Origin of the sequence: Staphylococcus chromogenes, assembly GCF_029024625.1 — a bacterium.
Classification (GTDB): Bacteria; Bacillota; Bacilli; order Staphylococcales; family Staphylococcaceae; genus Staphylococcus; species Staphylococcus chromogenes.
Window position 1 is genome coordinate 692,058 of sequence record NZ_CP118953.1, and the last position, 461,373, is coordinate 1,153,430.

Sequence of the window (461,373 nt, forward strand, 5' to 3'; positions counted from 1 at the left end):
GAATTTGAAAAGTGGTTTATATATTGCGCTAATATGCGGCATTCTTTCAGGTGCTGTCATATTTTTTAATGTTCCTTTATTTCCATCCCCCGTTTTTCCAGTAATCATTGGTTTAATCGGGATTATTGCTACGATATGGACATTTCCAAATCGTGAAATTAGTAGCATGTTAAAGCTTGGGGGAATTATGGTCAACTTATTCCCTGTGATAGTAGGCGTGATTACATTATTTCAAACATAAATCTGACGACTGTCTATCCATTCAAACTATTAGAACGTATTAAATAAATGAAGGAGAACCAAATCATCATGACAGCAGAAACGAACTATTTTTGGCTGAACTGTGGCTATAATCGCTGGAATCATAATGAACCTCTAGTAGGTCAAACCGCTGTATTTGAATCAGGCGCACAATTTAATCCAACACAAGGTTATCGTGCGTTTAAACAAGCTCAAATTGGAGATAAAGTTGTTTTTTATCAAGTCCAAACAGATGCGGGATTACTAGGCTGGGGCGAAATTATCAATGTCGTCACAGGCGCTCAAAATAAAATCCATGTACAATTTAAATTTAAAGAAACGTTTAAATCACTCACGACCGAATATTTAAAACGAAGTGAAGCTTTAGAGTTTCGAATGAATCATATGAAAGAATCCCTATTTAATAAAATTTCTTATGATGAATTTGAATTAATCAAAGGTTTAGGGACAGGAGATGTTTCTGTGCCGCGTTACTTTTATATGGCTGAAACAATCTCATTTGAACCCGGTGAAACTTATACGATATATACACATAATGTCAATGGAATTAAACGTAATGGCTATCATCATTATACACAACTCGAGGTAGGGGATCAGATACTCATTTACAATCGTTATAGCAATCAGTCTGTCATTGGTCGAGCAGAAGTTGCCCATCACATACATACACGACCACCAGAAGCAGGCCGCACAAATAGTACAGCGATCGAAATACGCTATATTGAAGATATTCCACCCGTCAGTCTAATGACCTTAAATAAACATCCTAAATTAAAAAATTTGTATTTCTTACAAGAAAATGCAAAACAAGCTATTGCAAGTTTAACCCCTACGCAATTTGAAGCGATTATGGAAATGAGTCAAAACGGCGGAATGAAAGGACAGTTCGAAACAGTAGGGCATTCAACAGGTGAAAGTACGGGCGATGACATTAAACCGTTCATTCTATTATTAGCAAATGATAAATCAGAAGGGTTAAAAGCAGCAGAATCCTTAGTCGAAAAAGCCAATGCGACACCGGTGATTACAACGGCGCACCCTGATTTTTCGGAAGAAATGTTGTATGGGCGTTATTTACCAAATGAAGCAAGCGCGATGTATTACCGTGAAGGATTTATCACCGAGTTGATGCCAAAAACAGAACGTCAATATCTTGTTATTGACCAGTTTGAACGATTAGACCTCGATATTTTTCAAATGTTTATCAATGTACTAGAAGGTTACGAGATGACGTTGCCACGTTATAATCGCGACGGCAGTATGGTAAAGTGGAGTTTGCGTAAAGATTCATTTTATCGTTTTAATCCTAATTGGCATATTGTAGGTGTAACCTATTTGAGTCCTCAAGAGGTTAAAGAACAATTTTCACCACAATTTTTGAAATATGCCCGTATTATTCAAGTGAAACATTAATAAAAATATAATCATTCCACTCATTTAAAAGGGAGAGATACCGAAATGTTTTAACTTTCGTATCTCTTTTTTTAATCTTTGAAAAATCGTTGCGCTCATTTAGAAAAAGCTACCTCGAAGATAACCAAATAAAATATAAATATGAAGCCTTTAAAAATGATAGATATAAAACTAATCTAAATCGTCTTGTTTAAATTGACTCTGATTTTTGAGGAAATAAATGAATCGCTCTGGCCAAAATGTATTGTTATAAATATTCTGAATTTTTATTGAAAAACGACTTGAATGGAGATATGTGCTATAGTATTATATTTTGTAAGCGTTTTCAATTTTCTGAGAACAAAACAAAGGGAGTGGCAGTAATATGAATAAGGAACAAGAAAAAAGACCAATTAATGTCTGGTTTGCCTTACTAACATTAGCAGCAATGATTGGCGCAATGCTTTACACCGTTGTCGTCTTAGAACAAGCCCCGCACATTCCACTACTTATAGGAACTTGTGTGGCCATTATCATTGCGATGTGTCATGGCTATCAATGGGAAGAAGTTGAAGAAATGATGTATAAGGGGATACGTCATGCACTTCCTGCAGTTGTCATCATCATGCTTGTCGGACTGATTATTGGAGCTTGGATTGGAAGCGGTATTGTTGCAGCTATGATCTATTACGGATTGAAACTGATTTCACCCGCTTATTTTTTAGCAGTCGTTTGTCTCATTTGTGGTATTGTAGCGTTAGCAATTGGAAGTAGTTGGTCAACGATGGCAACTGTAGGGGTAGCTTCTATGGGCATCGGTATTAGTATGGGACTTTCTCCGGGGATGGTGGCAGGTGCAGTAATTTCCGGCGCTTATTTTGGAGATAAAATGAGTCCGCTATCAGATACAACGAACTTGGCCGCTGGATTAACAAATGTGGATTTATTTGAGCATATTCGCCATATGTTTTATACGACGATACCAGGGTTAATTATTAGTTTAATTGCATTTTTTGTATTAGGACAAATGTACGGGAGCGATCATTTAAATCAAGGCCGTATTGATAAAATAATGAACGCGATTGATCAATCATTTATCATTTCACCATGGTTATTAATTGTACCACTGATTGTTATCGTTATTGTTGCTCTTAAAGTACCTGCATTACCAGCAATTGTGGTTGGTATTGTGCTCGGTTTTTTTGTACAAATTTTTGTGCAAGGAGATTCTATTACAGCAGCTGTTACAGCTTTGCAGACCGGTTATGAAATTGACTCCGGAAATCAAACGATTGATGAATTATTTAATCGTGGCGGTTTAGAATCTATGTTTTATACCATTTCTTTAACATTAGTCGCAATGACGTTCGGTGGATTACTTGAATATTCTGGTATGTTAAAAGCATTAATTTCAGTTATTTTGAAAGTGGCTAAAAATACAGGTACGTTAATTGCTTCTGTTATCATTTCTTGTTTCGGAACAAACCTGACATGTTCAGAACAATACATATCGATTATCGTTCCTTCAAGAATGTATGTATCTACATTTATTGACAAGGGATTACATCCTAAAAATTTATCGCGCGCTTTAGAAGATGGGGGAACTTTAACTTCAGTCTTTGTACCGTGGAACACTTGTGGTGTATTTATTGCGTCAACATTAAGTGTATCTGTCGTAGAGTATGCGCCTTTTGCCATATTAAACTTTATCGTTCCTATCATTTCGATTATTTATGGCTTTACCGGTTTTAAAATTATAAAACTGACTAAAGAAGAGCAAGCGTATTATAAAGCTCAAGAAAGTTTAACTTAACCCTTATTAATGAGGACTTAAACATAGTGATATATAAGACGTGAAATTTGAAAAGTGACTGAAAAGAAGTACAATGAGAGGTAAATCATACAATGAAGAGGTGAAAATATTGCCTATAGTATATTATGATGACCGATGTATTTACTGTTACAATTATGTCATTTGGTTAATCCGTCATGGACTACCACGCAATTATCAATTCGTGCCTTTGAAAAGTGCCTCTGGCGAGCAACTTCAGAAAGTCAACCCAGAAGTACTGAGTTATAATAGCGTTATTTTACAGGAAGGGACGCAGTTAACGTATCAATCGACAGCAATTATAAGACTAATTTATCAGCTGAAGGGATACAAATGGCTATCGATGCTTATTTGGTTCATTCCTAAGCCTATTCGAAATTTTGGATATCAATGGTTTGCAGAGCATCGAGATAAAATGTGGAAAACCACTTGGGCTAAAGCAACACATGAAGAACAACAATACTTTATCGGAGAACAATATGTCGATATCAAAGGATTAGCCCAACGATCAAATTAAATTGCCGTTATTATTGAAGTGTGTTAAAAGGACATGTATTAAAAAAACTTTTATGCCAGGAAGTCCTATATCGATTTCAAAAAGAAAAACAAACCTTTCAAGCTACAGAAAGGTTTGTTTTTTATATAAATAGGCCAGTGATTTATCACCGTAATCAAACGATGTTATTCAGCGATTTCTAAGGCAACTTCCATCATTTGAGTAAATGAATTTTGACGTTCTTCCGCTGTTGTTGCTTCATCTCTTAATAGGTGGTCACTTACAGTGAATATACCAAGTGCTTTTTTACCTGCTTTAATCGCATTTAAATAAAGACCTGCAGATTCCATTTCAACACCTAAAATGCCCATTTCAATCCATTTTTCATTAAAGTTTTCGTTCGCATTGTAGAAGGTATCTGACGATAAAATATTACCAACATGAGTTGTCGCACCAATTTTGTCAGCCGCTTCTTTAGCTTTAACAACTAAATCAAAGTCTGCAAGAGGGGCGAAGTTGCCAGGGAATTGGAATTGATCAACATAACTAGAATTTGTAGAAGCTCCTTGACCAATAATAATATCATACAGATTCACATTTTCTTGCATGGCCCCGCAAGAACCAATACGGATAATTGTATCAACATCAAAGAAATTATATAGTTCATAAGAGTAGATACCGATACTTGGAATACCCATACCTGAGCCCATGACAGAAACTTCTTTCCCTTTATAAGTTCCTGTGTAACCAAACATATTACGAACGTCGTTAAACTGTTCAACATTTTCTAAAAAATTTTCTGCAATAAACTTGGCGCGTAATGGGTCCCCAGGCATTAAAACGGTTTTTGCGATTTTTTTACCATTCGGTTGAATATGTGGTGTGCCTTGTGTCATCGAAAGCAACTCCTTTTATTATATTTTATCTTTTTAAAGATAACAGATTGCTGTATAAATGTCGATGGATTCTATGTTTGTCTAACTGGTGACAACGTATTTTAATCCTATGTTTTAACATAGGGGATTCATTTATTGAAATGAATGTATCGTGTATAATAGATATGGATGTATAATTATAGATTAAAAAAGAGAAGAGGGGATTTACCATGAGAATGGTGGATATGATTTCAAAAAAGCGTGACGGTCATGCCTTATCATCAGAAGAAATTAAATTTATTATTGATGGGTACACAAAAGGCGAAATTCCTGATTATCAAATGTCTAGCTTAGCGATGGCAATCTATTTCCAAGATATGACTGATGAAGAGCGTGCAGCTTTAACAATGGCAATGGTTGAATCTGGAGATAAAATTGATTTGTCTAATATTGAAGGCATTAAAGTCGATAAGCATTCTACAGGAGGCGTAGGAGATACAACGACACTCGTGTTAGCGCCACTTGTGGCAGCGCTTGGTATTCCTGTTGCTAAAATGAGTGGCCGTGGTTTAGGTCACACGGGAGGTACAATTGATAAATTAGAATCAGTAGAAGGATTTCATGTAGAAATTTCTGAAGACGAATTTATTCAATTAGTAAATGAAGCTAAAATCGCAGTGATTGGTCAAACTGGGAATTTAACGCCTGCTGATAAAAAAATCTATGCCCTTAGAGATGTCACAGGTACAGTCAATTCCATTCCTTTAATTGCGTCTTCAATCATGAGTAAAAAAATTGCAGCAGGTGCTGATGCGATTGTTTTAGACGTAAAAACAGGTAAAGGGGCGTTTATGCAAACAGTAGAAGATGCTGAAGCGCTCGCACATGCAATGGTAAAAATTGGTAATCAAGTAGGACGTCAAACGATGGCGATTATTTCTGATATGAACCAGCCATTAGGACGTGCGATTGGAAATGCACTCGAACTCAAAGAAGCGATTGATACACTTAAAGGACAAGGTCCAGAAGACTTAACAGAGCTTGTGTTAACACTTGGGGCTCAAATGGTGGTATTGGCGCAAAAAGCGGAAACGTTAGAAGATGCACGCGCACAATTGCAATCCGTGATTGATAATGGTGCGGCAGTTGAAAAATTCAAAACGTTTTTAAGTAATCAAGGTGGCGATGCTTCAGTTGTCGATGACCCTTCAAAACTTCCAACTGCGAAATATACATTTGAATTGCCAGCCAAACAGTCAGGGGTTGTCTCTGAAATGGTAGCCAATGAAATTGGGATTGCCTCAATGATGTTGGGGGCAGGTCGCCAAACAAAAGAAGATGACATTGATTTGGCTGTAGGACTTGTATTGCACAAAAAAATAGGTGACAAAGTGAGCGAAGGCGAATCTTTATTAACCATTTATGCCAACCAAGAAGATGTCGCCGCAGTGAAACAAAAATTATATGAAAACATTACAATCTCAGATTCCGCAGAAGCACCCCAATTAATTTATAAAATGATTACGGAGTAGATAAAGATGAAAACAGTACAACGTTATTTGATGGGCATTCCTTTTATAATAGTTGGACTATTACATTTTGTACATGAAGGTAAATTTAGAAAAATTGTTCCTCATTATTTGCCGTTAAGAAAAGAAGCGGTACTCATTACAGGTGTTTGTGAATTAATCATCGGGTTTGGGCTGTTATTACGCAAACCAGGTTATCTTTTTAAACATGCGATTATCGCTTTTTTATGGGCAGTTTTTCCAGCCAATATTTATATGGCCCGTCGTATTGATGACATTGAAGGGATGAATGTACCAAAACCACTTTTATATGCACGACTTCCATTACAATTTTTACTGATGAAATGGATTCGTCATTTATAACAAAAAACTAGGAATAGCGCTCATCTATAAATAGAAAGCCATCAAAATTTACCCGTAGATAAATTTTGATGGCTATTTTTCTTACGACTTAATTCATTTTAGCCTTCACCAAACACGTCATGCCATTGGTTGCGTTTGTCTAAAAATTCTCTTGCGATCGTTTGAGCGCCTTCTAAGGAATGGCTTGCCGCCCAACCGCATTGAACTTCATTACAGGCGGGTACTTCAGTTGCATTTAAAACATCTTGAATCGTTTTTTCAATAATATTTAATACGTCATCATAATCTTTGTGGTTGATGAGTGATACATAAAAGCCTGTTTGACAACCCATAGGGCTTAAGTCCACAATTTTATCAGAGTGATTACGAATATTTTCTGCCATTAAGTGTTCTAAACTGTGAAGTCCTGGCATATCCATATGTTCTTTATTGGGTTGCTTAAAGCGAATGTCGTATTTGTAAATGTCATCTCCGTTTTCACCTTGCATTTTACCTGCTAGACGTACATAAGGTGCAACAACTTTTGTATGATCTAAATTAAAACTTTCTACGTTCATTTTTGGCATCGAATTCATCCTCCTTCATTCGTTGATATCATTTTAACATAACTTCTAAAAGCCGTAATGAGTTACAAATCTTTCACTTTAAAAAAGCGTTATGCTTTAAAATAAAATGATTTCTTTCAGGCCAAATCTAAGATAAAATAGCACTACTTCCGAAAAATTGTGAAAATAATGAAAATACCATGACAAATGATCGAATTTCCGATAAAATGAGTAATAATTAAATACGAATTTATCAAGAGTGGTGGAGGGAATTGGCCCTGTGAAACCCTGCAACCTCATCGAACTTCGATAAAGGTGCTAAATCCAACAATGGTTAAGACCATTGAAAGATAAATGACACAAATGGCAATCAACGTTTGAGACGCTACTATTGATAAGTGGAAGTGTTTTATCGTTGGATGCTTTTTTTGTTTTGAAGGGAGACTTTTTAATGGTATCAGTGAGACAACGCATATTAGATTATATAGATAATCATCGGTTACATTATTTGGATATGAGTCATCAAATTCATGAAAGACCTGAAGTAGGAAATGAAGAATTATTTGCGTCGAGACTTTTAATAGACCAGTTACACGACCATGGTTTTGAGATAGAAAAAGATATTGCTGGTCATTCTACTGGGTTTATTGCGCGCTATGATAGTGGACAAGTTGGACCCACCATCAGTTATTTAGCGGAATACGATGCCTTACCTGGATTAGGACATGCGTGTGGTCATAATATTATCGGTACGTCGAGTGTACTTGCCGGCATCGCATTAAAACAAGTTATAGATGAGCTAGGAGGTTCCGTGGTTGTTTTAGGATGTCCAGCTGAAGAAGGTGGAGAAAATGGGAGTGCCAAAGCGTCTTATGTGAAAGAAGGGATTATTGATGATGTGGATGTCGCACTCATGATACATCCCGGTAACGAAACATATCCTACAATTCCAACTTTAGCTGTTGATGTTTTAGACATTAAATTTTATGGGCGCAGCGCACATGCTTCAGAAAATGCAGAAGATGCTAGAAATGCTTTAGATGCTATGCTTAGTTTCTTTAATGGTGTCGCACAGTTACGACAACATATCCATAAATCAGACCGGGTGCACGGTGTCATATTAGATGGAGGGAAAGCAGCCAATATTATTCCTGATTTTACACATGCTCGCTTTTACACACGAGCGACAACACGAAAATCTTTAGATCAACTGACAGAGCGCGTGCATCAAATCGCAAAAGGGGCTGCAATACAAACCGGATGTGACTATGAGTTTGCGCCAATTCAAAACGGGGTAAATGAATTCATCAAATCACCGCAACTTGATGCGCTGTTTGAACGTTATGCTACTGAATTAGGTGAAGAAGTCAGTCATGATGATTTTGGTTATGGCTCGACAGATACAGGAAATGTAAGCCATGTTGTACCGACGATTCACCCACATATTAAAATTGGACCACGAAGTTTAGTCGGGCACACGCATCGTTTCAGAGAAGCCGCTGCAAGCCCTATGGGGGATAAAGCTTTAATTAAAGGGGCAAAAATCATTGCATTGATGGGCGCGACACTGATTCAAGACAAAGATTTATTTAATACCATTCAAAAGGAACATCAATTATTAAGGGAGAAATTGTAAATGTTGGATGACTCAATTTTAAAACTGGGAGACTTATACGCGAAAGATGTGGTTTATACAGCACGACCTTCATACATTTCAAATCCATGGTTAGAACCCAATGAACATCAGTCTAATTTTTTAACTGGAAGAGAATTACTTATTGCCGATATGCCAGTGATTGTTCATGAAGCAAGTGTCACTGAAAAATTACGCACGTTATTTTCACATGTCAATCAGACGCTACCTGAGAATATCTATACTTTTAAAGATAAAGCAAGCTATGAAGCTTTATTACAAAATTTAACACAACAAGAACAAAAGCGTATTTACACACAATATGTTCACGGAGAAGATTTAATTGCGCCAGAACATTATGCGATGAATAAACAGGTGTTTATTGATTTAAATACCAAATCACGCATTCCAGAGTGGACAGATGGAAAATACTTGCCAAAACGACAAGTCGTCAAAATAGAAGATTTTCACGAAGCGTTAAAACACTGGGACCTCCCTCTTGTGATTAAACCAGGAGATGAACTTCCAACAGCAGGTGGTTATGGTGTTATGATTTGCTATAATCAAAGCGATTTGGAACAAGCGATTGCACGTATCGAAAATGCGAAAGCGGCCACACAAACTTTGATTATCGAACAATGTATCGAGACAGTCGACAATTATTGTGTCCAGTACGCCCTTCATCCAAAGAAAGGCATCATTTACTTAGGGGCTGCTAAACAACTGACAAACGATTACGGTTTTTACAATGGCAATGTGAATGCGATTGACGTTCCAGAGTCCGTGATTCAAGCGGGCTATGAAATTATGAAAATAGGCGTCGACAAAGGCTTCATTGGCGTCGCTGGATTTGATTTACTCGTCGATGCACAACAAAATATTTATGCGATTGATTTAAACTTTAGACATAACGGATCGACAAGTTTATTAGTTTTAGATCCTGTGCTCACCGGAAAATATCATAAATTTTACAGTTATATTTCTGGAGAAGATCAAGAGGCATTCTTTCAAACAATTGAAAAATATGTCAAAAAAGGAGTGCTTTATCCATTATCATTTTATGATGGGGAATATTTTCAACAACCTGTACCTTCGAGATTTGCAGGGATATGGCACGCCGATCATCCGGAAGAGATAGAGCGCTTAGAAGAAGCATTTAAGAAAGAAGCAAATCTTTCATCATAATGACAGCTCTTTTATAAACGATGTTTGACGAATTGAATGCCGTAGTTTATATTCAACTTAAAGAGAGCTCATTAAGAGAGGGAGAAAGGTATGTCATATAAAAATGAACGATTTTACAAAGATATTCTGACTAATGAGCAATTTTTTATTGCTGTTAAAGATAAAAAAATTGTGAAGCATGAGCACAATGGAAAACAATTATTTTGTTTTTGGACGAGAGAAGGCTTTGCTAAAGAATATTTGGAAAACTTGAATGTCGCATTTGATAAACTGATCACGATGGATATTGATCGTTTCACAACTTATGAACTTGACGATATGTTTGATGAGGAAGATGAAGCGGTTGTTAATGTGACGACGGACGCTGAAGGTCATGAAATTAGTATCTTATCTGCATTTAACGACATAATGACCGATATTGATCGATTACGTATTCGAGAGTTTGTCGAAGATGTTTCAAATTCAGATACGGTTTATGGCTTAACGCAAAAAGGGATGAAAGAGTTCATGGTAGTGAGTGATGAAAATGACCATTTTGAACAATCCCATTTTATGCCTGTATGGAGCTTAAGCCAACGCGCAAAACGTGTGGCCCACGAAGACTTCGAATCCTTTGAATTAATCGATGTTGAAGGAGAAGTCTTTGCAGAATGGCTCGATGAATTGCGTGACGATAATCGTTACGTGGCCATCGATTTAAAACCTGGTGTAGTGGGTACCATTGTGAGTGCACAAAAACTGGCGAATGAGTTAACATTTTAACGTAATTCAATCAATCACTATTTACGTACACAAAGCCACCAAAATTTACGCTGATAAATTTTGGTGGCTATTTTAATCCCATATATATCGGTAAAAAGGAACAAAAAGAGGCAAAAATGTCTACAAGGCGATACACTTGTAGACATTTTTGGCTAATATTATCGGTCAAACTTTATAAATATAATGTACCAAGTGCACCTGAGAATGCCCCATTGTTTAAATAATGAGGCGTAAAACCACGTAGAATTGTATAATCAGTGACGACTTGTTGAAGTAAAGGGTTATTGTGGAAAGAAGACCCAATATAGACAACATCTTTAGCGCCGTGTTCTCTTGCGACATGAATTGAAACTGTTGTAACACTTTCACCAACGACACCAATTAATGAAGCTAATTTATCTGCATCAGTAAACGTTTTATCTAAATTTAGTAGAACATGTCCAAAGTTAGAAGCTGTAAGCTCTCCGGAAATGGGAGGGGTATCATTTTTATAAATATGTTTAACTTTTAAATCGATAATATCACGGTTCCCTTGTTGCGCTAAATCGGTTAATTTTTGATAATCTTTGATTTCTGTAAGCAAATATCCTAAACCTTGAATCATGCCACCACCTGTACCAATACCTCCGACACGTTCCTGACCCTGATGATCAGCTAAGTGGATTGACGTGCCAGTCCCAACGTTAGTAAATATATAACGATCGAGTTCGATGCCTTGCTCCTTAAGTAAGATGTCTACACCTTTATCTGCCGCATCAAATTCAATAAAATGTTTTGCTTCACAGTGCAATAAATCATTAAGCACTTTCGCATTACCACCCGTAATACTAATATCTGAACATTTTTTATCATTAAGACTTTGCGCGACTTGTTCAATTTCAGTCGTAAGAAATGTTTGATATTCTCTTTGACCTTCATGTTCAGTTACGATTTTAATTAAAGTTCCACCCGCATCGATTCCGATTCGCATGATATTGTCACCTCAAAATTATTGTTTATCAACAATATATACTATATGATAATCACAAAAATACAAGTTAAAATTTGAATGAAATTAAAAATAGGGGGATTATTTTATGAAATTGAGTCCATATATCGTGGTGAATCATGTGCAAGAGGCCCTTGATTTTTACAAATCAACTTTTGGTGGGGAGGTCATACCGCTTAATGAGCACCAGGGAAAATTACTGCATGCTGAGTTGAAAATACAGGAGGATGTCGTGCTTCATTTATCAGATGATTATGGAAAAGACACCTCAAACACTGGGGCACAAATTTTATTAACTTTTAATAATAAAGAGACGCAACAACGCATTTATGAAGCTTTAAGTGTTAAAGGGAATCCACATATGCCGTTAAATCGTACATTTTTCAATGCGATTCACGGTCAAGTGACAGATCGATATGGTGTCAATTGGTTGTTAAATTGCTTTGTTGAAGAATAAATCAAAAAAACAGTGCATGCGGTACATCCGCACGCACTGTTTTTACATTTCGTTATCTCTTTCGCGTTCTTCAATTGTACGTGAAAAATCTTTTTCATCATCAATGTGCGACATTTGGAAATGTTTCGTATGTTCACGTCGTAAGGCATTCATTAACGCAAAAATCATCAATAGCAAAATGATAGAGAACGGCAGCCCAGTAACGACAGAAGCTGTTTGTAAACTCGTCAAGCCCCCGGCAACCGTCAGAGCGACAGAGATGGCCCCGATAAGAATCCCCCATACCATTTTATGTTTACGTTTAGGATTTTCTACGCCTCCGGTAGCCATACCAGAAACAATGTGTGTGGTTGAATCCGCACTTGTCACAATAAATGTAAAAATTAATATGATAGCGAGTGCGCTAGTGACTTCGTAAAGTGGAAACTTGCTTAATAGCTCAAATAGCGCCACAGTATAATCTTGATCGACCACTTTTTCTATCCCTTCGTTATGATGAAGTGCATAATGAATAGCTGTTCCACCAAATCCTGCAATCCATAAAAATGAAATCATAGGGGGAATAATGAGCACACCCACGACAAATTCTCTAATCGTTCGTCCCCGAGAAACACGGGCAACAAATCCACCGATAAATGGAGACCAAGAAATAACCCAGGCCCAGTAGAAGATGGTCCATTTTTGAATCCATGAATTATCTCCCGTATAAGGATCCATTCTTAAACTATATTGAACAAAATGAGAGATATAGTCTCCAATGGAAACAGTGAATGTTTCAACGATGAAGCGCAAATCACCAACAATGAAGATAAACACTAATAAAATGGCACCAATGATAATATTTAAATTACTTAACCATTTTACTCCGCGATTAAGTCCTGATAAGGCAGAACCTAAAAAGATAAACGTCATGATGAGTGTGATGATTATTAATGTCATATTTGTGTTAGGGACACTAAACACATGATTCAAACCTCCAGCAATTTGTAAAATACCTAAACCGATAGAAGTAGCGATTCCCATAACCGTCGCGATGATCGCGAGAATGTCTATAATATTTCGAAATGGACGTTTGTATGTTTCGCCAAATACGGGTTCCATCGCTGTAGAAATAAGGCCATCCCGTTGTTTACGAAATTGAAAGTAAGCGACGATGAGTCCACTCATAGCAAATATTGACCATTGAGAGATGCCCCAATGAAAGAAAGTATAGCCCATGGCTAAACGCGCCGATTCAGCGGTTTGACCTTTCACTTCTGAAGGGAATGGCGAGTGGAGGTAATGGGTTAAAGGTTCTGCTACACCCCAGAATACAATACCGACACCAAGGCCAGCTGAAAAGAGCATTCCAATCCAGGAAATAAATGAGAATTCTGGCGCTTCATCATCATGCCCTAACTTAAAGCGACCGTATCGAGATAGAGCTAAAAAGATAAGAAAGATATCTAATACAAAAACAATAATTAAAAATAGCCACCCAAAATTGAGCGCAAGGGCATCATATGTATTTTGTGCGTAAATACCGAACCCTTTAGGGAAAAAGGCGGCAAGAAGTGTAAATAATAAAATAATCGAAAAAGAAACGATATAGACGAAATTTCGGTTCTTTTTTTTCTTCGTCAATGTTGCTTTTGATTTTTTCATAATATCCCCTTTCAAGTTTGAAAAATCTGAAAATAGTGTATAGTTAGAGTGCGATAAAACATAATAACTAAAGGAATGAATCTGTAAATGATTAAAAATAAGCGTTTTGATGATATTACTATACATTTGTTTGAAGAGCAATACCGAGATGCGTTATATCAATTTAAATTGAGTGAACGTCAACGTATTTATTCTTCACTCCCTAAAGAAGTACTTGATGATGCTTTGGAAGACCCGAATCGTGTAGCCAATGTCGTGTTCAATGAAAAGGAAGAAATTATAGGTTTTTTTGTCCTTCACCAACACTATCAACATGAAGGGTATGACACACCAGAAGAAGTCGTCTATATTCGTTCTTTATCCATTAACGAAGCGTATCAAGGTCATGGGTATGGCACGAAAATTATGATGAATTTACCAGAGTATGTTCAAACAGTGTTTCCAGATTTTAGTCATTTATATCTTGTCGTTGATGCAGAAAATGAAGCGGCGTGGAATGTTTATGAACGCGCGGGATTCATGCATACGGCGACTAAAGAAGAAGGACCTATCGGTAAAGAGCGTTTGTATTATTTAGATTTAAGCTCTAAGTATGTTTCGTCTTTGAAATTAAAAAGAAGTGATCAATCAGATTTAGGACCTGTTGATATTATTAATTTAACATTAAATCAAGAAAAAGTTGGTTTTCTTGCGATCGAACAATTTCAAACACGCCTTATCATTAGAGCGGTATTAGTGGAAGATGAATACCGTGAATTAGGCATCGCTCAAAATGCATTACGTCAATTATCGACGTATGTGCGTCAAAACTATGAAAAAATTGAAGTGCTTGAAGTGATGCTATTCGGTTCTCGAAACGAGCTCAAACCACTGTTCCAAAAAAGTAATTTTGTCGAAACGATCATGACAGAAGATTATACAATGTTTGAAAAATATATTAATTACTAAATCTTTAAGGTCATTTCAAAAAACCTTTCGCTAAACATTGCGTAATTCCTAAGAGTCATTTATAATCAATGTTTGTTATGGTAATAAGACGCGCTTTGGAATTTGGACGAAAGCTGCGAATGATCCAATTCTAAAAGTAACGTGAATCTTTGAAAGGAAGATGTGCCGATGAAATTACAAGATTACACACAAGAAATGGTTGATGAAAAAGCATTTATTGATATGGCTTATACACTTTTAACTGAAAAAAATGAAACGATGAATCTTTATGATATTATCGATGAATTTAAGCAAATTGGACATTATGAAGACAATCAAATTGAAGATCGTATCGTTCAATTTTATACGGATTTAAATACTGATGGACGCTTTTTAAGTGTTGGTGACAATGTTTGGGGTCTACGTGACTGGTATTCAGTGGATGACATTGAAGAAAAAATAGCACCAACTATTCAAAAATTTGAAATTCTTGATGAAGAAGACGAAGAAGACAAAAATTTAAAATTACTTGGTGAAGACGATAGTGAAGGGGATGACAACATTCCAAGCACTACTGATGATCAAGAAACTTTAAATGACCCTGAAGATGAGCACGTCGAAGATGAAATCGAAGAGTCTGATTTAGTGGTTGAGGAAGACGAAGAAGACTTAGATGAAGAATATGAAGACGAAGAAGACGATTTACTAGAGGAAAAAGAATAAAATATAAGGACTTGTATGAAAGTAGCATTAGTGGCTTAACTTAAAAGGTTATATTCACCTATTACACTGGTTAGATTCACATGTGAAGTTCTTGCGATTTAAAGCTAGATTTTCATATGAATTTCATATAAAGTTTATTGACTTTTCATGACAACATGATAAAATTTTATTCGGGCTCCTTTAAATAGGACAATGAAAAAACGCATACGTCAAAGAGATGTTCACACGCAAAGCAAGCGTTCAAAAATAAATGACGTAAACTCGTTCCCCCTTACATGAAATGATTGTGAGAGGGAACTTTTTTATTTTTATAATAAATGTATCTTACATTTTACTGTTTGTATTGGATTTACCCCTTAGCAAAAGCTTCTGATATGAAATGAGGAGGAATAAGAATGACCAAGTTTATTTTCGTAACAGGTGGTGTTGTTTCATCACTAGGCAAAGGGATTACGGCAGCATCACTCGGTCGACTATTAAAAGACCGTGGATTATCTGTAACCATTCAAAAATTTGACCCGTATTTAAATGTGGATCCAGGTACGATGAGTCCGTATCAACATGGTGAAGTTTTTGTCACTGATGATGGCGCGGAAACGGATCTTGATTTAGGCCATTATGAACGTTTTATAGATATTAATTTAAACAAATACTCAAATGTGACTGCAGGGAAAGTCTATTCCCACGTTTTGAAAAAAGAACGTCGCGGAGATTATTTAGGTGGAACAGTACAAGTCATCCCTCACATTACAAATGAAATTAAATCAAGATTACTGCTTGCTGGTGAAAGTACGAATGCAGATGTCGTAATTACAGAAATCGGCGGTACGACAGGGGATATTGAATCGTTACCTTTTATTGAAGCTATTCGTCAAATCAGAAGTGATTTAGGTCGCGAAAATGTGATGTATGTTCACTGTACACTTTTACCATACATTAAAGCAGCAGGTGAAATGAAAACGAAACCGACACAACATAGTGTGAAAGAATTACGTGGCCTTGGCATTCAACCAGACCTAATTGTGGTACGTACAGAATATGAAATGGGGCAAGATTTAAAAGATAAAATTGCGCTATTTTGTGATATTGATAAGAAAAGCGTCATCGAATGTCGTGATGCAGAATCATTATATGAAATTCCTTTACAATTAAGTCGCCAAGATATGGACGATATTGTGATTGAACGCCTCGGATTAGAAGCGCAATATGAAACGCAACTTGATGAGTGGAATCATTTAATCAATGTCGTGAATAATTTGGAAGGTAAAGTAACAATAGCGCTTGTAGGAAAGTATGTTGCTTTACAAGATGCCTATCTTTCTGTAGCAGAATCTTTAAAACATGCAGGATACCCTCATATGAAAGATATTGAAATTCGCTGGATTGATTCAAGTGAAGTGACTGATGAAAATGCGGAAAGCTATTTCCATGACGTTGATGGTATTTTAGTACCAGGCGGATTTGGATTCCGTGCAAGTGAAGGGAAAATATCTGCGATTAAGTATGCGCGTGAAAACAAAGTCCCATTCTTTGGCATTTGTCTAGGGATGCAATTGGCGACAGTTGAATATGCCCGTCACGTGGTTGGTTTAACTGATGCACATTCTGCTGAATTAGATCCAAACACACCATATCCAGTTATTGATTTGTTACCTGAGCAAAAAGATATTGAAGATTTAGGTGGGACACTTCGATTAGGATTGTATCCATGTACAATTAAACCAAATACGTTAGCAGAGCGTATTTATGACGCCCAAAATATTCAAGAGCGTCACCGTCATCGTTATGAGTTTAATAATGAATACAGAGAAAAATTAGAAGAGGCGGGCATGATTTTCTCAGGAACAAGCCCTGATGGACGTTTAGTGGAAATGGTGGAAATTGAAGATCATCCTTTCTTTATTGCATGTCAATTCCATCCTGAATTTTTATCACGTCCAAATCGTCCTCAACCGATTTTTAAATCATTCATCGAAGCTGCAATACAACAACAAAATAAATAATTGGCACACCAAAAAAGCGACGGAGCATTCAAAGGTTAAGAATGCCCCGTCGCTTTATCAATTTTATAAGTCTAAGTCTCTTATCATTTCAATCATTTGTGTATAAATATCATAGTAAATGTAATTCATCGCAATATTGTGTGGAACGACCACTTTATCATAATCTTCAGTCATGACGATAGCTCTAGGGGTGGATAAATTGATAAAATGTATCAAGTGTTCGGGTACCGTATAAGATTTTGAAGGATTTGTAATTAAAACGACCTCTTTATCTAAGTCTATGAGTTGTTGTAAATCTTTTTCTAATGCCTCTGTCATAAAAGGTGCAAAAAGTAAAATGCGATCTGTGCTGTCTAGTTGCTCAAATGTATCTACTGCGCTAAGCGAACGACTTGATTTTAATTTTTCTTCACTGTTTAAAATATAAGGTTCAAACCATTGTAGATCGTCATATCCTTTGACATATATATGTCCTTCGCCACCCATCGCTTGAATCAGACATTGTGCAGCCATTTGGATATCAAGTTCTTGTTTATCGATACGTTGGAAAATTCCAGTCAACTGTGTTGCTAACATTTTGGACATAATGTGTGCCTCCGTTATTAAAATCATTGTGTTTTATTTTAAGGAATTATACTTCAATTATCAATATTCGCATATTCATACAAAAATGATTACGCTTTCATTGACGAAATGATGAAATAATCACATTTTGACAGGATTATTTATGCATTTTACGTTCAATTTTGCTATAATGTGGTTATAAATTTAATGTGCGATATGCACCAAGGAGGAACTTTCATGCCTTTAGTTTCAATGAAAGAAATGTTAATCGACGCAAAAGAAAATGGTTATGCGGTAGGCCAATATAACCTTAATAACTTAGAATTCACACAAGCGATTCTACAAGCATCTCAAGAAGAGAATGCACCTGTTATTTTAGGGGTATCAGAAGGTGCCGCACGCTATATGGGTGGTTTTTATACTGTTGTTAAAATGGTAGAAGGTTTAATGCATGACTATGAAATCACAATTCCAGTAGCGATTCATTTAGATCATGGTTCAAGTTTCGAAAAATGTAAAGAAGCAATTGACGCTGGTTTTACATCAGTCATGATTGATGCTTCACATGAGCCATATGAAGATAACGTCAAAGTGACTTCAAAAGTGGTTGAATACGCACATGCACGTGGTGTTTCTGTTGAAGCTGAACTTGGTACAGTCGGTGGACAAGAGGATGATGTGGTAGCTGACGGTGTGATCTATGCGGATCCAATCGAGTGTCAAAACTTAGTGAAAGATACAGGTATTGATACTTTAGCACCTGCATTAGGTTCTGTACACGGACCATACAAAGGTTTACCAAACTTAGGTTTCAAAGAAATGGAAGAAATTGGTGCATCTACTGGTTTACCACTTGTATTACATGGAGGTACAGGTATTCCAACTGACGACATTAAAAAAGCCATTTCATTTGGCACTGCTAAAATCAATGTAAACACAGAAAACCAAATTGCTTCTGCTAAACGTGTGCGTGAAGTGTTAGATGCAGATAAAGAAGTTTACGATCCACGTAAATATTTAGGACCTGCACGTGAAGCAATTAAAGAAACAGTCATCGGTAAAATTAAAGAATTTGGTACTTCAAACAAAGCGGAAAATATTAAAGGTTAATCACGCGACGTTTGTGATGAAATGTTTGGAATGTGGGGATGAGACACTGAGCGGTCTCATCCTTTTTTAATAAGTTGAAAAGGGACCCTTTATTTTCAACGGGGCATTTAGTGTGATTTTTTAAGGGATAAAACGATTTTTTTATCATGCTCACGATTTTGCATTTTGAAAAATTTTACATTATAATGCCTATATTATGATATTTTATGGAGAAATTGAGCAAGGGAAAAGGAGTTCAATCACATGGCGCAAGAAGTTATTAAAATTAAAGGTGGCCAAACTTTAAAAGGCAAGGTAGAAATTAGTGGTGCAAAAAATAGTTCAGTTGCGATTATTCCTGCAACATTAATGGCTGAAGAACCTGTAACATTGGATGGTTTGCCTAAAATTTCAGATGTGGAAACATTAGTGAGTTTACTTGGGGATTTAAATATTCAAACTAAGTTGGAAGGCACAACTTTGCATGTTGATCCTACTGAAATCCAAAATGCTGCTTTACCTAATAATAAAGTTGAATCCTTGCGTGCATCCTATTATATGATGGGTGCAATGCTTGGCCGATTTAAAAAATGTGTCATTGGACTCCCAGGAGGATGTCCATTAGGTCCTAGACCTATTGATCAGCATATTAAAGGCTTTAAAGCTTTGGGAGCAGTCGTAGATGAGTCAAGCACGACCTCAATGAAAATTGAAGCTGAGCGTTTAGTTGGAGCGAATATTTATCTTGATATCGTCAGTGTAGGTGCCACTATCAATATTATGTTGGCCGCATCGCGCGCAGAAGGTCAAACAGTGATTGAAAATGCAGCTAAAGAACCTGAAGTTGTCGATGTCGCTAACTTTTTGAATAGTATGGGTGCCAAAATTAGTGGTGCTGGTACTAGTTCAATAAAAATCATGGGTGTGCCTCATCTGCATGGAAGTAGACATCAGATTATTCCTGACCGAATTGAAGCAGGAACCTATATGTGTATTGCTGCGGCGAGTGGTGAACGTATCGTCATTGATAATATTATTCCTAAGCACGTCGAACCGTTAACAGTTAAACTAAAAGAGCTAGGGGTTACAATTGATGTTGGGGACGATTATATGGTTGTTCAAGCGAGCCACCCATACCATAGTGTAGACATTAAAACACTTGTTTATCCCGGGTTTGCAACAGATTTACAACAACCGATAACCCCACTGCTCTTTTTAGCTGAAGGACCTAGTTTTGTGAAAGAAACAATCTATCCAGAACGCTTTAAACACGTTCCTGAATTACAAAAAATGCATGGGGCCATTGATGCAGATCGTGGTACAGCGACCATTAAACCATCAAAGCTATCAGGTGCCGAAGTCTATGCGAGTGATTTACGCGCGGGGGCTTGTTTAATCATAGCCGGTTTAATTGCTGAAGGTGAAACAACGATTTATAATGTCAAACATATTTATAGAGGATACACTGATATCGTAAATAACTTAAAACGTCTAGGCGCAGATATATGGACTGAAACTGTTGATGCTTAATCTATAAAATATTGGACATTCAAATATCTTGATTAAGAGGTGAGAGTCATGGAAGTTTGTCCATATTTAGAAAAAACGTTTAAAATTCTAGGACGGAGCTGGAATGGTTTAATTTTACATTATTTATCCACATGTCCAGAACATCGAGCACACTTTTCAGAAATGAAACGTGATTTGCACCCCATTACTAACCGTGCACTTTCGTTAAAAGTGACAGAGCTTGCAGAATGGGGACTTATTACAAAGCATATCATTTCCGAAAACCCACCCTCTGTTTGCTATGAATTAACTCAAAAAGGTATTGATTTAGCGATAGCGCTTAAACCGCTTGAAAAGTGGGCGCACGACCACGTCACATTGCCTGAAAAAGTTTAAAAACGTTAATTGAACTTATAAAAGTAATATGAATTAGACGATACTGTTCTAATTACATATTGCTTTTTTATTTTGCATTAAAAATTAATAGAGCTGAAGTGAGGGTATAAGCAAAATCAATGCATCACGTCTAAGTGCGCGTTATAGTTTAAATACATCCTTTTTAGGAAATAGATTAACATGTAAACAAGTTTGATAAAGGAGTGTCTATAAATGAGAGACCAAATCAAGCAATATATTAATGGCGAATGGGTAGACAGTGCAAGTGGTGAAACGTTAGAAGTCATAAACCCAGCGACTGAAGAAGTTTTTGGTCATATTGCCAAAGGGAATAAAGAGGATGTCGATCAAGCAGTTAAAGCTGCAAATGACGTTTATCTTGAATTTAGAAATACACCTGTAAAAGAACGACAAGCGATGTTAGGTCGCATCGTCGATGAATATAAAAAACGAAAAGATGACTTAATTGAAGCGATGACTTTAGAGTTAGGGACACCTGTGACGAAATCAGAAAACATCCATTATCAAATGGGTCTTAATCACTTCCAAGAAGCACATGATGCTCTAGATCGTTTTGAATTTGAGGAACAACGTGGAGATAGTTTAGTAGTGAAAGAAGCTATCGGTGTGGCTGGCCTTATCACACCTTGGAACTTTCCAACAAACCAAACATCATTAAAATTAGCAGCTGCATTTGCGGCAGGTTCACCTGTTGTTTTAAAACCGTCAGAAGAGACACCTTTTGCTGCACTTATCTTAGCAGAAATTTTTGAAGCAGCAAGCGTGCCTAAAGGGGTGTTCAATTTAGTAAATGGTGATGGCGAAGGTGTCGGCAATCCATTGAGTGAACATCCAGATGTGAGAATGATGTCATTTACGGGTTCTGGTCCAACAGGTTCAAAAATTATGGAAAAGGCAAGCAAAGACTTTAAAAAGGTTTCACTTGAACTAGGGGGTAAATCACCTTATATCATTCTAGATGATGCGGATGTAGACGAAGCGGCTAAAGCAGCTGTGGGTAAAGTTGTGAATAATACAGGTCAAGTCTGTACTGCAGGAACACGTACACTTGTCCCTGAAAGTATGAAAGAGGCCTTTCTTGAAAAAGCTAAATCCTATATGGAAGCTGTAAAAGTCGGAGACCCACAACAAAAAGAAACAGAAATGGGTCCTATTGTGAGCGAAAAACAATATCGACAAGTTCAAGATTATATTAAAAAAGGTATTCAAGAAGGCGCGGAATTGTATTATGGTGGCGAAGGGCATCCAGAAGGTTTAGATAAAGGATATTTCGTGAAACCAACGATTTTTGCGAACGTGGATAATCAAATGACAATTGCGCAAGAAGAAATTTTTGGCCCTGTGATGTCTGTCATTACGTACAAAGATTTAGATGAAGCGATTCGCATCGCAAATGATACTAAGTACGGATTAGCAGGTTATGTCTTTGGTCAAGATAAAGAACAACTTCATAAAGTGGCACGTTCCATAGAAGCTGGAACTGTTGAAATTAACGAAGCAGGCCGTACACCTGATTTACCATTTGGCGGTTACAAACAATCTGGACTTGGTCGTGAATGGGGCGACTACGGTATCGAAGAATTTTTAGAAGTTAAAGCCATCGCAGGTTATTTTAAAGCATAACTGATGATGCACCACGTTATTAAGTTTTTTGAGAAATTTATCAATAAAACTTAATGACGTGGATCTTTTTAGTTTCTTTTTAAATCATGTTTTGTATTTATTCATAAAATTTGCTATAGTATTGATGTTATCGTATCAATTATCGCTACGATGAAAGAATTTATTATGAAATGAGTGTTAAATATGGCGACCAAGGAAAGAACGTCACCGCAGTATGAATCTTTTCATGAATTATACAAAAACTACACCACGAAAGCTTTGACTGAAAAAGCAAAGTCTCTAAAGCTGACAAACTATAGCAAGTTGAATAAGAAAGAACTTGTCCTTGCCATAATGGAAGCACAAATGGAAAAAGACGGAAACTACTATATGGAAGGTATCTTAGATGATATTCAACAAGATGGTTACGGCTTTTTAAGAACGGTTAATTATTCTAAAGGTGAAAAAGATATATATATTTCTGCCTCTCAGATAAGACGATTTGAAATTAAATTAGGCGATAAAGTCACAGGTAAAGTTAGACAACCTAAAGAAAGTGAAAAGTATTATGGACTTTTACAAGTCGATTTTGTGAATGATCACAATGCTGAAGAAGTCAAAAAACGTCCCCACTTCCAAGCACTAACGCCTCTATATCCAGATGAACGTATTCAATTAGAAACAGACCCCGAAAAATACTCCACACGCATTATGGATTTAGTGACACCTATCGGATTAGGACAACGTGGTTTAATCGTTGCACCACCTAAAGCAGGTAAGACCTCTTTATTAAAAGAAATCGCAAACGCAATTGTGAAAAATAAACCAAATGCAAAACTGTTTATTTTACTCGTCGGCGAAAGACCGGAGGAAGTAACAGATATCGAGCGTTCTGTAGAGGAAGCTGAGGTTGTGCACTCTACGTTTGATGAACATCCTAGACATCATGTTAAGGTTGCAGAATTACTGTTAGAACGTGCAAAGCGCTTAGTTGAAATTGGAGAAGATGTTATCGTATTGATGGACTCTATTACACGTTTGGCGCGCGCATACAACCTTGTCGTACCTCCAAGCGGTAGAACATTATCAGGAGGTCTTGACCCAGCATCTTTACATGGACCTAAAACGTTTTTTGGAGCTGCAAGAAACATTGAAGCAGGAGGCAGTTTGACGATTTTAGCCACTGCGCTAGTAGATACAGGTTCTCGTATGGACGACATGATTTATGAAGAATTTAAAGGAACGGGAAATATGGAGTTACATTTAGACAGACGTTTATCTGAACGTAGAATTTTCCCGGCGATTGATATTTCACGTAGTTCTACACGTAAAGAAGAATTGTTAGTGCCTAAAGAAGAATTAGAAAGTTTATGGCAACTTCGAAATATGTTTTCTAATTCACCTGATTTTGCAGAACGATTTATTCGTCGTTTGAAAAAAACAAAAACCAACAAACAATTCTTTGAAGAGTTAAAGAAAAGTGCGCTAGAAAGCACCCGTACAGGTAAGCCGATTATTTAAAATGAATAAATGTTAAAGTAGGGTTGCATTTTAAAAATGCAACCTTTATAATGTTTAAGTATTGGTGAAAACTCACAAATAACTCTGTTCCGGATGGTTCAGGGCAAAGGAGCTGAAAATAATGAAACAAGGCATTCATCCAGAATACCGTAAAGTAATCTTCTTAGATACTACAACAGATTTTAAATTCTTAAGTGGTTCTACGAAGTTTTCTAACGAAACAATGGAATGGGAAGATGGTAACGAGTATCCAGTTATTCGTTTAGATATCTCTTCAGATTCACACCCATTCTACACAGGACGTCAAAAATTTGCTGCTGCAGATGGTCGTGTGGAACGTTTCAACAAGAAATTCGGTCTCAAATCAAACAACTAATTATCGTATTAACGAAATACAAGGGAGCGGGACATTGGTCTCTGCTCCTTTTTTGTAGACAAAAGCACTTTTTTGATTATAAGTACGTTAACAATCATAAATGCATACATAGAAGATATAAGGGAGTGAGACATAAAAATGTTCGAACTCCTTTTTCATGAAATCTTCAAATAGGAACATCATTATATGATATAATTAAGCGATTATGTTTTGAAAAGGGTGGCAATAACATGTACGAAGCGTATCATTCAGGATGGATTGAATGCATTACCGGCAGTATGTTTAGTGGAAAGTCAGAAGAGCTGATTAGACGCTTGCGTCGAGGTGTGTATGCGAAACAAAAGGTCATCGTGTTTAAACCGACGATTGACGATCGATACCATAAAGAAAAAATAGTTTCGCATAATGGGAATGCGATAGAGGCCATTAATATTACTGAAGCGAAAGAAATAGAGCAACATGACTTGTCGGATGTAGATATTATAGGTATTGATGAAATTCAATTTTTTGATCGTACTGTCGTCGATATTGCGCAAGATTTGGCAAAAAAAGGTTATCGTGTGATTACTGCGGGGTTAGATATGGATTTCAAAGGGGAGCCATTTGATCCTGTTCCAGAGATGCTAGCGGTAAGTGAACATATTACTAAACTTCAAGCCGTTTGTGCAGTTTGTGGCGCATCTTCAAGTCGAACACAACGATTAATCGATGGACGACCTGCGAAATATGATGATCCAATTATAATGGTAGGGGCTAATGAAAGTTATGAACCTCGATGTCGTGCACACCATGTCATTTTACCGAGTAATGAAAAAGAGGAGGAATAAAATATGTTTGATCAATTAGATATTGTTGAAGAACGCTATGAACAACTCAACGAATTACTTAGTGATCCAGAAGTGGTGAGTGATTCAGATAAATTACGTAAATATTCTAAAGAACAATCAGAACTTCAAAAAACTGTTGAAGTTTATCGTCAATATAAACAAGTTAAAGAAGATTTAGAGGATATAGATTTAATGCTTAATGATACCTCAGATGAAGATGAAATTGAAATGTTAAAAGAAGAAGCCTCTGAATTAAAAGCGCAAATTCCAAGTTTTGAAGAGGAATTGAAACTATTATTAATTCCAAAAGACCCAAATGATGACAAAGACGTTATCGTTGAAGTGCGTGCAGCTGCTGGAGGGGATGAAGCAGCGATATTTGCGGGTGATTTATTTAGAATGTATACAAAATATGCAGAAGCGAATCGATTTAAAACAGAGATTGTGGAAGCCACTGAAAGTGATCACGGAGGATATAAAGAAATTAGTTTTTCAGTTTCAGGTGACGGGGCCTACAGTAAATTAAAATTCGAAAATGGTGCGCATCGTGTACAACGTGTTCCTGAAACAGAATCTGGTGGACGTATTCATACGTCAACAGCAACTGTGGCTGTTTTACCTGAAGTCGAAGATGTTGAAATTGAAATTCGCAACGAGGATTTAAAAATAGACACATATCGCTCAAGTGGGGCAGGAGGTCAACACGTTAATACAACGGACTCTGCTGTACGTATTACCCATTTACCTACAGGGGTTATTGCGACATCATCTGAAAAATCCCAAATTCAAAACCGTGAAAAAGCGATGAAAGTATTGAAAGCACGTTTATATGATATGAAAATCCAAGAAGAACAACAAAAATATGCTGCACAACGTAAGTCAGCTGTGGGGACGGGCGACCGTTCAGAACGTATTCGTACTTATAATTATCCGCAAAGCCGTGTCACAGACCATCGCATCGGTTTAACCTTACAAAAATTGGATCAAATTATGGAAGGTAAACTTGATGAAATCATTGATGCGCTTACAATGCACGAACAAACTGAAAAATTAAAAGAGCTTAATAACGGTGAAATATAATCAGTGGATTAGCCAAGCGCAACAGCAACTGCAAGATAAAAGATTAGAGACTGCTCAAGTCGATTGGTTAGTCATGGACTTGCTCGGATGGAGTCGGACTACATATTTGATGAATAAACAACAAGTCATCTCAGAGCAAGAATTTCATTTATTACAAAACGGTTTAGAACGATTGTTAAAAGGAGAACCTGAGCAATATGTCGTAGGATTTGCCTCCTTTATGGGCCGAGATTTCAAGGTTACCCCTGATGTCTTGATTCCAAGACCAGAAACTGAGGAAGTCGTCGCTCACTTTATGGATCAGTTACCTCGAGAAGGGACGATTGCAGATATTGGGACAGGTAGTGGTATCATTGCTATTTCGATAAAGAAAGCACATCCACAGTTGTCTGTTTATGCTTCTGATATTTCCCCTCAAGCCCTAGAGGTAGCTCAACGAAATGCGCAACAACACGATGCCGCCATACAATTTTTATGTGGTGATACGTTACACCCTTTTATAGAAAAAAAGTTGAAGTTGGAGGGATTAATTTCCAATCCGCCATATATCGACTGCATTGAACAAAATGTGATGAGTACAAGTACCTTAAATTATGAACCACATTTAGCGCTATTTGCTGAAGATGAGGGACTGAAAATTTATCGTTCTATACTCATACAACTGCCAAAAGTAATGAAAGAAGGGGCGCCTGTTGTTTTTGAAATAGGATATCAACAAGGTGCCGCATTAAAAAGTTTAATAACGAGCCTTTATCCACAACTTGTTCCAAAGGTCATTAAAGATATTAATGGGAATGACCGTATTATAAGTTTTAAATGGAGCGCCCAATAGTTGAATTCAAAGTTATGTCTCTAATATAGAGTGCATAACTTTTTATTATGAAGTAAAATAAAAGTAAGAAAGAGGTGTTTTCTCGTGATAAACACAAAAATTTGGGACGTACGTGAATTTACTTATCAACTCAAAGATTATCCTCAATTTGAAGAAATTGTTCGTATGTATCAAGAAGGCAAATTAATCGTAATGCCAACAGAGACAGTATACGGCTTAGGTGCTAGCGCATTAAATGAAGAAGCGGTAAAAGGGATCTACGAAGCTAAAGGGCGCCCTTCAGACAATCCATTAATTATTCATATCTATGATACAGATCAATTAAATGATTTTGTGACCTCCGTTTCAGAAACAACATTAAAATTAATGGAAGCTTTTTGGCCAGGACCTATTACTTTTATTTTACCTCTTAAAAAAGGATTTTTATGTGAACGTGTAACGGGAGGGTTAAATTCGGTGGCTGTACGCATGCCAAGTCATCCAGTTGCCCGATATATTTTGAAAATAGCTAATATTCCTATCGCAGCACCAAGTGCGAACTTGAGCGGACGTCCATCACCTACAACGTTTGAACACGCATTCGAAGATTTAAATGGACGGGTGGATGGGATTATCCATTCGACACCAAGTGATGCTGGGCTTGAAAGTACAGTGATCGATTGTACGTCATTCCCATACCGAATTGCGAGACCAGGCACGATTACGCGTCAAATGTTGAATGAAATACTCCCTAATTCAATAGATGAGTCCGTCATAGATATGACCGAAAAGCCTATAGCACCAGGTATGAAATATAAACATTATGCACCGGATACACCACTCGTGATGATTGAAAATATTGAGGGCCCTATTCGTGAGAATGCACATGAAAATTGGCAAGAAATTGCTTTTATTGTCCCAGAAAGTAAGTCTAAGTATATCCCAAAAGAAGCCACAACGATGATTTTAAGTCATGATGAGTGGGACATCCAACACGCAAATCGTAATTTATACGCGGCATTACATCAATTAGATACTCTTTCAAATATACAGCGCGCTTATATTTATGGATACCCCGTAAACGAAGAAACTGAAGCCTTACGCAATCGAATGTTAAAAGCAGTCAATCACCAAATTATAAAGGATGAGCGTTTATGAGGATTATTTTTGTGTGCACTGGAAATACTTGCAGAAGTCCAATGGCAGAAAGTATTGCAAAGCGCCTGTTGCCAACGCATCAAATTGAATCACGAGGACTTATGGCAAGTGAGGGTGCCTCGCCATCTGCGCATACTGAGGAAGTATTAAAAATACATGACTATCCTGAACCTTCTTTAGCCAAGCAATTTCAGAAAGAAGATATGAAAGCGGATTTAATATTAACCATGACATCAGAACATAAGCGTTGGATTGACCACTATTTTGGGCAACAATCACATGTATATACGCTTAAAGATTATTTAGATAGTGCTTCTGATATTCCCGACCCGTTTGGAAGTTCATATGAAATGTATTTACAATTATTTCAACACCTTGAAACCGATATTTTCAAGCTTAAAGACCGAATAGATTAAATTCAGTTATATAATCAGTATAAGTTCCAAAGAAAATAAGTTATAATAAATGGCATATAGCACGTTTCTATGTTCTTTGGATAATTTGTTTTGTATTGATACATAATCCTAGGAGGTTTTGGAAATGAAAGGTTTAAAACAGTTATTAGAAGAACTCAAGTCTCAATCATTTTTTGTTGACGGAGAAATCTGTGTTATTGGTTGTTCTACATCAGAGGTGTTGGGCGACAAAATAGGTACGACAGGTTCTTTAGATATAGCAAAAGACATTTTTGAAGCACTCGATGAGATTTCAACAGAAACGGGTGTTTCATTTGCATATCAAGGATGTGAACATATCAATCGCGCATTGACGATTGAACGCAAAGACTTTGATCCGTATCAAATGGAGGAAGTAACGGTCGTTCCAGATGTTCACGCGGGAGGTTCATTGTCAACTTATGCCTATCGCCACCTAAAAGATCCAATTGTTGTAGAACATATCACAGCAAACAAAGGGATTGATATTGGCCAAACGTTAATCGGTATGCATCTTAAACACGTCGCTGTGCCTGTCCGCACATCTGTCGATAAAATAGGAGAAGCTATCGTAACGGTGGCAACGACACGACCTAAAAAAATTGGTGGTGAACGTGCGAAATATCAACTTTAAAAGGGAAAGAGGGATTACGTTTATGTCATTTATTTCTAAGCAAGACAAAGCAGTAGCTGATGCGATTCAAAAAGAATATCACCGTCAAAATAAGCACATCGAATTGATTGCTTCTGAAAACTTTGTATCAGAAGCAGTAATGGAAGCACAGGGCTCAGTCATGACAAATAAGTACGCTGAAGGATATCCTAATCGTCGATACTACGGAGGTTGCGTCAATGTCGATACGACAGAACAACTTGCGATTGATCGTGCGAAAAAACTCTTTAATGCAGAACATGTCAATGTGCAACCCCATTCTGGCTCGCAAGCGAATATGGCTGTATATTTAGTTGCTTTAAATCATGGCGACACTGTTTTAGGCATGAACTTAAGCCATGGAGGTCACTTAACGCATGGATCTCCAGTCAACTTTAGTGGTCAGTTTTATAACTTTGTGGAATATCAAGTGACTAAAGAGGAAGAACGCATTGATTATGAAGAGATTCGTCGCTTAGCAAAAGAAAATAAACCGAAGCTCATTGTCGCGGGCGCATCTGCATATTCTCGTGAAATTGATTTCAAAAAATTCAAAGAAATTGCGGATGAAGTTGGCGCTAAACTTATGGTAGATATGGCGCACATCGCCGGATTAGTTGCGGCAGGATTACACCAAAATCCAGTAGAGGTTGCAGATTTTGTTACGACAACAACGCACAAAACACTACGTGGTCCTCGTGGAGGTATGATTTTGTGTAAAGAGAAATATAAAAAAGACATAGACAAAACAATTTTCCCAGGCATTCAAGGGGGGCCATTAGAGCACGTGATCGCTGCAAAAGCTGTGGCGTTTGGAGAAGCGTTACAGCCTGATTTCAAAACGTACCAAGCACAAGTGATTAAAAATGCAAAAGTACTTGCAGAAACATTACAAAAAAACGGTTTTCGTATTGTCTCTGGCGGTACAGACAATCATCTTGTAGCGGTAGATGTTAAAGGTTCTATTGGTATCACGGGTAAAGATGCTGAAGAAGCATTGGATCGTGTGGGTATTACATGTAATAAGAATACGATTCCATTTGACCAAGAAAAACCTTTTGTAACGAGTGGCATTCGCTTGGGCACACCTGCTGCAACAACACGCGGTTTTGATGAGGATGCGTTTGAAGAAGTCGCAAATATTATTAGCGATGTGCTCAAACATCATCAAGATAGTGACGTTATTGAAAAAGCAGAAAAGCGTGTTCAAACGTTAACTCAAAAATTCCCATTATATAACTAATGATATTGGAGGCAAAAAAACAATGGGTAAAGTACATGTATTTGATCATCCATTAATTCAACATAAGTTAAGTTATATTCGTGACGTCAATACGGGGACGAAAGCTTTTCGTGAGCTTGTTGATGAAGTAGGAATGTTGATGGCCTACGAGGTGACACGTAACTTAGAATTGCAAGAAGTCGAAATTGAAACACCAGTTACAAAAGCGAAAGCCAAACGTTTATCTGGTAAAAAATTAGCTTTTGTTCCAATTCTTCGTGCAGGGTTAGGCATGACACAAGGTATTTTAAATCTAGTGCCTGCTGCGCGTATCGGCCATGTTGGATTATATAGAGATCCTGAAACTTTAGAAGCCGTAGAATATTTTGTGAAGTTACCACAAGATATCGAGGAACGTGAAATTATCGTAGTAGATCCTATGTTAGCGACTGGAGCATCAGCGATTGAAGCGATTACTTCATTGAAAAAACGTGGCGCAAAGCACATTCGTTTTATGTGTTTAATTGCCGCACCTGAAGGCGTTCAGAAACTTCAAGAAGCACACGAAGATGTAGATATTTTTATTGCTGCACTTGATGAAAAACTTGATGAAAACGCCTATATCATCCCAGGCTTAGGGGATGCTGGTGACCGTTTATTTGGTACAAAATAATTGTCTTAATTAAGGAGCGCTTATTTGATGAAACGAATTATGACGATATTTGGTACGCGTCCTGAAGCGATTAAAATGGCGCCACTTGTTCTTCAGTTAAAAAAAGAAGAGCAATTAGAGCCTGTCGTTGTCGTGACGGCGCAACACCGAGAAATGCTAGATTCTGTATTAGAAACCTTTAATATACAACCAGATTATGACTTAAATGTAATGAAACCTGGACAAACATTATCCCAAGTCACATCACGTGTTTTAACAGGACTTGAAGATATTATTAAAGAAGTACAACCCGATATGATTTTAGTACACGGTGATACAACAACAACTTTTGCAGGGAGTTTAGCAGCATTTTATAACGAGATCAGTATTGGTCATGTTGAAGCTGGACTGAGAACTTGGAATAAATATTCTCCATTTCCTGAAGAGATGAATCGTCAAATGACTGGTATCATGGCAGATTTACACTTTGCACCAACAGAACAAGCGGAAAAGAATTTATTAAACGAAAATAAAGACCCACAATCAGTAGTCGTAACGGGTAATACCGCAATTGATGCAATGCACACGACAATCGACCAAGATTATCAATCAGAAATTATTCAACGTCATCAAGATAAACGCATCATTCTTTTAACTTCACACAGACGTGAAAATATTGGGCAACCGATGGAAAATATTTTTAAAGCAGCGAGACGTATTGTGGAAGAGATCGAAGATGCTGTTATTGTGTATCCAATGCACAAAAACCCTAAAGTAAGAGACATTGCACGTCAATATTTGAGTGATCATGATCGCATTGAATTGATTGAACCACTTGAAGTTGTGGATTTTCATAATTTTGCACATCAATCATATTTGATTTTAACTGATTCTGGAGGGGTTCAAGAAGAAGCGCCTTCATTAGGAAAACCTGTTTTAGTGTTACGAGACACGACAGAACGTCCTGAAGGTGTAGAAGCGGGTACATTAAAACTTGCAGGAACCGAAGAAGAAGACGTTTATCGTCTCACGAAAGAGCTATTAACAGACAAAGAATTATATCAAAGTATGAGTATAGCGCAAAACCCTTATGGCGATGGACATGCATCTGAAAGAATTTGCAACCATATTCGACGTTATTTTGGTTTAACACAAACAAAACCGGAATCATTTAAACCGGAAGCATAGTGGCAAACTAAATGTGTCAATTTTGTGACTATTTGTGACTTTAAATGAAGTCCTCTTAAATGCATAATTGACACACTTTTGCCCCTATATTATCATGAAAGTTGTATGCATGGAACGGCTTTCATAAATGTTCCTAAAAGTGGAAAAGGGGTTCATTATGGTACGTTTACTAAAGTGTACACAGCCGTTTTTGACATATTATTGTTGCCTCTGGGTGGGCCTCATTATGCTTTATATTTGGATACATCATGCTTTTGTTCTTGGATTGATTGTAGGTATGGTAGCATCTACGCTTAACACGCTTATTTTTGAACTTTATTTATATCGCGCTCAGTCGATAAATGTAGGTTCACTTTCAACGGGCGGAAGTTGGCGTTTTTTAAATGCGATACTTGCTTGTTTAATATGGGGCTTTTTCCAGGAACAGATACATATTTTAGGTGTATTGATAGGGCTAATGGTTTCTTATGTTTTTATAGTTTTTCGTCCGTTACTCAAGCCGGACACACGTAACTCTAATTGAAAAGAGGTGAAATTTTAAAATGGATCATAAAAGTCCAATAGTAACTTGGCATTTTCTAGGATTGGATATTAACTTTAACTTATCTACGGTAATGATGTTGATTATCACAGCAATTATCGTGTTTGTGCTAGCAGTCTTATGTACACGAAATCTTCAGAAAAGACCTAAAGGTGCCCAAAACTTTATCGAATGGGTATTTGATTTTGTGCGGGGCATCATTGAAAGTAACATGGCTTGGTCTAAAGGAGGTCATTTTCACTTCTTAGCAGTGACATTAATTTTGTTTATTTTTGTGGCTAATATGTTAGGTTTACCTTTACAATTGGTAGCAAATCACTACTTATGGTGGAAGTCACCAACTGCAGATCCGCATGTCACACTCACACTAGCAACAATGATGGTAATTCTTACTCATTACTATGGAGTGAAAATGCGAGGTACAAAAGCGTATCTTCACAACTATGTTCAACCTTATCCTGCATTAGTAGTCATTAATGTATTTGAGGAATTTGCCTCTACGTTAACTTTAGGTTTGCGTCTGTATGGTAATATTTTTGCCGGTGAAATTTTACTTGGCTTACTTGCGGGCGTGACGTTTAGTGCATTTGGTTGGATTATTGGTATTCCAGGTTTAATTGTATGGCAAGGTTTCTCAATATTTGTAGGTTCTATCCAAGCATATATCTTTATTATGTTATCAATGGTTTACATGTCACATAAAGTGGCAGACGACCATTAAAAATAAAAAAATCACATTTAAAAAATTAGGAGGATTTATATAATGAATTTAATCGCAGCAGCAATCGCAATTGGTTTATCAGCACTTGGTGCAGGTGTAGGTAACGGTTTAATCGTATCTAGAACAGTAGAAGGTGTCGCTCGTCAACCAGAAGCACGTACACAGTTAATGTCAATCATGTTCATCGGTATCGGTTTAGTTGAGGCACTTCCAATCATCGGCGTAGTTATCACTTTCATCGTTTTATTCCAATAAACGATTCGTATTGATAACTTATCACGACATTTTCCAATAAGCACAAAAGTAAGAATTTTATTGAGTCCGGGCGGAGACATGGTTAACGTGCTCGCCCCAAATTTATAATGATAAAAAATGGAAACTGATGATTAAGTATAGTGGTGATCAACGTCAACACTAAAAATCATCCGTGCCGGGGTGGGATTTGAGAAACAATTACTCCCACTCCCATTCATTTTATAGTTTCGTGATGAAATGATTGAAAGGAGTGTACAGCAAATTGACAACCAACATGTTTACCTTTGCAGCTAGTGCGGGTGGCGTAAATATTGGTGACATCATTGTTACAATTTTAACGTTTGTCATCTTACTTTTCCTACTTAAAAAGTTTGCATGGGGACCACTTAAAAAGGTTATGGACGATCGTGAGCGTTCAATCAATCAAGATATTGATGATGCAGAACGTGCAAAAATGAATGCACAACGTCTAGAAGAAGAAAATCGAAAAACTTTAAAAGAAACACAAGATCAAGTACACAAAATGCTTGAGGAAGCCAAAGTACAAGCACAACGCCAACAAGAAGAAATTATCCATGAAGCGAATCAACGTGCGAACGGTATGTTAGAAACGGCGCAAAGTGAAATCAAGAGTGAAAAAGAACGTGCATTAGCTGAAATTAATAATCAAGTCTCTGAACTTTCTGTATTAATTGCATCAAAAGTGTTACGTAAAGAAATTTCTGAACAAGACCAAAAAGACCTTATTGAAAAGTACATTAAAGAGGTAGGGGATAAATAATGGCACAAGTTGCACAAAAATATGCCCAAGCACTTTTTGATGTTGCAGTTAAAGCTGAAGTCCTTACAGATATTTATCAAGATTTCACTGAAATTAACACAAGTATCCAAAGTGAAGGTTCTCGATTACAAGTCATTGACCTTGAACCAAAGCTTACATTAGACGATAGACAAAATTTAGTCTCAAATGTATTCAAAGGTGTACATCCGTACTTGTTGAATACATTAAAAGTAATGACTGGACATCGTAACTTAGCTTTGTTAGGAGACGTGTACAAGGCATTTGAAGGTTTATATAATCATTTCCACGGTTTTGACGATGCGTACGTTGTTTCTGCGCGTCCTTTATCCGAACCAGAATTAGCACATTTAAAACATGCTTTAGTTCAACGTACAGGGTTAAAAGACCTTAATCTACATACTTCAGTCGACGAAGCGCTTATCGGTGGCGTCAAAGTTAAAATTGGTACAAAAGTATATGATGGAACTGTACAAAACGACTTAGAGCAACTCGCAAAAAAATTCAGTAGAGCACATTAAATACGAGATGAAAGAGGAGTGACATAGATGGCCATAAAAGCTGAGGAAATTAGTGCATTACTTCGCTCTCAAATTGAGAACTATGAGTCAGAAATGTCTGTAACTGATGTAGGGACAGTTATCCAAATTGGTGACGGTATTGCATTAGTACATGGACTGAACGACGTTATGGCTGGCGAATTATTAGAATTCCACAATGGTGTTCTAGGATTAGCACAAAACTTAGAAGAAACTAACGTAGGTGTTGTTATTTTAGGCCCTTACGATGAAATTACAGAAGGTGCTGAAGTAAAACGTACAGGACGTATTATGGAAGTTCCTGTTGGTGAAGAACTTATCGGTCGTGTGGTTAACCCATTAGGTCAACCTATCGATGGTCAAGGTCCATTAAATACAACAAAAACACGCCCAATTGAGAAAAAAGCAACGGGTGTTATGGCTCGTAAATCAGTTGACGAACCATTACAAACAGGTATCAAAGCCATTGACGCATTAGTTCCTATTGGACGTGGACAACGTGAGTTAATTATTGGTGACCGCCAAACAGGTAAAACAACGGTTGCTATTGATACAATTTTAAACCAAAAAGACCAAGATATGATTTGTGTTTATGTAGCGATTGGTCAAAAAGAATCAACGGTACGTGCTTCTGTTGAAAAATTACGTCAAGCGGGCGCATTAGATTATACAATAGTTGTATCAGCATCAGCCGCACAACCTTCACCAATGTTATACATTGCACCATATGCAGGTGTTTCAATGGCTGAAGAATTCATGTTTAACGGAAAACATGTGCTTGTTGTGTATGATGATTTAACGAAACAAGCAGCAGCTTACCGTGAGTTATCATTATTATTACGTCGTCCACCAGGCCGTGAAGCTTATCCAGGTGATGTATTCTACTTACATAGTCGTTTATTAGAACGTGCGGCTAAGTTGAATGATGATTTAGGTGGAGGCTCAATTACAGCTTTACCATTCGTTGAAACACAAGCTGGAGATATCTCAGCATATGTTCCTACAAACGTTATTTCTATTACTGACGGTCAAATCTTCTTGCAATCTGATTTGTTCTTCTCAGGTGTTCGACCTGCCATTAATGCCGGTCTTTCAGTATCACGTGTAGGGGGCTCTGCGCAAATTAAAGCGATGAAGAAAGTTGCAGGGACATTACGTTTAGACCTTGCTTCATACCGTGAATTAGAATCGTTCGCACAATTTGGTTCAGACCTAGATGAAGCGACTGCCAAAAAACTTGAACGTGGTAAACGTACAGTTGAGGTCTTAAAACAAGATCAAAACAAACCATTACCTGTTGAACATCAAGTGCTCATCATTTATGCATTAACACGTGGATATCTTGATGATATTCCAGTAGAAGACATTACACGTTTTGAAGCTGAAATCATTGAATGGACGAAAGGAAATGCAAATGACATTTTCACTGAAATCCGTGAAACAGGTGGCTTACCTGCTGACGAAAAATTTGAAAAAGCAATTAATGCATTCAAACAAAGCTTCAAAAAATCAGAATAAAGCAAAATACATGAGATAAGGTGGTGAGATAGTGGCTTCTTTAAAAGAAATTGATTCACGTATTAAATCAACGAAAAAGATGAAACAAATTACGAGTGCGATGAACATGGTATCCAATTCTAAACTTCGTAAGGCTGAAAAAAATACGAAGAAATTCCGTCCTTATATGGAAAAGATGGAAGATGCTATTACAGCTATCGCAGGATCAAGTTCGTCTAGTAATCATCCGATGTTAAACGAGCGTGAAGTCAAGCGTGTGGGATACATGGTCATTACGAGTGATAGCGGATTAGCAGGTGCCTATAGCGCAAATGTTCTCAAAAAAATGATTCGTGATATTGAAAAGCGTCATCAAAGTCAGGATGAATATCGTCTTATTGTTTTAGGTAAAATAGGGATTTCATTTTTAGAAAATCGTGGCTATAAAATAGAAAACGCTTTGACTGATATTCCAGACCAACCTTCATTCAAAGCGATACAATCTATTGCGACACGTGCCGTTGATTTATTTAACGAAGAAAAAATTGACGAATTAAATGTCTACTATAGCCATTATGTCAGTGTGATTGAAAACACACCAAAAAGTAAAAAGTTACTGCCATTATCACCTGAAGATCAATCTTTAGGACATGGTGCAATGTCATCTTATGAATTTGAGCCTGACAAAGAATCAATCTTAAAAGTATTATTGCCACAATATATTGAAAGTTTGATTTATGGCACAATTTTAGATGCCAAAGCAAGTGAGCACGCTTCACGTATGAATGCCATGAAGAATGCTTCTGATAATGCAACTGATTTGATTGATGATTTATCTTTACAATATAACCGTGCACGACAAGCAGCAATCACACAACAAATTACTGAAATTGTTGGCGGTGCAGCAGCACTTGAATAACATTTTTTATAAGGAGGAACTAACATGGGATTAGGCCGTGTAACACAGGTCATGGGGCCAGTCATTGACGTGCGTTTTGACCATAATGAAATTCCAAACATTAACAACGCACTTGTAATTGATGTACCTAGAGATGGTAAAACGGAACAACTCACTTTAGAAGTAGCCTTACATTTAGGTGATGATGTTGTTCGTTCTATCGCAATGGACTCAACAGATGGTGTACAACGTGGTGCTGAAGTGAAAGATACTGGAGCACCTATCAGTGTACCAGTTGGAGATGCAACATTAGGCCGTGTGTTTAATGTATTAGGAGATAAAATTGACCTTGAGCCAGAAATCGACGCTTCTGTCCGTCGTGATCCAATTCACCGTCAAGCCCCTCAATTTGATGAATTATCAACTGAGGTTGAAATTTTAGAAACGGGTATCAAAGTTGTAGACTTATTAGCCCCTTACATTAAAGGTGGTAAAATTGGATTATTCGGTGGTGCGGGTGTAGGTAAAACCGTTTTAATTCAAGAGCTCATTAATAACATCGCTCAAGAACACGGTGGTATTTCTGTATTCGCCGGTGTTGGTGAACGTACACGTGAAGGAAACGACTTGTACTACGAAATGAAAGACAGTGGTGTTATTGCGAAAACAGCGATGGTATTCGGTCAGATGAATGAGCCACCAGGTGCGCGTATGCGTGTAGCACTTTCTGGTTTAACAATGGCAGAATACTTCCGTGATGAACAAGGACAAGACGTGTTATTATTCATTGATAACATTTTCCGCTTCACTCAAGCAGGTTCAGAAGTATCTGCATTGTTAGGTCGTATGCCTTCAGCAGTAGGTTACCAACCAACATTAGCTACTGAAATGGGACAACTACAAGAGCGTATTACTTCAACAAATAAAGGTTCTGTTACGTCAATTCAAGCAGTATTCGTACCTGCCGATGACTATACTGACCCAGCACCAGCAACAGCTTTCGCGCACTTAGATGCGACGACAAACTTGGAACGTAAATTAAGTGAAATGGGTATTTATCCTGCAGTGGATCCTTTAGCGTCAACATCACGTGCCTTAGAGCCAACTGTCGTTGGACAAGAACATTACGAAGTGGCACGTCAAGTTCAATCTACATTACAAAAATACCGTGAATTACAAGATATTATTGCAATTTTAGGTATGGATGAGCTTTCAGACGAAGATAAGAAAACAGTTGAACGTGCGCGTCGTATTCAATTCTTCTTATCTCAAAACTTCCATGTTGCTGAACAGTTTACAGGACAAAAAGGTTCTTACGTACCAGTTAAAAATACGGTTCAAGACTTTAAAGCAATTTTAGATGGTAAATATGACCATATTCCTGAAGATGCTTTCCGTCTTGTAGGTGGTATTGACGACGTTATTGCCAAAGCTAAAGACATGGGTGTTGAAGTTTAATACAATTAGGAGGTATGGATAATGAATACATTAACCTTAGATATCGTCACTCCTAATGGTTCTGTTTATAAACAAGACAATGTAGAAATAGTTGTCTTACAAACAACAGCAGGCGAAATGGGTGTGATGCATGGTCACATTCCGACGGTTGCCCCATTACGTATAGGACATATTAAAGTTAACCGCAATGGTCAATCTGATTATATAGCTGTAACTGAAGGATTTGCGGAAATACGCCAAGAAAAAGTTAATATTTTAGTCCAGTCTGCAGAATCTGCGGATGATATTGACTTAGAGCGTGCAAAATCTGCCAAACAACGTGCGACGTTTTATCTAGATGGTGATAAAAGTGATACGGATTATAAACGTGCAGAACGCGCGTTAAAACGTGCAGAAAACCGCATCGAAGTCGCAAAATTTAAATAAACTATAAACAATAACCTACTGACGTTAATCAGTAGGTTATTGTTTTTTTGTGAGAAAGTTCTAAGTTATTTATTATTTGAAATTGCATCAATTGTATATACAAAACTGACAAAAAGTCGTATGATATTATCTATGTGTATCTTTAAATTTAGATAAAATTTCAATGTCTATTAGGCAGATTAGATTAGGAATTCATACGCAAATCATGTAAAATTGAGTCAGATAATCTAAAAAGGAGCAATAAAATGCAATGGAATATATAGGACAATTCGCAATTGTACATCTTATCATGCATGTGCTCTGTATTTGTATTGCGTACTGGTGTTTAAATGCTGTGCGCTTAGATCAATTTTTTAAAAAAGGCTATGCACGACAAGTTCAAATTGCCATGATATTTGTAGCAATTTTACTGGGAACGAGTGTGAGTAACTTTATTGTTGATTTATTACAATTTTCAACTCAAATACAATACTTATTAAAATAATTGCTTTATATAAGTTTAAGCGTATTGCAAGAAGTTTATAATTAATTATGCAAGTGTGTAAATAGTGGAGGATGTAAATAACATGGATAAAATTATTGTAAAAGGCGGCAATACCCTCAAAGGGGAAGTACAAGTTGAAGGAGCAAAAAATGCGGTTTTACCTATTCTTACAGCGTCATTACTCGCAAGTAAAGGTAAAAGTGAGCTCTTAAATGTGCCCGCTTTAAGCGATGTTGAAACGATAAACAATGTCATCACCGTACTGAATGCTAAAGTTAAATATAATGAAAAAAAACAAGCAGTGACCGTTGATGCGTCAAAAGAGCTCAAAGAGGAAGCACCCTACGAGTATGTGAGTAAAATGCGTGCGAGTATTTTAGTGATGGGCCCTCTTTTAGCACGTCTTGGAAAAGCAAAAGTCGCTTTACCAGGGGGATGTGCAATTGGTTCTAGACCGATCGAACAACATTTAAAAGGATTTGAGGCACTTGGTGCTGAAATACACCAAGAAGCGGGATATATTTATGCCGAAAGTCCTCAAGGATTAATCGGTAATGATATCCATTTAGATTTCCCAAGTGTAGGTGCTACACAAAATATTGTAATGGCAGCTTCATTGGCAAAAGGACGTACTGTCATTGAAAATGTTGCGAGAGAACCAGAAATTGTTGATTTAGCAAACTATATTAACGAAATGGGCGGCGATGTTAAAGGCGCAGGTACAGACACGATTATTATTAATGGTGTGGAAACTTTAACAGGTGTCCAACATTCCATTATTCCAGACAGAATTGAAGCAGGTACATTCATGATTGCAGCAGCGATAACGAGAGGGGACGTCCTCGTAAAAGGGGCTATCCAAGAACATATGACGAGTCTTGTCTATAAATTAGAAGAAATGGGAGTAGAACTTGAATATAAAGAAGAAGGTATTCGAGTGACGGCCCCTGAAAAACTCAACCCTGTTGATATTAAAACTTTACCTCATCCTGGTTTTCCGACTGATATGCAATCACAAATGATGGCATTATTATTAACTGCGGAAGGACATAAAGTCATCACAGAGACTGTGTTCGAAAACCGTTTTATGCATGTAGGTGAGTTTAAACGTATGAACGCGAAAATTTCAGTAGAAGGACGTAGTGCTAAAATCGAAGGGAAAAGCGAGCTTCAAGGTGCACAAGTGAAGGCCACTGATTTACGTGCAGCAGCTGCATTAATTTTAGCAGGATTAGTTGCTGAGGGAGAGACTACAGTGACTGAGTTGCAACATTTAGACCGTGGATATGTTAACTTCCATGGTAAACTCAAAGATTTAGGCGCAGATATTAAACGTATTCATGCAAAAAAATAAGCCTTTAAAACTATGGCATTGGTTGCAACAATCCGTAAGTGTTCAGTTAACATTATTTATAATCGTAGCGGGTCTATGCTTTATTATTGGTTTAATGACAGGTTTTTTAATTAATCATGACAATCTATTAAATGCGTTAAATCCTAAATTTTGGGAACATTTTAAAGAAATAATTGGAGGCAGTTCATAATGGAAACTATTTTCAACTACAATGAAATCAAACAAATTATTCCACACCGTCAACCATTTTTGCTTATTGATAAAGTGGTTGAGTATGAACCTGGACAACGTTGTGTCGGAATCAAACAAGTCTCAGGCAATGAGCCTTTCTTCCAAGGGCATTTTCCAGATTATGCGGTGATGCCGGGTGTCTTAATCACAGAAGCTTTAGCGCAAACTGGTGCCGTTGCCATGCTCAATAGTGAAGAAAATAAAGGCAAACTGGCGTTATTTGCTGGTATTGATAAGTGTCGTTTTAAAAAACAAGTGGTACCAGGAGACACTTTAAAATTAGAGGTCGAAATTACAAAAATAAAAGGTCCAATAGGTAAAGGGAATGCAAAAGCAACAGTTGATGGTCAAGTGGCATGTCAATGTGAACTTACTTTTGCTTTGCAAGATCCACAATAAAAAAAGTTGAGCATCGTTTGCTCAACTTTTTTTATTCTTCATTTCGTTCGTCTTTTAAACGCGGTTTAGATTGCATCATGCGATTAAATGTTTTAATCAGCTCTTCTCCTTGAAGGCCTTCTCCAACTAATTGTTCTAATAAATTCTCGGCATAGACTTGTCTTAAAGTATAAATGTGACATTCGAAAACGATTGAAATAGTTTCTTTCAGTGGGGTAATATGCTTAATAGTTGCATCAAAAAGCGCAGGATCATTTGATGGTCTTGTAATAACGACGCGAATATCTAGTAAAGTTTCGTTTTCCATGAAAGATTGCATTTCTTCTAAATGAATATCAGAAATGACGATTTCCAAAAGCCAACCCGTCCCGCTATTTTCTTTATTAATTATGACACCATCTTTTAGTTCATACTCTGTTACAGTCCCATTTTCAGAAACGATTTGAAATCGTACCGCTTTAAATGTTTTCACTAGACGATCCCCCTAAAAAACTTTCTCAAGTTTACGAAAAATGTTTAATTAACTCCCATTATACCGTAATTCGTAAAAAATTTCTTAAAAGACCTAAAAAAATGAAGAACTCAACCCTCTCTTTTATGCTTTTTCGTGACTTGTCATTTATTTAGCTCAGCATGTAATATAAAGTCACCCAGAAGGGAGGTGCCATTAATAAATCAATTTCAAGTGACAGGGACGATTTCAAAGCCACCCCATTATTTTGACGCATCTGAGACGCCGTTTATTACATTTTCAATTAAAGTAAAAAGGAACTATCACAGCAAAAATGACAAACCGATTTATGATTTTCTTAGTTGTAAAGCATTTGGAGCAACGGCCACGTATATACATGAAACTTGTAAAGAGGAAGACCACGTGGCGATTACAGGACAGATTCAAACGCGACGGTTTGAATATCAAGGCGAGAGACGCTATGCTACAGAACTCGTGGTCTTCCAGTTAGAAAACTTTCCATTATAGACGTTTTTTAAGAAACCCAGTAATAGCCAATCCATACCCAATTAGAATATCCACCTGTGTTTATCCCAAAATCGTTTCAACGAACAATTCCAAACAAATATCATTATGGTCTTCAATATTTCTCATTTATTTCATCTTTTATTTTACATTTACTCCCATTAAAATTGCAGTATTTACAATTGCTCCATATTTCAAAGTAGTAAGACAGATTGTCAAAAGACGAGCCTGTCTTACTGCTCAATACATAGTTTTTTAAGAGGGATATAAAAAAATCAATTGTAAAAAGAGCGTTTTTTCATCCATTTTCCAAAAAACTTACATTTTAAATCACCTTTAAATGACGTTTGTAATATTTTTGTAACAAAAATGCCCGTTTATTTAATGTTGTTGTTACGGGACTGAAAAAGACTGGTGCTATATTATTTGTGAATATAAAAGATATCGATTCCGAATACTGGAGGATTATTAAATGAAAAAATTACTTTTAGCATCAACTACAGTTGGTTTATTAGCGGCTAGTCAATTTGCAACAAATGCAGAAGCAGCACCTCAAACTCAATCACAACTTCAAGAAGGTGTACACATCATTCAATGGGGTGACACTTTAAATAAAATTTCTGAAAAATACGATGTAACAGTTGACCAATTAAAAAAATGGAATAACTTAGAATCAGATGTTATTTATGCTGGAGATAAGTTATACGTGACTAAAGCAGCAGCGGCAGCTCATGGTTATGCAGCTTCTTCTGATTTTATCGTTCCAACTTCTAATAACAATCAAGCTTATACATCTTATAATCATTTTGCATATTCAGTTGAACCTACATCTTACAATCAATCATATACAACAGTAACACCGGCGGCATCTACTTCAAATAATACTTATACAACTTATGAAGCGCCAGTAACGCAAAGTGTTTCAAATGCAAATACTACTGTAACAACAAAGACTACATCTAACTATCAAGCACCACCAACAACAAAAGCAACATCAAATTATCAAGCTCCAACAACTGCAGGTAGTGGATCAGTCTATGAACAATTTATTAATGCAGGCGGATCTGCTGCAATGTGGAATGCAATCGTACTTCCTGAATCTGGCGGAAATCCAAATATTGTAAGCCCTAACGGCTACAGAGGTTTAGGTCAAACAAAAGAAGCATGGGGTACAGGTAGCGTTGCCACTCAAACTCAAGGTATGCTTAACTATGCTAACACGCGATATGGTTCAGTAGAACGTGCGATTCAATTCCGTCAAGCTAACGGTTGGTGGTAAGAGAGATTTTATTATCACTCCAGGCATTGATGTTCACTCAGAAATTAAAGCAATTTCTGAGTGAACGTCAATGCTTTTTTTATTGCTATTCAAGTTAAGATTTGTTAATTTAAAATTAATCACATAAAAGACTACTAGGGGAGCCTTTTGGCTGAGATGAATCGAATTCAGACCCTTTGAACCTGATTGAGTTAATACTCGCGTAGGAAAGTAGCGTAGACATTGAAACCTTTTATCATGACTGGGCTACTTTATTGTAGTCTTTTTTCATTTTGAAAGGAGTTTTTTTATGTTATTTTCTGAAAGTGTAAAACAAGAAGCCTCTCCAATAATTGAAGCGATTTATCACGATGATTTTATTCAAGGAATGATAAGAGGGGATATTTCAAAAGCGGCGATTCAACATTATTTACGTGCAGATGCACGGTATTTATTTGAGTTTGCTAAAATCTATTCGCTTTTAATACCTAAAGTTACTTCAAAAAAAGAAATCCAATTTTTAACTGAACAAATCGAGTTCTCTGCTTCAGGTGAAGTAGAGGCACACCATATTCTCGCAGATTACGTAAAAGTCCCTTATAATGAAATTATTAAAGAAGGTGAGTGGTATCCTTCTGCAGATCATTATATAAAACATATGTATTTCAATGCTTATCATTATGACAATGTCGCTTATACGATTGCTGCGATGGCGCCTTGTCCATACGTGTATCAACAAGTAGCGTTGAAAGCTTTACGTGAAGAAGATTTTGCAAACGACCATCCTTTAAAACCATGGTTTGAATTTTATGCAAAAGGAATGGATGAATTGATGCAACATATTGACCAGTGGCTCAATAAATGTGCGGACAATGCGACTGAAGAGGAAAAAAACCGATTAAAACGTAATTTTTTAGAAAGTACAGTTCATGAAAAACAATTTTTTAATATGTCTTATCATCAAGAAACTTGGGAATTTGGAGGAAGATAACATGAAATCCCTAAATATTGCTTTAACGATTGCAGGTACAGACCCTTCTGGAGGGGCAGGCGTGATGGCTGATTTAAAATCGTTTCATGCCTGTGGCGTCTATGGTATGACTACGATTACGAGTATCGTGGCTCAAAATTCACTGGGCGTACAACATATTCATCATTTAGAACCTTCTTGGTTAGAAGAACAACTTGAAAGTGTCTATTCCGATGAACTACCTCAGGCACTAAAAACGGGAATGATTCCGACACCAGAGATGATGGACATTGTTGCACGATATGTAAAAAAACAAACGATTCCCTATGTGATTGATCCTGTAATGGTGGCTAAAAGTGGAGACTCATTAATGGAAGAGAGTGTACGACAATCATTGAAGGATGTTCTATTGCCACTAGCCGATATTGCCACACCCAATATTCCAGAGGCTGAAGAAATTACAAAGATGACGATTCAAACAGAAGCCGACATCAAGAAAGCGGGACACTTTTTCTTAAATGAAATTGGAACGAAAGGTGTTATCCTTAAAGGAGGACATCTTGAAGGCGAGGCATGCGATTATTTATTTACTAAAGAAGACATGCATACCTTCTCAAGTCCACGTTTTAATACGTTACACACCCATGGGACAGGATGTACTTTTTCAGCAGTCATCACAGCGGAACTTGCGAAAGGTAAATCTGTTTTTGACGCAGTGGCGAAAGCAAAAAAATTTATTTCACTAGCGATAAAAGAAACTCCTGAAATAGGACAAGGCCGAGGCCCGGTCAATCATTTCGCCTATCAACAAGAGAAAGGTTGGGATTAAAATGGGTCAATTAACGCAAGTGCGTCATACACAACCCCTCGTTGTATGTTATACCAATGACGTTGTAAAAAACTTTACAGCGAACGGTTTACTCAGTTTAGGTGCAAGTCCTGCAATGAGTGAAGCCCCAGAAGAAGCTAAAGACTTTTTTAAAGCCACCCAAGCGTTATTAATTAATATTGGAACTTTAACGAGACAAACGGGTGCCGACATGCTTGAAATAGCGAAACAAGCGAACGACCAAGGGGTGCCAATTGTATTTGACCCTGTAGCTGTAGGGGCGTCACAGTTCAGAAAAGATTTCTGTCGTCAGTTTTTATCACAAGTGAAAGTAGATGTGATAAAAGGAAACGGGTCTGAAATTTTAGCATTAATTGATGAAACAGCGACAATGAAAGGAACAGATAGTTCAACAGACATTGACATTGTATCAATAGCGAAACAAGCTTATGATCATTTTCAAACCGCGATTGTGCTCACAGGTGAACAAGATGTGATTGTTCAAGAGGGAAAGGTTGTCGTACTAGACAATGGTTCACAGCTCCTTACTAAAATAACAGGAGCAGGATGCTTGCTTGGAGCGGTAGTTGCATCGTTTTTATTACGTCAACAAGTGCCTAATATAGATGTTTTAATTGAAGCGGTTTCCACGTACAACATTGCAGCAGAACATGCAGAATTAAGTGAAAGCGCAATGCTTCCGGGAACTTTTCTCGTTGCATTTATAGATGCCTTACATCAAATTGACGAAGCGACGGTGCATCAAGAATTAAAAATAGAGAAGAGATGAAAACATGAAATTCCAACGTAAACAACTACAAGTATATTTTATTGCAGGGACACAAGATGTGAAAAAAGGGTCTCTTGAAGAGATATTAGAAAAAGCATTAGCAGCAGGGATTACAATGTTCCAATTTCGAGAAAAAGGGCCTTCATCGTTAAGTGGAGAAGCTAAAGAAAGAAAAGCACGTTCGCTCATGGCCTTATGTCGACAGTATCATGTCCCTTTTATTGTCAATGATGATGTTGCACTCGCTATAAAAATTGGAGCGGATGGGATTCATGTTGGACAAGATGATGCTAAAATTGAGACGTTTATTGATCAAAGCAAAGATAAAATTATAGGGTTAAGTATTAGTAATTTTAAAGAGTATGATCAGTCCGATTTAACACATGTCGATTACATTGGAGTAGGACCAGTGTATCATACGTCTTCTAAGACGGACGCCAAGCAGCCAGGTGGGGTGGAAATGATACGTCGCCTACGCGAATATGATGAAATGATTCCTATCGTAGCCATAGGTGGAATCACAGAAGAAAACGTCGCTTCTTTGAAAAAGAATGGGGCAGATGGTGTTGCGACAATTTCATCTATTACACACAGTTCAAATATTGAAAAAACTGTGTCACGATATTTAAAGTATTTCAATTAAATTCGCTTTTATTCTGGTTTATGTTTCCACACTAAGAAGATGTGTGATAAAATAACATTTATGTGAATATATCTTTAGAGGTGGAAAAATGAAGAACAAAGCGCTACTGGCGACACTACTTGGGGTCGTCCTGTTATTAGCTGGGTGTGATTATAGTAAGCCTGAAAACCGTACAGGCTTTTTCTACAACACGTTTGTTTCTCCAATGGATCATTTAATTCATTGGTTAGGTGACCATTTAAATAATAATTATGGCCTAGCAATTATCATCATCGTGTTAGTAGTACGTATTGTATTATTACCGTTCATGTTATCAAATTACAAAAACATGCACATGATGCGTGAAAAAATGAAGATTGCAAAACCTGAAATTACAGAAGCACAAGAAAAAGTAAAACGTGCGCGTACGCAAGAAGATAAAATGGCTGCGAACCAAGAGATGATGCAAGTTTACAAAAAATATGATATGAATCCAGTTGCAAGTATGTTAGGGTGTTTACCGCTTATTTTGCAAATGCCGATTATCATGGCTTTATTCTTTGTCTTAAAATATCCGACAGGTGGGGGTATCACAGAGTACTCAGACTTTTTGTGGTTCCAACTCGATAAGCCAGATATTTGGATTACGATTATCGCGGGTATTTTATATTTTATTCAAGCCTATGTCTCAAGTATGCACATGCCACCTGAGCAAAAGCAAATGGCTGTCATGATGATGATTATCTCACCAATTATGATTGTGTGGATTTCATTTAGTTCAGCAGCCGCATTAGGTTTGTACTGGTCAGTATCTGCCGCATTCTTAGTGGTTCAAACCTACGTTGCCAACGTCGTTTATGGTAAAAAAGCCAAAGCTGAAGTTGAACCAATGATTAAAAAGTTTGAACAAGAAAAGAAAGCCAGCAACAAATCAGGTAAAAATACTCAAGTAGTTTCTAAGAAAAAGAAAAAATAATTAAAATAAAGAACCGACTTTCTTCAAAATTGAAAGTCGGTTCTTTATTTTTTATTCTACCCACTCTTTAAAAAATTGGGACAAAAATTGTTTTAAAAACGTGTGGCGTTCTTGGGCTATGGCCTTTGCTTTTGGTGTGTTCATCAAATCTTTTAATTTTAACAATTTTTCATAAAAATGTTTAATTGCAGAAGGGGGTAACGTCGTAATGTCTATATGATTCAACGCACTCTCTGACACATTACCGGTCCACATAGGTTCATTAAAGTGACCGGCAAATTGAAATGTTCTTGCTATGCCAATAGCACCTAATGCATCAAGGCGATCGGCATCTTGGACGATTTGTCCTTCAATTGTGGATAGTGTTTGTGATTTTCGAAAGCTCATATGGTCAATAATATATAAGATATGTTGTTGGTCTTGAGATGAGACTTGAATGTTGGTTAAGAAGGATAAAAGTTCTGTCCTTGCATTTGATTCTGTAAGTTTATCATCGATGGTATCGTGAAGTAAGGCGGCCATCTCAATGACAAAAATATTGGCTTCTGGATAGTCTTGAGCGATCAATTTTGCCATCGCGACGACACGACGAATATGCGCAATGTCATGACCTGTGACATCGGCTTGATGAAAATGTTCCATATAATTTTTAGCTTTAACGAGCTGTTCTTTCAAAATTTCACACCCTCTTACAATATTGGCGAGAGCAACTGGCTAATCGATTCTTTAAATTTTATCCATAAACTGCGCTCTGCATACCGTTCTTTTGTTAATTCAGTACATACTTTTAAATCTTCTTCAAAGCTCTCACGGACTTGTTTAGCAATATTTTTATCATAAACGAATGCGTTCACTTCGAAATTGAGGGCAAAACTACGATTGTCCATATTTGTGGTGCCGACACTCGTAATCTCATCATCAATAGTTAAAGTTTTTGCATGTAAAAAGCCATCTTCATAAAGATACACTTTTGCGCCCACATCTAGCAATGTTGCGGCATTTTTATATGTTGCCCAATAAACGAAGGGATGATCAGGTTTACAAGGAATCATCAAATGGACATTAACGCCACCGAGCGCGGCAATTTGTAAGGCATCAATAAAAGATTGATCAGGAACAAAATAAGGAGTCTGGATATAAATATCTTTTTTAGCCATATTAATCATTTTTAAATAGCCATACTTAATTTGCTCCCAAAATTCATCTGGACCACTTGAAGCAATTTGAACGCCGACATTTTCTGTGTTCCCTATTTCAACCTTAGGAAAGTATTTAGGCTGATTTTCAATATCATGTCTAGAAGATTGTGAATTCCAATCTAAAATAAAGCGTAGTTGAAGCGCATGAACGGCGGCGCCTTCTATTCTTAAATGGGTATCTCGCCATGGGCCAAACTTTTTAGATAATCCTAGATATTCATTGCCGACGTTAAATCCTCCAACATAACCAATTTTGCCATCGATGACGACAATTTTTCGGTGATTTCGATTATTCATACGAAAATTAATCAATGGCAATTTAGAAGGAAAAAAGGCTTCCGCAAGACCTCCTTTACGTTTGAAATCTTTTAAATCTCGTAATGACAAACTTTTAGAGCCGATATCATCATATAACATTTTGACTTCCAAACCTTCATCGAGCTTTTCTTCAAGTAAGTCAATAATACTTTTACCGAGAGTATCTTTTCGAAAAATGTAATATTGAATGTGTATATATTTTTTAGCATTCTTGATATCTTCTTTTAAACGATTAAACTTTTCGTTACCCTCGAGCAACACCTCAATATTATTTTGATTCGTATAGAAAGCCGCATTATTATACAATAAAGCACGAATCATACGTTTATATTGTTTAATATGAGGGTTATCTGGATCAAAATTATCCTTCTTAAGTGCAACTAACTGTTGGTTTACTAATTGATTTAATCCTTTTTGATCCTTTTCAGATATTTTAAATATAGATTTTCTTTGAATTTGGCGTCCGAATAATAAATATAAAATAAACCCTATAATTGGGAATAAAGATAAAACTAAAATCCACGCCCAAATTGAACCGGCACTACGACGTTCCATAAAGATAATGGTAAAAACGAAGGAAATATTTAATATAAATAATCCTAATAATACGTAATTAATCCAAACATCGCCATCAATGACTGTGGCGTTGCTTAATTCCACCATTTTAGAACCCTCCTTATAAATACGAATTTATGCAATTATATCATTTATTTATGCATTTTAGAAAAAATTAACGCCTTGACTTATACCCTGTATAGGTATATTATGAAAGTGCAATCATTCAATGGAGGTGTAGCCATGGAAGAACATGCACATCATTCAACAGAAATTAAAAAAAATTTGACTTCACGTTTAAATCGAATTGAAGGTCAAGTGAGAGCGATTAATCGTATGATTGATGAAAATGTTTATTGTGATGATGTATTAACACAAATAAGAGCTACGCGCTCAGCCCTCAACAGTGTAGCAACAAAATTGTTAGACTATCATATGAAAGGGTGTATTACTCGAAAAATTGAAGCGGGTAAAGAAACTGAAGCTATGGAAGAGTTGTTAGTGACTTTCCAAAAATTAATGAAAGATTAGTGGGAGGCCATCATGCAAAAGAGTATAGTTTACGTAGAGGGAATTCATTCAACAGAACGTAAAGAGAGTGTGGCGCAACGTTTACATCAAATGATAGGTGTTAAGGATATAAGTATCGATACAGAGCAACAATCGATTACAATTCAATATGAGACACCTTCCAATTTAAATACGTTAGAAAAAGAAATTTACGATGCCGGTATTACGGTGATTCGTACAGAAAAAGGAGAAATGTAAAATGGCTAAACATACTATTAATGTTGAAGGAATGACATGCAACCATTGTAAAGAAGCGGTGGAATCAGCGGTTAAAGAAAATAAAGAGGTACTTTCTGTTGTGGCGACACCTGATGAAGATCATGTCATTGTAGAATTAATGGATGATGGCGCATTACATGATGTCAAACAATGTATTTATGATGCAGGTTACGAAGTAAAATAGGACAACTTGTCACTGAGTGAAGTTTTATGATAATTAGAGTACAGAGCGGGGGAGGGCGCACGTTTATATAAATAAGTGTGCTTGGCCCTCTCATTTTTAAATTTTATTATACCCCTTATGGGTATGGGAGGTCGTCTTGATGAAAGAAGAGACATACCAAATTTCTGGCATGCATTGTGCGGCTTGTGCAACACGAATTGAACGTATTTTGAACAGGGAAGAAGCTATAGAGGAAGCGACTGTGAATTTAGTCATGGAAAAGGCAACGGTTAAATATGACCCTAGTCAAATCAATCAGGAAACTATATTTCAAAAAGTATCTCAAATTGGGTTTGAAGCCCATGAAATACAAGACAATGCGTCAACTGAGCAACAAAGTCAAAAAGAATTAAAAAAACAAAAATATAAATTCCTTATTTCTGCGTTACTTGCTTTACCGTTACTTTATACTATGTTTGCCCATTTCTCATTTTTAAATTTTGTACCTGTACCGAAACTGTTGATGAATCCATGGTTTCAACTCATTCTTGCAACACCCATTCAATTTATACTAGGCGCCCAATTTTATATTGGTGCATGGCAAGCGTTAAAAAATAAAAGTGCGAACATGGATGTACTTGTGGCAATGGGAACATCAGCTGCCTACTTTTATAGTATCTATTTAATGGTGATTCATAGTGGCCATGAAGGGCATATTCCACTTTATTTTGAAACAAGTGCTGTATTAATTACGCTTATTTTGCTTGGAAAGTACTTTGAGAAACGAGCAAAAGGACATGCGAGTGATGCGATTAAAAAATTAGCAGCATTGCAAGTAAAAGATGCCATTGTTGTACGCAACGGGGAGCAAGTTAAAATGCCCATTGAACAAGTTCGTGTAGGTGATGTCATTTGTGTGAAAAGTGGCGCCTATATTCCACTTGATGCAGAAGTAATTGAAGGTTTTACAACCGTTAATGAATCTATGATTACGGGAGAAAGTATTCCTGTAGAAAAACAAACAGGAGATGCACTGATTGGGAGCACATTAAATGAAACAAACTTCATTAAAGCACGTGTCACTCATGTTGGTGAAGATCTTGTATTAAATCAAATTATAAAAGTGGTTGAAGAAGCGCAAACGAAAAAGCCACACATCCAAAGATTAGCGGACAAAATTTCAAATATTTTTGTGCCGACTGTCGTTTTAATTGCCCTTTTTGCTTTTCTGTTGTGGTTCTTTATTTTGATGCCCTTTGATTTTACACATGCATTAGAAATTTTTATTTCGGTGATTGTTATTGCATGTCCATGTGCATTAGGCTTAGCTACACCTACATCAATAATGGTAGGTTCAGGAAGAGCAGCTGAAGCAGGGATATTATTTAAATCAGCTGAAAGCCTCGAACAAACCCGTCAAATTGACACGATTGTTTTTGACAAAACAGGCACACTCACTACAGGTACGCCTGAAGTCATTGGCGTAGTCGAATTTGAAAAAGTGTCTCCAATCGAGACCTTTATAAAAAGTTTGGAAGCACAATCTGAACATCCACTTTCTAAAGCACTTGTGAATTATTTTGAAGATACGCCCTACGTGACTGTCGATGATTATGAAACACACATTGGCAATGGCATATCAGGCCATATCCAAAATAATCATATAAAAATTGGCTCGATTGCTTATTTGTCCTCAACATCTCAAGTTACAGCATCGATGAAAGCGCAACAAAACATGTGGGAATCACAGGGGGCCACAGTCATTGGTGTCGAAGTGAATCAAGCACTTGTGATGATGATAGCCTTGCGTGATGAACCTAAAGAACGCGTGAAAGAAACGATTCAACAACTAAGAAAGAAATACGACGTAGTCCTATTAAGTGGCGATAGTGAGAAGACAGTCAAAGCTATTGCGGACGAATTAGGTATCTCACATCTATATGCTGAGGTTAAACCTGAACAAAAAGCAAAAATTGTTCAAGATATCCAACAACAAGGCAAGAAAGTGATGATGGTGGGCGACGGGATTAATGATGCCCCGTCTCTAACACAAAGTGATATCGGAATTGCAATGGGTTCTGGTACTGATATTGCAATTGAATCTGCTGACGTTGCTTTAGTGCATAATCACATTTCACAAATCCCAGAAGTGTTAAAAATGAGCGAATTAACAATACGAAATATCAAACAAAACTTATTTTTTGCATTTTGTTATAACATCGTAGGGATTCCAATAGCAGCTTTAGGATTTTTAGCCCCTTGGGTGGCAGGTGCTGCGATGGCATTCAGTTCTGTATCTGTCGTATTAAACGCTTTACGACTTAAGCATATTCATAAATAAAAATGAAAAAAATTAAATTTTATGTAGTCACAAGTAGTAAAGTAGGGTATGATTAGAGAGAAGTTAGACATATGCGGGGTGATAATATGGCAAAACAGAATGAACGCATTCAAAACGTGGTCCATATGTTATCATCAATTGGGGTTAAAGTTAAAAAAACAAAATCACGATTGGACATTATGCGATCACTACCCAATGCAAAACCTGCAACAGAGAAACTGAAATAGCATTTTAATTTTACGCTATTTGTAAACACATGAGTTAATATATTAAATTGAAAACCACACACTAAGTACAAACGAAGTGTGTGGTTTTTAAATGGTAGTCTAACAAAATAGAGAGGATAGCGTGTTCCATATGCTATCTTCTCTTATTTTGATTATAAGAAGTTAAATTTGAATTATTTATATTTCGTAGAAGATTCATGGGTACTAAGCTCATCATACTTTTTAGGAGCGTGGTAACGCATACTTAAAAGAATACCAATACCTGCCATTAAGCTCCATAAAGAACTTCCGCCATAACTAATGAAAGGTAACGGAATCCCTGTAATTGGCAATAATTGAATCGTCATACCGATATTTTGAACAATATGGAATAACAATAAGCTCACATAACCTATAATAAATGATTTGTTAAATAAGTCCTCTGTTTGAGAAGCGCGCTTAAGTAGATGCATTAACAATAGTAAATAAATAACGATAAGGACGACAGCCCCAATAAATCCAAATTCTTCTCCGATTACTGAAAAAATAAAGTCTGTATGGTTTTCAGGGATATACACTTCACCTTGATTAAACCCTTTACCAATGAGTTGACCTGATCCTATTGCTTTCATAGATTCAGTTAAGTGAAAGCCATCCCCAGAACTATAAGTGTAGGGGTCGAGCCATGAATTAATACGTCCGAGTTGATACGTTTTAATCCCTGCTAAATTTTCAATGAGACTCGGTTTAAATAAAATAGATAATATCACGCTTGCAGCTAAAAAGATAAACGCCCCAAATAACGGAGTTAAAATCTTCCAAGAAACGCCGCTGACGATAATAATCCCCGCGATAATCGCCATAATAACGAGCGTTGTGCCCAAGTCATTTTGTAATAAAATGAGAAGGACAGGAAGAATTGTGACGCCAATGATTTTTAGGATTAACATAAAATCGGTTTCTATAGATTTATTAAATGTAAATCTATTATGTTGAGCAACTACCTTTGAAATGGCTAAAATAAGCACAATTTTCATGAATTCAGAAGGCTGAATACTAATTGGCCCGAAGCGGTACCAACTTTTGGCACCATTAATAATTGGAGTGATTGCTGTTTCGGGTAATAAAATTAATCCAATCAAAAGGACAATGAAAATAAAATAGATAGCAAAGGTATATTTTCGGATTTTTTTTGGTGAGACAATCATAATAAGAAACGCAAGAACAGCACCTAATATGTAATAAAAAATTTGTCTAATCCCAAAATCCATACTATATTGACCGCCGCCCATCGCAGAGTGTATCGTCATCACACTAATGACACAAAGGATAAGTATCAATGTGATGAGTTTCCAATCTAAGCGGTGTCGTAAAGATTTATGGGTATGTTGACGAGATGAAGCCATAGTAATCTCCTTTACGAAAAAATATCATATTATATCTATTATGATTGTACAGAACTTCGCACTATTTTGCGAATATGAGTTGCTATTCCTTTGAAAATACATGCATTTCGTAATGCTCTCATGGTAATATGGAGTTTAGAATAAGATTTGGAGGCGGACTTATGTCAAAAGAAGCGTTATGTATTATATACGGCGGTAAAAGTGCCGAACATGATGTATCAATTTTAACTGCTCAAAATGTGTTAAATGCCATTGACAAAGAGCAGTATCATATTGACATTATATATATCACTAATGATGGAGTATGGAGAAAAAAAGAAAATATTTCAGATCAAATCAATGACATTCATGTGTTGCATTTAGATCAATCTCACGAAGGTGAAATTTCAACGATGTTAACACAAAGTAGCCAAGGCGGTCGCTATGACGCCGTATTTCCATTGCTACACGGACCAAATGGTGAAGATGGCACAATTCAAGGCTTATTTGAAGTCCTAGATATTCCTTATGTGGGTAATGGTGTGTTGGCGGCATCTAGTTCTATGGATAAATTAGTCATGAAACAATTATTTGCACAGCGCGGTTTACCTCAGCTCCCATACGTAAGCTTTTTACGTAGTGAGTATGAGAAATATCAACACAATATATTGAAACTTGTTCATGATAAACTTGAATTCCCTGTTTTTGTAAAGCCGGCGAATTTAGGTTCTAGTGTTGGAATCAGTAAATGTGAAAATGAAGAGGAATTGATTCAGGGGATAGAAGAGGCCTTTTTATATGACCGTAAACTTGTCATTGAACAAGGCGTTAATGCAAGAGAAATTGAAGTCGCGGTCTTAGGGAATGATTATCCTGAAACAACATGGCCAGGCGAAGTAATTAAAGATGTGGCTTTTTATGATTATAAATCGAAATATAAAGATGGAAAAGTACAACTGTCTATTCCTGCTGACTTAGATGAAGAAGTTCAAATGACATTGAGAAATATGGCAGTGGAAGCCTTTAAAGCTACAGACTGTTCAGGATTATTGCGTGCAGACTTCTTTGTGACAGAAGATGACCAAATTTATATTAATGAAACGAATGCGATGCCTGGATTTACAGCATATAGTATGTATCCAAAACTTTGGGAAAATATGGGGCTTCCGTATGCTGAGTTGATTACTAAATTAATTACACTCGCCAAAGAACGTCATCAAGAAAAGCAGAAAAACAAATATAAAATTGATGAGTAGGTGTCCGCATGATTGAAATTACATTAAACCAAATCAAGCAGTGGATTGATTGTGAAATTGACACTTCTTATTTAGGCCATCCTATTAAAGGTGTTTCTATTGATTCACGCCACATAGAAAAAGGGCAATTATTCGTGCCTTTTGTCGGTGAAAACGTGGATGGGCATCAATTTACAGAACAGGCTTTGAGAGATGGCGCAGGTGCGGCCTTTTTTCAACGAGACAGTCAAATTGAAGTTCCTAATAATGGGCCAGTCATCGTTGTTGAAGACACCTTGGTTGCCCTTCAACAACTTGCAAAGGCCTATATTAAAGAAGTGAATCCAACTGTGATTGCGGTAACGGGGTCTAATGGGAAAACAACTACGAAAGATATGATTGAAAATGTCTTATCTACCAATTATCGTGTGAAAAAGACCCTTGGTAATTATAATAATGAGATCGGCTTACCTCTAACGATTCTTCAATTGGATCATGATACTGAAATCTCAATTTTAGAAATGGGGATGTCAGGTTTTCATGAAATCGAACTACTCTCCAACATTGCTGAACCTGATTATGCTGTGATTACAAATATTGGAGAATCACATATGCAAGATTTAGGTTCGAGAGAAGGCATTGCAAAAGCAAAATTCGAAATTGTATCAGGATTAAAGGAAAAGGGGAAATTGCTATATGACGGTGATGAACCCCTTCTTACACCGCATGTTCAAACTTTGGCAAAGGAACAATGTATTAGTATTGGATTAAATACTTCAAATGATGTTAGTTGTCACATATTGTCTCATGATGATGAGGGCATTACGTTTGAAATCAATAGTAAAAATCAATTCCGCTTGCCAGTGATAGGTGAACATAATATGCGTAATGCAGCGATTGCAATTACGATTGCGCAATTATTAGATGTTGATGAAAAGACAATACAATCTCAACTGAATCATCTGCAATTGACAGGTATGCGCATGCAAAAATTTCAAGCACACAATGGTGCGACCATTATTAACGATGCCTACAATGCGAGTCCGACAAGTATGAAAGCAGCCATTGATACATTAAGTCAAATGGAAGGGCGCAAAATATTGATTTTAGGTGATGTTTTAGAATTGGGAGAGCAATCTAAAATATTACATATGAGTGTAGGACAATACCTAGAAAATAAAAAAATACAAATGTTGTATACTTATGGAGAAGCTGCCCTGGACATCCATGAAAAAGGAAAACGTCATGTGGAAGAAGCAATACATTTTAATGATAAAACAAAAATGACGCGTTATATTGCATCTATATTATCAGCTAGTGATAAGGTGCTTGTGAAAGGATCGCGTGGGATGAAGTTAGAAGAAGTTGTTGATGCGTTAATTGAACAAACATAACTCATTTGTATCCAAAAAAGCAAAGAGCATTAAGTGATTGATAGCTCAATATTTCTTTGGGCATGGATTTATAATGCCAAACCTAAAGTTAGAAAGCCATCAAAATTTATCTGAGCATAAATTTTGATGGCTATTTTGATACAACTTAGTTCGATGAAATTGAGTTGGTCAAAAAATTTTATAACTTACGCTTGTGAATTAATAATATTATTTATGTCTCAAATAGCTATTTTTTATAGCTAATTTTTAATGTTATCGTTGTAAGTTTATAGCTTTACACGTGGTTTAAACTGCTTATAAAAACTTAGTATTTTAATAAGAATATGTGATTATACGTATTTGCTTTATTGCGCAATTAGCATACAGGTGGTAATATGGAGAAGTTGGAAAAATCATTATTGAGATAAATTATGAGAAATAAGATCCAAAAAAAGGAGAATGACTTTGCAAAATTTTACAAGCTTAGGTGTTTCAGAAAGAACAGCTGAAACATTAGAGGCGATGGGATTTACGGAACCTACACCGATACAAAAGGATAGCATCCCATCAGCTCTTAAAAATTTAGATATTTTGGGCCAAGCACAAACTGGAACAGGAAAAACAGGTGCATTTGGTATCCCATTAATTGAAAAAGTAGTTGGTAAAGAAGGTGTACGTGCCCTCATCTTAGCACCAACACGTGAACTTGCGATGCAAGTTGCAGAACAATTAAGAGAATTCAGCCGTGGTCAAAAAGTTCAAGTTGTCACTGTATTTGGGGGTATGCCGATCGACCGTCAAATCAAATCATTGAAAAAAGGTCCTCAAATTGTCGTGGGTACACCTGGCCGAGTTATCGATCACTTAAACCGTCGTACATTGAAAACACAAGACATCGATACATTAATTTTAGATGAAGCTGATGAAATGATGAATATGGGCTTTATCGATGATATGCGCTACATTATGGATAAATTGCCATCTGATAATCGACAAACAATGCTTTTCTCAGCAACAATGCCAAAAGCGATTCAAGAATTAGTTCAAAAATTCATGAAGTCACCAGAAATTATTAAAACGATGAACAATGAACTTTCAGATCCACAAATTGATGAATATTATACGATCGTTAAAGAATTAGAAAAGTTCGATACATTCACGAATTTCCTTGACGTTCATCAACCAGAATTAGCGATTGTGTTCGGTCGTACAAAACGTCGTGTCGATGAATTGACAAGTGCTTTACTATCAAAAGGTTATAAAGCAGAAGGCCTTCACGGAGACATTACACAAGCCAAACGTTTAGAAGTACTTAAAAAATTCAAAAATGACCAAATTGACATTTTAGTAGCAACAGATGTTGCAGCACGTGGTCTTGATATTTCTGGTGTAAGTCATGTATATAACTTTGACATCCCTCAAGATACTGAAAGTTATACGCACCGTATTGGACGTACAGGTCGTGCAGGTAAACAAGGAATGGCCGTGACATTTGTGAATCCAATTGAAATGGATTATATTCGTCAAATTGAACAAGCCAACCATCGCCAAATGCGTGCATTACGTCCTCCACATCGCAAAGAAGTCTTACGTGCACGTGAAGAAGAAATTAAATCTAAAGTTGAAAACTGGATGGCTGTGACAAAAGAACCACGTGTTGAAAGTATCGCCAAACAGTTACTTGAAGAGTACGATCAAACGGACTTAGTGACAGCACTTCTTCAAGAATTAGTAGAATCTAATGATGAAGTTGAAGTTCAATTGACTTTTGAAAAACCACTTGCACGAAAAAATCGTCAACCTAAAGGTAATCGTAAAGGCGGCGGTAAACGTCATTCAAAATCACGTCGTGGTAATAAACCTAACTTTAATAAAAAAGGCAATGGCTTTAAAGACAAGCGCGAAAATAAAGTGAAAAAAGGGCGCACTTTCGCTGATCATCAAAAATAATTTATAATGCATATTTTTAGGACAATGCTATCCTACAAATTTAACGATTTGTAGTGTATAGGTATTGTCCTTTTTTTCTATCATAGAAACATTTAATAATGGGGATTAACTCATATCATCGTCGAGATACGTGCATAGAGTTGATTGATTTTTTACATATTTTATTATTGAAAGATACGATACACTAGGAATGTTATATCTACGAGGCAATATGCTATAATCGTTATAAAATGTTAAAACAAAAGGAGAAACTAAAGGCATGCTTAATCGGATGGAAAAAGGGCCTAAACAATACAAAACATATTTAATTCAAAATCAGATAATACAACTTTGTATCGATGGATGTTTTATAGGCTTAGTGTTATATGGAATGCATTTTTTTGACGTTGCCAAAGGGTGGCGATTTGCATTGTATGGTTTACTTGTTATAGATATTATCTTACGTTTAATACGTCCTTATCTGATATATTCGTTTTACGCTTACCAAATTGTTAACGATACAATCGTGATACAGCGAGGAATATGGTTTCGAAAATATGAAGCGGTAAAAATTGAACGTATTCAGTTCTTAGAATCGCATTTCAATCCTTTATCTCGATATCATCATTTATCACAAATAAAAGTTGTGACAGCCGGACACGAAATAGTATTACCATACTTAAATCATCAGCAGTCTGAAAAAATTGAAAGGTATTGTTTGGCACGCTTAGAAAGAGGTGAAGCAGATGTATAACCCTCAGAAATTACATCCGATTTCCTATATTTCAGGCTTAATTGAAGCAATTAAACAAAATATCATTTTAGTTATTATTTTTGTGTTTTTCCAAATGCGCCAATTCGATTGGTCTAATCCATGGAGTTATCTCTCTCCAGGAATTTTTACAGCGATCTTTCTCATCAGTTTTATAGCAAATCTTCTACGGGTCTATAAAACACGGTACTGGATTGAAGGTCAATATTTTATTATGACTTCCGGTGTTTTTAACTTAGAAAGGAAAGAATTGCATATTCGTCGCATCCAATCGATGGACACGACGCAGTCGATGGTTAACCGTTTATTTGGGGGTGTCAATTTACAAATCCGTACGCCAAGTGATGGCATTGAATTAAACACCATTACGCGCGAACAAAGTGAATATATTCGGGAAGCTGTAGAAAAAATAAAAACGACACTTACGAATGGAAATAATGAGAATGAAGACGAAGCGGGCGCTCCAACAAAAGATACAGAATCAGTACAAGAAATGTTATACGATTTGTCTCCTAAAAATTTATTGTTAATGTCGATGACAAGTGGTGCAATACTTGTAGCCTTCGTAACACTTGCGCCGATTGTTAGCGCGCTTCAAAATATTATTAATTGGTCATGGTTGTTTGGGAGCGTCGACCAGATTATCAAAAATCAAGTTATGGCTACTTTTCTGTCGTTTATCGTGATTTTATTGTTCTGTTACATCTTTGGTGTGCTACTCACAATTATTAAATATTACGGCTATAAGTTACGTCGAAAAGGGGATTATTTACATATACAATATGGTTTATTAAATATTCGACATATTACAGTGCCTATAACGAGAGTGCAAGCCGTGGTGGAAAATCGTTCCTTTTTACGTACATTATTTGGCTATACCTCATTTTCATTCATCATTACGAGCGATCAAAATCTTAAAAATGAGGATTATACGAATGGGAAAGTGATGATTTTACCATTTATAAAGAAAAATGAAGCTCAGCTGATTATCACAGACCTTGTGCCTCATATCATGTTTCACCAAATTAAGACAGGATTACCTTGGCGCGGTTTTCATCGACGATTTTGGATCATAAGTGTGGCCTTGCTTATCGTTGCAGCTTGTGTGCATTATTTTTATAGTGCATGGGTTTGGCTGCCCGTTCTTTTAGTGATTGCATACTTAGTGATGCATAGTTTTCTTGCCATAAAACATGCGGGAGCAGCGATAAAAGGCGAGCAAATCGGTGTGAAGCAGTTAACCCTCTTTGGTTTTCAAACAACCTATTTAAGCCGAGAAAAAGTCATTGGTTATCGTGAGTCGGCTCATCCCCTTATGTTGCGGGGAGAACTCAGTCATTTTTATTTTTTTGTGGCTAAAGGAATGACTTATGAAGCGATAGGTCTTCGTTTTGAGGATATTAAAAATGTATCCTCTTATCGTGAATGGTATTTGAAGGAGGAGACGTTATGAATAGGATGCATCAAGATGGACTCAAAGTTTTACGTATAAAAGGAATCATATATTCACTCATCCTCATCCTCATATTTATAGGTGAAATGGTTGCTGCCTATTTTTTTGAATGGCCTAATCAAATGACTTTAGGAATCATCAGTGTCGTTTTAATTGTTCTGATACCTTTAGTATTTGTATTTCTTATACCTAAATATCGATATGCTCATTTTAAATACCAGTATGATACGTACGGCGTCTTTATTCAAAATGGAATATGCTTTATTAAGCAATATCGTGTACCTTTATACCGTGTTCAAAATATAGAAATTGAAGAAGGCTGGTTGATGCGGCGCTTTCATCTTGCAAACATCGAACTTTCCACAGCAGGAGGTAATGTGTCTATCGAATTAATTCATAAAACTCAAGCGCAAAAATTAAACGTTTTTGTCAAACAACATGGTATGATGGAAACGTATGATGCGTCTGAAGAAAATGAAAATCCTAATGATGAAAATGAGGCCAAAATATGATTTATGGTATTGGAATAGATTTAGTAGAGATTGCTCGTATCAAGCATGTATTAGAGCGACAAGCGCGTTTTCCTGAACGTATTCTCTCAGTCAAAGAACTCGAAAAATTTCATACATTCAAAAGTGAACAACGTAAACTTGAATTTTTAGCGGGAAGGTTTGCTTGTAAAGAGGCGTTGAGTAAGGCTTTAGGGACTGGACTCGGGAGAGAGCTCGCATTTAAAGATATTCATTGTGACAATGATGCACAAGGAAAACCTGTGATTGAGTTTAAAGATTATAAAATTCACGTCTCCATTTCTCATACGGAACATTATGCGACAAGTCAGGTCGTGATTGAGTATTAATCCGTCGTTCAAAAATGGTATGATGTAATTTGAAAGAAAGACCGTATAAAGATAGAATAAAATGATTAAAAAGTCATTGGAGAGCTATCTTGATTATTTTAGGAAGGTGACAGTTATGTCAGAAAAATATTATCGTGCAACCGAACTTACAATCGATTTAGAGGCGATTACAAATAATTACCACGCATTATCACGCTTACAACCGAATAAGTTAATCATGCCAGTCGTGAAAGCGAATGCTTATGGGCTCGGAAGCATTCAGATTGCAACACATTTAAGGCAATTAGGTGCTGAATTTTTTTGCGTGGCCACACTTGATGAAGCCATCGAACTTCGAATGCATGGTATCAAAGAAAAAATACTTATTTTATCGAGCGTTCCCCCTCATGCAATCAATAAAGCAATTCAACATCGTGTGGCGATAGGTGTTCCCTCAAAAGAATGGCTTGAAGCAGCCATTTCAAACATTGATGACGACGCAGAAAAAATAGCATGGGTACACATCAAATTAGACACGGGGATGAATCGTTTAGGTATTAAAGACGAAGCAACATATCATGAAGTTATAGAAATGATTGAACAGCATCCGAACCTCGAATTTGAAGGTGTTTTTTCTCATTTTTCTTCAGCTGATGAAGATAATGACACTTCAAAAAAACAATATGAACGATTTAAAACGCTCGTAGAAAGTACATACCGCCCTAAATATATTCATATTCAAAATTCAGCTGGGGCACTACGTTTTGATCCATCGATTTGTAATGCTTTTCGACCTGGGATTTCATTATTTGGGTATTTTCCTTCTGAATTTATTGAAGAAAAAGCGACTGCACAGCTTTCGCCTTCAGTAGAATGGACGACGGGAATTACACAAGTTAAACATCTAGAAGCCGGTGAATCTATAGGATACGGAGAAACATTTACTGCGAATGAACCGATGACCATCGCATTATTACCTGTAGGCTATGCAGATGGCTTTTTACGTAATATGCAAGGGGGTTATGTAAAATTAAATGAATATCAATGTGAAATCGTCGGGCGTGTGAGCATGGACCAAGTAGCGATACGTGTCCCAAATCAAGCACGTATTGGTGACGTAGTAACATTGATAGAAGCAAAGGCAAACACACCTCAATCTGTCGAAGCCTTAGCGCAACAACAAAATACGATTAATTATGAAGTTTTATGCAATATTAGTCGACGCGTGGCTAGAGTTTACAAATATCAACAATTGAGTGAAATATCCAACGAATTATTAAAATAGTATGGTTAAGATATAGGATTTTTGTTATCATGTAATAGAATCGATGAAAATTTTATCTGTTGTATTGATATGGAGGTCCTACTTATGTCAGCATTCAATCAAACAAGAGTGAAAAGTTTAGAGCAATCTTTGAAAGAGGGGTATGTTCAGATGGCAGATTTAAATCTCTCCCTAGCAACAGAAGCATACTTTGTCGAATGTGAAGCATGTGATTGCAACGAATCACACTTACTTTCTAACCACAAGGATGACTAAATGAAGCGTGGCGATGTTTATTTAGCGGATTTATCACCAGTACAAGGGTCAGAGCAAGGGGGAGTCAGACCTGTCGTTATTATTCAAAATGATACTGGTAATAAATACAGTCCGACCGTGATTGTTGCAGCGATTACAGGTCGCATCAATAAAGCGAAAATTCCAACGCATGTCGAAATTGATAAGAAAAAATATAAACTCGACAAAGATTCTGTTATTTTGTTAGAACAAATTAGAACAGTCGATAAAAAGAGGCTTAAAGAAAAGCTCACCTTTCTTTCTGATAAAAAGATGAAAGAGGTCAATGCGGCACTTGGAATTAGCTTAGGATTGCACATGAATCAACACAAATAGGCTTTAGGATTTTAAATTTCCTAAAGCCTTTTACCTTGTGATAAAAAAGGGGGGAACGTCCATTTGACGCAGCAAAATGAAGTACGCTACTTTGAGTTAGTAGAAACATTTATCAATAACGAAGACAAAGCCCAAACACTTCAATCTGCTTCAAACTATGCAGATCATATTACAGGTAAAGGGGTAACGCCTGAAGATATTGTCCGCATGCATAAAAAATATGCAGAGACGCATCAACTTTCTCAGTCAGAGTTGATGGAAAGTCTGGATGTTTTAGAAAAAGTGATTTCTAGTTTTGGTTTTAATTATTCTGATTATAAAGATTTAATCGATCGAATGGAAGTTCATGATAAAGAATTGGATGTGGCTTCCAGACTCCAACAAACCATGTTAAAAACTGAAATTCCGCAATTTGACAGTATTCAAATTGGCGTGATTTCAGTGGCAGCTCAACGCGTGAGTGGAGATTACTTTAACTTGATTGACCATAAAGATGGCACGATGAGTTTTGCTGTCGCCGATGTTATCGGGAAAGGAATTCCTGCAGCACTCGCAATGAGTATGATTAAGTTTGGTATGGATTCCTACGGGCATTCACAACTTCCGAATGACGGTTTAAAGCGTCTTAATCGTGTGGTTGAAAAAAACGTCAATCAAAATATGTTTGTAACGATGTTTTATGGCTTATACGAAGAAATGAACCATATCTTATATTGTAGTTCAGCAGGGCATGAGCCAGGATATATTTTTCGAGCAGATAAAGATGAATTCGAGGAAATTGATGTTCGTGGGCGTATTTTAGGCGTGAGCTCGCACATTCGATATGACCAAAAAGAGATTAAAATTAATATCAATGATTTAATTATCATATTTACAGATGGTGTGACAGAAATACGTCGAGAAAATGGGGAGTTTATTAATCAAGAAAAGCTTTTAGAATTTATTAAAGGCTATAAACAATTACATCCTCAAGATATTGTCCAATTGCTATATGAACAACTGATTCGTATACATAAAGAAGGGAAACGAGACGATTTAACAATATTAATTATTAAGAGAGTCAATTAATTTCTATAAATTTAGATTAATGCAACATAGAAATGGGTAAAAGTCCGTAGTAGAGTATATTTGTAGGAGTGTAAACAATAATGAACCTTAATATCGAATCACAAGAACATGACAAACATTATGACGTTACCGTAAGCGGCGAACTCGATGTCGCAACTGTTCCCGAATTAGAAAAAGTGTTAGTTCCTATTAGACAAGCTGGAACACATGATATACATGTAAATTTAGAAAATCTATCATATATGGATTCAACAGGGCTCGGTCTCTTTGTGGGTACATTGAAATCTTTAAATCAAAATAATAAAGAATTGTATATTCTTGGTGTTAATAATAGAATTAAACGATTATTTGAAATTACAGGTTTAAGTGACTTGATGCACGTGAACGAAGGGACGGAGGTCGAATAATCATGCCAAACAGAAATGATTTTATCGAAATGAGGCTTCCAGCGTCTGCAGAATATGTAAGTTTGATTCGTCTTACTTTATCGGGAGTATTCACTCAAGTAGGTGCTTCTTATGATGATATTGAAGACGCTAAAATTGCAGTAAGTGAAGCTGTGACAAATGCGGTTAAACATGCGTATAAAGATAAAAAAGAAACCGGTTATATCAATGTCGGTTTTGAAAAAAGCGATACGTACATTAAGATTATCGTTTCAGATCAAGGTGAGAGTTTTAATTATCAAGAAACAAAACAACAACTCGGACCTTATCAAGATAATGAAAACATCGACTTTTTACGTGAAGGTGGACTAGGTTTATTCTTAATTGAGTCGTTAATGGATGAAGTCACTGTTGACAAAGAGACAGGGGTAACGATTAGCATGATCAAGTATATCAAAAAAGAGCAGGTGCGAAATAATGACGAAAGAGTCGAAATCAGTTAATTCTGTTTCACCTGAACAAATCAACGACTGGATTAAACGACACCAAGAACATCAAGATAAAGAAGCGCAAGAAAAACTCGTAAAACATTATGAAAAGCTAATCGAATCATTGGCCTATAAATATTCAAAAGGCCAATCTCATCACGAAGACCTAGTGCAAGTCGGCATGGTCGGACTTATAGGTGCGATAAACCGTTTTGATTTGTCATTTGATCGTAAGTTTGAAGCTTTCTTAGTTCCAACTGTCATCGGGGAGATTAAAAGATATTTACGTGATAAAACTTGGAGTGTACACGTTCCTAGACGCATTAAGGAAATTGGTCCAAGAATTAAAAAAGTCAGTGATGAACTTACAAATGAACTCGAACGGTCCCCTTCAATTGCTGAAATTGCTGCGCGATTAGAAGTAACAGATGAAGAAGTGCTTGAAGCAATGGAAATGGGTCAGAGCTATAACGCTTTAAGTGTGGATCACTCCATTGAAGCTGATAAAGATGGTTCTACAGTCACATTGCTTGATATTATGGGAAGTCAAGATGATAACTATGATTTGACGGAAAAGCGCATGATTTTAGAGCGTATTATTCCAATTCTATCTGATAGAGAACGTGAAATTATACAATGTACCTTTATCGACGGTTTAAGCCAAAAAGAAACGGGTGAACGTATAGGGTTAAGTCAGATGCACGTTTCGCGTTTACAACGAACAGCCATTAAAAAACTTCAAGAAGCGGCAAAGAAATAATTTATCAATCAAAATGTGATTGGTTAATCATAAATGGTGAGAGGCTAGACGATAAAGTCTATGCCTCTTTTATTGTGCTTGAATAACGGCATGATTTTTATCCATGAATAATGATAAAATAAACAAAGTAAGATTTAAGAAAGTGGTGAACCTTTTGGCAAATACATTAATTCAAGCAATACATAACGAATACCAATTTTCAATAAAGCAAATAGAAGCGGTATTACAATTACTCGAAGAAAAAAATACAGTTCCCTTTATTGCACGCTATCGTAAAGAAGCGACCGGGGGATTAGATGAAGTTGAAATTAAAAAAATTGAAGACGAATATGCGTACATGTTGCAACTGCAAAAACGTAAAGAAGAAGTGATACATAATATAGAGCAACAAGGATTGTTAACAGATGAATTAAAAGCCGATATTTTAAAGCAAACTAAATTACAACGAGTTGAAGACCTCTATAGACCTTTTAAGCAAAAGAAAAAGACACGTGCGACGGAAGCCAAACGTAAAGGCTTAGAACCACTAGCCAAATGGATTGATACGCAAAATTCAACAAAGTCTTTAAATCAAGAAGCGCAAAAGTTTATTAATGAAGAAGTAAAAACAATCGATGAAGCCCTATTAGGCGCACAAGATATTATTGCGGAGCGTATTGCGGATAACCCTAAATATCGTCAACGAATATTAAAAGAAACCTTGAAACACGGAGAGATTGTAACATCTAAAAAGAAAAATGCCGAAGATGAAAAAGCAACTTATGCGATGTATTATGATTACGCTGAGCCATTAAAGCGTATTGCCAATCATCGTATTTTAGCAATGAACCGCGGCGAAAAAGAAAAAATTTTGAATGTTAAAATTGATGTTGATAAAACGAAACTGTCGGAAGAAATTAAGAAAATAGAAATTAAAGATACAAATGAATTATCTCAAATTGTTATCTTAGCCATTGAAGATGCAATGAAGCGGTTAATTTTTCCTTCAATTGAACGTGAAATTCGTGGAGATTTAACAGCACGTGCCGAAGAAAAAGCAATTGATGTTTTCAGTGAAAATTTAAAGCATTTACTGTTACAGCCACCATTGAAAGAAAAACAGATTTTAGGTGTGGATCCAGCGTTTCGCACCGGTTGTAAGTTGGCAGTCATTAATCCACTTGGCTCTTTCGTAGCGAAATCGGTCATGTATCCACATCCGCCTATCTCTAAAACGAAAGAAGCTGAACGTATTTTCTTAGAGATGGTTAATACGTACCAAATTGAATTGGTGGCAATTGGGAACGGAACAGCGAGTCGTGAAACAGAACAGTTTGTGGCGAATATGATTCAAAAGCATGAATTGAATATTCAATACATTATTGTGAATGAGGCAGGCGCTTCCGTCTATTCTGCTTCAGACATTGCACGACAGGAATTTCCTGATTTTCAAGTCGAAGAACGAAGTGCGGTTTCTATAGGCCGTCGCGTGCAAGACCCTTTAAGTGAGCTTGTAAAAATAGATCCTAAATCTATAGGTGTCGGTCAATACCAACATGACGTTAATCAAAAACAATTAGGAGAAGCATTGAACTTTGTCGTTGAAACAGCAGTAAACCAAGTAGGTGTTAATGTTAATACAGCATCAAGTACATTATTGCAATATGTCGCAGGTTTATCTAAACCCATCGCAAATAACATCATTCAGTATAGGGAAGAAAATGGTGTAATTAAGCATCACAAAGAAATTAATAATGTAAAACGCCTAGGTGCAAAAACGTTTGAACAGAGTATTGGCTTCTTAAGAATTGTGGATGGGGACGAACCTCTTGATAATACGGCTATTCACCCTGAAAGTTATCCCGCAACATATGACTTACTTAAAATTTTGAAAATAGAAGTATCAGAACTCGGAACAGAGCGTTGTAAAGCAACCTTAAAAAATATAGATATAAAAACATATGCTGAACAACTTAAGGTCGGCGTTCCGACGCTTGAAGATATTGTGAAATCATTAATGGCTCCCCATCGTGACCCAAGGGATGAATATGAAACACCACAATTAAAATCTGATGTATTATCTATTGAAGATTTAAACAAAGGAATGAAATTGAGTGGAACAGTACGAAATGTTGTTGATTTTGGAGCGTTTGTAGATATTGGTGTGAAACAAGATGGCTTAGTGCATATTTCTAAGTTAGCAAAACGCTTTGTAAAACACCCGATGGATGTTGTGAGTGTAGGGGATATTGTTGATGTTTGGATTGATTCCATCGATAGCGAAAAAGGAAAAGTCGCATTAACAATGATAGATCCGCATGCTTAATCAAGAATTGCAACAACATGCTGAAAATCTAGCATTAACCTTATTTGGAAAGCCTTTTCGTCATCGGATTTATTTTAATCATAGATTACGTAGTACAGGAGGGCGATATCTTTTAAAAACACATGATATTGAAATAAATCCAAAGCAATATGAACACTTTGGTTTAAAAGAACTAGACAATATCATTAAACATGAACTGTGCCATTATTTTCTTCATTTAGAAGGAAAAGGGTATCAACACCGAGACAGAGATTTCCGACAGTTGGCACTAAAAGTAGGCGCGCCACGTTTTTGTAATTCTATTGAGAGTTATGAAACGCGCGCGAATTACGAATATATGTGTAAAAAATGTCATAAAACGTTTTTAAGAATACGTCGTGTTAATACGAATAAAATGAGATGCGGACAATGTGGAGGGAGTTTAAAATTAGTTAAGGTATTAAAGTAGCTTATCAAACAAAAGGTTTCAAGTAACTCAAGTAGTGCCAACTAGAAGTATAGCGATAGTAGATGAGGATTAAAAATATCATATAGAGACTCCCCACGAAATGATTTCTCAGTGGGGAGTTTTTTATGAATATATTCATTGAAGTCTTCTAGTAAAGACTTAAAAAATAAGATTTATGATAGGGGCCTAATATTTTTAAATTCTTTATTGACATCTTAACATTGAATTCGTATAATAATTTAGGTCGTCACAAGTCATAGGAATAAATAAATGGTTTTTATGAAATAAGTGATTGACATTGAATACAATTTGATGTATGATTAAATACGTTGTGAAAATAAGATTAACAACACGTTACAAACATTAATTTAATGTTAAAAAAGTGTTGACAATGCGAATAACACATAGTACAATAAATCTTGTCGAAAAAATCATTCGATTTTTACCGAGCGGTCGTGGCGGAACGGCAGACGCGCTAGGTTGAGGGCCTAGTGGGAGTATTCCCGTGGAGGTTCAAATCCTCTCGGCCGCATCAACCTCAAAATTAATTATTTGCGGGTGTAGTTTAATGGCAAAACCTCAGCCTTCCAAGCTGATGTTGTGGGTTCGATTCCCATCACCCGCTCCATTTATTTTTACATGAACATTGAAAACTGAATGACAATATGTCAACGTTAATTCCAATAATTTTGAGTACGTAACGTACTTTCTAGAGTGATTGGCTGAACCAATCAACGAGCTATATCAAGCTTACTTCTTTTATGGAGAGTTTGATCCTGGCTCAGGATGAACGCTGGCGGCGTGCCTAATACATGCAAGTCGAGCGAACTGACGAGGAGCTTGCTCCTTTGACGTTAGCGGCGGACGGGTGAGTAACACGTGGGTAACCTACCTATAAGACTGGAATAACTCCGGGAAACCGGGGCTAATGCCGGATAACATATCGAACCGCATGGTTCGATAGTGAAAGACGGTCTTGCTGTCACTTATAGATGGACCCGCGCCGTATTAGCTAGTTGGTGAGGTAACGGCTCACCAAGGCAACGATACGTAGCCGACCTGAGAGGGTGATCGGCCACACTGGAACTGAGACACGGTCCAGACTCCTACGGGAGGCAGCAGTAGGGAATCTTCCGCAATGGGCGAAAGCCTGACGGAGCAACGCCGCGTGAGTGATGAAGGTCTTCGGATCGTAAAGCTCTGTTGTTAGGGAAGAACAAATGTGTAAGTAACTGTGCACATCTTGACGGTACCTAACCAGAAAGCCACGGCTAACTACGTGCCAGCAGCCGCGGTAATACGTAGGTGGCAAGCGTTATCCGGAATTATTGGGCGTAAAGCGCGCGTAGGCGGTTTTTTAAGTCTGATGTGAAAGCCCACGGCTCAACCGTGGAGGGTCATTGGAAACTGGAAAACTTGAGTGCAGAAGAGGAAAGTGGAATTCCATGTGTAGCGGTGAAATGCGCAGAGATATGGAGGAACACCAGTGGCGAAGGCGGCTTTCTGGTCTGTAACTGACGCTGATGTGCGAAAGCGTGGGGATCAAACAGGATTAGATACCCTGGTAGTCCACGCCGTAAACGATGAGTGCTAAGTGTTAGGGGGTTTCCGCCCCTTAGTGCTGCAGCTAACGCATTAAGCACTCCGCCTGGGGAGTACGGTCGCAAGACTGAAACTCAAAGGAATTGACGGGGACCCGCACAAGCGGTGGAGCATGTGGTTTAATTCGAAGCAACGCGAAGAACCTTACCAAATCTTGACATCTTTTGACCACTTTAGAGATAGAGTTTTCCTCTTCGGAGGACAAAATGACAGGTGGTGCATGGTTGTCGTCAGCTCGTGTCGTGAGATGTTGGGTTAAGTCCCGCAACGAGCGCAACCCTTGAGCTTAGTTGCCATCATTAAGTTGGGCACTCTAAGTTGACTGCCGGTGACAAACCGGAGGAAGGTGGGGATGACGTCAAATCATCATGCCCCTTATGATTTGGGCTACACACGTGCTACAATGGACAATACAAAGGGCAGCGAAACCGCGAGGTCAAGCAAATCCCATAAAGTTGTTCTCAGTTCGGATTGTAGTCTGCAACTCGACTACATGAAGCTGGAATCGCTAGTAATCGTAGATCAGCATGCTACGGTGAATACGTTCCCGGGTCTTGTACACACCGCCCGTCACACCACGAGAGTTTGTAACACCCGAAGCCGGTGGAGTAACCATTTGGAGCTAGCCGTCGAAGGTGGGACAAATGATTGGGGTGAAGTCGTAACAAGGTAGCCGTATCGGAAGGTGCGGCTGGATCACCTCCTTTCTAAGGATAATATACGGAATATCGCTTTTAAGCGATAAGGAATAACGGAGACATATTGTATTCAGTTTTGAATGCTCATTTTGAGGATTCAACATTGTACATTGAAAACTAGATAAGTAAGTATAGATTTTACCAAGCAAAACCGAGTGACAAGCGAAAAGCTTGAAACAAAAATTATCGCTAGTCGTCGACAGACGACTCACAATAATTAATAACTGGTGGATGTTGGTTATTGTTCAATTCGAAAGCCGAATGTAAACGATTGCCAAAACATCAAAAGATTAAGTTATTAAGGGCGCACGGTGGATGCCTTGGCACTAGAAGCCGATGAAGGACGTTACTAACGACGATATGCTTTGGGGAGCTGTAAGTAAGCTGTGATCCAGAGATTTCCGAATGGGGGAACCCAACACGAGTTATGTCGTGTTATCCGCATGTGAATACATAGCATGTGAGAAGGTAGACCCGGAGAACTGAAACATCTTAGTACCCGGAGGAAGAGAAAGAAAAATCGATTCCCTGAGTAGCGGCGAGCGAAACGGGAAGAGCCCAAACCAACAAGCTTGCTTGTTGGGGTTGTAGGACACTCTGTACGGAGTTACAAAGGAATATGTTAGACGAATAACCTGGAAAGGTTAATCAGAGAAGGTAAAAATCCTGTAGTCGAAAACATCTTCCCTCCTGAGTGGATCCTGAGTACGGCGGAGCACGTGAAATTCCGTCGGAATCTGGGAGGACCATCTCCCAAGGCTAAATACTCTCTAGTGACCGATAGTGAACCAGTACCGTGAGGGAAAGGTGAAAAGTACCCCGGAAGGGGAGTGAAAGAGAACTTGAAACCGTGTGCTTACAAGTAGTCAGAGCCCGTTAATGGGTGATGGCGTGCCTTTTGTAGAATGAACCGGCGAGTTACGATCTGATGCAAGGTTAAGCAGAAAATGTGGAGCCGTAGCGAAAGCGAGTCTGAATAGGGCGAATGAGTATTTGGTCGTAGACCCGAAACCAGGTGATCTACCCTTGGTCAGGTTGAAGTTCAGGTAACACTGAATGGAGGACCGAACCGACTTACGTTGAAAAGTGAGCGGATGAACTGAGGGTAGCGGAGAAATTCCAATCGAACTTGGAGATAGCTGGTTCTCTCCGAAATAGCTTTAGGGCTAGCCTCAAGTGATGATTATTGGAGGTAGAGCACTGTTTGGACGAGGGGCCCCTCTCGGGTTACCGAATTCAGACAAACTCCGAATGCCAAATAATTTAACTTGGGAGTCAGAACATGGGTGATAAGGTCCGTGTTCGAAAGGGAAACAGCCCAGACCACCAGCTAAGGTCCCAAAATATATGTTAAGTGGAAAAGGATGTGGCGTTGCCCAGACAACTAGGATGTTGGCTTAGAAGCAGCCATCATTTAAAGAGTGCGTAATAGCTCACTAGTCGAGTGACACTGCGCCGAAAATGTACCGGGGCTAAACATATTACCGAAGCTGTGGATTGTCCTTTAGGACAATGGTAGGAGAGCGTTCTAAGGGCGTTGAAGCATGATCGCAAGGACATGTGGAGCGCTTAGAAGTGAGAATGCCGGTGTGAGTAGCGAAAGACGGGTGAGAATCCCGTCCACCGATTGACTAAGGTTTCCAGAGGAAGGCTCGTCCGCTCTGGGTTAGTCGGGTCCTAAGCTGAGGCCGACAGGCGTAGGCGATGGATAACAGGTTGATATTCCTGTACCACCATGATTCGTTTTAAGCGATGGGGGGACGCAGTAGGATAGGCGAAGCGTGCTGTTGGAGTGCACGTCCAAGCAGTAAGACTGAGTGTTAGGCAAATCCGGCACTCATTAAGGTCAAGCTGTGATGGGGAGAGGAAACATGTTTTCCTCGAGTCGTTGATTTCACACTGCCGAGAAAAGCCTCTAGCTAGAAGATTGGTGCCCGTACCGCAAACCGACACAGGTAGTCAAGATGAGAATTCTAAGGTGAGCGAGCGAACTCTCGTTAAGGAACTCGGCAAAATGACCCCGTAACTTCGGGAGAAGGGGTGCTCTTTGAGGTTCACGCTTCGAAGAGCCGCAGTGAATAGGCCCAAGCGACTGTTTATCAAAAACACAGGTCTCTGCTAAACCGTAAGGTGACGTATAGGGGCTGACGCCTGCCCGGTGCTGGAAGGTTAAGAGGAGTGGTTAGCATTAGCGAAGCTACGAATCGAAGCCCCAGTAAACGGCGGCCGTAACTATAACGGTCCTAAGGTAGCGAAATTCCTTGTCGGGTAAGTTCCGACCCGCACGAAAGGCGTAACGATTTGGGCACTGTCTCAACGAGAGACTCGGTGAAATCATAGTACCGGTGAAGATGCCGGTTACCCGCGACAGGACGGAAAGACCCCGTGGAGCTTTACTGTAGCCTGATATTGAAATTCGGTACAGTTTGTACAGGATAGGTAGGAGCCTTAGAAACGTGAGCGCTAGCTTACGTGGAGGCATTGGTGGGATACTACCCTAATTGTATTGGATTTCTAACCCGCAACTCTTATCGAGTTGGGAGACAGTGTCAGGCGGGCAGTTTGACTGGGGCGGTCGCCTCCTAAAGTGTAACGGAGGCGCTCAAAGGTTCCCTCAGAATGGTTGGAAATCATTCATAGAGTGTAAAGGCATAAGGGAGCTTGACTGCGAGACCTACAAGTCGAGCAGGGTCGAAAGACGGACTTAGTGATCCGGTGGTTCCGCATGGAAGGGCCATCGCTCAACGGATAAAAGCTACCCCGGGGATAACAGGCTTATCTCCCCCAAGAGTTCACATCGACGGGGAGGTTTGGCACCTCGATGTCGGCTCATCGCATCCTGGGGCTGTAGTCGGTCCCAAGGGTTGGGCTGTTCGCCCATTAAAGCGGTACGCGAGCTGGGTTCAGAACGTCGTGAGACAGTTCGGTCCCTATCCGTCGTGGGCGTAGGAAATTTGAGAGGCGCTGTCCTTAGTACGAGAGGACCGGGATGGACATACCTCTGGTGTACCAGTTGTCGTGCCAACGGCATAGCTGGGTAGCTATGTATGGACGGGATAAGTGCTGAAAGCATCTAAGCATGAAGCCCCCCTCAAGATGAGATTTCCCAACTTCGGTTATAAGATCCCTCAAAGATGATGAGGTTAATAGGTTCGAGGTGGAAGCGTAGCGATACGTGGAGCTGACGAATACTAATCGATCGAAGACTTAATCAATTTAGTTCATAAGGTGATGCTTGTGAAACAATACTTACTATCTAGTTTTGAATGTATAAACATTCATTTTACGAAGTGAAAAAATTGTTTGGTGACAATAGCAAAGAGGTCACACCTGTTCCCATGCCGAACACAGAAGTTAAGCTCTTTAGCGCCGATGGTAGTCGGACTTACGTTCCGCGAGAGTAGGACGTTGCCAAGCAAACGAACCCCAAGTACACGATGTACTTGGGGGTTTTTTGATTTTATATGAGTAAGGAATAAAGCATTTTGTTTTCATTAATATAAATGTGTTTGGGGTCAAATTGATGGATATGGTCTTTTAATTGAGCCAAATCTTCATGAAATTTCAGTTGGATGCCGATGATGACGGTACCTGTATTTTGTGAAGCTTTTTTAAGATATTCAAATTTTGTGATGTCGTCATTGGGTCCTAAGACCTCATTGACAAATTGTTTTAATGCGCCCGGTCTTTGAGGGAAGTTTAAAATAAAATAATGTTTCATTTCTTCATATAAGAGTGAGCGCTCTTCAATTTCTTTCATTCGATGAATATCATTGTTTCCACCACTCACAATACAAACAACATTTTTACCTTTGATTTGAGTTTTATATTGTTCTAAAGCACTGATACTTAATGCCCCAGCAGGTTCTGCGACGATGGCTTGTTTAGAATACATATCTAGAATAGTAGAACAAACAGCACCTTCATCAATTTGTACATAACCGTCAAGAAGAGATTTACATATATTAAATGTATGTCTTCCTACCTTTGCCACAGATGCACCGTCAACAAATTTATCGATATTTTCTAATTGAACAATACGGTTTTGCGATACGGATTGAAACATACTGCTTGCGCCTAATGGTTCTACACCTATACAACGTGTTGATGAAGAATGTGCTTTAAAGTAAGTAGAGACACCTGACATTAAACCTCCGCCTCCAATCGCTCCAAATACATAGTCAAAGTGAATAGCATCGTCATTGGCCTGGGCAAATATTTCTTTAGCTATAGTTCCTTGTCCAGCAATTGTATCAAGGTTGTCAAAAGGATCGATAAAGGTCATATTGTGGGCTTCGGTATATTTTAAAGCTTCTGTTAGACAGTCATCAAATGTATCACCGACGAGTTTAATCTCAACATTATGATTTCCAAAAAAAGTGACTTGATCAATTTTTTGATTGGGTGTTGTAATCGGCATGAAAATCACAGCTTTTAAATTTAATTGACGGGCAGTATAGGCGACCCCTTGTGCGTGATTTCCAGCGCTTGCACACGTGATTCCTTTTGCTTTTTGAGATGTATTAAGAACGGCAATGGCATTATAGGCTCCCCGTAATTTGAATGAACGGACCCATTGTTGATCTTCACGTTTCAAGTAGACGTTGCATTGATATTTTAATGATAAATAAGGGTCACGCTCAAGTGGTGTTTGTTTCACCGTGTCTTTTATACGTAAAAAAGCTTCATCTATTTCTTTTGAACTTAATGTGGGTGTTGTCACTGACATACCGTTCACTCCTTTAGTGGTTGAGCTCATAGGCTTCAATTTCTTTTTCGTGAGATAATGTCATGGCAATGTCATCAAGACCATGCAATAATTTATATTTCCATTGTGCTTCAATATCAAATGAAAACGTATGGGCGCCCGCTATTATTTTTTGATTAGGCAGATCAATCGTAATATCACCTTTTTGTGCGATAATTTGTCGTGCCTCATCCTCCATTCGAATAGGTAATAGGGCGTTTTTCGTACAATTCATATAAAAAATATCACTAAAACTTTTAGCAATTATCACTTGAAATCCAAAATCTTTGAGTGCCCAAGCCGCGTGTTCTCGACTTGAACCACAGCCAAAATTATCTCCGGTGACAAGTATTGTAGCGTCACGGTAGGCTGATTGATTTAAAATAAACTCTGGATTTTCTTCTCCGTTTTTTAAATAACGCCACTCATCAAATAAATAAGGACCAAATCCAGTTTTTGTAATGCGCTTGAGATGAACTTTCGGGATTATTTGGTCTGTATCGATATTGTCATGGAACAAGGGGACAACTTTACCTGTGAATTGGGTTATTGGTTGAATCGTTGTCATTTTATTTTGCCACCTTTCTAACGTCAACGAAGTGCCCATGAAGGGCTGCGACTACTGCCATTGCTGGCGAAACGAGGTGTGTCCGTGCACCTTTACCTTGACGTCCTTCAAAATTACGATTGCTCGTTGAAGCGCAGTGTACGCCATCTGGTACTTGGTCAGGATTCATGCCCAAGCACATACTACAACCGGGTTCACGCCATTCAAAACCAGCTTCTTTAAAAATACGATCGATACCGAGGGATTCTGCTTGTTTCTTAACTTGCCTAGATCCTGGTACCACGATGGCTGTGACGTTTGGATGGACTTTTTGTTTTTGGATATAGCTACTTGCTTCAATTAAATCTGACAATCTTGCATTAGTACATGAACCTAAAAAAACATAGCCTAAAGGGATATCTGAAGCATATTGACCTGGTTTTAAGTTCATGTATTGGTAGGCACGCGCATCATTTTGATTACGTATTTCAGGAAAAGGTGTTGTGACACTGACCCCCATTTCAGGATTTGTTCCCCAGGTTACTTGAGGTTCAAGGTTTGAAACGTCCAGGGCGACTGTTTTATCAAAATATGCATCATCATCACTATATAAACTGTCCCATTGGTCTCGTAATGTTTTGCTATCTTTGAAGTAGGGGCGTCCCTTTAAATATTCATAGGTTGTCATATCTGGACGAATTAAACCATATTTTGCACCAGCTTCAATTGCCATATTACAAAGGGTCATACGTTCTTCCATAGAAAGTGTATCAATGGTGTCACCATTAAATTCTAAAGCATAACCCGTTCCGAAATCGACGCCATATTGCTGAATTAAATATAGAATAATATCTTTCGCATAAACCCCCGTCGGTAAAGTGCCGCTCACTTCAATTTTTAAGTTCTTCGGTTTGATTTGCCATAAAGTTTGTGTTGCAAAAACGTGCTCTACCTCACTTGTTCCAATTCCAAAGGCGATAGCGCCAAAGGCACCATGAGTGGCTGTGTGGGAATCGCCACAAACCACCGTTTTTCCTGGTTGTGTTAATCCCAATTCCGGTCCGACCATATGTACAATACCTTGTTCATCTGATCCGATATCAAAGAGTGTGACATCAAATTCTTGACAGTTTTGTTGGAGTGCGTGAATTTGTTGATTCGCAATATCATCTTGAATATTGAAAATGTCTTTAGTGGGTACATTATGATCTAATGTGGCAAATGTTAAATCTGGACGACGTAAAGTTCTATGATTTAACCTCAGTCCTTCAAAAGCTTGTGGGGAGGTCACCTCATGAATAAGATGTAAATCGATATATATAAGTTGAGGTTCTCCTTCTTTTCCAGTGATGACATGGTTTGCCCAGAGTTTGTCAAAAAGTGTTTTGCCCATAAATTACGCCTCCTTAATATACGTTTTAATGCATTCGAATACTTCAGATGTCGTTAACGTCCCGCCAAGATCAGGTGTTGTGCTTCGTTGAGAAATGAGGTGATAGACACATTGTTCTAAATACTTTGCGACCTCATATAATTGAAAAGATTCTTTTAAACATAAAGCTAATGATAAAACCATGCCAAATGGATTGGCTTTGTTTTGTCCAGCAATATCAGGTGCGGAACCATGAATAGGTTCATACAAAGCAAGTCCTGCTTGATTTATACTTGATGAAGGTGATAGCCCTAATGAACCGGGTAACATAGAAGCTTCATCACTTAAAATATCGCCAAAAAGATTTTCAGTTACGATAACATCAAATTGTTGCGGGTTTTGAATGAGTTTCATGCTACAAGCATCGACTAGTAAATGCTCAAGCGTTACATCTGGATAAAGGCAGGCCACTTCTTCCATCGTTTGGCGCCAGAGTTTACTGCTTGCTAAAACGTTTTCCTTATCTACGGATGTCACCTTAGTTCGACGGGATTGTGCAAGCTGAAAGGCGACATGTGCAATGCGTTCAATTTCTGCTTTTGCATATTCAAGCGTATCTCTCGCGTAGGATGGTTCTAAACGACGTGGTGAACCAAAGTAGATGCCTCCCGTCAATTCTCGTACAATAATAAAATCTGTGTCTTTGACGATATGAGATTTTAAAGGTGAGAAGGGGATCATCTCTGTGGTTACTTTTGTAGGGCGAATATTGGCAAACAAGCCAAGTTCACTTCGTAATTTTAATAGCCCTTGTTCCGGACGAATTTTACAGTTTTGCCATTTAGGCCCACCTATCGCGCCTAAAAGAATTGCGTCCGCAGATTGACATGCTTTTAACGTATCATCTGGAAGTGGACTTTCTGTAGCATCAAAGGCACTTCCTCCGAGTAAATGTGTTTCAATTTGATATGAAAAGTGAAAGGTTTCTGCTAATAAATTAAGAATGTCTAATGTCCCACGCATTATTTCCGGTCCAATACCATCACCAGGGAGTGCGACAAGTTTAAACGTCATGTTACGTCACCTCGATTCTTCTCCTGCAATGCCATTGCTTTAGATGATGCTTCAACATAGGCTTTACAAGAAGCATAGAGAATATCATGATCGAACCCAACGCCATGGAACGTTTGATTTTGGACTTGAATCGCTACACGTACTTCAGCTTGAGCATCTATGCCTTCATTAATGGCTTCTATTCGATAATCTGTTAATTCAGGATGTATCTCAAAAATTCGATCGACGGCATTATATATCGCAACGATAGAGCCTGTCCCAATACACGCATCTTGATACGTTTGTCCAGTTTTATCTTTCAATACAACAACTGCACTTTGTAAACCTTTGGATACAAACTGTAATTGAAGCGTTTCTAATTGATAATAAGATTGTAATTCGTGTGCGGTGCCTTGTACGAGTGCATGAATATCTTGATCAGTCACTTGTTTTTTCTTATCTGCAACTTGTTTAAAAGCTTGAAATAGCACTTTTTGGTCTTCGGCTTCGATGGTGTAACCCAGTTGGCTAAGTTTTTCTTGAAACGCATGCTTACCCGACAACTTTCCTAAAGGAAGCTCAGTATGTTGAACACCGACTAATTGAGGGGTCATAATTTCATAAGTTTCGGGATTTTTAAGAAATCCATCTTGATGAATGCCTGATTCGTGACTGAATGCATTTTTACCCACGATAGCTTTATTACGTGGAATCGCAAGACCTGAATATCGAGAAATCAAATCTGAGGTCGCTTTCGTAAGATCAAGTTTAATTTGTGTTTGAGATGCATAATGATCTTGACGTACATAAAGCGCTAATGCGATTTCTTCCAGCGCCGTATTTCCAGCACGTTCTCCAATGCCATTAACGGCACCTTCGATTCGTGTAGCTCCATTTTCAATGGCAGAAAGACTATTTGCAACGGCAAGACCAAGGTCGTCGTGACAATGAGCACTGTAAATAATTTCAGTTTCTGAAATAATAGATTCTCGCAAAGCTTTAAAAATATGACCATATTCATTTGGATAACTGTATCCCACAGTATCCGGTATATTAATAACTGTAGCTCCAGCATTTACAGCTGTTTGAACACTTTCGATTAGAAAAGGTAAGGGTGTTCGTGTGGCGTCCTCTGGTGAAAATTGCACAACATCAAATAATGACTTGGCATAGGTGACATGTTCATTAATCGAAGCTAGCACCTCACTTTCGGTCATATTCAATTTCGATTCCAAATGAATCGGGCTTGTGGCAATAAATACGTGTATGGAAGGGTGGACGGCCTCTTTTGTGGCTTCATAAACAGCGTCAATATCCGCTTTGTAACATCTTGCTAATCCAGTGACGGTCGTACGTTTGAGTATTTGTGAAATGGCTTTAACAGATTCAAAGCTGCCTAGACTAGAAGCGGGAAATCCCGCTTCAATGACATCCACACCCCATCGTTCTAGTTGCTTTGCAATCTCTAAACGCTCGTCAAATGAAAAACTGACGCCAGGGGTTTGTTCACCATCTCTTAGAGTAGTATCGAAAATTTGAATATGACTTGTCATTAGGAACAACTCCTTTGATGTAGAGTGAAATATTATTTTTGAATTCGCTTTTGTTTAATAAAGGGCATCATCTCACGTAAAGATTGTCCCACTTCTGTAATCGGATGGTTTTGTTGTTGCTCTCGTAACGCTTTAAATTGTTCAAAATCATTTTGGTTATCTTTAATAAAGCGATCGCTAAATGCGCCTGATTGAATATCTTTGAGAACAGCTTTCATATTGGCTTTGGTATCATTGGTAATTACGCGAGGTCCAGAGACATAATCACCGAATTCTGCAGTATTTGAGATGGAATAACGCATATTTTCTAATCCACCTTCATACAATAAATCCACAATTAATTTCATTTCATGGAGGACTTCAAAATAGGCGATTTCTGGTTGATAGCCTTCTTCCACTAAAACTTCAAATCCACTTTGAATTAAACGTGTGACACCTCCACAAAGTACAGCTTGTTCTCCGAATAGATCGGTTTCTGTTTCTTCTTTAAATGTTGTTTCTAAAACCCCAGCACGTGTGGCACCAATCCCTTTTGCATAACTGAGCGCAATCTCACGCGCTTGACCTGAGGCATCTTGATGAACAGCAAATAGTGCTGGCACTGCAGAACCTTCTTGGAAAGTACGTCTCACAAGATGTCCAGGTCCTTTGGGTGCGACTAAAAATACATCGATATCACTAGGAGGTTGGATCACATTAAAATGAATGTTAAAGCCATGTGCAAACGCTAACGCATTATGTGATTTTAAATGAGGAAGAATTTCTTTTTCGTAAATATCACCTTGAATTTCATCGGGTAAAAGTACCATGATGACATCTGCTTGTTCAGTTGCTTCACTTATGGGAAAAACGTCAAAACCATCTTCTTTCGCTTTGTTAAATGATTTGCCTGGACGAATACCAATCACAACATGATAACCATTGTCTTTTAAATTTTGCGCGTGTGCATGGCCTTGAGACCCATAACCAATAATCGCAATCGTCTTACCTTGTAAAGCATCATTTTTAATGTTTTGATCGTAATATACGTTTGTCATAATAGAATCCTCCAATTTGTGAATTAATTTTGTTTAAACAATATTCGCTGTTCCTGTGCGTGAAACTTGTTCGAGCTCTAATGATGATAATTCATTTAAAAGTTGATCTAACATAAGTTGAGGACCAATGGCCTGTAAGTACATCGCATGATCATCTTCTTTTAAAATGGAAACAAGCGCATCATAAGAATGGAGTGTTTTTTCGAATGCCATTTTATCCTCAGGAACTTTTAATTTTATGAGTAGTAATTCTCTGTTAAAGGTATTGGTTTCAGTAATATCTTCAACAAGAAGTGTATTTATTTGTTTTTTTAACTGTTGAATAATCGTACGTGTGACTTTTTCGTTAGGAACTTCTGCGACAAATGTAATCTCTGTTAGGCCTTCTTCACGTGTGGGGCTAGCTGAAATATTTACGATGTTAAATTGGCGTCTTACGAATAAACTAGTTAATCGATTCAACGTGCCTACTTTGTCAAAGACTTTTAATTTAAATGTACGCCTCATAACAACCCCTCCATTTCGTGATTTGCTTTTCCACTAGGAACCATTGGTAGTACCGGTTCAGTAGGGGAGATTCTAATTTCTATAAAAGCAGGGCCATCGTATTGAAACGCTTCATCTAATGTTGTCTCCAAATCATTCGTGTGCTCTATTAAATAAGCCTTAACACCGTATGCTTCAACGAGTTGAATAAAATTGGGTTGATCATTAAACACAGAATGAGAAAAACGCTGTTTGAAAAATTTATCTTGCCATTGTTTTACCATCCCTAATGTTCCATTATTGATGAGTACAACTTTTATATTGAGTTGATATTCTTTTAAAAGTGCCAATTCTTGATTCGTCATTTGAAAGCCACCATCACCTACAAAAGCGACAACTGTTGATTGAGGAGAAGCAAATTGAGCCCCAATCGCCGAAGGAATTCCGAATCCCATTGTGCCTAAACCACCGCTTGTGATAAATTGTCCGTGGGTTCTAAAAGGATAAAATTGTGCAACCCACATTTGGTGTTGTCCGACATCTGTCGTCACGAGGGCTTCTCCATTTGTAAGTTCTCCAATATATTCAATCGCGCGTTGAGGTTTACTTAATGGCGTATCTTTCTCTTTTGAATATTTAAAAGGGTGTTTTTCTTTATTCTGTTGCACTTGCTTTAGCCATGCCTCGTGTTGAACTGTTGAAAACGGTAAGTTTAACAACTGGTCTAAAACCGCTTTAACATCTGCTTCAATGCCTAAATCAGTGTCGATGATTTTATTGATTTCTGAGGGATCAATATCTACGTGAACAATCGTGGCATTTGGGGCAAAATTTTCTGGATTACTTGCCAAACGATCATCAAAACGAGAACCTAAATTGATGAGTAAGTCACAATCTGTAAGCGCCATGTTACTTGCATATGAGCCGTGCATGCCACCCATTCCTAAAAATAAAGGGTGTTCATAAGGAATCGCACCTAAACCGTGTAAAGTCGTGACAACAGGGATTTTATGACGCTCAACAAATGTAAGTAAAGCCTTATTTGATTTAGAAAACTGTACGCCAGCCCCTGCTAAAATGAGTGGCTTTGTAGCGTGTTCTAAATACTTTTGTAATTGGTTGATGTCATCTTGACGTGGCGCGTAATTCACTTGATAACCTGGTGTTTCAACAATCGCTTCATGAGGGCTATCCGTTGAGAGCACGCCCATATCCTTTGGAAAGTCAATCACGACAGGGCCTTTCCTTCCAGAATTCGCAACGTAAAATGCTTCTTTGACTATTTTAGGAATGTCCTTAACGTCATTCACTTGGTAATTATGTTTGGTAATGGGTGTCGTCATAGAAAGTAAATCAGCTTCTTGAAAGGCATCCTTACCAATGCCTGGTGTAGCGACTTGACCCGTAATAACTACGAGAGGTAAAGAATCACTATAAGCATCGGCGATTCCTGTGAGTGTGTTTGTTGCCCCTGGACCACTCGTAACAACGACAACGCCGGGTTTACCACTGACACGGGCATATCCTTCAGCTGCATGAACTGCACCTTGCTCATGACGATAAAGAATATGGGGGATGCGCCCCTCATAAAATGAATCGTAAAGGGGAAGAACAGCACCTCCAGGGTAACCAAAAATATAGTCTACATTTTCCTCTAAAAAAGCATCGATAAGTAATTCTGCTCCTGACTTTAAGGTGGTTGGTTCAAATTCTGTGTTAGACGAATATGACTCAAATTCAATTGTGTCTATCACGTTTTTTTGATTAACCATAGAAATCCCTCCAATTTTTAAAGTAAGTGCTCGGGAACTTGCATAACACCGCCCGTATTTGCACTCGTCACTAATGCGGTATAGCGTGCAAGATATCCTGTTTTGACTTTCGCTTTAAATGGCTGTTGTGACGTGCGACGTTTTTCTAACGTTGTTGAGTCGACATGAAGTTCTAAACGACGTTGTGTTAAGTCGATAGTGATGTCATCGCCATCCTTTATAAGGCCAATAGGTCCGCCAGAAGCGGCTTCAGGTGAGATGTGACCTACTGCAATTCCACGTGTGGCTCCAGAAAAACGACCATCTGTAATTAAGGCGACCTCTTTTCCTAAGCCACGCCCCACAATAGATGAAGTAGGGGCTAACATTTCTGGCATTCCAGGCCCCCCTTTAGGTCCTTCATATCGAATGACTACGACATGGCCAGCACGGACCGTGTGGTTGTCAATGGCTTCAACGGCTTCATCATGACTATCAAAACAAATAGCTTTTCCTGTAAATGTTTTGATTTCTGGGTCGACTCCACCAACTTTAATCACAGCACCATCTGGGGCAATATTGCCATAGAGAATAGATAAACCGCCTTCTTTGTCATAAGGTCGATTTAGAGTTCTAATGACATCTGTATTTTGAATGGCTTTGCCTTCGTTATTTTCACGTAATGTTTGTCCTGTCACTGTGATACGGTCAGCATTTAAAACATTTTCTTTTTTTAACAATTCATTGATGATAGCAGGGACGCCACCCGCAAGATGTACATCTTCCATAGAATAAGAAGAGCTTGGTGCGATTTTAGAAAGGTACGGTGTTTTTTGAGCAATTTCATTAATACGTTCAAGGTCATAATCAATGCCAGCTTCATTAGCAATCGCTAACGTGTGTAACACTGTATTTGTGGATCCGCCCATCGCCATATCTAAGGCGAATGCATCATCAATCGCTTCTTTGGTTACGATATCTCGTGGTTTTAAATCATTCTTTACATTTTCTACGAGCTGTTTGGCGGCGCGTCTAATCAGTTCTCGACGTTCATCGCCGACTGCTAATGCTGTTCCGTTATAGGGGAGGGCTAGTCCAAGGACTTCCATTAAGCAATTCATGGAATTTGCGGTAAACATGCCTGAACATGAACCACAAGTGGGGCATGCATTTTGTTCCATTTCTAAAAATTCTTCTTTTGTCATGTGGCCTTCTTTAAATGCACCGACAGCCTCAAACATTGAAGATAGGGTGAGGGCTTTCCCTTGAGAAGATAACCCCGCCTTCATAGGTCCACCTGAACAAAAGACAGCAGGTACATTGGTTCGTACTGCAGCTAATAACATGCCGGGTGTAATCTTGTCGCAATTTGGGATATAGAACACCCCATCAAACCAATGCACATTGATGACAGTTTCAGCAGCATCTGCAATGATTTCTCTACTTGGTAAAGAATAGCGCATGCCAATATGACCCATTGCAATTCCGTCATCCACCCCAATCGTATTAAATTCAAACGGAATGCCACCTGCTTCTCTAATTGCTTCTTTAGCAATATCCCCGAGTTCTCTTAAATGAACATGACCAGGGACAATATCTATATAAGAATTACAAATCGCAATAAATGGTTTATTCATATCTGTAGGTGATTGGATTTGACCTGTGGCGTGTAAAAGGCTTCGTGCGGGTGCTTGATGATCACCTTTTTTTATTTTGTCACTTCTCATAGAATGACCTCCCTAAATCGATTTGAAAATAAAAAAATGCGTCCCAATTTTTAATTGGGACGCATCGTTTAAGTCCCATTCAAGTAGAAATAGGACTTAAGTGATTAGTAAGAAAATTTACTAATACTCCAGTCCTGAGCGTAATAATAAAATAATGATATTTTGTTGTTGTTGGGCTGTTCCATTTGTGAATGACATAGTATTACGCTCCTCTCCTGAATGGTATGTAAGTCAAATTGTTTGAATTGAAAGAATTGTCTAAAAATTCATGTACCTAATTTACCGCATCTAAAAAAGGTTGTCAACAAAAAATTCGAAATTTCCGAAAATTTCCTTTGTTAATCGCTTAAGAACTCTATAGAGTCAGAGTTAAAAAAATTTGTTACAATAGATAAGAAAATTGTATCAGGAGTAAAATCAATGATAAAAATAATAACCTTAGATGACTTACAAATATTTGCTGAAAAATTGACGTCCCAATTAAAGCCAGGGGATGTCATCCTTTTAGAAGGTGATCTTGGTGCAGGTAAAACAACGTTAAGTCAAATGGTCGGGCGCGCTTTAGGTGTTAAACGTACCATCAACTCACCGACTTTTAATATTATTAAATCGTACCAAGGGTCGGATATGGCATTTCATCATATGGATTGTTACCGATTAGAAAGTTCTGATGAAGATTTAGGTTTTGATGAATATTTTGAAGACCATGCGGTGACCATGGTCGAGTGGAGTCAATTTATTCAAGAATACTTACCAGAGCATTGTTTGAAATTAATCCTTCGTGTGATGGAAGATGACGTTAGAACGATTGAAATTGAAACTTCTGGAGAACATTTTAACGAAATGAAGGAGTATCTCGAACATGATTAGTTTACTTTTAGATAGTTCAAATCAACCTTTATCGGTGGCCGTGATGGAAGACGATGATGTATTGGCTTCAAGAACGAATGGCGAAAAAGTTAATCACTCTATTCAGCTCATGCCAACAGTAAAAATGTTACTAGAAGAAGCAAATCTTACGCCAAAACAATTAGACGCAATCATTGTAGCCAAAGGACCTGGCTCCTATACAGGCTTAAGAATTGGTGTAACGACTGCTAAAACGTTAGCGTATACATTAAACATCCCTTTGTACGGGGTCTCTTCTTTACAAGCTTTAGCTGCCACTATCGATGCACAAGAAAAAACGATTGTCCCGATATTTAACGCACGCCGTGGATTTGTGTTTGCGGGAATTTACCAATGGCAAAATGGCAAGTTAAAGGCAGTGATGGAAGATCAATATATTGCTTTAGAATCCTTACTGTCAAAACTTGATACTTATTCCGATGCCATTTTTGTTGGGGAAGATGTGCGTGTATTTGAAACTGAATTACAACCTTTTGACACCATCGCCAACTTACCGAAAGCAGAAACAATGTTTGCTTTACAGGGTGAAGCAGTGAATGTTCATACGTTTGTGCCATCTTATTTAAAATTATCGGAGGCGGAACAAAATTGGATGAAGCAACAATCAAGCAAGAATTAAATATTCGACGTATGACAGTGGCTGATGTGCCAAGTGTTTTTGAAATTGAACGTCTCAGTTTTAATGATAGTTCATGGACAAAAGAAGCCTTTTACCATGAAATCGAAGAAAATAATTTTGCGCATTATTTTGCTGTCGAATATGGAGATTTAATTATAGCGTATTTAGGGGCTTGGATCGTTGTAGATCAAGCACAAATCACGACGATTGCCGTTAAACCTGAATTTCGTGGCTACGGTTTAGGTCAACACTTATTAAAATATGTGATGAACTATTGTGCACAAGTGGCCAATATGATGAGTTTAGAAGTTAGAGTTGAAAATACTGTGGCACAGCATATTTACCAAAAATTAGGTTTTGAATATGGTGGGAAACGTGTTAATTATTATGGAGAAGGAGAAGATGCTTTAGTGATGTGGGTGAATCTAAAATGACTCAAAATACAAGAATTTTAGCAATTGAGACCAGTTGCGATGAAACAAGTGTAAGCGTGATCGATAATGGAACACAGCTCATCAGCAACAGTGTTTTAAGTCAAATCGATAGTCATAAACGATTTGGGGGTGTTGTACCAGAAGTCGCAAGTCGACATCATGTTGAAAATATGACTTTAATGATTGAAGATGCGCTACAAAACGCTGGATGTCATATGGAAGACATCGATGCGATAGCGGTGACTCAAGGGCCTGGACTCATCGGCGCCTTACTCGTAGGCGTGAATGCTGCCAAAGCGCTTGCATTCGCACATCAAAAACCATTAATCCCAGTACATCATATTGCAGGTCATGTCTATGCCAATCAATTAGAAGAGGGACTTCAATTTCCATTAATTGCCTTGATTGTCTCTGGGGGACATACAGAATTGGTTTATATGAAAAATCATCTAGATTTTGAAATTATTGGAGAAACGCGTGACGATGCTGTAGGAGAAGCTTATGACAAAGTCGCTCGGACTATTAATTTACCTTATCCTGGAGGTCCACATGTGGATCGTTTAGCTCATGAAGGGGAAGATACTTACGATTTTCCACGTGTTTGGTTAGAACAGGGAAGTTATGACTTTAGCTTTAGTGGCTTGAAAAGTGCTGTGATTAATAAACTGCATAATTTAAAACAAAAAGGTGAGACGCCTATCCCAGAAAATGTAGCCGCAAGTTTTCAAAATAGTGTTGTCGAGGTGCTTGTGGGTAAAGCTATCCGAGCATGTGAAGCTTATGGTGTTCAACAACTCATTGTTGCAGGTGGCGTGGCCAGTAATCAAGGATTAAGAGAAGCATTGCATCAAGCGACATCAGAAAAAGGCATTCAACTTACGATTCCTCCGCGTGCGCTCTGTACGGATAATGCGGCAATGATCGGAGCAGCAGCTTATTACATTTACCAAAAAGGTATCACCGCTGATTTAGATTTAAATGGAAAAAGTCAAATGGACATTGAAATGTATCGTTAAAAAAACACCGATGCACGGTAATCAATACTGTGCATCGGTGTTTTTGTGGTCAAACGACTCAACATGTTGTTTTGCATTTTGATAGATTGTGAGCGGAAAGTCCATAATACGGATTAATTCAAGTGCGTTACGTGTATTTGCAGGCCCTTTTTTAATTGTGTAATCAAAATGAATCGCATTTTGCTGAATTGTTTCGTTAAAATGATAATTTGCATAAATAGGATGAAGTTGACGGGTTAATTCAATATCATGTGTGGCTGCGATGACTTTAATTCCTTGAAATTGCGCCAAATATTCAAGAACGGCTTGTGAAGCGGCGATACGTTCTGCAGTATTTGTGCCTTTAAAAATTTCATCGATAAAAAAATAGTGTGGAATGGACGCATCGAAGTTTAATAAACGCCTTAATGATTTAATTTCTGCCATAAAGTAACTATCACCAGAAAGTACGTCATCAGCGTTTGCCATAGTCGTTTTCACAATGCCAGGCTGATAATGAAATTGTTGTGCCGTAACAGTTTGAACCGCTTGGGCAAGAATTAAATTTAGGGCGATGGCTTTCATAAACGTCGACTTTCCAGACGCATTAGAGCCTGTCAGTAACACATTTTGGGTAAAGTCAAAGTCATTTGGTACAGCTTGTTCAATTAACGGATGTGTCAAACCTTTAAATTTTAAATTGGATTTAACGATGGGGGTTTGGCAATTTTCATGATGATAGCGCCATTGTTTCACAGATAACAACGTATCTAATTCTCCAATATATCGATAACAAGCGTGTATTGTTTCTTCGTTTTCTTTAAATCGACGAACTAATAGGTGATATAAATGAATATCAATTAAAAAAATGTATTTAAATAATAAAACAAAATACCCCGGAATCGTCGTCACTTTTACGAGTAAAAAGCGCCAACGATTAACACGATTGAGTTGATTTAATGAATAGTGAAAAGGTAACGACAAATTTAATTTAGTTAAAGCATTAACAGTATAGATTACACGTCCTGTAAAAAATAAATTTTCCATATTTCGATCAATGACGTGATTAAATCTCATACTAATGACCATATTTAATATTAAAGAAAATAAAAAGGCAAAAATGCTTGTCGGTATATGAATAAAGCCAATAAGTACACTAAGAATCGGTAAAAAAGATAAGAAATAATAGAACCAATGAAACCGTGTCACGAACGCTTTCCAATGATATTTAGGGTAATGTTGCTTACCAAATTGTGCGAGCAACGTGACAATTTTTTCATGAAGTGTTGCATTCTTCTCAACTTGTGACCATATGTCAAACTGTTTTAATGTCGTTTGTAAGCGCAATACATGATATAAGTGATTTTCTCCAATAGAAGTATATGTATAATTCATCTTATGAAAAAGGGCATCCATATTTAAGTCGGACCATGTTTTATCATCTATCCAAAATGATTCATTCTTAGCTTTTTTTGTAAGTGAAGGATACATCTGATAATAAGTATCGTAGAAAGCGTATGGACGTTCTAAATCATCAAAAATATGTTTATGTTTTAAATGAGATTGAATAGACTTGCGAAATAAAATGCGCTGTCTAAGTTCTGTAATCCCCATCACAGAAAGCATGAGTAAAATTAATATTGATAAGAAAATATAATTGGCCATATAAATTACAATCCTTTGCAATGAGATAGAAAAATTATTGATGTATATATTTATTTTAACATAAGAATGTTCACGAAGTTATTCGTAATTTGTCAATAGGGAACATGCGTACTTATGCACAATTTGTTAACAAGTTGTGCATAAAATAGTTAATTTTAAGTGATGTTCTGTTGATAAGGTGTGTATATACAAGAGGTAGAGGATGTGAAATATTGTGGATAACTAGGATAAGTGTGTGGATAGCTTTTATATCAAGTAATCATAAAGTAGTTGATTGTCTATAAAATGTGAGGATAAAAAAATCCAGAGTATAAAATTTTACTCTGGATGAGGGGTTAATTTTCATATTCGCTTAACATAAGTTGTAATTCTTCCCATTGTTGCATCGTTTGTTCAAACTTTTGTTCGAGGTCAGTTCGCTCATTTGCTAATCGTGTTGTTTCTTCATAATTATTAATGACCTCTTCTGATGCCATAAGCGTATCAATAGAGGCAATTTCACTTTCGTAGGTCGTAATGAGCGCTTCGTTTTCTTCAATTTGGCGTTCTAATTTTCGTTTTTCACGCCTTAACGCTTTTTGGTCTTGATAATCGTTTGTTGGTTGTTCGGTCGTCGCCGATTCAGTAACATCTTGTTGTGCGTGATGCTCTGAAAAAGCACGTTGTTGTGCGATTTTTTCTAAATAATAAGCATAATCCCCTTGAATAAATTGACCGCCATTAGCATCTAAATCAAAAATTTTATTGGCTAAGGCATTGATAAAGTAACGATCATGTGAAACGAAGATTAAGGTGCCTTCAAAGTTTTGTAAAGCTTGTTCTAACATTTCTTTGGAATCAATATCCAAATGGTTTGTAGGTTCATCCAGTATTAAAACATTATTTCTTTCCAACATTAAAAGGGCGAGTTGAAGGCGTGCTTTTTCTCCACCAGATAAATCATTGATGACCTTTTTAACATCTTCTTGTGTGATTAGGAATCGACCTAATACGGCACGCACATCTTTTTCTGGCATTTCTCGGTATTGGTCCCACACAAAATCTAAGATGGATTTATTAGATTTGAATTCTGCTTGTTTTTGATCATAATAGCCTACTTTTAAATTAGAACCACGTTGAATCGTTCCAGCAATTGCAGGAATTTTTAAAGCCAATGTTTTGATAAAAGTAGATTTTCCTACACCATTAGGGCCGATGATACCAATACGGTCTCCTTTACTAATTTCTAAGGAAATCGGTTGTGTAATAGGGGAGGAGTAGCCGATTTCTAAATCTTTAATGTGCATCACATCATTACCTGTATTCCGATCAAAATCAAATTGGATATTCGCACTTTTAGCATCAAGCATTGGTTTTTCAATAAGTTCCATTTTTTCTAATTGTTTTCTGCGACTTTTAGCCATACCACTTGTGGATGCACGCGTAATATTTTTGTCAACGAAGGTTTCAAGCCTTTTAATATCTGCTTGCTGACGTTCATACTCTGCCATACGTTTTTCATAGTATTGATCACGAAGTTGAACATATTTTGCATAATTCCCTTTGTAGTGTTTCACTTCTCCTAAAGCGACGTCATAAACTTGTGTCACAATTTTATCTAGGAAATAGCGATCGTGTGAAATGATGACTATCGCACCACTAAAATATCTTAAATAATCTTCAAGCCATTCAGTCGTTTCCATATCAAGATGGTTCGTTGGTTCATCTAATAGAAGCAAATCAGGTTCACTTAATAGCATTTGTGCAAGTGACAGACGAGTTTTTTGCCCGCCACTAAAATCGTTGATAGGTCGATGATAGTCTTTCTCTGTAAAATCTAAACCATTCAAAACAGTCTTGATTTTACTTTCATATTGGTAGCCTTCCATTTTCTCAAATTGATTTGATAACAGTTCATAACGTTTGAGATGTTCTTGATAGCCTTCTGTCTCATAACGATCGGCATTTTGACTTAACCAATCGGTTTCTTGTTGCATCTTTTGTGCAATTGACTTAACTTCTTGGAAAGGCTTTGCCATTTCTTCAAAAACAGTTTCATCTGTATTTAACGTCATTTGCTGAGTAAGATATCCTAATTTTAAGCCTTTTACTTTTGAAATATGCCCACTATCATAGTCATCAACGCCCGCAATTATTTTCATAAGTGTAGATTTACCTGCGCCATTTCTACCGACAATGCCGATGCGTTCTCCTGTTTTTACTTCGAAATTGACATGACTAAAAATTTCTTCCCCATCAAAGGATTTTGAGAGTTGACTTAATTGCATTAATATCATGTTCTAACTCCTTTCATTCTTGTTTATTGTACAACAAAGTAAAAAGGTATCAAATAGATTAAGTTCCTTTAAAACGGGAATTCGGGTATAATAAGTAATGAATAAAGTTGGTGAATTTTTTAACAATGCTATGATTTTAAGTCAAATTGTAATTGCAATGATAATGACTTCATGTGCCTAATGATGTTCAAGTTCATCAAATTGATTTAGGTGTCGAGTTACAATCATTAATTTTCTTTATGAAAAATTATGGTAAAGAACAGGAATAAAGGTTGACAATAATCAATTTCATACAATAAGCGTTACGGGTTGAGTACAATTTCAACCCATTTTTTTATAAAATACACATGATGATACAGGTTATCATAAAGAAACTCTTGATTAATCAAACATATTTGATATAATTCTTATCATAATTATCGGGATAAGGAGAGAGTGACATGGTATGGACAATTTTTAGTGGACTTATTGTAGGAGTTCTCCTCGGTTTTGTCATGCAACGTACCCGTTTTTGTTTAACAGGGGGATTCCGAGATATGTATGTGCAGAAAAATAATAAAATGTTTTATGCCTTACTCATCGCTATCGCAATTCAGGCGTTAGGGATTTATATATTAAATATTATGGGCATCATTACAATTGATAACGGCACATTTCCTATTATCGGCACAATTATCGGTTCATTTATTTTTGGCATTGGGATTATTTTAGCAGGAGGATGTGCAACAGGAACGTATTATAGAGCAGGAGAAGGACTCATTGGAAGTTGGATTGCGCTAGTGATGTATGGTCTTTTTGCTGCGATTACGAAAAATGGCGTATTGGCGCCTGTTTTAAATCAAATCAATAGTCAAACTGTAACGAATGCGGATATGGCACAATCGACTGGAATACCAGGTTGGGTGTTTTTACTCATTTTAATTTTAGTGACACTATTTGTCGTAATAAAAACATTACGCCAACCGAAACCTAAGATTGCTATTCCCAAATTAAAGCCTAAGTTTAGTGGCGTGCGCCATTTTCTGTTTGAAAAACGTTTTCACCCGTTTGTCGCTGCTATTGCAGTGGGACTTATTGCATTACTTGCTTGGCCTATGTCAGGGTCAACAGGGCGAGACGGAGGTCTTGGAATTACGACGCCATCTTCTAATATTGTGATGTTTTTAACTACTGGAGACGTGTCAGTTGTCGATTGGGGAGTATTTCTAGTTATAGGTATCTTCTTTGGCTCTTATATTGCGGCACGAGGTTCTCGTGAATTTGCGTGGCGTTTACCTGATAAAAAAACAATACGTAATAGTGCAATTGGTGGTACTTGCATGGGCTTTGGCGCGGCAGTAGCTGGAGGTTGTTCTATTGGAAATGGTTTAGTGGCAACAGCTGCATTATCATGGCAAGGATGGATTGGGTTAATATTTATGATTTTAGGCACTTGGTTTATGAGTTATTTCATGTTTGTTCGTCCAATGAAAGCCGCACGACGTCAAAATATGACAAAAACACAAACGGTCAGTGTTTCTTAATTAAAAGAGGAGGTTAAAAGTATGGTACATGAATTAGGAACAGTTGGAATGGTTTGTCCATTTCCACTGATTGAGGCACAAAAGAAAATGGAAGAATTGGCCATTGGTGATGAATTGAAAATCGATTTTGATTGCACGCAAGCCACAGAGGCAATTCCAAATTGGGCAGCTGAAAATGGCTATCCAGTCACAAATTATGAGCAAGTCGGCAATGCTGCTTGGACCATTACAGTTCAAAAAGCTTAAGCAAATTTAATTTTTAAGAGGACAAGAGTGTCCTTTAAAGTTAGAAAGCCATCAAAATTTAGCCTTAGATAAATTTTGATGGCTATTTTCGTATAAAAGTAGGATTGAAAGACATTTGAGCGTAGATAAGCACTTCCTTATTATTAATTATTGATCTTTGCAACGCACTCGTAAGTTATAAAAGAGGCGACGTTAAAAAGATTTCATTGAAAAACCAAAGAATATGATAAAATAACATAGAGCTTGAAAAGAACGTGATAAGGCGTCCATTTCAGTACATACATAAACACCCTAGTATGAAGGGGTGCGACAATAGTTTTAAAGGAGGCAACTTAGTTTAATGGAACAATGGAGTCGCGAAAAGCGTTATCAAAAATTAGAAGATGTGCGTCAAGAGGAGTTAGATGAACTTAAAACGCGTGTGGCCGCATCTCCATTTCGGCAACATTATCACATACAACCCGAAACAGGGTTACTCAATGACCCCAACGGCCTCATCTATTTCCAAGGTCAATATTTACTCTCTCATCAATGGTTTCCTTTAGGTCCGGTACATGGTTTGAAATATTGGTTTCACTACAAAGGAAAAAATTTGGTTGATTTCAAACCACAAGGTGTATTACTACATCCAGATACGGAATATGATCGTCACGGCGTTTATAGCGGGAGTGCATTTGAGTTTAATGGGCAACTTTACTATATGTATACCGCTAACTTGAGGACAGCTACATGGGAACGAAAAAGTAGTCAAATGCTTGCGAAAGTTCATCCAGACGGTACGATTGAAAAGTTGACACAACCTGTAATTTCAGGACCTCCTGAAGGCTATACCGAACATTTTAGAGACCCTAAAGTATTTCTAAAAGATGGTCGTTTATATGCTGTGATAGGGGCACAAAGAGAAAATAAAACAGGGACAGTATTGGTTTATGAAGCGGTACATCCAGAAGAAACTTGGATATTTAAAGGTGAAATCCAAACGGACCTCTCTTCCTTTGGATATATGTGGGAATGTCCTGATTATTTTCAAATCAATCAAAAAGACGTCCTTTTATTTTGTCCTCAAGGTTTAGAATCTGAAGATAACGATTATCAAAATATTTATCAAAGTGGATATATAATGGGGACGTTGGATTTTGAGACGCTACACTTTAAACATGACGGTTTTGTTGAGTTAGATAATGGATTTGACTTTTATGCGCCACAAAGCTTTTTAGATGAGGCCAAACGCCGAGTTATCATTGGTTGGATGGGGCTTCCTGATACAGAATATCCTACTGATAAAGAAGGATGGGCACATTGTTTAACCGTGCCACGTATTTTAACGTATGAGGCAGGAGCATTGAAACAAAAACCACATATGGATTTACGTAAACTACGCCATAATAAAGAAACAGCGCTCGGTTATGCGAATAAATTTATCAAACAACTTCATCCCTATGAAGGGGAACAATATGAACTGATTGTCGATATATTAGAAAATGAAGCCTCAGCCATTGAGTTTCACTTAAGAGCATCAAAACAAGAAGCCACCATTATTCGTTACGACTCAAGAACAAAAGAAGTCTTATTAGATCGTTTTGACAGTGGTGAGCTCCCACATCCCGTAGAAGGGACAGTACGTGTGGCAAAGTTAAAATCAGACTTACAACAGTTACGCATTTTTGTAGATACATCAAGTATAGAAATCTTCTGTAATGAAGGTGAAAAAGTGTTAACTTCACGGATTTTCCCAAAACCAAATGCGAATAAAATTAAAGTTGTGACGGATTCTGGGCAAGTTTATTTGAAAATGACGAAATACGATCTTAAAAGCGAACAATAAAAATAGTTTCTATAATAAATCGAACTGATGTATAAATAATTTCATGTATTTGATTATTCCATAAAGCCTCGCTTTTCTAGGCGCCTCACCTCTGCATGAAAACGTTACGAATGAAATGAGTTACGTATTCAGTACACCTATGAACATATGTGAATAGGTGATCCATAGTTTAAGCTTGAGATAATCTCAAGCTTAAAATGGATTTTCGGTTTCGGCTAGATGCCTCAGAAGTCTCGGCTTAGGAACCAATCAAATACGCTATATTTATTCACAAGCGTTATAAATTCTATTTTACGACTCAGTTTTACAGATTTAAGTAGTATTGAAATAACCAATAACGTTCAAGAATTTATACTCTCACAACAAAAATGGAGTTAAGCAATTTATTATTACCTTAATTCCTTGATTTAATGTGACCAGTCCGATTTGACAGAGAACCTAAAAATACCCCCTTTTACTTGAAATAAGGACAAGTAAAAGGGGGTTAATATTTTCATTAATTTTTGATTTTCTTAATGTTTCTTACAGAGACATAGCAAAACTCATCATTTTTAAAATAGACAATTCGATCTTTTGCATCCACATGCGTGATATTGTGGCGATTTAAGACAAAACTATTATGACATCGGAAAAAACGATCATCGATTTGTGCTAATTCTCTTAAATTCCCATAAAATTCAATTTGACGATTATCTAAATGTGCAATAAGACGATGTGACTTTGGAGAGGATTCAAAAAACATAACATCGTCGTAATTCACATAAACAGAATTGCTCCCTTGTTTTAATTCCATTGTTTCAACCGTATTATCTTTCGTAAGCAAATCAAGACGTTTTAAAGCTGTTTCAAGACAATCAATGACTCGCGTGCGTAACTCATCGACGTCATCTTTAAAAATAAAATCCATGGCCGCCAACTTGTATACGAATGTTAAATAGGTTAATTCACTATGACTTGTAACGAAAATAATATTACCAACAGGATCATGTTTTCTAATTTCGCTTCCTAACTTAATCCCATTAATATCAGACTCGAGTTGAATATCTAAAAAATAACAACCGATATCATTCATGTTTTTAGAAGCTTCGAGCAAAGCATAGGGATCACTCGTCGAAATTTCAATTTCCATAGGTTTTTCTTCAATCATAATATAATTTCGAATGATGGATTCCATTCGTTCTCTTTGTTTAGGATCATCTTCACAAATTAAAATTTTCAAATGGGTTCACATCCTTAATCATCACTATTCATGATTTCTAATTTTTGAATAAAGTAGTTATTTTCAATCGTAGTTTCTAAAAATACATTCCTTTTACTATCTGTAATTTCTTTTAAAGTAGATAAACCTAAACCTCGATCTTTACCTTTAGTTGAAAACCCTTCTTGGTACAATGTATGTAATTTTGGAAGGTTTTCGGGTGCTTTATTCATAATAATGATGAGCACGGATTGATCAGTTTTAATGAATGCAATTTGAATCATAGGTTCTTCGACTTTCATGGAAGCTTCAATCGCATTATCCATAATGATCCCTAAGACACGACTTAAATCAATCATTTCCATATTAATTTGATTGATTTCATCAGCGACTTCAACACTGATTTCAATTTTACGTTCTTGTGCTTGTAAAATTTTGGTCGTTATTACACCTTTAATTTCTTTAACTTTTAAATTTTCAACACCGTTCAACTTCAACGTATTTGCTTCAAAATGATCTTTTAGTGGGATAATATGCTTGTCGTAATAAGCTTTCAATCCTTCGAGATCATCCTCACGCAAATACTCTGACATTGTAGACAAAATGTTAATATAATCATGTCTAAATTTACGCATTCTCTTATTGACTTCTTCAATGCGAAGTGTGTAATTATAATAATCTTCAACTTCTTGACGACTTCTACGATAATTAATTTCTCGTGACGTTGTGATTGTGACTAATAATAATATTGCGATAAAAATAGCGACAAAGGTGAAGTAGAAAATACCGATGATTTTAAATTCTGCTACGCCAGAGACTTGATCTGGCAAGAAAAAGAACATCGTTAAGAAAAATATTAAAAGACAAATCATCAATATCATTAGGTAAACTTTATTTCCGTATAGCCATGTATACTTCAGTTTAATCATTAAAAGCCTTACAACAAGGGCTGTAATAACAGCAATAAGTGCAAAAACAAAGGAATAAATAATAAAAAGTATGGTTGGATGTACAGTCAAACCATTAATGTAATAATAGAACCAAGTTGCAAAAAAATCGCAAATAACAAGTAGTAATACGCTTGATAATACAGCTATAATACCTATCATCTTTTTCTTATAGTAGAAAAAGATTAGTAAACCAATTACTAAGCATAGTAAGCTCTTTCTTTCAAAAAATACAAACAAAACAACAGAAGGGATTACTACTCCAATTAATAGAGCTATGTAATCCCAAAGGCTATATTTTATTTTTTCTATTATAATGACATTTACTACTATGAAAAATACGATTACTTGAAATATAGCAAGGCAAATGCTGTTAAGAATTTCCAAATTACACACACTCTCTAAAATTGTTAAATTATTCCACTTCTCTTAATTCTTTTGGCACCTCTGGTTCATCGAAGAAAGCGGTACAAGGATTAATAGACGCAAAGTTTCCAAGTGCTTTAAAAACATTAATAAATAAGTTGAAAAGTGTTTCGAAAATAGCCATTTTTTACTCCTCCTTAGGAAAAAATACAGGTAATAGTGTTGCTGATTGTAAAAATGCTCCATATGCGATTAAATGGTTAAACGGCTCTGGAACGAATAAAAACAATATAAAATAAAGCGTCATCAAACTTAAAGACTTTATTTTAAGGGCTCGTTTACGAGAGTGTTTAATTGGTTGTTTAAGTGTTGCAGCCGGAGCATAGCAAAAAACAAATATCCATCCTAATATAGTTAAGAATAACATAAACGAGAATGGTATGTCATATTTAACTATTAGCCATGGTACTAATATAAAGAAAATAATATTTTGAACATGGCATAATAGTGAATTTTTCGCATGAGCGCCATGTGAAAAACGTCTTAAAAGAAAATAAGTGATATGAACTGTGAGTGTGTATAAGAATATATGGAGAAGGAATGCCAATCCGTAGATGACGATACCTTTAAAGAGATTTGTGACGAACACTTGCATACCTAATCGTACTTTTAGATAGTCAATGTGATCTAGATTTTGTCTCTTTTGAAGTTTTAATGCTAAGTTTTCGATGGCTGTATCAACAAATCTCATGGCTTTCCCCCTTATTCAATATTATAAAGTACAATTAATTCAAAAAAATGCTTTTTGCGTAACTGTTATGTTTTTATGCCTAACTGTTTTATTAACATGAATTTCATATTAAATTAACATAAATAATGTACATCTAAGCATGTTTTTCTGCAATCTAGGCACTCTCTCACACAAGGGGAATGTTAAGTGTTTTAATATAACCATAATCACATTAAGTGGTTCGGTATTACGCCCTTGTGATACCTAAGTGTTTATTTAGCACGATGTGTTGTATTCTTCGCTCAGCTTACTTCACTAGTGCAAACTCTAATGTCTTGGAATACTTTATAATGAGGAGGTGCTTTACTTATGGCTGGAGATATCGTTAACACAGTTTTTGCTTTCATTAAGTTAATCGTCGAAACTATTGAAAAATTCACTAAGAAGTAATCATTCTCCCAAATGCTAAAAATCTTTTTCCATTAGTAATTGAAGCTTAAAATCAGGTTTCTATATTGAGACTATTGTAAACATTTAATAATCGGTAAATTCACTAAATTTTTTCATAATTAATAACATCCCCAATTAATTAAATAGAATAACTGTAAACAAATAAACATTCCCTTAATATTAAATTTAAAGGCGAGCCCCTCCCAAGCTCGCCTTTTTTAATGCTCAAAATGTTGATAGATATCCGGACGCAAGTTTTCAAAAACTGGAATTTTTTTACGTTGTTCGTCGACATCTTTCAAATTCAAAGTCACACTAAGAATTGTTTCCTCATTTCCAGCTTCTTCAATTATTTCTCCGTTGGGGCTCACTATCATTGAATGGCCTGCATATTCTGTATTTCCGTCATTTCCACATGTATTTGCGGCAATCACATACATATCATTTTCGATGGCTCTTGCTTGTAATAATTTTCGCCAATGATCTTGTCTCGCTTTGGGCCATTGTGCAACATAAAATAAGATTTTAGCACCGCTAGCAGCGGGATAACGTGTTAATTCTGGAAATCTCAAATCATAACAGATGATTTGTGAGACAGGTGTACCATTACTTAACTCATAAACGTATGGGACGGTTGAACCTGGATCTAAATAATCAGGTTCATTTAACATAGGTACGAGATGAATTTTATCGTATTCGTATAATTTGGCACCATTGCGGTTAACTGCAAATGCTGTATTGTAAAGCCCCTTATCATGATGATTAGAAACAGAACCTGCAACGATATCGACCTGATATTCTTCAGCTAATTGGCGGATAAATGTAAATGAACGTGATAAATCCTGGTCGGCGTGGGTCGCAAGTGCTTCAAGCGCATAACCGTTATTCCACATTTCGGGCAAAACAACGATATCTGTATCTGACTGGATATGTTCTCTAAAAAGTGTTTTTATTTTTTCTTCATTGATAGAAGGAGACTGAGGCGTGACATAAAATTGTAATAATTGTACCTTCATCTCATAACCCCCTTAGTATAGTTAGCATTATTGTACTAAACTTTACAAATGCATACAAAAGACAAAAGCATTAACATCTTTAAAGCGAGGGGACTTAGAAGTATGTCCATTGGTATTTAAAGTCTCTTTTGTTTATACTAGAACTGATTAAAATGAATGTAAGGGAGGTGTACGACCGAGTGCTTAAATCAAAAAGAAGAAAAGGGCTAAAAATTTTAAATATCTCATTATTCATGGCCGGAACGTTATTGTATGCGCCTAGTCACATGCTATCAAATTTAAATGCTGAAGATAGCGTGACACCAAATAATGCTAGCCAACCCACTGTTCTATCATCGACCGAGGAACCATCGACAGAACAACCATCAACGGAAGAGCCATCGACAGAACAACCATCAACGGAACAGCCATCGACGGAAGAGCCATCAACAGAACAGCCGTCGACAGAGGAACCATCAACAGAACAACCGTCAACAGAGGAACCGTCAACAGAACAACCGTCAACAGAGGAACCGTCAACGGAACAACCGTCAACAGAGGAACCGTCAACGGAACAACCGTCAACAGAGGAGCCATCAACGGAGCAGCCGTCGACAGAAGAGTCATCAACAGAACAGCCTCCAACGCCAGGGCCTTCTCAACCTAATAAACCGACATCAGACAATGGAACTTCTCATGGGCAACAAGCTCCTTCAGGTGAAAATCCTAGAGGTCCAAATTATCCAAGTGAGTCAGGAGAAAATGACACATCAACTCGAAATCATGATGGCAATAACCAACAACCATACGATCCAAGTCAATCCGGTAATAGAGGAAATTTTCAAAATGCAATGAACAACGAACCAATCAATCGTGATTTAATCAATAATGATTTCTTATTGCCAAGTTATTATCAAAATAATACCTCTACACCCCCTGAGACACCTCAAGGTAGGAATGACATAAGTAGTGTAGGATTTTCTGATAGAGAAAATGAATTTAACCCATTATCGACCGACCGTTACTATCAAAATTTAGATCGTAAAATGCTTGCACTCATCACTGGAGAGATTGGCGCTTTGCCAGATGATCGAAAAATGTCAGGGAAGATAAGTGCAACTCATCATAATGATGATAAGGTTCGTGAAATTAACCAAAATGGAGAAAATTTAGAAGCAAAACAAAATGGTAATGGTCATAATAGGGCACGTGAAGGATTAAATTTTTTAAAGTATATAGGGATAGGTTTAGCGAGCTTGATATTGATTGCTGGATTTAGTTACCTCATATGGAGAAGAATTAAAAATGGAAATTAATAGAAAAGGCGACCCTCTCTTATAAAAAGAGAAAGTCGTCTTTTTCTTTGGCTTTTAAATAAAAGCTAAATATAGAATTAAAAGAAGATAAGGAAATAGTGAATCAATTGTGCATTTTTTAAAGATTCCTCAACTACTTTTTCAGGTATCATGAACTGCACCAATGCGACGAGCCCATTTTGAGCCATATGAATCCCAATTGAAATACTTAAACGCTTTGTATAAAAATAAAAACTAGAGAAAATAATTCCCATAATAAAGTAAGCTAAAAAATGAGAAAAATCCATATGTGCGATCGCAAAAATAGCTGAACTGATGATACTCGCTATGATAAAACGTAATGATTTAGACCCTTTTAGCAACTGATATAATTCACCAAATAACACTTTTCTAAAAACAAATTCTTCAAGTAGCGGGCCAATTATAGCAATGAGTAAAATAAAGATCGGCATTTGTTTCGCAATCTTCATTAAGCGCATTGTATTTTCGCTTGCGGGATTGCTACCTAATAAGAAGACGCTAATCACATTCACTATAATCTGAGCGATTAAGACAATGGCAAGACCTGCAAGAATCCAAGGAACAATATAGCGTTTAGGTTCTTTAGGTGGAAGCTCAAATTGTAAAGGGTTTTTAACCCGGATTTGCATGATTAAGATAAGTATTGCGGCAATAATAAAACCAATTAATTGAATATGTATAAGTTGTTTCATAAGTTCTAACTGATTTTGATGATGAGAAATTAAGCCCAATTGATTGAGGATAGCAGGTGCAAATTGAGCAAGTAAATATAAAACGATTGTTAGAACAGAAACGAGAATTCGATTCATATTTGACCTCCTAGTTTGATAATCTTATCATAACGTATCTCTATAGTTGACTCAACAAACTAAGGTTTAATACTTGAAGTTTTGACTAACTTTGATTATTATTGGAAGTGTATTAGCACTTAAGTGTTTCGAGTGCTAAATTAGTATCAACTCAAGGAGGCAACAACACATGCTTAAACCAATAGGAAACCGCGTTGTAATTGAAAAAAAAGAACGTGAACAAACTACTAAAAGTGGTATCGTTTTAACTGATTCTGCGAAAGAAAAATCAAATGAAGGTGAAGTCGTAGCAGTAGGCACAGGTCGAGTTTTAGATAACGGACAACGTGTTGAACCAGAAGTTCGCGTTGGCGATCGTGTTGTGTTTCAACAATATGCAGGTACCGAAATTAAAAGAGGCGAAACAGCTTATCTCGTACTCAATGAAGACGAAATACTCGCAATTATTGAAGAATAAATAGTCGAAATAAAATTTGAGTTTGTTTAGTTTATTAATAATTTTTATGATGATGGAGGTTTATGCACTATGGCAAAACAATTAAAATTTTCTGAAGACGCACGCCAAGCAATGTTACGTGGTGTAGACCAACTTGCAAATGCTGTTAAAGTGACGATTGGTCCTAAAGGCCGTAATGTTGTTTTAGATAAAGAATTTACTGCGCCTCTTATTACAAATGATGGGGTGACAATTGCTAAAGAAATCGAACTTGAAGATCCTTATGAAAATATGGGAGCAAAACTTGTGCAAGAAGTAGCGAACAAAACAAATGAAATCGCTGGTGACGGTACAACAACAGCAACTGTCCTTGCACAAGCAATGATTCAAGAAGGTCTTAAAAACGTGACAAGCGGTGCCAATCCTGTAGGTATTCGCCAAGGGATTGACAAAGCAGTGTCAGTAGCTATTGAATCACTTCATAATATTTCTCAAAAAGTTGAAAATAAAGAAGAAATTGCACAAGTAGGTTCGATTTCAGCTGCTGACGAAGAAGTAGGACGCTTTATTTCAGAGGCAATGGAAAAAGTAGGTAACGATGGTGTGATTTCTATTGAAGAGTCAAGCGGCTTTAACACTGAATTAGACGTGGTTGAAGGTATGCAGTTTGATCGAGGTTACCAATCTCCATATATGGTGACAGATTCAGACAAAATGACGGCTGAGTTAGAAAAACCATATATTTTAATCACAGACAAAAAAATCTCTTCATTCCAAGATATTTTACCTTTATTAGAACAAATTGTTCAATCTAATCGCCCAATTCTTATTGTGGCTGACGAAGTTGATGGTGATGCTTTAACGAACCTAGTCTTAAACCGTATGCGTGGTACATTTACGGCTGTTGCTGTAAAAGCACCAGGTTTTGGTGATCGTCGTAAAGCAATGTTAGAAGATTTAGCTATTTTAACAGGCGCACAAGTCATTACCGATGACTTAGGTTTAGAATTAAAAGAAGCGACGATTGATATGTTAGGTACTGCGAACAAAGTAGAAGTGACAAAAGATAACACGACAGTCGTTGATGGTGATGGAGATCCAACGAATATTGACGCACGTGTAAATCAACTTAAAGCGCAAATCGAAGAAACAGATTCTGATTTTGATCGTGAAAAATTACAAGAACGCTTAGCAAAATTAGCAGGCGGAGTTGCAGTGATTAAAGTTGGCGCTGCTTCAGAAACTGAATTAAAAGAACGTAAACTCCGTATTGAAGATGCGCTGAACTCTACACGTGCAGCCGTAGAAGAAGGCATTGTCGCAGGCGGTGGTACAGCGCTCATGAACGTATACAAAAACGTGAGTGACATTGATGCTGAAGGTGATGAAGCTACAGGCATTAATATCGTATTAAAAGCTTTACAAGCCCCTGTACGTCAAATTGCAGAAAATGCTGGCTTAGAAGGATCTGTAATTGTTGAACGCATGAAAAATGCTGATCCTGGTGTAGGTTTTAACGCAGCGACTAATGAATGGGTGAATATGTTAGAAGCGGGTATTGTTGACCCAACGAAAGTGACACGTTCAGCTCTACAACACGCAGCAAGTGTCGCAGCGATGTTCTTAACTACAGAAGCAGTAGTCGCAAATATTCCTGAAGAAAAAGGCAATGAAGCCCCTCAAATGGGTGGCATGCCAGGCATGATGTAAAATAGCTTATAAACATTGATTTGACAGTGTTTTAAGATTCTGCATGACATAATAATGACATAAAAATATAAAAAATAAAAATGCCCCCCAATTCAGATGAACTAAAAGGACATTTAAAATAATTCTTTTGAGGCGTTTTCCATAAGTTGAGTAAACTTTTGGAAAGCGTCTTTTTGGTTTAAGTGATGAATTCAAACATTAGTGTGATTATCTCGTGAATTAAAGATATTTAAGTGAACCTGCCAGTCTCATGTGACGACAAGCGTGTATCATCACGATTTTTGTCTAAAGCTATTTGCAAAATACCGTCTTACCATTTCAATGACCATCATCCAAACGATATGTCCAAAAAACTCGGAAATATGTTCAGCAAGAGGTTGTTGAAGAGGACTAGGGACGACATGCATCACTGGCATGAGTATTAAATGAAAAGCTATCCAGATGAAAATACCAAATATTGCCCCATAACCTAGTGTAATTTTTGAATATTTAGTCGCTAGAAAAATATAAATAATGGCGATAAAAATTGAAAAACTGTAATGTACAATAAAACTCACCCAAGGGAGTGCATGTTCAGAAAATTGATAAGTGAAATGTGTGATATCAGAAGGTATGCCGAACAATTGAAGTAATTGTTGCGGAGGATTCGTTGCGTCTCTCATCGGTGTTCTTGGTGGAAACATCACCTCCCATCCTAACTTAACAATCCCAGATAAGAGTCCACCTATGATACTTGCCCAAAGCAGAGTTGTCCAATTTTGAAATACTTTTGCTTTCATTCTAATCAACCTCTTTCATTTTTAATTTTGAATCACATAAGTCCATACTCAAACGCTTTTATACAAGTAAAGTATATACCTTAATAAGATGAATAATTATAATAAATAGTTACAACTTTTTAACAAAATTAATAGAAATGTTCATATGTGAAGAAATAAATGAAAACGATTGAAAATTTTTAGTTAAGATAAACGTTCATATAGGACGCTATTCTAACACGTTTCTGTAAAGTCATCGTTTATGCTAAGATGAAGATAAAAGAAGTAAAACACGCAAAGAATCTCATAATACTTCGATGTAATATTTTCGAATCCGAGGAGGAAGTTATGGAAATTATCTTTAAAATTATTGAGTTTGTTTTCATTCAATTATCAAATTGGATAGGCGTGTTCTCCTCTTTTAAAAGAAAATGACAGCAAAAGAAGGGATGAACGATGATGAATATCAACGTATTTTGGGAGAAGTTCGTTGAAAAATATCCAGAATATCAATCATATACTTATACAGCATGGCAATTTGGAGTTGATGCGACGCATTTAGCAAATTTAGTGATTCAAGGTAAGAAAACAGCGACGACAAGCGCTTATGCACTTTATGCCATTGATGCTGAACCTTTGCCAAAAGTTGGAGACTTAAGTATCGTTTTGAACGAGACAAACGAACCGATGTGTATTATTAAAACGACGCGTGTTGAAAAAGTACCTTATCGTGAGGTGACTGCGCTACATGCTTTTTTAAAGGGGAAGGCGATCGCACATTAAATTATTGGAAAGACGCGCATGAGAAGTTTTTTAAAGAAGAGTTTCAGAAATATGGTTTAGTATTTAATGAACATGAATTGATGATTTGTGAAACTTTTGAATGTCTTTTTCATTGATATTAATCTCACAGACCTTCATTTTTTACTCTATTTTTTAGTTGATTTTTGTTTTCCTTTAGGAGTTTATGTAATTTTGCGAGACGCCTATAGATAAACATATTCATAAAAACAGACAAACCTTTCTTTTTAAAAGTTAGGTTTGTCTTTTGTCATCTGTTGTTCATGTTCGAGTAATTGAATCTTACGATGTAGACCGCTATTAAATCCACCGAGCCCTCCATCTTTACGTAATACGCGATGACAAGGGATTACAATAGAAATTGGATTTTGTCCTATTGCAGTGGCGACTGCACGCGTACTTTTAGGTCGCCCAATTTTTTGTGCGATATCACTGTAATTCACAGTTTGACCTACATTTAGCGCTTGTAATGCTTGCCAAACACTATGTTGAAAAGGGGTCCCTAAATCAAATTGTAACGGTGTTGTAAAAGTGTGATACGCTCCGTGTAGGTAAGCAGTTAATTCATAAATTAGTTGATCGATTAAAGGTGATATGGAAACTTGGACAAGTCGCCCGCGCTGAGTTAGTTTTTGAAGCGCTTTATTATAATCTTTAGCATCTTTAAAACTTAACAGAACAATAGCTTCTTCAGTGGCCACTGCGCGCATTTCACCTAAGGGTGTCATAAAATCTTTATAATAGTATTTCATCTTCATTCCTCACATTATTTGGGCTTAAATCCATCGACACTTATAGAGACATTTTGTTTGCCAAAAGTTTGTGTCATGAGATTTTGTACATATTGGTAGGCATCACGCTGATACCAGTCCATTTCATCAATAGACGCATAAATGTTTTCTATATTTAATGATTGCGTTCGACGCCCGTTAGAACCATCTCCCATAAAATAATCATCGACCGTTACGCGTTTTGTATAGTTTTTCAAACGTTCTCCAAAATGAGAAGTGCAGGGTAAGATTGGGGCGATGGCAACTTGTACGGGTATTTGTGCCTCATTTAATTTTGATAGCGTCTTGAGTCGTGCTTGGATACTTGGGGCGTGAGGAGTGAATTGCCGAATCACATCTTCACGATCTGTTTCGATGGTCATGCTCACAATAAAACGCCCAGGGTAGGTTGATAAGATATCGATATCACGTTGTATTAAGGGGCCTCGCGTTTGGATGAATAAGAAGTCGGGTGGCGTTTTGTGCATGATTTTAAGTAATTCGCGCGTCACTTCGTACTTCTTTTCTAACGGTTGATACGGGTCTGTCGATGACGACATAAAAATCGTTACTGGCCCTTTCTTTTTAGCGTTTACGAGTTCTTTTTCAAATTGCGTCGACAGATTTTGTTTAACAGTGACCCATTCTCCCCACGTTTTTCCGGAAAATAATGATATCGGTGACTTACGGACATAACAATAAAGACATCCAAATTGACAACCCATATAGGGATTAAGGGTATGGGTGTAGTCTGATAAAAAGCCACTCGCTTTCGTTAAAAATCGTTGAGGCTTTTTAAAATCAATATCCATGGTCATCCCTCCTTAAAAGGAAACGACGAAATCCATCTGATGATTTCGTCGCTTAAGAATAGATGCGCTATAGATGTTTGTTCTTATGATTGAAGTTCTTGAATAGCTTGTGCAATCGTATTGAAAACATGTTCAATATCTTCTTTTTCAATACAACTAAAGGCGATGCGAATATCTTGATCATTTAATGAAATAATGCCAATAGAGTATTTCTCTAATAAATGTTGGCGTAATGTTTCAGCATTCACTTGCTTAACTTGAAGCGCCATAAAGTAGCCTGAATTAAAGTCATAAGGTTGCCATAAGGATTGATAGGCGTCGCGATACACGATTTCTTTAGTGACTTCATATCGTGCGCGTAAAGTTTCAATATTTTGTTGGATTTCATGATCAAATTTATCATGATTTTTTAAGACGTGTTGCACGGCCGCTTGGGAAGGCGAAGCACCACTTGAATTGTTACTACGGATTAAACCTTTTAGTTTTGCTTCTAAGATTACTTTCGTTGAATCGTCTGACAAACCAAATGTCATGAAGCCAACCCTAAAGCCCCACGCGAAAAATTCTTTTGTGGCCCCATCTAAACGAACGGGCAACACATGTGGGTTATCTAGTTGCGTTAATGCAGTGAAAATAGATTGCGTATAAACCTCTTCAAAGAAAAGGCCATAATAAGCATCATCCACTACAACAACAACGTTAACGCCACGTTGACCAAGTTGATCAATGGCTGAAACCATTTTTTGAACTTCTGATTGTGTCGGCGTGTAGCCTGTTGGGTTATTTGGATAATTAAGTACCATAATGACTTTTTCTTGAGTAACTTCTTCTAATTTGTTAATGAGTCCATCAGTTGTAAAATGGCCATCCACGTCAAAAATAGGGTAAGTTTCGATATTCGCTTTGTGACGTACACCAAATACGAGTTTGTAATTGCCCCAATTATGATGAGGTAATAGTACAACATCATTTTCATTTACGAATAAATCACCGACTAAAGAAAGACCATGTGTCAATGCATTTGTGACAACAGGCATACTAATAGCCTCTTCGGAAAGCTCAGGATTTTCTTTTAGCATTTTGTCTTTCCATAATTGACGTAAGGACTCCATCCCTTGAGGAGGAGCATATCCGAAGACTTCGTCCGTCGACATATCGTTGAACATATCGTATAAAGATGCAGCGTACATTTTTCCATTCTTTGTTGTGGCCATGCCAATTGTCGCATTGTAGTCCGCTGATTTTGCTTCAGCAGATTGTGTTAAAATTCCCTTAGGATAATACATGCTTTTTCCTAAATCAGAAAGCATATCTAAGACTATGGGATTGGAACGATTTAATTCATCATTTAAGGATAGGGCTAAAGGGTTCATAAGCGTCAACCTTTCGTTATTATAGATATTCTTACTATAACGTGAATTGCATAAAAATTAAAGGGAAGGAAAGCGTATTCAATGAGGAACCTTCATAAAATCTCACATTTATCTTATTATGTATCTTTGTTATACTGTGATAAATGAGGTGAAGGTATGATGAAGCATCTGACTAAAATCTTTTTAATTATTGCGATTATCGTATTTTTCGTAGGGCTCTTTTTTCAGTATCAAGGTGAGGAACCCTCTGCAATAAAATTATTTATAGCATCCATTATGTTTATGATTTGTGCGTTTATTAGTCGAAATAATGACCGTAAAAAAAGAAATCAATAAAGCATCAAAAGTGAAGTTTCATTTTGAAGTTAGCATTTTGTTCAATATCAAATTTTATGAGTTATCGATATTTTAAATGAATCTGTATCATGTGTATGATATCAGGTTCTTTTTTTGTTTATATAAATAGTATTAATTAAAGGGGATTTACATAAAATTAAGATGTATTTGATTCACTTAAAGTTGAATGTTGTGTATTTTGTATATATACACTGTTGGAGGTGTATTATGAAAATAATGTTAGAAAAACAAAATGAACTCCCTATTTATGAGCAAATTAAGCAACAGATTAAAGGGTAAGTGTTACAAGGAGAACTTGCCCCAGGAATGGTTTTGCCTTCTATGAGAGAGCTCGCAAGACAATTAGACATTAGTTTAATTACGACAAAACGTGCTTATGAAGATTTAGAAAAAGAAGGCTATTTATGTACTTATAGAGGAAAGGGGACGTATGTGAACACTTTCAATACAGAGCGGCTTAAAGAGAGACATTTGAAAATGATTGAAGAAATGTCTCAAAACTTAGTGAAAGAAGCCAAAACTGTGCACATGCCATTAGAAGCGTTAACCATGATGATAAGGAGACGTTATAAGTAGTAATTATGATGTAATTAAATTATGAGCGCATAGAACAGAAAGCAATAACACAATGACACAACTCTTGATAAGTTTCTTTTATTTAAGAAAGTGGAGAGTTGCGCTTTATTTGATAATTTTGTTATGGTTACTTTGGTATATGATTGCGAAATCAGACTACCCTTTGTTTTAGCAATCATTCATATTTATCCTATCAATCATCATGTTGTTTGAAAGCGTAAATGCATTTAGGTAAATTAACCGTATTGGTTAATAAGCGTTTTTGGCATAGTTTACCTGTATCACGTTTACAACTGCTTAATAGCCTTTACATATCAGTTTTGGGAGCAACTGAGGCTATCATTGATTTTCCCGTTACATAGGGAATGTGCTTTTGTAAGTGGTATTGTTGTACATTTTAGTTTTGTATAAATGTTTATTACAGTGATTGTTTATCTTGATTTTGGGGTTATCTCAGTGTAGTAAAAAATGAATTTTAACATACCGATATTTGTTTATTCGTAACTAAAAAACTCTGAAATTCTTAATGAATAGGTGAAGTTCTTTTAGCAATAGGGTTCATTTTTATTAAAAATTCCTCCGTGAGGGGCATATAGAGCTAGGGTTTTCATACTTTGTTGTAAGTATACTATCAACAATGAATATGTATCTTAAATAAATGATACATTTAAAGAATTTTTAGGAGGATATCAGGCATGCAGTTAAAACAAATTACAAAACGTTATGGTAATAATACTGTACTTGATGCGATCAACTTTGCGTTTGAAGACAGTAAAATTGTAGGTTTAATCGGTAAAAATGGTGTAGGTAAAACTACAATTATGAAAATAATGAACGGAAATATCGTGAATTATTCTGGTGAAGTTTCAGTTAATAAGGAAGACAATATAGGGTACCTCATCGAGCATCCAAAGCTTTATGACAATAAATCCGGATTGTATAACTTAAAGTTGTTCGCCCATGTGTTAGGAAAAGGGTACGATGCGGAGTATACAGAAGCAATTATTCGAGCATTTGGAATGGAAACGTATATTAAGAAAAAAGTAAAAAAATACTCAATGGGTATGAAACAAAAGCTAGCCATTGCTGTTTCATTAATGAATAAACCGAAATATTTAATTTTAGATGAGCCAACTAATGGGATGGATCCCGATGGTTCCATCGATGTTTTAAAAACAATTGAAAAACTTGTGCGAGAATTAGATATGAAAATATTAATTTCGAGTCATAAATTAGAGGATATAGAATTAATCTGTGACCGTGCTGTATTTTTACGTGATGGTCATTTTGTTCAAGATGTTAATATGACTGAAGGACAAACGTCAGATCAAACAATTCTGCACGTGGAAAGCAATGATTTTGATAAAGCACTTACATATCTAAAATCGAACTTTGAGGTGATTCAAAGTTATAAAGAATCTGGAGAAATTATTCTTCATGTGCAAACGAGTTACCAACCTGTATTAAAAGGATTAGCGACAGAAAACATTTTCCCGAATTATATCGAAACACGTCGCGCATCATTACGTGATACGTACTTTAATATTAATCAGAGAGGTGACAAATAATGAATATTGCACAATTAATCAAATATGATCTTATTAGTATTCTTAAGAGTCCATTAACATATATTGCTTTATTATTAGGCATCGCACCCTTAGCCATTACAATAGGTATCTTAATAGGAAACCATAAAGATGTTGACCCTGGAACAATGTTTAGTGTGGCTAAGTGGTTTTTCTCACTTATTGGATTAATGTTTGTCATCAAAACGATTACACGAGATACTAGCCAAGGAACTATTCAACTCTTTATTAACAATGTAAGAAATCGTGTAAGTTATTTTGTTGCCAAATTTGTTTCAATTATCCTTATTTCTATTTTAATGTCCGGTGTTGTCATTTTAGTCACTTATATTATTAGTTGGACAACAAAAGGTCCTGATTTTGATAGTAAAAATATTTGGGAACTTATCGTTTTCTATCTCATTTTATTTTTGGTGTATGGTTTATTACTATTTTTAATTAATTTATTTGTTCAAAAACCATCATTAGTCTTTACACTAGGCATTTTATTATTACTGTTACTGCCTGTTGTGAAACCTTTTGTACCTTTAATTCCTGAAATAGGTGACGATATTAATAAATCACTTAAGTACATCCCATTCAGTTACCTCAGTGAAAAATCCATGAATGATGGTTTAGATTTTACACATTGGCAATGGTTCATTAATATCGCTTCTATTGTTGTTTTATTTGTAGCGAACCTCTTTGTTATCAGTAAAAGAGATATTTAAAATAAATTCATAAAAGTACTCAAAATTCATTGGAAAATGAATTTTGGGTGCTTTTTTAATGTGAGGGTGTTCATATCTGAAAATACCCAGGCTTTTAAAGATAAACTTATTCGCAAAAGAAAGCGTTTACACAAACCGGAAAATGTTTTAGAATACTTGTATACAAGTTGAGGTGAGTTTATGAATATTCCTGAAAATTGGTTGTATCCCTTATCAACGGGAGAGAAAATTGCAGCGCAAATTCGTTTGAATATTATCAATGGAGATTATAGTGAGAAAACCGTATTAACGGAAAATCAAATCGCCAAACAGTTTGAAGTGAGTCGATCACCTGTGAGAGATGCTTTTAAAAATTTAAATCAAGAAGGGCTCATTCAACTAGAAAGAATGGGGGCAGAGGTTAAAGCGTTTGATAAAGAAAAACAGCAAGAATTAACAGATATCCGATTAATGATTGAATCTTTTGCATTTACTAAGGTCATTCAACATGAAGATATCGAATGGCTAATTTCAAAAATGTATCAAACACTTGAAATGATGAAAGTGTGTATACAATTCAACGACGCGGCAGGATTTTCTGAACATGATTTATTATTTCATGAACATTTAGTTTTTGCGTGTCACCATGAAGCCCTCCTTAATTTGTGGACATCGATTCGTGAAAAATTACTTTGTGTTATTTACATTGGCATGTCGACACGTATGACATCAGATAAGGCTGATTTTGAAAGAATTGTACATAACCATCAACTTTATATTGAAGCTATCCAAAAAAGAAATAAAACCTTGATGTACGAAGCGTTTAAAGTTAATTTTAATGATTTAAATGATGATATTGGCGCATTTTGGAGATGAGAATTATAGAAAGGATGAGGGGATGACGAAGTTAAGTATTGGTGTCGATATAGGCACGACAAGTACTAAAGCAGTGATTTTTGATGCTCAGGGTCAAGAGCGAGGAAAGTCACAACAAGCATATCCGCTATTAACACCGAATACAGAGACGGCTGAACAAAATCCTGAAGACATTGTTTTAGCGGTGATGCATACGTTAACTGAAACAATTGAGAAAGCACAAACGCTTGGCACGCTTTCACATATTGCTTTTAGTGCACAAATGCATAGCTTATTGCTAGTTGATAAACATATGCGACCGCTTACAAAATCAATAACTTGGGCCGATAATCGAGCAAAAACGATTGCGGAACGTTATAAACATTCTGATAAGGGGGCGACGCTCTATTACAATACCGGAACACCTATTCATGCGATGTCGCCTTTTTGTAAATTAATATGGATAAAAGAACATCAACCAGAAATTTTTAATCAAGCCTATAAAATGATTGATATCAAAACTTTTGTGATTTTTCACCTTACACAAAAATGCGTGATGGATATGTCCATTGCCTCTTCAACCGGTTTATTCAACATTCATCATAAAAAATGGGATGCTGAAGCTTTAGAACAAATTGGAATTGATGAGATGAGCTTACCAAAGGTTGTATCAACCCTGCACGTTTTATCTATAGAACCAGAAATAAGCCAAAAGTTACATCTAACCTCTAGTGTTCCGTTAATCATAGGTGCAAGTGATGGTGTCTTATCAAACTTAGGTGTGGATAGTTTTAGACCAGGAGAAATCGCGGTCACAATCGGCACATCAGGTGCCATCAGAACGGTAGTGAATACGCCTCAATTAGATCCTAAAGGGCGTACATTCTGTTACATATTAGATGAAAATCATTATGTCATTGGTGGTCCTGTGAACAATGGGGCAGTCACGTTACAGTGGCTACGTGAACAAATATTGCAAAGACAGACAAATCATGAGGATGAACAGGTGAGCTTAAGTTACGATCAAATGTTTAATATGGCAGAAGAGATACAACCTGGTGCTGATGGCCTCATCTTTCAGCCTTATTTGTCAGGAGAACGTGCGCCTATTTGGTCTTCCAATGCGAGAGGGGCTTTCATCGGCTTTACATTGGCGCATCATCAAGGTCATATGATACGCGCTGTGTTAGAGGGTGTTTTATATAATCTCTATTCGGTTTTAATGACTTTAACAGAAATGACTGGAACCTTACCTAAAACGATTAAAGCGACTGGGGGTTTTTCAAGAAATTCACTTTGGCGACAAATAATGGCAGACATCTTTGACTGTGAAGTCGTGATTCCTAAAAGTTATGAAAGTTCTTGTTTAGGCGCAGCAACCCTTGGATTTAAAGCGCTTGGAGATGAACGGGCTTATGATTATCTGTCGAACTGGATAGGAAACGTCAATCGTCATGAACCTAATGATGAAGCTGTACAACAGTATCGGATCTTAAGCTCTATATTTATGGAAATGACTCAAAATTTAATGACGACTTACGAAAGAATTGCAGCTTTTCGAAAATCAAAATAAATGAATTGAGGGATGAAAATGGTACAAGAATTATGGCCGTTGATAAGTATTATTTTGGGTATTCTTATTTTGCTCGTGTTAATTATGAAAATTAAGTTAAATACGTTTATTGCATTGATTATTACCGCCATAGTGACTGGAATTTTATTAGGCATGCCACTTGATAAAATTATTACAACTATTGAAACCGGTATGGGAGGAACACTAGGTCACATTGCCCTGATTTTTGGGTTAGGCGCAATGTTAGGTAAATTGCTTGCAGATGGTGGAGGTGCCACTCAAATTGCGGATACTTTAATTGCAAAATTAGGACGCCGTTACGTCATGTGGGCGATGGTCCTCGCTTCATTTATTATAGGTATCGCGTTATTTTTTGAAGTAGGTCTCGTATTACTCATACCACTCGTTTTTACAATTGCAAAGCGCATGAAAATCTCTCAATTGTCTATAGGTTTACCAATGGTCACAGCGCTCTCAGTGACGCACGGATTTTTACCCCCTCATCCTGGACCTGTCGTCATAGCTAAAGAGTTAAATGCTAATATCGGAGAAGTTCTCATGTATGGCTTTATTATTGCGATTCCTGTGACGCTTATAGCAGGTCCTTTATTCATTAAAATCGCACCGAAGTTAACCGCTCAAGCATTTCAACGTGAAGGGGATATTTCTTCATTGGGTGCTTCAAAAGTTTTCGAACCTTCAGAATTACCAAGCTTTAAAATCAGTACTTTTACCGCGTTATTACCCGTTATTTTGATGTTAATTGCAACGATTTGGCAATTGATATCTGGGCATCAGGAGGGTGCAACAAATATTTTTGAAAGTATTTTATATTTTGTAGGTAGTGCTGGTTCAGCTATGTTGATTGCTGTTCTCTTTGCGATTTATAGTATGGGATTTCGTCAACAACGTAAAATGTCTCATATTATGGATTCGGTTTCTGAAGCGATTTATCCTATTGGCATGATGTTACTTATCATCGGGGGTGGGGGTGCCTTTAAACAAATCCTAATTGATGGAGGGGTTGGCAAAACAATTGAACATTTCTTTACTGGCTCTACATTATCACCTCTTCTATTAGCATGGATTGTGGCTGCAGTGCTCCGTCTTGCATTAGGCTCAGCAACCGTGGCTGCGATTTCGACGACAGGTATCGTTTTACCACTACTCCAAACAGCGGATGTCAATCTTGCTTTAGTAGTGCTTGCCATTGGGGCTGGAAGTGTTTTTTGTTCACATGTTAATGACGCAGGGTTTTGGATGTTTAAAGAGTATTTTGGTTTAACAATAAAAGAAACATTTCTTACATGGTCATTAGTTGAAACAATTATTTCAGTGTCTGGCTTTATCTTTGTATTTTTATTAAGTCTATTTGTGTAATAAAAATCAGTGAGGGTATGAAATAAAAGAGGTGATTTTCATGCCATGGACAATGAAGGATTATCCTGAAAGTTGGAAAAATCTTGACCGTTTAGAACTTAGAAAAGCAATTGATATCGGAAATGCAATGTTAGAAGATGGCTACAAGGAGTCTGAAGTGATTCCTATCGCAACTTCACAGGCAGAGAAATGGTACAAAAATGCTTCAGAAAAGGATTTAGAAAAACTACAACATCAATCTGTAACGCAACACGAAAAATCTTCTTCAGCCAATCCTAAGCTCAATAAGCATGACGTACACGTCTATTATGAAGACGATATGTGGAAAGTGAAAACTGAAACTGCACAACAAGCCTCTGATACATTTAGAAATAAAGAAGAAGCGGTAAAACGCGCGAAAGAGATTGCGGAAAATAAAAACACAAATGTTATCACACATCAAAAATCCGAATGAAAATGAAAGCTAGTACACAAACAAAAAAGTTAAAAGACATTGCACCCAGTAATTAAAAAGCCATCAAAATTTACCAATGCGTAAGTTTTGATGGCTATTTTTATAGCATTTCAATAAGTGAAAAAGAATCAAAAAGACAGATTATATGAGGCCCATTTGAGAATCAATGAAATTAATTTTATTTCAGCATTATTCGCTTATTGAAGTGTTTTGAGAATGGATTCGTACACATCATTCCAAAATGTATGATCTGTTAAGTATCGATTACGAATCGTTTGATGGACTTCTTTTTCTTTATCTGAAAAGTCTGGATGTGATTTGTCTGGTAATGCTTCGCGAACAGAAGTTACAAATTTTTGTACAGACTGCGCGCGTGGTCCCCAAACTGCCAGTTGCTCAAATTGTTCATTCATAAAAATAAAAATTGGAATAGATCGGGATTTTCCATTCGTTAAATATTGGTCGATGAGGTCCGTGTTTTCGTCACGATAAAAAGCACGAACTTCTAAATTTAATCTTTCTGAAATGTGTTTTAGAATCGGGCTATTCATCATGGCATCCCCACACCAATCTTCGGTAATAATCAGTACATAACGATACCCTTTCGCTTGTATCGCATCAAATCTTGAATCATTTTGTGGCATTTCAAAGTCTTCATAGATGCTTAAAAATCCCTCTTTATTGACTGACATATCTTCAATATATTGATCGATAGGCTTTGCTTGCTGATAATATGTTTTTAAATGCGTCATCGTTAACACCCTCCTTCGTTGTTTCTATTATAGCAACATGATTATTGAAAGAAAATTAAAAAGATTACAACAAATTAAGTTTATGACATTTAGAATACAAATAATGGCACGAGGTTTTAATTTTTATTGTTTCAAATTATAATTTTAAGTGTTGAGATAATATGTTTGCAAAAGGGGGGGAATAGATGGACAAAATCACATTTTTAAATGAGTTAGAACATCAATTGCATCGGTTACCGAATCAGGTGGCGGATCAAATTATGAATCAATATGAAAATCACTTTTTTAAAGAGAATGAAAAAGGCAAAACCGATAGCGAAATTCTCAAAACACTAGATTCCCCTAAACAAATTGCAAAGAAAAAGTATGCAAAATATGCGGTCAAAGATGCTGAAAAGAAACCAGATTTTAATCACTTAAGACGTGCGGTGGCGGCGACCATTGGTATGAGCTTAATCACACTTATTTTTGTGGTTGTGCCATTAATTTTTCTCATACTTTTAATTATTGTCGGTATGTTTATTACGTTAGGTATGGTGTTAGCACCACTTATTGTATTGATTACAAATCTCTTTGCAGATTTACACCAAATTTCAGTGAGTAATTACCTTTTTAGTTTTGCGTATTGTGGTTTAGGTTTGATGTTTTTTGTTGTCATTGTAAAATTCGTTTGTCTTCTACGTGATGCATTGATTCGTTATTTAAAATGGAACATTAACTTTATTAAAAAAGGAACATTTCAATCATGAAGAAATTATTTATAGCAGGTTTGATCATGTTTTTAGTCTTTTTTGCACTTGGCTCTGCGATATGGTTTGGCGTAGAAGCCCATGGCAACCAAGTCAAAACTATAGAAAAATCGTATTCTCAAAATAACATCAAACGAATTAATGTTCACTCTGACGGTACAAATGTCATAATAAAAAAAGGCCAACGTTTTCATGTACATTATGAAGGAAAGTCGAACATCAACTTTTCCAATCAAAATGAAACTTTACAAATTTCCGACTCTCAAAACGATAAAAAACGCATTCTAAATTTAAACCCGTTTGATAGTTCACAAGAGCAGTTAATCATTACTGTACCGCCACAAAAATTAGATGAACTTAATATAAATACGCGTGTTGGTGATGTGGCATTAAATGATGTACAAAGTCACAATGCGACCATTTGGAATGAGGCTAACGGAGAAATTACTTTAAATCATTGTAAGTTTGACGAAACAAACATTAATGCGAATGAATCGTTTGTTAAGATGAAAAACAGTCAACTTTCAAATTCAGAAATCAACGTCGATAAAGGTAAAATTATGATGAATAATGCGCTCGTGCATAAAAGCGTCTTTAAAGTTGAAAGAGGGAGCATGGAGCTCAACAAGATGAAACCAGAGTGCGATTTCAAGGGATCTGTTAATCATGGTAATATCACAATGCGTTATTTAGACGCTCCAAAAGATGTGATGTTAAAGTTAAGCCCTGAAAAGGGGAAAATTAATGTCAATACGCCGGGATTACATCAAGGAAAAAATGGAACAGGCAAACACTTGATTGAGCTCTATACGAACCATGGAGATATAAGTATTGATTAATATAGAAAAACCGTTTTACGTAAATTGACACGTAAAGCGGTTTTTTTGAACTATTTTGAGGCAAATTGAATGTCGGTATCAATCACACCCTCAATTTTGTTGACTTCGAGTGGGTGTCCGTTTAACCAATTTTGAAATGAAATGGCGATGGGATGTTGGTTTTCACCTAAACTTATCCATGCAGTTAACGTTTTAGGTTCATACATGGTTGTATGAATGGTACCACTCCAACTTTTAAAGAGTTTGCTATAAATCCCAAATTGTGGATCATTGAATCTCTTGAAAATTTCAAAACGATCTGAGGGTTCATTTAAATTTTGATTTAAACGTTGTAATCGTTCTTGGGACTCTTTGATGTAATTTCGATTTTCATGTTGCAAAAGTTTGAAATGATTAGTACAAGTATGATCATATCGGACGTCAACACGTCTTGGCGTCACCTCTACTATCGCATGTGCCCCTGTTTTATCTTGTAACATATATGTAAAAGAGCTTCGATGGGGGAGCTTTTTCAACATTTGAATGCCTTCCTCGACATTTCGACAAGTTTCTAATAATATACGTCCTACCATATAACACACAAACCCATTCGCAGGTTTTTTTCGATGCATAAAATTATAAGCCATGACGAAGCCGTGTTCATTCATACCATCCATTCTGCCTGTCGTCCTTGACATTGGGCCGATTTGGGCATACCCTGTATCCGTTGGTCGAAAAAGTTGATATCTTCCATCGTATGTTGCGGGATGATAATCATAATTGCGAACCATATAGTCATCGCCAACGTATACGGTGCAACCACTCTCCGGCAGTTCAGTGAAGCGAAAATGTGCAAAATTAAGGATGGCTTGCTTTGTTGGGATATTTAAAGTGTCTTGAATGCCCTTGATTTCATCCCATATACCAGGAGCAAAATTTTGGAAAGCATAAAACGTTTCTTGTACATCAATATCGAAGCGAGGAACACGTTTTTTCCATTCTTTCTCTCTATTTTTAAGCATTTTTGTTTGTTGCATCCAGTGCGCAACAAAGACACCATAATCATAATGTGTGCCTTCAAATGTTTCTATATCTAACGTTACTTTTTGCATGTGGAAAAGCCCCTTTAAGTGAAATCTGTTTAACACAATTTGTTACGATGTTGTAATACATCGTTAATAGTATTTAAGTCATAATGCACTTATAATATTATTATCTTCAGAAATGAGAGAACATCACAATCAGGGAGTGATAGGGATGTGGGTAGACACGTATGTCGCTACGAAACGATGGTTGTATCGGACATTTTATCGTTAAAAAATGTACAGAAGAAAAAAGATTGTTACTAACTTGAGCTCTGTAATTCAAGTGGGGTAACAATCTTTTTTATTATATATCTGTCACATTTGGTGTAATATAGACTGATTTAATTTGATTAATATTATTTTTAGGATTTTCACCAAATGTCATCGTTAAAAGTGTTTTGGGAGTTTCGCGATAGTCTTGATTTTCTTGTGTGTACGCATAAAACATAATCATTTGATTTCCATGTATGTGCGCACGATGAATCATTTCGAAATTCCATTGTAATTTAGGATCTGCACTTACTGCAGACATTCGTGTTGCGAGTAACTGGATAAGTCTTTTTTTATTGAGTGCAACAGGAACACCTAAATCGTTAATATAGTACGCAGAAACTGTGTCATCAATCATTTCTTTTACACGTTCTAAATCATGATTTTTCCAAGAATTGAGAAATGAGATATAAGGCATTGACGTAACCTCTTTCATACTGTTGTTGTAATAAATGTAACATATTTTTGTATTGATATGAATAATTAGGATTAAACATCATTTGATAGGGTATAAGTTTTATAAGGTATGTTGTCTATGTTATAATTTACTTAGACAGACTAAACAATGGGATTTAGAGGTGAAACAAGTATGTTAAGATTTATCGGTGGTATCTTTAAAGTATTCTTTGCTTTAATGCTTGTATTGACTGTACTTGTAGGTGCAACAGTGGCTGTTTTAGCTGTTGTATTTAAAAAAGACTTTGAAGATATTGAGAACAAAACAAAACAAATTATTGCTGATATTGAAGCTAATCAAGCTTAATCTTAAACGAACACGAGACCGTGTTCGTTTTTTTCTTTTGAATTTAAAATTGTTCGTTTGCATAACATTTTGTCTACACTAATTAAGTTTAGTTGAATATTTTAAAATTTTAGTGATAGGGTGATGATTTTGTATCGAAATCAAAATACATTAGTCTCATACAAATTAAATCAACAAACGACTTTTCAAGTTAAACAATTAGATAGACAACTGAGAAATTCGCATTTAGAAGAAAGCGTCCCTTTAAGTTTGATTGACACTATATTCAAATCACATCTTTTCGCTAGAAATATTACAATTGGGGTAAGCCAAGACCCAGAATTATTAAAGTGTGCTGAGAGATTTAAAAGACAGCTAGAAGATTATTTAAGTTATGATACTTTAACCCCTTCGATTGTTCAAATAGTGACGTGGAATGACGATAGTAGTAATATGAAAAAATTTGAACGTGCTTTTGTTGAAAACGACCCTGATCTTTGGTTTGTGTTTTCAAATGCGTTGGGCTTTTCTAGACTCTTAAAAAGGCTCTATCGTAACGAGCGTTTTGATGCCTCACGTACTTATTGTATAAGTAATCTCTGTTCACATTATTTATTAGAATTACTTGGTAATAAATATTTTGAGGGAATAAAAGGGTTAACGCCGAGTGGCAAAGCATGGCATGTGCATCAAGGGGAAATTCAGATTTTATCTTCTTGATATCAAGAAAGAATGAATATTTGTTAAAATAGAAACGAACACTGAAAAAACTCGGAAAAAGGAGGGGTTCTTATGACTGTACAAGGTTATATTGGATCCTATACAAAAAAAGAAGGTAAAGGTTTATATTATTTTGAACTTGATGAGAATCAAAATCGAATCACACAAATCGACACAGCTTATGAATTGAACGCTTCTACATATTTTGATATTTATAAAGATACACTTGTGGCGATTACTAAAAATGATACGTATAGTGGCGTAGCGACATTTAAAATCAAAAGTGATGGACAATTAGAAAAAACAGGAGAATGCCTTGATTCGTTAAAAGGCTCCGGCTGTTACGTTGCATTTTCACCAGATGGTCAATTTGTCTTCGAAGCGGTATATGGTGATGGTATTGCACGGATTTATGAATTTGATGAAAAAAATCAAAAAGTCGTACGTTTAATTGAAGAAGTTTATCACGAATATCCAAAAGGTCCAAATGTTGACCGTCAAGATCAATCACACGTCCATTATTTAGAAGTCACACCTGAAGAGAAGTACGTGGTAGCGGTGGATTTAGGGTCCGATTTACTCGTGACTTATCACTATGGCACAAAAGGACTAGAAGTCGCACACCGTACTGAAATGCTCCCTGGTGACGGACCACGTCATATTGCTTACCATCAATCAGGTCGATATGCTTATGTGGTTAATGAGTTATCCAATACTGTAGTAGTCATGTCATACCACGACGGGCAATTTCAACCTTTAGAACGTCATTTGACGATTCCAGAAGCCTTTTTACAACCTACAAAACTTGCAGCAGTGCATCTTTCAGAAGATCAAAAGTTTTTATATATTAGTAATCGTGGGCATGATAGCATTGCGATATTTAAAATTTTAGAAGATGGTGCAAAATTACAGCTCGTGGATATAGTCTCAACGGGCGATGTATTTCCACGTGACTTTAACATTTCTCCATCAGGAAAACAGCTCGTTGTGGCCCATGAGCAGGGTGATTCTAAAGTTGTCGTATTTGAGAGAAATATTGAAAATGGTACTTTAACTAAAAAAGATGATGCAGCATTTGCCGCTGAAGGTGTTTGCGTGAAATTTAATGCATAGAAATACTCAGTTACAAACAGTAAAGATTTGCAAAATATAAAGGGTTAGAAGTTAGAGCGCGCCTCAATTGAGAAAGCCATCAAAATTTATCTTAGCATAAATTTTGATGGCTATTTTGATGCAACTTAATTCAGGAAATTTGAGTGGGTAAAGAAACATTTATAACTTTAGGGTTATAAAATAGTAATTTTGATTCATGCCTTAGCTGTAGACGTAACACTATATCCATTTTGCAAAGAATAGCTACTACCTTTCAATCGACTTCGCAAATAATGTGTTTTCTTCAAGTTCCTTATTACTTTTTCTTAGAAAATAAGTGTTTTACTGTTTTCAATTTATCTTTATAAGGTGGGAATAATAGCCCCGTTTCAAGTTTAGTGGTTTTAAAGATATAGGGTTTTTCATGTGAAAACGTGTCAAAAGTATATTTTCCATGATATCTACCGATTCCAGAAGCTCCTACACCGCCAAACGGTAAGTTCGCATTTGCCAATTGCAACATAGTATCATTCACAGCACCACTACCAAAAGAGAGTGTTTCTAAAATACGATTAGAGACATTTTCGTCTTCTGAAAATACATAGAGGGCAAGGGGCTTCGGTAAAGTTTTTAACCAGTCCATCGTATTGTCTAAGGATTGATAAGTGATGATCGGTAAAATAGGACCGAAAATCTCCTCTTGCATGATGAAATCGTCTGCTTCTATATCATCTAATACTGTCGGCTCGATCAGACGATGTTCAGCGTCTTGATAACCGCCAATAACGATATTTTCTTTATGAACCTCTAATAAATGAGACAATCGTTGAAAATGTTTGTCATTGACGATTCGACCTAAATCTTGACTTTCGTAAGGGCGTTTTCCATAAAATTCTGTAAGGGTTGTCTTTATAGCCAATAAAAATGCCTCTTTGACTGATTCTTCAATAAGTACATAATCCGGGGCGACACACGTCTGACCCACGTTCATAAATTTACCAAAACAAATACGTTCACTAGCGACTTTAAGATTTGCCGTTTTATCAATAATCGTTGGAGATTTGCCACCCAACTCTAATGTCACTGGTGTTAAATGTTTGGCTGCAGCTTCATAAACGATTTGTCCTACCTTTGTGCTTCCTGTGAAAAATATGTGATCAAAAGGGAGAGAGAGTAGCGCTTCTATTTGTTCTTTACCGCCTTGAACAACAGATACATATTCTTTTTCAAAAGTATCCTCGATAATTAATTGAATAACTTCTGCAACGTGAGGGGTCAGTTCTGACGGTTTAATTATTGCGGTGTTTCCTGCTGCAATCGCACCTATAAGCGGTTCCATCACCAATTGAAATGGATAATTGAAAGGACCGATGATTAACACGGTTCCTAAGGGTTCTTTCATCATAAAACTTTTGGCAGGAAATAAGAAAAAGGGCGTATCGATTGCACGCTTTTTACTCCATTTTTTTAGATTTTTACGGTAATAGCTAATTGAATTCAAAATGTAGCCAATTTCTGTCGCATAAGCTTCTACCTTATTTTTGCCCAAATCTTTTTCTAAAGCTGCATATAAATCTTTTTCATGTTTTTTGATACTTTTCTTTAAAGATTTGAGTTTTTGTTTTCTTGTATCTATTGGTCGTGTGGCTAAAGTTCGAAAATAATTTTGTGAGGCCTCAAAAAGTAAACGCTCATTCATTGATATCACTCCTATTTAGTGAGTCAGTTAGAACCCATGGAATTTAAAAAAACTGTGACGTTAAGTTGGACTTTGCATGTTTAGTACGTATATTAAAGTTCGTAATGCTTTATTGATAAAAGGAAAGGGCAAGAACAATAGTTGTCCTAGCCCCGTTGAATGTTTGCTCGTCATAGCCTTGAACTACACGTGCGCTAATTTATAGTGACGATTTTAATAAATGTTGTAAAGATGCATCACGTTCAAATTGTACACGTACATATGAGCAAGAAGGAATAATTTGTAACTGTTCATTTTGTGCTTTTTCAATCACCGCATTGAACAACTGTTTTGCAACGCCACTCCCTCTAAGACTCGGATCTACGAATGTATGTGTCACGTCAATAGTATCTTCTTCTACGAACGTATATGTGATTTCAGCTTGTGGAGAAGTTTCATCTTCACCAATGTAGAATTTATTACGTCCAGCTTGAACGGTTAATGGCATGTTTTCACCTTCATTTCAATTAAGATAAAGCGTCTGTTACTTGAGGAACAATTTGCTTTTTACGTGAAACGACGCCAGGTAAAAATGCAGTGTTGTTGTCGAGTGTTGTATTAAATGCACTTGCGATTTTGTCTGTGTCTGCACCAGCAACTAAAATTTTAGAATCGCTGTTTAAAATATCAGTTACGACTAAAATGAATGACGTATAATTTTCATCAGCAATTTCTTTGTTCATTGCATTTTCTAGTGCTTCTTGACGTTGCATCACTTCATCAATATCAACCGTATTTACTTGTGCGATACGCACTGTGCTTTCACCGATATTGAATGATTTAGCATCTTTATTTAATAATTGGGCTTCAGTACTGTCTTTTGTAGAAGCACCTGCTTTTAACATGTCTAATCCATATTGGTCGACATCAACATCAGCAATAGAAGCTAACGCACGTGCAGCATTGACATCTTGTTCTGTACATGTTGGTGATTTGAATAATAAACTATCTGAAACAATCGCTGAAATCATAAGACCCGCAATTTCAGGTTTAATTTCATAACCACGTTCATTATACATTTTATATAAAATTGTAGCCGTACAACCCACAGGCTCTGCGCGGTAGTAAAGTGGACCAGCAGTTTCGAAGTTAGCAATACGGTGATGGTCGATAACATGTTTCACAGTTGCTTTTTCAATTGTTTCAGCACTCTGTTGGAACTCATTATGGTCCACTAAGATGACATCTTGATCTGTTAAATCATCTGAAAGTAATTCAGGTGCCTCAACTTTAAAGTAATCTAATGCGTATTGTGTTTCAGGAGCGACATCACCTAAACGATAGGCTTTCGCTTCATTATTTCCATGTAAATGTTCAAAGTCTGCCATAATAATGGCTGATGTGATTGCATCTGTATCTGGGTTTTGATGTCCAAAAATATATGTTGTCATAGTTCAAACTCCTTATATTTATACTAATGTTTTCTTAAATATTTTATCATGCAAAGTACGTGTTATTCCACCGTTGCGCCTAGTGTATCTTTAAAATGAGTTAATGCCCATTCGTGTCCTTGTGAATTAAAAGAGGCAACGCCATCTTTAGGAATAATTAATTGATAATTTAAATTGTAAGCCGTAGCAGCCGTGTGTAATACACAAATATCTGTGCATACACCGACAATTTCTAAAGTATCAATTTTTCTTTCCCGAAGTAGTGTGTCTAACGGTGTACCGAAAAACGAATCATATCGACGTTTATCGATAAAAAAGACATGATTTTCATGTTTAATGTCCTGATAAATGGCACCTACCTGACCGTATAAATCACGACCTTCAGTACCGATGATATTATGTGGAGGAAAACTTTTAGACTCTGGATGGGTTGGGTCGTTTTCGTAATGTAAGTCCATCATAAAAAAAATATTCTCATTGGCTTCATGATAATGTTTAATACGTTCAACGAGATAACCCTCAATGGCTTGACCCGCTCCCCCACAAGTCAATTTTCCACTGTCAGCGATAAAGTCATTAGAATAGTCAACAATAATTAATGCTTTTTTTGACATAACGTCCTCCTAAAAATGGGTATATTATCTGTAAACAAGAGATGTTTATAGTATAACCTAAATACGAAAGGATACTACATTTATGTTTAAAAATGTTAAAGATTTTGGTGCAAAAACGAAAAATAAATGGAAAGATACGATTGGGATTCAACGTGCATTAACGAAAGTAGCACAACACGGGGGTGGCACTGTCTTCATTCCTAATGGAGAATACCATATTGCAAAGGCTTTAAAAATATATCATAATACTAAATTGAAACTTGATCCAGAAGCGATTTTATTACGTAAAGGAAAAGATGCATTACTGAAGAATGGTTCGAGTCGTAAAAAATATTACCGTTATGAAGGGAATGGCCATATAAAAATAGAAGGGGGCACCTTCGATATGAACGGTAATGAATACCCTTATAACAATACAGCGATGTGTCTTGGACATGCACGTGAAGTAGAAGTGGCTCACGTGACTTTCAAAAATATTGTAGGGGGTCATGGAATTGATGCTTGTGGATTGGATGGTGTGCACATCCATGACTGTCAGTTTTTAGGTTTTGCAGATTATGTTGGAGATCGTTCTTTTTCAGAAGCGATTCAACTAGATTTATTTGTAGAAGGTGCATTTCCTAAATTTGGCATTAATGATGGCACAATTACTAAAAATGTAGTTATTGAAAGATGTTACTTCGGAAATTCTGGCGAAGGGGCGATGGGGCCTTGGAATCGCGCTATAGGCTCGCATGCAAGTCGCCTATTTCATTTTTATGAAAATATAGTTATTCAAGATAATGTTTTCGAAGCGACGAAAGACTACGCATTAACACCGTTAAAAGCAAAAAATGTATACATTGTCAACAATACCTTCAAGAATTGTGCAGGTGCACTGAGATATCTAGGTGTTTATAAGGGGAAAAATATGTATTCATTTGATGGACGTATCGAAGGTAAAGAAGGCGGCAAGGGTCTCATTTTTATGAATAATAGAGTCGAAAATGTATCTCATCAAGATACATTGCACATTAGAAGTCATAAAGAGGCACCCCATCAACATATCGAAATTTTAAATAACGTATTTATAGGTACGATGAGTCCTATTCAATTAACGGCAATTGACCATGTCGCACTATTTAAAAATGAAAATTTACCGGAACTACGTCAACAAAGTGTTAATGACTTAAGATGTGATGCGTAGTTTAAAATGATAGGTTGTGCTTTTCCTAATATTTCTAATAAAAGAATTCTTTTAGCACCTATAGATATGATATAGAAAAAAGTTGAATTAAAAGCCATCAAAATTTACACGTAGATAAATTTTGATGGCTATTTTAATAAAGAAAATTGATGTCGCATAGATGATTATACTTAGTCACGTTTAGAAAGTACCCCAAACGGACTATAATGAAGAGCACTTTATAGACAGTCTTTTGAATTAATTGAATCTCCCTAAATGACGAATTTCAAAATCAAGTGTTTCAAGAATTGTCGTGATTTTTTTCATCGTCATCTCATCGGGATATTCCGCTTGCACATAAAAACGGTATCTCCCTAATTGCGTTTTTAATGGGCGAGATTCAATCCAACTTAAATTGACGTTAAATAATGCAAAAGTGTTTAAGATACTAGCCAGTAGGCCAGGTTGATCTCGTGAAGGCGTAATCAATAACAAGCATTGTGTCCCTTCCTCCAAAGGCATTTCGTCATTTGATAACACTAAAAACCTTGTGACATTATGTGGATAATCTTCAATATTCTGTGCTAGGGCAGTAAAACCATAGGCTTCACCGCTTCCTTTAGGCGCAATTGCTGCAGTGGATGCATCAATAAACTGTAAGGATTCAACCGTACTTTGTGTATACGAATAATGAAGTTGGTGTTGATGAATAAATTTTTGAGTTTGACTTATTGCCGGCGCAATTGAACGTACTTCTTGAATTTCATCTATGGAAGTTCCCTTTGCACCATACAATGAAAATTCAATGTCAAGATGCACTTCTTGAATGACGGTAAAAGGATATTCTACTAAACTATCTGCCACCACATTAATCGTTCCTTCGATTGCATTTTCAATGGGTACGATGGCACGTGATGAAGCATCTGATTTAAGTGCTGTAATGACTTCATATAGGTTTTCTTTTGGGATAAAACTTTCATCATTCGTGTTATATTTTAATGCAGCCAGATAAGAAAAAGTGCCTTTAGGTCCTAAGTAATATAATGTCATAACGTCACCTCAAAATTGTGATTTCTTCTCATTTTACACAATTTTAGTGAAAAGGACAGCCTCCCGAGGTGTTTTGTTTATAATAAAAATTGGTTTCTCGCATTGTATTATCATAGCCGTGATGATAGTTGGCAGTTAAAGTTGGAGAAAGCGGTGGTGCTAACCATGACCATTTACCTGTCACCGTTCGTCCATGTTCGTGTTCGGCTGCCTCGAATTTTTCAAATTGTTTAGCAGCTGTCAGATGATCAACCATTGAAACACCAGCGTCTTTAAAAGATTGATAAACCGCATCGTTTATTTCAACAACGACACGATCTTTATTAAATGAACTGTTGCGTAATTGAGTGAAGTTCATGGCTTCTGCTAAGGGTTCTAACAAATTATAACGATAAGTATCTAAGAAATTACGAACAGCAATTTCATTTACCATGTACCATCCATTAAAAGGGGCAGTAGGATACGTGATACCTCCAATTTTTAAATCCATATTTGAAATAATAGGTACGGCATACCATTTCAATTGAAGTTGCTCAACTTTTGGATATGCATGATGGTGAATGGGAACTTCTAAAATTAATGATTTAGGATAATCGTAATATTTGATTTTATCTCCAGGTAGTTGATAAATAAGGGGTAAAATATCAAAATCAGTTTGATTACTACGCCAACCTAAATGTTCTGCAAGTTGTGTTACTTTTCTTTCTGAAGGATCTCCTTTAGTTTCATAACCTGCATAGCGAATAAGTTGATTGTTATATATCTTAGGTGTCGAGTCAAAGATAGAGCCGAAAATTGTAATGTATGGCACAATTTTGCCGTCATTTGTTGCCGCTTCGATGTGGTGTGTAATGGCGTTTAAAAAAGAGGATTCATCTTGTATGTCACGCGCATCTTGAACTTTTAAGTTTTCCCAAAACAGTCTTCCTATACAACGGTTAGAGTTTCGCCATGCTAGCCTTGCCCCATAGGTCAATTCCTCAGTTGTATGTCTGTAAAAGCCTTTTTCTTTGATTTCTTGTTTCACTTCATTTAAACGGTGTTCCAGTTGATGGGGTTGTTGATTTGTTTCTTCGTAATATTGCGTTATAAAGGATATTGCTTCTTTTAACATCGTACCACCTCAATATAGATTATAATGTATAAATGAAATATCTATTGAAAATTTGTGCGAATTGTCATATTTTTGTCGATGTTCTAAATAAATGATGGAAAACACGACCTAAAAGTGTTATATCATAGAGATATACCTTTGAAGGATGAGGAGAAATAATATGTATCAATATAATGATGATAGTTTAATGTTGCATAATGATTTATATCAAATAAACATGGCAGAATCCTATTGGAACGATGGTATACATGAACGTACAGCCGTCTTTGATTTATATTTCAGGAAAATGCCATTTGAAAGCGGATATGCTGTATTTAATGGCTTGAAAAGAGCCATTGCTTTCATTGAGAATTTTCATTTTACTGACACTGATATCGCATATTTAAAAGATATTGGGTACCAAAAGGACTTTTTAGATTATTTAAAACAACTCAAATTTACGGGACATATTCGTGCCATGCAAGAAGGAGAATTATGCTTTGGCAATGAGCCATTAATGCGTGTAGAAGCGCCACTCATTCAAGCTCAATTAGTTGAAACTGCTTTGTTGAATATTATCAATTTCCAAACGCTGATTACGACAAAAGCAAGTCGCATCAAACAAGTCGCGCCTCAGGATACTTTAATGGAATTTGGTACACGTCGTGCCCACGAATTAGATGCTGCCGTATGGGGGGCTCGTGCAGCGATTATTGGTGGGTTTGATTCAACAAGTAATGTGAGAGCGGGCAAACTATTTAATATTCCAGTTTCTGGAACACATGCCCATGCGTTTGTGCAAACTTATGGTGATGAGTATATTGCATTTAAAAAATATGCAGAACGACATAAAAATTGCGTCTTCCTAGTTGACACATTCCATACACTCAAATCTGGCGTGCCGAATGCGATTCGAGTAGCTAAAGAATTGGGTGATCAAATTAATTTTATTGGTATTAGATTAGATTCAGGGGACATTGCCTATTTATCAAAAGAAGCACGTAAAATGCTTGATGAAGCTGGTTTTCCAGACGCTAAGATTATTGCTTCAAATGACCTTGATGAAGAAACGATTTCAAGTTTGAAAGCCCAAGGAGCAGCAGTCGATAGTTGGGGTGTGGGTACTAAATTAATTACAGCCTATCAACAACCCGCACTTGGAGCAGTTTATAAAATGGTTGCAGTTGAAGATGAAAATGGAGAACTTGTTGACCGTATTAAACTTTCAAACAATGCAGAAAAAGTGACGACACCTGGGAAAAAGCGTGTGTACCGAATTATAAATACGAAGACAAATAAATCAGAAGGAGATTATATTGCTTTAGAAAATGAAAATCCTCAAGATGAGAAAAAACTTAAAATGTTCCATCCTATCCATACTTATAAGATGAAGTATATTAAAAACTTTAAAGCGATTGACTTACATCAAGATATATTTATCAATGGGAAATGCGTCTATGAATTACCAAATGAAGCGGCCTCTCAACGATTTTTACAAGATAATTTAGAGCTATTATGGGAAGAAAATAAACGTTATCTTAATCCTGAAGAATATCCGGTTGATTTAAGTACGTTATGTTGGGAAAATAAACAACGACGCATCTTTGAAGTTGCCGAACATGTTAAAGAGATGGAGGAAGAACATGAATAATATGCAGGAAATTATCGTCAATGAAATGAAAGTTCAACCTGAAATCGATGTAAAAGAAACGATTGAGGAGATCAAATATTTTATTAAATCGTATGTCACTTCTCATTCATTTATTCAAACCCTCGTATTAGGGATTTCTGGAGGGCAAGATTCAACATTAGTCGGTAAATTAGCTCAAATGGCAGTGAACGAATTAAATGAAAATGGAGATAAGCACTATCAATTTATCGCTGTGAAATTACCTTATGGTGTTCAACGTGATGCTGATGAGGTAGAAGAAGCCCTAAAATTTATTCAGCCTGATCAAACAATTACAGTCAATATAAAAGCGGCGGTAGATCAAAGTGTCGCTTCATTAAAAGAGGCAGGTATAGCGTTAACGGATTTTCAAAAAGGCAATGAAAAAGCACGTGAAAGAATGAAAGTGCAGTTTTCTATCGCAGCGAATTTGAGTGGTATTGTACTCGGAACAGACCATTCCGCAGAAAATGTTACAGGTTTTTATACAAAATATGGAGATGGCGCTGCAGATATTGCACCTATATTTGGCTTAAATAAACGTCAAGGACGTGAATTATTAAAATATCTCGATGCACCTCAGCAATTATACGAAAAAATTCCGACTGCAGATTTAGAAGATAATCAACCCCAATTACCAGATGAAGTGGCATTAGGCGTCACTTATGATGAAATCGATGATTATTTAGAAGGTAAAACTATCTCATCTACAGCATCTGAAAAAATTGAAGCCTTATTTATCAAAAATGCACATAAAAGAGAACTGGCTTATACACGATTCACATGGCCAAAATAAAAGTTTTTAATGACAATTTAATCTATTCTTGATACAATGAGCTAAATTTTGATGAAGTGAGGTTCAATATGAGTGTAATCAATGATAATCCATTGTTAATGGTGTTAGCGATATTTTTAATTAATGTTGCGTACGTGACTGCATTAACAATGCGTCTTATCTTAACATTAAAAGGCTACAGATATTATGCAGCTGCATTAAGCTTTGTAGAAGTGCTTGTGTACGTCATTGGTCTTGGAATGGTGATGTCTGGTTTAGATCAAATACAAAACGTCATCGCTTATGCATTCGGATTTTCTATAGGGATTATCGTAGGTATGAAAATCGAAGAAAAACTAGCATTAGGGTACTCTGTTGTTAATGTAACGACTGCAGATTATGAATTAGATATTCCGAGACAATTAAGAGATTTAGGATATGGCGTCACCCACTTTGCGGCTCATGGTCGTGATGGAGATCGACTGGTGATGCAAATATTAACGCCAAAACGTTATGAATTAAAGCTGATGGACACGATTAAAGCGCTTGATCCAAAAGCATTTATCATCGCTTATGAACCCCGTAATATTCACGGTGGGTTCTGGGTAAAAGGTGTGCGCAGTAAAAAAGTAAAGGCGTATGATACAGATGAAATTTAAAGTTGAGGACGGCGAAACTATACAAGATTGTCTTAACCGCATGAAACAACAAGGCTATGTTCCAATCAAACGATTTGAAAAACCTGTATTTGTAGAACAAGAAGATGGACGTGTTGAAGTGCTAAAACAAGATATTATCTTTACAGGCAAGAAAATAAATCCATTGTAAGCGCAGAAGAAAAGGCGTTGTCATGATGAAAGTCATTGGCAACGCCTTTTTGCGAATATTAAGCATGTTATATTTATAAATGTTCGTATTTATACACTTGTAATGATAGAGAAATTTGCGTAATTCTAAATTTTTGCATTGATTCCGAACTATTTATCTGTTTATATAGATAATGTACATACATTACTTGTTTGCTATAATGTGATTAAATAGGAACAAGTAATAAAGAGTAAGCATATTCAATAAAAGTTAGGAGATTCTATAATGATTGAACGTTATTCAAGACAAGAAATGTCAAATATTTGGACAGACCAAAATCGATATGAAGCATGGTTAGAAGTTGAGATCTTAGCTTGTGAAGCATGGAGTGAACTAGGTTATATCCCTAAAGAAGATGTAAAAAAAATTCGTGCAAATGCAAAAGTAGATGTTGATCGTGCAAAAGAAATTGAATTAGAAACGCGTCATGATGTCGTTGCGTTTACAAGACAAGTTTCTGAAACTTTAGGCGAAGAACGTAAATGGGTGCATTACGGTTTAACCTCCACAGATGTCGTAGATACTGCATTAAGTTATCAAGTTAAACAAGCAAATGCAATAATTGAAAAAGATTTAGAACGCTTTATTGAAGTGCTTGCGAATAAAGCGCAACAATACAAATATACGCTTATGATGGGGCGTACACATGGCGTCCATGCTGAACCAACTACTTTTGGTTTGAAAATGGCACTTTGGTATGCTGAAATGAAACGTAATTTTGAACGCTTCAAACGTGTACGCGAAGAAATCGAAGTCGGTAAAATGAGTGGCGCGGTAGGTACTTTCGCAAATATCCCACCAGAAATTGAAGCATATGTATGTAAACATCTTGGTATTGGTATAGCGCCAATTTCAACACAAACGCTTCAAAGAGACCGTCATGCATACTATATTGCGACATTGAGCTTAATTGCCACTTCACTAGAAAAGTTTGCTGTGGAAATTAGAAATTTACAAAAAACAGAAACACGTGAAGTAGAAGAGGCGTTTGCTAAAGGTCAAAAAGGCTCCTCAGCGATGCCGCACAAACGTAATCCTATCGGTTCGGAAAATATTACAGGTATTGCGCGTGTAATTCGTGGTTATATTACGACAGCCTACGAAAATGTCGCTTTATGGCATGAACGTGATATTTCACATTCGTCAGCCGAGAGAATCATGTTACCTGACGTGACAATTGCATTAGATTATGCGCTAAATCGTTTTACAAATATCGTCGACCGCTTAACGGTATACGAAGAAAACATGACTGAAAATATGAATAAAACATTCGGTTTGATTTATTCTCAACGTGTGTTACTTGCGCTCATCGATAAGGGAATGGTTCGTGAGGAAGCTTATGACCTTGTCCAACCGAAAGCAATGGAATCTTGGGCATCGAAAACACCTTTTAGAGAACTTGTTGAAAGTGATACAAAAATTACTGAAAAATTATCGGAAGAAGAGCTAAATGCATGTTTTGACCCTAGACATCACTTAAATCAAGTTGATACAATATTTGAAAGAGTAGGTTTAGCATAAAATACTACACTTTAATGTATTAATTCGTTAAAATATCCTTAAACATAAAAATATAGGGGTTGTATACCATGCAAATTGAAAAGTTACGTGGACAAGCATTAAATGAGTTATTTGATGCAATATTAACATTAGAAACACGCGAGGAATGTTATCAATTTTTTGATGATTTGTGTACGGTGAATGAACTTCAATCACTATCACAACGTTTACAAGTAGCAAAGATGATCAAACAAGGATACACCTATGCTACAATTGAGGCGGAATCAGGTGCCTCCACTGCAACGATATCTCGCGTTAAGCGTTCATTACAATGGGGAAACGATGCATATACGATGATTTTAGAACGTATGGATATTGAAACGAAACAATAATACAATAAGTTTTTAGCAAGCGTAGAGTTGAGCATGAAGGTGCTCTATTTACGCTTGTTTTTTATGTTTCATTATATTCAAATTACATGGGTGAACCTTAGAATATCCACTTTAAAAATGGTATAATATAGGTCATGATATTTAAAGGAGTATTCGGTAATGTATGATATAAAAGAATGGCGTCATGTCTTTAAATTAGATCCAGCTAAACCCATTTCAGATGCAGATTTGGAAAAGCTATGTATGTCCAATACAGATGCAATTATCATAGGAGGAACTGATAATGTAACAGAAGATAATGTCTTGCATTTAATGAGTCGCGTAAGGCGTTATCCGTTACCACTCGCACTTGAAATTTCTAATATAGAGAGTACAGTTCCTGGTTTTGATTTTTATTTTGTCCCTACTGTTATGAACAGTAAGGAGGTAAAATTTCATAATGGCTTATTACATGAAGCCTTAAAAGCCTACGGTCATATGATTCATTTTGAAGAAATGGTATTTGAAGGGTATGTGGTTTTAAATCCTAATAGTAAAGTGGCACAACATACACATGCGCATACAGAACTTTCAACAGAAGATATTGAAGCTTATGCACAAATGGCGAATGAAATGTATCGATTTCCGGTATTTTACTTGGAGTATAGCGGACAATTAGGGGACCCTGAAGTCGTGCGAGCAGCGCAATCATACCTTACCACAACACAATTGTTTTATGGTGGTGGCATTGACAGTTTAGCGCACGCCATTCAATTTGCGGAAATTGCTGATACGATTGTCGTCGGCAATTTAATCTATGAAGATATTAAAAAAGCAATTCAAACGACTAAAATAAAGGAGAGAACATAATGAATCCATTAGTGAAACATATGAATACGGAACAAAGTGAAGCGGTACGTACGACTGAGGGGCCGCTTTTAATTATGGCGGGCGCAGGATCTGGTAAAACGCGTGTGCTCACTCATCGCATTGCGTATTTATTAGATGAAAAAGAGGTTTCTCCTTATCATATTTTAGCCATAACGTTTACGAATAAAGCGGCGAGAGAAATGAAAGAACGTGTGCAAGCATTAGTAGGGGAAGAAGCAGAAGTTATTTGGATGTCGACTTTTCACTCTATGTGTGTAAGAATTCTTCGACGCGATGCTGACCGTATAGGAATTGAACGTAATTTTACCATCATTGATCCTACAGATCAAAAATCGGTCATTAAAGATGTTTTAAAACGAGAAAATATTGATCCTAAACGCTATGAACCCCGCATGTTTATTGGTGCGATTAGTAACTTGAAAAATGAATTGAAAACACCAGAAGATGCACTTACAGAAGCACATGATTTTTATACACAAATGGTCGCTAAAGTGTATGAGGGGTATCAAAAACAATTGTTGCGAAATCAAGCGCTCGATTTTGACGATTTAATTATGACAACAATTAAACTTTTTGAACGTGTGCCAGAGGTATTAGATTATTACCAAAACAAATTTCAATACATACATGTGGATGAGTATCAAGATACCAATAAAGCACAATATACACTTGTAAATCTTATGGCACAAAAATTTAAAAATCTGTGCGTGGTCGGAGATTCCGATCAATCGATTTATGGATGGCGCGGGGCAGATATTCAAAATATATTATCTTTTGAAGAGGACTACCCGAACGCTAAAACAATCTTTTTAGAACAAAATTATCGTTCAACTAAGACCATTTTAAATGCCGCGAACGAAGTTATTCGAAATAACACGGAACGAAAACCTAAAGGCTTGTGGACAGCAAATGACAGTGGTGAAAAGATAAAATATTACGAAGCATTTAGTGAACGAGATGAGTCAGAATACGTTGTACGAGAAATATTTAAACAGCAGAAAAAAGGTAGAAAGTTGAAAGATATTGCGGTTTTATACCGTACAAACGCGCAATCCCGTGTTCTTGAAGAAACATTTTTAAAATCCAATGTTCCGTATGTGATGGTTGGAGGACAAAAGTTCTATGATCGTAAAGAAATCAAAGATCTTTTAAGTTATTTACGCTTAATTGCGAATAGTGCGGATGATATTAGTCTCCAACGCATTATCAATGTTCCTAAACGTGGCATTGGACCTTCATCAGTGGATAAAATTGCAACTTATGCAGCAAATAATGATATTAGTATGTTCGAAGCACTCGCTGAAATAGACTTTATAGGACTATCAAAAAAAGTAACCCAAGCGGCTGCAGAATTTTATCAATTAATTAATCATTTAATGAAAGAACAAGAGTTTTTAGAAATTAGTGAGATTGTGGACGAAGTTTTAGAGAAATCTGGATATCGCGAAATGCTCGAACGTGAACAGACTTTAGAAGCGCGTAGTCGATTAGAAAACATTGATGAATTTATGTCAGTCCCTAAAGATTACGAAAAAAACACTCCAATAGAAGAACAATCTTTGATTAACTTTTTAACAGATTTATCTCTTGTGGCTGATGTTGATGAAGCGAATCTCGAAGATGGCGTCACATTGATGACAATGCACTCAGCTAAAGGATTAGAATATCCAGTTGTATTTATTATTGGTATGGAAGAATCTATTTTTCCACATGTTCGTGCCATTAAGAGCGATGATGACCACGAAATGGAAGAAGAGCGCCGTATTAGTTATGTGGCCATTACACGTGCGGAAGAAGAACTCTATTTAACCCATGCGTCCTCACGTACATTGTTTGGACGTCAACAATCCAATCCTAAATCAAGATTTTTAAATGAGATTCCAGAAGATTTACTTGAACTGCCTGAACGTCAAAAACCAACGTCAATTGGACAGAAACGTCAAACGCCGAAGAGAGGTTTTAGCAAACGAACAGTGGTGAATAACAAAACGACTTCATCTGAGTGGAAAGTTGGAGACAAAGTTACACATAAAACTTGGGGAGAGGGTATGGTCTCAAATGTGAACGAAAAAAATGGTTCAGTTGAGCTGGACATTATATTTAAATCACAAGGGCCTAAACGTTTATTAGCCCAATTTGCCCCTATTGAAAAGAAGGAGGACGAATAGATGTCGGATTTGTCTAAACGCGTAAAAGTTTTGCATGAACTTTTACATCAATATAATTACGAATACCATGTAAAGGACAATCCAAGTGTTCCTGATAGTGAATATGACAAGCTTTTACATGAACTTATCGATATCGAAACACAACATCCGGAACTTAAAACTGCTGATTCACCTACCGTACGTGTAGGTGGAGAAGCACAATCCTCTTTTGAAAAAGTACGTCATGAAACACCTATGCTTAGTCTCTCTAATGCATTTAATGAAGATGATTTACGTCGTTTTGACCAACGCGTACGCGAAGCAGTAGGTGAAGTGTCGTACATGTGTGAGCTTAAAATAGATGGTCTCGCGGTTTCCTTAAAATATGAGAATGGGCGCCTAGTTCAAGGGTTAACACGTGGTGACGGCACAACTGGAGAAGATATAACAGAAAACTTAAAAACGATTCATGCGATTCCATTAACCCTCAAACAACCGATATCATTTGAAGTTCGTGGGGAAGCCTACATGCCAAGAAAATCATTCATGAAACTCAATGAGGAGAAGGAAAAGAAAGGGGAAGCCCCTTTTGCTAATCCTCGAAATGCTGCAGCAGGATCTTTACGCCAACTTGATTCAAAACTTGCGGCAGCGAGAAAGTTAGACATCTTTTTGTATAGTATTAATGATTTTACTGAGCTTGATGCCACATCACAAAGTGAAGCACTCACAGAGCTTGATGAACTTGGTTTTAAAACCAATCCGGAACGCATCATCGCCAAAACAATCGATGATGTACTTGACTATATTGCACATTGGACAACGTCACGTGATGCATTAAGTTATGATATCGATGGTATTGTAATTAAAGTCAATGCAATTGAGCATCAAGAAGAAATGGGATTTACGCAAAAATCGCCGAGATGGGCCATTGCGTATAAGTTTCCTGCTGAAGAAGTGGTCACGACATTACTCGATATTGAACTGAGTATTGGTCGGACAGGAGTCGTCACGCCAACCGCTGTCTTAGAACCCGTGCATGTCGCAGGAACCACTGTTTCAAGAGCTTCATTACATAATGAAGATTTAATACATGAACGTGATATTCGCATTGGGGATGAGGTCGTTGTTAAAAAAGCAGGCGACATTATTCCTGAAGTCGTGCGCGTGATATTAGATCGTCGTCCGGAAAATACAGAAAAGTATCATATGCCGACACACTGTCCAAGTTGTGGTCATGAGTTAGTACGAATCGAAGGTGAAGTTGCCCTTCGTTGTATCAATCCAAAGTGCCAAGCTCAACTCATAGAGGGACTCAAACATTTTGTCTCAAGACAAGCAATGAATATCGATGGATTAGGTACTAAAATTATTGAGCAATTGTATTATCACGAATTGATTAAAGATGTGGCTGACATTTTTTATTTAAAAAAAGAGGATTTATTACCTCTTGAGCGTATGGGTGAGAAAAAAGTCGATAACCTTATGCAAGCTATTGAAAATGCCAAATCACAATCTTTAGAACATTTGTTATTTGGACTAGGAATCCGTCATTTAGGTGTTAAAGCGAGTCGGGTACTTGCTGAAAAATATGAAACGATAGATCGTCTCATGCAAGTCACAGAAAATGAGCTTGTTGAGATATATGATGTTGGTGAAAAACTTGCCCAATCATTTGTCACATATATGGGCAATGAAGACATTCGTACGTTAATCGATAAATTGAAAACACAACAAGTCAATATGAACTATACGGGTCAAAAAACTTCTCAAATTGAAGGTCATCCTGAGTTTCAAGGCAAAACAATAGTATTAACGGGTAAGTTAGAACAAATGACGCGTAATGAAGCCTCTGAATGGTTGCAACGTCAAGGCGCTAAAGTCACAAGTAGCGTCACTAAGTCAACAGACCTCGTGATAGCAGGGAAAGACGCCGGCTCAAAATTAACAAAAGCAACCTCATTAGGAACGACGATTTGGAATGAACAAGAATTTGTAAATAAGCAAAAAGAAATCGGTGAATAAGGAGATAGCCTATGAAGAAAAGAACTTTAGTTATTGTAGGACTTTCACTTGTACTCGTAGGATGTGGCCCAGACGATAATGAACCATCATCGTCGAAAGAAAATACATCCACTCAAAACGATGTGAAACAAATCGCAACCGACAAAAATGTGCAAGGAGACAATTACCGAACAATTTTGCCATTTAAAGAGAGTCAAGCACGGGGGCTGACACAAGAAAATATGGCCAATACGTATAACGGTGAAGATTTTGAAACGGGTTTATTAAATATAAGTAAACAAGTGTTTCCTACAGATGATTACTTATATCAAGATGGACAATTTTTAGATAAGAAAACCATTCAAGCCTATTTAGAGCCTAAGTTAACAAAAAGTGAACTTGATGAAATGAGCGATAAAGAGAAAGAAGAGCGTAAAGCAACCGAAAATTTAGGCCTTAACCCTTCTGTTCATGGCGAAACTGATGAAGAAAAAATTGCTAAAAATTCACCGCAAGTGCTTTCTAATATATTAGAACAAAACTTTTACGATAATGGAGATACAAGTGGTAAAAAATTAAAAGGGATGACGATTGGTCTCGCAATGAATCAAGTGTATTACTATCAAAAAGAAAAGTACGGTGAGACTTTTAGCGTTGACTTAGATAAGAAAAAAGTTGAAAAACAAGGTCAAGAAATGGCAGAAGAAATGTTGTCACGTCTTCGAGAAAATGAAAAATTAAAAGATATTCCGATTACTTTTGCGATTTATATGCAATCCGGAAAAGATCAAATTACACCTGGCGCATTTGTCAGTTATGCGACCTCTGAAGAAAATGGAGAAGCATTAAAAGAGTGGAATACGGTGAACGAACAAACTGTACTTGTTCCATCAGGTGAAGCGGCGGACTTAAATGAACAATTTAATTCTAACTTCCGTGATTTTAATCATAGTTTACAATCTTATTTTACTAATTTTACTCAAGCTGTAGGTAAAGCCAAATTTAAAGATAAAAAGTTACAATCCCTCACAGTTGATTTGCCGATTGATTATTATGGTAAAGCCGAATTAATAGGTATTACACAGTATGTGACACAGCTTGCTGAAAAAGATTTTGGTGATGTTGAAGAATATGAAATTCATATTAAAGATGGTAATGAGTCACGTGCTTTAATTACTAAAACCAAAGACGATAAAGAGCCGAAAGTTCATATATATAACAATTAAGCGTTTCTTTTTCAGATATTAGCGTAAACTTACAGTGAATATAAATATAGCCATCAAAATTTAGTCTTAGATAAATTTTGATGGCTTTCTATTTATAGATTATTCATTTAATTTTAAACGTCGTTTCACTTCGTTCATTTCATCAATCACATACGTATCTGGTTTCTTCGTGAACTTAGACACAATTAATGTGACGAGTAAACTTACAATAAAGCCTGGTACGATTTCATATAAAGTGAAGAACTCATATTTTTCACCGAGTGGATGTGCAAATACGATCCATAAAATAACTGTTAACGCACCTGCAACCATTCCACTGATGGCACCTGTACGTGTAAGACCTTTCCAATAAAGCGTCAATATCACGAGAGGACCAAAGGAAGCGCCGAAACCAGCCCAAGCATTACCCACTAAATTTAAGATTGTATCATTAGGTGACCATGCAATAGCAATCGCGACAATCGCTACTAATATAACAGATAAACGGCCCACTAATACAAACTCTTTTTCGTGTTTTTCGGTATTTGCTTTATCACCACGAATCAGTTTATAAAAATCTTCTGTTAGCGAACTTGAAGTAACAAGTAATTGTGATGAAATAGTACTCATAATAGCCGCTAAAATGGCAGCTAACAAGAAACCACCTACAAGGGGATGAAATAATATTTGTCCCATTAATACGAAAAGTGTCTCTGGATCTTTAATTTCTACGCCTTGAGCAGGAACAAACGCGATACCTAATAATCCCACTAAGACAGCACCAATCAGTCCTACTGCCATCCATGTAATTCCTATACGTCTCGTAAACGGAAATAATTTGATAGATTTAATCGACATAAAGCGGACTAAAATATGGGGTTGTCCAAAATATCCCAATCCCCATGCAAAAAATGAAATAATACCAATCACTGTCGTCCCTTTAAAAAGATCTAAATTTGTAGGTTTTAATTCAGCAACGGTATGGAAAGTGTCTAGTCCATTTAGTTTTAACATAACGACGATCGGTACCATAATCATTGCGATAAGCATAATAACACCTTGGAAAAAGTCAGTAATGGATACTGCTAAATAACCACCAAAGAAAGTATAAGCAATAACAATGACCGCAACTAACAATAATCCTAAACGGTAATCTAGACCAAAAGCACTATCAAATAATTTACCTCCGGATACAAAGCCGGCATGTGTATATAAAGTAAAGAAAACAACAATGATACCACCAGAGATAATCTTGATGAGATTTGATTTATCATCTAATCGGTTTTTGAAAAAATCAGGTAATGTTATCGCATCACCCGCAATTTCTGTGTGAAGTCGTAATCTAGGTGCAACAAGTAAATAGTTAATCCATGCACCGAGCGTTAAACCGATAGAGAGCCACGCGGCAGAAAGACCTGTGGAGTAGACTTCACCCGGCAACCCCATAATCATCCAACCACTCATGTCGGATGCACCGGCTGAAAGTGCAGTAACCCATGGTCCAATATTTCGACCGCCTAACATATATTCACTCAAATTACTGGTTGCTTGTTTGTAGCCATAATAGCCAATACCTAGCAATATAATGAAATATAAGGCAATCATGATGTATGTTTGCCAATCTGGATTGACTTGACTCGATAATGTAGACCCAAAAATATACATAATTATCCCCCTTTTTTGTTACATTAATTAATTATACAGAAATATCTCTGGAAGAAAAGTGTAAATTTATTTGAATTTTCTATAAAGTACATCAAAATATTTTATAATCGAGATGGTAACTGCAAATAGATGTAAGAAAATAAGAACAATAGAAGAAAGGATTTAATGTTTGATACATTTTTATGCAAAAAATCATCATATTAATGTATGGTTTTTCCAATTTTATATAGATGTGTAACATGTAGGGGATATAGATTTTAAATAAGACATGAAAACGTGTAATGAAGAGAGAAGATTTTTTTAGAGATTATGTTTAATAGACATAGAACAATGAAAAAGGGATTGTGGATGAGAGTATGACTGAACTTAAGATTCACTTCCAATAGTCATTGCATTGTTTCAAAAAATTTAATTAAGATATTGAGTGATATAGCTATGCTAAGAACCCAAGTCTATCCATTTCAGAGGTTTAAACCATTTGTAAACCGAATATGGACAGAAAAAACTTAGATTTTTACCATGAAATTTGGTACAATTTTAAGATAAAAGAGTATTTTTAAGGAGGCTAAATAAACATGACTGAAATTACACAGGAACAAGTGGCACATATTGCGAATCTTGCACGTTTGAATGTTACAGATGAAGAATCTAAATCTATGCAAGAAACCCTCGCAGGTGTGTTGAATTTTTGTCATCAAATTGATTCAGTAGATACAGAAAATGTAAGACCTACAAATCACGTTTTAGATTTGCAAAATGTTTTAAGAGATGATGTAGCTACAAAAGGGTTACCACAAGAAAAAGCATTAGCAAATGCAAAAGAAGTAGAAGCAGGACAGTTTAAAGTCCCAGCAGTGATGAATGGGGAGGACGCATAAAATGAGCATCCGTTATGAATCAGTTGAGAATTTACAAAAATTAATTAAAGAAAATAAAATTAAGCCTTCAGAAATTGTAAAAGACATTTATGATGCGATTGAAGAAACTGATCCGCAAATCAAATCATTTTTGGCATTAGACAAAGAAAATGCAATTAAAAAAGCCGAAGAACTTGATAAAAAACAAGCTGCTGGTGAAATTGAAGGCAAATTGTTTGGTATTCCAATGGGAATCAAAGATAACATTATTACTGAGGGACTTGAAACGACATGTGCAAGTAAAATGTTAGAAGGTTTCGTCCCTATTTATGAATCTACAGTAATGAAAAAACTCCATGCGGAAAATGGAATTTTAATTGGGAAAGTCAATCTAGATGAGTTTGCGATGGGTGGCTCAACAGAAACGTCTTATTTCAAAAAGACTGTAAATCCATTTGACCATGCTGCTGTTCCTGGAGGTTCTTCAGGTGGTTCAGCTGCTGCTGTAGCCGCTGGATTAGTGCCATTTACACTTGGTACAGATACGGGTGGCTCAATTCGTCAACCCGCTGCTTACTGTGGTGTAGTAGGTTTAAAACCGACGTATGGTCGTGTGTCCCGTTTTGGTCTTGTTGCTTTCGCATCATCACTAGACCAAATTGGACCATTAACGCGTAATGTTAAAGATAACGCGATTGTATTAGAAGCCATCAGTGGCGAAGATGAAATGGATTCCACAAGTGCACCAGGTGTGGATACTGATTTTACTGCAGATATTGGTAAAGACATCAAAGATATGAAAATCGCACTCCCTAAAGAATATATCGGTGAAGGTGTAGATGAGGAAATTAAACAATCTGTACTTAAAGCTGTTGAAACATTTAAATCTTTAGGTGCAATTGTTGAAGAAGTGTCACTTCTACGTACAGCCTATGGTATTCCATCATATTATGTAATCTCCTCTGCAGAAGCGTCTTCAAACTTAGCGCGTTTTGATGGTATTCGTTATGGTTATCATTCAAAAGAAGCGAACAATTTAGAAGAACTTTATAAACTATCACGTAGCGAAGGATTTGGTGAAGAGGTTAAACGTCGTATCTTCTTAGGTACATACGTATTAAGTTCTGGTTATTATGATGCTTACTATAAAAAAGCACAAAAAGTAAGAACATTAATTAAAAACGATTTTGAAAATGTATTTGAAGACTATGATGTAGTTCTTGGACCGACAACTCCAACTGTTGCTTTTGATTTAGGTTCAGAAATTAATGATCCTTTAACAATGTATGCAAACGATTTATTAACAACACCGGTCAACTTAGCAGGATTACCAGGTATTTCTATTCCATGTGGATTAGCAGAAAATGGTCGACCAATCGGTTTACAATTAATTGGTAAACCATTTGATGAAAAAACGTTATATCGTATGGCATATCAATTTGAAACGCAATTCAATTTACATGATCATTATCAAAAATTATAAGGAGTGGCAGTAAATGCATTTTGAAACCGTTATTGGACTAGAAGTCCACGTAGAATTGAAAACTGATTCGAAAATGTTCTCTAGCGCACCTGTTGCATATGGTGCAGAGCCTAATACGAATACAACTGTAATTGATTTAGGTTACCCTGGAGTATTACCGACTGTGAACCGCCGTGCTGTAGACTGGTCTATGCGTGCAGCGATGGCTTTAAATATGGAAATTGCGACAGAGTCAAAATTTGACCGTAAAAACTACTTCTATCCAGATAATCCAAAAGCGTATCAAATTTCGCAACTTGATCAACCTATTGGTGAGCATGGATATATTGATATCGAAGTGAATGGTGAAACGAAACGTATCGGTATTACACGTCTTCACATGGAAGAAGATGCTGGGAAATCTACGCATAAAGATGGCTATTCTCTCGTTGACTTAAACCGACAAGGAACACCATTAGTTGAAATTGTATCAGAACCTGATATGCGCTCACCTGAAGAAGCTTATGCTTATTTAGAAAAATTACGCGCAATTATTCAATATACTGGCGTTTCAGACGGGAAAATGGAAGAAGGTTCACTCCGTTGTGATGCCAATATTTCATTACGTCCCTATGGTCAAAAAGAATTCGGTACAAAAGCTGAATTGAAAAACTTAAACTCATTTAATAATGTCAGAAAAGGTTTAGAATATGAGGTCAAACGCCAAGCAGAAGAATTGCTAAATGGTGGAGAAATTCTACAAGAGACACGCCGTTTTGATGAATCTACAGGGAAAACCATTTTAATGCGTGTTAAAGAAGCCTCAGATGATTATCGTTACTTCCCAGAGCCAGACATCGTTCCATTATATATCGATGAGGAATGGAAAGCGCGTGTCCGTCAAACTATTCCGGAATTACCAGATGCACGTAAAGAGAAATATGTAAAAGAGTACGGTCTCCCAGAATATGATGCCCATGTTTTAACTTTAACTAAAGAAATGTCTGACTTCTTTGAGGCTGCTGTCTCTGAAGGCGCAGATGTTAAGATGACATCGAACTGGTTAATGGGTGGCGTTAACGAATACTTGAACAAAAATCAAATCGAGCTACAAGACACAGGTTTAACGCCTGAAAACTTAGCAGGAATGATTAAGTTAATTGAAGATGGTACAATGAGCAGTAAAATTGCGAAGAAAGTTTTCCCTGAATTAGCGAAAAATGGTGGGGATGCGAAACAAATCATGAAAGACAAAGGGCTCGTACAAATTTCTGATGAAAGTGCCATTTTAGAATTTGTCCGTCAAGCCATTGAGCAAAACCCACAATCTGTAGAAGATTATAAAAATGGTAAGGGCAAAGCGATGGGCTTTTTAGTAGGTCAAATCATGAAACTTTCAAAAGGCCAAGCCAACCCTCAACTTGCGAATAAATTATTAAAAGAAGAATTAGACAAAGCCTAATTTATTATCGCTAATCCCGTATCAGTAATGATGGATTAGGACTAACATTGAGGGGGTGAGACATTTTTGTCACACCTCCTTCAATGTTATATTGAGATAATGATTTATGAATCCATTGAATGATGACGCGCAGTATTAGCATTTAGTTCATCTATTGAGAGATAGGTTGAGACAAGGTTAACCTCTGAATTAAACATGCGCATCAGAAGTAATACATAATGTAAATAACTTTTAATACGAGTCAAGTTCCTATAATATAAATGTGAGTATACAAAAATTGAGGGATCTATATGAGAAAACGTGCGAGAATTATTTATAATCCGACGTCTGGGAAAGAGTTGTTTAAAAAAGCATTACCAGATGTTTTAATCAAATTAGAACAAGCCGGTTATGAAACAAGTGCTTATGCAACGCAAAAAATTGGAGATGCGACAGAAGAGGCGGCCCGCGCCATTGATCGTAATTACGATCTTCTGATTGTGGCAGGCGGAGACGGGACACTCAATGAGGTGGTGAATGGGATTGCAGAAAAACCCAACCGTCCTAAACTCGGTCTGATTCCAATGGGGACGGTGAATGACTTTGGACGCGCACTCCATTTACCTAATGATATTATGGAAGCAGTGGATGTTATTATCCAAGGTAAAACTGTACAAGTCGACATTGGAAAAATGAATAGTCGGTATTTTATCAATTTAGCAGGTGGCGGTAAACCGACGGAAGTTTCATATGAAGCGCCAAGTAAACTCAAATCAATGATTGGATCATTTGCGTACTATGTCAAAGGATTTGAAATGTTGCCTCAAATGCATGCAGTAGATGTACGCATCGAATATGATGATCAAGTATTTGAAGGCGAAATCATGTTATTTTTATTAGGTTTAACGAACTCAATGGCAGGATTCGAAAAACTTGTTCCAGATGCTAAACTTGACGATGGGAACTTTACGTTGCTCATCGTTGAAAAATCAAATTTGGCTGAAATGGGCCATATTATGACTTTAGCTTCTCGAGGGGAACATATTCATCATCCTAAGGTACATTACTATAAGGCGCAATCTGTAAATATTTCATCTTATAGTGATATGGCATTAAATGTAGATGGAGAATATGGTGGCCAATTGCCTGCTAACTTTTTAAATTTAGTACGTCATATCGAAGTTTTTTCTCAATCACAAGAAGAAAATGACTTATTAATAGACAAACCAAAACAATCTGAATAATAGGGAGAAGATTAGCAACTCTATCTGAATTTGCTAATCGACTCCCTACAATTTTGAAAAATTTTAAGGCATGGAAAAGGGGGGATTTTAATGACAGTTGTTCAAAAAAATCAAGTATTAGAAGGCGAAGTCATGGACTTAACACATGAAGGGCATGGCGTCATCAAAGTAAACGCTTATCCTATTTTTGTTCCTCACGCTTTAATAGGGGAACGTATCCAATATAAAATTATAAAAGTAAAAAAGAATTTTGCCATTGGCAAATTAATTGAAATATATAAAGAGAGTGACGCACGTGAAGTACCTCCATGTGAGTATTATGCTAAATGTGGAGGATGTCAGCTTCAACATTTAAATTATACGGCGCAATTAGAAATGAAGCGAAATCAAGTAGTCAATCTCTTTCATCGAAAAGGCAAAATGCCAAACGTAGCTATAGAGAATACAGTGGGGATGGACAATCCTTGGTTTTATCGAAATAAATCACAAATCCCAGTTGGCGGCCAAACAGATCACGTTGAAATGGGCTATTATCGCCAACGAAGTCATGACATTATAAATATGGACAAGTGCTTAATTCAATATGAAGCACATAATGAAATCATGAATGCAGTACGTCAATTACTCAATCACTATCACATTCCTCCATATGATGAACGACAACAATCAGGACTCGTACGTCACATTGTGTTAAGAAAAGGCTTCTATACCAATGAAATCATGGTTGTTTTTGTGTTAAACGGGACATCACTGCCGCATCAAAAGGAGATTATTCAAAATTTAACAGGTGCATTTCCTCAAATTAAAAGTATAAAAATCAATATAAATCAAGCACATTCCAATGTTATTATGGGTAAACAAAGTAAAACTGTTTACGGTAACTCGACGATTAAGGATACACAAGGGGATTTAACATTTAAAATTAATGATCAATCTTTCTATCAAATTAATGTCCCTCAAACGCAAAAACTATACGATATTGCTGTAAGGGAGGCAGGATTAACTGGAAATGAGGTCGTCTTGGATGCCTATTGTGGAATAGGCACAATTGCGTTAGCGATGGCGCCAAACGCCCAACATGTCTATGGGGTTGAAGTCGTTCCTGAAGCCATTGAGGATGCAAAAACAAACGCCGAATTGAATGGATTACGCAATACCACATTTGTTGCCGGTGCAGCGGAGGACGTCATTTTAGAATGGCAAAAACAAGGGATTCAACCTGATGTTGTCACAGTAGATCCCCCAAGAAAAGGGTGTGATAGCACCTTTATTGAAACACTTAAACAATTGCAACCCCAAAAAATTGTTTACGTCTCGTGTAATCCGAGCACACAACTGAGAGATGTGCAGTTATTATTAGAGCACTACGAATTGGTTAAGGTTACACCCGTGGACATGTTCCCACATACAACACATGTTGAAACTGTCGCTTTGTTAAAACGTAAAGATATCTAATAAGGAGGGATAGGATGGATAAACAGCATGTTTTGATTCAAACGCGCATGGGGAAGGTGAAAGGCCTTGAAAATGCTAAAACACAAAAATTTCTAGGAATTCGCTACGCCTATGCGGCACGTTATGAAGCGCCGCAACCTTATCATTATGAAACAGAAGAAATAGACGCAACACAACATGCGCCGATTGCATGGCAAAGCCATTCTCAATTTGAATCTTTTTACTTAGGCACGGAGTATGATACGATTCAACAAACGGAATTTCCTCATTATTTATCCATCACTCGTCCAAAAGAAAAACAACAATTACTCCCTGTGATGGTTTGGATACACGGGGGCTCATTTGTTAATGGCAGTGGGGAAAATCCTGAATATGACCCATCACCGTTAGTGATACAAGAGAATGTGATTGTCGTTAATTTAAGTTATCGCCTCGGTGTGTTAGGTTTTTTACGTAATCAACAAGGTGAATTAGCCAATTTAGGACTACTAGATCAAATTGAAGCGTTAAAGTGGATTCAGTCTCATATAGAAGATTTTGGGGGAGACCCATCGAATATTACAATTTTCGGTCAATCTGCAGGGGGTGAATCTGTTCGTGCACTTATGCTCGCTGAAGGCACTGAACACTTATTCCATCGGGCGATTATTCAAAGTGCACCTCTTGGTTTAATGAAAGGGAGAGACCCGATGACACGTTATATGCTAGATCATCTTAAAAATTTAGCATTGGATGCAGATATTGCGCAAATAAAGGCACTACAAACTCAGCTTACATCACATAATAAGGGGAAAGGTTTAACTAAATTGATGCCTTTTGGGCCAAATTATGGGATTTATCCATTACCTAAAGAAAAAGAAATTCCACAAATACTCAAACAACGTGCGAAACACTATGATTTACTGATTGGTCACACGAAACGCGAGGTTAATGTATTTATTTACATGAATAACTTTTATCGCAAATTAAGTGAAATGCCTATATTCAAATGGTTCATTTCAGGTGTTGTTTATGGATTGACCCAAATCATTTATGCAAAGCCTTCTTATGCTTTTTATAAAGCATACAAGAAGAATAAAGGAAATGCCTATTTTTATCAATTTAATTGGCTAACCCGTGATTACTTTTTTGCTGCAGGGCATAGTTCGGAACTTGCATTATTATTTGATGTTGCGCCCTATATGAAATCACCGTTATATGCTCAATTGTCTGAAGAAAAGATTGTCTCGTCAGGTCAAACAATGAAAAAAGTATGGGGTGATTTTGCAAAAACAGGTACGATTCAAATCCCTACAAATAGTAATATACTGGACATTAAATCTTCCTCTCAGACTAAAAGATGATGCCTACGCACTACTTTAAATACTAAAAATTCGCTATAATAAAGCCAAGCCTTATGCGTAAGAGGGTGATTTTTTGTACACGTTAGATTTATTTGATAATTCGAAGGTGTTAAAACGCCTATTATTATCAGAATTTATTGTTTCACTTGTCTTCATCGTTTTGAGTTACAAGTGGTCTATGGCATTAACGGTGTTAAACGAAAAAAACATTTTTGCGAATGTTATCGTAGGTTTATGTGGTTTATGTATTTTAATTATTATTCATGAATGTTTACGTGCTATATTATTTAAATTATTATATAAATCCTCAAAACCAAAAATACAATTTAAATCGGGAATTCTAATTCAATATTTGCCAAATATTCAAATGAGTCGAATGACATTTACAACAATTATGCTGCTGCCAATTATTGTGATTAATATGTTGCTTTTTATCTCTTTTATTAATATGACGAATACATATATCATATTCGTGTTTGCTTTTCATATGGGTTATTCAACGCTAGCCTTATATCTCTCTTTTTTAGCCGTGAGTAACAAAAATGTGCAAACGATTGAAATGACTGATATTGGATTAACATTACGAAGTGATACGTCGAAATGAAACCGTTTTAACGAGGTCAACGGTAAATTAAAGGGACCTAGGCAAATGAATATACATGGAACCATAAAAAGGGGCTTGGACGAGACATGTTCAAGTCTCTTCTTATTGTCTAAAGTGATAATTTTTAAATGAAGTCATTTTGATCCTATACTCGAGTTAAATTCTCTATAATAATAAAAGAACTTCAATATAAAAGGGTTAAAAAGTGAAATGCCGAAGACGTTTAATAGAGTGGGAGGTGTTAAGATGCCAGAAAGACGTATTATTCATATCGATATGGATTTTTTCTTTGCGCAAGTGGAAGTGAGAGATCACCCGCATTTAAAAGGAAAACCTGTCATTGTGGGTGGAAAAGCGAGTGGTCGTGGGGTTGTATCGACAGCATCTTATGAAGCAAGAGCTTTTGGTGTTCGCTCGGCAATGCCAATGGCGCGCGCGCACCAACTTTGTCCTGACGGATTTTACATGCAGCCTCGATTTGAGGTTTATCGTGAAGTATCAAAACAAATTATGGAGATATTCAAAGGCTATACAGAGATAGTAGAACCATTATCTTTAGATGAAGCGTATCTTGACATTACTGATTTAGTGCGAGCGGATTTATCTGCATCACAAATCGCACAATTTATTCGACGTGATATCTTTAATAAGACACAACTCACTTCTAGTGCTGGGGTTTCTTATAATAAATTTTTAGCGAAATTAGCAAGTGGCATGAATAAACCAAACGGTATGACCGTAATTGACTATAATAATGTGCATGAAATATTGATGGACTTAGACATTGGCGATTTTCCTGGCGTAGGGAAAGCATCCAAAGAAAAAATGCATGCCAATCAAATTTATTCAGGCGCTGATTTATTCCAAAAAAGTGAACAAGAACTTGTCTTTTTATTTGGGAAAAAGGGTCACCAATTATATGAACGTGTGAGAGGGAGAGATCACCGTGAAGTGAAATCTGAGCGCATAAGAAAAAGTGTAGGTGCAGAGCGAACATTTAATACAGATACAAATGATGATGAAGAGATTTTAAAAAAGGTGGAAGCATTAAGTGAGATTCTTGAACGACGCTTAAATCAATTGAATCAATCTGCACGCACTGTAACCGTAAAAATTAAAACAGATGCATTTAAAAATACTTCAAAACAAAAAAGCTTACTGTCACCGATAAAAACAGCTGAGGAAATCTATCAGGTGGCCTATGATTTATATTATGAATTAAAAGAAGTAGATACACCCATCCGATTGATAGGTGTAACAGTCGGCGGTCTTGAAGATGCATTTTACCGCAATATGACAATTTATGACTTTTTATAGTAGATCTTTATCTTGTAAATTTTTCCCATAAATACGTAATACATTGTCGAGACTTGGATAATGTTTCAATAGGCGATACGTAATCATTGCACATGCCTTTGCGTCATTTAAAGCGTCGTGATGACCATGGAAATCTAAGTTGAAGTGTTCCATCATATGTTTAAGACCGTTTCTTTTTGAAGCGACAGTTTTTCTGGAAAGTTGACATGAACAAAAGTACGTTAAATTAGGTGTTTCAAATTGGTGGGCTTTTAAACTTGCATGCAAGACGGACATATCGAAGGCAGCGTTATGTGCGACCACAGGTAAGTCATTGATGAATTGGAGCATATAAGGATAGACGTAACTAAAATCCGGTGCTTCACGTACATCTTCTGGATGTATTCCGTGAACCTCAATATTTTTTGCAGAAAAATAATCATTAGGATTAACGAGCGTATAAAACGTTTCAGTGAGCTCATGGTCGACTACTTTGACCATACCGACCGAACAAACACTTGTCCGCTTATAATTCGCAGTTTCAAAATCAAGTGCAACATAGCTATTATGTGCCAACAAAACCCCTCAATTCTACTCTAAAATATGACATATCTTAGCATAAATAACGATAAAACGCCAACGACAGAACGTTGACGTTTTATCAGTTTTAAATTATTCTCCTTCGTTAAAAGAGCGACTTGCAAGTTCTTTTTCGTAAAGGTAAAGCGTATTACAATCATCACCGATACGTTTTAAATAATCGATATGTGTTTCAAACATAGACTCTTCTTCAACTTGTTCATCTAAGAACCAGTTTAAAAACGAAATCGTCGCATAATCTTTTTTATCATTTGCAATTTCTGATAAATGGTAAAAACGTTTTGTTACATCTTGTTCTTGTTTTAATCCATCTTCAAAAGTCTCTAAAATAGAATTGAATTCCACTTTAGGCGCTTGAATTGCAGAAAAAATAGCTTTTTCGCCACGGTCATTAATATAATCATAGATTTTCTTTCCGTGGAAACGTTCTTCTTTCGCTTGTTGAATGTAAAAATTTGCAAACCCTTCATAAGCATTGTGATCACAATAGGCAGCCATTGCCATATATGCATGTGCAGCAAAAAATTCATGATTCATTTGGTCATTTAAAGCTTCTAATAATTGTTTATCTAGCATAATATCCCTCCAAAGATGTCTTCGTCCTCTTTCATTTTACCCAATAGGATAAAAGTTATGCAATGAATAAAATTTGTGTTATGCTTTTGATTTTGTATTACTGTTGAGCATGGTATAATATTCTAAGCGAAAATTGAAGGAGAATTGTTATGAGACAATGGACAGCGATTCAGATGGCCAAACTCGCACGTAAAGCAAGTCGTGCAGTTGGTAAAAAGGGGACTGACTTGCCTGGTCAAGTGGCCCGAAAAATTGATCAAAATATTTTAAGAAAGTTAGCTGAAAAGGTGGATGAGGTTGTTTTAGTGAGTGGTACTAATGGAAAAACAACGACATCTAATCTGATTGGGCATACACTGAAAGCTAATCACATTCCAATTATTCATAATAATGAAGGGGCGAACATGGCTGCAGGGATTACTTCTGCATTCATCGTGCAATCTCGTCCGGAGACTAAAATGGCAATCATCGAAATCGATGAAGGTTCAATTCCGCGTGTATTGAAAGAAATGACACCTACGAAAATGGTGTTTACGAATTTCTTTCGTGATCAAATGGACCGCTTTGGAGAAATTGACATCATGGTGAATAATATTATTTCAGCCATTGAGAATAAAGGGATTGCATTAATTTTAAATACGGACGATCCTTTTGTAAGCCGTTTGAAAAAGGCAAGTGATCATGTCACTTATTATGGTATGGCTAAAAATGCTTATCCTTTTGAACAATCAACGATGAATGAAAGCCGTTATTGTCCAAACTGTGGAAAATTACTTAAATATGATTATATCCATTACAATCAATTAGGGCATTATTCTTGTGAATGTGGTTTTAATCGTATGTCTCCTAAATACGAAATTCAACATTTTGAAATAAACCCATTTTTAACACTTCAAACACCACAAGCGACATTCAATATGAAAATTGCCGGAGATTTTAACGCATACAATGCTTTGGCCGCATATGCTGTTTTAAGAGAATTAGGTTTAGACGACGAAAGTATTCGTAAAGGTTTTGAAACCTATACATCAGATAACGGACGTATGCAGTATTTTGAACGATCTCATAAAAAAGCACTCATAAATTTAGCTAAAAATCCAGCTGGAATGAATGCTTCTATATCAATGGGTGAAAAATTACAAGAGAGAAAAGTCTATTTAATGAGCTTGAATGATTTTGCGGCTGATGGGCGAGATACTTCTTGGATTTATGATGCGGACTTTGAAAAATTAGCAACCCAAGATATTGAAACGATTATCGTTACAGGCTCACGTGCTGAGGAGCTCCAATTACGATTGAAACTTGCAGAAATCAATGTTCCAATTATTTTAGAAAAAGATATTTATAAAGCGACGGCACGCTCTATGGATTTTGATAGCTTTACAGTCGCAATCCCTAACTATACCTCTTTAACCCCTATGTTGGATCAATTAGTCCGTTCGTTTAAGGAGGAGAAATAAATGTATGAATTAACCGTTTTCCATTTTATGCCAGACAAACTAAATCTTTATAGTGACATCGGTAATATCATGGCTTTAAAATACCGCGCCAAACAGCGTCAAATTCAGTTAAACGTAGTAGATATCAATGAAACTGAAGGCATTGATTTATCTAAAGCGGATATCTTCTTTATCGGTGGGGGTAGTGACCGTGAGCAATCCTTGGCCACTAAAGAGTTAGCTAAAATTAAAACTGAACTTAAAGCAGCCATTGAAGAAGGTTTGCCAGGGTTAACCATTTGCGGAGGATATCAATTTTTGGGTGAAAAATATATTACACCTGATGGTGAAACTTTAGAAGGATTAAATATCTTAGACTTTTACACCGAATCTCAAACGGAGCGCTTAACTGGTGATGTCGTTATAGAAAGTGAAACATTTGGAACTATCGTTGGTTTTGAAAATCACGGGGGGCGCACTTATCATAATTATGACACACTGGGTCACGTCACTTATGGTTATGGTAATAACGCGACCGATCGAAAAGAAGGGATTCATTATAAGAATTTACTAGGGACGTACCTTCATGGTCCGGTATTACCAAAAAATCATGAAATGACAGATTACTTATTAGAAGCGGCAGCCAAACGTAAGGGCATCCCATTTGAACCGAAATATCTTGATAACACAGAAGAAGAACTAGCAAAACAAGTCTTGATTGATCGTGCCCGTAAAAATGAGCAAAAATAAACCTAAAGAATTGGGCAAAGAAGTATTGTCCAATTCTTTAGGTTTTTTTTCGTATTTTTTTAAACCTTAAAAGTAAGATTCGATAAATCAACAAAATTTCGTAAATGGTATGACTTTTAACTTGATTGATATCAAATTCATTTAAGCCTTTTACAGAGTTTTTAAGTGTTGTCGCCGCTTTACGTTCAGGCTCAAATAAGCCTTTTATTGTAATCTGACTAATTTTTTGCGTAATCGCAATAATAGCTCTTTTTTCTTCATCGTTAAAAATTATAAAATCATCTTCTGGTAAATAGATAATATTGGATAAATGTGTAATGAGTAGCCGGTTTTCATGCGCACGGTTTGTGAATTTTCTTATTCTTAACCACTCGTCTGAGCGATTTTTTGATTTGTGGTATTTGAGTTCATCTCTTTGATAACCTAATAATTCTTCTATACGTGCATTATTAAGATGTAATTTTTCAACATCGTGATCACTTTTTTCAGAATGAAATTGCCCAATTAATAGTTCTTTCATTCTTTGTGTAAATAAACGATATATTTCCTTTTCAGTCTGATCAATAAGTGTATCGATTTGTGTATAATATTTAGGTGGTAAAACAATAAAATTAACTAATCCCGCAGTGCCTAAACCTATAATAGCAGTGAGTAAGCGTGAGAAAAAATTAAAAACATAATCTTGATGAATATCGGGTATCATTGCAAGTGCAGTCAGTGTCGCTACAGTAATACCCACGTGTAAATTGAAATGTATACATAATAAAATCGTGAGGGTAGCTGTCAGCCCATATGTAAAAGCAGAATTATCGCCGAAAATATAAGTACATACCACAGCGATAAAGGCGCCCATCACAGTGGCGGGTAAACGTTTGTATCCTTTAGTAATCGAAGCTTTGACAGTGGGTTCAATTGTAACAACGGCGGATAATATCGCAAAAATTGGATTTAAATCTAACCACAAACAAAACAACGCCGTTAAAAAAGCAGCAAGGCCTGTTTTGATTGTTCTTGCACCGATGAGGTTTTTGAGGCGTATTGCGTTCATCTTTTCATGCTCCCGTTTAAAAAGTTAGTTTAAGTATACCAAATTATCAGGATTTGAAGAACCGGGTTTTTTAAGGGGAATTAGAAATTGAGGTAAGCGTTATAACTATGTCTTTATAGAAAATACGGTGAATAATATATCTAAAATAATTTCTCGAGAGGTGTCACGTTGAAATAGGTGTAATAGATGGACTAAATTTTCATTTTCGAAACGTCTTAAAAAAATGATAAAATAGGAAAAAGCGATGTTTAAGGATATCACAATGGAAATAATTAAAATTAATGATATAGTAAAGTAGAATAAGAATTTTTAAAAAGGAACGGGATTAATCATGATTGTAAAAACAGATGAAGAATTACAAGCACTAAAAGAAATTGGAGCCATTTGTGCCAAAGTGAGGGACACAATGGTAAAAGCAACGGTACCAGGGATTACAACTAAAGAATTAGACCATATCGCCAAAGAGATGTTTGAAGCTGAGGGCGCAATTTCTGCTCCGATACATGATGAAAATTTTCCAGGTCAAACATGTATTAGTGTCAATGAGGAAGTGGCTCATGGTATTCCTGGAAAACGTGTAATAAAAGAAGGCGATTTAGTTAATATTGATGTCTCAGCGTTAAAAAATGGTTATTATGCAGATACGGGGATTTCATTTGTGGTTGGCGAAACTGATGAACCCATGAAACAAAAAGTTTGTGATGCGGCTCAAGAAGCTTTTGATGCAGCAATGACAAAAATAAAACCTGGGGCAAAATTAAGTCAAATCGGAAAAGCCGTTCATGCGACTGCGCGTAAAAATGATTTGAAAGTCATTAAAAACCTGACTGGACACGGGGTAGGTCAATCTTTACATGAAGCACCCGCACATATAATGAATTATTTTGAACCTCAAGATAAAACATTACTCAAAGAAGGTATGGTATTAGCAGTAGAACCATTTATTTCATCAAATGCGTCTTTTGTGACAGAAGGTAAAAATGAATGGGCATTTGAAACAAAAGATAAAAGTTATGTCGCACAAATAGAACACACGGTCATTGTGACTAAAGATGGGCCATTATTAACGACAAAAAGCACATTAGAATAACGTTCGGACTTAAGTCTTAATAAAAGATGGTTCCATAGCCTATTATAAACGGCATGGAACCATTTTATAATAGAATCGAAATATGAGGTGATTCTATGTTAAGACAAGTCCAACAATATCTAGAACGTTTTTTTAATCGCTTATATGTTTATGAAATGAGCGATTGTTTAGCAATGTTATCAACAAAAATTAGAAATATTGATGAGACGATATTGTATACTCAACAAAAAAAGACACAATTACAATTGTTAATTGACAGAGAGACCGTCGCATTAGAAAATAAATATATCGATTTATTAGACGCACAACATATGAGATGTCCAGAAAAAATTCATGGTAAAGAAATCACAAAAATGAAAGTGAAGTTAAACGAAATCGAGTCTGAGTATGCACGATTAGAACGGTATTTAACTCAATTGAACGCGGAAAAAAAAGAAAAGCAACAAGAGTGTGATTTATTATTAACATTAAAACTTGCATACTAGAAAGGTGGAAATATGACACAAAAATATATTTCGACTGAGCTCTTAATCATTTTTACAGCTCTAATGATTATCGCCAATTTTTATTACATCTTTTTTGAGAAAATTGGTTTTTTGTTTGTGTTGTTATTAGGAAGTATTTTAATGTATGTGGGTTACATTTACTTCCACAAAGTGAGAGGGCTCTTATGTTTTTGGATTGGAACATTAATGGTGTTATTTACTTTATTATCTAATAAATACACACTTGTGATTTTATTTATTTTTATGATCATCGTAGCGGTACGTTACATCGTTTATAAACGTAAACCGTTAAAAGTGACAACATCTGAGGCAGTAGAAGCCTCTCCTTCATTTATTAAACAAAAGTGGTTCGGAGAACAGAAAACACCTGTGTATGTCTACAAATGGGAAGATTTGCAAATTCAGCATGGGATGGGCGATGTCTATATTGATATGACGAAAGCAGCTAACTTAAAATCACAAAACAACATAGTGATTAGACATATTGTTGGCAAAGTACAAGTCGTCGTCCCATTAAATTACAATGTAAAGCTAAATGTTGCTGCTTTTTATGGGAATATCAATTTTGAGGAGCAACGTTTAAAGTTAGAAAACAACAACGTCACATTAGAATCATCAGAAAAATCAGATCGATATACAGTAAATATCTTCGTTTCCACGTTTATTGGTGATGTTGAGGTGGTTTATCGATGAATCAATATGTACGATCAATCGGTTCAATGCTGATTTTAGTGTATAGTCTCTTTACCGCTTTTTTCTTTATTGATAATGTCTTCACAAATATCATCTTTTTTCAAGGAATGTTTTACACACAAATTTTTGGAGTTCCTGTTTTCTTGTTTTTAAATTTAATAGCCATTTTTTTATGTATAATCGTTGGGAGTGTGCTCGCTTATAAAAATAACCAACAAAATGATTGGTTGAAAGCGCAAATTGAACGCTCAATTGAAGGTGAGACGGTAGGCGTAAATGACCAACAAATTGAACTTTATCACGAAACATTAGAATTATATGAAGCACTTGTGCCGCTTAATCAAGAACTTCACCGTATGCGCATTAAAACACAAAATTTAACGAACGAATCGTATAACATGAATGATTCAAAAGTTCAGAAAATCATTGAAGATGAGCGGCACCGGTTGGCGCGTGAATTGCATGATAGTGTCTCTCAACAGCTATTTGCGGCAAGTATGATGTTATCAGCAATAAAGGAAACACCACTTGAGCCTCCACTGAGCCAACAAATACCCACTTTAGAGAAAATGGTACAGGATTCGCAATTAGAAATGCGCGCATTACTTTTGCATCTGAGACCGATTGGCTTAAAAGATCGTTCTTTAGGTGAAGGGATACAGTCTTTGGTATCAGATTTACAACGTAAAGTGCCATTAAATGTAGTTCAAGATATTGGGGAATTTGACGTTCCCAAAGGGATGGAAGATCACCTTTTCAGAATTACACAAGAGGCAATTTCAAATACCCTACGTCATTCTAAAGGCACAGAGGTGACTGTTGAATTACTTCAGCGTGACGATTACATACTCCTACGTATACAAGATGACGGTATAGGGTTTAACGTTGATGATAAGATGGAACAAAGTTATGGTTTGAAGAATATGCGTGAACGTGCGATGGAAATCGGTGCGACGTTCCATATCGTATCGTTACCAGATTCAGGTACACGTATTGAAGTGAAAGCACCGTTAGATAAGGAGGGGCATAATGACAATTAAAGTTTTATTTGTAGATGACCACGAAATGGTAAGAATTGGTATCTCAAGTTATTTATCTACGCAGCCAGATATTGAAGTTGTTGGGGAAGGGGCTTCGGGTAAAGAAGCCATCGAAAAAGCGCATGCATTAAAACCTGATTTAATTTTAATGGATTTAGTGATGACGGATATGGACGGAGTAGAGGCGACGACGCAAATTAAGAAAGATTTACCTAAAATCAAAGTCGTGATGCTTACAAGTTATATTGAGGATAAAGAAGTCTACCGTGCATTAGATGCAGGTGTAGACAGTTATATTTTAAAAACAACAAGCGCCAGCGACATTGCCGAAGCCATTCGCAAAACATCTAAAGGGGAATCTGTCTTTGAAGCAGAAGTACTCGTTAAAATGAGGAATCGTATGCGACAACGTGCAGAACTTTACGAGCTTTTAACCGAAAGAGAAATGGAAATTTTATTATTAATTTCAAAAGGCTATTCTAATCAAGAAATTGCGAGCGCTTCACATATAACGATTAAAACCGTTAAAACACATGTTAGTAACATTTTAAGTAAACTTGAAGTTCAAGACCGTACACAAGCAGTGATATATGCTTTCCAACATGGGCTCATAGAATAATGAACGACAAAAAAGCACTTACGTTCCAAATTAATAGATGAGGCACTATAATGTTTCCTCAAAATGCAATAGCCATCAAAATTTATCTTTAAGTAAATTTTGATGGCTATTTTGATACAGCTTTAGTCACTCATCTTACGACAAAAATAGTTTCTAAAGTGTGAGAGGGAAACTTTAATCGTTTCCCTAACTCTGTTTTGTCATTATTTTTTAATTTGTTGATACCCATCTTGCACGAGTTCTAATTCACCTGTATGAGGATCGATAACGAGTCCGTGAACAGGGACTTTACGATCAAATAACGGATGGTCATATATCATTTGAATATTTTGACGAACATTTTCATAAACATCATCAAAGCCTTTTAAGAAATTAGGAACATCAATTCCAGAATGACCTAAAATATCAAAGACTTGACTGTTAACCCCACGTGATTTCATGGTTTCAATGACATCATCGACATTTAGGTTACCCATACCACAATCTTTATGGCCCATGATAATAACTTCCTCAGCACCAAGCGCATAGATACCTACAATGAGACTACGCATTGTCGAACCATAAGGATGTGTGATCGTAGCACCAGCATTTTTGACGACTTTCAAATCGCCATTATTGAACCCTAGAGCTTTCGTAGATAAATCTTGAAGGCGTGTATCCATACACGTCAAGAGTACGGCTTTTTTAGAAGGCTTTTTACTTGTTTCATAAGCTTCATATTCCTTATTTTCAACGAAGGATTTGTTAAACTCTAGAATATTTTCTAATAATGTCATGATTTTGTTCCTCCATCATCTAAGCTATTCAAGAGAACGGCTTTATTTTTTTGTTTTGATATGATGAGATTTTCCATCATTTGTACGTTTTTCTGTTTTAGAACCTTCATATTGGTGATGGTTTTGATAATCAAAAGTGTTATTTTGGTTTTTAGCATCTTTGCGAGGTGCTTTTTCATTACCCATATTGTTATAGGCATCTGCTAAATCTTCTTCACCACGTTCATCCATTTCGTCATAAGTGATTTCTTCAGGTGTTTTACCTTTAGACACTTTACGGTGATGGAAGATAGCGTTAACTTCAGCCCCTAAAATAAGAATAAATCCAGTGATGTATAACCATAGCATTAATACGATGACACCACCGATACTACCATATGTTTTAGAGTAGTTACCAAAGTTTGAAACATAGAATCCAAAAGCAAGTGTTCCTAAAATCCAAACAATTGTCGCAACGAGGGCACCTGGAATGACTGATTTTAATTTTATTTTTACATTAGGTGCCATTATATACAATAGAGTAAAGACAATAAAAATCGCGAGGACCGGTAGAACAGTACGTAGTAAACCAAACACCCATCTCACAGCGCTATCCAATCCTAGTGGACCAAATAAAATATTTCCAATTTGTTCGCCGAACGTAAAAAGCACTAACGTAATAGGCATTGTGATACCGATAAGCAATGTAAAGAAAATCGCCATGGCTTTTGATACAAAGAAATTACGACTATCTTCAACGTCATAGGCCACGTTAAATGAGTTCATTAAAGCTGTCATACCGTTAGACGCTGTCCAAAGTGCTAAAATCAAACCGAAAGATAGGATGCCACCATTCGCATTACTCATCACATCAGTCAATATATTTGTGATGATAGATGAGGCTTGTGCAGGTGCATTGGATTCGATTTGGTCAATAATCGATTTTTGATCAATATTAAATAGCGGTATAAGCGATAAAATAAAGATAAGCATTGGGAAAAGTGATAGCATAAAATAATAGGCGAGTTGTGCCGCTAAGCCAGAGGCATCGTCTTTACCAATGCGATAAATTAAATATGAGAAAAAATTAGGTCGGTCTGTGTATTTTACCGGCTTATTTATACGCGAAACAAAGAAAGTTTGGTTATCTTTTTTTGCTTCTTTAGATTGAAATGGTTGTGGCTTCACAAAGTGGTGTTCTTCATGAATATCTCCTTTGGCGTCACCTTGACGATTTGGATTTGGTTCACTTTCTTTTTGATGTGAATCATCTTTTTGGAAATTATCTTTTGCTTTATCAATAATTCCGGATGATTTATGTTTATTATCCATATTGTAGCTCCCCTAATATTTAGTATAAAAAAAGCAATCTCAATAGGGGAGAAAGTTAAGTTACTTTCATTTTCTCCCGTCGAAATTGCTTTAAAATGTTCAATTTCTTACTTCTTATTGACTCATTAACGGTTATTTTTACGTTGTTGGAAAGTTTCTTTAGCATCACGTAAAGAACGTTCTAATTCTGGGTTGTTACGACGAATTTCTTCAATTGTGTTTTTCCAATATTTAAATTCATCAGTGAGTTGAGATACTTTTGAACCTTGTCCAGATGTTTGACCTGATTTAATGTTTTGAACTTGGTTCTTTACAGATGAACGCGTGTTTTTGTCGATAAGTGCCACAGCACCTCCAACGACTGCTCCGATTAAAACGCCTGGAATTAATTTGTTTTGCATAGTGTTACCCCTTTCTTATATCCTTTAAGATGTAGTCGATAAGGTTATCGCATGATGATTGTATCATGTCAAAAACCCCTTCGAAATTGTTTGTATAATATGGGTCCGGAACATCCGTCTCCTCCATATCGCTAAAATCAAGCAACTTAAATAGTTGACCTTTAAGTTGTGGATTGATTTGTCTTATATTATCCACATTACTTTGATCCATTGCAATAATATAATCAAAATCGTCATTTTCTGTAAACAACTCACTCTTCATATTATCGAATGGAATTTGGTGTTCATTTAAAATATTTTGTGTCCCTTCGTGAGGGGGTTCGCCTAAATTCCAGCGACCTGTGCCTCTCGAATAAACTTCTATACCGTCGATTTCACGTTCTTGAAGGCGTTGACGCATAATTGCTTCAGCCATCGGGGAACGACAGATATTGCCGAGACATACAAAAGCGACTGTTGTCATGTTGAAACCTCCATGTCTTAGTTTATATGCCCATTTTATCCTTTTTTTAAACAACCCTGAAGTGTTTTTGACAAAAATTTTTCAAAATTTGTATGACTTTGCTAGAATATAAGAAATGAAAGGATGAAGAACATGTCAAAAAATATAGAAACAATGATTACAGAAATTAGAGACCAACTTAATTTAGTCAACCCAGGACTTATTGATCCTGAACATTTTAGCGAAAACCAATTTGAAGAAATCCAAGAAATACATGAATTTGTGATGTCTAAAAATGATTTCACTCCAAGTGAAATGAACGGTATTACCGAAGCTTTAGGAGCATTAAGACAAACAAAGTAAACGAGTTCACAATTAAAGGGGAGAATGAGAGTGTCATTAAATGAAAAACTGCAACAGTATGCGAAATTACTTGTCACTGTAGGTTTAAATGTTCAAAAAGGCCAACCAGTATTTATTCGTTCTACAGTTGAAGCCGTTGAATTTACGCGTCTTATTGTCAAAGAGGCATATCGCCTTGGAGCATCAGATGTACGTGTCAAATATGCTGATCCAGAATTGACACGTCTAAGCTATGAACATGAGGATGTCACATTTTTCAACCAAGAAATAAAACCTTATGAGGTAGACGAACGTATGGACTACGTTGAACGAGGTGCTTGTAGTTTAGCATTAATCACTGAAGATCCGGACTTATTAAATGGTATCGACAATGATAAACTTAAAGCTGCACAAACCCAACGTAGTAAAGCTTTTAAACCTTATATGATTGCGTCACAAAAAAATGAATTTCCATGGTTAGTTGCAAGCTATCCGTCTAAAGCTTGGGCACAGCGTGTCTATCCAGAATTAGAGGCTGAAGCTGCATTTGAAAAGTTTTTAGAGGATGTCTTAGAAATTGTACGTGTTGACGGCAATGACCCTATCGAAAACTGGAAAAAACATACCGCATTACTTAAAGAAAAGGCGGATATGCTCAATCAAAAAGCTTACACAGCCCTACATTATAAATCGAAAGGTACAGATTTACATATTGGTTTACCTCAAGGTCATATTTGGGAGGATGCGACAAGTTATACACCCAATGGCCAAGCGTTTGTAGCAAATATTCCAACTGAAGAGGTATTTACTGCACCTGAAGCCAACCGTGTTGAGGGATATGTAACAAATAAATTACCATTAAGTTATAATGGAACAATTATTGATGGATTTAAATTAACTTTTAAAAATGGAGAAGTTGTAGATTTTCATGCAGAGAAAGGGGAAGCTGTTTTAAAATCGCTATTAGAAACCGACGCTGGGGCAAGACGTTTAGGAGAAGTTGCCCTCGTACCATTTGACTCCCCAATTTCTAATAGAAAAACTATCTTCTATAATACATTATTTGATGAAAATGCTTCTTGTCATCTTGCCTTAGGTGCAGCTTATGCATTTAATTTAAAAGGGGGCACACAGATGTCAGAAGATGAATTAAAAAATCATGGATTAAATGATTCACTGACACACGTAGATTTTATGATTGGTAGTGAAGATTTAACGATTTATGGGGTAACCGAAAATGGCGAAGAAGAACTTTTATTTGAAAACGGAAATTGGGCTTAAGTGAATAGGAGTGTTAAAATGACCAAAAAAAGAAAAGCAATGAAAGACGCTAAAACATTTAAGTCTCGACAAGTATTTCCGCAGGATACTAATCATTTAAATACGCTATTCGGAGGTACTATGATGGCGAATATTGATGAAGTTGCTGCGATATGTGCTTGTAAGCATTCAAATACACAAGTCGTGACTGCCTCTACAGATTCCGTAGATTTCATTCGCCCAATTAAAAATGGGGATATTATGAACTATGTTGCAATGGTCACGTATTCTGGGAAATCTTCAATGGAAATCTGTGTTCAAATATATATAGAAGACGTCTATAATAACGAAGAACATCTAGCTGCTTTAAGTTTCTTAACATTTGTCGCTTTAAACGATGAAGGAAAACCAACGGAAGTTCCAGAAGTCTATCCAGAGTCTGAAATTGAAAAATGGTTTCATGAAAATGCAGAAGTACGCGTGAAGCGTCGTAAAGAACGTCGAAATGAGAGTAAACATACGCTTGCTTTTTTAGAAAATATTAAAGCACAGCGTGAAGAAGGATAAAAAATAACGCTAAGGGTTAGAAATCGCACATTTTGACTGCTTCTAACCTCTTAGCGTTTTTTTCTATTTATTGAAATAGGGAATGCATCCGTTGCTCTTTAGATTTAAAATCAACATCAGGATAGTACATATTTTTGACTAAGACATTGGGACCTAAGCATTTCACAGAAGGGCAGTGACAATTAAGAGATTGCGCTAAAGGTGTTTTTAGCCATTTTTGAAAAACTTCATTCAGATTGTCCGTTTGAATATTAGAAATTGTGCCCGTTTCATCCCCAAAATCGGTGACAATGACATTACCAGTGAAAACATTTACATTTAAACGGCTTCGTCCATCTGGATCATTTCTAAGTGAAACGTTGGGTGTAGATACTAAACGTTGTCGAAGTTGTTGATCCGTTTCATCTTTAATACATGGAAATATCGGTAGTGTCCCAAAGAGCATCCATGTATGAGGATCCCGTATATCTAAAAGATGATGTATAGTTGATTTAATCTCAGCTAAAGGTAAAACTTCGAGCTGACTCGCAAAATCAGAAGGATACATCGGATGAATTTCATGACGGCGACATTTCATATCATGTACGACTTCTTGATGTATTTTTTCAAGGTACGGTTGCGTACTCTTATTTAACATGGTTTCAGCTGAAACAAACATCCCTTGTTCACTTAAAGTGCGTGAATTCGAAATCATTTGTTCATATAATCTTTCACGGGCTTTTAAGGGTGGTTTTTTATCCATTGCGCCAAAGCCAACTTCTGTAAAGGTATCGATTGTTCCCCAGTTATGAGAGATGTGCATGACATCAATATATTCTGCAATTTCTAAATAACGATCTAATGGCAGTGTTAAATTAGAATTCATTTGAACATATATGCCTCTGTCATAAGCATATTTGAGTAAAGGTTTTACTACTTCACGAATCGATTTTTTCGAAAACATAGGCTCTCCACCTGTAATAGAGAGTGTTCTAAGGTGAGGAACTTCATCTAATCGTTGCGTAATTAATGTCATCGGTAGAGGCACAGGATCAGTGGTTTGAAGTGTATATCCTACAGCACAATGACTACAACGCATATTACATAAGTTCGTCGTAGTAAATTCAATATTACTCAGTGTCAATTCCCCATGTTCTGTTATATCGTTGTAAGCTTCCCAAGGATCATTGTGTATAGAAATAGGTTTTTTTGTCGTGTGAATCATTATAAGACTCCTCTATATCTAGGTTTGATTTGATATTTATCATTGAGGAATATCAAAATCGTGTTATGATAACAGTGATAAATGCAATTATAAAGGAGAATGGATACTTATGGAAGAGCCTCGTACAATGAATCAAGTAAAAGAACGTTTAACCCAATTTTTAGAAGACATCGAACAGGTGAATCCAGATGACGTGGATATTAAAGACGTGGATGAGTGGATTGCACTTTTAGATCAACTTGAAACAAAAGTGAACCAATTGCGTCAGTAAGTTTTTTGTTTGAATGTTATCTTTTGGGGTTATACAATAATTAGACATTCATTAAAGAAAGGTGATATTCATGGCAAAAAAAATAGCTGTACTTTTAGCTGACGAATTTGAAGATATTGAATTAACAAGTCCTAAAGAAGCGCTTGAAAACGCTGGACATGAAGTTGTTATTATTGGCGCAGAAGCTAATTCAGAAATCGTCGGTAAACATGGTGAAAAAGCAAAAGCTGATGTAGGTATTGCTGATGCTAAACCAGAAGATTATGATGGTTTACTTTTACCAGGTGGATTCTCTCCTGACCATTTACGTGGAGATGAAGAAGGCCGCTTCGGAACATTTGCAAAATATTTCTTAAAAGAAAACTTACCAACTTTTGCAATCTGTCATGGTCCACAAATCTTAATCGATACAGACGAATTAAAAGGTCGTACTTTAACAGCTGTGCTTAACGTACGTAAAGACTTAAGCAACGCAGGAGCTACTGTTAAAGATGAATCAGTCGTTGTAGATAAAAACATCGTTACAAGTCGAATTCCAGATGACTTAGATGACTTTAATAGAGAAATCACAAATTTATTAAATCAATAATAGATTTAAGCTGCCAGCAAAGTAGAAACCTTTGTTGGCAGCTTTTTTGTCTGTTTTTAAGGTAGTGTTTTATTAGAAATTTGCGCATAAATAAAAATATAGCGATAATGAAGTTGAAAGAAATCCTAAATTATAAAGGATAAAAATGTATCAACTTACCACGAATACATAACGAAACAAAAAAAGGGTCTGAAATGCCTATTTGATGCATTTCAGACCTCATTTTTATAAGAAACGTTTAATTGCTGTAGAAAGGGAAGGCATTTCTTTAAAAACAAATTTACCTTCTTCAGTTAAACTACGATATGCGAATTTAGCATAATTTTTTGCTTCTTCAGGAACGATTTGACCTGGAAGCGGCGCTGCATTAACATCCACATAAACATTAACGATGGTTGGTTTATGTTGTTGAACAGCTGTTTGCACAATCGCATCAATATCTTTAGCGTCTTTTAGTGTATAGCCTACACCACCACAAATTTCAGCATATTTCGCAAAATCCATATCACTGAAATCTATACCGTATTCTAACTCACCAGCAGCTTGTTGTTCGTATTTAATAAAGGATAATTCTTGGTTATTTAAAACAAAAATCACCATAGGCATATTGTATTGAACTGCTGTCGCAAAATCTTGCATTACCATTTCGAACGCACCATCACCAGAAATAGCAATCACTTGTCGGCCTGGGTAGGCAATTTTAGAAGCGATAGCTGTAGGTAATGCACATCCCATCGTACCGAGCCAACTAGAAATGACGAATTTATTATGGATTCCCAAATTTAAATAACGTGTTGACCAAACAGTAGACGTTCCGACGTCAGCAGCAATGACGGTATCCTCATGAATCACTTTATTAATCGCGTCCATTAAACGTTCTGGGCGAATCGGCTCAGATTCATTTCTTTTATCTTCTTCCATCCATTGATCCCATGTTTCTTTTCGTTTTAACATGTCATCTAGGAAATCACGTTGTGTGACAGGATGAATCGCTTCAGTTAATGCATGTAAGCTCTTTTTACTGTCTCCAATAACCGGTGCATCAATGTTAAAACGATGACCAATGGCATGTTGATCTACATCGATTTGAATGGCTGGTATGTCTTTATGAGGTAGATAATCTGTGTAAGGATAATTTGTGCCGACTAATATTAATAAGTCTGCATTTTGCATCGCATGATAGGAAGGCTTTGTACCGATTTTTCCGATATTTCCTAATAAATAAGGATGATCATATGGAACTACGGTTTTAGCTGGTAACGTCACCATTGTTGGAATTTTTGCTTTTTCAATCAGTGCTTTGACTTCATCTTGCGCATGTTGTGCGCCTACACCCACTAAAATAACGGGTTTTTTGCTTTGGTTGAGTAACTCAGCAGCTTTTGTAATCTCTGAAGTAGGGGCGTCTGGAAGCTGTGGTTGGAATGGGGCAACTTGACTAGGGAGTTGGACATCAACTTTTTGGTTTAAAATATTGTTAGGCAGTGTTAACACAGCAACCCCTTTTTGGGCATATGCCGTACGGATAGCTTCATCAACAATATCAAAAATACGAGAAGCATCACTGTCTTTTAACTGATAATTGTAAACTGCGACATCTTCAAATAATTTTGGTAAATCGACTTCTTGAAAGGCTTTAGTCCCTAATTTATCACTATTGGTTTGACCAGATAAAATCAGTTGAGGCACGTTGTCCATTTTAGCATCATACATACCGTTCAATAAATGAATCGCACCAGGACCACCGATTCCTAAAGCTACACCAATTTTTCCTGTTAATTTTGTATATGCTGCAGCTGAAAGGCTGGCTACTTCTTCATGACGTACGTGTACAAATTTGATACGTTGCTCTGCAGATTTTAAGCCATCTACAACAGCATCTATAGAATCACCAGGAATACCATAAACATGATCAATATCCCAGGCTTCTAATGCCTTGATTAGCGCCATATTTGCTTTCATTTTTGTCATATTATTACTCTTCCTTCCTTTAAATAATATCCTAAAGTTTATACCCCATATTCTAACATTCATGCACTCATGCTAGGGACTGATTTTGTTCAAAATGTATAGATTAATTTTGTGTGACTTGATACACTCACAATAAGATAGTAATTTTGAGAAAGTAGGTCCCATTTATGAAAAGAACCGACCGAATAAAAAAACAGTATACTGAACCTCCTTCTAATGAACCCTATTATAATACGTATTATCAACCTGTAGGGCATCCGCCAAGAAAACAACGGTCACGTAAAATATTTCGACTAGTCATTATGATTGCTATTATTATACTTGCATTGTTTATTGGAGGCATGTATATCTTATCGCAAAGAGCGAATGTCTCAGATTTATCGAGTATTGAACAAAAAGCAACGTATGTGGATGCTTCACAGATGCCAGATTATACGAAAGGGGCATTCATTGCTTTAGAGGATCGAAGGTTTTATAGTCACAATGGTGTAGATTATAGAGGGAGTTTAAGAGCGATATTCGCTTCACTCAAAGATCGTGATCGTCTTCAAGGAGGAAGTACGATTACCCAACAACTGGTGAAAAACTACTATTACGATAATCAACAAACCATTACTCGAAAACTAAAAGAAATGTTTGTTGCAAAACGCGTCGAGCAAGATTATGATAAAGAAAAAATATTAAGTTATTATATGAATAACATATATTTTGGAGACAATAACTATACGATAGAGTCTGCGGCTAATTATTATTTCGGGGCAACAACAAACAAAAATAACCAGAGTTTACCACAAATTACCGTATTACAAAGTGCCATGTTAGCTAGTAAAGTCAACGCACCTTCAGTATATGATGTTCACAACATGTCAGCTTCCTTCATCAACAGAACTAAAATGACGTTAGAAAAAATGAAGCAAGAAGGTTATATTAATGAAGGTCAGTATACTGAAGCATTACAACAACTTGGTGGATAAGGACAAAGTATGGCATAATATAGAAAAAGGAAACTGGGAGGAGTCGAATAGACCTTCCAGTTTTTTATGTGAGCGGGGTGAAAATATGCGTAAAATTACGAAAATAGAAGTTCAAAAAAATAATGCAACAAGATTCAATATTTACGTGGATGACCAATTTGAAACTGGTGTATCAGATGATACATTAGTGAAATTAAATTTAAAAAAAGGTGATGACATTTCATCTCAATTTTTAGAAGAAATTAAACAACAAGAATATCAACAACAAGCGATTCAGCAAGCTTTGAATTATCTGTCTTATCGAAAAAGAAGTAGTAAGGAAATTGAACGATATCTATCCAAACAAAATTTTCCTGAAGATGTGATTGCTAACGCGATTCATTTTTGTAAAGCACAGAATCTAATCAACCATGAAGATTACGCAGAAAGTTTGAAAAATACAATGATTCTTACCACTGATAAAGGGCCGGAAATATTCAAACAAAAATTAATTGAAGCAGGGATTGAAGCGCCTTTAATTCAAAAGTATGTCGCCCGTTACGAGGAAGAACAGCCTTTTGACGCAATATTAAAAGTTGCTACAAAACTAAAAGAGAAAAAGAAAGGTCCTTCGCAAAAAGTGCAACAAAAAGTCCATCAAGGATTGTTACAAAAAGGATACACCTCTGATAATATCCAAGCGGTATTATCGGAATTAGATTTTACTGAAGATGCAGCGGGGATTGACAATTTATTGCAACAGGATTTAGAGAAAGTCTATAATAAATATATCAAAAAGTATGAGGGCTATCAGCTTAAAATGAAAACAATAGAAGCATTGGCTCGAAAAGGTTATCAATATGATGCAATCCAAAGAAAATTAGAAGAAAGTGGTATTTTAAATGAGTCATAAACGATTAAGTGAGATGGAACGTCACGAAATATATCAAGAAATACAAAGCTACAAAGAAAAAATGCGCAAAGCTGAAATGAATGGCATTATGAATGAATATGATGTATATGCTAATAAAGTTGTTATTGCAGAAAGTTATTTGGTCAATCGAGAGGACATCAAAATCGGGGCCACATATACTTTAAACGATGGATCCAATGAGCATTTTAAAGTAAAACATTTAAAAGGTGTTTTTGCTTGGGGCTATCGAGAGGGTGTCAACCAAGAAGAAGGCATCCCATTATCACTATTACAATTATAAAGGGGTTTTAAGTCAATGGGGAGTGCAATTGTCCTAAAGATAATTAATGTGACACATTATTATCGTAATCAGAAAAAACAAAATATCTTAAAGCCTTTTAGCTATCAACCCGAAGACATCGAATTGAACAATATCACATTACATATTTATCAAGGTGAATCACTTGGCATTATTGGTGAAGAAAAATCTTCAAAATCATTAGTAGGAGAGATTTTAGCAGGAACAGTAAAACCTGATAAAGGTCGAATGGTTCGAACAGCATCAATGTTTTATGCAAATATGAACCAAAAAACGGTCGAAACGATGTCAGTCAAAGCCTACGTTGAAGATGTCATACGTTTATATGAATATGAAGTACCGGTACACAAAGTGGAGCAGATTATTAAATTTGCACATTTAGAATCCCAATCTCAAGAAATGATTCAAAGTTTAACGGATGCAGAATATGCACAGCTTTTATTCAGTCTAGCACGGGCTTCTCGAGCTGAAATTATTGTCTTCAGTCACATTCTGTCTTATCTGAATGAGGATTTTATGAATAAGGCGGTTGAGATGGCGCATGAATACATCGAACAAGGATTAACTTGGGTGACCATCGATAACGATTTAGCAAAAATACAAGCTGTGAGCAATTATCTAGCTTGGATTTCTCATGGTCAATTAAGACAGGAAGGGCCTCTAAAACGTGTGTTATCAGCATTTAAATCACATGAACAAGACCGAAATTCTCTTAAATCCGAAGAACAGCGTGCACATTTTGACGAAGATTGGAAGCGGAACCGTTCAAGAATGCCTGAACTGACTTATAATTTTAAAAGAATAGAACGGTATCATCATGCAGAACCTCCTGCATTTTTGGCACGCATATGGACTTGGTTGGCTGTTTTCTTTGTGGGGATTCTATTAGGCGCTGTTTTAATTTTTACAAATATGGGAGAATTACAAACTAAAAAAGTGACGACAGAAGACACGATTGCCAAAAATAATCAAGATCCTTATATCGAAAAATTAGCCTATGGTATCGTTGAGGAGAATTCAGCAAAACTGAATGCCAAAAACAAACAAAAATCTATCACTTTACCACGATATACTGTGGCGACGATTACAGGAGAAAACAAAACAAACTATCAAATTGTGGTAGATGGAGAAACGTATAGTGCCTCAAAATCACAATTTAAATATTTAAATCCTGCCGCATTATATCAAAATACGTCACGAGATCAGATTAAGCCTTTTATGAAATCGAATTACGTTGAGTCAATCGATTATTTTAATGGACAGATACACCTGCCTCATAAAAAAGTAAAGAACACATTAGTTCCAGAAAAAGAAAATCGATTTGTTGAACAAATTACGCAACAACCGATATCCATGTTGTATAACGATCGAAATCAATTGGTAGGATTTTCATTTCCAATGGTAAAAACAGAAACGTTTAAGAAAAAATTTAACCCTGATGGAAACTATTGGATTGGTAAATCTGAAGACGGCTACTTTATTGCAGATCTCCAAAATGAGCAATGGGTTTATATTAAATTGTAGGTGAAACTATGTTAGAACAATTGTTTATATTCTTTAAAAATGTTCCACGACACGTTCGTCACAGTCAATATCGCTTATTTCAACAAAAAAAGCAATTAACGCTCATGGTAGCGATTTTTCTCGCAATAATCTTATTGTTAAAAGTTCTTTTAACTGCAATGGCACTTCCTGAAATTACGCAAGCGACTATCCTGTATCGCTTAGCTGGTTTCTTCATTTTTGGAGTTATCTTCATTGCGATTTGGAACAACTATAAAAATTTCCCTCGGGATTATTATGTGACACGTCACTTTAATAGTAGTCCAATGTTGCATATATTAATTTCAAGTTGTATTTATAGTTTGGTGCTTTTGTTATTGATGACTGTTATAGGAATTGTCAAGCCCGTGAATGCGGACACTTTAATTGTAGGTGTATTATTTTATACATTTATGACATTTATATTTATAGCACTTTTATCCTACTTGTTAGGACTTATTCGTATCATTTATGCCAAATTAGATGTGATTTTTTACATTTTGGTGTTCATTGTCTTTTGTTTGTTACCTATTATTTTTATAAAAGGAACGATTCATGGTGGCTTATCACATTTCCTTATGCTTAATCCGGTGTACTATTTAGTCAATGGGTTTCAACAATCTGTAATTGTTGGCTCTCACGCTTTAAATCATCTTGGTTATCATTTTTATTTTATTTGTTGGATCGGTTTATTGACTGTACTCAATTTTGCGCTTAATGACTATGTTTCACAACTGAGACCAAATGAACACATTCAAACGCAAGTGCATGCAAAAACGGGGCTGGAACATAAAGATTACCAATAATTAGAAAGCCATCAAAATTTATCTAAGAATAAATTTTGATGGCTATTTTGATACAACTTAGTTCATAAAAATTGAGTTGGTAAAGCAGATTTTATAACTTTAGAGCGATGAATAATTATAGCAAATTTGATGGTTTCCTAAGCTGAGACTTCTGAGGCATCTAGCCGAAACCGAAATTCCATTTTAAGATTTTTTGCTGACTACAATAAAATAGTGGCAGTAGCTGACTGGATTACGTATGCGCTTTTCAAGCTTTACCCAACTTTAAATAAGGACCACCTATTCACGTATGTTCATAGGTGTACTGAAGACGTAACTCATTACATTCCTAACGTCTTCAAGCACCGGCAGGCATTACTACGAAATCAAATAGATTTCTGTAATGCACCAAGAAAAGCAAGGCTTTATGGAACAATCAAATAAATGAAATTAATTATGTCTCACCCCCGCTTTTTTATAATACATTAGTGTGCAAAGAGTTTTTTCATTAGTTTTTCTTCGGTGAAGACCCATCCAGTATAGGAGTGGATGACTTTCATATTTTCATCAAGGTGTGCGATGGCTACAAATTGATAGTGGTCATTTTTTAAATAACGCAAATCAATAAAACGTAACTCTGTAGTTTTATTATCAATATGTTCAATATGCCAACGATAAATAGATGAAAAATTCAAAAATGCACGTATGTTAGAATCATATTGTGCATATTGCATTACGACATCACTTGGGTAAGGTTGTCGTTCGACTTTATCGCTAAATACAATATTTCGACCATAACTTCGACCTACATAATCATGTTTTTCTGTTTGAATAGCGATGCGCCATTGGAAAAAGCGAATTGTAGGGGCTACAAACACTTTTATTGGTGTCCCTAGATGTTCAACTTGGTTTAACGCTTGTTTTTTCAGCCAACTCTGCATAATAAAACGTAAAATGTAATACATGATGAGTAGAATAAGGATAGGGCCAAAAACAATGTAAGGATGTACGCCTAAAGCCCATATAACAATACCAATCATCAAAATAAAAAAGATGATAGGGTCAAATGTGTTAATCACACTGAGTTGAATCCATTTGTTGGAAATAGGCCGTAGCGCTTGGGTGCCGTATGAATTGAAAATATCTACAAAGACATGTAAAAATACAGCCAACTGTGCCCATAACCATACATGAAAAGGATCGACATGGGTAAAAACACTAAACACAAGCAAAGTGAGTAGCAATGGCCAAAATAGTGTGAAAGGAATAGAATGTGTAATGCCTCTATGATTAGAAATATAAGTTGCATTATCTTTTAATTTTAAAACTGTATCAATGTCAGGAATTAACGAACCAGCAATTAGAACCGTTGCAGTTGCAGCAATGTTTTGCCCTAAGGCAGGGTCCGTTGTTGCAATGGCCGTTAACCCAACACCGATTGCGATATGCGTCGCAGTATCCATAAGCGTCACTCATTTCTTACTTATTTAAACATAGTATAATCTATATTTACACTGAACAAAAATAATCAACCACTTGAAGGAGAATTTTATGCATAATCCAGAGCGTTTTAAAAGTGATCTTATAAATTGGTTTGAAATCAATCAGCGCCAAATGCCTTGGCGTGAGACTTCGAATCCTTACTATATTTGGGTGAGCGAAGTAATGCTACAACAAACACAAGTGAATACAGTGAGAAGTTATTATTTAAAATTTATAGAACGCTTCCCGACAATTGAAGCTTTAGCAAATGCGAGCGATGATGATGTTTTAAAATATTGGGAGGGATTAGGCTATTATAGCCGAGCGCGCAATTTTCACACAGCCGCAAAAGAAGTGGCTCAAAATTATGGGGGACAAGTCCCTGTTCAGCCCGAAGTGTTTAAAACATTGAAAGGAGTGGGACCTTATACCCAAGCTGCTGTTATGAGTATTGCGTTTAACCATCCCTTGCCGACAGTCGATGGCAATGTTTTTAGAGTGTGGTCTCGACTCAACAATGATGATTCAGATATCGCATTACAAACGACAAGAACGAAATTTGAAGCGGCCTTAAGACCCTACGTAGAAACGGAAGCAGGGACTTTTAACCAAGCGATGATGGAGCTAGGGGCATTAATATGTACACCGAAAAACCCATTATGCTTATTTTGTCCTGTACAAACCCATTGTGAAAGTTATGGAAAAGGGACTGTGCTAGACTTACCTGTGAAAACAAAAAAGGTAAAAAGAAAAACAGAAACTTATAATGTCTATTTGATAGAAAATGAACATCAAGAATATGTTATTGAGCAAATAACAGCCAATTTGTTAACTCATATGTGGGAATTTCCAAAGCATCCGTCAGCAACAAGTTTGGATGAGTTAAAAGCAATTTATGGCGATACTTTTGAAGTGAATCATGAAAAAATAGACACGATGAAACAACAGTTTACACATGTCACATGGGTGTTAGAAGTCTATAGAGCAAGTGTAAATCTAGAAAAATTTAAATTGCCCTATGAAGATTCCGCATGGTTATCACCTAAAAACCGTGATCAATTTACTTTACCAGCGTCGATGAATAAAATTTATGAAAAGTATTGTAAGCGGAATGGTAAGTAGCATTTAAAGATTGTGATATAATGTGAAAGTGAGTTTGATAGAAGTGGGTGAGACAAGTGGTTAAATCATGTATTCCTAAAGAAGGCGACACAATAAAAATACAGTCTTATAAGCACGATGGCAATATCCATCGCGTTTGGTCTGAAACAACAATATTAAAAGGAACAGATCATGTCATTATTGGGGGCAATGATCACACATTGGTCACGGAAAGTGATGGCCGAACATGGATTACGCGTGAGCCAGCAATTGTCTATTTTCATGCGGAGTATTGGTTTAATGTCATTTGTATGTTCAGAGAAGACGGTGTGTACTACTATTGTAACTTGTCATCACCATTTGCTTGTGATGAAGAAGCCTTAAAATATATCGATTATGATCTAGATATTAAAGTGTATCCAAACGGCAAATATCATTTATTGGATGAGGATGAATATGAACAACATATGAATCAAATGAATTATCCTAAAGATATTGATGTTATTTTAAGAAGAAACGTTGATATTTTACAACAATGGATAGAACATAAAAAAGGTCCATTTGCGCCAGATTTTATCAAAGTTTGGCGAAACAGATTTCAAAAGCTGAGAAACAGTATTTAATTAAAATCTTCACCTTAGAATGCAACATAATAGAAACACTAAATATTACGAGTGAAATAGAAAAAGTCGGCATATCAATGTCTTCACTATCTCTATTTCACTCGTCTTATGTTTTGTGAAAGGGGATATGTGCGTGATAAGACGTTATTTAGAATTTGTAAAGCCATATAAATGGTTGATATTTGGGACAATCATTGTTGGAATATTAAAATTTGGTATTCCATTATTGATACCGTTATTAATTAAATATGTGATTGATGACGTCATTAATAACGGCGCATTAAGTATGTCAGACAAATATTCTCATTTGCTGTTTGCTATGGGGATTGCCGCATTTATATTTATCATTGTGCGTCCGCCTATTGAATTTTTAAGACAGTACATGGCGCAATGGACAAGTAATAAAATTCTTTATGATATTCGTAAAAAGTTATATAGTCATTTACAAGCTTTAAGTGCACGGTTTTATGCTAATAATAAAGCGGGTGAAGTGATTTCACGAGTCATTAATGATGTCGAGCAAACAAAAGATTTTATTATGACCGGTTTAATGAATATTTGGCTAGATTGTATTACGATTATTATCGCGTTATCCGTGATGTTTTTCTTAGATGTGAAACTGACTGTAGCAGCCATTGTCATTTTACCGTTTTATATTTTAACTGTTTACTTTTTCTTTGGACGTTTGCGTGCCTTAACCCGTCAACGTTCACAAAAGCTAGCGGAAACCCAAGGCTTTTTACATGAACGTGTAAATGGGATGTCCGTGATTAAAAGTTTTGCAATTGAAGAGAATGAAGCGAAAAATTTTGATAAACGTAATTCTAATTTTTTACAAAAAGCATTTAAACATACGCGATGGAATGCCTATTCATTTTCAGCAATTAATACAGTGACTGATATTGGGCCATTAATTGTAATTGGATTTGGCGCGTACCTCGCTATTTCAGGTTCTGTCACTGTCGGAACGTTAGCTGCGTTTGTCAGCTATTTAGAACAACTTTATGGACCTTTGCGTCGTCTCGTTTCCTCATTCACTACGTTGACGCAAAGTTTTGCCTCAATGGATCGTGTATTTCAATTATTTGATGAACCCTATGATATTAAAAATACTGAACAGGCAAAAGCGATACCGATACAACAAGGTAATATTGAAATTCGTCATGTTTCGTTTAAATACAATCAAAATGAGCGTGACATTTTAAAAGACATCAACTTAAATATTCATCACGGTGAAACAGTGGCATTTGTGGGTATGAGTGGTGGAGGTAAATCTACGTTAATTAGCTTGATACCACGATTTTATGATGTTACGAAAGGTGAAATATTAATTGATCAACATAATATTAAGGACTTTGAAACAGGAAGTTTACGTCGTCAAATTGGTTTAGTTCAGCAAGATAACATTTTATTTTCTGATACAGTAAAGGAAAATATTTTGTTAGGACGTCCCGATGCCTCAGATAGTGACGTTATTGAAGCGGCTAAAAAGGCTAATGCTCATGATTTTATTATGGCATTACCCCATGGCTATGATACGGAAGTTGGGGAACGTGGAGTCAAATTGTCAGGTGGACAAAAACAACGTCTCTCAATCGCACGTATTTTCCTAAACGATCCTCCAATTTTGATTTTAGATGAAGCAACGAGTGCACTTGATTTGGAAAGTGAAGCTATCATTCAAGAAGCATTGAATATTCTAAGTAAAGACCGAACAACTTTAATCGTCGCGCACCGTCTTTCTACAATAACGCATGCAGATAAAATTGTCGTCATCGAAAATGGGGAAATTGTTGAAATGGGTGCCCATCAAGAATTAATGGCACAACAAGGTGCTTATCAACGCCTTTACAATATCCAAAACTTATAAAATCCTAAAGAAACACGATACGTTTGAGAAAGGCCATTTCTCATGATGTATCGTGATTTTTATGTTTATATCTGAAAGTCATTTAAAAAGTAATTAAATGGAGTGAAAATATTTATATTTAGTGTGAACAAAGGGTATAGTTATTCAAAAAGGGGATATCTGTATGACATTTTTAACGATTTTGCAACTGATTGTTAACATCATCATTGTGGGTCTACTCATATTTGCACTCATTGCGATTATTGGGTTTTTAATATTTGACCGAAAACAGAAACAACATAGTGTTTTGCGAAATTATCCAGTATTGGCAAGAGTACGGTATTTCTTGGAAAGTATTGGACCTGAACTTCGACAATATTTATTTTTAAATGATAATGAAGATCAACCTTTTTCGAGAGATCAATATCAACATATTGTACTTGCGGGTAAATATAATGATCGCAAAACAAGTTTTGGATCTGAATTGAATTACGATGAAGGTTTTTTTCTCAATAATGCGATGTTTCCAACACAACTTTCTGAGCTTGCGCTAGATAACAAACACCTTATTTCGACTTTTGTATACGACATTCAAAGAGAATCACTATTTTCTAGAAAAGAACGCATCCAAGCTTCAGATATTGAACCTTACTTCTTACATCCGTCGCATTATATTAAGTTTGGAACGGATTTAAAACATCCGTATTATGCGAAGCGCTTAGTAGGTCAATCTGCTATGAGCTTTGGTGCACTAGGGAGTCACGCAATTACTGCACTTTCAAAAGGATTGGGTCATTCGGGAACATGGATGAATACGGGTGAAGGTGGATTGAGTACGTACCATCTAAAAGGGGACGCTGATATCATTTTTCAAATTGGCCCTGGATTATTTGGTGTACGTAATAAAGAAGGGGGCTTTAGTAAATCTGAGTTTTTGAAAAAAGCAGAAAATCCTAGAATAAAAATGTTTGAAATCAAACTTGCCCAAGGCGCTAAAACGCGTGGGGGTCATATTGAAGGGCATAAAGTTACTGAAGAAGTCGCGAAAATTAGAAATGTCACACCGTTTGAGACGATTAATTCACCTAACCGGTTCGAATTTATTGACCATCCTAAAGCTTTATTAGAATGGGTTAACGAATTAAGACAATTGAGTCAAAAACCAGTTGGCTTTAAAATTGTGGTGGGTAATCGGAATGAAGTGAATACGCTCGTTAAAACAATGGTAGAACTCAACCTCTTTCCAGACTTTATTACAGTGGACGGAGGAGAAGGAGGCACAGGAGCAACTTTTCAGGAACTACAAGATGGTGTGGGGTTACCTTTATTTACGGCACTGCCTATCGTGGATGGAATTTTAAAAGCAAATGGTGTCCGAGATAGAGTTAAAATATTTGCTTCGGGTAAACTCGTGACCCCTGATAAAATTGCTATTGCCCTTGCACTTGGTGCTGATTTAGTCAACGTTGCACGTGGAATGATGATTAGTGTGGGATGTATCATGAGCCGCCAATGTCATAAAAACACTTGTCCTGTGGGAGTGGCAACAACAGACCCTAAAAAGGAAAAGGCCCTCGTGATAGAAGAAAAAGAATATCGTGTCGCCAATTACGTCACTTCTTTACATGAAGGGTTATTTAATATTGCAGCGGCAGTCGGAGTCACAAGTCCTACTGAAATTGGCCCAGAACATGTCACATTGAAACACAAAAGAGGAGATATTCAAACGATACAGGATTATCAACTTAAATTAATTCAATAAATAAAAAAATACGGTGAGTGCTAAGAGAAATGGATTAAAATATCTATTCATCGCACTTACCGTATTTTTATCTTCAAATTATAAATCAAAGTCTTCTTTAATAATATCGATATCTGGATCGTTTGAATGATATTTAAAGTAGCTAATACGTAAACGATTCAAATGTTCAAGATTATATCGATATTCTTCTAAAGCGGCAATTATGTGTATCACATTTGTATTTATATCCGTTGAGTTTGTAGAATTTGATTTAAATTCTTCTTGATAGGCGGTTAATAAATCTTTTTTGAGGGGATTTGTGATACGACTTTGAAAATCTGGATTATCAAATTTTGCTTTTTTGGTGATACTTATTAGAATCTGCTCATGAAACTGTGATAATTCATCGACTTCTAATTTTATCTGTAGAAAGAGAGACTCACTTAAATTAAGCATGTCATTTTGATAACGATTCATGCGTTTAAGTACATCGTAGGCATCTCTTGTTGAGAGTACGATTTCTTTGAATAAAATTTTCTTACGAGTTTGTGCACGGGCATATTTTTTCGTTAATGAGCGTTCTTCTTTATAAAACTCAAACAATTGCTCTAGTTTTACAACGCGTTGGCGCAAACTCTCTAAATCTTGTTTGACGTAATTGAACTCGGTGACGTCATTAAGCACTAAGTTGAACCATTTAAAAATATCCGTCGTAATATTGAGTGAATTATAGTAAATTTTAGTTTCAAATTTTGGAGGTAAAAATGTCATATTCACTATGAATGAGCTCAAAACACCAATCATGACTAAGATAAAACGGTAAAACGCAGACCAATAAAATGAACCACTATGCTGTCCCATAATAATAAGTGCAGTAACAGTCGCTAATGTAGCCACATGCTCAATTTTCAATTTAAATAAAATCGCAATGAGTAATATCACCGTCGCCCCCATGATGATAATATTCTTACCAAAGATGGAGACCATAACGATAGCTAAAATAGCACCTATAACATTGCCTTGAAATTGATCGACGATGGTTTTTAAAGTACGATATACACTCGGCTGCATGGCGACTACAGCAGCAATTCCGGCAACAGTAATCATCCCTGCATCAGAAGGTAATAAGGAAGCGATAGAAATCGCAAGTATAATGGCGATTCCTGTTTTTAATATTCTCGCACCTAATTTCAAATAAAGCACTCCTTCATAAAATATATAGTTGAACCTTGAGAGTTTGAGAGCGAGTTATATTTATTCTAACACCGCAGTGTCTTTTTAAAAAAGTGTCTTTCACTTAGCTTACATTTAAATTTTAGGGCCAAGGCATTACTTTGCCTCAGCCCTTTGAAACGTAAGCTTTTTTTAATTGCTCTCGTTCTGATATATAGATATTATAATATTTTTGCTTTATTTGCTAGCTAATTGCTGAAATGCATAATCTGCAGCTTTCAATGTTTGGTCGATATCTTCTTCTGTATGTTCAGTTGTTAAGAACCACGCTTCATATTTTGAAGGAGCAAGGTTAATGCCTTGTTGTAACATCAATTTAAAGAATTTCGCAAATTGTTCTCCGTCTGATTGGTCAGCTTGGTCGTAATGCGTCACTTTTTCGTCGGTAAAATAGACCGTTAAGGCGCCACGCACGCGATTAATTGTAGCTTTAATTTGATATTTATCAATAGAAGCTTGGAGACCTTCTTCAAGACGTGCACCTAATTGATTTAATTTTTCATATACACCCTCTTTTTCTAAAACTTCTAATAAAGCAATACCTGCTTTCATAGAGAGGGGGTTACCTGCCATTGTTCCGGCTTGATAGGCAGGGCCTAACGGGGCAACTTGTTCCATAATATCCTGGCGTCCGCCATAACCACCAATAGGTAATCCGCCACCCACAATTTTACCAAAGGCAGTTAAATCAGGATATACGCCTAGTAAATCTTGAGCTGCACCATAATGGAAGCGGAAAGCAGTAATGACTTCATCATAAATCACTAAGCCACCGTATTCATGTGTAATTTCATTGACTGCTTCTAGAAAACCAGGTTGCGGTTCAACCATACCAAAGTTACCTACTATAGGTTCAACAAGCACACCTGCAACTTGGTCACCCCAGTGAGCCATCGCTTCTTTAAACGCATCAATATTATTAAAAGGTACAGTGATGACTTCTTGTGCTACACTTTTTGGAACTCCTGCAGAATCTGGTGAGCCAAGTTGTGAAGGGCCACTACCTGCAGCGACAAGGACTAAATCTGAATGCCCGTGATAACAGCCTGCAAATTTGATGATTTTATTTCTGTTCGTATAAGCACGTGCCACACGAATTGTTGTCATGACAGCTTCTGTTCCAGAATTAACAAAACGCATTTTTTCAAGAGATGGAATAGCTGCTCGCAGTTTTCGTGCGAATTCAATTTCAAGTTCAGTTGGTGTTCCAAATAATACGCCTAATGCGGCTTGTTCTTGAATGGCTTGAGTGATATGAGGATGTGCGTGCCCAGTAATAATAGGGCCATAAGCTTGTAAATAGTCGATATATTTATTCCCATCTACATCATATAAATAGGCTCCTTGCCCTTTTTTCATAACAACAGGTGCACCGCCACCCACTGCTTTGTAAGAACGTGATGGAGAATTCACGCCGCCTAAAATATATTCGTTAGATTGATTTTGCAAGTTTTCGCTTTTAGAAAAATTCATCTAATATCAGCCTCTTTTATTTAATATTTTCATCTCATATCGTATCATAAAATAAAAGAAATGAAGAAAGAGGGAGTCAAATGTTAACAAATGGCGATCAATTTCCGGATTTTAAATTAGAAAATCAAAATGGTGAAGTCATCACTAAATCTTCATTAAAAGGTCAAAAGGCCATTCTTTATTTTTATCCTAGAGATAACACTCCGACTTGTACAACTGAAGCTTGCGATTTTAGAGATCATCTTTCGTATTTTAATGATTTGGATGTAAAAGTCTATGGCATTAGCGGAGATTCAAAACGTAAACATCAAAATTTTATCGAAAAACATCAACTCAATTTTGATTTACTTGTAGATGAAGATTATCAACTTTCGAAAGCGACAGGGGTATATCAGCTGAAAAAGACATTTGGTAAAGAAACAATGGGCATCGTACGCACAACATTCATTATTGATGAAGAAGGTAAAGTGATGGATGTCATTGAAAAAGTCAAAGTGAAGTCGCAAATGGATCAACTAAAATCAATTCTTCAGGGGTGATGAGAATGCGTGTTGTAAGTTTAATGTGTTTAGGATATCAAGAACAACGCTTGCAAGAAACTTTTCCTAATGTTGATTTTGAATTTTATAAACATCCATCATATTTACCAGAGAGTTCCTTAAAAGAGATGGACATATTAATGACTTATCATAAAGAAGTGGATGCGTCATTTATTGATAAAGCGAAAAATTTAAAATGGTTAATGTGGTTTGCGACAGGTGTTAATACATTACCTTTTGATGCATTGCGTAAAAGAAATATTCAAGTTACAAATGCGAAAGGCGTTCATGCACAGCAACTGACTGAATTTCTATTTGCATATATCTTAGATGACTATAAAGAAATGAAGGAAACTTATGAAGAGCAATTATCCAAAATCTATAATCATAAAAGAACCACAGCATCGATAGCTGGGGAAACCATTTTATTTTTAGGAACAGGCGTCATTCCAAAACGCGCCGCTCAAATTGCACAAGTGTTTGGTATGAAAACACTTGGTTTAAACACAAATGGACACGCAGTTGAAGGCTTTGATGAAACGTATCCATTAAGTGAAAGAACAGGAATTTATGCTAAAGCAAATATTGTGGTTAATGTATTACCCGAAACTGAAGAGACAACATTCCTCTTACAAAAAAGTGATTTTGACAAAATGAATACACGAACACTTTTTATCAATATAGGAAGGGGAACAGTTGTAAAGGAAAATGTCCTTGTGCAAGCTTTAAAAGAAAAAAATATTCGTAAAGCCTATTTAGACGTTTATGAAAATGAGCCACTCACAGATGAGTCAGGTTTGTATGAACTAGACAATGTAGTGATGACGAGTCACATTACCGGAAATGCGCAATATAATAAAACTAAAGCCACAGATATCTTTATCAATAATTTACAGAGTGTTCTCAATAACGAAGGGCTAATTGAGAATGTTGTAGACTTAAATAAAGGATATTAACGAAATAATTGACATTAACAAATCACTCGCATTATATTAATATTAAGTAAGAATTATTATTAAGTAGAAAGACGGGTGAGACAAATGGCTGCAGAAATGGAAACTTATGAACATCAGTTGAATGATTCTATCGCTTCATTAAGAGAAGCCGGAGTTCGTATTACACCTCAAAGACAAGCAATTTTAAACTTTTTGATTCGTTCAAAATCACATCCAACTGCTGATGAAATTTATCAATCATTATCACCTGATTTTCCTAACATAAGTGTGGCAACAATTTATAATAACCTCAAAGTTTTTAAGAAAACGGGTATTGTAAAAGAGCTGACGTATGGGGATGCTTCTAGTCGTTTTGATTTTGACACGCAAAACCATTATCATGTGATCTGCGAAAAGTGCGGTAAAATTGTAGATTTCCATTATCCTTCCTTACATGAAATTGAACAGCTTGCGCAACACGTGACAGATTTTAATATTACGCATCATCGTATGGAAATATATGGAATATGTCGGGAATGTAAAGAAGCAGAAGATAAAACTTAATCATAGCTAAAGCATCTAGTTAACGTTTAAAATAACGACTAGGTGCTTTTTTAATATTGCATTAAGCACGTTAATATCGATAATCTTAAATCGCTATTCCACTTTTAGTGTGACATTTCCACTCTAGAGTGATTTTTAGCGAAATTTCTTTAGATTTTTTATTGACGTTTTAATGGACGATTGGTAAGATATAAAAGTCGTCAAGTTACGACGCGTTAACAACGTTAAAACACCTTTAAATTTTTGAACAAAATATTAAAAGTGTAAAATTAACGCTTGTAAGTTTCTGAATAACATTATAAAATATATAATGTTGAAACAACGAACCGAGCACAAATTAATTTAAAAACTTTAAAATTTTTCTTGACATGAAAAAGCATAACAAGTATAATTGATTATTGTAACGGTTTAAAAAAGAAACACTACGAACATTGAAAACTGAATGACAATATGTCAACGTTAATTCCAATAATTTTGAGTACGTAACGTACTTTCTAGAGTGATTGGCTGAACCAATCAACGAGCTATATCAAGCTTACTTCTTTTATGGAGAGTTTGATCCTGGCTCAGGATGAACGCTGGCGGCGTGCCTAATACATGCAAGTCGAGCGAACTGACGAGGAGCTTGCTCCTTTGACGTTAGCGGCGGACGGGTGAGTAACACGTGGGTAACCTACCTATAAGACTGGAATAACTCCGGGAAACCGGGGCTAATGCCGGATAACATATCGAACCGCATGGTTCGATAGTGAAAGACGGTTTTGCTGTCACTTATAGATGGACCCGCGCCGTATTAGCTAGTTGGTGAGGTAACGGCTCACCAAGGCAACGATACGTAGCCGACCTGAGAGGGTGATCGGCCACACTGGAACTGAGACACGGTCCAGACTCCTACGGGAGGCAGCAGTAGGGAATCTTCCGCAATGGGCGAAAGCCTGACGGAGCAACGCCGCGTGAGTGATGAAGGTCTTCGGATCGTAAAGCTCTGTTGTTAGGGAAGAACAAATGTGTAAGTAACTATGCACATCTTGACGGTACCTAACCAGAAAGCCACGGCTAACTACGTGCCAGCAGCCGCGGTAATACGTAGGTGGCAAGCGTTATCCGGAATTATTGGGCGTAAAGCGCGCGTAGGCGGTTTTTTAAGTCTGATGTGAAAGCCCACGGCTCAACCGTGGAGGGTCATTGGAAACTGGAAAACTTGAGTGCAGAAGAGGAAAGTGGAATTCCATGTGTAGCGGTGAAATGCGCAGAGATATGGAGGAACACCAGTGGCGAAGGCGGCTTTCTGGTCTGTAACTGACGCTGATGTGCGAAAGCGTGGGGATCAAACAGGATTAGATACCCTGGTAGTCCACGCCGTAAACGATGAGTGCTAAGTGTTAGGGGGTTTCCGCCCCTTAGTGCTGCAGCTAACGCATTAAGCACTCCGCCTGGGGAGTACGGTCGCAAGACTGAAACTCAAAGGAATTGACGGGGACCCGCACAAGCGGTGGAGCATGTGGTTTAATTCGAAGCAACGCGAAGAACCTTACCAAATCTTGACATCTTTTGACCACTCTAGAGATAGAGTTTTCCTCTTCGGAGGACAAAATGACAGGTGGTGCATGGTTGTCGTCAGCTCGTGTCGTGAGATGTTGGGTTAAGTCCCGCAACGAGCGCAACCCTTGAGCTTAGTTGCCATCATTAAGTTGGGCACTCTAAGTTGACTGCCGGTGACAAACCGGAGGAAGGTGGGGATGACGTCAAATCATCATGCCCCTTATGATTTGGGCTACACACGTGCTACAATGGACAATACAAAGGGCAGCGAAACCGCGAGGTCAAGCAAATCCCATAAAGTTGTTCTCAGTTCGGATTGTAGTCTGCAACTCGACTACATGAAGCTGGAATCGCTAGTAATCGTAGATCAGCATGCTACGGTGAATACGTTCCCGGGTCTTGTACACACCGCCCGTCACACCACGAGAGTTTGTAACACCCGAAGCCGGTGGAGTAACCATTTGGAGCTAGCCGTCGAAGGTGGGACAAATGATTGGGGTGAAGTCGTAACAAGGTAGCCGTATCGGAAGGTGCGGCTGGATCACCTCCTTTCTAAGGATAATATACGGAATATCGCTTTTAAGCGATAAGGAATAACGGAGACATATTGTATTCAGTTTTGAATGGTTGTTTAATAGGGGCCTATAGCTCAGCTGGTTAGAGCGCACGCCTGATAAGCGTGAGGTCGGTGGTTCGAGTCCACTTAGGCCCACCATTTAAATTTAATAGTTTTGGGGGCTTAGCTCAGCTGGGAGAGCGCCTGCTTTGCACGCAGGAGGTCAGCGGTTCGATCCCGCTAGTCTCCACCATTTAAATTGTACATTGAAAACTAGATAAGTAAGTATAGATTTTACCAAGCAAAACCGAGTGACAAGCGAAAAGCTTGAAACAAAAATTATCGCTAGTCGTCGACAGACGACTCACAATAATTAATAACTGGTGGATGTTGGTTATTGTTCAATTCGAAAGCCGAATGTAAACGATTGCCAAAACATCAAAAGATTAAGTTATTAAGGGCGCACGGTGGATGCCTTGGCACTAGAAGCCGATGAAGGACGTTACTAACGACGATATGCTTTGGGGAGCTGTAAGTAAGCTGTGATCCAGAGATTTCCGAATGGGGGAACCCAGCACGAGTTATGTCGTGTTATCCGCATGTGAATACATAGCATGTGAGAAGGTAGACCCGGAGAACTGAAACATCTTAGTACCCGGAGGAAGAGAAAGAAAAATCGATTCCCTGAGTAGCGGCGAGCGAAACGGGAAGAGCCCAAACCAACAAGCTTGCTTGTTGGGGTTGTAGGACACTCTGTACGGAGTTACAAAGGAACATGTTAGACGAATAACCTGGAAAGGTTAATCAGAGAAGGTAAAAATCCTGTAGTCGAAAACATATTCCCTCCTGAGTGGATCCTGAGTACGGCGGAGCACGTGAAATTCCGTCGGAATCTGGGAGGACCATCTCCCAAGGCTAAATACTCTCTAGTGACCGATAGTGAACCAGTACCGTGAGGGAAAGGTGAAAAGTACCCCGGAAGGGGAGTGAAAGAGAACTTGAAACCGTGTGCTTACAAGTAGTCAGAGCCCGTTAATGGGTGATGGCGTGCCTTTTGTAGAATGAACCGGCGAGTTACGATCTGATGCAAGGTTAAGCAGAAAATGTGGAGCCGTAGCGAAAGCGAGTCTGAATAGGGCGAATGAGTATTTGGTCGTAGACCCGAAACCAGGTGATCTACCCTTGGTCAGGTTGAAGTTCAGGTAACACTGAATGGAGGACCGAACCGACTTACGTTGAAAAGTGAGCGGATGAACTGAGGGTAGCGGAGAAATTCCAATCGAACTTGGAGATAGCTGGTTCTCTCCGAAATAGCTTTAGGGCTAGCCTCAAGTGATGATTATTGGAGGTAGAGCACTGTTTGGACGAGGGGCCCCTCTCGGGTTACCGAATTCAGACAAACTCCGAATGCCAAATAATTTAACTTGGGAGTCAGAACATGGGTGATAAGGTCCGTGTTCGAAAGGGAAACAGCCCAGACCACCAGCTAAGGTCCCAAAATATATGTTAAGTGGAAAAGGATGTGGCGTTGCCCAGACAACTAGGATGTTGGCTTAGAAGCAGCCATCATTTAAAGAGTGCGTAATAGCTCACTAGTCGAGTGACACTGCGCCGAAAATGTACCGGGGCTAAACATATTACCGAAGCTGTGGATTGTCCTTTAGGACAATGGTAGGAGAGCGTTCTAAGGGCGTTGAAGCATGATCGCAAGGACATGTGGAGCGCTTAGAAGTGAGAATGCCGGTGTGAGTAGCGAAAGACGGGTGAGAATCCCGTCCACCGATTGACTAAGGTTTCCAGAGGAAGGCTCGTCCGCTCTGGGTTAGTCGGGTCCTAAGCTGAGGCCGACAGGCGTAGGCGATGGATAACAGGTTGATATTCCTGTACCACCATGATTCGTTTTAAGCGATGGGGGGACGCAGTAGGATAGGCGAAGCGTGCTGTTGGAGTGCACGTCCAAGCAGTAAGACTGAGTGTTAGGCAAATCCGGCACTCATTAAGGTCAAGCTGTGATGGGGAGAGGAAACATGTTTTCCTCGAGTCGTTGATTTCACACTGCCGAGAAAAGCCTCTAGCTAGAAGATTGGTGCCCGTACCGCAAACCGACACAGGTAGTCAAGATGAGAATTCTAAGGTGAGCGAGCGAACTCTCGTTAAGGAACTCGGCAAAATGACCCCGTAACTTCGGGAGAAGGGGTGCTCTTTGAGGTTCACGCTTCGAAGAGCCGCAGTGAATAGGCCCAAGCGACTGTTTATCAAAAACACAGGTCTCTGCTAAACCGTAAGGTGACGTATAGGGGCTGACGCCTGCCCGGTGCTGGAAGGTTAAGAGGAGTGGTTAGCATTAGCGAAGCTACGAATCGAAGCCCCAGTAAACGGCGGCCGTAACTATAACGGTCCTAAGGTAGCGAAATTCCTTGTCGGGTAAGTTCCGACCCGCACGAAAGGCGTAACGATTTGGGCACTGTCTCAACGAGAGACTCGGTGAAATCATAGTACCGGTGAAGATGCCGGTTACCCGCGACAGGACGGAAAGACCCCGTGGAGCTTTACTGTAGCCTGATATTGAAATTCGGTACAGTTTGTACAGGATAGGTAGGAGCCTTAGAAACGTGAGCGCTAGCTTACGTGGAGGCATTGGTGGGATACTACCCTAATTGTATTGGATTTCTAACCCGCAACTCTTATCGAGTTGGGAGACAGTGTCAGGCGGGCAGTTTGACTGGGGCGGTCGCCTCCTAAAGTGTAACGGAGGCGCTCAAAGGTTCCCTCAGAATGGTTGGAAATCATTCATAGAGTGTAAAGGCATAAGGGAGCTTGACTGCGAGACCTACAAGTCGAGCAGGGTCGAAAGACGGACTTAGTGATCCGGTGGTTCCGCATGGAAGGGCCATCGCTCAACGGATAAAAGCTACCCCGGGGATAACAGGCTTATCTCCCCCAAGAGTTCACATCGACGGGGAGGTTTGGCACCTCGATGTCGGCTCATCGCATCCTGGGGCTGTAGTCGGTCCCAAGGGTTGGGCTGTTCGCCCATTAAAGCGGTACGCGAGCTGGGTTCAGAACGTCGTGAGACAGTTCGGTCCCTATCCGTCGTGGGCGTAGGAAATTTGAGAGGCGCTGTCCTTAGTACGAGAGGACCGGGATGGACATACCTCTGGTGTACCAGTTGTCGTGCCAACGGCATAGCTGGGTAGCTATGTATGGACGGGATAAGTGCTGAAAGCATCTAAGCATGAAGCCCCCCTCAAGATGAGATTTCCCAACTTCGGTTATAAGATCCCTCAAAGATGATGAGGTTAATAGGTTCGAGGTGGAAGCGTAGCGATACGTGGAGCTGACGAATACTAATCGATCGAAGACTTAATCAATTTAGTTCATAAGGTGATGCTTGTGAAACAATACTTACTATCTAGTTTTGAATGTATAATCATTCATTTTACGAAGTGAAAACGTATGCGAACGTTTGTCACGAAGTAAAAATTGTTTGGTGACAATAGCAAAGAGGTCACACCTGTTCCCATGCCGAACACAGAAGTTAAGCTCTTTAGCGCCGATGGTAGTCGGACTTACGTTCCGCGAGAGTAGGACGTTGCCAAGCATAATAAATCGGAGAATTAGCTCAGCTGGGAGAGCATCTGCCTTACAAGCAGAGGGTCGGCGGTTCGAACCCGTCATTCTCCACCATTTTAATAGCCGGCCTAGCTCAATTGGTAGAGCAACTGACTTGTAATCAGTAGGTTGGGGGTTCAAGTCCTCTGGCCGGCACCATCTAAGAGCCATTAGCTCAGTTGGTAGAGCATCTGACTTTTAATCAGAGGGTCAGAGGTTCGAATCCTCTATGGCTCACCATTCAAGCGGGTGTGGCGGAATTGGCAGACGCACTAGACTTAGGATCTAGCGCCTTACGGCGTGGGGGTTCGACTCCCTTCACCCGCATAAAGCAGAAGTAGTTCAGCGGTAGAATACAACCTTGCCAAGGTTGGGGTCGCGGGTTCGAATCCCGTCTTCTGCTCCATTATTTTGCCGGGGTGGCGGAACTGGCAGACGCACAGGACTTAAAATCCTGCGGTGAGAGATCACCGTACCGGTTCGATTCCGGTCCTCGGCACCATTATTAAATATGCGCCCGTAGCTCAATTGGATAGAGCGTTTGACTACGGATCAAAAGGTTATGGGTTCGACTCCTATCGGGCGCGCTACCATAGCATTACGGGAAGTAGCTCAGCTTGGTAGAGCACTTGGTTTGGGACCAAGGGGTCGCAGGTTCAAATCCTGTCTTCCCGACTTCTTATAAAATACCTTTAATGGGGGCTTAGCTCAGCTGGGAGAGCGCCTGCTTTGCACGCAGGAGGTCAGCGGTTCGATCCCGCTAGTCTCCACCATTTTTAATTGAATATTTACCAACTTTTTAAGGCGGCGTAGCTCAGCTGGCTAGAGCGTACGGTTCATACCCGTGAGGTCGGGGGTTCGATCCCCTCCGCCGCCACTATTATAGTTGATAGAAATTATTATTCGGACCTTTAGCTCAGTTGGTTAGAGCTAACGGCTCATAACCGTTCGGTCGCAGGTTCGAGTCCTGCAAGGTCCATATAATTTTGGAGGAATACCCAAGTCCGGCTGAAGGGATCGGTCTTGAAAACCGACAGGGGCTTAACGGCCCGCGGGGGTTCGAATCCCTCTTCCTCCGCCATTTTTAAATTTCTATTAACGCGGGATGGAGCAGTTCGGTAGCTCGTCGGGCTCATAACCCGAAGGTCGGTGGTTCAAATCCGCCTCCCGCAATATTTTATTTAGGTCCCGTAGTGGAGCGGTTTAACACGCCTGCCTGTCACGCAGGAGATCGCGGGTTCGATTCCCGTCGGGACCGCCATTCTTAATATGGTTCAGTAGCTCAGTCGGTAGAGCAAAGGACTGAAAATCCTTGTGTCGGCGGTTCGATTCCGTCCTGAACCACCATTTTTATGGTTTTTGCCGGCCTAGCTCAATTGGTAGAGCAACTGACTTGTAATCAGTAGGTTGGGGGTTCAAGTCCTCTGGCCGGCACCATTATCGGAGGGGTAGCGAAGTGGCTAAACGCGGCGGACTGTAAATCCGCTCCTTCGGGTTCGGCAGTTCGAATCTGCCCCCCTCCACCATCTTAATAGGGGCATAGTTCAACGGTAGAATAGAGGTCTCCAAAACCTTTGATGTGGGTTCGATTCCTACTGCCCCTGCCATGGCGGTTGTGGCGAAGTGGTTAACGCATCGGATTGTGGTTCCGACATTCGTGGGTTCGATTCCCATCAACCGCCCTTTATTTAAAATTAATGGGCTATAGCCAAGCGGTAAGGCAACGGACTTTGACTCCGTCACTCGCTGGTTCGAATCCAGCTAGCCCAGTTCCTTTTGGCGGCATAGCCAAGTGGTAAGGCCGAGGTCTGCAAAACCTCTATTCACCGGTTCAAATCCGGTTGCCGCCTCCATTTTACGACATGCGGGAGTAGTTCAACTTTTAGAACACTTTCCTTCCCGGAAAGAGGTACAGGTGTAAATCCTGTCTTCCGCTCCAAAATTATTTTATTGTTTTACGACATGCGGGAGTAGTTCAACTCTTAGAACACTTTCCTTCCCGGAAAGAGGTATAGGTGCAAATCCTATCTTCCGCTCCAAATTATTTTATTATTCTACATATGCGGGAGTAGTTCAACTTTTAGAACACTTTCCTTCCCGGAAAGAGGTATAGGTGTAAATCCTATCTTCCGCTCCAAAGTTTGCTTCCAAATATGGGAGTTTTTTTGTACCTTGCCGGTGTGGCGGAATTGGCAGACGCGCGGGACTCAAAATCCCGTGTCTTCACAGACGTGTCGGTTCGACCCCGACCACCGGTATATATGCTTGTAAAAGTCGCATTGATTTGCGGCTTTTTTGGGCTCTTTGTCAACGTCGGTTGGTGAAGATAAAACGTGCTAAGTGGCAAGGTTTTGTTGCTTAGTACGTTTTTTAGATTCTATACTTTTAACGGTTGGTGAGTTGTTCACTAGCCGTTATTTTGTTTTAGTACAATATTTAGCACATACATCACTATAGGTTATCGTCACGACTTCCTTATCTTTAACATCACGGAAAGTAGGCTAAGTCTGTTTAAAAGATCATATGATACTCGGTGTGAGAAAATCCGTAATAAGAGGCGTGTCATCGCAATTTATGTTGAATTCATGAGAGAACGATTTTTACATATATTGGATACATATTGACTAGTATTTTATTTAAATAACAGTATATAATGAAAAAAATGATATAGAATGAGGCGTCTTATGTTAGAAAAGTTATTAAGTCAACATCAAATTGATGTATCGAATATTGAAGTGACAGGCTGTTTTTACCATCTAAATACAAACTATGAAACGTCAAAAACCATTGAGGGAATCTATCGTTTCAAACCAAATGAATGTCCATATTGTACTAACCAAAATTCTAAAATGTTTAAGCTGTATAAATATCAAACTGTAAAAATCAAACTCAAGTCAGAGCCTATATTACCTACAGTTTTAGTATTAAAAAAGCCGGCATTTAAGTGTTTACATTGTATGCGCAATTTTAATAGTCAAGTCGATTTTGTAGATAAGCATTGCAATATTAGTAATGATTTAAAGGATTATATTTTTGAATTATTGCAAGTGAGACCCAAATTGAGCCATAAACAAATATCGATGAAAACGCATGTTTCTCAAAATCGAATTGCTTATTTAAATACGTTATTAAAAGAGCAGAATATTAAAGAAAGTAATTCACAAATAACGGATTGTGACTTCTCTTAGAATGTATTATGATATACATATTAGTTTTTAGGAGGGGCAAACATTGCCAAATATTAAACAATCAAAAAAGCAATTTTTTTCAAACATACTAAATGCGGTAGGAGCAGGTGTTGTTATTGCATTGCTTCCTAATGCGTTACTGGGAGAGTTTTTAAAGTTTTTTAAAGAAGGTCAACCCACGCTTGAACTTATGTATCAACTTGTGGTGGTTATTCAATCTTTCATGGCTTTTATCATTGGTGCTTTAGCTGCGACTGCGTTTAAATTCTCGGGTCCTGGAGTGGTCATCACGGGGGTCTCAGCAATGTTAGGCTCTGGCGCTATTCAATTTAAAAATGGACAAATCCTGTTGCAAGGTATTGGTGACATCATTAATGTGATTATTGTGGTAACGCTCGCGTGTTTTTTGTTTATTCTACTCAAAGATAAATTTGGATCATTGGAAATGATTATTTTACCTGCCGTTATTCCGGTAGTATCTGGCATGATAGGTTTATTATTACTACCACATGTGAGAAAAGTGACACAGGCTTTAGGTTCAATGGTTGAGTCATTTACGGAGTTAAATCCACTAGTGATGAGTATATTGATTTCTATGACTTTTGCTTTACTCATGGTGACGCCAATCTCATTGGTTGCTATTGCAACTGCAATTTCTTTAGAAGGATTAGGGAGTGGCGCAGGCAATATGGGAATCGTTGCAGCTTGTGTCACGTTCATCTTTGGCTCACTCGGTGTTAACAAAATCGGAGTGAATATCGTACTTATTATTGGTGCTGCTAAAATGATGATTCCTGTGTACTTGAAGCATCCTATTATAATGGTTCCACTTGCGATTAATGGCGCAATTGCTGGCACATTAACTTATTTAATAGGTATTAAAGGGACACCGATGTCTGCCGGTTTTGGCTATACAGGTTTAGTAGGACCACTCAATGCATTTTCGAGAATGAATGGTGACCCAATCATGAACATCATTTTACTTATTTTTGGTTACTTAGTCATTCCTTTTACTTTAGGGTTTGTGGTTCATCAAGTTTGTAAAAAGGTAATACCAGGGTATTCGGATGATATTTACCGTTTTGACATTCCAAAGCAATAAGAAAATTTTTATATGAATTATACAGAAGAGACGTAGCTTATGAGCTTCGTCTTTTCTTTTTAAAATACTATTGCATAAATTTTCATGTATATGTATAATGATGAATATTATTAAGAGGGAGGTTACGTTATGAATTTTTGGGGAAAGTGTCTAGCCATTTTTATGATTGCAGTAATTTTGTTTTCAAATATTTCTGTTTCACAAGCAAAAGCTGCATCTACTGATCAATGGGATAAAATTAAAGAAAGAGGAGAATTAAGAGTAGGTTTATCAGCTGATTATGCTCCGATGGAATTTGAAAGAACAGTCAACGGACAACGTGAATATGCTGGAATTGATATTGAACTGGCTAAAAAAATTGCTAAAGATCACGGTGTTAAATTAAAAATCGTGAATATGCAATTTGATAGTTTATTAGGGGCTTTAAAAACAGGAAAAATTGATGTTATTATTTCTGGAATGACGCCAACTGATGAAAGAAAAAAAGAAGTCGACTTTTCTAATTCTTATATGGCTGTTGATCAAAAAATAATTATCCGTAAAAAGGATGAAAATAAATATCAAACATTAGATGATTTAAAAGGGAAAAAGATAGGTGCACAAAAACAAACGACACAAGAAGAACTTGCGCGTACGGAAATACAGGACGCTGATGTTCAGTCATTAACGCGTGTACCCGAAGTAATCCTCTCATTAAAAAGTAATAAATTAGATGCAATAGTATTAGATAGTGCAGTTGGAAATGCTTATTTAAAACAAAATAAAGAACTTACTTTTTCTAAAGCGTCTTTTGCGGATGAGAAAAAATATACCGCAATTGCCGTACCTAAAAATTCACCAGAGTTGTTAAATAAGGTCAATCAAACGATAAAAGAAGTTGATGATCAAAACTTGATTAAAGATTATGAAGAAAAAGCCGCAAATGCGATGAAAGATGAAGGAAACTTTTTCACAAAATATGGCAGTTTCTTTTTAACAGGTTTGAAAAATACCATTTTAATTTCAATTATTGGTGTCGTCTTTGGCGCAGTGTTTGGAGCGATGTTTGCTTTAATGAAAATTAGCCGAATTAAACCATTAAAATGGTTAGCAGCTGCGTATATTGAATTTATAAGAGGGACGCCTTTACTTGTTCAAGTATTTTTAGTTTATTTTGGAACAACAGCCGTTTTAGGCTTAGATATTTCTGCATTTATATGTGGTGCTATTGCGTTAGTCATAAACTGTACCGCATATATCGCTGAAATTATACGTGCGGGTATTAATGCTGTAGATAAGGGTCAAATGGAAGCGGCGCGTAGTTTAGGATTGAATTATAGTCAAACAATGAAAAATGTCATCATGCCTCAAGCAATCAATAATATTCTTCCGGCGTTAGGCAATGAATTTGTCACGGTGATAAAAGAATCATCCATTATTTCTGTTATCGGGGTTAGTGAAATTATGTTCAACGCACAAGTTGTTCAAGGTGCTTCATTTGATCCGTTTACACCGTTATTGGTTGCGGCGATATTGTATTTCATTTTGACATTCACTTTATCAAGAATTATGAATGTCTTTGAAGGGAGAATGAAAATCAGTGATTAAAATTAATAAACTCTATAAATCGTTTGGAGAACATGACGTACTCAAAGGCATTGATTTGAATATTCAACAAGGAGAAGTTGTCGCAATTATTGGACCTTCCGGAAGCGGAAAAAGTACATTATTACGTTGCATGAACTTATTAGAACAACCCACTAAGGGTCAAGTTATATTTGAAGGAAAAGATTTAACAGAAAAAAGTACAAAAGTCGATCAACTTCGCCAAGATATGGGCATGGTTTTTCAAAATTTCAATTTATTTCCTCATAAAAAAGTAATTGATAATATTATTTTAGCACCTAGTTTGTTAAAAAAAGGTCATAAACAAACGTTGAATGACCAAGCTTTGACTTTACTAGATAGAGTGGGGTTAAAAGATAGAGCAAACGCTTACCCTAATCAACTTTCTGGTGGTCAAAAACAACGGGTTGCCATTGCTCGAGCGTTAGCAATGAATCCGAAAGTGATGCTTTTTGATGAGCCAACATCAGCACTTGATCCAGAGGTTGTAGGTGAAGTACTTACTGTTATGAAGGATTTGGCGAAAGAAGGTATGACAATGGTGGTGGTGACGCACGAAATGGAATTTGCCAAAAATGTGAGTGACCGTGTAATTTTTATGGCTGATGGCAACGTTGTTGAAGAAGGGAAACCGGAAGCGATTTTTGAACATCCTCAACATCAAAGAACGCAAAGCTTTTTAAAACGGGTCATGTAAAAAAGTACATTTATTCATGTGATTAACCGTATTTTTTATTAATACGACCTTTATATAAAAGAGCGTAGAGTAGCAAATCATAGATTATTGCTATTCTACGCTTTTTAACTTCAGCCAATAAATGAGGTACTTCACAGAATTACGGTGATCATGACAATTTTTTAACGTCATTATTATTTAAATTTCTCTAAATAAGAGAGATTTTTCAAACAGATATTCGACAAATTTTTGAAAGGGTTATTTAGAATTATGTTAAAATGGTAGAGTGGTTTTGAGAGGTGAAAATATTGGATATTAAAACATTAAAACAAGAAATCATTGATTATGCACAACAAATTGGCATCGATGATATCGGTTTTACGACGGCTGACCCTTTTGATGAATTGAAAAATAAGTTAATCGACTATCACGAAAATGGCTATGCCTCAGGATTTGAGGAATCTGATATTCAATTAAGAACCGAACCTAAATTATCGATGGCTTCTGCACAATCCATCATTGCGATTGCAGTAGGTTATCCGAATAAACTTAAAAATGCACCTAAAAGTGTTCGTGGTGATCGTCGTGGAATGTTTGCGCGCGCTTCTTGGGGACAAGACTATCATACGATTATGCGTCGACGCCTTGATGATTTGGCGACATTTATTTCCTCAAAAGTACCAGAAGCAGAAATGATGTCTATGGTAGATACGGGGGTTTTATCTGATCGTGCTGTCGCTGAACGTGCAGGACTCGGTTTTACAGGACGCAATGGTTTTGTAATCAATCCGAAGCTAGGCACATGGTCATATCTTGGTGAGATGTTAATTAACATTCCATTTCCACCTGATGAACAGATTATGGATAGTTGTGGCACATGTACCATTTGTGTCGATCGTTGTCCAACAGGAGCATTAGTCGGTGATGGTCAACTTAATAGTCAAAAGTGTATTAGTTTTTTAACACAAACTAAAGGCTATTTAAAAGATGAATATCGCTATAAAATAGGGAATCGTCTTTATGGATGCGATACTTGCCAACAAGTTTGCCCTAAAAATAGAGGAATAAATACTGAACAAGAGGATATTATTTTAGAACCTGAAATATTAAAACCAAGACTTATTCCATTATTACAAATGACAAATAAAGAATTTAAAAACACATATGGTCACTTAGCAGGGGCTTGGCGTGGCAAGAAACCTATACAGAGAAACGCTATTATTGCATTAGCTCACTTTAATGAAGTTTCTGCGATCCCAGAATTAAAACAAGTTGCAGAAAATGATCCCCGACCCATGATTAGAGGGACAGCGTATTGGGCAATTGGTCAAATTTTAGGTGTGGATGCTAAAGAGTATATTATGTCGCATTATGACGATGAACTAGAAGAGGTTCAAAATGAAATGTTAAAAGGTTTAGAAATGAGGAGACAAACAAAATGACGATACACGTAGTACTATATCAACCGGAAATACCCGCAAATACAGGAAATATTGCACGAACATGTGCGGCGACAGACACCCATTTGCATTTAATTCGCCCATTAGGTTTCAGTACAGATGATAAAATGCTTCGCCGTGCCGGGTTAGATTACTGGAAATTTGTTAATATTACCTACCATGATAGTATCGAAGAATTTTTCGAAGCTACAGAGGGTGAATATTATCTACTTACGAAATTTGGGTCAAAAAATCATACCTCTCAAGATTTTTCAGATGCAACTAAAAACCATTACTTTATTTTTGGGAAAGAAACGACAGGACTACCTGATTGGGTAAAAGATACTTATCAAAATACTGCGTTACGTATCCCAATGACTGATAAAGTTCGTGCCTTAAACTTATCGAACACAGCTGCAATTTTAATTTATGAAGCGTTAAGACAACAGGGTTATCCTAATTTACAGTAAATTTTAGGGGCGATATTATGACAGAATATGTTATTCAAGGCGGTACCATTTATACTGAAGATGGCAAAATTGAGAATGGACATATCATCATCAAAGAGGGATATATTTCACATATTGGTCATATGCCTTATCAGGGCCATTTAGAAACGATTAACGTTCCGAACAGTCATATTTTACCTGGGTTTATTGATATCCATATTCATGGGGGATATGGTGAAGATGCGATGGATGCCAAGACGCATGGCTTGAAACATTTATCTGAGCAACTATTATCAGAAGGCACAACGAGTTATTTGCCAACTACAATGACGCAATCCAATGAAGCCATTACTAATGCGCTACAAACTATTGCACATTATCAACCCAATCAATCGCCACGTGAAGCAGAAATACTCGGGGTGCATTTAGAAGGTCCTTTCATTTCAGAACATAAAGTGGGCGCCCAAAATCCTAAATTTGTGCAACCTCCAACTTTAGAGCAATTGAAAGCTTATCAACAAGCAGCACAAGGACTCATCAAAATTGTCACTATTGCCCCGGAAGTTTCAGGGGCCTTAGACGTTATTCGAAATCTAAGTGATCAAAATATTTTTTCAATTGGCCATACGGTTGCAACTTTTGATGAAGTAAATGAAGCGGTGACGTTAGGTGCTAGACATGTCACTCATTTATACAATGCTGGTACGCCATTTACACATCGTAATCCAGGTGTATTTGGAGCGGCATGGACGAACCCATTTTTACATTGTGAACTGATTGCAGATGGGATTCACTCTCATCCCGCATCAGTAGATATTGCTTTTAAGATGAAGGAAACGACACGTATGTATTTAATTACAGATGCGATGCGCGCTAAAGGATTAGGTGAGGGAACTTATGATTTAGGAGGACAAAATGTGACTGTCGCCAATCATGAAGCTCGATTAAAAAATGGGTCATTGGCAGGGAGTATTTTGAAAATGAATGTGGGTTTGAAAAATTTAATTCAATTCACGGGACGTTCTTTAGAAGATTTATGGCGTGTAACAAGTTATAATCAAGCTAAAGCATTAAACATTCTCCATCAAAAAGGCAGTTTGCGAGAGGGCAAGCATGCGGATATCGTTATTTTGGATCAAGAGATCAATGTTTTAAAAACAATCAAGATGGGGTATGTAGTTAATAATGTTAAAGACAAGAATGCATAAATAGAGGAGTGTACGAATATGGCAATGAACTTTAAAGTTTTTAAAGACAAAGATACTGCAGCAATTTATGCAGCAGATATCATCAGAAAACAATTTAACAATAATCCTACGACAATTGCTGGATTTCATTTGAGTGGTGAAGAAGCACCAGTATTAGACTATTTAAAACGCAATGTAGATAATCATGCCGTAGATTTTAGTCAAATTCATGTGCTAGATTATGACAAGCAAACATCATATTTTAAAGCGTTAGGTGTACCAGAAAAACAAATTCATGAAATTCCAGAAGATGACGATGTTGAAAAATTTATCGAACATAAAGCGAAAACAAAAGATAATAAAGGCAAATTGACACTACAAGTTGTTTCTATTAATCAGAATGGTGAATTCGGAGTACCAGTGAACAATGGTTTAAAACCTGCGCGTGAAATTTTTGTCATTGTGACAGGACATGATAAAGCTGATGTTATTAAAAAGTTATATGAAGATAATGGTAATACAAGCTTTATTCCATCAAGCTTAAAAACGCACCGTATGGTGAATGTCATTTTAGACGAAGCTGCAGCTCAAGGTTTGCCAGCTGATGTCAGAGAATATTTCACTTCTCTATATGCATAAAGAATAGGGGTGCCATTATGACAGAAGAAAAACATATCGAACATGAAAACGAAATGGTCGATGATTTTGATGATCTTGTCAGTTTAGGGAAAGAAATGGAACAAATTTCTGAAGCGAATGACGAAGAAAAAGAGAACCAAACACATGACGCATCTATTCGTTCAGATAAAACTGAAGAATAATCTAAAGGCAATGACGTAAGATGTTCTTATGTCATTGTCTTATTTATGTGTATGCATTAAAATGAAATAAACTGTGACTTAAATGAAAGGTGTCAAAATATGAAACTTCATCGTTATTGGGTGCCCTTGCTCATTTTTTCTACATTAATCAATTTACTATCGATTAAAGGATTTCCGCTCGCTTTAGGAACCCTCTATTTGCCTGTGTTGTTTAAAGTCGTTCAAATGCAAATGAATTTATCTGAGGGATTATTAGAAGAAAAAGTGCATGCCCGCGTATTTATACATAATAACCAAAAAGGGATTATTATTAGCGTAATATGCTGTTTAGCAATCACGGCGGCTTTATTTGTATACTTAAATGATTTTTATACAACACTCACAGGGTTTTTAGGCGTATTGATTGCGATGAGTCCTGTGACTTTAGCACTAGGAGTTATTCTATATATTGTTTCAGCTATAGCAGTTGTTCAAGCTGTAAAATACAAATTTTCAACTGAAAATAACTAAAAGAATAGATTGATCTCAAAAGATGAAAGTTCAAAAGCGCTTTCATCTTTTTTATATTCTCATAGATGGGCAATTGAACCTACTTTTTGTTTAATGCTATAATTTAATTGAAGATACATATTTCATAAAGGGGAGCGAATCAATATGTCAGTAAGAATTGAACACGATACATTCGGCGAAATTGAAGTACCTGCAGAAAAATACTGGGGTGCACAAACACAACGTAGTAAACAAAATTTTCCAGTAGGTAAAGAAAAAATGCCCATTGAGGTCATATATGGGTTTGCACAACTCAAACGTGGTGCAGCATTAGCAAATCACGAACTCGGCAAATTAAGCGATGCTAAAAAAGAAGCTATTGTTCATGCATGTGACCGCATTTTAAATGGGGAATTAGATGAACATTTCCCTCTTGTTGTTTGGCAAACAGGAAGCGGTACTCAAAGTAATATGAATGTAAATGAAGTCGTAAGTTACGTTGCGAATGACTATTTAAAATCTAAAGGAAGCGACGAACATATTCATCCAAATGATGATGTAAACAAATCTCAAAGTTCTAATGATACTTTTCCAACGGCGATGCATGTCGCACTATATCACGAAATTGAATCTAAATTAGAGCCAGCCCTTAAAGGATTACGCGATACATTTCATGAAAAAGAAACGGCATATAAAGACATTATTAAAATTGGTCGTACACACCTTCAAGATGCAACACCTATTACGTTAGGACAAGAAATCAGTGGTTGGCGTTATATGCTAGACGTGTGTGAATCGTTGTTAGCGGATTCTAAAAAACATATTTTAAACTTAGCTATTGGAGGCACAGCTGTAGGGACAGGTATCAATGCGCATCCTGAATTTGGTGATAAAGTTGCACATTACATTTCAGAAAATACAGGTTATCCATTTGTCTCTTCAGAAAATAAATTCCATGCATTAACAGCACATGATGAAGTCGTTCAATTACACGGATCTTTAAAAGCGTTAGCAGGAGACTTAATGAAAATTGCGAACGATATTCGTTGGTTAGCGTCGGGGCCACGCGCAGGTTTAGCCGAAATTAAGATTCCAGAAAATGAACCAGGTTCTTCAATTATGCCAGGTAAAGTTAATCCAACGCAATGTGAAATGTTAACGATGGTTGCCGTTCAAGTGATGGGAAATGATACGGTTGTAGGTATTTCAAGTTCTCAAGGTAACTTTGAATTAAATGTGTTTAAACCTGTTATTCTGCATAATACGTTACAATCGATTGATTTACTTGCTGATGGTATGAATACATTTAACAAAAACTGTGCTGTTGGTATTGAACCGATTGAGGAACATATTGATGACTATTTAAATCGCTCATTAATGCTCGTCACAGCATTAAACCCACACATTGGCTATGAAAATGCAGCTTCTATTGCTAAAAAAGCGCATAAAGAAGGGTTAACTTTAAAAGAAGCAGCCATTCAATCAGGTCACTTAACAGAGGAACAATTTGATGAATGGATTAAACCGGAAGACATGGTTCATCCAAAATAAGCAAGGAGGCTTTTCTTATCAATGGAAAGGAACGGATTAATTGATATCGGATCCAACACGATTCGATTAGTAATTTTTCAATTTCATCCTGATATCGGACTTAATGAAATACAAAACATCAAAACACCTGCAAGATTAAGTCAATATTTAGATAAAGATCAACGTATGTCAGAGGAAGGGATTGAAGTATTGACGGATGCTTTACACAGTTTTAAAAAAGTGGCTGATAAATTTGAAGTCGATCATTTATATCCTATTGCAACAGCGGCCATACGACAATCTACAAATCAAAAAGACATCATTAAACATGTAAAGAAAAAAGTTGGTATTGATATCATTATTATTCCAGAAGAAGATGAAGCCTTTTATGGGTCTTATGCCGTCACGCATACCACAGGTATTGACGATGGAATTACAGTTGATATCGGCGGTGGCTCAACAGAAGTGACCTATTTCGAAAAGCGTAAAATTAAAGAGGCAACGAGCTTTCCATTCGGTGTCGTGACTTTATCACGTATGTTTTTTGAAGGTAAAGATCACAATGACAAAGATGCCATAAAAAAAATGGAAAAATTTTTGAAAAATGAATTTAGCCAATTAGATTGGATTAAAGATAAAGATATTCATCTTGTGGGCATCGGAGGGTCGGCACGTAACTGTGCACGCATTCATCAGTCTTTACATCAATATCCTATTGCTGGTGTCCATGGATATACAATGAATCACGATGGATTAAAGGAAGTTTACCAATTATTGAAGAAAACATCCCGTGAGGATTTAACCAATTTAGATGGTTTAAGCCGTGACCGCGCAGATATTATTCTACCTGCCGTTGCTGTATTTAATGTTTTATATGAAATCATCGATGCGGATGCATTTACTTTTTCAAGGAAAGGGATTCGTGAAGGTTTCATTATGAATCAAATTGCGAATGCATATCCAGGAGAATTTTCGAAAAATCATGTACGCCAAGATGCGCTAAAACATCTTGCAAATGAATATCACATTGAACAAAGCGGTGCAAAACAACGTGTGAAACTTGCCTTATCATTATATAATCAAATTTTAAAATATAAAAAATTAGATATTGATGAACCATTAAAACAACTCTTCTTAGAAGCGGCATATCTCTATTATTTAGGCAAATTTATAGATTCTGACTCTAGTTCACAACATACGTATTACATTATTGCAAACTCTAGCATCAATGGTCTCACACATAAAGAACGTGTCACATTGGCATTACTCGCAAGTTTTAAAAATAAAACCCTTTTAAAATTTTATAGCGATGAGACAGGATGGTTTAATTCTGATGAAATGAATCATATTCAAGCACTAGGTGGGGTTGTCAAATTTGTTAACGCCATGAATATTTCAAACACGAACACCGTTAGTCAATTAACTTTATTAAAACAAAAAGAAGGGTTCCAACTAGATGTTTATTATCAAGGGGAACCTATTGCTGAAGCCTACCAAACACTACGCCAAAAGAAACACCTTGAAAAAGTTTTAAAAGACGAAGTTAAAATTAACTTTACAGAATCTTAAGCTTAGCTTTATGTTTATCGAAATATGGGTTGTGTTATTCTAAATTAAGCATAAAGGACCTTTGGGATCTATTAATGAGGTGAAAATTAAAAGTGACAAATACGAATAATCATTTAGACATCAATCACCCAAGTTATTATAACAATCGGGAAGTCAGTTGGTTGGATTTTAACTATCGTGTATTGCAAGAATCATGTGATAGTTCTAATCCACTATTAGAACAGCTTAATTTTATCGCGATTGGAAGTTCTAATTTAGATGAATTTTTCATGGTTCGCGTTGCAGGATTAAAAGATCAAGTGAAAATGGGGTTCGACAAACCAGAAAATAAAACACAAATGACCCCTCTTGAGCAGCTGTCAGCAATAGAAAAGAAAAATCGAAAAAATGTCGCATTTCAATATCAAAGATATAATGAACTTATTGAAGAGTTAAGAGATTATGATGTATTTTTAAGTCAACCTGATGACTTAAATGAATCTCTCATAGAACAGTTAGAGACTATTTTTCTAAATGAAATTTTGCCTACGTTAACACCGTTAGGCATTGATGCGTATCGTCCATTCCCAAAACTCAACAACAAAACATTGAATATATTTGTAGACATAGACACTGGTAATGAAATCAATTCGGCGATTGTGCAAATTCCTACATTGTTGAAGCGATTTATCTCTATTAATGAAGGAAATCATCATTATATAGTACTGATTGAAGATTTGATTACGTACTTTATGGGGCACTTATTTCAAGGGTATGAAATATTAAATACGTATACATTCAGAATTACTCGAAATGCTGACTTAACCATTCACGAAGATGGCGCAGAAGATTTGCTCATTGAAATAGAACGTTTTTTAAAGGAACGTAAGAGTGGTGCTGCCGTTAGATTAGAAATCGATAACCGTACACATCCTGAAAATAATTTAGATTGGCTTGTTGATATTTTAGAATTAGAACAAGAAGATGTTTATCTGACAGAAGGACCACTGGATCTCACAATGGTTTTTGAATTGGTCGATCATCTGTCTAATAAATTAAAAGACTTAAAATATCCACGCTATACACCACAAGTGCCGCAATCGTTGGGGAATAATAATATATTTGAATTGGCGATGAAAAGAGATATCTTTTTCCATCATCCATATGAATCTTTTGAGCCTATCGTTGATTTCATTCAAGAGGCTTCAGAAGATCCCAATACCATAGCTATAAAGCAAACATTGTACCGTGTAAGTAGCGATTCTCCAATTATTGAAGCGCTAAAAAATGCGGCAGAAAATGGAAAGCAAGTGACAGTTCTCGTTGAATTGAAAGCACGTTTTGACGAAGAAAATAATGTGCACTGGGCACGAATGTTAGAAGATGCGGGATGTCACGTCATGTATGGAATGACGCATTTAAAAACGCATAGTAAGATTACTTTGATTGTTAAACGTATAAATGGTCAATTAGTTCCATTCGTGCATTTAGGTACGGGGAACTACAACGATAAAACAGCCAAATTGTATACAGATATGGGCATCATCACAACGAATAGCGCTATCGGTAAAGACGCAATGAGTTTCTTTAATTATCTGAGTGGATACTCCATTAAACCAGATTATCAACAATTAAATGTATCTCCGTATGAAATTCGAGATTTATTTATTGAACGTATAGAGGAAGAAGTTCAAAGTCATTTGAAATATGGTAATGGTAAAATGATGATGAAAATGAACTCTTTGACGGATAAAGCATTAATCAAAAAATTATTTGAAGCTTCACAAGCAGGCGTTCAAATAAAATTAATTATTCGAGGAATTTGTTGTTTAAAACCGGGGATACCAGGAGTCAGCGAAAATATTGAAGTTGTCAGTATCGTTGGTCGACTTTTAGAACATTCTAGAATTTATTATTTCTATAATAACGGCAACGAAAAAGTGTATTTATCATCAGCAGATATGATGACGCGTAATATGATTAAACGTGTAGAAATTTTATTCCCAGTACTCAATCAAAAAATAGCAAAACGGTTAGTTTCTTATTTAGAGCTTCAACTCTCAGACAATCAAAAAGGACGATACCAAGATCGATATGGTGTTTATCACTATGTGCAAAATGACTTCCCTCCAATCAATTCTCAGGAAAAATTAATGGAGGAAGCTGTGGAATTTGGTTTGCATCTAAAAAAAGAAAATATTGTTGAAACCGGTCAACCCGTGCGTCCAAAATCGAATTGGGTGAACCGTTTTAAAAAGAAATTTAATAGAAGATAAAAAACATCTGTCATGCTTTTCGCGCATGACAGATGTTTTTATGATGGCACGTCATCTAGTGTGACATTAATTTCTTGTTGAAGAATAGGATGTTTAAACTGAACTTGATAACTTTCAAGTTGTAATTGACGTAACGTGGATTGACCATATAAAGGGTCTCCGATGACAGGATACCCTAACGAAGCCAAGTGAACTCTAATTTGATGTGTCCGCCCAGTATCTAATTTTAGTTGTACTTCACATACGCCTTCTTTTACCATTTTAGAGGCGATGACATGAGTAATTGCGCGTTGTCCAGTCGGTGAAATACGTCTTTTATTGGGATGAAACTTATCTTTTCCAATAGGTTGATCAATGGTTTGTGGTTTGAGAGGTAAAAGGCTCTTTACTTGCGCACGGTAAATTCGATGTATTTCATTCTCTTCTAACATACGGTCCAGTATCTTTTTGACAATAGGATCTTTAGCAACAATAAGTAATCCCACTGTTTCTTGGTCTAAACGATGAATAGGTTCCACGTAATCTTCATTTAATGTATAAATTAAATGATTCATCAATGTATTACTTTCTTTTAAATCATTCGGGTGTGTTTTTACGCCTTTAGGTTTATATGCCACAGCTAGATACTCATCTTCGTAGACCACTTGAGCATGACGATAACTAGGGACATACTGACTTTTGTCATGATAATCAGGAAGTACAACGTGATCATTTGTATAAATTATTGTGTTTAATGAAGCGGATTCATCGTTAATAATAATCTCTTTTGACATATTTAATAAATGCAATTCTTTTTTTGGTAATTTTAAAGATTTAAACATGTCTCGTAATGACATATCATTAAACGGTTCTGCTACTGTAAATTTCATAATAGCCTCCTTACCTCAATCATCATACCATATTTGTAGACTTAAATAACTAAAAAATTTGACGATCTTTGAGTTGAATCGGACAATTAATGGTTTATCGACGTGTGAGTAATATTCATCGCATTATTCAATATGATTAGTCAAATGATGATTTTGAAGTCGCTTGGATTCAAGTGTATACTAATATAGAAGTCGATAAATGGAGTGAAGAGTATGGAAAAACCAACACGACTTGCCTTATTGAAAGAAATTGCTGAATTTTTAAATGAAGAAACGGAATTGGAACCGATGTTGCATGGGGCACTTGAATCTTTAATTCAAGGGAGTGACTTTACGACCGGCTGGGTCTTTTTTATTGATGAGAATGGGGCCCACACGTTAGAAGCAGATGTCGCATTACCCAAAGCCTTAACGAATCACAATTGTAAATATATGACAGAGGGTTCATGTTGGTGTGTGCAATCCTACCATAACAAAAAACTAACAAAAGCTTCTAATATCATCAACTGTTCAAGAATCAACCTAGCGAGCCAAGAGTTTAAAGATGAGACTGAAGACATTACACATCATGCGACAGTTCCTTTAAGATCAGGCAATGAACAATTTGGTTTACTTAATGTCGCAACACCTCACACCCAACGCTATTCAGATGAAGATTTAGAATTGCTTGAATCAGTTGCGTTCCAAATTGGTTCTGCAATTAAACGCATTTATTTAACAAATCAAGAAAAAGAAGCGGCCCTTATCAATGAACGTAATCGACTGGCGCGGGATTTACATGATTCAGTAAATCAAATGTTGTTCTCTTTAAAATTGACTGCACATGCTGCAGGTCAAATTTCTCAAGAAGCAACCTCAAAAAAGGCCTTTCGCCAAATAGAACAAACAAGCCAAAATGCCGTGAATGAAATGAGGGCGCTCATATGGCAATTAAAGCCCGTGGGTTTAGAGCAAGGTTTAGTACATGCAATCAAGCAATATGCGAAATTAATTCATATCAATGTCGATATTAAAGTGCATGGTTTAATTGATTTAGACCGAAAAATCGAAACACATACGTATCGTATTATTCAAGAGGCGATGAATAATAGTAAAAAACACGCCAATGTGTCTATAGTATATGTCCATCTGAATCAAACGGATGACCAATTACAAGTTCAAATTTCTGATAAAGGTCAAGGATTTAATCCGTTACATCTTGATGAGCGAGGGCATCATGGTCTTTCACATATGAGACAACGTGTCGCACTAATGAATGGACATATCAATGTGCGCTCAAACTCAGGGGTTTGTATAGATTTAGATATTCCAATTCACCACAAAGGAAGTGATTAGATGAAACAAATTGCACTTGTAGATGATCATTATATTGTAAGACAAGGGTTAGAGTTTTTATTATCAACAAAAGAAGATATAGAGGTTGTGGGCAGTTATGGAAATGGCTATGATGTTTTAACAGCATTAAAAACATCCCAAATTGCTCCAGAGCTTATACTTGTTGATCTTGTCATGCCTGAGATGAATGGAATAGAATTGATTCATGAGCTGAAACAAAACTATCCCACGATTAAAGTATTAGTATTGACGAGCTATGTCGATGATGAACATGTTATGTCTGCCTTAGAAGAGGGAGCAGACGGGTACCAAATGAAAGATGTAGAAGCAGAACAATTGATCGATGCGATTGAACGTGTAATGGCAGGGGAGCGTGTGGTACATAAAGAAGCTGAAGCTGTAATGAACAATGTACAAAGTAAACCCCATCACTTAAACAAGCTCTCTAAACGAGAAACCGAAGTATTGAAAGAAATGGCGCAAGGTAAAACAAATAAAGAAATTGCTGCACAGTTGTTTGTCTCTGAAAAAACAGTTAAAACACATGTCAGTCATATTTTTAATAAATTAGAAGTATCCGATCGAACACAAGCAGCGATATATGCGATGGAAAATCATTTAATATAGGTAACATCACTATCTTACAAAACGTAAGGTAGTTTTTTTGTGCAAATGTTGAAAAATATTTAATGGTTATATTTTAGCAGTTAATTAAAAGGAGAGAGAATAAGCATTAGAAGGATAAAAAATTGGGTATCTAATATATAAATTATTGCATAATTAAAATAAAAGCAATTTAATTGATGAATAAAATAATAAGGTGTAACATGTCAGGAATAAAGTAAAAATAAGTGGAAAGTGTAACTTTAAATTTCACTTAATTAATGTCATTTTGGATATCTATTTTTTATAAATGGTGATAAGATGCATGAATGCCAAAAAAATTAGGGAATATTAAGGGAAAATATTGGAGGAACATATTTTGAAAAAAAAGATAAAACAAAAACATGCGATTCGTAAATATAAAGCGGGAGCTTCATCGGTATTGTTAGGCCTTTTCGTGTTTCTGGGATTAATGACGGAAGAAAAAGCGAAAGCGGCGGAAATCATCCCAGGTCAAAGTGAGATGACAAAGAAAAAAAACGAAGGTGCGACAAATAACGAAACTACTGGAAGTACAAACTCGAGTTCAAGCATGACAACGACAGACGCTGTCACAACTACTGAGGAAAGTTCTTCTAATGTCAATGAGTTGGCAACTGAAGCTGAGAACAATAAGCCTGTTCCATCCGAAGATCGTGTAGAAGCAAATTCTACGATAGACGCTCAAGTTTACACTAATACGAATGATTCTAACATAACGAATACTCAAACAAATACTAATGAGACATCTACTGAAATTAAACCCACAAATCAAACCACTACAAGTTATACAACTCAAGACATTCCTCAACAAAGAATTACACCATCGCAAAGCAGTGCATCCGCCACTCCTCAATCATCGGACATGTCACAACAAAAAATTGTACCCACGCCAGAAGATACGTTTTCATCAAGCCAAACATCAGCAGATAAGATTCAACAAACAGCATTAGACAACACCTCCTTAACAACACCAGAAACCACTCAAAGCCATTCAACAACTTCTATTTCTACAGGCAACGACATAACGCAAAATGTTCAAATTATTAAGTCAGAAATAGAAGGTAAAGACACAGTCAATCCTCATAACGCTGAACGTGTAACGTTGAAATATGATTGGCAATTTCCAAATGGTATGAAAGAAGGAGATTACTTTGATTTTTCAATCTCAAATAATGTGAATACCCATGGGATTTCATCTACACGAAAATTGCCTGAATTAAAAAATGGCTCTGTCGTCATGGCAACGGGGCAATTATTAGACGAGCATAATATTCGATATACATTTACAGATTATATTGACAATAAAGTAAATGTTGTTGGTTCATTAAGTTTGAATTTATTTATTGATCCTAAAGAAGTAACGACTGAAGGGAAGCAGACGATTACTTCACAATTAAATGGAAAAGCGACAACTAAAGATGTAAATATCGCTTACCTCAATGGCATTAATAATAGAGGTCTGAATATTAACGGTTCAATAGAATATATAAATAAAGAGACAAACACTTTTAAACATATTGCTTACGTAAATCCAATCAAAAATACCATTCAAAATCCAATAATAAATGGAAATGTGACAAGTGGTATACCCACAACTGGTCAGCCGACTGTGAAAGTATTTGAATATATAGGGCAATCCCCATTAAATCAAAGTGTTTATGCGGATACTTCTGATACGCAAAACTTTAAAGATGTCACTTCGACATTGACTGATAAACTCTCAATCACTAATGGTAGTTACACATTAGCTATGAATCAGCTTGATAAAACTTATATTATAACTTATGAAGGTCAATATATGAGTGAGGCGAATGAATTAAATTTCCTTACTCAGTTCGCAGGCTATCCATCAACATATCCTTATTACTATACAACAGTTAAATGGGAAAATGGTGTTGTATTCTATAAAAATAATGGAACAGGTCAAGGTACAGACCAGCCCCTTTTAGAATCCAATTTGATTAGCTTTACAGAAGATAGTGGTGACGGCGTGATCCGTGGTCAATATGAGGGGCCAATGGTAGAAGTTGAGGAAGACGAATACAATGAAACATTTGATTCTCAACCAGATGACGTTACAGGATTCAATCCAAATATTATTGAAGAACATGAAGACAGCGCCCCAATCGATTTTGAAGAAGACACAGGCACAGAAGAAATAACAGGTGCATATAATGGTGCGATGGAATTTGAAGAAGAGAGTAACTATATCGACTTTATTGAAGATACAACGCAAGAGGGAATGAGCGGCTCAAATACGAATGAAGTGATAGAAGAGGTAGAAGAAAATAACCTCGTAGAGTACGAAGAAGACACGACACCAGAAGGAATGAGTGGCTCAAATACGAATGAAGTGACGGAAGAAGTAGAAGAGAACAACCTTGTGGAATTTGAGGAAGGCACAACACCAGAAGGAATGAGTGGCTCGAATACAGGTGAAGCGACAGAAGAAGTAGAAGAGAACAACTTAGTTGAAACAGAAAGAACACTCGAACCTAAAGAAGATACACCTAGGGGTGGAGCGCCTACAATAAAATTGGATTTTAATTCTAAAATGAATCATTTTAACGCACCAAAAACAAATAAGGATGCATATGAGACACCATCAGAGCTTGAAAATAATCAAAAACAACCCCTGTTAAAAGAACAAACTTCTCCACAAAATGAGGATTCAAAAATTACAGAAGAAAATGAACTTACTGAAATAGTTCCTGAAAATCCAATAGTAGAAGAGGATACTGAAAATAAAATTAACCATTCTATAATTGAAGAGGATACTGAAAATAAATTAAACCACTCTATAGGTGAAGAGAATGAAACACCTTCTGAATCAAATATAAATGACGCTTATGTTGATAGTAATAAGAACCAAGACAGAAATACTAAAACGAAGCGAAATCAAAATAAATTAGAGAAGATTCCTCAAAATGAAATTAATCAAAATCATCAACCTAAAGAGACAATAATAAGTGAAAATCAACCGGAAATTGATGAGAATAACGATTCGAAAAAAACGAACACAACAACAACAACTTCTCAGGATGCTCCTAAGAAAGTTAAATCTGTGAATCCAATTAATAATGTGGCTAACAATAGTTATAATGCTGAGCATGATTCAAAATATACGTATACTAAAGTTTCTAAGGAAATGAATACTCAAGCAAATGAGGATAGATTTGGTTTAGAAGAAAAAGAGAAAACTTCTCAAAATACAACACAAGATAAGAAAGAATTACCAGAAACTGGAAATACATCAAAACCAACTGGCTTAATCGCTTTCTTCATGGCATTGACAGGATTAATGTTAGTCTTTAGAAAACGTAAAAAAGAAGACAAATAGAGATTGAAATATAAAAAAGGTACGACAGAATTTTAAATAGATTCTGAACGTACCTTTTTTTGATATAGATAAATCAATGAGGTAAAACCTTAAAATTCGGATGTATGCGGTTCGATATGAACAATGGTTTCTACTTCGCCTAAACGCTGTTGAAGTTGATGTTCAATGCGATCAGAAATTTCATGACTTTCAACAACATTTAATTTTGGGTTTACGGAAACAGTAACGTCAATGAATGACATAACGCCATGACTTCTTGCTTTAATATCTCTAATTTCATAAATGCCATCAATATGTGAAATAATACGATGAATATGGTCTAATTCCTCTTCATCATACCCATCAGTGAGAGTAATCGCTGTTTCTTTAAAAATATCAATACTCGTCTTCATAATGAGTAAACCGATAATAATGGCTGCAATTGTATCCAACATCGGAACACCCATATAAACTCCTAATACACCAATAACGGTTCCCACTGATACGAGTGCATCGGACAAATTATCATAGCTGGCTGCTTTTAACGTACTACTGTTCACTTTTTTAGAAATATTTCTATTGATAACAAACACAATAAACATGATGACTGCTGACAGGACGCCGACAATGACCGCTGAGTAACTAGGTTGTTGAAAAGTTCCTTCATAAAAGTGACGAATGCCCGTCGTAATAACTTGTATACTCACCGCAAACATAATAAATGATGCAATTAAGGAAGCGATAAATTCAGATCGATAATGTCCATAAGGGTGGTTCTTATCAACGGGCTTTTGAGAAATATACAATGCGATAAGGATTGCAACGGAACTGATAACATCAGTTGCATTATTTATCCCGTCAGCGGTGAGGCCGTGACTGTTTGCTAACCAACCATAGACTATTTTTAAAATAGTTAATGCGGTATAAGTCACGATACTTAAATAGGCTCCTTTTTTAGCCTGAGAAATTTTATATTCTATCTGCACTTAGAACACCTCAAAATTTAACGTTCTTTTATTATGCCTCTAAAATATTTCAAATGCTAGTACATTCAATTAAAAAAATGACTTCTATGTAATATTACCCTAATAGGAAGCGTTATCACAATGAACCTTAAGAGAATCATAAATTATCTAAAGCTATATTTAAAATATCTTAAATATAGAGTTTAGCACTATTTATTATTTATTTTTGGTGTTATGGTGTACCTAAGGAGTAAAAATTATAGAAAATTAATAATAACTTTTTTAAATGGAGGTAAATCGAATGAACAACAATGTCAAAACAACACATGGAATTCGAAAATACAAAATTGGAGTAGCGTCTGTCGTATTAGGGACAGTCATCTTTTTAGCAAACCATAGTTCAAGTGAGGTTAAAGCTGCAGAAGTTGATACTGTAGGACCAGACACACTACAACAAACAACCCAAGTCAACACAAATTTAAAAAATGAAAATTTAACTAAATCAGAGACTCCAGTACAAAGTAACCAACATCTGCAAAAGAACGTAGATTTAAAAACGAATGAAGGTATAGAGCGTCATCAAACTAAATCAATCGCACAACCAGTAAAACATGAAGCATCTCAAATGACACAAAATGAAGATATTCAAACAACTAAAGTTGCTAATGATGTTCAACCAACGATATCACCAAGATCTTCAAACCCTCAACCACAGATTCAAAAAGCATCGCCTATTTCTCAAGACACTATCAACAATACATTCAAGCATATTGCTTTCGTCAGTAACCTAAACAACCAAGTGAAAAGTGGGACGCTTATTGGCAACGTTCTTAGTCAACAAGTTAAGGCAGGTAACCCTATAGTAAAAATTTACGAAGCCATGGGTCATGGGTTGTTAAATCCGAGTGTATTTGCAGATACAACGAATACAAAAGCATTTAAAGATATTACACCTAAAATGGTAAATAATATTTATTACACAAACAATGGATATCAAATGGACATAGAAGATTTAAGCAAAAATTATGTCGTTGTCACTGAAGGAAAATATGCAAAAGATGCGCACCTATTAAAATATCAGACACAACTTATTGGTTATCCTAATATGTTTAGTGGCTACAGAACAGCACATATGGGTTGGACGAACGTACTAAAATTTTATAAAAATAATGCAGCTGGTTATGGCACTACAACTTCCAATTTAGATAAAGACGATTTCATTGTAAATGACGAAAAATCAAAAGAGATTTTAAAAGGTAAAGAAAATACACGAAAAACAGATTCATGGAATGACGGCAACATCAAAATTGTTGAGCCTAAAAAAGATCCATGGAACGACGGCAACATCAAAATCATTGAACCAAAGAAAGAAGCACCGAATGCAGATTCAGATGATTTTATCTTAAAAGATGAAGGCTTAAATAAAATTTTAAAAGGTGAACCAAAAGCGCCTAAAAAAGATCCATGGAACGACGGCAATATTAAAATCGTTGAGCCGAAAAAAGAACAACTTCAATCACCGAAAAAAGATCCGTGGAACGACGGCAACATCAAAATCATTGAACCAAAGAAAGAAACACCGAATGTAGATTCAGATGACTTTATCTTAAAAGATGAAGACTTAAAAAAAATTTTAAAAGGTGAACCAAAAGCGCCTAAAAAAGATCCATGGAATGATGGTAACATTAAAATCATTGAACCAAAGAAAGAAAAAGAGCAGCCTAAAAATGAAATGCCTCAACCAAATGGACCATCAGAAAAAGAAAACAAACCACAACCTAAAGATAAAATGGAAACTCCGAAACCCGAAGTTGAGAAAAAACAAGAAATGATACCGAAAAAAGAGCATTCTGGAGAAAAAACACCTAAAAACGAAACACCAAAAATTTTAGAACCAGAAGTGGAGAAAAAAGCACCACACATGGAGCGTCAGTCAGACACAAACCTACCAAAGGCGCATTTGGAATCAGAAATGCATCCTTCAATGAATAAACAATATGAAATGTACTCAAAAATGATGACGCCACAGAACACGCATAAAGAAAACAAACAGATGAAAAGTCAGGATTCTGAGCATAAAAACGACAAAATGTTACCAGAAACGGGACATGATTCATCTACGCAAACAACAGGGATTATAGGGGCATTTTTAACTATCTTTGGTTTAGCTACTTTGATAAAACGTCGTAAACATTCAAAACAGTAATCTATTAATTCGAATACTTCTCAAAAATTCCTCCTAACCAGTTTAGGGGGATTTGTTGTTAATGTCATACAATATCACCTTAAAATTCCATTTTACATTTTTTAGTATATATTTAACCTCAACCTTTTTTAGTTGACATATAACAAAATTTTTATTGCTCTTTTGCTAATTTTCAGATTATAATATCTTTATTGAGTAAAGGGGGATGAATATATGAAGTTTAAAGGACTTACAATGAAGATTGTAATTGCACTTATTTTAGGGATTTCAATCGGTTCGTTATTTAATTTCTTTGAAGGGGCTCAGTGGGTTTCATTCATCAATAAATATATTTTAAATGTAATTGGACAAATCTTTTTAAATTTAATCTTTATGCTTGTTGTGCCTGTTGTTTTTGTCTCAATAGTGCTAGGCGTAATTGGTGTAGGTGATCCGAAGTTGCTAGGTGGCATTGGATTAAAAACAATGGTTTTCTTCTTAACAACGACTGCGTTAGCGATTACACTTGCCATGATTTTAGCTTTAATTGTTAAACCAGGTGCAGGGCATTCGGATTTATTAAAAAGTGAAGAAGTAGCATCTTACCAAAAACAATTAGATAGTCAAAAATCAGGTGCTGACTCACCGATGAATCAAACATTTGATCAAACGTTAATTAATTTCTTCCCAAAAAATGCTGTACAAGCAATGACTGAAGGGAACATGCTTCAAATTATTACATTTGCCATCTTTATCGGTATTGGAATTATGATGGTTGGTGAAAAAGGAAAAATTGTACATAAATTCTTTGAACAATTTAATGAAGTCCTAATGTATATAATTTCCATGATTATGAACGTTTTTGCGCCAATTGGTACTTTTGGTTTAGTCGCGCATGCTTTTACAGAAGCAGGTTTTGGGGCAATACGACAACTCGGATTATACTTTATCGTCGTCTTAGCTGCGTTATTTATCCATTTCTTCGTTGTCTATGGAGGTGCTGTTAAATTTCTTGCACGTCGTAGTCCAATGGAATTTTTCAAAGGGTTTTTACCAGCGATTACAGTAGGATTTGGTGGATCAAGCTCAAACGCCGCATTACCAGTATCTATGGAATGTACGAAACGTTTGGGGGTTCGTCCTGAAATTGCAAGTTTCGTACAGCCTCTCGGAGCCACAATAAACATGGACGGTACAGCCATTATGCAGGGGGTGGCAACAATTTTTATCGCGCAGTTAATGGGTGCGGATTTAACGTTACTTCAATTGATTACTGTAGTAGCAATTGCGGTTATCGCATCGGTTGGAACAGCAGGTGTTCCTGGCGTGGGTCTCATTATGTTAGCAATGGTGTTAACAGCAGTAGGTTTGAACCCAGCGGCAATTGGTATCATCTTGGGTATTGACCGATTATTAGATATGACACGTACAGCGGTTAACATTACTGGGGATGCAGCGTGTGCATTAATTTTATCTGAACGTGAAGGACGTAAATTAAAAGGAAATATGCATGTTGAGTAAATAATGCGAAAGCCGAATCTCTCGTAAGCTCCTTATGAAGTAAACACTTTATAAGGAGCTTTTTGTTGTTTTTTATTTCTTCAAAGAATTAAACATCGATATTTTCTACAGATAACAAATCATTAATAAATTTTTCAAAATCACTTTTAGTGACGTTAAGGCGTAGGGAAATACCAGAGTCTGTTGCACAATTATTTAATCTTAATCCTGAATCCATATTGAGTAAAAGTGACAATTCCTCAGGTCCATATTCTATCAAAGTAAATGATAAATCAGGTTCAAAGAAATGAATTTCACTCACTGGTGGTGTGTAGTCAAACTTTTTCAATTGATTAATGTCATGACTAAATATCGCAAATTCATTGATGAGTTGTTGTTCTTCAAATTTTAATGTTGTGTCAATATAAAAAATTTGGTTCTGTTGCAAAGTTGATTTTATAACATAATTTTAACAAAAAGGAGTCTTCTGTATGAACTATTTCAGATATAAACAATTCGAGAAAGATGTCATCACTGTAGCCGTTGGCTACTACCTAAGATACGCATTGAGTTATCGTGATATATTTGAAATATTAAGAGAACGTGGTGTCAATGTTCATCATTCAACAGTCTATCGTTGGGTTCAAGAATATGCACCGATTTTGTATCAGATTTGGAAGAAAAAGCATAAAAAAGCTTATTATAAATGGCATATCGATGAGACATATATCAAAATTAAGGGCAAATGGTGCTATTTATATCGTGCGATTGATGCAAACGCCATACATTAGATATTTGGTTGCGTAAGCCAACGAGATAATCATGCGGCATATGCGTTTATTAAGCGTCTTATTAAGCAATTTGTCAAACCCAAAATAATAATTACAGATCAAGCACCTTCAACGAAGGCCGCAATGTCTAAACTAATCAAATATTTTAAACTCATCCCGTACTGTCATTGTACCTCTAAATATTTAAATAATCTCATTGAACAAGATCATCGTCATATCAAAGTAAGGAAAATAAGTTATCAAAGTATCAATACGCCAAAGAATAAGATTAAAGGCATTGAATGTATTTATGGATTATATAAAAAGAACCGCAGATCTCTTCAGATCTACGGGTTTTCGCCATGCCGTGAAATTAGCATCATGCTAGCAAGTTAATACGAAGTATTATTTTAAACATTAGTCTAGAGGTTTATTTTTTAACTTTGCAACATAATCTGATAGATTATATCAACTCAATAACGAAGATTAACTTTAACCGTTAAGAGAGCTATCTAACTCGTTTGGAGGCTAGATAGCTCTCTTTATTTGCGTCCATTTATGTAAGGCGCTGTATCTATTAGTTTTCGGGGCTTTTGTACGGTTTATGGGGTTAATAATAGGTTTCTGGTTTATTATTATTGTTTGAGTCTACACTGCGCACGGTGTAGACGTTATTTTTTTTGACCCTGGTATATTAAATATCTTAATTTGATAACTAACTAATTTTTTTCGACTTTCGGGATAGAAGCACTTTTTTTATTGACTAACTTCACATTATAAATATAAAGAATTAATGGTATTACTAGTAGAGCAGAACAATAAATGAAGGTCAAATTATATCCTGATTTTAAAATCAAAAATCCAAATATTACACCCGATAGAATTTCTCCTAATGCTCCTGAAGCGCCATTTAAAGAAAATATAGTTGCCATACTTGTTGATTTATCAGACATTTCTTGATTTATAGCATTGTTAATTACAGCATTCATTAAATCATCTGCTATTGTCACTAGAGAAACACTAAAAAATGCAACGACTTTTTTTCCTATAGATAATAATAAAATAAGCAATATAGATATAAATGTTATTAGAACATTATATCTTTCCGGCACTCGATTTAATTGATTATCAAAAACAGAAAAGATGTGTAAAAGTATTAATAAGGTGATACCTCCAACTGTTGTGACAAAACCAAATGCGCTTTCATCGATGTTTATATGCTGAAAAAAAGGTTGCCAATACCTATCAATTGTATCTATAACAAAAGCAAAGAAAAAGCTAGCTATTATAATGTTCATTGTCCTTGTGTTTTTTAACATTGCAACACTTGCATTTTTGATGATATCAATTATAGAATTACAATCTTCTATTTCATTTTGCTCGCTTTTTCTAATTTTCACAAAAAAGATTAAATATAAGATTAATATTAATGAACTCATTGCTGCTAATATAAATGGCAAGAATTCGTTTATTTTATAAATAAAACTAGCTAAAGGAGAAATTATAATGATAAATAGTATAAATATCTTTGTATTATTAAAAAGTACTCGTGTAAAGTCACTTTTTTCCGTTTCTTTACTAATCCATGATTCAAATGTTCCAGAAAATAAAGTTTCTGATAATGTCCAGGTTAGCAACAGTATAATCAGTATCATTAAATTTGAAGAAAACGGAAATAAAAACCAAGTAATCGAAAGACAGAAAAATGAAGCTATTAAATTATATTTAATTCCAAACTTGTCAGAAATAGCTCCAGATGGTATTTCAAATACAAATTTCATTATTTCAAAAACAGTTCCTATTACTCCCAACAGAAAAAGATTATAACCAGAATTATACAAATATATAATCCAAATAGGAGCGTAAAAACCTATAGTAATACCTCTTAATAATGAAACTATATATAGGTTTTTCATAATTTATACAACTCCTTTAAATACGTTGATTGTGTTTTCTTTCAGCAAACATTTTTTTAATAATTTTACATTTATATACCTAATAAATGGCTCTATAGCTCTATCTTTCGAAAAGTTAAATTCTAAACTTTTTGTTAAATTATTAAATTCATGTTGATTATCTGAAATCTCTTTCAATAACTGATAGTTATTATATTTAAAAAACTCCAACAGCATATTTCTAATATGCTGTTCACCTTCTCCAAAATAAAAAGGTGTTTTTTCTTTATTTGTTATATGTGGAGGAAGGTTTTTTTCTAGTGATCTTCTTAAAATTTTTTTATCATACAGCAATTTTTTGTTGCTTTGGTGACAAATTAATCGAAAAATTCACTAGATCATAATCTAGAAATGGGACTCTGTTTTCTAACCCCCAAAATGATGCTAAACGATCTTCAAAATGACAATCATACATTATTAAATCTACATACATAGATTTCAAGTAATCATAATAGTAATTTTCTTTGACCTCAAACTTCACAAATTCTGAGTAGTTATTATTCCAGTAATCCCTCTCCATGTCATTTCCGGTTCTGTTGCAAAGTTAGAAATATAGTATAATAAATAGTAAACAAAAATGAGGTGCAGAGGATGAATTATTTCAGATATAAACAATTTGACAAAGATGTCATTACTGTAGCCGTTGGCTACTATCTAGGATATGCATTAAGTTATCGAAATATATCTGAAATATTGAGAGAACGAGGCATCTATGTTCATTATTCAACAATTTATCGGTGGGTACAGGAATATGCTCCTATTTTGTATCAAATTTGGAAGAAAAAGAATAAGCAAGCTTATTATAAATGGCATATAGACGAGACGTATATCAAAATTAAAGGGCAATGGCATTATTTATATCGCGCTATTGATGCAGATGGCCATACACTAGATATTTCGTTACGTAAGAAACGAGATAATCACTCAGCATATACGTTTATTAAACGTCTTATTCAACAATTTGGCAAGCCTCAAATGATAATTACAGACCAAGCACTTTCAACGAAGGTGGCAATGTCCAAAGTGATTAAAGATTTTAAACTTACCCCCAACTGTCATTGTACCTCTAAATATTTAAATAATCTCATTGAACAAGATCATCGTCATATCAAATCAAAGAAAATAAGTTATCAAAGTATCAATACGGCAAAGAATACAATCAAAGGCATTGAATGTATTTATGGACTATATAAAAAGAACCGCAGATCTCTTCAGATCTATGGGTTTTCGCCATGCCGTGTAATTAGCATCATGCTAGCTAGTTAATACGAAGTATTATTTTAAACATAAGGTTAGATACTTATCTTTCTAACTTTGCAACAGAGCCAAAAATTTTCTCCCCATAATCCTCTAAAATCTTTTTTAAAACTAATTCTAACGAAGTATTGCTCGTTCCATGGTACACGTCTTTTAAAATAAGCGTTTTTAGGTGCATTATTTGTGCCTCTCTCCCACTTAAATTTTGGATTTATAAATATCAACTACTAATCGTATACTTGTCTCTTTATGATTATATAAATTTGGTACTTTTCTGCCACATCTATAAAACATTAAATTGCCTTCTTTAAATTCTCACAAAACAAACACTCTTACGTTTTGCTTATTTCTTAATTTAATGAAAAGTATTTTTTTCCTATTTGCTGAATGGATTAAACAAAAATTAAGAAACATATTATGCAATTATAAGACGTAAAATAAACTTTATTTATAGTTAATATATATTTAATATAACCATATTGTAATGCATAATTTAGCGCTATATAATGAGTGAAGTCTAATGTTAATGCAACTCATATACTGGGATTTTTGGTTGCAGACACAGAAAAAGATAAACCTTCGTTCAAAACAGGCGCACATCACCCAATTGAATTTGTAGAAGATACGACGTCACATTTTGGTGGTTCTAATCAAGGGCGCGTAGAGGAAGAAGATACTTTACCGAACAGCTTTGTTCCTCCTATAACTCCAAAAGAGGACGAGCTAGAGATGCCTTCAGAACCTGAAGTTCCGAAAGTGAATGCGCCAAAAGAAAATAGTGAAATCCCTCCTGTGCCAAAAACAGATTTTGTCTAATTCACCTGAAGTAAACCAGGTTAAAGTGAAAAATGAACATTCAATTAAAACAACCGTTGTAGGTGAAAGGCCAAAATTTAAAAGATTTAACACAGTTCAAATAAGTGATTCAAATAAAATGACTGAGACAAGAAAAGACGTAAAATTAAAACAGAAAGCCTTACCAAATACTGGTAAAAGTTCTAATAAAAATGCTGTTTTATTAGGAGGATTAATGAGTTTATTAGGATTAACGCTATTAAGAAGAAAAAAGGTTAGTAAATAATGGTTATGGGGCTGGGACATAATTCCTAGCCAAAAAAGAGAATCGATTAGGTAAAATCATTTTTACTTAATCGATTCTCTTTATATATTATTTCAAAAAAATAAAGTCCTCGCGTATAATAATGAATAACCACAAACAAAATGATACGGAGGAACTTTATATGTATAAAATTTATAACATGTCTCAACTAACACTACCAATTGAAACCGAAATTACTCGAAAATGTCCTACGTAAACTTAACTTGTCAGATTCAGAGGAAAAACAGATTAAAAATCTATATAAAAACCGTAATTGTATCGCTTGGAAAAATATGGCGAGTGATCAAAAAGAATAGATTATGAACATATTGAAGAAATGCCCACGGTAAAAATTGATGGAAAAAAGGTTAAGAATGCTTATGATTATAGTGAAATAAAATGGTTATTAGAAGAATAAATGAGGAAATTTTATGAGAAATGGATTGAAGAAATTATTCTTAAAGTTGGCTTTTCTTGTTATAATTTCGATATTTTCGTACATATTTTTAGATATAGAAAATACAACACAGTTACTCTTTGTTTTGTTGGTGACGCTTTTCGTGTTTTTCTTTATAGAAAATTACGACCATTTTAAATCAAAAAATAAATAGATTGTATTTGGAGTTACAAAGTCATAAAAGATAGTAATGATTGAGGTGAGCATTAATGAAAAGAAATACTAGTGAATTAGACCAAGCATTGAAATGTATGGGATGGATGGATCTCTTATGGTTTATTCCAAGCGCATTTCTTTTTTCTTATTTACCTGATGATTATTTATGGCAAATTTTCTTGAATTTATTTATTGTTATTTTTACAGCAATTGGTATTTGTGTAAGTGTGCAATATATTTATAATCGCTTTAAAAAACGTCAGTAAATAACTAGACAAGTTTATATTTTGTAGTAGTTCACACTGTTTAGGAGAATTAGCGTCAAAATTAGAAAACCAATGATCACTTAAAAAGATCAACGGTTTAAAAAATACTATATTTAAATAATATTAACGTTTAGTACCCATTTGTCCCATCTTAACTTTGATGTGATACACTTCAAAGACAATAATAACGATACAAATCAAGATAATTTTAAATGACTCTTTGTGCCATCCATGCAACCAAAAATCAACAACGAATATGAAGATAGTCATCAATATCGCACTCAAATTAAATATCTTTTTAGTACTTCGAAATACTCCTATGACGATACTCACTGCTAATAATAATGAAAGTAACAATATTAATATCATAGTTCACCTCGCTATGTATAACTATTCATTTTTAATTCATATTATTTGAAAAAGCATATAACTGAAAATGTAAAAATTAGCCTTCATTCTATTTTATTGAATAATAATATTACAACCCCGTCAATAGATGTCTGTTTTCACTTTGGAAAAATCATGAGTTTCAAACGTTGAACATACTGATATTTAGCTGTTATGTATCAGTAAAATTAAAAGATGATGATTTTGATTTTTGCGACAATTGTGGCTATTACAAATTATAATGTTTCTACAAAAACGCTCTTTTCATTTTTCGGATTTTGTATTAATATGTAATTTGTGTTTCAAGAATTGTGTAGAATTGCAATTACTTGTGTGCGGATAAATTACAAACTAGAAAGGTAGATAGAGTAATGGATAGACAAAGTTTTACTGATTTAATTCAAATGAAATTCAAAATGGTGCGTATTGAAGCAGGTTATACGCAAGATACAATGGCTCAAACAATTGGTTTATCAAAAAAGACTTTAGTACAAATTGAAAAGGAGCGCGTTTTACCTAACTGGACGACTTGCGTTTCTATTTGTTCTTTATTCAGAGATTCAGAAGTGCTTAATAGTACGTTCGGTTGTGATCCATTAGAAATGGTTCAAACAATTTCACGTGGTCAATCTGCATACCCAAATTATTCTACAATTAGTGATATTTATTGGGATACCCTTGACACTAAAGGTGGATATATCTTACAAAGTAATAAAGTAAGTGAACTTTATCGTATATTAGACACTGAAAAACAACCTGTATTCGGTACACCGAAATTAAGAGAAGCAGAAACTTACTTTCAACGTAATGTGAAAGAAGATCTTATTCGCGCATAACTTATATACATTCAGAGTTGACTCTTTACCCCTAGAGAGTCAACTTTTTTTGTTTTAAATTTCCAATTGTGGAAAAATATAGGAAGTATATGAATAAGAAATGACGATTGTTTTATATTTCTTATTCTATAACTTTGGTGAAAAGGTGATGGATGAATGAAAGTGGTGTTAATAATTTTAGGAATGACGTTAATAGGGGCTTTAATAGGTGGGGTGACGAATATGATTGCGATAAAAATGCTATTTCATCCGTTTAAGGCCTACTACATATTCGGAAAACGTATTCCATTTACACCGGGACTCGTACCTAAAAGAAGAGATAGCATCAAAAATTGGACAAGTCGTTGAGGAGCACCTATTAACAGAATCTTTAGTTAGAGAAAAGATAACGAGTGAAGCGATGCATACCTCAATTTATAATACCGTTCAACAACAAATTACGGCATTGCAATCCGATAAAGTTACACTCCAATCACTTGTTCAAGATTTTCATATTGATTTACATGAAAAAACAGAAACATGGATAAAACATTTTCTAAATGAACGTTTGAACAAAAAATATCTCGAGATAGAAAATGAACAAATAGAAACGCTTGTTCCTCAAAATTTGATGCATACTATAGATGAAAAAGTACTTCAAATAGATGAAGTTATTTTAAAGCGTGCAAGATACTATATTTCGTCAGATAAAGGATATCATGATATTTTTGAGATGATTGAGACCTTTTTTAATGAGAAAAGTCGTATACTGTCAATGTTACAAATGTTTATGACAAAAGAAGCGATTGCTGAACGAGTGCAAGCAGAATTATTAAGATTATCTGAACATCCTAAAGCAAAACGAATACTGAAAACACAAATTCAAGAAGAATATCAGCGTCTTAAATCGATGCCAATTCGTGATATCGTTACTAAAGACCAATTTAATGATAAATTAGAGAAGTTTATTGAAGAATGCATATCCCATTTGCAGATTAAACAAAAAATGCATACCCCATTAAATCGATTAGCACCAGATATGTTCGCCTATCTAAAAAGTGAGGGCGCCAAAAAATTGACAACGTTTATCATTTCTACGCTTGGCAAACGTTTAACCCCCATCTTTAAAAAGGTCAATATTGCTGGCCTTGTCGAAGAACAAATTAATCGTTTTGATTTAGATTATATTGAAAGACTGATTTTCGAAATTGCGAATAAAGAACTTAAATTAATTATGCTTTTAGGCTTCATTTTAGGCGGAATTATTGGATTTTTCCAAGGATTGATTGCAATTTTTGTATAACCCTTTAAAATATGGTATTGTAAGCAAGGAGTGAGATTGGTAGGTTTAAACCAATCTTCTAATAAACAACTTAAGGAGAGATTCCAATGGCTGTAAATTTATACGATCATGCAAACAAATTAGAACAAGCTTTACGTGAAAGCGACGAATACAAAGCGATTCAAGACGCATACGCAAAAGTAAACGAAGATGAAAATTCAAAAAAATTATTTGATGAGTTCCGTGAAACACAATTAAACTTCCAACAAAAACAAATGCAAGGTGAAGAAATCTCAGAAGAAGATTTACAAAAAGCGCAAGAACAAGCGCAACAAATCGAACAAGACCAAAACATTTCTGAATTAATGGCTGCAGAACAAAAAATGAGCCAAGTATTCCAAGAAATCAATCAAATTATTGTTAAACCTTTAGATGAAATTTACGCTAACTAATCGTTGGTTGAGTTTCAAGGCAGGGAGAACATATTGTTCTGCCTGCCTTTTTCTTTTGAAACATCAACATATACATTGTTCAAAACACTTTAAACTCGTAGGATTTTCACTTGTTTTAGCATTGAAACTGCTCACCTAAATACCCATAAATATGGTAAAATAAATGAATACATATGATGTAATTGGCTTGTTAAAGATTATTAATAAAGGAGTATGCATGTATGGTTAAATTTTTGCATTGTGCAGATTTACATTTAGATAGTCCATTTGCCTCCAAACAATTTTTAAGTCCTAATATTCTTAAAGATGTTGAAAATAGTGCATATGAAAGCTTTAAGTCGATTGTTGATTTGGCGTTACGTGAAGAAGTTGATTTTATGTTGATTTGTGGTGATTTATTTGATGCTGAAAATCGAACTTTAAAAGCTGAAGTATTTTTAAAACAACAATTTGAAAGATTAAATAAAGAGCAAATTTTTGTCTACGTTATTCACGGAAATCATGATCCACTCTCTGATAGTTTAATCTCGGATTGGCCACAAAATGTAACTGTATTTTCTAATCAAGTTGAAACGTATCAAACGATTACGAAAAATGGTGAAAAGGTATATTTACATGGTTTTAGTTATCAACAAAATGAAAGTTACGAAAATAAAATAGATGATTATCCGACAAGTGATAGTCACTCTGTCATCAACATCGGTTTGCTACATGGTACATATAGTAAATCTGGCGTATCAGATCGTTATACTGAATTTCGACTCGAAGACTTGAACGCAAAATTATATCATTATTGGGCGCTCGGACATATTCATAAACGTGACCAGTTGAATGACCTGCCTCAAATTCATTATCCTGGCAACATTCAAGGTCGTCACTTTAATGAACAAGGTGAGAAAGGGTGCTTGATTGTTGAAGGAGACTATGTGTCCTTAAAGACACGTTTTGTGCCGACGCAATTTATAAGATTTGAATCAGCGGTGATTGAGACAGATCAAATCGGACAGCATCATTTATATGATATCATTCAAGCGTTTAAAGATAGTGTGCGCCCTCAAGGAAGAGCATTTTATCGATTACGTATTGACGTCAGTGGCGATGAACGTATCGATCCTCAAACGTTAATCCAATTAAATGAAATGATTACGGAATATGAAGAAAACGAGCATCATTTTGTGCTCATTGATGAATTATCAGTGCATTACACTGAAATTGAAAAGTCTTCTATCATTAATGAGTTTTCACAAGAAATGTTAGCGCAAGATGATTTATTCGAAAATGCTTTGAATGATTTATACATGAATCCCAAAACTTCACGATATCTCAATAATTTTACTAATTTAGATCGTAAAGCACTCATCACACGTGCCGAAGAGATTATCGATGCTGAATTGAAAGGGGGCCACTAACACATGAAAATTAAATCCGTTGAAATTTATGGTTATGGCCAATTTGTCCAACGAAAAGTTGAGTTTAATACGCATTTCACAGAAATTTATGGTGAAAATGAAGCGGGCAAATCCACGCTTCAAGCATTTATTCATTCTATTTTATTTGGGTTCCCTACAAAACGTGAGAACGAACCACGATTAGAGCCTCGACTAGGAAATCATTATGGGGGACGAGTGACTTTATTGATGGATGATGGTTCTGAAGTCGACGTTGAACGCGTAAAAGGTCGAGCACAAGGAGACGTTAAAGTCTTTTTACCTAACGGTTCTATCAAAGATGAAAGTTGGCTTGAACAAAATCTTAATTTTATCAACAAGCGCACCTACCAAGATATTTTCTCATTTAGCGTCATGGGGCTACAGAACATACATCAAAATATGAATGAGCAACAGCTGCAAAATTATTTAATGCAAGCAGGGGCTTTAGGTTCAACTGAGTTTATTGGGATGCGCGATTTAATCAATCAAAAAAAGCAAGCGCTATATAAAAAAACAGGTCAAAATCCTCAAATAAATAGACAAGTAGAAGAATTAAAACAATTAGAAACACAAATAAGAGAAGAAACTTCTAAATTGGATACCTATCAACGACTTACGGATGAACGAGATAAAACTTCTCGTCGGTTAGAGCATGTTAAAGCAAATTTAAATCAACTCACAGGCTATTTTGAAGCAAAGCAAAAAGAGTTAGCCTTGCATGATCAAGTTCAAGAATGGAAAGGCTTAGAGGCAGATTTAAATGTTGAGCCGCTAGAGTTTCCAGAACAAGGGATTGATCGTTATGAAAATGCGAAGTTTCAAACTGAACAATTGAAACGAGATATCGGATTGCGTGAAGAAAAACAACAACAATTAGCACAGGAAAACAACGGACTTTTTATCCCTTCTGATGAGTTGACGCAAGCATTTGAATCTTTGTCCAAAAAAGAGGAAACCATTAAACAACAAACGTTAGACTATCGACAAACAGAACGAGAAATTGAAAATACAGAAAGACAAATTGATGGATTAATGTCAAACATCGGATGGTCAGCCATTCATACTGATGTGGAGAGTTCTGATGTTCAAAAAAGTCATTTGAGTGACTTGTTAAAAGAAAAACGCGATTTACATTATGCTGTTCAGCAAGCACAACAAAATAATGAAAGCTTAAAGGTCGATCATCAATCCGCAGAATCTGAAATTGGGTCATTGCAAGAGCAACTGGTTTCTGAAGAAAATTTTGCTAAAAAGAAAGAATATGATAAGCGTGCATTAGAATTACGTGAAAAGAAAAATCTTTTTACGAAAATGAAAGAAGCATTTGACACAGAGCAACGTCAAAAAGAAAAACAACAGAAAACTTTAAGGATTGCGATGATTATTCTCGCATTAATATCGGCAGGTTTGGCAGTGTATTCATTTGTTGCACAGACACTCCCTTTTGTAATTGTCTTTGCAGTTTTAGCGGTAATATTCATTATTGGTTGTTTCGCCATACGTACTAAAACGGTTGGACATACTGAACGCTTTTCAGAAGAAATTGTTCAGCTAGAAAATGAAGTCAATCGTTTAAGAAAACAATATGATTTGAATTTTGATTTGACAGATCAATATCAATTACGCGATCAAGTACATCAACGTAAACAAAATTTAATTGTGCTAAAAACAAAACAAAAACATGTGGCACAACAACTAGAAACTGCTCAATCAGAATTACAAAATGTGAACCAAAAAATCAATCATGCGAAAGCAGAAATGCATGTTTCTGAAAAATTGTCTGATGATTTATTAATAGATGCGATGATGACGATTCATCACATTAAAGAACAACATGCCCATCTACAAGCTTTAGAGATGAAAAAGCAACAACTAAAAGAGGGGCTAAACACATTCTATGACAATGCACATACACTAGTTTCTGAATCACTTCCAAATACAGGTCGTGAAACTCTATTCCATGATATTCGAGAATGGTTAAGTCGTACGAACAGTAATCGTGCACAACATCATCGAAATCATGAACAATTGGAGTTACTTGATAAAGAGTTAAAGCATTTGAAACATCGCCTTAATGAAAATCAAGGTATCATCCAAAAGTTATTTAATTATATCGGGGCAATTGATGAAGAAAGTTATTACAGACATCATGAAAATTATCAATCTTACCATCAGCGACTCTCTCGATTTAATGATTTAACGCAATACCTTGAAAATCAAAATTATGGGTATGAAGAAAGCTCTAAATTAAGTGATAAAACGACCGCCCAATTAGAAGAAGAGCACACAAAACTTTCTTCACAAATTGATGATTATAATGATAGATATTTAAAATTACAAAGTGAAGTTAGCGACTTAAATGCGCAAATTAATCATATGGAAACAGACGATACATTGAGACATTTACGTCATCGTTATCAACTTTTACGTAATCAATTAAATGCAGCAGCAGAAGATTGGGCAGCATTAAGTTACTTAGAAACGCTGGTCGATGAACACATTAAACAAATAAAGGACAAACGATTGCCACAAGTTGTTAATGAAGCGACGGACATTTATCATACTCTTACTGATGGCCAATATGTGCAAGTGACATATCAAAATGAGCAAGTAATGGTGAAACACCAAGATGGTCAAATGTATCAACCTATTGAACTCAGTCAATCGACGAAAGAGTTGTTATACATTTCACTGCGATTAAGCTTGATTAAGATTTTAAAACCTTACTATTCGTTACCAATCATTATTGATGATGCGTTTGTTCATTTCGATGTGACACGTCATAATAGAATGATTAAATATTTAAGAGATTTACCTGACGCATATCAAGTCTTATATTTCACTTGCTCAAAAGATAATCATATTCCGTCAAAACAATTGGTAACGTTGGAAAAAATAGAGAAACATTAATAAGAAAGGCGTTTTAATATGAGAAATGTAGAAAAACTTCAACCCGGCGATGCCGTGGATCAGTTTTTCCTCGTGCATAAAGCAACACAAGGTGTGACGGCTCAAGGTAAAGACTATATGACTTTGCACCTTCAAGATAAAAGTGGAGAAATTGAAGCTAAAGTATGGACAGTCACAAAAGAAGATATGGCAACTTTAAAGCCTGAACTGATTATTCATGTTAAAGGCGATGTGATTAATTATCGTGGTCGAAAACAAATGAAAGTGAATCAATTTCGTGTTGCAACCGAGACAGATGGACTTAAAACACAAGATTTTATTGATGGGGCACCTATGAGTCTAGTTGAAATCAAATCACAAATGCAATCTTTCATTTTTGAAATTGAAAATGCAAATTTACAACGGATTACACGTCATCTACTTCAAAAATACGATGAAGCATTTTTTACGTTTCCAGCTGCGAGTTCACATCATCATAATTTTGTAAGTGGTTTAAGTTATCATGTTCTTACGATGTTACAAATTGCTAAAGGACTATGTGAAATTTATCCAAACTTAAATAAAAGTTTACTGTACAGTGGAATCATCTTACATGATATGGGGAAAGTGAGAGAACTCTCAGGCCCCATCGCTACAAGCTATACTTTAGAAGGCAACTTACTTGGCCATATTTCTATTGCGAGCGAAGAAGTAGCAGAAGCAGCGCGAGAACTAGGAATCCAAGGAGAAGAAGTCTTATTGCTTCGCCACCTTATTTTATCTCATCATGGTAAATTAGAATATGGCTCGCCAAAATTACCTCATGTGAAAGAAGCGGAAATTCTTCATTTTATTGACAATATTGATGCACGTATGAACATGTTTGATAAAGCGTTTAAAAAAATTGAAAAAGGGCAATTTACTGAACGTATATTTGGTTTAGAAAATAGACAATTTTATAAACCTGAAAAGTTAGATTAATCTATGAAAGACAGGCGTACTTCTTTTGAAAGTAACGCCTGTTTTTTATGGCACTCTGTCAAACCGGACTGGTCATATTAAATGAAGGAGTTAGGCAATAATGGATTGCTAAAGTCCTTTTTTCGTTGTGGGAACTTAAAGACTTGACCATTGATGGCTATTTTAATATCACTCACCTGAGTAAAACAGTTTTTATAACTTATACACCAGTTCGAAATAAAAAAGAACCTTTTTTATAAAAATTTGATGGTAATTCATGAAAATAGGTATAAAAAAGTGCTAGGATATGAGATTATCCTAGCACCTTTGCAATTTTACATGCCCATATTTTGTTGTCCGCTTTGCATATCGCCTTGGGCAGCTTGTTCTTTTAAGGCTTCAGGATTTAAAATGTTATCCTCAATCGCCTTTTTAATATCACTATCTTTGTAATCCACTTTATATTCGTCTAAAAGTTTTTTATAAGCATCAGTTAAAATTTCAGGTTTTTCTTGTAATTTATTTTGAGTGATTTTTTCTTTTAATTTTGATTTTTCTTTATTAAAGTCAGTCGGTTGATCTGCACGAATGATATGATAGCCGTAGTCTGTTTTAACGACATCAGAAATTTCGCCATCTTTTAACTTGAATAGCGCTTTTTCGAACGGCTTAACCATTTGGCCTTTTACAACATAACCAAGACTGCCATTTTTATCTTTACTTGAATCCATAGACTCTTCTTTGGCTAGTTTATCGAAGTCTTTAGGGTTCTTATCGAGTTGCTTTTTAATTTCGTCGATTTTCTTTTTAGCTTCTTTATCGGAAAGGCCTTCTTTGTCATTTTTGTCTTGCTTAACTTTGATTAAGATATGAGAAGCTTTTTTCGTATTATCTTTAATTTCTTTGTCAGAAATATCTACTTTTTCATTTAATAAAGCTTTTTGATATTCCATCATTTTACGTTGCTCTTTATATTTATCCATCGTCATGCCTTGTTGTTTTAAAAGGCTTTCAAATTGATCTTTACCACCGTATTTTTTAACTTCACTATCAATTTGTTTTTCAATATCATCATCATTTACTTTGTCACCATATTTGTCTTTTAAAATTTTACTTAATAATACTTTAAACGAGTTGCTAGCGATTTGGTCTTTACCTATTTCTTTCATCACATCTTCTACTTTAACATCACCAGCTTTTGAAGAAATGAGCGTTTGATCTTTTGATGAAGGTGTATCATTCCCACAAGCCCCTAAAAGAACGGCACTCGCTGTAATAGGGATAATCATTTTCTGTAAACCTTTCTTCATTGTGTTAGCTCCTTTATTTTTGAATTATCACAAATTATATTACCACAATGTTAACCTCATACCAATGAAGAAGGATAAATCTAAGACTATTTTACGAGAAACAAAAAAACCGTGAAATAGACCTCAAAAAAGTATGAGGGATAAATCACGATTTAATATAAACTACATTTATAAAATGATAATTACAAAATTCTGAAGATGAAAAACAATTACTTCTCATCAAGGATCATGAAACCATTGATATGTTCTTCTATGTAATCACCTTGACGGGAAAATACAATGATTTTTAAATATAGAATATCCATAACAGAATAGCCTGCATTTAAAGCGAGTAAAAACATAGCATAATGACCATACTCAGGGAAACTTCGCGCTATAAATGCCATTGCAATAGTGATAATACACAAAGGCATAATAAGACATATACAAAAATAAATTTTGTGTATAGGTTTATCGATATAGATATTATAAAACGGTAACCAACTGTGTCTTATGAGTTTATGCATTCGAAAATGTTTGAAATAGGGGAAAACCGTTAACAAATGTATCGCTTTATGAATAGGATATAATAAAAATAATAAGACTAAAAATAGAAAAAAATGCTTGTCTGTGAGTGTCACATTTTGTCTGAAATGAAAGATTTCAAAACTGATAAAAAATGTAATCACCATTGTGACAAAACTTATAAAAGCGATACGTGGTAGCCCAAAACGCGAATGTATATCTATTGAGCGCGAGCAATTTAACATAATGCATACTCCTTTAAATATTTAATAGATAAACTGTATTATCTACTTTGAATTACTCCGCGTCAAGTAAATGTTTCCTTAAATGATCATGACACGCATTAACGTCATCAATAAAGTCTTTACCATGTATTTTAGCCACTAAATAATGGGCATCACTAAAATTAGGTTTATGGAACATTTCTGAACTGAATTGTTCAGAGGCTTGATATACTGAATTATTATCAATGTTATATTGTTCAAATATATTCTCGATAAGTACAGTGCCTTTATCTGTTAAATGTATAAACGTATTTCGCTTATCATGGGTGTCTTTTTCAAGCGTTAAAAGCCCTTGTTGTTCTAAACGTTTAGCAAAATTGTAGGCTGTTGAAACATGCATGACACCATAACGTGAGATATCGGAAATTGTTACGCGATCAAATGCGTAAATAGTCATTAAAATAAGGTGTTCATTCATCGTTATGCCTGACTTGCGTAACCACTTTTGCCAATCACGTTCAGCATTTTTCCAAATGACTTTAGACAACATGGCTGCTTTATGCGTAAAAAGGATACTTTCGATTTGCTTTTGTTTTTCAGTCATACGTACCGCTCCTTTCTTTAGCTATAAAAAAACATGATACTGAGCGTATCATGTTTTAATACTATTATATCGAATTATTTGTTGATAAACACTACAAATTTACTTTTTAGATGGAAAATTTGTGATTTCTTCGCCACGATTTTGTAAATTTTCAATGTGGGATTGTAAACGTTCAATATTCGGGTTGATATCAGATTGAAATTCACTAATCATTGTTTTGATTTCGTCACCGATTGTACCCGCAACGCTTTGACTTTCTGTTTTGATGTCATTGACATAACCTAAAATGTCATTCACACTGCGCTTAATATTATCAACTTCTAATTCTAATTCGGATTTAGGCCGTTCTACAGTTGTACTTTCGATACGTGTACTTTTGCTACGTTGCGTTAGCGCTACACCCAATCCAGTTGCCACGCCAGCTGCAAGGCCTAGTGATATTTGTAAGGCTCTCATACTTTTCCTCCTCTGAAGCACTTTTAATTTAACATACCCATTATAACCGAAAATTATTCATTCATGGGGTGAAGTATATATTGATTATTTGATTTGATCTGCAATTTGTTTCGCAATTGCTGCTTTTTCTTCATCATTAAAAGCATCCTCATGCGTTTCCCATTGATAGTCAAATCCGTCCATCCCTTCTTTATAACGTGGAATTAAATGGAAATGAATGTGAAAAACAGATTGCGATGCGTATTCACCATTATTTTGAACAATATTTAGTCCGTCTGGATTAAATGCCTCTTTAATAGCATTGGCGACTATAGGTAAAGCTTCTCCTATATGTTGCATTGTTTCCACATCGGTTTCATAAATATTGGGTGAGGCTTTTTTAGGAATGAGTAATGTATGCCCTTTAGACAGTTGTGAAATATCTAAAAATGCATATACATATTCATTTTCATAAATTTTATAACTAGGGATTTCTCCGGCGATGATTTTTGAAAAAATTGTTTCAGACATGGTATCCGCTCCCATCATTTTTTTAATATTATAGCATTTGTTGAATCACATGTAACGTGAGAAAAACGTTTAAAGATGGTAAAGAAAGCTGTTTTTTTGTACAATAAATTTCACGGAGGTGCAGGATAATGACTGTACAAGTTACTGATTTGACGGGGGGCTATGGCCAAACTCCAGTCATCAAAAATATTAGTTTTACACTTCAACCTGGAGAAATTGTTGGACTAATCGGGTTAAATGGTGCCGGAAAAAGTACAACAATCAAACATCTACTTGGATTACTTACACCAATGGAAGGAGAAATGTCTATTTCAGGTATTAATATAAAAGAAAATATTGAAGCTTATCGTAAGCGTCTATCTTATATTCCAGAGTCTCCGGTCATTTATGATACGTTAACTTTAAAAGAACATATCGAAATGACGGCAATGGCTTATGGTATCGATGCAGAAACGGCAATGGAACGAGCGAAACCACTTCTAAAAAACTTTAGACTCGAAAGTCAGCTCGATGTCTTTCCAAGTCATTTTTCTAAAGGTATGAAACAAAAAGTGATGATTATTTGTGCTTTTATTGTAGACCCTGAATTGTATATCATTGATGAACCTTTTTTAGGGCTCGATCCACTGGGAATCCAATCTATGTTAGATTTAATGGAATCAAAGAAAAAAGAAGGGCGCACAGTATTAATGAGTACACATATACTGGCAACTGCAGAACGATATTGTGATCGTTTCATTATTTTGGACCAAGGTGAAATTGTAGCCATGGGAGATTTAGAAGAACTTAGAGCACAAACAAAAATGCCTCATCAAACTTTAGATGAAATCTACATTAAAGTGACTGAAAGAGGCATAACAACATGAACAATGCAAAACAGCTTTATGTGAAACGCCGGCAAAAAGATCAAAAGGAAAAACAATACTATAATAAATTCATCTTTAATGGGCATTTTTCTGTTTTTCTTGTTATTTTATTAGGTGCATTTATTTTAGGATATGGTCAATGGTTACGCACCATTCCAACTGGCATTAATTATTCACTCATCATTTCAATCGTGCTTGGATTGAGTTCTATTTTTCCGTTAAAAACATTGTTACAAAAGGCTGATGAACTATTTCTTCTCCCATTTGAAAAGCAAATGAGACATTACATTCAACAAAGTGTTTATACAAGTTATTTTAAACGTTTGCCATTACAAATTGTTTTATTAATTATTTTTTATCCTTTATTAAACGCCCTACATCCAAACGAGCTATTCTCGTTTATCGTGCTAGTATTACTCGCTTTTGTGTTACCTTTTATCGGATTACAATTGCGATGGCAATGGTTTTTATTTGGTTTAGAAAATGCTTCCATTAATCTGTTGCTTTTTATCTTTTATGTTTCAAGTTATTATGTTTGGTTAGACGGCCAATCTTATATGGCAATGGGAAGTCTTGTATTTATTATCATTCTTATCTATATGTTTAAAAGCTTTAATGATAAGAAACACTTTCCATGGGAGTTAATGCTTAATCAAGCCAAACAACATCAATCGAATTATTATAAATTTGTCAATATGTTTACAGATGTGAAAGGGATTGAAGCGCCTGCCTCAAGACGTAAATATTTAGATGTATTTCTTAAAAAACCTAAAGAATTTAACCAAAAAGGGATGTACCTCTATTTATTTAAACGAAATTTCTTGCGTGGGAAAGATGCTTTTCATTTAACCATTCGATTATTTATTATTGTAGCAGCACTCATGATTTGGTTACATCAACCTATTATTAGTATCCTCATTGCTGTATTAGGAATGTATATAATTATTTTACAAATGTCTCAATTTTATACGCAAGAAGCATACGGATTATGGCCACAAGTTTGGCCGGCATCAGAGTTATTAGTGATTAAAGGATATGAGCAATTTCTTTATCGCACTGTTATAATCGTCGGGATTCTATTTAGCCTTATCTATATCATCATGAATCCCACCGAGCTATATTTAGTCATGTTCATTTTTGCAGTAGGGATAGCAACTGTGAAATCAACCATTAGAAAATTAAAATATCAAGAATCCTTGCTTAAAGATTAAAACAGAAAAAAGTGGAATTCGACCCCTCAGGTTTAATATTGTCACATATAAAAATGTTATGTTTTAACTGATTGTTCTAGAGTCATGATGAATCAATGATTTAAATAAAGATATTCTTCTGAAATGACTGCAAAATAGGGACACCTAAATGTCAGTAATTTATTTAAACCATATTTTAATAGCCAACAAAATTTATCTCACGGTAAATTTTGATGGCTATTTTTAAATTTATCTCTTATTATATTTTATCTTGCTTTTACTGTTCAACATTTTGCTGTTGGTTTGCGATTTCTTCCTCAGTAATTGGATAGAAATAGCGTTCTAAATATGAACTGTGAGTGCTTGTGACACCTGCTAAAGCGCGTACAGCTTCTTTCGAAAAGTTTTCGCGGAAGACGGATGATTTTTTAAAATCTTCAAAAGCAGTACGTGATTCAAAACCAAACATTACTTTATATACATTATCCTTGACTGGTTTGAGTAATCTGAAGCTTTTATAACCTTCATATTCCGAAAGATTAGGGTAATAACTATCCAATTTTTTCTCAAGTTGATATTTATGGTCTTCTGATGTTGGTATTGAGATTACTGCCTGAAAATCTTCTTCTGAAATGTCTCCTACACGCGTTAAAGAACGAAAAGATTTAGGTTGTTGAAAAACACTTTCTTTATCCGTTTCTTCTATTAAGACTGAACGCTCTTCTGAAGAAAAAATCATTAAATTTCTATCTTTATTATTGAGTTGGATTTGATGGATATATCCATATGTTCCATAAGTGATATAGAGTTTCATGGTGTTCGCCTCCTTAATATTGAACTTATTATACTTTCTTTTATAGTAAAAGACCACCATTTATATTACCCAAATAAAATGATTGTAAAAGTGTAAATTGAGATTTTAAACTTTTATGACATTTGAGTTCCTTGAAAGCGTTATGAAGCGGAAATATGCTATAGTTAATAAGAATGAAGTTTAGAAGGAGGTTCTCATGAATACACCGTTTAACGATACGATATTACGAGCTATAAAAGGGGACATAATTACACATACACCCGTGTGGTTCATGCGCCAAGCCGGACGCTCACAACCCGAATATCGAAAATTAAAAGAGAAATATTCATTATTTGATATTACACATCAACCTGAACTGTGTGCATATGTCACAGCATTACCTGTTGAACAATATCAAATCGATGCGGCAGTTTTATATAAGGATATTATGACGCCACTTAAAGCGATTGGGGTGGATGTGGATATTAAATCGGGAATAGGTCCTGTGATTTCTAACCCTATTAAGTCATTAAGTGATGTTGAAAAGTTAGGTCAAATTGACCCTAAAAGAGATGTGCCGTTTGTCCTAGAAACTATCAAATTGCTGACAACTGAAAAGTTAAATGTGCCACTTATTGGTTTTACGGGTGCACCTTTCACTTTAGCAAGTTACATGATTGAAGGAGGTCCCTCCAAAAACTACAATAAGACGAAAGCACTTATGTACAGTGATGAGACAACTTGGTTTAAATTAATGGACACGCTTGCAGAGATGTCGATTACATATGTAGGGGCTCAAGTTGAAGCTGGTGCACAGTTAATACAAGTTTTTGATTCATGGGTGGGTGCACTGAATCAAGCAGATTACGATTATTATATTAAGCCATGTATGGAAAAATTAATTAACGGCATCAAAGCGTTTCAAGTGCCGGTGATTATGTTTGGTGTAGGGGCAAGCCATCTGATTACCTCATGGAATGATTTACCTATTGACGTATTAGGATTAGATTGGAGAACCTCAATACTTGAAGCGCATCATCAAGGTGTTTCGAAAACTATTCAAGGTAACTTAGATCCAAGTATTTTACTTGCACCGTGGCCAGTGATTGAAGAACGTTTGAAACCTATTTTGAATCAAGGGTTAACGCATGGTAAACATATTTTTAACTTGGGACATGGTGTTTTTCCAGAAGTTCAGCCAGAAACATTACAACGCGTATCAAAATTTGTACATGATTATACAGGGGCAAAATTAAAATAGAGTGAAAAAGGACGGATTTGGATGAAAAAAGAAGTCGGTTTACTTGTCATGGCTTATGGCACACCGTATCAAAAAAGTGATATCGAACCTTATTATACAGATATACGACATGGCCGTAAGCCTAGCGAGGAAGAATTGAATGATTTAATTTCTCGCTATGAAGCGATAGGGGGGCTTTCACCACTTGCCAAAATTACGGAACGTCAAGCAGAAGCCATACGTGATGCATTAAATGAACGATATGAAGATATAGAGTTTAAATTGTATATCGGTTTAAAACATATCCACCCATTCATAGAAGATGCTGTTGAAAAGATGAACAACGATGGTATTACAGAAGCGGTAACAGTTGTATTAGCACCACACTACTCTAATTTTTCAGTGGGGTCTTATAATCGACGCGCAGAAGAAAAGGCGAACGAATATGGAATTCGTCTTTTCCATGTCAAACATTACTATCAACAACCAAAGTTTCAAGAATATTGGACGATGCGCGTAGATGAAATTCTTGCTAACATCCCTCAGGAAGAACATGCCAAAACTGTGCTTGTTGTTTCGGCACATAGCTTACCAGAAAAAATGATTAAAGAAAGCAATGATCCTTACCCTATGGAGCTTGAAAATACAGCTAAAGCCATACAACAACAATCGGTCATTCAAAATGTCGCTATCGGTTGGCAATCTGAGGGCAATACGGGGACGCCTTGGTTAGGACCAGATGTCCAAGATTTAACAAAAGCACTTTACAAAGAAAACAAATATGAACACTTCATTTATACACCAGTAGGATTTGTCGCCGAACACCTCGAAGTACTATATGACAATGATTATGAATGTAAAGTGGTTTGTGATGAAATAGGTGCAACTTACCATAGACCGCCTATGCCGGATATCCACCCTTTATTTATTGGTGCTATCGTGGATGAAATTTCAAATATTTACGAGAAAGTGTGAATGAGATGACTAAAATTGCTATTGTTGGTGCAGGCATTACTGGGCTTTCTAGTGCTTATTTTATAAAAAAACATTATCCTCATATTGACGTCACAGTTTATGAAGCGACTCATCAACCTGGTGGTAAAATTAAAACTGTACAACGAGACGGTTACACTATTGAGCTGGGTCCTGAATCATATTTAGGTCGTAAAACGATTATGACGGAATTGGCAAAAGATATTGGTATTAAGGATGAGGAGATTATTACCAATAAAACAGGGCAATCGTTTATTTTTGCGCGAAACAAACTTTATCCGATACCAGGTGGTGCTATTTTAGGAGTTCCAACGGACATAAAACCTTTCATGTCTACAAAACTCATATCAATGAAAGGGAAATTGCGTGCATTAAAAGACTTGAAACGTAAACCGATTGAAATGAAAGAGGATTTATCGGTAGGTAGTTTTTTTAGATATCGATTGGGTGATGAGATTCTAGAAAATTTAATCGAACCATTACTAAGCGGTATTTATGGTACTGATATTGACCAACTCAGTTTAATGAGTACATTTCCAAATTTCAAAACGTTAGAAGATACACATGGGAGTATCATTAAGGGAATGCAAAAAGTACGATTGGATCGTGAAAAAAAACATTCTCACAATACAGAAGGGCCACAAGGCCAATTTAAACAATTTCGTAATGGTCTTTTCTCGTTTATCGAACAGCTTGAAAAATGGTTAAAACAAAACAACGTTCATTTTAAATATCAAACACCCGTCACTGATTTGATTAGCGAACAAAAAGGGTATAATGTGGAGACAGCACAAGAGGCGCCGACTTTTTATGACGGTGTTATCGTTGCAACGCCACATCAAGTCTTTCATAAATGGTTTGAAACAGATCCTGGATTTGATTATTTCAGCCGACTTGAAGCATCATCTGTTGCGACGATTGTTTTTGCGTTTGACGAAAAAAATATCAAAAATACATCGAATGGAACAGGATTTGTTATCGCAAGAACAAGTGATACGTCTATAACAGCTTGTACTTGGACGACAAAAAAATGGCCGCACACAACACCAAAAGGTAAAGTTTTGATAAGAGCCTATGTCGGTAAGCCAGGTGATGATATTGTTGAAACACATAGTGATGAGGAATTGGTCGAAATTGCCAAAAAAGATTTATCACAGATGATGACTTTTTATGGCGAACCTGATTTTACAATCGTCAATAAAATGCCACATGCCAGTCCTCAATATCACGTAGGTCATATTCATGAAATTAAAAAAATACAAGAACATATTTACAGAGAATATCCACATTTACAAATAACGGGGGCACCATTTGAAGCGGTAGGGTTGCCAGATTGTATTCGACAAGCACAAGATGCCGTTCAGAGACTTATTCCTAGAATATAGTTTATAATACATCTTAGACGAGGGCAGTGCATGTCTTCGTCTTTTTCTATTATTAATGGTTTATCAATGTCAGTTTTATTAGATTAAAATTACTTTTTGTTTCTTAAAGATAGATTCAACATTGTTACGTGATGTAATGAATGCTTGACGCTACATTGATAAAATAAAACATTAATTTTACGCATCTATCAATTTGGGTAAACCCCTTTTATGAAATATGTATTGTGATTTTTAACGATTTACAATGATTTAATGTGAGTTGATTTTATATATAATTGTTTACTATCACGTATATGTTGATGAATTGGGAAGGAGCGTATTTAAGTGACAAATGTTTATATTGTATATGGGTACCATGCAAATGAAAATAAGCACTGGTTTAAATGGTTAAAAAATGCTTTAGAGCTTGAAGGCCATGATGTTAAAATTATTGACTTGCCAAACCCAGATGCCCCTGATGTAGAGGAATGGCTACCAGCATTGAAGACACAAGCCACGTCTATTGATGGTGATACATTATTTGTTGCTCATAGTTTGGGAGTGATTACTACTTTAAAATTTATAAATGACTTAAATGTATCGCACATCGGGGGTATAGCGATGGTTTCAGGATTTAAAGATTATCTCCCACATTTACCAGAACTTAATCCATTTATGGATCAAAATATTGATTTCGAAAACTTAAAGCAAAAATTAAACCACAGATTTTGTATCGCATCCAAAAATGATGAAACTGTACCTTATTCATATACGGAAGAGTTAAGTCATATGCTAGATGCAAAATTATATACGATTGAGCAAGGTGGTCATTTTTGTGAGGAAGATGGCTATGAAACTTTTAGCTTCTTAAAACAAAAAATCATTTTAAAACTTGATTGAATGAGTCATTACGAAAGAATAGGGTACTTTTATGGTATTATTTTGAAACAAATCGTGTTCTTTTTACGTAAATAACGGTAGAATTACACGAATTCTTTGTAAAAAAGCGTTGACCTTTTAATGAACTATATATATACTAAAAAAGTCCTTAAGAGTTCAAACGCTTTGGCTCCTTGGTCAAGCGGTTAAGACACCGCCCTTTCACGGCGGTAACACGGGTTCGAGTCCCGTAGGAGTCACCATTTCTTTATTAACAAAATTAAAAGAAATTTAAAAAAGCGTTGACATTCATTACAAAAATTGGTATTATAAAAAGGTAGCCGATTTTAATAATATTACCGCGGGATGGAGCAGTTCGGTAGCTCGTCGGGCTCATAACCCGAAGGTCGGTGGTTCAAATCCGCCTCCCGCAATATTTCATTTAGGTCCCGTAGTGGAGCGGTTTAACACGCCTGCCTGTCACGCAGGAGATCGCGGGTTCGATTCCCGTCGGGACCGCCATTCTTAATATGGTTCAGTAGCTCAGTCGGTAGAGCAAAGGACTGAAAATCCTTGTGTCGGCGGTTCGATTCCGTCCTGAACCACTTTCAATCACGGCGGCTGTGGCGAAGTGGTTAACGCATCGGATTGTGGTTCCGACATTCGTGGGTTCGATTCCCATCAGCCGCCCATATCGTAAAATGCGGGTGTAGTTTAATGGCAAAACCTCAGCCTTCCAAGCTGATGTTGTGGGTTCGATTCCCATCACCCGCTCCATTTTATTGTTCCACAGTAGCTCAGTGGTAGAGCTATCGGCTGTTAACCGATCGGTCGTAGGTTCGAGTCCTACCTGTGGAGCCATGGCCCCTTGGTCAAGCGGTTAAGACACCGCCCTTTCACGGCGGTAACACGGGTTCGAGTCCCGTAGGGGTCATCAAATCAGAAGTGAAACATCGCTTCTGATTTTTTTATTTAATATCATGGAGAGTTGTCCGAGTTGGCCGAAGGAGCACGCCTGGAAAGTGTGTAGGCGCCACAAGCGTCTCGAGGGTTCGAATCCCTCACTCTCCGTTATTTGCTTATATTCTGTTAATTTACCGTTGTATCACGTATCTGTATACGTTGATATGACGTTTTTTTGTTTTATTTGGCTATCTCTTGTTAAAAGTCGTATTTAATATTGAACCTCCTTGAAGCGTCCCGAGAACGTGATTTTTTACTTATTACGTACCTGACAATTACATTACTTCTAAAGCATAAATCTTCTTATTAATTTTTCTATTTAGTTTCATGATGTAAATGTAAGTAGACTTCTGTATAGTAATGAAAAGAAATCCATTGTATTTAAAAGTAATAGGAATCCACTTGTTGTAAGCCGTGCTCATGGAAGAAGGTAAAACAAATGGATGAAAGGTCTTGGATTAATTCTGGCGAATGGGTACCGTTTGATCAAGAGATAAAAGATGTAGAAAACAAATTATGGTGGGTACGTTTTAAATACGCTGCAAAAGGTGCAAATCAGAAAGATAACTTCTTTATGCCTATTGGTAAGATAACAGATAAAGAAGAAAAGTTACTTAAAGAAAAAGCTCTGTGGGGTAAATTAGAAGTTAAATAAGAATAAAAAACAGGCTAGCCATAACGGATAGCCTGTTTTTAATTACGTAAATTTTAATGTGTATTAAATAAAATCAACTTTTCTAATTAAATAAAAGATTTTTCATAGCTATAAAAATAACACTTAAGAATAAAAATGCAACACTTCCGAATTTAAAACTAAATAAATTTTAAAGTTTGATAATATGAAAGTGTTTTCATATTACTATTAAAGGAGAGTAATAAAAATGAAAAAAGTAGTTTTCTCTACTTTGTCTATTGTCATGCTTTTAAGTTTTTGTTTTTTCCCTAGGGATTCGAGATGCAAGTGCTGAAAGTAAAGCGGTAAGTAAACCTACAAGTAATGTTGATAGTAAATCTAAGCAAGATATTATTAGAAAGATTAAAAAATCAGATATTTATAAGAAACATGCAAATTCAACTTCTATTAATTCGATAAAAGATGAAAATATTATTGTTCACTTAGATAAAGGTGAAAACACTAATGTATATTCAGTTAATTTTATATTTGGTAAAGAATTAGCTAGAAAGAACAATAATCTCTCTATGATTGAATTAAAATATAATGAATCAAACAAAGATATTTTTTATAATCACATGATGTATTCAAAATTTGTTAAACATAATAATAAAGAATATATTAACATGAAAGGTATTTTAAATGATAAACCATACTATGAGTTTAACATAGACCAAAAAGGTCATTACTATGATCAAAATTTTAAAATTACTTCTAAAGATAAAATCGAAGAAGAATCCTTTAAAAATTTACCACCTAAAGAACGTGGTTGGTGCGAATGGGCAGTCGGTGCGTTATGTGGTACTGGTGGAGCAGGAGGATGTTGGGCCGCTGCTGCAGCATTAGGTATCACTACCGGTTGGGGAGGATTTTCATTAGCCGCAATTTGTGGTCTAATAACTTCTCTTGGTTGTACGGGTGCAACAAACTATATTTGTAAATAGGAAAAGGTGATTACATGACAATGTTTATAATGATATTTCTCTTTGTATATTCTATTGTAATTACATTGATGTATTTTAATAAAAAGAAGTAATAAATTTGAGGCCTTAAGTTACTCGGAATTTTGAATTTTAAAATGAGCTTCTTATTATATTAATAATATCGGAACATTATTAATGAGTGCAGTTTTATTATCAACGATTAGTCCATTGGCGGATGCTAAAGACAATAGTGTTAAAAATGAGCATTCTAGAACAACAACTAATACTAATATTCAACCTCTATATAACGGTAGATGGAGTAAAAATAAATAGAAACCCTATTTTACCAGTGAATCCAGATGCTCAAAATCGAATTGGAGCTACAAAGATTGTTAAGACTACTATTAAAGTAATAATTAATAATAAAAGTAAGGCAGTTAAAGTGGTAGAAAAAGTTGGTGGAAAGAAAGCTGTTAATGCTTTTAATAAAGCTTATAATCCTTTAGTTAAAGAATTGAAACCGATGTTGAAGTGGAGTGAGGTTCCTGCTAATTCTGTGAGAGATGTGCTATCAGAGTAGGGCGAGCTGCTCACTTATCAGAATCTCAAGCTCATACATTGGGAGTAACATTAAAAGAAGCTGTATCTTGGTGATTCTAATATGTTAGGAGTATTTCTATGTTAAAAGAAAAAGAAAGTTTTCGATTACTTTATAAAGCAATAAAAGAATTGTCGGTTAGAATTGGTGAAAATCAGTTAGAAACTAATTCTGTTAGCTTATTGTTGTTAGATTTTGATTTTGAGCACCAAGTATTTGATGATAACGTTGATATGACGGTGTATTTATGGGGTCTATACTTTTAACGGTTAGTGAGTGGTTCACTAGCCGTTATTTTTTCTAAATAGAAAAGTTTGTACAAACATTAAAAATAGAGGAGGGAGAATAAAAAATAAAGATAATGCCCCGATAATAAATTGTAATGTCAATGAGGCAATCGTTATACCTAATATCATTATAAGTAGTACTTTTACTTTATATTGGTCTTTATCAATCAATGAATAGCGCTCCTTTCATTGGTCAAAGATTAATACAACACAGCCCCTCAAGTAACAGTAAAAAATGGATGGTAAGTACCGTTTCTATCAACAGGCTTAATTTTATTAAGTGATTCAATAAAGTGATCATTGTTAGTACCAAAATATATATGAGAAAATCATCATTAAACTTAGCCTCAATCGAAACTTATTTTGTGAATTGCTAGATTTAATTAAAAAAATGAACTTACAAAAGCATAACAAATCAGAATTGAATTTCAATCTTTCTTATAACATGAATCACTATTCTTTTCTTTAAGTTAAATTTTCTTCAAAAAGGACACGGGAATATGCCAAAAGAATAAACAGTGTTCTTCAATGTAAGGGCTTTGATATGAATCTTAAAATTTCATTAACTTATAGCCTATTTATAGATTTTAAATATATAATACAGTTAATGAATTTATAGTAATTCAATATAGCACCGATGATGATTAAAAGCTAAAAGCCAAATTTATAACATAATCGCTCAGCATTTTAGAAAATGACTATTGATGGGGAAGTATTCCCACGATTCGATACTACAATGTTTAATAGTTATTAACTTCATCTTTTTTAGCGGTAGGAGTAATATTTGTGCATATTGTTTTATTTTCTGTCAAAATTCATATAGAAAGGGTACATCATGAAAAATTTATTTAACAAATACAAATATCATGCACTTATACTTCTGGCAGTATGGAGTTTTTTCTCTGGTTGCAAAATCTTTTATGAGAGTTTTGGTAAACCGAATGGGTTAGAAGATAAGTATCCATTATTTTTGCTTAATATCTCTCTTATTGCTATCTATGCGATACCATTAATTTTACTCACTCGTTATTTAGCAAAACGCTTTGAAATTTCTAAAAAAGTAATTCATTTAAGTTGGGTGATGGCGCTAACTGCTTCTGTCTATTTTTCTGATATCGGCCATACAATCGTAGGATATATTACAATTGTCATTTTTAAAATTCCAGATTCTATTAGAGCAGATTGGGGACCGGCGATTGGTGGACCTTTAGCTGAAGAATTCGGTAAAGGCCTCGCAGTGTTACTTGTATTGCTTATCCTCAAAAAAATGGATTTAAAGAACGCTTTAGTGAGTGGTATGATTATTGGTCTAGGTTTCCAAATTATCGAGGATTGTAATTTTACTTTCCAAGAAATATTTTTAGCTAAAGCTGATGGCTTTTCTGTGCTTCTAGAGCGAATTGCTTTTTCAGGTGGTACACATTGGGTATTCACACTGATCTTTGCCATTGGCATAGTGGCGCTTATTGCTAAAGGTACTGGTATAACTAAAATACAAGGTTTAGTTTGTGTCCTTTTACCAATACTGATGCACTTCATTTACAATACGCCTTTCAATGAAGGAATAGGTTCAAATACAGGTAACTTCACAGTGTTACTACTCACATTAAACCTATCTTTGGCACTTCTAGCATTTAAGACGGTGGATAAGGTTGTAACTCATCAAAAGGGTCAATTCCCGAATCATTAATTAATATTATAAAGGGACAAATTCATTTTTAAGATATAACATGATAGATTTCATAGGTTCTATACTTTTAACAGGTGAACGATAGCTTCACGAATTTATAAAAGTATAGAACCTATTTTTATTAAGTTCTAGCACTTACGCTAAGTAATAGTTTTTTAACAAGATTGACTTCACAAATGAAGTTTAAGGAAAAAATGATATGAAAGATGTAAAAAAAGAAATTGCACAACTTTTATATTACATTTAAACTTTTATATTACATTTAAAATGAAAGGACACACATAGACATTCTCTGAATTCCAATCAGTGTATATGACATAAAATTAATAATGAGATGTTAATATTGACCAATTTAACTAAAATCAAAATAAGAACGGCTATCAATTATATCATTGGTATCGTAGCCTTTGATGCAGCATTTTACATACTTTTCATTTTGTAAAAACTAGTGAGTCCATCATAAAAGTAGGCCAGTTTTTCAACTGACCCATGATGTTGTTTATTTAATTCAAATATTAAGTTTTACAATTCTAAATTGCAGTATAGCCACCATCGACTAAAAGTGTCGTACCATTGACAAAGCTCGCATCATCACTTGCTAAAAATAGAACAGATTTAGCCACCTCTTCTGGTCGGCCTAATCGACCTTGTGGATGCAGACTTTCTAAATATTTTTTGCTGTCTTCTTCAATATCCTTTAATAGCGGTGTCTCAATATAACCTGGGCACACTGCATTAATACGTACTCCTTCTTTGGCATAAGCTGTACATAAATTTTGAGTTAGCAATTTAACGCCACCTTTTGCTGAGGAATATGCCGTTGTATGTGGTAAAGAAACAAAACTATGAATGGAACCACAATTAACGATGACACCCTTACTCTCCTGTTTTAAAAATTGTTCAATGGCATATTTATTTGACAAAAATACTCCAGATAAATTGACATCAATCGTTTTTTTCCAATCTTCAAATGAGAGATCTACAGCTTTTGTATCTTTTGCAATGCCCGCATTTGCAAACATGATGTCTAATCTACCAAAATGTTCAACAGTTTTTTTAATTAATCGGCTAACGTCTTCTTCGACAGTGACATCTGTAGAGACAAAGAGGGCATCTTTACCATTCTTATTAAGCTCCTCTACAAACTCTTCACCATTATTCCCTATATTTGCAACAACTACTTTAGCACCTTCTTCAGCAAATAATTCAACTGTTGCTTTTCCGATTCCACTTGCGCCTCCAGTGACTATGGCAACCTTATTTTCTAGTCTTTTCATTTTCAAAACTCCCTTAATTAAATTTGTAATTCTACAATTTGAATTACTGTATATATACCACGTTAAATCGATGGTTAAAACACTTTCAAATCGTTTTTCTGAATAGATGTGGAGATTACCTTAGGAATATAAATGTATTTAACGATTTTTTAATAAACAGTATTTAATGTGAGGTAGACTTTATGAAAACGTATTTTCTAATCAAGAAAGCATGATGCGGTTTTCGATACTTTTAATAAATTTTATCATATTAGGTTTTTTATTATTTTTTTAAGGGTAGATTTAAGAGTAGTGAATGCTTTCAGGAGGTGAGAATAATAATGAAAAGATTGAAAAATTTCATTCTAGGGTTGTTAATTGTTGTGATTGTTGGTTTTCTATTATTTATGTACATAGATCATCAATCCATTAAACAATATCAAAATTATTTTTACCAGTTCAATTGGTTCCAACCATTATTAATTGGATTGGCAGGCTTTTTAATTTTAATCGGTTTAATATTATTCTTTAGCGCATTTAAACCGACACATCGAAAACCAGGTTTATATAAAGATTATAGTGACGGTCATATCTATGTTTCTCGCAAGTCTATCGAAAACACAGTTTATGATACTTTGAAACAATATGATGATATTCGTCAACCTAACGTCATTTCTAAACTTTATAATAAGAAGAATAATAGTTATATCGACATCAAAGCAGATTATTTAGTACCAACAAGTACAACAAATGTACAAACTCTCAATGAGAAGATTCGTAACGATATTAAAGAAAGTGTTGAACACTTTGCTGAGATACCTGTTCGTAAACTTGAGATAAATGTACGTGATCAACGTAAAAATTCAAATGAGCCACGTGTTGTATAGTTGTGAAAAGGAGGGTTTCCATGAATAATAATGAAAATCACCAATCGAACCAAGCTGCAGTTGAAACGTTAGCAAATTTTTTCAATGCATATAAATGGCGCATTATTGGCTTTCTCTTATTTCTAATTTTAGCTATTTTGTTTATTACACTTGGTTTTTGGAAAACTATCCTTATTGCCTTTTTGTGTTTAGTAGGAATAGGATTAGGGTATATTAAAGATCGTACGCAAGATTTCTTGAATTTCATAAATAGACTTAGTTAGTTTAGATGAAAAAAAGAGAAAGTATTAATTTAAAAGGAGTGTTTTAAATGGCTAATCAAAATTTCAAACAAGCTTATAATGAACAAACAGGTGTAAATGATAAAGTACGTGAAGAAAAAGAAAAAAACGCTCAAAGTGAACCTCAATTCAAAAATAACCTTACTTTCACTGATGAAGTCGTTGAAAAAATTGCTGGCATTGCTGCACGTGAAGTCAATGGTATTTTAGATATGAAAGGCGGCTTTGTAGATAGCTTAAGTGGTTCATTTTCAAGTGGCAATAACGTTGCACAAGGTGTAAGTGCTGAAGTTGGCGAAAAACAAGCTGCTATTGATTTAAAAGTTGTATTAGAATATGGTGAATCAGCACCAAAAATTTTCCGTAAAGTTACTGAAATTATTAAAGAGCAAGTAAAACACATGACTGGTTTAGACGTTGTTGAAGTGAACATGCAAGTAGACGATGTGATGACTCGTAAAGAATGGCAACAAAAAAATGAAAAAAATAGACAAAACAATAACGAAAACAAAGGTTTACAATAATTTCGTTGTTCACACCTAGCACAATTTGTGTTAGGTGTTTTTTTTATGTCTTGAGATGTGAGGTGAACTTCTTAATGAGAGTTTTACTTTGTAAAGTAGCATGAAAATATAAATTTTAATAAATGACAATTGTGACTTTTAGATTTTGGGTTATTAATTCCTAAAGCTAAAGTTGCCCCCTAATTTGAGTCCTCTTTGTGCAACGCAATCAAATAAAGTTTATAATAGTATTGAGATTGTTTTTGGAGGCATAGATATGAAACATTGGCTTGAAATACGTGCAACCGAACAGCCTGATTTTATTGCGATAGAAACAGATGAATCGCAAATGACTTTTAAAGAATTATATGCACATTCAGTAGAGTTCGGGAAAAAATTAAAATCTTTAAATGTGCCACGTTTAGGATTTTACGTTAACAATACGATTGAAGCTATCATTGCTGTGCATGCCGCATGGCTTTACGGCATAGAAGTAGTGATGATTAATCACAGATTAACGTCAAATGAAATCATCAAACAATTAGACTCTGTCAATGTGCGCGATGTGATTACTACAAAACCGATAGAACTATCCGAATCGATAAATGTCTATTTATATCATGAAGTTCAATCAATATGTAATTCCGAGCCCACTGCTTTTGCAGATTTTAACATCCAAAATATTGCTTCTATAATGTTTACTTCTGGCACTACGGGTCCTCAAAAAGCTGTGCCACAACGTTTTAAAAATCATTTGGCAAGTGCAAAAGAATGCAAGGCTACATTAGGATTTTCCTCAGAATCTAAGTGGCTCACTGTTTTGCCAATTTATCATATTTCAGGTCTTAGTATCATTATTAGAAGTGCTATATATGGTTTTACTGTTTATTTAAAAGAAAAATTTGACGTTGTGGAGACCCTTGAATGTATCAAATCGAAACAGTTAACGCATGTTTCATTAGTCCCCCAAACTTTGATTAGACTCATGAATGGTGGGTTAGATCAACCGTATACTTTAGAAAAAATCTTGCTAGGCGGGGCGAAACTAGACGAAACGATGATTCAGAGCGCATTAGAACGTGAACTTCCGATTTATAATTCTTTTGGCATGACAGAAACTTGCTCCCAATTTTTAACTGCTTCTCCTAAGATGCTTAAAACGCATCCCAATACAGTCGGAGTGGTAGGACCTTCACAAGAAATTAAAATCAGTCAGCCCAATGCTCAAGGACATGGCATACTATGTGTTAAAGGACAAAATGTGATGGAGGGCTATCTTTATCCAAGTGAAGTGAATTCGCAAGCTTTTGATGATGAAGGCTTTTTTAATACGGGAGACATCGCAAGTGTCAATGATGGCTATGTAACGATTTATGATCGTAGAAAAGATTTAATTATTAGTGGCGGAGAAAATATTTATCCGTTCGAAATTGAGGCTTTAACAAAAACATTTCATGGCGTTGAAGATGCGATGTGTGTGGGCATTCCCGACGACACTTGGGGTGAACGACCGATTCTTTATGTAGTTAGTTCCATAGGGGAAAAAGTGATTACAGGTCTACAAGAATTGTTAAATGAACGCTTAGCAAAATACAAACATCCTAAAGTGATATATTTAGTAGAAACTTTACCATATACAAGTACTGGTAAATTACAAAGACAGGTTTTAAATGAGGGACATTTATGATTATAAAAGATGTCAATTTTTATATTTTTGAACCTTGTTTTAAACAAATGATTCAAACTCCAAAAGTGACAATGACCCACCGTAAAACACTGATTATCGGACTTGTAGATAACACGGGTAAAGAATGGTTTGGAGAATCTAATGTTTTTGATTCAGATTGGTATTACGAAGAAACCATTGATTCTGTAAAAAGAGATATTTTAAATTGGTTTACCCAAACGAAGGGGCAACCGTTACATTCCTTTGACCAATTGGTTGAAAGTTTAAATCTTCTCAACGAGGCACCAGCAGCTAGAGCAACTGTGATGATGGCGTTATATCCGAATTTTCATACGTTATCTTATTTTCAAATTGCGCCCATACAAACGATTAATGGAGATTTTAATGATAGAATTGTGCAATTAGATCACGTCGCACGTCTAAAACTAAAGTGGTCATCACATATTTTAGAACAAGTTCAAATAATACGACTTATGTATCCTGATATGCCAATTAGTATTGACGCAAACCAAACGTTATCTGCATCGGATGTACCGACTTTAAAACAATTAACTAAAGCACAGATTTCTTATATAGAGGAACCTTTTCATACGAATGAATTATTAAAAAAGGCGGACGTGTTACCACCTATTGCTATTGATGAACAAGCCACTTCTATACAGGCTATTTCTCAACTTCGTAAGTCTTATCCTATCTCTGTTGTTGTGATAAAACCATTTCGCCTAGGTGGAATTGATCGGACGCTAGAGTTAATCCATCAATTGCAAAAAGAGGGTGTCAAAATTGTTATAGGAGGCATGTATGAAGCTGCATTAAGTCGATATTATACAGCGTGGCTCAGTCAACAAGGAGACTACGCAGGGGATGTGACACCACATGGTTACTATTTTGACGTTGACTTGTGTGCAACATCAGGTCAACTTAGGGACGGACAATTATATTTTCAGCCCCCAACGGTTGACCGTCGTTGTTTAAAGCCTTTTTAATGTTTGTTTTCTTTTTTTAAAGGTACAGGATCAAAGCCCCCTTTATGGAGTGGATGACATTTTGAGATTCTTTTGATTCCAAGCCATGTTCCTTTGATTGCGCCATGAACTTGGATGGCCTCGATTGTATAATTGGAACATGTTGGGTAAAATCTGCAAGATGGGGGCGTAAGAGGGGATATAAATTTTTGATAAAACCGTATAGGTGCAATGAAGAGTCGTTTCAAAGTTGAAACCTCCTTTTTTGTATTGATTTTATTTTAACATAATGAGTAAAGGGGAATGGCATTTGGAGTTTATTGATCAGAAGAACCAACATATTACTTTACGTTTTTGTGGCCCAAATGATGAACGAACAGGGGATCATGTCTTAGGACTGACACGATTCAACCAACAATGGTTATTTACAAAACATCGTCGTCGGGGCATTGAATTTCCAGGAGGTAAACGCGAGCAAGGTGAGTCGAGTGAAATCGCATTGGCCCGTGAAATCTATGAAGAGACAGGAGGACAATTGGAAGCGGCTTACTACATCGCGCAATATACTGTGTCAAATGAAGTACGGACGTTTTCTAAAGATGTCTTTGTCTGTTTTATTCATTCGATAGATTCTAAAAATGATTATTTTGAAACTGATGGACCAATTTGTTTTGAGACCCTTGATGATATTCCTGATATAAATAAAAGCTTTTTGTTAGAAGATCCAGCCATATTGAAATGTGTTGAAAGGATGGGTGAGCTTGGATTTTATTAATCGTAAACGGATGCCATCACAACTACAAACACACCGTGTCGAAGAATTAACGTATGCGGTCGAAGGTCTTCATGTCAAAGGGTTAAGTTTAATCCCATTTCAACCTGTACGACGCATTATTGTTTATTTACGTGGAGGAAAAGGTCAAGTCGGACGCGTGAGACTTGCGCGTCTCTTACAATTTATTGATAATCATACGCTAGTATTTGCCCCGTATTATCGAGGGAATAACGGGAGTGAGGGACAAGATGATTTTGCGGGAGAAGATTTGAAGGATGTGACAGTAGCTATTCAAATTTTAAAAGCGCAATTCCCAGAAGCTCATCTTCATTTGATAGGATTTTCAAGAGGCGGGATTCAAGGTCTTTTAACATTTCAAGATGCACAAGTAGATAGCTATATTATCTGGGGTGGAGTGAGTGACTTACATTTAATGTATGAAGAACGTGTCGATTTGAGAGGGATGTTACGACGAATGGTGGGTCATCCTAAAAAGGCGCTGCAAGCTTATGAAAAGCGTGATGCGATGAAACATATTGGCAAAAGCGCGCCCCCCATTTTAATTATTCACGGAGGCAAAGATGTGCAAGTGGGGATTCATCAAGCTTATACTTTAGAAGCCCATCTAAAAAAAGTTGGAGCTACATTTGAGGCTTTTTACCAACTTGATGAAGGACATGTTCCGCGGCCAAATGCGATGTGTCAAGTACTAAAAGTGATTCAACAATGGATGGAAAATATTGAATTCCATAAAACAAATAAAAAGCTGTGAAGTGTCTATAATAGACGCATTCACAGCTTTATTATTACCCTTTAAATCCACCTGATTTTTCAAGATGTTCAGTTTCTGGACCAAACTTTTTGAAATTGTCTTTAAATCTTGCCACTAAGTCTCTGGCTTGTTTGTCATAGGCTTCTTTATTTGTCCAAGCGTTGATAGGTTGTAAAATTGTTGTAGGAACATCCTCAACCGTCTTAGGAATACTTAAGCCAAAGATGTGATCTTCTTCAAACTCTGAATTTTTAAGTTTTCCACTGATTGCATCATTAACCATTTTTCGTGTATGACGAAGTTCAATACGATTGCCTTCACCATATTTTCCACCAGTCCAGCCTGTATTCACTAAATATACATCTACATCATGCTTGTCGATTAAACGACCTAATAAGTCGGCATAGACTTTGGCATTTAATGGTAAGAATGGGGCACCAAAGCAAGTTGAAAATGAAGGTTGTGGTTCCGTAATACCACGCTCAGTACCAGCAAGTTTAGATGTGAAACCACTTAAGAAGTGATACATCGCTTGATCTTTCGATAATTTTGAAATTGGAGGTAAGACACCAAAAGCATCTGCTGTTAAAAAGATAATTGTGTTAGGATGTGATGCTTTTGAAGGTACGACAATATTATCGATATGATGAATAGGGTAGGCAGCACGTGTGTTTTCTGTTAATTTGTTATCATCAAAATCGACATAACCATGCGCATCGACAACACAGTTTTCTAAAACAGTACCGTAACGAATGGCATTAAAAATTTGTGGTTCTTTTTCTTCTGAAAGATGAATTGCTTTTGCGTAACAACCGCCTTCAATGTTGAAAACACCATTTTCATTCCAACCGTGTTCATCATCACCGATTAATTTACGATTAGGGTCAGCTGATAATGTGGTTTTCCCTGTACCAGATAAACCGAAGAATAGGGCGACATCCCCTTTATGGCCTACATTAGCAGAGCAATGCATACTCATAATATCCTGTTCAGGTAATAAGTAGTTCATGACAGAGAAGATTGATTTCTTCATTTCGCCTGCATACTCAGTGCCACCAATTAAAACAGTTTTGTGCTTAAATGAAATAATTACGAATGTTTCAGAACGTGTGCCATCTTTTTCTGGGTTGGCTTTAAAAGTAGGTGCTGAAATGATTGTGAAGTCTGCTTTTATCTTAGAGGCTTCTTCTTTTGAGCTAGGCTTAATAAATAAGTTTTGTGCAAATAGATTATGCCAAGCAAATTCGTTCACAACAGTAAGGTCAAGTTGGGAATCTTTATCGCTCCCTGCATAGCCATTGAAAACAAAAACTTCTTCTTTTTGATCTAAATATTCGATAACCTGATAGTATAAGTTTAAAAACTTTTCTTCAGAGATAGGTTGGTTAATTGGACCCCAATCAATATCATCTTTCACTTGAGGGTTATCTACAATATATTTATCTTTAGGAGAACGACCCGTATACTCTCCAGTTTTAGCATTAATAGCGCCAAGTTCAGTCAATTCAGCTTCTTCTCGTTTTAAAATTTTATTGTAGAGTTCTGTCGTTGTTAATTGAAAGTGAGATGAAGGCTTGTGAATTAAAGCATCAATTGCTTGTGTGTCAAATGACATGAATAATCCCTCCAATAGTTATTTCGGTAATGTAAGCCTTTACAATTCAAGAGTATAACACATTGATTTCATTATCCCTACCAAATTTAGGTAATTTATTAAGAAAAATAGAAAAATAAATAGATTGAGATATCGCTGATATATTTGAGTAACATAAGCTGTGGTGGAATTGACACTAAACATAAATTTATGTAATATAGTGCTTAACGGATTCTCTTATCCTGAGTGGTGGAGGGACATGGACCCAATGAAACCCAGCAACCTCTTCTTAATGAAGAAAGGTGCCAAACCGTTTGCGGACAAATATTGTCTGAACGATAAGAGCGAATGGACGTTTAGAGCCTTCTCTCTATTTTATAGTGTGAAGGCTCTTTTTTGTTGGCTCAGTTAGAGAGAGAACTTCGTAATTATTAAAAATCAAAGGAGCTTATTATGACGTACAATAGACGATTATTTACATCAGAGTCGGTCACAGAAGGCCACCCCGATAAAATTGCAGATCAAATTTCTGATGCAATTTTAGATGAAATTTTAAAAGGTGATCAAAATGCCCGAGTAGCTTGTGAAACTACTGTAACGACAGGTATGGCTTTAATAGCTGGAGAAATTTCAACTTCAACTTATGTTGATATTCCTAAAGTTGTGAGAGAAACAGTGAAGCAAATCGGTTATACACGAGCAAAATATGGCTACGACTACAAAACGATGTCCGTATTAACTGCAATTGATGAACAATCTCCTGATATTGCACAAGGCGTAGACCGCGCGTTAGAATATCGTGATAATGAAAGTGATGAAGCATTAAATATTGGTGCGGGAGACCAAGGTTTAATGTTTGGCTACGCTACTGATGAAACAGATACGTATATGCCGTTGCCAATTGATTTATCACACAAATTATCAAAACGCTTAACAGAAGTGCGTAAAAACGGCACATTAGAATATTTAAGACCAGATGGAAAAGTACAAGTAACGGTAGAATATGATTCGAATAACCAACCTCAACGCATTGATACCATCGTCATTTCAACACAACATCACGAAGAAGTCGAATTAGAAAAAATACAAGAAGACCTTAAAGAACATGTGATATATCAAACAGTTCCAAAAGAATTAATAGATGAAGAGACAAAGTTCTTTATTAATCCAACTGGTCGATTTGTGATCGGGGGACCTCAAGGTGATGCAGGTCTCACTGGACGCAAAATAATCGTAGATACGTATGGCGGCTATGCCCGTCATGGAGGAGGTGCTTTCTCAGGAAAGGATCCAACAAAAGTTGACCGCTCAGCCGCTTATGCCGCTCGCTATGTTGCGAAAAATATTGTGGCTGCAGGTTTGGCTAAAAAGTGTGAAGTTCAAATCGCTTATGCTATTGGAGTTGCGCAACCAGTCTCCATATCAATAGATTCTTTTGGCACAGGCAAAGTTTCAGAAGATATTCTTATTGAGGCAGTTCGACAAAACTTTGATTTAAGACCTGCAGGTATTATTAAAATGCTAGATTTACAACGTCCTATCTATAAACAAACCGCAGCTTATGGTCATTTTGGACGAAATGATATTGACGTACCTTGGGAAAAAACAGACAAAACAGAGATTTTAAAAGAAGCGGTCGCTTCAGAGAAATAATGTTTTTTCTATAAAGACTCGCGATTTGATGTGCTTTTTTATATAATGTATATATTAAAGTAAATGTAGAAAAAGGTAGGTAATTGTTAATGTCTCAATTAGATCCAATTCAGATTGGGTTGATCGCTGTGAGTGTACTAGCACTTTTATTTTTAGTTTTATTTTTGTTTGCCTTGCGTAGCAAAAAAAAGGCTAAAGAAACGTACGCGAATCAGTATCAATCCAGAGAAACAAAATTAAACAATGAGCATAAAGAAGCGTTAGAAAAGGCGCGCATCGAAAAGAAAAAATCAGATACGCGTCATAAAGAGGAATATGACACGATGGTTTCCTCAAAAAACCGTGAAATTGATGCTTTAAAATTATTTTCTAAAAATGATAGTGAGTACATTACAGATATGAGATTGCTAGGCATACGTGAGCGATTGGTAAAAGAAAAGCGAATTCGTCCTGAAGATATGCATATCATGGCTAATATCTTTATGCCTACAAATGATTTGGAAGAGATTACGCGCATTAGTCACCTTGTACTTACAAGAACAGGTTTATATATTATTGATTCAGAATTACTAAAAGGTCATGTTTATCAAGGTGTGAGTCAAAACCAATTTAGAGAAAATCCAATGATGGAACATGTTTTCAAAACATTACATTTAGATGGTCAAACGCCACAAACCATCGTGCTTGATCAAAAAGAAGATCAACAAAAACTTACGGTTATTGATTACACAAAGCATCTTGATTCAGTAGAAAAACTAGCAACGACGTTACAACAAAAACTTAACCTTAAATATGCACCGACCCCTATCTTATACTTTAATCCAAGACATGAAGGGGATATTACGATTTCTAATTATGCCCCACAAAGTGGAACAAAGGTGTTAGTAGGGCCTGCGCAACTTGACGAATTTTTTAACAAATTTGTTTTCCATGGTAGAATTCAATATGATGTGAATGATCTTCAAGCGATTATGGATGAAATTGAAGCGTTCAATTAATTGTATATCAATTATTTTAGAGAAAGTGGATTTCACGCCTAAGGGTGGGGTCCACTTTTTTTGATTTTGGAGCATGTAAGTAAACATGTCATCATTTATTCATTCGGTTTCATTAATGTAACGAGCGAAAGGAGAAGATGTTAATCATTGTGTTTTTATATGGATAATTTGTAGCGTAAAAACATATTATTTTACGATGAAGATTCCACTCGGGTATGATTAAAGTGAACAAGAAAGGATGAGTGCGATATGCAATACGTTAAATTTTATAATGATCATCAAATGCCTCAAGTAGGTCTAGGTGTTTTTAGAGTGAAAAATGATGATACAGCAAAAGAAGCGGTCAAACATGCTATTTTAAATGGTTATAGAAGCATTGATACGGCAATGATTTATGAAAATGAAGAAAAAGTTGGTGAAGGTATTAGAGAAGCTTTAGAAGCCTCTCAACTTAAAAGAGAAGATTTATTTATAACATCTAAGTTATGGATGAGTGATTATGGACGAGAAAATGTGGCAGAAGCTTATGAAACATCTCTGAAAAAACTTGGACTTGACTACTTAGATTTATATTTAGTACATTGGCCAGGCCAAGATGAAGATGTGATGATTGACACTTGGAAAGGTATGGAGGCATTATATAAAGAAGGAAAAGTTAAAAACGTAGGTGTTAGCAATTTTAATATTGAGCATTTAGAACGATTACTTGCTGAGACTTCAATCAAACCTGTTATTAACCAAGTGGAGTTTCATCCATATTTAACACAAACAAAACTAAGAGCGTATCTCGAAGCGCAACACATTAAAATGGAATCCTGGTCTCCATTAATGAACGCCCAAATTTTAGATGATAACACAGTTCAAGAGGTTGCTAATGAAGTGAAGCGCACACCGGCACAAGTGATTATCCGTTGGAACATTCAACATGGTGTTGTAACCATTCCAAAATCAGTGACGCCAAACCGTATAGATGAAAATTTAAATGTATTTGACTTTGAATTAAGCGAAGCACAAATGACACGCTTAGATCAATTAAATGAAGATCGTCGTATTGGACCTGATCCACTTACATTCAATGGTCAATAAATCTATTTAGAACAAAAAAGTTAAAAAGAATCTCAGCATGTTTTCTATTACGTGAAAAACGCATGTTGAGATTCTTCTTTATAAAATACTATCATAAATTATTTAGACATTATTTCATTAAAATACCTATTTTAATGAAATGAGTCAAATAAAACGAACGAGCACTGATAACCAATAAAAATAGCGATAAAACAACCTAAATATTGTATGACAAATAGCAAAATGAATGATTGCCAATGTCGATGTTGAATCATTTTAATAAGATCTAATTGTAAGGTTGAAAATGTGGTGAATCCTCCTAATATGCCTACAAAAACGAAAAAATATAATGCGTGGTGCTCTGTGAATAAAGGCGTCAAAAAGCCAAACATAAAGCAACCACTTATATTAATGATAAATGTAGATAATGGAAAGGAGTAGCGTCCTTGTGGAGGAATGAGTTCAGTGAGAAAAGCTCTTAAAGTGGCGCCAATGCCCCCGCCAATTAAAATAGCAATGAGTGTCATGATAAATCCGCTCCCAATTTATAACCGAAGCCACAACTAATTAATCCCATGCCACTACTGACTATAAAGTAAAACAAGCCTTCGAACCATGCCTCATTTTGAACAATTGAATAGAGTTCAAATTGAAAAGTTGAGAATGTCGTTAAGGCTCCTAAAACCCCGGTTGTAACCGCTTTTTTTAACTGAGGATATCTTTTAAAAAGATGGAGTGCATATGTGCTTATAAGCCCCATAAAAAAAGCTCCGATAATATTGGCGAAAAAAGTGCCAACCGGTAGCTCATACCAAAAGGGGATTAAGGAACAAAAGTAACGCAGCAAAGCACCCAAAGCTCCACCTAAAAAAATAAAAAAGTACTGCATATTTCCACCACTTTCGCTTAGAAAATACCAAATGTAAATAGCGATGTAATGATATGGAAAATAATCACAATTAATAAGAACCAAGGTAGGAGTTTAGAAGCTTTATGTATCCAACTCTTTGATTTAGGCAAATACTTAATAGACTTATCTGCAAAAATAATAGCAAGGATTAAAATGAGCGCATTAACAAAAATGCTAAATATAATGATTTTCACTACGGATTGAAAGTGTAAGTTTAATAAAGGATTCATGGAGTTTAAATATAAGCTAATAAGTGTTAGCAATAAAGCTAAATAAAAGTATTTTTTGGATTTTGACATATGAATGCCTCCTTATCGTTACATATCATATCATATTTTATTTCATTAAAGAAATGGATACTTTTGATAATTTGTAAGCGTAAATATAGCGTTAAGACTATAAAAAATGATATAACTTAAATATCTAATCTTACTTCTAGGAGGGCATTATGAATAATTTAAAAGTGCAAGTATTTGCAGATGGTGCAGATATTAACCAAATGAAACAAGCATATCAAAATAAAGAAGTTGACGGTTTTACAACGAATCCGAGTTTAATGGCTAAAGCAGGTGTCAAAGATTACAAACAATTTGCTAAAGAAGTTGTAGAAGCTATTCCGGATGCTTCAATTTCTTTTGAAGTTTTCGGAGATGATATGGAAACAATGGAAAAAGAAGCTGAAATCATCCAACAATTTGGTGAAAATATTTTTGTGAAAATACCTATTGTAAATACAAAAGGTGAAACAATGTTACCTTTAATTAAAAAGTTGTCTGCAAAAGGTGTGAAATTAAACGTCACAGCTGTTTATACGATCGAACAAGTTAAAGACATTACAGAAGCAGTGACTGAAGGCGTAGAAACTTATGTATCTGTATTTGCAGGGCGTATTGCAGATACTGGTGTAGATCCTTTACCGCTTATGAAAGAGGCAGTAGAAGTCACTCATAGTAAAAAAGGTGTGCAATTGCTATGGGCAAGTTGTCGTGAATTATTCAATGTCGTACAAGCAGACGAAATTGGTGCAGATATTATTACTTGTCCAAGTGATGTCGTTAAAAAAGTCCCCAACATCGGCCGTGATATAAATGAACTTTCAGTCGATACAGTTAAAGGATTTTCTAAAGACATTCAAAGTTCAGGTTTAAGTATTTTATAATCGAGTCAATGTAAAAAAAGAAGACTCAAACACTTCGGATTTTTCCGAAGGTTTGAGTCTATTCTTTTATCTTATTTCATAACCCATAAGGAGTAATTCAATGATTAAAAGTTCAAGAGAAAAGACAATTACAAAACAACTATGGTATTTAAATAAAAAAGAGAAAACACGTTTGGCTCAAACACTCAGACACTATGATGAAAGCGAGTTTATCCAAAATTACAAAACAAACAATCAATTTGTCGTCTCTTTTTTAAAGCAAAAAGTATTTAATTCCAAAGAAAAATCTCAAATGCATTTATTAGGCGCTTTGATAGGTTTATTCGTTGCCAATGTGATATTATTAGGCTTTTTCATTTTAGGCCTATTATTAACTTTAACTTCAGTAAAGCATCTAATAGATCCTACATCTTCATTGAATGGGGCGTACGTGAGTATAATTATGATTACGAGTATTTTTGCTACACTCCTCACATTATTATTAATGAAACCTGTGAATGCATTTTTTACAAAACGATTAATTGATTATAAATTAAATCGAATGCATAAGTAGCTGACTTAATAGCATACATTCTTTCCATTTTTTAGCACAGAAGGTTATTGGGGCATTGACAGTAATCTGATGATAATTTGAAAAAATGATGTGTGTTTGTCTTCTAAAAGAATGCATTCCAATGACTTGTACCATATTGATATAAATTTGCTCTGTGGAACGTTTGGCATAAAGTGGACAGATGATGAGTTGAGGAGAAACAAAGATTGGAATATATTGTCCAATATGGAGCAATTCACTGGAGAGTGCAATTTGTGTGGATAAATGTTTGTGGTGTTCTTTAAGTAACACTTGGATAAAACGTTGAAGGCTAAGCGTTGAATATATAGAAAAAGTGGTATATTGTACCTTTAAAGCATACGTTAAAGACTCAGCAGTTTTAAAATATAATAAAGTGTGATTGTTCAATGAGTACATCTTCCTTTCTATGGACGGGGGCTCATGTTGCTTTTTAAGATGTCATAAGTTTGCCGTTGATAATTTTTGATTGTGCTTAAAGCACAACACATCTTCTCACATATTTCTTTTTGCGTGTAGCCTTGAAGATGGTAAACGAGCCATTGACGTTGTTTGGATGTCAGTTGATTAAATATGAAATAAAGTTCTAGTGATAAGAATGATGTTTTCGGAGCTATTTGAGTAGCGAGGGAGGCTTCTGATAAAATGGTGATCATCTGTTGTTTTCTAAAAAGATCTAAAAGATAAAAGTGAAGTTTAGTGCGGAGATAAGCATGGAAATTTTTCGAACGTCTGTAATCATATTGATGTTGGAGTTCCCATAAACGAATCATCAACATTTGAAAATACTCATCATAATTATACCGAATATAGTATTTTTTGAGAAGATAGTGTATATACTTTTCATATTTCATATATAAATCTTCGTAATTCATAATTTTCCTCCTAATGTAAAATTGACCGGTCGAATCTTTTGTATCAGTTTTTATTAATTGAGGCACATGGATTTTTATGATATTTTTAGATTGAATTCAACGTAACAACGACATAAAGGTTTGTGTTTTAGAAAAATTTAGTCCTTAATGTAGAATTTCGACGTTTTTTACATAGAATGGGAAATGGAGGAACATATGGATTACGAACATTTAAACTTAGAACATTTTTTCGCACGTCATGATGATTTAGACATTATCCGTGATCGATCTGAGTTTGTCATGATTAATAATATGACGAAAGAAATGATGTATCGTGAAGGCGCTACAGAGGGAACAATAGACTTAACACAATATTATTATAAAAATCGTTCTCAAGCTGTAAGCTTTATTATGATGGATTATTCTCGCCCTAAACAGTAATGAATTTCTTTACATATTCATTACTTTTTTTTTATGAATTCATGACAAGGTATAACTTCAATTGTTTTCGGGTCATATTGGTGGTAAAATTTGTATTCAAGCGTGAATGTTTAATAGAAACTTCTTTTTTCTATTGAAACAACATTTTGAAGAGGTGTGTTTATGAGAAAGCACAAAAAAGGTTCAATAATAACTGTAGTGTTGTTACTAATTGTGACGGCAATTGCAGGATTTTTATTTTTTTCAATGATTAAAGACCAAATCTTTTTCAAATCGGTTAAGCAGGTCGAACGTGTTGAAAAATTGAATGTAACATTAGATCAAGCAGCCAAAAAACAAATAGACAACTATACGAGTCAACAAGTGTCAAATAAAGACCATACAAATTGGCGTGATGCCTCTCCGACTGAAATTCGTCAGGCGATGGATAGTTCAGGATTTATGGATGACAAAAAACAAAAATATCAATTTTTAGATTTATCACAATATCAAGGCATTGATGAAAATCGTATTAAACGTATGTTAATCAATCATCCTACATTGCTTAACCATACTGAGGATTTCTTAAATGCAGCAAAAGCAAAACATGTGAATGAGGTTTATTTAATTTCTCATGCGCTATTAGAAACTGGTTCAGTAGCCTCTGAACTTTCTAAAGGTGTCGAAATCGATGGTAAAAAATATTACAACTTTTATGGTGTCGGTGCTTTAGATGAAGACCCGATTAAGACTGGCGCAGAATATGCGAAGAAAAAAGGTTGGGATACGCCACAAAAAGCCATTTACGGTGGTGCCGAATTTATTCATGATCATTATTTAAAAAACCCTGAACAAAATACACTTTATAGTATGAGATGGAATCCTAAAAATCCTGGAGAACATCAATATGCAACAGATATTAATTGGGCAAAAAGTAATGCGACAATCATGGCTGACTTTTACAAAGATATGAAGACAGAAGGAAAATATTTTAATTGGTACGTTTATAAAGACGATAAAAAACATCAAGATGGTAAAAACCACGAATAACTTAAAAGCCGACTTTCATTTTATTATTGAAAGTTGGCTTTTTTAGGTTTATTTTGCGTTATTCTTTCGGCCTAAATAAAAGAACAAAATGACTGTTGTGATTAATAATTTGAAAATACGTTTTAACATTTCCCTAACTCCTTTATTTCACGCTATTCTAGTTTTAATTCGTTTAAAAATATTAAAATGTACTAATGATAGTGATGTTTCACCTAATGGTATAATAATCTTTAAGAACAGAATATGAATTTGCTTTAGTTACAAATATGGGTTGAGTAGGTACTACTTCATTGTAGCTCATAATTATGAAAAAGTGTTAATTTGATTTTATGAGAAGTGCAACAAGCCCATCATACCATTAAAATCAAAGTTAACTATAAGCCCGAAGTATTAGCGATTTCATCCTCAACATGTAAAAAAACGCACGCATATTTGAATTTAAATATGCGTGATGAGGCTTTGAAAAGAGATTAATTATCCTAGGTAAAATAGGGTAAAATTAAATGATAATTGGAGAAAGGGTGATGAAGTATGAAGGTGGCGATTATTGGAATGGGAACAGCTGGTGTGAGTGTTCTCCGCCATTTAGTGAAATTTAAGCAGTTTAAACAATTAGAAGTGGATGTCTATGATAACGAAGTAAATATGGGACAAGGTAAACCATTTCAAGATGACAGTGAAGATTTGTTAACAAATGTACCTGCAGATATGATTTCTTTAAATCAAGACAATTTAAATGAATTTAAAGAATGGTATCAATCTCAAAATAAATTTGATTATGGTGATGCAACTTATTTACCACGTTTTGTGTTTGGTCATTATATGAAAGGGCAACTTGAAACGTTTTATAATACATTTGAAAATATCAATGTAATAACGCAAGAAGTCATGCATATGTTTATTGAGGAAGCGCGTAATAAAATATTACCTCAATCCATTAATCTATGTACTGGAGACGATGTTTCTAGTTGTAAAAAATATGATTATGTATTTTTAACAATAGGGACAATGAGTTACAACGATCCTTATCAACTTAAAGGGACGCCAAATTATATTCAATCTCCTTATCCAGCGAATCGAACGTTAGATAATGTAAATGATGAAGACGAGATTGCAATTATTGGTAGTGGTTTAGCAAGTTTGGATGTCATACGTTATGCAGTGAGTCACCATCAGAAGAAACCGATTATTGTCGCAGGACGAAGTGGCAAATTACCGAGTGTTCGGGGCGAAATGATTGATATTACTTTAAAACATGTCACACCTGAAAACTTTGATTATCTAAAACGTCAAAATATGGGTGTTGTGCCATTAGAAGAGGCGATTGAATTATTTAAAAAAGAATGTGAAGACTATAGCATCCCATTACAAAAACTGCTTAAACGTCGAAAATATGACGCCGTGAGAGACTTAAACTATGACTTAAATCATCCTGAAGACGTTGGGGCATTACAAAGTCTATTAGAAACGATAAAAGAAAATATGGACTGGATTTGGAATAGTTTTAGCCGTGAAAATCAAGAGCGCTTTATGCATAAATATCAAAGATATATCGTGGAAAACTCCAATCCAATGCCGCAGGAAACAGCACGTTTGGTCATTAGAGAAATTAAATCAGGACATTTACAAGTGCTCTCAGGTTTAGAAAATCTTCGTCATTATTATGGTAAATTTAGACTTGGATTTAAAAATAGTGAAGAGGAAATCAAAGTGGATGTGGTGATTAATGCAACAGGGTCTAAAAAACATTTAGCGCAATTAGACGAAGATGACAAACTACTTTTAGATATTGCCGATCGTCAAATTGTTCAAGCCCATCCAATGGGGGGGATTCAAATCGTTCCAACCTCCAATGAAGTGGTTAGCCCATTATACGGGACATTAAAAAATATGAGAGCCATCGGTCAAATGACCAATGGTGTCAATTATCATCGTAATGGGGTTCCAGCGATTGTACAACAAGCCGTGCGTTCGGTTGAAAACTTGTATGAAACATTAGATGAACTGCAAACCTTAGAAAAAGAAAATATTAAAGCAGATAAAAAGAAAAAAGACGCTAAGGATAAGAAAGACTCTAAAAATGACAAGAAAGAAAAGAAACATAAAAAAGACAAAAAGAAAAAAGAGAAGAAAAAGAAAAATAAGAAAAAGAAAAAGTAATATCACTCTGTTTGCGTGTCAATTCGTTGTCAAAAATGAACAGGTAAGCTAATATAGACTCAAGTACTTAATTAAGTGCTTGAGTATCTTTTTATCTCAATACAATTTCATAAGCTATTCTTTCGGGGCTGGGTGAAATTCCCAACCGGCAGTAAATAAAGCCTGCGACCCGTAGTTATTAACTATGGCTGATCTAGTGAGATTCTAGAGCCGACAGTGAAAGTCTGGATGGGAGGAAGAATAATCGTCACAAGCATAAAATTTAAACGGTTTTATGTTTATTTTCTGATGAATTTTTAAATAGACGTCAGTTTCTTAAAGTTGTCTATTTTTAAAATATTAACTTCCACTCGAATCGACAATCGGGTGGTTTTTTTTTGAGGTGAAAGATTGCTGAATTATTTAGATAAAGCCATTACTTTAGCTGAGTTAGTCGAAGGACAAACGGGTTTAAACCCCTCTGTGGGTGCCGTTATTGTGAAGGATGGCAGAATTATAGGAATGGGTGCACATCTTAAACAAGGAGAACGCCATGCCGAAATCCAAGCGATTGATATGGCGGGTTCTAAAAATGTTGAAGGTGCCACAATGTATGTTTCGTTAGAACCTTGTTCGCATTTTGGAAAAACTCCACCTTGTGCTAAACGTATAATTGAAACAAAAATAGCCCATGTGGTGTATGCTGCTCGTGACATAACGCTTCCAGCAACAGGTCATCAAATGATGGAAGAGGCAGGTGTTAGGGTAGACTATCGCCCACATCCGAGAGCAATGGCACTGTATCAAGACTTTTTTAAAAGTAAACAAAATGGATTTCCAATCGTCACTGTTAAAGTAAGTGCAAGTATGGACGGGAAACAAGCAACAGATGATGATGAAAGTCAATGGATTACAAATCCTTCTGTTAAAGAAGAAGTATTTCAATTGAGACATCAACATGATGCCATTATCACGGGAACAGGGACGCTGCATAAAGACAATCCTAGCTTAACGGTCAGAAAAGAAAATGGGCATCATCCTACAAGAGTCATTTTGTCTAAAAAAGGAAAGATACAGTGGGACTTACAAATGTTTCATGACCAAGAAAGTCCGATAATGATTTATACAGAAAACAAAGAGCTCCAAACATCGTTACCAAATGTAAAAATCATTTGTTTAGAAGAATGTCACGTGGAGACGATTTTAAAAGATTTATATCAAAAAGGATTTGGACGTGTTCTTGTCGAAGCAGGTCCAAAGGTTACCTCTCAATTTTTATCATCTAATATGATAACGCATTTTATTTTATATTTAGCCCCGAAAATCATTGGTGGAAAAGGTTTAAATCAATTTTATCAAACTGAAGAAATTCTAGACTTAGACCATGTACACCAATTTGAAATTGTTGAGACCTCATTAATAGATACTAATGTGAAAATACACATGAAAAGGAAGTGACATGATGTTCACTGGTATCGTTGAAGAAGTCGGAACAATTCAATCTATCCGCAAACAATCTCCTACAACCCAAATCACGATTTCGTGTTCTAAAATTTTAGAAGATATGTCAAGAGGAGACTCTATTAGTGTAAACGGAACATGTTTAACAGTGACCTCATTTAACGAAAATAGCTTTAAAGTAGATGTTATTTTAGGTACAGAAAATAAAACATATTTAGGACAACTTCAAGTAGGTGATCGTGTTAACCTTGAACGTGCATTGCTCGCTACAGGCAGATTAGGTGGTCATTTTGTACAAGGGCATGTCGATGGCAAGGGGACGATTACAAATGTACGTCAATCGCCTAATGAATGGATTTATACCATCGAAGCGTCTAAAGATTTGTTAGCTCAAATGATTCCTCAAGGTTCGATTGCAGTGGATGGTATTAGTTTGACAGTTTTTGACAAATCTAATACGTCCTTTGAGATTCATTTAATTCCTGAAACACGAGAAGCTACATCACTTTCTTTAAAATCTAAAGGAGATGCTGTGCATCTTGAAACAGATATGTTATTTAAATATGTTCAAGCTTTAAATCACAACAAACAGGAACTTAAATTAAACGATTTACTAAAAGCAGGTTTTTAATGGAGGTATAAGGATGGAATTCGATTCAATTGAAAGTGCCCTAAATGCACTAAAAGCAGGCGACCCTATTGTCGTTTTAGATGATGAAAATCGTGAGAATGAAGGCGATCTTATTGCTATCACTGAATGGATGAAAGATGACACGATTAATTTTATGGCTAAATATGGACGCGGACTAATTTGTGCACCTATATCAAAATCTATTGCAGTTCAAGCAGGATTATCTCCGATGGTTGCTATGAATACTGATCCACATGGGACAGCGTTTACAACAAGTATCGACCATGTCTCTACAAGTACTGGTATAAGTGCATATGAGCGTACTCATACAATTCGTGCGCTCATCCAAGAAAATATGAATACACAGTCATTTAACCGTCCAGGGCACGTGTTCCCTCTCATCGCACAAGAAAACGGTGTATTAGCGCGTCGAGGTCATACAGAAGCTGCGATTGATTTAGCAATGTTAACTGGAGCAAAGCCAGCGGGTGTCATTTGTGAAATTATGAATGAAGACGGTACGATGGCTCGTGGAGAGGATTTACAAGCTTTTAAAGAAAAACATCAATTAAAAATGATTACAATAGAAGCACTTGTTTCTTACATTAAAGTCCACCGCAAATTAATTAAACAAGAAGCAAAAGTTAAGTTACCTACCCGTTACGGTTCATTTGATATGATTGGCTTTACCTCAGAGTTTGATGGACAAGAACATCTCGCAATTATTAAAGGGGATATTCATCCTGAAATGAATGTACGTATCCACTCAGCTTGTGCAACAGGGGATATTTTTCATAGTGAACGTTGTGATTGTGGCGAGCAACTGGAAAAAGCCATGGCGTACATTCAAAAAAATGGAGGTATCATTCTATATCTTCCTCAAGAGGGCAGAGGAATTGGTTTAATGAATAAGTTGAAAGCTTATGAATTAATCGAGAAAGGCTATAATACAATCACTGCCAATGAAGCTTTAGGCTTTGAACCAGATTTGCGTGATTATGATATTGCGGCGCAAATCTTGAAACATCTTGGCGTTTCTTCTGTACATTTATTAAGCAATAACCCAGATAAATTTCAAGGTTTAAAGAAATACGATATCGATATTAAAGGAAGAATACCTTTAATTACAAACGAAAACGAAAATAATCATGACTACTTAGAAGTTAAAAAAACACAAATGGGACATCTCATTTAATTTAGGAGGCTATTAATATGAAATTTGAAGGACAATTAATTGGAGAAGGTTTAAAAATAGGAATCGTTGTAAGTCGCTTTAATGATTTTATTACAGGACGTTTAGTCGATGGAGCATTTGATGCGCTAATACGTCATCAAGTCAAAGAAGAGGATATCGATATTGCGTATGTACCGGGTGCCTTTGAGCTTCCATTAGTTGCGAAAAAAATGGCGCAAACAGGAAACTATGATGCTGTGATTACATTAGGATGTGTCATTCGTGGTGCAACATCACATTACGATTATGTGTGTAATGAAGCGGCTAAAGGGATCGCAAAAGCGAGTGAAGACACAGGTGTACCTGTGATATTCGGTGTATTGACGACTGAAAATATTGAACAAGCTATTGAACGCGCCGGAACGAAAGCAGGTAACAAAGGGGCAGAAGTGGCTGTTGGCGCTATTGAAATGGCAAATTTACTTAAAAAGTTCTAATGATTCAGTGAGGAAGAAAAATAGGGGGAATATTTAATATGCATACTCTCCTACAAATTTCTTTAATTTCATTCGGAAATCATACAACAAGACAAAAAACTGGCTGAGACTTAAAATCCACCAATACTTGAAAAGCCATCAAAACTTACCATTAGGTAAATTTTGATGGCTATTTTAATACCATATAAATCTATTTATGTTTCAACGGTTTATAATCTTTTTACACAGCGTTTGTTTTTCATCTCTTTTTCTGAAGAACAAGGTTTTTGATGATGACATTTTTTCTTTTTCAATCCTAAAAGCGTCGATAGAACTGCGATTCCACCAATAATAGCTAAAGCTTGAGGTTTTACGAACTCCTTAAATGCTAATGTTAAATTTTGCGGTCTTTCGGCTAAACGACGCATAAAGTAACCAAACCAATCATCACCATAAGGCACATAAATCGTAAAGTTATAACCTTCTTTTGCAATTTGTTCTGCTAACTCTGTACGGAATCCATATAGCATTTGAAATTCAAATTGAGATTTATCAATCTGATTATCTTTTACGAATTGTTTAACATGATTAATAATATGATGATCATGTGTGGCAATTGAAGTGAAGTTTTTCGCATTTAATAAACGTTTTTCGATAAGTCTTATGTAATTCTGATCAATTTCTTCTTTTGTTTGGTAAGCAATATGTGCCGATTCCTTGTATGCACCTTTAACGAGGCGGAGACGTAATTCTGGATATTTATCAATGAGAACATCAGCTTTAAATAAATAAGCTTGAATAACTGTACCTACATTGGTGAACTCACTTTTCAATCGATCAAGTGTTTGAGTGACGTCAAACAGACTATCATATTTTTCTGTGTCAAAATTGATATGCATATTATCATAAGTTTTAGCTGTGTTGACGATTTCGTGAACATTTTCAAATGCCAATGCACGATCAAATTCTATGCCGAGTTGACTTAATTTAATCGACATATGCGCATTGAGATGATTGTCATGTAACACTTTCATCACTTTTAAAATCTCATCTTTTGCATCTATCGCTTCTTGTCGGTTATGGACAAATTCCCCTAGAATGTCAACTGTACCGGCGATATTTTTATCATTTAAGCGCTTTATCGTTTTGACAATGTCTGGTAATTGATTGCCTGCAACTACTTTGTTTGCACCTAATGAGGGACCTACTTTTTTTGCGGCATTGTTCAAAAAGGTATTATTGGATAAAGCAATGAAAAAATTCTTAACAAAACTCATTTCTATTCCTCCCATATCTCTGTCATACTAATAGTGATAGTGTATCACGATTATCGCTAGGAGGAAAACGGTTTCATAAAAGTTTTTTGATTTTTATAAAAATATAGTGAAAAGGTTCGAATAATCTTAAATAAAATCTTCAATCTGTGCTTTAAGTTAGAATGTGAACAGTTTCTTATCAATGAGATGAAGTTGTAGACGTTGAGTACGAAAGTTGGATGGTCGCATCGATAGGTTCTTGCATCAATGCAGTATACACTGGAAAATTAAATATCAAGAAGAAACTAATGAGACACTTTAAAATGAATTTCATACGCGACTCCTTCACGAATATGACTTAAAATTAACATAGCATAGGGTTATAAAGTTCATAATAAGATGATGTAAATAAACGTTAAAGAAATCGTGTAGGTTATTAATGTTAATTTAGTGTAAAAATGAGAGGGAAAACTTTACGGTAAATTTAAAATCAGAGTGAGCGAACCGTGATAAAATAATAGTAAGCATATTAAAGGGAGACATGTTAAATGTTTAAAGATTTGGTCTATTATACCTTAGGAACTGAACTTGATACGTTTGTTCAATATTTTGTATTCGAACTTATTTTGCTCGTACTTATCGGTCTCGCGATTGTTTTAATTACAAAAAAACTTTGGCTTGCATTCGTCGTTATTCTTGCGTTAAATATTATTGATGCAGGTATTATTGCGAATTTTAATGCTTCGCAAGGGGAAGGAACATTAATAGGTCAGTTTTTCTTAATGTTAGTCGCGAAGTTTTTCCCAACTTTCTATGAAATTTTGTTAGTTCTATTAATTTCACGACTACCGATTATTAGAAAAAAATTCAACATTGCGTAATGATATTGAATGAATTGCGAAAACCTATCCTTCAAAAATAGATTAAGTTGAGCTGGGACAATAAACTGTCTCAGCTTTTTATGTTTTAAACAAATAGAGAGTGAAATTGCGTTTAACGATTGATATATGTTAGCGCATTTGAGGGATAATTGTTAAGATAAAATAAAGAATTAAAGCAATAGGAAGGAATTGGCAATATGTGGAAATGGGAAACTGAAAATGAAGCAAAAGGTGTTATCGTTATTATACATAATATGCTTGAGCATACTGGACGTTATGCATATGTAATTACACATTTGAGAAGAAATGGATATCATGTGATTATGGGTGACTTACCTGGTCAAGGTCAAAGCTCTCGTACAAAAAAGGGGCAAATTGATAATTTTGAAGTTTATCAAGAACGTGTATTAGAATGGGTGCAAATTGCAGAAGAATATCATTTACCCACTTTTGTTATTGGTGTAGGATTGGGTGGTTTAATCGCTGTTAATCTTCTTGAAAAAGTTGATTTACCGATTGAGGGATTGGTTCTCTTGTCTCCATTATTTGCGTTCCACAATTCAAAGCAAACACGTAAACTGTTTTTGACTTCTCACGTAGGGGATGTTTCTAAAAGTGCAAAATTTGATTTAGGTTTTGATATAGAAGATTTAACTTCAAATCCAGAAGTTCAAGAAGAGACGCAAAACGATTCTTTGATGTTAAAGAAAGTGAGTTATCATTGGTATAAAGAAGTGGCTCATGCAATGAAAAAAACTGGAGAACATTTGAATCAAATGCGTTCGTACCCATTATGTGTCATGTATGGTACTGAAGATAATATTTCAGACATTGAAATGACGCAACAATTTATTTCTCAAACTTTAAGTGAAGAATTGTATTTTAAATCTTGGAGCGGTTTGGCACATGAAATTCAAAATGAACCTGAAAGAGAAGCGGTTATGCGCTACGTATTAAGCTTTTTAAACAACCGCGTATATGCAGCAGGTTTTGTTGTCAATGATCAAGAAACAATTTAAGTAAAAGTTATTCTACTCATAATAAAATGTTGCAGACATCGCGAAATCATGGTAAATTAATAATGTGAAAAAAATCACAATAACATTATTTAATGAACTGATTGATAGGAGCGTGTCAGTATGGGAAAGAAAAGTAATAAAGTGGTATTAGTAGGTAATGGCGCTGTAGGTGCAAGCTATGCATTTACAATGGTGAGTCAAGGTATTGCTGATGAATTGCTTATCATTGACATTAACGAAGATAAAGTACGTGGAGATGTACTAGATTTAAACCATGGGGCACCTTATGCAATGTCTCCTGTAAAAGTTAAGCAAGGTAAATACGAAGATTGTGGCGACGCAGATTTAATTGTCATTTGTGCAGGAGCCCCTCAAAAAGTCGGAGAAACTCGTCTTGACTTAGTAGAAAAAAATGCAAAAATTTATAAAGGGATCATTACATCAATCATGGACAGCGGTTTTGATGGTATTTTCTTAATTGCTGCAAACCCAGTTGATATTTTAACTTACATAACATTAAAATATTCAGGTCTGCCTAAACATAAAGTCATTGGTTCAGGTACTATTTTAGATACTGCACGTTTCAAACATTTGTTAAGTGAAGCTTTCGATGTTGCACCTTCAAGTGTACATGCAAATATTATAGGTGAACATGGCGATTCAGAAGTTCCTGTATGGTCAAGCGCAACGATTGCAGGTGTGCCATTATATGAAGAGTTAAAAAACGATCCAGAAAAATCTCACTTGATTGAAGATATTTACGTTCAAACACGTGATGCGGCATATGACATCATTAAAGCAAAAGGTGCCACTTATTATGGTGTTGCTATGGGCTTAATGCGTATTTCTAAAGCGATTTTACGTAACCAAAATGTTGTTTTAACCGTTTCAAGTTATTTAGAAGGTGAATACGGACATGAAGGCGTATATACTGGTGTGCCAACTGTCATTAATGGCGAAGGTGCAGTACGTATTATTGAAACGCCATTAAATGATGAAGAAACTGAGAAATTTGCAAAATCTGTTAAAGTTTTAAAAGATATGCAAGCTTCTATTGACTACTTATTTGAATCATAAAATTCAAAAGTACAAATTTTATATTGATTATATATATTTGTTTTTGACGAAATTAATATGATTAAGTTTTTTTGAGTAGGGTAAACATACCATAATAAACCAAATAGTATGGTAAAAGTTTAAACTATAATAGGGGGCTTAATCATGGCGAGTCAATCAAAATATGATGTCAGTGACATTGTACTATTAGATAATTTGCAAAAAGAAGTCGAGTATATTTTTGACGAAATTGAAAATCAGTACGGTTTGTCAAAAGAGGAATTTTTAATTCTTTTAACGTTATGGGATAAGGGTTCAATGACGTTAAAAGAGATGGATGAGTATGTAAAAGTCAAAGCGTATAAAAGAACGAGAACTTTTAATAACCTCGTTGAAAAGAAATGGATCACTAAAGAACGACCAACAGATGACGAACGTACGGTGATTATTCATTTTAACGAAGACAAAGAGCAAGACAAACAAGACTTAATCAATTTCACATGTGAACAAATCGAAAAACATCAAGATAATTTAAGACATCAACTTAAATCTATTATTGATGGTTGTGAATTATAAAATAAGTCTGCAATATACAAACATGTAAATTATTACTGATTGATATTTCTCTCTTATTTTTAAACTTAAATAATTTGGTGTATGTAAAATAATTAAACGATAAGAAGCGCTAGACCCTTACGGCCTAGCGCTTCTTTTTTCTATTCCAATAATAAATGGAGGATGATTTTGTTGGTTAATAAATTCATATTTTAAAATATGCGCCTTCTCTTGATCGAAGGAATGAAAGTAATTGAGTAACGTTTCGCTTTCAACGCGTCCCTCAGGGTGCCCAGGGTATATGGCTAAAACAATAATTCCTTCTGGACGCAATAATTCAAAAATGGATTCTATGGCTAAAATTGTGTTTTCTGCGTTTGTAACAATAGATTTATCTCCTTTAGGCAAGTAACCTAAGTTAAACAAGGCAGCATCTACCGAATGTCGATGGGATTCAGCAATATAATTTGTAATTGTCTCATGTCCTGTTTGAAGAAGGGTGACATGTGACATCTCCTTTACTTTTTCTCGTGTATTCTCAATGGCCAAAGATTGTATATCACAAGCGTAGACATGACCATTCGGGACGGATTGTGCTAAAAACAATGTATCCCATCCATTTCCACATGTCCCATCTATCACTACACTTTTGTCAGTAATATGAGAAGTAATAAGAGATTTGGCGAAGGGAAGGACACGTTGAACAATCATGTTAATACAGCACCTTTGCCATTATACTTGGCGCCCTGAACAGAGTTGCGTCTTGCTAATTCTTTGTCAATATCATTTAAAATTTCCCATTTATTGACACTCCACATTGGTCCGACAAGAATGTCAATCGGACCATCACCCGTAATACGATGGACAATCATTGTCGGAGGTAAAATTTCTAATTGGTCACAAACTAATGAGATATACTCTTCTTTTGTCATGAATTCAAGTAAACCTTTTTCATATTGTTTAACCATAGGTGTACCTTTTAATAAATGAAGCAAATGAATCTTAATACCTTGAACATCCATTTCAGCGACAGCCTGAGCGGTTTCCATCATCATGTCATAATTTTCGCCTGGAAGACCATTAATAATATGTGAACAAACATTAATATTATGTTTTCTTAACTTTTGTACACCTTCGTAATAACATTCCATATCATGCGCGCGATTGATTAAATCAGATGTTTTTTGGTGGATAGTTTGTAAACCGAGTTCAACCCATAAGTAAGTCCGTTTGTTAAGTTCAGCCAAATAGTCGACTACATCATCTGGTAAACAGTCTGGTCTTGTACCGATTGATAGGCCTACAACACCTTCTTCATTAAGTGCAGCTTCAAATTTTTCACGCAACACCTCCACTGGTGCATGCGTATTTGTAAATGCTTGGAAATAGGCAATATATTGACCTTCATGCCATTTCTCATGCATTTGTGCTTTTATTTTTTTAAATTGAACTTCAATGGCATCAGCACGATTGCCTGCAAAATCACCACTACCCGCAGCTGAACAAAACGTACATCCTCCATGTGCCACGGTACCGTCACGATTGGGACAGTCAAACCCGCCATCAAGGGCTACTTTGAAAATTTTTTGGCCAAATCGATTTTTAAGATGATAATTTAAAGTATGATAGCGTTTATTTTCAAAAGCATATGGAAAATATTCACCCATTTGCTGTAACTTCCTTTCTTTGTACATTATATCTCAAGATTTTAACATATTTTAATGACATCGTGTTATAGTGTTTTATTATAGAGAAATAAATAAAGAGGTGTTGAACTTATGAAAATGCCGAAAGAAATATGGTGGCTTGTGATAGGAATGGCAATCAATATCACTGGTGCCAGTTTTTTATGGCCATTAAACACGATTTATATGAATGAAGTACTAGGAAAATCTTTAAGTACTGCAGGGGTCGTATTAATGGTGAACGCTTTTGGTATGGTCGTTGGTAATTTAATTGGGGGCACGTTATTTGATCGCTTGGGTGGCTACCGGACGATAATGTTAGGGACTTGGATAAGTTTGTTCGCTACAATTGGCCTTAACTTTTTTCACGGGTGGCCATGGTATGCACTTTGGCTTATTATTTTAGGTTTTGGCGGCGGAATGATTATTCCAGCGATTTATGCGATGGCTGGCGCTGTTTGGCCAAGAGGAGGTCGACAAACGTTCAATGCTATATATTTAGCGCAAAATATTGGTGTGGCCTTAGGTGCAGCATTGAGTGGTTTTGTGGCTGAATGGAGTTTTAACTATATATTTATCGCAAACTTGTTCATGTATATTCTATTTTTCTTCGTTGCGCTATTCAATTTTAAAATGGATTATCGTGCGACAGTCAAGACTGCTGAAACGATTGAGGGCATGACGCATGTTCAAAATAAAAAGCATTTTACGGCTTTGATATTAATTTGTGTGATGTTTGCCATATGTTGGATTACATATGTCCAATGGCAAACGACGATTGCATCTTTCACACAAGAAATAGGTATTTCAATGAGTCAGTATAGTCTTCTTTGGACAATAAATGGTTTACTCATTCTGTTAGGACAACCATTAATTTTGCCAATTATTCATTTACTGAAAGGACAATTAAAAAAACAACTTTTTGTAGGTGTATTTATTTTTATTATTTCTTTTTTTGTTACTAGTTTTGCTGAAAGTTTTACAATGTTTATCGTTGGTATGGTGATATTAACCTTTGCTGAAATGTTTGTTTGGCCAGCCGTTCCAACGATTGCCAATGCACTTTCTCCAAAAGGCAGAGAAGGGGTCTATCAAGGTATTGTCAATTCGGCTTCAACAGTTGGTAAAGCGTTCGGTCCTCTTATAGGCGGGATTTTAGTAGATGTTTATAATATGCAAGTCATGTTTTTGTTTATGATTGGCTTATTGGTCATTTCCTTAGGTTTTCTATCGATATTTGATCGTCGAATTGATAAAAAAGTACTTTATCATTAACTGATATCATCCTCTTGCATAAATGCTGTAAATTTCATATGATAGTAATAACTATAGAATGTCTTTTTAGTATATTAATCTTATGAACTATAGGGATATCAAAGACATGAATCATGGGTTTGTTTAACTTTTACAAATCAAGGAGTAGTAACTTCATTTGTATTTCCAAAGAGAGTCAGTGTTGGTGTGAACTGATGTAATACATGAAGTGAACTTGCCGTGTTTATAATATATTTTTATGACATCTCAATCCATTATGTAATGAAGCGCACAGTAGTGAACTAGGGTGGTACCGCGGTAAACATCGTCCCTATTAAAGCATCATGGATTTGAGATGTTTTTTGAATTAGGAGGAAAACTTGTGAATTATAACCATCAAGAGATTGAAAAAAAGTGGCAAAAGTATTGGCTCGAAAACAAAACATTCAAAACTGAAGACAATTTAGGACAAAAGAAATTTTATGCCTTAGATATGTTCCCTTATCCCTCTGGGGCGGGTTTACATGTGGGTCATCCTGAAGGCTACACGGCGACAGATATCATTTCGCGCTATAAACGTATGCAAGGATATAATGTTTTACATCCAATGGGTTGGGATGCATTTGGTTTACCAGCAGAACAATATGCTTTAGACACTGGTAATAGCCCGGCTGAATTTACAAAAAGAAATATTCAAACATTCAAACGTCAAATTCAAGAGCTCGGGTTTAGTTATGATTGGGATCGCGAGGTAAGTACAACTGATCCTGAGTATTATAAATGGACACAATGGATATTTATCCAATTATATAAAAAAGGTTTAGCCTACGTCGATGAGATACCTGTAAACTGGTGTGAGGCATTAGGAACAGTTTTATCAAATGAAGAAGTGGTAGATGGTGTATCAGAACGTGGAGGCCATCCAGTAGTGCGTCGTCCAATGAAACAATGGGTACTTAAAATCACAGAATATGCTGACCGATTATTAGAGGATTTAGAAACTTTAGATTGGCCTGAATCTATCAAAGATATGCAACGTAATTGGATAGGTCGTTCTGAAGGAGCAAAAGTCACTTTCAATGTAGAAACTATAAATGAAACAATCGAAGTATTTACAACACGTCCAGATACAATTTATGGTGCCACTTTCCTTGTATTAAGTCCTGAGCATAGTCTAGTTAATCAAATCACAACGCCCGAATTTAAAGATCAAGTTAAAAAATATCAGGATGCGGCAGCAAAAAAATCAGATTTAGAACGTACTGATTTGGCTAAAGAAAAAACAGGTGTGTTTACAGGAGCCTATGCCATTCATCCTTTATCGGGTGAACGCGTACCGGTTTGGATTGCGGACTATGTGCTTTCTACTTATGGTACAGGTGCAGTTATGGCAGTCCCTGGTCACGATGAACGTGATCATGAATTTGCAGAAACATTTAATTTACCTGTGCAATACGTCATTGAAGGAGAATTAACAAACGGTGTCTTCACTGGAGATGGGCCACACATTCATTCTGATGCATTAAATGGAATGAATAATTCAGAGGCTATCTCAAAAGCAATTGAAATTTTAGAAGCTAAAGGTCATGGTGAGAAGAAAGTGAACTACAAGTTGCGTGATTGGCTATTTAGTCGTCAACGTTACTGGGGTGAACCTATTCCAATTATTCATTGGGAAGATGGTTCCATCACAACTGTACCTGAAAATGAACTCCCATTATTGCTACCTAAAACTGATGAAATCAAACCGTCAGGCACAGGGGAATCACCTTTAGCTAATATTGATGAGTTTGTAAATGTGACAGACCCAGAAACGGGTATGAAAGGACGTCGTGAAACGAATACAATGCCGCAATGGGCGGGAAGTTGTTGGTACTACTTACGATATATCGATCCTAAAAATGATCAAATGTTAGCAGATCCTGAAAAATTAAAGCACTGGTTACCTGTTGACTTATACATTGGCGGGGTAGAACATGCGGTATTACACTTATTATATGCACGTTTTTGGCATAAAGTGCTTTATGATATTGGGGTTGTTCCGACGAAAGAACCTTTCCAAAAATTATTTAACCAAGGTATGATTCTTGGTGAGGGCCATGAAAAAATGAGTAAATCAAAAGGTAATGTCGTGAATCCTGATGATATTATAAATTCTCATGGCGCTGACACATTGCGCTTATATGAGATGTTTATGGGGCCACTTGATGCATCAATTGCTTGGAGTGAAAATGGCTTAGATGGTTCTAGACGTTTCCTTGATCGAATTTGGCGTTTACTCGTAACTGAAAATAATGAATTGAGTCCAAAAGTGGTTCGAGAAGAAACACCACAGCTTGAAAAGTCTTATCACCAAACCGTGAAAAAAGTCACAGAGGATTTTGAATCCTTGAACTTCAATACAGCCATTAGTCAGTTAATGGTATTTATTAACGATTGTTATAAAGCAGAAAAAATCAATCAATCGTATATCGAAGGATTTGTAAAAATGTTAGCACCGATTGCCCCTCATATCGGTGAAGAATTATGGTCAATTTTAGGCCATGAGGGCACAATTACTTACCAACCGTGGCCGAGTTATGATGCAGAATTACTTGAAGGTGACGTCGTTGAGATTGTCGTTCAGGTCAATGGGAAAGTACGTGCTAAATTAGAAATTCCTAAAAATGCATCAAAAGAAGAAATGGAACAATTCGCATTTGAAAATGAAAATGTTCAACAAGCGATTGAAGGTAAAGACATTAAAAAAGTAATAGCTGTTCCACAAAAATTAGTAAATATTGTAGCCAAATAATTAAGAAATGAGAAGGGATGGATAAAATGAAGGAAATTACAACGGATGAGTTAAAAACGTTACTATTACAAAATGAACCAGTGCATATCGTTGATGTTCGCGAAGATGAAGAAGTCTCTATGGGAATGATTCCAAACGCTAAGCATATCCCTATGAATGAAATTCCCGATCATTTAAAAGAATTCCATCAAAATCAAACTTATTATATTGTTTGTGCAGGTGGTGTACGTAGCGCTAAAGTTGTGGAATATTTAAATGATCATGATATCGAAGCGGTCAATGTCGAAGGCGGAATGCATGCCTTTGGTAATGAAGGACTTGACTATCCACGAATTTAAAGCTTTAAAAAGTAATGTGATTGGGACTTAGCGCCCGTTTAAAATTAAAAAGCCATCCAAATTTATCAGAGGGTAAATTTGGATGGCTATTTTGTTACAACTTAATTCAATAAAATTGAGTCGGTAAAGTTTATAACTTTAGGGTTGTGAATAAATATAGTTATTTTGATTGATTCCTAAGCCGAGACTTCTGAGGCATCTAAAAAGCGAGGCTTTATGGAACAATCTAATACATGAAATTAATTATGTCCCAGCTCCACATTTTTTAACCTTGATAAAATCCAGCAAAATAACCCGCAACATAACCTGTAACTAATGCGCTTGTAATATTATATCCGCCAGTATAACCATGAATATCTAATACTTCCCCACACAAAAAGAGGCCAGGTGTCAGTTTGGATTCCATCGTTGAAGGCGTAATTTCTTTAATTGAAACACCGCCTCCAGTCACAAAAGCTTTTTCAATAGGAAGTGTTCCGTTGACTGGAAAAGTAAAATTTTTAAATAAATGCACAAGTTGATGCAACTGTTGTGCTGTTAAATGGTGTGACGTTGTTTCGAAATCGATTTGGGCTTGTTCAATAATGAAGTTAAGATAACGCTCTTCAATCAGTCCGTGCAAACTATTTTTAATGATTTTATCTGGTTGTTTTTTTAATTGTTGGCGAATCTTATCTTTCAGTTGCTCCTCGTTCACGTCAGGAAAAACGTCTAAATGTATGAGTATTTCTTTTTGGTGTTGTTGTTTTTGCTCATAATAGACAAATTGACTGCAACGTAGTGCTGCGGGTCCACTGATGCCAAAGTGTGTAAACAACATATCCATTTGATGAGTGATGCGTTTTTTTCCGTTTTTCTTCAAAACAGATAATGCAACATTTTTTAAGCTCAGACCCTTAAGTGTTTGCTTTTTGATAAATGGTGAGGAAGAAGTTATCGGGACCTCTGTTGGAAAAAGGTCTGTAATAGTGTGCCCATATTGCTTAGCGAAGCGATACCCGTCCCCAGTTGATCCAGTTTGAGGGACACTCGTTCCTCCCGTCGCAATGATTAAACTATTGCCCACAAACTTTTTATGATTTTGAGTATACACTTCAAATTTTTGTTGATCATTTTTTTGAGTTTTTACCACAGCGGCTTCTTCGATAACTGTAACGTCATGTTGCTTTAATGTTCGGATAAGTGTATTCACCACATCTTCGGCTTTATTACTTACTGGAAACATGCGACCATGGTCTTCTTCTTTTAGAGCTACTCCCCGGGATTCAAAAAAGTCAATGATTGATTCATTATCAAAAATTGAAAAGGGGCTGTATAAAAATTTTCCATTTCCAGGAATGTGCTTAATAATTTCAGCATACGGAAGGCGATTAGTGACATTGCAGCGACCGCCTCCTGATATTTTTAATTTTCGACCAAGACCTTTTTTCTTTTCGAGAAGTAATACGCGTTGACCTTGTTCACTAGCAGAGATTGCAGCCATGAGTCCACTTGGCCCACCACCAATGACAATCGTTTGATAGCACATATAAATATTTCTCCTTCGTTTTGATATTACGATTTTAACATAATAGGAATACGTGTATAATAACCATATTGTGTTATAATTTAATTTTGAAATTAGTAGGTTAGGTAGGTTGAGCTATGAGTGAAAATAAAGAATTAGTCAGAGGGACCTTTCTTCTAACAATTAGTATTCTTATTACCAAAATTTTAGGGATTATCTATATTATCCCGTTCTATAAAATTATTGGGGGCGCCGACAATCTAGCGCCATTTAATTATGCTTATGGTCCTTATAACATTGCAATTGCTGTTGCAACAGCGGGTGTACCTTTAGCTGCCTCTAAGTACGTGGCTAAATATAATGCACTCGGCGCTTATCGCGTGAGTCAGAAACTATATAAATCTAGCTTTATCGTCATGAGTATCACAGGGATACTTGGATTTTTAGTTTTGTATTTTCTTTCACCAACAATTGCCTCCATTACGATTGCGAATAATTCGAATGATGCAGACGGGTGGACGGTAGATCAAATTACATCTATTATTCGCACAATCAGTTTTGTTGTTATTTTTATTCCGTTATTAGCCACTTGGAGAGGGGTCTTCCAGGGATACAAATCCATGGGGCCTACAGCACTCTCTGAAGTCACAGAACAAATTGCGAGAATTTTGTTCATATTAGTAGGGAGCTATATCGTGTTAAACGTGGTGAATGGCTCTGTACTCTTTGCAAATGGTATTGCAACATTTGGTGCTGCTATTGGTGCAATCGCAGGCTTATTAACGCTTTGGTGGTATTGGATTAAACGAAAACCACATATTCAAAAGATGGTCGAATCAGATATGACTGGGATAGACGTCCCTTATAGTAAAATGTACAAAGAAATTATTTCTTACAGTATTCCTTTCGTCATTGTAAGTTTAAATTTCCCATTATTTATTATTGTTGACCAATTAACACACAATAACGCCTTGAGCTTAGTGGGAATTACACCACGATTACAAGACATGTTTTTTACGATGTTGAATATGACTACAAATAAAATTGTGATGATTCCTACATCACTCGCTGCAGGTTTTGCGATTAGTTTAATACCTTATATTACAAAAACATATGAGTCCGGGGATTATTTAGAAATGCATAAGCAAATACGGACATCACTAGGTGTACTCATGTTTATTACAGTACCGGCGAGTCTAGGAATCATGGCGCTTGCTATCCCATTATATACTGTTTTTTATGAGTTCAGTTTTGATGGTAGTCGCTTACTATTCTTTTACGCCCCAGCAGCTATTTTAATCTCGTTATTAAGTGTAACTGCGTCAATGTTACAGGGGATTGATAAACAAAAACTGACAGTATTTATCGTTTTCGGCTCGGTAATTATCAAATTTATTCTCAACACGCCGTTGATTATCCTTTTTCACACTGCAGGCGCCATTTTAAGTACAAGTATTGCATTGCTTTTCGCAATTTTATGTAACCTGATAGTTTTAAAAAAATATGCACGATTTAAATTTGAAGATACCATTTTTGATGTATGCCACATCTTCTTATATGGGTTCATCATGATGATTGTTGTTGAATTGACTTATTTTGTTCTACAATTCTTTATTTCACCATCTACTCAAATAGGTGCCCTTATCATTACAGTGATTTGTGTCATTGTGGGTGGTTTGGTTTATGGTGTATTAACAATGCGCACTAAATTGGCAGACAAATTTTTAGGCGACATCCCAAATAAACTCCGTCGCAAACTGGGGTTGAGATTTTTATAATGAGAATTGATAAGTATTTAGCTGATATGGGCGTCGGGTCTCGTTCAGAGATTAAAACATTACTCAAAAAAGGAGAAGTCACGCTCAATGATCATCGAGTAAAAGCAGCTAAAACACAAATTAATCCGTACGAAGATCGTATCACTGTGAACCAAAAAGTAATAGCCTATGAGCCTTTTGTGTATTTAATGTTAAACAAACCAAAAGGAGTCATCTCAGCCACAAAGGACGACCGACATTCTACACTTATAGATTTAATACATGATTATCAACACCTCGATTTATTTCCTGTAGGTAGATTAGATAAAGATACTGAAGGGTTAATTTTAATTACAAATAATGGAAAGTTTAATCATTTATTAATGAGCCCTCAACATCATGTGTCTAAAACCTATTATGTGGAAACAAAGCATGTTATTGAAGAAAACACGATAAATATTTTTAAAGAAGGCGTTCCCTTAAAAGAAGGAAAATTAAAACCTGCAAGTTTAGAAATAATAGAATCAAATTCAGCTGAAATCACCATTACTGAAGGGAAGTTTCATCAAATTAAACGGATGTTTCATTATGTTAATAATGAAGTCATTTATTTAAAAAGACTCAAGATTGCCGAATTAACTTTAGATGAAACATTGCCACCGGGTGGTTATCGAAAACTAACAGAAGATGACTTCCAACGACTTGGACTCACTAAAAAAGATATAGAATCAGAGTGACAAATAGATGAATATTTCAAAATAGCTATATATTTCCTTTCTTTGAAATGTTTCAGACATCTCTAAGTGGGTATTTATTGGTAAGAATTCAAAGAGGTGATATAAAATGGCTAAATCAGCAAATCTATTGAGAGCCATCATTGGTATTGGTGGCGCAGCATTAGCGGTTGTATTGTCAAACAAACAAAATCGCGATGTATTGAAACAAGAAATTGATAAATATAAACAAGATCCTGATACTTATAAGCAAAATGCACGAGAAAAAGTATCTAATGTGAGTGCATTAGCGACAGAAGAATTAAACAAAGTGAAAGCTGATCCCAAAGCTTACGTGAATGAAGCTAAACAAGATCCAAAAGCATTTTTAAACCAAAAGAAATCACAATTTACTCAAGGTAATGGTTCAGCGCACGAGCAAAGAGAAGCAGCATTTGATGATGAAGGTGGCGGCGATCCATCTAATAATCTACGTGTTGTTACTGAAGAAGAATTAAAAAACAATAAAAATGGTGGAACTAACGAGTAGTATTGAGTTCTACAGTTTAATACAAATTTCTCCCTCCAAAAGTATTTTGGAGGGGTTTTTAATAGGTAATAGTCCTATCTGTTTTTTCAGAAAAATAAAAAATATTTCAAGGGTTCTACTGTTGTTTGAGAACCAAATCATGTAAAATGGATTCATAATATACAAAAGGAAGATGATCAGCATGTGGAGAGAAAAAGTACGTGAATATGAAACGGAAATTGTTGAAGATTTAAAAGGATTACTTGCGATAAAATCAGTACGCGATGATGCAAAAGCCACTGATGAATTACCAGTAGGTCCTGGTCCAAAAGAAGCATTGGACTATATGTATGCTTTAGCCAAACGTGATGGATTTACGACATTTGACACAGATCATATTGCCGGACGTATCGAAGCTGGAAAAGGTGAAGAACTGTTTGGGATTTTAGGTCATGTAGACGTTGTTCCTGCAGGGGATGGTTGGGATACAGATCCTTTTGAGCCGGTGGTTACAGATGACCAAATTATTGCTCGGGGCACATTAGATGATAAAGGACCCACAATTGCAGCTTATTATGCTGTGAAAATTTTAAATGATATGAATGTGGATTGGAAAAAGCGTATACATATCATCATAGGAACGGATGAAGAATCAGACTGGTTATGTACAGATCGATACTTTCAAACTGAAGAGATGCCAACAATTGGTATTGCACCTGATGCAGAGTTTCCACTCATTCACGGAGAAAAGGGAATTACGACATTTGATATTATTCAAAAAAACCGTGTGAATGATGACAATGAACCAGAAGTTGAATTATTATCATTAAAATCAGGTGAGCGATACAATATGGTGCCTGATTTGGCTGAAGCGGATGTACTAGTCAAAGAAAATGTAACTGATTGTATTCAACAGTTTGAAGCATTTTTAAATGAACATCAACTCAAAGGTCACCATGAAGTAGATAGTGGTATATTAAAATTAACAATTGAAGGCAAAGCTGTTCATGGAATGGATCCATCCATTGGCGTTAACGCAGGATTACATTTAATTCATTTCCTAAAAGATTTAAAACTGGATATCAATGCACAAAACTTCGTAAACCTTAGTGAGTCTTATTTATTTGAATCACATTTTGGTGAGAAAATGGGCATGAAATTCCATACTGAAGCAATGGGAAGTTTGACTACGAATTTCGGTATTATAAAATATGATAATAAAAATGGTGGACAGTTCGGAGTTAATTTAAGATATCCTGAAGGCTTTGATTTCGACAAAGCTATAGGTGATTTTACAGAGGAAGTGGGTAAACAAGGCTTTGACATTAAAATTGGTAAGGTTCAAAAGCCACATTTTGTTGATCCTGATGACCCATTTATTAAAAAATTACTGCAAGCATACCGTAATCAAACTGGGGATATGCGTGACTCTTATACTATAGGTGGCGGGACATATGCACGTAACCTAGAAAAAGGTGTTGCATTTGGCGCTATGTTTGAAGATTCCGAGGATTTAATGCATCAAAAAAATGAATACATTACGAAAAAGCAACTCTTTAATGCAACAAGTATTTATTTAGAAGCAATTCACTCGATTTGCGTGGAGGGATAATATGACAAAAGTATTGTTAAACGAATCATTTGTAGAAGAGAAAGACGCGAAAGTCGCATTTAATGACAGAGGATACAATTTTGGTGACGGTATTTACGAATATGTGCGCATATATGATAATAAGCTTTTTACAGCGAAAGAACATTTTGAACGATTATTAAGAAGTGCGAACGAAATAGGCTTAGAGCTTAACCATACCGTAGATTCTCTAACATCTTTAGTACGTGAACTCGCGCAAGTTAACCAGGTGACGAATGGTGGGATTTACATTCAGGTCACACGAGGGGCTGCACCTCGTGATCATGCATTTCCAACTCCTGCAGTTGAACCTGTATTGACAGGTTTTGTAACTTCATACGAAAGACCTTACAAAGAATTAGAAGAAGGTGTTTCTGTTGTGACAACTGAAGATATTCGTTGGTTACGTTGCGATATTAAAAGTTTAAATTTATTAGGAAATGTACTTGCCAAAGAATTTGCGACTAAGTACAATGCTGAAGAAGCCATTCAACACCGCGGCGATATTGTTACTGAAGGGGCTTCAAGTAACGTATATGCAATTAAAGACGGTGCTGTCTACACACATCCAGCAAACAATTATATTTTGAATGGCATTACACGAAAAGTCATCAAATGGGTTTGTGAAGATGAAAATATTCCATTCAAAGAAGAAACATTTACTGTAGATTTCTTAAAGGCCGCAGATGAAGTCATCATTTCTAGTACATCGGCAGAGGTGATGCCTGTTGTTAAAATCGATGGTGAATCTGTTGCAGAAGGTAAAGTAGGAGATTTGACACGAATTTTACAAAAAGGGTTCGAAAAATATATACAGTCACATTCAGCGTAATGTGTTAAAATGATATAAAATAATACGAAGCATTATGATGTTAAAAAATAGAAAAATGTGTCGTTTAGTGTCTCATTTTTGGTTGAAAATCGAACGGTTTAATTATAAAATCGTTTATGAGTGCTAATTTAGAAATTGAACGTATTCGTACGAAATAAATGATATTAATATGGCTCTTGAAATTATTTCTTTCTTGAGCCTTTTCTCTTTGAAAGTGAGGTGAACGTGTTGTGGAGCAGTTCTATCAATTAGGTTGGACGCTCGATTCAGCTGGTGGCGCATCAGGTGAAGCGTATATGGCAGAACAAGATGGTCAAAAATTGTTCTTAAAAAGAAACTCCAATCCTTTTATTGCGGCATTGTCTGCTGAAGGTATTGTGCCCAAGCTTGTTTGGACAAAGCGAATTGAAACAGGTGAAGTAGTTACGGCACAGCATTGGAAAAATGGTCGAGAACTAGAAGCTGATGAGATGAATCAACACCGAGTTGCTCACTTATTAAAAAAAATTCATCAATCACGTCCACTTCTAACCATGTTAAAACGAATGGAAATGGAACCTATCACGCCAGAGATTATGTTGAAAAAAATTAATGCGTCATTGTCCAGTAATGTTTTAACACATCACATTATTCGTCACGCATTAACTTATTTAGAATCCCATGTACCAGAATATGATCCTCGTTTTTATACGGTTGTACATGGTGATGTGAATCATAACAACTGGCTCCTTTCAGACAAAGATGAGCTTTTCTTGGTTGATTGGGAAGGTGCAATGATAGCGGATCCAGCAATAGATATCGGAATGCTACTTTACAACTACGTTCCTAAAAATGAGTGGTCTTCTTGGTTTGAAATATATGAAGTTAAAGAAACAATGAATCTAAAAAAACGAATGAAATGGTACACAGTGATTCAATCTATTGGTATGGTTCAATGGAATGAAGAACATAAGCGATTTAAAGACATGAATACATGGCTCAAATTTTTACATGCTGTGATGAAGAGTAATGTATTTATATAAGGAGACTATGAATCATGAGAATGAGAAACAAGCCTTGGGCTGAATCTTATCTAAGAGAACATGGGGATATTGTGGACTTAGACGGGGTACATCAACAACGTGTTTCGTCTTGGTTTGATAAAGAGCAACCTATTCACATTGAAATTGGTTCAGGTATGGGGAAATATATTACTTCCCTTGCGGCTCTAAACCCTAATATTAATTACGTGGCGATTGAACGTGATAAAAATGTTATGATTCGCGTATTGGATAAGGTCCTAGACCAAAAGTTAAAAAACATAAAATTGCTTTGTAATGATGCAGTCATACTTAATGAATACTTTGCTCCACACGAAGTCAGTCGTCTGTATCTGAATTTCTCGGATCCATGGCCTAAAACGAGACACGCTAAACGTCGCCTCACCAATCACCGTTTTTTAACTATTTATAAACAAATACTTCATCCTGAGGGTGAACTTCATTTTAAAACAGATAATCGAGGCCTATTTGCCTATAGCTTAGAAAGTATGTCTCAATTCGGAATGTACTTTACAAAAATAAATTTAAATCTCCATCAAGAAGATGAAGGAGATAATATCCCAACAGAGTATGAATTTAAATTTGCTGAAAAAGGCTCTAGGATTTATCGCATGGAAGCGAAGTTTCATCAGGATTTTACACACATGATGAACAAAGACTAATTTTACATAATAAAACGTGAGATATTGTAATCAAACACTAGGCTTTGATTCTTGTCTCACTTTTTTAATAAAAAGGGGCGGAAATTATGAAATTAGGCAATTTTGAAATTCAATCCTTAAATGGGGGGACGACCCAAATGGATGGTGGCGCGATATTTGGAGTTGTGCCTAAACCACTATGGGTTAAAAAGTATCCAGTAAATGATCAAAATCAAGTTCCACTCGTCACACACCCTTTATTGATTCAAACAGGTGATAAAAACATTTTAATTGATACTGGGATAGGTCAAGGTAAGCTTACAGATAAACAACTGAGAAATTATGGCGTAACGGAGGAAAGTCAAATCGCTAGGTCTTTGTCTCAACTTGGTTTAACAGTTGAAGATATTGATCTCGTTTTGATGACACATATGCATTTCGATCATGCTACAGGATTAACAGATGAAGAGGGTAGCGCTATATTTCCAAATGCTTGGCACTATATACAACAAGATGAGTGGCATGAATTTATAAGCCCTAATATAAGAAGTAAAGCTACGTATTGGCCTCAAAATAGAGGGACATATGAATCTAAAATGATTTTATTCGAACGAGATATCGAACCGTATCCCGGTATTAAAATGGTTCATACCGGTGGACATAGTTATGGCCATTGTATTATTGAAATTGAAAGTGAAAATGAAAAAGCCGTTCATATGGCAGATATTCTATCAACGAGCGCACACATCAACCCACTTTGGGTGACGGCCTATGACGACTATCCAATGCAATCGATTCGAGAAAAAGAACGTTTAACGCGGAAATACGCATCTGAAGGCCGTTGGATTTTGTTTTATCATGATGTCACAAATTTGGCAATTCAACTTACGGAAGATGGAAAGAAAATTCAAACTCAAATAAAAAGAGATGTAAATGGGGATAGCGATAAATAAGCGTGAGTGGAATTTAACAAGGGCTAAAATTAGGACTAAAAAAGGTGTCAGTTTTGTAACATTTTGTTTAAACATCTAAAATGTTGCAATCTAAACTGCCACCTTTTTTACTTTTCGGGATGAAGATTAACATTATTCATTATTAATCTCCCCGGTTATAGGACTACTTGTCTTCGATATCTAATATTTCGCCTGTTTTCGAATCGGCATAAAATGTATATTGATGAATGACATCATTTCGTTTCGTTGTGATGCCACCTTTGTAAGCTTTATAATCAACGCCATTTTTATGGTAAAACACGGGTTCATACAATATAAATGACCCTGTAACATTATGAAAATACTTTTTGACTTTTTCTAGAACTGTATTCGGGGGTTTAATTTTGTCATTTTCATTACGAATAACATAGAAATAACTCCCCGCCATTAATGTTCCAATTGCAAAAGGAATCATGAGGGGCCAATTTTTTTTCGTAAACATAGCTTTCGCCTCCTTAAAAGACTTAGCTACAGTTTATCATATTTTAAGTGGTATACTGTAATAAATGAGATAAATAAAAGGAGTGAATCAAGTGAACGATATCACTTTTAATCGGATTAAAACTTTAACTGAATTGCATGGTGCTCCTAATTTCGAGGCGCCAGTGCGTCACTTTTTAAAAGAACAGATGTCGCCTTACGTAGACGCGTTTGTCTACGATCGTATGGGTGGTATTTATGGTGTGAAAAAAAGTAAAAAAGCAAATGCACCTCGAGTCATGATAGCTGCGCATATGGATGAAATTGGATTTATGGTTACAGAGGTTACGCAAGAAGGATTCATCAAATTTACCGCGCTTGGTGGTGTAGCGAATGATATTTGGCAAGGGCAACGATTAAAAATTCGTACCTCTACAGATGAAGAAATTATAGGGGTGGTTGCTAATATTCCTAAGCATTTTCGAACAGGCCAAGAAGGCGCACCTAAAATAGAAGATTTATTGTTAGATATTGGTGCTGAAAATAAGCAAGAAGTATTTCAACGAGAGATAGCTATTGGTGATCCAATCGTTCCACATACAGAACTTATTCAATTGTCTGAACACCGTTTTGCAGGGAAAGCATGGGACAACCGCTACGGATGTGTTATTGCCTTAGAAATTTTAGAAGCGCTCAATGACATAGACCTAGAGGTGGATTTGTATGTAGGTGCAAATGTTCAGGAAGAAGTAGGATTGAGAGGGGCAGAGGCCGCTACACATTTAATACAACCAGATTTAGCCTTTGTGGTTGATTGCTCTCCAGCCAATGATATGAAGGGGCAATCAGGTCTCTCTGGTCAATTAGGGCAAGGCGCATTGTTACGAATTAAAGATGGGACAATGCTATTAAAACCGAACTTTAAAGCCTTTTTAATGGATTTGGCCACTCAACATCATATAAAATATCAATATTATATCTCACCAGGTGGAACAGATGGTGGGGTCATCCATAAGTCATTAACGGGGGTTCCAACCGCTGTTATAGGTGTTTGTGCAAGATATATTCACAGCACAGACGCTGTATTTGATATCCGAGACTATCATCAAGCGAAACAATGGTTATTACATGCGATTCGTAGCCTAAATGAAAAACAAATTCAACAATTACAATACGAACAATAAAGGAGGATTTATAATGAAATCCATTCAAAATGTAGAGGAGTATCAAAATTTAACTCAATCCAAATCAGTTTTTATGTTTACCGCAGGATGGTGTCCTGATTGTCGTTTTATTGAACCTGATTTACTAAAGTTGGAAGAAAAATATCCTAATTTTAATTTTGCATCTGTTGACCGTGATGCTTTTATGGATTTAGCAATTGATGAAGGGGTCATGGGCATTCCAAGTTTTATTGTGTATGATGGTGGTGAACGTGTGGGAGACTACATCGGCAAAGAAAGAAAATCAATTGAACAAATCGATCAATTTCTAGCACAATTTTAATGATATTTTCACCTTTAGGACATGGTTTTTCTCTAGTCCTAGAGGTGTTTTTATTGTAAACTAATGTAAGGCATGTATTTAGGAGTGAAAATATGAATGTCTTTAAAATGAGAGATACATTGAAATCACGTTTAACACATTTAGAAGTACAATATCAATTTAATCGTGACCAAGAATCATTACGAATTTATCGAACAGACAATCAAAAAGGAGTCACAGTAAAGCTGTCTCCCATTGTAGCTAAATACAATAAAGGGCAAAAAAATATCATTGATGAAATTGTTTACTATGTTGAAGAAACAATTCATCAAATGCAAGATGAAGCCCATAAGATTTTAAATGAAAAACGTATTATGCCTGTCATTCGTGCAACAAGTTTCCCAACTCAAACTAAAGAGGGAAACGATTTTGTTACAGAAAAACATACAGCTGAGACAAGAATTTATTATGCACTAGACTTAGGAAAGTCTTATCGTTTGATTGATGAGTCTTTATTAAAAGATTTAAATTTAACAGAGCAACAAATCAAAGAAATGGCTTTATTTAATGTGCGAAAATTAGATAACCCATATAAAACTGATGAAGTTAAAGGTAATATTTTTTATTTTATTAATACTAATGATGGTTATGATGCAAGTCGAGTATTAAATGCCTCATTACTCAGTTCATTTGAAGATAAAATTGAGGGTGAAATGCTAATTGCACTCCCTCACCAAGATGTGTTGATTATTGCGGATATTAGAAATAAAACAGGTTATGACATTATGGCACATATGACTATGGAGTTTTTTACAAATGGGTTAGTGCCAATTACCTCATTGTCATTAGGCTATGAAAAAGGACGTTTTGAACCTATTTTTATATTAGGTAAAAATAACAAATCTAAATTAAATGCATCTCCAAATGTGGTTCAACATTTAGGTGCCTCTAAAGATAACAAAAATAAGGAGTAGATGTACGAATGAATTTATTTTATAATCCGACTGGTGTAGGCAATGTCGCATTCCTACAAATTGAAACAGTTGATGGACCGTTTGAATATGAACAATTTGGTGATATTATTGCCATTAAAAAAGATTCACAAATTGTAGGGTTTAATATATTCAACGCAAAAGAACATTTAAATTTAGAAGGACAAGGTCATATTAAGTTTAAAGAGGAGCATGCCACTGCAATTCAAAAATTAATCGATGACTCTAATTTGGATTATAAACTTGATGCTGATTTTTCACCAAAATTCGTTGTAGGATACGTCCAACAAAAAGAAAAACATCCAGATGCAGATAAATTGAGTGTTTGTCAAATTGATGTTGGAGATGAAACATTACAAATTGTTTGTGGCGCACCTAACATTGAACAAGGGCAAAAAGTGGTCGTTGCCAAAGTTGGAGCAGTGATGCCTAGTGGCATGTTAATTAAAGATGCAGAATTAAGGGGTGTCGCTTCTAGTGGTATGGTGTGTTCAATGAAAGAGTTGAATTTGCCAAATGCGCCACAAGAAAAAGGAATTATGGTATTGGATGACCATTATACTGTTGGACAATCATTTTTTAATGAATAAAGGAGGGCGTATTTATGAGCTGGTTTGATAAATTATTTGGTGAAGACGAGCCATCAGACCAAACATCTTTTAATAAAAAACGCTCGACAGTTAGAAAATCTGAAAATCGTAGTTTAATTCCACAGTCGAATGATATCTATCAACGGCCGAAAGGGAAATTTAGATTTCCGATTGCGATGGATGGGCAATCTGATTTTTTTCAACAAACAGAAAGGTCCGAGCAAAAACAACATAGACATGCGACCCGACCACATTCCGGTTTACAAGTAGATCGTAAAACACGACGTCATCGAGGTCAACGTTCAAATAGTACACCTTATTCTTCACAGCAAGAACGAGAGGTAAAAGAGAAAAATACTACAAATTATCAAAGAAATAAAGCGATGCGTACTTCTTTATCACATCAAGATCATACGAGACGTCGTGAAACAAACTCAAACGTACATAATTCTTATAAAAATAAGTATCAATCACAAGAATCTGGCTATCATCATTCACAGAATGCAACATCCCCTCATAGTAAGACATTTTTACATCAGGAGTTTAAGGCGAGTGAAGTGCCTTCAGCAATTTTTGGGACGCAAGAACGCAAGACCATACAAAACAGTGGTTTAAGTCAACCCCCAGGTGCACGCTCAAAACAAGCGCAACAGCCGTCTAATAATAGAACATCTTCACAAGTCAAAATACCATCGCATTCTAAACGTGATAACACGGTTAATATTGAAAACATTTATGCTTCACAGATTGTTGATGAAATTCGTAAAGAACGAGAAAAGAAAGTGCTTCAAAAGAAACGCTTTAAAGAAGCTTTACAACATAAAAAAACCTCACATCATACAGAGGAGCAATCTAGTATACAAAAAGCGATTGATGAAATGTACGCATCGCAAGCGCGCCATTTATTAGGTGATGATTATCATAGTGCTTATGAAGAAAAGGAACATGATGACTTAGTAGCAACTGCGCAGGATAAGGATTCTCATGCGAACCTTACTGAAAATCAAACGCCTCATGATGCGTCAATCGAATACGAAGAAATCGACTTAAATCAAATTGATGCATCATCACACATATCCGAGAAGGACATCAATGAGAATGAAGAGCACATAGCGCAAGAAGACAATCTAAGTGATGAGATAACATCAAATAACACTTCTCAAGCACCTGGCCAAGATTTGACTGTGAAAGCGATCAATAATGACAAGCCTCATCAACAATCAGAAGAATTATACGATTTTGATGAAAATGAGGATACAAATGATCAAAACGAGAACGAATTAATGGATAAACCTCAAAATCATAGTGAACCGCCTCAGTTAGCTCAACACGAGGTTGCACCAATGACAAGTCAAACAGAGACGCTTCAACCCGATTCATTACAACATAGTGATGATGTAGAGGAAGACACACAACGCCTTGATACACATTATGATGAACATGATGAAAGGGTTGCGGAGACATCTGCTACAGTCGATGTTCCTCAACTAACACCAACAGAAGCGGTTGAGGACAATGAAAAGGATATAAATCAAAGCTCTAAAAAAGATTTACAAGAACGATTTGACGATGAAGATATCTCTGAATCGAAGGAAGTCAAAATTTCTGAGCCACCTTTAAAACCGCACTTACACGAGACGGATAAAACAAATGAACATGAAGCGAAAAGATCTATTCGTAAAGGAAGTAAACCTTTTAATGTGGTGATGACACCTTCGGATAAAAAGAGAATGATGGAACGCCAAAAGACGTCTACAATCATGAATGAACAACAACGTACATCGCCATCTTCAACGCCCAATACACAAGTGACGAACGATAATACACATCAACCTAGGGAAACTACTTTTAAAACAGAGCAAAATAATCATCAAGAACAGCTTCCCTCATCAAAAGATGTAGCTGAAGATGCTGATTCAACTAAGAAAATACGACGCGGTCCTGTATTGCATCTACCAAGTATCGAATTGTTAGATCAACCAGAAGTCCAAGAAAGTGATAACGCATGGATAGAAGATAAAAAACAACAATTAAATGATGCTTTTTATTATTTTAATGTACCCGCAGAAGTTGTTAATGTTATCGAAGGTCCAAGCGTAACGAGATTCGAATTATCCGTTGAAAGAGGCGTTAAGGTCTCACGTATTACCGCATTACAAGATGATATTAAAATGGCTTTGGCAGCGAAAGATATTCGGATTGAGGCACCTATTCCTGGGACAAGTCTAGTTGGAATTGAAGTTCCAAATCAACATCCAACAAAAGTTAATTTGCGTTCGATTCTTGAAACAGAGGCGTTTAAAAATGCAGAATCTAAATTAACGGTCGCAATGGGGAATCGAATCAATAATGAACCATTATTAATGGATATTGCCAAAACACCACATGCGCTTATTGCAGGAGCTACAGGCTCAGGTAAATCAGTTTCTATAAATAGTATTTTATTATCCTTACTGTATCGCAATCATCCAGAGGAATTAAAATTATTATTAATCGACCCGAAAATGGTAGAACTCGCACCATATAACGATTTACCACATCTCGTGGCACCTGTCATTACAGATGTAAAGGCAGCAACTCAGAGTTTAAAATGGGCTGTAGAAGAAATGGAACGTCGATATAAGTTATTCGCACAAACTCATGTGAGAAATATCACGGCGTTCAATAAAAAAGTCAATTATGACCAACGTATGCCCAAAATTGTGATTGTGATTGATGAATTGGCTGATTTAATGATGATGGCACCTCAAGAAGTTGAGCAATCTATTGCAAGAATTGCGCAAAAGGCGAGAGCGTGTGGTATACATATGCTCGTTGCAACTCAAAGACCATCTGTCAACGTCATTACTGGTTTAATTAAAGCAAATATTCCAACAAGAATTGCATTTATGGTATCATCGAGTGTGGATTCTAGAACAATACTAGATAGCGGTGGTGCCGAAAGATTACTCGGATATGGTGATATGCTTTACCTTGGTGGTGGCATGAATAAACCAATTCGTGTACAAGGCACTTTTGTTTCAGATGAGGAAATTGATGAAGTTGTAGATTATATTAAATCACAAAGAGAACCTGAATATTTATTTCAAGAGAAAGAGCTCCTAAAGAAAACAGAAGAACCAGCAAAAGATGAATTATTCAATGAAGTTTGTGAATTTATGGTAAAAGAGAGACATATCTCTACCTCTCTTATTCAGAGACATTTTCAAATAGGCTATAATCGTGCAGCTAGAATTATTGATCAATTAGAACAATTGGGCTATGTTTCCGGCGCAAATGGTTCAAAACCTAGAGATGTCTATCTCACTGAGGCAGACTTACACGACTCATAAATAAAGAAAGGGGCATATCATCATGACCAAATACCATTTTGTCGGTATCAAAGGAGCAGGAATGAGTTCTCTTGCTCAAATTATTCATGATTTAGGATATGATGTTCAAGGTTCAGATATTGAACAATATGTATTTACTGAAATTGCATTGAAAAATAAAGGCATAAAAATCTTACCTTTTAGTGCAGATAATATTACTGAAGGGTTAACAGTCATCGTAGGAAATGCTTTTAAAGATACGCATGAAGAAGTTAAAAAAGCGAATGAATTAAACTTAAAAGTGATTCGTTATCATGATTTCTTAGGAGAAGTCATCAACCAATATACCTCTGTAGCGGTGACAGGGGCACACGGCAAAACATCAACAACGGGATTATTATCTCATGTAATGAACGGTGACAAAAAAACATCATTTTTAATCGGAGACGGTACAGGAATGGGGTTACCGCAAAGTGAATATTTTGCATTTGAAGCTTGCGAATATCGTCGCCATTTCTTAAGCTATGCTCCTGATTATGCAATTATTACAAATATTGATTTTGATCATCCAGATTATTTTGCCGATATAGATGATGTTGTCAATGCCTTCCAAGGCATGGCAAGTAATGTTAAGAAAGCCATTATCGCATGGGGAGACGACCCACATATTAAGGACATTAAAGTTGATGTTCCTGTTTATTATTATGGTTTTGATTCTTCAATGGATATTTATGCGGATAACATTGAAATCACGGATAAAGGTACTGCTTTTGATGTCTATATTAGAGGAGAGTTCTATGATCACTTTATTACTCCACAATATGGCAACCATAATATTCTAAATGCATTAGCGGTCCTTGCTATTGCTTATATGGAAAAATTAGATACGCAAAATATTAAAGATGCGCTCATTACTTTTGGTGGTGTTAAACGTCGCTTTAATGAGATTTTTACTAAAAATCAAGTATTAGTTGATGATTATGCACACCATCCAAGAGAAATAAGTGCTACAATTGAGACAGCTAGAAAAAAATATCCAAACAAAGAAGTTGTGGCGATTTTTCAACCCCACACATTCTCTAGAACAAAAGCATTTTTACAAGAATTTGCTGATGTACTTAATCAAGCAGATTCAGTATATCTATGTGATATTTTCGGTTCTATTCGAGAAAATACGGGTGAATTGACAATTAATGACCTTCTTGAACTTGTTGAGAATGGACGCTTAATTTCAGAATCATCCGTTGAAATGCTCGAAAAACATGATAATGCTGTTATACTATTTATGGGTGCTGGTGACATTCAGAAAGTATTAAAAGCTTATTTAGAAAAAATCGGCGTAGAACATAGTTTTTGATGTTTGAGCACTGGGAGTTTGGGTATCTATATAAAATAAATAGCATATTTTAAAAGTCAATAGGAGGCGTTTACGAATGGAATGGATTTTACCACTCGCAGGAATTATTGCTGCCATCGCATTCTTAATCTTATGTATTGGAATCGTTGTAGTGTTAGTTTCTGTAAAGAAAAACTTGGATCATGTTGCTAAAACACTTGATGGTGTGGAAGGACAAATTCAAGGTATTACACGCGAATCTACGGATTTACTTCATAAAGCTAATCGCTTAACTGAAGATATCCAAGATAAATCAAATCGTTTAAACTCTGTAGTTGATGCTGTTAAAGGCGTTGGCGAATCAGTTCAAACATTAAATGGTTCGGTTGATCGTGTAACGCACTCAATTACGAATAACATTTCACAAAATGAAGACAAGATTTCTCAAGTTGTTCAATGGTCAAATGTTGCGATGGAAATTGCTGATAAATGGCAAAACCGTCAAAGTCGTAGAAACAGTGCAACTTACAAAACGAATAATGTGTCATCTGATGCACATCGTGGTTCAAATTCAAATTCATCTATTTCTAACAAAGAGTTAGTAAATAATGAATATGAAAATAAAGATCTTCAAGATTTTAATACGAACCCAGAATCAGTTAACACAAAGTACACAACTTTAAATGATGCTGATTCTAATCGTCAATCTTCAACTCAACATACTTCAACTAATAAAGAATTAGTGAACAATGAGTATGAAAACAAAGACTTAGATGATTTCAACACAAATCCTGAATCAGTTAACACAAAATACACAACATTAAATAATGATTCAAATCGTAAGTAAGTCGACGGTTAGTTGAATAAGTCTTGATTACACGCACTTAAATGAGGTACATACTTTGTTTAAGTGCTTTTATTTTAAGGAGGCATAAAAATGGAAAAATACAATCGTGATTTGCATTCAAAAGGTTTAGAAAGTTATGAGGTTTCTCAATATGATCGAGAAGCACCTCAGCGTTTAGATTTAGTTTTTGGTTTTGTTGCAGGTGCTGTATTAGGGAGTTCATTAGGATTGTTATTAAAACCAACACTAGAAGCAAAATCTAAGAAAAAAGAGCAAGTGAAAACAAAAAAAGTGAATGACCAAAATTCAACATTACGTGATGAAGCTAAACGTAAAGCAGAAGCGTTAAAAGCACAAGCACAACGTGTACGAAAAGATTCTCAACGTGAACGTAGTGTATTAACTGATTCAGAAGACCCATCATCAAAAGAATTAGCTGCGCAACGACGTGCGATTCAAAGTGAAGTTGATAGCGACCGTTTAGAAGGACAAACATCAAAATCTGCACGTGAGGAAAATAACGGTCAAAATACAGCAGGTGTTGCAACAGCAGGGGTGACTGCTTCTGGATTAGCACAAGCTGCGAAAAATAGTGACCAACAAAAAGAAAATGAAACATCAATTTCATCTGATTCCAAAGATGATGCAATGGCGGCACAACAACGTGCAATTCGTGCAGAAGTAGATTCAGATCGCTTAGAAGGACAAACTGGACCTACTGCTACAGCACAAGCAGAAGGTAAAGATGAAAAACTAAGTCAAGAAAAATCAAATCAACAAAAGACCTCAGAAAACACTGCTTCATTAGGTGCTCAACGTCGTTTGCTTAACGGCAACAAAAAAGAATCAACTACGACTTCTGCTAACAAAGAAAATGATTTTAGTAAAAAAGATGCGAAATTTGAAAATGGCGTAGTGACACATGACTCAGATAAAGATTTTACACTTTCTGATCATAATGAAAAAGTGAAAGAAGAAGCTAAAAAAACTAACAGTAAAGTAGATAAGCATACTTTTAATAAGTAACTTTAAATAACAAAATTAGCGTAACGTTTTTACATCGAATGAATGAATAAGAACCTATCTTGTTCTTGTTCATTCATTTTTTTGTAGCTTTTTTAACCGATAGCAACTACGATACTATTAATGGTAATATAAATGAGAATTTTCAAAAAATTTAGCCTAATTTTAGAAGATGGGTTGAAATAATCATATATTCTTGTTAGAATACGAAATATCACTAGTTATTTTACCGCTTTAAAGCAAGTGAGAAAATTTAAGTTGGGGTGAATTTCATGACGAATCATTTAGAAACGTACAGAAAAGAAATCGAAGACATTAACGAACAGATTTTAACATTACTTTCCAAACGAGGTGAGCTCGCTAAAAAAATAGGCGAGGAAAAAAGAAAACAAAGTACAGTGATTTATGACCCTCAAAGAGAAAAAGAAATGTTAAATTCGTTAATTGATAAAAATCAAGGACCTTTCAATGACAATGTCATTAAACAGTTGTTTAAGGAAATTTTTAAAGCCTCAACTGATTTACAAAAGTCTGATAATGAAAAACATTTATACGTCTCTCGTAAACTTAAACCTGAAGATACAATTGTGACGTTTGAAAACGGCGGGAAAATTGGAGAGGGACTTAAATCTTTCGTATTTGGTCCGTGCTCAGTAGAATCCTACGAACAAGTTGAAGCAGTTGCTAAAAATTTAAAAGAAAAAGGTGAAAAATTTATTCGAGGTGGCGCTTTTAAACCAAGAACTTCACCATATGACTTCCAAGGATTAGGCGAAGAAGGCTTAAAGATTTTGAAGCAAATTAAAGATAAATACGACCTTAATGTTGTAAGTGAGATTGTCCACCCAAATGATTTTGCGATTGCAGACCAATATTTAGATGTATTCCAAATTGGCGCACGTAATATGCAAAACTTCGAATTACTAAAAGAAGCAGGGCGAACAAACAAACCTATTTTATTGAAACGTGGTTTATCAGCAACGATTGAAGAATTCACATATGCAGCAGAGTACATTGCCAGTCAAGGTAATCAAAATATTATTTTATGTGAACGCGGTATTCGCACATACGAAAAAGCGACACGAAATACATTAGATATTTCTGCGGTACCTATTTTAAAACAAGGCACACATCTTCCTGTTTTAGTTGATGTGACGCATAGTACAGGTCGTAAAGATATAATGTTACCTGCAGCTAAAGCAGCATTGGCGATTGGCGCAGATGGGGTGATGGCTGAAGTTCATCCTGATCCAGCAGTAGCTTTAAGTGATAGTGCACAACAAATGAATTTAGAAGAGTTTGATTCATTCTACAATGAAATCAAACCTCTTTCAGAAATGTACAATAACAAAACACTTAAATAAATACTTGTTTATTTTAAAAGGGGAGAATTCTTGAAATTTTCTCCTTTTATTATCGTTTAAATACATATAATTACTATTATTTCGTGACAAACCTATGACATGAAGATTTTTATATTTCTAATCTATCGATATTATGGTAAACTTTGAAAATGTGATGAAAACGGAATATAATAATAGAGTAAGCGTTTACAAGGAGGTAGAAATATGACAGTAACCATATATGATGTCGCTCGTGAAGCCCGTGTTTCAATGGCGACTGTATCACGTGTTGTAAATGGAAATCAAAATGTTAAACCTGAAACAAGGGAAAAAGTTAATGAAGTCATTAAACGATTAAATTATCGTCCAAATGCTGTTGCAAGAGGTTTAGCAAGTAAGAAAACAACTACAGTCGGTGTGATTATACCTGATATTTCTAATATTTATTATTCTCAACTTGCGAGAGGATTAGAAGATATTGCAACGATGTATAAATATCATACAATCATTTCGAATTCAGATGATGATCCTGAAAAAGAAAAAGAGATTTTTAACAATTTATTAAGTAAACAAGTGGATGGCATTATCTTTTTAGGTGGCACACTGACGACTGAAATTAAAGACCAAATTTCAAAAGCCTCTATACCCGTTGTTGTTTCAGGCACAAACGGAAAAGACGACGGTATTGCTTCAGTAAATATTGACTTTAAAAAAGCGAGCCAAGAAATCACTGAGCAATTAATTAAATCAGGTGCAAATAAGTTTGCGTTTGTAGGTGGAGGCTATTCTAAAAAAGCCCAAGACGATGCACTCGAAGGATTAAAACAACAATTATCTGAACATCAATTAGAAGTGGATAGTCATCTTTTATATGTAGGGAACGAAACATATAAAGATGGAATACGTGCGTTTGAAAAATTAAGTGCTTACCAACCAGACGCTGTGCTTTCAATCAGTGATGAACAAGCGATTGGGATTGTACACGGTGCGATGGATCACGGGCTAAATGTACCTGAAGATATTCAAGTTATCAGTTTTAATAATACACGTCTCGTTGAAATGGTACGCCCACAACTTTCAAGTGTAATACAACCGCTATATGATATTGGGGCTGTTGGCATGCGTTTATTAACGAAATATATGAATAATGAAGAAATCGAAGAACCCAATGTGATTTTACCTCATAAAATCAGATACCGCGGAACAACCAAAGTTTAATAATAAAACCCTTGTTTCTCAAAAGTCACTCAAAAAGCGTCAATCTTACACAGCTTTAAGAGTTCCTCCTTGAATCAAGGGTTTTTGTTATAGAATAAAGTCATATGAATAGGGTTTAAAACCAATTTTTAATCTTATTCGCCACACTTTGATTTTTATCAGTAATCTCTTGAGTTCTTGGAATATTTTGAAAATCAGGAAATGTCTCTTCCCAAGTTTCAGGAAGCGAAATCGAGCTATAATGTTGCCATTTGGTTAACCAAGATTCAGGTAAACGTCCAGTTAATGGGGGGTGATCGATAAGGCTTAAATAGACGTGACTCCAAGCGCGGGGCACTACTCGCCAAATATTGTAGCCACCACCACCAAGCATGAGGACTTTTCCGTTGGCATACTTTTTTGCAATGTCATGGACAACGTAGGGGATTTCATATAATGTATTTAAATCACAATGCATATGAGTAAGTGGATCCAAATAGTGAATATCAGAACCATTCACACTAACGATAAAATCAGGTTGAAAAGCAGCTGCAACAGTTTCAAGTGTCTGTTTAAATACGGACATGTAACTTTCGTGTTCCGTATAGGGTTCTAAAGGGACATTTATAGTATAGCCGAATCCTTGGTCATCACCTCGTTCAGTATAATGACCAGAACCAGGAAATAAAAATTTTCCAGTTTCATGTATAGAATAATTCATGACCTCATTTGAAGTGTAAAACCGCCATTGTACACCGTCACCATGATGGGCATCAGTATCCACATATAAGACACGTTGATGATATTTCTGATATAAATATTTTATATAAATTGCAGCGTCATTATACACACAAAAACCGTTTGCGCGTCCTTCTAATGCATGATGTAGACCGCCACCTAAGTGGCAACCATTTTGAAATTTTCCTTCCATTATCGCATCAATTAAATTTAATCCTCCTCCAACAATGGTCGCTGTGCTTGTATGGATTTTTGGGAATACATGTGTATCTTCATCGTCTAAACCATACTTGCTCTTTTCATCAGGCGTTAAAAGGTTACGTTCCCCACGTTTAATCGCTTGGATATAGTCATATTTATGAACAGTTGCAATTTCATCTACAGTGGCAATACGAGGTTTAATGATTTGATTGTGATGAAGTAAACCAGTAGCGTCCAGTAACTCTGTTGTTAATTTCAGACGCATTTGATTAAAGGGATGTTTATTATGGAAGCGATATTGCAAAAGTGCATCTGAATAGACATACCCAGTTTGAAAAGTATTTTCTCCCATTTGGATTCCCCCCATTAAAAAAAGAACCTGTTCATGTAGCGTAAGTCGTCAAATGTCCTCATTTGATCTACTGTAATATTTTTTCCAATACGTGCCATTAGGCTATTCGCAGGGTGGCTTGTGATTTCTGGATCATCGGTGGCAAATACTTCTAAGCCGCCGTTTGCCATCATGCGTTGCATTAATTTTTTATATTCAAAAACGTCGAGACCTGAATTTTTTAAATCCCAATGCCAGTAATATTCAGTTGTGATAATGATATAATTCTCTAATTCCGGACTTCGAGTACTCAACTTTAAAAGTTCACGACCTAATCCATAACTTCGATAAGGTAGACTGATTTCAATAGCGCCAAGTTCCAATAAATAGGGGAGGTTCCCATTAGACCATCTTTCCATAGGGTCTGGATAAAGATAGGTGACGTAGCCAATTATATGTTGATCTACTCGAATAATATAAATTCTCCCTTCATCCAAAGTGCTTATTTCTTGTATCGCTTCAAATTGTTCGATGGGTTCTCGAAATGCATTTAATCCTTCATCAAAGGTCATGGTTTCTAATTGTAATTTTGTCACTGGTCCCTCTAGGATAGTTGCTTTACCGTTGATCATTAAAGTTTCTTTTTCATATGTTTTAATGTGCTTCATGAGAGACTCCTTTCTAAACAAACTATTAATGATAGTATAGCCAAATCATATTGAATTTTCATCTATTATTCAGAATAAGTGAAATTTTTTGAAAACAATATCCTGATAAGCTATAATTCAAATGAAAGCGATTTCAAACAAGGGGGTAATCATCATGAAAGTTGAAGTATACAAAGGGGAAGAAGGAAACTTCAATTTAACAGAATATGAAAAAATCTATCAAAATTTTAAATGGGAAGATGTTGAAAAAGGATTTTCCTGGTCAAAAACTGGAAAAGTTAATATGGCCTATGAATGTATTGATCGTCATGTTGATGAAGGAAAAGGAGATAAAATTGCCTTAAATTATAAAGATGACGTGCGTAAAGAAAGTTATACATTTAATGAGCTGAAACAGAAATCTAATCAAGCAGCTAATGTTTTAAAAACAAAAGCTCATGTTCAAAAAGGGGATCGTGTATTTATTTTTATGCCACGTACGCCTGAACTCTATTTTGCATTTTTAGGTATATTAAAAATTGGAGCCATCGTGGGGCCGCTCTTTGAAGCGTTTATGGAAAAAGCAGTGAAAGATCGTTTGGAAAACAGTGATGCTAAGGTGATTATCACGACGAATAGTCTATTACCGAGAATTCCAAAAGATGATTTGCCGAATTTAGAAACGATTATCGTAGTGGATGAAAATGTCAGTGATGAATATGTAGATTTTAATACAGAGATGGAACATGCGAGTGATCAATTTGAAATAGAATGGTTAAATCAAGACGATGGTCTTATTCTTCATTATACTTCGGGATCTACTGGACAACCTAAAGGCGTATTGCACGTACAAAAAGCCATGTTAGTTCATTATATTTCAGGAAAATATGTGCTTGATTTACAAGAAGATGACGTTTATTGGTGTACAGCTGATCCAGGTTGGGTCACAGGGACTTCCTATGGGATTTTCGCTCCATGGTTAAATGGAGTAACCAATTGTATTGCAGGAGGTCGTTTTTCTCCAGAAGCTTGGTATAGTATGATTGAAGAATTCAAAGTGACGATATGGTATACTGCACCAACAGCTTTACGTATGCTTATGAGTGCTGGAGATGATTTAGTAGAAAAATATAATTTATCCTCAGTACGTAGTATCCTCTCGGTGGGTGAACCCCTTAACCCAGAGGTTATAAAATGGGCTAAAAAAGTGTATGATAAGCGTGTGTTAGATACTTGGTGGATGACTGAAACAGGTGGACATATGATTGTCAACTATCCATCCATGGATATTAAATTAGGTTCTATGGGCAAGCCATTACCAGGAATTGAAGCGGCGATTATTGATAATGAAGGAAATCCGTTACCGCCTAATCGCATGGGTAACCTTGCTATAAAAAAAGGGTGGCCGTCAATGATGTACAAAATATGGAAAAACCCCGAAAAATATCAGTCCTATTTTATTGGTGACTGGTATGTTTCAGGCGATTCTGCCTATCAAGATGAAGATGGATATTTTTGGTTCCAAGGTCGTGTCGATGATGTCATCATGACTGCGGGTGAACGTGTCGGTCCTTTCGAAGTGGAATCGAAATTAGTAGAGCATGAAGCGGTTGCAGAAGCAGGGGTTATTGGTAAGCCGGATCCTGTTCGTGGCGAAATCATTAAGGCATTTGTCGCATTAAGAAAAGGTTACGAACCGTCTGATGCATTAAAAGAGGACATACGAAAGTTTGTGAAAGAAGGTTTAGCTGCGCATGCAGCACCACGTGAAATCGAATTTAAAGATAAATTACCAAAAACACGTTCAGGTAAAATTATGAGACGTGTATTGAAGGCATGGGAACTTGATTTGCCTACAGGTGATTTAAGTACTATGGAAGATTAATCTCATTTCAATAGGTAAATAATTTTAAATTTACTATGAAATAAAAATATAGGTTTAATGCTTTGAAACTATTCAACATTTGATATGAAGAGTTGGAGACGTGGCATTCATCTGAAGAATGAGTGTCGCAATACCAACTCTTTTTATGATGTTATTGTTGGGTTCTTAAATGCAGGCTTGGAAAAAACTATAGAGCAATGATTTTACTGTTGTAATAAGCGGCTAGTCCCATAGGAAATGGCGTAAAAGAGTTAGCTATATATAGATAAATAAAAACCTGACTCTATTTATCGAATTTTATAAACGCTTTTATTCGACAAGTATGGATGAGTCCGTTATTATTAACTGTGGAAATAGTTTTTTTTAGAACTGTTTGTATGCGTTTACATAGCGCATGATTGTTAATGAAATTCATTTAAGGGGCTGAAAATTGTGAGTCATTTATCAGATTTAGAAATTGCAAATCAATCTACATTAAAACCGATTAGTGAGATTGCTCAAAAAGCAGGTATCTCAGAAGATGCGCTTGAGCAATACGGTCACTATAAAGCTAAAATTGATATTTCTAAAATTACAACAAAAGGTGAAAAAGGGAAAGTTGTACTTGTTACAGCAATGAGTCCAACTCCTGCAGGTGAAGGTAAATCTACAGTTACTGTAGGACTTTCAGATGCATTCAATAAAATTAATAAAAATGTTATGGTCGCTTTACGTGAACCCGCATTAGGACCAACATTTGGTATCAAAGGTGGCGCAACTGGAGGGGGTTACGCACAAGTTTTACCAATGGAAGATATTAACCTTCACTTCAATGGTGATTTTCATGCCATTACAACTGCAAACAATGCATTATCAGCATTTATCGACAACCATATTCATCAAGGCAACGAATTAGGTATCGATCAACGTCGTATTGAATGGAAACGTGTTTTAGATATGAACGACCGTGCATTACGTAATGTTGTTGTAGGTTTAGGCGGACCAACACAAGGTGTGCCACGTGAAGATGGCTTCAATATTACTGTAGCATCAGAAATTATGGCAATTTTATGTTTAAGCACAGGAATTATGGACTTAAAAGAAAACATCTCTAAAATTACAATCGGTTATACGCGTGATCGTCAACCGGTAACTGTTAAAGATTTAGGTGTTGAAGGCGCGTTAGCTATGATTTTAAAAGATGCGATCAAACCTAACCTAGTGCAAACTATTGAAGGCACACCAGCACTTGTACATGGCGGACCGTTTGCAAATATTGCACATGGTTGTAACTCTATTCTTGCAACAGAAACAGCACGTGATTTAGCAGATATCGTTGTAACTGAAGCAGGATTTGGTTCAGATTTAGGCGCAGAAAAATTTATCGACATTAAATCTCGTAAAGCAGGTTTTGAACCTGATGCTGTTGTGTTAGTTGCAACAATTCGTGCGCTTAAAATGCACGGTGGAGTAGCTAAAGATAACCTTAAAGAAGAAAATGTTGAAGCATTAAAATCCGGAATTAAAAACTTAGAACGCCATGTAACTAATATTAGAAAATTTGGTGTTGAACCGGTTATCGCCCTTAACGCATTTATCCATGATACAGATGCAGAAACACAATTTGTTCAAGAATGGGCAAAAGAAAACAATGTTCGTCTTTCATTAACAGAAGTTTGGGAAAAAGGCGGAGAAGGCGGCGTCGACTTAGCGAATAAAGTACTTGAAGTGATCGAACAGCCAAATGACTTTAAACGCCTTTATGACTTAGAATTACCATTAGAAGAAAAAATCGAAAAAATCGTTAAAGAAATCTATGGTGGCTCTAAAGTTACATTCTCAAGCAAAGCGCAAAAACAATTAAAACAATTCAAAGAATACGGATGGGATAATTACCCAGTATGTATGGCTAAAACGCAATATTCATTTACTGACGATGCAACTCAATTAGGTGCACCAGAAGGCTTCGAAATTACAATTCGCGAATTAGAAGCAAAAACAGGCGCAGGATTTATTGTTGCATTAACAGGAGCAATTATGACAATGCCTGGTCTTCCTAAAAAACCAGCGGCATTAAATATGGATGTTACTGAAGATGGACATGCTGTAGGTTTATTCTAATCTTAAGTTATCTTATTAGACTGGTGACAGGAATACTGTTTCACCAGTCTTTTTATGTATAGGTAGAAATTTAACTTTTTAAGAAGTATAAAAAAACAAACCCGCTTTTTATAAGTAGGTTTGTCTATTTCACAAAGGTCTATCGGATAAGGTTTTATATAAATCTTTCAGCTATTGGATATTTTAATGCAGCTTGATATTCTTTTTTTGTAATCATTTTTTCAATATACATCCGTTTTAAGACATATTTTTGACGACGTATAGAATCTGAAAGTGCTTGTTGGCTTTTAACCTCACCATAGGTGTTATAAGGCGTATAATAATATGGGCTTTGAACCAATCCTGCTAAATACGCTGATTCAGCCAAGTTGAGTAATTGTGGAGGTTTACCAAAAATACCATAGGACGCCGAGGTAATACCGGTAATATGATGTCCGTTCGTATCTCGACCAAATGACACACGATTAATATACGTATAAATAATTTCATCTTTACTCATTAGGTTTTCCAATCGCATTGCATACATAATTTCCTTAGCTTTACGGTTATATGTTTTTTGCTGAGATAACATTTGATTTTTAACGAGTTGTTGCGTAATCGTACTTCCCCCTGTTGGGTTCTCACGATTGAAAATATCTTGATACATTGCTCTGAAAATAGCTTTTGGTAAAATACCATGATGCGTATAAAACTGTGCATCTTCACTAGAAACAATGGCTTTTGTTACATATGGAGAGACCTCAGCGGGTCCGGCGATAAGAATCGGTGACTGTTCATTGTATAATGCAATGAGATTCACATTTTTGGATTTTATTGGAGGCATCTCAGGGAGGCGTGTAATTTCTCTAACAAGCGCATCATCATCAATTTCATTTGCATTCGAAACAATACTTGCAAAATAGCCTAACACAATGCCAATAAATAAAATTATAATCCAAATAAGAACAGTGATGGAAAAGATAAACAGATGTTTCATCTTTTTAAAGTACTGATCATAGCGATTCGTGTATTCTATCAATCGATGGGGATGTATCACGCCTCATTAGACCTCCTTTTTAACAATTATAGTATAGCATAATTTGGTTTTAGTCGTTTTAATCCTTCAAATGTGTATTATATTGACTTTTCAAGCACGACATTTTATAATATGAAGCATTATCAATAAGATTTGAAACAGAGGAGAAGTAACTTTATTTTTTTGAATTTTAGAGAGTCAATGGTGGGTGTGAATTGACATTCAAATTAAAGTGAATACACCTTGTGAAGTGTTTCATCGTTTTAGCAGTGTACGTAACATTGTAAGAGTATCCAAGTATGGTGGTAACGTGCAACAGCGCCCTTACATTTTTGTAAGTGGTGTTTTTTTATTTTTAAGGAGGTTTTTCCATGGCAAATCAATTAATAGAGGAATTAAAATGGCGAGGGTTAATCTATCAACAAACAGACGAAGAGGGGATAGAAACCCTACTCAACAAAGAGCAGGTTAAATTATATTGTGGTGCTGATCCAACTGCAGACAGTTTGCATATCGGTCACTTATTACCATTTTTAACATTACGTAGATTCCAAGAATACGGACATCGCCCCATTGTTTTAATAGGTGGAGGAACAGGTATGATTGGTGACCCATCTGGTAAATCCGAAGAACGTCTTCTTCAAACTGAAGAACAAGTAGAAAAAAATGTTCAAGGTATTCAAAAACAAATGAAACAACTTTTTGATTTTGATACAGAAAATGGTCCTATTCTAGTGAATAATAAAGATTGGTTAGGTCAAATTTCATTAATTGAATTTTTACGTGATTTCGGTAAGCATGTGGGCGTAAACTATATGCTTGGGAAAGATTCCATTCAATCACGCTTAGCAAACGGTATCTCATATACTGAATTTACTTATACGATTTTACAAGCGATTGATTTTGGTCATTTAAATCGTGAATATCAATGTAAAATTCAAATTGGAGGTTCTGATCAATGGGGGAACATTACCAGTGGAATTGAATTAATGCGTCGCATGTATGGGACAACTGAAGCCTATGGTTTAACAATTCCTCTTGTGACAAAAGCTGATGGCAAAAAATTTGGTAAAACAGAATCTGGTGCAGTATGGTTAGACCGTGAAAAAACAAGCCCATATGAATTTTACCAATTCTGGATTAATACACGAGACGAAGATGTTGTTAAGTTCTTAAAATATTTTACATTTTTAACTCAAGAAGAAATACAAAATTTAGAAGAATCAGTTGAAAATGAGCCTCATTTACGTAAAGCTCAAAAAGCGTTAGCTGAAAGTATGACACGTTTCATTCACGGAGAAGATGCTCTAGCTGAAGCAGAACGCATCTCAGCGGCATTGTTTAGTGGGGATTTAAAATCATTAACGGCTGATGAAATAAAAGCTGGTTTTAAAGATGTGCCACAAGTAACCCTTTCTGAATCGACTGTTCAACTTGTAGAGGCTTTAGTAGAATCAAAGATTTCACCTTCTAAACGCCAAGCACGAGAAGATATTACTAATGGTGCGATTTATATCAATGGGGAACGACAACAAGATTTGCAATATGAATTATCAAGTAATGATAAATATGATGATACATTTACTATTATCCGACGCGGTAAGAAAAAATATTATATGGTCAATTATTCGTAAAGTAGAAAGCCCCTCTCAGTGTGTGTTGAGAGGGGCTACATTTATAGGTTATTTTGCTGTATCTAGTGTGACTTTAATTTTTGAAGTTTTTCCATCTCGATTAACTGTAAACGTAACTTCATCTCCAGGTTTTTTATCTTTATACAGATAGCTACGTAAATCCGAATCACTTTCTACTTTATGTCCATCAATTTCAGTAATAATATCGCCACGTTTTAAATCTATGCCTTGTCTTGGTACGTTGGCGACATAAACACCTGAGTTTGTCTCTAAGTGGCGTTTATAATTGTCTGGAATATCTGTCACATTAATCATCTCAATTCCAATAGAAGGGCGTTTCACCTCTCCGTTATTGACAAGTTGTTCAATGACTAATTTAACTTCATTACTTGGAATGGCGAAACCAATACCTTCAACTTGAGGCGCAGCAATTTTTAAGGTGTTAATTCCTATTAAATTACCATTTAAATCGACTAATGCACCTCCAGAGTTGCCGGGGTTAATTGCAGCGTCTGTTTGTATCACATTCACTTTGTTTGAACCCGCTGAGGTGTCAGTTTCAATGGTACGCTCATTCGCTGAAATAATACCTGATGTCACTGTATTGGCAAATTCTAAGCCAAGTGGATTTCCCATAGCAAACACACTGTCACCCGTTTTTACTTTACTTGAATCGGCAAATGACATCGTTTTAATGTCATTTCTGTCTTTGATTTTTAAGACGGCTAAATCTGTTAATGAATCATTTCCGACTAATTCTGCTGAAACTTGTTGAGAATTATGTAGTTGGATTTTAATAGAGGATGCACCTTCAATGACGTGATTATTTGTAACGATATAAGCGTTTTTACCGTCTTGTTGATAAATGACGCCAGAGCCAATGCCAGAAGGCTGAGACTTAAGGGATTTTCCACGTAATAAGTCTTCTAGATTTTGTGCTTTTTGCTCATTAATCACTCCAACTATAGATGGGGCTTTATCATTTATCATTTGATTCACTGTTTTGTATTTGCTACTTTTGCCATCTAGCGTACTTCCACTAGAGTCTTGATTTGATTCATTGACTTGTGAGCCTGATTTGTTTGCAAAAGGGGAACTGAAATTAGAGGTCATATTTAATAAACTAAAAGCGATAAGTCCTCCAATTATCCCTGCAATAAGGGCGATAAGTATGGTTTTAAGCCATGGAAATTTACTTTTTTGTCGACGACGTGTAGCAGAGTTAGATTCATATTCATTTGATTGTTGTGAAGGATTAAAATTGTGTTCTTCTCTCATAAAATGCCTCCTTTAAATTTATTATCCTATGTTCATCACATTTTGACCAGTCTAGCGCTCTCCATCTTTAGTCGTATTTTTAAATGTAGTTGTTCAAATGTTTAGGAAGTGATAAAATTTAAAGGGCTAAAAGACGTAAAGAGTAGGTGTTAATATGTTATATCGATTAATTGCGAAAGCATTAGATTTTATTATCGTAAAAAAACTAAAAAAATTAGAAGTGATTGGACTAGAAAACAAACCTGATTCCAATCGGTATGTCGTTACATGTAACCATGAAAGTTACAATGAAATTATCCTTTTAGGATTAGCTTTATTACCAAATGAAATTCATTATATGGCCAAACAAGAATTATTCAAAAATAAGTGGATGCATCAATTTTTTACAGCGTTAAATGCTTTTCCTGTCAACCGAGAAAACCCTGGGCCAAGTACGTTAAAGGTTCCTGTTAAAATTTTAAATCAAAACAAAACTGTAGGTATTTTCCCATCTGGGCAACGTACTTCAGTTGAAGTGCCCTTAAAGAAGGGGGCAGCAACGATTGCCATGTTAGGAAAAGCACCTATTTTACCTGCAGCTTATGTGGGACCTACTAAAATCCCACATCTTTTTACTAAAAAGGCCTATATTAAGTTTGGGGAGCCGATTGATACAACAGCCATCCCAAAAGATTTGAAACGCCAAGAAAAAGTAGAAAACATTACACAAATGTTAACTGAACGTACACGTCAGTTACAAAAAGAGTTAAATGCATACGTAGAAGGTCACTAATGATTAAACATATAGAAGCTTGGACATAGAATTCATCAAAAAATTATTCTCAATAAATATTTAAGGATAACTTTATTCTATGACATGCTTCTTTTTGTTTTATGCACCTTTAAAGATAAAATATACAAATACAAGTGCATACTCATGTAGGTTTTTATGTTATAGTTGTTTTATCTGAAAATTCTGTTTATGGAGGTTGCCCTATGGAAAAAGTGATTTTATTTGATGTAGATGGTGTTTTTTTAGATGAGGGAAGATGTTTTGATGTTTCAGCATTAGCAGTTTATGAATTACTTTTTGATGAAATGTATTTAAATTTAGGCGATAGTGTAGATTTGAGTCATTTAAAAGATTCTCAAATCCAGGCGATTCGTAATGATATTTTTGAGAACGATATGATTTTAAATCACTTGAAATCTTTAGGGATCAACTCGAATTGGGATATGTTATTTGTTGTATTTTCGATTCATTTTATCAATTTGTTAAAACAGCTCAATGAAGAAGACCGTCAGCATTTTTTAGATTCAAAGTCAATTTCTCAAACACAAATCAAAAGTTTAGGTGACAAATTCACAAATAAAGTCATCGACTATGCAGCACCATTAGACTTTTTATCCACTTGCTCAAAAGGTAAAGAAGCATTGTATGAAGAATTAAAACAATTTGCAGGTTTACTATTGAATACGACAAATGTTTCGCTCTTTGATATTCAAAGTCCTTTGTGGAAGTTTGCGCAATCTATTTATCAAGAGTGGTATCTAGGACGAACATTATTTGAAGAAGTTGAAAAGCAACAGCCAAAATCACATTTTAAAAAGGGTTATATATATCATGAAAAACCACTTGTTCCAATAGACGAAGTTAAAAACCTTTTGTGTGAACTTAAAGAAAAGGGATATAAAATCGCTATTGCAACAGGACGAACTCGGGGAGAAACGTTAATCCCCTTTAAGTCATTAGGGCTATTAGAACATTTTAATGAATCACATATTGTAACTGCGAGTGAAGTGATGGATGTCGAGCAGAAATATCCGGATTTGAAACCACTAGGTAAACCTAATCCTTTTAGCTATATTGCAGCTTTAAACGGTAATCAAGTAGAAGATTATTATCAATACGCAACAAATCAATCAAATTGTGCAAACAAAGAAGAAGTGACGATTGTGGGAGATTCTCTAGCAGATTTAATATGCGCCCAAAAAATGAATGCCTATTTTATTGGGACCTTATCGGGATTAAAAGGTCAAGATGCACGTGAAGAATTAGAAAAGCATCATGCTGACCAAATTGTAAATCATGTGCTAGATATACGTGCGACATTTATTGAGTAGTGGGTTGTAGATGTAATAAGAGCGTCAAGATATAGAAGATAACTTAAATAATAGAGCCATCAAAATTGAGGTGAGGTAATTTTGATGGCTCTATCTTTATATGATTAAACAAAAGAATTTACAAATGGTCTTATTCCTACTACAAATTCAAAGTGACAGGTGTTACTGAACGAAAGCCATCAATATGCAACAAATGAGATTCAACTTGATCATTAATAGGGTGATCTATTGATAAAATCATCATGGCATGACCGCCAATATTTGTCCGACCTAAGTGCATAGAGGCTATATTAACATCATGTTCTCCTAAAATTTGTCCTGTCTTTCCAACGATACCTGGTCGATCATGATGATGAATGACTAATTGATATTGTTCCGGTCTAAAATCAACAGGATAGTCGTTGATACGTACAATACGAGGGCCAAATCCATTTAGAACAGTGGCTCCAATTTTAACTGTGTCCCCTTTGTTAATTAACTCAAGTTCGATATAATTGCTAAATCCTTTTTTACTTTTTGTTTTTTCAATAGAATAAGTGACATTTTGTTCGCTTAGAAGTGCAAGTGCATTTATCAGATTCACATGATCTCCCATATCTTGCTGTAATACCCCTTTGACGAGTGTTCGTGTAATCAAACTTGTATCATCTAAAGCAATATCTCCTGCATAGGTAATATTTAATTCACGTGGAGCTTTCGGTAAAAGTTGAATACCCATTTCACCAGTAACTCGTGCCAGTTCAACAAATGGCTGTAATGCTTCGTCGTCTCCTAAAATAAAATTAGGGGCGTTGACGGCATGTGCAATATGTTGCTCTGTTAATATATCGATGATGTCTTCAGAAACAGACACGGCTACTTTTTCTTGCGCTTCAATTGTAGAGGCTCCCAAATGAGGTGTGACTATGACTTTTGGATGTTGTACCAAAGGTGAATGAGTTGCTGGCTCATTTTCAAATACATCTATCGCTGCTCCGGCGATTTTTTCATGATCTAAAGCTTCAATGAGTGCATTTTCGTCAATGATACCACCACGTGCTACATTAATAATACGAAGCTCTGGTTTTGCTTGTTCGAAAAATGAAGCACCCACTATCCCTTTTGTTTTTTCAGTTAAAGGTGTATGTACGGTTACAAAGTCAGATTTTTGAGCGATTTCATCAACCGTCGCACGTGTGAAATCCAATTCTTTTGCCTTATCTTCAGTAAGATAGGGATCATAAGCGAGGATATCCATACCAAAACTTTGCAAACGTTTTGCCACGCCAATTCCGATACGTCCGGTACCAATAACACCTAACGTTTTACGATATAATTCAGTGCCTCGAAATAATTTTCTATCCCATTCGCCACTTTTTAATGAAGCATGCGCTTGAGGAATGTTGCGTGCCATTGCGAGAATCATAGCCACCGAATGCTCTGTCGCAGAAATTGTATTACCATCAGGGGCATTAATCACAATAATTCCACGTTTGGTTGCATGATCTAGATCGATATTATCTACACCCACACCTGCACGCGCTACGACTTTAAGTTGGTGTGCGGCATTGAGTAAGTTAGCCGTAACCTGAGTTTGGCTACGAACAATGAGCGCATCGAATTCTGGGATAATTTGAATTAATTCTGATTCACTTAAACCTGTTTGATTAATGACTTCAAATCGTGTATCTTCATTTAAGCTTTTTAGACCCTCTTCTGAAATAGGGTCAGCGACGAGTACTTTATAAGACATCATTTACCACCTCCATAAATGCTTGCGTTCCTTTTCCAATATAAGATGTCTTACGATATTGTGAGAGTAAAATTTCTAGTGCTGAGATAAACGACAATAAGGTAAAAGGAGAGACATCCCCCATATGACCCACACGTAAAATTTGGCCTTTTAATTTACCTTGTCCTCCCGCAATAGTGATATTAAATTGCGTTTTAAGGTCTTTTTTGATTTTTTTAAGTTCATTTTCGTCCTTTGGAATAAAGGCGGTAACTGTAGGTGAGGCATGTTCATCTTTGACGAGGAGTTCTAAATCCAATGCGCGCAATGCCGTGCGTACAGCATCTCGAATTTGATAATGTTGCGCTATGATGGCATCAAAACCTACGCTTTCAATGTAACGTCTATATGCGATGATACCGCGAAAAGCTGAAATATTAGGCGTATAAGGCGTAGAATGTTGTAATAAGGATTTGTGATGTTTGGCCAAATCTAAATAAAATTTAGGTGTTTTGCTTTTGTAAAATTCATCTAGAGCACGTTGATTATAGGCAACAAAAGCAATGCCAGGAGGTAACGCCATTGCTTTTTGACTTCCTGAAATTAATACATCAATAGCATCTCTTTCCATATGAACATCAACAGCCCCGATACAGCTAACGCCATCTACGACAAAGAGGGGAGTTGTATTTAAGGTTTTTAATTTTGCCCCAAGTTGTGCGACTGGATGGAGAACAGCCGTTGAAGTTTCACAAAATTGTGTAAAGACAGCTTTGATAGGCGTTTGGATTTCTTGTATAAATGAAAATACTTTTTCTGGATCAAAAGCTTCTCCCCATGGGACTTCATAGATATGTACATGAGTATAATATGTCTCGGCAATCTGCTTAAATCTATTACCAAATGCTCCAGAAACAATAACTACAAAATGATCGTCTTTTTCTATCAAATTGACCATACTTGCTTCCAGTGCACTCGTTCCACTTGAGGACAAAATCATGACCTCTTCATCACTACCAAAAACTAACTTTAGTGATTGGAATGCCTCTTTCGCAATAGCTTCAAAATCAGAAGAACGGTGACCCACCATAGGTAAATTCATTTCGGCTTGGATATGCGCAGGGACAGGTGTTGGACCTGGCGTTAATAATATGGAGTTTTGGAAATACATAAGCAACCTCCTTTAGTAAGATTTTTTAATTTTAACAAATATTCTGACAAATTAAAAGTAAAATTTCACGGAACCTTTTTCCCGTGAAATTAAATAATGATTTTTGCTCGACTTTCTATGCGTACATTGCCTCTTAAACTATTAGAGACCATACAATGATTATCCGCAATTTCAAGTAATCGTTTGATACGTCGTTCCAATTTATCTTTGGTTGCGTGATCTTCAACAGTAATTTGAATATCGTGTAAAATTTGCTTCATAGTAAATCTATTTTCATTAAATTCAGCTGTTCCAATTGATGTTATTTGTAGTTCTTGAATATTGAAATGCGCGCGCTCCAGTGTAGCGGCTAATGAAATGGTAAAACAACTCCCTGCAGCACTGACTAATAATTCATCAGGATTTGTACCATGTCCCATCCCTCCTAATGATGCAGGAATAGAAAATGATTCTTGCAAAATATCCCCTTTAAATTTGCCTGTTTCATCACGGCCACCTTGCCAATGGAAATTCACTTTAAAATCGTGTTGAACCAAATTACTTCACTCCTTATGAGAATGTGTTAAGTTTAGTGTAGATGAATTTTGTCACTTTGGAAAGGAAGGGGAGTTTATGAAACTCAATAAACCTTTTAAGGAATTTAAAATCGTGGCTCATCGTGGTTTTTCAGAACAATTTCCAGAAAATACACGTGAAGCCTACCAAGCGGCTCTGAGTCGCCATATAGATATGCTAGAAATTGATTTACATATGACGCGTGATGGAGCGCTTGTCGCAATACATGATGAATCCATCGATCGAACTTCTAATTCGAAAGGCGACGTGGCTTCCTATACGTTAGAGAAATTGAGAAGTTTTGATTTTGGAAGTTGGAAAAAAGGACATAAAGAAGCGGAAATTATGACCTTCGATGAAGTATTAAAATTATGTAAAAACTATTCTAAAACTTTGCTCATTGAAATAAAAAATCCAAAAAAATACCCAGGTATTGAAAAAGCAGTCATTCAAAAAATTAAAAATGCACAATTTCCATATTACAGAGTGATTATTCAATCGTTCGATATGAACTCTGTGCAAACATTCCGTACATTAACACCTTATATTCAAACGGGTGTATTGATTAGTAAACGAAAATATTGGTTAAAACAACCACCCTTCAAAGATATTGCAAGTTACGCTGATTATATTAATCCAAATTATAAATTAGCAAATCGTAAGTTTATAAAACGGGCACACTCAGAAAATTTAAAAGTCATTCCATATACTGTTAACGATATGAAGATTGCTAAAAAGTTGATTCAACGAGGCGTAGACGGTCTCATTACAGATGCACCAAGCCGATTGTTTAAATTATAATTTAAATAACAGGAGAGGTAAACTGTGGTTAGTTTGTTTCCTCGCTTTTAAAAATAAGCTGTCGACATGATGACGTACGATGTCGACAGCTTTTTTAGTATCAATTTTGATAAGTGAATAAAAAGAAACTTTAGTTCGCATTTTTTAATAATTTTTCATAAGCTCCAATAGCTACTGCTAAATCGAAGTGTGCTGCACCAACACATTTAAAAATGCTGATTTCGTCATCTTGTTTCCTTAATGATTCATCATTCAACACGACAGATTGTAAATCACCATCAATTTCATCAAATTTAAAGATATTTTGCTGATCCGCTTCTATAAATTCTCCTGATTCTTCTTTTACACCTTCAATATCATCAAAGACAATATGTTGGGCATCTGGAAATAAATGAAAATCGAGTTCTTTCATATCTGGACGATAAGAACCTATCCCATTGATATGCGTCCCTTTTTGCACATCTTTCGCTTCAAACACGGGTGATTGAGAGGCGGTTTGACAATTAATGATATCTGACTGCTTAACGAGCGTTTGAACGTCTTGCACAATGTCGACTTCTAAAGAAGGGAAGGACTGAAAAATGCGTTGTTTAAACTGTTCAGCTTTTTCTTGCGTTCTGTTATAGAGTAATACTTTCTTTATCGGGCGTACTTCTAAATTGCCTAATAATTGTTCAAAGGCCATTCCTCCAGTCCCAATCATTCCTAAAGTTTGACTCTGAGTACGGCTCATATATTTTGTCGCGATACCGCTTAAAGCTCCTGTACGCAAACGCGTTAAATAACTAGCATCAAGACTTGCAACATGCTCACCCGTCTCGATATTCGTAATAATGATGTTCGCTTGAGTGGTAGGGCGCCCTTGTTGTGGGTTTTCAGGCGTAATTGATGTAATTTTAATGATGCCCATTTGTTTTTCTGTATGAATACAAGGCATGTAAAGCATGGACTTTGCACCTTCTCCAGTAGGAAGAACGACACGTTGTGCGGTAGTAATCGCATCCATATTATTAAAAAGTGTCTCAATATCTTTAATTGCATCAGACATTTTGTATGTAGATTGAATGATTTCATCGTTCCATATTTTCATTATGATTCCTCCTCATGCAGTAGATAATTTCAGTATACGTATATTCCAGTGCGTTGAAAAGTACGGACGATTCTCAAATAGCGGAGATAATCCGTTTAATTAAGGAAGGGCAAATGAATCAACAAAAAAACCACCATACATTTGTATGGTGGTGCGATAAGACGAAGATTAACGTGAGTAGTACTCAACGATTAATTGTTCGTTGATTTCAGCTGGTAATTCGCTACGTTCAGGAAGACGTACGAAAGTACCTTTTAAGTTATCAGCGTCAAATTCTAAGTAGTCAGGAACGAAATTATTGATTTCGATGGACTCTTCGATAATCGCTAATTTTTTAGATTTTTCACGAACAGTGATTTCTTGACCAGGTTTTAAAGTATATGATGGGATGTCTACACGTTTACCATCTACTTCAACATGACCATGACCTACTAATTGACGTGCTTGACGACGTGTACGTGCTAAACCTAATGCGTAAACCACTGCATCTAAACGGCTAGCTAATAAGATCATGAAGTTTTCACCGTGAACACCGCCTTGTTTACCAGCAGCTTCGAAAGTGTTACGGAATTGTCTTTCAGTCATTCCATATAAGTAACGTAATTTTTGTTTTTCACGTAATTGTAATCCATACTCAGATAATTTTTTACGTTGAGTTGGACCATGTTGTCCTGGTGCATAAGGACGTTTTTCTAATTCTTTACCAGTACCTGATAATGAGATACCTAAACGACGAGATTTTTTCCAGCTTGAACCTCTGAATCGAGCCATAATTGACTCCTCCTTTATCTTTTTTGTTGTTATGAAAAAACAAAAAAGAGTGTTGAATGCTCGTAAAGATATGATATTTTATGTGTCCTCGCCTCATAGCTACGGTTACACGGCACGCCCGCTTTGGGAATATCATAGCGCCTCACAATATTCAACTGCTATTTTCGTTTTTCACACAAAGACAATTGTACCATGGTGGCATTAAAAGTCAAGTGTAATCTTAAACTTTATAAATGGCGCTCTAAAACTTCAACGATTGTTTGTAAACCTTGCTCATCTGAATGGCTAAATCGATCTTTAATAGGGGCGTCAATATCTAATACACCGATAATTTCGTTATTTTTATGAATTGGAAGCACTATTTCTGATTGACTATTCGCATCACACGCAATATGACCAGGAAAAGCATTCACGTCAGCAACACGTTGAACGCTATCATGTTTAACAGCAGTACCACATACACCACTACCGATTTGAATATGGACACAGGCAGGTTTACCTTGAAAGGGCCCCAAAATTAACGCATTGTTTTTTAGTAAATAAAAGCCAACCCAATTAATATCGGATAGGTTTTCATTTAAGAGTGCGGATGTATTACTTAAATTTGCAATGATATCCGTCTCGTCAGTCAATAATGCATCCAGTTGACGCGAGATTAAATCGTAATTTGTTTGATTATTCATAATAGGTTGCCACTCCCCCTTGAAATTTTAAAATTATTATAGCCTTTTCATACAAGTTACGCAATTTGTAGCGAATGTATGGTAAACTTTTATTATTGAAGATTTCATTTTAATGCGTTATAGAATTACGTTATAATGAATTTATGTTTTTAGAAGGAGACGAAAGGACATGGCATTATATATTATTTTAGCTATTATCATCATTATACTGATTGGTATCGGTATCCTTTTTATGATGCGATCCAACAAGAGAACCATCATTCAAAGTGCAGAAGATCGTAAAGTAAAATTAAACGATCTCTCTTATGACGAAAGTTTACATAAGTTAGAGCAATTGAATTTGACAGGTCAAACAAAAGCCGAATACGACGCATTAAATTCGTCATGGAAATCATCCCTTAATGACTACTTAATGCCAGTAGATGAAAAGATTCACGAAGCAGAAGTAAATTTAGATAAATTTAAATTTACGCAAGCAGAAACGGACATCAATGATGCGCACGAAATGATGGATGCGTATGAAGCCAAACATTTAGAATTAACTGAAAAAGCCGACAAGGTATTGAAGATTCATCATGACAGTGATGAGCTATTTGAACAAACTAAAGAAGAACATCGCAAACTCAAGCGTGAGGTGCTTGCGAATCGTCATCAATTTGGAGAGGCTGCTCCGCCATTAGAAAAAGAAATAGAACAAGTGGAACCAGAATTGTCTTTATACGAAGAATTAAAGCAAGAAGGGAATTTTAGACAAGCACACGAACATATTAAAAATTTAAATGAAGACTTAACATTTTTGAAAGAAGATATGAAAGAAATTCCTGATTTAATTCGCGAGGCACAAAAAGAGTTGCCAGGACAATTTCAAGATTTGAAATATGGCGTGCGTGATTTAAAAGTGGAAGGTTATGATTTAGATCACGTTAAAGTCGATGGTACATTACAGAGCTTGAAAACAGAATTAAGCTTTGTAGAACCTATGATTAGTCGGTTAGAGTTAGATGAAGCGAATAAAAAATTAGAAAATATTAATCTACAGTTAGATGAAATGTATGATTTGATTGAGCATGAAGTGAAAGCTAAAAATGCTGTAGAAGAATCAAAAGAGCGTATTACAGATGATTTATTTCATGCGAAAGATATGAACTATACGCTACAAACTGAAATTGAATACGGACGAGAAAACTACTACATTAACGAAAGCGACATCCAAAGCGTTCGACAATTTGAAAATGAAATTCAAAATTTAATTACGGTATACGACGAAATTTTGATGGAGATGGCAAAATCATCTGTACGATATAGTGAAGTGCAAGATAATTTGAAATATATTGAAGATCACGTTGACGTAATTAACGAAAAACAACAAAAGCTTCAAAACCATCTTGTGTCATTACGAGAAGATGAGGCAGAGGCAGAAGAGCACATTTTACGTGTTCAAAGTAAAAAAGAAGAAATTTATCGACGCCTACTCGCTTCAAACTTAACGAGTGTGCCTGAACGTTTCATCATTCTTAAAAACGAAATTGACTATGAAGTCAGAGAAGTGAATGAACGTTTTAGTGAAAGACCCGTTAATGTTCAACACTTAAAAGATAAGGTGAATAAAGTCGTATTACAAATGAATAAGTTTGAAGATGAAGCGAATGATGTATTAATCAATGCAGTCTATGCCGAAAAGCTCATTCAATATGGTAATCGCTATCGAAAAGACTACAACGATTTAGATAAGAGCTTAAATGAGGCCGAACGTTTATTTAAAAATAACCGTTATAAACGTTCAAGTGAAATCTCTGCACAAGCTTTAGACCGTGTAGAACCTGGTATTTCTGAAACGATAGAACGTGAAGTAATGAATCAACAACCTTAATCACTGAAAAGAACCTGAGATGATGAAATTCTCAGGTTCTTTTATATTATTCATGATAAATACTTATCAAAATCTAGGATATGTTTAAAAGTAGAGTGACAGGTTGGAGTTACTTTAATGATGAACAATCCCTCTTATCTAGATACAGTCAGTTAGCATTTTCTATTGACCTTATCGGTTAAATTATAGAAAATAGCTAATATGTGTTTTATTTTCATGGAGATAGTGTAGTACAATAATGATTATTCATAATCTTTTTCAAGGAGTTCTTGTAAGATGTTATATTTTGACAATGCTGCGACAACAAGACCTGACCCAGAAGTATTAAAGAGTTACATGAAAGTGAATGAAACGTTGTTTTTTAATCCAAATAGCCCTCACGTAAAAGGGGTGGAAGCTGCGCGTCTACTTGAAAAAGCACGCGAGCAAATTAAATCCTCGTTAAATTTGCGTGAGGAGACACTTATTTTTACAAGTGGCGCCACAGAATCAAATAATATGGCATTAAAAGGTGCGGCGTATCAGAAAAAACCTTTTGGTAAAACAATTATCACCTCTGTTCTTGAACATCCATCTGTCTTAGAAGTGATGCGACAGTTAGAGCAAGAGGGCTTCACTTTAAAATATGTCAAGATCACGGAATCAGGTCAAATAGACCTAAATCATTTAGAATCGTTACTCAACAACGATGTGATTCTTGTGACGTGTATGCAAGTGAATAATATTATGGGGCAAATTCAGCCTATCGAAGAAATCGGTCAAATCTTGACACGCTTTCCGAAAGTTCATTTTCATGTGGATGCTGTTCAAGCCTTAGGCAAAGTCCCTTTGACGATGACAGGAATAGATAGTTTAGCTATTAGTGGACATAAATTTAATGGTTTAAAAGGCCAAGGATTACTTGTACTAAAAAATGCACATGCTGTTTCACCGATTATTCAAGGGGGCGGTCAAGAGCTCGGACTTCGGAGTGGTACTGTGAACTTACCAAGTGATGTTGCGTTAGCGAAAGCAATTCGTTTAGCTGTTACCACGCAAAGTGAAATGATGTCCACTTTAAGAAAAGTTAATGACGAAATACGCCAACGCCTCCAAAACTACCCTGGTATAGTAGTGAACTCACCGATCACTGCCTCCCCTCATATTTTAAATATTGCTTTTCCAGGGGTAAGGGGTGAAGTTTTAGTGAATGCATTTTCTAAACAAGATGTCTTGGTTTCAACAACCAGTGCATGTTCATCTAAACAGTCAAAAGTTAATGAGGTATTACTTGCGATGAATATTGATACTACAAATATATTAGGAAGTATTCGTTTATCTTTTGACCAACATACATCAAATGAGGATGTAAACGTGTTCTTCCAAGCATTAGATCACGTCTATAATGAAGTAGAGGAGTTGCTAAGAAAATGATATATGATCATCTTCTAGTAAGATATGGAGAACTAACATTAAAAGGGGCAAATCGTAAAACATTTGTAAGTCAATTACGTTCAAATGTCAAACGTGCTTTGATGCCTTTAAAAGGTTATGAAGTGAAAGCCAATAGAGATAGAATGTATATTCAACTTCAACCTGAAGCGGAAATAGAAGAAATGATTGCGCGTATTTCAAAAGTTTACGGGGTTCATTCGATAAGTCCAGTGCTTAAAATTGAAAAAACAATGGAAGCGATGTACGAACATGCTATCAAGTTTGCAGATCAATATAACGCTGGAGACAGTTTTAAAGTCGAAGTTAAACGTTCGGACAAACAGTTTGAATATGAGACTTTTGCAATACAACGGATGGTTGGAGGCGCAGTTCTAAAACATGCAGAGGATTTACACGTTGACGTACGTCAGCCAGACCATGAAATTAAAATTGAGGTCCGTTTGGATGCGGTCTATATGTATGATCGAGTGATTCCAGCAATCGGCGGATTACCAATTGGTACCGGTGGAAAAACACTCTTAATGTTATCAGGAGGCATTGATTCACCTGTAGCTGGCATGGAAGTTATGCGTCGAGGTGTGACAATTGAAGCTATTCATTTTCATAGTCCACCTTTTACTAGTGAGAAGGCGAAAGAAAAAGTCATTGAACTCACGCGTATTATGGCTGAGCGTGTAGGGACAATTAAGCTACATATCGTGCCATTTACTGAAGTTCAAAAACAAGTTCATAAAGTCGTTCATGAACGTTATACAATGACATCAACACGCCGCATGATGTTAAGAATTGCAGATAAAGTTGTGCAACAAATTGGTGCAGATGCCATTGTAAATGGAGAAAATTTAGGTCAAGTTGCAAGTCAAACGCTTAAGAGTATGTATGCTATAAACGCAGTGACATCAACACCAGTTTTACGTCCTTTATTATCGTTAGATAAAGAGGAAATCATTAATAAAGCCAAAGCGTTAGGAACGTTTGAAACGTCTATCCAACCTTTTGAAGATTGTTGTACGATTTTTACGCCTAAAAATCCAGTGACAGAACCACAATTTGATAAAGTAATACAGTATGAATCTGGCTATGATTTTGAACCAATGATTGAGAAAGCGATGGCTGAGATTGAAACATTAGTCATTGATAAAAATTATCAAATCCATGCTCAAGAAACAGAACAATGGGATGATGATTTATTCTAATTTAATTGGGGGTGAAGGGGATGGAATTAGATTTAACGCTTATTTTAATTGCAGTCGCTTTTGCTTTTCTAGCTGCCTTTATTGATGCTGTCGTTGGGGGCGGCGGATTGATTTTAATTCCTGCTTTGCTTGCGCTTGGAATCCCGCCGGCAACGGCATTAGGAACTAATAAAATGGCAAGCGCCTTTGGTTCGTTTACCAGTGCCACTCGTTTTATTCGTGCGAAGAAAGTGGATCTTGCCATTGTTGGAAAACTGTTTCCACTCTCATTTATTGCAGCCATCGGGGGGACATCCTTAGCGGTTTTTTTACCCTCAGAGGTGTTAAAACCACTTGTTATCATCATTTTAACGTGTGTGCTTATTTATACGCTTGTGAAAAAAGATTGGGGAGCGACACGTACTTATCGTAAATTAACACCTGTAAAAGCGATAATTTTTATTCTTTTAATTGTGGTTATTGGGTTTTATGATGGCTTTTTAGGTGGAGGTACGGGTTCATTTCTCATGTTTGCATTACTCGTCGTCGGTTTTGACTTTTTAAGTGCAGCTGGAAATGCAAAAGTTCTTAATTTTGCTTCCAATTTAGGTTCACTTCTTATGTTTATGTATTTAGGTCATGTAGATTATGTGCTCGGACTCTTATTAGCATTAAGTTCTGTTGTAGGATCTTATGCCGGTGCGCAATTTGCCATCCGAAAAGGTGTAAGTTATGTCAAAGTGTTATTCGTCGTTGTCACGCTCATTCTCATCTTAAAAAATACATATGATTACATTCAAGATTTTTTACTTTAGTCATAGTAATGAAGACCTATGACGTGCGAAGTACCTTCATTACTCGTATAATATAATTGACTTAGATTGATTTAAGGAGGCAAAATATTTTGACACAAATTACGTTTAAACAAAATCCTGTTACACTTAAAGGAACAGAAGTTAATGTAGGTGATCAAGCACCTGACTTTAAGGTTGTTGATAATAACTTACAGGAAGTCACATTATCTCACTTTGATGGTAAAAAGAAATTGTTGAATGTTGTTCCATCATTAGATACGGGTGTATGTGACCAACAAACGCGAAAATTCAATGAAAAAGCGAATGATGAGGACGGTTACGTTTTAACATTATCTTTAGATTTACCATTTGCTCAAAAAAGATGGTGTGCCTCTAGTGGATTGGATAACGTCATTACCCTTAGTGATTATCAAAAACACTCTTTTGGTGAAGCTTATGGCGTTGTTATGGAAGAACTACAACTCCTCGCACGCTCTGTATTTGTATTAGATGAAAATAACAAAGTTGTCTATAAAGAAATAGTGCCAGAAGGAACAGACTTTCCAAACTTCGATACAGCACTTGAAGCATATCGTCAATTATAAGGAATTACAATTAAACTGGAGGCTGGAACATTTATGATGTACCAGCCTTATTTTTTGAAAGGACGTAAACAATGGCAGAATCAGCAACAATTATGGAACAATTATTTAAAAAGTTGGATGAAACAACCCAACAACTCAATGAAGAGAATGGACAAAGTTTTATTGAGAATTTAGGTCTTGCAATGGAACAATTGTATACAAAAGATCGCGAATTCATCGAACAAGCAACACTACAAGATAGACGAAAAGCGTTTCAATTTGCTTATTTAAGCCAACTTCAAAAAGAAGAAGTACAAGCTAACCATCAAATCACGCCAGATTCTATTGGCTTAATATTAGGATATTTAATTTCTCAATTCGAAGAAGAAAATAAGGAGCTACATGTTGTTGACTTGGGGAGTGGCACAGGACATTTAAGTGCTACAGTACATGAAGCGATGCCAGAGAAGACAATGATGCATCATTTGGTTGAAGTCGATCCCGTATTGTCCAGACTAAGTGTGCATTTGGCCAATTTCCTTGAAATTCCATTTGACGTGTATCCCCAAGACGCTTTAATGCCTCTGCCGTTTGAAGAAGCAGATGTCGTTTTGGGAGATGTGCCAATCGGCTATTACCCGGTAGATGAACGTAGTCATCAAATGAAATTAGGTTTTGAATCGGGACATAGTTATGCGCATCATTTGTTTATAGAACAAGCTATTACAGCATTAAAACCAGCCGGGTACGCATTTTTAGTCGTACCGAGCCAACTTTTTAATGATGAAAATATAAAACAGTTGGAAAATTTTATTGCAACAGAAACAGAAATGCAAGCTTTTCTGCACCTGCCTAAAAATTTATTTAAACAAGAACATGCGCAAAAATCGATACTGATTCTACAAAAGAAAGAGCAAGGTAAAACGCAACCTGTAGAAGTATTACTTGCTAATATTCCAGATTTAAGACAGCCACAGAATTTTCAAAATTTCTTATCTGAACTTAAAAATTGGATGAATCATAATCATCCTCAAAAATAATCTGTGGTACTCTTGAAATACGACTGTGATAATGGTTAAATAGATTTTGGAGATAAACTTTAAATATTGGAGGACGTTTACATGTCTAAGTTAATTTTGGCAATTAACGCTGGTAGCTCATCATTAAAATTCCAATTAATTGAAATGCCAGAAGAAAAATTAGTAACAAAAGGTCTTATTGAGCGTATTGGCCTTAAAGACTCTATTTTCACTGTAGAAGTGAATGGAGAAAAAGTGAAAGAAGTTAAAGATATTAAAGACCATGAAGAAGCTGTAAATATCATGTTAGAGAGTTTACAAGCACATGGCATTATTAATGACATTAATGATATTGATGGCACAGGTCATCGTGTCGTACACGGAGGAGAACGTTTCCCTGAATCTGCATTGGTGACAGATGAAGTTGTCGCTGATATTAAAAAATTAACGGATTTAGCACCGTTACACAACCCAGCTAACTTAATGGGTATCGAAGCGTTTAGAAAATTATTACCAAACATTCCTCACGTGGCTGTTTTCGACACATCATTCCATCAAACAATGCCAGAATCAGCATATTTGTATAGTTTACCTTATAACTACTATACAGATTATGGCATTCGTAAATATGGTTTCCATGGGACAAGTCATAAATACGTTTCACAACGTGCGGCTGAAATGTTAGGTAAACCTGTCGAAGAATTACGCATTATCTCATGTCATATTGGTAACGGCGCGTCAATCGCTGCTATCGATGGCGGAGAGTCAATAGACACATCAATGGGCTTCACACCACTTGCAGGGGTGACAATGGGTACTCGTTCAGGAAATATTGACCCTGCATTAATCCCATATATTATGGAAAAAACAGGCAAAACAGCTGATGAAGTTTTAAATACATTAAACAAAGAATCAGGCTTATTAGGGATTACTGGCACATCAAGTGACTTACGTGATATCGAAGAAGATGCGAGCAATGGTAATAAACGTGCAGAATTAGCACTTGAAGTCTTTGCTTCACGTATCCATAAATATATGGGTTCTTATGCAACACGTATGCACGGTGTAGACGTCATTGTCTTCACTGCAGGTGTAGGTGAGAATTCAGATGTCATTCGTGCACGTGTATTAGAAGGTTTAGAATTTATGGGCGTGTATTGGGATCCTCGTAAGAATGAAGGTTTACGTGGAAAAGAAGCTGAATTAAACTATCCACATTCTCCAGTAAAAGTACTCGTTATTCCAACTAATGAAGAAGTAATGATCGCACGTGACGTCATGAAATTTGGAGAATTATAATTTACAAATATAAATAAGACAGGACTGAAATCGTTTGATTTCAGTCCTGTCTTTATGTATATCGAAAAAGTAGGTTTTAGTTATTTTCAATTTTACATGTTATTTTTGATGAATTTGCATATTAAAACTGCCTACAAAGAGGAAACTTTGTAGGCAGTAAATGATATCATTTCTCTTAATTTCTAAGAGAAAGTCTTTAAATATTATGATCTTGCAGGAGTTCTTTCGTTGCAACTCGAGGTTCAAATGTTTCAGGAATTTGTTCTGTACGAACCACAAGTACGTCACATTCAGCATGGCGTACAATAGCTTCAGAAACAGAGCCGACAATAAAGCGTTCTACAGCATTGAGTCCTGAAGTACCACACATAATAAGATCAATGTCTCCATCTTCAGTTGCTTTCTTAGGGATAATTGATTTTGGAGAACCAAATTCTAATTTTGTTTCCACATGTGTAAGTCCTTCTTCTTCAGCTACTTTACGATAGCCATCGAGTAGCTTTTCAGCGAATGATTTAGACTTTTCAGTAAAATTAGCATCATAGACCTCGAATGATGTGTAAGTACGGGAATCGATGACATTCATAATGGTTAACTTGGCATCGTTACGTTTAGCTACTGCTACAGCTTTATTGAATGCCCATTCTGCTTCGTGTGAACCATCGACAGCGATAAGAATATGTTTGTACATTAACATGGCAAAAACCCCTTTCTTATTTCACTTCAATTATATCATATTTTTTGTAAATTCCGCCAATTATTATAAGTTAGAAAAAGTATTGAAAGTTATGATTGCGCTTACATTCATCATGCGTTATGATTAGTCGTGGGAGGTGTAGGGAGAATGAAAATTGGTATTCCTAAGGAGATAAAAAATAACGAAAATCGAGTGGGGTTATCCCCAAGTGGTGTTCATGCACTTGTTGAAGCTGGACATACTGTATTAGTAGAACAATCAGCAGGTATTGGATCTTTCTTTGAAGATCAAGACTATGTTGAAGCAGGTGCAAAAATCGTTGATGCTCAAACAAAGGTTTGGGACGTAGATATGGTGATTAAAGTTAAAGAACCTTTAAAAGAGGAGTATGACTTCTTTAGAGAAGGGTTAATTTTATTTACGTATTTACATTTAGCGAATGAACCTGAATTAACCGAAGCTTTAATTAAAAATAAAGTGGTTGCGATTGCTTATGAAACAGTTCAACTTGAAGATCGCTCGCTTCCTTTACTTACACCTATGAGTGAGGTTGCTGGTCGTATGTCTGCGCAAATTGGTGCTCAATTCCTACAAAAAATTAATGGGGGTATGGGTATCCTATTAGGCGGTATCCCAGGTGTACAAAAAGGCAAGGTTACGATTATTGGTGGGGGACAAGCAGGAACAAACGCAGCACGTATTGCTTTAGGGCTTGGTGCTGACGTAACAATCTTAGACGTTAACCCTAAACGTTTGCAACAATTAGAAGAACTTTTTGACGGACGTGTGCATACAATTATGTCTAATCCACTTAATATTGAAGAGCACGTTAAAGCAAGTGATTTAGTCATTGGGGCGGTACTTATTCCAGGTGCTAAAGCGCCACGTCTTGTGACTGAAGACATGATTAAGCAAATGAAAGCAGGGTCAGTTGTTGTTGATATTGCCATCGACCAAGGTGGTATTTTCGAAACGACAGACCGCATTACGACGCATGATGATCCAACTTATGTCAAACATGGTGTTGTACATTATGCGGTAGCAAATATGCCTGGAGCTGTACCACGTACATCAACAATCGGTTTAAATAACGCGACGCTACCATATGCGCTTCAACTTGCGAATAAAGGATATAAACAAGCATTAACTGATAATGTACCTTTATCACAAGGTTTAAACACTTATAATGGTTTAGTGACTAATAAAGCTGTTGCTGAAGCTTTCAACAAAGAATTCACACCTGTTGCAGATGTTTTAAAATAAATAAAGAGTAAAAAATGCCAACAAAGTTTGTCGCTTTGTTGGCATTTTTATGAGATTGGTTTTCATAATAAATAGTTTTACTTTTTGAAAGATGACAATGATTGATATCCCTCGTGAGTGACTAAAATATCATCTTCAATACGAACTCCGGCAATTCCAGGGACGTATATGCCAGGCTCCACTGTAATGACCATGCCTTCTTCTAGGAGATTGTCATTCGTTTCAGAAATGTCTTGATATTCATGAGCTTCAAGTCCTAATCCATGCCCTAAGCGATGTGGGAAATAGTCCCCATAGCCAGCCGCTTTAATAATATTTCGCGCAGTCTTATCAATGTCACTAATTTTCATGCCAGGTTTAATTTTGGAAATGGCCTCTGATTCCGCTTCTTTAACTATGTTATAAATTTGTTGAGCTTCCTCGCTTGGGTTTCCAAATGCAATTGTACGTGTAATATCGCTACAATAATTTTGATAGATAACACCAAGGTCAAATAAAACATATTCATCTTTTTGAAGTTTTCTATCTCCTGGTGTACCATGAGGGGCTGCCGCATGATCGCCAAATAGCACCATAGTGTCAAAACTCATTTCATGAACACCATAAGCTTTAATTTCATTTTCAATATGATTCACGACTTCTCGTTCAGTCACGCCCTCTTTTAAATAAGCTTCACCTATACGCATACATTCATCAGCGAGCTCAGCTGCACGTGCTAACACATTGATTTCTTCTTGCGTTTTGACATTACGCATCTCTTGAATAAGAGGGTCAATGGATTGTACATTTTGGATTTGAAAGGCTTGTTTAAGTTCTTTATATCGACGATAAGTTAAATGGTTTTCTTCGATGAGTACTGTATTGAACTTATCTCGATACTTTTCGTAAGGGTTTTCTGTGTCTAAATAACCAATGATTTGCCCTGCGAAAGGAGAGGCTTTAACTTCTTCAACTTCAAGTTGAGGGCAAAATAAAATACACTCTCCATCAGATTTAGCTAATAATGCAAATAAACGCTCATGAGGCTCACTTTTATAGCCCGTATAATAATAAATGTTAATTGGATTCGAAATCCATGCGGCATCCGCATTTGATGTTTTAATCTTCGTAATAAGTTGCTCTAAATGTGTCATTTGTTGTGCCTCCTTAATATCATCATTTTAATTAAAAAGGGTAAGTAATTCAATTTCTTTGAATGTGTGTCGCATAGTATCTCGTGGTATAGTGAGAGTAACAGTAAAAAGGAGGATGCATAATGAAACTATCTTTTCATGGACAATCAACAGTGTATTTTGAATCAAATGGAAAAAAAGGGATTATTGACCCATTTATTACTGGAAATGAATTATCAGATTTAGATGCGTCATCACTAGAAGTGGACTATATTATTTTAACGCATGGACATGAAGATCATTTTGGAGATACTATTGAAATCGCAAAACGGACAGAGGCTACTGTTATTTCTACAGCTGAAGTAGCCAATTATTTAAATTCTGCTCATGGAATTGAAAATGTGCATGGCATGAATATTGGAGGAAAATGGCAATTTGATTTTGGCACACTTAAGTTTGTTCAGGCCTTCCATAGTTCAAGTTTAATGGATGACAATGGCAAGCCTATATATTTAGGCATGCCAATGGGCGTCATTTTAACACTCGAAAATAAAACAATTTATCATACAGGAGATACAGGATTGTTTAGTGATATGAAACTCATCGCAGAACGCCATCCTGTCGATGTTTGCTTTGTACCTATTGGAGATAACTTTACTATGGGAATTGAAGATGCGAGTTATGCAATTAATACATTCATTCAACCTAAAATCAGTGTTCCAATTCATTACAATACGTTCCCATTAATTGAACAAAACCCAGAAGATTTTAAAAACGCTGTTACACACGGTCAAGTTCAAATATTAAAACCGGGTCAATCTGTGCAATTCACTGATTAATAGTGTATAAAAAAGAAGACGATGTTAATGAGAACTTTAACGAAAGTAGCTTTAGCATAAACAATTTATAAAAGCGCCTGAAATGCATTTTTCGGAATGATTTTTCAGGCGCTTTTTAAAATTTAGACAAGAGGCTCAATGTGGAGATAAATAATTTATTTAACGATGAGTACAGGAATATGCGCACGTTTAGCGATTTTGTGACTCACACTTCCTAAAACGACTTTTTTGTTTTCTTGTGCTTTGTGATTGCTTACAACTACAATATCGTAATTGCCGTTATTAGCATAGTCTACAATTTTCTCTTTTGGGTTTCCGCGTTCAATAATTTCCTCATATTGAATATTAGCGGCTTCTAACAAGTCTTTAGTGTCTTGTAATTTCTCACTTCGAATCTTTTTGAGTTCATTTACATGGGTTCCCAGTCGAACAGAGGCTTGTACATCTTGTTCACCCATCACATGCAATATCGTTACGATACTTTCTGTTCCGACTAATTTTTGAACTTCCTTAATGGCTTTTGCATTTTTAATCTCCGGATCTACTGCTAATAAAATATGTTTATGCATCATGTATCTCCTCCTTTTAATTATATTTTAAAGGAATGAAATTCATAATGCTATTAAATATCTGTATTTTTAGAAGTTTCATCTCGTTCCCAATAGTCATTAAAAAAGGTATAATGAACAAGAGAAAAATCGATTTGGTAAAGCAAAGGGTAAGCAAATAAATGCCCTTAGCTAAAGGAGTTCATATGACAAAACATGAGCAAATTATCAAACATATTGAAAAGCTTTCAATAGGTCAAAAAATTTCAGTTCGCAAAATTGCTAAAGACTTAGAGGTCTCTGAAGGGACTGCATATCGAGCAATTAAAGATGCGGGTCAACGGGGATTAGTTGCAACCATTGACCGAGTAGGAACTGTGCGTATAGAGAAAAAATCACGCGAGCAATTAGATGTTTTAACCTTTGGTGAAATTGCTAAAATCGTAGATGGCCAGTTAATTGCTGGAAAAGGAGGGCAATTTAATTCACTAACAAAATTTGCGATTGGCGCTATGGAAGTTGAAAACGTAGTGAATTATGTTTCCAAAAACACGCTTCTTATTGTTGGAAATCGCGTTGATGTGCAGAAAGCTGCGCTAAAAAAAGGGAGTGCGGTACTTATAACAGGTGGGTTTGAAACGTCTGATGAAATTGTTAAGTATGCGGATGAACATGACTTACCCATAATTTCTTCTAATTATGATACATTCATGGTGGCAAATATTATCAATAGAGCGATGTACAATCAGATGATAAAAAAAGAAATTTTGCTCGTTGAAGATATTGTGATACCAATTGAAGAAACATCCTATTTATATGATACGATGGCGGTAAAAGACGTACGCAATAAATCTCATGAAACCGGGCATTCTCGTTTCCCTGTTGTTGACAAGGAAATGAAGTTGACGGGGATTATTACGAGTAAGGATATTTTAAGCCAATCCTCTAAAATGCAGTTGTCTAAAGTTATGTCAAAACCACCGATGAGTGCTCAATTAAGTACGACAGTGGCGAGCTGTGCGCATTCCATGATTTGGGAAGGGATTGAATTATTGCCAGTAACTTCAGCTGATAGACGTTTAATTGGTGTCATATCTAGAGAAGATGTTTTAAAAGCGATGCAAATCGCCGGAAGACAACCACAAGTAGGAGAAACAATCAACGATCAAGTTGCTAAACATATTGATATTCGAAATAATCAAATTAAAGTAGAAATCACGCCGCAACTGACTAATCAATTTGGAACTTTAAGTAAATCAGTTTCAGTTGCGATAATTGAAGAAACCATTAAATATGTGATGCGTAAACATAAAAAATTAGAAGTCATGATTGAGAGTCTCAACATTTTTTATATAAAAACCGTTCAAATAGAGAACGAGGTTGAGGTTCTATATAATATATTAGATATGGGGCGAAACTTCGCTAAATTGGAAGTGACTATGCAAAGCGGGCAACAACCCGTAGCAACGGCTTTATTAATGTGTCAATTACTAGATAATTAAGGAAGTGCTATATATGAATACTTTTGAAGAAATTAAAACGAAAATTGAAGAATATGAAACAATTATTATACATCGTCATATAAGACCAGATCCCGATGCATTAGGGTCACAAACAGGACTACAAAAATATATTCAAACGAGATATCCAAATAAAAATGTTTTTGCCGTAGGTACGGATGAACCAACACTCGCAATGTTTGGAAATATGAATCGCATTCCTGATGAAGTTTATGAAAATGCATTAGTCATTGTATGTGATACAGCAAATGCACCACGTATAGATGACCAACGATATGATAATGGCTCAGCTTTAATCAAAATTGACCACCATCCCCCAGTAGATAACTATGGGGATTTAAACTATGTTGATACTGACGCTTCATCTACAAGCGAAATTATCTATGCTATGATTCACGCGTTAGGGGACGAAGCCTATATAAATTCAGCAATAGCTTCAGCCCTTTATTTAGGTATTGTAGGGGATACTGGAAGATTTTTATTTAATAATACAACGCCGAAAACGATGAATGTGGCTGCAAATTTACTAACGTATGACATTAATCATCACGACTTATTAAATCAAATGGCAGAAAAAGAACCCTATTTACTTGCGTTTCAAGGATATGTTTTACAAAATTTCCAATTAGATGATGATGGTTTTTGTAAAGTTAAAATTACAAATGATGTTTTAAAAACGTATCAGATTCCACCAAATGAAGCGTCATTATTTGTGAATGCAATCGCAGATATTAAAGGGTTACGGATTTGGGTTTTTGCCGTGGATGAGGGGCAAGACATCAGATGTCGCATTCGCTCGAAAGGTCTTGTGATCAATGATGTTGCACAAGCATTTGGCGGTGGAGGTCATCCTAATGCTTCTGGTGTTACAGTGAATGATTGGGACGAGTTTGAAGCGCTTGCACTGGCATTAAAGAAAAAATTATCTTAACAATAAACGAGGGAGGTCCATCCTATGGTTGCACATTTAAATATCCATACATCCTATGACTTGCTTAATTCGAGCGTTGATATTAAACGTATTGTCTCAAAAGCAAAGGCTATCGGGTATACGGCTATAGCTATTACGGACCTAAATGTTATGTATGGCATACCTCAATTTTATGATGCATGTGTCCAAGCTGAAATTAAGCCTCTATTAGGAATAACGGTTTATGTTACTGATGATCTCGTTGAAAAAGAAGCGGTTATTTTAGCTAAAAGTAATCAGGGTCTTAAAAATTTATTTAAATTATCATCTGAAATCAATACCCAACAACGCGCCCATTTAAATATTAATGAAATGAGTCCATTCATAAAAGAGACCGTTGTCATATTTAAATCCATGGATGAATCATCATCGACGTGGCTTAAAGGGTTGCCTGAGAGTACTACTGTTTATGTAGATGCACACTCTCAAATCTCGAATATTCAAAAAGTATGGATTGAGTCAACAATATATGAAGATTCAGAGGATGCAGATACGATAGACGTTCTTGCGGCCATTCGTGATAATACAAAACTAAACCTAGTGGACCCTCCCCAATTTCCCAATCAACATTTAAAATCATTTGATGAAATTGAAAGTCTACAAATACCTCATGAGTGGTTATCAAACACTGATGAAGTTGCACAGTTATGCCAAGCGACTCTAAACTATCACCAATCATTATTACCAGAATTTAAAACTCCAAATGAAATGTCGTCTGATGATTATTTATGGATGAAGTTACAACAAGCAATGAAAGAAAAACGACTTTTACAATCAGATTATCAATCGCGGGTTTTACACGAATTCAAAACAATTCAATCTATGGGATTCAGTGATTACTTCTTAATTGTAAGTGATCTTATTAATTATGCTAAAAACAACGGCGTAATGGTAGGGCCAGGAAGGGGGTCTTCTGCTGGTTCACTTGTAAGTTATTTATTAAACATAACGACTATTGATCCTTTAAAATATGATTTACTCTTTGAACGTTTTTTAAATCCGGAACGTGTCACAATGCCTGATATTGACATTGATTTTGAAGATACACAACGTGAAAAAGTCATTCAATATGTGCAACAAAAATATGGTGATTATAAAGTTGCAGGTATTGTGACATTTGGTCATTTGCTTGCAAAAGCGGTCGCGCGTGATGTGGGACGCGTGATGGGGTTTGATGAATCAACATTGAGTGAGGCTTCTAAATTAATTCCTAGTAAATTAGGTGTTACGCTTGATGAAGCCTATGCAACAGAAGCATTTAAACAATTTGTGCATCGCAATCATCGACACGAACAATGGTTTAAATTATGTAAGAAATTAGAAGGTTTACCCCGAAATACATCGACGCATGCGGCAGGAGTTATTGTTAATGATCATCCCCTCTATGAAACAATCCCCTTAATACAAGGGGACACTGGTATTTTAACGCAGTGGACTATGACTGAAGCCGAACGCATCGGGCTGTTGAAAATTGACTTTTTAGGTTTACGTAATTTGACCATTATTCATCAGGTCATTAAACAGATTCAAAAAGATCAGAATCATCTTATCGATATCGAATCTATTCCCTTTGATGATCATGCAGTATTTGAATTGTTGTCCAAAGGAGATACAACAGGAATTTTCCAATTGGAATCTGAAGGTGTACGTCGAGTGCTTCAAAAACTCAAACCCCAACATTTTGAAGATATTGTTGCGGTGACCTCTTTATATCGTCCCGGTCCTATGGAAGAAATTCCAACTTATATACGCCGTCGCCATCAACCGAGTGAAGTAAGATATTTACATCCTGATTTAGAACCTATTTTGAAGCGGACTTATGGGGTTATTATTTATCAGGAACAAATCATGCAAATTGCAAGCCAGTTTGCTGGATTTAGTTATGGTGAAGCGGATATTTTAAGGCGAGCGATGAGTAAAAAAAATAGAGCGGTATTGGAAAATGAACGCCAACATTTTATTGAAGGGGCGACGTCGAAAGGTTATGAACAATCGCTAAGCGAAGAAATCTTTGACTTAGTATTGAAATTTGCAGATTATGGTTTTCCACGAGCACATGCAGTAAGTTACTCTAAGATAGCCTATATTATGAGTTATTTAAAAGTTCATTATGCCTCGTATTTTTATGCGAACATTTTAAGCAATGTGATTGGGAATGAATCAAAAACAGCACAAATGGTATATGAGGCGAAACAACAAAAGATTCGCGTTCATGGGCCTCATATTAATCAAAGTCAATGGCGTTATCGTGCAGTGAACAATGAAATTTATATCTCATTAGGTGCGATTAAAGGCATCGGATATCAAAGTGTGCAAATAATTGTAAAAGAACGTATAGATAACGGTCCATATAAAGATTTTTTTGACTTTTGTCAACGTATACCGGCAAGGATACGCTCCAGAAGAATTTTAGAGGCGCTTATTCTATCAGGGGCAATGGATTGTTTTAAAAAGAATCGCGCAACCTTACTACAATCTATAGACCAAATCAATGATTCACAATCTGATTTAGATCAAAGTTTTCTAGAAGCTTTTTCGACAACAAAACAAGATTATCAAGAAACTGAAGAAATGCCTGACCATCAAAAATCAGAATACGAGAAACACTATTTAGGGTTTTATGTCTCAACGCATCCCGCGCAAAAAGCTTTTCAATTAAAACAATATCTTGGTGTATTTCCACTTACAGTCAAAGCACAATATGCACCAATTTTGGTGACCATAGATGATGTCAGAGTCATTCGAACTAAGAAAGGCCAACAAATGGCATTTGTTGCTTTGAACGATGGGGTGCGTCATATGGATGGGGTGCTCTTTCCAAATACTTTTCAAAAGATAGAAGCAACGCTCACTCCCAAAAATTTATATGTCGTGGAAGGTAAGTTTGAACAAAGAAATCATCTGCATCAATTAATTATCCAAAGTTTAGATACTTTAGAAAATTATGAAGCAAAAAGGTTAGAAACGGCAAGAAAAATAGTCACACGTCAAAAATTACCTGAATCCATATACAAAGAGGTATTGGTAGCTCAAGTACCTCAAAATCATCTAACAAGCGATTATTTAAATGTGGCTTATTTTAATAACAAATCTAATACAACAAAACCAATAGGCTACGTTAACCGAAAATATTTGAAGAAAATAATCCAAGCCGTGGAACCTCATAATATAAGATTGTTATAAGAAGGTTGTAAATGTAAATTATATATCAATTTTTTATGACGTATAGTATAATGACGAATAAGTTCGGCTGTTTTTCAGTCAGCATAATGAGAAAGTAAACAATGGAGTTGATAATGAATGTCTTTAAGAGACGAAGCTTTGCAAATGCATAAAGAAAACCATGGAAAACTTGCAGTCGCGCCTAAAGTTAAGGTTACGAATAAAGAGGAACTCAGTTTGGCCTATTCACCAGGAGTCGCTGAACCATGTAAAGATATCCATGAACATCCAGAAAAAGTTTATGATTACACGATGAAAAACAATACAGTCGCTGTAATTTCAGACGGTACAGCTGTACTTGGACTAGGCAATATCGGTGCAGAGGCCAGTCTTCCAGTTATGGAAGGGAAAGCAGTTTTATTTAAAAGCTTTTCAGGTATTGACGGCATTCCATTATCTCTTTCAACCACAGATACAGAAGAAATTATACGAACAGTGAAATTGTTAGAACCTAATTTTGGTGGGATTAATTTAGAAGACATTTCTGCACCACGTTGTTTCGAAATTGAAGAACGATTAAAAAAAGAAACTAAAATTCCAGTGTTTCATGATGATCAACATGGGACTGCGATTGTAACATTAGCAGGATTGATGAATGCATTACGTATTGTTAAAAAAGATCTTTCTGATATAAGAGTTGTTTTAAATGGTGCAGGGGCCGCTGGTATCGCAATAGTAAAATTATTGTATTCTTATGGCGTAAGAGAAATGATTATGTGCGATTCCCAAGGTGCGATTTATGAAGGTCGTCCTCACGGAATGAATCCGACAAAAGAATATGTAGCTAAATGGACAAATAAAGATAAAATTAACGGTAAACTCGCTGATGTTATTGAAGGTGCTGATGTGTTTATTGGTGTTTCTGTAGCAAATCTTTTATCTGAAGAAATGGTACATTCCATGGCGGATAATCCTGTTATATTTGCGATGGCAAATCCTAATCCAGAAATTACGCCTGAGTTAGCGAAATCAGCTGGGGCTAAAGTGATTGGGACAGGTCGTTCGGATTTTCCTAATCAAATTAATAATGTACTCGCATTTCCAGGGATTTTTAGAGGCGCATTGGACGTTCGTGCGACACATATAAATGAACAAATGAAACAAGCAGCAGTTGAGGCGATAGCAAGTTTAATTTCAGAAGAAGAACTTACTGAAGATTATGTTATTCCTGGACCATTTGACAAACGTGTGGCACCTTCAGTTGCTAAAGCAGTTGCCAAAGCAGCAATGGAATCTGGTGTTGCCCGTATTGATGTTGACCCAGAAGAGATTTATCAAAAAACATTAGCATTAACTGACCTTAAGTAACTCAGATAGAAAAAAGGGTAGTGTGGAGGTAAAACTATGTTTAAAGATTTTTTCAATCGTAATTCCAAAAAGAAAAAATATGTTACGGTGCAAGATTCAAAACAAAATGATGTGCCAGAAGGAATTATGACGAAATGTCCTAACTGTAAAAAAATAATGTACACAAAAGAACTGACTGAAAATCTTAATGTTTGTTTTAATTGTGATCATCATATCCCATTGTCAGCATACAGTCGTATAGAGGCAATTTCTGACGAAGGTACATTTAATGAGTTTGACAAAGGGATGACCTCTGCTAATCCTTTGAATTTTCCTGGATATGAAGAAAAACTTGAAAAAGATCAAACGAAAACAGGCCTGAACGAAGCAGTGGTGACAGGGACTGCAACTTTAAATGGTATTCGATTTGGCGTTGGTGTAATGGATTCTCGTTTTAGAATGGGGAGCATGGGTTCTGTTGTAGGCGAAAAAATCTGTAGAATTGTTGATTATTGTACCCAACATCGGTTGCCGTTTGTGTTATTTACAGCTTCTGGTGGCGCTCGTATGCAAGAAGGAATTATCTCTTTAATGCAAATGGCAAAAACAAGTGTATCGCTTGAGAAACATTCAGATGCAGGTTTGTTATTTATTTCTTACATGACACATCCAACTACTGGTGGTGTATCTGCAAGTTTTGCCTCTGTAGGAGACATAAATTTAGCGGAACCTAAAGCTTTAATTGGCTTTGCCGGTCGACGCGTCATTGAACAGACAATCAACGAAAAATTACCTGAAGACTTTCAAACTGCTGAGTTTCTTTTAGAGCATGGACAACTTGATAAAGTTGTGCATCGCAGTCAGATGAGAGAAACGTTAGCACAAATTTTTGAAATGCATCGTGAGGTGAAATCGTAATGCTTGAATTTGAAAAATCTATTCAAGAAATTAAAAACAAAATCGATTCTTTAAAGGATGCTCAGTCAAAAAATGATGTCGACCTTTCAGATGAAATTGACATGCTAGAAGCAGCGCTGCAAACAGAGAAAGAAAAAGTTTATACATCGTTAAAACCTTGGGATCGTGTGCAAATTGCACGTCTACAGGAACGTCCAACTACACTTGATTATATTTCACATATTTTTGAAGACTTTATCGAATTCCATGGAGATCGTAATTTTAGAGATGACCCTGCGATTATTGGGGGACTCGCATTCTTCAATGGAATCCCAGTCACTGTGATAGGACATCAACGTGGGAAAGATACTAAAGATAACATTTATCGTAATTTTGGGATGGCTCATCCTGAAGGTTATCGTAAAGCGTTACGTTTAATGAAACAGGCCGAAAAGTTCAATAGACCTATTTTTACATTTATAGACACAAAAGGCGCTTATCCAGGTAAAGCTGCGGAAGAACGCGGACAAAGCGAGTCTATAGCACGTAATTTAATTGAAATGGCAAGTTTATCGGTGCCAATTATTGCAATTGTGATTGGTGAAGGTGGAAGTGGCGGTGCATTAGGACTTGGCGTGAGTAACCGCATTCTAATGCTCGAAAACAGTACCTATTCGGTTATATCGCCAGAAGGGGCTGCTGGTATACTTTGGAAAGATAGTGCTTTAGCTAAAATTGCTGCTGAAACAATGAAAATTACGGCGTATGATTTAAAAGAACTTCAAATTATAGATGAAGTCGTTAAAGAGCCTTTAGGTGGGGCCCATCACGACATTGAGCGTCAAGCTAAACAAATTAAAGAGGCATTTACAAGACATTTAAAAGCGTTTCAACAAATGGATGAAAAAGCGATCAAGGAAGATCGTTTTAATAAATTTAGACAAATGGGTACATTTGTTGAATAAAGCGCAAATTAGTAATTATTACAAAACAATTTGGTATGCGCATATTGACGATGGATATCGTATGTGCGTAAGTGTGAATTAAATCATATTTCTAATAAAAGGTCGGGATATCTTTTAAGATGTTCTGCCCTTTTTATATTTTTCACTTGATATTATGTTACTATTTTTAGCGTTTTATAGAAGATTAGAATGACATATTTGAAGTTGTGAAAACACATATGAAAGCTTGTAATATGTACGTTTCGTGACAGTTGTTATTTAAACCGTTTTCATTTCATGGAGATGCTATTTTTAATGGAATGCCATGATGATTTATGTTATTTTTAAAGTAATAACAAAGCGAGAAAGGGAATGTCTACATGAAAAAGATTGCTGTTTTAACAAGTGGAGGAGATGCTCCGGGAATGAACGCAGCGGTTCGTGCGGTTGTTCGTAAAGCGATTTATCACAACATTGAAGTTTATGGAGTTTATCAAGGTTACCAAGGTTTAATTAATGACGATATTCATAAACTTGAGCTCGGTTCTGTTGGAGATACCATTCAACGTGGGGGCACGTTTTTATATTCTGCCCGTTGCCCAGAATTTAAAGAAAAGAGTGTTAGAGCTAAAGGTATAGAAAACTTAAGAAAACGTGGGATTGAAGGCCTTGTGGTTATTGGTGGTGATGGAAGTTATCGTGGTGCGCAACGCATTACTGAAGAATGCCACGATATTCAAACCATTGGAATTCCTGGAACAATTGATAATGATATTAATGGGACTGACTTTACTATTGGATTTGATACAGCTTTAAATACGATTATCGAATCTGTCGATAAAATCAGAGATACTGCCTCAAGTCATGCCCGAACATTTATTATCGAAGTCATGGGCCGAGACTGTGGTGATTTAGCGCTTTGGTCTGGACTTGCTGTAGGTGCAGAATCTATCATATTACCAGAAACAGAATATAATATTCAAGATATTGCCGAAAAAATACAACACGGTATTGATCGTGGTAAAAAGCACTCTATCATTATTGTGGCAGAAGGTTGTATGTCAGGAAACACTTGTGCAGACGAACTAACAAAATATATCAATGTGGACGCACGTGTATCCGTATTAGGACATATCCAACGTGGAGGAAGCCCAACGGGTATGGACCGTGTGCTTGCATCAAGAATGGGTGGATATGCTATGGAATTGTTGATGAATGGTGAGACTGCAAAAGGGGTAGGTATTAAAGATAATCATTTAACAGCAACTGACTTTGATCAAATCTTTAATGCAACATCAGAAAATAAAATTAATGAACGCATGCTTGAATTAACTAAAGAATTATCGATTTAATCTAGGAGGCAAAATCATGAAAAGAACAAAAATCGTATGTACGATTGGACCTGCATCAGAATCTGAAGAAATGTTAGAAAAATTAATGAGAGCAGGTATGAATGTTGCACGCTTAAATTTTTCACATGGGTCACATGACGAACATCGTGCACGTATTGAAACCATCCGAAAAGTAGCAAACAAATTAAATTTAAATATTGGTATCTTATTAGATACAAAAGGACCAGAAATTCGTACACATAACATGAAAGATGGTTTGATTACTTTAGAAAAAGGGACGAAAGTGTCTGTAAGTATGACAGAGGTCGAAGGAACGCCTGAGATGTTCTCTGTAACTTATGAAAATTTAATTAATGATGTGCATGAAGGTTCATTTATCTTACTTGATGATGGATTGATTGAATTACAAGTGGAAGAAATAGACCACAGTGCAGGTCAAGTTCACTGTAAAGTATTAAATACAGGTGAACTAAAAAATAAAAAAGGTGTAAACCTACCGGGTGTGAGTGTAAATTTACCAGGTATTACTGAAAAAGATGCGGATGATATTCGTTTTGGTATCGACCAAGATGTTGATTTTATTGCCGCTAGCTTTGTAAGACGCTCAAGTGATGTATTAGAAATTCGTAAAATTTTAGAAGAAGCGAACCATCATACGATTAGTATCATCCCTAAAATAGAAAACCAAGAAGGCATCGACAACATTGATGAAATACTTGCAGTGTCTGACGGCTTGATGGTTGCCCGTGGAGATATGGGGGTTGAAATTCCACCAGAAACGGTACCAATCGTGCAAAAAGAATTAATCCGTAAATGTAATAAACTTGGCAAACCTGTCATAACTGCGACACAAATGTTAGACTCTATGCAACGTAATCCGAGAGCCACACGTGCAGAAGCATCAGACGTTGCCAACGCTATTTATGATGGTACAGATGCTGTCATGTTATCTGGAGAAACTGCGGCAGGATCATATCCTGAAGAGGCTGTTAAAGCGATGCATAATATTGCTGTAGCTGCTGAACAAGCGCAAGATTACAAAAAATTACTATCTGATCGTACAAAACTCGTAGAGACTTCACTTGTAAATGCGATTGGTGTTTCAGTTGCTCATACCGCTTTAAACTTAAATGTAAAAGCAATTGTTGCTGCGACTGAAAGTGGTAGTACAGCGAAAACAATTTCTAAATATAGACCAAAATCTGATATTCTTGCTGTCACACCTAACGAATCAACAGCACGTCAGTGTGCATTAATGTGGGGTGTCTACCCTATCATCAAAAAAGGCAATTACTCTACAGATGAATTATTAAATAATGCTGTTGCGACAGCGATTGAATCTGAGCGTGTTGTTAATGGTGACCTTATTATTATTACTGCAGGTGTCCCTACAGGTGAATCAGGCACTACGAACTTAATGAAACTTCATCTCATTGGTGATGAACTTGCATCAGGACAAGGTATTGGCCGTACTTCTGCCGTGGGCCGTACAGTTGTTGTGAACCAAGCTTCTGAATTAAAAGGAAAAGACTTATCAAATGCAGTCATCGTCACATCTTCTATTGATGAAAGTTTCGTACCTTATCTCGATCAAGCCGTTGGCCTTATTACAGAAGAAGGTGGCTTAACTTCACCTAGCGCTATTGTAGGTTTAGAAAAAGGGATTCCTACGGTTGTAGGTGTGGAAAACGTCCTTCAAAGCGTCAAAGATGATGTATTAGTCACTGTTGATGCCGCCCAAGGTAAAATATTTGAAGGTTACGCAAACGTTCTTTAAACCGTTGCGTACGAATAAAGCTTAGAACAAGACAAAACCACTATATATCGTGTATAAATGATATATAGTGGTTTTTTTATATTACTTTTATTTAAAATAAAGTGCATCGCTTTTTAACAAAATATGTTTGTGAGTATAATGCCTATCATATCTAATTATTAATTATGATAAAGAAAGCAAATGATTATAATTTTGAGGTTTGATTGGTTAGAGTCATTGGCGAGAAACATCGTAAAATCAATGTTTATACATATTTTTAGGCTGTTTTACTCGTGGTTTTAACAAGAGGGTTCGGAATTTTGAACGTTCAATAAATATTCACAAATCGTGTGATATTAGCTATAATAACTTATGAAAGCCATTACAAAAGAGCGAATATATAGTAAAGGGGAAATTCATATGGCAGAACTACAGAAAGGTCTAGAAGGTGTAATTGCTGCAGAGACAAAGATTAGTTCAATCATCGATAGCCAGTTGACTTATGCTGGATATGACATTGATGATTTGGCAGAAAATGCTTTGTTCGAAGAAGTAATGTTCCTTCTTTGGAATTACCGATTACCTAATGAGAAGGAACTACAAGAACTTAAAGATAAATTACATCATTATATGACGCTAAATCCACGTATGTATAGTCATTTTGAGGAGTATACAACTGATGAAGTTCATCCAATGACTGCGTTACGAACTTCTGTTTCGTATTTGGCGCATTTTGACGATAATGCAGATGATAATGATGAAGCAGCATTGTATGAGAGAGGTATTCGAATTCAATCTAAAATTGCTTCATTAGTAACTTCATTCTCACGCGTACGTGAAGGTAAAAAGCCAGTTAAACCTGATACTTCTCTTTCATATGCAGCGAACTTCTTGTATATGCTAAGAGGGGAAAAACCAACAGATGTTGAAGTAGAAGGTTTTAATAAAGCGTTAATTTTACATGCAGACCACGAATTAAATGCTTCTGCGTTCACAGCGCGTTGTGCAGTTTCATCTATGTCTGATATGTATTCTGGAATTACTGCAGCAGTTGGTTCATTAAAAGGACCGCTTCACGGTGGTGCAAACGAACGTGTTATACGCATGTTAACAGAAATCGGCTCAGTGGATAATGTTGAAGCGTACTTGAAAAAGGCTTTTGACAATAAAGAAAAAATTATGGGCTTTGGACATCGGGTATATAAAAACGGAGATCCTCGTGCAAAATATTTAAAAGAAATGAGCCAAAAAATTACAGATGAAACAGGACAAAGTGAATTGTTCGAAATTTCTGTTAAAATTGCGGATATCGTTAAAGAAGAAAAAGGATTACTACCTAATGTCGATTTTTATAGTGCTACAGTTTACCACAGCATGGGTATTGAACATGATTTATTTACACCAATCTTTGCGGTTAGCCGTACATCAGGTTGGGTAGCACATATTTTAGAACAATTACGAGATAATCGCATTATGAGACCTAGAGCAACATATATTGGTGAAACAAATCGCAAATATTTACCAATAGAACAACGTGATTAATATTAAAGATTTCTGAACAAGATATTCAATTCATGGAGGTTACTTTAAAATGAGTGAAAAAATTGTAAAAACAGCAGATGGCTTAAATGTCCCAAATCAACCTATCGTTCCATATATTATAGGCGATGGAATTGGTCCAGACATTTGGAAAGCAGCAAGTCGTGTCATTGATGAAGCTGTCAAAAAAGCTTACAACGGTGAAAAAGAAATTTCTTGGAAAGAAGTATTAGCGGGTCAAAAAGCTTATGATCAAACTGGAGAGTGGCTACCACAAGAAACTTTGGACACGATTAAAGAATATTTAATTGCGATTAAAGGTCCATTAACAACACCGATTGGTGGAGGTATTCGCTCATTAAATGTAGCGTTACGTCAAGAGTTAGATTTATTCACATGTTTACGTCCTGTACGTTGGTTCCAAGGTGTTCCTTCACCAGTAAAAAATCCTCAAGATACAGATATGGTTATTTTCCGTGAAAATACAGAAGATATCTATGCAGGTATTGAATTTAAAGAAGGTTCTGAAGAAGTCAAAAAAGTGATTGATTTCTTGCAAAATGAAATGGGTGCTAAAAATATTCGTTTTCCTGAAACATCAGGTATTGGGATTAAACCTGTTTCAAAAGAAGGAACAGAACGCCTCGTACGTGCAGCCATTCAATATGCTTTAGACAATAATCGTAAATCAGTAACACTCGTTCATAAAGGTAACATTATGAAATTTACTGAAGGTGCATTCAAACAATGGGGTTATGATTTAGCAGAACGTGAATTTGGTGATAAAGTATTTACATGGAAACAATATGACAAAATTGTTGAAGAAAAAGGTAAAGAAGAAGCTAATGCAGCGCAAGAGAAAGCTGAAAAAGCTGGGAAAATTATCATTAAAGATTCGATTGCAGATATTTTCTTACAACAAATTTTAACACGTCCTTCAGACCATGATGTTGTAGCTACAATGAACTTAAATGGGGACTATATTTCAGATGCTTTAGCTGCTCAAGTTGGTGGCATCGGAATTGCGCCAGGGGCAAACATTAACTATGAAACTGGACATGCCATTTTTGAAGCGACACACGGTACAGCTCCAAAATATGCGGATTTAGATAAAGTGAATCCATCTTCTGTACTATTATCAGGTGTTCTTTTATTAGAACATTTAGGTTGGCAAGAAGCGGCAGACTTAATTACAGCGTCTGTTGAAAAAACAATCGCTTCAAAAGTTGTAACATACGACTTTGCACGATTAATGGATGGCGCAACAGAAGTGAAAACATCTGAATTTGCGGATGAATTGATTAAAAATCTATAATATTAGTTAACCTATAGTTGAGATATGTTCTTACAAAGCTTCATTTGTAAAGCATAGATTAAGCGGTATTGAGAGCCATTTGTGCTTTCTTTACCGCTTTTTATTAATATCAACTGCCTTTACCATAGGAGAGGAAATCTCATAAAAATCTTAATAATTGTAAAGTTGACGTCGTGCTTTGACTCATTTAACTTAAAAGTGGGTAATACAAAAATGAAGTACGAAGATGTTTTATTTGTTAAGTGATTATTAAGATATTGTAAAGTTACTTAATAACATATTATTTTTAAGCTCATTTTAAGTTATAATGAACTTAATCATACATAGGAGGTACATGTAATGGTGCAAAGAGTGCTTGTGGTTGATGATGAACAATCAATTGTCACATTACTCAAATATAATCTTGAGCAAGCAGGATACCTTGTAGAAATTGCTCAAGATGGTGAGGAAGCAATTGAAAAGGAAAAAGAAACAAAACCTGATCTAATTGTCTTAGACGTGATGTTGCCTAAAAAAGATGGTATTGAAGTATGTAAAACAATCCGTTCTGATAAAAATCAGGTGCCCATCCTTATGTTAACTGCAAAAGATGATGAATTTGATCGTGTTTTAGGGTTAGAGCTTGGGGCAGATGACTATATGACTAAACCGTTTTCCCCTAGAGAAGTCGTGGCACGTGTCAAAGCGATTTTGAGACGTTCATCCCAATTTGATGCTGCACGTGCTGAAGAGGATGATGAAGATATTGTCATCGGCCCTATCCGTATTAGACCTGACTATTTTGAAGTCTATCGTCATGATGAATTGTTAGAACTGACACCCAAAGAATTTGAATTATTACTGTACCTTGTCGAACGTCAAGGACGTGTCATTACGAGAGAACACATGTTGAATTCTGTATGGAATTATGAATTTGCGGGAGATTCACGTATTGTTGATGTACATATAAGTCATTTACGTGACAAGCTTGAAGAAAACCCTAAACAGCCCCAATTTATAAAAACGGTACGAGGATTAGGCTATAAATTGGAGCGTCCAAAATAAATGATTAAATTTTATCATAAATTATTAATCATACTTACAACAATTACTGTTGTAAGTTTTCTTATATTAGGGTTTATTGTACATAATTCTATATATACTATTTCTGTTGAACATCAAAAGAAAGAACTTCAAAAACATGCGCAACAAATCATTAGTTTACATCATAATCATAACGATAGACGTATTCAATCTCTTGCCGAAACCTATGAGTCAAATATTTTAATTTTAGATAAAGGGAAAACTTATCGCGTCAATACAAAGCAAGATTTTAATATTGAAAAAAGAAAAGCTGAGTTATTAAGACAATTGAAATCAGAAAATCCAGTTTATATCTTAGATGGTAAAGCTGGAGAATATTTATTTGGGATTGAAAAAGGAAATGTGACCTTATTAATGAGTGGCGAATACGATACAGTATATGCACTTCAAATGCAATTTTGGAAATATTTAATTTTAATGGGTATCGTTTTCATTGCACTTATCTTCTTCACAGTGCGATATATTAACAGAACATACATCCAACCAATAAATGAAGTCTCTTATGCCGCTTCACTTTTAACTCAAGGTAATTATCGCGTGCGTGTCCCTGAAAGTAGTGTAAAAGAAACACGTGAATTGTATGTCACAATTAATGTATTAGCGCGACGTCTTGAACGATTAAATAGTGAACAAAAAATTCAAAGGAACAGATTAGTGACTACATTGGAAAATATTCCTAGTGCGGTATTAATGATTGATAAACATGGCAATATTGTGGTAGCGAATAAAACCTTTTATGATATTTTTAATGAAAATACTAATGTTGAACAGCAAAACTATGAAAAATTACTACATCCGACTTTAAAAAAATTAGTCGTAGAAGGGTTTCGTACAGAAAAGCCTGTTTATGATCAAGTTGAATTACATTTGAATCAAATTCATCAAAAGTTTTTTGATACTTCATGTGTGCCAATTTTGACACGTACTAAAAAGAGACTACAAGGTATGGTTATCGTTTTACATGATATTACACAACTCAAAAAATTAGAAAATTTAAGGAGAGATTTTGTTGCTAATGTCTCTCATGAGTTGAAAACACCAATAACCTCTATTAAAGGGTTTACTGAAACATTATTAGACGGTGCCAAAAATGATGAGGCCTCACTAGACATGTTTTTAAATATCATGTTAAAAGAATCCAATCGTATTCAGTCTTTAGTCGATGATTTATTAGATTTATCCAAAATTGAACAAAATACTGAGCTTGATAAACATTCGATTCGTTTATCGAAAGTCGCCCATCATGCATTAGAAATGATTCAACCGCTTGCTCAAGATAAAAATATTGAGCTTATTGATGAAATCAATGATAATGTGACCGCAATGGCAGATGAATCGAAAATGTCTCAAGTCATTGTAAATTTACTTTCTAATGCAGTAAACTATTCACCACCAGATAAAACGATCACGATACGTGTTTATAACAAAGAACGTTGTAAAGTGATTGAAGTGATAGACCAAGGTATTGGTATTGCAAAAGAAGAAACTTACCGGATATTTGAACGCTTTTATCGAGTTGATAAGGCGCGTAGCCGTGATTCAGGTGGCACTGGTTTAGGATTATCTATTACAAAACATATTGTTGAAGGATATCAAGGCACGATTGAAGTTGAAAGTGAGCTTGGAAAAGGGTCAATATTTAGAGTCCAATTACCAGAATAATGAATACTTATTAAAGAGGAATGGAAATCGCATTGATTTTCGAAATTCCTCTTTTTTGCATTTCACGCAGCGTCTTTCTAGTCATATCATCGCTTCTAATAGTTTTTCATATATGTGTAGATTATGTTTTTAATTTGCGAGGCTATGAGATGGAGTTTTAATGTCCGAATGGGTATTTGGTAAGGGATATGATAAAATAAATTCAAAGTAACTAGGAGGGACCGTTGTGGATAAATTAGTATTAATTGATGGAAATAGCTTAAGCTTTCGAGCATTTTACGCTTTGCCATTACTACAAAATAAGGCAGGAATTCATACCAATGCAATATTTGGCTTCGCACGTTTATTAGAAAAGATTATCAAAGAGGAAGCGCCCACACATTTTCTAGTTGCCTTCGACGCAGGTAAAACAACGTTTCGTCATGAAACATATCAAGATTATAAAGGTGGGCGTCAAAAAACACCTCCTGAACTGAGTGAACAATTTCCATATATTCGTCAATTGTTAGATGCATACCACATCCAAAGATATGAATTGGAGAACTATGAAGCGGATGACATTATTGGTACTTTGAGTCGTCAAGCTGATGAGCGTGGCATGCAAACCATTATTATCACAGGCGACCGCGATTTAACACAATTAGCATCTAACAATGTCACAATATATTACACGAAAAAAGGTGTCACAGATGTGGATCATTATACGCCTGATTTTATATCAGAAAAATACGGTGGCTTGAGTCCAGATCAAATTCGTGATTTAAAAGGACTCATGGGGGACACTTCAGACAATATACCTGGCGTGGTAGGTGTCGGTGAGAAAACGGCACTCAAATTGTTACATCAGTTTGAGACTGTCGAAGGTGTTTATGAAAATATAGACCAAGTGAGTGGTAAAAAATTAAAAGAAAAGCTTGAAAATAGTAAAGCCGATGCTTTAATGAGTAAAAAACTTGCCACTATTAATAGAGAGAGTCCGATTGAAGTTTCTTTAGAGGATACAAAGCGACCTGAAAATAATGATGAAAGTGAAAAAATCCAATTATTTAAAACGCTTGAATTTCGTCAACTTTTAAATGAAGTAGATGTGAATACTGACACAAACTTTCCCCAAAAAGAATACAAAGTTCAAACAGATTTTAACAATGTAGATTTTCATCAATTAACTTCAGCTGTAATCCACATAGAAGTTGACGGTGATAATTATATCCAAAATGATATCCTAGCAATTGGCTTAAAAACAGTAGATGAATATATCGTTATTCCGGCAAATAATATTTCTAAACATGACGCATTTGTCCAATGGTTAGAAAATAGCGATACGCAAAAATTAGTGTTTGATGCCAAAAAAACATACGTCGCATTGAAACGTTTAGGTGTGACGATTCAAAATATTACATTTGATACCATGTTAGGGAGTTATCTCATTGATCCATCTCAGACGATTGATGATGTTGCTTCCGTGGCTACATTGTATGAAGGGACTTCAGTTAAAGAAAATACAGCAGTATATGGAAAAGGCAAATCTTATAAAGTCCCAGATTTTTCTATTTTATCCTCACACATTGCGACGGTGCTTGATGCCATTGAAGTACTACAACCCGTTATGAAAGAAAAACTGATGAGCAATGCGCAAATGGAGTTACTAGAGGAAATTGAATTACCTTTAGCAATCATTTTAGGAGATATGGAGTATACAGGTATTTATACTGATATCAACACTTTGAAAGCTATGGAGAATGAAATTCAAGCAAAGTTAGACACACTTATTGCAGATATTCATGCCCAAGCAGGGGAAACTTTTAACATTAATTCTCCTAAACAACTGGGTGTCATTTTATTTGAAAAATTAGAACTTCCGATTATTAAAAAAACAAAGACAGGTTATTCTACAGCTGTAGATGTTCTAGAAAAATTGCAAGGACAACATCCTATTATCGATCTCATCTTAGCTTATCGTACATTATCAAAATTACAGTCGACGTATGTCGAAGGTTTACAAAAGGTGATTTGGGAAGATCAACGTATTCACACGAGATTCAACCAAACATTGGCACAAACAGGTCGACTTTCTTCAGTGGATCCTAACTTACAAAACATCCCGATTCGAATCGAAGAAGGTCGTAAAATTCGAAAAGCTTTTAAACCAACAGATGAGAACAGTGTCATATTAGCGGCAGATTATTCACAAATTGAATTACGGGTTTTGGCACATATTACAAAAGATCCAACTTTGCAAAACGCTTTTATAGAAAATGAAGATATTCATACCACGACTGCGATGAAAGTGTTTCACGTGGATGCCTCTGATGTCACGTCACTTATGCGTCGTCAAGCAAAAGCGGTTAACTTTGGAATTGTGTATGGTATTAGCGACTACGGATTAAGCCAAAGCCTCGGTATTACTCGTAAAGAAGCGCAACAATTTATTGATGATTATTTAAATCATTTTCCAGGCGTGAAAACTTACATGGAAGAAATAGTTCAAGATGCAAAACAAAATGGGTATGTTGAAACATTGTTAAAACGCCGTCGTTATATTCCTGATATCACGAGTCGAAACTTTAATAAACGGGGATTCGCTGAACGTACAGCAATGAATTCACCAATACAAGGGAGCGCAGCAGATATAATCAAATGCGCCATGGTTCAATTGGATGCTGCAATGAAAGAGAAATCATTTAAAGCTAAATTACTTCTTCAAGTCCACGATGAATTAATTTTCGAACTGCCAAAAGATGAGGTAGAGGCATTTAGCAAGTTTGTTGAAGAAATTATGGAACATGCTTTAGAATTAGATGTGCCGCTTCGTGTAGAATCCGATTATGGTGACACATGGTATGATGCAAAATAGAAAGTAGGGAGTTAATTGCCAGAATTACCTGAAGTAGAACATGTAAAAAGGGGTATTCAACCTTTCGTCGAAGGGGCAGATATCGAAAAAGTTACTTTTTCTAGTCATGTCATAAAAGGAAAAGCTGAAGGGAAAGCGACTATTGTTAAAGGAATGAGTTTAGAGGCTTTTGAGCAATTTACCGTTCATTTTACAATTAATCGTGTATACCGAAAAAGTAAATATATTTTGTTTGACTTATCGAATGGTGAAACTCAACGCATGATGATTTCACATTTAGGTATGGCCGGAGGTTTTTTTGTCGTCAAACGTATTGATGATATTGCAATTGCTAATTATCGTAAACATTGGCACGTCATATTTCATCTGAGTAATGATTGGTTATTAGTCTATTCAGATATAAGAAGGTTCGGTGAAATTCGAAACGTTGAACGTATTGAAGAATATCCTTCGCTATTAGAAATTGCTCCAGAACCATTTAGTGAAGAAGCTTTACCTCATTACTTAGCGCAATTCGAACAAAAAAAATTCCGAAAAATGCCCATTAAGCGTATGATATTAGAACATCGAGTGATTTCAGGCTGTGGAAATATTTATGCTTGCGAAGCGTTATTTGATGCGAAAATAAATCCTCACCGATTGAGCCAAGATTTATCTCAAGAGGAACGTATTCGTATTTTTAAAAGTGCTGTAAAAGTTTTAGAATTGGGTATTTTAAATGGGGGAACGAGTATTTCTGACTATGTTCATGCAGATGGTCAACGTGGTTCAATGCAAAATAATCTAAAAGTCTATAAACAAAAATGTTGCCCAGATTGTCAAAACCCAATTGAAACGGCCATCATCGGAGGAAGAAATACGCACTATTGTAAGTATTGTCAAGTTTAAGGAAGAAGGTATGTTATGACTAAAGTCATCGGATTAACTGGTGGAATCGCAACAGGAAAATCGACTGTTGCTGAACTTTTAAAAGCGCATGGATTTAAAATTGTAGATGCAGATATAGCTTCGAGAAAGGCTGTTGAAAAAGGCTCTGAAGGATTGAAAAACGTAGTAGCTGAATTTGGAGAAGAAGCCCTTACAGAAGAGGGTGAAATGAATCGTGAATATATTGGACAACAAATATTTTACGATGACCTAAAAAGAGAAAAACTCAACGCAATCATCCATCCTATTGTTAGAGAAATTATGGAAAACGAAAAAAAACAATATTTAGCTCAAGGTTATGATGTTGTGATGGACATTCCGTTACTATTTGAAAATGGATTGGAGAAAACTGTGGATGAAGTATGGTTAGTCTATACTTCGCCAAGTATTCAAATTGATCGGCTTATGGAGCGAAATCAATTGTCAATTGAAGATGCTAAAGCACGGATTTACAGTCAAATTTCAATTGATAAGAAAAGTCGAATGGCGGATGTTGTCATTGACAATTTCGGAACTAAACTTGAATTAAAACAAAATCTTGAGCAAGCTTTAACAGAAAAAGGATATCTTAAAGAAGCATAACTAAAAATACCTCACAGTGTAAAAATTGTGAGGTATTTTTATGTATATATATGGATTAAATATTACCTGTAATTATGCTATGTAAACCTATGGATGTTGAAAAAGGAGTGAAAGTAGAGATATTGCCATTAAATCGTAAAATTTTCCGTCGTAAACGGTTTCATTTTTGCATAATTATGATATACTCTTAAATATAAGTATAACACATTAACAAGGAGTGCTTTTTTCATGACGACAAAGATTGCGATTAACGGTTTAGGCCGTATCGGACGTATGGTATTAAGAATTGCTTTAAATAGAGAGGACATAGAAGTAGTTGCAATTAATGCGAGCTATCCGCCAGAAACGATTGCACATCTTATCAAATACGACACAACGCATGGACGTTTTAATAAAGAAGTACAACCTACTGAAAATGGAATTATCGTAGAGGGTAAAACGATAAAATTAGTTTCTGACCGTAACCCAGAAAATTTACCATGGAAAGACTTAGGAATTGATGTAGTCATTGAAGCTACAGGGAAATTCAATCATGGTGACAAGGCAGATGCACATATTAAAGCCGGAGCTAAAAAAGTCTTACTTACAGGTCCTTCAAAAGGTGGACATGTTCAAACCATCGTTAAAGGGGTAAATGATCAAGATTTGAATGTTGATGAGTACGATATTTTCAGTAATGCTTCATGTACAACAAACTGTTTAGCGCCGGTTGCTAAAGTATTAAATGACAAATTCGGTATTGAAAACGGCCTTATGACGACTGTTCATGCAGTAACAAATGATCAAAATAATTTAGATAATCCACATAAAGACTTACGACGTGCGCGTGCAGCATTTGAAAGTATTATTCCTACATCTACGGGTGCTGCTAAAGCTTTAGCACTTGTTTTACCTGAATTAGAAGGAAAATTACACGGTATGGCATTACGTGTTCCTACAAAAAACGTTTCATTAGTTGATTTAGTCGTTGATTTGAAACAATCTGTAACGAAAGAAGAAGTAAATCAATTATTTAGAGACAATAATCTAAATGGTGTCATCGATATCGTGGATGAACCTCTCGTTTCTGATGACTTTAATACTGATAGTCATTCGGCAATCATCGATGCGCAATCTACAATCGTTATGGGAGATAAAAAAGTAAAAGTTCTCGCTTGGTATGATAACGAATGGGCATATTCAACTCGTGTTGTAGATGTCTTACAACAAATTGCAGAGGCAATTAAAGTAACAGCATAATTAAAAATATGTAAAACTCCTCAAAAAGAGTCAAGGTGTGCTTTGCGCCTTGGCTCTTTTGAACGTTGCACTTTGGTTATTAAAACAGTTTGTAGTATAATGAAACAAAAATATTGAAGAAGGTGAAAAGTTGTGAAATGCCCAAAATGCCAAAATACGCAATCTCGCGTGATTGATTCAAGACATGTGGATGACCTAAATGCTATTAGACGAAGACGTGAATGTGAGCATTGTGGGACTCGTTTCACTACTTTTGAACATATAGAGATGAGTCCGCTCATTGTTGTAAAAAAAGATGGCACAAGAGAACAGTTTAACCGTGAAAAAATATTAAATGGCTTAGTGCGTTCATGCGAAAAACGACCTGTTCGTTTTCAACAGTTAGAGGATATTACGAACCAAGTTGAATGGCGACTTAGAGATTCAGGGATGGCGGAAATTTCCTCGAGAGCTATCGGAGAATATGTCATGGATCTTTTGATAAACGTCGATCAAGTGTCATACGTACGATTTGCATCAGTTTATCGTGAGTTTAAAGATGTGGATCAGTTATTAACATCAATGCAAGGCATCATCAATGAAAATAAGCGGAGTGAATAAAATGGTTTCCATGTTTGATAGTCAATTAAATGCACATGACGGATTTAAAGTTATTCGTCCTTTCCATTACCATCGCCTCCATCAAGAAGTGTTGAATCGTTTGTTTATTCCACTTATTGGTGCTGAAGCGGTAAGTTATTATTTATATTTAGAACAATTTCATCAACAGCCTCTTGAATCCAATTTAACTCATTATACGGTGATGTCTGAACTGAAAATCAATTTATTGAAGTTTCGAAAAAACCTAGATCTATTGGAAGGCATTGGTCTTTTAAAAACCTACGTCCGTCATTCGCAACAAACGACAGAATTTATATATGAACTTGTGCCACCGCCTTCACCATCTGGTTTCTTCAATGATCCTATGCTATCTATTTATTTTTATCAGGTTGTGGGGCAGGCCCGCTATCATGAAATAAAACGCTTTTTTATACCTCAACAAAAAGATTTAACCGGTTATACAGAGGTTACCAAAAAATTCACCGATGTTTTTAAAGTTCCTCAACAATCCAATCATTTACGGGACCAAAAACTGATTGAATCACGATATGAAGGTGTAGATTTATCAGACGTCACGTTTGATTTTGATTTGTTAAAAGATATGTTGCAAACGCATTATGTAAGTGACGAAGTGATTTCTGAACCTAACAAAACAACGATTATCCAATTAGCCACTTTATATCGTTTATCGCCCGATGTGATGAAAACAGTGATTTTAAAATCGTTAAATAGTGACCAAAGTATATCTATTTCCACTTTACGAAAGACAGCGCAAGAATATTACCTCATAGAAAACCAACAAGAATTGCCATCTTTAACTGAGTCAAATACCGATCACTCGCAAAATGAAGATGAAAATATTGAAGCAGTGGAAGTAACGAATTGGGAAGAGTGGTATGAGGTAATGGACAATACGAGTCCAATAGTAATGCTGACTTCATGGGGAGGCTCAGAACCTACGCCTCAACAAAAAGCGATGATTGAAGATTTATTGAATAGAGAACAATTGAGCTTTGGGGCAATTAATGTGTTATTACAATATGTGATGCTTTCAAAAGACCAAAATTTACCTAAAAATTATGTGCTTTCAGTCGCATCAAGTTGGAAAAAAAATGGTGTCACTGATGCTAAATCTGCACATGCTTTAGCTGAAAAAATCAAAGAGAAGCAATCACGTTCGTACTCAAACTATAAATCACAACGTCCTCAAGAACAATTACAGTCAAAAGAAAAAACGCCTCGTTGGCTCACACATCCAGACGAATTTAAATTACAGGATGAGGATCAAGAAAGTTTACAAAAAGATAAAGATGCATTTCTAAATAAACTAAAAAATAAAAAGCGGGCAGGTGAGAAAGAATGAAATCGTTTGGGAGCATTATTGGTTCAAATGAAGCATTTGAAAAAAGAATCGCTAAAATCAAACGCGACGTGTTACAAGATCCAGATGTCAAAAAATTTTTAGAGGCACATCAAAGTGAATTAACAAATCGTATGATTGATGAAGATTTGAATATTTTACAAGAATATAAAGATCAACAAAAAAACTATGACGATCATCATACTTATGAAAACTGTCCTAATTTTGTTAAGGGTCATATCCCCGAACTCTATATTGAAAACGAGCGAATTAAAATCAAATATATTCCGTGTCCATGTAAAATCAAACATGATGAAGCTAAGTTTTATAGTAATATGATTACTTCATTTCATATGCATCCAGATACATTGAACGCCAAAATCAAAGACATATATATGAATCGTCGGAATCGCCTAGAATTGGCAATGCAATTAGACGAGATGATTGATCAGATTATCGCAAAACAACCCACAAAAGGATTATATCTTTATGGTGAATTCGGAACGGGCAAATCCTTCATTTTAGGAGCGATTGCCAATGAATTAAAAAGCAACCGTGTGCCTTCCACTATCATATATGTTCCAGAATTTATACGTACACTTAAAAATGGCTTTAAAGATGGTTCAACTGACCGAAGAGTTAAAGAAGTTCGAGAAGCAAGGGTATTATTTTTAGATGATATTGGAGCTGAAGAAATTTCTCCATGGGTTAGAGATGAGGTGCTTGGACCTATTTTACATTATCGTATGATACAAGAATTACCCACATTTTTTAGCTCGAATTTAAATCTCGATGAACTTGAACACCATTTGTCTGTAACGCGTGGGGGGACAGAAATGACAAAAGCTGCGCGAATCATGGAACGGGTTAAAACGCTCGCTCAACCCTATCGACTCGAAGGAGAAAATTATAGAAAGCGTTGATATTTTTAAGAAAAGCGTTATAATGTAATTAACTAAATGAACGACTAAAAGTATGAGGATTCGATAAAATACCTCCTATTATCCAGAGAGCTACCGTTGGTGAGAGTGTAGTTTTTAGTGTATTTTATTACTCCCTCTATTTTGGCACTTGTAATGAGTGCACGGCTCAAGACCGTTATCTTATGTAGAGTTTGTATGTTTATTTAACATACTTTTCTAGGGTGGTACCACGATTGACCTCGTCCCTGTTCTGGGATGAGGTCTTTTTGTTTTTAGTCGTTATTTAATTTAAGGAGGATGCATATGGCTGAGATAAGTATACGCTTTCCAGATGGAAATGAAAAAAGTTTTGAAAAGGGAATAACTACTGAAGAAATCGCACAATCTATCAGTCCTGGTTTACGTAAAAAAGCAGTAGCAGGTAAATTCAATCAACAATTAGTAGATTTAACACGTCCACTAGAAGAAAATGGCGACATTGAAATTATTACACCAGGGAGCGACGAAGCACTAGAGGTATTACGTCACTCAACAGCACATTTAATGGCACAGGCCATCAAACGCTTATATGGTGATGTAAAATTTGGCGTAGGCCCAGTTATTGATGGTGGTTTTTACTACGATTTTGATATGGAAGAAAAAGTGTCGAGTGATGACTTTGAAAAAATAGAAAAAACAATGAAACAAATTGTTAATGAAAATCATCCCATCGAACGTCGTGTGGTTTCACGTGAAGAGGCGAAATCATTTTTTAGTGAAGATCCATATAAACTCGAATTGATTGATGCGATTCCTGAAGATGAAAGTGTAACGCTATACTCACAAGGAGAATTCACTGATTTATGTCGTGGCGTGCATGTGCCATCTACGTCTAAAATTAAAGAATTTAAATTGCTATCTACAGCAGGGGCGTATTGGCGTGGTGACAGTAATAATAAAATGTTACAGCGTATCTATGGTACAGCATTTTTTGATAAAAAAGACTTAAAAGCACATCTTAAAATGTTAGAAGAACGTAAAGAACGTGACCATAGACGTATTGGTAAGGATTTAGAACTCTTTACGAACAATCAATTAGTAGGGGCAGGCTTACCGCTTTGGTTACCAAATGGCGCGACAATTCGACGAGAAATTGAACGCTATATCGTCGATAAAGAAGTGAGTCTCGGTTATGATCATGTATATACACCTGTCATGGCAAATGTAAATTTATATAAAACATCTGGACATTGGGATCATTACCAAGATGATATGTTCCCTGTCATGCAATTAGATGAAGATGAAGCAATGGTGCTTCGTCCAATGAATTGCCCACATCATATGATGATATATGCAAATAAGCCACATTCTTATCGTGAACTTCCAATTCGTATCGCTGAACTAGGTACAATGCACCGCTATGAAGCGAGTGGGGCTGTATCAGGGTTACAACGTGTGCGTGGAATGACTTTAAATGATGCTCACATTTTTGTTCGTCCAGATCAAATTAAAGATGAATTTAAACGTGTTGTAAACATGATTATCGATGTATACAAAGATTTCGGGTTTGAAGATTACCGCTTCCGTTTAAGCTATCGTGATCCTGAAGATAAAGAGAAATATTTTGATGATGATGACATGTGGAACAAAGCAGAAGCGATGTTAAAAGAAGCTGTAGACGAATTAGGTTTAAGTTATGAAGAAGAAACAGGTGAAGCTGCGTTTTATGGTCCAAAACTCGACGTACAAGTGAAGACAGCAATGGGTAAAGAAGAAACCTTATCTACGGCTCAACTTGACTTTTTATTACCGGAGCGATTTGATTTATCTTACATTGGTCAAGATGGTGAACAACATCGTCCAGTCGTTATTCATCGTGGCGTCGTTTCGACAATGGAACGTTTCGTTGCCTTCTTAACTGAAGAAACAAAAGGCGCTTTCCCTACATGGTTAGCTCCTCAACAAGTTGAAATCATTCCTGTTAATGTGGACCTACATTATGATTATGCGAAACAAATTCAAGATGAACTTAAATCCCAAGGTGTTCGTGTGAATATTGATGATCGTAATGAAAAGATGGGATACAAAATTCGTGAAGCTCAAATGAAGAAAATTCCTTACCAACTTGTTGTTGGTGATAAAGAAGTAGAAAATAATGAAGTGAACGTTCGTAAATATGGTTCTCAAGATCAAGAAACAGTTGAAAAAGATGATTTTATTTGGAATTTAGTAGACGAAATTCGCTTGAAAAAACATAGATAACTTGTCAATCTTTTGTGATTAAGTTATAGTAGTTATTAATAAATGAATATGAATTTAGTTAGAGGTTGCGTCTTTAAAAAGTCGTTTGTCAGAAGTCGAATGGGACATATGTTGCACAAATAAAAGGTAAAGACGCCGAAGTGAAAGGTGAACCATCAACATCTTTTGCTGGGCTAGTATTCGAACAGAAGCTAGACTGTCACAATAGTGGTGTGCTATCTATGTTATACATGAAACAAAGGTTGCATTCTCAATGTAACCTTTGTTTTTTTAAGAGAGTAATGACTTAAATTGTAACACCTACCTCTAGGTAAAAGGGAAAGGATAATGATATGAGTCAGGTTCATTCGGAAAAAGAAAACACAGTCCAAAGACAACTTAAAGATCGTCATATATCAATGATTGCGATAGGAGGGGCGATTGGCACAGGTTTGTTTATGACATCTGGGGGTGCCATTGGTGATGCAGGCCCATTGGGGGCATTATTAGGCTATGCCATTATTGGTATTATGGTATTTTTCTTAATGACTTCATTAGGTGAAATGGCAACGTACCTTCCAGTTTCAGGTTCTTTTAGTACATATGCGACACGTTTTGTGGATCCCTCATTAGGGTTTGCGCTTGGTTGGAACTATTGGTTCAATTGGGTGATTACTGTAGCTGCTGACGTGACCATTGCTGCACAAGTCATCCAATATTGGGCGCCTTTACAGTTTTTACCTGCATGGGCATGGAGTTGCCTATTTATGGTCATCATTTTTAGTTTGAACGCCTTATCTGTAAAAGTATACGGTGAAAGTGAATATTGGTTTGCCTTCATAAAAGTAGCAACTGTCATTATTTTTATCATTGTAGGTCTTTTAACAATACTCGGAATTATGGGTGGTTCAGCTGTAGGATTTGATACTTTCACAAAAGGAGATGCCCCTATTTTAGGCGATAATATAGGGAGTAGTTTACTCGCTATTTTTGGTGTCTTCCTTATTGCAGGTTTCTCATTCCAAGGAACAGAACTTGTGGGTATCACAGCAGGTGAATCTGAAAACCCGCAACGTGCAGTCCCTAAAGCGATTAAACAAGTGTTTTGGCGTATCTTACTATTTTATATTTTTGCCATTTTCATTATTGGAATGTTGATTCCTTATGATAGTCCAGCATTAATGGGTGGCGGAGATGATATTGCGACATCTCCATTTACATTAGTATTTAAAAATGCTGGTTTGGCTTTTGCGGCCTCATTTATGAACGCGGTTATATTAACTTCTGTATTATCTGCTGGAAATTCTGGGATGTATGCAAGTACGAGAATGTTATATTCCATGAGTAAAGATGGCTTAGCGGCGAGAATTTTTGGTAATACGAACAAAAATGGAACGCCAATTATTTCTATGATTGCAACGGCTGCTATCGTCATAATTATTTTTATTGTGCAACAAGTGAGCGGTAATGCTTACGAGTATATTGTTGCAGCAAGTGGCTTAACAGGATTTATCGCTTGGGTAGGGATTGCAATCAGTCATTACCGCTTTAGAAAAGCCTTTGATGCTCAAAACTATGATAAAGACAAATTGGTTTATAAAGCAAAACTCTTCCCATTCGGTCCTATTTTGGCAGGCGTTTTATGTGTCATTGTAATTATCGGTCAAGATGTAGATTTAATACAAAGTGGTCATTTTGATTTTAATCGATTTATCATTACGTATATGGGAATACCTGTATTTTTAGGCTTTTTCATTTATCATAAGTTAAGATATAAAACGAAATTGATTCCTTTAAAAGAAGTGAATCTTGATCCATCAGTTACAACAAAAGAAAAAAACTTCCAAAAACATGTTGACTAATTCGAATTAACTTGGTATAGTTAGTTCTGTTGATTACGAAACGGACCAAGTAGAAGCACCCGCTTCTCACCTGTAGCGACGCATAAAGCAGTTGGCAGGTAAACGATAACATGTGAAAGAAGTTCATGTGAATTTAGAAGCGGGGACATAGACTGTCCTCGCTTCTTTTTTGTACTTGGACCATTCGTAAAACTAATGGAGGTGTCAACCATAGCTAAGGATCAAACGCAAGTAAATGAAAAGATTCGTGCAAGAGAATTACGTCTTATCGGTCAAAATGGTGACCAAATTGGTGTCAAAACCAAAAATGAAGCATTAGAAATGGCAGATCGTCTAGGTTTAGATGTTGTTGTTGTTGCACCTAATGCTAAGCCACCTGTTGCTCGTATAATGGACTATGGTAAGTACAAATTTGAGCAACAAAAGAAAGAAAAAGAAATGAAAAAGAAACAAAAAATCATCAATGTTAAAGAGATTCGTTTAAGTCCAACAATTGAAGAACATGACTTCAATACAAAACTTAAAAATGGTCGCAAATTTTTATCTAAAGGTGATAAAGTTAAAGTTTCAATTCGTTTCAGAGGGCGTGCCATTACACATAAAGAAATCGGACAACGTGTTTTAGAAAAGTTCGCAGATGAATGTAAAGATGTTGCTACTGTGGAACAGAAGCCTAAAATGGAAGGCCGTCAAATGTTTCTTATGTTAGCCCCAATTAACGAAAAATAAACAACGATTAATAGGAGGAACTCACTATGCCTAAAATGAAAACTCATCGCGGAGCAGCGAAACGTGTTAAAAGAACTGGATCTGGTCAATTAAAACGTTCTAGAGCTTACACTTCTCACTTATTCGCAAACAAATCTACAAAACAAAAACGTCAATTACGTAAAGCATCATTAGTTTCTAAAAGCGATGCAAAACGTGTAAAACAATTATTAACATACGTTAAATAAGATATTTTAAATGGTATGAGCTGCATACCCCAGAGATAAAAGGAGGAATTTATTATGCCACGTGTTAAAGGTGGAACAGTAACAAGAGCGCGTCGTAAAAAAACGATTAAATTAGCAAAAGGTTACTTTGGTTCAAAAAGTACATTATATAAAGTAGCAAAACAACAAGTTATGAAATCAGGTCAATATTCATTCCGTGACCGTCGTCAAAGAAAACGTGATTTCCGTAAATTATGGATTACACGTATCAACGCTGCTGCACGTCAACATGACATGAGCTATTCTCGTTTAATGAACGGCTTAAAAGTAGCTGGTATCGATATTAACCGTAAAATGTTATCTGAAATTGCTATTTCAGACGACAAAGCTTTCGCTGAATTAGTTAACAAAGCAAAAGACGCTTTAAAATAATAATGACAATTAAACGCTTTTCACAGTGAAGAAGAATTCTTTATGTGAAAAGCGTTTTTGTACATAGTGTGAGTAAGTCATACATAAAAATTCTTTCAGCTTAAGGGTTTCTTTGATACCATTAAGAAAACATGTTAAAAAGGAGAAAATGATGTCTAAATTTGATGAGCAAATTACTGTAGTAAAACGTCAAACACTTTTTGATGATGAAAAAAATGCATTCAATGGCTTCATTGCAAAACATAACCCTAAAAGTACAGAAATTTTCGAAGCCTTAAATGAATATGAGATAAAACGTCGAGGTGATATGGAAGAGGATCCTTCTTATAAGCAATTGATTTCTTATTGTTTGCTAGAAAATGAACTAGGGGAAATTCTAGTTTATGAACGTTTGTCAGGAGGGGGAGAAGCACGTTTACACGGACAAAGTTCTATTGGTGTGGGAGGACATATGAATGACGTTCCTCACGCTCAAAACATCTCATCGTTAATTACAGTGAATGCGAGTCGTGAACTTGAAGAAGAAGTGGGTCTCGTGGTGACTGACGCGAATGCATTAGAGCATATAGGATTTATTAATGATGACTCAAATGAAGTAGGGCAAGTGCACATTGGTGTTGTGTTTAAAATAAAAGTCAATTCGAATAAAATAGAGGCAAAAGAGACGGACACTTTAAAAATAGAATGGAAATCTTTAGATAAAATAAATGATTTTAACGAATTTGAATCATGGAGTGCTCTAATTTTAAAAGAAATGAAATAGGTGATCATGATGAGTGATATTATCCCGTTTCCTAAAAGAAGAGAGAAAATAGAACATGATATCGACACTTATTTTGAACAAGAGCAATTTGAAAAGGTTTATGATTTATTTATAGAATATGAGAAACATTATGAATTAACACCTTCTCTTGCGATAAAAAAATGTCAAACTTTGTGGGAAGTGCAAGCTTACTTAGAACTTAAAGAAGAAGCGAACATACTTATGATACAAGGATATCAACCTTATGACACATTGATGATTTTTTACGTAAAAAGCTTGTTTCAATTACAGCAATATCGTGCAGTGGTCGATGTCATTGAGCAAGTAATTGATGAAGTCAAAGAGCATCAGACGCGATTGATTTTTCTACCTATCAAAGATGAAGCAAACGCTAAGCTCAACCAACGTTACGACTTTATGCAACATCAATTACAGAAATTTGTTCAACTCTCAACACAAGAGCAAGCAAAACTCATTTTAGATTTAATTGATGATCAAGCCTATCAATTTACAGAAACATTGGCATTTTATTTGAATTATGAAGCATTAAATTATCGGATTATCACATTAATTCTTGAATATTTAACATTTGCTCGTTATAATCAAACCGTTCGAATTGAAAAATTTGAAAATGAAATTGAAGTTAATCCATTTTCGTTACCGGGTGTTTCACACACGGACTTTAAAAATACGCTCATGCCTCGTGTCGTCGACAAATTAGAAAAAGATATGCCATCGTTAGTAAAAGAAGCGTACGTCCACTTAAATACGCATAATATTGCATTATATCCAATCGAACTTTCAACAATTGCATCTATTGAAGATTGGATAGAAGGTTATCACATCTATTTTAAATCGCTTATAGGTGAACCAATAGATTCTGAGCAAAACTATAGCGAAGTGGTGGATTTTATTAAAATGTTAAATACATAGGCGCTTGGGTTTATCCCCTTGCCAACCTATGCTATAATAAAGAAGTTGAAAAATTTTAATAGGATATCATGGAGGTTTATACACATGACAGCAACTTGGGAAAAGAAAGAAGGCAATGAAGGGTTATTACAAGTAACTGTTCCTGCTGAAGAAGTAGATAAAGCATTAGATCAAGCTTTTAAAAAAGTAGTAAAACAAATTAACGTACCTGGTTTCCGTAAAGGGAAAGTACCACGTCCAATTTTTGAACAACGTTTTGGCGTTGAAGCTTTATACCAAGACGCAGTAGATATTTTACTACCTAAAGCATATAGTAATGCTGTAGAAGAAGCAGGTATCAGCCCTGTTGATCAACCTGAAATTGAAGTCACTCAAATTGAAAAAGGGAAAGAATTTAAATTCGACGCAACAGTGACTGTTGAACCTGAAGTTGAATTAGGTGACTATAAAGGTTTAGAAATTGAAAAACAAGATACGGAATTAACAGACGAAGAGGTTGAAACAACAATCAACCAACGTCTAGAAGCTATGGCTGATATGGTCATCAAAGAAGATGGTAAAGTCGAAGAAGGCGATACTGTCAACCTTGACTTTGATGGTTATGTTGATGGCGAACAATTCGAAGGCGGCCAAGCTGATGGTTACGACTTAGAAATCGGTTCTGGTATGTTCATTCCTGGTTTCGAAGAACAACTTGTTGGTTTAAAAGTCGGCGAGGAAAAAGATGTTGAAGTCACATTCCCAGAAGAATACCACGCTGAAGAATTAGCAGGTAAACCAGCAACATTCAAAACAAAAATTAATGAAATCAAAACTAAAGAAGTTCCTGAATTAGACGATGAACTTGCAAACGAGTTAGATTCAGAAGCAAACACTGTAGATGAATACAAAGAAAACTTACGTAAACAACTTGCAGAATCAAAAGCGACTGAAGCTGAAAATGTTCAAAAAGAAGAAGCAATTACTAAAGCAACAGATAACGCTAAAGTAGATATTCCAGATGCAATGATTAAAACTGAAGAAGATCGTATGCTTCAAGAATTTGCGCAACGTTTACAACAACAAGGATTAAATCTTGAAACATATTTCCAAATCTCAGGTCAATCTGAAGAAGATTTACGCGGTCAAATGAAAGAAGACGCAGAACAACGTGTGAAAACGAACTTAACATTAGCTGCGATTGCAGATGCAGAAAACATTGAGGCATCTGATGAAGATGTTGAAAAAGAACTTGAAACCATGAGTTCACAATTTGGTATTTCTGTTGATGATATTAAGGCTACATTAGGAAATACGGATATTGTTAAAAATGATGTTCGTGTTAAAAAAGTCATCGATTTATTAGTCAATGAAGCTAAATTCGTGGAAGCAACGCAAAAAGAAGACGACGAAAAATAAGTCTTACAATTCGCTAATAAATCCAATAGCAATTAAATAAATGAAAGTTGCGGGGTGAGTGATTGAAGCCAAGTTATGCACAAGGGTTTCACACTCACTCCTATCTTATTTTATGCAAATAACTTGAAAGTATTTCTGGTTGCGTAATAAAATGCATTTTAGTATAGTCATAGAAGAACAGGGGTGTAATCAATTATGTTTAAATTCAATGAAGATGAAGAAAACTTAAAATGTTCTTTCTGTGGTAAAGATCAAGACCAAGTCAAAAAGCTTGTAGCAGGAAGTGGCGTATACATTTGTAACGAATGTATCGAACTTTGCTCTGAGATAGTTGAGGAAGAATTGAGTCACAACGAAGCAGAAGAACTTACTGAGTTACCTACACCAAAAGAAATAATGGAACAATTAAACAATTATGTAATTGGTCAAGATAAAGCTAAAAAATCATTAGCTGTTGCGGTTTATAATCACTATAAACGTGTAAAACAATTAGGGCCTAAAGATGATGATGTTGAATTGCAAAAAAGTAATGTTGCGTTAATTGGTCCAACAGGTAGTGGTAAAACATTATTAGCTCAAACTTTAGCGCGTACACTTAACGTGCCTTTCGCAATTGCTGATGCGACGAGTCTAACAGAAGCAGGTTATGTTGGGGAAGACGTTGAAAACATTCTATTACGTCTTATTCAGGCTGCTGATTTCGACATTGATAAAGCAGAAAAAGGAATTATTTATGTCGATGAAATCGATAAAATTGCACGAAAATCAGAAAATACGTCAATTACGCGCGATGTTTCTGGTGAAGGTGTTCAACAAGCCTTGCTTAAGATTTTAGAAGGTACAACTGCAAGTGTACCGCCACAAGGTGGACGTAAACACCCAAACCAAGAATTTATCCAAATTGATACGACGAATATTTTATTCATTTTAGGTGGCGCCTTTGATGGTATCGAAGAAGTTATCAAACGTCGCCTCGGTGAAAAAGTGATTGGCTTCTCTAGTAGTGAAGCTTCAAATTATGACGATGCTTCATTGTTAGAACATATTCGTCCTGAAGATTTACAAACTTATGGGTTAATTCCAGAATTTATTGGACGTGTGCCAATTGTTGCAAATTTAGAGACTTTAGATGTTGAAGCATTGAAAAATATTTTAACGCAGCCTAAAAATGCACTTGTTAAACAATATACAAAAATGTTAGAACTTGATGATGTTGCACTTGAGTTCACTGAAGAAGCACTTGATGCCATTAGTAATAAAGCAATTGAGCGTAAAACAGGCGCTCGAGGACTTCGTTCAATCATTGAGGAAGCATTAATTGATATTATGTTTGATGTGCCTTCAACTGAAAATGTTGCAAAAGTCGTCATTACAGAAGAAACAATTATAAACGAAACTGAGCCTGATTTATATGATTCAGAAGGTCACTTACTTAACGATAAGAAAACTTCTGCATAAACAATAGGCATTAATATTGGCCTAAGCTGAATGTAACGATTCAACTTAGGCTTTTTTTATGAGGTGAAACAATGAATATCAATCCAAACAATGTAGAAATTTTAATTAGCGCTGTAAAACCCGAACAATATCCAGAATTAAATTTACCAGAGGTTGCTTTAAGTGGGCGTTCAAACGTAGGGAAATCTACATTCATTAATAGTATGATTGGTCGAAAAAATATGGCAAGAACATCACAACAACCTGGGAAAACGCAAACGTTAAACTTTTTTAATATTGATGAACAACTTATTTTTGTGGACGTGCCTGGGTATGGATACGCAAAAGTAAGTAAAAAGCAAAGAGAAGCTTTCGGAAAGATGATAGAAACCTATATCACCGAACGTGAACCTCTGAAACTCGTGATTCAATTAGTGGATTTAAGACATCCACCGACTGAAGATGATGTGTTAATGTACGATTTTCTAAAATACTATGAAATTCCAACGCTTATTATCGCAACAAAAGAAGATAAAATTCCTAAAGGTAAAGTACAAAAGCATATTAAAATTATTAAAGAAAAATTAGATCTCGAGGCTGGTGATCAAATTATCAGTTACTCTTCATTACAAAAAACAAAGCAAGACCTCATATGGAAGGCCATATCACAATATATTGAAAATTGAGTTTGACGAAATGTTGACATTCTTATAAACGCCACATAAATTTAGGCAGTTTTAATTAGAATGACTCTCATCTATGTTATAATTTGGGTATTGTAGAAATAACGGGGGCGTTATCATGTATATTATTTCTGTGAGTGTGAACCATCACACTGCGAACGTATCATTGAGAGAAAAATTAAGTTTTAATAACGCGGATATGGGGCGCGTACATGAAACGTTATTTGAAACAAAATCAATTTTAGAAAATGTGATTTTATCAACTTGTAATCGTACAGAAGTTTATGCGGTAGTTGATCAAATCCATACGGGTAGATATTATATTCAACGATTTTTAGCGCGAGAATTTAATTTTGATGTTGATGAAATTAAGCAAATTAGCGATGTGAAAGTTGAAAATGAGGCAGTTGAACATTTGTTTCGAGTAACATCCGGTCTAGATTCGATTGTTCTTGGGGAAACCCAAATCTTGGGTCAAATGAGAGATGCTTTCTTTACTGCACAACAAGCAGAAACAACAGGAATTATATTTAATGAATTATTTAAACAAGCGATTACATTTAGTAAAAAAGCACATCATGAAACAGATATTGCTGATCATGCGACAAGTGTCTCTTACGCCGCAGTCGAATTAGCTAAAAAAGTCTATGGAAAGCTACATCGTCGCAACGCCTTGGTCATTGGCGCAGGCGAAATGGCTGAACTTGCTATATTGAACTTAAAAGGGGCGGGTGTGAGTCAAATCACTGTATTGAATCGTACGGTTGAACGTGCGGAAGCCTTGGCTTCAAAACATGGCATTCAATCTTCATCATTGCGTAATTTATCCCACTTTTTACCGCAATCGGATATTGTGATTAGTTCAACAAGTGCTGAAGGTTTTGTGATTACGAAAGAAATGATTGAGTTGAGCCATGATATTAACAAAAATGCGCAACAACTATTCATCGATATTGCTGTACCTAGAGATATTGAACCTATCGATAGTGTTAATGCAAATTTATTTATTTACGACGTCGATGATTTAAAAGGACTTGTTGATGCAAACATGAGAGAACGTGAAAAAGCAGCTGAGAAAATTGCTTCACTCATACCAGCAGAAATTGAAAAACATAACGAATGGGTGAAAATGTTAGGGGTTGTGCCAGTAATTCGTGCTTTACGTGAAAAAGCAATGACTATTCAGCAAGATACAATGGCTAGTCTTGATCGTAAATTGCCACATCTCACAGAACGTGAACGTAAAGTCATTTCTAAGCATACTAAAAGTATTATCAACCAAATGTTAAAAGACCCTATTAAACAAGCAAAAGAAATCAGTGACGATCACTATTCAGAAGAAAAATTAGCATTGTTTAAAACGATATTTGATTTAGATGTATCTACAGACTACAAAACAGAAGCAGCTGAGAAAAAGAAACTAAAATTAAAACAAAGATTTTTTCTACTCGATAATTAAAGAATGGTGATGCTATGGAAGAAGTTTTTTTAATTCGCTTCCACGAAGGAATCTTTATTATTTATTTGATAAGCGTTATTTGTTTAACATTAGATGTATTGCAAAAAAATAGTAAGTTTCAAAATATTGGTTTTTATACGTTAGGGTTAACGTGGGTGCTTCAAACGATTTCGCTTGTATTATATATCTTTTGGATGGGTCAACTCCCGCTAACATCTATTATTGAAAGCTTTTATATTCTAACATGGCTCATCCTGACGATTACATTTATATTTTCAGTTTTTAGAAGTTCAGAATTTATGATAGCATTTTTAAATCTTTTAGGATTTTTATTTATGGCTATTCATACTTTTCATCCAAATCAATTTAGACTTGATGGCACGCGCTTAAATGCTGTCAATGAATTACTCGTTTTTCACATTTCGTTTGCATTATTAAGCTATGTACTCTTCGCGATTGCATTTGTGAATGCGTTGCTTTATTTGATTCAGTTTCGCAATCTCAAAGAAAAGCGTTTTACTCAAGAATATTTTAGAATTGGAAGTGTCGCAACGCTTGAAAAAGGGGTCTTTTATAGCTCTTTTCTTGGTGCTATGCTACTTTTTGTAAGTCTCATTCTTGGGGTACAATGGGGACTTATATCAGTGGGTACCCCTATTTTTTACGATTTAAAAGTCATTTCGTCTTTATTGATTTTAATTTGTTATATTGTTTATATCACATCAAGATTATTGCGCAAGTTTTCGTCACTTGCGTTAATTTATGGTAACATTGCATTATTTTTCTGTTGTATGATTAATTTGATATTAGTCACTCAATTATCAAATTTTCACCAATGGACTGGTGTTTAAATCAGGGTTGGAGGATGAATTATGCGTAAATTAATAGTAGGTTCAAGACGTAGTCAATTGGCACTTACACAAAGCCAGCAATTTATTGATAAATTAAAGTCAGTTGACCCGTCCTTAGAAATCGAAATAAAGGAAATTGTAACGAAAGGAGATCAAATTGTTGATCGTCAATTGTCGAAAGTAGGAGGAAAAGGTTTATTTGTCAAAGAAATCCAAAATGAACTGTTTAATCATTCTATCGACTTTGCCATTCACTCATTAAAAGATGTCCCAAGTGAATTACCTTCAGGATTAACGATTGGTTGTATTCCTGACCGTGAACTTCCCTATGATGCCTATATCGCTAAAAATCATATACCGCTAGATAAGTTGGCAGCGGGGAGTATAGTTGGAACTAGCTCTCTTCGTCGAGGTGCACAAATATTAGCAAAATATCCGCATTTGGAAATTAAATGGATTCGAGGCAATATTGATACGCGATTGCGCAAATTGAAAGAAGAAAATTATGATGCTATTATTTTGGCTGCTGCGGGATTAAAGAGAATGGGTTGGTCTGACGATATCGTTACCACATATTTAGATGAACAACTTATGGTACCCGCTATCGGTCAAGGGGCATTAGGAATAGAATGTCGCGAAGAGGATCATGATTTATTAGAATTATTACATAAAGTCCATAACGCGTCTGTAGCGCAATGTGTGACTGCCGAACGTACATTTTTAAAAGAGATGGATGGAAGTTGCCAAGTTCCAATTGCAGGTTATGCACAAATGACGCCAGAGGGCAACATCCGCTTTAAAGGTTTAGTTATGTCTCCAGATGGCTCACAACGTTATGAAGATGAAAGAATAGGTTCAGATCCTGTTGATTTAGGCAAAAAAGTAAGTGAACATTTAAAAGCACAAGGTGCTGACGCAATTATAAAAGCTTTAAACGATTCTTATTGAGGTGTTTTAGATGAAGCCAATTGTATTGATGACACAAACCCATGAATATCAAGATCAACGTGTAGCGATTAAGCATGTACCTTTAATCGAAACTGTTGCGTTAGACTTTGATGACAAGGCGTTGTGTCCACATTATGATTGGCTTATTTTTACGTCTAAGAATGCGGTGAAATATTTTTATCCGTATTTAAAACTTATCAAATATGATCAACTCGCCGTAGTGGGCGTCAAAACAAAACAACTATGTGATAAGATGAAAATAGACGTAGATTTTTGTCCAACAGATTTTTCACAAGAGGGGCTATTCAACCAACACCCTTTTAAAAAGGGAGATCGTGTACTGATACCCTCAAGTCGTCAAGCAAGAACGTTCCTGCAAAATGCTTTAAAAGAAAGCGGCATACAAGTGACTAAAATTGATTTGTATGAAGTTCAACCCAAATATGAAAGCATTCAAGAGATTCTAGATACGATGATGCATCGACAAGTAGATGCCATCACCTTTGCGAGTTCCTCAGCAGCACATGCTTTTTTTGAGGCGAAACCACCACATAATGAAAATATCTATTTTGCTATTGGACAACAAACAGCGCAAACAATACGAAAGTTAGGTTATTCATGTTTTGTCGCAGAGGTCCAAACTCTTGAAAGTATGATTACTAAAATTGTTGAAAAGAGGTTTTATAATGATGGAATTTGATAGACATAGACGCCTACGCGTTTCACCAACTATGAGAGCAATGGTAAGAGAAACGCATTTAAGAAAAGAAGATTTAATTTATCCTATTTTTGTTGTAGAAAAAGATGACGTCAAAAAAGAAATTGCTTCTCTTCCAAATGTATACCAAATCAGTTTGAATTTACTTCACGAAGAGATAAAAGAGGCTTATGATTTAGGCATTAGATCATTTATTTTTTTCGGAATTCCAAATGAAAAAGATGAGTGCGGAACAGGTGCGTTTATCGATAATGGTGTCATTCAACAAGCGACGCGTATTGCTAAAAAATTATATGACGATATTCTCGTTATCGCAGATACTTGTTTATGTGAGTATACAGATCATGGCCATTGTGGTTTAATCGATGAACATACAAATGATGTAGATAATGATAAAACATTACCATTACTTGTTAAAACTGCCATTTCTCAAGTAAAAGCAGGCGCTGATATTATTGCTCCAAGTAATATGATGGATGGCTTTGTGACTGAGATTAGACATGGATTAGATGAAGCCGGTTTCCAACACATTCCAATTATGAGTTATGGAATCAAATATGCTTCAAGTTTCTTTGGACCATTTCGAGATGCAGCTGAATCCACTCCTTCTTTTGGAGATAGAAAAACCTATCAAATGGACCCAGCGAATCGCTTAGAAGCATTACGCGAGTTAGAAAGTGATTTAAAAGAGGGTGCGGATATGATGATTGTTAAACCTGCACTCAGTTATTTGGATATTATTAGAGATGTGCGTAATCATACTAACATTCCCGTGGTTGCCTATAATGTCAGTGGTGAATACAGTATGACTAAAGCAGCAGCTTTAAATGGTTGGATAGACGAAGAAAGAGTTGTTATGGAACAAATGATTTCTATGAAACGTGCAGGTGCAGATTTAATCATTACGTATTTCGCGAAAGATTTATGTAAATATATCGAGAATCAATAGGAGGCAAACGTTATGCGTTATAAAAAGTCTAGTGAAGCATTTGAAATTGCAGAAAAATTAATGCCTGGAGGTGTTAATAGTCCTGTCCGCGCGTTTAAAGCTGTCGACACACCGCCTCTATTTATGGAGCGTGGAGAAGGTAGTAAAATTTATGATATAGATGGAAATGAATATATCGATTATGTTTTGAGTTGGGGCCCCCTCATTTTAGGGCATCGCAATCCTAAAGTGATAGATGCCATTCATAGTGTAGTTGACAGAGGAACGAGCTTTGGGGCATCCACATTAGAGGAAAATCGTTTAGCGCAACTCGTGATTGATAGAGTGCCCTCTATCGAAAAAGTAAGAATGGTTTCTTCTGGTACGGAAGCCACATTAGATACGTTAAGACTTGCGCGTGGTTTCACAGGTAAAAATAAAATTATTAAATTTGAAGGGAATTACCATGGCCATAGTGACTCTTTATTAATTAAAGCAGGTTCAGGCGTAGCCACATTAGGACTACCTGATTCGCCTGGTGTTCCAGAAGGTACTGCAAAAAATACGATAACAGTCCCATATAATGATTTGGAAGCTGTTCAATATGCTTTTGATCAATTTGGTGATGATATCGCAGCTGTAATTGTTGAACCAGTTGCAGGAAATATGGGAGTTGTGCCGCCGGTTGAAGGGTTCTTACAAGGATTAAGAAAAATAACAACGGATAATCAGGCACTCCTTATTTTTGATGAAGTGATGACTGGATTTCGTGTGGGATATCACTGTGCACAAGGTTACTTTAACGTTACACCAGATTTAACATGCCTAGGAAAAGTGATTGGTGGCGGCTTACCTGTGGGTGCATTCGGAGGAAAGAAAGAGATTATGGATCATATTGCCCCAAGTGGGGAGATCTATCAAGCGGGTACATTGTCTGGAAATCCATTAGCGATGACAAGTGGTTATATGACATTAAGCCAATTAACACCAGAAAGCTATGACTATTTTAATACACTAGGCGATATGTTAGAAGAAGGATTAAAAGCGACGTTCAAAAAATATAATGTTCCAATCGTGATTAACCGTGCGGGATCGATGATAGGATTCTTTTTAAATGAAGGCCCAGTGACTAATTTTAAACAGGCCAATCAAAGCGATTTGACAATGTTTAGTCATATGTACCGCGAGTTAGCGAAAGAAGGTATCTTTTTACCACCTTCACAATTCGAAGGTATGTTCTTATCAACTTCACATACGAAAGAGGATATACAAAAGACTTTAGATGCATTTGATGTTGCACTAAGCCGCATTGTCTAAAGATATTTTACTGCCTTTTTTACTTATTTAAGTTGCATGAAAATAGCCATCAAAATTTATCTAAGCGTAAATTTTGATGGCTTTCTAATGATAAGTGAGGGTGATCTCCTTTACATGGTTAATGAATGTGTTGTTATTTCAAGGAGTGGTGGGGGTCTACTATGAATCATTTACTAAGAAACAATATCATCTTGTTTGCTTTAACATTAGTCTGTAGTTTTGTGCTTTATTCACTTCATATCATGTTACCTTGGATGTTTGGACCTATTATAGCAAGTATTATTGTTGTTCGTGTTTTTAAATTAGAGGTTAAATGGCCATGGATTTTAAGTGAATTAGGGCTCATTTTATTAGGGGTTCAAATTGGTAGCGGCTTTACTGTTAGCGTACTTAACGATATTAAAAATGAATGGTTGTCGATAATTTTAGTAACGATATTATTACTTGGTTTAGCATTACTCGTTTCGATTGAATTTAGACGTATCGCTCATGTTAACACAGAAACAGCGCTCTTAAGTGTCATACCAGGAGCATTAAGTCAAATGCTTGTGATGGCTGAAGAAAATAAAAAAGCAGATATTCTTGTCGTTAGTTTGACACAGACTTCACGTATTATATTTGTAGTGATTTTGGTACCATTCATATCTCTCGTTTTTAGGCAAGACACCAATTCAACCCTAGAGGTTCACCAAAATTTAACAGAGGTCTTAAAACTACAAGACATCATAATCCTTATCATTGGGATTGCGCTTATTTATTTTTTAATGGCTTTGATCCATTTCCCAACAAAAATGTTACTCGCGCCTATTGTCGTTTTGATGGTTTGGAATTTAATCACACAACATACTTTTACTCTAGATTATCCGATTATTGCTATTGCTCAAATGATATATATGATTCGCGTCGGCATTCAGATAGCACACTTAATCGAACGAATGAAAGGGCGTATTGCCTTAGCCATTGCATTTCAAAATATATTATTAATCTTAGGCACATTTTTGATGGTGTTATGTATTCATTTTATAAACAAGGCCTCTATTAATGAACTTTTTTTAAGTGCAGCGCCTGGAGGAATGAGTCAAATTGTGTTAGTAGCACTTGAAACCGGTGGAGATGTTGCAATGATTTCAAGTTATCACATCTTCAGAATATTTTTTATTTTATTTATTATTGCACCGTTAATCGCATATTATTTAAAATTTCGTGAACGTCGTCAATAACGTTTAGAAAAGCTACAAAAATAAAAAAAGGGGGACTGTGGTCTCCCTTTTTGATTGCTACCGGTTAGGACAGTCCACCAAATGGCTATTGTACATGCCACAGGCCTCCATAAATGAAAAGGCTGTGACAGGTCCAATAAATTGAAAACCATAAGATTTAAGGTCTTTAGAAAGCTGTTTAGCAGTGTCATTGACCGTAATGCGTTCTTCTGGTTTTTCGTATTTAAAATCTATCGGAACTCCATCAACGTAGGACCATAAAAAATCGCTAAAACTTCCATAAGTATTCTCAATGGCGATATAGCCGCGTGCTTGTGCGACAATCGCTTCTAATTTTTTGCGATGATGAATGATATTTGGAAACTGCATTAATGCATCAATATCTTTATCTGTCATTTTAGCGATTTGATAAGGATCAAATGCTTTAAACGCATGTCGATAAGCCTCTTTTTTCTTTAAAATGGTTAACCAAGACAGTCCGGCATGCTGTGATTCTAAAGCAAGTAGCTCAAACAAGGCTTGACTATCATATAAAGGCTTACCCCAAACGTGATCATGATAGTCCAAATAGATAGGATCGCGTGTACCAAATGCACATGGGTTCATAAAAATTACTCCTTTTATTGACTTCATTATGAATTCAGTATACTATAATAATGAATTAAATATCATATTGGGAAGAGTAAATAAGTCGCTTTTTTAAGAGAGTGCATGGCGCTGTGAATGCATAAAAGTCTTATCGAAGGTAGCCCACTTGAACTTTGATTGAACATTTTTAGTAGGTCAAAGCGTTTCGTGAGCGTTAATCATTAGAGTGCAATAGTTGTTGAACTATTGAAAATAGGTGGTACCACGGAACATCCGTCCTATATGAGGACAGATGTTCTTTTTTATGTTATCGGAGGGATTTTAATGGAAATGAAACCAAAATATAACCCGCAAGAAGTTGAAGCGGGACGTTATCAAAATTGGCTGGACAAATCACTATTTAAGCCAACTGAAGATCAGGATAAACCTACATATACAATTGTAATTCCACCACCAAATGTGACTGGGAAATTACATTTAGGTCATGCTTGGGACACGACATTACAAGATATTTTAACACGTATGAAAAGAATGCAAGGATACGATACTTTATATCTTCCTGGAATGGATCACGCAGGTATTGCAACGCAAGCTAAAGTAGAAGCCAAAATGAAAGAAGAGGGTATTTCTCGTCATGATATAGGGCGTGAAAAATTCCTAGAAAAGGCTTGGGAATGGAAAGAGGAATATGCAGATTTTATACGCCAACAATGGGCTAAATTAGGGCTTGGGCTTGATTACTCGAGAGAGCGATTCACACTTGACGAAGGTTTAAGCCAAGCTGTACGTAAAGTATTCGTAGATATGTACAATAAAGGATTAATTTACCGTGGAGAACGTATTATAAATTGGGATCCAGAAGCCCGTACAGCGCTTTCAGATATAGAGGTTGTTCATGAAGATGTAAATGGTAAGTTTTATCATTTTAAATACCCTTTTGCAGATGAAGCGGGCTATATTGAAATTGCAACGACACGTCCTGAAACGATGTTAGGAGATACAGCGATTGTTGTAAATCCTGAAGATGAACGTTATCAAGATGTCATTGGTAAAAAAGTTATTTTACCTCGAGTAGGTCGAGAATTGCCTATTATTGCAGATAATTATGTAGATAAAGAATTTGGTAGTGGTGCGATGAAAGTAACACCTGCACATGACCCGAATGACTTTGAAATAGGCAATCGTCACGAATTAGAACGTATTATAGTTATGAATGAATCTGGTCAGATGAACGAAAACGCTGGGGAATATGAAGGCTTAGATCGGTTCGAATGTCGTAAAAAACTAGTAAAAGATCTTGAAGCTGAAGGCCTTGTGATTAAAATTGAAGATCATGTTCATTCAGTAGGTCATTCAGAACGTACGGGAGCAGTTGTAGAACCTTATTTATCAACACAATGGTTTGTCAAAATGGAACCCTTAGCACAACAAGCGTTACAAAATCAAAAAGGTGAGGGACGCATTGATTTTATTCCAGCACGATTCGAAAAGACATTTAATCGTTGGATGGAAGAAATTCGCGATTGGACGATTTCAAGACAGTTATGGTGGGGCCATCAAATTCCTGCATGGTACCATAACGAAACAGGTGAAATATATGTTGGAGAGACAGCTCCTGAAGATAGTGAGAATTGGACGCAAGATGAAGATGTACTAGATACATGGTTCTCAAGTGCGCTTTGGCCATTTTCTACTTTAGGTTGGCCAAATGAATCTACAAAAGATTACAAACGTTACTATCCAACGAATGTATTGGTTACTGGCTACGACATTATTTTCTTCTGGGTTGCACGTATGATATTCCAAGGATTAGAATTTACAGGTCAAAAACCGTTTAATGACGTTTTACTTCACGGTTTAGTGCGTGCTGAAGATGGTAGAAAAATGAGTAAATCATTGGGTAATGGTGTAGATCCAATGGATGTCATTGATCAATATGGTGCAGACAGTTTAAGATTTTTCTTAGCGACAGGGTCTTCACCTGGTCATGATTTACGTTATTCGACAGAAAAAGTAGAGTCTGTTTGGAACTTTATTAATAAAATTTGGAATGCTGCGCGCTTTAGTTTAATGAATATTGGTGATGAATTTAAGTTCGAAGATATTGATCTGTCTAAAAACTTATCTGTTGCAGACCAATGGATTTTAACGCGTTTAAATGAAACAATTGAGACTGTCACTCAATTAAGTGATAAATATGAATTCGGCGAAGTCGGTAGAGTGCTTTACAATTTCATATGGGATGAGTTTTGTGACTGGTATATTGAGATGAGTAAAATTCCAATGAACGGCGAAGATGAAGCCCAAAAAGATGTTACGCGCTCTGTACTTAGCTATACATTAGATCGCATAATGAGATTGTTGCATCCTTTCATGCCATTTGTGACAGAACATATTTGGCTGAACTTACCACATGAAGGTGAGTCTATCGTGACAAGTGCATGGCCAGTGGCTGATGAAAACTTAATTTTTGATGATAGTAAACAAATCATGCAACAATTAGTTGAGATTATAAAATCGGTGCGTCAATCTCGTTTAGAAGTGAACACACCTTTATCAAAAGAAATTCCAATTAAGATCCAAGCTAAAAATGAAGCTACACGTGATTTACTCAATGAAAATCGTCATTATTTAGAACGTTTCTGTAATCCAAGTGAGCTTGAGATTGAAACTCAAGTGACGATTCCTGAAAAGGCAATGACTTCTGTTGTCACAGCTGGAGAAGTTGTGTTACCACTCGAAGGTCTCATTGATATGGATAAAGAAATTGAACGTTTAGAAAAAGAACTTGATAAATGGCAAAAAGAGCTTGATCGTGTTAATAAAAAATTAGCGAATGAAAACTTTGTGAATAAAGCACCAGAAAAGATTATTAATGAAGAACGTGCGAAACAAACGCAATATCAAGAAAAATTTGATGGCGTTAAATCAAGAATCGAACAATTAAAAGCTTAGGAGTTTAAAATATGAATTATCTAGATAGTTTATATTGGATTCACGAACGTACTAAATTTGGAATAAAACCCGGTGTGAAACGCATGGAGTGGATGTTAGCACGTTTAAATAATCCAGAGCGGAAGGTAAAAGCTATTCATGTTGGTGGAACTAATGGCAAAGGCTCTACAGTCGCGTATTTAAGATCAGCTTTAGTGAATAATGGTTATGAAGTGGGGACATTTACTTCTCCATATATCGAAACTTTTAATGAACGTATTAGTATTAATGGTGTCCCTATTTCTAATGAAGCTATAGTAGAACTTGTTGCTCGAGTAAAACCCGTCAGTGAAGCACTGGATGCTGAAACTGAGCTCGGTGTGGCGACTGAATTTGAAATCATTACAACCATGATGTATTTATACTTCGGTGAAATGCATCCCGTTGATTTTGTCATTGTGGAAGCGGGTCTTGGTGTAAAAAATGATTCGACAAATGTGATCCAACCTATATTAAGTATCCTGACAAGTATAGGTTTAGATCACACTGACATTTTAGGCAATTCTTATTTAGATATTGCTAAAGATAAAGGCGCTATTATTAAACCGAACACCCCATTTGTGTATGCTGTTAAAAATGAAGAAGCATTAAAATATTTAAGAGATCTTGCTACAGAATTAAATGCGCCAGCGATGGAATTTGATCGAGATATTCTCGTTGTTTCAGAAGACGATGAATTTACGTACCGATACAAAGACTATGAAATGGAAAATATCGCCCTTACAATGTTGGGAGAACATCAAAAAGAAAATGCATCACTAGCGATAACCGCACTCATCGAATTATATGAGCGACAAATTATAGATATTGATTTTAATAAGATGATTCAAGGTATTGAAAGTGTGCAATGGATAGGACGTATTGAAAAAGTTTCATCATCACCATTAATTATCATTGATGGGGCTCACAATAAAGAAAGTGTAGATGCGCTTGTCGATACAATGGGCCGTTATTATGCTTTGGATAAAGTGGATATTCTTTTTTCAGCGATTAAAGGTAAGCCTATTGGAAATATGTTAAACGCTTTTAATACGATTGCTAATCACTTTTATGTCACAGAGTTTGATTTTCCAAAAGCGTTACCGAAGCAAACGCTTTATGATGAAGTCGAATTTGAGAATAAGTCACTCATTGAGGATTATGTCTCTTTTATAAAAAATTATGATGGGGATGCATTACTCATTACAGGTAGCTTATATTTTATCAGTGAAGTAAAAGCGAAATTAGGTTACTAAAAAATTTATGTTTACAAGAAACGTGCTTATGAGCTATGGCTTTTATAATAAAGTCATTGCGATTGAGCACGTTTTATTTTTTATAAAGAATCTTAATAAGCATCTTTTCAAAAATAGTGATTAGGTATTAAACCCATTCGTCCGTATAATAATACCAAGGAGGTGTTTTATGTTTATCATGTGCTATTTGGGGAGTTGTATCATGAGTTTTCTACTGCAATTTTCAATTGGTGATCCACTTTCCAAATTCAGTATTTTTACTCGTTCAAAATGTAAACAATGTCAAAAAACATTACAGTGGTGGATGGTGTTACCGATTTGGAGCTATATTTTTTTAAGGGGGAAGTGCCATTACTGTCAAAAGGCAATTCCAAAGTATTTATGGGTCGGTGAATGTTTAGGAAGTGTTGTGAGTTTTTTTATTTTATCAAGACATTTTGAAATTTACTGGTTCTACCTCTATTTTCTAATATTAGTTTTTCTCTCTTTAGGTTTGATTGATATCCAATATTTTATTGTCCCTCATAGGTTGTTGGCGTTGCTACTATTATTGACGCTCGTATTGATGCCGCAATTTTTAAAATTTTCTTTGGTCAAATTACTTTTAATCAGCATACTCTTTTTAATAGGGATATTATTTCAACGTTTTATCGGTTTTGGTGATATTAAATTGTTTATTATAATAAGTTTCATTTTTCCTATGCATTTTTCAATTTATGTGATATGGCTCACTTTTCCAATTGCACTGCTGACATACCCCATATTTTATTTTGGATTTCATTATAAAAACACGATTCCCTTAGTCCCCTCAATTGTAATCGCATTTTCTATCGTTGCATATATGTATCCTGTACTTAATAGTTGGTTTGGAGGTTTATAATGCCAAGAATAAAAGATCTTTCTCCAGATGAAATGCCCAAAGAACGCTTATTACAAAATGGTGCTAAATCTTTATCGAATACTGAATTAATCGCCATATTAATTAATACAGGTAGTAAAGGTTATTCTAGTATCGATATCGCTTCAAGATTACTCTCTTACAGCCAAGGACTTCAATCTCTAAAAGATTTATCATTACAAGAGTTACTCTCATTTGATGGCATAGGTCAAAGCAAAAGTACTACCTTACTTGCGGCCTTTGAAATCGCGCACCGCATTAATGCACGTACGACTTCTACTCAATTAGTTCCCATAAAAAAACCTGATCAAATTGCTGAAATGCTTTATCATGAGTTAACGTCACAAAAACAAGAAAACTTCATTGTATTTGTTTTAAATACTAAACATCATATTTTGCATAAAGAAATTTTATTTAAGGGTACCTTGAATAGTGCAATCATCCATCCTAGAGAGGTATTTAAAATTGCATTAAAGCATTCTGCCCATGCAATTATCGTTGCTCATAATCATCCTTCTGGTGATCCAACACCATCTAAGGCAGATGTTGATACAACATTACGGTTAAAGTCATGTGGAGAGACAATGGGAATCCAATTATTAGATCATATTGTCGTAGGAGATCATAAGTTTGTTTCAATTATGGGAGAGATAGAAGAGAATATGTAAAAACGTTACACAACAAATAGCTGTGTAACGTTTTACATTAAAGTTGAAAATTTTCAGCAAGCAACATAAATAATTTATAACACAAATAAATAAATAGTACAAATATACCAGCTTTTATCAAAAAGCGAATGATGGAAACACTCACTCTAAATAGCAATACAACTAGTAGAATAATAAGAAATATGGAAATTATGCTCAACAGTTGTCACTCCTTTACTCTATCATACTGATTTTAGATAATAATTGCATCCGTCTTGCGCTCGTGATTAAATTAAGTCTGGGGAATGAGGCGTTAGATATAAGATTTCGTATATAATAGATGTGATAAAGGAGGCAACCTATGAGAGCGATAATAAGTTTATTCAAAATAATAACTCTAATTTTTCTATTGGTTATATTATGCTATTTTGTATTTAAACATGTACCTGTTATTAAAGATGCTCATTGGAATCCTCTCAATGCCTATACACAAAAAAATGTAGATGAAGAAGGCTACAACATCCCTCCACAAGGTCAAAGATATGTGGCCGAGGATAATGAAATTCTGCGTAATGTCCCTCCAAATCAAGCTAGACAATTTTTTAATTGGATTGATAAATATGAGTTTATGCAAGTCAATGCATTTAGCAGAATGGGTTATGATAATGATTATTTAATTGCTGAACGAGATTCACAGTATATCATGTATAAGTTTGGAAGTAACAAAGTGAGAGTATATACAACAGAGCACGATTTATACTATGATTTAAATCAACTTGGCCATCAAATCAATATGCGTCCACTTCCATCTTATCGGTAAATAAACATAATTTGAAATATCCTATCACATACGTTAGTCTATAGAGGTAAAAATTTTAAAAGGGTGAAGTCATATGTCTACTGAAAATAATGCGCAACAAAGTAATGAACAATTAAAAGCGCAGAAATTATTTGCACAATGGCGAAAAGACGAAACTTTATATAAAGAAGACGAAAAAAACTTCGAGAATCAGAAGAAAAAAGATCACTAATCTTTTCGTTTTCACTGTGAACATCCATGAGGTTGGGACATAATTAATTTCGTGTATTTGATTGTTCCAAAAAGCCTCGCTTTTCTAGGTGCCTCAGAAGTCTCGGCTTAGGAATCAATCAAAATTACTATATTTATTCACAACTCTAAAGTTATAAGCTTTACTTTACCAATTCAATTTTATTGAATTAAGTTATACCAAAATAGCCATCCAAATTTATAATTAGGTAAATTTGGATGGCTTTCTAATTATTGGTAATCTTTATGTCCCAATCCCTTTTTTTATTGAGTGTTGCGTCGCTACGATGGAAATTTATATAAAAATACAGCTGATACTTTATTTAAACCAGTGAGTGATATAAAATAATGAGTGTTATTTACAATTACATATTGAGGTGTTGAGGTTGTCCCATTTTTTTAAAAACAATAAGTTAATCGTTTTATTTTGTGCACTTATCATTTTTATTGCTTTGATAGGGTTATCTTTACGTTCGCACTCACAATCTATACCAGAACAATATGCGAGTGATACGATATCGTTCGGTCAACGTATTTTTACATATCCTGTACAAGTCGTTTCTGGGACTACACGAGCAATATTTCAAAACGATGCCAAGCCCACTGAAAAAGAAAATCAATTAAAAGCTGATAATCAACGACTTCAATCAGAAAATAACAAACTGCGAAAAGAACTCAATGTCAGTGATATTTCTAAGTATGATCCTCTTGCTGTGAATGTCATTGCGCGTCATCCTGATCAATGGATTAATACGATTATTATTGATAAAGGAGAAAAAGCCGGGATTAAGGAAAATATGGCAGTACTTACATCAGATGGATTAATTGGCCGTGTTAGCAAAGTAAACGCTTTTTCTTCTCAAGTGAATTTAATTTCTACAAAAGGACGTACGAATAGACTTTCAGTTCATATTCAAAATAAAGATGAAGAAGCATTCGGCTTAATCGATCATTATGATGAAAAAAATGATAGACTCATCATTTCAGATATTGATAATAGTCATAAAGTGAATGAAGGCGATAAAGTCATTACAAGTGGTCTAGGTGACCAATTACCTAAAGGAATCTATGTAGGTAAAGTTGAAAAAGTTCAAAATGATCAATACGGGCTATCTAAACAAGTGGTTGTTAAGACAGGTGCCGATTTAAATCAAATAGGAACAGTATATGTGGCTAAGCGTGATTCTAAAACGATTAATCCTTCAGAAGGTGATGCCTCATGAAGCGCGCTTTTCTATACTTTATCTTAGGAATTTTGTGCTTTTATATGGACACATTGCTCACATTAATTTCACCAATTCATATATTTGGTCTTCATTTTGTCTTCGTTCCTAGACTGACATTGATGTTTTTACTACTCCTTACTTTTTACAGAAACTTATATACGGCTCTTATATTAGGTGTCCTACTTGGTCTAATGACAGACATTTATTTTGGAGAAATTTATGGAGTTTATCTCATTGCTTATTTACTATGTATCTTGATTGTCGAAAAGTTTTTTTCGTTATTTTATCGTGATCATGCGATTGTATTTTTAATCGTATTGTTATCAGTTATCGTGATTGACATTATCGTCGCAATCATCTATTCGATGGTAGGCCTGATACAGTTTAATTTTATTCAATTTATCCTTTTTCGAGTTCCTTCAACCTTGTTACTTAATGCTATCTTACTTATCTTTATCTTTACTTATCTTGATTACCATCAAAATAAGAAAAGAAATATTGACATGAAAATTAAGTAATGGTATGATGCAGTAGTTGAGTAGTTTTAGCTACATACAACCGCTCAAATATAGGTTATAAGTACATTCGTCACCTATATATGGCGTGACTTAATTATAGGAGGTGCAAAGTATGTTTGCTATTATTGAAACAGGTGGAAAACAAATCAAAGTAGAAGAAGGCCAAGAAATTTACGTTGAAAAATTAAACGGCAATGAAGGCGATACTTTTACATTTGATAAAGTCTTATTCGTAGGTGGAGACAACATCACTGTTGGTGCCCCAACAATCGAAGGTGCAACAGTATCTGCGAAAATCAATAAACACGGTCGTGGTAAAAAAATCACTGTATTTACTTACCGTCGTCGTAAAGACTCAAAACGCAAAAAAGGTCACCGTCAACCATATACTAAGTTAACTATCGATAAAATCAGTTTATAATTATGATTAATGTCGATATCAAATTAAATGATGACGGACAGGTCACAGATGTGATAATGGATGGACATGCTGACTTTGCTGAGCACGGACAAGATATTGTGTGTGCAGGTGCCTCAGCTGTACTTTTTGGTAGTGTTAATGCTATTATTGGATTAACTTCTGAAAGACCTGATATAGATTATAGTGATGACGGAGGCTATTTTCATTTCCGTAGCGTAGATACATCTAATGAAAAAGCACAGTTAATCTTACAATCTATGTTAATCTCATTGCAAACGATTGAAGAAGAATATAAAGAATTCATTAAACTAAATTATAAGTGAGGTGTAACTCATGCTTAAATTAAACTTACAATTTTTCGCATCTAAAAAAGGGGTAAGTTCTACAAAAAACGGACGTGACTCTGAATCTAAACGTTTAGGTGCTAAACGTGCTGATGGTCAATATGTTACTGGTGGATCTATTTTATTCCGTCAACGTGGAACAAAAATTTACCCAGGTGAAAACGTAGGTCGTGGTGGCGATGATACATTATTCGCTAAAATCGATGGCGTTGTAAAATTTGAACGTAAAGGTCGCGACAAAAAACAAGTATCTGTATACGCAGTTGCTGAATAATTTGTCAATATACTCACACCAGAAGGTTACTTCTGGTGTTTCTTTTTTATCTAAGCTTTTTAAAAACCATTTTGATAATGTAAGATGGAAGAAAACATAGCTTGAATATATTGAGAGGAATACATAGAAATTTGTAAGCCAGTGGAACCTTATAAATAATCATGTGGTAAGTTTCACTTATCGCTTTATAGCTATGTAGGAAATGTATAAAATGAAAAAGAGGTGAAATCATGTTTGTCGATCAAGTAAAAATATTCTTAAAAGCAGGCGACGGTGGAAATGGTATTACTGCGTATCGTCGTGAGAAATATGTTCCCTTCGGTGGACCCGCTGGAGGAGATGGCGGTCGTGGGGCGTCTGTCGTTTTTGAAGTTGATGAAGGACTAAGAACATTAATGGACTTTAGATTTCAGCGCCATTTTAAAGCTAAAAAGGGTGAGAATGGCCAAAGCAGTAATATGCACGGGAAAAATGCACAAGATCTTATCCTCAAAGTCCCTCCAGGAACGATTGTTAAAGATGTCGAAACAGAGGAAACATTGGCGGATTTAGTAGAACACGGTCAACGTGCAACTATCGCTAAAGGTGGCCGTGGCGGACGAGGGAATTCTCGATTTGCGACCCCTAAAAATCCCGCACCAGATTTCAGCGAAAATGGTGAGCCAGGTGAAGAAATAGAAGTCACATTAGAACTTAAATTACTAGCTGACGTTGGTTTAGTAGGTTTTCCAAGTGTTGGTAAATCCACATTGTTGTCGATAGTATCTCAAGCTAAACCTAAAATTGGTGCCTATCACTTTACGACGATACAGCCAAATTTAGGCGTTGTTACTACGCCAGATCAACGAAGCTTCGTAATGGCAGACTTGCCAGGATTAATTGAAGGTGCATCTGAAGGAATCGGGCTAGGACATCAATTTTTACGTCATGTTGAACGAACAAAAGTAATTGTTCACGTTATCGATATGAGTGGTATGGAAGGCCGTGATCCTTACGAGGATTATTTAACAATAAATAAAGAAATGCGCGCTTATGAAGAAAAACTAGAAAAAAGACCACAAATTATCGTAGCGAATAAAATGGATATGCCAGAGGCTGAAGATCAACTTGAATTGTTCAAATCTCAATTGGAAGAAGACTATCCAATTATCGCTATTTCAGCATACACTCGTGAAAATATTGATCAGTTACTTTACGAAATTGCAAATACACTCGAATCAGTGAAAGACATCGATTTCAATGCAGAAGAAGATGATCCAGGCGTGAACCGTGTTGTTTATAAACATACGCCTTCACAAGATAAATTCACGATTTCACGAGATGATGATGGTGCGTACGTTGTGAGTGGAAATGCTATTGAACGACTCTTCAAAATGACTGATTTCAATAGTGACCCAGCAGTAAGACGATTTGCACGCCAAATGCGATCTATGGGTATTGATGATGCGTTACGTGAACGTGGTGCAGAAAACGGAGATATCGTACGTATTTTAGGCGGCGAGTTCGAATTTGTAGAATAATAGGAGCGAATCAGCATGAAATATCAATATTATTTAATTCGTGAAGATGTATTGCCCTATGTGGTATCTAAGGTACTACGTGTCAAAGAAGCGCTCAATGATAATCCTTCTCTCACTGTGCAAGAAGCTGTAAAAATACATGATTGTTCTAGAAGTGCTTTTTATAAATACCGTGATACAATATTTCCGTTGGATGAAGTGAAAAGTGCTTCCAAGGAATTTACAATTATTTTATTTGTGACGGATAAGGTAGGCACACTAGCTACAATTCTTGAAAAAATATCACAATTAAAATTATCCGTTTTAACGATTCATCAAAGTGTGCCAATAGATAAAAAAGCCTCTATTACTTTATCTTTAAATGCAAGTAAATCGGAAATGAATGTCTATGATATTATCAATTCGTTAAGACAAATGGAAAATGTATTTAATGTTGATATTATAGGGATGAATATGTAAGGAGAAGCCACTATGTATGCATATATAAAAGGGAAACTACAACATTTGTATCCTACACACGTCGTTATTGAAACATCAGGCGGCATTGCATTTGAAATCCAAACGCCTAATTCGTATCGGTTTCAAAGTCAGTTACATCAAGAAACGACAATATTTACAGCGCTCATTGTACGTGAAGATGCGCAACTTTTATATGGTTTTAGCGATTTAGAAGAAAAGGATATGTTTTTAAGTCTTATTAAAGTTACAGGGATTGGGCCTAAATCTGCACTTGCCATTTTAGCTGCAAGTACACCTAATCAAGTGAAACGTGCGATTGAAAATGAAAATGACGCCTATTTAACGCAATTTCCAGGTATCGGTAAAAAAACTGCCCGTCAAATTGTCCTTGATTTGAAAGGCAAAGTCGTTATAACTGAAGAAAGTGAAGAAATGCTTGTAACACATGAGATGCCTTCTAAACATGCACAAATTAAAGATGATGCTTTACTCGCATTAGAAGCGTTAGGTTATTCTAAACGAGAACTTACTAAAATCGATAAAAAAATGGCGAAAGAAAACTTTGAATCTGTTGACGAAGCAGTAAAATTTGGATTACAACATCTCATCTCTTAAAAGGGGGATTTCTATGGATGATAATCGAATGGTAGATGGTCATGAAAACACAGAGGAGCACGAATTTGAACTCTCGTTAAGGCCCGATCGCTTACGCCAATATATTGGACAATCTTCCATTAAATCTAACTTAGAAGTTTTTATCAAGGCGGCACAACTTAGAAAGGAACCACTAGATCATGTTTTATTGTTTGGGCCTCCTGGGTTAGGTAAAACAACACTTTCACATATCATCGCAAATGAAATGAATGTAAATTTAAGAACGGTGTCTGGTCCTTCGATAGAGCGTCCGGGAGATTTAGCAGCTATTTTAACTGGACTCCAACCAGGCGATGTATTATTTATTGATGAAATTCATCGTTTGAGTAGTGTCGTAGAAGAGGTACTTTATCCAGCAATGGAAGATTTTTTTCTAGATATCATCGTAGGTAAAGGGGAAGAAGCTAGAAGTATTCGTATCGACTTACCCCCATTTACATTGGTGGGTGCGACAACGCGTGCTGGAAGTTTAACAAGTCCACTACGGGATCGTTTCGGAGTCCATCTTAGATTAGAATACTACAAAACGCACGAGCTACAACAAATCATTACACGTACAGCAGAAGTTCTAGGTACGACGATTGATACAGAAAGTGCGCTTGAAATTGCGAAAAGAAGTCGTGGAACTCCTCGAATTGCGAACCGACTTTTAAAACGGATACGAGACTTTCAACAAGTCAATGAAGATGATCAAATTTATATTGAAACAACGAAATATGCTTTAGATTTACTTCAAGTTGATGAAGAAGGTTTGGATTATATTGACCATAAAATGATGGCTTGTATTATCGAACAGTATCGAGGAGGCCCTGTGGGATTAGATACAATTGCAGTTTCTATCGGCGAAGAGCGTATTACGATTGAGGATGTTTATGAACCGTTTTTAATACAACAAGGTTTTATTGAACGTACGCCTCGAGGTCGTAAAGCGACGCCAAAAGCATACGCACATTTTAATTATCCTATTTAAGCGAGGGACCATTAAGCATGAATATAGAAGAATTTAATTACTATTTGCCAGAGGCGTTAATTGCGCAAACTCCTCTTAAAGATCGTGATACGAGTCGACTACTCTATTTAAACCGTCAGACAGGTGATGTAAAAGATTTACACTTTAAAGATGTTGTATCATTTTTTGAACCTGGCGATACTTTAGTTTTGAATGATACAAAAGTGATGCCTGCGCGCTTGTTCGGTGTTAAAACTGAGACAAATGCAAAAGTTGAAATGTTAATGTTAACGAATATTGAGGGTGACGATTGGGAAGTCCTTTTAAAACCGGCCAAACGTATTAAAGTCGGACAGTCTATTTCTTTTGGTAATGACAAAATAATAGCAACCTGTATCAAAGAATTAGACCAAGGGGGAAGAATTATGCGGCTCACCTATGAAGGGATTCTTCAAGAGCGTCTAGATGAATTAGGTGAAATGCCGCTACCGCCATATATTAAAGAGCGTTTAGATGATCAAGATCGTTATCAAACTGTGTATGCAAAAGCCTCAGGATCTGCAGCTGCACCAACTGCTGGCTTGCATTTTACGGATGAACTTTTAAATGAAGTGCAACAAAAAGGTGTTAATATCGCTTTTGTCACACTACATGTAGGATTAGGAACGTTTCGTCCTGTCAGTGTGGAAAATATAGATGATCACGAAATGCATAGCGAATATTACACAATGACACAAGAAACAGCAGACATTTTGAACACTACTAAAGCAAGTGGACATCGTATTATTTCTGTTGGAACGACTTCAACACGAACTTTAGAAACAATAATGAGAGATTTTGATACATTTAAAGCGACAAGTGGATGGACAAATATTTTTATTTATCCAGGCTTTGAATTTAAAGCAATAGATGGTTTGATTACTAATTTTCATCTCCCAAAATCCACATTAGTCATGCTCGTTTCAGCATTTAGTTCAAGACAATACGTGTTAAATGCCTATGCGCATGCAGTAGAATCAAAATATCGCTTTTTCAGCTTTGGGGATGCAATGATTATTATTTAATATAGAGAGGGTTTGACTATGCCAGCTGTAACATACGAACATATAAAAACGTGCAAGCAATCTGGGGCGCGACTTGGAATTGTTCACACACCACATGGTTCATTTGAAACGCCGATGTTTATGCCTGTAGGCACTAAAGCAACCGTAAAAACAATGAGTCCAGAAGAATTGAAACAAATGGAAGCCAAAATCATTTTAAGCAATACGTATCATTTATGGTTACAACCAGGTAATGATATTGTGAAAAAAGCGGGAGGCTTACACCAATTTATGAATTGGGATGGGCCTATTTTAACCGATTCAGGTGGTTTCCAAGTGTTTAGTCTTAGTGATTTAAGAAAAATCACTGAAGAAGGCGTGGAGTTTAGACATCACGCAAATGGTTCAAAACTATTTTTATCACCGGAAGATTCTATACGTATTCAAAATGATTTAGGATCAGATATTATTATGGCATTTGATGAATGTCCACCTATGCCAGCCGAATACAAATATGTCAAAGATTCAATTGAACGGACAACGCGATGGGCAGAACGCTGCAAAAAAGCGCACCAACGTCCAGAAGATCAAGCTTTGTTTGGCATTATTCAAGGTGGAGAATACAAAGATTTACGTCAACAAAGTGCAGAAGATCTCGTGAAACTCGATTTTCCTGGTTATGCAATAGGCGGATTATCTGTTGGGGAACCAAAACCTGTCATGTATGATATGGTAGAGCATACAGTTCAATTTATGCCCGAAAATAAACCGCGTTATTTAATGGGCGTCGGTTCACCTGATGCGTTGATTGAATGTAGTATCCGTGGAATGGATATGTTTGACTGTGTACTTCCAACACGTATCGCCCGTAATGGAACGTGTATGACTTCCGAAGGGCGCCTTGTTGTGAAAAACGCTAAGTTTAAAGATGACTTTCGACCACTTGATGAAAATTGTGACTGCTATACATGTAAAAACTATACGCGAGCCTATTTAAGACATTTAATTAAAGCAGATGAAACGTTCGGTATACGTTTAACTACTTATCATAACCTTCATTTTCTGCTAAAATTAATGGAGAACATTAGACAAGCAATTCGAGAAGACCGTCTTTTAGATTTTAAAGAAGAATTTTTCGAACAATATGGTCTTAATGTTAAAAATCCGAAAAATTTCTAGATAGGAGTTTATTTTATGTCTTCATTACTTAGTTTATTACCATTAATCCTACTCTTTGTGGTTATGTGGTTCTTTATGATTCGTCCGCAACAAAAGCGTGCGAAAGAACACCGTGAGATGGTGTCTCAGTTACAATCTGGACAACGTGTCACAACGATTGGTGGCATTAAAGGGACGGTTCGTGCTGTTGATGAAACGACAGCAGTTGTCATTGTGAATGGCAAAGGAACAGAAATGACATTTGAAAAACAAGCCATTAAACAAGTAGATCCATCGTAATTTAAAGGTTACAATGGCTAATTCGGGATGAGACATCGCTTTACGCAAAGTGGATGGTTCAATCCCGTTTTTTTATGGCATCAATATTAAACAAAATTGGGCAATTACTTGAAATTAAAAGATAAAAGGCGTACAGTTGTTAACTGGTTAAATATCAAAATCAGATGCGATAGTTTTCTATTTTAAAATAGTTGGTTTTAAAAAATAACTGACTGTTGTTAAGGAAATGGCTTCAATAGGCCAAATTAGAAAAAAGCTGCGATTCTAATGACTAAATATTTAATTAATATTAAAGGATATTAAAATCACTTGCGCGCGTTACTACAACTAAAGTATGCTAGTTTTATAAGCTAAAAAGAGGTGTTTATGTGAAAAAAGTCAGTAGACTCATTGCATTTTTATTATTAGTCGTACTGCTGTTTGGTGGAATGGCGGCGACATATAAAAATGTGATTAAAGATGTTAATTTAGGACTTGATTTACAGGGCGGATTTGAAGTTTTGTATCAAGTAAAACCATTATCTGATGGTGATAAGATTGATAAAACCGCCGTACAATCTACCGCTAAAACGTTAGAACGCCGTGTCAACGTTTTAGGTGTCTCTGAACCGAAAATTCAAGTTGAAGATCAAAATCGAATTCGTGTACAACTTGCGGGTGTTAAAGACCAAGAACAAGCGCGAAAAATTTTATCTTCTCAAGCAAACTTAACAATTCGGGATTCTGAAGACAAAGTTAAACTTACAGGTAAAGATTTAGTTCAAGGTTCTGCTAAACAAGAGTTTAAACAAAATACAAACCAACCCGCTGTTACTTTTAAGTTGAAAGATAGTGAAAAATTTAAAAAAGTAACAGAAGAAATTTCTAAAAAACCAGAAAATGTTATGGTCGTTTGGTTAGACTATCAAAAAGGAGATAGCTATCAAAAAGAAAAAACAAAAGAGAATCCAAAATATGTTTCTGCAGCTTCTGTAGATCAACCTATCAATTCTCCTAACGTAGAAATTTCTGGAGGATTTCAAGGTGAAAAAGGTGTCACTGAAGCGAAACAAATTGCCGACTTACTTAACTCAGGTTCTTTACCAGTTAAATTAGACGAAATTTATTCTACCTCTGTAGGTGCACAATTTGGTCAAGATGCGCTTCAAAAAACAATTTTCGCCTCTATTATTGGTATTAGTATTATTTATTTATTTATGTTGTTCTTCTATCGATTGCCAGGACTCATTGCAGTCATTACATTAACAACATACGTGTATTTAACACTAGTTGCTTTTAACTTTATTTCTGGGGTGCTCACGCTCCCTGGACTGGCTGCGTTGGTCCTTGGTGTCGGGATGGCAGTAGATGCCAATATTATCATGTACGAACGTATAAAAGACGAGTTACGTATAGGAAGAAATTTAAAGCAAGCCTATAAGAAAGCGAATAAGTCCTCATTTATAACGATTTTAGATGCCAATTTAACGACAGTATTAGCGGCTACCGTTCTTTTCTTCTTTGGTGAAAGCTCTGTTAAAGGTTTTGCCACAATGCTATTATTGGCCATCTTGATGAGTTTCGTAACAGCTGTATTTTTAACAAGAATATTATTATCGCTTATTGTTTATTCTAATTTCTTTAAAAAGAAATTATGGTGGTTCGGCGTTAAAAAATCTCAAATTCATAATATTAATGAGGGTAAAGATGTTTCTGAATTAACTACGCCTTATGACCGAATTGATTTTATGAAATTAGCAAAACCATTATTTGCATTAAGTGGACTGATTATTGCTGCTGGTATTATCATATTGTTTATTTTCAAACTGAACTTAGGTATAGATTTTACCGCAGGAACACGTATTGATGCTGAAAGTAATCATGCATTAAAACAAGCCGATGTTGAGAAGAAAATGGACAGCATCGGATTAAAACCTGATCAATTATCTATCGGGGGCAATAATGATACTAAAGCTTCAATGCAATTTAAGCATGATTTATCGAAAGAAGAAGTTTCAAAAGTAAAATCTACAATTAAAGACGAGTTTGGCCATGAACCAACAGTCAATACAGTATCACCTGTGATTGGTCAAGAATTAGCCAAGAACGCTATGTTAGCTGTATTGCTCGCTTCAATCGGTATGATTATTTATATTTCACTCAGATTTGAGTGGCGTATGGGAATTTCATCAATTATTTCATTACTACACGATGCATTTATGATCATTGCAGTGTTTAGTCTTTTCAGACTTGAAGTTGATATTACATTTATTGCTGCAGTTTTAACGATTATTGGTTATTCAATTAATGATACTATTGTAACCTTTGACCGAGTTCGTGAAATGCTACGTAAAGTTAAAGTGATTACTAAAGAAGAGGAAATTGATTACATCGTCAATAGTGCGATACGTCAAACATTGACTCGTTCTATCAACACTGTATTAACAGTGGTCGTAGTGGTTGTAGCACTCTTAATATTTGGTGCATCAAGTATCTTTAACTTCTCACTTGCATTACTTATCGGTTTAGTTTCAGGTGTCTTTTCATCTATCTTCATTGCAGTACCGCTCTGGGGTATTTTGAAAAAACGAGAATTACGTAAATCCGATAATCATAAACTCGTGGTTTATAAACGTAAACGTACAAACGAAGAAAAAGTCATTGTGTAACTTTTAAATGTCCTTTCCTAATATTTCATTTTATATGAAAGTTAGGGAAGGGCTTTCTTTGGCACTCTGTCAAATCGGACTGGTCATATTAAATGTAGGAGTTAGGCAATAATGGATTGCTAAACTCCTTTTTTCGTTGTGGGCACTTAAAGACTTGACCATTGATGGCTATTTTAATATCACTCACCTCTGTAAAACAGTTTTTATAACTTAGAAATGCGAATAAATATAACGCATTTGATTGGTTCCTAAGCCGAGACTTCTGAGGCATCTAGCCGAAACCGAAAATCCATTTTAAGATTGAGATAATCTCGATCTTAAAATTAGTTGAGGTGAGGCGCCTAGAAAAGCGAGGCTTTACGGAACAATCAAATATATAAAATAACTTATACACCAGTCCGAAATAAAATAGAACCCTTTCTTTTTGAGGAAATTAAGTTCAGAGGGGAGATATAAAGCTCGCTAGCAATTAGAAAGCTATAGAATTTTAATCACTGTTAAATCCTGTGTCTACTTTAATGCAATATAAAAAATGAATACGAAGAATGAAGATGCTAGCATTTTTTTGTTATAATGTTTTTGATATGAAATGAGGCGGGGTTTTATGATTAGTTCTAAATTTAAATGGGTTTCTAGGTCTCCTCAAGGGGAGATTTCTAAAGAAACGCTTGAAAGTTTTAAAATTACACCTTTAATGAAAGTGATTTTGGAAAGTAAAGGGATTGTGTCACACGAGGAAATCGAGCAATTTTTAGCTCCTACACCTATAAGTCACGATTCGTCTTTACTTAGTGATATTGAAAAAGCGACACAACGTATTCATCAAGCGATTGAAGCAGAGGAACCAATTTTAGTTTATGGTGATTATGATGCTGATGGTGTCACGTCAACTACTATTTTAGTGCAGACGTTAGAAAAGATGGGAGCAATTGTAGGATGGTATATCCCCAATCGCTTTTCTGAAGGTTATGGACCAAGTGCTGAAGCCTTTAAACAAGCTTATGAGGAAGGCGTAAAACTCATCATCACTGTTGATAATGGAATACAAGGTCATGAAGAAATTGAAATGATTCAACAACTGGGTGTGGATGTGATTGTCACGGACCACCATGAAATAGGGGCAACATTGCCTAAAGCCTATGCTATTGTCCACCCCATGCATCCTGATTTTGAATATCCATTTCCGTATTTATGTGGTGCGGGCGTTGCTTTAAAAGTAGCTCAACATTTAACACCAGATATCCCAGATGAATTTTGGATTTATGCGATGATTGGGACAATTGCTGATTTAGTACCGATGATAGATGAAAATCGAAGCATTGTTAAAAGTGGTTTACGTTTGATGAATCGTGAGGTGCCTGTGGCACTTAAAGCACTTTTAAATGAAGCGCGTTATGATGACGTGATTAATGAAGAAACGATTGGATTCACAATTGGCCCCCGCTTAAATGCGGTAGGACGTTTAGATGATGCACGATTAGCTGCGGAATTGCTAATGTGTCATGATGAAGATGAAGCATTGTTTTTAGCAGAGCAAGTTGAACATTTTAATCAAGAACGAAAATCTATTGTTCAAACTGTGACTGAAGAAGCCTTAGTTATGGCAGATGCGCAATTAAAAGAAGGCGCCCAATTTTTAGTTTTATATAAAGAAGATTGGCATGAAGGAATTTTAGGCATTGTCGCATCACGGATAGTTGAACAATTTCAAAAGCCAACAATGGTTTTGAATATTGATTATGACAAACAACATGCAAAAGGTTCAGCAAGAAGTATTTCTCAAGTATCCATGTTTGATATATTGTCTCAACAATCCCAACTGATTGAAAAATTTGGAGGGCATCATGCTGCAGCGGGTTTGACATTGGCTATTGAGCAAGTTGAACCACTGAAAGAAGCTTTAAATACTTATATGAAAGCACATTTTACAGCGCCAGAGTTGCAACCTGAGAAAATCATCGATGCGCTCATTGATCAAGAGGATATTACTGTAGACAATATCAGTTCTCTTGAACGGTTACGTCCATTTGGCATGCAATTTGAACGACCGCTATTGCGTATTAATCAACTGACAATAAAAGAGGCTAAAGCGATAGGTCAACAAAAAAATCATTTAAAAATTTCCTTTAAAGAACAAAAGCTACAAGGACTATTTTGGAATGAAGGCCACCGCATCCATGAACTTATGCCAGATCAATCATTGAATGTTATTGGCGAATTACAAATTAATGAGTGGAATGGGAATAGAACACCTCAATTTATTCTAAAGGATATGCATAGTCAGGGGCGTCAAATTTTAGATTATCGTAGTAAAAATAAACGTCTACCCAATATGATTGAGGACGCTAAAACATGCTTTCTAATACATCCAAATCGTGAAAAACAACATCATAATGAGTATTATTATGGCGAACCGATAACGCATTCATATGACAAGTGTGTATTACGTGACCTTCCTCTAACTATTGACGATTTTAAAGTATCATTACACAAAATTAAAGCCTCTCAAGTTTATTTACAATTTTCGCATGATAAATCGATTTATTTTGAAGGATTTCCCAAAATGGAAACGTTTAAATTGTGCTATAAAACGCTATTACAAAAAGGGAAGTTTGATTTAGTGCAAGAGGGTGTGTCATTGAGTCAATATTTAAACATTGAGCCACAGTTATTAAAATTTATACTAAAAGTCTTTCTTGATTTGCATTTTATTCGACAAAATGATGGTATAATTGAAATAAATACGACTGCTCCAAAACAAGAGATTACTTCTAGTCGAATATACCAAGGACGGTTGCATAGAATTGAAGTTGAAAAGCAGTTATTATATGCAGATTTTCCATCTATTAAAAATTGGATGGAAGATGAAATGCGCGAAGACAAATGAGGAGGAAAAGCATGGATTTAAAAAAATATGTCTCAGAGGTCCAAGATTGGCCTAAAAAGGGAGTAAATTTTAAAGATATTACAACAATAATGGATAATGGTGAGGCATATGGGTATGCGACTGATCAAATTGTAAAATATGCGAAAGAAAAGAATGTTGACATTGTTGTCGGCCCTGAAGCACGTGGCTTTATCATTGGATGTCCAGTTGCTTATGCCATGGGTATCGGTTTTGCCCCTGTTCGCAAAGAGGGTAAACTCCCTAGAGAAGTTATACGATATGAATATGATTTAGAATATGGTAGTAATGTTTTAACGATGCATGCTGATGCTATCAAACCAGGTCAACGTGTGTTGATTACAGATGATTTACTTGCAACAGGAGGCACAATTGAAGCGGCGATTCATTTAGTTGAAAAACAAGGCGGCATAGTGGCAGGAATTGCATTTATCATCGAATTAGCATATTTAAATGGTATCGAAAAAATAAAAGACTACGACGTAATGTGTTTAATTTCTTACGATGAATAAGTCATCATGATAAATGTGAGTTAAAACTTTGTTAACTTTTTTAGTGGGAGTGGGACTGAAATTATTTTAGATTTCGTAGTTCCACTCCTATATTAATTTGTAAAAATAGAATACAGTTCAATTCTTGATAATCATGTAGTATGATAGAAGTATTATTTAAAAGATGGGGGTGCCCTGTATGAATAACGAATATCCTTATAGTGCTGATGAAGTTTTATATAAAGCAAAAACGTATTTAGATAAGAGAGAATACGAGTACGTTTTAAAAAGTTATCAGATTGCCTATAAAGCACATGAAGGTCAATTTCGTAAAAATGGTTTACCTTATATTATGCATCCCATCCAAGTTGCAGGGATACTTACAGAAATGCGACTCGATGGACCAACCATTGTAGCGGGCTTTTTGCATGATGTTATTGAAGATACACCTTATACATTTGATGATGTTGTTGATATGTTCAATGAAGAAGTCGCAACAATTGTGGATGGTGTAACAAAATTAAAAAAAGTTAAATACCGTTCTAAAGAAGAGCAGCAAGCAGAAAATCATCGTAAACTTTTCATTGCGATTGCTAAAGACGTACGCGTTATTTTAGTAAAATTAGCTGATCGCCTACATAATATGCGTACACTTAGAGCAATGCCTAGAGAGAAACAAGTTCGTATTTCAAAGGAAACATTAGAAATCTATGCGCCTCTAGCGCACCGATTAGGGATTAATACGATTAAATGGGAACTTGAAGATATTGCATTGCGCTATATTGATAATGTTCAATACTTTAGAATTGTCAATTTAATGAGAAAAAAGCGTAGTGAACGTGAAGCTTATATCGATAACGCAATTGAAAATATAAGAAAAGAAATGAACATGATGCAAATTGAAGGAGATATAAGCGGTAGACCTAAACATATCTACAGTATTTATCGCAAAATGATGAAGCAAAAGAAGCAATTCGATCAAATTTTTGATCTTTTAGCAGTGCGCGTCATCGTTTCATCAATTAAAGATTGTTATGCAGTATTAGGTTTAGTTCATACACTTTGGAAACCTATGCCAGGCCGATTTAAAGATTATATCGCAATGCCTAAACAAAATATGTATCAATCATTACATACCACTGTCGTTGGACCTAATGGAGATCCTCTAGAAATTCAAATTCGTACATACGAAATGCATGAAATTGCAGAACATGGTGTGGCGGCGCATTGGGCATATAAAGAGGGGAAAAAAGTCGATAAAGATAGCGAAACTTACCATAAAAAATTGAACTGGCTAAAAGATATCGCTGAACAAGACCATACCTCTTCCGATGCACAAGAATTTATGGAATCTCTTAAATTTGATTTACAAAGCGATAAAGTGTATGCATTTACACCTGCGAGTGATGTTATTGAATTACCTTACGGCGCGGTTCCTATAGATTTCGCCTATGCGATTCATAGTGAAGTGGGTAATAAAATGATAGGTGCCAAAGTTAATGGCAAAATTGTGCCTATAGATTATGTACTTCAAACTGGTGACATTGTGGAAATTCGCACGAGTAAACATTCTTATGGCCCGAGTAGAGATTGGTTGAAAATAGTGCGTTCTTCAAGCGCTAAAAGTAAAATTAAAAGTTTCTTTAAAAAGCAGGATCGTTCTTCAAATATTGAAAAAGGGAAGTTCATGATTGAAGCAGAAATTAAAGAGCAAGGATTCAAAGTAGAAGAAGTCTTAACAGAGCGTAATTTGAAAGTGGTCAATGACAAATATAACTTTGCTAATGAAGATGATTTATACGCAGCCGTTGGATTTGGTGGTGTTACATCGAGTCAAATTGTTAATAAACTCACAGAGCGTATTCGAATTGAAAATAAGCAAAAAGCTTTGAATCAAGCACAATCAGTGACAAAGTCTGTTCCTATTAAAGATCATATCACGACAGACTCAGGCGTGTACGTGGAAGGATTAGATAATGTTTTAATCAAACTTTCAAAATGCTGTAACCCTATTCCAGGTGATAAAATCGTGGGCTATATTACGAAAGGACATGGCATTAAAGTCCATCGTACAGATTGTCCTAATATTCAAAACGAAACGGAAAGACTCATCGATGTGGAATGGGTGAAATCCAAAGATGCCTCTCAAAAGTATCAGGTGGATCTTGAAGTCACAGCCTATGATCGTAATGGTTTACTTAACGAAGTGTTACAAGCCGTTAATAGTACTTCTAGCAATCTCGTCAAAGTGTCCGGTCGATCAGACATAGATAAAAATGCAGTGATTAATCTGAGTATTATGGTTAAAAATGTAAATGAAGTATTTAAAGTTGCTGATAAAATAAAGCAACTCGGTGATGTTTATACCGTATCAAGAGTATGGAATTAGGAGTGCAAAGTATGAAAATCGTTGTTCAAAGAGTCAAATCTGCAAGTGTTCGCAACAAAAATATAGAACGCAATATCAACCAAGGATTTTGTCTTTTTGTAGGAGTGGGTGAGCATTCAACTGAAAAAGATGCTGAAGCCTTAGCCAAAAAAATAGCTAATGCTCGGTTATTTGAAGACGAATCCGGTAAACTCAACCTCAACATTCAACAAATTGAAGGTGAAATATTATCTATTTCCCAATTTACTTTATATGCTGATGTAAAAAAAGGAAATAGACCAGGGTTTTCAAAAGCAAAATCACCAGAGGAAGCGAATGCGCTTTATGAGTTGTTTAATCAATACTTGAAGACTTATAACTTAAATGTAGTCACAGGTGAATTTGGCACAGATATGTTAGTGGATATACAAAATGATGGACCTATCACAATCATCTATGAAAGTGAAAATGGCAAGATTTTATGAAACAATTTGAAAAATGGCTCCGCACTAAGAATATAGAACCTAAACGCTTTTATTTTGGTGCTATTTTAATAGCGTTAGTTTTTATATTGCTCGTGGTCATAAATGCAATAAAAGATGATGCGGATAATAAAATTTATTTGAAAGAAGATGCCGAAATTCGCACAGGTCCTAATGCAAGTTTTCCAGTGCTATTCAATGTACGTGAGGGTGACGCCTTTAAAGTTATTGGCCGTGATGGCAAATGGGTTGAAGTAGCCTCATATGAGGGAAATCAAAAAGGTTGGATTGCAGGTTGGCATACTAATTTAGATATTAAAGAAGATGAAAATCCAAATGCTAAACCACTAAAAGGTAAAACAATTGTGATTGATCCTGGTCACGGAGGCAGTGACCAAGGGGCCTCTAGTCAAATAGGTAAAAACACCTTGGAAAAAGATATGACTTTAAATACAAGTCTTGAACTTCAAAAGAAATTAGAAAAAGAAGGCGCAAAAGTAAAGTTAACCCGTTCGGATGACTCATATGTTCGCTTGAAAGACCGCCAAGCTACTGGAGATGCTTTTATTAGCATTCATAACGATGCCCTTGAATCAAATAAGGCAAATGGGGCGACGGTTTATTGGTTCCATGAACAACAAGAGATGCTTGCAGAAACTTTAAATGCGAGTATCCAAAGGAAAGGGATGTTATCTAATAGAGGTGTCCGTCAAGAGAATTTTCAAGTTCTCAGACAAACAGATACACCAGCTGTTTTATTGGAACTCGGCTATATTAGTAACCCTACAGATGAAGTCATGATTAAAGATAAAAATCATCGTCAAATTTTAGAAAATGCTATTGTGGAAGGCCTTAGAAATTATTTTTTAAGTTAATATCTTGAAAAGCGAATGAAAAAAAGGTATGATGAATACTGAATTTAATAATCACAACCGTTTGTATTCTTGAACGATAGTACAATTGTCATGTTTAGAGAGTTTATACTTGGCTGAAATATAAACCTTGCAAGTATTTATTGTGAACACAAGAAGAGGTGCTTTATGAGAATAAAGCCGGTTTGCTAACGTTATGAGCTATGAGAGTGAGTATTTCATTTATTTGATATACTTAAATTAGGGTGGCAACACGGCTAAAGTACGTCCCTTGTATGTGATTTCACATGCATGGGGCTTTTTTTATTGACTATAAAAAGGGAGGATACATGAATGATTAATATTCCTCGTGGAACTCAAGACATTTTACCTGAAGATTCACCAAAATGGCGTTATATAGAAACGAAATTACATCAATTAATGGAAGTTTATAATTACCAAGAAATTAGAACGCCAATATTCGAAAGTACGGATTTGTTTGCCAGAGGCGTAGGTGATTCGACGGACGTTGTTCAAAAAGAAATGTATACATTTAAAGACAAAGGTGATCGTAGCATTACGTTGCGTCCAGAAGGCACTGCTGCTACAGTGCGTAGCTATATTGAAAACAAAATGCAAGGTCTTCCGAATCAACCAGTCAAACTTTATTATAACGGGCCAATGTTTCGTTATGAAAGAAAACAAAAAGGGCGCTATCGTCAGTTTAATCAGTTTGGAATAGAAGCGATTGGTGCTGAAAATCCAAGTATTGATGCTGAGGTACTCGCATTAGTCATGCATATTTATCAATCATTTGGGCTTAAAAATTTGAAGCTTGTGATTAATAGTGTTGGTGATGCTGAGTCTCGAGTAGAATATCAAGAAGCATTAAGAGCGCATTTTAAACCTGTCATTCATACGTATTGTCAAGATTGTCAAAAGCGTATTGATACAAATCCAATGCGAATTTTAGATTGTAAAATTGACAAAGATAAACCCGAAATGAAAACAGCCCCTTCAATCACAGACTATCTGAATGATTATTCAAAAAATTATTTCGATGAAGTGAAAGGTCATTTGGATCGTCTAGGTATCCCATATGTGGTTGACCCAACACTTGTACGAGGTTTGGATTATTATACGCATACAGCCTTTGAATTAATGATAGACAGTGAGAATTATGATGGAGCCATCACTACATTATGTGGGGGCGGTCGTTATAACGGTTTGTTAGAGCTATTAGGAGGGCCAAAACAAACAGGTATAGGTTTTGCGCTTAGCATAGAACGTTTACTTATGGCTTTAGAGGAAGAGGGTATAGAACTTCCTCAATCTTCTCATTTAGACTTGTTTGTAGCGACTATGGGTGAGCGTGCAGATAATTATGCTGTTAAATTATTAAATGATTTAAGACATCAAAATATACGTGTGGATAAAGATTATTTATCGCGTAAATTAAAAGGTCAAATGAAACAAGCCGATCGTCTCAATGCTATTTATACCATTGTATTAGGCGATCAAGAACTTGATTCAAACGAAGTTGCAATCAAACATATGCAAACAGGTGAAAATCACCATATTAAACTCAATGAAATTGCACAATTTATTAATGGAGGAAAAGAATAATGTCACAACGTACTACTTATTGTGGGCTTATTACAGAGTCTTATTTAGGTCAAGAAGTCACTTTAAAAGGTTGGGTTCATAACCGCCGCGATTTAGGAGGACTCATATTTGTTGATGTACGTGATAGAGAAGGCGTGGTTCAAGTTGTTTTTAACCCTGATTTTTCTAAAGAAGCATTAGCAATCGCAGAGCGCATTCGTTCTGAATATGTTGTTGAAATTAAAGGAACAGTCACAAAACGTGATGAAGAAACAGTTAACCCTAAAATAAAAACTGGGCAAGTTGAAGTTCAAGCTTCTGAAATTACAATTATTAATAAATCTGAAACACCACCTTTTTCGATTAATGATGAAAACCTTAATGTTGATGAAAATATTCGATTAAAATATCGCTATTTAGATTTGCGTCGTGAACAATTTGCGCAAACTTTTAAGTTACGTCATCGTACAACACAGGCGATTCGTCGTTATTTAGATGATTCAGGATTTTATGATATCGAGACACCAGTATTAACAAAATCAACACCTGAGGGTGCCCGCGACTACCTTGTACCTTCTCGTGTCCATGAAGGCGAATTTTATGCCTTGCCTCAATCACCACAATTGTTTAAACAATTACTTATGATGAGTGGCTTTGACAAATATTACCAAATTGTAAAATGTTTCCGCGACGAGGATTTACGTGCGGATCGTCAACCTGAATTTACACAGGTCGATATAGAGATGAGCTTTGTTGAACAAGAAGATGTCATTCAACTTGGTGAACAAATGTTAAAATCAGTGATGAAAGACGTTAAAGGGATTGCTATTGAGGAAGCTTTCCCTCGTATGACTTATGCTGAAGCGATGGAACGTTATGGTTCAGATAAACCTGATACACGTTTTGGTATGGAATTAATTGACGTGTCTGAATTAGGCCAAGTGATGGATTTCAAAGTCTTTAAAGACGCAGTGGAAAATGGTGGCCAAGTGAAAGCCATCGTTGTAGAAGATGGAGCTGATAAATATACACGTAAAGATATTGATGGACTCACTGAATTCGTTAATATTTATGGAGCTAAAGGTCTTGCATGGGTAAAAGTAGTTGAAGACGGATTAAATGGACCGATTGCACGTTTCTTCGATGAGATGCATGTTGATAAACTTCAATCTTTGACACAAGCAAAAGCGGGTGACCTCGTTTTATTTGTTGCTGACTCCAAGGAGGTTGTCGCACAAAGTTTAGGTGCACTACGTGTTAAATTAGCTAAAGAGTTAAATTTATTAGATCCAAATCAATTCAACTTCTTATGGGTGACAGACTGGCCACTTCTTGAATATGACGAAGAATTACACCGATACGTCGCAGCACATCATCCATTTACGTCGCCAAAGCCAGAAGATTTAGATCGTCTAGAAAGTGCACCAGAAACAGTTCAAGCTCAAGCGTATGACATTGTTCTTAACGGCTTTGAACTCGGCGGAGGTTCTATTCGTATCCATGATGGTGAAATTCAATCTAAAATGTTTAAAGCTTTAGGCTTTAGTGGAGAGAGCGCGCAAGAACAATTCGGTTTCTTATTAGATGCTTTTAAATTTGGTGCACCTCCACATGGCGGTATCGCATTAGGTCTTGACCGCTTAGTAATGTTATTAACAGGCGCATCAAATCTTCGTGACACGATTGCCTTCCCTAAAACAGCATCTGCAACTGATTTATTAACAGATGCTCCGAGCGAAGTTTCAGAAAAACAACTTGATGAGTTATCTCTTCGCATTAAACATTAAACGTTTATGACTTGATAAAAAGTATAAATGTGATATAGTTAAAGCATAAGATAGTCGTCTGTAGTGTTCGTAAGTTCGCTTTATGTATTTTGACCTAACACTCTTTGATCAGGGAGTCCAATAGGTTTTCTTGCAGCGCACACGCCTCTCTAGGAGGACGTGCAAAACAAGAAACAGGACACCCACCTGTATATAGCAGGCCAAAATGATCAAGCACTTTCAACTACGGCATAACGGATTCTATCGGTACGCAAGACTTTAAGTCTTGCGTATTTTTATGTTCTGAAACAGATTAAAGGAGTCAATTATGAAACATCAATTTTCTAGAAATGAATTAGCTATAGGCCAAGAAGGTTTAAAATTATTAGAAAATACAACAGTTGCTGTTTTAGGTGTCGGTGGTGTAGGGTCATTTGCTGCTGAAGCGCTAGCGCGAACAAATATCGGTCATATTATTTTAATCGATAAAGACGATGTCGATATTACGAATGTCAACCGTCAAATTCATGCTTTAACAACTACCATTGGACAAAGTAAAGTGGGGTTAATGGAAGAACGGATTAAATTAATAAATCCAAATTGCAAAGTAACGCCCTTGCATATGTTTTATACTGAAGAAACTTATGAGCAACTATTTGAAGATTACAATATTGATTATATTATCGATGCAAGTGATACCATTATTTATAAAGTTCATTTGATGGAACAATGTTTGCAAAGAGGCATAAAAATTATTTCTAGTATGGGGGCAGCAAATAAAATTGACCCAACACGTTTTCAAATTGCTGATATTTCGAAAACACATACAGATCCTATCGCTAGAGTCATTCGAAACAAATTAAAAAGAAAAGGAATTTATAAAGGAATACCCGTGGTATTTTCCGATGAAAGTCCAATAGTGATTCGAGAAGATGTGAAAGCCATCGTGGGTGATGCAAATGGACAAAACCGAAAAGCACAAATGCCCCCGTCTTCTAATGCATTTGTCCCAAGCGTTGTAGGCCTAATACTTGCAAGCTATGTTTGTAATGATATTACACGAGATATTCCATTAACACGAATTAAAGACAAATAAAAAATGCCGTAATAAGCTCCATCTTTTTGGAGATATTACGGCATTTCCTTATGTGTTCTTTAGATTATCATATACTGCTTTAAATTGTTGTTCAGCTTTTGATGTCAATTTAGGTTGATAATAGCGTTTATTTTTTAGTTTGTCTGGCAAGTATTGTTGCGCCACATATCCATTTTCATAATTATGGGGATACTTGTATCCTGTAGCACGTCCCAATTCTTTTGCGCCACTATAATGACCATCTTTGAGGTGATCGGGAATTTGTCCTGCGTTACCTTTGCGAATGTCTGATAACGCAGCATCGATAGATTGAATTGCTGTGTTAGATTTCGGGGAGAGACAGAGTTCGATAACGGCTTGACTTAATGGAATTCTTGCTTCTGGAAAGCCTAACCGTTCTGCTGACTCTATCGCAGCGAGTGTACGTTGTCCTGCAGCTGGTGAAGCTAAGCTGATATCTTCATAACTAATCACTAACAAACGTCTTGCAATTGTTGGCAAATCACCTGCTTGAATCAAGCGCGCTAAATAGTGTAAAGCTGCGTCAACATCACTGCCTCGTATTGATTTTTGGAAAGCACTCATCACGTCGTAATGCATATCGCCATCTTTATCGCTTAAAAATGCACCACGTTGTAAACAATCCTCTGCATCTTGAATTGTGATATGAGGAGGCGTTTCGGATGCGCTTAAAACCGCAAGTTCTAATGCATTTAAAGCGCTACGAACATCTCCTTGACTTTGGGTTGCAAAATATTCAAAAGCTTCGTCTGTAATTGTAGCAGTATACGATTTTAAGCCATTTTCCTCATCATTTAAAGCATTCCGTAAAGCTTTTTTTATATCCTCAGTTTCTAAGGGAAATAATTCAAAAATTTGTGCACGTGAACGGATGGCAGGGTTAATCGCATGATAAGGGTTTGAAGTTGTCGCACCAATGAGTACGATTTTACCGTTTTCTAAGTGAGGCAACAAGAAATCTTGTTTAGCTTTATCTAATCGATGAATTTCATCTAATAATAAGATCACTTGACCTGACATTTTTGCCTCGTCAACAATCATATGCATGTCCTTTTTAGTATTCGTGACAGCATTTAATTGTCTGAATTTAAAAGCGGTGCTCCCTGCAATCGCTTGTGCAATACTCGTCTTTCCTATGCCAGGGGGACCATAAAAAATCATTGAGGATAATCGTTTGGCATTGACCATTCTCCTAATAATTCCTTTTTCACCAACGAGGTGTGATTGCCCTATCACATCATCAATGGTTTGCGGTCTCATACGGGATGCGAGTGGTTCAGTATTCATAGTAACCCTCCATGTCTAGAAAAACTATACAAATTTAAGCAAATGACCTTGCTCTTATTTGTACTCTTATAACAATAGTATTATACTAATATAAATAATGATAAATTGTAAGTAAATTGGATATCAATAAGTGAGGTATAAACATGAAAATTTCAACTAAAGGTAGATACGGCCTAACTTTGATGATTGCTTTGGCAAAGCGTCATGGGACAGGATGCGTGTCACTGAAAACAATCGCAGAAGAAAATAATTTAAGCGATTTATATTTAGAACAACTTGTTGGTCCTTTAAGAAATGCTGGTCTCATTCGTAGTGTCCGAGGTGCTAAAGGAGGATATGAATTAAAAATGCCAGCAGATGAAATTACTGCCGGTGATATCATTCGTCTTTTAGAAGGACCATTAACGATTGTTGAACGCATTGAATCAGAATCACCCGCGCAACAACAATTATGGTTGAGAATGCGAGATGCAGTTAAAGATGTTCTAGATCAAACGACTTTACAATCTTTAGCAGATTATCAAGAAAATGATAAACTTGAAGGGTATATGTTTTACATTTAAGTTTTGTTTAGATACAACAATGACATTTAAATTGTATGGCATTGTTGTATTTTTTTAGGAGGAATGCAAAATGGAAAAAGTGATATTAAATGACGGATTTCAAATTGATCAACTTGGGTTTGGCACATACAAATTAAATGGCGTTAAAGGGAGCCAAGCGATTCAATCTGCCTTACAAGTAGGCTATCGCGTTCTAGATACAGCTTATAATTATGAAAATGAAGGGGCAGTTGGCAAAGCTATCGAAAAGAGTCAAATTCCCCGTGAAGACATAACTATTATCTCTAAACTACCAGGGCGTTACCAAGCCTACGATGATGTATTTCAAACCATTCAAGAAAGTATCTACCGTTTAGGGGTAGATTACATTGATGTTTATCTCATTCATTGGCCTAATCCGAAACAAGGGACTTACGTAGAAGCCTGGAAGGCAATGATTGCCGCACAAAAAGCCGGTCTCATTCGAACGATAGGTGTTTGTAATTTTTTACCTGAATACATTCACAAATTAAAGGAAGAAACAGGTGTGCTTCCAGCAATCAATCAAATAGAGCTCCATCCTTACTTTAATCAGGAAGAAATGATTCAATTCCATAAAGAGAACCAAATTTTAACGCAAGCTTGGAGTCCGATTGGGAGAGACAATGGCATTTTAGAAGATGATGTATTAAAACAGCTTGCCCAAAAATATCAAAAGTCCGTAGCGCAACTTGTTTTAAAATGGCATATTCAACGCGGCGTGATGCCTATACCGAAAGCGACAAAATATGTAAGACAGCATGAAAATATCGACATATTTGATTTTCAACTTTCAGAAGAGGACATTTCAAAAATTAATCAACTTTCAAGAAAAGATGGTCGTCGTAAGGGACAAGATCCTGCGGTTTACGAAGAATTTTAAAACTTTTCCTCTGTTACAATTATGCTCTATTTTATGTTTATTCTAAAAGGACTTGGGTATTAATAAACTATCTCGAACTAGGAGGTATTCATTGTGGATAAAAAACAAGGTGAAGAATATTTAAACAAAGCGAAAGATGCTTACGACAAGTATCAAGATAGTCAAAATAATGAAAACAAAGATGAAAAAGGCGGTTTAGCAGATAAAGCTAAAGACGCATTTAACAAACTTTCTGGCGACAATAAATAAAAAACTAAAATAAAAACAATGGGATGTTCTGTCCCATTGTTTTTTTATGTTGTCGTATTAATCTGTTGTATCACTTCTTGTAAATATTGATATGAGCGATGTTGAAGTTGTTCATCATAAATATAACTTACTGCCATAATTTCATTGATTTCCCCATAAAATTGAATGAAATCGTTAATTTTATGTTTAACTGTTTTTTTATCTCCTACTAATGAATCATTAATTCTATGGGTAGCCATCGCTACTTCTCTCGGTGACAAAATAGTATCTAGGCTATCGACAGGGGGTTGCATTTTTTGCATACGGCCATTTAAAATGCTTGCAAATACTTGCGCTTGTGTCGTAGCAAGATACATTGCCTCATCATTTGTATCTGCGACGATTGCATTTAAACATACAATGATATAGGGTTCATCTAGATATGCCGAAGGTTCAAAGAGTTCTCTATATATCGCAAGCGCTTCTTTCATTTGTTGAGGTGCGAAATGTCCTGCAAAGACATAGGGTAAACCCTGACGTGCAGCCACATGAGCAGAATCAGTTGAGGAACCCAATACATATAAAGGCACCTTTTTATTTATTGCAGGTATCGCTTTGACATATCCTTGATTGGTTTCAGGTCCAAAATATTGTTGAAGCTGTTTTATTTCTTCTGGAAATTGATAGACTCCATCGTGTTTATCTCTTCTTAAAGCATTCGCTGTAGCCATATCAGTCCCTGGAGCACGACCTAAACCCAAATCTACACGATCTCCATATAATAAGTTTAAAGTTCCAAATTGTTCAGCAACCACAAGGGGAGCATGATTTGGAAGCATGATACCTCCTGACCCAATGCGCATTTGTTTCGTAGCGTTTAAACAATGTTGAATTAATACTACCGTCGCTGAACTGACTAAATTTGGAGCATTGTGATGTTCAGCAATCCAATATCTTTCGAAGTTTAAAGATTCTAAGTGTTGCGCGAGCGAAGTCATCTGTTGGACAGCCTCTTTTTCAGTTGACCCTTCACGTATAGGTACTAAATTTAACGCTGAATACTGTAACTGTTTTGACATGATAACACTTCCTTTAAATTCACTATATCAAAACACATCCGTAATACACATTAATGTGCTTATAATTCTAATTTTTGTAAAAATTCCTCTTTTCTATAGAAAGTGATATGCTTAAATTAAGCTTAAAACTGCACATAGATTCCTAGTGTGAGGCACTAGAAATTTAATGGTACAAGTGCTAAAATAGGAACATTGAAATTGAGAAAGGAATGTCGAATGATGGGTGTATATGCTGATTACGCTGCGACGACGCCAGTAAAGCCAGAAGTTGTAGAAGCAATGACAAATATATATCAAACACATTACGGAAACCCTTCGTCTATACATACGCAAGGCCGTGATGCTAGACGTTTTTTAGATGAAGCAAGACGTACAGTGGCGCAATGCCTTAATGCGAATCCTAACGAAATTATTTTTACAAGTGGTGCGACTGAATCTAATAATACCGCAATTAAAGGGATGGCTTATGCTAATATTTCTAAAGGAAAGCATCTGATTACAACTAAAATTGAACATCATTCTGTCTTACATGTCTTTGAATTTTTAGAATCTCAAGGATTTGAAGTGACTTACTTAAATGTAAATGAAGAGGGTCTTGTAGATTTAGATGCACTCAAAGAGGCAATGCGACCTGATACAACTTTAGTTTCAATTATGTTAGTGAACAACGAAGTAGGCACTGTCCAACAAGTTTATGATATACAGGAAATTTTGAGTGACTATTCAGCGTTATTTCATATGGATGCAGTACAAGCTATTGGTCATTTACCTGTTGATGTCAAAGATTTACAAGTAGATGCCTTAAGCTTAACAGCACATAAATTTGGTGGCCCTAAAGGAGTAGGCGCATTATATGTCAAAAATGGGACACAAATCCAATATACACAAATGGGTGGAGAACAAGAAACAAAGCGACGCGCGGGTACTGAAAATGTTGCACAGATTGTAGGCTTAGCGACTGCAATGAAGTTGGCTGAAAACAACCGAGATGAAAATCAAATTTACATTACACGTTTAAAAGAAATCTTGCTCGTCAATTTGCAAGAGCGGGCGATACCTTTTGAGTACAATGGCTCAATGATTGAAAGCTCAAATCATATTGTGAACTTATACTTTCCATTTGTAGATGTAGAAACGTTACTTACATTGTTAGATATTGCAGGAGTTTATGTATCCTCTGGTTCAGCTTGTACGGCAGGGTCAACAATTCCGTCTCATGTCTTATCTGCGATGTATGGAGAAGAAAATCCTAAAGTCAATCATTCAATAAGAATTAGTCTAAATGAAAATGTCACTGAAAGAGAAATTCAAACGATTGTCGTCGAACTGCAAAAAATATATTTGAAATTTAAGGAGGAATCACTTTGAGTAATGAAAACACACGTGTCGTTGTGGGAATGTCAGGAGGTGTAGACAGTTCTGTAACTGCACAATTGTTAAAAGAACAAGGTTATGACGTCATTGGGATTTTTATGAAAAACTGGGACGATACGGATGAAAACGGCGTATGTACAGCAACAGAAGATTATAATGATGTCATCGCGGTATGTAATCAAATAGGAATCCCTTATTATGCTGTTAATTTTGAACAAGCCTATTGGGATAAAGTATTTACCTATTTTTTAGATGAGTACAAAAAAGGACGCACACCTAATCCAGATGTAATGTGTAATAAAGAAATTAAATTTAAAGCCTTCTTAGAACATGCTTTAAAATTAGGTGCAGACTATGTGGCTACAGGTCATTATGCAAGAGTAAGAAGAGACGACCAAGGCCATGTGGAAATGTTACGTGGGGTGGATAATAACAAAGACCAAACGTATTTCTTAAATCAACTTACACATGCGCAATTGCAAAAAGTAATGTTTCCAATTGGTGATATAGAGAAATCACAAGTCCGTAAAATTGCAGCAAAGCATAATTTAGCCACTGCCAAAAAGAAAGATTCAACAGGAATTTGTTTTATAGGTGAACGAAATTTCAAAGACTTTTTATCTCAATACTTACCTGCACAATCGGGTGAAATGCGCACTTTGAATGGTGAGCTCAAAGGAAAACATGCGGGATTAATGTATTATACTATTGGCCAACGTCATGGTTTAGGCATTGGTGGCGATGGTGATCCTTGGTTTGTCGTAGGTAAAAATTTGAAAGAAAATGTGTTGTATGTAGAGCAAGGATTTCATCACGAAGCACTTTATAGTGACTATTTAATTGCCTCAGATGTTTCCTTTGTAAATCCTACTGACTTAGCAGAACCCCTGAAATGTACTGCAAAATTTAGATATCGCCAAAAAGATACAGGTGTTACAGTTTCACACGTAGATGATCATTCAATCAAAGTTACATTTGATGAACCTGTTAGAGCGATTACTCCAGGCCAAGCTGTCGTGTTTTACGATGGCGAAGTTTGTCTTGGTGGGGCAACGATTGACGACGTTTATAAGCAGTCCGGTAAATTGAGTTATATTATTTAATGTGTCAAAAAAGGAGTCAAAAATGAAACAAACAGAAATACATCAATTGATTCAACAAGGCCAATTTGAGAAAGCCTTACAAGCTTGTTTTAATAACATCGAAGCGCATCCTGACCAAGTGGAAAACTATATCAATTCCGGTATTTTACTTTCTGAGGCTGGAGAAATTGAAAAAGCAGAAAAATTTTTCCAACGTGCATTGACACTTAATCCTGATAATGGCGTTATTTATTACAATTTTGCCAATGTTTATTTTAACGAAGGACGTTTTCAAGAAGCCATTAAATTATATCAAACAGCGATTCAAAAAGGATTAGAAAATAAAGATATTAACTATATGGTCGGAATGTCTTTTTATCAATTAGACGCAAAAAAACAAGCTTTACCATATTTAATGAGAGCTGCCGAACTTGACAAAGATTTCAAAGACTTAGACGTACAGTTCCAATATGGATTACTATTATGTGAATTAGAAATGTTTCAAGAAGCGATGCCAATATTAAAACAAATATTAAAAAAAGATGGAAAACATGCCGACGCACAGTATAATCTGACACTGGCAAAATATATGGTTAATGAAAATGTTGAAGAAGCAATACAAGGATTTTCTTTAGCAACTGAAATGGACCCCAAACATATGTTAAGCCATCATGCATTAAAAACGTTTAAAAAGATTCAATCTGAAGAGGAGGCATAACTGTGGAAAACCCAACACTATTTGAGCAGTCGTATGTTAAAGGGAATATTGATGTCATTTTATTTCAAAATAACGACAATTATTACACAGTGCTCAAAGTTGAAGTTGAGGATTCTAATGAGGACTTTGATACGACGGCGACGATAGTTGGGTTTTTTCCAAATATTGTTGAAGGTGAAACTTATACGTTCAAGGGGCAAATCACTGATCACCCTAAGTATGGGAAACAACTAAAAGCTGAAACGTTCCAGAAAGTGCTTCCGCAAACGAGAGAAGCGGTAATTCAATATTTATCAAGTGGGCTTTTCAAGGGCGTTGGTAAAAAAACTGCAGAATCCATTGTAGATACGTTAGGTGAAAATGCAATTCAGTCGATTCTTAAAGATGCATCTGTTCTTGAAAAGGTGCCCAAATTGTCAAAAACAAAGCAATCGCAAATCGCAGACCAAGTTTTTCAAAATCAAGAAAGCGAACAAATTATGGTGCGTCTGAATGAATTAGGGTTTGGTGCAAAACTTGCGATGGATATTTACAAGTTTTATAAAAGTGATACTTTAGACATTCTCAATCAAAATCCCTACCAACTTGTTTATGATATACGAGGCGTGGGCTTTCAAAAAGCAGACCAATTGGCAAATCAAATGGGCATTTCAGAACATCACCCCAATCGCTTAAAAGCAGGCATTCAATTTGTCGTTGAAGACACCTGTATTAAACAGGGACACACGTACTTGCCTAAGGAAACTTTAGTGACTGAGTCATTGCAACTTCTTTCAAAAAATAGTCAGGTGCCTATTGACACCACTTTAATTGAAGAAGTGTTAACTCAACTTGTAGAAGAAAACCGTCTCGTTGATGATCACGAAAATATTGCAATTCCTAGCCTTTATTATTCAGAATTAAAGAGTGCTCAAAATATTTATAAAATGATGCAACAACAACTACACCTCGAAGTGTTTGATCAATCGGATATTCAGATGCATATTGGTGAAATCGAGCAAACAAATAGTGTGTCATATGCCGAGGCACAAAAAGAGGCGTTAGAAGCCGCTATGAAGCATCAAATAATGATTTTGACAGGTGGGCCTGGTACAGGTAAAACCACTGTAATAAAAGGGATTGTTTATCTGTATGCTGCTTTACACGGGATTTCTTTAGATTACGATGACTATACCGAAGAAGATTATCCTATTGTTTTAGCAGCACCGACGGGTCGGGCTTCGAAACGACTACACGATGCGACTGGCTTGGAGGCTATGACCATTCACCGTCTAATTGGTTGGAATCAAGAAACCAAACCTGAAGATATATTGGATAATGAAATTTCTGCCAAACTTATTATTATAGATGAAATGTCAATGGTCGATACTTGGTTGTTTCACCAATTTATGGCAGCAGTTCCTAATGATGCACAAGTTGTTTTGGTAGGTGATGAAGATCAACTCCCATCTGTTGGGCCTGGGCAAGTGTTTAAAGATTTAATTGCCTCAAAAACACTCCCACGTATCAATTTAACAGAAGTTTATCGTCAGCAGGATGGTTCAAGTATCATTGCGCTTGCGCATCGTATGAAATCAGGTCAATCTGTTGATATTACTGAACGGTTTCATGATCGTTCATTCATCCCTTGTCATGTCGATCAAATACCAGAAGTGGTACGTAAAGTGGTAACAAATGCAGTTTCAAAAGGCTATGATATGTCTGATATACAAGTATTAGCTCCGATGTACCGAGGAAATGCAGGGATTCATCGATTGAATAAAGTGCTTCAAGAAATACTGAACCCTTTGGATACATCTGAGCAACGCGAAATTCAGTTTGGTGATGTCTTGTTTCGAAAAGGCGATAAGGTATTACAACTTGTCAATCGTCCGAATGACAATGTATTTAATGGCGACATCGGAGTTATTGTAGGTATTTTTTGGGCTAAGGAAAATGCGCTAAACAAAGACGTCGTTGTCGTGGACTATGAAGGCAATGAAATTACTTATTTAAAATCAGATTTAACCGAGTTGACACATGCCTATTGCACATCAATTCATAAAGCACAAGGTTCAGAATTCCCGATAGTCATTATGCCTATTGTCAAACAATATTATAGAATGTTGCAAAAACCCATTTTATATACGGGTCTCACACGTGCGAAGCAATCATTAGTGTTTTTAGGAGACGCGGATGCATTTAATCTCGGATTAAAAACAGAAGGCCAAGTAAGATTAACTCGTGAAAAAAGCTTTTTAGAACAATACTTTTCTACAGAAGAAGTACAAAATGAAAATGTTGAACTTACAGAAGCCACTATGTTTCAAATTAATCCTATGATTAATATGGAGAATGTGACGCCTTACGATTTTTTAGAAATTGACAACGCTGAAAAGGCTTAATATAATAGACTTAATTCAATATATAACTGAGTAGATGGCTAATTCATTTCACAGAGACGTACTATTGCTGAGATGTACGAATGAATCCATTGAACGCTACTATATATTTATAACGTGAATAGCATTAAAGTGATGATAATTTTTATCATAACTAGGGTGGTACCGCGAGACATTCGTCCCTTTTGAGAGACGAATGTCTTTATTTTGTTTAGGAGTTGATTTGAGATGAAAACATTAAAAGCTAGTGAAATACGTCAGATGTTTATTGACTTTTTTGTTGAAAAAGAACATATGGTAGAACCGTCAGCACCTCTTGTGCCTATTGATGACGATTCATTATTATGGATTAATTCAGGTGTCGCAACATTAAAGAAATATTTCGATGGACGTGAAGTACCAAAAAAACCAAGAATTGTAAATGCACAAAAATCCATACGAACAAACGATATCGAAAATGTTGGGTTTACAGCGCGTCACCATACTTTTTTTGAAATGTTAGGCAACTTTTCCATTGGAGATTATTTCAAACGTGAGGCCGTTGCTTTCGCTTGGGAATTCTTAACGAGCGAAAGATGGATGGCAATGGAAACTGATCGTCTTTACGTTACAATTCATCCTGAAGACACTGAAGCCTATCAATTATGGCATGATGAAATTGGATTAAGCGAAGATCGCATTATACGTATTGAAGGTAACTTTTGGGATATTGGGGAAGGACCTTCTGGACCTAATACTGAAATTTTTTATGATCGTGGCGAAGACTATGGTAAAGATGATCCAGCTGAAGAGATGTACCCTGGCGGGGAAAATGAACGCTATTTAGAAGTATGGAATTTAGTTTTCAGTGAATATAATCATAATAAAGACCATTCTTACACACCCCTACCAAGTAAAAACATTGATACGGGCATGGGTCTTGAACGTATGGCCTCCATTTCACAAAATGTGCGTACCAATTATGAGACCGACCTATTCATGCCGATTATGAAAGAAGTTGAACAAATTTCTGGTCAACGTTATTTAGAAAATCCAACACATGATGTTGCCTTTAAAGTGATTGCCGATCACATTAGAACAATTGCTTTTGCTATATCTGATGGTGCATTACCAGCGAATGAAGGCCGAGGCTATGTCTTACGCCGTTTACTTCGTCGTGCTGTACGTTTTAGCCAAACATTAAATATTAATGAACCCTTTTTATACCGTTTAGTTGATATCGTAGCTACTATTATGGAACCTTATTATCCAAATGTTAAAGAAAACGAAGCGTTTATTGCACGTGTTGTTAAATCAGAAGAAGAACGGTTTCATGAAACTTTAGAAGAAGGGTTGACAATTTTAAATCAACTTATTGAAAAAGCAAAAGATTCAAATCGTATAATTGACGGCTCTGATGCATTTAAACTCTATGACACTTATGGTTTTCCAATTGAATTAACAGAAGAAATCACACGTGATGCAGGTTTAACTATCGATATGGAAAGCTTTAATACTCATATGGATGCACAACGAGAACGTGCAAGAAAAGCAAGACAAAATAGTCAATCTATGCAAGTACAAAACGATGTGCTTAAGTCTATTCATACAGAAAGTATTTTTGTCGGCTATGATACATTACAATCTGAAAGTACCCTCACAGATATCCTTTTAAATGGTGAGCGTACAAATGAAGCAAACGCGGAAGAAACAATTCATTTTGTTATGGACAAGACTCCATTTTATGCTGTAAGTGGGGGACAAATTGCTGATAAAGGGACAATCACAAATGACCATTTTGAAATAGAAGTTACAGAAGTTATTAAAGCGCCTAATGGTCAACACTTGCATACAGGCTATATTAAATTTGGACAGGTAAGCGAAGGGGCACAAGTTCACGCTTCAGTTGATGCAAATGCGCGTAAAGCCATTATGAAAAATCACAGTGCAACCCACTTACTCCATGCTGCATTAAAACAAGTTCTTGGCTCACACGTTAATCAAGCAGGATCATTGGTCGACAGTCATCGCTTACGTTTTGATTTTTCACACATCGCACCAATGACTAATGAAGAACTACAACTTGTAGAGCAACGCGTAAATGAAGAAATTTGGCAAAGTGTCAATGTAGAAATCAAAGAAATGGGCATTGACGATGCTAAAAAAGAAGGCGCAATGGCATTATTTGGAGAAAAATATGGTGATATTGTACGTGTCGTTGATATGGGACCTTTTTCTAAGGAACTTTGCGGGGGTACACATGTTAAAAACACTTCTGAAATAGGACTATTTAAAATCACAAGTGAATCTGGAACAGGTGCAGGCGTAAGACGTATAGAAGCTGTAACGGGTCAACAAGCCTTTTTATATTTAGAAAAATATTTAGAACGCTTTAACCAAATAAAAGACAGTGTAAAAGCCAAATCAGATGATCAAGTTTATGAAAAAGTGACTCAACTGCAAGAACACGAAAAATCTTTACAACAAACGTTAGAACTTAAAAATAAAGAAATCAATCACTTGAAAATGGGTAATTTAGAAGATAAAGTAGAATTAATTAATCATATCCCGGTATTAATCAGTGAAGTAAATGTCGACAATGCTAAAGCCATACGCTCAACTATGGATGATTTTAAATCACGCATACAAGAAACAGTTATCATTTTAGCAAGCGAAGTTGACGGTAAAGTTTCATTAATTGCTACTGTACCAAAATCATTGACTGGTAAAATCAAAGCAGGGGACATTATTAAAGAAATGGCGCCTATTGTAGGAGGTAAAGGTGGTGGACGCCCAGATATGGCTCAAGGTGGCGGCACTGAACCTGAAAAGATAACAACTGCATTACAATTCATTAAAGACTATATTAAAACAATATAAAAAACAGTATGTTCGTGTAAAATAAGAGTGTAATACAATATGGTTTAAGGAGTGTTTTGAGATGGAAAACTTTGACAAAACGATGAAATTCAACTATGAAGACATCCCTAAAGAAAATGTCGAATACGTATTGAATAACGTATATCACACTTTAGAGGAACGTGGATACAACGCAGTAAACCAAATTGTAGGTTATCTACTATCAGGAGACCCTGCCTATATTCCTCGTCACAATGAAGCACGAAACCAAATAAGACATATTGATCGCGATGATATTATGGAAGAACTTGTCTCTTTTTATCTAAAAAATCATCAAAAGGATTCAAATGCTTAAACATAAAATCATCGGTCTTGATGTTGGAAGTAAAACAGTAGGTGTCGCCATTAGTGATTTGATGGGATGGACAGCACAAGGTTTAGATACACTCCATATTAACGAACAGGAAAACCAGCTCGGATTGGAGAGCTTGATTCAAATTATTCAAAAAGAAAACGTCGGAACTGTTGTAATCGGTTTACCTAAAAATATGAATAATTCTATTGGATTTCGCGGTGAAGCTTCTATTAAATATAAAGAAGCCCTTCAACAAGCGTTACCTTCACTTGAAATTATCATGTGGGATGAAAGACTAAGTACAATGGCAGCAGAAAGATCGCTTTTAGAAGCTGACGTCTCAAGAGCAAAACGTAGAAAAGTCATTGACAAAATGGCCGCAGTATTTATCTTACAAGGATATTTAGATTCTTTAAATTAAGGAGAGCGCATATTATGACAAATGAAAAAAACCACGAAATTGAGATTAAAAATGACGAGGAGTTACTTACTCTTTTCGATGAAGAAGGTAACGAAGTCTTATATCGTAAAATGCTTGAATTTTATCACCCTGGATTTGATAAAAACTATGTTATTCTTGCTGAAGAAGGCGCACAAGCTGACGATGAGGATTTAATCGAATTAATTCCTATGATTAACCAACCCGATGAGACAGGCGAAGGTGGCAAATTTTTACCTGTTGAAACAGATGAAGAATGGGATATTATCGAAGAAGTCGTAAACACAAATCTTGATGAAGTTGAAGAATAATAAAGTGCATGTATATGACAAACTAAGAAGCTAGGGCGAAGGTCCTGGCTTCTTATATGTCAAAAATGCTTGTATTAGAGGTTACTAACCCATGATTTTCTTTAGCGAATTGAATTAAAATGCCACTTAATCAAAATTTTTGAAGATGAAGATATAAGAGTTGTTTTATGAATACTAAATGCATTTACATGAAAATCGTTGTTAAAAAATATTATGACTTATGGTATAATTCTAAGAAGTATTTTCAAGAATAGATAATAGTTACACACTTTTCGATTCTTTTTAAAACAAACCTACAATTATAATGGCATTGAGCAAATCAGTCAAAATGACTGGTTTATTTTTTGATGTATTCCTATAAAAGAAAAGGATGAACGTAAATGCAAGATCAAAATCTGCACTATTTTTTAAGTATTCAATCTCATGATACGCCCTTGAATACATTGCGAACTTATGCAGAAGAACACCAAGTGCCCATCATAGACCAGCTATCATTAGATTTAATTTTGCAATTAATCCGATTAAAAAAACCTAAAAATATATTAGAGATTGGTAGCGCAATAGGATACAGTAGTATGCATTTCGCATCTATTGATCCTTCCATTCATGTTACAACTATAGAGCGTAATGAAGAAATGATTCAATTAGCACGAGAAAACTTTAATCAATTTGGTTATGAATCTCAAATTCGCTTAATTGAACAAGACGCTCTACAAGCATATCACGCCGTTAATGATAGACAATATGATATGATTTTTATCGACGCTGCGAAAGCACAATCTCAAAAATTCTTTGAACTTTATCAAGATTTATTACCAGAAGGTGGCGTCATTATTACTGATAATGTGCTTTATCACGGGTTTGTAGCAAATATTGATATTGTAAAAAGTAGAAATGTGAAGCAGATGGTAAAAAAGGTTAAGAAATTTAATGAATGGCTTGTCCAACAAAATCATTTTTCAACTAATTTTATAAATATGGATGATGGATTAGCTATTTCTATAAAGGAGTATTCAAATGACTGAGTTATTAGTGACACCTAAGTCATTAAACCATATAGATACTTTAATTGATAAAGGCGCTGATGCTTTTGTTATCGGAGAGGAGAAATTTGGTTTAAGATTAGCAGGTGAATTTAATCGCGAAGCTTTAATAGAAGCAACACATAAAATCCAGGCAGCAGGTAAAAAAGTTTATGTAGCTGTCAATGGAATCTTTCATAATTATCATATTCCTGCATTAGAGGAGTATATACAATTTTTACATGAAATTCGTGTAGATCGTATCATCTTTGGTGACCCTGCTGTCGTGATGTTAGCGAAACAACAACCCGATCCAATACCATTACATTGGAATGCTGAAACCCTCGTAACCAACCATTTTCAATGTAATTATTGGGGCAAAAAGGGCGCATCACGAGCTGTCCTAGCACGAGAATTAAGTTTAGAAGAAATATTAAGCATTAAAGAAAATAGCAACGTAGAGATAGAAGTGCAAGTTCATGGTATGACGTGTATGTTCCAGTCAAAAAGAATGTTGTTAGGTAATTATTATACTTTCCAAGAAAGACAAATGAAGATTGAACGACCTCACGATAAGTCAGAAACACAATTATTATTGTACGATGAAGAACGTGACAATAAATACCCTGTGTTTGAAGATTATAACGGTACACATATTATGTCACCAAATGATATTTGTTTGATAGAAGAACTTGAACCTTTATTTGAAGCAGGGATTGATAGTTTTAAAATTGATGGTGTATTACACACTGAAGATTACATCAATGTTGTCACTGAACAATATCGTAAAGCTATTGATTTATTTGATGCATCTCCAGAAGATTACGAAGATGAAAAATTTATGCTTGTTGATGCTATTGAAGAAATTCAACCTGAGCACCGTCCGTTCGACGAAGGATTTTTCTATAAACAAACGGTTTACTAAATGTATTTGTAATAATAAAAAAATAGGAGAGATGATGATGAAGGTCATGGAGGCGACTCAGCCTAAAACAATGCCTAAAATAAAAAAACCAGAACTTCTTGCCCCCGCAGGCAACTTAGAAAAGCTTAAAATTGCCATTCATTATGGTGCTGACGCGGTATTTATTGGGGGTCAGGAATATGGTTTACGCTCAAATGCAGATAACTTTACAATCGATGAAATTAAAGAAGGCGTCGATTTTGCAAATCAATACGGCGCTAAAGTATACATTACGACTAATATCATTGCACATGATGAAAACATTGAAGGATTAGATACTTATCTTAAACAATTAGAATCTACAGGTGCCACAGGTATTATCGTCGCTGATCCACTTATTATTGAAACTTGTAAAAAAGTTGCTCCCAAGTTAGAAATTCATTTATCGACGCAGCAATCATTAAGTAACTATAAAGCGGTCGAATATTGGAAAGAAGAGGGCCTTGATCGCGTTGTTTTAGCACGTGAAACAGGTGCGATGGAAATGCAAGAAATTAAGGATAAAGTAGATATTGAAATTGAAGCTTTCATACATGGTGCCATGTGTATTGCTTATTCAGGTCGTTGCACACTAAGTAATCATATGACAGCACGTGACTCTAACCGTGGAGGTTGTTGTCAAAGTTGTCGTTGGGATTATGATTTACTTACTGTAGATAATGATGGAGAATTAGACTTATATTTTGAAGATGGTCAATCCGTCCCATTTGCTATGAGCCCAAGGGATTTAAAATTGATAGAATCTATTCCTAATATGATGGATTTAGGCATCGATTCTTTAAAAATCGAAGGCCGTATGAAATCTATTCATTATATTGCAACTGTTGTATCTGTTTATCGTAAAGTTATCGATGCGTATGCTGCTGACCCAGATAATTTTAAAATCAACCCTGAATGGCTTATTGAATTAGATAAATGTGCCAATAGAGACACTGCTCCAGCCTTTTTTAAAGGAACACCTGGATATGAAGAGCAAATGTTTGGTAACGAATCCTCTAAAAAATCACCGTTTGATTTTATTGGCCTTGTATTAGCATATGATGAAGATACGCAAATAGCGACAATACAACAACGTAATCATTTTAAACCAGGACAAGAAGTTGAATTTTTTGGGCCTGAAATTGAAACGTTTAAACAAGTGATTGATGTTATTTATGATGAAGAAGGTAACGAACTTGATGCAGCGCGTCATCCACTTCAAATTGTGCAAATTAAAGTTAAACAGCCAATATATCCTAACAACATGATGCGAAAGGAAGTATAAAGCATGACCTCTACGACAATAATTGGTATTGCTGGTGGTTCTGGATCTGGAAAAACATCAGTAACAAATGAGATTATGAAGAATTTAGATGGCCATAGTGTTGCACTTATAGAACAAGATTTTTATTATAAAGACCAATCACACCTTACTTTTGAAGAGCGTTTAAAAACGAACTATGATCATCCATTTGCGTTTGATAACGACTTACTTATCGAAAATCTAAAAGATTTAAAAGCAGGTAAATCAGTAGAAGTACCCACGTATGATTATACAATTCATACGAGAAGCGATAAAAAAATTGCATTTGAACCTAAAGATGTTATTATCGTAGAAGGTATATTTGCGCTTGAAAATGAAACGCTTCGTAATATGATGGATGTTAAAATATATGTTGATACAGATGCCGATTTACGTATTCTACGTCGTCTTATTCGAGATACAAAAGAACGCGATCGAACGATGGAATCTGTTGTAGATCAATATTTAAATGTAGTGCGTCCAATGCACAACCAATTTATTGAACCTACAAAAAAATTCGCAGATATTATTATTCCTGAAGGCGGAAGCAATAAAGTTGCCATAGATATCATGACAACTAAAATTCAAGCTTTAGTACAAACTCAAGATTAATCTATTAGTTAAAGGAAGATGCAAAAATGGAAAATCAAAAACAATATCCAATGACACAAGAAGGGTTCGAAAAACTCGAGCAAGAATTAGAAGAATTAAAAACGGTTAAACGTCCAGAAGTTGTTGAAAAAATTAAAGTCGCTCGTAGTTTTGGGGATTTATCTGAGAACTCAGAGTACGATGCAGCAAAAGACGAACAAGGATTTATTGAACAAGATATTCAACGCATTGAAACAATGTTACGCCATGCGTTAATTATAGAAGACACTGGTGATAATAATGTTGTACAAATTGGAAAGACAGTAACATTTGTCGAGCTTCCTGGTGATGATGAAGAAAGTTATCAAATCGTGGGTTCTGCAGAAGCAGATGCTTTTAATGGTAAAATCTCAAACGAATCACCAATGGCAAAATCTTTAATTGGCAAAAAATTAAATGAAGAAGTCCGTGTTCCTCTTCCAAATGGTGGAGAAATGAACATCAAAATTATAGATATTAAATAACACTAGAAGTCCATGAGGTTAAGATTCCTTTGAAAAGGGAATAACTTAACCTCATTTTTTATTAAACAAAATTGAAACCTCGTGGGTAAAGTAAGCCAATTTAAAATGATGGCATAATTATCGATGAATAAATACTATGTTTCAATATCTATTAATTATTCCTATCGAAATTGTAAGCTTATTATAAACGTGATAAAATTATCCTTTGAAAAGGTTTTCAGAAAGGGGAATGTGTGAGTGGAATGTCGTCAAATCAGTGAACAGTCATTTATGATTTACTTTAATCCAGAAATTAATGAGTACACTTTTAACCAAGTCAATGCGATGAAAGATTACATAAATTCTCTGGAACATCCGTTTATCAAAGAACTGTTACCGTCATACCGAGCAATATTGGTGTATTTTGACGGTATTGAGATTAAATATGAATCACTCATTGAAGAATTAAAACTCAATGAATTTCATTTTGAAAATATGCAAGGTCAATCACAAAGAAAGATTATCAATATTCCAGTTCTTTATGGTGGGGAATGGGGACCGGACTTAGACCTTGTTGCAGAGCATAATAAACTGACACCTGAAGAAGTCGTAAGGAAACATACCGAAAGTTTTTATCTCGTTTATATGATTGGATTTATGCCTGGTTTTCCTTTTTTAGGAGGCTTAGATAAAGCGCTCCATACACCTAGAAAAGCTGAACCACGTTTAAAAATTCCAGCCGGTTCAGTAGGAATTGCCAATAATCAAACAGGTTTATATCCTGAAGATTCACCAGGAGGATGGCAAATCATTGGACAAACGCCTATTAAGGTGTTTGATTTAAACCGTGATCCTAAAATTTTATATCAACCTGGAGATAAAATAAAATTTTATGCGATTAACGAAGAACAATTTTTGCATATCAAAAAATATACAGCTAAAGGTCTAATTGATTATACAGAATGGGTGATGACAGATTATGAGCATTAAAATTTTAAAACCAGGATTATTTTCAACTGTTCAAGACTTAGGTAGATTTGGTCACCAAGCTGAAGGTTTTTCTCCAGCTGGCGTAATGGATCGTCCAAGTTTTGAGCTTTTAAATGCCTTGCTCGACACTGAAAATCAACCTGCCATTGAAATTACGATGGTTGGACCTACGATTCAATTTCTAGAGCAAAATTTATTTGCTGTAACAGGAGCACCATTTGATATGAAATTAAATCAAAAATCGATACCACATCAAACGGTGATTAAAGTGAACAGAGGAGACATACTTGAACTTGGTGCGGCCAAACAAGGCGTTCGCGCATATATTGGTTTTGCCAACACGATAGATGTCCCACAAATTGAAGGAAGTGCTTCAACGCATACTCGAACATCGGTCGGTGGATTTAAAGGTCGCATTTTAAAAAAGAATGACATTATTCCTACAAATTCAAATAATTTAGATTATAGTTTGATTGGTCGTGCGACGGATTATCAAAGTTTTACCCCTAAAGGAAACCTCCCAATAGGAATTATGGATGGTCCACAAATAGATGCTTTTTCTAAAAGAACTATCAAAGAAATTGAAACGATTGAATTTCGCGTATCTGAAAATTCAGATCGGATGGGGTATCGTCTTAGTGGCGCTTCTATAAAACCAGATACTAGCGCAGATATTATATCAGAGCCTGTAGCATTAGGAAGTGTTCAAGTTCCTAATGATGGAAATCCAATTATTTTGTTAAATGATCGTCAAACTGTTGGGGGATATACTAAAATTGCCACAGTCATAGATTCTGATATTGTAGATGTGATACAGAAAAGACCAGGTGAAACCATTCAATTTGAATGGGTCACTTTTAACGAAGCTAATGAAATATTAGACCGAAAAAATAGAAAGTTAGAAGACGCAATAAAAAAATTACAACGTTATCCAAAACGATATTTAAACAACATTAGACCTTCTCAAAGTAAAATAAAAGATGTTTTAAAAGGAGATAGTAAGCCATGGATTTAAAACAAATCGAACAAACTTTAAACGTGTTAAAAACATACGGAGCTAAGCATTTTAGATATAGTGATGACGATATGGAACTAGAATTGGATTTAGCAGTCAACGCGCAAAATTATGATGGTGATACTTCTACACAACCAACGACAACTGCTAGCAAAAATGAAACTACACCATCTCAAGAAAACACATCTGAAGCACAAGATGAAAAGGTGATTCGTTCACAAATGATTGGAACATTCTACTTACAAGATGAAAAAGAATTGACAAAACCTGTCATCAAAGTAGGAGACAAAATCAATAAGGGAGACATTATTGGTTACGTCGAAGCCATGAAAGTCATGAACGAAGTTACTGCGGACGAAGCAGGTGAAATCACTGAAATTTTAGTAGATCATGGCGAGAACATTGAACATAATCAAATTATTGCTAAATTAAAATAGGGGGTCCAGTCATGTATCGAGTTTTAGTAGCCAACCGTGGGGAAATTGCTGTGCGAATTATTCGTGCATTACGTGAAATGAAAATGGAATCTGTAGCAGTATATGCAGTGGGTGATGAAAATAGTCTGCATGTAAAATTAGCAGACCACGCTGTGTGTATCGGTGATGCCAACCCTTTAGATAGTTACTTAAATATCAGAAATATTTTAGCTGCCGCAGAAATTACAAATGCGAATGCTATACATCCAGGATATGGCTTTTTATCAGAGAGTCCTATCTTTGCTGAAAAAGTGGAAAATGAAGGGTTATATTTCATAGGTCCAACTAAACGAACAATGGAACTTATGGGAGATAAAATCACTGCACGACAAACAGTAGACAAAGCAGGTGTCCCTGTAATACCCGGATCACATTCTTCAGTTGAATCTGTTGAGGAGATTAAAACATTAGCTGAAGAATTAGGTTACCCTATAGTATTAAAAGCTGCGAGTGGCGGAGGCGGTAAAGGCATTCGTATCGTAAAAGAGGAAAGTGAAGTTGAACGTCTCTTTAAAGAAGCTAAAAGTGAAGGAAATAAATATTTTAATGATGATCGTGTTTATGTTGAAGCATTTATTCCTGTTGCAAAGCACGTAGAAGTTCAAGTGCTCGGTGATGGTCAAGCGAACTTTATACATTTAGGAGAACGAGATTGCTCTGTACAACGTAAAAATCAAAAATTAATTGAGGAATCTCCTTGTAGTGCTCTCACACCTGAAAAAAGAGAACAAATGTGTAGTGATGCGGTTAAAGTTGCTCGAGCAGCGCAATACCGTAGTGCCGGGACAATTGAATTTTTGGTCACTGAAGATGCCTACTACTTTATAGAAATGAATGCGCGTATCCAAGTGGAACATACTGTAACAGAAATGCGTACAAACGTAGATTTAGTACGTCAACAATTATTGTTAATGAGAGATGGAGAATTAAAAATTCATCAAAATGATATTACGTTCCAAGGGCACGTGATAGAGGCGCGTATTAATGCCGAGGACCCAGAATTAGGGTTCAGACCTACTCCAGGAACTGTGCAAAGGTTGCATCTTCCACAAGGTTTTAATGTTCGTGTTGACTCGTTTTTATATAGTGGTTATACTGTTTCATCATATTATGATTCATTAGTCGCTAAAGTTATTGTAAAAGGGGACAATCGACTTCATGCAATCGAAAAATTAAAAGTGACACTTGATGAAATGATTATTGACGGTTTTAGTACAACAGCCGACTTTCTTTATGCTGTCTTAGCTTATCCACCATATTATGAAGGTGATGCTAAAAATGTAGACATCAAGTTTTTAGATCGTCACGAAATTTTCGAGGAGGCTAAACATGACTAAAATAGATTTAAATTGTGATCTTGGAGAAAGTTTTGGTAATTATAAGATTGGCAATGACGAACAAGTGATACCGCTTATCACCTCTGCAAATATTGCATGTGGTTTTCATGCAGGGGATTCTAATGTGATGGCCAAGACGGTAAAAATTGCTAAACAAAATAAAATTGGCATCGGAGCTCACCCAGGTTTTCCTGATTTACAAGGCTTTGGTCGAAGAAATTTAGATATGTCACATGATGAAATTTATAATATGATTGTTTATCAAATTGGTGCGCTTAAACTATTTTGTGATCTTGAAGGGGTCACTTTAAACCACGTTAAACCTCACGGAGCGCTTTATCAAATGGGGGCTAAAGATCCAAAAATTGCAAAAGTGATTGCACAAGCAGTGCATGATATTGATTCAAATATCATTTTTGTTGGTTTATCTAATTCTTACTTAATTGAAGAAGCGGAAAAACTTGGTCTTAAGACTGCTTCTGAGGTATTTGCAGATCGTCGCTATGAGGCAAATGGCCAATTAGTAAGCCGAAAGCAAGAAAACGCTGTGATTAATGACACGCAAGAAGCCATTGATCAAGTGGTTAAAATGGTGACAAAAGGAAAAGTAACTGCAATTAATGGGGAAGAAATTAACATTTCTGCAGATACAATTTGTGTACATGGAGATGGGGAACACGCATTAGAATTTGTTAAACAAATTCGCAAACAATTATCAACAGTGGGTGTTGAAATTGTAACTTTAGGGGGTTAATGAATGAAAAAAGATTCAAACGAAATTAAAAACCAAGGAGACTTCGAATTTACAAAAACACATAAACGTCTCCTGTTAGGTTCAGTATTCTTAATGGCAACGTCAGCGATTGGACCTGCCTTTTTAACACAAACTGCTGTATTTACACAACAATTCTTAGCAAGTTTTGCATTTGCAATTTTATTATCAATCATTATAGATATTGGAGCGCAAATTAATATTTGGCGTATTTTAGTTGTAACTGGATTACGTGGTCAAGAAGTGGCTAATAGCGTGGTCAAAGGTTTAGGAACATTTATATCAATTTTAATTGGTTTAGGTGGACTTGCGTTTAATATTGGAAACATTGCCGGTGCCGGTTTAGGATTAAATGCTATTTTCGGGATTGATGTCAGAATAGGCGCAGCAATCACAGCAATCATTGCAATTTTAGTCTTTGTTTCGAAAAACGGACAAAAAGTGATGGACGTAGTAACATTAATCTTAGGAATTGTAATGATTGCGATCGTAGCATTCGTTATGATTAAAACGAATCCTCCATATCTTGAAGCTGCTGGTCGCATGATTGTTCCTGAAAACCCAGCTTCTCTTGTTTTACCAATTATTACATTAGTTGGTGGAACAGTTGGTGGATATATTACATTTGCTGGTGCACACCGTCTACTAGATGCTGATATCAAAGGTGAAAATTACTTACCTTTCGTCAATCGTTCAGCGATTTACGGGATTTTAACCACTGGCGTAATGCGTGCTTTATTATTCTTAGCTGTATTAGGTGTGGTTGTAACTGGCGTAGTCTTGAATCCTGATAATCCTCCAGCATCTGTATTTGAACATGCGCTCGGACCAATCGGTAAGAATATTTTTGGTGTCGTACTGTTTGCAGCAGCGATGTCTTCAGTCATTGGTTCAGCATATACAAGTACGACTTTTCTTAAAACATTACATCATAAAATTTACAAACATGACAATTACGTCGTGATTGCATTTATCGTTATTTCAACTATTATATTTTTATTCTTAGGAAAACCTGTCACATTATTGATCGTTGCTGGGGCATTCAACGGTTTAATTTTACCAATCGTACTTACAACGATTCTTATTGCTTCTAAAAAGAAAAGTATCGTTGGCAATTACCAACATCCGACTTGGATGCTTGTATTTGGTATTATTGCAGTGCTTGTTACAATTTTCACAGGTATTTATTCCTTCCAAGGTCTATTAGAACTATTAGGTAAATAATCATGAAAAGGTAAAGGACTCTGTTATCACAGAAGCTCTTTACCTTTTTTTAAGCCCTTTTTCGAGCTTTTTAAAACCAATTTATCTATACAATATACTTCTGGGTTAACCCCAAAACCTCAAAATAAGTTAGAAAACTTCAATATTAGCGCTAAGAAATTTGAGATTTTCAGACAACAATGTAAAGTATTTAACAACTCAACACTGTAATGACTAATTATTCTCATCTTCTAAACAGTTATGTTAAAATTGACAACGAATATAGAGACATCAAGGAGGAAAATTATGATTGGGATAATTGGTGCCATGGAAGAGGAAGTCGAAATTTTAAAATCACATATGCATGAAGTCGAAACTTTACAAATTGCGCACACTGTTTTTTATAAAGGGAATTTAAAAGGCGCTGAGGTCGTATTAATTCAAAGCGGGATAGGTAAAGTTAATGTTGCAATCTCAACTACTTTACTCATCCAACAATTTAAACCAGAACTAATAATTAACACGGGTTCAGCTGGTGGACTACAACCTGGCTTAGCATTAGGGGATGTCGTTGTAAGTACGAAAGTGGCGTATCATGATGCCGACGCACGCGCTTTCGGCTATGCAATGGGTCAAATACCAGGGATGCCTGAAACCTATGATGCAAATCGTCACTTGATAACCCAAGTAAATCATGTGTTAAATCAACTTAAACAACCTGTTAAAGAAGGCCTCATCGTATCTGGTGACAGCTTTATTGGAAGTGATGTACAACGAGCTGAAATATTAAAATATTTTCCTCAGGCATTGGCAGCGGAAATGGAAGCGGCAGCCATTGCCCAAACGTGCTATCAATTTAAAGTTCCATTTATCGTTACACGTGCTATTTCTGATCTTGCTGATGGCGATGCAGGAATGACATTTGAGGCCTTCCTCAAAGTTGCATCACAATCTTCAAGCCAAATGGTGATCGCCTTGCTCGAAAAATTAAATGAATAGAAATATTCAATAAATAGTACTTATGCTATAATAACAAGAATGAACTTTAATTAGTGGAGGATTAATATGGGTATTATAAGTCGCTTATTTTTGCCAAATCAATACGTTAAATCAATTCATGAAATTGATTTCGATAAATTACAAGAAAAAAATATTAAAGGGGTTATTACAGATTTAGATAATACTTTAGTAGGTTGGGACGAAGCGAACCCAACACCAGGCGTTGAGCAATGGTTTAAAAATCTAAGTGAAAGAAATATTAAAGTGACTATCGTTTCTAACAATAATGAGGCGCGAGTAAAAACATTTTCTAGTGATTTAGATGTAGATTATATTTTCAAAGCACGCAAGCCATTAGGTAAATCACTAAATAAAGCCACTCAACAAATGGGCTTAAACAAGGACGAAGTGGTCATTATTGGGGATCAAATGTTAACAGATGTTTTTGGCGGAAACCATAACGGTCTATATACAATAATGGTCGTTCCAGTAAAAAATTCTGATGGCCTTGCGACGAAGCTTAATAGAATGATAGAACGTCGTTTATTACATTATTTCAAGAGAAAAGGATATATTAATTGGGAGGAAACAAATTGACAGACGAATTAAAATGTATCGGTTGTGGCGCAACGTTACAATCAGACGATAAAGATAAACCTGGATATGTACCTGAATCGAGTTTGTTTAAAGACGATGTAATTTGCCGTCGTTGCTTTAGATTAAAGCACTATAATGAGGTTCAAGATGTCGGCATGGAAAGCGATGACTTTTTAACACTTTTAAATAAACTTTCAGATAAAAAGGGAATCGTCGTTAACTTAGTGGATGTTTTTGATTTAGAAGGTTCCTTCATTCACGCAATCAAACGTATCGTTGGTAACAAGAAGATTATTTTAGTAGCCAACAAAATCGATCTTTTACCTAAACAAATTAATAAGCGTCGTGTCACTGAATGGTTACGCCAATCCGCTAAAAATTATGGACTTTTTGCAGATGACGTTGTGCTTATCTCTGCACAAAAAAATTACGGAATAGATGTTTTAATGGAGACTATCGAAAAGCATCGTCAAGGACAAGACGTTTATATTGTCGGTACGACGAATGTTGGGAAATCTACCCTTATTAACAAACTTATTGAACAAAGTGTGGGCGAAAAAGATGTTGTCACAACCTCACGAATACCAGGAACAACACTTGATATGATAGACATTCCAATCGATGAAAAATCAGATATGTATGATACACCAGGAATCATTCAAGAACATCAAATGACACACCTTGTAACACCGAAAGAATTAAATATTATAATGCCTAAAAAAGAAATTAAACAACGCGTTTATCAATTAAATGAAGGACAGACGCTTTTCTTCGGCGGGCTCGCTCGAATAGATTATGAAACAGGTGGCAAACGACCGTTGATATGCTATTTTTCTAATGATTTAAAAATCCATCGTACTAAAACAGAAAACGCAGATCGTCTTTGGAAAGAAAAGGTAGGAACGTTTTTATCTCCACCATCAAATTCTAAATCATTTCAACTAGATGAACTTAAAAAAGTGACTTTATCCACCGATACTGAAAAGCAAGACGTGATGATTTCTGGTCTTGGTTTCGTTACAATCGACAGAGGGGCTTCATTTAGTGTGATGGTGCCAAAATCGGTTGATGTGACGCTTCGACCATCAATTATGTAAAGGAGGGCATAGAATGAAATTTGCGGTGATTGGCCATCCTATCAATCATTCTCTTTCCCCATTGATGCATCATGCTAATTTTAGTGCATTACAATTAGACTACGGATATGAAGCATTAAGTATACCAGAAACACATTTTAACCATATTAGAGATATTATTGATGATCGCCAATTAGATGGCTTTAATGTAACGATTCCACACAAGGAACGTATCATTCCTTACTTAGATGATATTTCAAAAGAAGCCCGTGAAATGGGTGCTGTAAATACAGTGAAAATTACCAATGGAAAGTGGATAGGCTACAATACCGATGGTTTGGGCTTTGTTAAAGGCCTTAAAAATTATTATGGTGCATTAACTGAAGCAAAAATTTTAGTTTTAGGGGCTGGAGGCGCAAGTAAAGGGATTACTTATCAATTAAAACAATATACTAAGTATCCTATATATGTTGCCAATAGAACGATGTCGCGATTTGATACATGGTCGTTTGATGTTGAAGCGATGCCCTTAACCTCAGTTCGTTCAAAAGCACACCATTTTGATATTATAATTAATACCACTCCTATAGGTATGCACCATTCACAAGAAGCGCTACTGACTTTTGATACACTAAAAAACAACGCATTAATTTGCGATATCATCTATACGCCTTTAGAGACGCCTTTTTTGGAAAATGCACGCCGTAATGGATATGACACGTATAATGGCTTAGATATGTTCGTGTATCAAGGCGCAGAAAGCTTTAAAATATGGACGAATCTAGATGCTAATATTGAAGCGATGAAAACAACAGTTTTAAATCAATTAACTCAAAATAATGATTAGGAGACGATTATGAATTTAACAGGGAAACAAAAACGATTTTTAAGAAGTGAAGCACATCACATTGATCCTATCTTTCAAATTGGAAAATCAGGAATTAATGAAAATATGGTACAACAAATTGTAGATGCTTTAGAAAAACGAGAACTTATCAAAGTACACATTTTGCAAAATAATTTAGATGATAAAACTGAACTTGCACACCAACTAAGCCAAGCTACAGAAAGCCACCTTGTTCAACAAATTGGTTCAATGATTGTACTTTATAAAACGTCTAAAAACCATCAATCTATTGAGTTGCCATCATAATGAAAAAAGTTGTCATATATGGTGGACAATTCAATCCAGTTCATAGTGCACATGAGATGGTGGCTACAATGGTATACGAGGCGATACAACCCGATATCTTCTATTTTTTACCGAGCTATAAATCGCCTCTAAAACAACACGAACAAAATATTGATGTTTTTCATCGAATTGAAATGCTCAAACTCGTTATCCATAATCTTGGTTTTGGTCAAATTCGTTATGATGAAATTGAACGTAAAGGTGATAGCTATACGTATGACACTTTAAAAGTCATTCAACAAGAACACCCTAACGATAAAATCTATTTCGTTATAGGGACTGATCAATATTTGCAGCTATCGAAATGGTACAACATTGAGGAATTAAGAACCTTTGTGACTTTTATCGTAGTCAATCGTGCACCGCAACATGAGTTTCAAGATGAATCTGTCATATTTGTCAATATGCCGGAAATGGCAATAAGTTCTACAGAAGTAAGACATCGACGGAAAAATGGAAAAACGATTCACATGTGGGTACCGCTTAATGTGGAACAATATATTAAAAAGGAGGGTTTATATGGATAAATCTTTCGCAATAGAGCTAGTCAAAGAAAAGCTACCGAAAAAAAGATTTGAACATTCTATTCGTGTAGCTGAAACTGCAGTGAAATTAGCACAACAATATGAAGGGGATGTTGATAAAGCTGAACTTGCAGGAATATTACATGATTTTTGTAAATACGATGACCTTGCATCCATGTATCAAATAGTAACGCAATATGACCTTGATTCTGCTTTATTAAGTTATGGTTCTGAAATACTGCACGGTCCGGTATGTGCTACTATTATGAAACATCAATATCATATCAATGATGAGGACATTCTTTTAGCGATTGCACATCACACTACAGGTCGAAAACATATGACAAAAAATGAAAAAATTGTTTTCATTGCGGATTATATTGAACCTGGACGTACGACTAAAGGTGTTGAAGATATTCGTGAAATGGTATATGGTGGCAAAGGATTAGATAAAACAATTTACGAAATTTCCAAGCGCACAGTTTTATATTTAGTTGAAAAAGATGTGAACGTTTTTCAAGCTACTATTGATTGCTTAAATTACTATAACTTTAACGATTCTAAATAAAAGGATGATTAAATGAACGCATATGAATTATTAACACTTGCAGTTGAAGCTGCAGGAAATAAAAAAGCTGAAAATATTGTTTCTTTGAACATGCAACAAATTTCTGATATCGCAGACTATTTCGTTGTTTGTCACGGTAACAATGAACGACAAGTTCAAGCCATCGCAAAAGCTGTGAAAGATAATGCAGAAGAACACGGCATTAATGTAAAACGTATGGAAGGATATCAAGAAGCAAAGTGGATTTTAGTAGATTTGACAGATGTAGTTGTTCACGTATTCTTAAGAGATGAACGCTTACATTATAATTTAGAAAAATTATATCATGATGCCGAAATGTACTTATATGAAGAGGTCGTCAAAGCATAATGTCTTATCAAAAATTAAGCTCTTTTTATGATGTTTTAACGTCAGATCAACCCTATGACCAATGGTTACAAATCGTGGAACATTTCAAACCTCATAAACCATCTCTTAGTTTTTTAGACTTAGGCTGTGGGACAGGCACTTTCACCTCAAAATTAACGCATATGGCTCCAATTGTTTATGGAATGGATTTAAGCACTGAAATGATTCAATATGCTAAACAAAAATCAACAGAAGTGCATTGGATACAAGGTGATATGTCAAATTTCAACTTAAATCAAACATTTGATCTTATTACGATTTTTTGTGATTCACTGAATTATTTGCAATCTGAAGAAGAGGTAATGGATACTTTCAATCATGTTTATCATCATTTGAATGAACAAGGAATTTTTATTTTCGATGTACATTCTGCTCATAAAATGTTAACACAATTTAATAATCAACTTTATATGGATGACCGTGAAGAACTTACACTTATTTGGCATACAACTGAAGGAGAACTTCCCTTAAGTGTATGGCACGATTTAACATTTTTCACTAAAACAGATTTAGGAACTTATGAAAGAATAGATGAATCCCAATTCCAACGCACCCTTGAAAAAGCAATATATGAATCAATGCTTAAAATGATTGGTTTTAAAAATATACAATCATTTTACGATTTTGATATTAACAATCATGACGAAAAAGGCGATCGTCTTTTTTTCGTTGCAACAAAATAAAGAAATGAGCCTCCTTAACACGTGTATAGATGTGAAAGGGGCTTTTTTATGTATCACCGTTTAAATCATTTACTTAAACATCCTCAAATAGTGATTGGTATTCTCGTTGTTAGTGTATGTATTTCGATTTTTTTAACTTTTTTATATTTCAATACCTCTCAGTCAAATGAGCATGCTGCACAAGCTAATCCAACAACGTTAACAGAAAATATCGCCACTTCTGACACTATAAACGAAAAAGAAACAGCACAAATAACTGATATTATTGTGGACGTTAAAGGAGCAGTTAAAAAAGTACAACCTTACACAATGAAATCGAATCAACGTGTCAAAGACGTCCTTGAAAAAGCCGGTATTCTCCCACAAGCAGACTTATCACAAATTAATTTAGCTGAAAAATTGATAGATCAAAAATTGATTTACGTTCCTAAGAAAGGAGAGGCGACTAGCGCCCAGGGGATAACTCCATCCCTTTCAAATCAAGATTCTCAAAAACAACCTATAAACTTAAATTTAGCCCAAGAGTCAGATTTAGTCGAAGTTCCTGGTATTGGTCCTTCAAAAGCACAATCAATTATTGCCTATCGTGATGAGAAAGGGGGATTTAAATCAGTAGAAGATTTAAAAGAAATTAAAGGCATCGGTGAAAAAACTTTCGAAAAATTAAAAGATTATTTTACAGTTTAGCTCAAAAATTTTGAGTACATTGTGACGAAATGCACACATGTAAGATATAATTAAATTAAGTTTTAATAGATGAGGTGAAATTATGGAACGCATTCAATGGGATGAGTATTTTATGGCTCAGTCACATTTGTTAGCATTGCGCTCAACGTGTAAACGTTTATCTGTCGGAGCGACAATTATTAAAGATAATCGAATCATCGCTGGCGGATATAACGGTTCAGTTGCAGGAGAAGTACACTGTATAGATGAGGGGTGTTTAATGGAAGATGGACACTGTATTCGCACTATTCACGCGGAAATGAATGCGATTTTACAATGTGCTAAACAAGGAGTTTCTACTGAAAATGCAACGATATATGTTACGCATTTTCCTTGTTTGAACTGTACAAAATCTATCATTCAAGCAGGCATTAAAACAATTTATTATGCTGAAGATTATCATAATCATCCATACGCTCTCCAATTGTTAAGACAGTCGGGTGTAAAATATGCACGTGTCCCATTTCACCCAGAAGATATCGTCAAATATATTTTAAGAACATAAATTTTTATGCAGTATATACTTTGTTTTTTTATCATCGGTCAACTTGCCATTCATCATTTATATACTGCATGTTTTTTATGCGCAATAATTACATGTAGTATATTTATAAAACATCAACGGTGGCCACTTACTTTGTTATGTATCATAAGTTGTATTTTGGGAGGGGCTATAGAGCACCACTTCATCAACAAAAATCAATCTTTTATACAAAGTAATTCTCAAACTTCACAATTACCAACAACAATTCGTATAAAATTTATTTCGTTACCTATTATTGATCGTACAGGCCTGCATGCTACAGTAGCAACTTCAAACAATAAAAAGATGATACTGAAGGTATACAACCCGCCGAAACAAACTGTCCCCTCCGCAAGATTCTTTTTTACCCATACATGTAAAATTCAAGGGAAAATAAAACCCGCTAATAATATGGGCCAAGTGGATTACTTCAATGTTCAAACTATAACATTTCAATCATGCTACCGTTCACAACCCTTATGGGATGATTATATACGATACTTCAGAAATATTTATACTGAACGATTACTCTCTTCAAAACTAATAGGGAAAGACAAAATTATCGCGCTTACAACTGGGAATAGCCAATATATCACTCCTAATGAACTTTCTCTTATACGTCAATTAGGGATTTCTCATTTATTTGCCGTCAGTGGTACACATGTAGGCATTCTATTATCTTTACTTTATTTGATTTTAAAACGATTGCCTATGCCTCTAGCTGTCGTGAAAATAATTATTTTATGTCTCTTACCCATTTATCTCATATTTGCGGGAGATGCTCCGAGTGCTCAACGTGCAGTACTTATGGCAAGCATAGTCCTCATTTTCTCAAAATTGCTATTACTTAATGGGATCACTATTTTATCTTTATCTTACATCGCATTATCCCTTTATGCTCCCGAACTCCATTATCATCTTGGTTTTCAATTTTCTTTTACTATCTGTTTTTTTCTCATTCTTTCTCAAAAATGGTTATCTAAACAAAATCTATACTTGGTCTTATGGAAAACAACGCTTGTTTCGTTTTATGGCACGCTTTCAATTAGCTATCATCACTTTAATGAGATTCAATGGCAAAGTATTATTACGAATATAGTTTTCGTACCTTTATATTCATTTATCATCATTCCTTTTGCATTTTTAACCATTCCTATGTATTTAATATCTCCTCATATAATAGAAAACATTTCCATTCTACCTAACACTCTTTTTCAATTCCAAGAAGCGCTATTACAAATGTTCCAGCCGTTAACTAAATTTCATTGGGTAATCGCAAATTATGGGGAACCTGGATTTTTAATAATTACTTTTTGTAGTTTTATAAGTATGCTTTTACTTAATCTTAAGAAATATCGTTACTTTCTTATTTTCACAGTGATTGCTATCTTTTTTTCTATTGTATTCAAACCTTCTTTTACTGATGAAATGATCCTCATAGATGTTGGTCAAGGTGATGCCATATTATTTAAAAGTCGCACACATAAGACGTTACTTATCGATACAGGGGGGCAACTTCCACATCTAAAACAACGTTCAAATTTTAATATTACTGAGCGGAAACTCTATCCAACATTAAAATCCAAAGGAATTACGCAAATTGATTATTTGTTAATTACACATGATCATGCGGATCATATGGGAGAACTTAAGGAACTCGCTGATAAAGTAACAATAAAAAATATCATTATAAATCCACATCATTTTAATAGGGATTTGTTGCATGAAGTCATTGATATTACTAAATCAGAACAAGCCATTTTGCATTCTGCATTTGAACTAAAAACGCTTAAATTAGATGAATTTCAGTTTCAATTTTTAAATGCTACGATTAAAAATAGTGAAAATCCGAATGAGCACTCTATTATTACGCTTGCAAACATTTATAATAATCGTATTCTATTAATGGGAGATGCAACGGTTGCAAATGAAGATTTGTTAAGGCAAAAATATAACATACCTAAAATAAATATTTTAAAAGTAGGGCACCACGGTAGTAAAACGAGTACCTCAGAAAATTTTCTCGCAACAATACGACCTGAAATTGCGTTAATTTCAAGTGGCAAAAATAACATGTACAGGTTACCGCATCCAGAAATTTTAGAGCGACTAAGCAAGCAAGATATAGCTACTTATAACACGGCTGAGAATCAAAATTTAACAATTCAATTTACTAGTGAGAATTACACATTAAGTAAACCACCTTAAGGCGAAAGGGTATATACTTTTAAATATGAGGCGCTATACTCCTCAATATCTAACATGTTATAATAAGTCTAATTGTTCGAAGAGAGGAAGTAACTGATGTCTGATTACATCTACACAGTCTATGGGGATGTTCCTGAACTTATAGAGAGGGAAACAAATAAAATTATCGAGGCTTATCTTAAAGGTGAACCAAAAGATGACTTCAATTTCACAAAATATAATTTATACGAGACACATTTTAATCAAATCATTGAAGAAGCCATGACTTTGCCTTTTTTTTCAGATAAAAAAGTGGTTTTAGTTCAAAATGCGTATATTTTTACTGGTGAAAAAGTTGCAAAAGAGCAACAACCCAATATGGATAGTATGATTGAATTTATTGAGAAGTATGATAATCAAACTTTAATTATTTTCCAAGTCAATCATTCAAAATTAGACGAACGAAAAAAAATCGTTAAAGTATTAAAGAAACACGCTAAGCTTAAAAAAATAGAACAGATGACTGAACAAGAAACTAAAAAGTGGATACACAGCTATTTAAATGAAAATTTTAAAGATATTAAACAGGACGCACTTGATACGTTCCTATCTTTAACTGGGATTCACCATCAAATCATTGTGCAAGAATTAGAAAAATTATTATTGTATGTTGGGGAACGGCCTCAAATCAACTTAGAAGATGTCAAAACAATCGTCAATCGAAGTTTAGAACAGAGTGTCTTTTTATTAACAGAATACATTCAAAAGGGGAATAAGTCTGAAGCTGTTCGGCTTATGAAAGACTTAATTCAATTAAAAGAAGAGCCTATAAAGCTATTAGCCTTAATTACAAGTAATTATAGATTGTATTATCAGAGTCTCATCTTAAATCAAAAGGGGTATTCAGAACAGCAAATAGCGAAAACGGTCGGAGTTCATCCTTATAGAGTGAAACTTGCATTAAGGCAAGCACGTAAGTACTCCTTAGAAACGATTTTAGATATTATGAATGCTTGTGCGGAAACAGACTATCAACTTAAGTCTTCCTATATGGATAAAACTTTAATTTTAGAGTTATTTATTTTGAAACTATAAAAAACACGAGGCTTGGCCTCGTGTTTTTATTTCGCTGACATTAATTTAGATTTCATTCTGTCCGCTTTATTAGAGTGGATTAAATTACTTTGCGCAGCTTTATCAATCTTTTTAATAGCGCTGTTAATTAATTCTTGTTTATTATCAGCATTTGATTCGATAGCTGTTTTAGCGTTTTTAACCGCTGTACGCATATCATTTTTTTGTGAAATATTTTTGCTTTCAGCTGTGTGCGTTGTTTTCACACGTTTAATAGCAGATTTGATATTTGGCATTTAAAGCACCTCCTAGAAACATTATGATCAAAAGGTTTTGATTACAACAAAATTTATTCTATCAAAACTCCTATCATTGTGCAATCATTATTTCATTTGAATCATGCATTTTTAGCGTAATTTTCCATCTCATAGCGAACTGAATATTATTACTTCAAAAGTTGCAATTATAGGTTAAAAACGTTATCATATCAAAGATGCGAAACATAATTCGGAAGAACGAGAAAGTGAGAAGGATACGATGAATAATGAAGAACGTTTGAATCGACGAAAAAATATTAGAAACTTTTCAATAATTGCTCATATTGATCACGGTAAATCAACACTTGCCGACCGTATACTTGAAAATACAAAGTCTGTTGAAGCCCGTGAAATGCAATCACAACTATTAGATTCTATGGATTTAGAGCGTGAACGTGGAATCACAATCAAACTTAATGCAGTCCGTTTGAAATACGAAGCAAATGACGGTGAAACATATACGTTTCATCTAATTGATACACCCGGACACGTCGATTTTACTTACGAAGTTTCACGTTCTTTGGCTGCTTGTGAGGGTGCTATACTTGTTGTGGATGCTGCTCAAGGAATTGAAGCCCAAACACTAGCAAACGTCTATCTTGCTTTAGATAATGATTTAGAATTAATACCTGTCATTAATAAAATCGATTTACCTGCAGCAGAACCTGAGCGTGTAAAACAAGAAGTTGAAGATGTAATTGGTTTAGATAAGGACGATGCTGTTTTAGCCAGCGCAAAATCAAATATTGGAATTGATGAAATTTTAGAAAAAATAGTAGAAATGGTGCCACCTCCTGAGGGTGATCCAGAAGCTCCTTTAAAAGCGTTAATTTTCGACTCGGAATATGATCCATATCGTGGGGTGATTTCGTCAATTCGTGTGGTTGATGGGGTAGTTAAACCAGGTGATAAAATCAAAATGATGGCAACAGGTAAATCGTTCGAAGTGACTGAGGTCGGCATTAATACACCGAAACAACTCCCTGTTGAAGAGTTAACAGTAGGAGATGTAGGCTATATTATAGCAAGTATTAAAAATGTGGATGAGTCTCGAGTTGGAGATACGATTACACATTTTGACCGCCCTGCAGAAACGCCGTTAAAAGGGTATAAAAAAATGAATCCAATGGTTTATTGCGGACTATTTCCAATAGATAATAAAGATTACAACGATTTACGTGAAGCGCTTGAAAAATTACAATTAAATGATGCGTCATTAGAATTTGAACCTGAATCTTCCAAAGCGCTTGGTTTCGGTTATCGAACTGGCTTTTTAGGAATGCTACATATGGAGATTATTCAAGAACGTATCGAGCGTGAATTTGGCATCGAACTCATTGCCACTGCACCGTCAGTAATTTATTCAGTTGTCCTTAGAAACGGGGACACGATACAAGTCGATAACCCAGCGCAAATGCCTGAGCGTGACAAAATCGAAAAAGTTTTTGAACCTTTTGTACGTGCAACGATGATGGTTCCAAATGATTATGTAGGCGCAGTGATGGAATTATGCCAACGTAAACGTGGCCAATTTATAAATATGGATTATCTTGATGACATTCGAGTAAGTATTGTTTATGAACTTCCATTATCTGAAGTGGTATTTGATTTCTTTGATCAGTTAAAGTCAAATACAAAAGGCTATGCTTCTTTCGATTATGAGTTCATTGAAAATAAAGAAAGTAACCTTGTGAAAATGGATATTCTATTAAATGGTGATAAAGTAGACGCATTAAGTTTTATTGTTCATAAAGACTTTGCATATGAACGTGGTAAAGCATTGGTTGAAAAACTTAAAACCTTAATTCCGCGTCAACAATTTGAAGTGCCGGTACAAGCGGCTGTGGGTCATAAAATAGTGGCAAGAACTAATATTAAATCCATGGGTAAAAACGTACTTTCTAAATGTTACGGTGGCGATATTAGTCGTAAGCGTAAATTATTAGAAAAACAAAAAGCAGGTAAAGCAAAAATGAAAGCAGTCGGTAATGTCGAAATACCACAAGATGCCTTTTTAGCTGTTTTAAAAATGGACGAAGAATAAATACTCCACTCCCAATTACAAATAGATATGTGATTGGGAGTTCTCGTTGTCAGGAGGGAAAATAATGATTAAAAGCGCATATATCCACATTCCTTTTTGCGTCAACATTTGCACATATTGTGATTTCAATAAATATTTTATTCAAAATCAACCTGTAGATGCGTATATTGATGCTTTAATTAAAGAAATGCATTTTGATTCAAAACAAACACTGGAAACCTTTTTTGTAGGTGGAGGTACACCGACCGCATTAACTATGAAACAGCTGGATAAATTATTATTAGCTATCGAAAATCAATTTAATATTTTAGGGGAATATACTTTTGAAGCCAATCCCGATGAGCTCACAGAAGAAAAGATTAAGTTATTAAAATCATATGGTGTCAATCGATTATCCATGGGAGTTCAAACTTTTGACGATGCGCTTTTAAAATTATTGGGAAGAACACACAAAACTCAAGATATTTATCAAGCTGTTGAGTTTGCCAAAAAATTTAACATCCCTTCCGTGAGCCTCGATTTAATGTATCATTTACCTACACAAACGCTAGAACAATTTAATCACAGTTTAAACGAAGCATTGGCGCTCGATATTGATCATATTTCTTGTTATGGATTGATATTGGAGCCACAAACACAGTTTTATAATCTTTATCGAAAAGGGAAACTCATTCTTCCAAGCGACACCCTTGGTGCAGAAATGTACGAACATTTAATGAAAAAAATGAAGCAAACCGAAATGCATCAATATGAAATTTCAAATTTCGCTAAAAGTGGTCATGAATCACAACATAATAAAGTCTATTGGAAAAATGAAAGTTATTATGGTTTTGGAGCAGGTGCAAGCGGGTACGTCAATGGGTGTCGTTATACAAATGTAAAACCGGTGAATCATTATATTCAACATGTCACTAATAATGAAAAGCCAATTTTAGAAAAATCATTTCCTACAGTTAAAGAACAAATTGAGGAGGAAATGTTTTTAGGTTTACGCATGAATCAAGGGGTTAATAAAACCATTTTCCACCAAAAATATAACGAAAATATTGACCACTTATTTGAAAGACAGCTACTCACGTTAGAGAATAAAGGTTGGATTAACAATGATAAAAACACAGTATCTCTTACTGATCAAGGTCGTATAGTCGGTAATGAAGTTTTCGAAGCTTTTATCGAGATATAAAATATTTTCATTTTCAATGCTTTAACATTGACTTACTTTGACCAATTTGATAAATTATAATTAGCACTTGAGATGAAAGAGTGCTAATGAGGTGGAAACATGATTACTAAAAGACAATTAAGTATTTTAAATGCAATTGTTGAGGATTATGTTGAACTTGGCCAACCTATTGGATCTAATACAATCATTCAGCGTCATAACGTCAATGTAAGTCCAGCGACGATTCGAAATGACATGAAACTTCTCGAATCAAAAGAATTAATCGTAAAAACACATACGTCTTCAGGGCGTATTCCTTCAGAGGCTGGTTTTAGATTGTATGCGAATCGATTGTTAAAACAACCGATGAAAGACAACAAGCAAAATAATATCAATATTAACGAAATGTATTTAAAACATCATTTTGATATATCTTCAACACTCGATAATTTTGCTGAAGATTTTTCTAATCAATCACATTATACTACGCTTGTAGTAGGTCCAGATCATTCAAAGGTGGCAATATTAGATATTAAATTAATGAAAGTTCATGATTATCATCTTATTATTGTGTTGATTTATGAAACAGGTCATGTGAAACATTTACATTTATCTTCACAAACACCCATATCCTCTTCATCTGTTGTGAAATTGTCTAACTTTTTATCCTTACATTGTGTTTCGATTGTAAATCGCACAATGGATATTCAATTACAAAGTTTAGACGGTCTTTCAAAATCTGAAGTGACTTTTTTAAATCAACTTATTGATTTGATTCATCGTGAGGTTGCAAGTGAATCTTCGCGTATATATTTAGGTGGTAAACACCAACTCATCGAGAGATTAAATGAAACAAACGTTTCAGCCATACAAACCATCCTAAAATATATCGAATCAAACCAAATAACAGATTTACTAGATGAAATGGTGGATTCAAGTATCTCGATTAAAATTGGTCATGAGATTGAACAGGATGTTGAAAATATAGCAATTTTAACTCGAAGATATGAGATTGATCATGCACTGAACGGTTATGTTGCCGTTATCGGTCCTACAGCAATGCATTATCAAAATGTGATTCAATTGCTTAGTCGAATTTCATAAGTATTTCATTTATCGAATTAAAGTATGGAGGTTTCAAAATGTCTGAAGAAAAAGATTTTTCTGCACAAGAAACAAACGAAGAAAATACTAACGATGACGTTACTCAAAATGCTGCAGAACCATCAACAAACTCTGATTCAGCATCAACTGAAGAAGTTGATACTGAGGTTAACCAAGAGGATGTTGATCCAAAAGACGAGGAAATTGCGTCATTAAAAACTCAAGTTGATCAAGAACAAGAAAAATATTTACGTCTCTATGCTGAGTTTGAAAATTATAAAAGACGTATCCAAAAAGAAAATGACACACAAAGAAAATATCAAGCACAGGGGGTTTTAAGTGATGTCCTACCTGCTTTAGATAATTTCGAACGTGCCTTACAAATAGAAGGTGATGATGAATCATTCAATTCACTTAAAAAAGGGGTAGAAATGGTTTATAGTAGCCTTGTTAAAGCTTTAGAAGACAACGGTCTTGAAGCGATTAAATCAGAAGGTGAGGCGTTTGATCCAAACTATCACCAAGCTGTTGTTCAAGATAATAATCCAGATTTCGAATCTGGACATATTACTGAGGAACTGCAAAAAGGTTACAAATTAAAAGATCGCGTTTTAAGACCTTCAATGGTAAAAGTAAATCAATAGTTTTGACGAAACTTACCAACCTATGTAAAAATAACAATGTTTGAATTTAGGAGGAATTTGATTATGAGTAAAGTAATTGGAATTGACTTAGGAACAACAAACTCTTGTGTATCTGTATTAGAAGGCGATGAGCCAAAAGTAATCCAAAATCCAGAAGGCGCACGTACAACTCCTTCAGTTGTTGCATTTAAAAATGGTGAAACTCAAGTCGGAGAAGTAGCAAAACGTCAAGCCATCACAAACCCAAATACGATCCAATCCATTAAACGTCATATGGGTACAGATTATAAAGAAAATATTGATGGTAAAGACTACACACCACAAGAAATTTCAGCGATGATTCTACAAAACTTAAAAAATACTGCTGAAAGTTATTTAGGCGAAAAAGTTGAAAAAGCAGTTATTACAGTTCCTGCATACTTTAACGATGGTGAACGTCAAGCAACTAAAGATGCTGGTAAAATTGCTGGTTTAGAAGTAGAACGTATCATTAATGAACCAACAGCTGCTGCTTTAGCTTATGGTTTAGATAAAACTGATAAAGATGAAAAAGTGCTTGTATTCGACCTTGGTGGCGGTACATTCGACGTATCTATCCTTGAATTAGGCGATGGTGTATTTGAAGTATTATCAACTGCAGGGGATAATCGTCTCGGCGGTGATGATTTTGACCAAGTCATTATCGACTATTTAGTACAAGAATTTAAATCAGAAAATGGCGTTGACCTTTCTAAAGATAAAATGGCATTACAACGTCTAAAAGATGCGGCTGAAAAAGCGAAAAAAGACTTATCAGGTGTATCTTCAACTCAAATTTCATTACCATTCATCTCAGCAGGTGAAGCAGGTCCATTACATTTAGAAACAACATTATCTCGTGCTAAATTTGAAGAATTAGCAGATCATTTAATCGCTAAAACAATGGAACCTACACGTCAAGCATTAAGTGATGCTGGCTTAACTAAATCAGATATCGACGAAGTAATCTTAGTAGGTGGTTCAACACGTATTCCGGCAGTTCAAGAAGCAATCAAAAAAGAAATCGGAAAAGAACCTAACAAAGGCGTTAACCCTGACGAAGTTGTTGCAATGGGTGCTGCAATTCAAGGTGGCGTTATCACTGGTGACGTTAAAGACGTTGTATTACTAGACGTTACTCCACTTTCATTAGGTATTGAAATTATGGGAGGCCGTATGAATACGTTAATTGAACGTAATACAACTATCCCTACTTCAAAATCTCAAGTTTACTCAACAGCAGCAGATAATCAACCTGCAGTGGATATTCATGTATTACAAGGTGAACGTCCGATGGCATCAGATAACAAAACACTTGGTCGTTTCCAATTAACAGACATCCCACCAGCTCCACGCGGTGTACCACAAATCGAAGTGACATTTGATATTGATAAAAACGGTATCGTTAACGTTACTGCTAAAGATTTAGGTACTAATAAAGAACAAAATATTACAATCGAGTCATCATCATCACTTTCAGATGACGAAATCGATCGTATGGTGAAAGATGCTGAGCAAAATGCTGAAGCTGACAAAAAACGTCGTGAAGAAGTAGACTTACGTAATGAAGCAGATCAACTTGTTTTCCAAGTAGATAAAACATTAACTGATTTAGGTGACAACGTAAGTGAAGATGATAAAAAAGATGCAGAAGCTAAGAAAGATGACTTAAAAGCTGCACTTGAAGGTAACGATATTGAAGATATTAAATCTAAAAAAGAAGCGCTTGAACAAGTCGTTCAACAATTATCAATGAAAGTATATGAACAAGCACAACAAGCGCAACAAGCTCAAGGTCAACAAGGTCAATCATCTCAACAAGATGATACCGTTGAAGATGCAGACTTTAAAGAAGTTAAAGACGACGATAATAAATAATGTTTGTGTTAAAATAAGCACATATCAATAGTCTATCAATATAAAATAGAGGGGCTAGGACAGCAACGTCCCAGCCCTTTTTTATTCATAAGAAGGTTAAAAGGGAGCGATAGCATTGGCAAAAAGAGACTACTATGAAGTCCTAGGCGTAGATAAAAATGCTAGTAAAGACGAAATCAAAAAAGCATATCGTAAATTATCAAAAAAATATCATCCTGACATTAATAAAGAAGAGGGTTCTGACGCTAAGTTCAAAGAAATTAGTGAGGCCTATGAAGTCTTAAGTGATGAGCAAAAAAGAAAACAATATGATCAATTTGGACATGCAGGTGCTCAAGGTGGCTTTAATCAAGGCTTTGGTGGTCAAGACTTTTCAGGTTTTGGTGGCGCAGGTTTTGAAGACATCTTTAGTTCTTTCTTTGGTGGACAACGCCAACGTGATCCAAACGCCCCTCGTAAGGGAGACGATTTACAATATTCGATGACGGTGACGTTTGAAGAAGCTGTTTTTGGTACTAATAAAGAAATCACGGTTCGTAAAGATGTGACTTGTCATACATGTGATGGTGATGGCGCAAAACCGGGTACGAAAAAGAAAACATGTTCTTATTGTAAAGGGTCAGGCCATGTCTCAGTAGAACAAAATACAATCCTTGGTCGTGTACGTACAGAAAAAGTGTGTCCTCAATGTAATGGCTCAGGAGAAGAATTTGAAGAAGCATGTCCAACTTGTCATGGACGTGGAACAGAAACTAAAAATGTCAAAATTCAAGTTACTGTCCCTGAAGGCGTCGACAACGATCAACAAATCCGCTTAGCGGGTGAAGGTGCTCCCGGTGAAAATGGGGGTCCTGCTGGAGATCTATTTGTCGTTTTCCGCGTAAAACCGTCTGATAAGTTTACACGTGATGGAGATGACATCTTATATAAACAATCCATTAGTTTTGCACAAGCTGCGTTAGGTGATGAAATTAAAGTACCTACTTTAAATGGTCAAATCATGTTAACTGTTCCAGCAGGTACACAGTCGGGTAAACAGTTCCGTTTGAAAGGCAAAGGCGTTAAAAACGTACATGGATACGGGCATGGAGATTTATTTGTTAACATCCGAGTTGAAACACCAACAAACCTAAACGAAAAACAACGTGATTTGCTTAAAGCATTTGCCGAAGAAAGTGGAGAATCTATTTCAGAACAACCTTCAAATTTCAAAGATAAAGCACGTCGTTTCTTTAAAGGAGAATAGATGATGAAGTGGATAGAATTATCTGTAGTTGTTAATTCCGACGCTGAAGAAAGTGTCACGGAAATCCTTCAAAATGCAGGTTCGAATGGAGTCGCAATTGAAGATTCAAATGAAATACACCGTGTCCGTGAAGATAAATATGGTGAAATTTTCGATTTAAATCCGAACGATTATCCTAAGCAACATATGGTTATTAAAGCATACTATAATGAAACCCAATTTTCCCAATCGTTCTTTGAAAATATAAAAAGCCAAATTTCGAATTTAGAAATGGTAGATCCTAGCGTCTTTCAAAGTGACTATAAAGAAATTGAAGAGTCTGATTGGGAAAATGAATGGAAAAACTACTTTCATCCGTTCCAAGCTTCAGAACGTTTTTATATTGTCCCAAGTTGGGAAACTGTTTCAAAAGAGGAAAACCATTTATATATTGAACTCGATCCGGGTATGGCGTTTGGAACAGGGGACCATCCCACAACAAGTATGTGTTTAAAAGCAATTGAAAAAATTATCGAACCTCATCATGATGTAATAGATGTCGGCACTGGTTCAGGTATTTTGAGTATTGCCGCACATCTATTAGGTGCAAACCATATCAAAGCCATTGACTTAGATGAAATGGCAGTACAAGTGGCCAAAGAAAATTTCGTTAAAAATCATTGTGAGGCAGCCATTGAAACAACTACAGGTAATTTATTAAACGACGAAAGTAACCAATATGATGTCGTTATTGCCAATATTCTTGCCCATGTTATCACATTAATGGTGGAAGAAGCCTATGCTAGACTTCATTCAAAAGGGTATTTTGTCGCTTCTGGTATAATTGAAGAGAAAGCTGACGAAATAAAAACACAGATGAAGCAAGCAGGATTTAAAATTAACGAGACGCAACACGATAATGGTTGGGTCTGTATAACCGGACAAAAGGTGTGAAAACGATGCAACGTTATTTTTTAAATGAAAACGCTGAACGCCATCAGCGTTTTTTTATAACAAATGAAGAAGATATCCACCATATCCGTGCTGTCATGCGAATGGCCGAAGGGGAAAGTGTCATTATCAATTTTAAAGAAAAGCGCACATTTGAAGCTAAAATTATCTCCATTGAAAATACGCATGTAGAAATTGAAACAACGCAAGAACTTTCTATTAATTCTGAATTACCTGTTAAGGTCACTATTTGTAGTGGCCTCATTAAAAGCGACAAGTATGAATGGTTACTGCAAAAAGCAACAGAACTTGGTGCGTCTCATTTTATCTCCACACATATGGAACGGTCTGTCGTTAAACTTAATGATCAAAAAGCTCAGAAAAAATGCCTTCGTTGGCAAAAAATTGTTAAAGAGGCCGCTGAACAAAGTTATCGCCAACTGATTCCTGATGTAGAATTTATATCGAAATTCAGCTCTATTTATGATATGATTAGTCAATATGATTATGTACTTATGGCTTATGAAGAAACAGCTAAACAAGGCGAGACCGCTCTTTTCAAGAAAAAGTTACAAGAAATTCAACCCGGTTCCACAGTACTTATGATGTTTGGACCTGAGGGAGGGTTTTCACCAAATGAAATTAATGACTTACATGACAAAGTCACATACGTTGGTTTAGGTCCACGTATTTTGCGAGCAGAAACTGCACCCTTATATGCTTTAAGTGCGTTGAGTTATGAATTTGATTTAAATTAGATAAAATGAGGTGAATTTATGTCAACCGTTGCATTTCATACTTTAGGTTGTAAAGTTAACCATTATGAAACAGAAGCCATTTGGCAACTATTTAAAGAAGCGTCTTATGAACGCGTTGACTTCGAACAAAATGCAGATGTATTTGTTATTAATACATGTACTGTAACCAATACAGGTGATAAAAAAAGCCGTCAAGTGATACGTCGTGCCATCCGAAACAATCCTGATGCAGTCGTTTGTGTAACAGGTTGTTACGCTCAAACTTCTTCAGCAGAAATCATGGAGATTCCAGGTGTAGATATTGTTGTAGGTACACAAGACAGACATAAGTTATTGACTTACATTGAAACTTATAAAAATGAACGTCAGCCAATTAACGGTGTAAGTAACATTATGAAAAACCGAACTTATGAAGAGTTAGATGTGCCTTATTTTACAGATAGAACACGTGCTTCTTTAAAAATTCAAGAAGGTTGTAATAACTTTTGTACGTTTTGCATTATCCCTTGGGCAAGAGGTTTAATGCGTTCACGTGATCCACAAAAAGTGGTTGAACAAGCAACAACGCTTGTGAACTCCGGTTATAAAGAAATTGTATTGACGGGGATTCATACTGGTGGATACGGTCAAGACTTAAAAGATTATAATTTAGCCCAGCTTTTAAGAGATCTTGAAGAAATTGAAGGCTTAGAACGTATTCGTATTTCTTCTATCGAAGCAAGCCAATTGACTGATGAAGTGATTGAGGTGCTTCAAAACTCTTCAAAAGTGGTACGTCATTTACATGTTCCTTTACAATCTGGGTCTGATAGTGTCTTAAAACGTATGAGACGTAAATACTCGATGGCCCACTTTTCTGAAAGAATCACAAAGTTACATGAGGCTTTACCCGGCTTAGCCATCACTAGTGATGTTATTGTAGGCTTTCCAGGAGAGACAGAACAAGAGTTCCAAGAAACTTATGATTTCATTGTCAATCATCATTTTTCTGAATTACACGTCTTTCCGTATTCACAACGTATAGGAACACCTGCCGCAAGAATGGATAATCAAATTGATGAAAGCGTAAAAAATGAACGTGTTCATCGTCTCATTGAATTAAGCGATCAACTTGCTAAATCGTATGCTTCTCATTTTGAGAATGACGTTCTAGAAGTGATTCCAGAAGAAAAGGGCTCTGAAGATGGAGTGTTAGTTGGCTATGCTGATAATTACATGAAAGTGCAATTTTCCGGAGATGAATCTCTTATTGGACAAATTTGCAAAGTTAAAATTTCTAAAGCCGGATATCCTATTAATGAAGGTCATTTATTGAGAGTGGTGGAACACGCTTCAAACAAATCAGAAGAAGAGATACTTATTTAAACAGAAATTGTATAATTCAACATTGACCATAATTAAGATTTAATTTATACTAGTGTTTACATGGCACAAACTTGTGACATGTAAACACTGAATAAAAGTTTTCTTGATAGTTGGAGGGAGGGAAATACAGATGTCTAAAACAGTAGTCCGTAAAAACGAATCATTAGAAGATGCTTTACGTCGTTTTAAACGCTCAGTTTCTAAAAGCGGTACAATCCAAGAAGTTCGTAAACGCGAATTCTATGAAAAACCAAGTGTAAAACGTAAAAAGAAATCTGAAGCGGCTCGTAAACGTAAATTCAGATAATTTTAACCTATCATTGTATTGAACTCCCTCAACGTTCAAATTAAATGATAAATAAAACCTCAAACACCTTTTTTATAAAGGCTGTTTGAGGTTTTTTGTTGTTTCTGAATATATTCATTTTCATTTAACTTTATCACTATTAGTATGCAAGAATTTCATGTATACTACAAAGAGAGAGTGAGGTGTCTGTTTCATGCCGTTTTCAATACATATGCTAGAGGTTCTTAGCTCAACGCAAAATCAAAATCTTGCAACAACTTTTTCAAGTTGGATAACAAACCCAACGGTATCATTACTTCTTTTATGTATCTTGTTTTTAGGGTTTGTGTATCAACTCTATTCAAAATCATTTAATTGGGTTGGTATTCTAGCAATATTAGCTTTACTTTTAATCTTTTTAGGCTTTTTAGTCGAAGGGACTATTTCCGCAATTACTATCATCATATTCTGTATTGGTGTGCTTCTTGTTATTATTGAATTATTTGTCGTCGGTGCTGTGTTAGGCTTAATAGGTATGGCCTTAATCATCTTTAGTATTATTACGATGGGTGATAATCTTCCAATTATGCTCCTAAACGTATGCATCGCATTAATTCTTGCTATTATAGAATGGGTGATTTTAGTGAAATTTTTCAAGAAAAAAATATCCTTTTTTGAAAACGTCGTCCTAAAAGATTCGACTAACAAAGAGTCTGGTTATTCGTCACACAATGATCGTTCATATCTTGTGGGTACAACTGCAATGACACTTACAGATTTACGTCCCGCTGGGATCATCTTATATGATAACGAACGTATAGATGCTGTATCAGAGGGCTCTTTCATCAATAAAGATATCAAAGTTGAAATCATTGAAGTTGAAGGTACTCGCGTAGTTGTACGTGAATTGAATAAAAATTAAAGGAGTGTCAATATGTTTACAACTGGATTTATTTCTTTCATCGTGATTGTTGTATTGATCATCGTTGCACTAATGATACTATTTTCATTTGTGCCTGTGGGTCTCTGGATTTCAGCGCTTGCTGCTGGTGTCCATGTTGGAATTGGAACTTTAGTAGGAATGCGTTTACGTCGTGTTTCTCCAAGAAAAGTAATTGGACCATTAATTAAAGCCCATAAAGCCGGCTTAAAATTAACAACTAATCAGTTAGAATCGCATTATTTAGCTGGTGGTAATGTAGACCGCGTTGTAGATGCTAATATTGCAGCGCAACGTGCAGATATCAACTTGCCTTTTGAACGTGGTGCAGCCATTGATTTAGCTGGACGTGACGTTTTAGAAGCCGTACAAATGTCTGTAAACCCTAAAGTTATTGAAACACCATTTATTGCGGGTGTCGCTATGAATGGTATTGAAGTCAAAGCCAAAGCTCGCATTACTGTACGGGCAAACATTTCTCGACTTGTTGGGGGTGCCGGAGAAGATACAATTATTGCCCGTGTGGGTGAAGGGATAGTTTCTACAATCGGTTCTAGTCAGCATCACACTGAAGTTTTAGAAAATCCCGATAATATATCTAAAACAGTATTAAGTAAAGGTTTAGATTCTGGTACCGCTTTTGAAATCTTATCAATCGATATTGCAGATGTTGATATTAGTAAAAACATTGGTGCCGATTTACAAACCGAACAAGCGATTGCTGATAAAAACATAGCACAAGC

General features: G+C 35.8%; 436 protein-coding genes, 38 tRNA genes, 6 rRNA genes, 1 other RNA gene, 7 pseudogenes, 5 riboswitches and 4 other annotated features (1 of these 497 cut by a window edge). Of the genes and pseudogenes, 392 read left to right on the plus strand and 96 right to left on the minus strand.

The window, feature by feature from the left end; all coding sequences use genetic code 11:
• Positions 1-4 precede the first annotated feature (4 nt).
• From PYW36_RS03205 to PYW36_RS03220, 4 genes are all read left to right on the plus strand, one after another.
• Entirely contained in the window at positions 5-241 is a 237-nt protein-coding gene (locus tag PYW36_RS03205) for a hypothetical protein (protein WP_037576636.1), read from the plus strand.
• Positions 242-309: 68 nt separating this feature from the next.
• Positions 310-1,674 carry an EVE domain-containing protein gene (locus PYW36_RS03210; RefSeq protein ID WP_103159232.1) on the plus strand — a complete coding sequence of 455 codons (1,365 nt, stop codon included), beginning with the start codon at positions 310-312 and terminating at the stop codon, positions 1,672-1,674.
• Between the two features lie 364 nt (positions 1,675-2,038).
• Positions 2,039-3,466 (plus strand): Na+/H+ antiporter NhaC, encoded by a 1,428-nt coding sequence (gene nhaC / locus PYW36_RS03215; protein ID WP_037576527.1) that lies wholly within the window; start codon positions 2,039-2,041, stop codon positions 3,464-3,466.
• Positions 3,467-3,575: 109 nt separating this feature from the next.
• Entirely contained in the window at positions 3,576-4,001 is a 426-nt protein-coding gene (locus PYW36_RS03220; protein ID WP_103159233.1) for a thiol-disulfide oxidoreductase DCC family protein, read from the plus strand.
• Positions 4,002-4,165: 164 nt separating this feature from the next.
• Here the strand turns inward: PYW36_RS03220 and deoD are convergent, their stop codons facing one another.
• Positions 4,166-4,876 carry a purine-nucleoside phosphorylase gene (gene deoD, locus PYW36_RS03225; RefSeq protein ID WP_037576533.1) on the minus strand — a complete coding sequence of 237 codons (711 nt, stop codon included), beginning with the start codon at positions 4,874-4,876 and terminating at the stop codon, positions 4,166-4,168.
• Positions 4,877-5,085: 209 nt separating this feature from the next.
• On the opposite strand from deoD, the gene PYW36_RS03230 reads away from it, so the two are divergent.
• The gene (locus tag PYW36_RS03230; protein ID WP_103159234.1) at positions 5,086-6,387 is read left to right on the plus strand and encodes a pyrimidine-nucleoside phosphorylase; all 1,302 of its coding nucleotides are present in this window, start codon (positions 5,086-5,088) and stop codon (positions 6,385-6,387) included.
• Between the two features lie 6 nt (positions 6,388-6,393).
• Positions 6,394-6,747 (plus strand): DoxX family protein, encoded by a 354-nt coding sequence (locus tag PYW36_RS03235; protein WP_037576538.1) that lies wholly within the window; start codon positions 6,394-6,396, stop codon positions 6,745-6,747.
• A gap of 98 nt (positions 6,748-6,845) precedes the next feature.
• Here the strand turns inward: PYW36_RS03235 and PYW36_RS03240 are convergent, their stop codons facing one another.
• Positions 6,846-7,313, minus strand: coding sequence for an S-ribosylhomocysteine lyase (locus PYW36_RS03240; protein WP_037576541.1), 468 nt, complete (start codon positions 7,311-7,313; stop codon positions 6,846-6,848).
• 226 nt (positions 7,314-7,539) lie between these two features.
• Positions 7,540-7,649, plus strand: a riboswitch (SAM riboswitch).
• A gap of 94 nt (positions 7,650-7,743) precedes the next feature.
• On the opposite strand from PYW36_RS03240, the gene PYW36_RS03245 reads away from it, so the two are divergent.
• From PYW36_RS03245 to PYW36_RS03255, 3 genes are all read left to right on the plus strand, one after another.
• Positions 7,744-8,928 (plus strand): M20 family metallopeptidase, encoded by a 1,185-nt coding sequence (locus PYW36_RS03245; RefSeq protein WP_037576542.1) that lies wholly within the window; start codon positions 7,744-7,746, stop codon positions 8,926-8,928.
• Complete coding sequence (gene ldmS / locus PYW36_RS03250) at positions 8,929-10,110, plus strand: L-aspartate--L-methionine ligase LdmS (protein ID WP_103159235.1); 1,182 nt, start codon at positions 8,929-8,931, stop codon at positions 10,108-10,110.
• 90 nt (positions 10,111-10,200) lie between these two features.
• Positions 10,201-10,872, plus strand: coding sequence for a DUF2750 domain-containing protein (locus PYW36_RS03255; protein WP_037576545.1), 672 nt, complete (start codon positions 10,201-10,203; stop codon positions 10,870-10,872).
• A 172-nt stretch (positions 10,873-11,044) separates the two neighbouring features.
• Here the strand turns inward: PYW36_RS03255 and coaW are convergent, their stop codons facing one another.
• The gene (coaW, locus tag PYW36_RS03260; RefSeq protein ID WP_037576548.1) at positions 11,045-11,842 is read right to left on the minus strand and encodes a type II pantothenate kinase; all 798 of its coding nucleotides are present in this window, start codon (positions 11,840-11,842) and stop codon (positions 11,045-11,047) included.
• Positions 11,843-11,948: 106 nt separating this feature from the next.
• On the opposite strand from coaW, the gene PYW36_RS03265 reads away from it, so the two are divergent.
• Positions 11,949-12,317, plus strand: coding sequence for a VOC family protein (locus PYW36_RS03265; RefSeq protein WP_103159236.1), 369 nt, complete (start codon positions 11,949-11,951; stop codon positions 12,315-12,317).
• Positions 12,318-12,359: 42 nt separating this feature from the next.
• Here PYW36_RS03265 and PYW36_RS03270 read toward each other — a convergent pair whose 3' ends face one another.
• Positions 12,360-13,961: a BCCT family transporter gene (locus PYW36_RS03270; RefSeq protein WP_037576550.1), complete on the minus strand. Its 1,602-nt coding sequence runs from the start codon at positions 13,959-13,961 to the stop codon at positions 12,360-12,362.
• 87 nt (positions 13,962-14,048) lie between these two features.
• Between PYW36_RS03270 and PYW36_RS03275 the strand changes: the two genes are divergently transcribed.
• From PYW36_RS03275 to PYW36_RS03285, 3 genes are all read left to right on the plus strand, one after another.
• A complete protein-coding gene (locus tag PYW36_RS03275) occupies positions 14,049-14,909 on the plus strand; it encodes a GNAT family N-acetyltransferase (RefSeq protein ID WP_103159237.1) in 861 nt (286 codons plus the stop codon).
• Positions 14,910-15,077: 168 nt separating this feature from the next.
• Complete coding sequence (rpoE, locus tag PYW36_RS03280) at positions 15,078-15,611, plus strand: DNA-directed RNA polymerase subunit delta (RefSeq protein ID WP_037576556.1); 534 nt, start codon at positions 15,078-15,080, stop codon at positions 15,609-15,611.
• A gap of 395 nt (positions 15,612-16,006) precedes the next feature.
• On the plus strand, positions 16,007-17,614 hold the full coding sequence (locus tag PYW36_RS03285) for a CTP synthase (RefSeq protein ID WP_037576559.1): 1,608 nt from the start codon (positions 16,007-16,009) through the stop codon (positions 17,612-17,614).
• A 63-nt stretch (positions 17,615-17,677) separates the two neighbouring features.
• Here the strand turns inward: PYW36_RS03285 and PYW36_RS03290 are convergent, their stop codons facing one another.
• Positions 17,678-18,199, minus strand: coding sequence for a DUF2529 family protein (locus tag PYW36_RS03290; RefSeq protein WP_037576561.1), 522 nt, complete (start codon positions 18,197-18,199; stop codon positions 17,678-17,680).
• A 216-nt stretch (positions 18,200-18,415) separates the two neighbouring features.
• Between PYW36_RS03290 and fdaB the strand changes: the two genes are divergently transcribed.
• From fdaB to fabZ, 28 genes are all read left to right on the plus strand, one after another.
• Entirely contained in the window at positions 18,416-19,288 is an 873-nt protein-coding gene (fdaB, locus tag PYW36_RS03295; protein WP_037576564.1) for a class IIb fructose-bisphosphate aldolase FdaB, read from the plus strand.
• Between the two features lie 243 nt (positions 19,289-19,531).
• Positions 19,532-20,797, plus strand: coding sequence for a UDP-N-acetylglucosamine 1-carboxyvinyltransferase (locus PYW36_RS03300; protein WP_103159238.1), 1,266 nt, complete (start codon positions 19,532-19,534; stop codon positions 20,795-20,797).
• A 48-nt stretch (positions 20,798-20,845) separates the two neighbouring features.
• Positions 20,846-21,172 carry a winged helix-turn-helix transcriptional regulator gene (locus PYW36_RS03305; protein WP_103159239.1) on the plus strand — a complete coding sequence of 109 codons (327 nt, stop codon included), beginning with the start codon at positions 20,846-20,848 and terminating at the stop codon, positions 21,170-21,172.
• Positions 21,173-21,385: 213 nt separating this feature from the next.
• Positions 21,386-22,816, plus strand: a complete 1,431-nt coding sequence (locus PYW36_RS03310; protein ID WP_103159240.1) for an aldehyde dehydrogenase family protein — start codon at positions 21,386-21,388, stop codon at positions 22,814-22,816.
• Between the two features lie 183 nt (positions 22,817-22,999).
• Positions 23,000-24,316, plus strand: a complete 1,317-nt coding sequence (rho, locus tag PYW36_RS03315; RefSeq protein ID WP_037576574.1) for a transcription termination factor Rho — start codon at positions 23,000-23,002, stop codon at positions 24,314-24,316.
• 121 nt (positions 24,317-24,437) lie between these two features.
• The gene (locus tag PYW36_RS03320) at positions 24,438-24,692 is read left to right on the plus strand and encodes a type B 50S ribosomal protein L31 (protein WP_037576577.1); all 255 of its coding nucleotides are present in this window, start codon (positions 24,438-24,440) and stop codon (positions 24,690-24,692) included.
• 230 nt (positions 24,693-24,922) lie between these two features.
• A complete protein-coding gene (locus PYW36_RS03325; protein WP_103159241.1) occupies positions 24,923-25,519 on the plus strand; it encodes a thymidine kinase in 597 nt (198 codons plus the stop codon).
• 3 nt (positions 25,520-25,522) lie between these two features.
• Positions 25,523-26,599, plus strand: a complete 1,077-nt coding sequence (gene prfA / locus PYW36_RS03330) for a peptide chain release factor 1 (RefSeq protein WP_103159242.1) — start codon at positions 25,523-25,525, stop codon at positions 26,597-26,599.
• Positions 26,589-27,431, plus strand: a complete 843-nt coding sequence (gene prmC, locus PYW36_RS03335; protein WP_103159243.1) for a peptide chain release factor N(5)-glutamine methyltransferase — start codon at positions 26,589-26,591, stop codon at positions 27,429-27,431. Before prfA ends, prmC begins: the two co-directional genes overlap by 11 nt.
• Positions 27,432-27,518: 87 nt before the next feature.
• Positions 27,519-28,568, plus strand: a complete 1,050-nt coding sequence (locus PYW36_RS03340) for an L-threonylcarbamoyladenylate synthase (protein WP_172458459.1) — start codon at positions 27,519-27,521, stop codon at positions 28,566-28,568.
• Positions 28,565-28,984, plus strand: a complete 420-nt coding sequence (locus PYW36_RS03345) for a low molecular weight protein arginine phosphatase (protein ID WP_037576586.1) — start codon at positions 28,565-28,567, stop codon at positions 28,982-28,984. The genes PYW36_RS03340 and PYW36_RS03345 overlap by 4 nt, the downstream gene beginning before the upstream one ends.
• Positions 28,985-29,108: 124 nt before the next feature.
• Entirely contained in the window at positions 29,109-29,636 is a 528-nt protein-coding gene (locus PYW36_RS03350; RefSeq protein ID WP_037576588.1) for a TIGR01440 family protein, read from the plus strand.
• Positions 29,637-29,658: 22 nt separating this feature from the next.
• A complete protein-coding gene (gene glyA / locus PYW36_RS03355) occupies positions 29,659-30,897 on the plus strand; it encodes a serine hydroxymethyltransferase (RefSeq protein ID WP_103159245.1) in 1,239 nt (412 codons plus the stop codon).
• A gap of 22 nt (positions 30,898-30,919) precedes the next feature.
• Positions 30,920-31,549, plus strand: coding sequence for a uracil phosphoribosyltransferase (upp, locus tag PYW36_RS03360; protein ID WP_037576594.1), 630 nt, complete (start codon positions 30,920-30,922; stop codon positions 31,547-31,549).
• A 27-nt stretch (positions 31,550-31,576) separates the two neighbouring features.
• Positions 31,577-32,716, plus strand: a complete 1,140-nt coding sequence (wecB, locus tag PYW36_RS03365) for a non-hydrolyzing UDP-N-acetylglucosamine 2-epimerase (protein WP_103159246.1) — start codon at positions 31,577-31,579, stop codon at positions 32,714-32,716.
• Between the two features lie 226 nt (positions 32,717-32,942).
• The gene (locus PYW36_RS03370) at positions 32,943-33,239 is read left to right on the plus strand and encodes a hypothetical protein (protein ID WP_229717321.1); all 297 of its coding nucleotides are present in this window, start codon (positions 32,943-32,945) and stop codon (positions 33,237-33,239) included.
• A gap of 19 nt (positions 33,240-33,258) precedes the next feature.
• A complete protein-coding gene (gene atpB, locus PYW36_RS03375; protein WP_037576603.1) occupies positions 33,259-33,978 on the plus strand; it encodes a F0F1 ATP synthase subunit A in 720 nt (239 codons plus the stop codon).
• A 42-nt stretch (positions 33,979-34,020) separates the two neighbouring features.
• A complete protein-coding gene (gene atpE / locus PYW36_RS03380) occupies positions 34,021-34,233 on the plus strand; it encodes a F0F1 ATP synthase subunit C (protein WP_037576605.1) in 213 nt (70 codons plus the stop codon).
• A 274-nt stretch (positions 34,234-34,507) separates the two neighbouring features.
• Positions 34,508-35,014 (plus strand): F0F1 ATP synthase subunit B, encoded by a 507-nt coding sequence (locus PYW36_RS03385; protein WP_037576642.1) that lies wholly within the window; start codon positions 34,508-34,510, stop codon positions 35,012-35,014.
• Positions 35,014-35,553 (plus strand): F0F1 ATP synthase subunit delta, encoded by a 540-nt coding sequence (locus PYW36_RS03390; protein ID WP_037576608.1) that lies wholly within the window; start codon positions 35,014-35,016, stop codon positions 35,551-35,553. The genes PYW36_RS03385 and PYW36_RS03390 overlap by 1 nt, the downstream gene beginning before the upstream one ends.
• A gap of 27 nt (positions 35,554-35,580) precedes the next feature.
• A complete protein-coding gene (gene atpA, locus PYW36_RS03395) occupies positions 35,581-37,089 on the plus strand; it encodes a F0F1 ATP synthase subunit alpha (RefSeq protein ID WP_037576611.1) in 1,509 nt (502 codons plus the stop codon).
• A 31-nt stretch (positions 37,090-37,120) separates the two neighbouring features.
• On the plus strand, positions 37,121-37,987 hold the full coding sequence (atpG, locus tag PYW36_RS03400) for an ATP synthase F1 subunit gamma (protein WP_037576613.1): 867 nt from the start codon (positions 37,121-37,123) through the stop codon (positions 37,985-37,987).
• A 24-nt stretch (positions 37,988-38,011) separates the two neighbouring features.
• Entirely contained in the window at positions 38,012-39,424 is a 1,413-nt protein-coding gene (atpD, locus tag PYW36_RS03405) for a F0F1 ATP synthase subunit beta (protein ID WP_037576616.1), read from the plus strand.
• 21 nt (positions 39,425-39,445) lie between these two features.
• Positions 39,446-39,850, plus strand: coding sequence for a F0F1 ATP synthase subunit epsilon (locus tag PYW36_RS03410; RefSeq protein WP_103159247.1), 405 nt, complete (start codon positions 39,446-39,448; stop codon positions 39,848-39,850).
• A gap of 250 nt (positions 39,851-40,100) precedes the next feature.
• On the plus strand, positions 40,101-40,334 hold the full coding sequence (locus tag PYW36_RS03415) for a DUF1146 family protein (RefSeq protein WP_037576621.1): 234 nt from the start codon (positions 40,101-40,103) through the stop codon (positions 40,332-40,334).
• 82 nt (positions 40,335-40,416) lie between these two features.
• On the plus strand, positions 40,417-41,688 hold the full coding sequence (murA, locus tag PYW36_RS03420) for a UDP-N-acetylglucosamine 1-carboxyvinyltransferase (RefSeq protein WP_037576624.1): 1,272 nt from the start codon (positions 40,417-40,419) through the stop codon (positions 41,686-41,688).
• On the plus strand, positions 41,675-41,878 hold the full coding sequence (locus PYW36_RS03425; RefSeq protein WP_103159248.1) for a DNA-directed RNA polymerase subunit beta: 204 nt from the start codon (positions 41,675-41,677) through the stop codon (positions 41,876-41,878). Before murA ends, PYW36_RS03425 begins: the two co-directional genes overlap by 14 nt.
• Positions 41,878-42,318 (plus strand): 3-hydroxyacyl-ACP dehydratase FabZ, encoded by a 441-nt coding sequence (gene fabZ / locus PYW36_RS03430; protein WP_103159249.1) that lies wholly within the window; start codon positions 41,878-41,880, stop codon positions 42,316-42,318. Before PYW36_RS03425 ends, fabZ begins: the two co-directional genes overlap by 1 nt.
• 31 nt (positions 42,319-42,349) lie before the next feature.
• Here fabZ and PYW36_RS03435 read toward each other — a convergent pair whose 3' ends face one another.
• On the minus strand, positions 42,350-42,790 hold the full coding sequence (locus PYW36_RS03435) for a YwpF-like family protein (RefSeq protein ID WP_037577213.1): 441 nt from the start codon (positions 42,788-42,790) through the stop codon (positions 42,350-42,352).
• 189 nt (positions 42,791-42,979) lie between these two features.
• On the opposite strand from PYW36_RS03435, the gene PYW36_RS03440 reads away from it, so the two are divergent.
• From PYW36_RS03440 to yidC, 7 genes are all read left to right on the plus strand, one after another.
• Entirely contained in the window at positions 42,980-43,297 is a 318-nt protein-coding gene (locus PYW36_RS03440; protein WP_103159250.1) for a single-stranded DNA-binding protein, read from the plus strand.
• Between the two features lie 469 nt (positions 43,298-43,766).
• Positions 43,767-44,573, plus strand: coding sequence for a LysM peptidoglycan-binding domain-containing protein (locus PYW36_RS11300; protein WP_103159251.1), 807 nt, complete (start codon positions 43,767-43,769; stop codon positions 44,571-44,573).
• A 126-nt stretch (positions 44,574-44,699) separates the two neighbouring features.
• A riboswitch (TPP riboswitch) is annotated at positions 44,700-44,799 on the plus strand.
• A 63-nt stretch (positions 44,800-44,862) separates the two neighbouring features.
• Positions 44,863-45,543, plus strand: coding sequence for a thiaminase II (tenA, locus tag PYW36_RS03455; protein ID WP_103159252.1), 681 nt, complete (start codon positions 44,863-44,865; stop codon positions 45,541-45,543).
• A gap of 1 nt (position 45,544) precedes the next feature.
• The gene (gene thiD, locus PYW36_RS03460; RefSeq protein WP_103159253.1) at positions 45,545-46,351 is read left to right on the plus strand and encodes a bifunctional hydroxymethylpyrimidine kinase/phosphomethylpyrimidine kinase; all 807 of its coding nucleotides are present in this window, start codon (positions 45,545-45,547) and stop codon (positions 46,349-46,351) included.
• A gap of 1 nt (position 46,352) precedes the next feature.
• Complete coding sequence (thiM, locus tag PYW36_RS03465; RefSeq protein ID WP_103159254.1) at positions 46,353-47,141, plus strand: hydroxyethylthiazole kinase; 789 nt, start codon at positions 46,353-46,355, stop codon at positions 47,139-47,141.
• Between the two features lie 4 nt (positions 47,142-47,145).
• Entirely contained in the window at positions 47,146-47,784 is a 639-nt protein-coding gene (thiE, locus tag PYW36_RS03470; RefSeq protein ID WP_103159255.1) for a thiamine phosphate synthase, read from the plus strand.
• An 88-nt stretch (positions 47,785-47,872) separates the two neighbouring features.
• A complete protein-coding gene (gene yidC, locus PYW36_RS03475; protein ID WP_103159256.1) occupies positions 47,873-48,739 on the plus strand; it encodes a membrane protein insertase YidC in 867 nt (288 codons plus the stop codon).
• 51 nt (positions 48,740-48,790) lie between these two features.
• Here yidC and PYW36_RS03480 read toward each other — a convergent pair whose 3' ends face one another.
• On the minus strand, positions 48,791-49,381 hold the full coding sequence (locus PYW36_RS03480; RefSeq protein ID WP_103159262.1) for an HD domain-containing protein: 591 nt from the start codon (positions 49,379-49,381) through the stop codon (positions 48,791-48,793).
• 47 nt (positions 49,382-49,428) lie between these two features.
• Positions 49,429-50,919 carry a cardiolipin synthase gene (gene cls, locus PYW36_RS03485; protein ID WP_037577201.1) on the minus strand — a complete coding sequence of 497 codons (1,491 nt, stop codon included), beginning with the start codon at positions 50,917-50,919 and terminating at the stop codon, positions 49,429-49,431.
• A gap of 135 nt (positions 50,920-51,054) precedes the next feature.
• On the opposite strand from cls, the gene csoR reads away from it, so the two are divergent.
• From csoR to PYW36_RS03510, 5 genes are all read left to right on the plus strand, one after another.
• The gene (gene csoR, locus PYW36_RS03490; RefSeq protein WP_103159257.1) at positions 51,055-51,342 is read left to right on the plus strand and encodes a copper-sensing transcriptional repressor CsoR; all 288 of its coding nucleotides are present in this window, start codon (positions 51,055-51,057) and stop codon (positions 51,340-51,342) included.
• A gap of 12 nt (positions 51,343-51,354) precedes the next feature.
• Positions 51,355-51,579 carry a putative copper chaperone CsoZ gene (csoZ, locus tag PYW36_RS03495; protein WP_103159258.1) on the plus strand — a complete coding sequence of 75 codons (225 nt, stop codon included), beginning with the start codon at positions 51,355-51,357 and terminating at the stop codon, positions 51,577-51,579.
• Position 51,580: 1 nt separating this feature from the next.
• The gene (locus PYW36_RS03500) at positions 51,581-51,784 is read left to right on the plus strand and encodes a heavy-metal-associated domain-containing protein (protein WP_103159259.1); all 204 of its coding nucleotides are present in this window, start codon (positions 51,581-51,583) and stop codon (positions 51,782-51,784) included.
• A 139-nt stretch (positions 51,785-51,923) separates the two neighbouring features.
• Positions 51,924-54,104, plus strand: a complete 2,181-nt coding sequence (locus PYW36_RS03505; protein ID WP_229717319.1) for a heavy metal translocating P-type ATPase — start codon at positions 51,924-51,926, stop codon at positions 54,102-54,104.
• 86 nt (positions 54,105-54,190) lie between these two features.
• Positions 54,191-54,331 (plus strand): Lmo0850 family protein, encoded by a 141-nt coding sequence (locus PYW36_RS03510; protein WP_086375151.1) that lies wholly within the window; start codon positions 54,191-54,193, stop codon positions 54,329-54,331.
• A 173-nt stretch (positions 54,332-54,504) separates the two neighbouring features.
• Here PYW36_RS03510 and PYW36_RS03515 read toward each other — a convergent pair whose 3' ends face one another.
• Positions 54,505-55,716, minus strand: coding sequence for an FtsW/RodA/SpoVE family cell cycle protein (locus PYW36_RS03515; RefSeq protein WP_037577191.1), 1,212 nt, complete (start codon positions 55,714-55,716; stop codon positions 54,505-54,507).
• A 161-nt stretch (positions 55,717-55,877) separates the two neighbouring features.
• Here PYW36_RS03515 and PYW36_RS03520 point away from each other — a divergent pair, with 161 nt between their 5' ends.
• The 21 genes from PYW36_RS03520 (at position 55,878) to rrf (PYW36_RS03620) (ending at position 76,361) form a co-directional block, all read left to right on the plus strand.
• Positions 55,878-56,951, plus strand: coding sequence for a D-alanine--D-alanine ligase (locus tag PYW36_RS03520; protein ID WP_037577189.1), 1,074 nt, complete (start codon positions 55,878-55,880; stop codon positions 56,949-56,951).
• Between the two features lie 8 nt (positions 56,952-56,959).
• Entirely contained in the window at positions 56,960-58,324 is a 1,365-nt protein-coding gene (locus tag PYW36_RS03525; RefSeq protein WP_103159261.1) for a UDP-N-acetylmuramoyl-tripeptide--D-alanyl-D-alanine ligase, read from the plus strand.
• A 444-nt stretch (positions 58,325-58,768) separates the two neighbouring features.
• A complete protein-coding gene (cshA, locus tag PYW36_RS03530) occupies positions 58,769-60,253 on the plus strand; it encodes a degradosome RNA helicase CshA (protein WP_103159486.1) in 1,485 nt (494 codons plus the stop codon).
• 259 nt (positions 60,254-60,512) lie between these two features.
• The gene (locus PYW36_RS03535) at positions 60,513-60,986 is read left to right on the plus strand and encodes a PH domain-containing protein (RefSeq protein ID WP_051605022.1); all 474 of its coding nucleotides are present in this window, start codon (positions 60,513-60,515) and stop codon (positions 60,984-60,986) included.
• Positions 60,979-62,457 carry a PH domain-containing protein gene (locus PYW36_RS03540; protein WP_037577183.1) on the plus strand — a complete coding sequence of 493 codons (1,479 nt, stop codon included), beginning with the start codon at positions 60,979-60,981 and terminating at the stop codon, positions 62,455-62,457. Before PYW36_RS03535 ends, PYW36_RS03540 begins: the two co-directional genes overlap by 8 nt.
• A complete protein-coding gene (locus PYW36_RS03545; RefSeq protein ID WP_051605021.1) occupies positions 62,454-62,969 on the plus strand; it encodes a PH domain-containing protein in 516 nt (171 codons plus the stop codon). The genes PYW36_RS03540 and PYW36_RS03545 overlap by 4 nt, the downstream gene beginning before the upstream one ends.
• A complete protein-coding gene (gene acpS / locus PYW36_RS03550) occupies positions 62,966-63,316 on the plus strand; it encodes a holo-ACP synthase (protein ID WP_037577181.1) in 351 nt (116 codons plus the stop codon). The genes PYW36_RS03545 and acpS overlap by 4 nt, the downstream gene beginning before the upstream one ends.
• Before the next feature lie 115 nt (positions 63,317-63,431).
• Positions 63,432-64,580: an alanine racemase gene (gene alr / locus PYW36_RS03555; RefSeq protein WP_103159487.1), complete on the plus strand. Its 1,149-nt coding sequence runs from the start codon at positions 63,432-63,434 to the stop codon at positions 64,578-64,580.
• Between the two features lie 84 nt (positions 64,581-64,664).
• Positions 64,665-64,835 carry a type II toxin-antitoxin system antitoxin MazE gene (mazE, locus tag PYW36_RS03560; RefSeq protein WP_037577177.1) on the plus strand — a complete coding sequence of 57 codons (171 nt, stop codon included), beginning with the start codon at positions 64,665-64,667 and terminating at the stop codon, positions 64,833-64,835.
• On the plus strand, positions 64,836-65,189 hold the full coding sequence (locus tag PYW36_RS03565) for a type II toxin-antitoxin system PemK/MazF family toxin (protein ID WP_103159488.1): 354 nt from the start codon (positions 64,836-64,838) through the stop codon (positions 65,187-65,189).
• A 63-nt stretch (positions 65,190-65,252) separates the two neighbouring features.
• The gene (locus PYW36_RS03570) at positions 65,253-66,257 is read left to right on the plus strand and encodes a SpoIIE family protein phosphatase (protein WP_037577174.1); all 1,005 of its coding nucleotides are present in this window, start codon (positions 65,253-65,255) and stop codon (positions 66,255-66,257) included.
• An 80-nt stretch (positions 66,258-66,337) separates the two neighbouring features.
• Positions 66,338-66,664, plus strand: coding sequence for an anti-sigma factor antagonist (locus PYW36_RS03575; RefSeq protein WP_037577172.1), 327 nt, complete (start codon positions 66,338-66,340; stop codon positions 66,662-66,664).
• 2 nt (positions 66,665-66,666) lie between these two features.
• Positions 66,667-67,146: an anti-sigma B factor RsbW gene (gene rsbW, locus PYW36_RS03580; RefSeq protein WP_037577169.1), complete on the plus strand. Its 480-nt coding sequence runs from the start codon at positions 66,667-66,669 to the stop codon at positions 67,144-67,146.
• The gene (sigB, locus tag PYW36_RS03585; protein WP_037577167.1) at positions 67,121-67,891 is read left to right on the plus strand and encodes an RNA polymerase sigma factor SigB; all 771 of its coding nucleotides are present in this window, start codon (positions 67,121-67,123) and stop codon (positions 67,889-67,891) included. Before rsbW ends, sigB begins: the two co-directional genes overlap by 26 nt.
• Before the next feature lie 154 nt (positions 67,892-68,045).
• Complete coding sequence (locus tag PYW36_RS03590) at positions 68,046-70,196, plus strand: Tex family protein (protein WP_103159489.1); 2,151 nt, start codon at positions 68,046-68,048, stop codon at positions 70,194-70,196.
• A complete protein-coding gene (locus tag PYW36_RS03595) occupies positions 70,189-70,644 on the plus strand; it encodes a SprT family protein (protein WP_037577163.1) in 456 nt (151 codons plus the stop codon). Before PYW36_RS03590 ends, PYW36_RS03595 begins: the two co-directional genes overlap by 8 nt.
• A 449-nt stretch (positions 70,645-71,093) precedes the next feature.
• Positions 71,094-71,176 (plus strand) — tRNA-Leu (locus PYW36_RS03600).
• A 22-nt stretch (positions 71,177-71,198) separates the two neighbouring features.
• Positions 71,199-71,272, plus strand: a tRNA-Gly gene (locus tag PYW36_RS03605).
• 130 nt (positions 71,273-71,402) lie between these two features.
• A 16S ribosomal RNA gene (locus PYW36_RS03610) occupies positions 71,403-72,953 on the plus strand.
• Positions 72,954-73,232: 279 nt separating this feature from the next.
• Positions 73,233-76,159 (plus strand): 23S ribosomal RNA (locus PYW36_RS03615).
• 87 nt (positions 76,160-76,246) lie between these two features.
• Positions 76,247-76,361: ribosomal RNA gene (gene rrf, locus PYW36_RS03620) — 5S ribosomal RNA — on the plus strand.
• The 16S, 23S and 5S rRNA genes sit together here with 2 tRNA genes alongside, the layout of an rRNA operon.
• A 43-nt stretch (positions 76,362-76,404) precedes the next feature.
• On the opposite strand, the gene ilvA is transcribed toward rrf (PYW36_RS03620), so the two are convergent.
• Genes ilvA through ilvD form a run of 9 tightly spaced genes read right to left on the minus strand, consistent with a single transcriptional unit; the run spans position 76,405 to position 87,217 of the window.
• Entirely contained in the window at positions 76,405-77,673 is a 1,269-nt protein-coding gene (gene ilvA / locus PYW36_RS03625) for a threonine ammonia-lyase IlvA (RefSeq protein ID WP_103159718.1), read from the minus strand.
• Positions 77,674-77,686: 13 nt separating this feature from the next.
• Entirely contained in the window at positions 77,687-78,259 is a 573-nt protein-coding gene (gene leuD, locus PYW36_RS03630; protein WP_037575623.1) for a 3-isopropylmalate dehydratase small subunit, read from the minus strand.
• A gap of 1 nt (position 78,260) precedes the next feature.
• Positions 78,261-79,631 (minus strand): 3-isopropylmalate dehydratase large subunit, encoded by a 1,371-nt coding sequence (gene leuC / locus PYW36_RS03635; RefSeq protein WP_103159717.1) that lies wholly within the window; start codon positions 79,629-79,631, stop codon positions 78,261-78,263.
• 3 nt (positions 79,632-79,634) lie between these two features.
• Positions 79,635-80,684, minus strand: a complete 1,050-nt coding sequence (gene leuB / locus PYW36_RS03640) for a 3-isopropylmalate dehydrogenase (protein WP_103159716.1) — start codon at positions 80,682-80,684, stop codon at positions 79,635-79,637.
• A complete protein-coding gene (locus tag PYW36_RS03645) occupies positions 80,681-82,216 on the minus strand; it encodes a 2-isopropylmalate synthase (RefSeq protein WP_103159715.1) in 1,536 nt (511 codons plus the stop codon). The genes leuB and PYW36_RS03645 overlap by 4 nt, the downstream gene beginning before the upstream one ends.
• Before the next feature lie 32 nt (positions 82,217-82,248).
• Positions 82,249-83,268: a ketol-acid reductoisomerase gene (gene ilvC, locus PYW36_RS03650; RefSeq protein WP_084276051.1), complete on the minus strand. Its 1,020-nt coding sequence runs from the start codon at positions 83,266-83,268 to the stop codon at positions 82,249-82,251.
• A gap of 18 nt (positions 83,269-83,286) precedes the next feature.
• On the minus strand, positions 83,287-83,760 hold the full coding sequence (ilvN, locus tag PYW36_RS03655; protein WP_037575637.1) for an acetolactate synthase small subunit: 474 nt from the start codon (positions 83,758-83,760) through the stop codon (positions 83,287-83,289).
• Positions 83,757-85,511 (minus strand): biosynthetic-type acetolactate synthase large subunit, encoded by a 1,755-nt coding sequence (gene ilvB, locus PYW36_RS03660; protein ID WP_103159714.1) that lies wholly within the window; start codon positions 85,509-85,511, stop codon positions 83,757-83,759. The genes ilvN and ilvB overlap by 4 nt, the downstream gene beginning before the upstream one ends.
• 17 nt (positions 85,512-85,528) lie before the next feature.
• Complete coding sequence (ilvD, locus tag PYW36_RS03665; RefSeq protein ID WP_103159713.1) at positions 85,529-87,217, minus strand: dihydroxy-acid dehydratase; 1,689 nt, start codon at positions 87,215-87,217, stop codon at positions 85,529-85,531.
• A gap of 420 nt (positions 87,218-87,637) precedes the next feature.
• Between ilvD and tsaE the strand changes: the two genes are divergently transcribed.
• The 4 genes from tsaE to tsaD are packed head-to-tail and all read left to right on the plus strand — an operon-like array spanning position 87,638 to position 90,195.
• The gene (gene tsaE / locus PYW36_RS03670; RefSeq protein ID WP_103159712.1) at positions 87,638-88,087 is read left to right on the plus strand and encodes a tRNA (adenosine(37)-N6)-threonylcarbamoyltransferase complex ATPase subunit type 1 TsaE; all 450 of its coding nucleotides are present in this window, start codon (positions 87,638-87,640) and stop codon (positions 88,085-88,087) included.
• Positions 88,080-88,745, plus strand: a complete 666-nt coding sequence (gene tsaB, locus PYW36_RS03675) for a tRNA (adenosine(37)-N6)-threonylcarbamoyltransferase complex dimerization subunit type 1 TsaB (RefSeq protein ID WP_103159711.1) — start codon at positions 88,080-88,082, stop codon at positions 88,743-88,745. The genes tsaE and tsaB overlap by 8 nt, the downstream gene beginning before the upstream one ends.
• Positions 88,715-89,179, plus strand: coding sequence for a ribosomal protein S18-alanine N-acetyltransferase (gene rimI, locus PYW36_RS03680; RefSeq protein ID WP_103159710.1), 465 nt, complete (start codon positions 88,715-88,717; stop codon positions 89,177-89,179). Before tsaB ends, rimI begins: the two co-directional genes overlap by 31 nt.
• Entirely contained in the window at positions 89,176-90,195 is a 1,020-nt protein-coding gene (tsaD, locus tag PYW36_RS03685; protein ID WP_103159709.1) for a tRNA (adenosine(37)-N6)-threonylcarbamoyltransferase complex transferase subunit TsaD, read from the plus strand. The genes rimI and tsaD overlap by 4 nt, the downstream gene beginning before the upstream one ends.
• Before the next feature lie 21 nt (positions 90,196-90,216).
• Here the strand turns inward: tsaD and PYW36_RS03690 are convergent, their stop codons facing one another.
• A complete protein-coding gene (locus tag PYW36_RS03690) occupies positions 90,217-91,839 on the minus strand; it encodes a MutS-related protein (RefSeq protein WP_103159708.1) in 1,623 nt (540 codons plus the stop codon).
• Between the two features lie 335 nt (positions 91,840-92,174).
• A complete protein-coding gene (locus PYW36_RS03695) occupies positions 92,175-94,115 on the minus strand; it encodes an ABC-F family ATP-binding cassette domain-containing protein (protein ID WP_103159707.1) in 1,941 nt (646 codons plus the stop codon).
• Between the two features lie 167 nt (positions 94,116-94,282).
• Between PYW36_RS03695 and PYW36_RS03700 the strand changes: the two are divergent.
• From PYW36_RS03700 to PYW36_RS03715, 4 genes and pseudogenes are all read left to right on the plus strand, one after another.
• Positions 94,283-94,384: pseudogene (locus tag PYW36_RS03700) on the plus strand (redox-sensing transcriptional repressor Rex); the annotation flags it as partial.
• 171 nt (positions 94,385-94,555) lie between these two features.
• Positions 94,556-95,638 (plus strand): YeeE/YedE family protein, encoded by a 1,083-nt coding sequence (locus tag PYW36_RS03705; RefSeq protein ID WP_037575667.1) that lies wholly within the window; start codon positions 94,556-94,558, stop codon positions 95,636-95,638.
• A 21-nt stretch (positions 95,639-95,659) separates the two neighbouring features.
• Positions 95,660-95,884, plus strand: coding sequence for a sulfurtransferase TusA family protein (locus PYW36_RS03710; protein ID WP_037575670.1), 225 nt, complete (start codon positions 95,660-95,662; stop codon positions 95,882-95,884).
• A 340-nt stretch (positions 95,885-96,224) separates the two neighbouring features.
• Entirely contained in the window at positions 96,225-97,709 is a 1,485-nt protein-coding gene (locus PYW36_RS03715) for a sucrose-6-phosphate hydrolase (protein ID WP_103159706.1), read from the plus strand.
• Positions 97,710-98,205: 496 nt separating this feature from the next.
• Here the strand turns inward: PYW36_RS03715 and agrA are convergent, their stop codons facing one another.
• From agrA to PYW36_RS03740, 5 genes are all read right to left on the minus strand, one after another.
• The gene (gene agrA, locus PYW36_RS03720; RefSeq protein WP_037575675.1) at positions 98,206-98,928 is read right to left on the minus strand and encodes a quorum-sensing response regulator AgrA; all 723 of its coding nucleotides are present in this window, start codon (positions 98,926-98,928) and stop codon (positions 98,206-98,208) included.
• A 14-nt stretch (positions 98,929-98,942) separates the two neighbouring features.
• Positions 98,943-100,250, minus strand: a complete 1,308-nt coding sequence (agrC, locus tag PYW36_RS11360) for a quorum-sensing sensor histidine kinase AgrC (RefSeq protein ID WP_391530067.1) — start codon at positions 100,248-100,250, stop codon at positions 98,943-98,945.
• Positions 100,251-100,269: 19 nt separating this feature from the next.
• Positions 100,270-100,404 (minus strand): cyclic lactone autoinducer peptide AgrD, encoded by a 135-nt coding sequence (gene agrD / locus PYW36_RS03730; protein WP_103159704.1) that lies wholly within the window; start codon positions 100,402-100,404, stop codon positions 100,270-100,272.
• 3 nt (positions 100,405-100,407) lie between these two features.
• Positions 100,408-100,971, minus strand: a complete 564-nt coding sequence (locus PYW36_RS03735; RefSeq protein ID WP_103159703.1) for an accessory gene regulator AgrB — start codon at positions 100,969-100,971, stop codon at positions 100,408-100,410.
• 647 nt (positions 100,972-101,618) lie between these two features.
• Positions 101,619-102,416 carry a carbon-nitrogen family hydrolase gene (locus PYW36_RS03740; protein ID WP_103159702.1) on the minus strand — a complete coding sequence of 266 codons (798 nt, stop codon included), beginning with the start codon at positions 102,414-102,416 and terminating at the stop codon, positions 101,619-101,621.
• Between the two features lie 179 nt (positions 102,417-102,595).
• On the opposite strand from PYW36_RS03740, the gene PYW36_RS03745 reads away from it, so the two are divergent.
• Positions 102,596-103,711 carry an SdrH family protein gene (locus PYW36_RS03745; protein WP_103159701.1) on the plus strand — a complete coding sequence of 372 codons (1,116 nt, stop codon included), beginning with the start codon at positions 102,596-102,598 and terminating at the stop codon, positions 103,709-103,711.
• Positions 103,712-103,788: 77 nt separating this feature from the next.
• Here PYW36_RS03745 and mroQ read toward each other — a convergent pair whose 3' ends face one another.
• Positions 103,789-104,541: an intramembrane glutamic endopeptidase MroQ gene (gene mroQ / locus PYW36_RS03750; RefSeq protein ID WP_037575680.1), complete on the minus strand. Its 753-nt coding sequence runs from the start codon at positions 104,539-104,541 to the stop codon at positions 103,789-103,791.
• Positions 104,542-104,710: 169 nt separating this feature from the next.
• Here mroQ and groES point away from each other — a divergent pair, with 169 nt between their 5' ends.
• Both groES and groL read left to right on the plus strand, forming a co-directional pair.
• Entirely contained in the window at positions 104,711-104,998 is a 288-nt protein-coding gene (groES, locus tag PYW36_RS03755) for a co-chaperone GroES (RefSeq protein WP_037575681.1), read from the plus strand.
• A gap of 69 nt (positions 104,999-105,067) precedes the next feature.
• Positions 105,068-106,687, plus strand: coding sequence for a chaperonin GroEL (gene groL, locus PYW36_RS03760; protein WP_037575682.1), 1,620 nt, complete (start codon positions 105,068-105,070; stop codon positions 106,685-106,687).
• Positions 106,688-106,959: 272 nt separating this feature from the next.
• Here the strand turns inward: groL and PYW36_RS03765 are convergent, their stop codons facing one another.
• A complete protein-coding gene (locus PYW36_RS03765; protein ID WP_103159700.1) occupies positions 106,960-107,466 on the minus strand; it encodes a YagU family protein in 507 nt (168 codons plus the stop codon).
• Between the two features lie 435 nt (positions 107,467-107,901).
• Here PYW36_RS03765 and PYW36_RS03770 point away from each other — a divergent pair, with 435 nt between their 5' ends.
• Complete coding sequence (locus PYW36_RS03770; protein ID WP_308446697.1) at positions 107,902-108,228, plus strand: ASCH domain-containing protein; 327 nt, start codon at positions 107,902-107,904, stop codon at positions 108,226-108,228.
• Between the two features lie 29 nt (positions 108,229-108,257).
• Positions 108,258-108,344 (plus strand): annotated as a pseudogene (locus tag PYW36_RS11305) (hypothetical protein); the annotation flags it as partial.
• A gap of 129 nt (positions 108,345-108,473) precedes the next feature.
• On the opposite strand, the gene PYW36_RS03775 reads toward PYW36_RS11305, so the two are convergent.
• From PYW36_RS03775 to PYW36_RS03785, 3 genes are all read right to left on the minus strand, one after another.
• The gene (locus tag PYW36_RS03775) at positions 108,474-108,998 is read right to left on the minus strand and encodes a methylated-DNA--[protein]-cysteine S-methyltransferase (protein ID WP_103158752.1); all 525 of its coding nucleotides are present in this window, start codon (positions 108,996-108,998) and stop codon (positions 108,474-108,476) included.
• Between the two features lie 14 nt (positions 108,999-109,012).
• Positions 109,013-109,828 (minus strand): SPL family radical SAM protein, encoded by an 816-nt coding sequence (locus PYW36_RS03780; RefSeq protein WP_084276053.1) that lies wholly within the window; start codon positions 109,826-109,828, stop codon positions 109,013-109,015.
• Between the two features lie 83 nt (positions 109,829-109,911).
• Positions 109,912-111,201, minus strand: a complete 1,290-nt coding sequence (locus PYW36_RS03785; RefSeq protein ID WP_103158753.1) for an aminotransferase class I/II-fold pyridoxal phosphate-dependent enzyme — start codon at positions 111,199-111,201, stop codon at positions 109,912-109,914.
• Between the two features lie 159 nt (positions 111,202-111,360).
• Between PYW36_RS03785 and PYW36_RS03790 the strand changes: the two genes are divergently transcribed.
• From PYW36_RS03790 to PYW36_RS03825, 8 genes are all read left to right on the plus strand, one after another.
• Positions 111,361-111,537: an SE1626 family protein gene (locus PYW36_RS03790; protein ID WP_037575851.1), complete on the plus strand. Its 177-nt coding sequence runs from the start codon at positions 111,361-111,363 to the stop codon at positions 111,535-111,537.
• A gap of 300 nt (positions 111,538-111,837) precedes the next feature.
• Positions 111,838-112,134 (plus strand): GntR family transcriptional regulator, encoded by a 297-nt coding sequence (locus tag PYW36_RS03795; protein WP_258026739.1) that lies wholly within the window; start codon positions 111,838-111,840, stop codon positions 112,132-112,134.
• A gap of 695 nt (positions 112,135-112,829) precedes the next feature.
• The gene (pmtC, locus tag PYW36_RS03800; protein WP_037575689.1) at positions 112,830-113,702 is read left to right on the plus strand and encodes a phenol-soluble modulin export ABC transporter ATP-binding protein PmtC; all 873 of its coding nucleotides are present in this window, start codon (positions 112,830-112,832) and stop codon (positions 113,700-113,702) included.
• Complete coding sequence (pmtD, locus tag PYW36_RS03805; protein ID WP_037575691.1) at positions 113,702-114,430, plus strand: phenol-soluble modulin export ABC transporter permease subunit PmtD; 729 nt, start codon at positions 113,702-113,704, stop codon at positions 114,428-114,430. Before pmtC ends, pmtD begins: the two co-directional genes overlap by 1 nt.
• Before the next feature lie 180 nt (positions 114,431-114,610).
• The gene (locus PYW36_RS03810; protein WP_037575693.1) at positions 114,611-115,285 is read left to right on the plus strand and encodes a GntR family transcriptional regulator; all 675 of its coding nucleotides are present in this window, start codon (positions 114,611-114,613) and stop codon (positions 115,283-115,285) included.
• A 22-nt stretch (positions 115,286-115,307) separates the two neighbouring features.
• A complete protein-coding gene (locus PYW36_RS03815; protein ID WP_103158754.1) occupies positions 115,308-116,837 on the plus strand; it encodes a gluconokinase in 1,530 nt (509 codons plus the stop codon).
• A gap of 18 nt (positions 116,838-116,855) precedes the next feature.
• Positions 116,856-118,217, plus strand: coding sequence for a gluconate:H+ symporter (locus tag PYW36_RS03820; RefSeq protein ID WP_103158755.1), 1,362 nt, complete (start codon positions 116,856-116,858; stop codon positions 118,215-118,217).
• A 40-nt stretch (positions 118,218-118,257) separates the two neighbouring features.
• Positions 118,258-118,671 (plus strand): DUF2188 domain-containing protein, encoded by a 414-nt coding sequence (locus PYW36_RS03825; protein WP_037575696.1) that lies wholly within the window; start codon positions 118,258-118,260, stop codon positions 118,669-118,671.
• A 197-nt stretch (positions 118,672-118,868) separates the two neighbouring features.
• Here PYW36_RS03825 and PYW36_RS03830 read toward each other — a convergent pair whose 3' ends face one another.
• Positions 118,869-119,423, minus strand: coding sequence for a thioredoxin family protein (locus tag PYW36_RS03830; RefSeq protein WP_103158756.1), 555 nt, complete (start codon positions 119,421-119,423; stop codon positions 118,869-118,871).
• Between the two features lie 185 nt (positions 119,424-119,608).
• Here PYW36_RS03830 and PYW36_RS03835 point away from each other — a divergent pair, with 185 nt between their 5' ends.
• Entirely contained in the window at positions 119,609-120,172 is a 564-nt protein-coding gene (locus tag PYW36_RS03835; RefSeq protein WP_037575700.1) for an HAAS signaling domain-containing protein, read from the plus strand.
• On the plus strand, positions 120,169-121,011 hold the full coding sequence (locus PYW36_RS03840; protein ID WP_037575702.1) for a DUF4097 family beta strand repeat-containing protein: 843 nt from the start codon (positions 120,169-120,171) through the stop codon (positions 121,009-121,011). The genes PYW36_RS03835 and PYW36_RS03840 overlap by 4 nt, the downstream gene beginning before the upstream one ends.
• A 50-nt stretch (positions 121,012-121,061) precedes the next feature.
• Here PYW36_RS03840 and PYW36_RS03845 read toward each other — a convergent pair whose 3' ends face one another.
• Positions 121,062-122,102: a C45 family autoproteolytic acyltransferase/hydrolase gene (locus PYW36_RS03845; RefSeq protein WP_103158757.1), complete on the minus strand. Its 1,041-nt coding sequence runs from the start codon at positions 122,100-122,102 to the stop codon at positions 121,062-121,064.
• A gap of 277 nt (positions 122,103-122,379) precedes the next feature.
• Positions 122,380-122,763 (minus strand): hypothetical protein, encoded by a 384-nt coding sequence (locus PYW36_RS03850; RefSeq protein ID WP_037575705.1) that lies wholly within the window; start codon positions 122,761-122,763, stop codon positions 122,380-122,382.
• A gap of 171 nt (positions 122,764-122,934) precedes the next feature.
• Here PYW36_RS03850 and PYW36_RS03855 point away from each other — a divergent pair, with 171 nt between their 5' ends.
• The 3 genes from PYW36_RS03855 to pglS all read left to right on the plus strand — a co-directional run bounded on the left by PYW36_RS03855 (position 122,935) and on the right by pglS (position 124,920).
• Positions 122,935-123,108, plus strand: a complete 174-nt coding sequence (locus tag PYW36_RS03855) for a hypothetical protein (RefSeq protein ID WP_165806299.1) — start codon at positions 122,935-122,937, stop codon at positions 123,106-123,108.
• 129 nt (positions 123,109-123,237) lie between these two features.
• The gene (locus PYW36_RS03860) at positions 123,238-123,807 is read left to right on the plus strand and encodes a hypothetical protein (RefSeq protein ID WP_037575707.1); all 570 of its coding nucleotides are present in this window, start codon (positions 123,238-123,240) and stop codon (positions 123,805-123,807) included.
• A gap of 72 nt (positions 123,808-123,879) precedes the next feature.
• Entirely contained in the window at positions 123,880-124,920 is a 1,041-nt protein-coding gene (gene pglS / locus PYW36_RS03865) for a 6-phosphogluconolactonase (protein ID WP_037575709.1), read from the plus strand.
• Between the two features lie 295 nt (positions 124,921-125,215).
• Here the strand turns inward: pglS and PYW36_RS03870 are convergent, their stop codons facing one another.
• The 4 genes from PYW36_RS03870 to PYW36_RS03885 form a co-directional block, all read right to left on the minus strand.
• A complete protein-coding gene (locus PYW36_RS03870; protein ID WP_037575712.1) occupies positions 125,216-126,598 on the minus strand; it encodes an aldehyde dehydrogenase in 1,383 nt (460 codons plus the stop codon).
• A 199-nt stretch (positions 126,599-126,797) separates the two neighbouring features.
• Entirely contained in the window at positions 126,798-127,085 is a 288-nt protein-coding gene (locus PYW36_RS03875; RefSeq protein WP_037575714.1) for a GNAT family N-acetyltransferase, read from the minus strand.
• Positions 127,086-127,104: 19 nt separating this feature from the next.
• Positions 127,105-128,028, minus strand: a complete 924-nt coding sequence (locus PYW36_RS03880; protein WP_037575715.1) for a manganese-dependent inorganic pyrophosphatase — start codon at positions 128,026-128,028, stop codon at positions 127,105-127,107.
• A gap of 62 nt (positions 128,029-128,090) precedes the next feature.
• Positions 128,091-128,642, minus strand: coding sequence for a cysteine hydrolase family protein (locus tag PYW36_RS03885; protein ID WP_037575718.1), 552 nt, complete (start codon positions 128,640-128,642; stop codon positions 128,091-128,093).
• 82 nt (positions 128,643-128,724) lie between these two features.
• Here PYW36_RS03885 and PYW36_RS03890 point away from each other — a divergent pair, with 82 nt between their 5' ends.
• Entirely contained in the window at positions 128,725-129,828 is a 1,104-nt protein-coding gene (locus PYW36_RS03890; protein WP_103158758.1) for a glycosyl hydrolase family 28-related protein, read from the plus strand.
• 237 nt (positions 129,829-130,065) lie between these two features.
• Here the strand turns inward: PYW36_RS03890 and PYW36_RS03895 are convergent, their stop codons facing one another.
• A complete protein-coding gene (locus PYW36_RS03895) occupies positions 130,066-130,857 on the minus strand; it encodes a prephenate dehydratase (RefSeq protein WP_037575723.1) in 792 nt (263 codons plus the stop codon).
• Between the two features lie 43 nt (positions 130,858-130,900).
• Complete coding sequence (locus PYW36_RS03900; RefSeq protein ID WP_103158759.1) at positions 130,901-131,971, minus strand: nitric oxide synthase oxygenase; 1,071 nt, start codon at positions 131,969-131,971, stop codon at positions 130,901-130,903.
• 160 nt (positions 131,972-132,131) lie between these two features.
• Here PYW36_RS03900 and PYW36_RS03905 point away from each other — a divergent pair, with 160 nt between their 5' ends.
• The 10 genes from PYW36_RS03905 (at position 132,132) to PYW36_RS03950 (ending at position 143,400) form a co-directional block, all read left to right on the plus strand.
• The gene (locus tag PYW36_RS03905) at positions 132,132-133,601 is read left to right on the plus strand and encodes a nicotinate phosphoribosyltransferase (protein WP_037575729.1); all 1,470 of its coding nucleotides are present in this window, start codon (positions 132,132-132,134) and stop codon (positions 133,599-133,601) included.
• Complete coding sequence (nadE, locus tag PYW36_RS03910) at positions 133,594-134,415, plus strand: NAD(+) synthase (RefSeq protein WP_037575731.1); 822 nt, start codon at positions 133,594-133,596, stop codon at positions 134,413-134,415. Before PYW36_RS03905 ends, nadE begins: the two co-directional genes overlap by 8 nt.
• Positions 134,416-134,483: 68 nt before the next feature.
• The gene (locus PYW36_RS03915) at positions 134,484-135,053 is read left to right on the plus strand and encodes a DUF2179 domain-containing protein (RefSeq protein ID WP_037575734.1); all 570 of its coding nucleotides are present in this window, start codon (positions 134,484-134,486) and stop codon (positions 135,051-135,053) included.
• A complete protein-coding gene (locus tag PYW36_RS03920; protein ID WP_037575736.1) occupies positions 135,043-135,222 on the plus strand; it encodes an NETI motif-containing protein in 180 nt (59 codons plus the stop codon). Before PYW36_RS03915 ends, PYW36_RS03920 begins: the two co-directional genes overlap by 11 nt.
• A 264-nt stretch (positions 135,223-135,486) precedes the next feature.
• Positions 135,487-136,782, plus strand: a complete 1,296-nt coding sequence (purB, locus tag PYW36_RS03925; protein ID WP_103159498.1) for an adenylosuccinate lyase — start codon at positions 135,487-135,489, stop codon at positions 136,780-136,782.
• A gap of 68 nt (positions 136,783-136,850) precedes the next feature.
• Positions 136,851-137,153: a YerC/YecD family TrpR-related protein gene (locus PYW36_RS03930; RefSeq protein WP_037575741.1), complete on the plus strand. Its 303-nt coding sequence runs from the start codon at positions 136,851-136,853 to the stop codon at positions 137,151-137,153.
• A gap of 159 nt (positions 137,154-137,312) precedes the next feature.
• A complete protein-coding gene (gene pcrB, locus PYW36_RS03935) occupies positions 137,313-138,002 on the plus strand; it encodes a heptaprenylglyceryl phosphate synthase (protein ID WP_037575743.1) in 690 nt (229 codons plus the stop codon).
• Complete coding sequence (gene pcrA / locus PYW36_RS03940) at positions 138,002-140,191, plus strand: DNA helicase PcrA (protein ID WP_103159497.1); 2,190 nt, start codon at positions 138,002-138,004, stop codon at positions 140,189-140,191. The genes pcrB and pcrA overlap by 1 nt, the downstream gene beginning before the upstream one ends.
• Complete coding sequence (gene ligA / locus PYW36_RS03945; RefSeq protein WP_103159496.1) at positions 140,192-142,195, plus strand: NAD-dependent DNA ligase LigA; 2,004 nt, start codon at positions 140,192-140,194, stop codon at positions 142,193-142,195.
• Between the two features lie 11 nt (positions 142,196-142,206).
• Positions 142,207-143,400: a CamS family sex pheromone protein gene (locus PYW36_RS03950; RefSeq protein WP_037575752.1), complete on the plus strand. Its 1,194-nt coding sequence runs from the start codon at positions 142,207-142,209 to the stop codon at positions 143,398-143,400.
• A 99-nt stretch (positions 143,401-143,499) separates the two neighbouring features.
• Here the strand turns inward: PYW36_RS03950 and putP are convergent, their stop codons facing one another.
• Entirely contained in the window at positions 143,500-145,044 is a 1,545-nt protein-coding gene (gene putP / locus PYW36_RS03955; RefSeq protein WP_103159495.1) for a sodium/proline symporter PutP, read from the minus strand.
• A gap of 575 nt (positions 145,045-145,619) precedes the next feature.
• Here putP and gatC point away from each other — a divergent pair.
• The 8 genes from gatC to dinB all read left to right on the plus strand — a co-directional run bounded on the left by gatC (position 145,620) and on the right by dinB (position 154,767).
• The gene (gatC, locus tag PYW36_RS03960) at positions 145,620-145,922 is read left to right on the plus strand and encodes an Asp-tRNA(Asn)/Glu-tRNA(Gln) amidotransferase subunit GatC (RefSeq protein ID WP_037575759.1); all 303 of its coding nucleotides are present in this window, start codon (positions 145,620-145,622) and stop codon (positions 145,920-145,922) included.
• 1 nt (position 145,923) lies between these two features.
• Positions 145,924-147,384, plus strand: coding sequence for an Asp-tRNA(Asn)/Glu-tRNA(Gln) amidotransferase subunit GatA (gatA, locus tag PYW36_RS03965; RefSeq protein ID WP_037575760.1), 1,461 nt, complete (start codon positions 145,924-145,926; stop codon positions 147,382-147,384).
• Between the two features lie 13 nt (positions 147,385-147,397).
• Positions 147,398-148,825 carry an Asp-tRNA(Asn)/Glu-tRNA(Gln) amidotransferase subunit GatB gene (gene gatB, locus PYW36_RS03970; RefSeq protein WP_037575761.1) on the plus strand — a complete coding sequence of 476 codons (1,428 nt, stop codon included), beginning with the start codon at positions 147,398-147,400 and terminating at the stop codon, positions 148,823-148,825.
• Between the two features lie 290 nt (positions 148,826-149,115).
• Complete coding sequence (locus PYW36_RS03975) at positions 149,116-150,048, plus strand: diacylglycerol kinase (RefSeq protein ID WP_103159027.1); 933 nt, start codon at positions 149,116-149,118, stop codon at positions 150,046-150,048.
• Between the two features lie 90 nt (positions 150,049-150,138).
• Positions 150,139-151,503 carry a 23S rRNA (uracil(1939)-C(5))-methyltransferase RlmD gene (rlmD, locus tag PYW36_RS03980; RefSeq protein ID WP_103159026.1) on the plus strand — a complete coding sequence of 455 codons (1,365 nt, stop codon included), beginning with the start codon at positions 150,139-150,141 and terminating at the stop codon, positions 151,501-151,503.
• 14 nt (positions 151,504-151,517) lie between these two features.
• A complete protein-coding gene (locus PYW36_RS03985) occupies positions 151,518-152,846 on the plus strand; it encodes a carboxylesterase family protein (protein WP_103159025.1) in 1,329 nt (442 codons plus the stop codon).
• Positions 152,847-152,919: 73 nt separating this feature from the next.
• Positions 152,920-153,450: a DUF3267 domain-containing protein gene (locus PYW36_RS03990; RefSeq protein WP_037575766.1), complete on the plus strand. Its 531-nt coding sequence runs from the start codon at positions 152,920-152,922 to the stop codon at positions 153,448-153,450.
• 246 nt (positions 153,451-153,696) lie between these two features.
• Positions 153,697-154,767: a DNA polymerase IV gene (dinB, locus tag PYW36_RS03995; RefSeq protein WP_037575767.1), complete on the plus strand. Its 1,071-nt coding sequence runs from the start codon at positions 153,697-153,699 to the stop codon at positions 154,765-154,767.
• Here the strand turns inward: dinB and PYW36_RS04000 are convergent.
• Together PYW36_RS04000 and PYW36_RS04005 are read right to left on the minus strand one after the other, a co-directional pair.
• Positions 154,762-155,322: a 3'-5' exonuclease gene (locus tag PYW36_RS04000; protein ID WP_037575768.1), complete on the minus strand. Its 561-nt coding sequence runs from the start codon at positions 155,320-155,322 to the stop codon at positions 154,762-154,764. The genes dinB and PYW36_RS04000 overlap by 6 nt on opposite strands.
• 96 nt (positions 155,323-155,418) lie before the next feature.
• Positions 155,419-155,922: a ferritin gene (locus PYW36_RS04005; RefSeq protein ID WP_037575770.1), complete on the minus strand. Its 504-nt coding sequence runs from the start codon at positions 155,920-155,922 to the stop codon at positions 155,419-155,421.
• A gap of 149 nt (positions 155,923-156,071) precedes the next feature.
• Between PYW36_RS04005 and murT the strand changes: the two genes are divergently transcribed.
• Together murT and gatD are read left to right on the plus strand one after the other, a co-directional pair.
• Positions 156,072-157,382 carry a lipid II isoglutaminyl synthase subunit MurT gene (gene murT, locus PYW36_RS04010; protein ID WP_103159024.1) on the plus strand — a complete coding sequence of 437 codons (1,311 nt, stop codon included), beginning with the start codon at positions 156,072-156,074 and terminating at the stop codon, positions 157,380-157,382.
• On the plus strand, positions 157,383-158,111 hold the full coding sequence (gatD, locus tag PYW36_RS04015) for a lipid II isoglutaminyl synthase subunit GatD (RefSeq protein ID WP_103159023.1): 729 nt from the start codon (positions 157,383-157,385) through the stop codon (positions 158,109-158,111). It abuts the gene before it with no gap.
• Positions 158,112-158,148: 37 nt separating this feature from the next.
• On the opposite strand, the gene PYW36_RS04020 is transcribed toward gatD, so the two are convergent.
• Positions 158,149-159,159 (minus strand): FUSC family protein, encoded by a 1,011-nt coding sequence (locus tag PYW36_RS04020; protein WP_103159022.1) that lies wholly within the window; start codon positions 159,157-159,159, stop codon positions 158,149-158,151.
• A gap of 331 nt (positions 159,160-159,490) precedes the next feature.
• Between PYW36_RS04020 and map the strand changes: the two genes are divergently transcribed.
• The 5 genes from map (at position 159,491) to vraR (ending at position 163,107) form a co-directional block, all read left to right on the plus strand.
• Positions 159,491-160,249: a type I methionyl aminopeptidase gene (gene map, locus PYW36_RS04025; protein WP_037575776.1), complete on the plus strand. Its 759-nt coding sequence runs from the start codon at positions 159,491-159,493 to the stop codon at positions 160,247-160,249.
• A 95-nt stretch (positions 160,250-160,344) separates the two neighbouring features.
• Positions 160,345-160,734, plus strand: a complete 390-nt coding sequence (locus PYW36_RS04030; protein WP_037575778.1) for a hypothetical protein — start codon at positions 160,345-160,347, stop codon at positions 160,732-160,734.
• Between the two features lie 12 nt (positions 160,735-160,746).
• A complete protein-coding gene (gene vraT, locus PYW36_RS04035; protein WP_037575779.1) occupies positions 160,747-161,448 on the plus strand; it encodes a cell wall-active antibiotics response protein VraT in 702 nt (233 codons plus the stop codon).
• A complete protein-coding gene (locus PYW36_RS04040) occupies positions 161,445-162,488 on the plus strand; it encodes a sensor histidine kinase (RefSeq protein ID WP_037575781.1) in 1,044 nt (347 codons plus the stop codon). The genes vraT and PYW36_RS04040 overlap by 4 nt, the downstream gene beginning before the upstream one ends.
• Positions 162,478-163,107 carry a response regulator transcription factor VraR gene (gene vraR / locus PYW36_RS04045; RefSeq protein ID WP_037575783.1) on the plus strand — a complete coding sequence of 210 codons (630 nt, stop codon included), beginning with the start codon at positions 162,478-162,480 and terminating at the stop codon, positions 163,105-163,107. Before PYW36_RS04040 ends, vraR begins: the two co-directional genes overlap by 11 nt.
• A 203-nt stretch (positions 163,108-163,310) precedes the next feature.
• Here the strand turns inward: vraR and PYW36_RS04050 are convergent, their stop codons facing one another.
• From PYW36_RS04050 to PYW36_RS04065, 4 genes are all read right to left on the minus strand, one after another.
• Positions 163,311-163,883, minus strand: a complete 573-nt coding sequence (locus PYW36_RS04050; RefSeq protein WP_103159021.1) for a beta-class carbonic anhydrase — start codon at positions 163,881-163,883, stop codon at positions 163,311-163,313.
• A gap of 42 nt (positions 163,884-163,925) precedes the next feature.
• Entirely contained in the window at positions 163,926-165,194 is a 1,269-nt protein-coding gene (locus PYW36_RS04055; protein ID WP_103159020.1) for a YihY/virulence factor BrkB family protein, read from the minus strand.
• 125 nt (positions 165,195-165,319) lie between these two features.
• Positions 165,320-165,595, minus strand: coding sequence for a YtxH domain-containing protein (locus PYW36_RS04060; protein ID WP_037575789.1), 276 nt, complete (start codon positions 165,593-165,595; stop codon positions 165,320-165,322).
• A gap of 4 nt (positions 165,596-165,599) precedes the next feature.
• Positions 165,600-166,058, minus strand: coding sequence for a low molecular weight protein-tyrosine-phosphatase (locus tag PYW36_RS04065; protein WP_037575792.1), 459 nt, complete (start codon positions 166,056-166,058; stop codon positions 165,600-165,602).
• 132 nt (positions 166,059-166,190) lie between these two features.
• On the opposite strand from PYW36_RS04065, the gene PYW36_RS04070 reads away from it, so the two are divergent.
• The 3 genes from PYW36_RS04070 to PYW36_RS04080 are packed head-to-tail and all read left to right on the plus strand — an operon-like array spanning position 166,191 to position 168,206.
• On the plus strand, positions 166,191-166,400 hold the full coding sequence (locus PYW36_RS04070; RefSeq protein ID WP_037575795.1) for a DUF1128 domain-containing protein: 210 nt from the start codon (positions 166,191-166,193) through the stop codon (positions 166,398-166,400).
• Between the two features lie 30 nt (positions 166,401-166,430).
• The gene (locus PYW36_RS04075) at positions 166,431-167,660 is read left to right on the plus strand and encodes an aminopeptidase (RefSeq protein WP_229717316.1); all 1,230 of its coding nucleotides are present in this window, start codon (positions 166,431-166,433) and stop codon (positions 167,658-167,660) included.
• Positions 167,661-167,678: 18 nt separating this feature from the next.
• Positions 167,679-168,206, plus strand: coding sequence for an acyl-CoA thioesterase (locus PYW36_RS04080; protein WP_103159018.1), 528 nt, complete (start codon positions 167,679-167,681; stop codon positions 168,204-168,206).
• A gap of 67 nt (positions 168,207-168,273) precedes the next feature.
• Here PYW36_RS04080 and yfkAB read toward each other — a convergent pair whose 3' ends face one another.
• Positions 168,274-169,410 carry a radical SAM/CxCxxxxC motif protein YfkAB gene (yfkAB, locus tag PYW36_RS04085; protein WP_037575800.1) on the minus strand — a complete coding sequence of 379 codons (1,137 nt, stop codon included), beginning with the start codon at positions 169,408-169,410 and terminating at the stop codon, positions 168,274-168,276.
• A 109-nt stretch (positions 169,411-169,519) separates the two neighbouring features.
• Between yfkAB and PYW36_RS04090 the strand changes: the two genes are divergently transcribed.
• Together PYW36_RS04090 and PYW36_RS04095 are read left to right on the plus strand one after the other, a co-directional pair.
• Positions 169,520-169,681 carry an SE1561 family protein gene (locus tag PYW36_RS04090; RefSeq protein WP_165806293.1) on the plus strand — a complete coding sequence of 54 codons (162 nt, stop codon included), beginning with the start codon at positions 169,520-169,522 and terminating at the stop codon, positions 169,679-169,681.
• Positions 169,682-169,751: 70 nt separating this feature from the next.
• On the plus strand, positions 169,752-170,270 hold the full coding sequence (locus PYW36_RS04095) for a type 1 glutamine amidotransferase domain-containing protein (protein WP_037575802.1): 519 nt from the start codon (positions 169,752-169,754) through the stop codon (positions 170,268-170,270).
• Between the two features lie 225 nt (positions 170,271-170,495).
• Here PYW36_RS04095 and PYW36_RS04100 read toward each other — a convergent pair whose 3' ends face one another.
• Complete coding sequence (locus PYW36_RS04100; RefSeq protein ID WP_103159017.1) at positions 170,496-172,241, minus strand: pyruvate oxidase; 1,746 nt, start codon at positions 172,239-172,241, stop codon at positions 170,496-170,498.
• Between the two features lie 167 nt (positions 172,242-172,408).
• Between PYW36_RS04100 and sgtB the strand changes: the two genes are divergently transcribed.
• The 5 genes from sgtB to PYW36_RS04125 all read left to right on the plus strand — a co-directional run bounded on the left by sgtB (position 172,409) and on the right by PYW36_RS04125 (position 176,774).
• Positions 172,409-173,215, plus strand: coding sequence for a monofunctional peptidoglycan glycosyltransferase SgtB (gene sgtB, locus PYW36_RS04105; protein WP_037575806.1), 807 nt, complete (start codon positions 172,409-172,411; stop codon positions 173,213-173,215).
• An 85-nt stretch (positions 173,216-173,300) separates the two neighbouring features.
• Entirely contained in the window at positions 173,301-174,107 is an 807-nt protein-coding gene (gene recX / locus PYW36_RS04110; RefSeq protein ID WP_103159016.1) for a recombination regulator RecX, read from the plus strand.
• The gene (locus tag PYW36_RS04115; RefSeq protein ID WP_103159015.1) at positions 174,097-174,408 is read left to right on the plus strand and encodes a YfhH family protein; all 312 of its coding nucleotides are present in this window, start codon (positions 174,097-174,099) and stop codon (positions 174,406-174,408) included. The genes recX and PYW36_RS04115 overlap by 11 nt, the downstream gene beginning before the upstream one ends.
• 15 nt (positions 174,409-174,423) lie before the next feature.
• Positions 174,424-175,950: an ABC transporter ATP-binding protein gene (locus tag PYW36_RS04120; protein WP_103159014.1), complete on the plus strand. Its 1,527-nt coding sequence runs from the start codon at positions 174,424-174,426 to the stop codon at positions 175,948-175,950.
• Positions 175,951-175,958: 8 nt separating this feature from the next.
• Positions 175,959-176,774, plus strand: a complete 816-nt coding sequence (locus PYW36_RS04125; RefSeq protein WP_103159013.1) for a teichoic acid translocation permease — start codon at positions 175,959-175,961, stop codon at positions 176,772-176,774.
• Positions 176,775-177,238: 464 nt separating this feature from the next.
• Here PYW36_RS04125 and PYW36_RS04130 read toward each other — a convergent pair whose 3' ends face one another.
• A complete protein-coding gene (locus tag PYW36_RS04130; protein WP_037575814.1) occupies positions 177,239-178,216 on the minus strand; it encodes a metal-dependent hydrolase in 978 nt (325 codons plus the stop codon).
• 88 nt (positions 178,217-178,304) lie between these two features.
• On the opposite strand from PYW36_RS04130, the gene mutY reads away from it, so the two are divergent.
• From mutY to PYW36_RS04150, 4 genes are all read left to right on the plus strand, one after another.
• On the plus strand, positions 178,305-179,357 hold the full coding sequence (gene mutY, locus PYW36_RS04135; protein WP_103159012.1) for an A/G-specific adenine glycosylase: 1,053 nt from the start codon (positions 178,305-178,307) through the stop codon (positions 179,355-179,357).
• 56 nt (positions 179,358-179,413) lie between these two features.
• Complete coding sequence (gene ntdP / locus PYW36_RS04140; protein ID WP_037575819.1) at positions 179,414-179,959, plus strand: nucleoside tri-diphosphate phosphatase; 546 nt, start codon at positions 179,414-179,416, stop codon at positions 179,957-179,959.
• Positions 179,960-180,092: 133 nt separating this feature from the next.
• A complete protein-coding gene (locus PYW36_RS04145; protein WP_103159011.1) occupies positions 180,093-181,829 on the plus strand; it encodes an ABC transporter ATP-binding protein in 1,737 nt (578 codons plus the stop codon).
• A 163-nt stretch (positions 181,830-181,992) separates the two neighbouring features.
• Positions 181,993-183,570, plus strand: coding sequence for an FMN-binding glutamate synthase family protein (locus PYW36_RS04150; protein ID WP_103159010.1), 1,578 nt, complete (start codon positions 181,993-181,995; stop codon positions 183,568-183,570).
• A 78-nt stretch (positions 183,571-183,648) separates the two neighbouring features.
• Here the strand turns inward: PYW36_RS04150 and PYW36_RS04155 are convergent, their stop codons facing one another.
• Entirely contained in the window at positions 183,649-184,743 is a 1,095-nt protein-coding gene (locus PYW36_RS04155; RefSeq protein WP_037575825.1) for an FUSC family protein, read from the minus strand.
• 216 nt (positions 184,744-184,959) lie between these two features.
• Entirely contained in the window at positions 184,960-186,255 is a 1,296-nt protein-coding gene (locus PYW36_RS04160) for a glutamate-1-semialdehyde 2,1-aminomutase (RefSeq protein WP_037575834.1), read from the minus strand.
• A gap of 80 nt (positions 186,256-186,335) precedes the next feature.
• Here PYW36_RS04160 and bcp point away from each other — a divergent pair, with 80 nt between their 5' ends.
• From bcp to PYW36_RS04390, 46 genes are all read left to right on the plus strand, one after another.
• Entirely contained in the window at positions 186,336-186,794 is a 459-nt protein-coding gene (gene bcp, locus PYW36_RS04165; protein ID WP_037575837.1) for a thioredoxin-dependent thiol peroxidase, read from the plus strand.
• Between the two features lie 5 nt (positions 186,795-186,799).
• Positions 186,800-187,750 carry a phosphoglycerate dehydrogenase gene (locus PYW36_RS04170; RefSeq protein ID WP_103159009.1) on the plus strand — a complete coding sequence of 317 codons (951 nt, stop codon included), beginning with the start codon at positions 186,800-186,802 and terminating at the stop codon, positions 187,748-187,750.
• 84 nt (positions 187,751-187,834) lie between these two features.
• Positions 187,835-188,293 (plus strand): peroxide-responsive transcriptional repressor PerR, encoded by a 459-nt coding sequence (perR, locus tag PYW36_RS04175; RefSeq protein WP_037575843.1) that lies wholly within the window; start codon positions 187,835-187,837, stop codon positions 188,291-188,293.
• Positions 188,294-188,836: 543 nt separating this feature from the next.
• Positions 188,837-190,387 (plus strand): 16S ribosomal RNA (locus PYW36_RS04180).
• 86 nt (positions 190,388-190,473) lie between these two features.
• Positions 190,474-190,550: transfer RNA gene (locus tag PYW36_RS04185), tRNA-Ile, on the plus strand.
• 18 nt (positions 190,551-190,568) lie between these two features.
• Positions 190,569-190,644, plus strand: a tRNA-Ala gene (locus PYW36_RS04190).
• Positions 190,645-190,835: 191 nt separating this feature from the next.
• Positions 190,836-193,762, plus strand: a 23S ribosomal RNA gene (locus PYW36_RS04195).
• 115 nt (positions 193,763-193,877) lie between these two features.
• Positions 193,878-193,992, plus strand: a 5S ribosomal RNA gene (gene rrf, locus PYW36_RS04200).
• A 10-nt stretch (positions 193,993-194,002) separates the two neighbouring features.
• Positions 194,003-194,078 (plus strand) — tRNA-Val (locus PYW36_RS04205).
• An 8-nt stretch (positions 194,079-194,086) separates the two neighbouring features.
• Positions 194,087-194,162: transfer RNA gene (locus tag PYW36_RS04210), tRNA-Thr, on the plus strand.
• Between the two features lie 5 nt (positions 194,163-194,167).
• A tRNA-Lys gene (locus tag PYW36_RS04215) sits at positions 194,168-194,243 on the plus strand.
• A gap of 5 nt (positions 194,244-194,248) precedes the next feature.
• Positions 194,249-194,330 (plus strand) — tRNA-Leu (locus PYW36_RS04220).
• 4 nt (positions 194,331-194,334) lie between these two features.
• Positions 194,335-194,409: transfer RNA gene (locus PYW36_RS04225), tRNA-Gly, on the plus strand.
• A gap of 7 nt (positions 194,410-194,416) precedes the next feature.
• Positions 194,417-194,505, plus strand: a tRNA-Leu gene (locus PYW36_RS04230).
• Positions 194,506-194,516: 11 nt separating this feature from the next.
• A tRNA-Arg gene (locus tag PYW36_RS04235) sits at positions 194,517-194,590 on the plus strand.
• Between the two features lie 14 nt (positions 194,591-194,604).
• A tRNA-Pro gene (locus tag PYW36_RS04240) sits at positions 194,605-194,678 on the plus strand.
• A gap of 22 nt (positions 194,679-194,700) precedes the next feature.
• Positions 194,701-194,776, plus strand: a tRNA-Ala gene (locus PYW36_RS04245).
• A gap of 30 nt (positions 194,777-194,806) precedes the next feature.
• Positions 194,807-194,880, plus strand: a tRNA-Met gene (locus PYW36_RS04250).
• A gap of 28 nt (positions 194,881-194,908) precedes the next feature.
• A tRNA-Ile gene (locus tag PYW36_RS04255) sits at positions 194,909-194,982 on the plus strand.
• A 9-nt stretch (positions 194,983-194,991) separates the two neighbouring features.
• Positions 194,992-195,084 (plus strand) — tRNA-Ser (locus PYW36_RS04260).
• 18 nt (positions 195,085-195,102) lie between these two features.
• Positions 195,103-195,176 (plus strand) — tRNA-Met (locus tag PYW36_RS04265).
• 11 nt (positions 195,177-195,187) lie between these two features.
• Positions 195,188-195,264, plus strand: a tRNA-Asp gene (locus PYW36_RS04270).
• A gap of 10 nt (positions 195,265-195,274) precedes the next feature.
• A tRNA-Phe gene (locus PYW36_RS04275) sits at positions 195,275-195,350 on the plus strand.
• Positions 195,351-195,364: 14 nt separating this feature from the next.
• Positions 195,365-195,440 (plus strand) — tRNA-Thr (locus PYW36_RS04280).
• Positions 195,441-195,445: 5 nt separating this feature from the next.
• Positions 195,446-195,529 (plus strand) — tRNA-Tyr (locus PYW36_RS04285).
• 7 nt (positions 195,530-195,536) lie between these two features.
• A tRNA-Trp gene (locus PYW36_RS04290) sits at positions 195,537-195,610 on the plus strand.
• A 2-nt stretch (positions 195,611-195,612) separates the two neighbouring features.
• Positions 195,613-195,685 (plus strand) — tRNA-His (locus PYW36_RS04295).
• Positions 195,686-195,701: 16 nt separating this feature from the next.
• Positions 195,702-195,773 (plus strand) — tRNA-Gln (locus PYW36_RS04300).
• An 8-nt stretch (positions 195,774-195,781) separates the two neighbouring features.
• Positions 195,782-195,856 (plus strand) — tRNA-Cys (locus PYW36_RS04305).
• An 11-nt stretch (positions 195,857-195,867) separates the two neighbouring features.
• Positions 195,868-195,942, plus strand: a tRNA-Gly gene (locus tag PYW36_RS04310).
• Between the two features lie 25 nt (positions 195,943-195,967).
• Positions 195,968-196,042: transfer RNA gene (locus tag PYW36_RS04315), tRNA-Gly, on the plus strand.
• A gap of 23 nt (positions 196,043-196,065) precedes the next feature.
• Positions 196,066-196,140 (plus strand) — tRNA-Gly (locus PYW36_RS04320).
• Positions 196,141-196,177: 37 nt separating this feature from the next.
• Positions 196,178-196,261: transfer RNA gene (locus PYW36_RS04325), tRNA-Leu, on the plus strand.
• A 426-nt stretch (positions 196,262-196,687) separates the two neighbouring features.
• Positions 196,688-197,191, plus strand: coding sequence for a hypothetical protein (locus PYW36_RS04330; protein ID WP_103159615.1), 504 nt, complete (start codon positions 196,688-196,690; stop codon positions 197,189-197,191).
• 43 nt (positions 197,192-197,234) lie between these two features.
• A complete protein-coding gene (locus tag PYW36_RS04335) occupies positions 197,235-198,293 on the plus strand; it encodes a PTS sugar transporter subunit IIC (protein WP_103159616.1) in 1,059 nt (352 codons plus the stop codon).
• Between the two features lie 129 nt (positions 198,294-198,422).
• Positions 198,423-199,880 carry an ABC transporter substrate-binding protein/permease gene (locus tag PYW36_RS04340; protein WP_103159617.1) on the plus strand — a complete coding sequence of 486 codons (1,458 nt, stop codon included), beginning with the start codon at positions 198,423-198,425 and terminating at the stop codon, positions 199,878-199,880.
• Positions 199,873-200,595: an amino acid ABC transporter ATP-binding protein gene (locus tag PYW36_RS04345; RefSeq protein WP_037577247.1), complete on the plus strand. Its 723-nt coding sequence runs from the start codon at positions 199,873-199,875 to the stop codon at positions 200,593-200,595. Before PYW36_RS04340 ends, PYW36_RS04345 begins: the two co-directional genes overlap by 8 nt.
• A gap of 287 nt (positions 200,596-200,882) precedes the next feature.
• Positions 200,883-202,016 carry a tRNA epoxyqueuosine(34) reductase QueG gene (gene queG / locus PYW36_RS04350; RefSeq protein WP_037577244.1) on the plus strand — a complete coding sequence of 378 codons (1,134 nt, stop codon included), beginning with the start codon at positions 200,883-200,885 and terminating at the stop codon, positions 202,014-202,016.
• The gene (gene trmL / locus PYW36_RS04355) at positions 202,013-202,483 is read left to right on the plus strand and encodes a tRNA (uridine(34)/cytosine(34)/5-carboxymethylaminomethyluridine(34)-2'-O)-methyltransferase TrmL (protein ID WP_037577242.1); all 471 of its coding nucleotides are present in this window, start codon (positions 202,013-202,015) and stop codon (positions 202,481-202,483) included. Before queG ends, trmL begins: the two co-directional genes overlap by 4 nt.
• A 17-nt stretch (positions 202,484-202,500) precedes the next feature.
• Positions 202,501-203,670 (plus strand): N-acetylglucosamine-6-phosphate deacetylase, encoded by a 1,170-nt coding sequence (gene nagA, locus PYW36_RS04360; protein ID WP_103159618.1) that lies wholly within the window; start codon positions 202,501-202,503, stop codon positions 203,668-203,670.
• Positions 203,671-203,688: 18 nt separating this feature from the next.
• A complete protein-coding gene (locus PYW36_RS04365) occupies positions 203,689-204,288 on the plus strand; it encodes a 6-phosphogluconolactonase (protein ID WP_037577237.1) in 600 nt (199 codons plus the stop codon).
• A gap of 17 nt (positions 204,289-204,305) precedes the next feature.
• Entirely contained in the window at positions 204,306-204,470 is a 165-nt protein-coding gene (locus tag PYW36_RS04370; RefSeq protein ID WP_157946077.1) for an SAS053 family DNA gyrase inhibitor, read from the plus strand.
• A gap of 99 nt (positions 204,471-204,569) precedes the next feature.
• Positions 204,570-204,980 carry a hypothetical protein gene (locus PYW36_RS04375; RefSeq protein WP_103159619.1) on the plus strand — a complete coding sequence of 137 codons (411 nt, stop codon included), beginning with the start codon at positions 204,570-204,572 and terminating at the stop codon, positions 204,978-204,980.
• Positions 204,981-205,124: 144 nt separating this feature from the next.
• A complete protein-coding gene (gene fumC, locus PYW36_RS04380) occupies positions 205,125-206,510 on the plus strand; it encodes a class II fumarate hydratase (protein WP_037577233.1) in 1,386 nt (461 codons plus the stop codon).
• A gap of 21 nt (positions 206,511-206,531) precedes the next feature.
• Positions 206,532-208,058: an exopolyphosphatase gene (gene ppx, locus PYW36_RS04385; protein ID WP_103159620.1), complete on the plus strand. Its 1,527-nt coding sequence runs from the start codon at positions 206,532-206,534 to the stop codon at positions 208,056-208,058.
• 92 nt (positions 208,059-208,150) lie between these two features.
• On the plus strand, positions 208,151-210,313 hold the full coding sequence (locus PYW36_RS04390; RefSeq protein WP_037577230.1) for an RNA degradosome polyphosphate kinase: 2,163 nt from the start codon (positions 208,151-208,153) through the stop codon (positions 210,311-210,313).
• A 38-nt stretch (positions 210,314-210,351) separates the two neighbouring features.
• Here the strand turns inward: PYW36_RS04390 and PYW36_RS04395 are convergent, their stop codons facing one another.
• The gene (locus PYW36_RS04395; RefSeq protein WP_037577228.1) at positions 210,352-211,182 is read right to left on the minus strand and encodes an RluA family pseudouridine synthase; all 831 of its coding nucleotides are present in this window, start codon (positions 211,180-211,182) and stop codon (positions 210,352-210,354) included.
• A 213-nt stretch (positions 211,183-211,395) separates the two neighbouring features.
• On the opposite strand from PYW36_RS04395, the gene PYW36_RS04400 reads away from it, so the two are divergent.
• The 3 genes from PYW36_RS04400 (at position 211,396) to PYW36_RS04410 (ending at position 216,502) form a co-directional block, all read left to right on the plus strand.
• Complete coding sequence (locus tag PYW36_RS04400; RefSeq protein ID WP_037577226.1) at positions 211,396-212,517, plus strand: GAF domain-containing sensor histidine kinase; 1,122 nt, start codon at positions 211,396-211,398, stop codon at positions 212,515-212,517.
• Positions 212,518-213,144 (plus strand): response regulator, encoded by a 627-nt coding sequence (locus PYW36_RS04405; RefSeq protein ID WP_037577223.1) that lies wholly within the window; start codon positions 212,518-212,520, stop codon positions 213,142-213,144.
• Between the two features lie 355 nt (positions 213,145-213,499).
• On the plus strand, positions 213,500-216,502 hold the full coding sequence (locus PYW36_RS04410) for a fibronectin-binding protein FnbA (RefSeq protein WP_142382091.1): 3,003 nt from the start codon (positions 213,500-213,502) through the stop codon (positions 216,500-216,502).
• Between the two features lie 89 nt (positions 216,503-216,591).
• On the opposite strand, the gene PYW36_RS04415 is transcribed toward PYW36_RS04410, so the two are convergent.
• Positions 216,592-217,467 (minus strand): cation diffusion facilitator family transporter, encoded by an 876-nt coding sequence (locus PYW36_RS04415; protein ID WP_103159622.1) that lies wholly within the window; start codon positions 217,465-217,467, stop codon positions 216,592-216,594.
• Positions 217,468-217,747: 280 nt separating this feature from the next.
• Between PYW36_RS04415 and PYW36_RS04420 the strand changes: the two genes are divergently transcribed.
• Positions 217,748-219,652: a YSIRK-type signal peptide-containing protein gene (locus PYW36_RS04420; RefSeq protein ID WP_172458433.1), complete on the plus strand. Its 1,905-nt coding sequence runs from the start codon at positions 217,748-217,750 to the stop codon at positions 219,650-219,652.
• Between the two features lie 213 nt (positions 219,653-219,865).
• On the plus strand, positions 219,866-221,152 hold the full coding sequence (locus PYW36_RS04425) for a dicarboxylate/amino acid:cation symporter (protein ID WP_103159588.1): 1,287 nt from the start codon (positions 219,866-219,868) through the stop codon (positions 221,150-221,152).
• A gap of 88 nt (positions 221,153-221,240) precedes the next feature.
• On the opposite strand, the gene PYW36_RS04430 is transcribed toward PYW36_RS04425, so the two are convergent.
• Positions 221,241-221,579: a hypothetical protein gene (locus PYW36_RS04430; protein ID WP_103159589.1), complete on the minus strand. Its 339-nt coding sequence runs from the start codon at positions 221,577-221,579 to the stop codon at positions 221,241-221,243.
• A gap of 43 nt (positions 221,580-221,622) precedes the next feature.
• Here PYW36_RS04430 and PYW36_RS04435 point away from each other — a divergent pair.
• Positions 221,623-222,297 (plus strand): annotated as a pseudogene (locus tag PYW36_RS04435) (IS6 family transposase).
• 323 nt (positions 222,298-222,620) lie between these two features.
• Here the strand turns inward: PYW36_RS04435 and PYW36_RS04440 are convergent.
• The 3 genes from PYW36_RS04440 to PYW36_RS11365 are packed head-to-tail and all read right to left on the minus strand — an operon-like array spanning position 222,621 to position 224,376.
• Complete coding sequence (locus PYW36_RS04440) at positions 222,621-223,817, minus strand: MFS transporter (RefSeq protein ID WP_115346990.1); 1,197 nt, start codon at positions 223,815-223,817, stop codon at positions 222,621-222,623.
• A 3-nt stretch (positions 223,818-223,820) separates the two neighbouring features.
• The gene (locus PYW36_RS04445) at positions 223,821-224,150 is read right to left on the minus strand and encodes a hypothetical protein (RefSeq protein WP_115346991.1); all 330 of its coding nucleotides are present in this window, start codon (positions 224,148-224,150) and stop codon (positions 223,821-223,823) included.
• Positions 224,140-224,376, minus strand: coding sequence for an asparagine synthase-related protein (locus PYW36_RS11365; protein ID WP_115346992.1), 237 nt, complete (start codon positions 224,374-224,376; stop codon positions 224,140-224,142). Before PYW36_RS11365 ends, PYW36_RS04445 begins: the two co-directional genes overlap by 11 nt.
• Positions 224,377-224,447: 71 nt before the next feature.
• On the opposite strand from PYW36_RS11365, the gene PYW36_RS04450 reads away from it, so the two are divergent.
• A complete protein-coding gene (locus PYW36_RS04450) occupies positions 224,448-225,122 on the plus strand; it encodes an IS6 family transposase (RefSeq protein WP_103159634.1) in 675 nt (224 codons plus the stop codon).
• A gap of 34 nt (positions 225,123-225,156) precedes the next feature.
• On the opposite strand, the gene PYW36_RS04455 is transcribed toward PYW36_RS04450, so the two are convergent.
• Positions 225,157-225,291: a hypothetical protein gene (locus PYW36_RS04455; RefSeq protein ID WP_258026770.1), complete on the minus strand. Its 135-nt coding sequence runs from the start codon at positions 225,289-225,291 to the stop codon at positions 225,157-225,159.
• 332 nt (positions 225,292-225,623) lie between these two features.
• Between PYW36_RS04455 and PYW36_RS04460 the strand changes: the two genes are divergently transcribed.
• From PYW36_RS04460 to PYW36_RS04470, 3 genes are all read left to right on the plus strand, one after another.
• Positions 225,624-225,929, plus strand: a complete 306-nt coding sequence (locus PYW36_RS04460) for a fibronectin binding protein (protein ID WP_115346993.1) — start codon at positions 225,624-225,626, stop codon at positions 225,927-225,929.
• A complete protein-coding gene (locus PYW36_RS04465) occupies positions 225,874-226,194 on the plus strand; it encodes an LPXTG cell wall anchor domain-containing protein (protein ID WP_103159565.1) in 321 nt (106 codons plus the stop codon). The genes PYW36_RS04460 and PYW36_RS04465 overlap by 56 nt, the downstream gene beginning before the upstream one ends.
• A 684-nt stretch (positions 226,195-226,878) precedes the next feature.
• Positions 226,879-227,091 (plus strand): DUF6007 family protein, encoded by a 213-nt coding sequence (locus PYW36_RS04470; RefSeq protein WP_037574590.1) that lies wholly within the window; start codon positions 226,879-226,881, stop codon positions 227,089-227,091.
• 123 nt (positions 227,092-227,214) lie between these two features.
• Here PYW36_RS04470 and PYW36_RS04475 read toward each other — a convergent pair whose 3' ends face one another.
• On the minus strand, positions 227,215-227,460 hold the full coding sequence (locus PYW36_RS04475; protein WP_103159566.1) for a hypothetical protein: 246 nt from the start codon (positions 227,458-227,460) through the stop codon (positions 227,215-227,217).
• 389 nt (positions 227,461-227,849) lie between these two features.
• Between PYW36_RS04475 and xdrA the strand changes: the two genes are divergently transcribed.
• The 6 genes and pseudogenes from xdrA (at position 227,850) to yhaM (ending at position 235,327) form a co-directional block, all read left to right on the plus strand.
• Positions 227,850-228,314: an XRE family transcriptional regulator XdrA gene (xdrA, locus tag PYW36_RS04480; RefSeq protein ID WP_037574584.1), complete on the plus strand. Its 465-nt coding sequence runs from the start codon at positions 227,850-227,852 to the stop codon at positions 228,312-228,314.
• Positions 228,315-228,470: 156 nt separating this feature from the next.
• Positions 228,471-229,596 (plus strand): annotated as a pseudogene (locus PYW36_RS04485) (DUF445 domain-containing protein).
• An 86-nt stretch (positions 229,597-229,682) separates the two neighbouring features.
• Entirely contained in the window at positions 229,683-230,027 is a 345-nt protein-coding gene (locus PYW36_RS04490; protein ID WP_037574578.1) for a YlbF/YmcA family competence regulator, read from the plus strand.
• Positions 230,028-230,248: 221 nt separating this feature from the next.
• Positions 230,249-231,436, plus strand: a complete 1,188-nt coding sequence (locus PYW36_RS04495; protein ID WP_103159567.1) for a metallophosphoesterase family protein — start codon at positions 230,249-230,251, stop codon at positions 231,434-231,436.
• Positions 231,437-231,439: 3 nt separating this feature from the next.
• A complete protein-coding gene (locus PYW36_RS04500; protein ID WP_103159568.1) occupies positions 231,440-234,367 on the plus strand; it encodes an AAA family ATPase in 2,928 nt (975 codons plus the stop codon).
• An 18-nt stretch (positions 234,368-234,385) separates the two neighbouring features.
• Positions 234,386-235,327 (plus strand): 3'-5' exoribonuclease YhaM, encoded by a 942-nt coding sequence (gene yhaM, locus PYW36_RS04505; protein WP_103159569.1) that lies wholly within the window; start codon positions 234,386-234,388, stop codon positions 235,325-235,327.
• A 314-nt stretch (positions 235,328-235,641) separates the two neighbouring features.
• On the opposite strand, the gene prsA is transcribed toward yhaM, so the two are convergent.
• The 5 genes from prsA to PYW36_RS04530 all read right to left on the minus strand — a co-directional run bounded on the left by prsA (position 235,642) and on the right by PYW36_RS04530 (position 238,914).
• Positions 235,642-236,616, minus strand: a complete 975-nt coding sequence (gene prsA / locus PYW36_RS04510; protein WP_103159570.1) for a peptidylprolyl isomerase PrsA — start codon at positions 236,614-236,616, stop codon at positions 235,642-235,644.
• Between the two features lie 209 nt (positions 236,617-236,825).
• Positions 236,826-237,365 carry a DUF3267 domain-containing protein gene (locus PYW36_RS04515; RefSeq protein ID WP_103159571.1) on the minus strand — a complete coding sequence of 180 codons (540 nt, stop codon included), beginning with the start codon at positions 237,363-237,365 and terminating at the stop codon, positions 236,826-236,828.
• 52 nt (positions 237,366-237,417) lie between these two features.
• Positions 237,418-237,948, minus strand: coding sequence for an HTH-type transcriptional regulator Hpr (locus PYW36_RS04520; protein ID WP_037574563.1), 531 nt, complete (start codon positions 237,946-237,948; stop codon positions 237,418-237,420).
• Between the two features lie 99 nt (positions 237,949-238,047).
• Entirely contained in the window at positions 238,048-238,404 is a 357-nt protein-coding gene (locus PYW36_RS04525) for a YtxH domain-containing protein (protein WP_037574561.1), read from the minus strand.
• 84 nt (positions 238,405-238,488) lie between these two features.
• Positions 238,489-238,914, minus strand: coding sequence for an HIT family protein (locus PYW36_RS04530; protein WP_037574559.1), 426 nt, complete (start codon positions 238,912-238,914; stop codon positions 238,489-238,491).
• 128 nt (positions 238,915-239,042) lie between these two features.
• Here PYW36_RS04530 and ecsA point away from each other — a divergent pair, with 128 nt between their 5' ends.
• A complete protein-coding gene (gene ecsA, locus PYW36_RS04535) occupies positions 239,043-239,780 on the plus strand; it encodes an ABC transporter ATP-binding protein EcsA (RefSeq protein ID WP_037574557.1) in 738 nt (245 codons plus the stop codon).
• Positions 239,777-240,991: an ABC transporter permease EcsB gene (gene ecsB / locus PYW36_RS04540; protein WP_037574555.1), complete on the plus strand. Its 1,215-nt coding sequence runs from the start codon at positions 239,777-239,779 to the stop codon at positions 240,989-240,991. The genes ecsA and ecsB overlap by 4 nt, the downstream gene beginning before the upstream one ends.
• 256 nt (positions 240,992-241,247) lie before the next feature.
• Here ecsB and PYW36_RS04545 read toward each other — a convergent pair whose 3' ends face one another.
• On the minus strand, positions 241,248-241,784 hold the full coding sequence (locus tag PYW36_RS04545) for an antibiotic biosynthesis monooxygenase family protein (RefSeq protein WP_037574551.1): 537 nt from the start codon (positions 241,782-241,784) through the stop codon (positions 241,248-241,250).
• A 196-nt stretch (positions 241,785-241,980) separates the two neighbouring features.
• Between PYW36_RS04545 and hemE the strand changes: the two genes are divergently transcribed.
• From hemE to PYW36_RS04635, 18 genes and pseudogenes are all read left to right on the plus strand, one after another.
• A complete protein-coding gene (gene hemE / locus PYW36_RS04550; protein WP_037574549.1) occupies positions 241,981-243,024 on the plus strand; it encodes a uroporphyrinogen decarboxylase in 1,044 nt (347 codons plus the stop codon).
• 21 nt (positions 243,025-243,045) lie between these two features.
• Positions 243,046-243,978 carry a ferrochelatase gene (hemH, locus tag PYW36_RS04555; protein ID WP_037574547.1) on the plus strand — a complete coding sequence of 311 codons (933 nt, stop codon included), beginning with the start codon at positions 243,046-243,048 and terminating at the stop codon, positions 243,976-243,978.
• A 5-nt stretch (positions 243,979-243,983) separates the two neighbouring features.
• Positions 243,984-245,381, plus strand: coding sequence for a protoporphyrinogen oxidase (gene hemY, locus PYW36_RS04560; RefSeq protein ID WP_103159613.1), 1,398 nt, complete (start codon positions 243,984-243,986; stop codon positions 245,379-245,381).
• Between the two features lie 324 nt (positions 245,382-245,705).
• Positions 245,706-246,260, plus strand: a complete 555-nt coding sequence (locus PYW36_RS04565) for an RBBP9/YdeN family alpha/beta hydrolase (protein WP_037574544.1) — start codon at positions 245,706-245,708, stop codon at positions 246,258-246,260.
• Between the two features lie 167 nt (positions 246,261-246,427).
• A tRNA-Glu gene (locus PYW36_RS04570) sits at positions 246,428-246,502 on the plus strand.
• A gap of 97 nt (positions 246,503-246,599) precedes the next feature.
• Positions 246,600-246,673: transfer RNA gene (locus PYW36_RS04575), tRNA-Met, on the plus strand.
• 11 nt (positions 246,674-246,684) lie between these two features.
• Positions 246,685-246,761 (plus strand) — tRNA-Asp (locus PYW36_RS04580).
• Positions 246,762-246,771: 10 nt separating this feature from the next.
• A tRNA-Phe gene (locus tag PYW36_RS04585) sits at positions 246,772-246,844 on the plus strand.
• A gap of 12 nt (positions 246,845-246,856) precedes the next feature.
• A tRNA-His gene (locus PYW36_RS04590) sits at positions 246,857-246,929 on the plus strand.
• Between the two features lie 13 nt (positions 246,930-246,942).
• Positions 246,943-247,016: transfer RNA gene (locus PYW36_RS04595), tRNA-Gly, on the plus strand.
• Positions 247,017-247,025: 9 nt separating this feature from the next.
• Positions 247,026-247,100: transfer RNA gene (locus tag PYW36_RS04600), tRNA-Asn, on the plus strand.
• Position 247,101: 1 nt separating this feature from the next.
• Positions 247,102-247,173, plus strand: a tRNA-Glu gene (locus PYW36_RS04605).
• Positions 247,174-247,221: 48 nt separating this feature from the next.
• Positions 247,222-247,310 (plus strand) — tRNA-Ser (locus PYW36_RS04610).
• Between the two features lie 331 nt (positions 247,311-247,641).
• Positions 247,642-247,857, plus strand: a complete 216-nt coding sequence (locus PYW36_RS04615; RefSeq protein WP_037574542.1) for a hypothetical protein — start codon at positions 247,642-247,644, stop codon at positions 247,855-247,857.
• 226 nt (positions 247,858-248,083) lie between these two features.
• Positions 248,084-248,819 (plus strand): annotated as a pseudogene (locus tag PYW36_RS04620) (halocin C8 precursor-like protein).
• Between the two features lie 214 nt (positions 248,820-249,033).
• The gene (locus tag PYW36_RS04625; RefSeq protein ID WP_229717281.1) at positions 249,034-249,378 is read left to right on the plus strand and encodes a hypothetical protein; all 345 of its coding nucleotides are present in this window, start codon (positions 249,034-249,036) and stop codon (positions 249,376-249,378) included.
• 98 nt (positions 249,379-249,476) lie between these two features.
• Positions 249,477-249,620: pseudogene (locus PYW36_RS04630) on the plus strand (hypothetical protein); the annotation flags it as partial.
• 898 nt (positions 249,621-250,518) lie between these two features.
• The gene (locus PYW36_RS04635; RefSeq protein WP_103159661.1) at positions 250,519-251,373 is read left to right on the plus strand and encodes a PrsW family glutamic-type intramembrane protease; all 855 of its coding nucleotides are present in this window, start codon (positions 250,519-250,521) and stop codon (positions 251,371-251,373) included.
• A gap of 530 nt (positions 251,374-251,903) precedes the next feature.
• Here PYW36_RS04635 and PYW36_RS04640 read toward each other — a convergent pair.
• Positions 251,904-252,650, minus strand: coding sequence for an SDR family NAD(P)-dependent oxidoreductase (locus PYW36_RS04640; RefSeq protein WP_037574536.1), 747 nt, complete (start codon positions 252,648-252,650; stop codon positions 251,904-251,906).
• 320 nt (positions 252,651-252,970) lie between these two features.
• Between PYW36_RS04640 and amaP the strand changes: the two genes are divergently transcribed.
• From amaP to menC, 5 genes are all read left to right on the plus strand, one after another.
• Positions 252,971-253,516 carry an alkaline shock response membrane anchor protein AmaP gene (gene amaP, locus PYW36_RS04645; RefSeq protein WP_037574533.1) on the plus strand — a complete coding sequence of 182 codons (546 nt, stop codon included), beginning with the start codon at positions 252,971-252,973 and terminating at the stop codon, positions 253,514-253,516.
• Positions 253,517-253,536: 20 nt separating this feature from the next.
• Complete coding sequence (locus PYW36_RS04650) at positions 253,537-253,779, plus strand: DUF2273 domain-containing protein (RefSeq protein WP_037574531.1); 243 nt, start codon at positions 253,537-253,539, stop codon at positions 253,777-253,779.
• 47 nt (positions 253,780-253,826) lie between these two features.
• Positions 253,827-254,321, plus strand: coding sequence for an Asp23/Gls24 family envelope stress response protein (locus PYW36_RS04655; protein WP_103158794.1), 495 nt, complete (start codon positions 253,827-253,829; stop codon positions 254,319-254,321).
• Positions 254,322-254,577: 256 nt separating this feature from the next.
• Positions 254,578-255,987 carry an o-succinylbenzoate--CoA ligase gene (gene menE, locus PYW36_RS04660; RefSeq protein WP_037574527.1) on the plus strand — a complete coding sequence of 470 codons (1,410 nt, stop codon included), beginning with the start codon at positions 254,578-254,580 and terminating at the stop codon, positions 255,985-255,987.
• A complete protein-coding gene (gene menC, locus PYW36_RS04665; RefSeq protein WP_103158793.1) occupies positions 255,984-256,973 on the plus strand; it encodes an o-succinylbenzoate synthase in 990 nt (329 codons plus the stop codon). The genes menE and menC overlap by 4 nt, the downstream gene beginning before the upstream one ends.
• Here menC and yidD read toward each other — a convergent pair.
• The gene (gene yidD, locus PYW36_RS04670) at positions 256,970-257,200 is read right to left on the minus strand and encodes a membrane protein insertion efficiency factor YidD (protein ID WP_037574520.1); all 231 of its coding nucleotides are present in this window, start codon (positions 257,198-257,200) and stop codon (positions 256,970-256,972) included. The genes menC and yidD overlap by 4 nt on opposite strands.
• Before the next feature lie 62 nt (positions 257,201-257,262).
• Between yidD and ytkD the strand changes: the two genes are divergently transcribed.
• On the plus strand, positions 257,263-257,727 hold the full coding sequence (gene ytkD / locus PYW36_RS04675) for an RNA deprotection pyrophosphohydrolase (RefSeq protein WP_037574517.1): 465 nt from the start codon (positions 257,263-257,265) through the stop codon (positions 257,725-257,727).
• The gene (locus tag PYW36_RS04680) at positions 257,714-258,499 is read left to right on the plus strand and encodes an alpha/beta hydrolase family protein (RefSeq protein ID WP_172458435.1); all 786 of its coding nucleotides are present in this window, start codon (positions 257,714-257,716) and stop codon (positions 258,497-258,499) included. Before ytkD ends, PYW36_RS04680 begins: the two co-directional genes overlap by 14 nt.
• A gap of 34 nt (positions 258,500-258,533) precedes the next feature.
• On the opposite strand, the gene pckA is transcribed toward PYW36_RS04680, so the two are convergent.
• On the minus strand, positions 258,534-260,114 hold the full coding sequence (gene pckA / locus PYW36_RS04685) for a phosphoenolpyruvate carboxykinase (ATP) (protein WP_037574513.1): 1,581 nt from the start codon (positions 260,112-260,114) through the stop codon (positions 258,534-258,536).
• Between the two features lie 213 nt (positions 260,115-260,327).
• A riboswitch (SAM riboswitch) is annotated at positions 260,328-260,438 on the plus strand.
• Between the two features lie 108 nt (positions 260,439-260,546).
• Between pckA and metK the strand changes: the two genes are divergently transcribed.
• The 3 genes from metK to PYW36_RS04700 all read left to right on the plus strand — a co-directional run bounded on the left by metK (position 260,547) and on the right by PYW36_RS04700 (position 263,830).
• Positions 260,547-261,746, plus strand: a complete 1,200-nt coding sequence (metK, locus tag PYW36_RS04690; RefSeq protein ID WP_037574511.1) for a methionine adenosyltransferase — start codon at positions 260,547-260,549, stop codon at positions 261,744-261,746.
• Between the two features lie 89 nt (positions 261,747-261,835).
• Positions 261,836-262,744 (plus strand): NERD domain-containing protein, encoded by a 909-nt coding sequence (locus PYW36_RS04695; RefSeq protein ID WP_037574509.1) that lies wholly within the window; start codon positions 261,836-261,838, stop codon positions 262,742-262,744.
• A 249-nt stretch (positions 262,745-262,993) separates the two neighbouring features.
• Positions 262,994-263,830: an aldo/keto reductase gene (locus PYW36_RS04700; protein ID WP_103158792.1), complete on the plus strand. Its 837-nt coding sequence runs from the start codon at positions 262,994-262,996 to the stop codon at positions 263,828-263,830.
• 131 nt (positions 263,831-263,961) lie between these two features.
• Here PYW36_RS04700 and PYW36_RS04705 read toward each other — a convergent pair whose 3' ends face one another.
• The 3 genes from PYW36_RS04705 to PYW36_RS04715 are packed head-to-tail and all read right to left on the minus strand — an operon-like array spanning position 263,962 to position 265,018.
• Positions 263,962-264,336, minus strand: a complete 375-nt coding sequence (locus tag PYW36_RS04705) for a fluoride efflux transporter FluC (RefSeq protein WP_037574506.1) — start codon at positions 264,334-264,336, stop codon at positions 263,962-263,964.
• Positions 264,333-264,698 (minus strand): fluoride efflux transporter CrcB, encoded by a 366-nt coding sequence (gene crcB / locus PYW36_RS04710; protein ID WP_103158791.1) that lies wholly within the window; start codon positions 264,696-264,698, stop codon positions 264,333-264,335. The genes PYW36_RS04705 and crcB overlap by 4 nt, the downstream gene beginning before the upstream one ends.
• 17 nt (positions 264,699-264,715) lie before the next feature.
• Positions 264,716-265,018, minus strand: a complete 303-nt coding sequence (locus tag PYW36_RS04715; protein ID WP_037574501.1) for a hypothetical protein — start codon at positions 265,016-265,018, stop codon at positions 264,716-264,718.
• 149 nt (positions 265,019-265,167) lie between these two features.
• On the opposite strand from PYW36_RS04715, the gene PYW36_RS04720 reads away from it, so the two are divergent.
• Complete coding sequence (locus PYW36_RS04720; protein WP_037574499.1) at positions 265,168-265,878, plus strand: transaldolase; 711 nt, start codon at positions 265,168-265,170, stop codon at positions 265,876-265,878.
• A gap of 100 nt (positions 265,879-265,978) precedes the next feature.
• On the plus strand, positions 265,979-266,431 hold the full coding sequence (locus tag PYW36_RS04725; protein ID WP_037574497.1) for a hypothetical protein: 453 nt from the start codon (positions 265,979-265,981) through the stop codon (positions 266,429-266,431).
• Here the strand turns inward: PYW36_RS04725 and PYW36_RS04730 are convergent.
• Both PYW36_RS04730 and PYW36_RS04735 read right to left on the minus strand, forming a co-directional pair.
• A complete protein-coding gene (locus PYW36_RS04730; protein WP_037574495.1) occupies positions 266,411-266,839 on the minus strand; it encodes a competence protein ComK in 429 nt (142 codons plus the stop codon). The genes PYW36_RS04725 and PYW36_RS04730 overlap by 21 nt on opposite strands.
• A 17-nt stretch (positions 266,840-266,856) precedes the next feature.
• The gene (locus PYW36_RS04735) at positions 266,857-267,324 is read right to left on the minus strand and encodes a sigma-70 family RNA polymerase sigma factor (RefSeq protein WP_103158790.1); all 468 of its coding nucleotides are present in this window, start codon (positions 267,322-267,324) and stop codon (positions 266,857-266,859) included.
• 195 nt (positions 267,325-267,519) lie between these two features.
• Between PYW36_RS04735 and PYW36_RS04740 the strand changes: the two genes are divergently transcribed.
• The 7 genes from PYW36_RS04740 to ribH all read left to right on the plus strand — a co-directional run bounded on the left by PYW36_RS04740 (position 267,520) and on the right by ribH (position 274,675).
• Positions 267,520-267,744 carry a hypothetical protein gene (locus PYW36_RS04740; protein ID WP_037574491.1) on the plus strand — a complete coding sequence of 75 codons (225 nt, stop codon included), beginning with the start codon at positions 267,520-267,522 and terminating at the stop codon, positions 267,742-267,744.
• A gap of 162 nt (positions 267,745-267,906) precedes the next feature.
• Positions 267,907-268,773: a peptidoglycan release complex glucosaminidase SagB gene (gene sagB / locus PYW36_RS04745; protein WP_037574490.1), complete on the plus strand. Its 867-nt coding sequence runs from the start codon at positions 267,907-267,909 to the stop codon at positions 268,771-268,773.
• 531 nt (positions 268,774-269,304) lie between these two features.
• A complete protein-coding gene (locus tag PYW36_RS04750) occupies positions 269,305-270,933 on the plus strand; it encodes an FAD/NAD(P)-binding protein (RefSeq protein ID WP_103158789.1) in 1,629 nt (542 codons plus the stop codon).
• Between the two features lie 114 nt (positions 270,934-271,047).
• A riboswitch (FMN riboswitch) is annotated at positions 271,048-271,177 on the plus strand.
• A gap of 146 nt (positions 271,178-271,323) precedes the next feature.
• Positions 271,324-272,370, plus strand: a complete 1,047-nt coding sequence (ribD, locus tag PYW36_RS04755; protein ID WP_103158788.1) for a bifunctional diaminohydroxyphosphoribosylaminopyrimidine deaminase/5-amino-6-(5-phosphoribosylamino)uracil reductase RibD — start codon at positions 271,324-271,326, stop codon at positions 272,368-272,370.
• Between the two features lie 4 nt (positions 272,371-272,374).
• Positions 272,375-273,004 (plus strand): riboflavin synthase, encoded by a 630-nt coding sequence (locus PYW36_RS04760; protein WP_103158787.1) that lies wholly within the window; start codon positions 272,375-272,377, stop codon positions 273,002-273,004.
• Between the two features lie 13 nt (positions 273,005-273,017).
• Positions 273,018-274,199, plus strand: a complete 1,182-nt coding sequence (ribB, locus tag PYW36_RS04765) for a 3,4-dihydroxy-2-butanone-4-phosphate synthase (RefSeq protein WP_103158786.1) — start codon at positions 273,018-273,020, stop codon at positions 274,197-274,199.
• Positions 274,200-274,216: 17 nt separating this feature from the next.
• The gene (gene ribH / locus PYW36_RS04770; RefSeq protein WP_037574478.1) at positions 274,217-274,675 is read left to right on the plus strand and encodes a 6,7-dimethyl-8-ribityllumazine synthase; all 459 of its coding nucleotides are present in this window, start codon (positions 274,217-274,219) and stop codon (positions 274,673-274,675) included.
• 209 nt (positions 274,676-274,884) lie between these two features.
• Here the strand turns inward: ribH and PYW36_RS04775 are convergent, their stop codons facing one another.
• On the minus strand, positions 274,885-275,931 hold the full coding sequence (locus PYW36_RS04775; protein WP_084276030.1) for a proline dehydrogenase family protein: 1,047 nt from the start codon (positions 275,929-275,931) through the stop codon (positions 274,885-274,887).
• 527 nt (positions 275,932-276,458) lie between these two features.
• Here PYW36_RS04775 and PYW36_RS04780 point away from each other — a divergent pair.
• The 4 genes from PYW36_RS04780 to PYW36_RS04795 all read left to right on the plus strand — a co-directional run bounded on the left by PYW36_RS04780 (position 276,459) and on the right by PYW36_RS04795 (position 279,442).
• A complete protein-coding gene (locus PYW36_RS04780; protein WP_037574475.1) occupies positions 276,459-276,791 on the plus strand; it encodes a hypothetical protein in 333 nt (110 codons plus the stop codon).
• A 197-nt stretch (positions 276,792-276,988) separates the two neighbouring features.
• On the plus strand, positions 276,989-277,810 hold the full coding sequence (locus PYW36_RS04785) for an alpha/beta fold hydrolase (protein ID WP_037574472.1): 822 nt from the start codon (positions 276,989-276,991) through the stop codon (positions 277,808-277,810).
• A gap of 120 nt (positions 277,811-277,930) precedes the next feature.
• Positions 277,931-278,887, plus strand: a complete 957-nt coding sequence (locus tag PYW36_RS04790; protein WP_103158785.1) for an L-lactate dehydrogenase — start codon at positions 277,931-277,933, stop codon at positions 278,885-278,887.
• A 144-nt stretch (positions 278,888-279,031) separates the two neighbouring features.
• Positions 279,032-279,442, plus strand: a complete 411-nt coding sequence (locus tag PYW36_RS04795) for a transcriptional regulator, SarA/Rot family (protein ID WP_037574466.1) — start codon at positions 279,032-279,034, stop codon at positions 279,440-279,442.
• A 117-nt stretch (positions 279,443-279,559) separates the two neighbouring features.
• Here the strand turns inward: PYW36_RS04795 and mnmM are convergent, their stop codons facing one another.
• Positions 279,560-280,132 carry a tRNA 5-(aminomethyl)-2-thiouridylate-methyltransferase MnmM gene (mnmM, locus tag PYW36_RS04800; protein WP_037574463.1) on the minus strand — a complete coding sequence of 191 codons (573 nt, stop codon included), beginning with the start codon at positions 280,130-280,132 and terminating at the stop codon, positions 279,560-279,562.
• Entirely contained in the window at positions 280,129-281,088 is a 960-nt protein-coding gene (gene mnmL / locus PYW36_RS04805; RefSeq protein ID WP_037574460.1) for a tRNA modification radical SAM protein MnmL/YtqA, read from the minus strand. The genes mnmM and mnmL overlap by 4 nt, the downstream gene beginning before the upstream one ends.
• A 111-nt stretch (positions 281,089-281,199) precedes the next feature.
• Here mnmL and PYW36_RS04810 point away from each other — a divergent pair, with 111 nt between their 5' ends.
• The 3 genes from PYW36_RS04810 to PYW36_RS04820 all read left to right on the plus strand — a co-directional run bounded on the left by PYW36_RS04810 (position 281,200) and on the right by PYW36_RS04820 (position 285,492).
• The gene (locus tag PYW36_RS04810) at positions 281,200-282,381 is read left to right on the plus strand and encodes an MDR family MFS transporter (protein WP_037574457.1); all 1,182 of its coding nucleotides are present in this window, start codon (positions 281,200-281,202) and stop codon (positions 282,379-282,381) included.
• A 131-nt stretch (positions 282,382-282,512) separates the two neighbouring features.
• Positions 282,513-282,696 (plus strand) — a binding site (T-box leader).
• Positions 282,697-282,715: 19 nt separating this feature from the next.
• A complete protein-coding gene (gene leuS, locus PYW36_RS04815; protein ID WP_103159186.1) occupies positions 282,716-285,154 on the plus strand; it encodes a leucine--tRNA ligase in 2,439 nt (812 codons plus the stop codon).
• Between the two features lie 26 nt (positions 285,155-285,180).
• Entirely contained in the window at positions 285,181-285,492 is a 312-nt protein-coding gene (locus tag PYW36_RS04820) for a rhodanese-like domain-containing protein (RefSeq protein ID WP_103159185.1), read from the plus strand.
• 265 nt (positions 285,493-285,757) lie between these two features.
• On the opposite strand, the gene PYW36_RS04825 is transcribed toward PYW36_RS04820, so the two are convergent.
• Complete coding sequence (locus PYW36_RS04825; RefSeq protein ID WP_103159184.1) at positions 285,758-287,020, minus strand: BaiN/RdsA family NAD(P)/FAD-dependent oxidoreductase; 1,263 nt, start codon at positions 287,018-287,020, stop codon at positions 285,758-285,760.
• A gap of 116 nt (positions 287,021-287,136) precedes the next feature.
• Here PYW36_RS04825 and PYW36_RS04830 point away from each other — a divergent pair, with 116 nt between their 5' ends.
• The 8 genes from PYW36_RS04830 (at position 287,137) to PYW36_RS04865 (ending at position 295,094) form a co-directional block, all read left to right on the plus strand.
• A complete protein-coding gene (locus PYW36_RS04830; RefSeq protein ID WP_037574447.1) occupies positions 287,137-288,777 on the plus strand; it encodes a putative polysaccharide biosynthesis protein in 1,641 nt (546 codons plus the stop codon).
• The gene (locus tag PYW36_RS04835; protein ID WP_037574445.1) at positions 288,777-289,493 is read left to right on the plus strand and encodes a pseudouridine synthase; all 717 of its coding nucleotides are present in this window, start codon (positions 288,777-288,779) and stop codon (positions 289,491-289,493) included. Before PYW36_RS04830 ends, PYW36_RS04835 begins: the two co-directional genes overlap by 1 nt.
• 106 nt (positions 289,494-289,599) lie before the next feature.
• Positions 289,600-290,019 carry a hypothetical protein gene (locus PYW36_RS04840; protein WP_037574442.1) on the plus strand — a complete coding sequence of 140 codons (420 nt, stop codon included), beginning with the start codon at positions 289,600-289,602 and terminating at the stop codon, positions 290,017-290,019.
• A 181-nt stretch (positions 290,020-290,200) separates the two neighbouring features.
• Positions 290,201-291,610 (plus strand): dipeptidase PepV, encoded by a 1,410-nt coding sequence (gene pepV / locus PYW36_RS04845; protein WP_103159183.1) that lies wholly within the window; start codon positions 290,201-290,203, stop codon positions 291,608-291,610.
• A 1-nt stretch (position 291,611) separates the two neighbouring features.
• Positions 291,612-292,460, plus strand: a complete 849-nt coding sequence (dat, locus tag PYW36_RS04850) for a D-amino-acid transaminase (protein ID WP_037574439.1) — start codon at positions 291,612-291,614, stop codon at positions 292,458-292,460.
• A 230-nt stretch (positions 292,461-292,690) separates the two neighbouring features.
• The gene (locus tag PYW36_RS04855; RefSeq protein WP_037574436.1) at positions 292,691-293,482 is read left to right on the plus strand and encodes a phosphotransferase family protein; all 792 of its coding nucleotides are present in this window, start codon (positions 292,691-292,693) and stop codon (positions 293,480-293,482) included.
• A 14-nt stretch (positions 293,483-293,496) separates the two neighbouring features.
• Positions 293,497-294,162, plus strand: a complete 666-nt coding sequence (gene trmB, locus PYW36_RS04860; RefSeq protein WP_037574434.1) for a tRNA (guanosine(46)-N7)-methyltransferase TrmB — start codon at positions 293,497-293,499, stop codon at positions 294,160-294,162.
• Between the two features lie 86 nt (positions 294,163-294,248).
• Positions 294,249-295,094, plus strand: coding sequence for a YtnP family quorum-quenching lactonase (locus tag PYW36_RS04865; RefSeq protein WP_037574431.1), 846 nt, complete (start codon positions 294,249-294,251; stop codon positions 295,092-295,094).
• A 163-nt stretch (positions 295,095-295,257) separates the two neighbouring features.
• Here PYW36_RS04865 and PYW36_RS04870 read toward each other — a convergent pair whose 3' ends face one another.
• Positions 295,258-295,575 (minus strand): hypothetical protein, encoded by a 318-nt coding sequence (locus PYW36_RS04870; RefSeq protein WP_103159182.1) that lies wholly within the window; start codon positions 295,573-295,575, stop codon positions 295,258-295,260.
• A gap of 82 nt (positions 295,576-295,657) precedes the next feature.
• Here PYW36_RS04870 and PYW36_RS04875 point away from each other — a divergent pair, with 82 nt between their 5' ends.
• The 10 genes and pseudogenes from PYW36_RS04875 (at position 295,658) to ccpA (ending at position 307,698) form a co-directional block, all read left to right on the plus strand.
• Positions 295,658-296,737: a M42 family metallopeptidase gene (locus PYW36_RS04875; RefSeq protein WP_103159181.1), complete on the plus strand. Its 1,080-nt coding sequence runs from the start codon at positions 295,658-295,660 to the stop codon at positions 296,735-296,737.
• A gap of 13 nt (positions 296,738-296,750) precedes the next feature.
• The gene (locus PYW36_RS04880) at positions 296,751-297,059 is read left to right on the plus strand and encodes a thioredoxin family protein (protein ID WP_103159180.1); all 309 of its coding nucleotides are present in this window, start codon (positions 296,751-296,753) and stop codon (positions 297,057-297,059) included.
• Between the two features lie 92 nt (positions 297,060-297,151).
• Positions 297,152-298,012, plus strand: a complete 861-nt coding sequence (locus tag PYW36_RS04885) for a DUF1444 domain-containing protein (RefSeq protein ID WP_103159179.1) — start codon at positions 297,152-297,154, stop codon at positions 298,010-298,012.
• A gap of 8 nt (positions 298,013-298,020) precedes the next feature.
• Positions 298,021-298,620: a YtpR family tRNA-binding protein gene (gene ytpR, locus PYW36_RS04890; protein ID WP_037574419.1), complete on the plus strand. Its 600-nt coding sequence runs from the start codon at positions 298,021-298,023 to the stop codon at positions 298,618-298,620.
• A gap of 14 nt (positions 298,621-298,634) precedes the next feature.
• Positions 298,635-301,952, plus strand: coding sequence for a DNA translocase FtsK (locus tag PYW36_RS04895; protein WP_103159178.1), 3,318 nt, complete (start codon positions 298,635-298,637; stop codon positions 301,950-301,952).
• Positions 301,953-301,974: 22 nt separating this feature from the next.
• A complete protein-coding gene (murC, locus tag PYW36_RS04900; protein ID WP_103159177.1) occupies positions 301,975-303,288 on the plus strand; it encodes a UDP-N-acetylmuramate--L-alanine ligase in 1,314 nt (437 codons plus the stop codon).
• Positions 303,289-303,364: 76 nt separating this feature from the next.
• Positions 303,365-303,841, plus strand: a pseudogene (locus PYW36_RS04905) (DUF948 domain-containing protein); the annotation flags it as partial.
• Positions 303,842-304,204: 363 nt separating this feature from the next.
• A complete protein-coding gene (locus tag PYW36_RS04910; RefSeq protein ID WP_037574412.1) occupies positions 304,205-305,140 on the plus strand; it encodes a hypothetical protein in 936 nt (311 codons plus the stop codon).
• A gap of 269 nt (positions 305,141-305,409) precedes the next feature.
• Positions 305,410-306,501 carry a bifunctional 3-deoxy-7-phosphoheptulonate synthase/chorismate mutase gene (locus PYW36_RS04915; protein WP_037574409.1) on the plus strand — a complete coding sequence of 364 codons (1,092 nt, stop codon included), beginning with the start codon at positions 305,410-305,412 and terminating at the stop codon, positions 306,499-306,501.
• Positions 306,502-306,705: 204 nt separating this feature from the next.
• Positions 306,706-307,698 (plus strand): catabolite control protein A, encoded by a 993-nt coding sequence (gene ccpA, locus PYW36_RS04920; protein WP_037574406.1) that lies wholly within the window; start codon positions 306,706-306,708, stop codon positions 307,696-307,698.
• A 115-nt stretch (positions 307,699-307,813) separates the two neighbouring features.
• Here the strand turns inward: ccpA and PYW36_RS04925 are convergent, their stop codons facing one another.
• Both PYW36_RS04925 and PYW36_RS04930 read right to left on the minus strand, forming a co-directional pair.
• The gene (locus tag PYW36_RS04925; protein ID WP_103159176.1) at positions 307,814-308,968 is read right to left on the minus strand and encodes an acetoin utilization protein AcuC; all 1,155 of its coding nucleotides are present in this window, start codon (positions 308,966-308,968) and stop codon (positions 307,814-307,816) included.
• Between the two features lie 14 nt (positions 308,969-308,982).
• A complete protein-coding gene (locus tag PYW36_RS04930) occupies positions 308,983-309,615 on the minus strand; it encodes a GNAT family N-acetyltransferase (RefSeq protein WP_037574400.1) in 633 nt (210 codons plus the stop codon).
• Positions 309,616-309,769: 154 nt separating this feature from the next.
• On the opposite strand from PYW36_RS04930, the gene acsA reads away from it, so the two are divergent.
• Both acsA and PYW36_RS04940 read left to right on the plus strand, forming a co-directional pair.
• Complete coding sequence (gene acsA, locus PYW36_RS04935; protein ID WP_103159175.1) at positions 309,770-311,479, plus strand: acetate--CoA ligase; 1,710 nt, start codon at positions 309,770-309,772, stop codon at positions 311,477-311,479.
• A gap of 432 nt (positions 311,480-311,911) precedes the next feature.
• A complete protein-coding gene (locus tag PYW36_RS04940) occupies positions 311,912-313,579 on the plus strand; it encodes a formate--tetrahydrofolate ligase (protein WP_037574397.1) in 1,668 nt (555 codons plus the stop codon).
• 154 nt (positions 313,580-313,733) lie between these two features.
• On the opposite strand, the gene PYW36_RS04945 is transcribed toward PYW36_RS04940, so the two are convergent.
• Positions 313,734-314,555: a transglycosylase domain-containing protein gene (locus PYW36_RS04945; protein ID WP_084276034.1), complete on the minus strand. Its 822-nt coding sequence runs from the start codon at positions 314,553-314,555 to the stop codon at positions 313,734-313,736.
• A gap of 410 nt (positions 314,556-314,965) precedes the next feature.
• Between PYW36_RS04945 and tyrS the strand changes: the two genes are divergently transcribed.
• On the plus strand, positions 314,966-316,228 hold the full coding sequence (gene tyrS / locus PYW36_RS04950; RefSeq protein ID WP_037574392.1) for a tyrosine--tRNA ligase: 1,263 nt from the start codon (positions 314,966-314,968) through the stop codon (positions 316,226-316,228).
• Positions 316,229-316,276: 48 nt separating this feature from the next.
• Here the strand turns inward: tyrS and PYW36_RS04955 are convergent, their stop codons facing one another.
• Positions 316,277-317,506: a S1C family serine protease gene (locus PYW36_RS04955; protein WP_051604965.1), complete on the minus strand. Its 1,230-nt coding sequence runs from the start codon at positions 317,504-317,506 to the stop codon at positions 316,277-316,279.
• A gap of 154 nt (positions 317,507-317,660) precedes the next feature.
• Here PYW36_RS04955 and PYW36_RS04960 point away from each other — a divergent pair, with 154 nt between their 5' ends.
• Together PYW36_RS04960 and PYW36_RS04965 are read left to right on the plus strand one after the other, a co-directional pair.
• Entirely contained in the window at positions 317,661-318,278 is a 618-nt protein-coding gene (locus PYW36_RS04960; protein WP_103159174.1) for a lysophospholipid acyltransferase family protein, read from the plus strand.
• Between the two features lie 203 nt (positions 318,279-318,481).
• On the plus strand, positions 318,482-319,609 hold the full coding sequence (locus PYW36_RS04965; RefSeq protein WP_103159173.1) for an HAD family hydrolase: 1,128 nt from the start codon (positions 318,482-318,484) through the stop codon (positions 319,607-319,609).
• A gap of 139 nt (positions 319,610-319,748) precedes the next feature.
• On the opposite strand, the gene serA is transcribed toward PYW36_RS04965, so the two are convergent.
• The 3 genes from serA to PYW36_RS04980 form a co-directional block, all read right to left on the minus strand.
• Positions 319,749-321,341 carry a phosphoglycerate dehydrogenase gene (gene serA / locus PYW36_RS04970; RefSeq protein ID WP_103159187.1) on the minus strand — a complete coding sequence of 531 codons (1,593 nt, stop codon included), beginning with the start codon at positions 321,339-321,341 and terminating at the stop codon, positions 319,749-319,751.
• Positions 321,331-322,491, minus strand: coding sequence for a pyridoxal-phosphate-dependent aminotransferase family protein (locus tag PYW36_RS04975; RefSeq protein WP_103159172.1), 1,161 nt, complete (start codon positions 322,489-322,491; stop codon positions 321,331-321,333). The genes serA and PYW36_RS04975 overlap by 11 nt, the downstream gene beginning before the upstream one ends.
• A gap of 89 nt (positions 322,492-322,580) precedes the next feature.
• Positions 322,581-323,027: an SACOL1771 family peroxiredoxin gene (locus tag PYW36_RS04980; RefSeq protein WP_103159171.1), complete on the minus strand. Its 447-nt coding sequence runs from the start codon at positions 323,025-323,027 to the stop codon at positions 322,581-322,583.
• Between the two features lie 76 nt (positions 323,028-323,103).
• Here PYW36_RS04980 and PYW36_RS04985 point away from each other — a divergent pair, with 76 nt between their 5' ends.
• Positions 323,104-323,847, plus strand: a complete 744-nt coding sequence (locus PYW36_RS04985) for a glycerophosphodiester phosphodiesterase (RefSeq protein WP_103159170.1) — start codon at positions 323,104-323,106, stop codon at positions 323,845-323,847.
• A gap of 130 nt (positions 323,848-323,977) precedes the next feature.
• Here the strand turns inward: PYW36_RS04985 and PYW36_RS04990 are convergent, their stop codons facing one another.
• The 3 genes from PYW36_RS04990 to PYW36_RS05000 form a co-directional block, all read right to left on the minus strand.
• Positions 323,978-324,937, minus strand: coding sequence for an ornithine cyclodeaminase family protein (locus tag PYW36_RS04990; RefSeq protein WP_103159169.1), 960 nt, complete (start codon positions 324,935-324,937; stop codon positions 323,978-323,980).
• A 168-nt stretch (positions 324,938-325,105) separates the two neighbouring features.
• A complete protein-coding gene (rpsD, locus tag PYW36_RS04995; RefSeq protein WP_103159168.1) occupies positions 325,106-325,708 on the minus strand; it encodes a 30S ribosomal protein S4 in 603 nt (200 codons plus the stop codon).
• Positions 325,709-325,935: 227 nt separating this feature from the next.
• Positions 325,936-326,391 (minus strand): GAF domain-containing protein, encoded by a 456-nt coding sequence (locus tag PYW36_RS05000; protein ID WP_037574375.1) that lies wholly within the window; start codon positions 326,389-326,391, stop codon positions 325,936-325,938.
• Positions 326,392-326,560: 169 nt separating this feature from the next.
• Between PYW36_RS05000 and ezrA the strand changes: the two genes are divergently transcribed.
• The 7 genes from ezrA (at position 326,561) to PYW36_RS05035 (ending at position 334,566) form a co-directional block, all read left to right on the plus strand.
• Entirely contained in the window at positions 326,561-328,261 is a 1,701-nt protein-coding gene (ezrA, locus tag PYW36_RS05005; protein WP_103159167.1) for a septation ring formation regulator EzrA, read from the plus strand.
• Positions 328,262-328,537: 276 nt separating this feature from the next.
• A complete protein-coding gene (locus PYW36_RS05010; RefSeq protein WP_103159166.1) occupies positions 328,538-329,674 on the plus strand; it encodes a cysteine desulfurase family protein in 1,137 nt (378 codons plus the stop codon).
• Positions 329,671-330,891, plus strand: coding sequence for a tRNA uracil 4-sulfurtransferase ThiI (gene thiI, locus PYW36_RS05015; RefSeq protein ID WP_103159165.1), 1,221 nt, complete (start codon positions 329,671-329,673; stop codon positions 330,889-330,891). The genes PYW36_RS05010 and thiI overlap by 4 nt, the downstream gene beginning before the upstream one ends.
• Before the next feature lie 20 nt (positions 330,892-330,911).
• Positions 330,912-331,685 (plus strand): sulfite exporter TauE/SafE family protein, encoded by a 774-nt coding sequence (locus PYW36_RS05020; RefSeq protein WP_103159164.1) that lies wholly within the window; start codon positions 330,912-330,914, stop codon positions 331,683-331,685.
• Between the two features lie 89 nt (positions 331,686-331,774).
• Entirely contained in the window at positions 331,775-332,269 is a 495-nt protein-coding gene (gene tpx / locus PYW36_RS05025; RefSeq protein WP_103159163.1) for a thiol peroxidase, read from the plus strand.
• 71 nt (positions 332,270-332,340) lie between these two features.
• Complete coding sequence (locus tag PYW36_RS05030; RefSeq protein ID WP_103159162.1) at positions 332,341-333,288, plus strand: class I SAM-dependent methyltransferase; 948 nt, start codon at positions 332,341-332,343, stop codon at positions 333,286-333,288.
• An 81-nt stretch (positions 333,289-333,369) separates the two neighbouring features.
• A complete protein-coding gene (locus PYW36_RS05035) occupies positions 333,370-334,566 on the plus strand; it encodes an acetate kinase (RefSeq protein WP_037574360.1) in 1,197 nt (398 codons plus the stop codon).
• 196 nt (positions 334,567-334,762) lie between these two features.
• On the opposite strand, the gene PYW36_RS05040 is transcribed toward PYW36_RS05035, so the two are convergent.
• Positions 334,763-335,263, minus strand: a complete 501-nt coding sequence (locus tag PYW36_RS05040) for a universal stress protein (protein ID WP_037574358.1) — start codon at positions 335,261-335,263, stop codon at positions 334,763-334,765.
• Positions 335,264-335,410: 147 nt separating this feature from the next.
• Here PYW36_RS05040 and ald point away from each other — a divergent pair, with 147 nt between their 5' ends.
• Positions 335,411-336,526: an alanine dehydrogenase gene (gene ald, locus PYW36_RS05045; RefSeq protein WP_103159070.1), complete on the plus strand. Its 1,116-nt coding sequence runs from the start codon at positions 335,411-335,413 to the stop codon at positions 336,524-336,526.
• Positions 336,527-336,603: 77 nt separating this feature from the next.
• Here ald and PYW36_RS05050 read toward each other — a convergent pair whose 3' ends face one another.
• Positions 336,604-337,659, minus strand: a complete 1,056-nt coding sequence (locus tag PYW36_RS05050; RefSeq protein WP_103159069.1) for a M24 family metallopeptidase — start codon at positions 337,657-337,659, stop codon at positions 336,604-336,606.
• A 122-nt stretch (positions 337,660-337,781) separates the two neighbouring features.
• Here PYW36_RS05050 and PYW36_RS05055 point away from each other — a divergent pair, with 122 nt between their 5' ends.
• On the plus strand, positions 337,782-338,477 hold the full coding sequence (locus PYW36_RS05055; protein WP_037574354.1) for a metal-dependent hydrolase: 696 nt from the start codon (positions 337,782-337,784) through the stop codon (positions 338,475-338,477).
• A gap of 155 nt (positions 338,478-338,632) precedes the next feature.
• Here PYW36_RS05055 and PYW36_RS05060 read toward each other — a convergent pair whose 3' ends face one another.
• Positions 338,633-339,046 (minus strand): universal stress protein, encoded by a 414-nt coding sequence (locus PYW36_RS05060; RefSeq protein WP_037574634.1) that lies wholly within the window; start codon positions 339,044-339,046, stop codon positions 338,633-338,635.
• Between the two features lie 185 nt (positions 339,047-339,231).
• Between PYW36_RS05060 and PYW36_RS05065 the strand changes: the two genes are divergently transcribed.
• The 36 genes from PYW36_RS05065 to PYW36_RS05240 all read left to right on the plus strand — a co-directional run bounded on the left by PYW36_RS05065 (position 339,232) and on the right by PYW36_RS05240 (position 383,161).
• Positions 339,232-340,527, plus strand: a complete 1,296-nt coding sequence (locus PYW36_RS05065) for a DRTGG domain-containing protein (protein ID WP_103159068.1) — start codon at positions 339,232-339,234, stop codon at positions 340,525-340,527.
• Positions 340,528-340,540: 13 nt separating this feature from the next.
• Positions 340,541-341,476 carry a DHH family phosphoesterase gene (locus PYW36_RS05070; RefSeq protein WP_103159067.1) on the plus strand — a complete coding sequence of 312 codons (936 nt, stop codon included), beginning with the start codon at positions 340,541-340,543 and terminating at the stop codon, positions 341,474-341,476.
• A 24-nt stretch (positions 341,477-341,500) separates the two neighbouring features.
• Complete coding sequence (locus PYW36_RS05075; protein ID WP_103159066.1) at positions 341,501-344,698, plus strand: DNA polymerase III subunit alpha; 3,198 nt, start codon at positions 341,501-341,503, stop codon at positions 344,696-344,698.
• A 117-nt stretch (positions 344,699-344,815) separates the two neighbouring features.
• A complete protein-coding gene (gene ystJ, locus PYW36_RS05080; protein WP_103159065.1) occupies positions 344,816-346,045 on the plus strand; it encodes an NADP-dependent malic enzyme in 1,230 nt (409 codons plus the stop codon).
• A 36-nt stretch (positions 346,046-346,081) separates the two neighbouring features.
• On the plus strand, positions 346,082-346,942 hold the full coding sequence (gene accD / locus PYW36_RS05085; protein ID WP_103159064.1) for an acetyl-CoA carboxylase, carboxyltransferase subunit beta: 861 nt from the start codon (positions 346,082-346,084) through the stop codon (positions 346,940-346,942).
• Positions 346,942-347,886, plus strand: coding sequence for an acetyl-CoA carboxylase carboxyltransferase subunit alpha (locus PYW36_RS05090; protein WP_103159063.1), 945 nt, complete (start codon positions 346,942-346,944; stop codon positions 347,884-347,886). The genes accD and PYW36_RS05090 overlap by 1 nt, the downstream gene beginning before the upstream one ends.
• A gap of 359 nt (positions 347,887-348,245) precedes the next feature.
• Positions 348,246-349,217 (plus strand): 6-phosphofructokinase, encoded by a 972-nt coding sequence (pfkA, locus tag PYW36_RS05095; RefSeq protein WP_037574339.1) that lies wholly within the window; start codon positions 348,246-348,248, stop codon positions 349,215-349,217.
• Between the two features lie 16 nt (positions 349,218-349,233).
• Positions 349,234-350,994 carry a pyruvate kinase gene (pyk, locus tag PYW36_RS05100; protein WP_037574336.1) on the plus strand — a complete coding sequence of 587 codons (1,761 nt, stop codon included), beginning with the start codon at positions 349,234-349,236 and terminating at the stop codon, positions 350,992-350,994.
• A 399-nt stretch (positions 350,995-351,393) separates the two neighbouring features.
• Positions 351,394-352,515, plus strand: a complete 1,122-nt coding sequence (locus tag PYW36_RS05105; protein WP_103159062.1) for a citrate synthase — start codon at positions 351,394-351,396, stop codon at positions 352,513-352,515.
• Between the two features lie 49 nt (positions 352,516-352,564).
• Entirely contained in the window at positions 352,565-353,827 is a 1,263-nt protein-coding gene (gene icd / locus PYW36_RS05110; RefSeq protein WP_037574329.1) for an NADP-dependent isocitrate dehydrogenase, read from the plus strand.
• Positions 353,828-354,166: 339 nt separating this feature from the next.
• Positions 354,167-354,871, plus strand: coding sequence for a response regulator transcription factor (locus tag PYW36_RS05115; RefSeq protein WP_037574326.1), 705 nt, complete (start codon positions 354,167-354,169; stop codon positions 354,869-354,871).
• Positions 354,872-356,572 carry a two-component system histidine kinase PnpS gene (gene pnpS / locus PYW36_RS05120; RefSeq protein WP_037574323.1) on the plus strand — a complete coding sequence of 567 codons (1,701 nt, stop codon included), beginning with the start codon at positions 354,872-354,874 and terminating at the stop codon, positions 356,570-356,572.
• Between the two features lie 226 nt (positions 356,573-356,798).
• On the plus strand, positions 356,799-359,426 hold the full coding sequence (gene polA, locus PYW36_RS05125; protein ID WP_037574321.1) for a DNA polymerase I: 2,628 nt from the start codon (positions 356,799-356,801) through the stop codon (positions 359,424-359,426).
• Between the two features lie 15 nt (positions 359,427-359,441).
• Positions 359,442-360,314, plus strand: a complete 873-nt coding sequence (gene mutM, locus PYW36_RS05130; protein WP_103159061.1) for a bifunctional DNA-formamidopyrimidine glycosylase/DNA-(apurinic or apyrimidinic site) lyase — start codon at positions 359,442-359,444, stop codon at positions 360,312-360,314.
• A 15-nt stretch (positions 360,315-360,329) separates the two neighbouring features.
• Positions 360,330-360,935 (plus strand): dephospho-CoA kinase, encoded by a 606-nt coding sequence (gene coaE, locus PYW36_RS05135; protein ID WP_037574315.1) that lies wholly within the window; start codon positions 360,330-360,332, stop codon positions 360,933-360,935.
• Positions 360,936-361,163: 228 nt separating this feature from the next.
• The gene (locus PYW36_RS05140; protein ID WP_037574312.1) at positions 361,164-362,174 is read left to right on the plus strand and encodes a glyceraldehyde-3-phosphate dehydrogenase; all 1,011 of its coding nucleotides are present in this window, start codon (positions 361,164-361,166) and stop codon (positions 362,172-362,174) included.
• Positions 362,175-362,306: 132 nt separating this feature from the next.
• Positions 362,307-362,774, plus strand: a complete 468-nt coding sequence (nrdR, locus tag PYW36_RS05145; RefSeq protein ID WP_037574309.1) for a transcriptional regulator NrdR — start codon at positions 362,307-362,309, stop codon at positions 362,772-362,774.
• The gene (locus PYW36_RS05150) at positions 362,752-364,137 is read left to right on the plus strand and encodes a replicative helicase loading/DNA remodeling protein DnaB (RefSeq protein WP_084276024.1); all 1,386 of its coding nucleotides are present in this window, start codon (positions 362,752-362,754) and stop codon (positions 364,135-364,137) included. The genes nrdR and PYW36_RS05150 overlap by 23 nt, the downstream gene beginning before the upstream one ends.
• On the plus strand, positions 364,134-365,057 hold the full coding sequence (gene dnaI / locus PYW36_RS05155; RefSeq protein WP_103159060.1) for a primosomal protein DnaI: 924 nt from the start codon (positions 364,134-364,136) through the stop codon (positions 365,055-365,057). The genes PYW36_RS05150 and dnaI overlap by 4 nt, the downstream gene beginning before the upstream one ends.
• Positions 365,058-365,360: 303 nt before the next feature.
• Positions 365,361-367,298 (plus strand): threonine--tRNA ligase, encoded by a 1,938-nt coding sequence (gene thrS, locus PYW36_RS05160; protein ID WP_037574303.1) that lies wholly within the window; start codon positions 365,361-365,363, stop codon positions 367,296-367,298.
• Positions 367,299-367,349: 51 nt separating this feature from the next.
• Positions 367,350-367,524, plus strand: a riboswitch (Lysine riboswitch).
• Positions 367,525-367,630: 106 nt separating this feature from the next.
• Positions 367,631-369,139 carry an amino acid permease gene (locus tag PYW36_RS05165; protein ID WP_103159059.1) on the plus strand — a complete coding sequence of 503 codons (1,509 nt, stop codon included), beginning with the start codon at positions 367,631-367,633 and terminating at the stop codon, positions 369,137-369,139.
• Between the two features lie 41 nt (positions 369,140-369,180).
• Positions 369,181-369,315: a sequence feature (ribosomal protein L20 leader region), on the plus strand.
• 25 nt (positions 369,316-369,340) lie between these two features.
• Entirely contained in the window at positions 369,341-369,868 is a 528-nt protein-coding gene (gene infC, locus PYW36_RS05170) for a translation initiation factor IF-3 (RefSeq protein ID WP_037574628.1), read from the plus strand.
• Positions 369,869-369,894: 26 nt separating this feature from the next.
• Positions 369,895-370,095, plus strand: a complete 201-nt coding sequence (rpmI, locus tag PYW36_RS05175; RefSeq protein WP_014613694.1) for a 50S ribosomal protein L35 — start codon at positions 369,895-369,897, stop codon at positions 370,093-370,095.
• 54 nt (positions 370,096-370,149) lie between these two features.
• Positions 370,150-370,506 carry a 50S ribosomal protein L20 gene (gene rplT, locus PYW36_RS05180; protein ID WP_037574297.1) on the plus strand — a complete coding sequence of 119 codons (357 nt, stop codon included), beginning with the start codon at positions 370,150-370,152 and terminating at the stop codon, positions 370,504-370,506.
• Positions 370,507-370,657: 151 nt separating this feature from the next.
• Positions 370,658-371,269, plus strand: coding sequence for an NUDIX domain-containing protein (locus tag PYW36_RS05185; protein WP_037574294.1), 612 nt, complete (start codon positions 370,658-370,660; stop codon positions 371,267-371,269).
• A 9-nt stretch (positions 371,270-371,278) separates the two neighbouring features.
• The gene (locus tag PYW36_RS05190; RefSeq protein ID WP_103159058.1) at positions 371,279-372,202 is read left to right on the plus strand and encodes a hypothetical protein; all 924 of its coding nucleotides are present in this window, start codon (positions 371,279-371,281) and stop codon (positions 372,200-372,202) included.
• An 84-nt stretch (positions 372,203-372,286) separates the two neighbouring features.
• Positions 372,287-373,600 carry a trigger factor gene (tig, locus tag PYW36_RS05195; protein ID WP_103159057.1) on the plus strand — a complete coding sequence of 438 codons (1,314 nt, stop codon included), beginning with the start codon at positions 372,287-372,289 and terminating at the stop codon, positions 373,598-373,600.
• Positions 373,601-373,795: 195 nt separating this feature from the next.
• Positions 373,796-375,058 carry an ATP-dependent Clp protease ATP-binding subunit ClpX gene (gene clpX, locus PYW36_RS05200; protein WP_103159056.1) on the plus strand — a complete coding sequence of 421 codons (1,263 nt, stop codon included), beginning with the start codon at positions 373,796-373,798 and terminating at the stop codon, positions 375,056-375,058.
• A gap of 71 nt (positions 375,059-375,129) precedes the next feature.
• On the plus strand, positions 375,130-375,723 hold the full coding sequence (gene yihA, locus PYW36_RS05205) for a ribosome biogenesis GTP-binding protein YihA/YsxC (protein ID WP_103159055.1): 594 nt from the start codon (positions 375,130-375,132) through the stop codon (positions 375,721-375,723).
• 115 nt (positions 375,724-375,838) lie between these two features.
• The gene (gene hemA / locus PYW36_RS05210; protein WP_037574280.1) at positions 375,839-377,179 is read left to right on the plus strand and encodes a glutamyl-tRNA reductase; all 1,341 of its coding nucleotides are present in this window, start codon (positions 375,839-375,841) and stop codon (positions 377,177-377,179) included.
• A 14-nt stretch (positions 377,180-377,193) separates the two neighbouring features.
• Complete coding sequence (locus PYW36_RS05215) at positions 377,194-378,030, plus strand: cytochrome C assembly family protein (protein WP_037574277.1); 837 nt, start codon at positions 377,194-377,196, stop codon at positions 378,028-378,030.
• Between the two features lie 21 nt (positions 378,031-378,051).
• A complete protein-coding gene (gene hemC / locus PYW36_RS05220) occupies positions 378,052-378,978 on the plus strand; it encodes a hydroxymethylbilane synthase (RefSeq protein ID WP_103159054.1) in 927 nt (308 codons plus the stop codon).
• Positions 378,979-378,988: 10 nt separating this feature from the next.
• Positions 378,989-379,678, plus strand: coding sequence for a uroporphyrinogen-III synthase (locus PYW36_RS05225; RefSeq protein WP_037574271.1), 690 nt, complete (start codon positions 378,989-378,991; stop codon positions 379,676-379,678).
• Entirely contained in the window at positions 379,668-380,645 is a 978-nt protein-coding gene (gene hemB / locus PYW36_RS05230; protein ID WP_103159071.1) for a porphobilinogen synthase, read from the plus strand. Before PYW36_RS05225 ends, hemB begins: the two co-directional genes overlap by 11 nt.
• 12 nt (positions 380,646-380,657) lie before the next feature.
• The gene (gene hemL, locus PYW36_RS05235; protein ID WP_037574268.1) at positions 380,658-381,941 is read left to right on the plus strand and encodes a glutamate-1-semialdehyde 2,1-aminomutase; all 1,284 of its coding nucleotides are present in this window, start codon (positions 380,658-380,660) and stop codon (positions 381,939-381,941) included.
• A 161-nt stretch (positions 381,942-382,102) separates the two neighbouring features.
• Entirely contained in the window at positions 382,103-383,161 is a 1,059-nt protein-coding gene (locus tag PYW36_RS05240; protein ID WP_103159053.1) for an AbrB family transcriptional regulator, read from the plus strand.
• Positions 383,162-383,218: 57 nt separating this feature from the next.
• Here PYW36_RS05240 and PYW36_RS05245 read toward each other — a convergent pair whose 3' ends face one another.
• Positions 383,219-383,767: a DNA-3-methyladenine glycosylase I gene (locus PYW36_RS05245; protein ID WP_103159052.1), complete on the minus strand. Its 549-nt coding sequence runs from the start codon at positions 383,765-383,767 to the stop codon at positions 383,219-383,221.
• A gap of 56 nt (positions 383,768-383,823) precedes the next feature.
• Positions 383,824-384,033: a binding site (T-box leader), on the plus strand.
• A gap of 40 nt (positions 384,034-384,073) precedes the next feature.
• On the opposite strand from PYW36_RS05245, the gene PYW36_RS05250 reads away from it, so the two are divergent.
• The 28 genes from PYW36_RS05250 to PYW36_RS05385 all read left to right on the plus strand — a co-directional run bounded on the left by PYW36_RS05250 (position 384,074) and on the right by PYW36_RS05385 (position 413,649).
• A complete protein-coding gene (locus PYW36_RS05250) occupies positions 384,074-386,704 on the plus strand; it encodes a valine--tRNA ligase (RefSeq protein WP_103159051.1) in 2,631 nt (876 codons plus the stop codon).
• Between the two features lie 11 nt (positions 386,705-386,715).
• A complete protein-coding gene (locus PYW36_RS05255; protein WP_037574258.1) occupies positions 386,716-387,978 on the plus strand; it encodes a bifunctional folylpolyglutamate synthase/dihydrofolate synthase in 1,263 nt (420 codons plus the stop codon).
• Positions 387,979-388,156: 178 nt separating this feature from the next.
• Entirely contained in the window at positions 388,157-388,858 is a 702-nt protein-coding gene (locus tag PYW36_RS05260) for a prepilin peptidase (protein ID WP_255201405.1), read from the plus strand.
• A complete protein-coding gene (radC, locus tag PYW36_RS05265) occupies positions 388,858-389,544 on the plus strand; it encodes a RadC family protein (RefSeq protein WP_037574251.1) in 687 nt (228 codons plus the stop codon). Before PYW36_RS05260 ends, radC begins: the two co-directional genes overlap by 1 nt.
• 340 nt (positions 389,545-389,884) lie before the next feature.
• Positions 389,885-390,343, plus strand: a complete 459-nt coding sequence (locus PYW36_RS05270; RefSeq protein ID WP_037574248.1) for a DUF4930 family protein — start codon at positions 389,885-389,887, stop codon at positions 390,341-390,343.
• Between the two features lie 73 nt (positions 390,344-390,416).
• Positions 390,417-390,554, plus strand: a complete 138-nt coding sequence (locus PYW36_RS05275; protein WP_172458437.1) for a hypothetical protein — start codon at positions 390,417-390,419, stop codon at positions 390,552-390,554.
• 403 nt (positions 390,555-390,957) lie between these two features.
• A complete protein-coding gene (mreC, locus tag PYW36_RS05280; RefSeq protein WP_103159050.1) occupies positions 390,958-391,794 on the plus strand; it encodes a rod shape-determining protein MreC in 837 nt (278 codons plus the stop codon).
• Positions 391,791-392,315, plus strand: coding sequence for a rod shape-determining protein MreD (mreD, locus tag PYW36_RS05285; protein WP_103159049.1), 525 nt, complete (start codon positions 391,791-391,793; stop codon positions 392,313-392,315). The genes mreC and mreD overlap by 4 nt, the downstream gene beginning before the upstream one ends.
• A 28-nt stretch (positions 392,316-392,343) precedes the next feature.
• Positions 392,344-392,416: a sequence feature (ribosomal protein L21 leader region), on the plus strand.
• Positions 392,417-392,427: 11 nt separating this feature from the next.
• Entirely contained in the window at positions 392,428-392,736 is a 309-nt protein-coding gene (gene rplU, locus PYW36_RS05290) for a 50S ribosomal protein L21 (protein WP_037574239.1), read from the plus strand.
• Between the two features lie 2 nt (positions 392,737-392,738).
• Positions 392,739-393,059 (plus strand): ribosomal-processing cysteine protease Prp, encoded by a 321-nt coding sequence (locus PYW36_RS05295; protein ID WP_037574236.1) that lies wholly within the window; start codon positions 392,739-392,741, stop codon positions 393,057-393,059.
• Between the two features lie 10 nt (positions 393,060-393,069).
• Positions 393,070-393,354, plus strand: coding sequence for a 50S ribosomal protein L27 (gene rpmA, locus PYW36_RS05300; RefSeq protein WP_037574233.1), 285 nt, complete (start codon positions 393,070-393,072; stop codon positions 393,352-393,354).
• A gap of 230 nt (positions 393,355-393,584) precedes the next feature.
• On the plus strand, positions 393,585-394,874 hold the full coding sequence (gene obgE, locus PYW36_RS05305; RefSeq protein WP_037574230.1) for a GTPase ObgE: 1,290 nt from the start codon (positions 393,585-393,587) through the stop codon (positions 394,872-394,874).
• Positions 394,875-394,889: 15 nt separating this feature from the next.
• Positions 394,890-395,333: an ACT domain-containing protein gene (locus PYW36_RS05310; RefSeq protein WP_037574227.1), complete on the plus strand. Its 444-nt coding sequence runs from the start codon at positions 394,890-394,892 to the stop codon at positions 395,331-395,333.
• Positions 395,334-395,345: 12 nt separating this feature from the next.
• Positions 395,346-395,948 (plus strand): Holliday junction branch migration protein RuvA, encoded by a 603-nt coding sequence (gene ruvA, locus PYW36_RS05315; protein WP_037574224.1) that lies wholly within the window; start codon positions 395,346-395,348, stop codon positions 395,946-395,948.
• A gap of 13 nt (positions 395,949-395,961) precedes the next feature.
• Positions 395,962-396,957, plus strand: a complete 996-nt coding sequence (ruvB, locus tag PYW36_RS05320; protein WP_037574221.1) for a Holliday junction branch migration DNA helicase RuvB — start codon at positions 395,962-395,964, stop codon at positions 396,955-396,957.
• A 17-nt stretch (positions 396,958-396,974) separates the two neighbouring features.
• Positions 396,975-398,000: a tRNA preQ1(34) S-adenosylmethionine ribosyltransferase-isomerase QueA gene (gene queA, locus PYW36_RS05325; RefSeq protein ID WP_037574217.1), complete on the plus strand. Its 1,026-nt coding sequence runs from the start codon at positions 396,975-396,977 to the stop codon at positions 397,998-398,000.
• Between the two features lie 18 nt (positions 398,001-398,018).
• A complete protein-coding gene (gene tgt, locus PYW36_RS05330) occupies positions 398,019-399,158 on the plus strand; it encodes a tRNA guanosine(34) transglycosylase Tgt (RefSeq protein ID WP_103159048.1) in 1,140 nt (379 codons plus the stop codon).
• A 15-nt stretch (positions 399,159-399,173) separates the two neighbouring features.
• A complete protein-coding gene (yajC, locus tag PYW36_RS05335; RefSeq protein ID WP_037574211.1) occupies positions 399,174-399,437 on the plus strand; it encodes a preprotein translocase subunit YajC in 264 nt (87 codons plus the stop codon).
• Between the two features lie 368 nt (positions 399,438-399,805).
• Positions 399,806-402,085, plus strand: a complete 2,280-nt coding sequence (gene secDF, locus PYW36_RS05340; RefSeq protein WP_103159047.1) for a protein translocase subunit SecDF — start codon at positions 399,806-399,808, stop codon at positions 402,083-402,085.
• A gap of 604 nt (positions 402,086-402,689) precedes the next feature.
• Positions 402,690-404,972, plus strand: coding sequence for a single-stranded-DNA-specific exonuclease RecJ (gene recJ / locus PYW36_RS05345; RefSeq protein ID WP_103159046.1), 2,283 nt, complete (start codon positions 402,690-402,692; stop codon positions 404,970-404,972).
• 11 nt (positions 404,973-404,983) lie between these two features.
• On the plus strand, positions 404,984-405,502 hold the full coding sequence (locus tag PYW36_RS05350; protein WP_037574204.1) for an adenine phosphoribosyltransferase: 519 nt from the start codon (positions 404,984-404,986) through the stop codon (positions 405,500-405,502).
• A 178-nt stretch (positions 405,503-405,680) separates the two neighbouring features.
• Complete coding sequence (locus PYW36_RS05355; protein ID WP_037574201.1) at positions 405,681-407,870, plus strand: RelA/SpoT family protein; 2,190 nt, start codon at positions 405,681-405,683, stop codon at positions 407,868-407,870.
• Positions 407,871-407,881: 11 nt separating this feature from the next.
• A complete protein-coding gene (gene dtd / locus PYW36_RS05360; protein ID WP_103159045.1) occupies positions 407,882-408,334 on the plus strand; it encodes a D-aminoacyl-tRNA deacylase in 453 nt (150 codons plus the stop codon).
• A complete protein-coding gene (locus tag PYW36_RS05365) occupies positions 408,331-409,206 on the plus strand; it encodes an N-acetylmuramoyl-L-alanine amidase family protein (RefSeq protein ID WP_103159044.1) in 876 nt (291 codons plus the stop codon). Before dtd ends, PYW36_RS05365 begins: the two co-directional genes overlap by 4 nt.
• A 330-nt stretch (positions 409,207-409,536) precedes the next feature.
• Positions 409,537-410,808 carry a histidine--tRNA ligase gene (hisS, locus tag PYW36_RS05370; RefSeq protein WP_103159043.1) on the plus strand — a complete coding sequence of 424 codons (1,272 nt, stop codon included), beginning with the start codon at positions 409,537-409,539 and terminating at the stop codon, positions 410,806-410,808.
• On the plus strand, positions 410,808-412,574 hold the full coding sequence (gene aspS / locus PYW36_RS05375) for an aspartate--tRNA ligase (protein ID WP_103159042.1): 1,767 nt from the start codon (positions 410,808-410,810) through the stop codon (positions 412,572-412,574). Before hisS ends, aspS begins: the two co-directional genes overlap by 1 nt.
• Positions 412,575-412,626: 52 nt before the next feature.
• Positions 412,627-412,818: non-coding RNA, 6S RNA (gene ssrS / locus PYW36_RS05380), on the plus strand.
• A gap of 63 nt (positions 412,819-412,881) precedes the next feature.
• Positions 412,882-413,649, plus strand: a complete 768-nt coding sequence (locus PYW36_RS05385) for a tRNA threonylcarbamoyladenosine dehydratase (RefSeq protein WP_037574186.1) — start codon at positions 412,882-412,884, stop codon at positions 413,647-413,649.
• 48 nt (positions 413,650-413,697) lie between these two features.
• Here PYW36_RS05385 and PYW36_RS05390 read toward each other — a convergent pair whose 3' ends face one another.
• On the minus strand, positions 413,698-414,957 hold the full coding sequence (locus tag PYW36_RS05390) for a replication-associated recombination protein A (RefSeq protein ID WP_103159041.1): 1,260 nt from the start codon (positions 414,955-414,957) through the stop codon (positions 413,698-413,700).
• A gap of 143 nt (positions 414,958-415,100) precedes the next feature.
• Between PYW36_RS05390 and cymR the strand changes: the two genes are divergently transcribed.
• The 3 genes from cymR (at position 415,101) to PYW36_RS05405 (ending at position 416,670) form a co-directional block, all read left to right on the plus strand.
• Complete coding sequence (cymR, locus tag PYW36_RS05395; protein ID WP_037574180.1) at positions 415,101-415,520, plus strand: cysteine metabolism transcriptional regulator CymR; 420 nt, start codon at positions 415,101-415,103, stop codon at positions 415,518-415,520.
• A gap of 70 nt (positions 415,521-415,590) precedes the next feature.
• The gene (locus tag PYW36_RS05400; protein ID WP_103159040.1) at positions 415,591-416,421 is read left to right on the plus strand and encodes an aldo/keto reductase; all 831 of its coding nucleotides are present in this window, start codon (positions 415,591-415,593) and stop codon (positions 416,419-416,421) included.
• Between the two features lie 93 nt (positions 416,422-416,514).
• A complete protein-coding gene (locus PYW36_RS05405) occupies positions 416,515-416,670 on the plus strand; it encodes a hypothetical protein (RefSeq protein WP_165806095.1) in 156 nt (51 codons plus the stop codon).
• Between the two features lie 44 nt (positions 416,671-416,714).
• Here PYW36_RS05405 and PYW36_RS05410 read toward each other — a convergent pair whose 3' ends face one another.
• Entirely contained in the window at positions 416,715-417,728 is a 1,014-nt protein-coding gene (locus tag PYW36_RS05410) for an LLM class flavin-dependent oxidoreductase (RefSeq protein WP_103159039.1), read from the minus strand.
• Between the two features lie 219 nt (positions 417,729-417,947).
• Between PYW36_RS05410 and PYW36_RS05415 the strand changes: the two genes are divergently transcribed.
• The 32 genes from PYW36_RS05415 (at position 417,948) to holA (ending at position 447,959) form a co-directional block, all read left to right on the plus strand.
• Complete coding sequence (locus PYW36_RS05415; protein ID WP_103159038.1) at positions 417,948-419,096, plus strand: cysteine desulfurase family protein; 1,149 nt, start codon at positions 417,948-417,950, stop codon at positions 419,094-419,096.
• Positions 419,093-420,205 (plus strand): tRNA 2-thiouridine(34) synthase MnmA, encoded by a 1,113-nt coding sequence (gene mnmA, locus PYW36_RS05420; RefSeq protein WP_103159037.1) that lies wholly within the window; start codon positions 419,093-419,095, stop codon positions 420,203-420,205. Before PYW36_RS05415 ends, mnmA begins: the two co-directional genes overlap by 4 nt.
• A 22-nt stretch (positions 420,206-420,227) precedes the next feature.
• Positions 420,228-420,902, plus strand: coding sequence for a tetratricopeptide repeat protein (locus PYW36_RS05425; RefSeq protein WP_103159036.1), 675 nt, complete (start codon positions 420,228-420,230; stop codon positions 420,900-420,902).
• Between the two features lie 2 nt (positions 420,903-420,904).
• The gene (gene recD2 / locus PYW36_RS05430; RefSeq protein WP_103159035.1) at positions 420,905-423,286 is read left to right on the plus strand and encodes an SF1B family DNA helicase RecD2; all 2,382 of its coding nucleotides are present in this window, start codon (positions 420,905-420,907) and stop codon (positions 423,284-423,286) included.
• A gap of 225 nt (positions 423,287-423,511) precedes the next feature.
• Positions 423,512-426,142, plus strand: coding sequence for an alanine--tRNA ligase (gene alaS / locus PYW36_RS05435; RefSeq protein ID WP_103159034.1), 2,631 nt, complete (start codon positions 423,512-423,514; stop codon positions 426,140-426,142).
• A gap of 61 nt (positions 426,143-426,203) precedes the next feature.
• A complete protein-coding gene (locus PYW36_RS05440; protein WP_037574156.1) occupies positions 426,204-426,476 on the plus strand; it encodes an IreB family regulatory phosphoprotein in 273 nt (90 codons plus the stop codon).
• A complete protein-coding gene (gene ruvX / locus PYW36_RS05445) occupies positions 426,469-426,897 on the plus strand; it encodes a Holliday junction resolvase RuvX (RefSeq protein ID WP_037574153.1) in 429 nt (142 codons plus the stop codon). Before PYW36_RS05440 ends, ruvX begins: the two co-directional genes overlap by 8 nt.
• 14 nt (positions 426,898-426,911) lie before the next feature.
• Positions 426,912-427,226, plus strand: coding sequence for a DUF1292 domain-containing protein (locus PYW36_RS05450; RefSeq protein WP_103159033.1), 315 nt, complete (start codon positions 426,912-426,914; stop codon positions 427,224-427,226).
• 380 nt (positions 427,227-427,606) lie between these two features.
• Positions 427,607-428,251, plus strand: a complete 645-nt coding sequence (locus tag PYW36_RS05455) for an O-methyltransferase (protein ID WP_037574145.1) — start codon at positions 427,607-427,609, stop codon at positions 428,249-428,251.
• A complete protein-coding gene (locus PYW36_RS05460) occupies positions 428,244-429,173 on the plus strand; it encodes a peptidase U32 family protein (RefSeq protein ID WP_037574142.1) in 930 nt (309 codons plus the stop codon). Before PYW36_RS05455 ends, PYW36_RS05460 begins: the two co-directional genes overlap by 8 nt.
• Before the next feature lie 37 nt (positions 429,174-429,210).
• Positions 429,211-430,476 carry a peptidase U32 family protein gene (locus PYW36_RS05465; RefSeq protein ID WP_037574139.1) on the plus strand — a complete coding sequence of 422 codons (1,266 nt, stop codon included), beginning with the start codon at positions 429,211-429,213 and terminating at the stop codon, positions 430,474-430,476.
• Positions 430,477-430,479: 3 nt separating this feature from the next.
• Positions 430,480-431,106 (plus strand): uridine kinase, encoded by a 627-nt coding sequence (udk, locus tag PYW36_RS05470; protein WP_037574136.1) that lies wholly within the window; start codon positions 430,480-430,482, stop codon positions 431,104-431,106.
• A gap of 26 nt (positions 431,107-431,132) precedes the next feature.
• Positions 431,133-431,609: a transcription elongation factor GreA gene (gene greA, locus PYW36_RS05475; protein ID WP_037574133.1), complete on the plus strand. Its 477-nt coding sequence runs from the start codon at positions 431,133-431,135 to the stop codon at positions 431,607-431,609.
• Between the two features lie 237 nt (positions 431,610-431,846).
• Positions 431,847-432,578, plus strand: coding sequence for a 5-oxoprolinase subunit PxpB (gene pxpB / locus PYW36_RS05480; RefSeq protein WP_037574130.1), 732 nt, complete (start codon positions 431,847-431,849; stop codon positions 432,576-432,578).
• Positions 432,568-433,593 carry a 5-oxoprolinase subunit C family protein gene (locus PYW36_RS05485; RefSeq protein WP_037574127.1) on the plus strand — a complete coding sequence of 342 codons (1,026 nt, stop codon included), beginning with the start codon at positions 432,568-432,570 and terminating at the stop codon, positions 433,591-433,593. The genes pxpB and PYW36_RS05485 overlap by 11 nt, the downstream gene beginning before the upstream one ends.
• A complete protein-coding gene (locus PYW36_RS05490) occupies positions 433,584-434,030 on the plus strand; it encodes an acetyl-CoA carboxylase biotin carboxyl carrier protein (protein ID WP_103159032.1) in 447 nt (148 codons plus the stop codon). The genes PYW36_RS05485 and PYW36_RS05490 overlap by 10 nt, the downstream gene beginning before the upstream one ends.
• Before the next feature lie 11 nt (positions 434,031-434,041).
• Positions 434,042-435,406 (plus strand): acetyl-CoA carboxylase biotin carboxylase subunit, encoded by a 1,365-nt coding sequence (locus tag PYW36_RS05495; protein WP_037574120.1) that lies wholly within the window; start codon positions 434,042-434,044, stop codon positions 435,404-435,406.
• Positions 435,399-436,160 carry a 5-oxoprolinase subunit PxpA gene (gene pxpA / locus PYW36_RS05500; protein ID WP_037574117.1) on the plus strand — a complete coding sequence of 254 codons (762 nt, stop codon included), beginning with the start codon at positions 435,399-435,401 and terminating at the stop codon, positions 436,158-436,160. Before PYW36_RS05495 ends, pxpA begins: the two co-directional genes overlap by 8 nt.
• Positions 436,161-436,163: 3 nt before the next feature.
• Entirely contained in the window at positions 436,164-437,402 is a 1,239-nt protein-coding gene (locus PYW36_RS05505) for an NRAMP family divalent metal transporter (RefSeq protein ID WP_037574114.1), read from the plus strand.
• A 285-nt stretch (positions 437,403-437,687) separates the two neighbouring features.
• On the plus strand, positions 437,688-438,380 hold the full coding sequence (locus tag PYW36_RS05510) for a 5'-methylthioadenosine/adenosylhomocysteine nucleosidase (RefSeq protein ID WP_037574111.1): 693 nt from the start codon (positions 437,688-437,690) through the stop codon (positions 438,378-438,380).
• A gap of 66 nt (positions 438,381-438,446) precedes the next feature.
• A complete protein-coding gene (locus PYW36_RS05515) occupies positions 438,447-438,977 on the plus strand; it encodes a YqeG family HAD IIIA-type phosphatase (protein ID WP_037574108.1) in 531 nt (176 codons plus the stop codon).
• Entirely contained in the window at positions 438,974-440,074 is a 1,101-nt protein-coding gene (gene yqeH, locus PYW36_RS05520) for a ribosome biogenesis GTPase YqeH (RefSeq protein ID WP_037574105.1), read from the plus strand. The genes PYW36_RS05515 and yqeH overlap by 4 nt, the downstream gene beginning before the upstream one ends.
• A gap of 13 nt (positions 440,075-440,087) precedes the next feature.
• Positions 440,088-440,900, plus strand: coding sequence for a shikimate dehydrogenase (gene aroE, locus PYW36_RS05525; protein ID WP_037574102.1), 813 nt, complete (start codon positions 440,088-440,090; stop codon positions 440,898-440,900).
• A 9-nt stretch (positions 440,901-440,909) separates the two neighbouring features.
• A complete protein-coding gene (gene yhbY / locus PYW36_RS05530) occupies positions 440,910-441,206 on the plus strand; it encodes a ribosome assembly RNA-binding protein YhbY (protein ID WP_037574099.1) in 297 nt (98 codons plus the stop codon).
• On the plus strand, positions 441,206-441,772 hold the full coding sequence (gene nadD, locus PYW36_RS05535; protein WP_037574096.1) for a nicotinate (nicotinamide) nucleotide adenylyltransferase: 567 nt from the start codon (positions 441,206-441,208) through the stop codon (positions 441,770-441,772). The genes yhbY and nadD overlap by 1 nt, the downstream gene beginning before the upstream one ends.
• Positions 441,765-442,337 (plus strand): bis(5'-nucleosyl)-tetraphosphatase (symmetrical) YqeK, encoded by a 573-nt coding sequence (yqeK, locus tag PYW36_RS05540; protein ID WP_037574093.1) that lies wholly within the window; start codon positions 441,765-441,767, stop codon positions 442,335-442,337. Before nadD ends, yqeK begins: the two co-directional genes overlap by 8 nt.
• Before the next feature lie 12 nt (positions 442,338-442,349).
• Positions 442,350-442,706 (plus strand): ribosome silencing factor, encoded by a 357-nt coding sequence (gene rsfS, locus PYW36_RS05545; protein ID WP_103158624.1) that lies wholly within the window; start codon positions 442,350-442,352, stop codon positions 442,704-442,706.
• Complete coding sequence (locus PYW36_RS05550) at positions 442,706-443,428, plus strand: class I SAM-dependent DNA methyltransferase (protein WP_172458438.1); 723 nt, start codon at positions 442,706-442,708, stop codon at positions 443,426-443,428. The genes rsfS and PYW36_RS05550 overlap by 1 nt, the downstream gene beginning before the upstream one ends.
• A gap of 48 nt (positions 443,429-443,476) precedes the next feature.
• Positions 443,477-444,115 (plus strand): helix-hairpin-helix domain-containing protein, encoded by a 639-nt coding sequence (locus tag PYW36_RS05555; RefSeq protein ID WP_103158622.1) that lies wholly within the window; start codon positions 443,477-443,479, stop codon positions 444,113-444,115.
• 82 nt (positions 444,116-444,197) lie between these two features.
• Positions 444,198-444,659, plus strand: coding sequence for a ComE operon protein 2 (locus PYW36_RS05560; protein ID WP_037574083.1), 462 nt, complete (start codon positions 444,198-444,200; stop codon positions 444,657-444,659).
• Between the two features lie 132 nt (positions 444,660-444,791).
• Positions 444,792-446,885, plus strand: coding sequence for a DNA internalization-related competence protein ComEC/Rec2 (locus PYW36_RS05565; RefSeq protein ID WP_107520542.1), 2,094 nt, complete (start codon positions 444,792-444,794; stop codon positions 446,883-446,885).
• A 96-nt stretch (positions 446,886-446,981) separates the two neighbouring features.
• Positions 446,982-447,959: a DNA polymerase III subunit delta gene (gene holA / locus PYW36_RS05570; RefSeq protein ID WP_103158620.1), complete on the plus strand. Its 978-nt coding sequence runs from the start codon at positions 446,982-446,984 to the stop codon at positions 447,957-447,959.
• Between the two features lie 26 nt (positions 447,960-447,985).
• Here the strand turns inward: holA and rpsT are convergent, their stop codons facing one another.
• Complete coding sequence (rpsT, locus tag PYW36_RS05575) at positions 447,986-448,234, minus strand: 30S ribosomal protein S20 (protein ID WP_037574074.1); 249 nt, start codon at positions 448,232-448,234, stop codon at positions 447,986-447,988.
• A gap of 241 nt (positions 448,235-448,475) precedes the next feature.
• On the opposite strand from rpsT, the gene lepA reads away from it, so the two are divergent.
• From lepA to floA, 12 genes are all read left to right on the plus strand, one after another.
• Positions 448,476-450,299: a translation elongation factor 4 gene (gene lepA / locus PYW36_RS05580; protein WP_037574071.1), complete on the plus strand. Its 1,824-nt coding sequence runs from the start codon at positions 448,476-448,478 to the stop codon at positions 450,297-450,299.
• 61 nt (positions 450,300-450,360) lie between these two features.
• The gene (hemW, locus tag PYW36_RS05585) at positions 450,361-451,482 is read left to right on the plus strand and encodes a radical SAM family heme chaperone HemW (RefSeq protein ID WP_103158627.1); all 1,122 of its coding nucleotides are present in this window, start codon (positions 450,361-450,363) and stop codon (positions 451,480-451,482) included.
• Positions 451,483-451,581: 99 nt separating this feature from the next.
• A complete protein-coding gene (gene hrcA / locus PYW36_RS05590) occupies positions 451,582-452,565 on the plus strand; it encodes a heat-inducible transcriptional repressor HrcA (protein WP_037574068.1) in 984 nt (327 codons plus the stop codon).
• 38 nt (positions 452,566-452,603) lie between these two features.
• Complete coding sequence (gene grpE, locus PYW36_RS05595; RefSeq protein ID WP_037574065.1) at positions 452,604-453,209, plus strand: nucleotide exchange factor GrpE; 606 nt, start codon at positions 452,604-452,606, stop codon at positions 453,207-453,209.
• A 63-nt stretch (positions 453,210-453,272) separates the two neighbouring features.
• On the plus strand, positions 453,273-455,105 hold the full coding sequence (dnaK, locus tag PYW36_RS05600) for a molecular chaperone DnaK (RefSeq protein WP_037574062.1): 1,833 nt from the start codon (positions 453,273-453,275) through the stop codon (positions 455,103-455,105).
• 115 nt (positions 455,106-455,220) lie between these two features.
• Complete coding sequence (gene dnaJ / locus PYW36_RS05605; protein ID WP_037574059.1) at positions 455,221-456,351, plus strand: molecular chaperone DnaJ; 1,131 nt, start codon at positions 455,221-455,223, stop codon at positions 456,349-456,351.
• A gap of 3 nt (positions 456,352-456,354) precedes the next feature.
• Positions 456,355-457,284 (plus strand): 50S ribosomal protein L11 methyltransferase, encoded by a 930-nt coding sequence (gene prmA, locus PYW36_RS05610; protein WP_103158626.1) that lies wholly within the window; start codon positions 456,355-456,357, stop codon positions 457,282-457,284.
• 5 nt (positions 457,285-457,289) lie between these two features.
• Entirely contained in the window at positions 457,290-458,039 is a 750-nt protein-coding gene (locus PYW36_RS05615; RefSeq protein ID WP_103158619.1) for a 16S rRNA (uracil(1498)-N(3))-methyltransferase, read from the plus strand.
• Between the two features lie 18 nt (positions 458,040-458,057).
• On the plus strand, positions 458,058-459,404 hold the full coding sequence (gene mtaB, locus PYW36_RS05620; protein ID WP_037574053.1) for a tRNA (N(6)-L-threonylcarbamoyladenosine(37)-C(2))-methylthiotransferase MtaB: 1,347 nt from the start codon (positions 458,058-458,060) through the stop codon (positions 459,402-459,404).
• Between the two features lie 130 nt (positions 459,405-459,534).
• Positions 459,535-459,711 carry a 30S ribosomal protein S21 gene (rpsU, locus tag PYW36_RS05625; RefSeq protein WP_002471046.1) on the plus strand — a complete coding sequence of 59 codons (177 nt, stop codon included), beginning with the start codon at positions 459,535-459,537 and terminating at the stop codon, positions 459,709-459,711.
• A gap of 193 nt (positions 459,712-459,904) precedes the next feature.
• Positions 459,905-460,612 (plus strand): NfeD family protein, encoded by a 708-nt coding sequence (locus PYW36_RS05630; RefSeq protein WP_037574050.1) that lies wholly within the window; start codon positions 459,905-459,907, stop codon positions 460,610-460,612.
• A 12-nt stretch (positions 460,613-460,624) separates the two neighbouring features.
• Positions 460,625-461,373: the 5' portion of a flotillin-like protein FloA gene (gene floA / locus PYW36_RS05635; RefSeq protein WP_037574047.1), read on the plus strand. 250 nt of this gene lie beyond the right edge of the window; the window shows 749 of its 999 coding nt (coding positions 1-749); the start codon lies at positions 460,625-460,627; its stop codon lies off the right edge, out of view.

Excerpts from the sequence above, each read along its gene's own strand:
- PYW36_RS03540 (WP_037577183.1), top strand. The coding sequence starts at position 60,979 with ATGTATAACCCTCAGAAATTACATCCGATTTCCTATATTTCAGGCTTA.
- tgt (WP_103159048.1), top strand. The coding sequence starts at position 398,019 with ATGCCAGCTGTAACATACGAACATATAAAAACGTGCAAGCAATCTGGG.
- crcB (WP_103158791.1), bottom strand. The coding sequence starts at position 264,698 with ATGCAGTACTTTTTTATTTTTTTAGGTGGAGCTTTGGGTGCTTTGCTG.
- csoR (WP_103159257.1), top strand. The coding sequence starts at position 51,055 with ATGGAAGAACATGCACATCATTCAACAGAAATTAAAAAAAATTTGACT.
- PYW36_RS04465 (WP_103159565.1), top strand. The coding sequence starts at position 225,874 with ATGCGCCAAAAGAAAATAGTGAAATCCCTCCTGTGCCAAAAACAGATT.
- PYW36_RS03545 (WP_051605021.1), top strand. The coding sequence starts at position 62,454 with ATGAATAGGATGCATCAAGATGGACTCAAAGTTTTACGTATAAAAGGA.
- glyA (WP_103159245.1), top strand. The coding sequence starts at position 29,659 with ATGTCATTTATTTCTAAGCAAGACAAAGCAGTAGCTGATGCGATTCAA.
- hemB (WP_103159071.1), top strand. The coding sequence starts at position 379,668 with ATGGAATTTGATAGACATAGACGCCTACGCGTTTCACCAACTATGAGA.
- PYW36_RS03740 (WP_103159702.1), bottom strand. The coding sequence starts at position 102,416 with ATGAAGGTACAATTATTACAATTTTATGTCACGCCTCAGTCTCCTTCT.
- hemL (WP_037574268.1), top strand. The coding sequence starts at position 380,658 with ATGCGTTATAAAAAGTCTAGTGAAGCATTTGAAATTGCAGAAAAATTA.
- prmA (WP_103158626.1), top strand. The coding sequence starts at position 456,355 with ATGAAGTGGATAGAATTATCTGTAGTTGTTAATTCCGACGCTGAAGAA.
- rlmD (WP_103159026.1), top strand. The coding sequence starts at position 150,139 with ATGACAGTTGTTCAAAAAAATCAAGTATTAGAAGGCGAAGTCATGGAC.
- mtaB (WP_037574053.1), top strand. The coding sequence starts at position 458,058 with ATGTCAACCGTTGCATTTCATACTTTAGGTTGTAAAGTTAACCATTAT.
- PYW36_RS04490 (WP_037574578.1), top strand. The coding sequence starts at position 229,683 with ATGGCTGTAAATTTATACGATCATGCAAACAAATTAGAACAAGCTTTA.
- csoZ (WP_103159258.1), top strand. The coding sequence starts at position 51,355 with ATGCAAAAGAGTATAGTTTACGTAGAGGGAATTCATTCAACAGAACGT.
- PYW36_RS03425 (WP_103159248.1), top strand. The coding sequence starts at position 41,675 with ATGCAAAAAAATAAGCCTTTAAAACTATGGCATTGGTTGCAACAATCC.
- tenA (WP_103159252.1), top strand. The coding sequence starts at position 44,863 with ATGTTATTTTCTGAAAGTGTAAAACAAGAAGCCTCTCCAATAATTGAA.
- rpoE (WP_037576556.1), top strand. The coding sequence starts at position 15,078 with ATGAAATTACAAGATTACACACAAGAAATGGTTGATGAAAAAGCATTT.
- hemY (WP_103159613.1), top strand. The coding sequence starts at position 243,984 with ATGACTAAAATTGCTATTGTTGGTGCAGGCATTACTGGGCTTTCTAGT.
- PYW36_RS03415 (WP_037576621.1), top strand. The coding sequence starts at position 40,101 with ATGGAATATATAGGACAATTCGCAATTGTACATCTTATCATGCATGTG.
- PYW36_RS04090 (WP_165806293.1), top strand. The coding sequence starts at position 169,520 with ATGGAAGAGCCTCGTACAATGAATCAAGTAAAAGAACGTTTAACCCAA.
- sigB (WP_037577167.1), top strand. The coding sequence starts at position 67,121 with ATGACGAAAGAGTCGAAATCAGTTAATTCTGTTTCACCTGAACAAATC.
- menE (WP_037574527.1), top strand. The coding sequence starts at position 254,578 with ATGAAACATTGGCTTGAAATACGTGCAACCGAACAGCCTGATTTTATT.
- queA (WP_037574217.1), top strand. The coding sequence starts at position 396,975 with ATGAATATAGAAGAATTTAATTACTATTTGCCAGAGGCGTTAATTGCG.
- murT (WP_103159024.1), top strand. The coding sequence starts at position 156,072 with ATGAGACAATGGACAGCGATTCAGATGGCCAAACTCGCACGTAAAGCA.
- PYW36_RS04500 (WP_103159568.1), top strand. The coding sequence starts at position 231,440 with ATGAAAATTAAATCCGTTGAAATTTATGGTTATGGCCAATTTGTCCAA.
- rho (WP_037576574.1), top strand. The coding sequence starts at position 23,000 with ATGGCGACCAAGGAAAGAACGTCACCGCAGTATGAATCTTTTCATGAA.
- radC (WP_037574251.1), top strand. The coding sequence starts at position 388,858 with ATGCCAAGAATAAAAGATCTTTCTCCAGATGAAATGCCCAAAGAACGC.
- PYW36_RS05455 (WP_037574145.1), top strand. The coding sequence starts at position 427,607 with ATGCAAGATCAAAATCTGCACTATTTTTTAAGTATTCAATCTCATGAT.
- PYW36_RS05400 (WP_103159040.1), top strand. The coding sequence starts at position 415,591 with ATGGAAAAAGTGATATTAAATGACGGATTTCAAATTGATCAACTTGGG.
- ruvB (WP_037574221.1), top strand. The coding sequence starts at position 395,962 with ATGGATGATAATCGAATGGTAGATGGTCATGAAAACACAGAGGAGCAC.
- PYW36_RS05060 (WP_037574634.1), bottom strand. The coding sequence starts at position 339,046 with ATGCATAAACATATTTTATTAGCAGTAGATCCGGAGATTAAAAATGCA.
- thiD (WP_103159253.1), top strand. The coding sequence starts at position 45,545 with ATGAAATCCCTAAATATTGCTTTAACGATTGCAGGTACAGACCCTTCT.
- PYW36_RS04020 (WP_103159022.1), bottom strand. The coding sequence starts at position 159,159 with ATGAACGCAATACGCCTCAAAAACCTCATCGGTGCAAGAACAATCAAA.
- PYW36_RS05505 (WP_037574114.1), top strand. The coding sequence starts at position 436,164 with ATGAAAAAAGATTCAAACGAAATTAAAAACCAAGGAGACTTCGAATTT.
- PYW36_RS05010 (WP_103159166.1), top strand. The coding sequence starts at position 328,538 with ATGTTATATTTTGACAATGCTGCGACAACAAGACCTGACCCAGAAGTA.
- PYW36_RS03230 (WP_103159234.1), top strand. The coding sequence starts at position 5,086 with ATGAGAATGGTGGATATGATTTCAAAAAAGCGTGACGGTCATGCCTTA.
- PYW36_RS03500 (WP_103159259.1), top strand. The coding sequence starts at position 51,581 with ATGGCTAAACATACTATTAATGTTGAAGGAATGACATGCAACCATTGT.
- PYW36_RS04040 (WP_037575781.1), top strand. The coding sequence starts at position 161,445 with ATGAATCAATATGTACGATCAATCGGTTCAATGCTGATTTTAGTGTAT.
- rsbW (WP_037577169.1), top strand. The coding sequence starts at position 66,667 with ATGCCAAACAGAAATGATTTTATCGAAATGAGGCTTCCAGCGTCTGCA.
- nadE (WP_037575731.1), top strand. The coding sequence starts at position 133,594 with ATGAATAATATGCAGGAAATTATCGTCAATGAAATGAAAGTTCAACCT.
- PYW36_RS03715 (WP_103159706.1), top strand. The coding sequence starts at position 96,225 with ATGGAACAATGGAGTCGCGAAAAGCGTTATCAAAAATTAGAAGATGTG.
- yidC (WP_103159256.1), top strand. The coding sequence starts at position 47,873 with ATGAAGAACAAAGCGCTACTGGCGACACTACTTGGGGTCGTCCTGTTA.
- PYW36_RS04170 (WP_103159009.1), top strand. The coding sequence starts at position 186,800 with ATGCGTGTTGTAAGTTTAATGTGTTTAGGATATCAAGAACAACGCTTG.
- cymR (WP_037574180.1), top strand. The coding sequence starts at position 415,101 with ATGAAAATTTCAACTAAAGGTAGATACGGCCTAACTTTGATGATTGCT.
- pmtC (WP_037575689.1), top strand. The coding sequence starts at position 112,830 with ATGCAGTTAAAACAAATTACAAAACGTTATGGTAATAATACTGTACTT.
- PYW36_RS05555 (WP_103158622.1), top strand. The coding sequence starts at position 443,477 with ATGTATCACCGTTTAAATCATTTACTTAAACATCCTCAAATAGTGATT.
- PYW36_RS03705 (WP_037575667.1), top strand. The coding sequence starts at position 94,556 with ATGGTATGGACAATTTTTAGTGGACTTATTGTAGGAGTTCTCCTCGGT.
- pyk (WP_037574336.1), top strand. The coding sequence starts at position 349,234 with ATGAAAAGAACAAAAATCGTATGTACGATTGGACCTGCATCAGAATCT.
- udk (WP_037574136.1), top strand. The coding sequence starts at position 430,480 with ATGACCTCTACGACAATAATTGGTATTGCTGGTGGTTCTGGATCTGGA.
- PYW36_RS03235 (WP_037576538.1), top strand. The coding sequence starts at position 6,394 with ATGAAAACAGTACAACGTTATTTGATGGGCATTCCTTTTATAATAGTT.
- PYW36_RS03255 (WP_037576545.1), top strand. The coding sequence starts at position 10,201 with ATGTCATATAAAAATGAACGATTTTACAAAGATATTCTGACTAATGAG.
- acsA (WP_103159175.1), top strand. The coding sequence starts at position 309,770 with ATGAAAGTTGAAGTATACAAAGGGGAAGAAGGAAACTTCAATTTAACA.
- PYW36_RS04625 (WP_229717281.1), top strand. The coding sequence starts at position 249,034 with ATGCTAAAGACAATAGTGTTAAAAATGAGCATTCTAGAACAACAACTA.
- PYW36_RS03810 (WP_037575693.1), top strand. The coding sequence starts at position 114,611 with ATGAATATTCCTGAAAATTGGTTGTATCCCTTATCAACGGGAGAGAAA.
- bcp (WP_037575837.1), top strand. The coding sequence starts at position 186,336 with ATGTTAACAAATGGCGATCAATTTCCGGATTTTAAATTAGAAAATCAA.
- PYW36_RS04725 (WP_037574497.1), top strand. The coding sequence starts at position 265,979 with ATGATTAAAAGTTCAAGAGAAAAGACAATTACAAAACAACTATGGTAT.
- PYW36_RS04910 (WP_037574412.1), top strand. The coding sequence starts at position 304,205 with ATGGAAAAATACAATCGTGATTTGCATTCAAAAGGTTTAGAAAGTTAT.
- upp (WP_037576594.1), top strand. The coding sequence starts at position 30,920 with ATGGGTAAAGTACATGTATTTGATCATCCATTAATTCAACATAAGTTA.
- PYW36_RS03575 (WP_037577172.1), top strand. The coding sequence starts at position 66,338 with ATGAACCTTAATATCGAATCACAAGAACATGACAAACATTATGACGTT.
- PYW36_RS05020 (WP_103159164.1), top strand. The coding sequence starts at position 330,912 with ATGGAATTAGATTTAACGCTTATTTTAATTGCAGTCGCTTTTGCTTTT.
- ystJ (WP_103159065.1), top strand. The coding sequence starts at position 344,816 with ATGTCTTTAAGAGACGAAGCTTTGCAAATGCATAAAGAAAACCATGGA.
- deoD (WP_037576533.1), bottom strand. The coding sequence starts at position 4,876 with ATGACACAAGGCACACCACATATTCAACCGAATGGTAAAAAAATCGCA.
- PYW36_RS05190 (WP_103159058.1), top strand. The coding sequence starts at position 371,279 with ATGAGTGATATTATCCCGTTTCCTAAAAGAAGAGAGAAAATAGAACAT.
- PYW36_RS04150 (WP_103159010.1), top strand. The coding sequence starts at position 181,993 with ATGACATTTTTAACGATTTTGCAACTGATTGTTAACATCATCATTGTG.
- PYW36_RS04930 (WP_037574400.1), bottom strand. The coding sequence starts at position 309,615 with ATGAAGCACATTAAAACATATGAAAAAGAAACTTTAATGATCAACGGT.
- nagA (WP_103159618.1), top strand. The coding sequence starts at position 202,501 with ATGACAGAATATGTTATTCAAGGCGGTACCATTTATACTGAAGATGGC.
- PYW36_RS04865 (WP_037574431.1), top strand. The coding sequence starts at position 294,249 with ATGAAATTAGGCAATTTTGAAATTCAATCCTTAAATGGGGGGACGACC.
- atpD (WP_037576616.1), top strand. The coding sequence starts at position 38,012 with ATGGGATTAGGCCGTGTAACACAGGTCATGGGGCCAGTCATTGACGTG.
- gatC (WP_037575759.1), top strand. The coding sequence starts at position 145,620 with ATGACTGAAATTACACAGGAACAAGTGGCACATATTGCGAATCTTGCA.
- vraR (WP_037575783.1), top strand. The coding sequence starts at position 162,478 with ATGACAATTAAAGTTTTATTTGTAGATGACCACGAAATGGTAAGAATT.
- PYW36_RS04615 (WP_037574542.1), top strand. The coding sequence starts at position 247,642 with ATGGATGAAAGGTCTTGGATTAATTCTGGCGAATGGGTACCGTTTGAT.
- PYW36_RS03305 (WP_103159239.1), top strand. The coding sequence starts at position 20,846 with ATGGAAGTTTGTCCATATTTAGAAAAAACGTTTAAAATTCTAGGACGG.
- PYW36_RS05030 (WP_103159162.1), top strand. The coding sequence starts at position 332,341 with ATGGCAGAATCAGCAACAATTATGGAACAATTATTTAAAAAGTTGGAT.
- PYW36_RS03265 (WP_103159236.1), top strand. The coding sequence starts at position 11,949 with ATGAAATTGAGTCCATATATCGTGGTGAATCATGTGCAAGAGGCCCTT.
- PYW36_RS04695 (WP_037574509.1), top strand. The coding sequence starts at position 261,836 with ATGTCTCAATTAGATCCAATTCAGATTGGGTTGATCGCTGTGAGTGTA.
- PYW36_RS05225 (WP_037574271.1), top strand. The coding sequence starts at position 378,989 with ATGAAGCCAATTGTATTGATGACACAAACCCATGAATATCAAGATCAA.
- thiM (WP_103159254.1), top strand. The coding sequence starts at position 46,353 with ATGGGTCAATTAACGCAAGTGCGTCATACACAACCCCTCGTTGTATGT.
- ilvN (WP_037575637.1), bottom strand. The coding sequence starts at position 83,760 with ATGAGGCGTACATTTAAATTAAAAGTCTTTGACAAAGTAGGCACGTTG.
- PYW36_RS05185 (WP_037574294.1), top strand. The coding sequence starts at position 370,658 with ATGTCTAAATTTGATGAGCAAATTACTGTAGTAAAACGTCAAACACTT.
- recX (WP_103159016.1), top strand. The coding sequence starts at position 173,301 with ATGCGTAAAATTACGAAAATAGAAGTTCAAAAAAATAATGCAACAAGA.
- PYW36_RS05055 (WP_037574354.1), top strand. The coding sequence starts at position 337,782 with ATGAAACTATCTTTTCATGGACAATCAACAGTGTATTTTGAATCAAAT.
- pmtD (WP_037575691.1), top strand. The coding sequence starts at position 113,702 with ATGAATATTGCACAATTAATCAAATATGATCTTATTAGTATTCTTAAG.
- PYW36_RS04885 (WP_103159179.1), top strand. The coding sequence starts at position 297,152 with ATGAATGTCTTTAAAATGAGAGATACATTGAAATCACGTTTAACACAT.
- leuC (WP_103159717.1), bottom strand. The coding sequence starts at position 79,631 with ATGGGCAAAACACTTTTTGACAAACTCTGGGCAAACCATGTCATCACT.
- yajC (WP_037574211.1), top strand. The coding sequence starts at position 399,174 with ATGTCTTCATTACTTAGTTTATTACCATTAATCCTACTCTTTGTGGTT.
- fumC (WP_037577233.1), top strand. The coding sequence starts at position 205,125 with ATGTCAGTAAGAATTGAACACGATACATTCGGCGAAATTGAAGTACCT.
- PYW36_RS04795 (WP_037574466.1), top strand. The coding sequence starts at position 279,032 with ATGGCGAGTCAATCAAAATATGATGTCAGTGACATTGTACTATTAGAT.
- PYW36_RS03345 (WP_037576586.1), top strand. The coding sequence starts at position 28,565 with ATGAGGATTATTTTTGTGTGCACTGGAAATACTTGCAGAAGTCCAATG.
- PYW36_RS05510 (WP_037574111.1), top strand. The coding sequence starts at position 437,688 with ATGATTGGGATAATTGGTGCCATGGAAGAGGAAGTCGAAATTTTAAAA.
- coaE (WP_037574315.1), top strand. The coding sequence starts at position 360,330 with ATGACTAAAGTCATCGGATTAACTGGTGGAATCGCAACAGGAAAATCG.
- PYW36_RS05490 (WP_103159032.1), top strand. The coding sequence starts at position 433,584 with ATGGATTTAAAACAAATCGAACAAACTTTAAACGTGTTAAAAACATAC.
- PYW36_RS04955 (WP_051604965.1), bottom strand. The coding sequence starts at position 317,506 with ATGAGAGAAGAACACAATTTTAATCCTTCACAACAATCAAATGAATAT.
- ccpA (WP_037574406.1), top strand. The coding sequence starts at position 306,706 with ATGACAGTAACCATATATGATGTCGCTCGTGAAGCCCGTGTTTCAATG.
- PYW36_RS03290 (WP_037576561.1), bottom strand. The coding sequence starts at position 18,199 with ATGTCCAAAATGTTAGCAACACAGTTGACTGGAATTTTCCAACGTATC.
- PYW36_RS04395 (WP_037577228.1), bottom strand. The coding sequence starts at position 211,182 with ATGAAATTTACAGTAGCAGAACCGTTTAATGATATGTCATTACGAGAC.
- ruvX (WP_037574153.1), top strand. The coding sequence starts at position 426,469 with ATGCTTAAACATAAAATCATCGGTCTTGATGTTGGAAGTAAAACAGTA.
- gatB (WP_037575761.1), top strand. The coding sequence starts at position 147,398 with ATGCATTTTGAAACCGTTATTGGACTAGAAGTCCACGTAGAATTGAAA.
- PYW36_RS04030 (WP_037575778.1), top strand. The coding sequence starts at position 160,345 with ATGTTAAGACAAGTCCAACAATATCTAGAACGTTTTTTTAATCGCTTA.
- dinB (WP_037575767.1), top strand. The coding sequence starts at position 153,697 with ATGCCAGAAAGACGTATTATTCATATCGATATGGATTTTTTCTTTGCG.
- PYW36_RS04760 (WP_103158787.1), top strand. The coding sequence starts at position 272,375 with ATGTTCACTGGTATCGTTGAAGAAGTCGGAACAATTCAATCTATCCGC.
- PYW36_RS05275 (WP_172458437.1), top strand. The coding sequence starts at position 390,417 with ATGTCTACTGAAAATAATGCGCAACAAAGTAATGAACAATTAAAAGCG.
- PYW36_RS03780 (WP_084276053.1), bottom strand. The coding sequence starts at position 109,828 with ATGGATATTGATTTTAAAAAGCCTCAACGATTTTTAACGAAAGCGAGT.
- PYW36_RS05550 (WP_172458438.1), top strand. The coding sequence starts at position 442,706 with ATGTCTTATCAAAAATTAAGCTCTTTTTATGATGTTTTAACGTCAGAT.
- pxpA (WP_037574117.1), top strand. The coding sequence starts at position 435,399 with ATGACTAAAATAGATTTAAATTGTGATCTTGGAGAAAGTTTTGGTAAT.
- coaW (WP_037576548.1), bottom strand. The coding sequence starts at position 11,842 with ATGCGAATCGGAATCGATGCGGGTGGAACTTTAATTAAAATCGTAACT.
- pcrB (WP_037575743.1), top strand. The coding sequence starts at position 137,313 with ATGTATGATATAAAAGAATGGCGTCATGTCTTTAAATTAGATCCAGCT.
- PYW36_RS03900 (WP_103158759.1), bottom strand. The coding sequence starts at position 131,971 with ATGTTAAAAGAAGCAATATCCTTTATAACGCAATATTACGAAGAAACA.
- ilvB (WP_103159714.1), bottom strand. The coding sequence starts at position 85,511 with ATGGTTAATCAAAAAAACGTGATAGACACAATTGAATTTGAGTCATAT.
- sgtB (WP_037575806.1), top strand. The coding sequence starts at position 172,409 with ATGAAAAGAACCGACCGAATAAAAAAACAGTATACTGAACCTCCTTCT.
- PYW36_RS04080 (WP_103159018.1), top strand. The coding sequence starts at position 167,679 with ATGACCAAAAAAAGAAAAGCAATGAAAGACGCTAAAACATTTAAGTCT.
- nhaC (WP_037576527.1), top strand. The coding sequence starts at position 2,039 with ATGAATAAGGAACAAGAAAAAAGACCAATTAATGTCTGGTTTGCCTTA.
- PYW36_RS04740 (WP_037574491.1), top strand. The coding sequence starts at position 267,520 with ATGGATTACGAACATTTAAACTTAGAACATTTTTTCGCACGTCATGAT.
- gatD (WP_103159023.1), top strand. The coding sequence starts at position 157,383 with ATGTATGAATTAACCGTTTTCCATTTTATGCCAGACAAACTAAATCTT.
- PYW36_RS03370 (WP_229717321.1), top strand. The coding sequence starts at position 32,943 with ATGCTTTATATTTGGATACATCATGCTTTTGTTCTTGGATTGATTGTA.
- mnmM (WP_037574463.1), bottom strand. The coding sequence starts at position 280,132 with ATGATTGTTCAACGTGTCCTTCCCTTCGCCAAATCTCTTATTACTTCT.
- PYW36_RS03840 (WP_037575702.1), top strand. The coding sequence starts at position 120,169 with ATGAAGAAATTATTTATAGCAGGTTTGATCATGTTTTTAGTCTTTTTT.
- PYW36_RS05150 (WP_084276024.1), top strand. The coding sequence starts at position 362,752 with ATGAAAATAAGCGGAGTGAATAAAATGGTTTCCATGTTTGATAGTCAA.
- PYW36_RS04370 (WP_157946077.1), top strand. The coding sequence starts at position 204,306 with ATGACAGAAGAAAAACATATCGAACATGAAAACGAAATGGTCGATGAT.
- PYW36_RS03915 (WP_037575734.1), top strand. The coding sequence starts at position 134,484 with ATGAGTGTAATCAATGATAATCCATTGTTAATGGTGTTAGCGATATTT.
- PYW36_RS03845 (WP_103158757.1), bottom strand. The coding sequence starts at position 122,102 with ATGCAAAAAGTAACGTTAGATATAGAAACATTTGAAGGCACACATTAT.
- nadD (WP_037574096.1), top strand. The coding sequence starts at position 441,206 with ATGAAAAAAGTTGTCATATATGGTGGACAATTCAATCCAGTTCATAGT.
- PYW36_RS04530 (WP_037574559.1), bottom strand. The coding sequence starts at position 238,914 with ATGTCTGAAACAATTTTTTCAAAAATCATCGCCGGAGAAATCCCTAGT.
- PYW36_RS04655 (WP_103158794.1), top strand. The coding sequence starts at position 253,827 with ATGGCTAATCAAAATTTCAAACAAGCTTATAATGAACAAACAGGTGTA.
- PYW36_RS03210 (WP_103159232.1), top strand. The coding sequence starts at position 310 with ATGACAGCAGAAACGAACTATTTTTGGCTGAACTGTGGCTATAATCGC.
- PYW36_RS04495 (WP_103159567.1), top strand. The coding sequence starts at position 230,249 with ATGGTTAAATTTTTGCATTGTGCAGATTTACATTTAGATAGTCCATTT.
- PYW36_RS04775 (WP_084276030.1), bottom strand. The coding sequence starts at position 275,931 with ATGAGTTTTGTTAAGAATTTTTTCATTGCTTTATCCAATAATACCTTT.
- murA (WP_037576624.1), top strand. The coding sequence starts at position 40,417 with ATGGATAAAATTATTGTAAAAGGCGGCAATACCCTCAAAGGGGAAGTA.
- PYW36_RS04100 (WP_103159017.1), bottom strand. The coding sequence starts at position 172,241 with ATGACAAAAATGAAAGCAAATATGGCGCTAATCAAGGCATTAGAAGCC.
- mreD (WP_103159049.1), top strand. The coding sequence starts at position 391,791 with ATGAAGCGCGCTTTTCTATACTTTATCTTAGGAATTTTGTGCTTTTAT.
- trmB (WP_037574434.1), top strand. The coding sequence starts at position 293,497 with ATGAGAATGAGAAACAAGCCTTGGGCTGAATCTTATCTAAGAGAACAT.
- PYW36_RS05415 (WP_103159038.1), top strand. The coding sequence starts at position 417,948 with ATGGGTGTATATGCTGATTACGCTGCGACGACGCCAGTAAAGCCAGAA.
- PYW36_RS03535 (WP_051605022.1), top strand. The coding sequence starts at position 60,513 with ATGCTTAATCGGATGGAAAAAGGGCCTAAACAATACAAAACATATTTA.
- dnaI (WP_103159060.1), top strand. The coding sequence starts at position 364,134 with ATGAAATCGTTTGGGAGCATTATTGGTTCAAATGAAGCATTTGAAAAA.
- PYW36_RS04780 (WP_037574475.1), top strand. The coding sequence starts at position 276,459 with ATGTTTAAAGATTTGGTCTATTATACCTTAGGAACTGAACTTGATACG.
- PYW36_RS04985 (WP_103159170.1), top strand. The coding sequence starts at position 323,104 with ATGAAACTCAATAAACCTTTTAAGGAATTTAAAATCGTGGCTCATCGT.
- PYW36_RS04515 (WP_103159571.1), bottom strand. The coding sequence starts at position 237,365 with ATGTTAAATTGCTCGCGCTCAATAGATATACATTCGCGTTTTGGGCTA.
- PYW36_RS04870 (WP_103159182.1), bottom strand. The coding sequence starts at position 295,575 with ATGTTTACGAAAAAAAATTGGCCCCTCATGATTCCTTTTGCAATTGGA.
- PYW36_RS04790 (WP_103158785.1), top strand. The coding sequence starts at position 277,931 with ATGGGAAAGAAAAGTAATAAAGTGGTATTAGTAGGTAATGGCGCTGTA.
- hemE (WP_037574549.1), top strand. The coding sequence starts at position 241,981 with ATGAATACACCGTTTAACGATACGATATTACGAGCTATAAAAGGGGAC.
- PYW36_RS04715 (WP_037574501.1), bottom strand. The coding sequence starts at position 265,018 with ATGTCAAAATCCAAAAAATACTTTTATTTAGCTTTATTGCTAACACTT.
- PYW36_RS03895 (WP_037575723.1), bottom strand. The coding sequence starts at position 130,857 with ATGACATTATATTACTTAGGACCTAAAGGCACTTTTTCTTATCTGGCT.
- hemC (WP_103159054.1), top strand. The coding sequence starts at position 378,052 with ATGCGTAAATTAATAGTAGGTTCAAGACGTAGTCAATTGGCACTTACA.
- dtd (WP_103159045.1), top strand. The coding sequence starts at position 407,882 with ATGAAAATCGTTGTTCAAAGAGTCAAATCTGCAAGTGTTCGCAACAAA.
- mutY (WP_103159012.1), top strand. The coding sequence starts at position 178,305 with ATGCATAATCCAGAGCGTTTTAAAAGTGATCTTATAAATTGGTTTGAA.
- PYW36_RS05465 (WP_037574139.1), top strand. The coding sequence starts at position 429,211 with ATGAAGGTCATGGAGGCGACTCAGCCTAAAACAATGCCTAAAATAAAA.
- pcrA (WP_103159497.1), top strand. The coding sequence starts at position 138,002 with ATGAATCCATTAGTGAAACATATGAATACGGAACAAAGTGAAGCGGTA.
- mnmL (WP_037574460.1), bottom strand. The coding sequence starts at position 281,088 with ATGGGTGAATATTTTCCATATGCTTTTGAAAATAAACGCTATCATACT.
- tig (WP_103159057.1), top strand. The coding sequence starts at position 372,287 with ATGACAGCAACTTGGGAAAAGAAAGAAGGCAATGAAGGGTTATTACAA.
- PYW36_RS04055 (WP_103159020.1), bottom strand. The coding sequence starts at position 165,194 with ATGGATAATAAACATAAATCATCCGGAATTATTGATAAAGCAAAAGAT.
- PYW36_RS04830 (WP_037574447.1), top strand. The coding sequence starts at position 287,137 with ATGAGTGAAAATAAAGAATTAGTCAGAGGGACCTTTCTTCTAACAATT.
- PYW36_RS03525 (WP_103159261.1), top strand. The coding sequence starts at position 56,960 with ATGATTGAAATTACATTAAACCAAATCAAGCAGTGGATTGATTGTGAA.
- PYW36_RS04450 (WP_103159634.1), top strand. The coding sequence starts at position 224,448 with ATGAATTATTTCAGATATAAACAATTTGACAAAGATGTCATTACTGTA.
- hrcA (WP_037574068.1), top strand. The coding sequence starts at position 451,582 with ATGATTACTAAAAGACAATTAAGTATTTTAAATGCAATTGTTGAGGAT.
- PYW36_RS03815 (WP_103158754.1), top strand. The coding sequence starts at position 115,308 with ATGACGAAGTTAAGTATTGGTGTCGATATAGGCACGACAAGTACTAAA.
- PYW36_RS03300 (WP_103159238.1), top strand. The coding sequence starts at position 19,532 with ATGGCGCAAGAAGTTATTAAAATTAAAGGTGGCCAAACTTTAAAAGGC.
- ruvA (WP_037574224.1), top strand. The coding sequence starts at position 395,346 with ATGTATGCATATATAAAAGGGAAACTACAACATTTGTATCCTACACAC.
- PYW36_RS04835 (WP_037574445.1), top strand. The coding sequence starts at position 288,777 with ATGAGAATTGATAAGTATTTAGCTGATATGGGCGTCGGGTCTCGTTCA.
- PYW36_RS04160 (WP_037575834.1), bottom strand. The coding sequence starts at position 186,255 with ATGAATTTTTCTAAAAGCGAAAACTTGCAAAATCAATCTAACGAATAT.
- PYW36_RS05165 (WP_103159059.1), top strand. The coding sequence starts at position 367,631 with ATGAGTCAGGTTCATTCGGAAAAAGAAAACACAGTCCAAAGACAACTT.
- PYW36_RS11300 (WP_103159251.1), top strand. The coding sequence starts at position 43,767 with ATGAAAAAATTACTTTTAGCATCAACTACAGTTGGTTTATTAGCGGCT.
- leuS (WP_103159186.1), top strand. The coding sequence starts at position 282,716 with ATGTTTTTTGAATTAGGAGGAAAACTTGTGAATTATAACCATCAAGAG.
- rplT (WP_037574297.1), top strand. The coding sequence starts at position 370,150 with ATGCCACGTGTTAAAGGTGGAACAGTAACAAGAGCGCGTCGTAAAAAA.
- trmL (WP_037577242.1), top strand. The coding sequence starts at position 202,013 with ATGACGATACACGTAGTACTATATCAACCGGAAATACCCGCAAATACA.
- PYW36_RS03770 (WP_308446697.1), top strand. The coding sequence starts at position 107,902 with ATGATGAATATCAACGTATTTTGGGAGAAGTTCGTTGAAAAATATCCA.
- tsaD (WP_103159709.1), top strand. The coding sequence starts at position 89,176 with ATGACTCAAAATACAAGAATTTTAGCAATTGAGACCAGTTGCGATGAA.
- PYW36_RS04700 (WP_103158792.1), top strand. The coding sequence starts at position 262,994 with ATGCAATACGTTAAATTTTATAATGATCATCAAATGCCTCAAGTAGGT.
- serA (WP_103159187.1), bottom strand. The coding sequence starts at position 321,341 with ATGTCTTATAAAGTACTCGTCGCTGACCCTATTTCAGAAGAGGGTCTA.
- clpX (WP_103159056.1), top strand. The coding sequence starts at position 373,796 with ATGTTTAAATTCAATGAAGATGAAGAAAACTTAAAATGTTCTTTCTGT.
- cls (WP_037577201.1), bottom strand. The coding sequence starts at position 50,919 with ATGGTGGAATTAAGCAACGCCACAGTCATTGATGGCGATGTTTGGATT.
- PYW36_RS04070 (WP_037575795.1), top strand. The coding sequence starts at position 166,191 with ATGTCAAAAAATATAGAAACAATGATTACAGAAATTAGAGACCAACTT.
- PYW36_RS04705 (WP_037574506.1), bottom strand. The coding sequence starts at position 264,336 with ATGACACTCATTGCTATTTTAATTGGCGGGGGCATTGGCGCCACTTTA.
- PYW36_RS05390 (WP_103159041.1), bottom strand. The coding sequence starts at position 414,957 with ATGAATACTGAACCACTCGCATCCCGTATGAGACCGCAAACCATTGAT.
- yqeK (WP_037574093.1), top strand. The coding sequence starts at position 441,765 with ATGGATAAATCTTTCGCAATAGAGCTAGTCAAAGAAAAGCTACCGAAA.
- PYW36_RS04065 (WP_037575792.1), bottom strand. The coding sequence starts at position 166,058 with ATGACAACAGTCGCTTTTGTATGTCTCGGCAATATCTGTCGTTCCCCG.
- pckA (WP_037574513.1), bottom strand. The coding sequence starts at position 260,114 with ATGTCATTTGACACACAAGCAATTGATGCTTTAATTCACAAGCCTTCA.
- PYW36_RS03985 (WP_103159025.1), top strand. The coding sequence starts at position 151,518 with ATGGATAAACAGCATGTTTTGATTCAAACGCGCATGGGGAAGGTGAAA.
- PYW36_RS03950 (WP_037575752.1), top strand. The coding sequence starts at position 142,207 with ATGAAGAAAAGAACTTTAGTTATTGTAGGACTTTCACTTGTACTCGTA.
- PYW36_RS05630 (WP_037574050.1), top strand. The coding sequence starts at position 459,905 with ATGCCGTTTTCAATACATATGCTAGAGGTTCTTAGCTCAACGCAAAAT.
- PYW36_RS05385 (WP_037574186.1), top strand. The coding sequence starts at position 412,882 with ATGAAACATCAATTTTCTAGAAATGAATTAGCTATAGGCCAAGAAGGT.
- rpsT (WP_037574074.1), bottom strand. The coding sequence starts at position 448,234 with ATGCCAAATATCAAATCTGCTATTAAACGTGTGAAAACAACGCACACA.
- PYW36_RS03825 (WP_037575696.1), top strand. The coding sequence starts at position 118,258 with ATGCCATGGACAATGAAGGATTATCCTGAAAGTTGGAAAAATCTTGAC.
- PYW36_RS03385 (WP_037576642.1), top strand. The coding sequence starts at position 34,508 with ATGTTTACCTTTGCAGCTAGTGCGGGTGGCGTAAATATTGGTGACATC.
- atpB (WP_037576603.1), top strand. The coding sequence starts at position 33,259 with ATGGATCATAAAAGTCCAATAGTAACTTGGCATTTTCTAGGATTGGAT.
- PYW36_RS05560 (WP_037574083.1), top strand. The coding sequence starts at position 444,198 with ATGGAACGCATTCAATGGGATGAGTATTTTATGGCTCAGTCACATTTG.
- dat (WP_037574439.1), top strand. The coding sequence starts at position 291,612 with ATGACAAAAGTATTGTTAAACGAATCATTTGTAGAAGAGAAAGACGCG.
- PYW36_RS05485 (WP_037574127.1), top strand. The coding sequence starts at position 432,568 with ATGAGCATTAAAATTTTAAAACCAGGATTATTTTCAACTGTTCAAGAC.
- metK (WP_037574511.1), top strand. The coding sequence starts at position 260,547 with ATGACGTACAATAGACGATTATTTACATCAGAGTCGGTCACAGAAGGC.
- PYW36_RS03695 (WP_103159707.1), bottom strand. The coding sequence starts at position 94,115 with ATGATATTAATGCAATTAAGTCAACTCTCAAAATCCTTTGATGGGGAA.
- purB (WP_103159498.1), top strand. The coding sequence starts at position 135,487 with ATGATTGAACGTTATTCAAGACAAGAAATGTCAAATATTTGGACAGAC.
- leuB (WP_103159716.1), bottom strand. The coding sequence starts at position 80,684 with ATGACGTTTAAACTTGTCGCACTCCCTGGTGATGGTATTGGACCGGAA.
- PYW36_RS03390 (WP_037576608.1), top strand. The coding sequence starts at position 35,014 with ATGGCACAAGTTGCACAAAAATATGCCCAAGCACTTTTTGATGTTGCA.
- groES (WP_037575681.1), top strand. The coding sequence starts at position 104,711 with ATGCTTAAACCAATAGGAAACCGCGTTGTAATTGAAAAAAAAGAACGT.
- yfkAB (WP_037575800.1), bottom strand. The coding sequence starts at position 169,410 with ATGATTCACACGACAAAAAAACCTATTTCTATACACAATGATCCTTGG.
- PYW36_RS04470 (WP_037574590.1), top strand. The coding sequence starts at position 226,879 with ATGAAAAGAAATACTAGTGAATTAGACCAAGCATTGAAATGTATGGGA.
- PYW36_RS03565 (WP_103159488.1), top strand. The coding sequence starts at position 64,836 with ATGAAGCGTGGCGATGTTTATTTAGCGGATTTATCACCAGTACAAGGG.
- thiI (WP_103159165.1), top strand. The coding sequence starts at position 329,671 with ATGATATATGATCATCTTCTAGTAAGATATGGAGAACTAACATTAAAA.
- perR (WP_037575843.1), top strand. The coding sequence starts at position 187,835 with ATGGCTGCAGAAATGGAAACTTATGAACATCAGTTGAATGATTCTATC.
- PYW36_RS04825 (WP_103159184.1), bottom strand. The coding sequence starts at position 287,020 with ATGTGCTATCAAACGATTGTCATTGGTGGTGGGCCAAGTGGACTCATG.
- PYW36_RS03275 (WP_103159237.1), top strand. The coding sequence starts at position 14,049 with ATGATTAAAAATAAGCGTTTTGATGATATTACTATACATTTGTTTGAA.
- PYW36_RS05075 (WP_103159066.1), top strand. The coding sequence starts at position 341,501 with ATGGTTGCACATTTAAATATCCATACATCCTATGACTTGCTTAATTCG.
- aroE (WP_037574102.1), top strand. The coding sequence starts at position 440,088 with ATGAAATTTGCGGTGATTGGCCATCCTATCAATCATTCTCTTTCCCCA.
- amaP (WP_037574533.1), top strand. The coding sequence starts at position 252,971 with ATGAAAAGATTGAAAAATTTCATTCTAGGGTTGTTAATTGTTGTGATT.
- PYW36_RS11365 (WP_115346992.1), bottom strand. The coding sequence starts at position 224,376 with ATGGAGAGGGATTACTGGAATAATAACTACTCAGAATTTGTGAAGTTT.
- holA (WP_103158620.1), top strand. The coding sequence starts at position 446,982 with ATGTCTGATTACATCTACACAGTCTATGGGGATGTTCCTGAACTTATA.
- PYW36_RS03880 (WP_037575715.1), bottom strand. The coding sequence starts at position 128,028 with ATGACAACATATATTTTTGGACATCAAAACCCAGATACAGATGCAATC.
- PYW36_RS04005 (WP_037575770.1), bottom strand. The coding sequence starts at position 155,922 with ATGCTAGATAAACAATTATTAGAAGCTTTAAATGACCAAATGAATCAT.
- PYW36_RS03595 (WP_037577163.1), top strand. The coding sequence starts at position 70,189 with ATGCTTAATCAAGAATTGCAACAACATGCTGAAAATCTAGCATTAACC.
- ribB (WP_103158786.1), top strand. The coding sequence starts at position 273,018 with ATGGAATTCGATTCAATTGAAAGTGCCCTAAATGCACTAAAAGCAGGC.
- rsfS (WP_103158624.1), top strand. The coding sequence starts at position 442,350 with ATGAACGCATATGAATTATTAACACTTGCAGTTGAAGCTGCAGGAAAT.
- PYW36_RS04925 (WP_103159176.1), bottom strand. The coding sequence starts at position 308,968 with ATGGGAGAAAATACTTTTCAAACTGGGTATGTCTATTCAGATGCACTT.
- PYW36_RS04960 (WP_103159174.1), top strand. The coding sequence starts at position 317,661 with ATGTTATATCGATTAATTGCGAAAGCATTAGATTTTATTATCGTAAAA.
- PYW36_RS05065 (WP_103159068.1), top strand. The coding sequence starts at position 339,232 with ATGACAAAACATGAGCAAATTATCAAACATATTGAAAAGCTTTCAATA.
- tsaE (WP_103159712.1), top strand. The coding sequence starts at position 87,638 with ATGATAAAAATAATAACCTTAGATGACTTACAAATATTTGCTGAAAAA.
- PYW36_RS05070 (WP_103159067.1), top strand. The coding sequence starts at position 340,541 with ATGAATACTTTTGAAGAAATTAAAACGAAAATTGAAGAATATGAAACA.
- PYW36_RS05355 (WP_037574201.1), top strand. The coding sequence starts at position 405,681 with ATGAATAACGAATATCCTTATAGTGCTGATGAAGTTTTATATAAAGCA.
- PYW36_RS04125 (WP_103159013.1), top strand. The coding sequence starts at position 175,959 with ATGTTAGAACAATTGTTTATATTCTTTAAAAATGTTCCACGACACGTT.
- PYW36_RS04400 (WP_037577226.1), top strand. The coding sequence starts at position 211,396 with ATGGAAAAACCAACACGACTTGCCTTATTGAAAGAAATTGCTGAATTT.
- menC (WP_103158793.1), top strand. The coding sequence starts at position 255,984 with ATGATTATAAAAGATGTCAATTTTTATATTTTTGAACCTTGTTTTAAA.
- accD (WP_103159064.1), top strand. The coding sequence starts at position 346,082 with ATGTTTAAAGATTTTTTCAATCGTAATTCCAAAAAGAAAAAATATGTT.
- PYW36_RS05255 (WP_037574258.1), top strand. The coding sequence starts at position 386,716 with ATGAATTATCTAGATAGTTTATATTGGATTCACGAACGTACTAAATTT.
- PYW36_RS03735 (WP_103159703.1), bottom strand. The coding sequence starts at position 100,971 with ATGAGATTTGTTGATACAGCCATCGAAAACTTAGCATTAAAACTTCAA.
- PYW36_RS03350 (WP_037576588.1), top strand. The coding sequence starts at position 29,109 with ATGAAAGGTTTAAAACAGTTATTAGAAGAACTCAAGTCTCAATCATTT.
- PYW36_RS05240 (WP_103159053.1), top strand. The coding sequence starts at position 382,103 with ATGAATCATTTACTAAGAAACAATATCATCTTGTTTGCTTTAACATTA.
- yhaM (WP_103159569.1), top strand. The coding sequence starts at position 234,386 with ATGAGAAATGTAGAAAAACTTCAACCCGGCGATGCCGTGGATCAGTTT.
- PYW36_RS05050 (WP_103159069.1), bottom strand. The coding sequence starts at position 337,659 with ATGACACATTTAGAGCAACTTATTACGAAGATTAAAACATCAAATGCG.
- PYW36_RS05245 (WP_103159052.1), bottom strand. The coding sequence starts at position 383,767 with ATGAACCCATGTGCATTTGGTACACGCGATCCTATCTATTTGGACTAT.
- vraT (WP_037575779.1), top strand. The coding sequence starts at position 160,747 with ATGACACAAAAATATATTTCGACTGAGCTCTTAATCATTTTTACAGCT.
- PYW36_RS05295 (WP_037574236.1), top strand. The coding sequence starts at position 392,739 with ATGATTAATGTCGATATCAAATTAAATGATGACGGACAGGTCACAGAT.
- greA (WP_037574133.1), top strand. The coding sequence starts at position 431,133 with ATGGAAAATCAAAAACAATATCCAATGACACAAGAAGGGTTCGAAAAA.
- PYW36_RS04475 (WP_103159566.1), bottom strand. The coding sequence starts at position 227,460 with ATGATATTAATATTGTTACTTTCATTATTATTAGCAGTGAGTATCGTC.
- PYW36_RS04915 (WP_037574409.1), top strand. The coding sequence starts at position 305,410 with ATGACGAATCATTTAGAAACGTACAGAAAAGAAATCGAAGACATTAAC.
- wecB (WP_103159246.1), top strand. The coding sequence starts at position 31,577 with ATGAAACGAATTATGACGATATTTGGTACGCGTCCTGAAGCGATTAAA.
- PYW36_RS04375 (WP_103159619.1), top strand. The coding sequence starts at position 204,570 with ATGAAACTTCATCGTTATTGGGTGCCCTTGCTCATTTTTTCTACATTA.
- ezrA (WP_103159167.1), top strand. The coding sequence starts at position 326,561 with ATGGCATTATATATTATTTTAGCTATTATCATCATTATACTGATTGGT.
- putP (WP_103159495.1), bottom strand. The coding sequence starts at position 145,044 with ATGTATATTTTTGGGTCTACATTATCGAGTCAAGTCAATCCAGATTGG.
- PYW36_RS03875 (WP_037575714.1), bottom strand. The coding sequence starts at position 127,085 with ATGCCATTAACCGTTCAAGCTGGACGTAATAAATTCTACATTGGTGAA.
- grpE (WP_037574065.1), top strand. The coding sequence starts at position 452,604 with ATGTCTGAAGAAAAAGATTTTTCTGCACAAGAAACAAACGAAGAAAAT.
- PYW36_RS05040 (WP_037574358.1), bottom strand. The coding sequence starts at position 335,263 with ATGTTAATGTACAAACATATTCTTATCGCTGTCGATGGTTCACACGAA.
- thiE (WP_103159255.1), top strand. The coding sequence starts at position 47,146 with ATGAAATTCCAACGTAAACAACTACAAGTATATTTTATTGCAGGGACA.
- PYW36_RS04945 (WP_084276034.1), bottom strand. The coding sequence starts at position 314,555 with ATGAAACATCTGTTTATCTTTTCCATCACTGTTCTTATTTGGATTATA.
- PYW36_RS05105 (WP_103159062.1), top strand. The coding sequence starts at position 351,394 with ATGGCAGAACTACAGAAAGGTCTAGAAGGTGTAATTGCTGCAGAGACA.
- murC (WP_103159177.1), top strand. The coding sequence starts at position 301,975 with ATGACCAAATACCATTTTGTCGGTATCAAAGGAGCAGGAATGAGTTCT.
- PYW36_RS04895 (WP_103159178.1), top strand. The coding sequence starts at position 298,635 with ATGAGCTGGTTTGATAAATTATTTGGTGAAGACGAGCCATCAGACCAA.
- PYW36_RS04785 (WP_037574472.1), top strand. The coding sequence starts at position 276,989 with ATGTGGAAATGGGAAACTGAAAATGAAGCAAAAGGTGTTATCGTTATT.
- PYW36_RS03790 (WP_037575851.1), top strand. The coding sequence starts at position 111,361 with ATGAAGCATCTGACTAAAATCTTTTTAATTATTGCGATTATCGTATTT.
- PYW36_RS05495 (WP_037574120.1), top strand. The coding sequence starts at position 434,042 with ATGTATCGAGTTTTAGTAGCCAACCGTGGGGAAATTGCTGTGCGAATT.
- PYW36_RS05410 (WP_103159039.1), bottom strand. The coding sequence starts at position 417,728 with ATGTCAAAACAGTTACAGTATTCAGCGTTAAATTTAGTACCTATACGT.
- PYW36_RS04095 (WP_037575802.1), top strand. The coding sequence starts at position 169,752 with ATGGCAAAAAAAATAGCTGTACTTTTAGCTGACGAATTTGAAGATATT.
- PYW36_RS05450 (WP_103159033.1), top strand. The coding sequence starts at position 426,912 with ATGACAAATGAAAAAAACCACGAAATTGAGATTAAAAATGACGAGGAG.
- PYW36_RS05215 (WP_037574277.1), top strand. The coding sequence starts at position 377,194 with ATGGAAGAAGTTTTTTTAATTCGCTTCCACGAAGGAATCTTTATTATT.
- groL (WP_037575682.1), top strand. The coding sequence starts at position 105,068 with ATGGCAAAACAATTAAAATTTTCTGAAGACGCACGCCAAGCAATGTTA.
- PYW36_RS04735 (WP_103158790.1), bottom strand. The coding sequence starts at position 267,324 with ATGAATTACGAAGATTTATATATGAAATATGAAAAGTATATACACTAT.
- ald (WP_103159070.1), top strand. The coding sequence starts at position 335,411 with ATGAAAATTGGTATTCCTAAGGAGATAAAAAATAACGAAAATCGAGTG.
- PYW36_RS03690 (WP_103159708.1), bottom strand. The coding sequence starts at position 91,839 with ATGGCCAATTATATTTTCTTATCAATATTAATTTTACTCATGCTTTCT.
- ilvA (WP_103159718.1), bottom strand. The coding sequence starts at position 77,673 with ATGTCAGTGACAACACCCACATTAAGTTCAAAAGAAATAGATGAAGCT.
- map (WP_037575776.1), top strand. The coding sequence starts at position 159,491 with ATGATTGTAAAAACAGATGAAGAATTACAAGCACTAAAAGAAATTGGA.
- agrD (WP_103159704.1), bottom strand. The coding sequence starts at position 100,404 with ATGGCTATTTTCGAAACACTTTTCAACTTATTTATTAATGTTTTTAAA.
- PYW36_RS03710 (WP_037575670.1), top strand. The coding sequence starts at position 95,660 with ATGGTACATGAATTAGGAACAGTTGGAATGGTTTGTCCATTTCCACTG.
- PYW36_RS05365 (WP_103159044.1), top strand. The coding sequence starts at position 408,331 with ATGAAACAATTTGAAAAATGGCTCCGCACTAAGAATATAGAACCTAAA.
- pglS (WP_037575709.1), top strand. The coding sequence starts at position 123,880 with ATGACTGTACAAGGTTATATTGGATCCTATACAAAAAAAGAAGGTAAA.
- PYW36_RS03520 (WP_037577189.1), top strand. The coding sequence starts at position 55,878 with ATGTCAAAAGAAGCGTTATGTATTATATACGGCGGTAAAAGTGCCGAA.
- mazE (WP_037577177.1), top strand. The coding sequence starts at position 64,665 with ATGTCAGCATTCAATCAAACAAGAGTGAAAAGTTTAGAGCAATCTTTG.
- ecsA (WP_037574557.1), top strand. The coding sequence starts at position 239,043 with ATGACTGTACAAGTTACTGATTTGACGGGGGGCTATGGCCAAACTCCA.
- ppx (WP_103159620.1), top strand. The coding sequence starts at position 206,532 with ATGGAAAGGAACGGATTAATTGATATCGGATCCAACACGATTCGATTA.
- fdaB (WP_037576564.1), top strand. The coding sequence starts at position 18,416 with ATGCCTTTAGTTTCAATGAAAGAAATGTTAATCGACGCAAAAGAAAAT.
- PYW36_RS05090 (WP_103159063.1), top strand. The coding sequence starts at position 346,942 with ATGCTTGAATTTGAAAAATCTATTCAAGAAATTAAAAACAAAATCGAT.
- PYW36_RS05515 (WP_037574108.1), top strand. The coding sequence starts at position 438,447 with ATGGGTATTATAAGTCGCTTATTTTTGCCAAATCAATACGTTAAATCA.
- aspS (WP_103159042.1), top strand. The coding sequence starts at position 410,808 with ATGTCACAACGTACTACTTATTGTGGGCTTATTACAGAGTCTTATTTA.
- PYW36_RS03765 (WP_103159700.1), bottom strand. The coding sequence starts at position 107,466 with ATGAAAGCAAAAGTATTTCAAAATTGGACAACTCTGCTTTGGGCAAGT.
- PYW36_RS04425 (WP_103159588.1), top strand. The coding sequence starts at position 219,866 with ATGAAGTTTAAAGGACTTACAATGAAGATTGTAATTGCACTTATTTTA.
- recJ (WP_103159046.1), top strand. The coding sequence starts at position 402,690 with ATGATTAGTTCTAAATTTAAATGGGTTTCTAGGTCTCCTCAAGGGGAG.
- alr (WP_103159487.1), top strand. The coding sequence starts at position 63,432 with ATGTCAGAAAAATATTATCGTGCAACCGAACTTACAATCGATTTAGAG.
- PYW36_RS04810 (WP_037574457.1), top strand. The coding sequence starts at position 281,200 with ATGAAAATGCCGAAAGAAATATGGTGGCTTGTGATAGGAATGGCAATC.
- PYW36_RS03645 (WP_103159715.1), bottom strand. The coding sequence starts at position 82,216 with ATGACAAGTCATATTCAAATTTTCGATACTACTCTAAGAGATGGTGAA.
- PYW36_RS04340 (WP_103159617.1), top strand. The coding sequence starts at position 198,423 with ATGAATTTTTGGGGAAAGTGTCTAGCCATTTTTATGATTGCAGTAATT.
- rpmA (WP_037574233.1), top strand. The coding sequence starts at position 393,070 with ATGCTTAAATTAAACTTACAATTTTTCGCATCTAAAAAAGGGGTAAGT.
- PYW36_RS03870 (WP_037575712.1), bottom strand. The coding sequence starts at position 126,598 with ATGAATGAGCGTTTACTTTTTGAGGCCTCACAAAATTATTTTCGAACT.
- lepA (WP_037574071.1), top strand. The coding sequence starts at position 448,476 with ATGAATAATGAAGAACGTTTGAATCGACGAAAAAATATTAGAAACTTT.
- PYW36_RS03505 (WP_229717319.1), top strand. The coding sequence starts at position 51,924 with ATGAAAGAAGAGACATACCAAATTTCTGGCATGCATTGTGCGGCTTGT.
- leuD (WP_037575623.1), bottom strand. The coding sequence starts at position 78,259 with ATGACAACGATTCAACCAATAACCCAATTCACAGGTAAAGTTGTCCCC.
- PYW36_RS04130 (WP_037575814.1), bottom strand. The coding sequence starts at position 178,216 with ATGGATACTGCGACGCATATCGCAATCGGTGTTGGGTTAACGGCCATT.
- atpE (WP_037576605.1), top strand. The coding sequence starts at position 34,021 with ATGAATTTAATCGCAGCAGCAATCGCAATTGGTTTATCAGCACTTGGT.
- PYW36_RS05115 (WP_037574326.1), top strand. The coding sequence starts at position 354,167 with ATGGTGCAAAGAGTGCTTGTGGTTGATGATGAACAATCAATTGTCACA.
- icd (WP_037574329.1), top strand. The coding sequence starts at position 352,565 with ATGAGTGAAAAAATTGTAAAAACAGCAGATGGCTTAAATGTCCCAAAT.
- PYW36_RS04365 (WP_037577237.1), top strand. The coding sequence starts at position 203,689 with ATGGCAATGAACTTTAAAGTTTTTAAAGACAAAGATACTGCAGCAATT.
- tyrS (WP_037574392.1), top strand. The coding sequence starts at position 314,966 with ATGGCAAATCAATTAATAGAGGAATTAAAATGGCGAGGGTTAATCTAT.
- PYW36_RS03410 (WP_103159247.1), top strand. The coding sequence starts at position 39,446 with ATGAATACATTAACCTTAGATATCGTCACTCCTAATGGTTCTGTTTAT.
- PYW36_RS03830 (WP_103158756.1), bottom strand. The coding sequence starts at position 119,423 with ATGACGCATTTAAAAACATATTATCAGCAAGCAAAGCCTATCGATCAA.
- rpmI (WP_014613694.1), top strand. The coding sequence starts at position 369,895 with ATGCCTAAAATGAAAACTCATCGCGGAGCAGCGAAACGTGTTAAAAGA.
- PYW36_RS05350 (WP_037574204.1), top strand. The coding sequence starts at position 404,984 with ATGGATTTAAAAAAATATGTCTCAGAGGTCCAAGATTGGCCTAAAAAG.
- PYW36_RS04880 (WP_103159180.1), top strand. The coding sequence starts at position 296,751 with ATGAAATCCATTCAAAATGTAGAGGAGTATCAAAATTTAACTCAATCC.
- atpA (WP_037576611.1), top strand. The coding sequence starts at position 35,581 with ATGGCCATAAAAGCTGAGGAAATTAGTGCATTACTTCGCTCTCAAATT.
- PYW36_RS03835 (WP_037575700.1), top strand. The coding sequence starts at position 119,609 with ATGGACAAAATCACATTTTTAAATGAGTTAGAACATCAATTGCATCGG.
- PYW36_RS03285 (WP_037576559.1), top strand. The coding sequence starts at position 16,007 with ATGACCAAGTTTATTTTCGTAACAGGTGGTGTTGTTTCATCACTAGGC.
- ldmS (WP_103159235.1), top strand. The coding sequence starts at position 8,929 with ATGTTGGATGACTCAATTTTAAAACTGGGAGACTTATACGCGAAAGAT.
- PYW36_RS03270 (WP_037576550.1), bottom strand. The coding sequence starts at position 13,961 with ATGAAAAAATCAAAAGCAACATTGACGAAGAAAAAAAAGAACCGAAAT.
- PYW36_RS03975 (WP_103159027.1), top strand. The coding sequence starts at position 149,116 with ATGAGAAAACGTGCGAGAATTATTTATAATCCGACGTCTGGGAAAGAG.
- PYW36_RS03905 (WP_037575729.1), top strand. The coding sequence starts at position 132,132 with ATGTATCAATATAATGATGATAGTTTAATGTTGCATAATGATTTATAT.
- gatA (WP_037575760.1), top strand. The coding sequence starts at position 145,924 with ATGAGCATCCGTTATGAATCAGTTGAGAATTTACAAAAATTAATTAAA.
- ribH (WP_037574478.1), top strand. The coding sequence starts at position 274,217 with ATGAAATTTGAAGGACAATTAATTGGAGAAGGTTTAAAAATAGGAATC.
- PYW36_RS04990 (WP_103159169.1), bottom strand. The coding sequence starts at position 324,937 with ATGAAAATATGGAACGATGAAATCATTCAATCTACATACAAAATGTCT.
- PYW36_RS03785 (WP_103158753.1), bottom strand. The coding sequence starts at position 111,201 with ATGAACCCTTTAGCCCTATCCTTAAATGATGAATTAAATCGTTCCAAT.
- PYW36_RS04975 (WP_103159172.1), bottom strand. The coding sequence starts at position 322,491 with ATGTATTTCCAAAACTCCATATTATTAACGCCAGGTCCAACACCTGTC.
- PYW36_RS04440 (WP_115346990.1), bottom strand. The coding sequence starts at position 223,817 with ATGAAAAACCTATATATAGTTTCATTATTAAGAGGTATTACTATAGGT.
- PYW36_RS03510 (WP_086375151.1), top strand. The coding sequence starts at position 54,191 with ATGGCAAAACAGAATGAACGCATTCAAAACGTGGTCCATATGTTATCA.
- PYW36_RS03515 (WP_037577191.1), bottom strand. The coding sequence starts at position 55,716 with ATGGCTTCATCTCGTCAACATACCCATAAATCTTTACGACACCGCTTA.
- PYW36_RS05035 (WP_037574360.1), top strand. The coding sequence starts at position 333,370 with ATGTCTAAGTTAATTTTGGCAATTAACGCTGGTAGCTCATCATTAAAA.
- pfkA (WP_037574339.1), top strand. The coding sequence starts at position 348,246 with ATGAAAAAGATTGCTGTTTTAACAAGTGGAGGAGATGCTCCGGGAATG.
- PYW36_RS04455 (WP_258026770.1), bottom strand. The coding sequence starts at position 225,291 with ATGCACCTAAAAACGCTTATTTTAAAAGACGTGTACCATGGAACGAGC.
- PYW36_RS04120 (WP_103159014.1), top strand. The coding sequence starts at position 174,424 with ATGGGGAGTGCAATTGTCCTAAAGATAATTAATGTGACACATTATTAT.
- PYW36_RS04330 (WP_103159615.1), top strand. The coding sequence starts at position 196,688 with ATGTTAGAAAAGTTATTAAGTCAACATCAAATTGATGTATCGAATATT.
- PYW36_RS03920 (WP_037575736.1), top strand. The coding sequence starts at position 135,043 with ATGAAATTTAAAGTTGAGGACGGCGAAACTATACAAGATTGTCTTAAC.
- PYW36_RS04545 (WP_037574551.1), bottom strand. The coding sequence starts at position 241,784 with ATGAAACTCTATATCACTTATGGAACATATGGATATATCCATCAAATC.
- yihA (WP_103159055.1), top strand. The coding sequence starts at position 375,130 with ATGAATATCAATCCAAACAATGTAGAAATTTTAATTAGCGCTGTAAAA.
- pnpS (WP_037574323.1), top strand. The coding sequence starts at position 354,872 with ATGATTAAATTTTATCATAAATTATTAATCATACTTACAACAATTACT.
- fabZ (WP_103159249.1), top strand. The coding sequence starts at position 41,878 with ATGGAAACTATTTTCAACTACAATGAAATCAAACAAATTATTCCACAC.
- prsA (WP_103159570.1), bottom strand. The coding sequence starts at position 236,616 with ATGAAGAAAGGTTTACAGAAAATGATTATCCCTATTACAGCGAGTGCC.
- pepV (WP_103159183.1), top strand. The coding sequence starts at position 290,201 with ATGTGGAGAGAAAAAGTACGTGAATATGAAACGGAAATTGTTGAAGAT.
- PYW36_RS03850 (WP_037575705.1), bottom strand. The coding sequence starts at position 122,763 with ATGCCTTATATCTCATTTCTCAATTCTTGGAAAAATCATGATTTAGAA.
- PYW36_RS03820 (WP_103158755.1), top strand. The coding sequence starts at position 116,856 with ATGGTACAAGAATTATGGCCGTTGATAAGTATTATTTTGGGTATTCTT.
- prfA (WP_103159242.1), top strand. The coding sequence starts at position 25,523 with ATGTTTGATCAATTAGATATTGTTGAAGAACGCTATGAACAACTCAAC.
- PYW36_RS03855 (WP_165806299.1), top strand. The coding sequence starts at position 122,935 with ATGTTAAGATTTATCGGTGGTATCTTTAAAGTATTCTTTGCTTTAATG.
- PYW36_RS03245 (WP_037576542.1), top strand. The coding sequence starts at position 7,744 with ATGGTATCAGTGAGACAACGCATATTAGATTATATAGATAATCATCGG.
- PYW36_RS04635 (WP_103159661.1), top strand. The coding sequence starts at position 250,519 with ATGAAAAATTTATTTAACAAATACAAATATCATGCACTTATACTTCTG.
- ytpR (WP_037574419.1), top strand. The coding sequence starts at position 298,021 with ATGAATTTATTTTATAATCCGACTGGTGTAGGCAATGTCGCATTCCTA.
- PYW36_RS04050 (WP_103159021.1), bottom strand. The coding sequence starts at position 163,883 with ATGACATTATTAGAAAATATTCTAGAGTTTAACAAATCCTTCGTTGAA.
- xdrA (WP_037574584.1), top strand. The coding sequence starts at position 227,850 with ATGGATAGACAAAGTTTTACTGATTTAATTCAAATGAAATTCAAAATG.
- PYW36_RS05140 (WP_037574312.1), top strand. The coding sequence starts at position 361,164 with ATGACGACAAAGATTGCGATTAACGGTTTAGGCCGTATCGGACGTATG.
- PYW36_RS04965 (WP_103159173.1), top strand. The coding sequence starts at position 318,482 with ATGGAAAAAGTGATTTTATTTGATGTAGATGGTGTTTTTTTAGATGAG.
- PYW36_RS04650 (WP_037574531.1), top strand. The coding sequence starts at position 253,537 with ATGAATAATAATGAAAATCACCAATCGAACCAAGCTGCAGTTGAAACG.
- PYW36_RS03480 (WP_103159262.1), bottom strand. The coding sequence starts at position 49,381 with ATGGAACATTTTCATCAAGCCGATGTCACAGGTCATGACATTGCGCAT.
- dnaK (WP_037574062.1), top strand. The coding sequence starts at position 453,273 with ATGAGTAAAGTAATTGGAATTGACTTAGGAACAACAAACTCTTGTGTA.
- PYW36_RS05000 (WP_037574375.1), bottom strand. The coding sequence starts at position 326,391 with ATGAATAATCAAACAAATTACGATTTAATCTCGCGTCAACTGGATGCA.
- PYW36_RS04405 (WP_037577223.1), top strand. The coding sequence starts at position 212,518 with ATGAAACAAATTGCACTTGTAGATGATCATTATATTGTAAGACAAGGG.
- sagB (WP_037574490.1), top strand. The coding sequence starts at position 267,907 with ATGAGAAAGCACAAAAAAGGTTCAATAATAACTGTAGTGTTGTTACTA.
- mroQ (WP_037575680.1), bottom strand. The coding sequence starts at position 104,541 with ATGAATCGAATTCTCGTTTCTGTTCTAACAATCGTTTTATATTTACTT.
- hisS (WP_103159043.1), top strand. The coding sequence starts at position 409,537 with ATGATTAATATTCCTCGTGGAACTCAAGACATTTTACCTGAAGATTCA.
- PYW36_RS05615 (WP_103158619.1), top strand. The coding sequence starts at position 457,290 with ATGCAACGTTATTTTTTAAATGAAAACGCTGAACGCCATCAGCGTTTT.
- rpsD (WP_103159168.1), bottom strand. The coding sequence starts at position 325,708 with ATGGCTCGATTCAGAGGTTCAAGCTGGAAAAAATCTCGTCGTTTAGGT.
- PYW36_RS04420 (WP_172458433.1), top strand. The coding sequence starts at position 217,748 with ATGAACAACAATGTCAAAACAACACATGGAATTCGAAAATACAAAATT.
- tsaB (WP_103159711.1), top strand. The coding sequence starts at position 88,080 with ATGATTAGTTTACTTTTAGATAGTTCAAATCAACCTTTATCGGTGGCC.
- hemA (WP_037574280.1), top strand. The coding sequence starts at position 375,839 with ATGTATATTATTTCTGTGAGTGTGAACCATCACACTGCGAACGTATCA.
- PYW36_RS03890 (WP_103158758.1), top strand. The coding sequence starts at position 128,725 with ATGTTTAAAAATGTTAAAGATTTTGGTGCAAAAACGAAAAATAAATGG.
- PYW36_RS04840 (WP_037574442.1), top strand. The coding sequence starts at position 289,600 with ATGGCTAAATCAGCAAATCTATTGAGAGCCATCATTGGTATTGGTGGC.
- PYW36_RS03930 (WP_037575741.1), top strand. The coding sequence starts at position 136,851 with ATGCAAATTGAAAAGTTACGTGGACAAGCATTAAATGAGTTATTTGAT.
- PYW36_RS04820 (WP_103159185.1), top strand. The coding sequence starts at position 285,181 with ATGAAGGAAATTACAACGGATGAGTTAAAAACGTTACTATTACAAAAT.
- rplU (WP_037574239.1), top strand. The coding sequence starts at position 392,428 with ATGTTTGCTATTATTGAAACAGGTGGAAAACAAATCAAAGTAGAAGAA.
- PYW36_RS05260 (WP_255201405.1), top strand. The coding sequence starts at position 388,157 with ATGTGCTATTTGGGGAGTTGTATCATGAGTTTTCTACTGCAATTTTCA.
- hemH (WP_037574547.1), top strand. The coding sequence starts at position 243,046 with ATGAAAAAAGAAGTCGGTTTACTTGTCATGGCTTATGGCACACCGTAT.
- PYW36_RS04525 (WP_037574561.1), bottom strand. The coding sequence starts at position 238,404 with ATGAGAGCCTTACAAATATCACTAGGCCTTGCAGCTGGCGTGGCAACT.
- PYW36_RS03310 (WP_103159240.1), top strand. The coding sequence starts at position 21,386 with ATGAGAGACCAAATCAAGCAATATATTAATGGCGAATGGGTAGACAGT.
- PYW36_RS05425 (WP_103159036.1), top strand. The coding sequence starts at position 420,228 with ATGAAACAAACAGAAATACATCAATTGATTCAACAAGGCCAATTTGAG.
- ecsB (WP_037574555.1), top strand. The coding sequence starts at position 239,777 with ATGAACAATGCAAAACAGCTTTATGTGAAACGCCGGCAAAAAGATCAA.
- obgE (WP_037574230.1), top strand. The coding sequence starts at position 393,585 with ATGTTTGTCGATCAAGTAAAAATATTCTTAAAAGCAGGCGACGGTGGA.
- thrS (WP_037574303.1), top strand. The coding sequence starts at position 365,361 with ATGGCTGAGATAAGTATACGCTTTCCAGATGGAAATGAAAAAAGTTTT.
- PYW36_RS05270 (WP_037574248.1), top strand. The coding sequence starts at position 389,885 with ATGAGAGCGATAATAAGTTTATTCAAAATAATAACTCTAATTTTTCTA.
- acpS (WP_037577181.1), top strand. The coding sequence starts at position 62,966 with ATGATTTATGGTATTGGAATAGATTTAGTAGAGATTGCTCGTATCAAG.
- PYW36_RS05440 (WP_037574156.1), top strand. The coding sequence starts at position 426,204 with ATGGAAAACTTTGACAAAACGATGAAATTCAACTATGAAGACATCCCT.
- PYW36_RS04640 (WP_037574536.1), bottom strand. The coding sequence starts at position 252,650 with ATGAAAAGACTAGAAAATAAGGTTGCCATAGTCACTGGAGGCGCAAGT.
- alaS (WP_103159034.1), top strand. The coding sequence starts at position 423,512 with ATGAAAACATTAAAAGCTAGTGAAATACGTCAGATGTTTATTGACTTT.
- ilvD (WP_103159713.1), bottom strand. The coding sequence starts at position 87,217 with ATGAGAAGTGACAAAATAAAAAAAGGTGATCATCAAGCACCCGCACGA.
- yhbY (WP_037574099.1), top strand. The coding sequence starts at position 440,910 with ATGAATTTAACAGGGAAACAAAAACGATTTTTAAGAAGTGAAGCACAT.
- PYW36_RS03885 (WP_037575718.1), bottom strand. The coding sequence starts at position 128,642 with ATGTCAAAAAAAGCATTAATTATTGTTGACTATTCTAATGACTTTATC.
- PYW36_RS05460 (WP_037574142.1), top strand. The coding sequence starts at position 428,244 with ATGACTGAGTTATTAGTGACACCTAAGTCATTAAACCATATAGATACT.
- PYW36_RS05250 (WP_103159051.1), top strand. The coding sequence starts at position 384,074 with ATGGAAATGAAACCAAAATATAACCCGCAAGAAGTTGAAGCGGGACGT.
- PYW36_RS03320 (WP_037576577.1), top strand. The coding sequence starts at position 24,438 with ATGAAACAAGGCATTCATCCAGAATACCGTAAAGTAATCTTCTTAGAT.
- PYW36_RS03240 (WP_037576541.1), bottom strand. The coding sequence starts at position 7,313 with ATGCCAAAAATGAACGTAGAAAGTTTTAATTTAGATCATACAAAAGTT.
- PYW36_RS04520 (WP_037574563.1), bottom strand. The coding sequence starts at position 237,948 with ATGACTGAAAAACAAAAGCAAATCGAAAGTATCCTTTTTACGCATAAA.
- PYW36_RS04115 (WP_103159015.1), top strand. The coding sequence starts at position 174,097 with ATGAGTCATAAACGATTAAGTGAGATGGAACGTCACGAAATATATCAA.
- PYW36_RS03775 (WP_103158752.1), bottom strand. The coding sequence starts at position 108,998 with ATGAAATACTATTATAAAGATTTTATGACACCCTTAGGTGAAATGCGC.
- rpsU (WP_002471046.1), top strand. The coding sequence starts at position 459,535 with ATGTCTAAAACAGTAGTCCGTAAAAACGAATCATTAGAAGATGCTTTA.
- PYW36_RS05310 (WP_037574227.1), top strand. The coding sequence starts at position 394,890 with ATGAAATATCAATATTATTTAATTCGTGAAGATGTATTGCCCTATGTG.
- PYW36_RS03325 (WP_103159241.1), top strand. The coding sequence starts at position 24,923 with ATGTACGAAGCGTATCATTCAGGATGGATTGAATGCATTACCGGCAGT.
- ligA (WP_103159496.1), top strand. The coding sequence starts at position 140,192 with ATGTCGGATTTGTCTAAACGCGTAAAAGTTTTGCATGAACTTTTACAT.
- PYW36_RS04720 (WP_037574499.1), top strand. The coding sequence starts at position 265,168 with ATGAATAATTTAAAAGTGCAAGTATTTGCAGATGGTGCAGATATTAAC.
- PYW36_RS04060 (WP_037575789.1), bottom strand. The coding sequence starts at position 165,595 with ATGCAAAACAAATTAATTCCAGGCGTTTTAATCGGAGCAGTCGTTGGA.
- PYW36_RS04750 (WP_103158789.1), top strand. The coding sequence starts at position 269,305 with ATGAAGGTGGCGATTATTGGAATGGGAACAGCTGGTGTGAGTGTTCTC.